This window comes from Archaeoglobus veneficus SNP6, from assembly GCF_000194625.1.
Taxonomy (GTDB): Archaea; Halobacteriota; Archaeoglobi; order Archaeoglobales; family Archaeoglobaceae; genus Archaeoglobus_C; species Archaeoglobus_C veneficus.
This window is the reverse complement of record NC_015320.1, coordinates 1,561,436-1,901,943: the sequence shown is the minus strand read 5'-3', so window position 1 is coordinate 1,901,943 and position 340,508 is coordinate 1,561,436. Positions and strand designations below refer to the sequence as shown.

The window sequence follows — 340,508 nt, the reverse complement described above, 5'->3', positions numbered from 1 at the left end:
CTCCTGGATCTGTGGACAAACTTAAACATTAAACATTTAGCTTCAACAAACAGAGAGTTAAGTATGCGGATGCTCGTCATAGGGGACACGCACATACCTGAGAGAGCATCCAAGTTGCCAGATGTGGTGGAGGAGTTCATAACCTCGCAGACCTTCGACGTCGTCGCATGCACTGGAGACCTGACGGGCAGGAATGTCCTTGAACTCCTCAGCAGCCTCGCCAAGAAGATGTTCGTCGTGAGAGGTAACATGGATCACCTCCCACTTCCAGAGTATGAGGTGATAGACGCAGGAGAACTCAGAATCGGCCTGATTCACGGAAATCAGGTATATCCAAGGGGCAACAGGAATCAGCTCATAAGAATCGCGAAGAAAATGGGTGTAAACGTACTAATCTCCGGTCACACGCACTCACCGGACATCTATTTGAAGGATGTGCTTCTTCTGAATCCCGGTTCGGCAACTGGCGTCTGGGGAGGCGGGAACGCCTCTCTAACTCCGTCGTTCATGATTCTAAACATTGATGGGCCGAAAATCGACGTTGAGCTCTATGAGGACGTAGACGGGCTGAGATGTGTGAGAAAAGAGAACCTTATTCTTTAAAAAATCACAGCCTTGCTGATAATGGCTGATGGTGACAGCACAAAAAATAAAACCACCGGAGCGAATTGAGTATGATGTTGGCTTACGTCAAGCTTGCGGAGACATTTGGAGTGCCCCCTTCAATATCGGAAAGGGTGGCAGAAGTCCTGTCCGGCATGGATGAGAGCATGTGCGGGCCTGTACTCCTTGACGAGTTCGACGAACTCGTCGTTGACGCTGGAGAGACTATAGCTGCCCTCGTTGAGGAACTCGGAAACCTGAACGCCATTTGCACCGCGATAAATCTCTACGCCTTCTGCACAGGCCTTGAGAAAAAAATGAGGGAGATTGGCCTTGAAGAAGTGGAAGCGTGCCTCTCTGATGTTTTCAAGCTCAAGGAACTAATAAGTAGTGTTGAACTTCCTCATGCTCCCATCTATCACCACCCGTTCGTCAGAACGGTCTGGCAGAACATGGAACCCCTTGTGGTAATGAAGATGTCAGACATCGTTAGAGAAATCGCCGAGGAAATCTGGAGGGAACGGTTTTAAAGATACAATTTTTAAAGTTTGGAATCTACTTTCAGACGTGGATAAACTGTTCCGCTATCTCGAAATGGACGGAATTCTTGATAGGGCTGACGTAGCAATTAACAGTTTGGTTTACCTGTACATAGCTGGAGAAATCGTCGAGGCTGCTGTGGATAACAAGGGCTATTCTTTCTGCGATGCTGAAATAAAGTCTGTCGATATCGAGATGCTTCCCACGCTCAAGAGCTACGGCCTTGCCAGGAGCAGCTCGAGAACGTCTGATAAGTGGGCTCCCCGTTTCACTTCTCTGACCCTCGACGGCAGGAAAATAGCGAAGAAAGCTGTAAAAGAGAGGATTTCAGAGCATGTGGATGAGATGGAAGCATTTGCAGCGAAAAATCCCAAGCTCGTGCAGATTTTGCTGAGGGGCCTTAGAAAGTCAAAGAGAGGTAGAGGCATAGCGATTGAAGGAACAAATCCTACCGGGCTCGGTCTTGAAGACAGATTCGAGCTGTACGATGTCCTGCCTCATATGCAGTCTGCTGAACTCGATGTGCTGCCGAAGATCTGCTGCAAAAACCTCTTGGCCCCTCCGTCAGATATCGAGTGGGCTTTCTGTCACTTCTACACCCACACCATATTTCGAAAGGCTGCGTTCCAGCTCTTCGAATTTCTTGAGTCCATCGGCCTTGCTGCCAGAGTTTACGTCCACGACGCCTGGGGAAACTACCTCTGGGACGAATACCGGGCTCCAGAAGAGGTTGTTAAGGCCATGTTTTGCCCCCTCGAGCTTGAGAGGCAGCATCTCGAAAGGTTTGCTGCCCTTGCGGCAATTCTGTATACGGGCTTCTCTTTAGAGCTTGAGGAGCTTGCGATGTTCTACGGTATACCTGCAGAAGTTATAGAGGAGGAGCGAGAAGTCATGGAAAGACTCGGAATGGTTGATGGGAGAAAAATCCTCAGGCCGGAAAGACTTGAGAAGCACGCGAAGATAAGGTTTGCAGAAATCGTTTGCGGAGTTTTGGGATGATCACTCCAAAGGAACTTATTATTAATTTAAATAAAATCTAACAAAAACATAAAGGTAAAAAGAATTCACTTTCTATGGTCAGGAAACTTGTTTGGTTACTTAGATCATAGGGGTGGGAGAGTGAGAGCAAAGGTTCTACAAACTCTCTCGACAATTCTGTCAGTCCAGACCTGTCTTGCAAATCCAATTCCTCCAAACAAATCTCACAACCTGCCGCCTGCTCTCGGAACAGTATTCGCCCTCGATTACATATGCAACCTCGTAATTCTCGCGATACTGCTTACACTTTTCCAGAAGGACATAAGAAGCCTCAAGTTTCTCGCTTACGTCCTAGTGGTGACGGCTGGAGGCCTCATCATCGATTACTTGGCGATGTTATCGCAGAACTTCGTTGTAGCCCTCGTGCTTGCATTTCTTCTTCTCTTCAGTTACAACTCCGTGCTTGCAAGGCTTGTTTACGGGCTTTCTCGTGGAAAATCTGCTGTAATTGGGTTTTCCATCGGAATTCTGGCCAATCCAGCTCTCTTCGTCTGGATAACTATCATGTTTCTGTAATCCAGCAGCAAAATCAGCAAACTTAAAATATTGTTTTGCGAAGAGGCCTTGGGATTTACCATGTCAGCTACGATAGTGGTTGGAGGTTTCTGGGGCGACGAAGGTAAGGGGAAGATAATCGCCCACATTGCCCATTCTGACAGGCCAGTAATAATTGCCAGAGGTGGCGTTGGGCCAAATGCAGGCCACACGGTGGAAGTAGAGGGTAAGAAATTCGGCGTTAGAATGATACCATCGGGATTTGTTTATAAGGACGCGAGGCTGTTTATAGGGGCTGGTGTTCTCGTAGACCCCCGCGTGTTCCTGAAGGAGGTTGAGTTGCTCGATGTTGCCGATAGAGCGAGGCTCGACTACCGCTGCTCGATTATCGAGGAGAAACACATCGAGGAGGACAGAGGGAGCGAGCACCTGAAGGGAAAGATAGGTTCAACTGGAACGGGATGCGGGCCTGCAAATAGAGACAGGGTTATGAGGGTTGCGAGACAGGCAAAAGACGTTGAGGAGCTGCGCCCGTTCATAGCAGACGTACCGCTCGAGGTTAACGAGGCAATTGACAGGGGCGAGTTCGTTCTCATTGAGGGCAGTCAGGGCTTTGCACTCAGTCTGTACTACGGAACTTACCCCTACGTAACGTCCAAGGACACGACCGCTTCTGCCATAGCGTCGGACGTTGGTGTGGGACCGACGAAAATAGACGAGGTCGTTGTAGTTTTCAAGACCTTCCCAACGAGGGTTGGAGCCGGACCTTTCCCGACTGAGATGCCGCAGGAAGAGGCTGAGAAGCTCGGGATAATCGAGTACGGGACTGTGACTGGAAGGAGAAGGAGAATTGGCTACTGGGATGGAAAGCTTGCGCGCTACTCTGCGATGGTGAACGGAGCAACTCAGATTGCACTTACGGGTATTGACAAACTTGATAAGGAGTGCTACGGCGTTACGGAGTGGGAGAAGCTGACACCGAAGGCAAAGCAGTTCGTCGAGCAGGTTGAGGATGAGGTAAGGGTTCCCGTAACACTGATTTCCACAGGCCCGGAGTTGAGCCAGATTATAGACCTGAGAGCTGAGAAGCTCTGAACTTTTTTACTTTATCGTGGACTGAGGAACGGTAAATATCTAAACAACTGGGACGACAGGTTAGACATCGCATTAACGTCTGAGGTAAACCTGCATCCAAAATACTAATATGCTGAAGTCGTGAAGGTTATCCATGAAAAGGAGTTTGCTTGACATTTTAGCCTGCCCCATTTGTAAAGGAGACCTCGATCTCTTCGTTGAGAAGGAGAACGAGGAGGAGATTCTGCAAGGTAAGTTAATCTGCAAGCAGTGTAACATCGAATACCCCATTGAAGACGGGATTCCGAACATGCTTCCTCCAGAACTGAGGTGAGAGTATGGGCGACGGAGTCAGGACGAAGTACATTATGGTCACGGGCGGTGTCATGAGTGGACTCGGTAAGGGGATTACCGCAGCATCCATCGGCAGACTCCTCGTAGATATGGGCTACAGGGTAATCCCCATCAAGGTTGACCCATACCTCAACATCGATGCGGGGACAATGAATCCCTTTCAGCACGGTGAGGTTTACGTCCTGAAGGATGGCACGGAAGTCGATCTGGATTTGGGACACTATGAGCGTTTCATAGGCGTTGAAGTTACCGGAGATCACAACATAACGACGGGCAAGATATATCGCAATGTAATCGAGAAGGAGAGACGTGGAGACTACCTTGGTCAGACTGTTCAGATAATTCCCCACGTAACTGACGAGATAAAGTCGTGGATAAGAAGAGTCGCCAGAGAAACGAATGCAGAAATCTGTCTGGTTGAAATAGGTGGAACGGTCGGAGACATCGAAGGGATGCCGTTCTACGAGGCGATAAGGCAGATGCACAACGAAGAGAATGAGGAAGACTTCCTCCTCGTACACGTAACCCTCGTACCCCTCGACTCGAGCGGGGAGCAGAAGACGAAGCCCACGCAGCACAGCGTTAAGGAGTTGCGCAGCATAGGCCTGCAGCCGGACGTAATAGTCGGAAGGTGCAAGGAGAAGTTGCTGGACGGGACGAAGAGGAAGATAGCCCTGTTCTGCGATGTGCCCGTTGAAGCCGTTATAAGCGCGGAGGACGCCAGCGACATCTACGAGGTTCCGCTGATGTTCAGAGAGGAGAAGCTTGATGAGTACATAGTCAAAAAGCTGAAGCTCGAGAAGAGGAGGCAGAGCGACGAATGGGAGCAGATGGTTAGAAAGCTCAAAAGCCTCGAGAAAGAAGTGACTATTGCAGTTGTGGGCAAGTACATAAACGTAAAGGACTCGTACTTAAGCATTCGCGAGGCGTTAAAGCACGGAGGCATCGCAGCCGGCTGCAAGGTAAATGTACTCTGGGTCGATAGCGAAGAACTCGAGAAAGTTGATGAGGTTGCCATAGATGCCGATGGAATTCTCGTTCCTGGAGGCTTTGGCCAGAGAGGGAGTGCTGGAAAGATGAGGGCCATACAGTACGCGAGGGAGAACGACATACCCTTCCTCGGCATATGTTTCGGCTTCCAGCTTGCGGTTATCGAGTTTGCGAGGCACGTCATTGGATGGGAGGATGCGAACAGCAGCGAACTTGCTGAGACGGAGCACGCGGTAATCGACCTGCTGCCGGAGCAGCGCGAGGTTGACAAACTCGGTGGAACAATGAGACTCGGAGACATAGAGGTCACGATAAAGCCAGGAACTATCGCCCACAAGCTTTACGGCAGGGAGAAGGTGTACGAGAGGCACAGACACCGCTACGAAGTTAACCCTGAGTTCATTCCAGACTTTGAAAAGCATGGGCTCGTATTCTCTGGCTACTCTGACGGAGGAAGAAGAATGGAAATCATGGAGTATCCGAAAAACCGCTTCTTCTTCGGCACACAATTCCATCCAGAATTCAAGTCGAGACCGTACTCTCCTTCGCCACCCTTCGTTGGATTCGTCAGGGCTGCGCTTGAGTATTCCGAGTCCTGAACGCTTTTGTATTATTTTTCTTCTTCGTTTTCCCCTTTGGGCATGTAATGGTCGCATTCATCGGGATTTTTCAGACAGTTCCACTCGACGCACTGCTTGTAGTACCTGCAGTCCTCGCAGCGTCGCATGCATCTGCTTTTAACCTTGCGAGGATTTCAATTTCAGTGCATCCAGCGGAATCACAGGAAAAAGTAAAAGCAGCATGGGTAAGGCAACGGCATGGGGTTGTTTACACTCGACGTTGGAAGTGGTACGCAGGACTTTCTTCTCTTTAAAGACGAAAACATCAGAAACTGTCCGAAGATGATTCTACCGTCGCCAACGAGAATCGTTGCTGGAAAGATAAGGGAGGCGACAAGGCAGGGCAAAGACATCTACCTCACCGGCTATACCATGGGCGGTGGAGCGTGTGTAAAGGCCATTAAAGAGCACTTAAACGCTGGCCTGAAGGTTTACGCTGAAGAAAATCCAGCTCTAACGATTGCCGATGACCTCGAGAAAGTAAAGCAGATGGGCATTCTGCTTAGCAAGCCTGAAGGCGATGTGGCAGTCATAGAGATGAGAGATGTAGACATTGAATTTTTCAGGAATGTTCTTGAAGCGGTCGGAGAAAAGCTACCGCCAACGATGGTTGTGGCAGTGCAAGACCATGGCTTCTCGCCCCACGAAAGCAACAGGCGTTTCCGCTTTAAGATGTTCGAGAGAATGATAAAGCGGAGCGGATACCTTCACGACTTCCTGTTCCCTGCAGAAAAAATTCCCGGGGAATTCAACAGAATGATGAGTGTTGCCCAAAGTGTTAAAGATTTCTGTAACGATGAAGGCGTTGAACTGGAACTGTACGTGATCGATACAGTATTTGCAGCAATAGCCGGCTGTATGCTCGATGTAACGGACTTTCCCGCCCTTTTGCTCAACTTCGGCAACTCCCACGTCGTTGGAGCAGTCGCAGATAAGGATGGTCGCATATGCTCCCTTTTCGAGCACCACACCAGCGTAATGCGGAATAAAGGTACTAACGGCATTGAAGAGTTTATCGAGAGATTTGTGAAGGGGGAAATAAGCAACGAGGACGTCTTTAACGATATGGGACATGGAGCGTACGTTGGCGAAATCGTCGAGGTGAGGGACATTGTCGCTACGGGCCCGAATGTCCATCTGTGTAACTACAGGATTGCGAATCCAGCTGGCGACATCATGATAGTGGGCAACCTTGGCATGGCAGAACTTTTCGAAAGGCTTAAGGGGGCTGTGTAGGGGGCTGAGGTTATGCCTACCTACGTTTTTGACAAAGAGGGTTTTATGAAGTTCTTAGAAAAGAATCTTGGCGAAGACACGATGGTAATCGTTTCGAGTGATGTAACGGACATAGACGAGGCAAGCGGCAACTCCTACGGCTTGGGAAAGCGAGACTTTTACATGGTAACTATCGGAGTTGTCGCTGACGTTTTCAAGGAAAAGGATGTTGACGAGTTCGACGAGAAGCCCAAATACCTTGTTGTATTCACATCCAGCGATGAACTCACAAGTGAGGCAATCGAAAAAGCAAGAAGTAAGTAGCTGGCAGGAGTTCGAAGAAGCTACGAAGGAAATCCTGGAGGCGCACGAGTTTAAAACAGCTTTCAGGGTCGTCTTTAAGGATGAAAAAGGAAGGGCAGAGATAGATGTCGTTGCGGAGCGTTACGGTTTTATTCTTGCCATTGATGCGAAACGCTACACCCATACGTGGTACAGAGCATCGGCCTTGAGAAAAGAAGCTAAGAAGCACGCAGAGCGGTGCAAACGCTACGAGAAGATTGTTGGCAAAAAAGTTGTTCCCGTTATCGTTTCGCTAATAGACGACAGCATCGTGGAGCACGAGGGCTGCATAGTCGTGCCCTTCCACGCGTTCAACGACTTTTTGCTGAACCTTGAAGCATACATTGATGAGCTGATAGGCTAACAAGCTTCCCCTCCTTTTTAACGAACTCTATGAACCTCCTGTATGTTTCGTTAGTACTTAGCGTCTCGGTATCACCAATTGCGATTAGCTTTCTTCTTGCCCTCGTCAGCGAGACGTTTAGTCTTCTCAAATCATCTAAAAAGCCTACTTCCCCTCTTTCGTTGCTCCTTACAAAGGAGATTATTATGACGTCCTTCTCCCTTCCCTGATAGCCATCAACTGTCTTTACCTCAATTTCTTCGATTCCCTTTATGTACCTTTTAATTAAGTCCACCTGATCATCGTAGGGGGTTATCACACCTATTTGCCCAGCTTTAACACCAATCTTCAGCAACCTTTCCACGAGCTCCTTGATGATTCTCGCTTCGAGCTCGTTCTCCCTTGAAGGAGAACCTTTCCTCTGCCTCTCCCACCTGTCCGCGCACTTCGACGTATCGATGAACACGAGGGGTTCGCTGCCAAGGACTTCATTCCAAAAACCGAATTTCGGCTCCTTGACACCCAAGTCGGCGAGGGTGATGTTCCTAACACTATCGTCCGCTTTTAGCCTCCCACCATAGAATTCCCTGCTCGGAAATTCCATGAGCTTCTTGTTCATCCTGTACTGAACTTCGAGCATTTTTGAGTTCTCGGGATAAGCTTCGATGAGTTTTTCGAACAGCGTTTCGCTTAGCTCCGCAGCCTCCTGGCTTAAAACCGTTGGCGGTAGCTGCTTGTGATCTCCGGCAAGAACGAAGCGTCTCGTTTTTGAAATAGGAATCAGAACGCTCGGGATCGTCGCCTGCGAAGCTTCGTCGATGACTGCAACGTCAAACTCTACGTCTTTGATTAACTCCAGCGCTGCAGACGAGTTGGTTGCAAGGACTACTTGAGAACTGTTGATTATTTCTCTCGCTATCTCCTCTTCAATCTCCCGTGCCTCGTCGAGCAGCTTTTGGATTTCTCGATTGAGCTTTATCCACTTAGCCATTGACTTCAGAACTCTATACGGAATTCCTCTGAACCTCTTCCCTCTTTCAGCCGCTTTAACTATTTCCTCGTCGCTCAAACCCCTCCTCCAGTGGGGGGAAGGCTTCACTTCAGAATCTCTTTGCCTAATCAGCTTCTCAGCCTCATCTCTGAGCTTTTCTGCCTTTGCAAACCTTTCGTGCTTCTCCACCTGGAAGAAGATGGAAGATTCGATTAAATGCCTGGAAATTCTTGAAGGATGGCCCAGTCTGACGAGTCTGACTTTTCCCGCGAGCCTTTCGACGAGGTTGTCTACAGCCACATTGCTCTCAGCTGTAGCGAGAACCTTGTTGCCCCTCTTAACCTCCTGAAGAATTAGCTCTGTTAGGGTTCTCGTCTTTCCGGTTCCAAATGGGCCATGTATGAGAAAGAAGTCTCGACTTCCGAGAGCAAGGCTTACAGCTTCTCTCTGGCTTTCGTTAAGTTTATTGTCAAACGGTTCGAAGTTTACAGCCTTTGGCTTTCTTGGCCTTTCTATGCCGAGCAGAAACCTCAAAGTTCTCTTTCCGCTCTCACTTAGCTTTTCCAGATTCTCTATCATTCTTTTGAGCGTGATGTCGTTGGCGTAGAGGTCTATTCTGACGTTTTTGAGCGCCCATTCTGGAATTGAGTCGATTGAGACGACTATGTAGCGAGTCCCCTTCTCCACAACAGTTGCAATGAGGTCGCTCTTCAGCGGGTCGCCTTTGCTTATTACCACAAGGTCTCCAACGCTTATTTCCGTCTCTATTCTCTCTTTTCTGCCGTACTTGACGAGTTTGTAGCCGAATTCCCTGCCAATAACCTTGCCGTTGAGCCTCAGGATAGCCCTGCCTCGCCTTTCTCTTTCATAGCCCGAGAGCTTTCTCATCTCTTCCTTCATCGATTCGATTTCAGCTCTTCTTTCGAGCTCTACGAGCTTTCTGAGTCTGCTGATGTAGCTATCGACGTCCATAACTCCTCTGTCTTGGCTTTTCAAAAATTAACACTCCAAGCTTAAAAATAAAAGTGGCTGAAGTAGTAAAAATAGTTTAGCGCTAAATTATCCAGCGCTAAATCATCCCGTTCTTTGCCATAAGCTCTGCGTTGAGTATGCTCGCTCCAGCAGCTCCTCTAACTGTGTTGTGGCCCATTACAATGTACTTGAGGCCGTTGCTGTCCTTTCTTACCCTTCCAACGACGACGCTCATACCGTTACCTTCGTCTCTGTCCAGCCTCGGCTGGGGCCTGTCCGGCTCGCTTCTCACGATGATGACTTTCTCAGGCGACGTTGGCAGGTCAAGGGGCTTGAGGGACTCGAAGGCTGCAATTGCCTCCTCAACGCTCACGTCCCTGTCAAACTCAACCCAGACAGCCTCGGTGTGGCCGTCTATCACAGGGACGCGGTGGCAGGAAGCTGAAACCTTTATTGGGGCTGGATTTACCTTCTTGCCATCAAACTTTCCGAGGAGCTTAAGCGGCTCGGTCTCGACCTTCTCTTCCTCACCCTTTATGAATGGGATCACGTTATCCGTTATTGCCATGGATGGAACTCCCGGATAGCCTGCCCCGCTCAGAGCCTGCATGGACGCAACTCTTACTGTCTTCAAACCGAGGTCCATAAGCGGCTTCAGGCTAATCACAAGCATAATCGTCGTGCAGTTGGGGTTTGTGACTATGAATCCGTCCCATCCTCTCTTCTTCTTCTGAGTTTCAACAAGCTGCAAATGGTCGGGGTTGACTTCCGGAATGACGAGGGGCACATCCTCCTCCATTCTGAACGCTGAGGCGTTACTCGCAACGACGAAACCCTCCTTTGCAAACGCAGCCTCAACTTCCCTTGCCACGTTAGATGGCAGGGCGGAGAAGACGATGTCCGCATCAACATGCTTTGGATCCATGGGTACCATTTCCATGTCCCTAACACATTCGGGCACATTTGCGGAAACGAGCCAGTTGACTTCCTCGCCGTACGGCTTGCCAACCCTCTTTTCCGATGCAGCAAGAGCGGAAATCTCGAACCACGGATGATTCTCCAGAAGCTGGATGAACTTCTGACCGACCATGCCTGTTGCTCCGAGCACGGCAACCTTGAACCTCATGGCAGCCCCTCAAAGCCTATACATAAAAAGGTTGTCATAAGTTCACACGGATGGCATTTTTACAGCCTTCCAGTAGGTGATGGAAGAGAGCATCGCCAGCAGTGCTGCAAGCCCGAATACGTATTCGAAGCCGTAACCGAGCAGAAATCCATAAAATATGTTTGCGAACAGGGCAGAAGTGCCAAAAACAAAGTGAAACGCTCCAAGTCCGAATCCCATGGATTTGGAAAGTTCTGCAGCTATGCTGCGCTGAACTGCATCACTGAAGGCCATGAAGAGGCCAAAGAGTATGAATGCAACAATTGCAGAGCCAGTAAGCATGGAGAGGCAGGCGAAGGAGAGGAAGAGGTAGCCGAAAGAAGCGATCCTGTTCTTACCGACCATGTCGGAGATGGTTCCTGCGGGATATGAAACAGACGCGTAAACTACGTTGTACAGCAGGTATAGGAGCAGGGCAGTCATAACGCCCTCGCTTGATGCCGCGATGAGGAAGAACATGTAACTTATACTCGCCGCCCCGAAGATTGTGGAGAGCAAAACGAACCTCCTCATTCTCAGGCCGAGTTTTACTTTTTTTACGGCTTTTCCAGTCTCCTTTACAAGCCCAAGCGGCACAAGTGCTGCGAAGCCTATCAGCGCGGCGATGAGTATTACGCTCCTGTAGTCTGAAAAGCGGAAGTACAGCAGAGCAGCTATAGCAGAGCCGATAACGGCACCGAAAGTGTCCATTGCTCTATGGAATCCAAAGGCCTTTCCTCTTTTCGCGTATGACTCCGCAATAAGGGCATCACGAGGCGACGTTCTGATTCCTTTCCCGAGCCTGTCGAATGCTGTAAGCAGAGATGCGTGAGCTACGGATGGGGAGAATGCGAGGCCAAGCTTTGAAATCTGAGAAAGACCGTATCCTACAAAAACGAGTGGCTTTCTCCTCCCCCTTATATCGGAAAAGTAGCCAGATACGGCCTTCATTATATTGGACATGCCGTCCATAATACCCGCAACGATTCCTATCCCGAGAGGGGACGCGTTGAGGCTGAGGAGGAAGAATGGGAGGACTGGAAGTATGATTTCACTGCTCAGGTCGTTTAAGAAGCTAACGAGGCTCAGGAGTTTTACGTTTCTCCAGCCGCTGTTCTCATTCGTATCGCTTGAATCCATGTTCCTCATACGTTCTACGTGTCTTTTTATGTTTTTTCGTCATCCTGTATTTTTTGCCCAATTCTGGCCTTGCTTGCCTTTACTATTTTTCCTGCTCCTCTGCTCCAATCTGGTTTTTCAGTATACACGTTCTATTGCATTGCTGTTGTGCTTTACATCGCCTCGCAAAGTTAATATCTCGGATTAATTTTCCGGGGATTAGGAGGTATGGGATGAAGTGGCGGGCTGCGTTTTTGATAGCTTTGATGATTTTCTCTACTGGGCTTATGGGGTGTGCCAGCATACAAAATGCACAAAATACTCAAAACGTGCCCGTAAAAAGTCAGGCTGCAGAGCATAACGTTAGCTCAAATTCTTGTATGGAAGATGAAGCGTGGATCAAAAAAATCAGTTCTGAGATATCAAAGGCGATAGACTACACAAGCCCAACAACACGGGATTTTGCCGTAAAGGTTGCGGCTATCCATCCGGGCGAGTACAACATCGATCAAATCTGTTACATCTACGAATACGTTTTCAACCGATGGCGCTACGTTAGCGACCCTCATGGCTGTGATTACTTCTCGCCAGCAAGCCGTACGATTGAACTTGGCCTTGTGGGCGACTGCGACGACTATGCAATACTTATGTCTGCCCTCATCGAGGCAATAGGAGGCACGTCCAGAATAGTAATCATCGAAGACCATGCGTACGCTGAAGTTTACCTCGGGGAGTACAATAGTACGGACACGAATCAGATACTGAAATATCTTGAAGAGAAATACAACTCGACTATGCATTATCATATTGACGAAGAAGGTGGAGTGTGGTTAAATCTTGACTGGACTGCCAGACATCCTGGTGGAGAATATCAGGGAACTCCGCAGTACATCGTTTATCCAAATGGGTGGTACGAGGTTTGTGAAGGAAACGCACGGGAGTCAAAAGTTTCAGTGCGAGGGTAATGTTTTTGGAGTTTTATGTAATACGGTTCAGACTCAGAGTGTTGTGCGGTAGGGAAAAGCTTTAAAATAGCATGGTGTCTAACATTGCGAAGAGGGACAGGGTTGCACCTGCAACCTCCCGCAGTTGAAACCTGCATAGCAAAACGGGCCGGTAGCTCAGCGGTAGAGCGCCGCCTTGGCATGGCGGAGGCCTGGGGTTCAAATCCCCACCGGTCCACTTGTATTTGACTGTTGTTGACCATTATTTGTTTGATATAGGGGAGTATGAACACCAGAAGCTTTCCTTCTAAAGATTTGGGTAAATTAGGAGAGGATTTCTTATTAATTGTCTGAAAACTACTGGCCTTGATTGCGTATTGGTTGTTGGTGTCCTATTTGGACTTGTTACCTTAGCTTTGTTTTAGGAACCAAAATGGGAACAATCGAGACTGATGTAACCCACCTCAGTTATTACGAGGTCTTCACGTTCTTTGTTAATTCATCTACATATAGTAATTTCCTATCTGATTTGATTTCGAAAAGTTTTTAGATTTTGTTAATCATGTACAACAGGGGTTTAAATGAGTGCAGACCTCTACCAGTTGCCTCGAAGAAAGTACTGCTATTACTGTGGTAAGTATATTTTCAACGACAACATCTTCATCTGTTCTAAATGCGGGCTATCTTTTTGTGAAGATCACAGAAAACCGGAGGCTCATGAATGTAAAGGCTACGAGCAGGAGAAAGTTTTGCCTCCCGGGATTACAGAGGAAGACCTCCGTCGCATGTGCGAGTGGTGTGGGAAGATATCTTCTTTGAAAGAGTGCCGCTATTGCGGAGGTCGTTTCTGCGAAGAACACAGCCTCCCACACGACCACTGCTGCGAAAACTACGTCCCTGAGAAAATAGTGGTTGACAGGGGGACAGTGTCCTATGTAAGGATAGGGGGCTACAAAGTCCCTCCAGCAAAAAGAGGGCGTGAAAAACCGAAGATAAGGGTGGAGAAAGTAGATACTACAGAGGATGAGAAATTTGACGAGTTGTTCGAGGCTTGCCCTCCTTCCTCAACTTCTTCAACCCAAGTATCTGAGTTGTCTTATCCTAAACTTACAGTTAGGCCAGTAGAAGAGTTTCCCCACCAGGAAAATATTTCACATAGGAAAATTTCAGCGAAAGCAGTTGGCGCAATCGCGGCTATATTAGTCATCGCAGTTCTGTTTTTGGGTTTTAAATATGGCTATTTGCCCTCACCGAATTTTGAGACGGGAAACACTCCTCAGTTATCAAATCCACAGGCAGTGGTAGTAAACCCAACTCCTAATATTGCTGAAAAAGTAATAGTGTCCTTGGAAAATTACTATTTTATTGCAAGTCATGAAGCCAGCGGGATTGGATTAACTCTGAAGTTCGAAAACAAGAACAGTGCACCAGTCAGAGTAACCGTGATCTCTGGCAAAACAGCAAGTGGCATAGAGCTATTCAATGCCAATAGAGAACTAAAAGAACCGCTTGACGAATTCACAATTGCTTCTAATGGAGCAGTCTCCAAGAAGTACTTCATTCCCGGAGCTAAACTTGAAAAGATAACGGGAGATAAACTATCGATTGAGTTGGAGATCACCTCAAGTAAGGTTACTCAAACAAAAGATGTCGTAGTTTGGTTTTAGCAAGCCTTATAGGTGGATTAGATGTCAAAGTGCCAGTTCTGCGGCAAAAACGTTGCATATCCATTCAAGTGCAGGTACTGTGGTGGCTTGTTTTGCGAAGACCATAGGTTACCTCCCTCTCACAATTGTGTGAATATCGAGGCATGGAGATCAAAAACACCTCCATTCGTCTCTAGAGTAAAAGAGCCTTCTTTGCCTAAGAGTAAAATAAGACCGACACCATATTCTGTTCCAGTCAGAACCCAGAAAAAGAAAAAATCAAGTAAGATCAAGTATTTGATTCTGCTTTCTTTGTTAGTCCTATTTATGGGTTATTTCGACCAAGAAATTCTTCCGTTCTTCGATAAAATAAAAGAGGGAGGTATATTATCAGAAATTCCGTCGATCCCTCCAGTAAATATAGAGGCTGTAAAGAAGACCATTGAGCCTGATGTCTACAGAAATTGTATTCCTATTGCTAAGGCATCGGGAGAGAGGGTTTGCTTAGTGAACTATAAAAACGCAACCGACCCTACTTGGGATGAACTAATCTCTTTCCTCAAAAAGGATGATACCGACAAACTCTCTTACGACTATGCTTCGTTTGTCTGTGCCGACTTTGCCGAAATGCTTCACAACAACGCTGAAGCTGCTGGAATTAGAGCTGGATTTGTTGCAATAGACTTTGTTGATGGCATAGGACATGCTCTCAATGTCTTTAATACAACCGATAAAGGGCTAGTTTACGTTGATTGTACTGGAGGTGGCTTTATTACAGTTTATCAGTTTGTTGATGGTAAATTGGTGACGTTTTCCCCACCGCACTACGATAAGATTGCCTATGTGGTTGTGGGTAAGGAGTATGGTCTGATAAGTATAGATAAAGCAAAATCTCCAGAATACTGGTTTTACGAGGACTACAAACAGAAGTGGATAGAGTACAAGAAGGCATTAGAAGAGTACAATAAAGAAGCTGAAGAGTTTAATAAAAAGGTTGAAGAATACGAAAAAGAATTGAGAGGGAGAACAGTCATTCACGATCCTGTTGAATATGCAAAGCTCAAGAGAATGTATGATGAGTTAAAGGAGGAAAAGGAGAAGCTGGACAAGAAATACAAAGAACTAGAGGAGCAGAAAGAATTATTAGGGGGCTTTTACTGGGAGAGCTTGGGAATAGTCTCAAATATTGAAATCTATTGGTGATTTTGTTTAGCACCAAAACTTTAGCATGTTCTATGGTGTTGACGGGGAGGTAGAAAAAAGAGAGCCTCATCTCCACAGTGAAGTAGGTCAAACTCTTTCGAGTCGAAAGGTTGCGGGACTTATGGTTCAAACCTGGTTCCTGGGATCCACAGTTCCAGGATTGTGGGACACTTACTCCGTGGAATCCTTATGGAATTATAGGCCTGTTTCTATTTATCCGTTTGAATCCAACGGAAGTGTGGACACAAGCTTTAATTTTGCACCGTCAGGCTGGCGTGTTCTAAGGTGATAACAGGGGGTTAATGTGGAGAAGAGACTGCCAAGACCACAGTGTCGAAGAATCTTTCGACTCGCAAGGTTGTAGAATTTAGGATTTGAACCCGAGTCGCGGCTCGACAGGCCCACATGATAAACCGACTCGCAAGGTCGGAACGTTTTGCAGTCTATTGTGTTCACACACCTTGTTGCAGGATCTGCAACTGCATGCAGGTCCAGGATTGTGGACACAATAGGCTGGGACTATGTCCCGGACCACGGGATCGAGAGTCCCGTATGATCGCCGGCTCGAAAGGCCGGCGTGATTGTTTATCTAACAGTTCAAGTATAGCAATTAACTCTTGATTTACTCATCCTGCTTTGGATGTCCGTATAGCTTAATAAATGCCCTACCTTCATGGTTCTCAATTATCTTGACAGCTGCAGTTAGGTCAAACGTAATAGTGGTCGCATGAAATACAGAAAGCACGAGATCTTGAAATTTTTGATCATTTTCAAGCTCTTCTACTAAAAGTCCTAATTCTCTTGCTTCGTCTATGCTTATATGTCTGCTGTGGCTTTTGAAGTATCTATGATCTGAAAGCTTTTTGGAGATAGCCTCAGCAAGTTTTTCGCCATCTTCTATGTCTTTGAACATATACTCTCTTAGCCATTTATTAACAAGCTGTTGAGAGAGTTCTATAGCGTTATTTGCCTCTATAAGTAAAGCAGGACCGTATTGCTGTAGTATAGGAACCCAAATACCCAAACTTTCTTGATTACCCTCACATTCATACTTGGCCCATCCAAACTGATCAAGAATTGCCCCAGCTGGAACAGACCTCCTACCAAGAGGGGTGTCGAGGATCAACTGAGGGTCAACAGGGCCAAGTGAAGAATGCTTGCCCATTATTATCTTATTTGCCGCACAAGCCAGCATAGTAGCAGCAGACATTGCTGCCTGGGGAACTATAACTCGGATGTCATCAAATTTCTTTCTGAGATATGTCACAAGAGCTTCTGTTGCACTTGGCTGACCTCCGGGACTATGTAGGATCAGATCGAGTTCCTTTCCTTCCAGCCCGTAGATGGCCTCCATGAATCCCTGAATATCTTCCTCGGTGATTGTTATGTATTCCGGTGGAATCTGGTGTGCTTGAGTCCAGCTTGTAGCATAAACGATCGTGTTTCTTCCTGTATATTTGTGAAGTTTCATAAGATATTCTCTTCTTACAACGTCACACGGATGTGGTAGATTTTCACCTTGTTCAACTTTCTTTGCCCACACTATTTCCTTATTTGCGATTTCTCTAAGTATCTCGCCCCACGAGGGCAAAATTTACACCTCAGAAGGAGTGATCTGAGTTCGTAGCAAAATAGTATTCAACTCTGCCCGTACATCTCTTACTTACCCTGATACTCTTGTTAATATTCCCATATAACCTCATAAGCTCCGCTAAGCCAGGCTTGCTCATAGCCTTTTCAAGCATTTCATTATACTCTCTTTCGTAATCCACATTTGTCATAATTCGTCACCAATTTACGTATCTGCACCAGAGTATTTAAAAATTTATAGATTTGCAAATTTGATAAAATTGCCAGCCCACTAATCAGTTTGATTGGACAGTGGCTATGAGCCCCTCCAGCCTGACCTCCTCAGGTACAAGGTTGACCTTCCCCCACGCTGCCATGTACTGCTCATAGATCTCATTGGGAAGTTTCTCGTCATAGCTCTGCACGTCTCTGCACGTCAAGGCTACCAGTACTGTGAGCAATGAAGCGATCCATCCCAGCTAGCTAACCAAACGTTAATACCATATATCAAACCTCTTCTGCGCTTTATACTGGCAGCTTACGAAAGCTTAATAAAAAGCCAACCCGCCCGCCTTAGAGGTGACTGTAATGGCTCAGGATAAATCAGAAAGCCTGCCGCCAAAGGAGAATTTCTCCGAGTGGTATCACGAGATAATCCAGCAGGCGCAGATAATGGACATTCGCTACCCTGTCAAGGGGCTTTACGTCTGGTATCCCTTCGGATTCAAGATAAGGCAGCTTGTTTATGGAAAACTCAGGGAGATAATGGATAGAGACCATGACGAGGTTTACTTCCCTGCTTTGATTCCTGAAACAGAGCTTGGAAGGGAAGGAGAGCACATAAAGGGGTTCGAGGACGAGGTTTACTGGGTAACCCATGGCGGCCTAACGCCTTTAGATGTAAAACTCGCGTTAAGGCCCACGAGTGAGACTGCAATGTATCCCATGTTCAAGCTCTGGATAAGGAGTCATGCAGATTTACCGCTTAAGGTTTACCAGATTGTAAACACCTTCCGTTACGAAACCAAGCACACCCGCCCTCTGATAAGGCTTCGCGAGATAACGTCCTTCAAAGAGGCACACACAGTCCACAGAACGTTTGAAGAGGCAGAAGAGCAGGTTAGAAAGGCGGTGGGCTACTACAAGGAGTTTTACGACTTCCTTGCAATTCCGTACCTCGTCATAAGGAGGCCGGAGTGGGACAAGTTCCCTGGCGCTGCATACACCATCGCGTTCGACACGGTCATGCCTGATGGCAGGACAATGCAGATCGGAACCGTACATCACCTCGGAGATAATTTTGCCAGAACGTTTGGCATAACTTATGAGAAACCTGACGGAGAGCACGAATTTGCGCACCAGACCTGCTACGGTATCTCCGAACGCTGCATAGCTGCACTGATCAGCATACATGGAGACGATCTTGGTCTTATTCTCCCATTTGAGGTTTCGCCAACGCAGATAGTCATAATCCCGGTTCTGTACAAGGGGAAGGAGAAAGAGGTACTTGAGCTGTGCGAAAAAATCTTTGACAGGCTGAAGGGCTTTGGATATCGCGTTTTGCTGGACGACAGCGATGAGAGGCCGGGAGCGAAGTACTACAGGTGGGAGCTGAAGGGTGCAGCGATGAGGATAGAGGTTGGCCCGAAGGAGGTTGCAGAGAACGCAGTGGTCGTTTCGTTCAGGGATGAGAGGAAGAAGTTCAAGATTTCCGTCGAGGAGCTTACAAAGGAAAGAATAGAGAAATGGGCTGCGGAAATGAAGGAGCGCATGAGTAAAGCTGCTCTCGAAAGGATGAAGGAGAAAATAAAGTACTTCGATAACATTTCTGAAGTTGCAGGATGGGTTGGAAAGGGTGTTGCACTCGTACACCTTTGCTCGTCAACGGAGTGTGGAGATTCCATAGAAACTGAAGCGGGCGGCAGCGTACTTGGAAGGTTTGAAGAAAAGCCGGACTGGATTGATGTTGAATACGAAGGAAGCTGTATCGTCTGCGGTGGAAAGGGCTACCTGAACGCGATAGCGAAGACGTACTGATTTTTATTTTTGTAAATTTTATCTCTTGCCTAAATTTGTCGCGAAAATAACGTAGTGTGAAAAGTCCAATCTTCCCGAAGGTGTCAAAAAAGTAAAATGTTGCGCCCACCGGTACTTTCTTGCAGCAGTTCAGTGGTCAGCACATATACGAGGATAAAGTTTAAATTCACCTCAGCATGAGAATGGCAAGAGCCGCCGTAGCTTAGCTGGTAGAGCGTCGGCCTGTTAAGCCGATGGTCGCAGGTTCGAATCCTGCCGGCGGCGTCCCAAAAGTTGGGGTGCCGCTCATCTTTTGTTTTTTCCAACTTTTAACGTAAGATCGTTAAAATCCGGAGTTTCTGAAGATAAGTAAAAGCTGCCAGAGCAGCTTATTCTCTAAACAACCTGTCAGCAATAAGTCTGGAGGACACATAAACGAGCAAAACAGGCGCCGTCAGGTACACTACCACTGCATACACTTCGAATGGTGAGCCTGCAGCAATCCTCGTAACCAGACCAGCAGGCGTAAGGTGGGAGATGAAGAAGACTGGTATCAGGCCGATGACTAACAGGGAAAAGATTAGCTGCGCCCTCTCTCTATCTCCTGCGAGGCTTGCGATGCCTGCGATTGAGATAAATATGCAGGAGACGGCAACGGACAGCAGGGCAACGAGGGCAAAGCTGTGAATCTCTACGCCGTTGAGGATAAGAAGGAGCATCCATGTTGGTGCGAGGATGGCCGAAAGCACGATCGCTGCGAGAACTTTTCCGGCAATAAACTCGATGGGCGTTAGCGGTGTGGCGAGCAAGACGTGGGCTGTTTTTGACTCAATTTCCTCCGTAATGAGGTCTATAAACATGCCTGCTGCTGTTGCTGCCGTTGTCAGCATGAGCAGGGGTATAAGAACCACGTAAATCAGCTTGAACGGAACCGAGGAACCTTCTGGCACTTCAACCGACTCGAATTCTGGAGAATAGATCTTCAAATTCACTTCACCCGGAACTCCCCTGAGTTCTCTGAGCTTCTCCTCATATTCCACAAGCTTCTCTCTCAGGACTATAGATGCCTGTATTGCTTTAACCTCTTCTTTAGGCAGGTAAACACGCACAAAGTTCGTAGAACTCAGGTTCTCCTTCGGCAGCCACACGACCGCATCGATCTTGCCGGAATAGAAGTCCTCCAGTGCTTGCTGGATTGAGTCGTACTTTATGGCATTGAGGACACTCTCAAGGACAGGAGCATCACCAACAAGACCAATCTCGACATCACCGCCAATTCCAGCGTAAGATGGATTGTAGAGGACAAGGAGACCGAAGGTGAGAACGGAGGCGAACATCGCTACGAAGAGCTGGAGACCAACTGCCATGAGAAACGTTTTTTCTCTCCCGACACTCTTCAAATCTTTGGCGGCCAGCTCTACGATTCTTAAATTAAGCAAGGGTCATCACCACCGCGAGGTTGTAGAAGAAGTGCAGCGTTGCTGCGAGAGTAAAGGCGAGGGGGGGGTGGGAGCGGAAGAGGGCAAAGAGCAGCATGGTAGAGACGTGAAGAATTAGCGGGAGAACGAAGAACTGTGCAAGTAGGAGGGCGTTATACTGTGTGGCCACGTTAAGCAGCACTATCAGCTTCTCCCCGGCGAAGAAACCCAGACCGCAGGCAAGAGCAGAGGGGTAGGGAGAGAGCCCTTTTCTTATAGCAGCAAGCAAAACGGAGCCCTTAAACGCTTCCTCAACCACTGCAACGACGCCTACGAAGAGAGGAATTGAATACTCCATTGGAAGAACGAAAAGGACGGAGAGTAAGAGAAATTCAACCATAAAAACAAAGGGTATTGCTGCAATTGATGCAATGGCAGCGTGCCATTCTCTCTTCATGAGACCTGTTAGGGCCAAAACGACCTTTTCCGGAATACTCTTCGACGAATGGGCTATTTCGGGACTCATGGATTTCGCTGCCAGAACCATGAGCACAGCAGCCATGGCGTAGAACTGCAGAGTTGCGAAGACGTAATCTCTGAGCCCTATCTCTTCACCCTCGAAGTCCGCGAGCATTAGCGTTATTGGTGAGACCTTGCTTACGGGAATTGTTCCCGCGAAGACTGCCGGGATGAATATATAGGCCGTAACCAGCAGAGAAGTCGAAATTACGAAGAACGTCATCTCCTTGTAACTTCTCGCGTTTATTGCAAAGAAGGCTTGAAGGGCTGCGAAGAAGAGAATGACCGGCAGAACGTATGCGAGAGCTACCGGGCTTTTTCCCAGGATAAGTGAAGCTGCAAGGACTGAAAGAACCGCTGTTGCAAGGTATGGCAGGAGTTTTCCCATGAGAACTGTTAGGGGTGAGGTGGGTGTGGCGAGCAGCACATCAAGCCTCTTCGCGGTTCTGTCCTCGATGAGTGACGAAGAGAAAACCTGTACAGCAAAGTAGGACGGTAGAATAAAAAGAAACGCGTAAACGAGCTTTCCAAGGAGGTTTGGTGGTGAAAAGTTCTTTGGAGTTACATACTTCTCTTCTCCTCCGATAACCCTGCCCAAACCTTCTGTCTCCTCAAAAGGCTTAGGGAGCTCTTCTGGAGCTGGAGCAGGGGTTGGAGGTAGAGTTGGAGCCTGTCCAGGCGCAGACGAAGTTTCTTCTCTTCTGGACTTCTCTTCACCCTTAAAACCAATCTGGTAGGTCACATCCCTCTTAACGTACTCCACAGACACAAACACGGGAAACGCGTCGCTGCCGTACCTCCTGTAAAGCTCCTCTTCAAACAGTCGTTCAATTAATGCCTTCAGCTCGTCTGCAGCAGCAAGAGCCTTATCGGATTTGCCAACAATCAGGAAGAGTTGACCCAAAGCCACGTCAACCTCGCCGCTCCTTACGAGAGGTATAGCCTTCCCGGCGGACATCGGATACCAGACAAAGTGTCTTTCCTCAATCCTGTAGGGGCTTGCTACGACGTACAGCTTGCTATCAGATTTAACACCCTCTCCAGCAGAGAAGTACGCCGAAAGTCCAGCGAAAATTGATAGAATGACTATTACTGCTACGAGACCTCTGGAGTACTTCTTTCTTGACTTCTTGAGCTCGAGGCGTGAAATGTTGAAGAGCCGCATCATTATCACACCTTGGAAAAGGCTAATATATGCCTGTCGCTCACATTATAATAATGGTTGTGTTGAAGGCCAACGGGCTGAAGAAGAGATATGGGAATTTCGAAGCCCTCAAAGGAGTTAGCTTTGAGCTTGATTCTGGAGAAATTCTCGGACTGATAGGGGAAAACGGGGCCGGGAAGTCAACGATAATCAAGATCCTAACTGGGCTTATAGAACCCACTGATGGGAAAGTTGAATACTTCGGCAGGGATTTCGGGGAATTTAAGGAGGTGAAAAATGATATAGGTTACCTGCCGGAAGTCGATTCGCTCTATGAGAACATGAATGCGCTGGAATACCTGTCCTTTTTTGCATCAATTTACGGAGTTAAAGACAAAAGAAGAATAGACGAACTGCTCGAAATGCTGAAGATACCTGCAAACAAACCGCTTGGAGAGTTTTCAAAGGGCATGAAGAGGAAGGTCGCCATTGCGAGAACACTCATCCACGACCCGCAGATTCTGATATATGACGAGCCAACCGGAGGGCTTGATCCTTCAACGTCTCTGTTCATAGCAAACTTCATGAGAGAGCTCAAAAAGAAGGGCAAAGCCATACTCTTCTCTGCTCACAACATGTACTACGTTGAGTCTGTCTGCGACAAGGTTCTCATACTCAAGAGCGGTGAAGCATTGTACTACGGCCCGATAGACGAGCTGAAGGCCGGAAAGAAGTACGTTGTTCACTACAGAGAAAACGGCAGAGAAGACAGGTTTGTGACAGATGATATAAAAGAACTTAACGAGTTTATCCAGGGCCTCACAGCCTCGGGGGGCAGAATAGTAAATATTTACTCCGAAGCCATGAGGCTTGAAGACGTTTACTTTGCTCTCGTTTCCTGATCAGGTTTTTATTCTCTCCGGGTTGAAACCTTTTTTTGCGAGCAGTTCTTTAACGCGGCTCACGTGATTGCCCTGCAGTTCTATAATGCCATTTTTAACTGTTCCACCGCATGCAAGCTTTGATTTGAGAAACTTCGCAAGCTCCTCGAGGTTGATTTCGCTGCTGTTTATCCCCTCGATAATTGTTACCTCTTTTCCATAACGCCTTTTGCCCACCTTTATGATGATTTGCTGCTGCTCTTTTGCTACCTCCTCACAGACACAGAGGTCTTTTGGCAGCCCACAAATGCTGCAAATGTCTGGACTCATCCTCTGCTATTACCCCCCATTTTTTTACATCATGACATGCCATAGGATTTTAAACTTTCGGTGAAACTACAGGGGTGTTATCCTTCAAAATCACTCCATTGAACATTGGACAACATCGTTTGAAAAATATACCGGGCTATCAAATGCAGTTTCTGCAGTCCTGAGAGTGTATTTACGGCAGGGGTTTTCCACTATTCTGTTACACTCGCTCCTACCTTTCTCAAACAACATTCCAAGCTTGCTTGCGTTCTCTGCCTTTCTACTTTTCTCTATGGTGCCACTGCAATAAACAGAAAACAATTTAACATCCTCGCCTACCGGTTCGCGTGAGATACCTCCTCGATGCAGACTACGAGAAAGTCGTGAGGGCTGTAGAGCAGTACCTGCGCTGGAAGAAGGTTCCACATACTGTAAAGACGTACGAAAAGCCGAGGATGACGAAGTTCAGGCTGGGGTTTGCGAAGAGCATTGTGGTTGCCTCGTTCAGGGACAAGACCTATGTGAAAGTGCCCTCTGGAGAACTCGTGGATGTAATAGCCGAATTTACCACTGCGGCAACCCTTGGAAAGCACAGAGATGACGTGGACTTTGAAATTGAGCACGAAATTTTCAGACAGAAGATAGAAGGAGCAAAGAAAGCCCTCCTCCTCATCTGTGGACTCACGCTCATGGCAACACCGGTCTTCATTTCGAGAGGACAGCTTGCGTATCCATTCGTTCTCCTTGCATTCACCCTTGTTCCGATAAAACAGAGCTTTGAAGGCATGGAGTTTTACACTTTCCCCTTTTTATACCCCTACTACGTCTGGAGAGAACGAAGACTCAAGAAGAGATTGCAGAAAATGTAGCTACAAGATACTGGCAGAAATCTCGAGTATCTCCTCCCCATCTTTGTAAATGGTTATGTCTCCGCCACTCTCTGATACAACGACGGATATTGCGTTGGTTTCTCTCGTTATTGCCGCGCATGCAAGATGTCTTCCACCAAGACCGTGCTTTAACTTCATCTCTCTTGCCGAAACTTCAATATATCTGCCGGCAGCGACAATTAAGCCCTTTTCGTCGAGGATAAAAACTCCGTCAAGCTGTGCGAACTCCCTGACGCTCTCCCAGTTCGACGGGTCTTTGATGTCTCTAACAGCATCGGAATGCCCTTGGTATGGGTTGATTATGAGCTGCCTCGAACGCTTCATAACCTCGTCAACGTCCCCGATAACAAATGCCGTGCCAACGGGTTTACCTTCTCTACCTTTCTGGGCTATGCTGAGCGCTACGGAAAGAACGGCCCTCATGACCTTTAAATCGACTCGTTCTGAGCATTCGAGAAGAGCCTTCTGAATCCTGCTCTTTCCCAGATCTATTACAACAATCCCCTTAAGAGATTCAACGCTTATAACTCCAACTGCACTACCATCGAGGCCTATCCCCTTGAAGTAAAGCATTGTCGAAACGTAATCCTTCGCCTGGGTGAGCATCAGGAGCCTCTCGGAAAGCTCCTTCCCTATGAGGTTATCCTGGCTGACCTCTTCGAGGGAGCACATTGCGCTCTCAAGGAGGGTCGTGTAACTTTTCGGAGCAACGAAGACAATAATGTCCTCTACCACCTTCTCTCTAACTTCTTCGTCTGATATAACAACTATTGCCTTTGCGTCTACTTTCCTCGCCATCTCTATGGCCTTGTCCAGGAGAAAATCAAGCATCACATTATTCTTGAAGGTGGAGAATTTTAATCTTGCGTATATAATGTGGCAAAAACTTAAATATATAGCCGGAGGAATGAAACTATGGAAATGTTCAGGCGAGCGCTCTTACCAACGGATTTCTCAGACTGCGCGAATAAAGTGCTGGTTTACCTGAAAGAGCTGAAGAATGCGGGGCTTGAGGAAGTTATCCTCATAAGGGTAATAAACCTTGCAAGGGTCGTTGGTGTCACGTCCGGCTTCGATATTGAAGCTTGGATAAAGGATGAAGAAAAAGAGAGCGCAAAAAGGCTCGAAGAGCTTGTGGATCAGATAAAGGGGATGGGAATTAAAGCGAGGTACGTTTCACCAATTCCAGCCGGCGATCCGGTCTCGGAGATAGTCAAAGCTGCCGAGAAGGAAGACGTATCGTTTATACTGATGGCCTCTCGCGGAAAAGGAATTTTGAAGGAAATACTCCTCGGCAGCGTGAGTGAGGGAGTTGTGAGGAGAGCAACGAGGCCGGTAATAGTTGTTAAGGTAAAGAAGAAAAAAGGCAACGCTGGATGCGAGCCGAGAGTCGAAAAGCTTTTTGACAGAATTCTTTACGCCCACGACTTGTCTGAACATTCGCAAAAGATACTCGACTACGTCAGACATGCAGCCCTCTCGGGCGGGAAGGACGTCATTCTTCTCCACGTCAGGGAAGAGGACGAGGATTACACAGTCAAGCTCGAAGAGGTTAAGAGAGAACTCGAAAAGGACGGAATAAACGTCAAAATCATGATTAAAGACGGAGTGCCCCACAAGCAGATAATACGCACGGCTAAAGAGGAGGGCGTTACTCTCATCATGATGTCATCCCGCGGCCTCGGTTTTGTGGAAGGCATGCTGCTTGGCAGCACGACCGATGCTGTCGTGAGACATTCGGACATCCCGGTCTTCATCCATCACTAAGCGGATATGATCCTCACAACCTCGAGAAAGCCTGGAAGGAAGACGAGGAGACTTGCGAAGGTTCTTGCGAGATTCATGGGCTGGAGGTACGTTCAGAGGGGGAAGCTGAGTCTGGATGAACTCTCAGAGTTCAGCGATTTCGCAATAGTTCAGGAAATAAAGGGAAACCCGGCGATACTAAGGGTGTTTAGGAGGGGGAGGGAGGTACTTTACCTCAGGTTCAACGCTGGAGAAGTCGAGAAGGTGAAGATGGAGCCAGGGCCGGTGGTATTCGTCGGAAAGCCACCCTTCGACCCGCTGGTTCTCGGTGCAATACCCCACACCAAAGCAGGTATGAAGTTCGCACAAAAAATCGACGCAAGGAAAAAGGTTTATGTCAGAAGGACGGGTAAGACAATAGTTCTCGATTTCACATATGGCGAGAAAACGATAATGAGGCTCAAGTGCTATGAGAGCGGAATTCAGTTTCGAAATTAGCGATGCTGAGATAGTATACCGGGCGTTAAAGGTTGAGGAGACGAAAACCAAGGCAAAAGTTTATTTAGAACGAGGTAGGCTCATGCTAAAGCTTGAAGCTGAAGACCTTACAAGCCTGAGAGCATCTGTAAACGCCTGGCTCAGGCTCATCAAGGTGTGTAAGGACGTTATAAAATCCGTTGAGAGGTGTTAAAATGGGTGAACTTCCACCGCAGGTTCAGAATATGGTTGCTCAGCTCCAGCAAATTCAGCAGCAACTCCAGGCTGTAATGGCTCAGAAGATGCAGGTTGAGGCTCTGCTGAAAGAGGCAAGTGAGGCTCTCGAGGAAGTCCAGAACGCTCCGGAGGATGCTCCAATCTTCAAGGTGGCTGGAAGCGTACTTGTAAAAGTGGACAAGGAGAAGATAATCAAGGAACTTCAGGAAAAGAAGGAGACCTACGATGTCAGAATCAAGACGCTCCAGAGACAGGAAGAAAGGCTCAAGGATCGCCTTAACGAACTGCAGAAGAAACTCCAGTCTATGCTGTCGCCGCAGGCTGGCTAATTTTATTTTTTATTAAGAAACAATGAGAAAAGAAGCCCAGATTCTGAAGGCGATGGCCGTTTTTCACGCTGGGGTTCTCCTTCTTTCAATCGGAGTTCTTGCATCTATTTTTGTGAGTCGCTTTGCTATGGCAGCAGTTCCCGTAGCGATCCTGCTGATGGTGAAGGGTTACAGGATGGGCAAAGAATAATCGATCAAACTCGAAGACTAAATCACTCAACAACAGAAACGCCGTTTTCCCTTCTGACCTTAATGGCGTTCTCCACCATCTCCTCAAACGTGTCGTCATGACTTATTACGAATATCTGCCTGAAGCCTTCTATCCTTGAAATCTGAGCTGCGAAGTTCTTCCTGCGATTTTCATCCATGTTCTGCGTTGGCTCGTCAAAGAAGACCATGCTGACATTCGAAAGAACTCTAAGAAGAGCCAGCCTCACGGCAAGGGCAGCGCACATCTGCTCTCCGCCACTCATCTGTGCGAGGTCTATTTCCCTGCCTAAATACCTCGCCTTTATGCCGAAATCCTCCGTCCACCTCAGCTCCCACGAGTAATCGTCCATCAGCTCGCAGAAAATGCGGTTTGCCTCGATGGAAACGGTCTCAACGTAGGCCCTCGTTATCTCTGGAATGGCAATCCTGAAAATTTCCCTGAGGTCTTTTATAAAGGCGTACTTCTTCTCAAGCTGCTCCTTTCTGGCTTTGAGTTCTTTATATTCCTCTTCCTTCTTTTCCAGCTCCTTAACGTCCCTCTCGACGCTGTTAATTTCCCTTTCAACCGACTCGAGTTCACCTCTCCTCATCGACGCTTTTCCCACGAGTTCGTTAAGATTCTCCCTGAGCTTCTCGTGTTCTTCCTTCGAGTACTCTGCTGCGATTCTTTCGAGTCGCTCCTTAACATCTCTGTACTTCCTGCCCAGCTCATCGAGTTCTTTTCTCCTTCTCTCAACATCTTCAACGAGTTTGCTCTTCCCGGCAACAGTTTCGGAGAGGCCGATGTACCTGACGTAGTCCTCCTTTTTCTCCTCCTTAACCGCCCTGAGTCGGGTAAGTTCGCGCCTGATTTCTTCCACATTCTTCTCTATCTCGGGCATTTTCTGCAGTTTTTCCTCAATTTTTTTCAGTGTTTCTCTTTTTTCTCTGAGTTCTTTGAGGAGCGGTTTCTTCTTTTCAACCTCAGCCTGTAGCGCTGCAAACATCTCAATGGAACCTTTTACTTCTTCGAACTCCTTTAAAATCGCATCCTTTTCTTTGAGTTTTTTGTCAAGAGACTCCCTTTCACTTCTGAGCGCTTTCACCAGCGCTTCCTTCTCTCCAAGTTCCTCTTTAAGTGAGTCAAAACCCCTCAGTTCTCCTCTGAGCCTGCTTATCGCGTCTTCTATCTGCTTCTTCTTTTCAAAAACCTTCTGAGCTTTTTCGAATTTTCTTTCCATCTCTATGAGCTTTTCCTGCTCCTTTTCTATCTCTGCAAGCTTTTCGTCCCTCGCTCCTGCGATTCTATCGCAGCCTTCGCGGAGTATGGGGCACACACCATCTTTCATCTGAGCGTACTGCTTCCTGGCAAGCTCGAGTTTTGCCCTCAACCCGCTTATCGCTTTCAGGAGCTTATCTCTCGCTTTATCTACATCTTCAAGTTTCTCAAGCTTTTCTTCGAGATCTTTGAGCTTTCTCCTCTTCTCTTCAAGATCTTCGATTTTTTTCCTCTTTTCCTCAATCTCTTTTTCCAGCGCGTCGAGCCTTTTATCGACTTCAGCCTTTTTTGCGGATATAACTTCAAACTCTCTGAGTCTTTCGTTGAGACTCTTTTCTTTCTCTGCTTTTCTACTAACCTCATCCAGAATTCTCTCTTTCTGCGAGATGTCATCCAGCAGCCGCTCTATAGACGAAATCTCTGCCTTGAGACTTTCGAGCTTGATTTTCCCATCCAGCAAAAACCTGTAAGCTTTGTTCAGCTCAGATTCCTGCTGTTCGAGCTCGGCTATCCTTTTCTCGGCCGAAAGGTATGCCTCCGCAGACTCCCTGAGCTTCTCAAACTCTTTTTCGAACTCCTCAATTCTCTTTATTTCCTTCTCTATCTCCTGAATTGCCTTCTCCTCTGCCTTTATTCTTTCAGCGAGGCGCGCCTCATCGAGGGCAAGTTTATCGAACTCCCTTGAAAGAGCATCCATTCGCTCTATCTTCTTTCTCAGGGGCTCGATTACCCTCTCGATCTCTTCGAGCTGTTTTCTGAGTTCATCTCTCCTCTTTCTCAACTCTTCGAGCTTGCTTTCAGCTCTCTGCTTAGCCTCGATGTCCTTGGACAGCGCTACGAGCTTCTTTTCGACATCCTGCAGTCTGTCTCTTACGTAGTTTTCGTATTCTCTACTTTTCTCGAAGGCCTTTCTGTAGCTCTCTACGCCTATAAGAGGTGAGAAAATCGAATCCCTCACACTTGGCGGTTCGAGAAAATGGGAAACCATCTTCCCCTGCTGCACCCCTATAGCGTTCTCGAAAACAGTCTTTGCGTCAACCTCAAAACCGAAGTTCTCTAAAATCCAATCCATCACCTCTGCGCTTCCCTCGGCAACCCTGCCGAGCTCGAGGTCGTTTACGTAGTAGGCTGTTGTTCTGCCTTCCTCTATCTTTCTAACAATCTCGTACTCTCTATCGTCCCTTCCAACAAGTCTAACCCTGATTTCGCCCCTTTTTTCACCCCTCCTGAGGAAATCGCCGATTTTATAGGGCAGACTGTCGAAGAGGGCGAAGCCTATTGCTTCCAGAATGGTAGTCTTGCCGGCCCCGTTTTCACCGATTATGGCATTAACCCCTTCGGTAAACCTGATCACAGAATCTGAGTAGCTTTTAACGTTTACGAGCCTTACTTCTTTTATCATAGGCCCTCCTCCAGTCCCAGATCTCCTCATCTCCTTCTTCATCTATTTCTGCCTTTCCTGTTTTTTCTGCCCTTCCAGCTTTCTGCATGTCAAAAGCGGTGGCGTCCTGCAATGTCGTGCGCTCTTCGGCCTTAGAGTCCAACTCGAAAACATCCCCAGAGCCGGCGCATGCAGAACTTGTTAATCCTGAAGCTGAGCATTTCATCATCATTTTCTCAGCTTTTTCAGCTTCTACTTCCACTTCCAGTTCCTCAGAAGCTTCATTCGTCCTGGACTCAAACAGTACGTGTTCGATGAACCTGTCCACTGAGTGAATGTCGAAGGAGGAGGAAAAGATAGATTTCAGTCTGAGCACCTCTTCGGCAATATTCCCGTAGCTGTAGCTCTGCAGGAGCTGCTCGATTACGCTCTTTTCTATGTTCTCTCTATCACCCAAAACAGGCCTGAATATATCGGTGGCTACATTCCACTGTATTCTAACGACGAGGGGGTCGAGAGATTCTTTGACTATTTCCCTTACTGCTTCTTCTCCAACAGACTTCCTTGTCTCTCTGCTACACGTTAAGCTAAGGTGAACGACGGGCTTTACAGCTCTATTACTTGCAAGCAACTTCTTCAGTCCGCTCAAGCCTTCATCGAGGTTGTAGCTGAGGATGATAAAATCCCTACCCTTAAACTGAACGAGTTCGTATTTCAGCTCTCCGTCGTATTCAACATAGAATATGCCCCTTTTAAGACCGTACTCACTAACCTCACATGTTTCAATACTACCGGGGTTGAAGATGAAGTCTCCTTCGACAAAGCTCTTGTGGATGTGGCCAAGAGCAACGTAATCGACCCTACTCTTCAGTTTGTGGAGCTTGCTCGCGGGTATGCAGCCGTATATGTTCATGTACCCCTCTACACCAACATGAGCTGTAAAAATCGTAAATTCGCTCTTTTTTATCTTTGCAGCGTATTCGTCGAGGACCTTCTCGGTCATGGAGCCGTAGTATTTCATCCCGTAAATTCTTACACCCTCGATGTCAACGTATGCACCACTCTGACCGTCCCACTCCTCAACGACTATTCCATCTTCGAAAGACGGCTTCAGGTTGATTACGAGGTCGTGGCCAGCAAGGTAGTCCATCCAGGAGTACGTTTCCCTGAAGTACGTAGAATCGTGATTACCCTCCACAGCTATAACCGGAATTCCGGCTTTTTTTGCCTTCTCAAGAACCTTTGACGCCTGGGTTAGCGTAACGGGATCCATTTCACTCTTTTTGTGGAATAAATCGCCTGCGATTATGATAAAATCGACTTTTCTCTCTACTGCGAAGTTTACAGCCCTTAGAAAAGCCTGGGCGAAGTCTATCGCCCTTTCTTCACTACCGTACTGCCTGTATCCAAGGTGTATATCTGCCATGTGGACGAACTTTAGCACGTTAAATCGTAGTCCTCGTGGGTTATCACATTTTCGACTGGTATGAAAGTTGATTGCCGAATCTTTCAGGATCTAGAAGAAGCTTGGGGTGGCATTTTTCGGGTAAAAAACACAGAGATTGCTTCCTTTCTTACTTACAACGCGGTGGTTTCTTCTGAGGTAACACTACCCCAAGATAGCTATTCAAAAATTAAGCTGATACATCTTTCGTAGCTTGCACCGGCAATAATCAATTATCACTTTTAGAAAGTTTTAAAATGGCAATATTCACCGCTTTAAGTCAATAATTTGTAGGAATATGCGTGACCTTCCTTTGAGGTTGTATACAGGGGGCAGAGAGATGCATGAAGACGTTGACGAGATATTTACAGAACTCATGAAGGAAATCAGAAAGCTTGAGAAGTCCAGAAGAATATCGGTCGAACACGAAGAGTTATTAAAAAAGGCTGTGGGGTGGCTAAAAGATCATCAGCATCCCGAGGGGTACTGGGGATATGAGTCCGTGGCAGACACGTGTTTAGTTCTTTTAGCACTTTCAATGTATGAAATAAGAAAAAACGAGGAGTGGCTCATAAAAGGCAAGTATCCCGGAGGAATTAAAAGGAGCGTTGAATGGCTTAAGAAGACTCAAAACATAGACAATTGGGAAAACAACCTTTGGGATACCTCTATTTGCTTACAGGCTCTGTACAGACTTGGAGTGCAGGATGAATGGGTCATCAAAAGTGCTGAATGGGTTAGAAACAAGTGCGAAAGGGAACCAAAAAAATTTCCCGTTCATCATTTAGCACAGGCGTTGAATGTCTTAAATCTTGCCGGGTATGACGAATGTGCCAAAAAAATAACAGAGATCGTGATATCGAAGGTGGAAGAGAGAATAGAGAATAAAAAAGGTGACGAGTACCTATACGACCCGTACGTGACGGGTCAGATACTTGATGCTCTCGTTCGTTCAGGAGTCCCCGTAACACATAAAGTCTTAAGAGCTTGTGAGAATGATCTAAGAAGATTTTTAGAAGAAAAGAAAGTGAAAGGAATAAGTGAGGGTGCGTTCCAAGACGTTACGATGGCGCTTTTAGGCTTGGCTAGTTTCCTCGGGGGCGGTGATGATGAACTTGTAAATGCAGTAGTAGCAGAAATTTTTAAATCTCCAGAAAGATATAAAAAAGATGGATGTTGGTATCACGATGCTAAAAAAACAGCCTTTGCACTTTTAGGGCTGAGTAGAATAAAAGAAGTCAGAAAAATCGATGAATTCCCCTATAAAATCTATACGCTCATTGCCCGCTATCACGAAAAAATCAGGGATTGCATAGCAGAGTTAGAAAAAACATATGAGAAAAGAATCAAAAGAGGGTATTTACTGCTTACATTGATTTACATTCTACTAATGGCTTCAGTTTTTGCTATAATCGAGTACGGAGTGGAGTCGCCAATCTCCCAGCTGCTTTTAGGAAGCCTGATAATACCCGTGCTTTTCCAGATTTCACCCTACTTTAAGAAGTACATCCTGCCATATCTCAAAAGAGGTGGTAAGAAATGAATCTGAAAAATAAATTGAAAGTGATCGTTTTCGATTTTGATGGGGTTCTTGTTGACAGCTACTCATGCTTAGGGCCAGTGTATGCATACATTGCAGAGCGCATTGGGTTAAAGGGTTCTGCAAGGGATGAATTCGTTAAAAAAGCTATAAAATACGAAGACGAGCAAGATGCTTTGGGAAATTACGACAGAAAGAAATGGTGGCCAAACCTCTTTAAAGAATTCAACATTCTCATCAACGAACAGAAACTTGATGAATTGCTCCAGATTTTTTGGGAAAAAAGAGCTGAAGAAAGCGGGATTGTAAAGGATTGTGAGAAGATTCTAAGATACCTGAAGGAAATAGACATCAAGCTTGCTATTATGGCGGGAGATGACGGGAGAAAAAGCTTAAAACGGAGGAGGATTGAAAAAAGTGGGCTCAGTAAATTTTTTGATAAAATTTTAATCGTAGGAGAAGATGTGAAAAATAGAATAGAGGGAATAGAACTAATAAAGAAAGAATACGAGCTTTCTGAGGGTGACAAAATTCTCCTAGTAGATGATAAACCATCGCCGATTAATGAGGTTGCAAATCTCAAAGATGTAGTAACTGTGAAAGTGGAGTTTGAAGGTCCTCTTAAGCTGGCATGGGCTGAGGAGTGCAATCCCAGATTTAGAATTAAAACAATTGGTGAACTAAAGGATATCGTGGAAATGCTGCTGCAATAGTTTAATTCCAAGAGCTTTTTGATCTTTTTTAATCAGGCGGCCCTTTGTCAACTCAATGAGATTCTTGAGGGTGCGAGACGAAAGTGTTCCACCCTGAGGAAAGACTGAAGAAAGGAGAGTGCAGACTTGAGTTTGAATAATTCTTAAAGATAGTTATAATTTTAAGTATAATGTAATATATAACAATACAAAATCAAAAATTTCTTATTGAAATTATCATAGAAGGTACTATCAATCTAAAATTCAGCTTCGGTTCTCAGCACTCTGATACCAAATTCTCTCTATTGCCTTTGCTATGAGCTTTACTCTCTCTTCTAAAAAGCTTTCATAATTGTCCACGCTCCACAGATCTTCATTCATAGGTATAAAGTGCTTTTCGACCTGCTGCAGGCAAAAACGTTGTATGTACGGGCCGGGAGGGATTTGAACCCCCGACCGGCGGATTAAGAGTCCGCTGCTCTTCCTGGCTGAGCTACCGGCCCTCACCGAAGACGGGGGGTGTGCGTCGTTCACAACCCCAGCCATAGACAGCAACCTCGCTATTTAAGTCTTATCCCCCCTACTTCGGACTGATATTTAAGTGGTAGAGTGAAGTTTCAGGGCGCAGCGAAGATTGGTCGGGCTTGTAAACCTTATGAGCGACCAACGGCAACGCTAAATAGCTGCAGAAAAATTTAGATGCGATGGTAAAGCAGTGGCGATTTGTTGGTTTTGACGACGGATTTTCGGGTTTCACGAGCAAAAATGCGTGCATCGTCGGCTGTGTTACCGCTGGAACGTACGTTGAGGGTTTTCTCTATGAGAGAATTGAAGTCGATGGATTTGACGTATCGGAGAAGATAATTTCGATGATAAATGACTCAAAGTTCAGGGAGCAGATAAGGTGCATCTTTCTGCCCGGTATAACCTTTGCAGGCATGAACATAGCGGACATTCAGGAAATACATCGTAACACGGGCATACCCGTTGTAGTTGTAATGAAGAAGCTCCCCGACTTCGATGGAATGGAAAGGGCGATTAGCAGAACCGAAAATCCAGATGAAAGAAGAAGAATACTTGAAAAAGCAGGAGAAATCAAACCTCTCTTCAGCCTTTTCGTCCAGCTTGCGGGATGCTCTGAAGAGGATGCGAAAAACTACATCAGGGCATCAACGCTCAAGGGAAACACGCCGGAGTGTCTGAGGATTGCACATCTTGTTGCCTCTGCAATAGTCTACGGGGAGTCGAGGAAGGCGTAGAAAAGGTATAGAAAACACGACAACTTTATCTGTGTTCATGGTTAAAGAGAAATGTATGAGTATTGATGTTATAGAGAGACTTGTTAGAAAAGGTGAAGAAACCGACAGAATTCTGCCGGTAGCGCTCATGTTTGTGCCGCCCGTTCTCACGTTTATCGGCGTGCTGCTGATGATAGCTAGCTCGAAAGAGCAGCAGTATTACCACCACTACTACCACGGTTACTACTACGAATATGCCAGCACAGAACCCGATTACACGCTTCTCGCTTTGGGCTTGCTTTTCATAGCTGTGGGGGCTGTCGTTGGAGTGTATATTGTGTACTCACTCATTTCAAGGCGGAACGCCCATATGGAGAGAACTCTTACTCTATATGATGCAATATCGAAACATGTTGAAGACCAAGACCTGTCAGCAAGGCTGAAAGAGTCCGTGCTCAGGATGAGGGCTGAGCAGGGTGAAAGCAAAAATCCCATCCTCTGGATTGTGATTTACCTTCTATCGAATGTCGTCCCGCTGCTCGGAGTCTTCGTGGTAGTTTACATATTCCACTTTCTGAACAAGGATTTTGTAAAACATGACAGAAACGAGAGAATCATCCTCGAGCAGCTCTCGTCAGTCCTGCCAATGGGAGACACACTACAGATGACCAAGATAGGCAAGTTTCCGGACAGAAATACCGTGATATACTTCGTTCTCACCCTGCTGACTTTCGGCCTCTTTGAAATATACTGGTTCTACACCTTAATCAGAGACCCTAACGAGCACTTCACGGAACACAGGATTGTTGAGGCGAGAATTCTTGACGCGCTGAAAAGCACCCAGTCAGGATAGCAGTCCTTTGCCCCTGATTACAACTTCTTTCTTCGCTTCATCAAATTCAACGACGTCTCCAAGGAACTGACGAATAACGTAGGCGTTACTCCTCTGATGCAGCGATATTTCCGAAGTCGTGTACCTCGTTTCTCCCCTCGCAACCGCTGCAAAGGGCATAATCTGGTCCGCAAGGTGCACATCGAAACAGGCTTTGCTCTCCATTTCCTTCAAAAGCATTTGTGCCGCTTCTTCTCCGACAATTTCTGCTCGTTTACCTCTCTCCCCGAGGGCGCTACCGCCTTTGTAGCCACACCACAGGGTTATGCCGCTTCCCGTTGAAAAGTCCCTTCTGACCTCACAGCTTATCTCTGCATTGTAGCCTCTCGATTCAAGAACTTCTTTGGCTGCCTTCGCCTGCCTTTCCGCAACGTGGGCCGGGAGGTTGGAGCAGTGGCTTATGCCTTTGATGATGTCGCAATCAAACTCGGAGAACTCAAATCCTTCAAGCTTTGACGGGGAAACCGAAACCCTTACGACTCCACCGCCCTTCGGGTAGTAGCCTCTGGCGAGAACGTCTATCTTAACTCCGGCTTTCAGTGCGGACAGCGCTTTTAACGTCACGTTGCTGACGTAGTCAACTGGGGGACTCCACTTCACGTCGGTTCCACCCTTTATCTCGAAAAAGCTCTCCTTCTCTGCAGCGAGGGATGGAAGAAGAACAGTCTGGAGAATGAGTGTTACGCTTCCAGCAGTGCCTATATCAATCCTGAATTTTCCTCCGTTCAACTTTCTAGGCCTGAATACCACGCGTGTAGAGCCGATTTTAAGCCCTTCGACGTCTGCATCGCTTATCAGCTTTGCAGCCTCTATGCCCTTCAGATGCTGCATCGCGAGTCCGGGTTTCGGCCTGTTAGCCCTTATGTTGTAAACTTCAACCGCCTCACCTGTCAGACACGAGAGGGCAACAGCAGTTCTCAGAATCTGTCCACCGCCTTCCCCATAACTGCCATCTATCCGAATCATTGTGCTGAGTTTGCTGGAGGGGATTAATAAGGCTTGGCAGAAGGGATTAAGTATTTATAAATGGCGCAGCGGTTCGAAAACGGTAAACTTAAAAGCATATGGTAAATCTTAAATTATTAATCGATACAGTTACGAGGTGGACACATGCCCGAATCCGAACCAAAGGTTGTGGCATTCCTCTGCAGGTGGTGTGCGTACGCCGGAGCCGACACTGCCGGAATTAGCAGGATGAAGTACCCAGCGAATGTCAGGCCGATCAGAGTCATGTGCTCCGGCAGAGTCGATACTATCCATGTTCTGTACGCGCTCAGGAAAGGAGCAGACTGCGTCCTCGTAGCGGGCTGTCATCCTGGCGACTGCTACTACATGAAGGGCAATCTCTACATGCGCAGAAGGATGGCTCTGCTCAGAAACCTTCTCGAATTCGTTGGTATAGAGCCAGAAAGGCTTCAGGTAAGCTGGGTCTCCGCAGGCGAGGCTAAGAAGTTTTCGGAAGTTGCAGAACACGTCGTTGATGTTGCAAAGCAGCTTGGAAAGAGCAGATTAAAGGCGGAGTGGGAGGAGGGGCAATGAATATTGCAGACGTTGCGCTAAAGGCTCTTGAAAACGTAGATGCGCTCATAGGATGGGAAAAGGGCGACGAGTTTTGCGCAAAGCCCGCGATTGTTAAAAGTGCAGATGACGTCAGTAGGCTGATAATTTCGGCAGCATGTTCTACAAACCTCGTGAGGTTTTTGAGTGAGCTTACGGGTGAGTATGACAAAATAGCGATCTTCGTTAAGGGATGCGACGCGAAGAGCCTTGAGAGGCTGGTAAAGGAGGGAAAAATCGAAAGAGACAGGCTTTATATCCTGGGCGTACCCTGTCGTGGAGTTGTAGATGCAAAGAAGGCGTACAGACTGATTGAAAGGGAGAAAATCAAAGCTTCTCTGGCAAAACTCGTTGAGGAGGAAGACAGCTTTACCATAAGCGATGGCGAAAAGAGTGTCAGGGTTAGCAGAAACGAGCTCCTTGCTGCATGTTGCCTGACGTGCAGAAACCATAATCCGGAGATATACGACGTTCTGATTGGTGAACCTGTTGAGCGGGCAGAAGACGACTTCAGCGATGTAAAGCAGATAGAGGCGATGAGCATTGAGGAGCGCTGGATATTCTGGAGTTCAGCGCTTTCGAGGTGTATAAGGTGTTTTGCATGCCGGGAAGTCTGCCCCCTCTGCTACTGCAAGGAGTGTCTTGTTGACCCAACGAACGTGGTTGTGACACCGGCAACGTCAGCGTACGAGAAGGCCTACAAGCCCATGTGGATTTCCCGCGCAGCAGAACTTCAGGAGAACATCATCTATCATCTCACGAGGGCCATGCACCTGGCTGGCAGGTGTGCTGACTGCGGGGAGTGCGAGAGGGCCTGCCCGATGGAAATACCAATCAGGCTCCTAATGAGGAAGGTCGAGAAGGACTCAATCGAGCTCTTTGGCACCTCAGAGGTCTTTGCAGAGGTAAAGGAAGATGACCCGGGAGAGTTCATAATCTGAGGTGGTTTAATGGAGTTCTTCGCTACGGCTGACGAAATAATTGACTGGCTCGTTTCAAAGCTTGAAAGCCACACGGTTTACGTCCCCAGGAGCTTTGGATTTGAAAGGGTAAGCTCATCCGAAGAAATAAAAGTTGATGTGCCCCTGACTGTAACACCTCCAAAGAACCTGTTTTTCCCCCACACTGAGAAGCTGATGATGTTTGGCAGAAGAAACGTTACAGAGATTCTGCCGGAGAAGGAGAAAAAAATCGTGTTCGGGATAAGGCCGTGCGACGTCCACGCACTGAAGGTGCTGGATACGGTCTTTTTATCAGACCCCGCCGACCCCTACTACGGAACGAGGAGGGGCGACACGATTCTTGTAACTCTCGCCTGCACGGAATTGTGCCCGGGAAGTTTCTGCGATAAAGCGGGCATAGAACTCGAAGGTGATGTGGTGATAACTCCTCTCGGCGAGGGTTACCACGTTGAAGTGAGGAATGAGGAACTCGCTGAAGAGTTCGGCAGCTTCAGAGCTGCAAGCGAGGAGGAAAAAGAGGAAGCAAGTAAAAGAAGAATCAGCTCAAAGCAAGCCTTCAAAGTGGAGTGGTTGAAGGATGCGTTCGAAGACGAGGTGTGGGAAAAAGTAGCGAGGTTCTGCATAGGGTGCGGAGTATGCACGTACCTCTGCCCCACATGCCACTGCTTCGACATCACGGACAGCGGAAACGTGAGAATCAGGACATGGGACTCCTGCCAGTTTCCCTATTTCACAATGCACACCTCTGGCCACAATCCCAGGCCGGAGAAGAAGCACAGGCTTAGGAACAGGATTTACCACAAGTTCTCCTACTTCCCCGAAAGACACGGTTTCTTCGCTTGCGTCGGCTGTGGGAGATGCGTTCGCATGTGCCCCTCGCGCATAGACATCAGGGAGCTTGTGCTCGGGAGGGATTAAGATGGTAGAAGCAGAAAACCCCTACATCCCGAAACCAGCGGTAATCGAGAAAGTCATCCCCGAAACGGAAGGGGAGAGAGCGATCAAGACCTTCAGAGTCAGGCCTATTGATGGCGAATTCAACTTCGTACCGGGTCAGACTCTCATGGTTTCGGCTTTTGGTAAAGGCGAGAGCATGTTTGCAATCTCCACATCTCCAACGAGGAATAGCATAGAGTTCACCGTTATGAGGGTTGGAAGGGTGACAACGGCCTTACATCAGATGAAAAAGGGAGATATTGTTGGTATAAGGGGTCCTCTCGGTAACGGATTTCCCGTGGAGGGGTGGGAGGGTAAGAACGTCGTGCTCATAGGCGGTGGAATAGGCTTTGCTCCTCTGCGTTCAATCCTTCACTACATTCTCGACAACAGGGAAAAATACGGAAAGCTGATTGTTATAAATGGAGCAAGAACTTCGCGGGACTTGGTCTATTTGAACGAGCTGGAAAGACTGATGGATTCCGAGGATGTGTGGCTTTCCGTTGATAGAGACGAAGAGGGCTGGTTCAAGCTCAACTGGGATAAGCCAGATGAAAGCGAAATACCGGAGGGTGTGAGAAAGCTCGTGGGCTTCGTTCCGATGGTTGTTGCAGCGGTTAAGCCTTCTCCAGACAACAGCGTTGCCGTGACGTGTGGCCCGCCAATCATGATTAAGTACGTCATCGAAAACCTCCTGAAGCTTGGATTCAGAGAAGAGCAGATTTACACGACGCTCGAGAACAAGATGAAGTGCGGGATAGGTAAGTGCGGGCGATGCAACATAGGCAGCGTTTACGTCTGCAAGGACGGCCCGGTGTTCAGGTACGACTTCATAAAACAGCTTCCGCCTGACTTCTGATTTTTTAATTTCCCCTCTAAATTTCCGTTTTGGCAGTTACTGATCTACCAAGATTTGGTAGGATGGGACGGTCGCACCTGCCAAGTTACAGTAGTCAATAAACTCAGGGCTCGAGTCCCCTGTCCGTAATCCTGAACGTGCAACTCTCACCTTCTGGCTTCGAGCGGTGCTTTACGAGCGTAGCTTTCCTTTCTGAATTGGATCTTTCAAGAGCTAATATAACCTTGGAGAGGTGGTCTATGCTCGGTCCTCCGAGTGGTTTGTCCTCCCCCGTTTTCACGTCTGTAAACATCTGGTTCGTGATCACTACCGCAAGACCGTACTTCCTCGCGAGGCCAAGCAGAAACGTGAGCTGGTGGACGAGTTCCCTCTTCATCTGAACCGCTCTCTCATCCTCGAGTTCGCTGCGGTAGAGGGCTGTGAAAGAGTCAACAATAACGAGCCTGACTTCCTCTTTCCTGCAGAGCTTTGCCAGCTCCTTTATTGCCACGCTCTGCTGTTTAAAGTCGAAAACGTCGTAGATGTACACGTTCTTGAGAACTTCGCCCTTCTCGAAAATCTGTTTGACTCTCTCGCCTGAGAGACCCTCGGTGTCTATGTACGCAACCTTTCCAAATCTCAGGGCGGTGTTGTAGGCCAGCATCAAACACAGTGAGGTTTTTCCGGTGGCACTCGCCCCATAAATCTGCGTAATCGTTCCAGTTTCAAATCCTCCGCCGAGAAGAGAGTCTATGCACCTGCTTCCCGATGGGAGCCTCAGGAACTCCATTTCAAGTCCTCCTCAGATATTCTTCATGACCTCTCTGTAAACCACCGGTAGAGGCTTTTTCAGCTCGCTGGCAATGGCCTTGACATCCTCAAACTCCGGCTTCACCACTGCAACGCCAGGATACGAAATCTTAACCCTCACTTTGAACTTCTTTCCGTCGATTTCCACTTCTCTGATCTCCTCCTTTCTCTCCGCTACGAGTCTGTGGTACACGGGAATTATCCTGACTCCTATTGAGCCCGTTTCTTCCATTATTAGCTTTGATAGCTCCTCACTCTTTTCCAGCTTCGTAATCGCCCTTATCAGCACCGCTGGCCTGCCCTTTTTGCCAATAACCTGAACGGCATTTACGTCGAGGGCAAGCTTTGAAATCTGCTCAATTGCATGGCCAAGCAGTTCCCCGCTTGCATCATCCACTGTCGTTTCGAGTATGGCAATTGAATCGTGGGAATGGCACTCCCCGAGAATCAGCCTGAGCAGGCTTCTTTTCCCTGCAGAATAGCTCACCGACCTGACCGTGAACGGCAGCTTTAGCGTACCCTCGCAGAAGTGCGACAGAATTGCTGCTGCAGTCGGTGTCAGGAGTTCGCCCTCGCCCCCAAATACAACTTCGAGTTTTGAATTCTTGAGGATTTCAAGGGTTGCAGGAGCGGGGACAGGGATTTTACCGTGGCTTATCTCTACGTGTCCACTACCCAGCCTTATGGGTGTGGCAAAGAACCTGTAGCCCTGCCTCCTGAGCCTTATCAGGCCTGTCACCGCAGATACCACGTCAAAAATCGCATCATCGCTGCCAACTTCGTGGAAAACCGCTTTTTTGTAATCTCTGCCGTGAACAACTCCTTCGGCCCGTGCAAGCCTCTCAAATATTGCTTTCGCCTCCTTTTTTACCTCTGCATCGAGGTTTGAAGATTCTATAATCTCGATAACTTCTGAAAACTCTCTATCTTTTTCTTCCCCACTTACTACAACCCTTTTTGCTACTATACCGCTTATAACCGTCTCTTCAACGCTAACTGAAACTCTCAAGCTGAGCGTGGACACGATCTCTGACAGATCATTCTCACTGAGCGAAACGCCGAGCAGAGAGGCTACAATCATATCTCCGCCAGCACCGCTGAAACCATCGAATATCGCAATCTTCATCCGACGGAAGTTTTTTTATACGATTTATTTAGATTGTTATCATGGCATCGGAAATAATCCTTAAAGTGAATCAGGCTTATCCGAGTGATTCGGGAAGAGGTATTGCGAGGCTTGATCCAGATGCAATGCTCAAGCTTCAGATTTCGCCAGGTGACATCATCGAAATTGAGGGTAAACGCAAGACCGTTGCAAAGGTGTGGAGGGCTCCAAAGCGTGACTGGGGACGGGGAATAATTCGTGTTGATCGTTTCATAAGAGAGAATGCAGGAGTTAGCGTCGGCGATACGGTTAAAGTCAGAAAAACCGCCTATCAGCCTGCGAAGGTTGTAATTATTGCTCCTCTCCGCAAAATGGACTTCAGGGTTTACGGAATGGATATTGGAGATTATCTTAAGCACCAGCTTCTCAAGAGGCCCGTTATAGAGGGTGACCTCATTCCTCTCATCGGCGCTCCAGCCCTTGCAGGCTTCGGCAAGTACGGGCAGAATCAGGCACTTCTCTTCGTTGCGGTCAAGACGGAGCCCAAGGGCGTCGTCATAATCGACGAGCTTACGAAGGTCGTGTACCGTGACAGGCCTGCCAAGGGATTTGAAAGGCTTGGCAGGGGTGGAGTTACCTACGAGGACATTGGTGGACTAAAAGAGGAACTCCAGAAGGTCAGGGAGATTATAGAGCTACCCCTCCGATATCCGGAGCTATTCCAGCGCCTTGGAATCGATCCGCCAAAGGGTGTGCTCCTCCACGGCCCGCCCGGAACTGGTAAGACGCTGATAGCGAAGGCTGTTGCCAACGAAATCGGGGCGAGCTTCTTCACGATAAACGGCCCTGAGATAATGAGCAAGTTCTACGGCGAGTCGGAGCAGAGGCTTCGTGAAATCTTCGAAGAGGCGAAGGAGAACGCACCATCGATTATATTCATCGATGAAATCGACTCAATTGCTCCAAAGAGAGAAGAAGTGACTGGAGAAGTTGAGAGGCGTGTCGTTGCACAGCTTCTTACCCTGATGGACGGACTGGAAGAAAGGGGCCAGGTGATAGTCATAGGTGCAACGAACCGCATTGATGCCGTCGATCCAGCACTGAGGAGGCCTGGTAGATTTGACAGAGAAATCGAAATTGGTGTGCCAGACAGAGAGGGCAGGTTCGAGATTCTGCAGATACACACCCGAAACATGCCCCTCGAGCCAGAATACAGCAGGGAGTTCGTCCTTCCAGCCCTCAAGAGTCTGAAGAAGGCTCTTGAGGAGGAAGGAGAGGATGCCAGCTTCGTCAGCATTGCCATCGAGGAAGTAGAAAAGTCTGAGAGGAAGGAGGAGATCAAGGAGATTGTGGAGAAGATAGTTCCTCCAGAGATGCTCCCAGAACTTGAGAGAGATATACTCAGAAGTATGCTGAGGGCAATAGCCGACCAGACCCACGGTTTCGTCGGAGCGGACATCGAGGCGCTGTGCAAGGAGGCTGCAATGAAAGCACTTCGGAGATATCTACCTCACATAGACCTGAACAGCGAGGAGATACCGGCAGAAGTCCTTGAATCGATAAGAGTCACGTTCGACGACTTCAGGGAAGCGATGAAGGGAATAGAGCCCTCAGCAATGAGAGAGGTTCTCGTGGAGATTCCAAAGGTGTCTTGGAAGGATGTTGGAGGGCTTGAGGACGTCAAGAGGGAAATTGTCGAGGCAGTGGAGTGGCCACTCCGCTATCCTGAGAAGTTCAGGAGGTTCGGAATTCGCCCTCCGAAGGGAGTTCTGCTATACGGCCCACCCGGAACTGGTAAGACGCTGATAGCGAAGGCCGTTGCCAACGAAACCAAGGCGAACTTCATAAGCGTCAAGGGCAGCGAACTGCTCAGCAAGTGGCTGGGTGAGAGCGAAAAAGCTGTGAGGAAAATATTCAGAAAGGCAAGGCAGGTGGCACCCTGTATAATCTTCTTTGACGAAATAGACGCCATAGCGCCAATGAGGGGAATCGAGGAGGGTAGCAGGGCTGTTGAGAGGGTCGTCAACCAGCTCCTGACAGAAATGGATGGTCTCGAAGACCTTGAGGGAGTCATAGTGATCGGGGCAACAAACAGACCCGACATCCTCGATCCTGCGCTGCTCAGACCAGGCAGGTTTGACAGGCTTGTGTACGTAAGGCCACCAGACAAGAGAAGCAGACTTGCCATCTTCAAGATTCATACCCGCAGCATGCCCCTCAGCGACGATGTGGATTTAGTGGAGCTTGCAGACATCACGGAGGGATACGTTGGAGCGGATATTGAGGCAGTGTGCAGAGAGGCAGTGATGCTCGCTCTGAGGGAGAACATGGACAGCGAGAGGATAGAGATGAGACATTTCCTCGAAGCGCTGAAGAAGATAAAGCCGAGCATAACGGAGTCGATGCTGAACTTTTACGAGAGATTCGAGGAGAAGTCGAAGCAGGACAGGGCAAAAGTTACTGCAAAGACTTTCGTCGGCTATGGATGACCCTTCCAAAATTTTATATACGTTCGTGTTAATTTTTGAAACGGTGATTGTATGATATTCGCAAGATCACTCGCAAAGAAAACGGTACTGCTTTCAGATGGAACTGTTGTCGGGACGGTGTACAATGTGACGGCAGACCTGAAAACGGGCACACTCATGGACATCCTTGTAAAGCCAAGAAACGACATACCCGAACTCGAAAAGCAGGATGGCCTGTATGTAATCCCCTTTGAAACTGTAAAGTCCATAGCTGACTATGTAGTTATAGACAGGAGGATGCTCAGGAAAGCATGAGAGATTACGTCTTTCCTCCCCTTTTACTGCCTTTCTTTCTCCTCCTGATTGTCCTTCCATTCTTTGCCTTCGTCTTCGTTTTTGCAACTTCAAATATCTTCCAGATAGTCTTCGGCCTGTCCTACGATGAAGCCGTTACCGTATTCGCTCTGATAGTCATAGGCAGCCTGATAAACATACCCATTTACGAAAAAGAAGGCAGAATCGTTGAGAAGCGATACAGGTTCTTCGGCTTCATATACACTATTAGGGAAAGGCGGAAAATCACCGTAGCTGTAAACATTGGAGGATGTGTAATTCCAGCAGTTCTCGCACTCAGGCTTGTTCCATCCCTACCCCTCGACGCGTGGCTGCTCAGCTTCGCAGTCTGTACAGCAGTCATATACAGGTTTGCGATGCCCATAGAGGGGCTTGGTATAGCAGTTCCGACTTTTCTGCCACCCCTCATCGCAGCGGCGAGCAGCTACCTGTTCCTGCTATTCTTTGGATACCCACTTTACTTCCTTCCTCAAATGGCGTTTTCTGCTGGGGTTCTTTCGGCCCTTTTTGGCGCTGATATTCTGCACCTTAAGGACATTGAGCGCATAGGGAGTGGTGTCGTGAGTATTGGCGGAGCCGGAACGTTCGACGGTATATTTTTAACAGGTATATTTGCTGTGGCATTTTCCCTATTCTTTATTTAAGCCTCTCCTAAGCTCTAAAAGCTTTTAAGGCCGCTGGATACTGTATCTTTATGCCAGCAGAGAAACACGAGCGCATGGGTGCAGTTTTGGTCCTTAACATATCACTCCTCCCTCTGATGACCTCAGCGGGCATGATGTATTCAGTTCTTCCTCTCTACTTATCCGAGCTTGGAGCAGGGAGAATTGCAATCGGTCTTCTCTTCACCGCGGGAGCAGCGACAGGAGCGGCCTCCTCGATATTTATTGGAAAACTTGCTGACAGATATGGCAGAGCACCGCTAATTCTCTTCGCACAGGTGTGCTTCGCAGCGGTGATGCTACTCTACTCGACTATAGTATACTACACGCAGGCTTTACCGCTGCACATACTGGAGGGTTTTGGCTGGGCGATGCTCGGCGTTGCAACGCCAGCGCTTATTACGGACATGACGGACAGAAGGAGGGGTGAGGCTCTCGGCATATACAACGCGATGTGGAACTTCGGATGGGTTGTAGGGCCGGCCCTTGGAGGTGTACTTGCAGAACTGTTCGGTTTCAAGGTTATGCTAAGGGTTGCTTTCCTGATGATAGCACTTGGAATAGCTGCAACGATTTACGTTTTCTCAAAGGAGGATGTTAAAATATAATTCAAAAATTATTCTTTCAAAAGGTGCTCCGGAATTACTTGTTTTCCAACCAGATCGGTGTAGCTCTCTCTTTCCCTTATGACGTAGTACTTATTGCCTTCAACGAGGACTTCAGCGCATCTTCGCCTTCCGTTGTACTGGCTGCTCATTGAGAAGCCGTAAGCTCCCGCGTCGAATATAGCTATAATGTCCCCTCTCTCAACCCTTGGCAGTTTTCTATCCTCAGCAAGAACATCTCCGCTCTCGCATATTGGGCCCACTATGGTGTATACTTCTTCCTCTTCGCGATCCATTTTATTGGCTATGGCTACTCTGTGATAGGCATTATACATTGCTGGCCTCATAAGCAGATTAAAACCTGCATCGACCGCAACGAAGTTCTTGTAGGCCTTCTTTACAGCATTCACTTTCGTCAGCAGTATTGTAGTGTTGCCTATTATGCTCCTCCCGGGTTCGAGCCACAGCTCCGGATTCGAGTTCAGCCTTTCTTTCCTCTCCTCGAAAACGGGTAGAATCTTTGCTGCGAAATCGGCTGGAGTTGGAGATCCTTTCCCCTCGTAGTCTATTCCCAGGCCACCGCCGAGATCGAGGAATTCTACATCTATTCCCATATCCTCGAGCACTTCTGCAACGTCGAAAAGGCGGTTTAACGCCTCCACGAAGGGCGAAATGTCGAGAATCTGGCTTCCTATGTGGCAGTGGATGCCTGCAGGCACAATGCCGGGCATTTCAACAGCAAGCCTGTAGGCGTTCGCAACTTCCTCCCACGGAATCCCAAACTTTGACGTTCTGAGGCCGGTAGATATTTTCGGATGTGTCTCCGGAGATATATCGGGGTTTATCCTGAACGCAATCTTAACCTCCTCGCCCTCCTCAACCGCCACTTCTGACAGAACGTGGAGTTCGTCGATGCTGTCAACGCTGAAGTACGTGCCTGCCCTGACGCCCATTCGGATTTCCTCTTCACTTTTCGAATTTCCGTTGAAGAGAATCTTTTCCGGCTTAAAGCCGGCAAGAAGTGCTAAATAAAGCTCTCCATCGCTGAAAACGTCCGCTCCAAATCCCGCTCTCGAAATTATCTTCATTATTGAGAGGTTGTTGTTGGCTTTAACAGCATACAGCAGCCTTGCGTCGGGAAACGCTTGCATGTATGCTTTCATGTTTTCCTCGAGCCTACCTCTCGAGGTGACGTATAGCGGCGAGCCAAGCTCCTTGACAAGATCGAGAACGCTAACCCCTTCGACGTGGAGGACTCCATCAACGCTTCTGAACATGCTACCACAGCCAGGCATTACAGACTCAGGCCCTTGAGCCTCTCAACTGCTTCCTGAATAACTCCAACATCTCTCGTAAGGGCGAACCTGACGAATCCCTCGCCGTGCTCACCGAAACCGATACCAGGTGTTACGAGGATGCCTGCATCGTTCAGCAACTTCTTTGTGAACTCCATGCTCGTATAGCCTTCAGGAACCTCGCACCAGACGTAAAACGTCGCCTTCGGCTTCTCGGCGTTGAGGCCTACTTCTTTCAACCCTTCGATGAGGGTATCTCTTCTCTCCTTGTAAATTCTGTTGTTTTCATCTATGACTTCGTCGCTTCCCGTAAGAGCAGCAATCGCAGCCTCCTGCACAGCCTGAAATACTCCACTGTCAACGTTGGTTTTCACCTTGAGCAGGCCGGCAAGGACCTCGGGGCAGCCTGCAGCAAATCCGATACGCCAGCCCGTCATGTTGTAGGTCTTGGAGAGGGAGTTGAATTCTATGACACCTTCAATACCAACTTCGAGGAAACTTCTTGCTCTGTAATCGAAGGTAATCTCGCTGTACGCTGCATCGTGGGCAAGTACGATTTTCCTGTCGTTGCAGAACTCGATGACTTCCTTTATGAAGTCCTTCTCCGCAACGCTTGCGGTGGGGTTGTTGGGGTAGTTCAGGAACATTATCTTCGCCTTCCTTGCAACGTCGTCGGGGATTGCCTGCAAGTCTGGAAGGAAGCCGTTTTCCTTCTTAAGTGGCATGAAATAAGGCTTTCCGTCGGCGAGGATGGCGGAGGATGGATAAACGGGATATCCCGGGTCGGGACAGAGAACGATATCTCCACTGTTGACGTATGCAAGCGGTAAGTGTGCTATACCTTCCTTCGAGCCGATGAGGGCTATGACTTCCTTCTCTGGGTCGAGGTCTACACCTTTTCTTCTCTTATAGAAGTCCGCTACAGCCTCCCTGAAGGACAGCATCCCTTCGTAGCTGGGGTACTTCTGGTTCTCCACCTTTTCAACTGCCTTCTTCATCGCCTCAACGATGTGTGGTGGCGTTGGTAAGTCTGGATCGCCAACACCGAAGTCTATTAGCTTCACGCCCTCCCTCAGTTTCTTCCTCTTCATTGCGTCTAATTCTGCAAACAGGTATGGTGGTAGCCTTTGAAGCCTCTCCGCCAGACCGAACATGTTGACCACCTTTATCTGCGCTAATCACCGCGCTGGTCTATCGGAACGTACTTTCTACCTGCCTCCCCAACGTAAAAGGCTCTCGGCCTGATTAATCTGTTGTTCTCATACTGCTCAATTATGTGGGCTGTCCATCCGGAGATTCTGCTTATTGCGAATATGTTAATGAACAGATCGTCAGGAATGCCTAAGTTGGCATAAACGCTTGCCGAATAGAAATCCACATTTGGGAACAGGCCCTTGTACTTGTAAACGGCTTCCTCAACAGCCCTGCTTATCTCGAACCACTTCGGCTCCTTTTCCTTCGCGAGCTTCTCTGCGAGGGCTCTAAGCTCTATGGTACGTGGGTCAACGACTCCTCTGTATACTCTGTGACCAAAGCCCATTATGCGCTCACCTCTCTCGAGCTTCATTTTCACGTACTCCTCAGCCCTCCAGGGAACAGCGATTTCCCTCAGCATTTCCATAACCTTCTGCGCTGCTCCTCCATGTAGCGGCCCCATTAACGTGCCAGTTGCAGCAACAACGCAGGCGTAGATGTCTGCAAGAGTCGAAGCGGCGATGCGTGCAGCAAACGTTGAGGCGTTTAACTCGTGGTCTGCGTGCAGAACAAGGTCGAGATCCATGGCCTTTGCTTCAGTCTTCGTGGGTTCGACGCCATGGAGCATGTACAGGAAGTTGGCCGCATGGCTCAACTCATCACTGGGATGTACGAGGTTCTGGCCGCTCCTTATGCGGTGGAAGTACGCGACTATAGTTGGAAACTTGGCTATGAGACTTTTCGCTTTCTGAAGACTTTTCTCATGGCTCTTATGATGGATATGCTTGTCCATCGTACCGAGATAAGATATTGCAGTTCTCAGAACAACCATTGGGTGAGAAAACGGGGACAGGTGCGTTAGAAGACCTATTATTTGCGGAGGTAACTCACGCAACTCCTTAAGCTCCTCACTGAAAGCCTCAAGCTCACTCTTCGTAGGCAACTCGCCGAAGAGGAGAAGGTATGCCACCTCTTCAAATGTGGAGTGCTGCGCAAGCTCGTGAATATCGTATCCTCTGTACTCGAGTATCGCCTTCCCGTCAATCATTTCAATTCTGCATATGCTTGACTTGCATGCAAGAACATCCTGAAGACCATCATGGATTTTCTTCTCACACAACTTCGGCACCTCCTCTTCTTCATATGTATCTGTAAGATGGGTACTTCTCGAGAACCATTCCTGATACAACCACGGGAGGTTCGCGCATCGCAAGCTCTACTGCCCTGTCGAGCTTCCACTCCTTCTCAGCGTAAATTGTAAACAGGGGGTCTCCAACCTTCACGTGCTGGCCACCCTTCTTGTGCAGCATAATACCTGCCCCCTTATCCTTCGGAGCTCCAGCAGCCCTTGCAACCTTAACTATTCTCTTGTTATCCACATGCGCAATAGCACCATCTATTGGAGACGTGAACTGGTATGTCTTGTCCCCTATAGGAACGTCGTCGGACTTTATGTTTGGGTCCCCTCCCTGGGCTTCCACTATCTCTCTGAACTTCTCAAGAGCTTTTCCAGACTCGAGTATCTTTCTTGCGTGTTCTATTCCATTAACAGTTATGCCCGCCATTTCGAGCAACGTGCCGGCAACACCGAGTGCCTTCTCAACCAGACTTCTTGGTGGTTTCGCATTTTCGAGAGCCTTTAAAGCTTCCCATGCTTCGAGCGCGGGCCCAACTGTCCTTCCAACGGGCTGACCGCCGTAGGTGAGAACGCACGTAACATTAAGGCCGAGTCTTCTTCCAAGTTCTACGAAATCATTGGCAAGCTCTCTTCCCTTCTCCACCGTCGGAACCTTCGAGCCCGCTCCGACAGGAATGTCGATTACCACGTGCTTGGCACCTATAGCCCCCTTCTTGGCCATAACACTCGCAAGAAGCTGGGGCTTAGGATCTATGGATAGAGGGTACTCGACCCTGATTATCTTGTCGTCCGCAGGGGCTATATTTGTTGCACCACCCCACGCGATCACTCCGCCAACTCTCTCGGTGATCTCCTTTATCTCGTCAACGCTGAGGCTGACGTTTGCAAGTACCTCCATTGTGTCGGCAGTACCGCTCGCAGAAGTGATGGCTCTGCTTGCAGTCTTTGGAATGAGCAATCCACTTGCCGCAATAATGGGAACGATGAGGAGAGAAATCTTGTTGCCGGGAACGCCGCCAATGCTGTGCTTGTCAACGACTATTCCCCTTTCAAACGTTAGCGTCTCACCGGTGTCTATCATCGCCCTTGTCGTCCACTCAATCTCATCGAAATCCATCCCGTGGAAGTAGTCTGAAAGAACAAAGGCCGAAAGCTCGATTTCGTTCAGAGCGTTGTTTACAATGTCCTTGATTATCGCGAATATCTCCTCCTTTGTCAGCTTGTGCCCGTCCATTTTCTTCCTTATGTACTCGACGCTGGCGGGCTTCGAAACTGGATAAAGTTCTACTTCCCCACCATCTTCAATTTCGAGATAGTCTGTTATCGTCCTGCATATTCCGATTTCACCCCTCTCAATGAGACCTGTTGCGATTTGCACATCAGCGATAACAGATTTTTTACCAAAAACGAGCTTGACTCTATCGCCTACGAGGACTCCGAGCTCCTCGGCATCCTCCTGACTCATTATTGCCGATGAGCGATCCATTCTGACTGGAATTAGCTTTACCCTGAACTTCATGTTCACAAGTACCAACAGATGTTTTTAAATGTTGCCAAATTCTGGAATAATTTGCAGAAGTTTTTGAGTGTTTTTCAGTGTAGGGTAAACTCCCTTTTTGCATTCTTGGATTTTATAACTGGCACTCCGGTAACGTCCGATACTTCCGCAACGAGCTTCTTTATCCGCGATGTCACAGATTTTTCGTCTATAAGTATATACTCTGCTTCACTGAGTTCGATGGCCTTAGCGAGAATTTCGGAGTTTAATCCGTCGAAGGTGTACTTTGCGAAGTTGTGACCGAACGTCAGAGTCGTTTCGAGTATTATCTCTGTCTGCCTCGGAGCGTAGTGAGTGCCACCAACGCCAACAGCAACCGGCCAGTCTCTTTTTTCTGCGTTGATGGCTTCGAGCATCGCCTCGGCAACGACCCTTGCAACTTCCTCATCCTTCCACGCTTCTTCGGTGGAGCCAATCTCGTAGAATGCAGACGGAGTCGAAATCTCCGAAGGGCCGTGGTGCGTCACTTCGAGGCTAAACGTGTAATCTGAGACTCTTTCGAGCTTTTCCTTCAGAGCGAGGACGTAGTTCTTTATCGTCTGCGGAGCGGGCTTTGCAAGAGAGTATGGCTTACCTCCAAAGTCTGCTGTTGCCACGTTTCCGGAAACGTGGACGGAGAGAAGCTTTCTTCCATCCTTGCTGCTGTGTCTTGACGCGAAGAGAATTTCATTGAAATCAAGCTCCTTTTTGAGTCTCTCGTCGAGGTAATCGGCGTAGATAAGTCTCTCCTCAACCTCGATTATCCCAATGTCGCCGGCATCATAAAAAACGCCGCTCTTTAGTACTTTTCTTTCTGCGTCAAGCATTTCGAGAAGTCTGTCCTTTATGTTCTGGGATGCTAAATCCACTTTGCTGCAGACGATGAGCTTCATGGACTTCCGACTTCAGGACTCTTTAAAATCTTTTGTTCGCAGCTCTATTGCAACGCATGAATACGTTTATAATAGGCCTCCACCAATTCAGAAATGGATGTTGCGGCCTGCGATGCTGCTACTGCTCTCCGTTCTACTTGCTGGCTGCACGGCAGTCGATAGTGACGGGGATGGATTAAGTGACATCGAGGAACTCAGCCTCCACACTGACGCGAAGAATCCCGATACCGACGGCGATGGGGTTAACGATGGGGATGAAGTCCGTCTCGGCTTAAACCCGCTTTTAGCAGATACCGATAGCGATGGGATTACAGATGGAAAAGAACTCGAAATGGGAACCGACCCGCTGAGTAAGGATTCAGATGGCGACGGCCTTCTGGACGGGGATGAGCTGAGACTCGGTACTAATCCGTTAGCGACCGACACCGATGGAGATGGGCTGGAAGATGGAATAGAAATCAAACACGGCACTTCTCCGCTCATTACAGATTCTGACGGAGATGGATTGCCCGATGGCGAGGAATTCAAACAGGGCTCGAGTCCCCTCAAGGTTGACACCGATGGCGACGGACTTGAGGATAGCTACGAAGTTCTCATAGGCTCAGATCCAGCGAAGAGCTGGAGACTTTCCTTCGACGAGGCAATCAAAAGTGCACTGTGCAAAAGATACCTCGAGCAGGTTGGATACGTAGCACAGAGCATAAAAGGAGACGACACACTCGAAATTGTGTGGAATGTCCTCGACTGGGTTGACGAATATATCGAGTACAACCAAAGCAAGGCTGCCATAGAGAATGCACAAATCCAAACACCCTACGAAACAATTGTACTTGGAAACGGGATATGCACGGACTACACGTTCCTGACAGCTGCAATCCTTTTGAACCTCGGGATAGGGCCATACATTCTGGAGATAAAGTACGAGGGTAGAGAAGTGGGCCATGCATGTGTTGCGGTTGAAGTGGGTGGAGAGCTGTTCGTGCTGGATCAAAACCTGCCGCTGAAACACCTTGCGTCCTACTGCTGTGAATCCGAGCTGAAGGGAGATAAAATAGATAAAATCCTTATTCACAAGGTCAGGCGAGCCGGAGAGGGTGTAGAAGTCGAGACTGAAGAAATCGACGAATTTGGAAAGCTGTACAGCGTAACCTCTGCAGACATTGAGGATTTCAGAGATGCAGTCTCAAAGTTCTTCAGGTCAAAGTACGGCTATAAAGAGAATGAAAGGCTGAAGAGCGTGTCAGACAAGGAACTCGAGTGCGTCATCAAAGGCTACGAGTGCACGATATATCTCCCCCGTGGTTTTACCAAGGGTATGACGTACTGGGTTGCCAAGCCATCGCTCTACTACCATCCCGCCCTGAAGGAACTGCTCGCAAACTGGGTTGTAGAATCTATAGACGATTTGAAGGGCTACACGAGCTTTTACGTGTCCGCTGGGCTGAAGGATTTGCACGAATTCGAGACTGATGACGGCAAAACTGTAAAAACGAAAGCGATCGTAGTTGTCATAGCCGTTGCGAGGTGATTGGATGAATAGCATTCCCGATTCTTGTCCCCGTTCCCGCCCCAATTCATCTTCCCACGACGATGGGCACGTTGCGAGAGTCCTCAAGCTCGCTCTGTACATAGCCGAAAAAGAAGGAGCGGACATCGAGGTAGTCAGAAAGGCTGCCGAACTCCACGATATAGCAAGAGATAGGCCGAACCACGCGATTGAGGGGGCGAAGATGGCGAGAGAATTACTCAAAAAAGAAGGCTACAGCGAAGAATTCATCGAGAAAGTCGCACACTGCATCGAGGCTCACTCCTTTTCATCGGGTGTAAAGCCAAGAACGCTTGAAGCGAGGGTTTTGAGCGATGCGGATAAGCTGGATGCCATTGGAGCGATAGGAGTCGCAAGAACGTTTCTTTACAGCGGCGAACATGGGAGAAGCATTGAGGACACTTTAAAGCATTTCGAGGAGAAGCTACTCAGGCTTAAAGACCTGATGGAGACAGAAACCGGCAGAAAGCTTGCCGAGAAAAGGCATGCATTTCTGGTTGAGTTTTACGGGAGGTTAAAGGAGGAACTCAGAGGAGACTTCTGATCATCTTTGTTTAGAGCTTAGAGTTTTATTGAATGCAAAGTCGAAGCGTTATTTAACAAGTAATGTGAGTTATCCTGACGACCCAAGATGTACGATGTTAGCCCTTTTACTTTAACAATTCCTCCTCAATTTCTTTCTTTAATAGATACCCGTCTTTGTTCTTTAGCTCCTCTACTATCCGAGCCACCTCTAAATTGCTGATCATACCGTTCTCCTTTAATGCGAACAACAGGACGGGGATGTTGAAAACTGCGATACCTTCACTTTCGGCGACCTTCTCAGCTCTTCTATCTTCGATGAACGCTATTCTGCCTCTGGCTGAAGCAATCACGCTTAGTTCACCTTTTCCAAGCTCCGGATATTTCTCCTTGAGTGCGGAAAAATCATTAGATTCGATCAGATCAATCTGATATTTATTCATGGCATCAATTAAAAGTTTTACAAGCTCTTTACATTTACTGAGCTCCTCATAAACTTAAAAAGTTATATGGATTCTGTCAACAATTCTAAAAACTAAGTCAAGACGGTCAATCTTCAGCAATGCGCTTAGAAACCCGGTATCAACTACAGCGTGCTTAGAAGCTTTGCCTTCTTCTTCAGCTCGTCCACTGATTCTGGCCCCCTCCTAACCGGGATGTTGTTTTTGAGCAGTAATGCTTTCATCTCTTCGTAACTCAATCCAGCGATTTCAGAAGCTTTTCCAAGACTTATTTTGTCTTCTTTATACAATTCTATGGCAATTCTCTCCCGCAGCTCTTTATTGGCGGCTAGGAACATGGTCAGGGCGTCACGTATTATGTCCTCCTTCTTATATCCAAGTTTAGTTATAGCGTCCAGAATGTAGTTAACTTCAGTACTCATTAAAATGGTCTTAACTAACCGAATATATTTAGTTAACTGCTGTTCTTTGGTTATCGTAATAAAATATTTTTCGGGAGTTCATTTTTCCAGTTAAGTCTCGGCGATTGGTTCTTGTTACCTGTTATTCTAAATTGCCAGAGAGTTAAACTATTTTGTAATTTTTCTCAAAGGTTTCCAGATATTCAAGCCCTTTCCTTGCATCTCTTAACAAACTCTCTTTGCTGTAAAATTCTTTGTATAATCTTTCCTTTTCTTCTTCGTACTTTTTCTTACCTAGAATCAGAGAATCCTCCCAATTGCCTTCACTATAACAATCACCAGAAACGCAAAACCGAGTATTGAAAGCGCTGCAAGAACGAAGAGACTTGCCCAGCCCCTTACAGTAAGCAGAATCAAAGCTATCGGTGCAAAAACTATGTACCAGTACTTTCTTCCCGTTCTCAAACTCATCAGCCTCGCGGGGATAAAAGATGCTGCAACCGCCCCGGCAACGGACGTGATTGTAAAGAGTGAAATCAGAACACCTCCGAAAACGTCTGTTCTGTCCAGAAACTTAACAAGCTGTACGAGTACAAGCCCGTCAAGCCATTTACATAATTTCTCGTAGAGTGTTGGGACGTGCACTTCATCCTTGGAAACGCTCAAATCTCTCAGACTGCTCAGATTGCCGTGATAAATTACGTACATGAAATAGGCTGAATCCATTATTGCAAGTTCGGGGCTTATCTCTTCCAGATCTCTTCTACCAAGCTCTATATAGTCTTCAAATCCTGCAATGGGATGCAGTCCAGTCCTATAGATTGCTTTTCTGTCAATAATGCCGTAGCACAGCAGATAGATGTTTACACTCGAAATGTCTTGGGAGTACGATGTTATCTCAAGCGGGTAGTACAGCTCGTCTGTTTCGAAGATGTATACTATCGGCTCGACGCTGTTGCTTCCGTTTACCTCAACGATATCAAAAACAAAGTAGTGGTATCCTCTTTCTATGTAGTTCTCAATCCCGTGAATGAACTTCTCTGGAATGTCAACGCTCAGATTCGCCGCTTTGACAGCCCACTCTCTGAACTCCTTTGCATCGCTGGCTTTAACGACCGTTATGTCGTGAGCGCCAATTTTCTCGTGCATTATAACCTCAACTCTTGTCTCTCTAATCCCCTTACCGAGTGGCCCCATACTCCTCGTTTTCTCCGCTACGATGCGAGCAATCTTGGTAAAGGATTCCATGTCACCTTTCTTAACATCTGGCTTTGATGGAAGAGGAATGACTTCGAGCAGTTTGGCGTTGCCTTCAAAATTGGTTGAGAGAATCAAAACCTCTTTCTCACCATTCCAGGCGATTATGGCATTCTGTGATTTCTCTTCAGCATATCCGTAAAGCGGAATAAATCCCCTATCTGATAGGGCGGGTGTCATCGATAAGAATAGAGCTATCAGAAGTGTTATCAGCAGGAGAATAATCTTTTTTGCCATAGTAAGTATGGTCTTCCATCCTTTTTAAGGCTATTTTATTTGTTACAATTCTTAAAAACTTAAAAATTTAATTGCATACTTAACGTTACGATAGGCGAATTGGTTTTAAGCATACCTGTCCAACACTACATTTGCAATGATAAAGGAGGGCAGAGCGTACAGCGACTCAGAGATACTTGAAACACTTCATCCTCTCGTCAGGGAGTGGTTTCTGTCAAAGTACTCTGCGTTCACACCTCCGCAGCGCTACGCAATAGTCGAAGCTTTTAAAGGCAACAACATTCTGATTTCTTCGCCAACAGGAAGCGGAAAAACCCTCGCAGCTTTCCTTACTGCCATAAGCATGCTTGTTGAGCTTGCTGAGAAGAAAGCACTTGAAGATAGGGTTTACGTCGTTTACGTTTCACCTCTTCGCGCTCTGAACAACGACATAAAGCGCAATCTCGAGGAGCCGCTAAGCGAAATCTACGAGCTTGCCAAGCAAAAGGATGTAAAGCTCCAGAAGATAAGAATTGCAGTAAGAACGGGTGACACGGAGCAGGCTGAGAGGCAGAAGCAGCTCAGAAAGCCGCCCCACATTTTCATCACCACACCCGAAACCCTCGCAATCGTGCTTTCGAGTCCTAAGTTCTCGAAGGCTCTGACGAGGGTTAGATTTCTCATAGTGGATGAAGTTCACGCCATTGCGGAGAACAAGCGTGGTAGCCATCTTGCACTTTCAATGGAGCGATTGCAGAGAATTCAGGAGGATAAAATGGTCAGAATTGGCCTTTCTGCAACCATAGCTCCACTCGATGAAGTGGCAAAATTCCTTGTTGGTTACAACAGTGATGGGAGCGAGAGAGACTGCATCGTTGCAGATGTAACGTTCGCAAAGCCCATGGATATAAAGGTAATCTCGCCAATAGATGACTTCTTTGCTGCAACGGCTGAGGAGATTAGCGAGAAACTCTACGATTTGCTTGCGAGACTCGTGAAAAAGTCGAGAACTACACTCATATTCACCAACACGAGGAGTGCAACTGAGAGAGTTGTTTATCACCTGAAGAAGAAGCTTGGAAAGGATTTTCCTGTTAAAGCTCATCACTCATCCCTTTCAAAGGAAGTTAGACTTGAGGTTGAAGAAGACTTGAAGCACGGCAGGCTCAGATGTGTCGTTTCTTCAACGAGTCTCGAGCTTGGAATAGATATCGGATACATAGATCTCGTAGTCCTGCTTGGCTCGCCGAAGAGCATAAACAGGGCTTTGCAGCGAATTGGGCGGAGTGGTCACCGCCTTCACGAAACAAGCGTTGGGAGGATCGTGGTTGTTGACCAGGACGACCTCATTGAATGTACGGTTTTAGCGAAGGAAGCAATTGAGCGCAGACTCGACAGGGTTGAGATTCCACAGAAACCTCTCGACGTCCTCTGCCAGCACGTTGTTGGGATGGCCATCGAGAAGAAGTGGAGCGTCGATGAGGCTTTGGCGGTGATAAGGTGTGCATATCCTTACAGAAACCTATCAAAGCTCGAGTTCATCGAAGTGCTGCGATACCTGTCAGGCAGCTATTCGGAGCTTGAGAAAAAGAAGGTCTACGGAAAGATATGGTTCGACGAGAACGAGGAGGTTTTTGGTAGAAGGGGCAAACTTGCAAGACCGATCTATTACCTCAACGTCGGAACGATCCCCGACGAGGTTGCCATATCGGTGGTAACGAAGGATGGCAAGCTGGTCGGCAAGGTTGAGGAGGAGTTTGCGGAAAGACTCATAAAAGGAGATATCTTCGTGCTCGCAGGCAGAACTTTCCGATTTCTCCATTCAAGGGGCATGAGAATAGTCGTTGAGGAGGTTGAAGGGGAAAAACCAACGGTTCCAAGCTGGTTCTCGGAGCAGTTGCCTTTGAGCTACGATTTGGCGCAGCGAATCCAGCAGTTCAGGGGAAGGCTGGAGGAACTGCTCGAAAGCTGGAGCGAAGAAGAAATCGTCGGGTGGCTCATGGAGGAGTACAACCTCGAAAGAAATGCAGCACAGGCCATCTACAGCTACTTCCTTGAGCAGAAGCTCTTCAGCGAAATACCTACGGACAAAAAGCTCGTAGTTGAGAAGTTCGAGGACGATGGTAGAAACTGTTATGTCTTCCACACCCTCGTTGGCAGGAAAGCCAACAGTGCAATTTCGAGAGTATCTGCTTACCGTGTTGGTTTAAAGAAGGACTGCAACGTCCAGATTGCTTTAAATGACAATGGATTCATGCTTATTCTGCCATCCAGCAAAGTTCTGCGGGATAGTGAAATTATGGAGCTATTCAGCGTGGAGGAATTCAGGGAACATCTGATGAAAGCCCTCGACAGAACTGAAATTTTAAGGCGGAGATTCAGGCATGTGGCTGTAAGGAGCATGATGATTCTCCGCAACTACCTTGGTAGAGAGAAGAGCGTCTGGAGGCAGCAGCTAAATGCAGACACGCTGCTCAGACTGCTGAAAAGAAATTTCCCGGAGTTTCCCGTACTAAAGGAGACTTATAGGGAGATTATGGAAGATTCTATGGACTTGAAGAACGCTCTCGATTATTTGGAAAAGGTGGGCAGCGAGGTTGAAGTAAGAATAGTGAGGACTCCGTATCCAAGCCCGTTTGCATTTAACATATATGTGCTTGGCGAGGAAGATGTTGTGCTGATGGAAGATCGCAGAAAGGTGCTGAAAGCTCTCCACGAGAAGATTCTGCAGATTATAGGGCAGGATATTGTTCAGGTAGGTCAGTAAACGTCTGAGTTACTATTATGTCCAGAAAATAGAAGAGGTGAGTTCTCCAGCTAAAAGTTTGGCAGTCTTCAGTCCTCGTCGGAAGACTGGCAATTCTACAGACTTCTGAATGTGAGTCGGAGGTATTGTGCAGAATGCGACCTGTCGATACAATATAAATACGTGGCCGAAACACTTAAATAACTCATTATAATTACAATCATTGGAGGGTTGAATATGGAAGTTTGTATGATTGAGCCTGTGGTTGTTGACTTCAACAAGCCCTGCGACGAGGAATGCAGGGGAAAGTACAGCTTTCCGTGCGTTTCTGGACTGTGCCCTTTTGGTATGGACTTCATGACCGAATGCTACCCATATCTCGAACCTGAACAAAAGATGCTGTTCGATGAGCTGTTCATGTTGAGAGCTGAGGTTGCGAGAAAGAGCCTTAGCTTGCAAGTACCGCTTGCAATGCACTAAAGGTCTTCTTCCATAATTTTTTTTGGAATAGACTGAATATGGGTTCCCACAACCCTCGTGTCTGCTAATACTACAGTAACTTTTTATCATTCCTTCGACAGAGTTTGGCTATGATTAGAAACGTAATTCATCTCATAAACCCTTACGACGCTGGAAAGTTCCCGGTAGACGTCAGCAGGTTGTATGGAATTCCTGAATCGCAGGTTATTCAGCTTGGTTCCAATGAAAATCCCTATCCACCGTCGGAAGAAGTTAAGAAGGCTTTTCATGATTCTATATCAGACATAAATCAGTATCCTCATCCAGAGTACCAGCGGCTTAAGGAAGCCATTGCCAGCTACACAGGAACGGATGTGGAGCGCATTGCTATCGGTAACGGCGCTTCGGAACTGCTCAGAACGATATGCGATATTGTTGTTGAACCTCTCGACAGAGTAGTTATTCCCGTTCCCGGCTACACCCTGTATGCTATATTCGCAATGGTGAGAGATGCAAGGATAGACTTTATCGAAGTTCCCGGTTACGCGGTAACCGCTGAATCCCTCGGGAATTTGAGTGATGCAAAGCTTGTCTTTCTCTGCTCCCCCAACAATCCGACCGGTAACACGATAGAGAAGAAAGAGGTGGAGAAGATTGTAGAAGGGTGCGGTGGAATCGTCGTGCTCGATGAAGCTTACGCTGAGTTTGCAGGAAAGAGTTGCATAGATCTGACGGGGAGGTACGACAACCTCGTGGTGGTTCGCTCGTTCTCCAAATTCTTTGGGCTTGCGGGACTCAGAGTAGGTTATGCTATAGGAAATCCCGAAATAATAGCCGCAATGGAGAAAATAAGGCTCCCCTTTGGTATATCTTCTGTAGCGTACAGGACGGCGATAGCTGCTGTTGAATCTGTAGAGTACTATGAAGGTGTGAAGGAGAAGATTATCATGGAACGAGAAAGGTTGGCGAAGGAGCTGAAAAAACTCGGTTTCTTCGTCTATCCGTCTGAAGCGAACTTCGTACTCGTGAGGGCCAAGAAAGATGTGAGCGAAGAGCTTGAGAAGAGCGGAATAATCGTCAGGAATGTCACGGGCCTACTTGGATTGGAGGGATTCCATATAAGAATAACCGTCGGACTGCCAGAAGAAAACGACAGGTTTCTGGAGGCAATTGCTACAGTTTCTCGATGCTGACGACGCTACTCCTCCCGCAGTGCACTTCGATTTCCCCGTCCCACCCTATCTTGGGAAAACAGTTGAAAGCTTCAATCAGATCACCAACGTCCGCCTGCCTGTAAACCGTAACGTTGTCGTCCCAGAGAAGTAGCCTGATCCTTCCAGTTTCGTCGGATATGTAAAGCTCTGCGAGCAATCTGTCCTTCACCTTTCTAAGCTCACCTATGCCGCTCACCCTCCCTCTGACATTCGCGTGCTGCAGCGGTTTAAGCTTGGAAATTGGGGTAAAGTTTACGCTGTAACCGCCTGTCTCGCAAGGAGAGATGGCTGAAACGAGGAATACACCCTCTCTCGAGTATCCTGTGACTTTTATCCCATCTCCTTTTTCGAATTTTGATAGCTGTTCTGCTTTCTCGCCGATTGCAACGCAGATGTGGATGCCACTTTCACATGCAACTGCAGCAACCACGCCATCTTTTCTCTTTCCCACTGCGAGAATAGTACCACTCAGAGACTTCCAACCTCTTTCGACAACCACGATATCTCCAGCGCTCCTCACTGAAAGCTCGGGCTGACCGTTTCTCAGCTTCGCAAAGCCCCTGATTCTGACCGAGTCTCCTTCGCCAATATCTCCAGTTCGAGCAAGGTATGCAGCTTCGTTCCAGAGCACGACTCTAATTCTCCCCGTATTATCCTTCAGTGATACAATTGCCATGTAATCGCCGTTTGGTAGGGTTCTGACGGATACGTTCTCCACGACGCCTTCGACCGTAACAACTCCTCTCTTTTCACCGATTTCTGCGATGGTGTTAGCAGGTGCATAACCAAAGCTGTAGGCTGCGAGCATCACCGCAGTTTCCTCGCTTATCAGGCCGGAAAAGTGCTCCTTGATCTCATTAACTCTTTTCTCGAACTCTTCCCGGGACACACCAACGCTTTTGATCACCTCATCGATGTCCATTTCATCCACCCAGTAAGAGATGGAGGAACAGGGTAACGAACACAGCCACGAAAAGGAGCAACAATCCAAAGCGTTCCATAACTCAGCGTATTCAAGCAGATATATGGGGGTTTCGGTACCCGTATCGTGCGGTTAGCAGTCGGCAATTGGCAATCAACATCAGCTTTATAAAGTTCCGATGCGTAGATACCGGATTAAGGGAGGTAAGTAGGGGATATGGCTGGAATGACGGCAGATATGCTGGACTGCATAGCAGAAGTGCTGGTCAGAGCGAAACACGCCGTGGTGTTTACGGGAGCAGGTATTTCGGCGGAAAGCGGAATCCCAACCTTCAGAGGAAAAGATGGACTCTGGGAGAAGTACAATGCTGAAGAAGTAGCTTCTATAGAGGGATTTATGAGAAATCCCCAGGCTTTCTGGGAGTTTGCGAGAGAACTCATCGTTAAAAGAAAGGCTGAGCCAAACCCCGCTCATTATGCAATCGCCGAACTCGAAAGGCTCGGGATTGTTAAGGCCGTAATAACCCAGAATATAGACATGCTCCACCAGAAAGCTGGAAGTGAGGAAGTTATAGAGCTTCACGGCAGTTTAAGCAGGGTTGAATGCCTTGAGTGCGGAATGATTTATGCATGGGAGGAGGTTGAGAAAAAGCTCGAGTTTACAGTTCCGAGATGCGAATGCGGCAGCAACTATTTAAAGCCGGCTATAGTCTTTTTTGGCGAGGCGTTGCCTGCAGAGGCTATGAGAAAGGCAGTAGAGCACGCATCGTTATGTGATGTGTTCATCGTCGTTGGCTCCTCCCTCGTCGTTTATCCTGCAGCCTATCTTCCCTTCATGGCTAAGGATGCGGGAGCAAGGCTAATACTGATAAATGCAGAACCCACTCACGTGGACGAACATTTCGACCATGTTGTGCACGGCAAAGCAGGAGAAGTGCTGCCGGAAGTCGTGAAGAGGCTGAATAAGTTTTTAAGTCCATGATGCGTATGCAGGGTGTGGACCTGCTCAGACTTGAATTCGACATCCACCACATTGCGGTGGTTTCGAGGAAAGTTCCGGAGGAGCACGCACTAATCAGGCTTATTCTCTCCACCCTTGCTACTGCTGATGAGCTCCAGAACCTTGTAAAGAGGGATTTAAGGCTTGTGAAGCGCAATGGGCTCAATTATTACTACGTGAAACTTACTTCCGCAGGGAAGAGCAGAATTTCTCCCATCGACAGCAGGACGTACCAGGTTCTATCAGAGATATCGGAAGATATGAGGGGAAAAGAGAGAATATTCAGCTATTCAAAGGAGGAGATGGACAGGATCGTGGAGAAGCACTCGCCTTCTGACAGGAAATATGACGTGGAGAAACTCAGAAACGCTGTCATATTGATACTCAGGGACTGCATGCTTTTCGGTGATGAAGGCTATATAGAAAACCTGATAGAGGGTGTTAACCTGGACAGAGTTACCGACTTCTTATACGACTTCCATCCTATATACGCCGGAATGTGGGACATGGACGACGATGAGGTTGCTGAGGATTTCATAAATACCTACGCGAGATTGACGGGAATATCCAACCCGAGGGACATAGCCGAGGCGATAGGGGAGAGTGTTGAAAGGGTAGAGAGGCTTATGAAAAAATAAAGTTTTTAAGTAATGTGTTCAGCCTCCCCACGTGTTCGTCGAATTCGTGGCGGGTCTCTTAATCGGCCTCATTACGGGTCTAACTCCGGGCATTCACGTGAACACAGCCGTAGCGGTTCTGCTACTTCTAAAAGATTCTCTTCCGTTCCCGGCGCATGGCCTTGCGACGGTCGTGGTTACTGCTGCAATAGCTCACACATTTCTCGATATCGTACCTGCGATATTCACAGGCATACCGGAAGAGGATACGGCTATAGCGATTTTTCCCACGCACGAAATGGTTCTCGAGGGTCGAGGAGTTGAGGCCGCATCGATTTCAGCATTCTCGAGTCTCTTCTCCATTCTGCTTAGTTTGCCCCTGTTCTTCACAATCCTTTTAGCCCTTCCGGCTTTCGTGTCTTCTGTATCTTGTCTAACTCCTTTCGTCCTTCTTGCAGTTTCTGCCCTTACAATCATGGGTGAAAAGGGTGAAGCTTTTGAAGGCAGTCTTTCGGCATGGAGAAAGAGGTTCTACGCCCTTCTCGTTTTTGCTTCTTCCGGTTTCCTCGGTTACGTTGCTTTGGATAATTCCGGGCTTGCCGAACTCACGCCTGCATCTTCCGTGCTTCTCCCACTCCTGTCTGGTCTTTTTGCTTCTCCCGCCCTTCTGTCGAGCGTAGCTTCTGGAGTGAGGATTCCACGCCAGGTAACGGCTGCATCTCTGCCTGAAGTGCGGGCTGTAGCTTCTGGAGTGGTGTCTGGCTTCGCTGTTTCCCTTTTCCGGGCGTAAGCTCGGGAGTTGCGACGGTAATGGCTGCCAGCAGGGTGAGGGAAAGAGAGACGTACATCGCAGCCCTGAGTTCGGCAAACACAGCAAACGGATTGCTTTGCTTTGCAGTTCTTTTTGCCACTGGAAAGGTGAGGAGCGGAGCAGCAAACGCGCTATCATCTCTCAGAATTTCTTTCAGCCCGGAACTCGTAGTAGTCTGCATTGCAGCGGCCCTCGCTTCAACACTGCTAACTCTGTGTTGCTCTTTTGCTGCAGCGAGGTTTGTAGAGGCCGTGGACTTCACAAAGTTCTCACTTGCAATTTTCCTCTTCCTTACAGTTCTGATCTACGTTCTTACAGGCGCTTTCGGTCTCATAGTATTCTCAATTGCATCATGCGTAGGTTTGTCTGCTCTGCTTCTTGGAGTGAGAAGAATAAATTGTATGGGTTGTCTTATAGTTCCGGTTCTGTTTCGCTACGTCTGAGAAAAGGAGCGGTACTTTCCGTTCTCTATGTATTCTTCTATCTTTCTTACGAACCTGTCTCCCGTCCTTATTACTGGCAGAATTGTCGTATCGCCTCTGATGTCCTTGATTTTGTCGGAATATTCGACGATGTCGTCGTTTCCGTAGTAGAGGACCCAGCTTCTGAACTCCCCGACGTTGCAGAAGGACGCGTAGGTTATAAGTTCGACAATGGCGAACTTGCCGTCTATTATACCGTGGAGGGTTTCATAGTCAACGAGGTAAAGCCGGCCGTTAGAGTAGAATAGTCTCTCCGCTTCGAGCGCTATAGCCTGCCTGACGAATTCGTCAAGAGAGAACTCCTCGGGTTCGTCGAGCATCACTGGGCCGATGTACATCACCTGATCCATAGCCACCCCCTCTGCGTATAGTTTATAGTTTTTACTGTGCTGGAGAACGAGAAGTAAGAACTCTGGACGATGGTGGCTGTGTTTTCATCAGTTTTACGATTGGTCGAAAGAACCAGAAGGAGTAACGATAGGTTTAGAAGACTCCAAAAATTTTTAAAAACTAAGAAAAGTAGATCAAGCATGAGCGACGACTTAAAAGCGAAGCTTATATCAATTCCTGTTAAGATACTTGCAGTGGTTATTATTTTTATGATTTTAATGAGATTCATCTATGTTTTCTACGACTTCCTTCAGAACCCTTTCCATGAACCTCCAACCCTTAGTGAAGAGGCTGTAAAACATGTGATGGCTGCACTGATACTGCTTGAACTTTTTGCGCTAACTTTAAGGTTTCTAGTTCATGAAATAATCGATCCGAATCTAATTCTTCTTACTGTTTTAACAGCTCTAGGAAGACACATTATTGTTATAAATCCTGTAGAAGTGGATTACGCTAGGCTAATAGCGACTGGTTTTGTATTAGCAATTACAATCTTCGGTCTGTATATCCTAAAATCACGCGATTCCTATGTTTGATTACTCCTTATTAACTCCTCTTTAGGAAAAATTCTCAAGACTTCTTTCGAACATCAAACTATTTCTACAAATTGGATCAATTACTAAATTTAATAGGAGGGATATAATTCTTCATTAGCAACGAATTTGTAACAACACTTACACTGCTTAATGCCATAGCAGCCCCAGCCCACTCCGGGCGAAAAATAATACCAGCTACTGGATAAAGCAAGCCTGCTGCAGCAGGAATTAACGCGGTGTTGTAAATCATAGCCCAGAAAATGTTTTGCTTTATCTTGTTTAAAGTTTTCTCACTCAACTGTATTGCTGCAACAACGTCTCTCAAATCGTCCCTTATCAGCACAATCTCACCGCTCTCAATTGCTATATCTGTACCACTACCAATTGCAATGCCCACGTCAGCCTGAGCTAAAGCTGGGGCATCGTTTATGCCGTCTCCAACGAAAGCAACGACTTCCCCTTTCTCTTGCAGTCTTTTAACTTCTTCTGCTTTCTCGTGTGGCAACACTTCAGCCAGTACTTCATCTATACCCAGTTCTCCCGCAATAGCTTCTGCAGTTCTCCTGTTGTCTCCAGTGATCATGACAACTTTCTTTCCCATTCTGTGGAGCCACTTGATGGCATCCTTTGCCGATTCCTTTATCGTATCGGCTACACCAATAACTCCAACTATTTTTCCATTCAATGCAACAAGAACTGCTGTTTTAGCCTCATTTTCAAGTTTTTCAATAATTTTCTCAACTTCACCTGGATTTGTACATTCAGCCATAAGCATTTTGTTGCCCACTAAAACTCTGTTTCCGTTTATTGTTGCTATAACGCCTTTCCCTGCCAGAATTTCGAATTTTTCAGGTTCTATGATCTCTACACCCTTACTTTCAGCTTTTCTAACAATTGCTTCGGCAATCGGATGTTCTGATCTCTTTTCAGCTGAAGCTGCAAGCTTTAGCACTTCACTCTCATCTATTTCATCAAAGGCAGCGATATCTGTAACCTCCGGCTTACCTTTTGTCAGCGTTCCAGTTTTGTCAAAAACAACTGTAGTTATCTTCCTTGCCACTTCCAAGGCCTCACTGTTTTTTATCAGTATCCCCAGCTCAGCACCCCTTCCCATTCCAACAGTTAAAGCTGTTGGAGTTGCCAAACCGAAGGCGCATGGGCAGGCAACAACAAGAACAGCTACAAGCGTTGTGAAAGCAAACACTACAGGCATGGCAGCGATGAAGTGCCAGTATACGAACGATGCAATTGCTATGATCAGTACAGCCGGAATGAAATATGCGACAATTTTATCTGCAATTCTCTGAATAGGTGGTTTTGTACTCTGGGCTTGTTCAACGAGTTTTACTATCTGCGAAAGTAGAGTGTCCTTCCCAACTCTTGTAGCCTCAATTTTAAGCACGCCATTTTTGTTTATTGTTGCCCCAACGACTGTATCGCCCCTCTTTTTTAGACTGGGAATGGGTTCTCCGCTTATCATTGACTCATCAACGTAGCTTTCTCCTTCTACAACGACCCCGTCAACTGGTATTTTTTCTCCTGGCTTAACAATAACGATGTCTCCCACTTTAACTTCTTCAATTGGAACTTCAATCTCCTCACCATCCCTGACAACCACTGCTGTTTTTGCCTGCAATCCAATAAGCTTTTTAATCGCCTCAGAAGTTTTTCCTTTGGCGATAGCCTCGAGAGTTCTGCCTAAAAGTAAAAATGCGAGCAGCAATACAGCAGTCTCATAAAAAAGGTAGTCGGATGGGAGCAAGCCGATAGTGCTGGCAATGCTTGCGAGGTAAGCTGAGCCAACACCCATTGAATACATAACATCCATGTTTAGCGTTTTATGCCTCAAAGCTCTAAAAGCTGCAGAGAACATACCTTTTCCTGAGTAGTACATCACTGGTGTAGATAGGGCAAACTCCATCCATGCCAAATTTGAAATTTTGGGCAGTCCGACATATTTACCATAAGTAAGGATGAGTAAAATACTGCCAACTATTGCAGCGACAAAGAATCTTTTCTTGAGCTGGACAATGTGCTCTTCTCTTGCAATCTTTTCCGTATCTATAAACCCTTCTCCTTCAACACCTATGAACTTGTAACCAGTCTCTTCAATGGCATTCTTGATGTCCTGAATGGATGTGAGCTGGGGGTCAAAAACTATTCTTGCCTTCTCCGTGGCAAGATTTACCGTAACATCTTTCACTCCCTTTAATTCTCTAATTACTGTCTCTATTGTCTTAGCACACATTGCACAAGTCATTCCACCAATTTTTACATCTACTTCCTTTTCTTCCCTAACAACTTTGTATCCGATATTCTCAATAGTCTCTATTATCTTCTCCAAAGTTATTCTAGACGGATCGTATTTCACAAAGGCTGTTTCGTTTGTGAGATTAACAGAGACATCAATAATACCAGATAAGCTTTTTAGATGGGTCTCTATAGTTTTTGTACACATCGCACATGTCATTCCGGCAATCTTAAGTACGATTTCTTCCATCAATTTAATTCTGTTATACGTCAAATATAAAAATATTTTCAGAGACTCCTAAAATTAAAAGAATGTAAAAAATAAAAAGTGAGACTTCAAGCTACCAGTAGTAACAAGGCAGACTCGAAGGAGTCGAATATTATCTCGTACTTTTCCCGGTAATCTCAACCTCCACCCAGCCCTCCCGGCGGCAGTATGGGCAATAAAAATAAATAAAAAACGATTACAGCTGCTTCAGATACTCTATCACGTCGTTCAGATCCTTTTCGCTCATCTGCCATCTCGGCATGCAGTAGTCCAGCTCCTCGCCGTCATCATCAATGCCCTGTGTTATCGCCTTCTTTATGTCCTCCTCGCTCATCCCGTGCTCTTCGGTAAGCGTCGAATATCTGATATCGGGCGTTTTTACCCCACACATCATTGGATAGACGCCACCTTTCCCATCAACCCCATGACAGCTCGCGCATCCGCCGCCGTGCATGTAGAGCCATTGAGGACCGCCCACGAAGGGTATTCTCTCCCCTTTCTCATTGACACCGGTCATGAAGATCAGCTCACCATTTGATTTGTACTGGGCGGGCTGTGGAGAATAACCCATCATGGGCTGCTGATATCCCTGCATTGGCCCCGTCATCGGCTGATATGAGGTCTGAGAAGGATATGACTGATATCTGCCCATCCAGAACATGTTACCTATGCTAAGACCTATGGCAAGAGCTGCAAGAACTGCGACTACCAGAATTACTGTATCTTTTCTTTCCATAACATATCACCATTATTACCTTAATAACCATTGGCATTTAAAGTTTCTGAAGGTTTTATAGGGCTCTTCCAAAATTACATCTCAGTCAACCTCTGCAAAGCCTTCTTTTCTATAAAACCAGGAGCTATGACGATCAGTCCCAGCTGAAAAATTTCATTGATACTTTGAGAAAGCGTCTTTTTGTCCACCAATCTCTCCAGCCGACTCCATCTTTTAGATCCTTCTACTAATCAGACTCTTCGAGCAGCTCTATTTGCCTCTGGAATCTGCTCGTAATTATGAATATCGATGGTGGCCATTAGAACACACTTCCAAAATCCAAAGTTAATAAGATAGAAGAGTACCGTGAAAGTGACGGGAACTGGACATAAAATTAAGCGCCGGGGCTGGGATTTGAACCCAGGAGCCCTTGCGGGCACCGGCTCTCAAGGCCTGTTGAGGAAATTGAAGAACGGCTGGAAAGAGGCTCTCTGGTAAAAATTAGAGAAAAATTATTTAATTTCTCTGAAGACAAAGAAGAGTTTTTCAAATGGCTGACAGAGTGGAGTGGAAAGGTAAGGATTTACGGAAAAGCTCTAAAGAAGAAGAAAATAGCCAGAGAGACGGCGAGAGACTACGTTAACAAGCTGGAGAAAGTTCTTAACGGTCATGACATTTACACAATAGCAGACCTTGAAGAATTGGTCGATGCTGCTATAGAATCCGGAGAACTTCAAAGAGGCTGGAACAACTGGGCAAAAGGTCTGAGGAATTACATGCAATTCCTGTTTACCAAAAAGAGGATAGATGAAAAGCTATACTATGAAATAATTGACGCTTTCGCTGAAATAAAGCCAACTGGCACAAGAGACATCGACTTGAAGGATGAGGAGATAAAGGAGGCGTATAAACACTTCAAGGAGGAAGGAAACAAATACGACCTGATACTCTTCAAGCTGTTGGTATTCTCTGGCCTAAGGCTTGCCCATGTCCTCGAGGCCCTTCAAACATGGAATCCGGACAATGTTAGAGTTTACGGCGATGTTGCAGCCTATGACATGGAGACTTTCATCGAAGGGAATAAGAAGGCCTTCATAATGCTGTTTCCGGCAAAGATGCTTAAGGAGATTGAAAGATTTCCGGAAAGCTACACCTACAACGTCGCCAGACACCACATCAACTATAAGAGAGTTTCAGCTATTACGATTAGACACTGGCATTACAACTTTATGATTCTGGACAACGGAATTCCTGAGGGTGTGGCAAACTTCATACAGGGCCGTTCACCTGAAAACATCGGTTCGGCCAACTATCTGGCAAAGAAAAGAGGAGCTATTCAGAAATACCAAGAAATAGTTAACAAATTCCCGATACCACCATGAAGAAATGAACAGCCGAAACTCCAGCAAAGAACTCAAACAAATCGCCTATGAAGTTTTCGACTTTCTCCTTTCTTTTTTCAGCCTTTAAGCAAAACTCAATAAGCTCGTAGAATAGAAAAACGATAAAGAAAGCTGGAAAGAAATAGGCAGCGATGCCGGCCGGCAGATGGATTAAGCTGAGCCTGTCGTCGAAGACCTTAACGTTCATTGTTTTGAAAGGATTTGATTTAATTTTAGTTTTATTTCCGAGATTTCTCGTTCTAATTTCTCAACTCGTTCACTTAACGGAGGATTCGGCGGGATTTTCTGCTCTTGCGTTTCGTGTTCTATCTGTATCGTTTCAATATCTTCGCATTCGATAACTTCAACATCATCCGGGAATTTGTGGACTCCTTTGGGCAGATGGAACTTTTCTATGACCTTTCCATCCTTTACCAGATATCCTTTTCCGATTTTTAACTCTACTTCCATAGTTCCACCTCCCACCACTTTCTTAATGAAACCGAAGAGCCATAAGACGCACCTGCTGCCACTTTGTAGTAATAATTAGGCGGCACAACCATTACAATAGTTCCCCCTCCTGTCCAAATGTATGAGTTATAGTCAATGTCCGCGAATCTCGCAAATGACATTTCTACATAGGTTACGTTATCAGAAGATATATATCCAATTGCTTGAGCATAATCTGATGAGGATTCCACATTGAAGCTTATTGTTGTGATGACGAGCAAATGTTTGCCAGAAGTATTCTGATAGACAGTATTCAATGCTCTATTCGCTGTTTGGTCAATTGGCGTCGGAGAGGGAATATTTGAGATTATAGACCAATCTGGCGGATAATTCGTATAATCTGGCGGAAATACTGACGGTCTGTTTACGATATCAGCCCAATCAATGCCTAATCTGTTCCAGGTTGCCGCTGCCTCATCGTAAACATTCATCACGTCATTAAGGCTGTCGTACCATAGCATTCCGTCCGTTGCCTCTGCCGGCTCAGTATCTCCCGTATAAAATGGAATCAGGATTTTCCATTCTCCGCCTGAATACATTTTCCAGAGTTTAGTAGCCGGATTGTACCAAATCAGCCCTTCAAACGGTGATGGTTCTGTTTCCGAAACTACTACAAACTGTTTAGGAATAAAATCAACTTCCGTCATTTCTTCCGCCTCCTACCCTTCTTCCTCCTAAACTTCCGGAGAGTCAGGGCCATGTTGATGGCATGAACAAGCGAAGTATTACCGGCCTGTTCGGCCTTCTTCTTCGCCTTCAACAGGTATTCACGCTTAATCGTTCCCTTCTTCGTGAAAGCTTTACTGCCAAATAAGCGTGAAACGTAACGTCTGACTCTCCCAGGTCTTTCAATCGCCTCCTGAATCCAGTCCGCCATTTCTACCACCGTTAAGCTGTCTCAGAATCATGCAAACCTTACCTTCGAGCCTTCCGATTTTGTAAATCGTCCATGTGAGAAGTCCTAACGTTGTTGCGTCCGTTGCCAGGCCGAGACCGTCCATCATATCCTCCCTCCTACTCCTGGAATTCCGAATTTCCTTACTGACAATAGTTCACTTGGCTTTGGTTCGATTCGTTTGCTCTTCTTCTTGCCGAAGCTCTTAACAAAACCGTCAAAGGCCTTACCGACGTAATTAGCAGCTCCCTGAAAAGCGTTCTTAATTGCTTTATCAACCGGATGGTTATGCAGGTCTTCTGGAGATTTTACTATCCTCACTGTCGGCCGCCAGGCGTTGAATACATCGAGCAGCTTCATGAAGCCTTCCGCCGTCCTCTTTCCGGCCTCCTCTGGCGGAGGAAAGTTAGGTATGAACGGGCCTATGAAACCCTCTCCGAACTTCTTAACGTACTCCGTCGGATTTGGCAGCGTCGTAGTTTTCGTGGTCAGCTTAGGCCCCTTAGCAATCTTATCCTGTAGCTCCTTAATCTGATTCTCATACTGCTGCCTGATAGAATTGACATAATCGAGTATTCCCCTTAACTGGAAGTTCTCCGGCGTTGTCGGAAAGCTGACCTCTGGAGTTATGTTAATCGCCGGCATCTCGAACTTAGGAAATTCAATTTTTGGGAACTGAATGTTTAAAGCCGGCATTCCTGGAACCTGAATAGGTACCGGCTTTTCAATCGGTATTGGAATGAGGCTACCTCCACCTCCTGATTTACCTTCGCTACTTTTAGCTACAACGTAGGCAGCCCCTCCGATAGCTAACGCCAAAACGGCAGCTTCGGCCAGTCTCATGGTATCATCATCCTTACAACGTCGTTCGTGGTGATTGGCTTCTTCTTTGCCCTTACAATCACCTTAGCTGCATTCGTAGAATCGAGATTGACGACCTTCAAGCTCCTAACTGACTTGTGCTCCTGTTTAATCACTCCTCCGGCAGGCACGTAGTCGGCATCGTATTCACTCTGATTGTAGAGAACCTTAACCGGAACGCTGCCGACGTTTATGGTTATTATCTCATTCAACGGAAGATAGCGTTTAGCTACCTCATGCTGTTCGTAATCAATTACTTCGAAGCCTCCGGCAGCTATGTTAAGCTCTATCGGTATGTCTTCGCTGCCCTCCTTGGCTACTCTCCGCTCTCTCTTAGTTCCGGCCATAACCCTAAGCATGGCTAACTCCTGGAGCATCCTTAGACCTCCTTGAGAAAAAAGAAGAAATTAGCGAGCTGGATAGACAGTTACCGGCAGCCTGATATCACAATCTGCCGCCGTTATCTGGCCGTCCTGGTCTGGCATGAACTCTATGATAAGCTTGTCATCCTCTCTGGCAATCGGCCCCTGTTCTGGCAGAGGCCTCTGCTTAGTTATGTCGGCAGCCGCAGCATGAAGAACCTCTTCTCTCTCCTCGAAAACAACATCCTTCTTAAGCTCATTGGCGTCGGCAACGCAAAGCCTGACTTTGCCCTTGACCTCAGTAACAGTCGTTCCATCGTTGTACTGCAGAAGCACGTACATATAACCCTGGTTATACGGCTGGTTGGGGTTTCCGTAGCCCCATCTGTATGCCTGCTGAGGCGGAACCTTGAGCTCTCCTATTTTGTTCCACACGCCAGCCTTAACGGCAGTGTCAGCGAGGCCGAAATCTTCCTTAGTTAGAGTCTTCGGGAAGCCCTTACCTCCTGCCCCTCCGAGTTTGCCGAGAAGTCCGGCCAGGTTAGGTGCAACAATCCCGACCATTACCATCCACCTCCGCCAAGGAACATTATGGCAACGGCATCCATGACGGCGTTCTTAGCAATCACTTCGTCGTTAAGTGCAGCTCCCGCCAGAATTCCGCCTGCTATCGGCCCGAGAACCGGCCCGAGAATGTTTGCACCAATGCCCACCGCTGCACCGCCTATTGCTCCGTTGATGAGGCTCTTTTTGGCCATGTTCGTTACGCCTCTAACCGTCGGAACTCTAATTGCCATACTCACCACCAAAAAGAGAGAGTAGGCCGTCAGGATATAAAGCATATAAAAAAGGGTCAGAATTGAGGAGTTTCGGGCAGTTCATAACAAGTAATATTATTCAAGCCCCTTATGCGTTATAGTATGAAAACATGGCAGAGATCCTGCAGGATCTCCGGGACAGCTCCGGATGTTGAGTAACACTCAGCTTAATGGAACTTTCATAACCTTAATCTCGCCGGTTTCCCTGTTGTAGAAAATGAAGGAATGAGGCGGCAGACTCTCTACGGCTTCGCTAAGGCCGGCGTGAAGGTAATCCAAATAGATTTTGTCGTTTTTGCCGACTAAACGGAAAATAAAAAGATAATGGGCCAGCTCTACTAAATCCGTGTGGAGTTGGGCCGGCCTTCTGGCTATGAATCCAATGGCAACGTTATCATGCCGGTGGAAATCGTTGAGATAACTAACCATTTCCGGCAGAGGCTTTTTAGGTGGGCAATAGCGGTTAGCCTCATCTATGACTAACAGTTTTGGATGGAACTTTTGAAGAATATAGGAAATGGCAGCGTTAAGCTCATCTCTGCCGGTTATTGTTCTATCCTGCATAACGTAACGGTTGAAGCCTGCATACTCATCAAGGACATCAATAACCCACCCTGAATCTCCGAACTGGCGAAGGATATACTTGGCTAACGTTGTTTTACCACTTCCCTGAAGTCCGAAAATGCAAAATCGTTTATTCGTCAGCTCTATCATACTTCAATCGTCTTATCCGGATTTCCTGAGCCTATGAACACCTTCTTAATCCCGTACTTCTCCAGAATGCGTTTCGGGATTCTCAGCGTTCCGTCATCCGTTATCTGGAGAAATTCACTCAAAAACCTCATTTCTTCGCTCCCCCCTTCTCCAAATTCTTTATCACCTCGACAAGCGTCTTATCTCCGTACTCCTCCTCTACCTTCCTCAGAAAGCTGATGACAGGCTCAATAACATCCTTAACCTTCTTTTTGCCCAGAATCAGCTCCAGCATCCTGACCACCCAAAATCTTGTTAGCAAACTCCTTTACCTCTTTCCAGGAAGCGTCATCCGGAATTGGCAGGCTGTTTAAAAGTTGAAGAATTTGCTTTTTGTCTATTGATGGACCTGCGTTTCTTGGTAAATTGCTGATAGGCTGGTTGGCCATGTTGCCTATAGCCTGAAACATCCTGAGCTTGTCGGCTATGCCAGGCGGAAGCATCAGCTTATCAGCGTTGGCTGCAAGATTGCTGATGAGTTCCTTTGAGTTCTCAACAAGTCTATTCAGGTTGTTTACGAAACCATTGAGTCTTTCCAGAAGAGTTAGTAAGTCCATGTCGCCGGCATCTTCCACAGGCTCGGCCGGAACTCTGATAACTCCTCCGGCCGGCTGTGCAACAGGAACTCTCATAAGGTCGTTGATTGTTAGGGTTTTGCCTGTCATGGTCAGCCTTACTCTTCCTCAACTGCCGACCAATCAAAACGTGCTCCGCAGTTCGGACAGTGCTTGTATTTCTTCGAAAACTTAAAACCGCAGTTTCCACACTCATAACGAGCCTCTTCTCCCTCCATTCTCCTCTCCCTCCTCTCCTCCTTTTTCTTTTCACCAGCAACCGGAACTTTGGCCGGCTTATCTGCCGGCTGAGAAAGTTCAGGTGGTTTTACCGTGAAAGGCTCTGGCTGCGAAGAACCGGCAGAACCGGTTAAATGCTCAAACGGTCTTTCAACGCCGTGCTTTTCCTTCATGTGTCTGGCAAAAGCTCCACGTTTCTGATACTGTCGTCCACAGTAGGGGCAGATGTACATGCAAGAATCCGAATTCTCTTCTTTTATAAAGTTAGTAAAAAAGGGTCAGTTTCGGGCAGTTTCAGCGTATTTCTCCCTGAGACAAAACTTCACGTAACCGGCGATAAATGGCCATTCTTAGCCGTTTATCTTTCGCAAGGTTTTCAGCGTTTATGCGGAATTTCGAATCAAAACCGTAAGTTTCGAGGAGTTTTGCCTTCTTTTGGTACGGTATCCTATGATTGAAAAGTTCCATTATGTCAGCAAGTTTAATGGTCAATCTGGCCGGAACTTTCATACCTTCCTCTTCCTCCTCTTGAAAAATCTACGGCCTAAAAGTTCTCCTGTTCGGTAGAGACAGATAAAATCTATGAGTTTTTGAATCGTCATAATTCCAGCTCCTCCAGAATCTTCACATCAGGATAAAGCTGCTTAACGTATTTCAAAACTTCAGAAACGGGCTTGTTCAAATCGTTGGCAAGGACTCTAATCCTCAGTTCCAGCATGTCTTTGTAGTACTTTAGTTTCTTCTCGTCAAGTTCATTCTCAGAATCGTAGATTCTATATGAGTTCATCAGGCTGTCGAGCCTTGATGTTATCTCTTCCTTGACAGCCATCAGTTTCTGGTGCTGGATTTCTTCGTAGAGTCTTTGTAGGTGTTGTAGGTGTTTTTTCGTTTCCTCTATCTCCTTGAGGAGCTTCTGTTCATAGTCGTCATCAACTGTTGCCAGCTTGTCTTCGATGGCTTGAACTACGAAATCAGACATATTATCTGCTGCAACTTCTTCGAGTTTTAACTTCAAACTCTTTGGAAGTGAGATTGTAAGCCTCGTCGTCTCTTCACCATACTTTCGTGGACGTCCTCGTCTTTTCGTCATACTAAATTCATTTTCGTATGAACAATATCCCATCAAAAACCCTCCTTCTTGATTTTTTTATGACATAATGTTATGTCATAATTAATTCCAAAGAGACACTCTCGAGCAGAATTTTGTACGGCAGAAATTGAATTTCGTATGACAAAAAATAAGCGAGTCATACTATCTGCATCCTCTTGATCTCGGGTCCTTCTCCATCGATGTCATTCTTTAGTCCCTTCTCCCTGGGCATCTCATCTACTCTGATAACGTTCCTTTCAACGTGGTTACCTGGATACCTTCTTTCTTCGATGTACTTTAGAACAACCCTACCGGGTTCTTCGTGTCTCTCAACGTAAGTCATTAGCTTGAAGGGTTGTTTTTTGACGGGCTTCCAGATTATACCCTCCTCGTTGTCTGCAATCTCGCTGCCCCATTTCTTTCCACACTTCGGGCATTCGTTGATGATGTTGCCCTTATTGTCTCTGCCTCTGACAAGGAGAATGTTACAGGTTGCACATGCGGGAAGCTTTGGCATTTTTACCACCCTATAGGCAACCCTCAGACCTGACCATGATAACAGAGTATCCAGCCTTCCTTATTCTCTCCATGAGCCTTCTGGCCTTCCCTTCGTCCTTGATGAATGCGATAACCTGATAGACTGTTTCCGTCGGCTGCTGTTGCCCAAACTTCTCCTCAAAGGTTTTAGGCTTCATGCTTCCACTCCTTCAGGAGTTTAACGAAATACTGAAACAGCTCATTATGCGTCATGAATCTGCCTTCTCCCTTCCCGAAAAAGACAAACCAGCCGTTCTTTGTATATCTGGCTTCCTTGACAGGGATTTTTCCGGCTTTGTAATGGCAAAGCCAATACTGCTCTTTCTCGAAGTCGAAGAACAGCAGAATCAAATCAGCGTTTAGTGTGTTGGCCGTTTCCCTCAATGTCTTATACTGAAATTCCGGCAAAGCGTAAAGTGTGAAATGGCGTTCCTTCTCCTTGAACTCCATGACGGCCCTAATCCGGCCGTTAACCGTTATGACGTTGTCAATGTCGGTAATCTTGAGCTTCCCGTTAAGACCGGCCTCTCTGGCAGCTTTCTTAAAAAAATGAATGCGATAATGGAGGTTTGACGTTATCATTCTCCGGCCTCCTGAACTCCCTTATACAGGTAGAACGTTGCATTGCAATTATGGCATGAGCACTTTCCTGGAACTTTGTACGACTTGCTGACCTTCGGACTTCCACATTCCGGACAGCAGATGTTCCGCCTGCTCTTCTTCTTTCTCTGCTGCATTACGGCCTCACCTCTGCCCAGTAGTGGTATCCGTCAGCCTCGATGCCGTAGTCGATTAGCTTGCCTTCCTTCTCCAGCCTTAGAATGTCCTCCCACCAGAGACCACCGAGAATCATTCGGCATCCTCCGGCGTTATGATTTCGAGAATTGCACGAACCTTTTTCTCGTCGTAGGCACTGAGAAAGCCAAAGACTTCGTCGCTAATTTTTGAAATCAGCGGCACGTTTTTCGTCAATGCGTAGTGATAGGTTACTCCATAACAGAGTGCCTTTATCGGCGTGCTTGCGATTGCTTTTTCGATGAATTCTTCAGGAGTGATTTCTCTACGCAAAAGCTTCACTGCATCGGCTATAACGTCGATTTCGTCTTCTCTGCTTAACCCGAAATCTCTAAACAGCATCATGGCTCAGCCCTCCATTTCGGCTTTTGCTTTATCTTCTAACTCCTCCAACCTTCTTCTAACAGAATCCTTGACGAATTCTGTAAGGCTGTTATATCCAAACTTCCTTCCGAGAACTCTGGCCTTCTCTGCCATCACTTTAGGAATTTCGACCAAAACACCTTTGGCCGTCATTGCGATATAGATATCGCATAAGAAATTTAAAGGTTACGCCCTTATCATGACTTTTTAGAAAGCCATATAAAAGCAAGGTGGCATAGATGTCGCTATGCCTAAGAAGAGAGGAGACAGAAAGCAAGAAACCGTTAGTATCCGGCTACCAGAGGAGCTTATTAGGGAAATAGAGAGAATTATAGACGAACATCCGGAACTTGGCTATGTTTCTGTTCCGGAGTTTGTTAGAGAGGCTGTAAGAGATTATATTCTCTATTTGAGGAGTCTTGAGCGTGAATCTGCCGAATCTTCCACCGAACAGCCTCAATAATAAGTTCTTCTAAGGTTTCTTTTGGAATTTTAACCTCCATGACCGTTATGCAATTTCAACACTAATACCGGTTTCGGCTGTTGTGAAAGTGAAAATTTAAACATTCGAGTTTAATATTTATCCGTTGGAATCCTATGGAAACCTTTCACTCCTGACCTCTTTTACCCATCCTTAAATACTGATAATGAAACCCTAACTTTATGCCTGATGACGTGTACGTACGTGTACGTACACCATCTAAAAAATGGAGGAAAAAGGAGCAAAGCCGGAAAAAGCCTCGTATCTACCTCACTTGGTCGCAAGACTTAATCGACGAATTACATGAGAGAACCGACAACATCAGCGGTTTCACGGAAAGAATCCTTCGAGCTGTCTTGTTTGGGGAGGACGTTGAGGTTTTGTGTGTAATTAGTCATAGGACGCCGGGGCTGGGATTTGAACCCAGGAGCCCTTGCGGGCACCGGCTCTCAAGGCCGGCGCAGTACCTCTCTGCAACCCCGGCTCTTTAAAGTTCTTGAGCTTGATTCTATTTTTGAACTGTGTTTAAGATATTTGTGGTTTGTAGAATGGTTGGATTAAGCGGGTTCGAAACTATTATATTACGGTCAGAGTAACAATAATGATAATGTACGCCAGAGATGTAGCGGAGATTTTAGGATTTTCCGTGCTGGTGGGATTTACACTCGTTGTGACTGTACTTGCAGTGCTTGCCCAGGGCGCTTTGATCCACTTTTACGAGCCTAATAAACTCGTCTGGGCTATTGAAGTCATCTTGGGGATATATGGTGTGACTATAGGAATAATCAAGATTAAGGAGACAGTTGAGAAGAAAGGTCAAAAAGTAACTGCTTGATCTTGTATTTAAATAAAAAATAAAAAATTATCTTTTGAAGGCATATACCGACACGGCAATGGCTGCTATACATACAACAGTCACGAGGATAACGTCGGTTCTCACGGTGGCGGTTGCCACTCCAGCACCACCAACCAAGTATGTTACCACGCCGCCTGCTGTGAGGAGACTTACAAAAGCGGCGGGTATGGCGAGAAGGGAAACAATGCATGCCACTACTAAGATGGCTACCAACTCTTTTGTTGCCCTCCACAGGTACGTCATGTGCGATAGCTGAACAAACTGCAATATTTATTTTATGGTTTAGTAATATATCACAATAATAATCCTAAGATAGCATATAGTTAAAATTTAGTTATTAATAATTTAAAATTTACGAAGCTGTAATTGTGAGGGTACGGACATCAAACCAAATAATTCTGGAAATAACAGGAATAGAACTTTTAAACTTCCAAAGAGAAAATTAGCGAAAAATTAAACGAATAAACCTTTAATATCCCACAGAAGGCGCGGGTTGTGCTTGATGAGCTCCATTACTATCTTGCGGACGCTCATTTCCTTCAGGTTGCAGCCGGCAATGCTCTTTGCAAGCTTGTTGAGGGTCTTGTCATCCATCTTGAGAAGCTTCTGCTGAAGTATCTTATTTCTGTGAAGAGTCTTTCCGAAGTCGTTCTTCCAGAGCTCGTCGTATTTCCTGAGGAACTTTGCGGAGTAATCACCTTTCTCAACTGCTTCAGCAGCAACGCAGCCGGCGAAGTAGCCACCTCTCATAGCATTCGCTATACCTCCGCCTGTTATTGGATCAGCATGTCGTGCAGCATCGCCGACGAGCATCACATTATCTGCAACTGCCGTTTCAACAGGCCCTTTAACAGGCACACCGCCCGCAACAACCTCTACAATCTCTCCACCATCAAAGTGCTCCTTAATGAAGCTGTCGAGATACTCCTTCGGGCTCTTCTTGGCGAGTGACGGCAGAACTCCTATGCCCACATTTGCAGCATCCTCGCCCTTGGGGAACAACCAGATGTATCCGCCGGGAGCAATCTCGTTGCCCAGCCAGAAGTAACAGTATTCTGGGTCGAAGTCTATACCAGTCATGAGGTACTGGACGCAGCTCTCTATCTCGCTGAGCTTCAGCGTTGTGTCGATTCCAGCCCACTTCCCAACCCTGCTTTCGACTCCGTCTGCACCAATGACTATTTTTGTATCAACGCTGTACTCCTCACCCATTCTGCGAAGAGAGACTTCTACGGTTCCGTCTTCTTTTCTCTTTATCCCCGTAGCTGTTGTTTTGACTATTACGTCTGCTCCTGCCTTTGCAGCGAGCCTTGCAAGATGGCGGTCGAAGACTTTTCTTTCGAGAACATAACCAACTTCATTTCCTGCCATCTCCTCCGCCATTACTATTTCTGTCCCGTCGGGAGAGTATATTCTCGCTCCAACGACCTCAGCAGCAATCCATTTTTTGTCTATATCTACAAACCTCGCAATTGCCTCCTTGCTGACGCCCTCCGCACACCTCACAGGAGTGCCGATTTCCTGCCTTTTCTCGACAAGAAGAACGCTGAGACCTTTTTCCGCTGCAGTCTTTGCTGCAATGCTGCCCCCTGGCCCTGCGCCAATTACAACGACGTCGTACATTACGCAACCTCCTTAACTGCGAGGGCACGCATCGGGCACGCTTTGATGCAGCTCATGCAGAGGGTGCATTCCTCCTCGTCTATTACGAGGAAAGTCTCTACGAGCTCGTTAGCGTTAAACTTGCAGACCGCAACGCACGCTCCGCAATAGGCACACCTGAATCTGTCAACCTCGATCTTCTTCTGCGGCTTCTTCCTGCGAGCCATGGTCATGGCTTTAGAAAGTCGCTTTTAAACTTTTCTCGATTACTCGTCCGGCACAAACTTCGTTCCGTAGTAGATAATGCCCGCTTCGCTCTCCTCGCCGTACTTCCTGAAGGCTTTTCTGACCTTCATCCCTATTTTCACTTCATCCGGTTCGCAAACGAGTTGGGCAGTTATGAGTGGTCCCTCCTCGAGTTTTATGAGAGCTATGATGTAGGGCTTCTGAGCTTTGAGGTCTTCAGGAGCATCGTGAACGACGGTGTAGCTTACAACCTCTCCCTTGCCGCTGAGCTTCACTTCCTTGATCTCGCTTTTTCTCCTGCACACCGGACAGAGGTTGCGGGGCGGGTAGTAGTAGTTCCCGCAGTTCTCGCACCTCGTTCCAACGAGATCGTACCTGTACTTTATCTTCCTCCAGAAGCGCGGAAGCATCCTATCACCTCGTGAAAATCGTAACAACTGCTGTAGCGCCGGTTCCGCCAACGTTTAACGCAAGACCGCGTTCAGCGTCAACCTGTCTCTTGTCTGCTTCTCCTCTCAACTGAAGCGTTATCTCGACAGCCTGCCTTATGCCAGTCGCTCCAACAGCATGCCCACATGCCTTGAGCCCACCAGATGGATTGACGGGAATGTCTCCGTCGAGACTCGTTACGCCTTCCCGTATCAGCTTTGCCCCTTCACCCTTCTTGGCAAAGCCCAGATCCTCGTACGCAAGAATCTCGGCAATCGTGAAGGAGTCGTGGACTTCCGCAACATCGATATCCTTCGCCTCGATTCCTGCCTGCTTGTAAGCCTGCTTTGCTGCATGCACAACAGCCTGCATTGTCAGCAAGTCCTTCCTGTTGTGCAAAGCTATGTAGTCGCTGGCCTGGCAGCATGCAGAGATATAGACGGGTGTGTCAGTGTACTTCTTTGCGACCTCCTCACTCGCGAGGATTACCGCTGCTGCTCCATCTGAAAGCGGTGCACAGTCGAAGAGGCGCAAAGGCTCGGCAACATATGGGGAGTTCAGAGCAACTTCAAGGCTGATTTCCCTTCTGAACTGGGCCTTTGGATTCAGCGTCGCATTCTTGTGGTTCTTTACACTGACCATAGCTAAATCTTCGGGCTTCGTACCGAACTCCTCCATGTGCAGCCTTGCAATCATCGCATAGAGGGAAGCAAGGGTCGCGCCAGCGAAAACCTCCCATTCCCTGTCTGCAGCGGAAGCGAGGATTTCCATTGCTGCCTCGCTACCCACATCTGTAACCTTCTCCGCTCCCGCGGCAATCACTATGTCGTGCATGCCAGAAGCAACTGCCATGTACGCCTGTCTCAACGCCAATCCTCCGCTTGCGTCCGCAGCTTCAACACGCGTCGATGGAATGTGTAACTCTGCTAAACCTGCGTAGTCTGCTATCAATGCTGCAATGTGCTCCTGAGCAAGATATCTGCCGCCGCTCATGTTGCCAACAAACATTGCCTCGATTTCCTTGCCTTCGAGTCCGGCATCTTCAAGAGCTTCAATTCCGGCTGAAAGAACTATGTCTCTAAAGCTTGAATCCCAGAGCTCGCCGAACTTGCTCTGGCCAACGCCTATAATCGCGACCTTCCTCATTGAAGCACCTCCTGCGTTATCTCACCTTGATCTTCTTCCTGAGTTTGAGGTAGAGCCCGTAGTCAACGTAAACACCGCTCTTTATCTTGTCCCAAACCTGCGGCGTTCTTTCGATACTTTCTATCGCGTCCGTTGCTCTGATAACGAACGCATCGCTTCCAGCTCCTGAACCAAAGGAAACGAGCAAAATGCGCTCATCGGGCTTTACAACATCAAGAACTGCTGCGAGGCCGAGAAGTGACGAACCGGAGTACGTGTTGCCTATGTACGGCACCACAAGCCCCTGCTTTACCTGCTCATTGCTGAATCCCAGCATCTTTGCCGCCCTTGTTGGAAACTTGCCGTTTGGCTGGTGGAGAACCACATACTTGAAATCAGACGGTTTCAGCCCGGTTCTCTCCATTATCATCTTCGCCGCTGAAGTTACGTGTCTGAAGTAAGCGGGTAAGCCAGTAAACCTCCCACCGTGGCTCGGGTAGGGCTGCCCCTCTCTCCTCCAGAAGTCGGGCGTGTCTGATGTGAAGGAGCAGGTAGCCTCAATCTCGGCTATAACATTCTTCCCGCCAACGATGTACGCTGCCCCGCCGGCTGAGGCAGAGTACTCCAGCGGGTCGCCCGGGGCACCCTGACTCGTGTCAGCTCCGATTGCAAGGCCGTAGTTAACCATTCCTGCCTTAACCATCGCCATGCAGATTTGCACGCCTGCAGTTCCTGCCTTGCACGCAAATTCCAAATCGGCAGCGAAGTATTCATTACCAATTCCGAGAGCTTCACCAACGATTGTTGCCGTGGGCTTGACGACGTAGGGGTGACTTTCGGAGCCGACGTAAACAGCTCCAATCTCGCTCGCATCTATTCCAGCTCTGCCAACGGCCTCCCTCGCAGCCTCAACGGCAATAGTTGCAGTGTCTTCGTCAAGGTAAGGGATTGACTTCTGCTGGATTCCAAGACCCTTGGAGATAACTTCGCCGTCTTCGCCCCATATCCTCGCGATTTCCTCAGCCTTGATCCTGTACTTTGGAATGTACGTTCCGTATGAGACTATACCGACTCCCACAACCGTCACCTCACGTATCTCCTCAGAGCCTTTACCATATCTTCCACGGGCATTTCCGTGGCAATCAGGTGTATCTTCTCAATATCCGCTATTTTTGCGGCAATCTTGTCAACCTGGCTGGCCTTAAGGCTGTGAAGCACCACTACTGCGGGCTTTAGATTTGCAACTCTAACCGCCACCATCGGCGACCTGCCGGTGGAAACCTTGGTGAATATAAGTGCTCTCTCCGTTGTGAATCCGTAAAGTCTGTAAAAGTCGTATGAATTGAGACTGACAATTGCTTTCAGGCTGTCAACGATTGTATGGCCGTTCACGAGCTTTTCGTAGTTTGTAACGTCTTCTCCGTCGATTATGTCCCTGAACTTCGACGAAATGACAGGCTCGTCGTACTCCTTCATGTCGAGTATCACGTCTATCTGAAATCCGTCAATGAGGTCTCTGTACTTGGAAACAGTTCTGTAGCCTCTCTCTCTATCTATATCCAGAAGGGCTTCTATTATCTTCCTGACGAAGGCGATGCCGGGCGACTTCCTCCTGTCACCCTCGTAGTCACTTATCACTGAAGGAGAAACGTTAAGCTTCGCGGCAAGCTCTTTCTGGGAGACCTCGAAAATCAGTCTCCACTTCTTGAGAGTTTTGCCTGGATTTTCGGCAAAAACGACCTCCCCACTAATTTTATCTGCGAGAGCTTTGGCAGCAGAATCCATGTCCGGCTTAATACGTGTCTCTTTATAAATTTATCGGATTATCGAATCTGATTTCGTCAATTGTAAATTATATAGGATTGAGTGGTAAAGGGGAAAATTTTTAAGTCCTCCTAACGGAACAGCTCCAAGCAGACATCGCGTTGCTTTATTACACTGGAAGATAGAGTTTTATAATCAAAAAACTCGCTGGAGGCGATACTCATGAAGGTGTGGCTTATTGGGGCATACGGTATAGTTTCAACCACGGCAATGGTCGGAGGTAAAGCTCTTGAGAAGAATATCATCGATAAGGTTGGTCTTGTTTCAGAACTCCCGTTCTTCAGTGGCATTGATAAATATGCCCCCCTCAGCTTTGAATTCGGTGGCCACGACGTCAGACCAATGGACAACGCCTACGCAGCCTCGCTTGACCACTGGGAGCAGAACAGACACTTTGAGAGGCACATTCTCGAAGAGGTAAGGGACTACCTCGAGGGTGTAAAAGCTGCGAAGGGCACAGCTTTAAACTGCGGAAGCGGCATTGAGGAACTCGGAAAAATTGAGACCCTCGAGCAGGAAGGACTTACACTCAGGGAGATTGCAGACAGGCTGACGGAGGACATGAAGAAGTTTGCCGACGACGAGACAGTCGTAATAAACACTGCTTCAACAGAACCGGTGCCAAAGTACAGCGAGGAGTACCACGGAAGCATCGACGGCTTTGAGAGGATGCTCGACGATGACGCAAAGGAGTATGCAACGGCAAGCATGCTCTACGCGTACGCAGCTTTGAAGCTCGGCCTGCCGTACGGAAACTTCACGCCGAGCGTTGGTTCCAACATTCCTGCGTTGAAGCAGCTCGCCATCGAAAAGAAGGTACCGCATGCTGGCAACGACGGCAAGACGGGCGAGACCCTTGTTAAAACAACGCTCGCGCCGATGTTCCTTTACCGCAACCTCGAGGTTATAGGCTGGATGAGCTACAACATTCTTGGCGATCTGGACGGCAAGGTGCTCAGCCACAGAGACAACAAGGAGAGTAAGGTCGTCAGCAAGGACAAGGTACTCGAAAAGGTACTCGGCTACTCGCCGTACAGCATAACCGAGATCAACTACTTCCCGAGCCTCGTTGACAACAAGACTGCCTTCGACTTCATACACTTCAAGGGCTTCCTCGGCACGAAGATGAAATTCTACTTCATCTGGGACGCCATCGATGCGATCGTTGCAGCTCCGCTGATCCTCGACATCGCAAGATTCCTGCTCGTTGCAAAGAAGAAGGGACTCTACGGCGTAATCAAGGAGCTAAGCTTCTTCTTCAAGAGTCCCATGGAGACAGATATCGTCAACACCCACCAGCAGTTCGAGATGCTGAAGGAGTGGTTTTCGGGACTTTTGTAATTTTATCTTTTATTGGCTAGTTCCAGATGACCTTAAAGACTTCAAAACATCCCCAATCTTTGGTTTCGTATAGGAAAGGGCGAAAAGCCCGAAAAGTTTTGAAGCAATTCTTACGGTGATAAACGCTGACGCAACGAGTGTCAGCACGCTAATGATGATTTCATAGCCCTCAACCTGGCCGACGGCAAAGCGTAAGGGCATCTCGATTGGAGACGTGAACGGCAAATACGAAAGCAGCATAGAAATTGGAGATGAAGGATTCACGGCAGCTATTTCACCAAACATCATCGAGAAGATTAGAGGAAGGATAACAAAGCCGAGCATCTGCTGCGCATCCTTCAGAGTTGGAGAAATGGCAGCTATGCAGGAAATCAGAGATGCGTAGAATGCATAACCGAGAATAAAATACGCCAAAGCAATAACAAAGACGGAAGGAGAGAGTATGGCAAAGCTTGCAGCAAGCGGGAATGCTATTGCAATCCAGAGGGAAATCTGCATCAGTCCCAGCAAGCCCAGACCGAGGAGCTTGCCAAAAAGCAACTCTTCTGCAGTTACAGACGATAGCAGAATTTCCATTATCCTGCTCTCCTTTTCCTCTGCAATTCCCTGTAAAAGGTAGCTTGAGGATGTCAGGATCGATGTCAGAAGAAGAACGGCGAAGCCAACGGGTATTATGAAACTCATAAAGTTTCTTTCCTCAACTTCTCCTTTAGCTCCCACTTTGTACTCTTCATAATTCGAACCCTCGACAACTCTCTTTACAACTCTATCATCAACCTTACCTGCAAGCATAGCTTTAACAAGCTTTTTCTCGAGAATTCTTGCGGGGTGCGGAGATGCCTTCTTTGTGTATCCGGTTATTTTCCCGTTATCGATGTAGTTTTCGTCTATGACGTAGTATCCATCTATCCGGCCTTTGATAAGGTCTTCTCTGGCTTTTTCTTCGGACGAGTATCTCACAAGGATTACTTTGAACGACTTTTTTGAAATGTCGCCGGCATTGACACTCTCAACTATTTTATCCATCTCGCCTATCTCATCCGAAGAAAGCAACCCGCTCTTATCCACAAAACCGGCTTTAACATCTCCGAAAGTTGAAAGGATAACTCCCATGCTTGACGAGAATACTATCAGTATGAAGAGTGGAAATGCAAGAGTAATAAGTACGAATTCTTTTCTCTTTGCGTTTGCTAAAAGCTCGTGTTTGGCTATGACTAAAACTGACATTCTCTCACCTTCTTCAGGAAGATTTCTTCAAGGCTCGGTTCTTTAATCCTGAAAGCTCTGATTCTAACTCTTTCTTCAATCAACCTTGCCATGATTTCTTCGATCTCCCCGGCCAGCTCAACGTAGCCCTTGCCGGAATCAACAACTTCAAAGGAGTGGGAGGGGAAAGAACCTTTGTACTCCACAATAATCCTTTTCTCAGTAAACTCAGCCTTTATTTCGTCCATGCTACCGTATGCAACAGCTTTTCCTTTGTTCAGAAGCAGAACTTTGTCGCAGAGTTCTTCTGCAAGATTGAGCATGTGGGTTGAGAGCACTATTGCCTTATCTTCGAGTTCCCTCAGCAGACGTTTCAGTACATCGATGTTTACAGCATCAAGCCCGGAAAATGGTCGTCAAGGATGAGGACATCCGGATTGTGGATGAGGGCTGCAATTATCTGAACTTTCTGCTGCATGCCCTTCGAGAGCTCTTCAACTCTATTTTCAGAGACTTTAAGGAGTTCAAAACCTTTCCAGCCAGTACTCAGCATTTCTTCTTGCTTTTACCGCATCAAGCCCTTTCAGAGATGCAAGATAGCACAGCATGTCTATAACCTTCAGCTTTCGGTAGAGCCCCCTTTCTTCCGGCAAATACCCTATTCTGCTTCGTACTTTGGAAGGATTTTGCCCGAGAATTCTGATTTTCCCTCTGTCCGGCCTGAGAATCCCGATGAGCATTCGAAGCGTAGTGGTTTTGCCAGCTCCATTTGGGCCGAGAAGCCCGAAAATATCGCCCTCCCCAACTTCAAAGCTCAGCGAATCAACTGCTGTTTTGCCGTTGAAGGACTTCGATATCTCTTCAGCTTGTATCATTTGGACACGCTTGAACCTTCATCAACATTTAAATCTTACGTTTTCATTCTGGTATCCAGATCACATACTTCTTAAATGCGGAAAATTTCAACCTCTATTTATCAATCCCAATGGTGGCTGCATAGATAGGCAAATGTTTTAAAATTGGAGTTCCATTGCCCGGCATGGAAAAAGGCTTGAGAAAAATACAGTGGGCAGAAAAACACATGAAGGTTCTTGGCAGAATAAGGGAGGAATTCCGCAAAGAGAAACCCCTCGAAGGCTACAAAATCGGAATGGCACTTCACGTAGAGGCCAAGACTGCTGTTCTTGTTTTAACTCTCAGAGATGCTGGGGCAGAAGTAGCCATCACAGGCTGCAACCCCATGAGCACACAGGATGATGTTGCCGACGCTTTGCGTGACTTGGGGATCGCGTGCTTTGCAAAGCGCGGAATGTCAAACGAGGAATACTATAAAGCCCTCGAAGCGGTTGCAGACACGAGGCCCGACATCGTGATTGATGATGGAGCTGACTTGATCTTCCTGCTTCACTCCCGCAAGCAGAAGGTTATTGGGGCGAGCGAGGAAACGACGACTGGAGTAATAAGGCTGAAAGCAATGGAGAGGGAGGGCGTTCTTGCATTTCCCGTCATAGCCGTAAACGATGCGTACACGAAATACCTCTTCGACAATCGCTATGGTACGGGCCAGTCGGCGATAGACGGCATACTTAGGGCTACAAACATGCTCCTTGCTGGCAAAACAATCGTCGTTGCTGGTTACGGCTGGTGTGGCAGGGGCATAGCAATGAGAGCGAGAGGCATGGGAGCTAAGGTCGTTGTTACGGAAGTGGATGAAATAAGGGCACTCGAAGCGCTGATGGACGGATTTGACGTGATGCCCATGGAGAAGGCAGCAAGGATTGGAGACATCTTCATAACCGCCACGGGCAACAGGGACGTTATAAGAAAGGAACACTTGGAGCTGATGAAGGACGGAGCTGTTCTTGCAAACGCCGGCCACTTCAACGTCGAGATAGCAATTCCAGAGCTGGAGAACATGAGCAGAGGTAAGAGGGAGATGAGAGACAACGTCGTTGAATACGACTTGGGAGACAAAAAGCTCTACCTGCTTGCAGAGGGCAGGCTTGTAAACCTCGTTGCAGCAGACGGCCACCCCATCGAGGTTATGGACATGAGCTTCTCCGACCAAGCCTTGGCTGCGAAATACATCGCTGAAAATGCAGACAAACTGGAGAACAAGGTTTACAGGTTGCCAGACGAGCTGGACAGAATTGTTGCAAGATTTAAGCTCGAGAGTATGGGTGTGGAAATAGACAGGCTAACCGAGGAGCAGATCAAGTATCTGACGGACTGGAGGTACGGGACATGATGTGGATGTACAGGGCGGTAAACAATCCCGTTGCGAGGCGTAAGTGGCTGATTTATTGTAGCTGCCTTTTAGTTGTTGCCCTTGCAACGATTGCCTACAGAATCTCAACCGGCTTAAGCCCGAAGAAAGGCATTATCGCCCTTACAAGTTTTATTCTCGTCATATTCCTGTACGCAATTATAATGCTTGGAAAGGAGAGATACTACTACATAAATGGCGAGATTCGCTACAAGCCATTCAGGACAAAGCTTGAGGACATTGAGGATTTTGAGGTGGACAAGACGAACAAAGTAATAAGGTTGAAACTCAGGAAGAAGTCTCTTTTCTCTGTGAAAACGCTTTACTTTGAAGACAGTGGAGAGATGGAAGAAGTCGTGAGGTTTCTCGAAAGGGCTGTTGGTAAGAAAGAATGATCTTTTTTACTTTTTTAGTAAATTAAAATAAATTTTAATTTAAATATTTTGGCCGTTAATTTATTTTAGAAACTCTTATATTATAGGTATGTGCAGTATGTTCTCATGGCCAAACGGATTGTTGTTGTCGCATGCAGGAAACTCCGACAGCAGAACCTTTGTCCTGGAGATGCAAAGTGCCTCGTTGCAATGATGAGAAAGGAGGGGGAGTTTGAGAGGTACAAGGGTGAAGATGCGACAATCGTCGGAATTGCAGATTGTGGAGAGTGCCCCGGTACAAGAGTACCGGCAAGTCTTGGACTTTTGAAGATGCAGCTCGCAGCTTTGAAGGAGACTGCTGACGTTATCCATGTAGGAACTTGTATAACGCTGATGTGCGCGTATAAGGACGACGTGGTGAATTTGATAAAAGAAAAGGCCGGAGTAGAGGTTGTCGAGGGCACGCACAAATACGTTATGCCAAAAGTGTTTCCCTGACGTTATTTTCTTCAAATTTAAGATTAAATTCTCCTGCCCCTAACTCTGTCGATGTCAAAACGGGCTTTTTCTGAAATCTCCATGACTGCAAGAGTTCCGGCCATAACGGGATCGCTGACGACCAGATCGGCAACGCTTGGCACGCTTCCAAACATGTTCAGCGAGATAACGGGTATGCCGTACTTGCGGAGCTTTTTGACTTCTTCGGTTATCTTTCCACCCATTATACCACCTGCAAGCACAAGGACTCCTGCCCTGTGGAGCCTCGCTACTGCTTTGACAGCTCCGGCAAGCTCCTCTTCACCAACTATTGGCATAGTATCTACACTGATGCGCTCTCCTCTGAGGTTGTGCCTGTCCGCTTCGCTTATGGCTCCGAGTGCAACCTGAGAGACGAGAGCTCCACCGCCAAAGATTATGACTCTTTTTCCAAAGATGTCTTCGAATGTCGGTTCTTCTGCAGCTTCTATAACTGTTGGCAACTTTTTGACCTCTTCGAGAATCTTCTCGAACTCGCCACCCTCAATCTCGAAGTAAATTAAAGCATTTCCGGCGTACTCTCCGTATCGAATTATAAATGTCTGGGCGTACGTTATGTTACCTCCCTTTTCTGCGACAATAGCTGTTATATCCCTGAGGACACCTACTTCGTTCCTGGCAATTATCTGCAGACCTCTCTGCCGACTCGTTTTACCTTTCTCGTTTTCTTCCATTATTATCCACCCGCAGTACGGGATTTCTTATCTATCAATTCACTTAGAATTTTGCTCCCGTAAGGGTCTTTGTTTCAATAACGCCCTTAATAGTTCTGATTTTGTTCACGACAACATCGCTTAGTTCCTCAAAGTCCTTAACAACAACCTTCGCTATGAGGTCGTACTCGCCGAAAAGGGGGTAGAGTTCCTCAACCTCTTTGAGTGACGCAAGCTTCTCATACACTTCTTTCTCCCGCATTGGGGACACTTTTATAAGGACAAAACCAAGCGCCATTGGTATTTGTTTATTTACAGATGTATTAAAGGTTTTGTATGTGCATGTACCAGGTTTAAAGGCTGCAGGGCTGGGTTGTTGCTGACGACGGCTCACCTGATGGCTGGCGGATTGTTGTATTTCATTTATATTATTGCTATATAATGCTCATTTAATTTTGCTGAGATATATATGACTTATCTCAACAAAAATGTTTAAATACACTCTGAGTGCTCATTCCCACAGATTGGGAATAATCTCAGGTGAAGCGAATGGTCGGCATGCTGAGCAGGGCGATAAAAAAGTGCGAGAAAAATCCGGTAATTGCAGAAGTTAAGGTTCATTCGCCGAAACACGGCGATTTGCTGAGAGGCAGGAATGAAATCGACATCCTGCGTGCGTACGAGAGAGCGGGAGCCGTTGGCATATCTTACATAACGGAATCGAAGAACTTCAAGGGGAGTTTTGAAGTTTTCAAGAAAATTTGCAGCTCCACGGAGCTTCCCGTGTTGAGAAAGGATTTCATAACGAGTAAGGAGGATGTGGAGAGGACTGCCCAGGCAGGCGGTTCAGCAGTTCTCCTAATCGCCCGCATCCTCAGGGACGACATTCCTGAATTTGCAGACTTCGCAGCGGAACACGGCCTGGATGCACTAATCGAAGTTCACAGCGAAGACGAGCTTGAATTCGCTCTGGAAGCGAGGAGGGCGATGATTGGGATAAACAACAGGGACATCGCAAAGCTTGAGCTTGACGATGGAAACGTAACAGTTACTGAGAAAATTGCTCCCCTCATCCCGGATGGGTTTTTGAAGGTTAGCGAGAGCGGAATTTCGAGTATAGATGATTTGCGCAAAGCTCTGCAGTACACCAACGCGGTTCTCATTGGAACTGCTTTCATGCGGGCCGAAGACCCTGAAAAGATTGTGAGGGTTTTTGTGGAGGCGAGAATATGAGCGCTTTAAACCAGATAATCGAGCAAAATGATCTCAGCTTCGATGAAGCTTATGCACTTTTCAACGAAATGCTCAACGAGAGCGAGATCAGAATTGCGGCAATTCTTGCAGCCCTTCAGACGAAGGGATACACTCCTGAAGAGATTGCAGGCTTCGCTAAGGCCATGAGGGACAACGCTATCAAAATCGAGGCTGGAAGTGTCGCAGATACGTGCGGAACTGGAGGAGATGGAAGCAATACCATCAACGTGAGCACGGCAGTAGCAATTCTGCTGTCATGCTTCACCAAGGTGGCGAAGCACGGAAATGTGTCCATAACGTCTAAGAGCGGCTCTGCAAACGTTCTGCAGGCCTTCGGGATCAGACTGGAGCTTACACCCGAGGAAGCGAAGAAAAGTATAGAGGAAAAGAACTTCGCATTCCTCTTTGCCCCTCTATACCACCCGGCGCTGAAGAAAATAATGCCAGTAAGGAAGCAGCTTGGCATAAAAACGATCTTTAACATTCTCGGTCCCCTCGCAAATCCCGCTCAGCCAGAGTATCAGCTCCTCGGCGTAAATTCCGCATCCCTACTTCCAAAAGTCGCACACGCTTTGAAACTTCTCGGAATAAGAAAGGCTCTCGTTGTGTATGGCGGAATGGACGAAGTCAGTCCGAAAGGCGAGACGATGGTTGCGGAGGTGGGCAGAGAAGTCGAATTCTACACGGTAACTCCTGAAGATTTTGGAATCGAGCCAGTGGACATACACCCATGCAATGGCGCAGATGAGAGCGCGGAGCGGATAAAGAAGGTCTTCAGCGGAGCTAAAAACGACGACACGAACTTCATACTGGTCAATGCGTCAGCAGCGCTGTACACCGCAGGCATAGCCAGTGATTTCAGAGAAGGCGTTGAGATCGCAAGAAATGCCATTGAGGATGGCATGGCTTTGAGAAAACTCGAGGAGCTCAGACAGATATGAGCGTTCTTATTAAAAAGCTGAGCTACGTGGATCCTCTCAAGCTCTACAACGTGCTTAGAGACGAGGCGATGCCGTTCATCCTTGAAAGTCTGACGAAGCACGAGCACAGAGCAAGGTTTACCTTTATCTCTTCCAGCCCCAAATACGTTGTTGAAGTTTGCGAGGACACAAGAGTTGATGGAAAGAAGGTGTCGAAGGAAAGAAACCCGTTCCAGGCTCTCAAACCATTCTTCGATGGAGAAACAGGAGGAACGAAGTTCTCCGGAGGGTTTGTTGGATACACAGCCTATGATTCGATTCACACGCTTATAGGTGGTGAGATAGAAGAGCCTTCGGTTTACGGCTACTACAGCAGGGTTTTCGTTTACGACCATATAGCCGGGAATTTCTACTTCCTTTCTCTGAACAGCTCAAGAGAAGAGGAGAAGTACGCTGAAAGAGTCGTAGGGAAGGCGAGAAGGACAAGAATCGAAGATGAAGATGGTGGAAGCAGCATTAAAGGATGCGACGCGGAAAAGGAAGAGTTCATGGAAATGGTGGAGAGGGCGAAGGAGTATATCTTTGCGGGAGATGCGTTCCAAATAGTGCTTTCGAGGGAGTACTGCATTGAGACAGACTACTCAGCTTTTCAGATATACAGGAAGCTGAGAGAGATCAATCCGAGCCCATATATGTTCCTGCTGGAGTTTGATAAGGTTGGAAAGGCTGTCGTTGGAGCCTCTCCGGAAACTATGGCTTCCGTAGAAAACAACATCGTGAAAATAAACCCCATTGCTGGAACGGCTCCACGTGGAAGCAGCGATGAAGAAGATGCAGAGATTGCAGCAAAGCTTCTTGCGGACGAGAAGGAGAGAGCCGAGCACGTAATGCTTGTAGATCTGGCAAGAAACGACGTCAGGAGGGTTTCAAAGCCGGGAAGCGTGAGGGTGACAAGGTTCTTCGACGTGGTGAAGTACAGCCACGTGCAGCACATAGAGAGTGAGGTCGAGGGAGAGCTTGCAGACGACATGACAATGTTTGATGCAATGGATGCAGCTTTTCCTGCCGGCACTCTTACTGGAGCGCCGAAGATAAGGGCAATGGAGATCATCGACGAGCTCGAGAAATCGAGGCGAAGAGTGTACGGCGGCAGCGTCGGTTACTTCTCCATCAACGGTTGCGCTGACATGGCTATAGCCATCAGGATGGTTGAAATCGACAAGGTTTGCAGGGTTAGGGCTGGAGCAGGCATTGTTGCCGATTCGAAGCCGGAGAAGGAGTTTTACGAGACGGAGAAGAAGATGGCTGCCGTTATGAAAGCTTTCGGGGTGGTAAGATGATTCTACTCATCGATAATCGAGACTCATTCGTGTGGAATTTGGCTGAATATGCGTCTATATTTGATCGTGTTAAAGTGGTTCCCAACACAGTCAGCGTTGATGAGGTGAAGAGGATAGACCCAGACGGGATAATCATCTCTCCTGGCCCTGGCTCTCCGGAGAATAGGAGAGACATCGGTAACTGTCCTGAAATCGTCGAGGAGGTCGATGTACCTACCCTCGGCGTTTGCCTTGGTCATCAGCTCATAGCTCACGTCTTCGGCGGAAAGGTTGGAAGGGTCAAGCCCGTACACGGTAAGGCTTCAATTGTGAAGCACGATGGAAAAACAATTTTCGAGGGGGTTAGAAATCCGCTAAAAGCCGGCAGGTATCACTCCCTTGCAGTTCTCGAGGTGCCAAAGGGCTTTGAACTGTCAGCAATTTCCGACGATGGCATCGTTATGGGGATAAGACACAAGAGCAGGCAGATCGAGGGCGTACAGTTCCACCCGGAGAGCGTTTTGACGGAATTCGAGAGCGGAGATGGGCTGAGAATAGTGAAGAACTTCGTGGACATGTGCAGGGGGAGACTGTAGCTCGGAGCGGGGCTGAGATAAAGATGTTCGTCAAGGTGTGCGGAATAAGAAGCGTTGAGGAGCTTGAAGTCGTTGAGGTTGCTGACGCTACTGGAGTCGTTGTCAGGGCGAAGTCGAAGCGAGCCGTCAGCCTTGACACTGCAAGGCAGATAATTTCACACGCAAGCATTCCCGTGTTTGCTGTTTCAACGGCAAAAACGTTTGAGGAGTGGATGGAGATAATCGATGGCTGCAAAGCCGAATACATTCAGGTTCACTCGGAAATGAGCGTCGAAGACTTTGAAAAGCTTCGCGATGAGTTTGGAGGAATTATAACGAAGGCGTTTATCGTGGCAAGAGAAAGTAGAAACCCTGTCGTTGAAGCTGCGAGGCTTGCGGAGAAGATGATGGACTACGATGCTGATTACTACCTGCTCGACACCGGAGCTGGTAGCGGAGCCATTCACGACCACAGAGTCAGCAAAGAAGTCGTGAAAATGTTAAGAATGTCTAAAAGGATAATTCTTGCTGGAGGTCTTAACCCCAATAACGTCGCTGAAATTGCCGATTATGTAAGACCTTTCGGCGTCGATGCTTCGAGTGGCGTCGAAAGAGGCGAGAGGAAAGATGCTGAGCTTGTTAAGGCCTTCGTTGAAAGGGCGAAGAGTGTAAAGATGTGAGAATATAAAAGGAGGGAAAAGAAAGCATGAAATTTGGCGAATTTGGAGGGCAGTTCATACCCGAAGTGCTCATGCCTCCGCTTAAGGAGCTCGAGAAAGCGTACGAAGAGCTTAAGGACAGCGAGGAGTTCAAAAAAGAGCTCGATTACTACTTGAGGGTTTACGCAGGCAGGCCGACACCCCTCTATTTTGCGAAAAATCTTACCGAGAAGGTCGGAGGGGCAAAAATCTATCTGAAACGAGAAGATCTACTTCATAGCGGGGCTCACAAGATAAACAATACCCTTGGTCAGGCTCTGCTTGCGAAGTACATGGGGAAAAACAGGCTTATAGCAGAAACTGGAGCGGGACAGCATGGCGTTGCTACTGCAATAGCCGGAGCACTCTTCGGGATGAAGACGGAGATATATATGGGTAGTGAGGATGTGGAGAGGCAGAAGCCAAACGTCTTTCGAATGAAGCTACTCGGAGCAGAAGTCCATCCCGTCGATAGCGGTTCGAAGACGCTCAAGGACGCAATAAACGAGGCTTTGAGGGATTGGGTTGCCACGTTTGAAAACACCCACTACCTCATCGGCTCCGTTGTTGGCCCACATCCCTACCCAACGATGGTCAGGGACTTCCAGTCCGTGATAGGGCAGGAGACAAAGAAACAGATTCTCGAGGTTGAGGGCTGCCTGCCTGACTGCATAGTTGCATGCGTTGGGGGAGGAAGCAACGCCATAGGCATATTCTACCCCTTCGTGAAAGATAAAGTCAGGCTGATAGGCGTTGAGGCTGCAGGCGAAGGAATCGAAACGGGAAAACACTCTGCATCACTCGGAGCGGGCAAGAAGGGTGTCCTGCACGGCATGCTATCCTACTTCCTGCAGGATGAAGATGGGCAGATTGCCACTACTCACAGCGTCGCTGCTGGTCTGGATTATCCTGGCGTTGGGCCAGAGCACGCGTATCTGAAGGAGAGCGGAAGAGCCGAGTACGTTGCCGTGACTGATGAGCAGGCGTTAAAGGCTTTTGCTGAGCTGTCAAAGGCTGAGGGAATAATTCCTGCCCTTGAATCTGCTCATGCTGTCGCATATGCAATGGAAATAGCTAAGGAAATGCAGAGGGACGAGATTATCGTGGTTAACCTCTCGGGTAGAGGGGACAAAGATTTAGGCATAGTTATGGAATTGCTTGGGGTGTGAGCAATGGTGTTCGAAATCGAAACTCCCTGGCTCGTTACGTTCATTACAGCTGGCGATCCTCATCCAAAGCTTACACTGGACTTCATGCTGGCTCTGGAGAAGTATTCGGACGTGATAGAACTGGGCATTCCATTCAGTGATCCCGTGGCCGACGGCCCAACAATTCAGAAAGCAAACTACAGAGCGCTGAAAGCCGGAACAAAGGTTTCAGACGTCTTCTCGATAGTCAGGCAGTTCAGGGAACACTCCGATAAGCCGGTCGTGCTGATGACGTACTACAACCCCGTTTATGCAAAGGGCGTTGACGAGTTCGTTAAGCTCGCAGCCGATGCTGGGGTAAGCGGAATGATCGTCGTGGATTTACCTCTTGAGGAAAGCGGTGAGTATCTTGCCGCATGTGAAAAGCACGGCATTGATACTGTATTTCTTGCGGCTCCGAACACGCCTGACGAGAGGCTGAGGGCGATAGACGAGGCAAGTTCGGCTTTCGTTTACCTGATATCTTTGTATGGCACAACGGGGGCGAGGGAGAAGATTCCTCCGCTGGCTTTTGACCTGTTAAAGAGGGCAAAGCGAATATGTACGAAGCCTGTCTGTGTCGGCTTTGGCGTTTCAAAGAGAGAGCACGTGGAGGAGCTCGTTAAGGCTGGAGCTGATGGCGTTGTGGTTGGGAGTGCCCTCGTTAAAATAATAGAGGAATATGGAGAAAACGCTGCGGAGAGACTTGAAGAGATTACAAGGGAGCTTAAGAGGGGTTGTAAGGGTTGATTTTTATTCATTTAGAGGGTGAGGTGGTGGAATGTGACACGATAGGATCTCCTCCTGCTTAAGGTGGCGAAAGATGCTAAGCTTACCAAGCCTTATACGACGAGTCCCTGCTAAGTAGTTATAGAAGCGAAAAATAAATCATTCTGGAGGATGAAAAACAGGTAATAGGAGTAAATGACAGCTGAGTCGGGGGATTTAGAGTGAATATCTTTTTTTGGAAGAAGGAGGATAAATATCCTTATCTTGTTGAAATAAGACCAATGTTAGAGAAATATAGAATTAAAAGAAAAATTTCTGAAGTTGTAGAATATTTTAAACTAAGACGCTGGCATAGAGTTCCTCACATTACGCTTGTGTATAATTTTAAATTGAAGAAAGATGTAGATAATTTCTACTTAGCTAAACTAATCCAGCACGTTGCATCTAAGTTTGATATTAAAAAGTTGAAATTTTATTATGATGGGTTTGAGCTCAAGAAGGGAGATAATGGCTACATTCTTGCATTTAGAATAGAGCCAAGTTCAGAATTAAAAAAATTCAGAATGAGTCTGTATGAGGCGATAAAAACCCACATAAAAGAAAGACCTGATGTAAAAAAATACAACAGAAAGAATGATGAGTTCTGGTTTCACGCAACAATAGGATACCGCTTATCGGAAAGGGAGTTTACGAAATTAAAAAATGCGGTAGAATTGCTCAGAGATGAATATATTCCTGCCTATCCTCTTCGGATACCTCTGCTAAAGGGAGGTAAAATAACTTATGAGTACGATGTCTTAACGGGCAGAATACTCCCAAGAAAATTGGCACTATCGAAGAAGGCCTATTCTGAGATGGTTCAGGCATATAGGAGGAAATTTAACGTAGAAATGACTGAAAAGATAAATGATAGGAGTATATGGCTCATATCCGACACACATTTTGACCACAAAAACATAATCAAATACTGCGGTCGTCCCTTTGTTGACGTTAGGGAGATGAACCAAGTCCTTCTAAGAAATTGGAATAATACAGTGAAAAACGAAGATACAGTGTACTTTTTAGGCGATGCAAGCTTTGGCAAGCACTCGAGAGATGCTCTTTACTGGATTAGTAAGTTGAATGGCAGGATCGTTTACATCAGGGGAAACCACGAGAAGGTACGACTGGGGGGCAGTGTCAAAATAACAAAAAATAAATAACTAAGATACAACTTATGCAGCCTGCGCTAAGCCAGTTGGTAGATTACGTCAAGTCTACAAAAGTCTTTCGAAGGAACAGGAAAGATGTGGAACTTAAAATACTTGCAGCATTATTATACTTCTTTGGCCTTTCTTTGAGAAAAACAAGTGATTTTCTATCTTTATTCGAAGAAATAAGTCACGAATCTGTTAGGATTTACTACCATAGACTCAAAACAGTCTTAAAACAACCAGAAAAGAAGAAAAGAAGACTTGTTGCGATAGATGAAACAAAAATAAAACTGGAAAAGAAACAAATCTTTGTTTGGGCTGCTATAGACGTTGATACCATGGAATGCCTAGCTATATGGGCTTCTGGAGGAAGAGGAAGCTTTGAAGCTTACGTTTTCCTTAGAGAAGTTCTCAAGCATTGCGAAAACAAGCCAGAGATCGTTGTTGATAGAGGTTTCTGGTATCTGTGGGCTTTGAAAAGGTTAGGGCTGAGATACAGGCATGAAACGTTTGGTAGAAGAAATGCTGTAGAAGGATTCTTTTCGAGGTTTAAAGAGAGAACGAAGAGGTTCTGGAACAGATTTCCATTCAGGAGTTCTTTTGTCTCTGTACAGAGCTGGTTGGAGAGCTTTATGGCCTTCTACAACTACTGGAGGTGTTAACTTGACACTACCCGACTGGGGAAAAAGTATCATATACTTGAATATAAGGGGTATAGATTCATGCTAGTTCACAGACCAGATGAAGTGAACTCTTTTGATGGATGGATAATACATGGACACACTCATAATGGCAAATTGAGGAAGTATCCTTTCATAAATGGAGAAAAACAAACGATTAATGTCAGTGTTGAGGTGGTAAACTACAAACCAGTTTCTTTAGATTATATAATCTCCTTAGGACTTGAGAAAATAAGCCGGATGGAAACAATTTTGGATGAGCCAGAGTACAAATAGTGGGTGGGATTGGAGGGGTGAACTTGAGAAACGAACTTCCGAACTCAGAGAAAATGAAATTTCTATTTTCCGAAGGAATAATTAGGGCAAAAAATGCTCCTTTTCTTTATTCAACCCCAGAGGTCACAAAAAATATTGATTGGGATAAGATCAAAGGTATGTTGCTGGGAGTAGCTATTGGCGATTCTTTAGGTTATCCCGTTGAAGGAATTCCTCCGAATTACAAACTAAAAAGGTATGGCGAGATTACCGATTACATTCCGACTAAGAGGTCGGACTGGAAACCGATAGGAGTACCAACTGACGATACCCAATTGACCTTTTGGACAGTTGAAGTGTTGCTGGAAAATAACGGTTACCTGAATGTTAAGGAGTTGGCAGATAGGTTCGTAAAAGAGAGAATCTTTGGGATAGGTTCTACAATTAAAGGCTTTATTAGAAACTACAAAGACGAAAGAAAACCTTGGTATTTGTCAGGCGTCCACTCAGCGGGCAATGGTGCTCTCATGAGAATTTCTCCAGTTCTTATTCCTCATGTGAAAAAGCCGAGTAATGAATTATGGGCCGATACCTTACTTTCCACATTACTGACCCACAACGATCCCCTCGCAATATCGTCCTCTGTAGCCTTCGTTAACATCTTATGGAAGCTCTTACAAATGGAAGACGCGCCTCCTCCAAATTGGTGGATTGACGAGTACGTTAAAGTAGCCTCCCAGATAGAGGGCGGAACACGCTACAAAACGAGAAGGAAAGGATTGATGTATTCCGGTTCTGGGTATGAGTTCATTAATACATATGTGAGAAAAGCAGTCGAAAACGAGGTAGATATCCTCAAATTTTCGAACAAAATTGGTTCTGGAGCATATTTGCTTGAAACACTTCCTTTTGTGATTTACGTTTTGTGCAATTATTCTTATGATCCTGAAGAATCAATAGTGAAAGCGGTAACGTACTCAAAGGACAGCGATACAATCGGTGCAATCGTTGGTTCGGCAGTAGGTGCACTACACGGAGCTGAAGAATTTCCTCACAGGTGGGTTAATAATTTGACTGGAAGATTATCCTACAGAGACGACGGCAGAATATTCAAGCTGTTAGATAAAATAAAAAGCCTTTTTAATTTTTAAATAATAAATTTCAAATGTCTGCTTTGATGCTTGCTTATATTCACCTAAACTAATAATTTATCTTGCCTTAGTTTCTGTAAAATAAAATCTAAAGGAAATTGACTCAAATGAGATAAAAAGTACTCAACTCAAAACTTCGACAGAGGAAAGTACTCTGTTATGTTTATCAGCACCTCTCCGCCGTGGATGATACTGTAGTTCCTGACGAGAACCGGCTCGTCTTCGCCAGTACCGAAAACTTCAGTGAGTTTGCCTGCTTTTTCAACCTTCCACCAGTTTATTTCCCTTCTCGCTTCTATTCTGTGCTTTCGCATTATCTTTCCTATGGGTATATCTGCCTTCATCAGGTCTTCCCTGAACTCGGGTCTAAGCCTCTTAAGTGGAGTGTACGAGACTGCGTGGGCGAGCACATCGCTTCCGGCTATGAGATTCACGACCCTGTAGTTGACCTCTTCGCCCTCATCGATTCCAAGTATTTCCGCGATGTCCTTGTTTGCTTTAACCACCCGCTGCTCGACAGTCTCCACCCTAACTTCTCTGCCCGAGATTGCTTCGAGTATTGCGGTAATTGAGCCGTCCGTCGTAGCCAGAATTCGATGGATTGGTTTTAACTCCATTAGAGCTCGATCTCCTTTACAGGTTTGCCATCTCTCGTTTCTGGAGCGAGCCAGTCAATGAAGCGCTCGAAAGGTATACCGTAAACCCTGAATGTTACGCGGAGGGGGGAGAGAATCGCATCCTCGTCGGCAAAATTTATGCGCGAAACAACTGCAGTCTGCTTGTTCAGGTAAACCGTTGCTTCGTTACCCCTCCAGTTTCTCAGGAGTTCCGAGCGGGTGGTGTCGAGGATTCTCTGCCTTCTCAGGAGCTCTCTGAACTTGCTCAAATCTGATGCTATGGCGTAGAGTTTTCCGTCTTCTATCTTAATGTCAGCGTCGGGGAAGAGGTTTTTTACGGCCTGTATGACTTTCTCTTCATCTTCCGTTGGATACACGTCGGTTTCTATCTCTACCTCAATTTGCCTTGCAAATTTCAGGAGAATATCCCTCACTTTTTCGAAGAACTCTTCAAGGCCTGATGTGTTCTCAATAGTGAAGTTGGCAACTTCTATGGCCTTTCCCATGTTCCATGAAAGTTCTCTTTCATCCCTTCGCTTGAGTTCTTCAATGCTCGTTATGTCGTCGCTCCTCTTCCTCTTCAACGCCCGCTCAAACCTCAGTTCGAGGGGAGAATCGATGTGGATGAGGATGAAATCATCTCCAAACTCCTGTTTGAAGCGATCAACCTCCGCAATACCTCTTATGCCGTCAACGACGACGATTCCGGAGTCTTTCGCTTTTTCTCTGATAATGGGGATGCACCGTTTCGCTATCGCATCCATCCCTTCCTTCTGCCTCAGCTCGTTGGCAACCTTTCCGGCGTTCTCGTCTGTAAGCTCAAGACCTCGCTTTCTTACCTCTTCCCTGACAACGTCGCCCATGACGACTACTGGGATACCAAGTTCCTCCGCTACCTTTGCGGCGGTACTCTTACCGCTAAGCGGTAAGCCGACGAAGGCAATGATTTTCATTACATCATCCTCCGTAGCCTGTTTGAGTGGTGTAGCATAAAAAGGTTGATGCAGCAAGTTCTACAAGGGTCAGTCTAAGGATGGAGTCATAACGAACACCGAAGTTAGCAAACCGCCGTACCTGATTGTTCTCTCCTCGAGAATCTCGTATTTTTCCGCGTGCTTTTTGAAAACTTCACTCTCTGCGGTTATAACAACAACCTTCGAACTCTCGTGAATTATGTCTATGAGAGCAGCTAAAAACCTGGAGTAAAGCTTCTCTATCACACCTTTTCTTCCTATTCTCAGTCCATAAGGTGGGTTAGTTATAACGACGTCGAAGGGCTCTCTGAATGGTGGCTTTGTAGCATCACCTTGAACAACATCGAAGCTCACGCCGGCAGCGCTTGCATTAAGCTTGCAACCTTTCAGGTGTTTTCTCGAGATTTCGAGGCCGAACACATAGGGGCAGCAGAGAGAAGTGGTGGATATTTCGGCATCGAAGCACTCTTGCCGGATGGGGATGTTGCAAGCCTGCATTGCCGCCTCGATAAGAATCGTTCCGCTTCCGCACATCGGGTCGAGGAGAGTTTTTCCATCCTCCCATCCAGAAAGTCTGACAAGAGCTGCAGCAATAGCTGCATTCAGTGGAGCAGGATGATTGTAAACTCTGTAGAACCTCCGGTGGAGACCCACATCGCCTGTAGTGTCGATTCCGACTATGACTGTATCGAAGACAACATCGACCCTGATTATCACGTCTGGCTCGTCGAGGTTTACTGCAAGCCTGACGTTTCTCGATGCCATGTAGCTGTCAATGACTGCCTGACCAGCAACTCTTGCAACGTCCATAGAAGTAAAGTTATGCTCTCCAGCCCTCATTGCTCTGATTGCGAAGCTCTGATGGGGTTTGATGAAGCTGAAGTCCAGGCTCCGAACGATTTTATATATGTCGTCGAGTGTAGAAAACTTCTCGCAGGCAAGAAGTGCCACTACTCTCTCGAGTGTTCTTCCGTAGCAATTCAGTTTTTCCACCGCATTACTGCTACCCCTGAAAAAATACCCGTCCTCTTCCCCTTCTGAGCTCGAAGACTTTAAACCCCAGCTCTTCTATTTCTTCCGCTGCAATATCTTCGAGGCCGGGAGGGAGCGTTGCATAAAATTCGCTAAAACCTTCCAAATGAAACATGATAAAAGTTATTGAATTAAGGTATTATTTATTCTTTATTCAATCAAAACAGCGTTTACAACGCCGTCCTGGTTGGGCCTGCTCGTAACCTTTGCCTTTCCGACGGAGGTTTCGATTATCGCTCCCTTGGTGATCACGTTCCTTCTTGCGTAGTGCACATGGGCCGGATTCTCCACGACTGTCTTTATCTCGGCCTTGACGACCTTGCCTTCGCTGGGAACGTAAACGTTGGCGAACATCTCTCTGAAGACCTTGATCTTGAAGTCTCCTCCTTTAACCCTGACCTTCTTTATCTTTCTCTCGCCGATAAGCGTCTCTACCTGATCTCTTCCCAGTTCGTATTTTCTCTTCTTTCTGAAAGGCTTGAGGAGCTTGCCAGTGTATGAGCGTCTGCTTCTGCCATGCCACTTCATTTACACCACCTCAACACAGCCAATCACTACTACTTAAATACTTTTTGTCAGCCTGACAGCGTGGAAGGCGAAGAGTGGAAGCTCGGTGTTGCGTTCATAAAGGGCATTAACATGTATTCTGCAAGACGGATAACTAAACAAGAAATGCTTGAAATTCTGAAAGAAATAGAGGACGAAAACCTGCAGATTCTCTGCCTTTTCAAGGCCGACAACGTCATTTTCCGAAAGAAAAACATGCACTATGCTGAGGTGGCGGTGAGGATTGAGAGAGTTCTGGGAAAAAGATTTGGAGATGTCTGCGTGACGGCAAGGTCTTTCAGGACGCTCGAGGGTATTTTGAGGTGTTTGAGGCTTGAAATGAAGTAGCCACGTTATAATTTAAATACTTTTGAAAATTTCATTTTATAATGCAATTCAATACCTTGTGCTTCCTTGTGTTGGTGACGTGTATTGTCCTTGCGGGTTGCCTCAGCGAGAAATCACTTGAAACTCCAGTGGAGCTACAGGAGTCACAATTAGAATCGAACGCTTCCTGTACTCCTGAAGACTACGCCCCTCTTGGGGGTATTATTGAAAACTACATTTGTCTGAGGCCTGGAGATAGTAAAGAAGCAATTTACGTCTTCTACTCCGGGAACTGGGAAGGAAAAGTAGAGTTGTCAGTTCATAGGGTTGATGGGGTGCTTAAAACCCAAACGCTGCCAACTCCGGAGGGTGTGAACATTAGTGTGGAACCTGACGAATTTTTTGTTAAACCAGAGGGGAAGTATATGTCGAGAATAACTGTAAGTGTAAGCCAGAATTTCTCGGAGTGCAGCTATGGCAACAATTCAATTAAGCTCGCAGCTTACGTCTTCCTCATACGTGCAGAAATTGGTAACGAGACGATAGACGACTGGCTTAGGGTCGATGTATACCCACTGACTGACAAGCCCGTATTCGTACCGGGCAGGTCACTTATGGACATGGCCACCCCACGCCTGAGCTACAGTGACCGCATAGCGTTGAAGAGAGGTGAAACTGCAGAACTCCAGTTCACACTCTACACAGGCGAAGCCGGGCCGGGAAATGCGAGTTTTACTGTTTTCAGAGTTGCCGAAGGACCCTTCAGTGCCAACATCTCGTCTATGGAACTACTGCCGATGCCTGAAGGATTGAGTGTTGGCGTTGAGCCGCAATGCTGCATGGTAAAACCCCATGCGAACTACGAGCTGAAGTTAGTTACAAAGGCGAACTCAAACGTTCCCGCTGGCAGGTACTTTTTCTGCATACACATCGAAATAGAGAACGGCGTGAGAGGATGTCACCCCCTTGTAATTGACGTTACAGATTGAGGCTTGATTTTGGATGCTTTTTTGGAAAACCTAAACTGAACTGCTGTTTTTGAGCCCGAAAAACCTATAATGCCGGTAAACAAAGTATAGAGCCATGCAAAAGGTTCTACTGCTGTACATCGTGGCGTTTGCCCTCAAGATTACCGGATACTTGCTGACCGGCTACCTGATACTGCTTGCCGACGCGATGCACAGCGTTACCGACATTGCGACGATACTCCTTCTCATGTACTCCGGTAGAGTCTCTAAAAAGCCAGCAGATTCATCTCACCCGTTCGGGCACGAACTCGCGAGAAACGTTGCATCGCTCGTGGCAGCAACGTCGTTCATAACGATTGTCTCCTTCGAGTTGCTCAGGGAGGGCTTTCTGAACACAATCAATCCACAGGCTGAATACGGTGACGCAACTACAGCAGTAGTCGTAGAACTGACTGTTCTTGCGATTCTTCTCGTAGCATCGGTAATCTCCTCGAGAAAATCTGGCGTGCTTGATAGAACCATGTTTGTCGAGAGCATAAACGACTCGCTGTCCACCGTAGCGGGTATAGCCGGGATTCTCCTTATCAGCCACGGCTACGGATTTTTCGATGGATTAGTTGTCATTTTAATCGCTCTGATGATTCTGTATAACTCTATAAGACTTTTCAAGCAAAATGCGAGGTTTTTACTGGGATTGTCTCCGCCAGACGAATTTTATCATAGGGTTGAGGAGGTCTCTCTTTCGTTTGACGAGATTAAGGGCGTCCACGACATGGTAGCCGTATATATCGGCGAGGGCAAAGTACATCTCGACATGCACATAACTGTGGATGGGCGTATGAGTGTTGAAGAGGCGGACAAGCTATCAGAACGGCTGGTACAAGAGCTAAGGAGGAAGATTCCGGAGATCGGTTACGTTAACATCCACGTGTGCCCGCATTTTGGTAAACACATCAGAAAAACTCTGTAGCCTTTTAAACGTAGACCATCCACCAGAGAAGAAAATTCTGGAAAAACTTTAAGCCTGATGGGGAAATGTAGGAGTAGATGCTCTTCGAACCAAGAAGCGTTGCCGTTGTTGGAGCAACGCCCAAAGAGGGGAAGGTAGGAAACGCAATTCTCAAAAATCTAAAAAAGTTCAGGGGCAAGGTTTATGCTGTAAATCCATCTTACAGCGAAATCCTCGGCTTTCCATGCTATCCTTCACTTCTCGATGCTCCCGATGTTGACCTTGCGGTAATAGCAATTCCTGCTGCGAGCGTTCTGGAAGTCGTCGAGCAGTGCGGTAAAAAAGGTGTAAAGAACGTCGTGGTAATCTCAGCTGGCTTTGAGGAGGCGGGAAGGGAGGGTGCAAAGCTTGAAGCAAGGCTCGTTGAGATATGCAGAAAATACGGGATAAAACTCGTCGGCCCCAACTGCCTTGGCATAATAAACTGCCACAATGGTCTCAACGCTACGTTCAGCAGCTCAACGCCAAAGCCGGGAAACATAGCCTTTCTTAGCCAGTCTGGAGCGTTCGTGCTGGCTGTGATAGAGTACTTCAACGCCGTTGGTTTGGGATTCAGCAAAATCGTTTCTCTCGGCAATAAGGCCGTTCTCGACGAATCGGACTTCATGGAAATGCTTGCTGATGACAGACATACTGACGTGATTATGCTTTACCTTGAGGGTATTGAAAATGGAAGAAAGTTCATGGAGGTTGCAAGGAAACTCAGCAAAGTAAAGCCAGTCATTGCGCTGAAGAGCGGGAAGACCGATGCAGGAGCAAGAGCGGCGAGCAGCCACACCGGAAGCATTGCCGGCAGCTATGAAGCCTGCGCTGCAGCGTTTCGTCAATCTGGCGTTATAAACGCCTCCTCGTCGGAAGAGCTCTTCGACTTCGCGAGACTCCTTGCAAAATATCAAGATGTTGACGGGGATGTTGCCATAGTTACAAACTCCGGAGGACCAGGCGTTATGGCCGCAGATGCAGTAGAGGAAGCAAATCTGAGACTTGCGTCGTTCTCGAAGGAAACAATTGACAGCTTGAAATCAACTCTACCGCCGGAGGCGAACTTTTACAACCCCGTTGACGTTTTGGGAGATGCGGATGCGGAGAGATTTATCAGGGCACTGGAGTGCGTTGCAGCAGACGAGCAAGTGGGAAGTATTATTGCAATCCTTGCCCCCACAGCCAGGATAGACTTCGAGAAAGCATCCCTCTTCAGGACCGAAAAGCCAGTGGTTACGTGCTTCATGGGCTGGAGCAGAAGCGACTTCTTTGATCCAGTGAGAGCGGTTAAAGCTTTGTCGGCACTCTACAGGTACGTCAGAATAAAGGAGAGGAAAGAGAGAAGCGGTAGAACATACGAATTTGACATAGAGGCAATACGGAAGGCGATGGAGAAGAGAATGCCCTTTGAAATCCTGAAGGCATGCGGCATCCCTGCCCCCCGCTACGGCGTGGTGAGGACTGCAGATGAGGCTGTGAAAATTGCCGATTCCATCGGTTACCCGGTAGCGATGAAAGTTCTCTCGCCGGAGATAGTCCACAAGACTGACGTTGGATGCGTGAAGCTCGACGTTGAGAGGGAGGAGGTGAGGAGGGCATTCATAGAAATAGTTACGAGGGCTGAAATGCTTGGGGATGTGAGGATAGATGGAGTTCTCATCCAGCAGATGATAAAGGGTGGAAAAGAAGTTATCGTCGGGATGAAGAGAGATCCAAGTTTTGGGCCGATGCTGATGTTTGGACTCGGCGGAATATATGTGGAGGTTTTCAGGGATGTTACCTTCAGAATTGCCCCCGTTACTGAAAATGATGCATACGAAATGATAAGGGAAGTCAAGTCTTACAGGCTGCTGAGGGGTGTGAGAGGCGAGAAGCCCTGCGACATAGACTCTATAGCCGATGTGATCCTGAAAATGTCTCAGTTAAGTATTGAAATCCCTCAGATAATGGAAATGGAGATTAACCCGCTTAAGGTTTTTGAGGATGGGTGTTACGCTCTTGATTTCAAAATTACCTGTAGAGGTGGTAAAATATGAGGAACCTTCTTGTTTCCTCCCTTGAGGAGTACTCTGGAAAGAGCGGAATAATTCTCGCCCTCGGTCTCATAATGAAGGAAAGGGGGTACGAAGTCGGATATTTCAAACCCTTTTCCACAAGAGACGATGTGGACAGCGAGGTGATGGCTGAAATTCTTGGCATCGAACTTGATAACGATATGTGCCCCGTCAGGGTTGAGAGCTATGTGGACTTCATGCTCTCGGCAGACAAGGAAGAGCTGAGAAAGAAGGTAATCGACGCATATGGTAGAATTTCTGAGGGGAAAGACGTCGTGCTCGTCGAAGGCTCCATGGGCTTTTCGGCGGGTGAGGCTATAGGCCTGAGCGATGTAGAAATAGTAAACTTGCTTTCTTCAAAGGCGCTGACCAAGGTGCTGATGGTCGCAAGGTACAACTGGGATTTCACCATCGACAGGCTGCTCTCTGCAAGAAGAGTCATGGGGGAGATGATGGCAATCTTCAACCAGATAACAGGCTACAAGCGGGCATATCTGAAAAGCATCGCATCTGTGGTTCTGCAGCCGGCAGGCATCGATCTTGTGGGTATGCTGCCGAAGGACGCGTTGCTTGCGGGCATGGACGTTGAGGAAATCAGGGAAATTCTTAACGGAGAGTACATCGTTGAGCCGAGGGGCGAGCTGCTGATTGAGCAGTACTTGATAGGGGCTATGTCGCCCCAGTTTGCTGTATCTTACTTCAGGGCTGCAAGGAACGCTGCAGTTATCACCGGCGGCGACCGTTCAGATTTGCATACGGTTGCCATAGATTCAGGTATGAAGTGTCTGATCCTGACAGGCAATTTAGAGCCTCCAAAGCCGGTTGTAGGGCTTGCAGAGGAGAGGGGTGTACCAATAATCCTCGTTAAGGAAGATACTCTTACCACTGCCGAGAGACTTGGAAGAGCGTTTGGGAAGGTAAGAATTAGAGGAGAGAAAAAAATCAAGCGTTTTAAAGAGCTCGTGGAGAGCTACGTTGACGTCGATGCCATCATGCGTGCTATTGACCTTTAAATTCCACGATTTCAGTTTTTACCCGAACTTTCCTTCTTCAGTATGCTCTCCGCTGCTATCAGCCCGGTGACAGCAGCGCCAACTATCCCCCTGCTTATTCCAGCTCCGTCGCCTATTGCATAGATGTCTTTGACATTTGTTTCCATTTCTGAGTTGACTTCAAGCTTCAGTGAGTAGAACTTGATTTCTGGAGCGTAGAGCAGCGTTGAGTCATCTGCGACTCCCGGTATGACCTTGTCGAGCTGTTCAAGGGCGTCGAGTATGTCATCTATAACTCTCCCCGGATACGCGAGGCTAATATCACCTGGAATTGCCGTCTTGAGTGTGGGCTGAACGAGCCTGTTGTTCTTTATTCTCGCCTCAGTGCTCCTCCTTCCAAGCCTCAGGTCTTTCAATCTCTGCACTATCGGATTTCCACCGCCCAGCTTCGTGGTTATCTTTGCCAAATCTCTGCCCCACTCGTTTGGATACTCGAAAGGTTCAGTGAAGCGGTAGTGTCCGAGCAGTGCGAAGTTGGTGTTATTTGTCTTCTCTTTTGCCTTGCTGTGCCCGTTGACCAGACAGAATTCTCCGTAGTCCTCTCTTATTACCCAGCCCCGCGGGCAGGTGCAGAATGTCCTGACGTAGTCGTCGTGCTTCTTCGTCGTAACTCTGAGCTTTGGATCGTAGATTATCGACGTTATCTCTTCCATTATCGACGCTGCAACTTCAACGCGAACTCCGACGTCGATGGCTTTGGGCTTGTTACTCGTTGCAAATCCATACTTCTCTGCCCACTTCTCAAGCCAGACAGAGCCACCTCTGCCAACGCCAATTATGAGGTAGTCGTAATTGTACTTTTTACCATCAGCCGTAACAACCCGTCTCTCCTCTGGGTTTATGTCAACGACAGTTGTGTTCGTGAATATCTCGATGCCGTTGCCCGTCAGGTAGTCCTTTATGCTTTTGATCACCTTCGGCAGTTCATCGCTTCCAACGTGCCTCTGCTTCAGTGGAACGAATTCTATCCCTGCTGCATTAGCCCTCCTGAGAAGTTCTTCGAGCCTTCCATTGTCCTCGCCGTAAACTTCGTCCGGAGCGCCGTGCTGGAGGAAAATCCTATCAACTTCATCCATTTTCTCGAGGAGATAATCCTCATCAACGAGCCCGAGAAAATCCCCGCCAACTGTGAAGCTTGAGGGGTATTCGGGCTTGACAAAGTTGAGCTTTCCATCGGATAATCCTCCAGCTCCGCCAACTCCGGAGGTTATGTTACACGGCGAGCACTTAAGACAGAAGCTCTCTGCTAAATCGCTGGGACACTTTCGCTTGTCGATATCCCTTCCCATCTCGAAAATAGCAACTTTCAGCTTTCCTGCAAGCTTGTAGGCTGCAAAAAGCCCACCTGGCCCTGCTCCGATTATTATCACGTCATATTTCATACATTTGTGGACTGCTCTGGATAAGTCTATTTATTATTTTCTATTGGATGTCATTTAGCATAGATGTTGTGGTGGTGGGTTGGCGTTTATTGGGCGCGTACGGGTGCATCCTTACTTCAACCCCCTCGCGTGACTGATTACGTGCTTCAACGAGTCCAGTATGAGCTCTGCCCCAAGCTTAACTGCCTTTGGTGAGCCGGGGAGGCAGAAGATTGCCTTTCCATCTCTAACGCCGGCCATTGCCCTCGAAAGAATGGCAGCACTTCTCACCTGTTGGTAGCTGAGCATTCTGAAAATCTCGCCAAATCCATCGAGTTTTTTCTTGATGAGGGGATCAACAGCTTCGATTGTCACATCCTTCGGAGTTATCCCCGTTCCACCTGTAGTGATGACAGCATCACTTACTTCGAGACATTCGAGGACGGCTTTTCTGATCGCCTCCATGTCATCGGGAACAAGCCTGTATTTTGAAATCAAAAATTTCTCACCGAGCATTTCCACAAGAATCTTCCCCGACTCGTCGTCGGTCTTTTTCAACTCATCGATGCCTATATTACCGTATTTCTGCCACTTAGATGTGGAAATCGTTACTATTGAAACTGCTATGTCTATATCCGCAACGTGGTTCAGGAAAACCACCTCTCAAGCGTTGATTGCGAGGCTTGCATTCCTGCTTTCAGCTTCTCAACGGCCTTCTCTACCCTATCCTTGCTAAAGTCGTGCTCTTCACACAGGAACTCGATAATCTTCTCATCGTCTGGCTTTCCGAAGTGGAGGCTGTAGTTGTTCGTAACAGGCGGGTTCAGGAAGAAGTTTCTTATCTCCTCTATGTTCTCCTGCTCTACCTTTAAGGCCTTGAGAGCTTTGAAAACATCTCCGTAGGTTTTTATGTACTTGTAGGCCTTCTTGACCCCAACGCCCTTCACTCCTTCGTTGTAGTCCGTTCCCACGAGCAACGCGATATCGACGAGCTGTTCCCTTGTTATTCCAAGCCTTCTCAGGTTGCCGTTTAAGTCTATTATCTCTGGTTTGACCTCAACGTAAACATTCTTTCCGGGCAGCTTCCTCTTTCCAGTAATCGCGAGATTTCTTGCAAGCTTTGGGCTGCCGAAGAGAAGCGAGTCGTAATCCTGCGAGCCAGTAAAATCTACATCGCCCTTCGCTGCCATGTATGCAGCCTGTGCCTCTCCCTCACTCGGCGCCTGAACCCATGGAACTCCCATATACTCAAGCAGCTTCTTTGACGACTCGACGATGTATTCATCAACCCTCGCCGCTGCCTGAGCGTACTTCTTTGCGTACTTCTCTCCTCTCTCTATCGCAGCGATCCACTTCTCCTCTGCTTCAGCTCTTCTTTCCTTTCGTTCCTCTATCTCCTTCTGCTTGAAAACAGGAGGCTCACCATCGAAAACGAAAATGGGTCTCATTCCAACCTCGATCATGTTTGACACGCGGTACAGGATGCCGGAGAGGTGTGAGGTCATTCTACCCTGAGAATCCTTCAAAGGAGTGCCGTCAGGTTGCCTTATGATAGATATGAACTGGTAAAGAGTGTTAAAAGCATCAATAGCTATTTTTCTCCCGGAGAAGTACTCAAGTTCAACTTCTTCTCTCTCGAGTAGTTCGCCTATGTCTGCACCCATAATTAGAAGTTGACTTTGGTGAACATAAGTTTACTGATGTGAGATGGATGCGTTTTGATCAATCGACCAGCAATCAGACATCGAAAATTACTTGAAACGCCCGTCACAGTGCCACCCATGGAACTCGAAGCTAAGAAGTACTATGCCCTTCTCGCAAGACCTGTTGTTGTGATAACTACAGTTTCAGCAGAAGGAAAGGTAAATGCAGCCCCATTCAGCTTCAACACACCAATCAGCTTCTCTCCTCCACTCTACGGCTTTTCCTGTAATCCAAAGCACGACACGTGGGCGAACATACAGGAGACCAAGGAATTTGTAGTGAACGTTGCGGGAATAGAACTTGGAGATGCGATGCACATCCTCGAGCAGAAGTTCCCACGCGGCGTAAACGAGCTGGAAAAAGCGGGACTGGAAGAAGTACAATCAAAGACTGTAAAGCCGCCGAGAGTTGCCAAAGCAATCGCATGGATAGAGTGCAAGCTCCACTCAAGCTACGAAATAGGCGACCACATCTGGGTCGTTGGAGAGGTAAGCTGTGCAGAGGTCAAAGACGAGTGCTGGGATGGCGTCATCGATGTTAGTAGAGTTTTGCTCCACATAAGTGGCGAGTTCTTTGCCCAGGAGGCAAAAGTAACTAAATACAGAAGGGCGAAGAAGTAGGCCATGAAGGCCGTAATCCTGGCTGCCGGAAGGGGGACGAGGTTAGGCGGTACTGTCAAACCCCTTCTCAAGGTTGCCGGGAGGAGGATTATAGACAGAACAATTATTCTCCTTTCACCCTATGTTGACGAGTTTGTAATCGTTGCCCACAGCAGGAAAATAGAGGAGTACCTGGAAAAGAACTGGAAGGGGAAAATAAGGTACAGAATTGTCTGGAATCCTGAGCCAGAGAAAGGCAACGGCTATTCATTCTATCTTGCCGGTGAGTGCCTGAAGCAAATTCTGAACCCGGACGAGAAATTCGTTCTCGTGATGGGCGACCACGTCTACTCGAAGGAGTTCGTCGAGAGGGCCATCGAAGGAGAAGGTCTCATATGTGACTGCAATCCTAAATACATAGACGTTGATGAGGCAACGAAGGTAAAGTGTTCTGGAGGTCGCATTGAGGACATAGGAAAGAACCTCAAAAGCTACGACTGCGTCGATACGGGCTTCTTCATATTAACACCCGAAATCTTCAGCGTTGCAGAGGAAGCGGTTAGAGAGAAAGAGGTGATTGGCCTTTCTGAGATAGTAGGAAGGGCTAAGCTGAAGGTAACGCATATTTCTGGCCTCTTCTGGATGGACGTTGATACGAAAGACGAGCTTAAGAAAGCGAGAAAGTGCCTCGTAAGGCTGGCGGGTGTTAAGAGCTACGGCGACGGCTTTATTTCAAGGAATCTCAACAGACGATTATCTTTGCTAATTTCAGAAAGAATAGTTGACTTTGCTACACCAAACCAGTTAACAATCCTCACGTTCCTGTTTGGGATTTTCTCCGCCCTCGTAGCCCTCGTAAACATCCCTCTCGGTGGAATCCTTTATCAGATAAACTCTATCCTTGACGGGATGGACGGAGAGGTAGCAAGGGCATCGCTCAGAACGAGCAAGTTTGGCGGATGGCTCGATTCAATCCTTGATCGCTACGTTGATTTTGCTTTTCTCGTCGCTCTTGCCATTGCGAGCAAAGCATGGCTCATATCGCTTTTTGCCCTCATCGGCTCTGTTATGGTTAGTTACTCGACGGAAAGATACAAGGCAGCGTATTTTGAAGATATATACAGGAAAATCCCGGTAATGAGGTATCTGCCGGGGAAGAGGGACGAAAGAATATTTGTGATTATGGTCTTCTGCCTGCTTGGCTATATAGTAGAGCTGCTCTGGCTGCTTGCAGTGCTTACAAATCTGAGAGTTTTGGTAACCATGCTGGCAGTGTGGAGGTATGGAAAAAGATAGTTAATAAGGAAACTATCGGTAAATCCTCTTCTCAATCCTCTCAATTTTCTCTTCGAGATAACCGAGGTACGCGTTCAGCTTTGCCTCAATTCTGTCCTCGAGGTCGTCGGCATTGAGTGCTATCGTTCGCTTCGTACTCTCGAATTCCTCCATCACTTTCTGCATTCTCAGTTCTATGCTTATTATCAGGGCTCCAAGGGAGAGGGTCAGTAGAAATGCGAAGAAAATAACGGCCATGTCAACCCTGTCGTAAAGAGAAAGCCACTTGTATGTCAGCATAACAGCAGAAAAGACCATTATTGCTGTAAGGGCTATATCTTCTTTCAGCATTCGTACCACCTGTGAATTAGTCGCTCTAATACTATATATGTTTTTTGAATAATATTCGAGTATTGCGTGTAAAATAGGAAATCAGGAGAGGTCGTAGGACTGCAGCAAGACATCTGCATTGAGTTTGCCGTGCACTCTCGTTTTGCCGGTTCTCATATCAGTTATTGCAACGTGGGCAGGAGCAAAGAGTTTCGGATCAATTTTGTAGAAGTCGTAATCTGCATCTTTGAATATCTCGTAGAACGGCCTTCCATAGTCCGATGATTCGCATGACGCTATAGCATCGAGTTCCTCGCTGTAGCCATCAACTGTTAGGTAAACACTTCCGTAGTAGAGCAGGCTGTCATTCGTTGCCCCCATTGCCTTCAGGTTATCTCCGAGTACGGGAGCAATGGGGCATCTGCCGGTAGCGCTGAGGGTTCTGTTAACGTCATATCCCAGTTCTGCCATTCTGTAGAGGGCCATTTCGATTATTCTGCCGGAAATCTGAACGCTGCCGACTATCGAGGCTGTTGGGGCGACGAGAACGTAGACATCTTCCGGTTCGACATCGCACTCCTTTGCAATGTACTCCACGACTTTTTCATCGGGCAGTCTGTCGGATTCGAGAGCTATAATTGCGTACTCTGCATCATCTTCATAGTCAAGAAGTTCGTAAGTTTTCTTTGGCTTTAGGGCAAGGGCTCTTGCAGGCCCGCTGCCCATGGCGAAGTAGTCACCGACTTTTATCTGCCATCCTGCCTTCTGACAGCCGAGGCAGGCGAGTGCGGGATGGTCTGTGTACTCCTTTATGAATGTAAGGGGAATGTTTTTGACCGTGTCGAGATACACGTCAACATCAGCAAGTCCACCCATGCATACTTGGGTGTAGAGAATGCCAGCTGTGTATCCACCGGGGACATTAACACCGCAGTCGATAATCGTGGCTCCGTTATCGAGAGTTTCGACGTTTATCCTGTACTCTTCCTCGTAATCCTCCTCGTAGTCTAGAATTTCTTCTATAAGGCTGAAGGCAAGCTCGTTTACACTTACCATTCCACCACCACCTGATGGGATGATGGGAGGTACTTCAATGTTGTGTTTTTGAGGGCATGGTATTTTAGGGAGGTATTGGGGTATGTACTGCCAAGCTGGTGCAGCAATTCGAAACTCTGCAAAATTGTGAAAAGTAAAAAAGACTAAAAATTACAGTATCTCCTCGTAGAACTTCTTTACCATCCTCTGGTCGAGCAGCAGCTCTTTTTGCTGCAGGACACTCCTCTCAAGCTTCTTGAGCGTCGCATGAAGTGCGTATTCTATGCCCCAGCTTTCACCAGTAACGAAGAATGTTCCCTTCTCGCTGGAAAGCTTTATTCTGACGTGTATCAGCGGAAGTCCTCTGAAGTTCTCCTTGTGCCTCTTTATGTAAACGAAGAGCACCGACTCGCCAAGGAAGTCCTTAAACTTCCTCATGAACTTCTCGAGGTCCTCTACAATCGCTTTCCTGTCGAAATCGTCGAGGACGATATCTTTCGTTATGAGCTGGACTTCGTATTCTGCCGGAGCTTTCTTCCTTATGAGGCTCTCCAGGATGTCCTTCTTTATCACTATACCTTCTGGAATGCTGTCCTTCGTTATAACTATACTCGAAATCTTGTTCTCTATCATCAGGTCAATAACTTTTGCAATGCTATCGTTACGGTCTGCAGTAACGATTGGATAGCTCATGATGCTCCCGACCATTACCGAAAGAGACCTGTCGGTTTCACCGCTCCCGCCTCCAAGCCTCGCTTCCCTCTTGGGTGAGATCACCCTATCTATTATGTCCTTACCCGTTATTATGCCGACCGCTCTGTGGGAGTCGTCAACGACTACAAGGCGATCGATCCCGTGGTTTCTCATGGTTGCAAGTGCTTTGGCTGCAGTTTCATACTCGTTAATCGTTATAACTTCCGGGTTCATAACCTCTCTGGCCTTTACTCCTTCAAATTCTGGTTTAACGAGCTCGAGAAAGTCGTTAATGTATATTACTCCGTGCTTTCCACTACTTCGAACGAGAACAAAGGGCGTTGAGTCCTCAACAAACCTCCTTGCAACCTTTTCAACGCTCAGTTCGCTGGCGTCGATAACACCAGTTCGAATTGCGAAGTTCTTTATCTTCGTTTCGTGGGGATTTACCATAAGACAGCCACGCATAAGGTCTCTCTCCCTAATAACTCCGATAATGTTCCCGTTTTCCTGGACGAGAATAGCGCTGGCCTTGTCTGGTTCGAGCTTTTCAATCATTGGGACTATTTTTGATATTGTCTCGTTTGCATCCACAACCTCGTAATCCTCCCGTATCAGAGACTTTAACATCTCAACTTCGCTCATTTAAGTCACCTCCCTGCGAAAAATGCATGAGCTTTAAAAACCTAATTGTCAGATTACCTGATCGAATTCAACGTAATCTTCGGGAAGCTCCTCCTGACACGCCTCATCAAGGACCTTCTCCTCCACGTATATCGGCACCGCAAGCCTCACGGCTATTGCGATACTGTCGCTTGGCCGCGCATCTATTTCAATCTGGTGATCGTTCTGGCTGAGTATGAGCCTCGCGTAGAATGTGTTGTCGATGAGGTCGTCTATAATCACTCTCTCAACCCTTGCGCTCAGTCTGTTTATTATTTCCACCAGCAAATCATGGGTCATGGGTCGAGGAGGGGTTTGATTTTTAAGAGCTGAATGAATTGCCATAGCTTCGGAGATGCCTATATATATTGGAAGGATTCTCCCATCCTCTGCTCTGAGTACCACTACAGGCGATAGTCCAAAAACGCTTGGGGCTGCGTAAACACCGAACACTTCCGCGACCAGCTCCATATATATGTGAAGTTGGGCGAGGCACTATTAATACTTTGCTGTGTTCGAAATTCTGCGGTTTTTTGGCACAAAATTCCGTATAAACTTCCCGTTCCCCCTTCCACAGCCGAGAAAGAAATTTTTCCATTTAAGGATGACGTAGCCTCTTACATCGGATGGTATGTCTTTTCCACTCATCCATTGCGCTGCAACTTCATCGTCAACTTCAATTACGTTTCTTCTTGCATGCGGGCCTATAAGGGCGCTACCTTCTATTGACAGCCTGAAGCCGTCTTTTTCGAACTTTCCGATGTATATGCCGGAGTGATGCTCCTTAACCTCTATGCTGCAAGGCTTTAGCGCGTAAACTCGTCCCTTGCCCATCTCTTTCAGCTCAAATTCTATTCTGTCAACGCCGAACTGCTCGGAAATATACTTCAGAACGATCTCTTCTATCTTCTCAGACTGCGAGTTCATTTCTACGCCTCCTTCACTATCTTTGCGACGAAGAACCCCTCGGTGTCGTTGTCCTGCGGGTGAATGCGGAGACATTTCTTCACTTCACTGCTGAACTCTTTTCCGTCGAAGCTCGTGAATGGTTTGTGCCTCTTGACAGGCAGATCTATTTCTTCCAGCCTTGCATCGGTATTCGCGAGCAGGTGATCCACAACATCCTCGTTCTCTGCGGGATCGAGTGTGCATGTGGAGTAAACGAGCACACCTCCCGGCTTGAGTGCGGCGTAAGCAGCCATAATAAGCTGTTTCTGGAGCCTCGATAGAGATTCAACGTCTTTTAGTCTCCATATCTTCAGGTATTTATAGTTCTTCCTTATCATTCCGGCGTTGCTGCACGGCGCATCGAGAAGAACTGCATCAAACGTGTTCTCGTATTTTCTGAAGCTTCTGCCATCCATCATTGTTACTCTCGCAATCAGGACGCCGCACCTCTGCAGGTTTGAAATAAGAATGTTGAGCCTGCCGACTTTGACGTCGTTTGCGATTATGCATCCCTCGTTTTGCATGTACTGGGCTATCTGCGTGGTTTTGGCTCCCGGCGCTGCAGCCATGTCGAGAACGAGCATTCCAGGCTTTACATCGAGAACGACAGGAGGGATCATGGAAGAAGCTTCCTGGGAAAATATCAGGCCGAGCTGGTGCTCTATGGACGTTCCTATCGACGAATCCTCGTCGATATCGATGAAGAATCCTTCTCTGCACCAGGGGACGGGTTCTATTTTGTACTTCTCCGAAAGCAGGCTAACTATATCCTCTAAGCTGCCCTTCAGGGTGTTGACACGTATACTCGGCCTGAGAGGTTTTGACATGAACTCGCTAAACTCATATGAATCGTCTATCAGCCTATAACGCCTTGCAAACTCAGGGTTAATTTCCTCGAAATCTATCATTGGCAGGAGTTGCGCGTTCCTTTATTTTGTTTTTTTGTCGGTTTTTTGTCGTAGGCTCCTGATTGTCGCCGCGAACTCTGACCGGATGGAGAAGCTTTAAGTACCAACAGTTAACTGCATTAAATTATGGTTAACAAAATTAAAATCCCTCGCACCATGAGTACACAACATCCGGATAACGTCGTAACACCTTTTTTCGCTGAGAGCTCCGTAATAAAGGGAGACGATGAGGTCAAGGAAGCTTACTACGTTTTCTCTCACCTGAACTGCCACGAACAGATGTGGGATTACGAAGGCAAAGAAGTTGACAACTTCGTGGTCAAAAAGCTGCTGTCGAGGTACTCTCACTTCTTCACAGAGAACATCCTTGGTGAGGATTATTTTTTAACTCTCCGCGTTCCCAATCCAAGTTGGGAGAAAGCTGAGGCTAAGGTACTACTTGAGACTCTTGAGAGCATTCCAAGGAGTTTCGACGCAGCAAAACTCTTCTATGGCAGAGATGTGGCGCCAATATTCGAGGTAATCCTTCCCATGACGACTTCGAGCGTTGAGCTCAACAGAGTGTATTATTACTACAGGAACTTCGTTGTCGGAAAGCAAAAAAGGCGGTTCTTTCAGAACGATGTAACCATCGCTGAGTGGATAGGCGAGTTCAAGCCAGACGAGATAAATGTGATCCCTCTCGTAGAGGATTTACCCTACGTTCTCAACTGCCACGAAATAGTCGAGAGGTATCTGGCAGACAAACTCGTGGAGTGGCAGCGGGTATTTCTTGCGAAGTCAGACCTTGCATTAAATTACGGCATGCTTGCATCGACTCTTGCCCTTAAACTCGCGCTCGCAAAGCTTGAAGAGGTTGAAGAGCGAACCTCAGTAGAGATCTATCCAATCGTGGGCTTCGGCTCCCCTCCATTCAGGGGAAATCTCAGACCTGGGACTGCAAAGATGGTGGTTGAAGAATGGTGCAATGTCCAGACCTTCACGATTCAATCGGCCTTCAAGTATGATTACCCCGGAAAGGACGTTTTGAAAGGGATCGAAGCGATAAACAGCCGGAGAAAGAAGAAGTGTGAACACATCGACGAGGAGAAAGCGAAGCAGGTTATCAAGAAATCGTCAGAAGAGTACAGAAAGACCGTTCTGCTGCTCGCGGACATAGTAAACAGAATAGCTCTCTACGTGCCGGGGAGGAGGGAGAGAAAGCTCCACGTTGGTCTTTTTGGATATTCGAGGGAGGTGGGCGGAAAAACTCTTCCGAGGGCGATTCCGTTCTGCTGCGCTCTCTACTCGATAGGTCTCCCGCCGGAGTTGATAGGGCTGAACTCGCTGAGCAGCGAAGAACTTGATTTCGCCTTTGAGGTGTGCAGCCTGGAGGAAGAACTGAACTTTGCCATGCGGTACTTCAATCCCAGGACTGCAGAGATGTTTGATCTGCGGGTTGATGTGGTGAACGAAATAGATGCAGAACGCAATGAGGAATACGTGAAGATTACCAACGAAATTCTCGACCTGCTTGGAAAGAACCGCGTTGAGTTGCTGGAGGAGAAAATTGTGCAGGCCGCACGCATGCGGAGGTTTTTGGGGTAGTACATGGGTAACCCTGTAAAAACTTGGCAAGAACCCAAGAAACTTGTCTAAAATAAATATAATGAAATAAATTAAAATTAAATTCCACTATTCCTCAACCTCTCCAGTCCTCACTCTCACAGCCTTCTCAACAGGAACGACGAATATCTTCCCATCTCCGTACTTCCCTGTCCTCGCAGCATCAACGATCGTACTGATCACTGCATCCACTGCCTTATCCTCAACGACAATCTCAACCTTCACCTTCGGCAGCAAGTCCACTTCCATCGTCCTTCCCCTGAACTGCAACGTAATACCCTTCTGCTCACCCCTGCCCTTCACTTCGCTAACTGTCATCGCAACGAATCCCTTCTCTTCCAGTGCCCTCTTCACGTGTTCAAGCCTTTCCGGCCTTATTATCGCTTCCACCTTCTTCATTCTATCACCCTCACGCGTATGCAGTCTCACCGTGCTGCGAGATGTCCAGTCCAACGTACTCCTCCTCTTCGCTGACTCTGAGGCCTATTGCTGCATCCACTATCTTTGCCAGGATGAAGGTTACTGCGAAGGCGTAGATGACGGATACCACCACTGCTATCACCTGAGACACGAAGAGGGATGTGTTTCCGGAAATCAGTCCGTTCTTTGCAAAGATGCCGAGTGCTATCGTGCCCCACAGCCCTCCAACACCGTGTATTGCCCACGCATCAAGGCTCTCATCGAGCCTCGCATTTATTCTGAACAGCATTGCCCTGTAGCATATCAGGCCAGCTACTATGCCTATCACTATCGCAGCGGGAATGCTGACGAAGCCAGCAGCGGGCGTTATTGCAGCAAGTCCGGCAATCGCTCCGGTCACTATGCTCAGGGAGCCCGGTCTGCCGCTCGTCCACGTCAGAATCATCCACACAAGTGCTCCGGTTGCAGCAGCGGTGTTTGTAACAATTATTGCCCTCACAGCAGTTTCGTTAGCAGCTAAAGCGCTTCCTCCGTTAAATCCGAACCAGCCGAACCAGAGCAGTGCAGCACCGAGTAGCGTCATCGGTATGTTGTGGGGCTCCATGCTGTACTCTCCGAGACCTTTTCTCGCTCCAAGGGCTATTGCGAGTGCGAGCGCTCCAAATCCGGAGCTTATGTGAACAACCACACCTCCAGCGAAGTCCAGAGCTCCAAGCTGCGCAAGCCATCCATTACCCCAGAGCCAGTGGGCGAAGGGGTCGTAAACCAGAGTAGTCCACAGCAGGCCAAAGACGACGAAGGCTGAAAGTTTCATTCGTTCCGCTGCTGCGCTCGTAATTATTGCGAGAGTTATCGCTGCGAATGTGAGCTGATAGATCGCAAAGATGTCGATGGGCATTATCCCACCGATACCGATGATGCCTGCAATATCATCGCCGAAGGAGAGACTGTATCCCGTGAGCACCCACTGGAGGCTGACGAGAATGTATGCAATGAAAGACAGTGTTATCATGTACACTGCGTTCTTCCTTCGCACCATCCCTGCATAGAAAAGGCCCACTCCTGGCGTCATCAGCATAACCAGAGCTGTTGAAGCAAGCAACCATGCCACAGCCACATCGTCCATGGTCTGCTGCGATTTTTAAGACAATTTAAAACTTTTTAAGAGTTACTCTTAAAAATTCATAAATTTTCACAAAATCAGGAGGAATGCTAAAAATACTTCATAGAAGAACCTTTTTAAATTTCACGCAAAAGCTTCTACATGCGTGGTTTTTTCATCGGCAGGTTTCAGCCCTATCACTTTGGCCACCACGAGGTACTGAGGAGAATCCTTGACGAGGTTGACGAGCTCATAATTGGCATAGGCAGCGCCCAGGAGAGTCACACGATGGACAATCCTTTCACGGCTGGAGAAAGAATTCTCATGATATCGAGGGCAATTGAGGATATGGATGTCAAGAAGAGGGTATACATAGTTCCCCTTGAGGATATATATCGCAACTCGCTCTGGGTCTCCCACGTTCGCTCAATGGTTCCACCCTTTGACGTAGTTTACTCCAACAACCCCCTCGTTATCAGGCTCTTCAAAGAGGCAGGCGTTAAAGTCGTGAGCACCAAACTGTACAGACGTTTTGAGTATCAGGGAACTGAGATAAGAAAAAGAATGCTGAACGGAGGGGACTGGGAAAGCCTCGTTCCAAAACCCGTCGTGGAGGTCATTAAGGAGATAGACGGGGTTGGAAGAATAAAAGACATTACGAACAAGGATGTCTGAGCGCTTCTCCATTCGATGGGCATACTTCGTAAACGTCGAGGTTGAGAATGGAGTAGTTAAGTCCGTCAGCTTTTCAGATGAGCCCATTGAGGAAGACATCCGTACGAACTTCGCGAGGAAGCTTAAGCGGGATGTAGAGCGTTACCTTTCTGGCCAGCCGGTTGATTTCTCTGCTTATCCCGTAGCTGTCCATGGGTTTACGGCGAGGGTTCTCGAGGAGGTCAGGAAGGTGGGCTTTGGAGAAACGACAACGTACGGCGAGATTGCGAGAAAACTCTCAACGAGTCCGAGGGCCGTTGGCCAGGCCTTGAAGAGAAATCCTGCCCCAATTATCATTCCATGCCACAGAGTCGTGGCAAAGAGTGGAATTGGTGGATACAGCAGCGGAGAAAAAATAAAAAGGATGCTTCTCGAGCTCGAAGGAGTCAAACTGCCCTAATCCCTGTTACTTCTATACCCTGAACATCGATGACTATTGTCTTCTTGCGGTGCTTCTCGAACATCTTTACTTCTAAAAAGCTGTCAAGGACGCTTGACTGCCACATCCCCTTCGAGAAAATCTTGACGACGTACTTATCTCCCACAGCCTTTGCCTTCACTATCTTGAAGTCACTGCAGAAGGGGCAGTAGTTGCCCTTGAGTATTCTGACGTAGTCGCTCCCATTCAGACTTTCATAGAACCCCTCGCTGACGAGGTATTCATACATTGTTTCCTCTCTGTAGTATGAGTCTATTGTCCTTTTGACATTCTCTACCCTGCCATATATCGTAATTCCGTTAAATTCTGCCCAGCATACGTCGTCAAGAATTTTCAGCTTAACACCCCTGTACTCTTCCTCCACGGCAAGGGGGGGCTCTATCTTTTTCCCGATTAACAGAACGTATCTTCCGTCGATCATGAAGAAAGCAAACGGACTATCTACGCCGAATTCAGAGGAGATGTATGACGAAATGTCTTCTGTTGAAGGGTTAAAGTAAACGAATTCGACGGCTCTGCCGTCGGCAAGTGAGAGAAAATCTTCGAGAGTGGGTTCGACTTGACTGCACTCTGTCTGCAATATTGCCGCGCTATTCAGTGCAATTGAAGCGAGTGCCACTATTGCAATCAGCCAGATCATGATTATAATAGTAATAACCAGTTACTTAAGTTTTTCTGCTGTAAATGTATTATAAAAGTTTAATTTTTCACAAATTGTTGAAAAAGTGATAAAAGAATAAAATACGGTCAAAGAAAACTGCAGTAAAGCTTTGTAGCTACTTCGTCAGGTCAAAGAGTACAACCCTCTCCCTCACGAGGAGGGGGAGCTTCTCGACTCCGGCAACTTCAAGTTCCTCATCTGTTATCCTGAAAAACTGCTTGAGGCGAACGATCTTTTCTTCATCCATCTTAAGGACATTTTCCTCCTTGAGCACGCTGCTAACCTTATCAATACAATCGCCAAGCACCACCACTACAACCCTGTTTGTTCCAGTTTTCAGTCCAAGCTCCATGGCTCTGTTTATCTGCCTCGTGGCAGCGGCGTACAGGATAACTTCGACAGGCAGAGTCTTTGCAACGTTTCTGCCATCATGCCATGCTCTCAGAGCCTTTCTCGCTGCAAGCTCAGCATGAGTTTCATCGGCAATGTAGTCGGCGTTTAAAAAGACGGCGCAATCTCTGAATGGTAGAAGAAACTCCTCAACATCCTCAACATCCAAAATACCCTGGAGAATGGATATCATAGTACCCTCATAACGGATTCCATTTTTATTCCCTTTTCCGTAATGTCGTACCTCAGGATCGCCTTTGGAACGAGGATTCTCTTTAGTTTCAGGAATTTAAGCCTGCGCTGCATTTCATTTTCTACTTCCTTGAGTGTCAGCTCTATAACACCGTCTGCCACGTGTTTCATTGCCGTTTCCGTCCGGGAATCAAACATCCCTTTGGTAAGCATGATCAGGTAAACGGAATTATCTCTCTTTGAGTACATTGAGAAATCCTCAATCAGCTTGAAAACCTCCTCTTTATCGTAGTGCAGAAGAAAGAACGTGAGGTTGTTTACGACGACTCTATCAAAGCTCTCGGTGTTAAGCAGAGTTCGCAGTCCATTGAGAGGGTCGTAACGCATCCGTCGCAGAAAATCTCTTGGTGTAGCGGACTGGAGCTTCGGTGAAACGAAATCGAGAATCTCTATTTTTTCAATAGTGTCTCCATCGAGGCATCGCATGCTCTCCCTGATATAATCTGCAGGATCGTCGGTTGAAACGTAGAGTACCTTATCTCCGCTTTTTGCTCCCTCAACGGCGAAATGGTAAGATAGAACGTCTCCTCCTGCTCCAGGATCTTCAAGAATTAAAATGACGCTACCCTCGGGAAAACCACCCCTAAGCTGTGCATCCAGGCTCAAAATACCTGTCTTGAACTGTCTCATGCTTATCGCGAAATTTTTGGTTCATAGAATTTATAAATCTTCCCGTAACAAGATAATTATGCTAAAGTTCGATGAAAGGGGCCTGATTCCTGTAGTTGTGCAGGACGCAGATACGAAGGAAGTACTTATGCTTGCATATGCAAACGAGGAGGCGTTAAAGAAAACTGTCGAGACGGGCTTTGCACACTACTGGAGCAGGAGCAGAAAGAAGCTATGGATGAAGGGTGAGACATCAGGAAACGTTCAGGAGGTTGTTGATGTTCGTGTTGACTGTGATTGTGATGCAATACTTTATATTGTCAGGCAGAAAGGAGTAGCATGTCACACTGGAAACTACTCATGTTTCTTCAGGAGGCTAAGCGATGAAGTATGTGATTGACACGAGCGTGCTGATAGAAGGTAGAGTATCTCAGATGCTCGAGAAGGGTGAAATTGAAGGGGACATTATTATCCCTGAGGCCGCGATGGCCGAACTCGAAGCTCAGGCCAATCGTGGCAAAATCAGTGGTTTTCAGGGTCTTGAGGAAGTAAAGAAGATAAGAGAAATAGCGGCGAGAAAAGGAATAAAGGTTGAGTTCAAGGGTATAAGGCCCACGATAGAGCACATACGGCTTGCGAGGGGCGGCGAGATTGATAACCTGATAAGGATGATTGCCGAGGAGGAAAATGCAGTTCTGATAACCAGCGACAGAGTTCAGTACAGTGTTGCTGTTGCGAGAGGAATTGAGGCGATGTATCTCAGGCACGAGCGCATCAGGCCCGAAGATACGACAATAACCAAGTTCTTCACTCCCGATACTGCAAGCGTCCACCTGCGTGAGGGTGTAAGGCCCTATGCCAAGAAAGGAAAAATAGGTGAACTCAAGCTCGTCGAGTTGAGTGACAAGCCAATGACACTCGAGGAACTTCAGCGGATCGCTCACGAGATTATCGAGGCGGCAAGGCAGGATGAAGAAAGCAGCATCGAAATAGAGCGCCAGGGTGCTACCGTTGTTCAGCTTCGCGATCTCAGAATTGCAATTGCAGAGAGACCGTTTGCAGACAGAATGGAGATAACTGCCGTAAGGCCTGTAGCGAAGCTCACAATAGAAGAGTATGGAATAAGTGAGGAATTAAAGCAGAGATTTATTGAAAAGCAGCGTGGAATACTTATTGCAGGCCCTCCAGGAGCAGGAAAATCTACGTTTGCTGCGAGCGTCGCCGACTTCCTCTTGTCCCACGGATTCATGGTTAAGACGATGGAGAGCCCGCGAGATTTAATGGTAAGAGATGAAATAACTCAGTACGCGCCGCTTGAGGGCGAGATGAGGCTGACCGCAGATATTCTTCTACTCGTCAGGCCAGACTACACGATATACGATGAAGTGAGGAAGTCAGAGGACTTTCAGGTCTTTGCGGACATGCGTCTCGCGGGCGTTGGAATGATTGGAGTTACACATGCTACGAGGGCGATAGATGCTGTGCAGCGAATGATCGGCAGAGTTGAACTCGGTGTTATTCCTCAGGTCGTCGATACTGTAATCTTCATCGACGCGGGCAGAATAGCAAAGGTCTACGAACTGAAGTTCACGGTCAAGGTTCCACATGGAATGTTTGAAGCAGATCTGGCAAGGCCAGTCATAGAGGTCATAGACTTCGAAACGAAGGAAGTTGAGTACGAGATGTACACCTACGGCGAGCAGGTAGTCGTAATGCCTGTAAAGGTTGACAGAGAGGAGCTTGAAGCCGTCAGAGCCAAGGTGGAGAGAGTAATCAGCAACTACGTTTCTCGCTTTGACGTAGAGGTGCTGAGCGATAGAAGGGCAATCGTTAGGGTTCCGGAAGAAGAAATTCCGGCAATCGTCGGCAGGAAAGGCAAGAGGATAAAGAAGATAGAGGAAACCCTCGGAATGAGTATAGACGTCCAGCCTCTAAGCGAGAGAATAGCCGTCGAAGTCGAAGAGGGAAACAAACACTGGATACTGCACGCAGAGGGGCTTGAAGGAAAGAGAGTCAGCGTTTATGCAGGAGACGAGTACCTCTTTACAGCATCTGTCGGCAGAAAGGGTGTGATAAAGGTCAGAAAGGACAAGGATGCGGGTAAGGCGATAAGGTTTGCGCTCATGAGGGGAGACAAGATCTATCTCGCGTATTAACGAAATATGAAGGCAAGGTACGCGATACTTGCAATCTATTTTTTTGCCGCACTTGTAGCCATAGCTGTAACGCCGGAGTATGAGGCTGCAGGAGTGCAGGCCTTCGAGAATCCGGGGGACATCTCCAACTCCATTCTGTACTTTGTGGCTATACTCGCCTTCACAGCATTTATCCTTGTGGTTTCCCGCTATAAGGCCGTTCTACAGCTCGTAATGTACGGTCTTATTTTAATTTCAGTTTATTACGTCATCTATCCATTTGCAGGATTGCTTTCTGCCATTCCTGCTGTGATTATCGTTCTGTTCCTCGTTAAAAAGCCGAACTGGATTGTAATAGACGTTTCTGCTTTTCTGCTGTCGGTAGGTATAATTTCTATATTTGGCATAAGCCTCGAACCTCTTCCGGCTATAGTGTTGCTGCTGATACTCGCCATATACGATGCAATTTCCGTGTATAGGACGAAACACATGATAAGCCTGGCAGAATCGGTGACGAGGCTAAGACTCCCTCTGCTTTTTGTGATACCTCTCACGAGGGATTTCAGCTTCGAGGCCATTGGTAGCAAAGAAGGGGAAGAGAAAAAGGCAATCTACATAGGTGTTGGAGACATAGTCGTTCCGAACATACTCGTCGTGTCCGCCCAGCACTTCACGTCTTCGCCAGCGATAGGCTTCATAAAGCTCTCGGCCCTGATGAGTCTATCTGGTGGACTTATCGGACTTGCCATCCTTCTCAGAATGGTCGGGAAACCTCAGGCCGGTTTACCCTTCCTCAACATCCCCACTATCGCAGGCTACCTGCTCTCCCAGCTCCTCTGACCTCCTTGACTTCAAAACTTCTCTTATGAGTTCCACGACTTCCTCGATGCCCTCACCAGTTACGCTGGAGAACGCTGGCAAGTCTCGCCTGTCGTGCATGTCTGCCTTACTGTAAACGGCTATTACTGGCTTTTCAAGCGTTTTTACCTCCTCGAGTAGTGAAAGCTGGCTTTCGATGCGGTAGCCGCACGTTTCTGTCGGATCGATTATGAACAGAATGCAGTCGGCAAGGTGCTTCAGGCAGAGGATTGCTCTCCGCTCGATGGGGTTCCTTTTGTGTATCGGCCTGTCGAGCAGCCCGGGAGTATCGACCACCTGGACCCTTCCATCGATGTCGGCGATGCCCACATATATCTCCTTCGTTGTGAAGGGGTACGTTGCAATCTCGGGTTGTACAGTAGAAATCCTTGCGACGAAGCTTGACTTCCCCACATTCGGATAGCCGGCAACGACTACTACTGGTTCGTCGCCAAAAACTGGGATCTGACGCATCTTCTGTTTTGCTTCATTGAGAAAACGAAGCTCGTCGTCAATTTGATTCACAATCGAGGCAATTCTGCCGTAGGCCGCTTTTATAACGACCTCCGGGTTTTTCCCGCCCTTCACCTCTCTAACACTCTTGGTTATAATTTTCTGAATCATTCCGTCCGCCCACTTAAGAGCGGCAAGGCTCTTCCTTAACCTGCCGAGCCCAATGACTACATCGATCATCTCTCTGTAGAAGTCTGGAAGGGCGGAGTAATTGGGATGGGATGTGATTATGCGATCAAAGTAACTGGAAAGGACATTGGATACAGTGGCGAGCTTGTTGAGTGTCTTTTCCTTCTTGTTTCTGCCCGATACTTTCGAGGCCTTTCTGAAGGCCTTGTCGAGTAGTTCGTCGGCTGTAAGCACGGTTGGTAGTTTTCTTGGTTCAAATTTCATCAAGGTGCAGTTGTAGGCAGCTATAAAAAACCTTGCCCGGAAGTTAAAAATCAGCCTAAAATTAATTTGAAAGAATTTTAATCTGAGAGATATCTCAAGAAAAATATTTATAGTCGCACAAATTAGGATAAGCCAAAGGAGGAGGGTACATGCTCGAGCTTACCCAGATTCAGAAGGACATACTCTATGCGCTAATCACACTTTACAAAAAGAAGGGTGGCGCTTCGATAAAAGGCGAAGAAATCGCCGAACTCATTAACAGAAATCCTGGAACTGTCAGAAACCAGATGCAGGCTTTGCGTGCTTTGGGCCTTGTTGAGGGCGTCCCTGGACCAAAAGGTGGATACAGGCCAACGGCAAAGGCGTACGAGCTTCTCGCAATAACCAAGCCAGAAGAAGCAGTTAGAGTGCCGATCACCGTCAACGGTGAGGTTATAGATGCGAGTGCTGAGGAGATAGACCTCCCGTCGCTGAGCCATCCTAAGGTTTGTGGTGCAAGAATAAGGGTTCTTGGAGATATAAGAAAGATTAATCCTGGAGACAGAGTGGTTATAGGGCCAACTCCCGTTAACGAACTCATGGTTTGGGGGACAGTAACGGGAAGGGACGACACAACGAACTCCATAGTAATAGATATTGAAAAAATCTTTGCGCTCCCCAAAGATACAGTCGGAGAGCACATGTCTTCGCCGATTATAACAGTCGATGCAGATCAAACCGTGAGAGAGGCAGCAAAAGTGCTGGCAGAGCACACGATTCACTGCGCTCCCGTTAAGGAAGGAGAGGCTTTCGTCGGTCTTTTGGGTCTCATACAGGTTGCAAAAGCTCTCGCAAACAACATACTTGACAGACCCGTTAAGGAAGTAATGGTTCCAAAAGTCGTTCTTGTGGAAAAGAACACCAAGATCAGAGAGGCGCTGCGTATAATGAGAGACGAAAGTGTGAGAATTCTCATAGTTACGGACTCAGGAGAGCCCGTTGGAGTCATAACTGCCCACAAGATACTCCTTGAACTCGCACCGGAGCAAGTCAAGTGATATCTGGCAGAAACAATAAATGAGTTTCTCTCTAATTTTTGAGGCTGGAAGAATTGCTGCCGGACTTACCGATTGCGTAATGTACAATCCCTTTCCTGAGATTTCTGCAGGAGCACAACTTCCACTGCACAGGTTGCTTTCTGGATACAGACAGGGGATTTGCAGCTTGAACGAGCTTTACGATTACGTGGAAAGGCTTGAGAGGTGGGCTGAGGAGGAGGCGAGAGTTTTCAGAACGCCAGACGTGTTGCGGGAGTACTGTGAAATAAAGCCTGTCCCGTTCTGTTTTATTATTAACAGAATAATCAGCTCACCCAGGCTCGAATTCGCTCCGGAGATGCAGTTTTACCTTGTAAGAGCAGGTAGGGAGCGAGCAATTGCGAAGATGTTATCAAAGATCAGAAACGCTGAGAAATCTGCGATAAAAAAGTCGGATGCAAGGAAAATAGCGAGAATTAATGAAATCGAAGGGAGAATGCTTGGTTATCCCGACTGCTGCGTGAATGCCTTCGTCGAACTGAAGAAAGGGAGGATGGAGGGCAAAGATCTACCCTCTCCGGAAAGAGTTATTGCAGAGGAGTTTGTCGAGCGAGGTCTTGCGGAGCTTACAGTCAGAATTCTGGAAGGTGAAGAAGACCTGCCGGACGAGAGCTACTCTCTCTTTGCAACAAACTTCTACCCGTGCTCGCTGCTCTGCCCCAAAGCTCTGGAGGCTGGGCGCAGATACAGGGAATTCCTCGACAAAACTATGCACGGGCTGTTTATCGCAGGCATTGCTGCTAATCTCGCGTCAATTCTTGTGGTCTGCTTCAACATGCACCTCAAGGGCTATTTTGCCTCACTATCACCTCTTTTTTCCGCCAGAAGTGTGCGAAATCTCGCGGAAGAGTACTCGAAGAATCCGTCGGCATTTCACAGCACTATCACGCGTAGATTTTACCAGACTTACGAGCGTGTTTGAGGTATAGTTAGGTTGAGCAGGATTTAAGACTGGTTTTAACTGCCAATACTTGAAATCAAGAACCCAAAGCCAACGCTTAAATCAGTTGAACGACTAAAGTTTTAGGGATGATAGTTGAATCGTACCTTTACGAGAAACTCGATGGAGATGTGCAATGTAAAACGTGCAACCACTACTGCAAGCTCAAGGCAGAGAAGTGGGGAATCTGCAGGGTAAGGAAGAATGAGAAGGGAAATTTGATGGTTTACAACTACGGCCTCGTGTCGTCAATGGCCGTTGATCCTATCGAGAAGAAACCCTTCCACAATTTCAAGCCCGGGACGGATGTCCTGTCTTTTGGCAGCATAAGCTGCAATTTCCGCTGTCTCCACTGCCAGAACTACTCAATAGCGTTTGCAGACCTGACGTATCCATACGTCAGAGAACTGAAGCCAGAAGACGTTGCAGAGCTTGTGGTAGAGAAAAGAGCCGATGGAGTTGCGTGGACGTACAACGAGCCGGGAATCTGGCACGAGTTCGCGCTTGACGCGAGCAAGGAGGTTAAGAAGCGTGGAGATTACTACGTCGTTTACGTAACCAATGGCTACATGAGCAAAGAGGCAATAGACCAGCTCGATGTGCTTGATGCGGCCAACGTTGACGTTAAGGCTTTCAGCGAGGAATTTTACCGAAGAATATGCAAGGCGAAGCTTGAGAGAGTCCTCGATACCGTGGAGTATATGCACAGAAAGGGCATCTTCCTCGAAATTACGTACCTCGTAATACCGGGAGAGAACGACAGCGAGGAGGAGATAAAGGAATTTGCAGAATGGGTTTGCAGCATGGACAAGCGCATACCGGTACACTTCTCCCGCTTCCACCCTGACTTCCAGATGACTGACAAGCCCTCGACACCCCTCTACACGCTGGAGATGGCAGTAAGGGTAGCGAAGGACGTGGGGCTGGAGTACGTTTACATAGGAAACGTGTGGGGACATGAGTACGAGGACACATACTGCCCGAACTGTGGTACAAAGCTGATAGACAGGGAAGGGTTCTACATAGTTAAGAACGAGCTCGACGGGGATAGATGTCCGGAGTGCGGGTACAGACAAAATATAGTACTGTAACTAAAGCTCTCCCTTTAGCAACTTCAACGAGAACTTCCTGTTGTCGGCAAGCCCTATGGAGAAGTTATCCCAGAAAACGCACGTTCCGAGGACGAAAAGGTTGCCATCCCTCGTTCCAAAGACAGCTCCAGATGCACTCGTGACGAAGGGTTCTCCACCGCTGACGGAGGCGGAGCAGGGCATTACGAGTTCCATGCCTCTGCACACGGCCTTCGGATACATACTGTCGCCGTGGTTGTTTGAATCGTCAACGATGACGTCGTAGTTTACCCTGACATCGCTAACCTTCGCGAGAACTCTGTTTACGTTCTCCGCAACCCCGTCGAGGTTCGAATAGTAGGCCGCGAAGATTATCCGCTTGCCCCGTTTCAGCCACGCCTTTATTCTGCCAATCTCCCACTTCCTGAATCTGATCTCTGGATAGTTGAAGACGATTGTATCGTAGCTTGCAAGCCTCGAGAAGCTCTTGATCTCTACGATCTCTACTCCCTCCTGCCCCGCATACCTCTTAAGCTTCGAAAAGTAGTAGTAATCTTCAATGGTGAATTCGCCGTGGCTCGCGTCCCAGGCCACCTTCATGTGATTCGCCAGACATATACCAATAAAATAAACTTTCGGAGTGACTGGGCACCCCATTGTCACACCCTCCCAAAAACAATAAATACAAAGAGACCCTGCCAATCTGTAGAAGCCTGCCAGAGCGCGGGTAGTCTAGCGGTAGGACAACGCCCTTCCGAGGCGTTAGCCCGGGTTCAAATCCCGGCCCGCGCATGTGGTTATTTTTAAAGTTTTTCCACAAAAGTCTTCACGGCTTTTATTACCTCATCTTTAAGCTTGTCAGGGAACCTCTCGCAGTGCTCTCTTGCTAACCTTATCACTTCATGTTTTGATAGTTCATCATTTACATCTAATCCGCTGTTATGTCTACTCCCGCACAGTCTGTAAAGCTCCCTGTCAACTCTTAACAATTCTGCAAGATTCTCTACATCTCTAACCTTCCTGTAAAGGTTTCCTTCTTCGTCGTAGTTGATTGACAGCGCCGAGATGAAACCGGACGCAACTTTCTCAAATCCAGCAAGTTCAGGACTCAGAAAGCGGGTTATAGGACATTCTCTTTCCAGATAGAACCCGCCATTCACGACGAAATCCAGCATTCTGGCCAAGACTTCTGGAGAAACGAGGGAACCAACTCTCTCCTCCTTAGGCAGCGGAACCTTGACGAAGTAGACGGAACAGCCGTCTTTCAGCTCTTCTGGCATGAATTCATCGCCTATTTTCGTTGCATCTTCAGCATAGTATGTGAGGTTAATGTCGCATCCATTCAGCCTGAAGTTTATCACATGTCTTCCGCCCTTTCCGAGCACACCCTCTCTTCTCTCCTCGACTATCTCTCCTCCAATCCTGTCAATTCCGTGCCTGATTTCCATAAGTGTCACTTCAGGAAGGTGGGAATCGACGAAAACGAGGTTGTCACCCAGAATGACGGCATGTTCCACATCTCCGCCCGAGCCTGCATACAGCACGGGCAACTCTCTATCAACGCTGCTCTTCTCGATTTCCTCGCAGACCCTCATTAAAAAGGCTTTCTCTTCTGGGAGCAGATTTGGTATTATTTTAACCCTCGAGACCAGACTTTTCTCACATAGCGGGCTCACGACCGGAGATGTCTCCATATTATTTTCTACTTTTCTATTTCTTAACGCTTTTTTTCTTAGGTCTGAGGACTCAAGCAATTCTAAATATCTATTCTGCTCTCTTCATAGCTCTTCTCGAGGGCATCAGGGCCACTATACCTCCAGCTATTATCAGCATGGAGCCGAGCCAGACGAAGGAGACGAGAGGAACGACGTAGAACTCGAAGTACGCTCTGCTTCCGTCTTTAGAAACGCCGCCCATAGCAATATATAGATCTCTGAACGGCTGCGATATAATTTCCACCGACGAAACAACTCTGTCCTGTCGCATAAGCTTGTAGAATATGAGCTTTGGATAGGTTACTCCCTGAAGTTCACCGTTTTCGTATATTTCCACCTTCGAAATTATGCAGAATTTTTCCTCGTCCTCTTTTACGTCGAAGCCTACGAGTCTGAGCTCAAAGCTTCCAACTTGTGCGGACTTCCCGTATTCTATCGTCACAGGCTTGTAGCTCTCTTCGTAGAGCCACGCACCCATAACCCCAATAAAGAGGAATATTAACCCAATGTGAGCTACGTAGCCACCGATCTTTCTCCTGTTGGCAATATCTACTATCCTCAGGTCCTGAACGTGGTTCAGAAGTGAAAAGAAGAAGATCGCAATACCTATGGCCGCAATCGTCGCCTTGAAAGATAGGTAAACTGCAACGCCAGCAATCAGCCCGACTACGGCAGAATACTTGCTGTACCTGATAAACTTCTCCCTATCTGCTCGCCAGTCTATAGCGGCGCAAATGCCGAGGAGGACTACGAGAGCAGTTCCAAGAGGAATTTCGAGCCGGTCATAGTAGTGGCGATCGACGGACGCGTTTGGAATGAAGAGCGGGGCAAGGGTGCCCAGCAGGACTGTCGCCATGGAGAGGAGTAGAATAACCATATTTCCGAGAATCAGCTTCTCTCTGACACCTTCGAGGCTTCCGCTGAAGAAATCCCTTCTAAGTGCCCATACAGTGATTCCAACAGCAGTAGCGAGGGCTATGAGCGCAAGATACGCATGTGCTTCTGGATTCTGGCCAAAAGCGTGAACGGAGCTTATTATCCCGCTTCTCGTTACGAACGTTGCAAGAATAACGAGATCGAAGGTTATAATTGCAAGAGCGTAGTTCAGAAGCTTTAACCCCCTTTTTCTCTCCTCCACAATCATTCCGTGAAGCAGAGCCGATGCGGTAAGCCAGGGCAGCAGACTCGCGTTCTCAACGGGGTCCCAGCCCCAGAATCCGCCCCAGCCAAGGGTTTTGTACGCCCACCACGCACCCAGAAGTATGCCAATGCTCAGAAACGCCCAGGAAACTATGAGGTACTTCCGCGAGAGTTTTATCCAGTTCTCCCTGAAGAATGTGGCTGCTATCGCAAGGGCGAATGGAATTGTCATGCCGGCGTAGCCGAGGAATATCGTGGGCGGATGGAATGCCATTTCCGGAGTTCTCAGGAGTGGGTTGAGGCCTATTCCATTTGGCGGCCTGAAATCGAGGCGGACAAAGGGGTTTGAGGATGTCAGGAGGAGGACGTTAAAGAATATAACAACGAGCGTTGAGATTGCGAGGGCGAGGGCAACAACTCTATCTTTATGATTTTTCTGACTGAAAAGGAGGACGGTGTTGAAAATTACAAGGTACCACGCCCAGAGAAGGAGTGAGCCTTCCCTGCCCGCCCACAGGGCGCTGATGGTGTAAAGCGTGGACAGATGTATATCGGAGTACTCAAAAACGTACTGAACGCTGAAGTCTCTTGCAAAGAAGTAGTACAGTAAGGTCAGGAGCGCTGCGGTCAGGAAGGTAAGAGAAGACAGAAGAGCTATTCTCGCGGGCTTCCACCTGTCCTCCTCTACACACCTGAGAAAAATAAAGGAGGCAGCTATCGACGATAACAAAGAACAGAGCAGAAAAACCTCGCCTACATCCATTATTTCACCTTTCCAGAGTAGTTCTCCTCCATCGCTTTGTACTTGCTCGGGCACTTGAGGAGGACTTTGGTTGCATGGAAATATCCGTCATAGTAATCTCCAACAACGACAGCGGGGATGCCCTCCTGATAGTTGGAGAGTATGCCTGTGTAGATGACCTTCATTTTTGTCTTTCCGTCGGTCAGCTCAAATATCCTCGTGTTGTTCTCGAGGAATATCGTCGAATTCGGGACAATTGTTCCGTTAACCTGCACATTTCTTGCTTCTCCTTTCTCCACAACGTAGCTTACTGTAACGTAGGGTGAGAGACCACTCTTGAATGAGAAGGCCATAGCGATAGCGAATACGATTATTACTGCCCCGAGCGCGACCTTAAGCTTCTCCATGTTCGTCAAGCTTTTCGACATACACTATTTAAGTGTTTTTAACTGGCATGGTATTGAGGTTAGAGACAAAACGCCCCTAAGTATTAATACAACGGAAGGCAAATCCCTACTCATGGAGTACGACGTTGCTATTATAGGTGCTGGGCCTGCTGGACTGACAGCAGCCATATACGCGGGTAGGTATGGCCTCAGAACAGTATTCTTCGAAAGTATGCCCTCCCAGCTCGCAGTTGTTCCGTTTATAGAAAACTACCCGGGATTTGAAGGCAGCGGCTACGAGTTGCTGGAGAAGATGAAGGAACAGGCGACGAAGTTTGCAGAACACAGGTTCGAAAGCGTGGAGGAGTTGAAGAAAGACGGCGACATATTCGTAGTTAAAACCGATTCGGGGGAGTATAGGGTTAAGGCTGTGATAGTTGCGACAGGTGGCAAACATAAAGAGCTCGGAGTTCCGGGTGAGAAGGAGTTCGTCGGTAGAGGAGTTAGTTACTGTGCCACCTGTGACGGCCACTTTTTCAGGGGAAAGCGCGTTCTCGTGATTGGAGGCGGCAATACCGCGGTGACGGATGCAGTATATCTCAAAGAAATTGGCTGCGACGTTACGCTCGTCCACAGAAGGGATGCGCTCAGGGCAGACAGGGCATTGCAGGACGAACTTTTCAAGAGAAACATACCGGTGATATGGAACTCAGTCGTCGAGAGAATAGAGGGCAGCAATAGAGTGGAGAGGGTTGTACTCCTCGACAGAGTCAAGAACGAGAAGTTCGTCGTCGAGGCTGATGGCGTGTTTATAGCTGTGGGCATCAGGCCTCAAACAGAAATCGTCGTAAACCTTGGGGTTGAAAGAGATTCAAAAGGATACATAAAGGTTGATAGGCGTCAGGCTACCAGTGTTCCGGGGGTTTTTGCTGCCGGTGACTGCTGTGACAACCCTCTGAAGCAGGTTGTGACCGCTTGCAGTGATGGGGCCATAGCAGCCAATTCAGCGTTCGAGTACATCATGTCGAAATCCTGACGTACAGCCTGTAAAGCTCGTCAGCGATGTGTAAGAGCTCCTCTGCAAATGTCCCCCACCTTTCGGGGATCGCTGAGTGGCCAAGCTTTGCCCCCTTGAGCCCGCCTGCGATGGCTGCTATGGTGTCCGTATCACCTCCAGCCCTCACGGCCATCAGAACGCACTCCTCGTAGCTTTCGGAGTTCAGATAGCAGTGAAGAGCTGAGGGCACGACATCGGTGGCGAGGATCGTAGTGCCGAGTTCCTCAATACTGCTATCTCTGGCCATCTCTATTTTTTCCGCCATCAAGTCGTCGTACTGTCTGCATCTCGCGCAAACTTCGTCGAGAATCTCATCGTCGGAATAATCCATGCAGATACACGCAAATGCTATGGCAACGGCTACGCTTCCCGCAATCGCTGCCTTCCCCTTGTGAGTAACCATTGCCTGCATGACGGCATAGCTTTCAACGAGGTCAAGGCTAAAGCTGTAAACGATACCAAGAGGCATGACGCGCATCGCCGCTCCGCATGTGTTCGAATCCACACCAGCTTCACGCCATGGTACGCCAGACCTGAGCTTTCTCAGCGCCTCTGCCGTTGTTGGCCCTATTTTCGGAGAGGTTATCTTGCAAAGCCTGAAGGCAAAGTCCTCCGGGTCGAAGTACGTTGTAGAGAGTAAAGACTCTGCAAGAATCAGCATCTGCTCGGTATCATCCGTCCATTCAACGGGTTCAACTTCAGAGCTTTCAATCTCGATATCCTCCTTTGGTAATCCTTCATAGGGCATCCCTATCGCGTCGCCTACTGCGAAGCCAGCAATCGCCCCTCTGAACCTGTCCACCATATCGTTAGGCCCCACGTAAAATCTACTTTCGTTACTTTTTTACACTTTACTACAGCAGAGCTGTTATGAGAACTGTTACCCTTCTGCTTGCAGCGTTCATGATCTCCGCTATTCTCGCTCCTCCTGAAGAACGGCTGGGAAACAGCTACAAGCTGATATACCTTCACCTGCCCCTTACGTTTTTCTCCTTTCTCACCATTGTCCTGCTACCAGTTCTCTCACTCATGGAAGTTTTCGGCAGAAAAATCAGATCTGAAAAATTTGCAATCGCTGGCGTTATGTTTGCGTTTGCAAATCTCGCAGTCTCGGCTCTTTTCATGAAGCTCGCCTGGGGAGGTGTGGCCTTTTCAGAACCACGCTTCGCTCTGAGCGCCCTCCTAATTATCTTACTTATTCTATTCATTGCGGCAAAGCATGTTTCACCGTATGTAGCCTTCGTTCACTCGGTTTTGACACCATTCCTCATCATGTATGCTTACTCTGATTCCTCTACTACCTTCCAGCTCCATCCGTCGTCTCTCGTAGGACTCGAACCACTTATGGTAATCCCCATGTTTTTCTCTTTCCCTCTTGTAGCCCTTCTTTATTTTTGGATTAGTACCCGGAGATAAATTTATATGTTCGAAAACACTAAAAAATAACTTACGATTTGGGTAGGAGGTGATGGTAAATGATAAGAAAAGTGCTGTTTCCGGTGGACTTCTCAATAGTCTCTGAATACGCGTTCGGAAACTGTATACCAAGGTTCTTTGCTTCAGGAGCGGCTAACGAACTAATTCTGTTTCATGCGCTTGATGTGGTTCCAACTACCGGACAGGCTCTCGAAGCTGTCGAAGAAATGGTGAGGAGGTATCAAAAGAGAATTGAGGAAATCTCTAAGGAATTCGAGGAGATGGGTATAAAGGCGAGAGGAATTGTTAGACTTGGAACTCCCGCCATCGAAATTGCGAAAGTGGCAGAAGAAGAGGACGTAGACCTGATATATATGCCAATGAAGGGTGAGAACATATTCAGGGAGATGCTGATAGGTTCAACGGCCGCCAACGTCGCAAGGGCTGCCAAGAAGCCAGTACTCTTCGTCAGGTACGAGTGGGACAGAGGAAAAAAGGCAATCAAGTGCTACTGGGACGCAAAGAGAGTTTTTGAGAAGCCCCTGATAGCTGTTGACTTCTCACCCTGCTCAGAGAAGGTAATTGGCGCAACAGAAGTGTTCAAGGAGTTTATCAAGGAGGCCGTTCTGATGCACGTCGTTGACTACGGAAGGGCTGAGGAAGTGGAAGAGAATGCAAAAAAGGCAATGGAGGAGCTGAAGAAGTATGAGGAAAAACTTGACTTCCCGGTAGAAGTAGAGGTACACAGCGGAGTTGCGTCAAAGGAAATTCTCATGACAGCTCCGGTGAACGGTGCCACACTGATAGTAATCGGAAAGAAGGGTAAGAGCATAATCAAGGAGCTTCTTCTCGGCAGTACGGCTGAGAACGTAATACGGAACTCGGTACTTCCTGTCCTCGTCGTTCCGTGCGAGTAATTTTATTTTAATTTTTAGTTTTATTATGTTTTCTTCGATCTCTGCATACTCTTTCAACTCCATTTACTTCAGGGACGACAGTATGTCTACAGCAAAATCAATCTCTTCTCTACCCGCTATCAGTGGCGGCACGAACCTGAGAGCATTTTCTGACGTTGCGTTGACGAGCAAACCCTTTTCAAGACTCCTCGACACCATGCCCGGAGCATTTTCAACTTTTGCACCAATCATCAGTCCCATGCCTCTGACTTCCTTGATGCCATCAAGTTCTTCGAGCCTTTTACGTAGATATTTACCTGTTTTTTCTGAGTTCTCAACGAGCTTTTCCTCTTCTATTATTTCTATCGTAGCAAGCGATGCAACGCATGCGAGTGGATTGCCGCCGAAGGTTGAAGCGTGCTCTCCAGCTTCGAGCTTCTCCGCTACTTCCTCGCTAACGCCGACACCTCCAATGGGGAAACCTGAGCCCATAGCCTTCGCCATTGCCATGATGTCAGGCTTTACGCCGTAGTGCTCCTTTGCGAACCACCTGCCAGTCCTTCCAAATCCCGTCTGAACTTCGTCGAATATAACGAGAAAGTTATACTCGTCGCGGAGCCTGAAAAGCTCATTGATAAATTCCTTGGTTGCCGGATATACTCCCGCCTCTCCCTGCACTGGCTCGAGAATAACTGCGGCAGTCTCTTCATCAACTTTCTTTTCAAGGTCCTCAACGCTGTTGAATTCTGCAAACTCTACCGGCTGAACGAGAGGCTCAAAGGGCCTTCTAAACTTCTCCTTCCATGTTACTGAGAGAGCACCCATCGTACGGCCATGGAATGAGCCGCTGAATGCGACGAACTTCTTTCTGCCAGTTGCTTTCCTCGCAATCTTGAGCGATGCTTCAACTGCCTCAGCCCCGCTGTTGCAGAAGAAGAACCTGTCCATCCCTGTAATCTCCCTCAGCTTCTCTGCAAGCTCTATCTGCGGGGTTGTGTAGTAGAGGTTGGAGACGTGAACGAGCTTTTTTAACTGTTCTGAAACTCTTGCAATGAATTTCGGGTGACAGTGCCCTAACGTAGCAGCGGCTATGCCAGCAACCATGTCGAGATACTTCTTTCCTTCAACATCGTAAAGGTAGCAACCTTCGCCTTTTACAAATACCACGGGCTGACGGCGGTAAAACTGAATGTGAACGGCTCTTTCCCTTTCAAACCATTCTTTCATGGGCTGACATTCGTCGGGATGTATTTAACCTTTGTCGGCAACGATTCATTCTTATGCCTACCTGCCACTCTGAAACCCATGCGAGCCCTGATATCCGTAAGCAACAAAGAAGGCGTTGCAGAATTCACAGCGAAGCTCGAGGAAATGGGAATTGAGATATTCGCAACTGAAGGGACGGCAAGGTCCCTCGAAGAAAGGGGAGTAAGAGTCAGACGTCTATCCGAATTAACCGGATTAAAGGAGACGCACCAGCTCAAGACTCTCCATCCCGCAATTTACGAAGCGATTTTTTCTGGTGAAATTGGCATGGTTGTAGTCAATCTGTATCCATTTGAGGAGGAGCCGTGCATTGAGAACATAGACATCGGCGGTGTGACACTCCTGAGGGCTGCTGCAAAAAACTACAGGCGGTGCTTAGCAGTCTCGAAACCAGAGCAGTACGATGATGTTATAAAAAACCTGAAGGAGGGTCTTACGGAAGAATTCAGGCTGAAACTTGCAAGTGAAGCTTTTGAATATGTCGCAGCTTACGACAAAGCCATTGCTGAGTGGTTCCGGACGAAGAGTTCTGTTGCATAGGGTTTTTTATAATATATGCGTACGAGTGTGCGCATAGCTTGCACATCGCTCACTATTATTTAAATTAATTAATCTTTAACAATTTTATTTTTGGAAAGTTTTATCAACATCCCATAACCATCATCAACCGGAGGTGCAGTTATGAAACTGAAAGATGGCATACTGAAAGTGTTGCTGCTGGCTGCAATAATAGCGATTGTCGTTGCTGCAAGCGGCTGTGCACAGAAGGAAGCTCCAGCAGAAACCGCCACCCCAGCAGAAACTGTTGAAACCGAGGCAGCGAAAGAGATAGTAATCGGTGTAACTGACAAGGTTACGGATCTCGATCCAAGCAACGCCTACGACTTCTACACCTGGGAAGTTATGAACAACGTCATGGGCGGTTTGATGCGCTACAAGCCAGGCACAACCGAAATTGAGCCTTACTTGGCAGAATCGTACGAAGTGCAGGACAATGGAAAGGTGTACATCTTCAAGCTGAGGAAGGATCTCAAGTTTGCTGACGGCACGCCGTGCACAGCACAGGATGTGGTAAGGTCGATAAAGAGAGTTATGGAAATTAACGGAGACCCAGCGTGGCTCGTTACAGACTTCGTTGAAGATGTTGAGGCTGTTGATGACTACACAGTCAAGTTCACCCTGAAGACACCTGTGTCCTACTTCCTCGCTCTGCTCGCAACCCCGCCGTACTTCCCCGTACACCCAGCATACAAGGCTAACGAAATCGATCCCGATCAGACGGCTGGTGGCGTAGGACCGTACAGGATCGTTAAGTGGGTTAGAGATCAGGAGCTTATACTCGAAGCCAACCCGTACTTCTTCGGCGAGAAGCCGAAGACTGAGAGAATAATCGTCAGGTTCTACCAGGACGCAACGACGCTCAGGCTTGCAGTTGAGAGGGGAGATGTTGACATTGCGTGGAGAACGCTAACACCGGTCGATCTCGAGTCCCTCAAGCAGAACCCGAAGCTTAAGGTCATCGAAGCGCCTGGAGCATACATAAGGTACATCGTCGTAAACGTGGCAATGGAGCCGACGAACGAGAAGCTTGTAAGGAAGGCCATCGCCGCTGCGGTTGACCGCAACGACATTGCTCAGAGAGTGTACATGGGCACCGTTGAACCGCTCTACACGCTTATACCCATGGGAATGTGGGGCCACAAGTCGGTGTTCGACAAGTACGGTGATGGAAACATCGAGCTTGCCAAGGAACTGCTCGCACAGGCTGGCTATGACGAGAACAACAAGCTGAAGGTAGAACTCTGGTGGACACCAACCCACTACGGCGACACCGAGAAGGATCTTGCGCAGGTTCTCAAGGAGCAGCTTGAGGCTACAGGCGTCATCGAAGTCGAGTTGAAGAGCGCCGAGTGGTCAACGTACGTTGACTATCTCAGAAAGGGAGCAATGATGCTCAGCCTGCTTGGCTGGTATCCAGACTACCTCGACCCAGATGACTATACAACGCCGTTCCTGAAGAGCGGCAGCAACAAGTGGCTGGGTAACGGCTATTCGAACCCGGAGATGGACGAACTTCTCGACAAGGCTGCTGCATCTACTGATATCAACGAGAGAACGAAGTACTACGAACAGGCCCAGGACATCCTTGCGGAAGACGTGCCAATAATACCGCTCATCCAGGGTAAGCTGTACGTAGTGGCAAACAAGGACATCAGCGGTATTACACTTGATCCAACGATGATCTTCAGGTACTGGCTGCTCGAGTGGGAGACCTAAATTTTTAAATTATTTTTATTAATTTTATCCATTATAGGGGATAAACTTATAAACTCAATGTCGTAGGTGAGGCGATGCCGTCTCTGAAGACGTACATAATAACAAGGGCCCTGACGGTACTCCCAACAGTCCTGATTCTGCTCACTGTAGTCTTCTTCATCCTGAGGGTCCTGCCTGGCGACCCCATTGCCGCAATGGTTGGACAGAAAGTCCCACCCGAAGTCCTTGAGAAGATGAGGGAAGAAGCAGGACTCAACAAACCGCTGATAGTGCAGTACGTGGACTATTTATCAAGCGTCTTTAGAGGAGACCTCGGTAAATCAATGATATGGGGCAAAAGGCCGGTTATAGACGAGATCATGGACAGATTTCCCGCAACCCTCGAGCTCACAATATTCGGATTTGCCCTAAGCGTGCTAATTGGCCTTATTACTGGCTCCATTGCAGCCTTCAGGCGAGGCAGCGCCATCGATACCTCCATGAGAATATACAGCATCGTAGCCTACACGCTGTTCATTCCATGGTTTGGTATGCTCCTTCAGATGGTCTTTGGTATCTATCTTGGTATGTTCCCGATAGGCGGTAGAATCGATCCAGGCTTGGAGCCAGCCAGAATTACAGGACTTTATGTGGTTGATAGTTTGCTAACTCTTAATTTCGACTCGCTCAGCAGCGCGTTGCTGCACCTCTTCCTGCCATCCCTAACTCTTGGTATCGTTCTTTCTGGAGCATACACGAGGCTTGTGAGAAACAACCTGATAGATGTTCTCAGCCAGGACTTTATACTGGCCTACAGGGCGAGAGGGATTAGAAGCTCGAAGATTGCATTTCACGCGATGAAGAACGCGTTTATCCCCGTGATAACACTTATGGGGTTACAGTTTGCGATACTGCTTGCAGGAGCTGTGCTTACTGAAACAACGTTCTCCTGGCCTGGAATGGGTACGTTCCTGCTTGAAAGGATACAGTACAGAGATTACACATCAGTGCAGGGCGCAATAGTGTTCTACGCGCTGTTTGTAGCGTTGATAAGTCTGATCGTGGACGTAATTTACGCATTAGTGGATCCAAGGATAAGGTATTGAGGTGTAAGCATGAACGCTGAAGTGAACAATCTGGCAACGAGGTTCCTTAAATTCCTGATACCAGAAGCGGAAGGCAGATGGATGGTGTTAGCCGGGATGGCTATAGTCTTCGCTGTCGTGTTTATGGCAGCTTTTCCGCAGTTCATCGCTCCATATGATCCTACCAAGTCCACCGGAGACATTCTGAAGCCACCTTCTTCTAAGCACCTCATGGGCACCGATAACCTCGGCAGAGATATATTCTCCAGAGTCATTTACGGTTCAAGGGTTGTGCTACTCGTCGTGTTCTCAGCATCGCTTGCTTCGATGAGCATAGGCATCCCCCTTGGGCTAATTTCCGGATACTTCGGAGGGAAGCTTGACAGGTTTCTCTCCATGCTGATGGATAGCATGTATGCCTTCCCCAGCCTTATACTGGCCATAGCAATTGCTGCAGTTCTCGGCCCGAGCATCCTGAACGCCATGGTTGCAATATCTGTTGTGTATGTGCCAACTTACTTCAGAATGATTCGTGGACAGACACTATCGGTAAAATCAAGGCTCTTCGTTGAAGCTGCAAGGGCTGTGGGGGCAAGCAATGCAAAGATAATGCTGAGGTACATACTTCCAAACCTTGTGCCGACGGTAGTTGTGGTGTTCTCGCTCAGCGTTGCAGATGCAATTCTGACTGAGGCGGGCTTAAGCTTTCTTGGCTTCATAGTTACTGCCCCAACACCTGACTGGGGTTACGATCTGAGCGCTGGGAAGCCATATCTGCCAGCAGGCTACTGGTGGATGATCACGTTTCCGGGTATGATGGTTATGCTCCTTGCATTGGGCTTTGCTCTTATTGGTGAAGGGCTGAGCGAAGTCTACGCCCCGAGGAGGGAGAGGTAACATGGAAGCAGCAGCAATAAATCGGCCAATGAGTACAGCAATGAACGACACAGCAAAAGACACTCTACTCAAGATAGAAAACCTCGTAACGCAGTATTCGTCGAGGAGGGGAATACTGAAAGCTGTTGACAATGTCTCGCTCGACGTTAAGAGAGGTGAGTTCGTAAGTATTGTTGGCGAGAGTGGATGTGGCAAGTCTACCCTCGCATTTTCAGTAATGAGGCTAATCCTTCCGCCCGGAAAAATCGTTGGTGGAAAGATAATTTTCGATGGGATCGATTTGCTGGAGCTGTCTGAGGAAGAGATGAGAAAAGTAAGAGGGAAAGACATAGGGATGATTTTCCAGGATCCAATGACGAGTCTCGACCCCCTCGAAAAAATAGGTGAACAGATTGCAGAAACAATAATCGAGCACGAGAAGATGAGTAAAAAAGAGGCGCTCGAAAAGGCTTCCAAGCTGCTTGAGTCGGTAGGACTGCCAGGGGATAGAATAGACTACTACCCCCACCAGTTAAGCGGTGGACAGAGGCAGAGGATCATGATAGCACTTGCAGTATCTATGAACCCGAAGCTGCTTATTGCCGACGAACCAACGACAGCACTCGATGTTATCGTGCAGGAGAAGATCATGGATCTGCTCGATGAACTGAAAAAGCAGGGAAGAGCAATAATGCTGATCACCCACGATTTCTCCCTCGCTGCAACCAGAAGCGACAGAATTGCGGTGATGTATGCTGGCTGGCTCGTTGAGTATGGCAATGCAAGAAGCGTCGTGGACGAGCCGCTTCATCCGTACACAAGAGGGTTGATAGAATCCGTTCCGGATGTGTGGATTGACAGGGAGATCAAGCCAATGCCCGGATTTCCACCAGATTTAGTAAATCCGCCAGAAGGCTGCAGGTTCAGGCCAAGATGCCCACATGCCATGGATAAATGCAGCAGAGAGCCGCCGACAGTTGAAGTAGACGGAAGAAAAGTAAAGTGCTGGCTTTACGTCTGAGGTGTTAGCAATGGAACTCGTTAAGGTTGAGAACCTCAAGAAGTACTACCCCGTCCAGAAATCCTTTCTGGAAGTTCTCCTCTCAAGGAAACTGGAGTTTATAAAAGCTGTTGACAACGTTTCGTTTGACGTTAAAAAGGGAGAGACCCTCGCCTTCGTTGGAGAGAGTGGATGTGGCAAAACCACCACTGGCAGATTGATGGTAAAGCTCGAAGAACCAACAGACGGCAAGATATGGTTCAAGGGCAAGGACATTACAAACGTTAAAGGCGAGGAGCTCAGAAAAATACGCAGGCTTTTGCAGATAATCTTTCAGGATCCTTACGCATCCCTCAACCCGAAGATGAAAATCGGCGAGCACCTCGAAGACCCTCTGCTGATTCATGACCTTGCAACCAAGAAGGAGGCAAAGGAGCAGGCTTTGGACATGCTCGAAAGAGTTGGTTTGGTACCAGCGGAGCAGTTCTACAACCGATATCCGTATCAGTTGAGCGGCGGGCAGAGGCAGCGCGTGGCAATAGCGAGAGCAATGATACTGAAGCCAGAGTTCGTTGTTGCGGACGAGCCCGTTTCGATGATAGATGTTTCACTCAGGGCGTCGATACTGAACCTCCTGATGTCGTTTAAGAGGGACTACAACCTGTCAATGATCTTCATCACCCACGATCTTTCCGTTGCAAAGCTGATTGGCGATAGAATTGCAGTGATGTACCTCGGCAAGATAGTCGAGATTGGTAAAGTCAGGGATGTTATACACAGCCCTGCACATCCATACACTGCTGCGCTGCTTTCTGCGGTACCATCGCTTGCAGGAAAGGCTCTCAAGATTGAAATCAAGGGAGAAATTGCGAATCCAAGGTATCCGCCGCCTGGATGCAAATACCATCCAAGATGTCCCTACATGGAAAAGATTTGTGCGGAAAAAGAGCCAGAGCTTGTTAAGGTTGGCGAAGACCACTACGTTGCATGCCACAAGCCTCTTTCTTTAAGTCTTTGAAATGAGAGCTTCGTATTTATTTCTCTTTACAGCTTTTCAGTAGTAGTTATTGTTGCTGTACTTTGCGACATCTAATGCTAAGAATTAATGAATTAATGCTAAGACCTACAAGTACCGTCTCGCAGTTTTCAAAGCCAGAGTAGTAACACTGGAAAATTTAAAAAATTCATGCTAAAGCTTGCTCGCAAAGCGTTTGAGTGCGTTGCTGCCTACGACGAAAGCCATAACGAAGTTGTTTTGTCATCAGATCCGTTAGCAGTCAGGGTTCTAATGACTTTAATCTCCTCGTGATTCTCCTGCCCCTTTCGATTGCCTCCAGTTTCTCTTTATAGTTGTCATGGTAACTTATTCTGTGTTTTATGTCTTCCCAGAACTTCCTCCAGAAGTAGAAGTACTCGGAGATTTCCAGTTCATCACCAAAGACTACTATGTAATCTTCGATTATTGATGCCTTGACCTTCAACGGCAGTAGCTCGAAAATTCTGATGTCATATACAGGCTTTACCTTTCCGATGAGTTTCTTGAGTATTGCAAAGTTCTGCTTTTCGTCTCTGATTCTCGTAATAACTGCAACATCTATGTCTGATCCTTTTCTAAATTCTCCCGTAACGTAGGAACCAAAGATAACAACTTCGTACTTTGATAGGGGTTGAAGATCTTTTTTAATCTGGTCAAGACTCAATCTCATCGAGGACACGTTCCACCTTTTCGATGTATTTTGTCAGGGTTTCTCTTACTTCTTCAACAGATTCAAGCACAAGCCTCGTGTCTATCCTGTTGTACCTGTGAACTAACCAGTTCCTCAATCCGTTGCACATTTTCAGCATTTCTGCAAGCTTGTTGTCTATAACGCCAATTTCCGCCAAAATGTCAATATTGCTATAGTCGTCCTCAACCCTCTTTCCCAAATCCTTAACAAGCATCGCGGCTATGTCCATGGCTGCCTCAATGGCCGTAAGCAGATTGTAAAAAGTTCCACTAATTTCGATAGGCTTTTCAGGTTCTGGAGGTATTTCGTTTAGAGCTTCGAGAATGTACTCGATTTTTTCTTTGTATCTGTTGATTCTCATTTGGAGATTACTTTGAGTGGGATGCTTTATATTTTTCTCTGGACAATAAACTTTCAGCCTTCAAGCTCCTCCATCGTTTCAGAGAACCCGCAAGTAGAAGTAGCAAATACCTTTGCGCATGCTGTGTGGATGCTTCATTCTGGTGGCCCCACAATCCTGCAGTTGAGAACATGAAGTAACTAGCTGTATTTTCTCACAAGCTCGATAACCCTTTCTATGTCTCTGTAAACAATGTCCTTGTTTTCTCTGCACCATGTCTCAAAATCCTGCTCTCTCTTTTCTCTTCTTTCATAATCCATTTCTAAAGCTTTCTGTCCTATATACATCTGGGCTCCAGCTCCAGCCAGAATTGCTATTGATAAAGGTAACACATGCGGTGCCCAATCTGGGAGTGGGTATGGATTGTTGAGGAGATATTTGGTTAACTCTATGCTGGCATCTCTCAATTGAGGTACATTATCCAGAATCGCGGCACCGATGACCATTACAGGCAGACCTATATATTTATTGACTGCGTGAGCCCATCCGGAAGTCAGGCTTGGAATTCCGTCACTACCCACTATGGAGTGCCATCTGGCATAGTTGCTCTTCTCCTTGATTTTTAGGGCTGTAACACCACGCTCACGAACTATACCCCAATAAGTTCTAAGTAAAACTTCCAGTTCTATGATCCCATTCTTGACCATCTCATAGCATTTTTCAAGGATTTCCTCATAGCCTGCTTCTTCTGGCATGAGCCACACACCACTTCCGAGCCTATCGGGATTGTGAAATGTGTTGTATTTATACTTCTCTATTTGAAGTTTTAAGGGCATGATTCTGAGTTCCTCTTCATCCATATTCCTGTACTTTTCCTTCAATTCCTTCGCAAGTTGCTTTCTTTTTTTCACATCACCGCGTAACTCATTCCATATTTCTTCCTCGAACATATCGTTTGCTCTGAGATGCATGTATAAAAATTTATCAGTAGAGTCTGTAGTGCCTTCCATATGCGGTAAACCAAGAATCGGCCACTTTGTTATGGCATACCTCAACCTTTTTTCATCTCCGTACAGACCCACTAGACCTGTGGCGAGAATTTCCTCCGCACTCACTGGTGTTACATATGGCTCTCCTTTTTGAAGAGACTCTATAGCATCCTGAACTCTATAACCTGGAGATTCATCAAATTCACGATTTTTTTCTGCTTTTTTAATAAATTCCAGCAATTCCGGTGTTAGATAACCTTCAAACCGTACGTTGGCATAGATGGAATCTGCAGGATCTGGTAAAGCGTTTTTGGAACTCATACATCCTCACCAAGTTGCGGGCTTAGTGTGGATAGATAATTGAAATTGAAAATAAAAAATTTTCGAAAGATAAAGTTTTGTTGTTGGAGATTGCATAAAAGCGAAATAAATATTATATAATTATAAAAGTTCATAAAATCTCTAATCCAGCTCGTACAGAATCAAAAGAACTCCTAAAAGGAAATCTGTTCCCAGAACCTCTCCTCAAACCTTGAAAACTTCTACGGCATTTCTACCAAACATTCCATGATAACCGGCAGAATGAGTTAGAACAAGTAGCATCCTACTAAAAACATTTAAAACATTACTCACCAAAAATTTAAACATGGCAAAAACAATAACGCTAACCCTTGAAATCCCTGAATGGATTGATGAAATTAAACTTAAGGAAGAGCTGCTAAACTTAGTAAGAAATCTATCGGATAAGTACTACAAGGCTAAAAGGCTTAGGGAATTAGTATCAGAGCTCGATTTTGATGAAAAAGAGCTTGAAAGATTTGAAAAGTCGAGAGATGAAGTATGGAAGGAGAGGAAGAAAGAATACGGGCTGTTGTAGATTCAAGCATCGTATTTTCACTCGTAATCAAGGGTAAACAGAGCGCATATCTTGATTTCTTTCTCAATGATAGACTAGAGCTTTACGCTCCAGAAGAAATAATTTACGAGTTCAGAAGGCACAGCAAAAAGCTCAGAGACAAATCTGACACGTTTGAAGAAGCTATGTTCCTCGCCTTTTCTTTCATAAAGATTATGCCGAGGGAGTTTTACATCGATGTCATGCAAAAAGCTTATAACATATGCAAGTTCGACGAGAAAGACTCACCATTCATTGCTTTGGCATTAAAGCTTGGGATTCTATCTGGACAAACGATAGGGGAATCATCGAAAACAGGGGAGAAACAGCTGAACTGAGAGAGCTATTAAAATGATCTCGTGATAAGCTTTTTTGTTTGCACTTCTCCTCTAACTTCTTCTATACCGATGTCTCAGAACTGAATGAAGCTCAGAGAATCCTTGCATCCCCTCTCACTGATGATGTCTGGATGTGTATCGTTAAGTATTTTTGACTTTTAAATACTTTGACAGATAAAGAAGAACTGTAGAACTGTTTATTATCCACTCCTTTTACCCCTAATTTCCATTATAACGCCCTCAATAATCTTATCAACGAATTCTTTTTTGCGTTGTTGACAATCTCACGGCCTCATCTTCCATACGAAACAGAATTCCGTAATCTACAACTTCTCTCTTTTCCTCGCCGTAAGTTAGAACTCTTGCATATGTATCTCTATTAGAAGGAAAGTTTTTAGAAGATTTTTCCCTCTAATAGGGAAAGTTCAAGACCAAAAAATGTTAGCTTATTATCTAAATATATGTCCAAATTTTTACAATAATCTCTGCGTCGGCTATATACTCAGGCTGGAACTTCCTTACTTGACAAATAAAAAATAGATCCAAGTTACTTTTTCTCTGAACATTTCTGAGCTTTAAGCTAACTTTCAGACTCTTTTGGGTTTTGACATTCAATTTCCATTTTCTCAATTATGGTTAGGTGCAAAACATCTTAAACTTATCTCCCAAGAACTTCTCAATCCAAGCCGTTGCAAAGGAGATTGATTCAGTTAACTTTCTGAAAGCCTTGGAAATCGTTTCCTTCAGCTCCTCTATATTCAGCGGAGATACTTCAGAAACAAACCTTTTAACGCTCTTCCAAACGTTCTCAATCGGATTCAAGTCGGGAGAGTAGGGAGGGAGATAAACCAGTGCAATATCAAGCTTTTCAGCTTCCTCTCTCACTTTCTTTGCATGATGCGTCCTGAAATTATCGAGAACGATCACGATTCTTTTCCCAGGATTTGTTTCTCTAATCTTTTTTAGAAATGCTATGAATTCTTCAGTCCTGTTTCTTTCTGGAAACTCTATTACGCTCTCTCCGTTCAAGCTATAGAATCCTGAAACCTTAGCTTTGACGTACGTGGCAACTCTTTTAACCGGCTTTCCGAAACTCCACAGCCTTGCAGTATTTGCATTCGCTTCGACTGCCATCTCATCAATGAATCCTAGGATGTCTTGATCAATCTCAGCTTCATCCAGGTTTTTTTAAAGTGTCCTCAGCGTTATCGGGCTTTCTGTAATCCTTCTGATAAGGTTTAGCGTATTTCATGCCAAAAGATCTGAGAATTCTCCTGACCTGCCACGAAGAATACTTAACTCCAAACTCAGCTTCAATTAGCTCCTGAACTTCTTTCGTCGTCCACGAATCCCCTTCTTTTAGCATCTCTCTGAGTTTCTCTTTCTGCTCCTTCGTGAGTTTTGCTGGCCTTCCCCCTCCAAATTCCGGAATTAAGCCTTCGTAGCCTTTTGAGTTCCACCTTTTTAGCCATGCGTAGCCTGTTGCTTTGGTAATTCCTACGAGTTCGGCGGCTTCTTCAACGTTCATTCCTTTATAGAGGTATCTTATGAAGTAAAGTCTCTTAAGAACTCTCGTGTCTTTTTCAAGCCTTTTGATTCTTCTATCGAGTTCTTCTGCTGGCAGATGCTTCACTACTTCGTAGACGCGTTTTCTACCCATGGTTTTGGTTGTTATTTTTAGTATAAATAGTTTTGCTCAAGACCATAAATCACTCAAATTCAATCGTAGCAGGAGGCTTCGGCGTTATGTCATATACGACCCTCGAAACTTCCGGTATTTCGCCGGTAATCCTGAGGGCAATCTTCCTCAGCTTCTCGTAGTCTATTTTTATTGGGTCTGCTGTCATCCCATCTCTTGACTCGACGGCTCTTATTGCTATAATGTAACCGTAAACTCTGATATCTCCCTTAACGCCCGTTGCCTGCCCTATCAGTGCAGCGAAAGCCTGCCACTTCTCATACTCTTCGAGTTCCTCCTCTACTATTGCATTGGCCTTCCTGACGACTTCAACTTTCTCCGGCGTTACCTCGCCGCACACCCTCACAGCGAGTCCTGGCCCCGGGAAGGGCATTCTCTCAGATATCTCCTTGGGCAGGCCGAGATACCTTGCTACTTCCCTCACTTCGTCCTTGTAGAGTTCTCTTAATGGCTCAATCACGTCTTTGAACTTGTAGTGAAGCGGAAAGCCTCCAACGTTGTGGTGGCTCTTTATCCCACCCATGCTCTCAATGATGTCAGGATAAATCGTGCCCTGAATCAGGTATTCTGCTTTGTACTCCTCAGCAACCCTCTCGAAAACTCTTACGAATAGTTCTCCCACGATCTTGCGCTTCTCTTCAGGATCTGTAACGCCCTTGAGAGCTTCAAAGAACTCATCTTTAGCGTCAACAAAAACGAGGTTCATGTGACCAAAGATCTCCTTAACTCTCTCCGGTTCACCTTCCCTCATTAAGCCGGTATCGACAAAAACTGGAATCAGGCGATCGCCAATAGCTTTGTACGCAAGAACCGTACAGACGGAGCTATCAACACCTCCGGATAAGGCAATAATCGCTTTACCGTCCTTAACTTTCTCTCTTATTTCCTGTATTGCCTGTTCCACGAACTTTTCAACATCCATGACCATGCGTCAGGCTGCGAGGCTTTAAGCTTTTCTCATGGATTCACGACAGGCAAACACCTTCCAACTCTCAAAGCTCTCTTGGCTGCGCTGGCAACGAACTCCCTTGCCTTAATCGCTGCCTCCTCAAAACTGAAATCAACGAGGTAACATGCGAGGGCTGTCGAGTAAACACATCCGGTACCGTGCACCTCCATGCCCGTATGCTCTCCTGCAACGAGGTGGAATGTATCGTTGCTGCTATCGTAGGCGACATCCACCCCATCCACTCCCGTTACCACCACACTGCAACCAAACTTTCCAGCAATGATCTTTGCTGCAAGCTTCGCATCTTCAATCGATTTAACACCGATTCCGGAAAGCTGCTCTGCCTCGTATGCGTTCGGCGTTATAACATCGCATTGTTCTGCAAGCTTTTCGCAATCCTTTTTGCTGCCGAGCTCGTAGCCCACAGTAGCCTTCAGTACCGGATCGAGAACCTTCACTTCGGCTTCCGGGACTTCAAAGGCCTTTGAAACTCCGATCTTCACCGCTGATAGCTCGACATCTTCGACAACGGAGTCTATCTGCCTTCTCAGAACATCGTCTGGCATCTGGAAAACCCCTGTAATTCTGCACGTGTTCTGATACGTAATGGCCGTTAACGCAACGCAGGGATAAAAGCCGAGAACCTTGGCTGCTTTCACGTCCGCAATAACTCCAGCCCCTCCGACGGGATCGAGGGCTGCAATAATTAGTATCGTTCGCATTGCCGATATATGCACTGCAATCTTAAAATTTGTTCTGCAGTGTTAAATCAGAACTCTCCTCGCTATCTCGTACGCCTTTTTAACGTGCTTTCCATCCTCCACAACATCCTCGTGGCCGGGATACAGCCTTTTTACTTCGAGTTCCGAGAGTTTTTTGAGGGATTCGATGAGACTCCTTGCATCTCCCCCCGGGAAGTCTACTCTTCCAAACCCTCCGTAAGCGAAGACTGTATCTCCGCTGAAGAGCCACTTTCGGTCAGGTTCGTAAAGGCATATGCTGCCGGGAGTGTGGCCGGGAGTGTGTATTACCTCCAGCCTGACGTTATCGAACTCGAAAACCTCTCCACCTTCGACGGTAACATCGGGCTTTACGGGTACGTAGAGCGGAGAAGCATTCAGTGAGGCAAATTCGTACTCCTTCGAGTGCATCACAACTTTGGCGCCAATCCTCTGCACAACGTCCGCAGCCTTTGCATGGTCGAAGTGGGAATGTGTTAAAAATACGTAATTCAGATCTTTTGGATCCATGTACTTCTCAATGGCCTTAAGCAGAAATGCGGCATCCCCGCCCGCATCAATCAGAATACCGTCTTCCTTAAGGAGGAATGCGTTCGCCGCAATGGGCGGGGTGACGAATTTTATAGGAGTCATTATAAATTTTAAAGCAGTTCTACCGACTCAATTTCAACGCTCTCAACGCCCTCAATCTGCTGGATTTTTTCTGCAAACTCGTCGCCCACGTTACCCTCGTCGGGCATAACCGCAGCAACGACCAGGGCCTTCAAACCGAAGGCTATAGGCTGGATGCCGACGTCCCTTATTTCAACATTTTCTGGAGCAGCAGCCTGTATTTTCTCCTTGATCGCTTCGAGGTCGACATCTACGCCTGTTGGCATAACTTTGAGCTTCATTACTACGTTTCCCATTTTACCACCTCTATGGTCCTATGAATCCACAGTTTTCGCACTTGTACGGGTTTGCAAGCTTTCTGCACCTTTTACACCTGTATATCATCTCACCGCATGTCGGACATGGAAATACGACGTAGTTCGTTCCAAACAGATTATTTCCGCATGTGACACAGTGATGCATGTCCATTACCATCCCCCTCCTCATACTTTTCCTTCTATTTACCTTCAATCAGCGTGCCTTTGGCTCTTCCTCCCAATATATAATTTTTTACCCTCCCCTCAACAAGCCCGTTGCAGACGAACATGTCAATGCCTGTCTCAACCATTAGTTTTGGGGCAAAGCTGTCCACACACGTTTTCTTTCCAATCAGCGCTGAAGCTTCAACGCGCTCGACGAACTCACCATCAACGTAAACACCATCAACGTTCGTTATCTTGATAACCTCTTCAACGCCGAGCTTTGAGGCAACCCAGACTGCTATGCTGTCAGAAGTAACGTCCCACGAGTGAGGCAACTCGTCTGCAAGGCGGAGGGTCTTATAGGGGAGAAGAACGCACAGCCCTTTGATCTCTTCTTCCTTGAGGTCTTCAACGGCGTTAACACCGAAGGACGAAATGTAGTGGGCATACATCTCCATCCCGGCTATGCACATCCAGTGTGCCGCTGAAGGCGGAAGTCTGCGCTGTTCGTCCAGTTCCCTTACAGAGTCGGCAAATATCCATCCTCCAGGAACGATGAGCACGTCTCCTCCGGCTTTGAGTTCGTCCAGTATTCCAGAAAGTCTCGAGGCCACGCTCCCCCCGAGCTTGGCGACCCTCATGGCTCGAACTCCTCGACAAGACGGGCCATTGCGTAGGCGGGGAAGTAGTGTGAACGTTCTCCGTACATCTCCCTTAGTGATATGTAATCCAGCCCGGCAGTTTTTGCCGCATGCTGGAGGATAAACTCCCCTATACCGCATCCCACAACGGTGTTGAGGCCGTGGATGGATGCAAGCCCGCTCATGGCATTTGCGATTTTTTCAATTATTGCCTTCTTTGCTTCTGCGGCAAGTTCGGTAACAAAATCTTCTCCAATCTCCTCGAGGTCGCAGCAAAGCTGTCTTGCGAGGCGCTGCATGCAGTTTTTAACTTCCTTTCCCCTCCCATCGGGAGTTTCGCATGTGTAATCATCAGCAGCGATGTCGCCGGTAACGACGAAAACATCGCCTGTTATGGCAAAAAACTCTGGGACGAGAGGGACAGTAAAGTGGGGCAGGACATGAAACACGGGAGTTCTGAGCACACCCATGTATATGAGCTCGCCCCTCTTCAACCTCTCATAATCCGTCTTTGCAGCGAGGATTTTTCCCTTCACCGGTATGAGGTCTGTTGTGGTTGAGCCCATGTCGGCAAAGAGGAAATCCTCGAAGGTTTTTGCGAGAAAAAGAACCGACGCAACCCAGTTGCTTGCTGCAAAGTCTGAAGGAGGGTTTGCTTCCCTGCTCAGCACACCATCGACGCTGAGAAAATAAACTTCGGAGTCTGGGAAGGCTTTGAGGACTGAAGACTCGACGAACTTAACACCTTCAGATTTGCTGCTGAAGACATCAGAAAGTTCTGCAGTTATTACCACGCCGACCTTCTCCGGCTCTAAGGTGTCGTTCAGTTCAGCAAGCCTGTTAGCAAGCCTGTCAGCATTTTTCCAGATAGGGAAGTAGATTATACCCCCCATACCTCCTTTCTCACCCTTTCCTTCCACGAGCGAGAACTTCAGGTTTGCCCCGCCGACGTCAAGGCCCAAAGAACTCATCGAGCCTCTCCTCTTCGCCGAAAGTGAACGTCTGAAAATCGTAGCCGACGGGATATTTCTTCACTGCCTGGCTGTGGGGAGGAAAGAAGTGTCCGAGGTGTGTCAGCACGGTTCTTTTCGCCCCTATGTTCTTCGCAAGCGATAGCGCTTCCACTGCATTCATGTGCTTTCTGAAGCGGTAGCCTTCAGGAGCGAGAGCCTCCACTATAAACAGATCTGCATTGTACATCTCCGCGAGGCTTTTTGAGGGCACTTCTCTGTTTGTGTCTCCACTGATGGCAACCTTGTAGCCATCGCATTCAACTACGACGCCGTGGCTTCTTCGCAGCGGTGGATGGTTGACATCAATGAGCGTGACCTTCATGCCAAAGAGGTCAAGAGGTTCGTAGCTTTCAACTTCAACCGGTTTGTACTTAATGAACTCCATGTACTTGCCTATGTCCTCGTGAACCTCGGGCGATGAGTAAACGACAACGTTGCTCTGAACTCTGTAAAAATCGCCAAAGCCAGAGAAGTGGTCGTAATGGCAGTGCGTCCAGATTACGGCATCGACCCTCTCAACGTCTGCGCGCAGAAGCTGGGCCCGCATGTCGGGTGAGGTATCTATTAGGAGAGTCTTGCCCTTGTTCTGAATCATTACTGAAAAGCGTTTTCTCTCCCAGCCATGCTTTCTCGCGTTCTCGCACGTTTTGCAGTGGCAGCCTATGACCGGCGTGCCTGGGGAATCACCTGTGCCGAGCAGTACGACCCTCATTTCAGTAGGATGTCTTCAGGCAGAGCCTTCCCTTGACTTCTTCCACCGCTTCAAGCAAATCCTGCTGGGTTATCTTCTTCTCTCCTCTCAGTAATGCTTTAAGCACTGCTTCTCTCACAACGAGCTTTATTTCTGCTCCGGTGAAGCCATCCGTTAGCTTGACGAGCTCGTCTATGTCGTAGCTGCCTTCAACCTTCGAAAGTGCAAGTTCGAAGATTTTCTTTCTCACACTTTCCGGAGGTTCTGGAAATTCAACAATTTTGTCGAATCTTCGCCATACTGCCGGATCGAGCAGGCTTGGGTGGTTTGTTGCTGCAATGAGTATCACTCCGTCTTCTATAAGGTTTATCTCGTCGATAGACTTCAGGAGGGTGTTTACCGCTCTCTTTACCGCTGCGTGCTCGTCGCTCGTTCTCGTTTTAGCAACGTAATCGAATTCGTCGATGAATAGAATGCAGGGGTTGAGTTTCTTTGCGATCTCGAAAACCTTCTCTATGTTCTTCGAAGTCTCGCCGAGGTACTGGCTCGTTATCATCGAAAGCTTTACCTCGACGAGCGGTACGCAGAGCTTCCTGCTGAGGGCTCTTGCAGTCGTCGTCTTGCCCGTTCCGGGTGGGCCTATGAACAGGAGCTTGCCGATGTCCGTTAGGCCTATACGCTTCAGGTAGCTCCTTTCTTCCATCGCCACTTCTATTTTCCTGATTTCTTCTATCTGCTCGGAATCAAGGGCCACGTCGCTGAAATCGACCTTTATGTCTTCCGGCGAGTAAATGCGAACGAGGCCAAGCATCTCTGCGGTGTCAGGACTCTTTTCGAGTTCTGCTATTACGCTTCTGAGCCACTCCCTATCGCTGTGCTTGGGTTCATTCCTTTTCTTTGCCTCTTCGTACGAGACGTTGAGGGAGTCGTAATTCTGGTAGAAGTAGGCAAGAACTGGATTGTTTCTTATATGCTCCACAGCTTCAGCCTTTGAGGCGAACCACTTTACGGCAGCATCGAATGACGTTACGACGAACTGCTTTGTGAATGTGTTCAGGTCTATGAACGGCAACTTGAGGACTTCATCGACGTTTCCAATCCGCTTTGCAGCGTCGAGCTTCACAACGAGAGGCCTCGATATGCCGTTTCTACCGTAGAATATCTTCCTGATTTCTTTGGGTATGTCGTCCTCTGTCAGCTCACTGAATCTGTTGTAGATTTCTGCGGTCAGGATTAACTCGACCAGCTTTAGCATGCTTTCCACCTGCAATCCAGAACAATCAGATTTGCGTTTTTTAAATTTTTTGTTCCTGCAAGTGGGGCGATTTTAGGAATTAAGTGTAGTTCCACTACCAAGGTTCACTCATACACCTCTGCAGCTTCTACTACGACATTGTATTTACCCGTCTTCTCGTAAATTTCATGCCTAAGCCAATCCCAATAGTCTTTGGAAACAGGAACACCGAACGTTCGAGTGTCGAAACATCTCATGCATTTATAATGCATGTATATCCTCCATCTATGTGCTTTGGGATTGCTATATTCCCTGTCAAAAGCGGTGGCAGATTTCCAGTACATTTCAAATTCATCAATTTTGCTAAGTAGTTCTCCAAGACTTTTTCCCCAGAGAAGTTCATTGAGAAAGCACGTTAGACAGATAACTTTGAATTTCGGCTTGAGTGGAGGTTGCAACTCGTATGTATATTCCCATTTTTCTTTAGTTCTCTCTTCGATGTCTGGGATTATAGCCTGCAGTGTGTCTTGCATTACATAACACCTCCCACTCTCATGACTCCAACTTCCCTAATTCCACCATTACAAGTCTGTTTCATAAATGGAAGGTAGTAGCCCGAGGATTTAACTTTTTGGATAGTGGAGCGATATCTTAAACCATGATATGTTACCTATGTTATTGGTTGATACTCCGTCTCATTGGGACAAATTGTTCGAGACTATGAACTCAGCATGTGAACTCCTTTACTTCAAAGCTGAGCTCTTCGTCTATCAGCTTCCTCAGCAGATCGTTCAGCATGCTCTCCGTGCACGCAACTATGACACCGCTGCCCTGATGGGCTGCTTCGACACACACGTCTTTTGCTCCAAAGAAAATAGGCTCCACACCAGCTTTTCTGCATGTAACAAGCGCCTCGACCCCTATAGCAACGACTATGCTCCTTGGTCTACTCTTTATTAGCTGTCTGAAAGCCTCGATTTCAACCTTCCTGCTTCCCCCCTCACCCACGTCCGGAACCTTCACGACAATTATCTCGCCTTTCTTCGGAGGCTCGAAACCGCTCGTAGCCTTGATAAGTATATCCTCTCCATCTGATGCTGACATGAGTGCAACACCGTTGCCCCCTTTCTCGGGCTTTGCGTAGATGTATCCGTCCTGAAACCAGTACAGTACTTCATCGCCCTCTTTTATGTCTCCGACTGATAGAGCAACGATGGAACGGGAGAATAGCTTTTTTACGAGTTCTTCGCTAAACAGATACAGGTCAAGAAGATTTTTAGTAAGCCAGTCCACACCCTTCTCTGTGACCTCATAGTATCCTTTATGTACGACAGAAACAAAACCTTCCGCAATCAAATCCTTGAAGTGCTCGGATATAGCCTGAGGTGTAAGACCGAACTTTCGCGCTATATCTCTCTGACTGCTCTGCTTATTCAAAACGAGCTCCGAAAGAATCAGAAGGCGCATGGTGTCCTTTCGACTGAGCAGCAGCTTCATTAGGATGTATAGGGGGTTCAGGAATACTTTAACTTTTCTCCCTTCAATATGTATGTCACTGTATGTACTTGTATAGGTTTTAAGGAAAATTATTTCTACTCCTTTGATTATGACGGACTTAGCCAAGTGAACAGTTGGGTGGTCAACATGCACAAGGAGGAGCTTGTACTTCTGCATTTGACGTTGTTCCACATGAAGAGGTTTTTTGAGGAGGCCGGAATTGCAAACGGCCACTTTAGACTCTATGAAGAGCTTGGTGTACAGCCTGTACACATCCATAAGAGCAAAGCAGAGCATAAAAAAGCGATTCTGACGCTGTGCAAAGGTATATCTGATATCTTTAAAGAAACACCGCCTGAAGAGGTTCTCCGAAACCCTAAGATACGGGAACTGCTTGAGATCATTGCCCCGCAAGGTTGAGGGCCATTACATAGGCGTCTTCCCCGTCGTTGTAGTAGTTTGGAATGATATCAACGATTTCAAACCCCTTTTTTTTATACAGATGCTGGGCAACGTAATTAGACACTCTAACTTCAAGGAACAGCCTTATTTTTCCCCTCTCTTTGCACTTCTTTATTGCCTCATCGAGTAGCTTTCCACCTATACCCATATTTCTAAACGCCTTTTTGACTGCTATGGACATTATCTTGGCCTCGAGCCCGACCTCCATAAGTGCTACGTAGCCAACTATTTTCCCTCCAATGTCTGCTACAAGCATGTCGCTGCCGTACGTCAGGTAGATGTATAGATCGTACGCCGGGTTTTTCGGAGAGAATGCTTCGTTATCTATCTCGAGCACATCTGTGTAGTCCGAAGCACAGTACTCTCTCACCACTACTGAGATCACGTTTTTATGCTGGGTGCTGTGAAAATATAAACTGTGCGGCCAGAGGCAATAGCGGACTACATATCCCGGAACTACAGCACAGCCGTGGAGGTATGTGTGGGAAACTACTGGGAAATCGCGAAGCTGATAGGCGACAAGCTCGTAGCTGCCGTTGACGTGAGACACGTTAAGGCTCCGCCTGGCGTGAGGTTCATCGTCGATGATGTTATGAATCCTTCAGACCTTCTGCTGGAGCTGTGCAGGCAGGTGGAGCTTGTATATGCGATTCGGCCACCTCCCGAGTTATGGAGATACATTCTTGCTCTATCAAAGCTTTCAAACTCAGATTGCCTAATCAGGCCCTTTGGTAATGAGTTTGCAGCTTCGCCTTTCAGACTCGTTAATTACATGGGGGAGCGGTTCTATGTGGCTTTGTTACGTCAGAATGTAACGGAAGCCGATTGAAATATATTTGTTTATATCCGAATATAATACATGGAAATTCCGGACTTTTTGCTGCAGGTTGAGGAAAATCTTGTGGAGAAGCCCTGGGCGGGCAACAATCTTTCACTGTTTAAGGGAGTGAACGGTAGAATAGGCGAGTCGTGGGAGTTCTCACCCCACCCGAAAAGACCATCTTTCGTTGGGATTGGGGAAAAAGTCGTTGCTCTCAGCGAGCTTGTTGGCGTTAAGGAGATTTTTGGTAAGTATAGGCCTATCCTCGTCAAGTTCATAGATGCTGCTTCTCAGCTCAGCGTTCAGGTTCATCCATCCGACAGGGATGCTAAAAAGCTTGGGGAGAAAGATGGAGGGAAGGAGGAAGCCTGGTTCACTCTTTCAGACTCTTTACTCATGATTGGTTTTAAACGCAGTGTAACGCCGGAAGAGTTCGTAAAAGCAGTGGAGAGCGAAGAAATAGTCGAATGCCTGAACGTTGTTCAGACTGAAGAAGGGGAAGCCTTCTATGTGCCATCTGGCACGATACACGCCATCGGCTACGGGTTTGTATTCGAGGTTTCGACTTGCTCGGATTTGACCTACAGGGTTTACGATTTTGGCAGAGGTAGGGAACTCCATCTGGAAAAGGCGTTAAAAGTGATGAATTTTGAGGCCTGCGACATCGAAGCGTTGAGGCAGAGAAAAAAGGATGGCCGAGTTATCGATACGCCCTTTTTTGCAGTTGACTGTGTCGAAGTCAGATCTGGAAGGGATGTTGAAGTTGAAAATGAAGCATACAGCATAGTAACGTGTATCGATGGCGGAGTGAAGCTTTCAAGCAGTGGCATGGTGGTAGAGTTATTGAAAGGGCGCTCGATATTCGTTACGGCGAAAACTAAGAAATATATTGTGTCTGGTAAAGGGCGAATTCTGGTGAGTTATCCGCGGTAGTGTTTTTTTGGATCGATTGAGTTCTTAGAGTAGTTCTACAGTATTATGGCAGCAAAAAGCCTCTTTTGCCCTCTTTAATCGAAACTACTATATTCGAGCAGGGGCGAACACGTATTTGAATACTGTAACTGTATTATTCTAATATAAAATATAAACACACAGAAAAGAATAAATATGGTAAAAGATAAACCAAAAAAGATGAAAAAACGATTCGAAGCGACAGTAGATAGGAAAATAGTACTATTTCTGATCATCGTTGCGCTTTTGGTCTCTCTAAGCATCGCCTTACATCTTTACACGGAACTTCTATGGTTTGAGTCCCTCAATCTTGATTCCGTCTTTATGGCCATGCTGTATTACAAAGTTGTTCTGTTTGCAGTCTTTTTTGTTGTTGCATTTGCCCTGCTCAGCCTCAACCGTTTTGCCCTTCAAAAAGCGAGCTATGAGTTTGGCGAACCCCTTAAATTGCCATTCTGGGTGGATCTATCACTGGCCCTACTTGTAGCCCTGCTCTTTTCTCGCTTGTGGCTGCAGTACGTTTACTTCACGAACTCGGTTGACTTCAACCTTAAAGATCCGATTTTTGGACTCGATGTCTCATTCTATGTTTTCAAACTTCCATTCATCCAGACTGTACTTTCCTTTTCCCTCTCACTGCTCATACTTGCCATCTTAATCTCGGCAGCGTACTACGCTTTCATATTCAGGTGGGTGAAAAGTTTTGATGAGCTCAAGGATGTATTCCCTCAAACGGGGTATGTTCATATCTCTCTGCTTCTATCTGGCATTTTCATCCTCATAGCAGCATACTTCTACTTCGCGAGGTTCGATCTGCTAACTTCTCCACATGGAGCGGTTATGGGTGCTGGCTATACAGATGTACACGTAAGACTTCCTGCAATGGGGTTAATCGCAGCATTATCGCTTCTTTTTGCTGGAATAAGTGTTTATTTTGGATTCCGAAGAAACATCGATGCTATATCTGCGCTCTTTATTGTTCTGGCAGTAGTGATAGTACTCTCCATTGTTGCAGTGCCCGCTGCTGTCCAGAAGCTTAAAGTTGAACCAAATGAGCTTGTTAAGGAGGAAGAATACATACGGTACGGCATAGACTTCACGAGGTTTGCCTACGGCCTAGACGTTAAGAAAATGTACTATTCTGCCGAGAACAATCTCAGCGTCGATACAATTGAAAGAAATCGTGGCACCATTGATAACATCAGAATCTGGGATCACCGCCCCCTGCTCAGCGTTTACAGGCAGATGCAGCAGATAAGGACTTATTACTTTATAAACGATGTTGATGTGGATCGTTACTACATTGATGGCAGGTACACACAGCTTATGATCACTGCAAGGGAGCTTTCAACCGATCTACTTTCGCCGAGAGCACAAACATGGCTTAACAAGCATCTGATATTTACTCACGGTTACGGTGTTGTTGCCTCGCCGGTAAATTCTATAACTAGGGAAGGTCTGCCAGATCTGATAGTTGAGGACATACCTCCAAAGGGAAAAATAGCTATTGAACGCCCTGAAATCTACTATGGCGAGCTGACAACAGATTACGTGATCGTTAAAACCAAGCAGAAGGAATTTGACTATCCTTTGGGGGAGGGAAATATTCTAACGACTTACAATGGTTCTGGTGGGGTTAAGCTCGATTCGTACTTTAAAAAGCTTATGTACTCGATAAAATTTGGCGACGTCAAGTTTCTACTGAGCGATTATATCACAACGGAAAGCAGTTTGATGTATCACAGGAATATAATAGACAGGGTATCCACGATAGCACCCTTCCTCGTGTACGACAAAGACCCCTATATAGCTGTAATAGATGGAAAGCAGTACTGGATAATCGATTCGTATACAACACTCGACAAGTTCCCGTACTCCGCAAAATATCCGACATTCAACTACGTTCGAAATCCAGTTAAGGTTTTTGTCGACACGTACAACGGAACACTCAAATTCTACGTTATTCAGGAAGAACCCGTTATTAAGGTTTTGATGAAAGCGTTTCCAGATCTTTTTATTTCAGCAGATAAAATGAGTGAAGAAGAGAGAGCCCACATAAGGTATCCAGTTGACCTGTTTGAAGTTCAAGCACATATTTACGCAACTTTCCACATGGATGATGCCAAGACGTTCTACAACCGTGAGGATGTATGGGTAATCCCGCAGGAGATTTTAGAGGATGAAAGAATAGAGATGGAACCCTATTACGTTATACTAACTCTGCCCGAAAGTAGCGAGCCAGAGTTCCTGTTAATGCTTCCGTTCACGCCGAAAGGAAGGGATAACATCATTGCCTGGTTGGCGGCAAGATGTGATGAGGAATACGGCGAATTAAGGCTGTATGAATTTCCGAAAGGTCAGCTGATTTATGGCCCTATGCAGATAGAGGCGAAGATCGATCAGGATCCCGACATCTCAAAGTTATTCACTCTCTGGGGGCAGGTTGGATCGAAGGTTATCAGGGGTAACTTGCTTGTTATCCCTATAGAGAACTCCATACTGTACATTGAGCCCATTTATCTGAGAGCTGTAAATGCCCAGATTCCAGAGCTCAGAGGCGTTATAGTTGTTTACAAAGATATGCTGGCGATGAGACCAACACTTGACGAAGCTCTGATAGCAGTATTTGGTGAGGAAGAGGTCAAGCCCGAAGTCATTGAGGATGAAAGCGTGCAGGATCTTGCGAGGTTATCGATAGATCTTTACAATCTGGCGATGGAGGAAGCGAAGGCTGGTAACTGGAGTGGATTTGGTGAAGCTATTGAAAGGCTTGGAGATGTGCTTACCAAGCTAAACCAGACTGCAGGGGTTAGTTAAAGTATTTGCTTTACAGTTCTGCCATCATCAACCCAACTCCCTCAAACAAATTCAGAAATAGTAGTAGTATTCACCCTTCGCCTTCTGCTCCCTGTCGAGCCTCGAGCCGAGCTTGTTAACTCTCGGCCTCTTCGTTTCTTCGTCACGCCTGAACGTTATACCGAGATTCGAGAGGAAGAGGTTCATTCCTTCTCTCATTCCTCTTGGTTTTCTTGCTACGCCCTTCCTCCCTGGTTCCCCTTCGAAAACAAGCAGACGGTCGCTTATCATGTCGATTAAGTATATGTCATGGTCTACGACGAGAACACTCTTCTCCATATTCAAAGCAAAGCGTCTTATGAGCCTTGCAACCTCTGTTCGCTGCTCTACATCGAGGTGTGCTGAGGGCTCGTCAAGCAGGTAGAGGTCAGCATCCCTCAGCAAACATGCTATTATTGCAACACGCTGTAATTCTCCACCGCTCAGGTCGTCGAGATTTCTGTCCAGCAGGTTCTCTATGCCAAGGGGTTTCAGGAACTCGGTTCTGTAGTAGGACGAATCAACGGCTGGATTTATGCCCCTCAAAAATGTTCCTACGGGCACGCTCACGTCAGCTTTAACGTACTGGGGCTTATAGGATACCTTTAGATCGAGCTTGATCTTCTTCTCATCGTCCTCAATCACTCCGGCGAGAACCTTGACGAAGGTGGATTTTCCAGTCGCGTTTGCTCCAACGACGCCGAGGACTTCCCCGTTCTTTATGTCTCCGCCTTCAGCATAGAGTGTGAACCCGGGATACGACTTCCTGAAGGATGGATACTCGAGAAGAATCTTCTCCGACTCGCCCTCTCTTGGCTGGAAAACTTCAAACTCGATTGGTTTGTCCCTTATTCTTACGTTCTCTTCGGGCAGGTATCCCCTAAGATACTGGTTAATTCCAACCCTGACGCCTTTTGGATTCGTTATAACTCCGTAAACGCCCGGTTCGCCGTAGCTTATGTGGACGAAGTCAGCGAGCATGTCGAGGATGGCTATGTCGTGTTCAACGATAAGCACGGGCTTCTCCTCTGCCTTCTCCCTTATAACCTTCGCAGCGGTGGTTCGCTGGTAGATATCGAGGTAGGACGTTATCTCGTCGAGAAAGTAGAAGTCCGCGTCTTTCGCGAGGCACGCTGCAATTGCGAGCCTTTGAAGCTCTCCACCGCTGAGCTCCGAAACGTCTCTTTTAATGGAGTTTTCAAGGTCCAGTTTCTGGATCAGCTCATCAGCAATCCCAAGCTCGTCTGCCTTTTTGAGGAGGTCGATGGCCTTGCCTTTGTAAACCTTCGGTATCGCTTCGATGTACTGGGGTTTTACAGCCGTCCTGACATTTCCGTCTGCGAGGGCCTTGAGGTAGTCGAGAAGCTCAGTTCCCGCAAACCTATCGAATATTTCTTCCCAGCTAGCCTCCTCCTTTCCGAGGTTTGGCTTTAGCTGGCCGGAAAGTATTTTCACAGCCGTGCTTTTTCCCGTGCCGTTTGCTCCAAGCAAACCAACGACGTAACCCTTCTTTGGAATGGGCAGGTTATAGAGGACAAAACCGTTAACGCCGTACCTGTGAACTTCTCTACCTTCGAGTTTTTCAGGCAGGTTTACTATAGATATTGCTTTGAAGGGACACTTCTTGACACATATTCCGCATCCAACGCAGAGTTCCTCTGATATGACTGCTTTATCGTTGACTACGACGGCCTCGGCTCCAGTCCTTACCTTCGGGCAGTACTTCACGCACTCGAGGCTGCATCGCTTCGGCTTGCATCGCTTTGCGTCAACGACCGCGATGCGCATGGCCACCACTTACAGGTTAAGCAGAAAAGTCCAGACGACGTACCAGGCTGCGAGGGATAGAAAACTTATTGCGAGCCAGTCCTTTCCCTCCGGATTGATGCCAAACTTTGGAAGAAGAAACTTGTGCAGATATATCAGAAAAACGAGTATTATTATACCTACAGGGTCTCTGTTGCCCCCTCCACTCGTTACTATATATGAGAGTACTCCCGCAATCCCTCCAAGGGCCAGTGGCATCAGGGTTTTGATCGTGTCAGTCAAGCCTATCACCATCCTGATTTATTCTTTTAACCTCAATTTCACCTGAAGGTGGGTCTTGATGAGAGAAGCATTGGGAGGGGAAGTGGTTTAAATGGTTTACCCTCACACTCCATTCTTATTCTCTCCACAAGTTCTTCAACGCTCATCTTCACACGCTTCTGCTCCTTCTGCGTCGATTCGGATCTTATTGTGACTGTAAGGTAGCCCTCATTTACCTCGTTCTCTCCCACAACAGCAATGTACGGAATCCATTCCATCGACGCATCTCTAATCTTCTTTCCGAGAGTCTCGTCTCTGTCGTCAACATCTACCCTAACGCCGTTCATCTTCTTTGCTACTTCTATGGCGTAGTCTACGTACTTTTCAGATACGGGAATTATCCTGACCTGTGTTGGCGAGAGCCAGACAGGGAGCATGGGGAGTTTGCCCTTCTCCTTCTCCATGTATGCCTTTTCGAGCAGCGCGTAGATGCACCGCTCAATCGCACCGCTTGCGGAACAGTGAAGGATAAACGGATGTTCCTTCTCTCCCTTCTCGTTCACGTACGTTATGTCGTACCTCTCCGCATTCTCGACATCGATCTGCACGGTTGAAAGAGCCGAGGCTTTTTCGAGAGCATCAACAAAGTTGAATTCGAACTTCAAAACGAAGTAGAAGAAGCGCTGGTCCCACATCTCAACGAGAATGGGCTTCTTGAGCACATCAACGAGAGAGTGTACGAACTCCTTGTTCTCGTTGTAGAAGTCCTTTGTAACTCTTATGGCAACCTCGTAATCTTCTGGTTCGAGCCCTATCTCCTTAAGGGTTTCGACACTGAGCTTGTACTGATTGAAGAACTCCTGCTTGGCCTGCTCCATGTCCTTGGTCAGCGTGTGCATATCTGGCATCGTGAAGGCTCTGAGCCTCCTAAGTCCAACGAGTTCACCGCGCTGCTCTTTCCTGAAGGAGTATCTCGTCAGCTCGTACATCCGAAGCGGGAGGTTCTTGTATGTAATCGTTGCGTCGCTGCACATCAGGAACTGACCAAAGCAGGCGGCAAACCTCAGGAAGAATTCTCTCTTGTCACCCTTTATTATATACTGTCTTGCAGGAAATCGCTCTAAATAACGGCGGAGCGTTGGGTGCTCCCTGCTGTACATTATTGGCGTTTCAACCTCCATCGCTCCGTATTCAATGCACTTCTGGGTTACGAAAGTTTCAAGAAGGCTCTTTATCAGCCTGCCCTTCGGATAGTAGCGCATGTGGCCAGAATCGCTCGCCTCCTCGTAGTCCGCAAGCTGCAGCTTTTTCATGTACTCGACGTGCGGTGGAATTGCATCAACGGCCCTTCTCTTTGCTATCTCATAGTTCGCAAACTTTTTCAGATTATCATAACCTGTGAAGTCGAACTTGTCGATTTCTACAAGCTTTTTATCAGGTGTCAGGATGTACCAGTAGCTCTTTACCTTTTCTTCGGCCTTTAAAGCCTGAGTGACCTCGCTGTCCTCGCCTTTGATCTCCCTTGACAGCTCGCTGAGCGGGTGCCCTTTGCAGGAGATCTTGAAGGCCTTGTACCAGCCGAAGGGAGCTCTGTGAACCTCAAAGCCTTCAATGCTACTCTCTATTGTCTTGAGAAGCTCTACCGCAAGGTCGGGGCTTGAAAGATTCGATGATAAGTGAGCATATGGATATATCATTATTCTCTCAGCACCAACCTTCCTTGCAACCTCCTCAATTTCCCTTGCAGCAGCCTTTGCCACTTCAGCATTGTCTCCCTTTTCAACGGCGGTGAAGGCAACGAGAACTTCTTCGACTCTCTCACCCTTCCCTTCGAAGGGTTCGGCTACCTTGGTAGCCTTTTTTGTCTCATACTCGATGTAATCAGCGTGAATGAGTAAAAGTTTCATGGAGAGCGGGAAGCGAGAAGATACTTAAATTTTTTGCAGTTTCAGGGTTTTCTGTGATTTAAAACAGCGGAGAGTCTCACAACTTCGCCGACGACTATCAAAGCTGGCCCGCATACCTTCGCCTTTCTTGCTTTCTCGGTGATGTCAGCAAGATTGCCGACGATAACTTTCTGCTCCTTCGTTGTACCCTTTTCTATAACTGCGACCGGCGTAGAAGGATCTCTTCCTGCCTCTATGAGATGGGCACATATGCTGGCGAGTGTATCCCGGCCCATCAGAATTACTATGGTTCCCATCAGCGGCGTTTGTTTCCACGCCTCTATATCATCTCTCCCTGTGACTATCAAAACAGAAGAGGAGAGTGTGGGGTGTGTGAGCGGTATCCCCGCGTATGCAGGCACAGAGTTTATGGAGCTTACGCCGGGTATAATCTCAAAGGGTATGCCTTCCTTCGCAAGGAACTCAGCCTCAATTCCGCCTCTACCAAAAACGAAGGGATCTCCACCCTTTAATCTGACGACAACTTTACCTTCCTTTGCATACTTTTTCATCAGTTCATTTATTTCCTTCTGCCTAATTGCACCCTTTTCATTACTCCGCTTTCCTGCGTATACGAGTTTTTTATTCATGCCTTTTAACATTTCAATTATTTCATTTCCGACGAGTTTATCGTATAAAATAACATCAGCTTCCTCAATGGCTTTAACGGCCTTCAGAGTTAGCAGACCTGGATCTCCGGGGCCTGCTCCTACGATATAAACTTTTCCGGCCATGTCAACACCTTTTTAAAGCGAGAAAAGGCCAGTGCATAATAAATTTTCTCATTGAATTTTCTTTAGCGGCTTTTTAACAATCAGGAGTGATAAAAACAAACTTCGAAAGACTTATATATTCTAAAACAATGTTAAAAACCAAACGGAGGTGAGTTAATGTCAGAAACGCCCTTGCTTGACCAGATACCTGATGGCCCATGGCCCAGTTTTGTTAAAGAGATTAAAAAGACAGCAGAGATGCAGGAAAAACTTGTTGCAGAGGGCAAGGACATTAAAATGCCCGGTTCTGCAAAGGGCCTTCTCAAGCAGCTTGAGGTAAGCTACAAGGACAAAATGACCCACTGGAAGCACGGTGGTATCGTTTCGGTTGTAGGATATGGTGGTGGAGTTATCGGAAGGTATTCTGACCTTGGTGAGGAAATACCAGAGGTACACCACTTCCACACGATTCGTATCAACCAGCCGTCGGGCTGGTTCTATACGAGCAAAGCATTGAGGCAGCTCTGTGACGTATGGGAGAAGTGGGGAAGCGGAATTACGAACTTCCACGGTTCAACTGGAGACATAATTCTACTCGGAACAAGGAGCGAATACCTGCAGCCCTGTTTCGAGGACATGATGAAACTTGACCCGCCATTTGACATTGGTGGTTCAGGTTCAGACCTGAGAACTCCGAGCTGCTGCATGGGCCCTGCACTCTGTGAATTCGCCTGCTACGACACTCTTGATGTCTGCTACGACCTGACCATGGAGTACCAGAACGAGCTTCACAGGCCGATGTGGCCATACAAGTTCAAGATCAAGTGCTCTGGATGCCCGAACGACTGTGTTGCCGCTAAGGCAAGGTCTGACTTCGCGATTATCGGTACCTGGAAGGACGAGATCCAGATCGACCAGGAGGCTGTTAAGGAGTATGCGAAGTGGATGGACATCGAGAACGAGGTTGTAAAGCTCTGTCCAACCGGTGCGGTTAAGTGGGACGGCAAGGAGCTCACCATTGACAACAAGAACTGTGTCCGCTGTATGCACTGTATAAACAAGATGCCCAAGGCACTCAAGCCGGGCAAGGAGAGAGGAGCAACGATTCTTATTGGTGCAAAGGCACCGGTTGTAGAGGGAGCAATTATTGGATGGGTGGCCGTACCGTTCGTCGAGATGAAGAAGCCGTACACTGAGATAAAGGAGATTCTGGAGGCACTCTGGGACTGGTGGGACGAGGAAGGCAAATTCAGAGAGAGAGTCGGAGAGATGATCTGGAGAAAGGGAATGGGCGAGTTCCTGAGAGTCATCGGCCAGGAAGCAGATGTCAGGATGATCAAGCACCCGAGGACCAACCCGTTCATGTTCTTCGAGAGGGAAGAGCTCGTGCAGTCCAAGGTTGTTGACGCCCTTGTGAAGAAGGGTGCGAAGTGGAGATCATTTAAGTTTGGTGAGGAGGAGGAGTGATTCAAATGCAGGCTGAAAAACCAGAATGGTGGAAGACTGATTTTGGTCCTCCGCACTATGAGCAGATGATGCACCCGGTACTTAAGAAGAACTACGGCAAGTGGGCATACCATGAGGTAATCAGACCGGGTGTGATAAAGAGGGTTGCAGAGAGCGGAGATACTGTTTACGTCGTGAGGTTTGGTACTCCGAGGCTTATAAGCATCTATACAATAAAGGAGCTCTGTGACATTGCCGACAAGTACTCTGACGGTTACCTGAGATGGACAAGCAGGCACAACGTTGAGTTCATCCTCACGGATGAGAGCAAGATTGACGACCTCATCAAGGAGGTTCAGGAGACCACTGGCTTCCCGTGCGGTGGTACGTGGGACACCCCAAGTGGTAAGTATGCTCTCTCAAACATCATCCACACCCAGGGCTGGATACACTGCCACACGCCCGCTATCGACGCTTCGGGTATTGTGAAGGCTATCATGGACGAACTCTATGAGTACTTTGTTGACATGAAACTGCCGGCAATGTGCAGAATCAGCCTTGCATGCTGTGCTAACATGTGTGGAGCAGTTCACGCTTCGGACATATCCATTGTCGGTATCCACAGGACTCCTCCGCTCGTTGATGACGACGCAGTGAAGAGGATGTGTGAGCTGCCAACTACTGCTGCATCATGTCCAACTGCTGCAATTAGAATCAAGGCCAAGGAGAAGACTGTCGAGGTTGACGGCGAGAAGTGCATGTACTGTGGTAACTGTTACACAATGTGTCCGGGTATGCCACTCTTTGACCCGGAGAACGACGGATCAGCAATCCTTGTAGCCGGTAAGGTGTCGGATGCAAGACACATGCCTGAGCTCTCGAAGGTGGTTGTACCGTGGGTGCCCAACGAGCCTCCGAACTGGCCAACACTCGTGCAGTACATCAAGAAGATCTTCCTCGCATGGGCAGAGAACGCCAAGAAGCACGAGAGAATGGTCGAATTCATTGACAGAATTGGCTGGGAGCGCTTCTTCGAGCTTGCTGACCTCGAGTTCTCATGGCACCTCATCGACGACTTCAGAGTACCGCCGTTCATGTACGCGTCCTACAGGACGTCCACCCAGTTCAGGTGGTAAAGTTAAATAATATTAAAGTGCAAGTGTAAAGAAGGTGACCAGTAAATGGCTGATATAACATACACGGAGGAGGACAAGCAGAAAGTCCTCGAAAAGCTGGGTCAGAAGACCTGGAAGATAAAGGACCTTGCAAAGATCCTCAAAATGGACAAGAAAGTTGTCCAGAAAATCGTAATGGACCTGATTGACGAGGGCAAGGCTGCATACTGGTCTTCTGGCTCTACGACATACTACTCGACTCCCGAGTACATCGAGGAGTACGAGAGAAAGAGGGCCGGGGGCTAAAGCCCTTAGTTTTTTTCTTCTTTCCCTTTTTTGTTTTTTTGTCCTTCGAATTTGCTCCAAATTTGAAATGTTAAATCAAAAAGTTTAAATTATGATTGCTGGGCGAATAGCTAAAGCGGAGGTGGTACGATATGGTAAACATAGTTGTTGACCACGACAAGTGTGATGGATGTGGTGAGTGCATTTCTGTCTGCCCTGAAGATGTTTTTGACCTGAACGATGAGGGGAAGTCTGAGCCTGTGAACATGGACAACTGTTCGGTTTGCTGTTCTTGTGTTGAAAGCTGTCCTAATGAGGCGATAACCAACGACGAGTGTGAGTAAATTTCTCTTTTTTATTAATATTTAAAGGTTTATATCTGATTTTCGATAGTCTTAAATAGCAGTTTGACCAATATTCGATAGTCCAGGAGGTGATCGATTTGGTAAACATAGTTGTTGACCACGACAAGTGTGATGGATGTGGTGAGTGCATTTCTGTCTGCCCGGCTGAGGTTTATGAACTCAACGACGAAGGAAAATCTGTTCCGGTTAGGGCAGACGACTGCGAACAGTGTTGTTCGTGTGTTGAGAGCTGCCCTAACGGTGCTATCACTGTTGAGGGCTGCGAGTAGTTCAGTATATCAGCCTCTGGACGGGCATAATCAGAATGTCTCGTGCCCCAATTTTTTTTAGTTTTTCTACGACCTCGAAAAGCTCCTCTTCTGCAACAACGACATGAACTGCGAGCATACCTTCAGCCTCTACCTTCATTACAGTGGGCCCTTTTAGGCCCGGAACAATTCGTTTAACTTCTTCGAGCGCCTCTTCTGGCACGTTCATCATGAGGTACATCCTGCCTCTTGCGTTGATAACACTCTGAAGGGCTGTTGTTAGCGCCCTGACTTCGAAGCTCTCGACTGCATTTCTGTTGGCTATCAGCACGGCCTCACTTTCGATTACAACGTCGAGGACTTCAAGCCCGTTCATTCGCAGCGTTATTCCCGTCGATACAAGATCAACGATCGCATCTGCAATACCTATTGCCGGAGCATTCTCGCACGCACCACTGACCTCAACCACCTCTACATTTATCCCACGCTTCGTGAAGTATTCTCTCGTGATCCGTCCAAACTCCGTGGCAACCCTTTTACCTTCCAGCTCATCTACTGACGAGAAAGCACCGGATGGGGCGGCAACAACGAGTTTGGCATTTCCAAAGCCGAGCTTCAGCAGAACCTCAACGTCTGCGTTACTTTCCAGAACCATATCGTATCCTGTAATACCAACTTCAGCCGAACCTCTCGCCACGAACTCCGGAATGTCTCTTGCTCTCGCGAAGAGCAGATTAATCCGAGGATTATTCGTTGGCGAGATGAGTCTGCGCTCCTCTATCTCTGGCCTTATTCCTGCCTGAGTTAGCAGGTTGATACACGGCTCCTTAAGTCTCCCTTTGTTGGGTATCGCGATGATCATTACTCTTCTGCTGTTCGGGCAGATAAAAAGCCTTTCACTTTATTGGTGATTCCCTCCGGGGCCTTCAGAATCAGCACGATAAGGAGCGCGTAGAGCAGGATATCGTCAGAAACCGGAAACACGGGTGATATAGTTTCTGCTATCTGTCTGAAAATCCAGTTCTTTGCGATGTAGATGGCGAAACCTCCAAAAACAGCTCCGTAGAACGTTCCGATTCCTCCGATGATTACGCCGAGAATTATGGCGAGCATGAGGGGTATGTCAAACAAATCGACACCGACTGTCAGCCTGTAGTGCACCGTCACGGCTCCTGCAAGACCAGCAAAGAACGCACTAACGCAAAAGGCGAGGAGCTTGTACTTTACGACGTCAATGCCCACAGCTTCGGCAAGTTCTTCGTCATCCCTCACCGCCCGCAACTTTACACCGATTCTGCTGTTCACGAGTACATACATTGCAGCTATGCTGATGAACATGAAGGCGAGGGCTATGTAGTATCTCAGCCTGACGTCTGAAGCGAGAGCCTTTCCGAAACCAACGGAAAAACCCTCGTATCCACCAAACACTCCCGAGTATATGTTTGCGAGCTGGATGAAGATGAGTGGCAGAATTGCGGTAACAAGAGCGAGGTAGTATCCTTTCAGCCTCAGGCACACCGCCCCGATTCCAAGGCCAAAAAGGAGTGCTGCAATTCCTCCGGCAGGGATCGTAAGCCATATGGGCGCTGATATGTCTAACCCAAGCCTGTGGGAGTTCTGGAGAAGGGCTGTTGTGTACGCGCCAATGCCTATGAAAACTGTGTGGCCGAGGTTTGTCTGGCCTGTGTAACCGGCAACGACGTCCCAGCTTACCGCGTAGACGACGAATATAAAGGCAAGGCCAAGCATGTAAATCACTGAACTCGAAGAGAAGAACGGAAGAACAGCAAGGATTGCAATTATCGCCGCAATTGCCATGACAGCCCTGAACGACACTTTTGACTTCACACTGGACATCACTCCACCCCCATCAATCCCTTCGGCCTTACGATCAGAATGGCTATGATCGCAACCATTGCGACGATTTCAGACCATCTCGCTTCGAGAGCTATCGAAACGGCAACCTGCATGAAGCCGATGATAAAAGCGGCAATTATACTTCCCCTAACGCTTCCGAGGCCACCGAGAATAACTATGGCGAAAGCGTAAATAAGGACCCTCAGTGCGGTCTGGGGATTGACAGCATAAATCTGAGCATAAAGCACCCCCGCAAGAGCTGCGAGCATGGCTGAGATAAACATAACAATCCTGTAAACTCTCTCGACATCTATCCCAACGAGCATCGCAGCTTCGACATCCTGCGATGTTGCGAGAATTTCTTTACCTGTCCTCGTTGTCGAAATGAACCTGTCGAGGAGGAGTATAACCACTACGGCTACAACCAGTGCGAGAATTCTTGTGTATGGTATAGGAATTCCGGCAACGTTCACGACTCCTGAAACAAGTGATGGAACAGAAACTGAAACGTCACGAAAAATCGCTAACAGAATCTCCTCGAAAAGGAGAGCAATTGCAAGAGTTACGAGGATTACCATGACCTCGTAGTCCCTTACGGGCCTTATGCAAACGTGGTAGATCGCTACCCCAGCAAGCCCAACAACAAAAATTGAGAAGAGTATTGAAAAAATAAGGGAAAGCCATTCAGGCATAACGTTTTGCAACGCCGCATTCGCGACGATTGCAACGTACGCTCCGAGGGCAAAGTAGGTCCCGTGGGCGAAGTTCAGGATTCTGGCGACACCAAAGACTAAACTGAAACCAGATGCGACGAGAGCCCAGATCCCTCCAATTATGCTTCCAAGTACCACCACTTCTACTAAGCTCATTCAGCCCACGGCGTTATTAGTTCTCCTGTAGCTATGTTCTCGGGATAGACTACTACCTGCTTTCCGTCCTGCCACTGACATATATAGTTTCTCACAAATCCGTCGCCCCACGTCAGGTCGTGGTTCGAAGTGAAGGCGACGTTACCTCTTATGCCTTTGAACGGATTTTCTGCGTTAAAGCTCTCGAGATACGGTATTAATGTGTCCGCGTTGAATGGGTCGCTCTCTCCCGCCTGGGCGGCTTTTTCAACGGCTGCCTTGTAGATGTAGACTGCATCGTATACACCGTATGCGCTGTACGCTTCAGGTAGCTTTCCGTATTTCTCCTTGTAGGCGTTGAGGAAGTGTTCCATCTTCTCGTTCAGTGGAGTCGGCACTCCACCACCGTCTGCCGTGTAGATCTCTCCGTAGCACTTGCCTTCAGTAGCATCCCAGAAGTCAGGGTCTATTGCCGAAAGGTCGTGACCTGCGATGGGTATCTTCATTCCCATCTCTGCCCACTGCTTGACAAGGGCGACACCCTTAACGTGGGCGATTATGGGCATTATAACGTCTGCCTTCTCCTGAGCCTCCAGCAGAAGCGTCGTGAAGTCCTCCGTGCCCTTCTGGACCTTTGCGTCCATAACTATCTCGTAGCCCTTCTCCTCCAGCAGCGGCTTAAGAACGGCCATGACATCGTCGGTCCACAGTGCATCATCTCTAATGATGGCGACCTTCTTGATGTTCATGCCCTTGCTGTTGAGGAAGTCGAGCATGTCGGCCATGTCGAGGGGGAACGTTGATGCGTTGGTAACGAGTGGGCGGAAGAAGTACTTGTAGTGCTCATAGTCCTCAGCAACCTTGTCAGTGAGTCTGGGCGACGAAGCGTCTCCAAGCCACAGCGTCTTCGTCTCGGCCATGACTTCCAGCATAGAGAGTGCAACTCCACTCGAGAATCCACCGATTACGACGTCACATTCGCTGGCTAATCTTCTGAACTCAGATGTGGCGGTGTCGGGGTTAAACTTTGTGTCAGCAGTAATGACTTCAACCTTCTTGCCGAGGATGCCTCCTTCAGCGTTGATTTCTTCTGCAGCTATCCTTGCAGCCCTCTCCATTGCAATTCCGTACTTCGTGTCCATGGGACCTATGATGCCGATTTTAACGACTTCTTTTCCTGCAGCCTGCTCAGCACCTTCGGTGGTCTTTTCCTTCGCTTCTTCCTGCCCTGCGCACCCCAGCAGGAGAACGGCGCAGAGCAGCAGCACTATCAGCGCTCGCATGTATCCAGCCACTTAGGACAATATTTAAATATTGTGTTATTTAGTGACAGGTTATCATGTTGAAGGTTGATGGTGTGGTGAAGAAGTTTGGGGAACTTGCCGCACTGAACGGCGTTAGTTTTGAAGTTGGTGGTGATGAGTGTCTTGGTATAATAGGGCCCAATGGGGCTGGTAAGACTACACTCTTCAACGTCATCACTGGTTTCATCAAACCTGACAGAGGGGATGTGAGGTTCAGGGGGGCAAGCGTAGTCGGGAAAAAGCCGAACAGCCTCGTTAAAATGGGCCTCGTTAGGACGTTTCAGCTCATCAAAGTATTCAGGCACATGAGTGTTGAGGAGAACATACTTGCAGCAGACGGCGATGGAGACATTCTGAAGAAGGTGGGGCTGTGGGAAAAGAGAAGCATGGTAGCGAGCAAGCTATCTCAGGGTGAACTCAGAAGATTGAGCATAGGGCTTGCACTTGCAGCAAAGCCCAGACTGCTCATGCTCGACGAACCATTCTCTGGACTCAGTCCCGCGGAATCAAGAGACCTCGACAGAATAATAAGAGACCTGAAAGAAGATGGCATCCCACTCGTTATTATAGAGCACAAGCTGAAGGAACTTTTCAACCTTGCAGATAGAGTCCTCGTTCTGAACTTCGGAGAAGTTATCTTTGAGGGTTTGCCGGGTGAGGCTGTGAGAAACAAGAGGGTGATCGAGGCATATCTCGGCAAGAACGGTGCACACGGTGTAGTGCATGCTGAAAGTTAAGGGACTGAAAGCTTACTACGACGAAGCAGAAATACTGAGAGGAATAGACCTCGAAATTGAGAAAGGTGAGGCTGTTGCAGTTCTTGGCCCGAATGGAGCAGGCAAGACTACGCTAATCAGGGCAATCTGCGGGCTTGTGAGGAGCGAGGGCGAAATAGTCTTCGATGGAAGAAAAATAAACGGGCTTAAGACCCACGAGAGGATAAGGCTCGGAATGGCTGTATGTCCCGAGGGCAGGAGACTGTTTCCCAACCTGACAGTTGAGGATAACCTTCTTCTTGCCGGAGATGCTGATGAACTCGAGACTGTCTATTCTCTCTTTCCGAGACTTAAAGAGAGGAGAAAGCAGCTTGTAAAGACGATGAGCGGTGGAGAGCAGCAGATGGTGGCCATTGGCAGAGCCCTCATGCTCAAACCGAAGCTTCTCATGCTCGACGAACCGTCTATAGGCCTCGCACCGATTGTTGTGGACGCGATAGGAGAAGCAATATCGAAGATAAGAGACGAAATGGACATCTCAATACTCATTGTCGAGCAGAATATACACCTCGCCTTCAGAATCTCTCAGAGAGCGTATGTCCTTGTAAAGGGAGAAATCGTGAAGGAAGGCGGGATAGAAGAGCTACACGACCTTGAAAAGCAGTATTTCGAAGCTTAACCTGCAGCTTTCCCTAGTGGCGTAACACTCTGCCAACTCTGACAAAGCGAGGCATAGCACAAGCCAAGAGCGGAAAGTCTTAAATAAGCAACCACTCACGTTCAGATGCTTAAAATACGTTAAAAGTGGGGTGGTGTGAATGGGTACGGTAAAACCTGCATATATCAAAGTTATCGCGAGAGAGCTGCTGAGAAAGTATCCGGACAAGTTTACGGGAGACTTTGACGAGAACAAGAAGCTCGTAGCAGAGCTTACAAACATCACGAGTAAGGGCGTCAGGAACAGGGTTGCTGGCTACATAACGAGGAGAGTGAACAGAGGGTTGATAAATGTTTGAGGGCGTAATTCCAGCTCTTGTCACGCCCTTCAAGGAAAACTTCGAGGTAGATTACGAGGGCATCGCGAAGAACCTCGACTTCCTTGAGAAGCACGTTGATGCAGTTGTTCCAGCAGGAACGACAGGTGAGGCGGCAACGCTGAGCTACGAGGAGCACATCGAAGTGGTTCGCTACGTTGCCGAAGTCTCGAATGTTCCGGTTATTGGTGGAGCTGGCTCAAACTCGACAAAGGAGGCGATATTTCTCGCAAAGGAAGTTGAGAAGGCCGGAGCCAACGCAGCAATGCTTGTAACGCCATACTACAACAAGCCGAATCCGGAAGGGCTGTATGAGCACTATAAAACTGTTGCAAGCGAGGTTTCCATCCCGATAATCGTCTACAACGTTCCAAGCAGGACTGCCTGCAACATAACGCCTGAAGTGGCGGAAAAGCTCTCGCAGATTGAGAACATAATTGGGATAAAAGAGGCGAGTGGAAACCTCAAGCAGATAGCGGAAATAATAAGGCGAACGCCGGATGATTTTGTTTTACTCTCAGGAGACGATTTTCTGACGCTACCCGTACTGCTTCTTGGCGGGAAGGGCGTGATAAGTGTTGCCGCAAACGTTGCTCCTCAGCTAATGAAGGAGATGTACCTCGCTTTTAAGAACGGAGATGTTGCGAAGGCGAGGGAGCTTCATTACAAGCTCATGCCCCTTTTCAGCGCTCTATTCATCGATACCAATCCTATACCCGTAAAGAAGGCCATGGAACTCATGGGGCTTGCTGCCGGAAAGCCGAGGCTGCCCTTAGTGGAACTGAATGAAGAGAAAACAGCAAAGCTTAAGGACGTTCTCGTTTCCCTTGGGTTGCTATGATACGGGTTGCAGTTGCCGGGGCTGCCGGCAGGATGGGCAGGCTGATAATTAAGAACGTTGTTGAAGACAAGGAGCTTGAGCTGGCTCAAGCCTTCGACGTGCGCGAAGTAGGAAAAGATGCTGGCGAGCTTGCAGGAGTTGGGAAGACAGGCGTTTCCGTAATCCACGCATCTGAAATGGAGGAAAAGCTTGACGCAGATGTGCTCGTTGACTTCACAACTGCAAGCGCTGCAGTGGAGAACATAAGAATTGCATCTCAGAAGGGTGTAAAGCTCGTAGTTGGTACTACTGGATTCACCGAGGAGCAGAAGAAGCAGATCGAAGAGTACTGCAAGGCCGTGCCTGCAGTAGTTTCGCCGAACTTCAGCGTGGGTGTGAACGTTTTCTGGAAACTCCTCGAAGCTGCAGCATCGTATCTTTCGAACTACGATGTTGAAATAGTCGAAATCCACCACCGCTTCAAGCGCGATGCTCCCAGCGGGACTGCAGTAAAGGCTGCAGAAGTAATAAAAAGTGTCATCGGCGAAAGGGAAGTCGTTACTGGAAGGAGCGGCGAGTGTCCACGTAGCGACGAGATAGGTGTCTTTGCAGTCAGAGGTGGCGATGTGGTCGGAGAGCACACGGTATTCTTTATAGGCATGGGTGAAAGGGTTGAGATCACTCATAGAGCGTGGAGCAGGCAGGCGTTTGCTGGAGGAGCGATAAAGGCCGTTAAGTGGATAGCCGGCATCAACAAACCCGGAATCTACGGAATGGCCGATGTTCTTGGTCTATGAAGATACGCGATGCCATTAAGGCTGCGAGCAATGGCGTGTACATCAGCATAGAGGTAACGCCGAACTCCAAGCAGAGCTGTGTTTACGGATATAACGAGTGGAGAAAGAGTATTGCTGTTAGAGTGAAAGCTCCACCAAAGGGTGGAAAGGCGAATGCAGAGATTGTGGAACTTTTCAGCAAAATTTTCAGGAAAAAAGTGGAGATTGTGAAAGGTCACACCTCGAGCCAGAAGGTTATATTTGTGCATAGCGCCTCGCCACAAGAAGTTGAATCATTGCTTGTAAAATCGCTGGAGAAATGAATCTTGAAGAGTTCTTCGAATTCGTGGAGATTATAGACGAGCTCAGGGTCAGGGCAGAAGAGGGAGCTGTTATAATCGTTGAAGGCTCGAAGGACGTTGAGGCGTTGAGAGAGCTTGGTGTACAGGGAGAGATTCTTAAAGCTTCGGCCCTCCCCACTCCGCTGATAGTTGACGAAGTTGGTGCGAGGGAAGTCATAATCCTCACGGACTGGGACAGGCGAGGCGAGATTTTGGAGAAAGACCTCGTCAGAAAGTTCTCTTCTTGGGGGATTACTCCCGACGTTAGAATTAGAAAGAGGCTTTTCGCCCTGATAAGCAAGGAAATCACGTCTATTGAGAACCTTTCTGCCTACTACTTCCGAGTTAGGGATGAGCTGGGCAGGAAAAGGATTTAAAACCCGCAGTTAAACAATAATTGTGAAAGCTTCTGCAAGGGCCTACGCAGCGGGAACTGTGATCAACGCCCTCGCAACCGGAATAGGCTCTGCCTTTGGCATAGAACTGGAAACGAGGGTGAGTGTCAGCTTTGAGGAGGACTTGAAGCACTCTGTTCTCTACTTAAATGGAGTAGAGATTGACGCATCGGTTGTAGAGAAAGCTCTCAGACACTTTGGGAAGGCTGTGGTTGAGGTTGAAAGCGAAATTCCGAGGAGGAGCGGCCTCGGAAGCAGCAGCGCCTTCATGAATGCCCTTATCACTGCAGCGTTCAAAGCCTTCAACCAGGAACTCGACGCCTACAAGATTCTGACGGCTAATGCAAGAACGTCTCTCGAATGCGGGATAAGCTATACCGGAGCGTTTGACGACGCTTCAGCATCTCTCCTTGGTGGGCTTGTAATCTCCAACAACACCCGAATGAAGCTGATACGGTGGGAAAAGATTTCAGGAGATGTGCTCATTCTGATACCACCCTGGAACAGGGGTGAAATCTCCTTGGAGAGGATAAGGAGCGACGTCACCCTTATCGGCCAGGCGATACGTGAGGCGATAGACGGAAAGTACTGCAGAGCTATGCTGAGCAACTCCACGCATTACTGCAGTGCAATAGGGTATCCCACGGAGCCCGTAGAGGAGGCTATTAAGCTGGGTGTTTGTGCTGGACTTTCCGGTAACGGGCCAACGTACGTGGCGTTTGGTAGTTCCGAGGATATAGACGAGCTTGAAAATGTCTGGGACAAGTACGGCAGGGTTATCAGGACAAGACTATCAGAAAGACCGGCTGAGAACGTGAAAGTTCCAGACCACATGTTTCTGGAGTTTTCCGGACTCGTTTAGCAGATTTTAGAATTACTCGTAGCGCAGCGCTTCAATGGGTTCAAGTCTGCTCGCCTTCCACGCTGGGTAGAGGCCGCTGATAAGGGCAGTAATTATCCCGAAAGTTATGCCCTCGAGCATGTAGAACGCTGTCGATGGTGTCAGGACATACTTCGCGGAGCCGAGAACGAGCATGTCTATTGCATATCCGCCCGCAATACTCAGCAAACCTCCAATAATACTCCCTATCAGTCCGAGAATTAATGCCTCTAAGAGAAATATTCGCAGAATGGACTCTCTGTACGCTCCTATCGCCCTCATTACGCCAATTTCCTTCGTCCTCTCCAGTGTGGACATCAGCATTATGTTCAGGATGCTCACACCGGCGACGAGGAGTGAAACACCTGCAATTGCCATCAGGAACACAGTTACCTGCTTGAATGTCTCGTCTATCTTTTCGAGTATCATTTTCAGCTCAAAAACCGAGACCTTCTTTTCTCTTGAGTTGATTGTCTTCTCAATGGCGCTTTTGAAAGCTTCGATCTCGTTTATGTCCCTGACTTTCACGATGATCATGGAATACTTTGCATCGAAGATTTTATCGAAGTCACTGACCGACAGGATAAGGGCTCTGTTCGGGTTTATATCGAACCTCGCCCCCTCCTCTTTAAGAACGGCTGAAACCCTGTATTCTCTGCCTTCCACAATGATTTTACTTCCTGCTCTGAGCTTGAATCTCTCTGCAAGACTTTTTCCAACGATGCAGTAGCCTTTCAGCTTTATACTTCCATCTTCAGCCTCGAACAGGTCTTTGACGGCTTTTTCATCCATACCGTATACGTTTGCCGCTCCACTCTTTCCTTTGACTTCAAGCGTCGCCCACCCACTCTTTACAGCAATTGTCTCTTTGACATAAGACATCTTCTCTATCTTTCTGGCAATCTTCTCGTCTATCTCGAAGTGCCCCGTGGAGTACGCTGGGGTTATGATTACCTCATTGGCGACGTTTTGGAAATTCTCGAGGACAGTTGCTTTCAGACTCTCGCCGAAGACACCTATCGAAGCTACAGCCATGACTCCTATGATTATACCAACGATGGCCAGCAGACTCCTCGCCTTATTTCGCATCAGGTTTCGCCTTGCGAGCTGGAAGTACATGCTGTCACACCTGCTGCACACTCTCGACAAGCACACCATCAACGATTCTAACGACCCTTTCAGCAAATCCAGCAACTGCAGGGTCGTGGGTTACGAGCACGACTGTAACGCCTTCCTCGTTCAGCCCTTTAATAATCTCCATGATTGCCCTTCCGCTTTTCGTGTCGAGGTTGCCTGTCGGCTCGTCACACAACAGGATTGAGGGTTTGTTGGCTAATGCTCTTGCTATGGCAACTCTCTGCTGCTGCCCACCGCTTAGTTCTTTTGGTTTTCTGTGCATTTCTCTTTCGAGTCCTACGAGCTTCAGAAGTTCTCTTGCTCGCTCCTCTCGCTCTGCTTTGGGTACACCTTTGAATATCATCGGCAGCTCAACGTTCTCAAATGCCGTAAGCGTTGGAATCAGGTTGTAGTGCTGGAAGATAAAGCCTATCGTGTCTCTCCTGAGTTCCGTAAGCTGCTTGTCTGTTAGGTTCGATGTATCAACGCCGTTTATGATTACTCTACCCTCTGTAGGTTTGTCCAGGCAGCCGATGAGGTTGAGGAGCGTCGACTTCCCGCTTCCTGATGGGCCCATGATGGCTATGAAGTCTCCTCGTTCCACGCTCATGCTCACTCCGTTGAGGGCGTAAACCTCTGCGGCTCCGGTTTTGTAGACTTTTTTTACGTTCTGGAGCTCGATAACCACGTCTTTCATCTTCGCCTTACCCATGCGATGGCTACGATGGCAACAACGATTACAAGGACAACGACACTCACCACAATAACAGCCGGACTGGACTGTGTCCTGAATTCGGGTTTGGAGGGAATTTCAAGGGGTAGAACTTCCTCAACCTTTTCTCCCAGCTCGTTATTCCATGTAACGAGTAATTTTGCAGATGTCACGTTCTCGGCGGTGAACTCAAATGTGTCAAAGTCCGATGGATCTATCGTACCGAGGTAGTAGGTCTTTACAGCCCTGTCGGCCAGCAGTGCGAGCATGACGTTGTAGACTTTACTCTTCCCGCTGTTGCTCACATCTCCCGAAATTTTGAGGCCGTTGTCCCACTCCACATCTATGTTGCTGACGACAACAGCCTTCTCGTTGAGTATCTGAACTGAAACGTGCTTTTCTGTGCTGTATTCGTTGTTGAGGCAATCTCTGTAACTGACGCAGATTAGTATGGTCTGTTCGCCAGGTTTTTCAGCAGGACAGAGAAAACTGATCTGGCTGCTGCCCATGCTGTTCAGCGACGCTATTTGGGTCGTTTTTGTGAAGTTATCAGTCTTTACAGTAACCTGAATTGAGTAAATTGCGTCGTTTCTGAGGTTCGTTATCTCAACTTTGACCGGAACGACATCCTTTAGTGGAACCACGTTGTATGGCAGCGACACGTTTAGGAGGACACCCTTGCTTTCCCTGTATTCCGGCGTGATAGTCTGGACTATTTCGTGGTAATTTTCACCGTTGTAGAAACTTATCTTGAAGCTTAGTTCCTTCTTCTCGGAGGCATAGTACGTAAACACTCCTTCCGAATCACTCAGATAGATAACCTTCGGCTCAGCATCGAAGAGGGGCTCTATTTTGACGTTGCTAACACCTATAGGGTCGGAAAGAGTGAATTGGACTGTATTAACCTCGTTTAGCGTTATGGCTGATGTTAATACAATCTCGGGCATCAGATCTCTGACGTCGATCAGGATTATCTGCTTTAGCGTACCGTTGGTGGTGTATATGTGAGCTTCAACAGTGTACAGGCCCACCTTCTCGGCATTAATCCTGAATGGCAACTCGTAGCTTCCTGCTGGTGGGATGTAACCTATCGAGGAGATGCTCTTTGGCTCAACCTTTAGATCGGAGAAGAACGTGACACCCGTTACCTTGATGCTTGTCGTTCCCTTGTTCGTGAGTGTGAGGGTGCCGTATGCGGTGTCGCCCGGCAGCAGAACACTTGGTCTGAGTTCTACGCTTGCGACTATGTGGGCTGAAGCCGGTGTGGTGAGGGTTAGGAGTACAAGTAGCGTTAGTAAGGCCAGCAAAAGTCTTTTCATACTCCTGCACCTCTTTAGCTGGTTAAAAGTTTTTCTTCTGGTCTGATTTTGACTTTTTGAGTTTTCCACCAGCATTTCATCCTCACTACCTACTGGATTTAATCATCTCTTCGGCGATTTTTAGAGTTACATTTGCCTCTATCCATGCTGCTATTACTATTAAAATGATGGAGATTAAAGCCATTGTGGAGTATTCTTTGATGTCTTCTTTTGTCAGAATTTGCTCTTTTCTACCCGCTAAATATCTTATGATTTCATAGGGAATTTTGAAACCTGCTGCTCCTGCTATGATTATGGCGGGGATTTCGAATATGCCGTGTGGGGTTGTTAAAAGGATAATCTCACCAGCTGTTGCACCATTTTGAATACTTGTTGCGATGAGAATACCAAGAGAAGCGCCATTTATAGTTAAATTTAGTAAAGTTGTCAAACCCATTGAAAGTGAACCTAATAACAATAATGCTATAAGAGAAGTATTAGTCTTAACTATTTTATTAAAATTCGTATCGGATATATCTTTTATGTCATTTGAAAACGTTTGGATATTTGCAGAACTCATATGGGCTGGCGGGTGGATGTGAGTAATTATTGCAAAAAACCCAGAAAAATAACATATAGCCGAAAGTAAGATTACAATACCATTGCTTTTAATGCGGTTCAGTTTTCTACTTTCCATGGTTGCTCCTTGCGCAAGCTTATTGAAGTAACAGTTAAAAGAACTACTAACGCTCCGAGGTAGATAAATACATCTGTAGTTCTTGTCAGTAATTTAACTTCGAAAACGACCTTCAATACTGCGACTACAATAATACCTATCTTAAATAACAGCCAGAGGACTGATAAAGCTAGTAGTCTATTGGACAAATCACTATTTACATTTTTTTGTCTTTTAGATAGGTTGTATATCCACGCCTCTGGGAAAAAGAGTATGTTTATTATTGGTTTAATCATTGTCTTTCACCTTTTTTGGCTAATAAAAAAATTATGATTAGAGGCCAAGTGCTAAAGCTACGGCGAAGGGCACACCAGCCCAAAACAATCCCGCTGCTGCTACGCCAACGAACCAGCCACTGGTTGCACCGCCAAGTATTGCGCTTATCTGGTCCGGAGCTGTATAGCCTGCATATGCACCGGCTAATGCGGCTCCGACATCCCCGACGACTACAGGCATCACTGCCATCCCAACCATCGCCAGCAACCCCATCAAAGCAAGCACTTTCACAACCCTCTCGTCCTCAACCCTCGCAAACCCGTACATTTCCATACCTCCTTACGCCATGCTTCGGCATATCTTGTTAACTTCTGATATATAAAAATTTATCCAACAATACTTTTTTACATTTTCCATACTATGAAACTTTACTCAAAGTTTAAAAAATTTAAAAATTAATTTTATGCTCATAACGTAATTAATGTGTGTTTCAACCCGTGAGAATTTTCCAAACCTGTGAGAATTATCCAAAAGTATGAAACTTACAAATTTTTATTTTTCATTTAATTAACCTAAATGTTTAAATATCCGTTAGTATTCCGGTTTGCCATGAAGCTGATAACGAACCCTGACAGGTTTTTTGAAGATCTGAAGGAGGGAGAAGTTAGAATAAGGAAACCGATGATAATCGTAATTGTTTTGGCAATTCTGGTTTCAGCGTATCAGTATTTGCTTGTAACTAAGATTTCTCAGGCTTTTCCTACTGAAATAGCTAAATTTTTCACAGTAGGAGCGTACATCGGCATAGTCAGCTCTTTTATCGGCATCTTTGCGGTCTGGTTGATATTAGCGGTAATTATGCACGGACTGTCAGCATTATTTGACGGCAAAGGCTCATTCAGAAGAACCTTCGAGTTTACTGGTTACGGCTTCCTACCTTCGCTTGTCGGCTCTCTTGTGACTATTCCCATGTCAGCCTACTACATATCAAATGCAGAAGTTCCGAAGATTAGCATGGAACAGTTACAGCAGAACCCGGAAATTATGAAGTCCATTTTGCTATCTATCCTCCCGCAGGATTTAATTTACTCCAACCTAATCATAAATCTGGCAATAACCGTATGGTCTTTAACACTGTGGACATTTGCAATAAAGCATGCCCGAAATCTGACGACTAAGAATGCTTTTGTCTCGGCACTTATTCCCACAGTTGCGTTCGGACTTTACCAAGTTTACTCGATTACTATACTTCTATGATTCTTTAATCAATAACTTCAAGGAAATCGACTCTCTTGAAATCACCATCGAAGGTTGCTATCCTCTTTATTCCGTGATATTTGCATGTAGCAGCAATTAAAGCATCGTTTGGAAGCATGCCATAGGCTTCGATAACATCAAACATATCTGTATGTTTTGCAGGAGGTAAGACTGTAATTTCTAGGAAATCAAGGACGCTTGAGATATCAGAAATAACTTCTTTTGCAATTTCTGCCGTAATTTTTGGATTCTCCCTTAAATACGTTAGCAGATCATAGTGTTTTTCGATTCCCGTTACTTCTTTTGCTTTCTCCTTTATCAGGACGTATGCTACCTCCTCAACAACATTTATCGAGGTAACAAACCTACCTTTAAGTTTTTCAAAAATATCCACACCATCTACAAAAAACGCTAGAAATACAGAGCTATCTACAAATATGGCTTCTTCTGTCATAAATTTCGTCCTTTAATTTTAATAATTCGGTCTTCTTGACTTTTCCGTACTTTCCTCTCAGGTGATTTATGTTCCTTTTTATTTCTATTTTTATTTTCTCTCCTTCTTTCAGATCGATCTTTTCAAGGGGTTTGAGAACCCCTTTTTCATATATCACCTCAATTACTTTTGTCATGCTTTTTAAATCACCTCAAATCTTCAAATACCTTTCGTCTTCAGCATCGCTTGAGCAATCTTCAACGTTACATTTGCCTCAATCCATGCTGCTATGATTATTAATACGATGGAGATTAAAGCTAAAGATTAGATATTCCTTGATATCTTGTTTTGTCAGGATTTTTTCCTTCTTGCCAGCTAAATATCGGATGATTTCGTAGGGTATCTTGAAGCCAGCAGCTCCCGCTATGATTATAGCTGGAATTTCGAATATGCCGTGGGGTAAGATTAGGTATATGGTTTTGAGGCCTATTTTGTCTACGGCACTATTTACCATAGTTCCAAGATACATTCCGTTAATGTAGAGGTTTAAAAATGTCAGAAAACCAAAGACGAATCCCCCAGTTACTATCAAACAAATTAAACGAAGATTATTTTTAAGAAATATCATAAACAAATCTGGAGACTTATTTTTCTCGTTCTGTGTTTATTAACTGCTTAGATAAACTATAGCATTGGAGTTCATCTTGGCGGTGATGAATACTCCGACAAAAAAAGAAATTATATAAATTAAGCAAGAAATTAACAAGCACACTTTAGACACATTCATGGCGTTCTTCCCTTGAAATCTTCTTTAATTTATTATAAGTTGTAATCAATCCAATGAAAAATAAAATAATTAGCCCAGAAAGAAACAGTGAAATTGGATCACTGGACTCGATCACAAAATTTGATGCAACTATAATCGATATAGCGTATATAACAAACCCGGCACAAGCTAATAGATATCTAATGTGTTTATTTTTATATTTGGTAGCTATCTTGCCCTGTGTAGAACTATAAACTAAAGCCATGCCAACCACTCCAAAAGACAATATACTTACGAAATAAACAACATTCATAATATCTTTAGGTCGGTAATTCGTCAATATTATAATACCTGCAAGAATACTCAATGATAGCAGAGTTAAACTCAACCACATCAGTACCTTCTCATCTTCCACCGCAAACCTGTACATTTAACCACCTCTATGTTGTGCTCCGACTTAATTCTCTACATTCTCTCATTTAAAATTTAACTCTTTTTTGTTATTATCAAGGCATGATGAAACTTAAAATTGTTAGAATAGCAAATTATATAGCTACAAAATCAAAAAAGTTAAATATAGATCCAAGACATCGCAATTTGACGACGAGGAAAGCATTCATATCTGCGTAGATCCCCACGGTAGTTTTCGGGCTGTACCAAGTATATTCGGTTGTAAGACTATTGTAGCGGTTCCTTGGTCTTTTCCATAGCCTCGTCAAACCCTTCAAGGGCTAAAATTATGGTTAGGTGCAAAACATCTTAAACTTATCTCCCAAGAACTTCTCAATCCAAGCCGTTGCAAAGGAGATTGATTCAGTTAACTTTCTGAAAGCCTTGGAAATCGTTTCCTTCAGCTCCTCTATATTCAGCGGAGATACTTCAGAAACAAACCTTTTAACGCTCTTCCAAACGTTCTCAATCGGATTCAAGTCGGGAGAGTAGGGAGGGAGATAAACCAGTGCAATATCAAGCTTTTCAGCTTCCTCTCTCACTTTCTTTGCATGATGCGTCCTGAAATTATCGAGAACGATCACGATTCTTTTCCCAGGATTTGCTTCTCTAATCTTTTTTAGAAATGCTATGAATTCTTCAGTCCTGTTTCTTTCTGGAAACTCTATTACGCTCTCTCCGTTCAAGCTATAGAATCCTGAAACCTTAGCTTTGACGTACGTGGCAACTCTTTTAACCGGCTTTCCGAAACTCCACAGCCTTGCAGTATTTGCATTCGCTTCGACTGCCATCTCATCAATGAATCCTAGGATGTCTTGATCAATCTCAGCTTCATCCAGGTTTTTTTAAAGTGTCCTCAGCGTTATCGGGCTTTCTGTAATCCTTCTGATAAGGTTTAGCGTATTTCATGCCAAAAGATCTGAGAATTCTCCTGACCTGCCACGAAGAATACTTAACTCCAAACTCAGCTTCAATTAGCTCCTGAACTTCTTTCGTCGTCCACGAATCCCCTTCTTTTAGCATCTCTCTGAGTTTCTCTTTCTGCTCCTTCGTGAGTTTTGCTGGCCTTCCTCCTCCAAATTCCGGAATTAAGCCTTCGTAGCCTTTTGAGTTCCACCTTTTTAGCCATGCGTAGCCTGTTGCTTTGGTAATTCCTACGAGTTCGGCGGCTTCTTCAACGTTCATTCCTTTATAGAGGTATCTTATGAAGTAAAGTCTCTTAAGAACTCTCGTGTCTTTTTCAAGCCTTTTGATTCTTCTATCGAGTTCTTCTGCTGGCAGATGCTTCACTACTTCGTAGACGCGTTTTCTACCCATGGTTTTGGTTGTTATTTTTAGTATAAATAGTTTTGCTCAAGACCATAACTTAGAACTTTATTGGAATTTTTTTGTCATTAGATTGTTTCAAGGATCGTCTTTTTCAAATCGTACCTTGCCATTACTAACACCGCTAACAACATCTATCTTCATCAGAAATTTTGAGACGCGTATCTTTAATTTACATTTAAATGGAAGCCATTTTAAATACTTCCTGCCTTGGTAGATGAATGCTCGGTACGCTGATTAACGCAGCGACGGTTCTTGCAGCGAGTGCTGCAGGAATACTCATAGGCTCAAGGATGCCGGAAAGGATGCGGGAGTCTTTGATGAATGCCCTTGGCCTTCCAGTCATGCTTATCGGCTTAAGTCTTGCTTTGAAAATGGAAAACTTCCTCGTAATTACAGCGAGCATGCTTCTCGGTACGGCTGCTGGAGAGGCAATGGGAATAGAGGCAAGGCTCGAGGCTTTTGGAAGACGCGTAGAGGAGAAATTCAAAGGCTCGAAGTTTGCTGAAGGATTCGTTGCTTCAACACTCCTCTACTGCGTTGGCCCAATGGCAATAATTGGCCCCATACAGGAGGGGCTGACGGGAGACATGTCAGTGCTTCTCGCGAAGTCCATGCTCGACGGCATCGCATCTATTGCACTTGCATCAACCCTCGGCGTTGGTGTGGCCTTCTCAAGCCTTAGCGTTCTTGCTTATCAGGGTTTCTTCAGTGTAATTGCCTCTTTCATCTCCCCTTACATGACCGAGCACGTGGTGAACGAAATTTCTGCAACTGGTGGTCTGCTAATCGTTGCCATAGGAATGAACCTTCTTGAGATAAGAAAACTTAGAGTGGGGAATATGTTGCCTGCCCTTCTGTTTGCGGGGATTATTGCATGGTTCTTTTAGATAATGTGGATGCCTGTGTGTGGTTTTAGGAGGTAAGCTGATTGGGGCTAAGTTGCTGAAAAATTCGAAGGCATATACACGGACAGTGTCCAGGTACAACCCATAAAGCTGCGTAGAATTAGCAATTGAATTACTTCAAAACCTTCCCCGTTTTCATGTACCACAGATATAAATCGAGTTCTCCCGGCCTCAAAGAGACTTTTCTGGCGAGTTCTTTGAATACTTCTTCGATTTCTATGTATCTTTTTCTGCTGAGACTCTTCGGTATCTCTATCAGCCCATATTCGCTCATAATTCGCAGAATGTGCCTGTCGAGGATGGCGAAGTCGAGATATCCAACGTTTCGCAAGAAATGGCTTGCTTCCTTATAACCAATTCCTTTTATAGTGTCCACAAGCCACTCTCTCGCCTCGAAAGGATCCATGATGGTTACGATTTCCTTGATTCTTTCGAACTTTCTTGCACTGACTATGTACTTTGCTCTTACGTTGTAAAATCGATGGCCAAGCAGTTTAAGCTTTGCTGCGAGTTCTTCCTCGCTCAAGGTCAGAAAGCCTTCCCCAATCTCATTCTGAATTTTTATTCCGAGTTCAGCCGATGAATTTGCCGTTAAAATGCAGAAGCACAGCTCTAAAAACCACTCTCTGTTTCCTTTCCTGTGAAGCTCCATGAATTCGGCTATTCTTCTATCAACGACGTCGCTTATTCTGTGCTTTAGCTCCTCCACTTTTTCGATCAGTTCCACGCCGGTAGATTTTCGCCAAGCTAAAAAATTCACCGCTGTACCGTTATGTTTAGCCATTCTTAACGAGATATTTATATCTTGAAGTTATCAATACCATCATGAGCAATGGATATACGGGTAAGGTTCTAGAAGTGAATCTTAGCGACGGAACAATCAAAACAGTGCCCACCGACATGGAGATTGCGAAGAAATACCTCGGTGGAAAGGGCTACGCGACGTATCTCCTGTACAAAATTTTGAAGGAATATGAGAAGAAGGGAATCGCCCCTAAGGACATCAATCCGCTTGGCGAGGAAAACGTGCTGATATTCGCCACGGGCCCCGCGACGGGTGTCGTAAGGTTTCCCACTCCTGGTAGATACCACGTGATGGCATTACGCAGCCCACTCACCGGCTCTGTTGCAAGTGCAAATTCTGGAGGTAAGTGGGGCCCCTATCTGAAATTTGCCGGATTTGATGCCATTATTATCAAAGGTAAGGCTGAGGAACCTGTTTATTTAGAAGTAGTTGATGGAACCGCAGAACTCAAGTGTGCAGCGGATCTGTGGGGCAGAACGACCTTTGACACCACAAAGATTCTGAGCGGGAGGGTTGGGAAGAGGTGCAGTGTTGCGTGCATCGGGCCTGCCGGAGAGAACCAGGTTCTCTTTGCCAGCATCATGAATGATGATCACAGAGCTGCTGGTAGAACGGGTGTTGGAGCCATAATGGGTTCAAAGAACCTCAAGGCAATAGTTGTTGCTGGAGATCAGAAGGTTGAAGTTGCCAAGCCCGATGAGTTCAAGGAACTCGCAAAAACGGCACTCGAGAAGATGAGAAAGAACCCCGTTACCGGCGAAGGGCTGCCAACATACGGTACGGCCGTTCTTGTGAACGTTATAAACAATGCTGGCATATTCCCCACCAAGAACTGGCAGACGGGTGTAAACGAGAAGGCCGACGACATCAGCGGTGAGACGCTGGCTAAGGAATACCTGATCAGAAACGGCGCCTGCTGGGGATGCCAGATTGGATGTGCGAGAATCACCAAGGTCGAGACCGGCCCGTTCCAGATACTGTACTCTGAAGGGCCGGAGTACGAGTCAATCTGGTCTCTTGGTGGATCAACAAACGTAACTGATCTTGCGGCGATAATCAAGGCAAACCACCTCTGTGATGAACTCGGTATGGATACAATCTCCATGGGTTCAACAATCGCGGCAGCGATGGAGCTCAGGGAGAAGGGATACATTCCGGACGAGGACCTTGAGGGCGTCGATCTGAGATTTGGAAATGCTGCGGCAATGGTTGAAATGGTCTGGAGAACAGCGTACAAGAGCGGATTTGGTAAGTATCTTGCTCTCGGTTCAAAGAGGCTTGCCGAAATATACGGCAACCCCGAGCTCTCAATGAGCGTAAAGGGTCTTGAGCTGCCAGCATACGACCCAAGGGGTGCCAAGGGTATTGGATTGAACTACGCAACTGCAAACAGAGGAGGTTGCCACGTAACGGGATACACAATCTCGCCAGAGATTCTCGGACTGCCAGAGAAAATTGACCCACTTACCACAGAGGGCAAGGCCCAATGGGTCAAGGCTTTCCAGGACTTCACGTGCGTCGTAAATTCTGCGGTGAATTGCCTCTTCGCAACATTCGCACTGGGTGCGGAGGACTACGCGACTCTCCTTTCAGCGGTCACAGGCTGGGATATGAGCAGCGAAGACATAATGAAAATTGGAGAGAGAATCTACAACCTCGAGAGAGTTATAATAAACAAGTATGGCTTCGACGGAAAGGACGACACACTGCCAAAGAGGCTGCTTGCAGAACCCATGCCGGAAGGAGCAGCACAGGGACAGGTCGTTGACCTCGAAAAGATGAAGGAAGAGTACTACAAACTCAGGGGCTGGGTTAACGGAGTGCCCACTGAGGAGAAGCTCAAGGAGCTTGAAATTGAGCTGTAAATCTCTTTTAATTTTTAATTTCTTTTGTGATAAGCCATATTGTGCTGTCGGTAATGTGGTTGTATATTGTGCCGGTTTTTAGCTCCAAAAATTGTAGCCCGGGTAGAATCAGCAGAAGGAATTAAATAGCCTTTAGGAGGATGATAGATTAATGAAAGTCAAAATCGAATTGTTTGCAACATTTAGAGATAAATACGGGACTAAGGCCCTGGAAGTGGAGTGCGACGGCAACTTGGAGAGTGCATTCAGGTCGGCAGCCGAAATCCTTGGAAAGGAGTTTCTTGAAGATGTTTTTGATGAAAATGGAAAAATAAGGCAGGACAGGATAATCACTGTAAACGGGAGGAACATAAAAGACATTGGAGATAATGTCGAAATTAGAGATGGAGATGTTATAGCAATTTTTCCGCCCATTGCGGGAGGATAAGCCTCACTGCGTCTATATCTGGTAATATTTTCGGAAAACTCGAAAAAATTATATAGTTTTGAAATCTATTATGTTTTATGAAGGATGAAAGCACATTTGTGTATAAAGGTGTTGAGGTGACATACCTCAAGCATGCCGGTTTTAGAATAAAGGGGAGTGTGACTGTTTACATCGACCCCTTCGAAGTGCCAAAAGGTATGGAGAAAGCGGACCTAATTCTGGTGACTCACGATCATTTTGACCATAAGGACGTCAAGTCTATAATGAACATCGCTGACGAGGAGACTGTTGTCGTTTATCCTAAGGGTTGCATTGTGGAGGGGTACAAGAGCTGTGAGGTTTCCGCGGGAGAGAAATTGGAGGTTAAAGGCGTTAAAATCGAGACAGTTCCGGCCTATAACATAAACAAACCCTACCACAAGGAGGGTGGCGTCGGATACATAGTGGAAGTGGATAAGGTTAGAATTTACCACGCAGGCGATACTGACAGAATCCCGGAGATGAAGAACATAAGGGTTGACATAGCCCTGCTGCCGATAGGGGGTACATACACCATGGATGTAAAAGAGGCTGTTGAAGCAGCCGGAGATATACAGGCGAGTTATTACATTCCCATGCACTATGGAGCAATTCCGGGAACTGAGGCAAATCCAGAGGAGTTTAAAGTCGAGGGGGCTGTAATATTGAAACTTCTTCTTTCCTGATTTTTAAAGAGTGCTTTATCGATTATCTCAACTAAACTTGTGCTGTCGGCGGTATATAGGCTTTAAAATTTAAGTTCATAAAAAAGTTTAAAATCTTAACAAAGTTACTCAAGAACCTCAACAACTTCCGCCTTTATCTTTCCTCTTCCGCCTGTTGGTTCTGCAAGCGTCCTGCCGCAGACGAGGCATTTAACTACGGTTGAGGGGTGGTCAAAGATCGTCTGAACGCTCTCGCAGTCGGGACACTTGACGCGAACGAACTTGCTCTTCTTGATCCCCACAACAACCACCCCCTTACTGCTCAACGAGTTCAAACTTCTTCGCCCTCCATGTAGGCCTGTGGTGAGCTTTCTTACACTCCGTGCAGCGGAACCTTATGTTCACTCTTTTTGTCGGCTTGTCTCCACCAGGTACCTTGCTGAACTTGCCGAGGTTACCAACCTTACCTCTTCTCCTCTTCTGCCTGTTGATCCATCTCAGAGAGCTCTGTCTGCCTTTGCTGACTTTCTCTACTTCGTGAATCGTATGCTTTCCACAGTGTTTGCAGTAAGTTTTGACCTTCTTCGGATACTTCATCTTTTCACCTCGATTATCTCGACCGCATCTCCTTTTATGAGAGCTTTAGCGTTAAGGGCCGGAAGCGTGACAACATCTTCCTTCCTCAATTTATATGTTTTTCCATCGACACCTTCAAATTCCGGTATATCGCTCTTAACTCTCACCAAAATGTAGCCACTATCTTTTTTCTCCTCTTCCTCTTTTACGCTCAGGATTTCCAGTACCTCCTGCTTAAACTCTTTTATTAGCTCTACGAGTCTCCTGAAAAACTTCTTCTCTTTATCTGTGAGGTTCTCGAAGCCCTCTATTCCGCTGGCTGTCCCGCATACCTCTGCCCATGCTGCTCTCACTATCTTGCTCGTTCTAACTTCGAAAAGCCTTCTCTGAATTCTTCTCAGAGTTCTGAGCTCGTCGTCAATTCTCAGGATTTCATCATCTCCAGCCCTCTTTTTCTCCTCCTCGAGCTCCCTTATTCTGTTCTTCAGCTCGTCGTAGAGAGTCTCGTCTATGGGCTGAATCTTGCTTTTACTCTTCTCGAGTATTATGAGGAGTTCTTCAATGTCCATAGAGGGCCATCCCCCTGCAGAGAAGGAAGACTGCAGCGTACTCCGGCACAACCGCTTTTTCGCCTGCAGCGAGCTTTATCTCCTCTCCTGCCATCTTCAACCTCACTTTCGTCAGACTTCTGATTTTAACCTTTTCATCTCCGAAGGCAAGCGCATCTACGAGAGGATCGAAATCCTCTATGTCGTCGATGCTAACTGGCGTTACCTTCAGCCCCGTTTTCCCGTGTAAAGAACCCGGGAACCTTATCAACCTCCTTGTGTCCGCAGTAACCGGCGCATCCACATGTACAGCAAGCCTGTTTATGCACTCCTCCACGAATGTTTCGAGCATTCTTTCAGCTCTCTTACCCTTAAACACGCTGAAGTCTCCTTCGGCTATTCTCTCGAGAGTCTCTCTGTTAAACGCTGCCTGAAAACGCTCCAGCTGTTTTCCTGATATTCCGTACTTCGGCAGGTTGCCTTTCTTGACTTCAATGGCAAGCCTTTTCGCCACGCACCTTGCTATCCTCAGCCACTGGGTCGAGGTACATCTTGCGGGCTGGTTGAGCAGGAGGTAGTCAACGATTTCTCTTCTCTCTGCAGAGCCCAAGCCGGTGAATTCGTCACTGTAAACGTGGAGGTGGTAGCCTCTTCCACCAGAAAAAACTATTTTCATGTCCTTCTCATCTATACCAAAATCCTCTTCGAGTATTTTCACGAGGCGGATTATTTCCTTCTTTGCAACTTTCAAAGCTGCTTCCATAGATTTCACTTTTATGGGAAGGTGGTCGGCATCTATGTCGAAGATTAGATCAGCTTTCATCCAGCCCTTGTCCTCCATTTTTTCCGCATCGGGTTGGAGATAATAAGCGGATGAGTAGTAAATGTGGGCGGGAATCGTGTTGAGGATGTAGGTCTTAAGCTGCTCCTCGCTCTCAAAGGCTATGTGGCGGTGCATTACGAAAGCTGGAAGAGCATCAAGGGGAACGAAAGCCCACTCCCTCCTTTTGAATTCTCTCGGTAATTTCAGCGTAGCTCTGGCGTAATATTCGGAGAACTTTCTCGTGAGATATATCTTCGTTCTCTCCATGGCTATCTTCTCCGCCGACATCTACTGCCCGCGGTATTCGAGTAAACCGAGTTCAAGGCCTATTTCGAGCCACGCCCACGCCCAGACAACACACTCAAAGGCCCTTACGAGATCTCCAGTGCTGAGAAAGTGCATTGTATCTGAGATATATGCCTCTATGTTCCTTATGAACTCATCTCCCTTGTCGTTTCTTGCCCTGACGTCTTTCATTTTTGTTTTTAGTCTCTCAAACCACTTCTTCGTCTCAGATTCGAGCTCCAGAGCCACGTCCCTCATTTCTTCTCGAACCTCTTCACTCTGAGTATTAATCCGTCCCTTCCGACCACGACGATTTTGTCGCCTGGCTTTAGCTCGTCTTCACTCTCAAACGTCCATATTTCTCCCCTGACCTTTGCAAAACCCTTTCCGTTTTGGAAGGATATAACTTCGCCTCTTTCCCCCACGAGGGCTTCTCCGCCTACCTTTTTCCTCACCTTCCTGAGCTGAGCTATCTTAATCAGGAAGAACGTAACTATTCCTGCAAGACCGAGCACTATTCCAGCGATGAGTGTCGGGAAGGTTGTATAGAAATCCTTAGGCATCAGGGGCTCATTGAAGAGTGTGATCGCACCGAGAGTAACGCAGAGAATCGAAGCTATACCGAGTATTCCATATGTCGGAGTCATTAGCTCGGCTATCAGGAAGAGGATGCCGAGGAGAATCAGAACGATGCCCAGGAGGTTGACGCTGAGCACACCAAGCCCTATAAGAGAGAGGATCAGGCATATCGCTCCAATCGTTTCTGGTAGCACTCCCGGAGATGTAAGACCGAATATGAGACCATAAAGGCCGATAAGGAACAGTATCGATGCCGTCTGCGGGTTTGAAAGAATCTCGAAAATGCTTGCTTTGAGAGGTTTTTCTGCCTTAACTATCTCGACGGTTTCAAAGTGTAGTACGATCTTCCTGCCGTTTACATCCACTTCCTTCCCGTTTATTTTGGAAAACAGCTCGCCCTTTGAGTCTGCAATAACATCAACTACTCCCTTCTCGTACGCCTCTCTTGCGGTAAGGCTCAGTCCCTCCGTGACGAATCGCTCTGCGATGTCAACTGGCCTGCCTCTGACTTCGGCAATGCTTTTCGCGTAATTTGCGAGATAGTTAATCGTTTTGTTCTCAGCAGCGCCAATGGGGGTGATGGGGGTTGCAGCTCCAACGGATGTTCCATTGGACATCGCAGCGATATGGCCGGAGATTAGGATGAATGATCCGGCTGATGCGGAAAAGGCTCCGGGAGGATGGACGTAGGTTATTACTGGAATGTCGCTCTGGAGAATCTCTGTGACTATGCTTTTCATTGAGGTAACGAGACCGCCGGGCGTGTCTATTACTATCAGAACTGCATCTGCGTTAACTTCTTCTGCGAGTTTGAAGGCGTTACTGACCTGGATGGCCGTACCCTCGTTGATGTCTCCTTTGATGTCCACCTCAACAACCTTGGCAGCTTCTACGGCTTCTGCGGATAACAAAGATAACAAAAGGAACATGACGAGTGAGACGGGTAGCATTCGGGCCATGGAAAACTTCTCTTTTATGTCGATATTAGCTTTTCTGCCATGGATGGCAGGAATTTACCGCAAACCTTATATCCCGATTTTCTAAGAAGAGGGTGAAGTTGGAAGGAAGGGGCTCGTAGTCTAGCGGTTATGACGTCGCCTTGACGAGGCGAAGGTCCCCGGTTCGAATCCGGGCGAGCCCACTTTTACTTCTTAAAGGCTTGATTCTCCGAGAGCTAAAATCATAAAGAATAAATCGTTTCAAGATTTTCCTAATTTAATGACTCTTGCCAACTACATTGATATTGAAACCACAAGAGATGAGCTCATTAGGGCATGCAAGCAGGCTGCTGATCTTATCAGAACCAGAGTTGATTACAAGTATATACTCGTGCTGCTTTTCCTTAAAAGACTGAGCGATGAATGGAAGAGAGAGTACAATGAGGCTCTCAAATACCTGATTGAAAAGGAAGGTTTGAGCAGAGAAGAGGCTGAGGAACTTGCAAAAGATATATCGTTCCACCGCTTCATGTATCCTGAGAAATACACTTGGGAGGAGCTCAGGAAGAACGTTAATGAGTTGCCTGTTAAGCTTTCTGAGGCGCTGAAGCTTTTGGCTGAGAAGAATCCTGAATTGCAGGGAGTTGTTGATAGACTCGACTTCCTCGAATTCACAAGACACAGAGACAACTTTGACATTCTCGTCCAGCTTTTCGAGCTTTTTAGCGGGCTTAATTTGGGAAGGACAAGCGACAGTATACTTGGTGATGCTTACGAGTGGATAGTCGGTTACTTTGCTCCTCAGAAGGCTAAGGAGGGTGAGGTTTTCACTCCCTCGGAAGTTGTGGAACTGATCGTTAAAATCGTGGCTCCTAAACCGCTCGAAAGCGTTTATGATCCTGCAGCAGGCTATGCGAGGATGCTGATAAGGGCTTACGATTACGTCAAGGAGAAGTATGGTGAGGAGGAGGCAAAGAAGCTCTTTCTATATGGCCAAGAAGTAAACCCTACAACCTATGCGATAGCGAAGATGAACGCGATTGTCCATGGAATCAAGGATATAAATCTCGTTGTCGGCGATACACTGAAGAACCCGAGGTTTAAAGATGGGGAGAGCTTTCGCAGGTTTGACGTTGTTATAGCCAACCCTCCGTGGAATCAGGACGGATATGGTGAGGTTGAGCTTAAAAAAGCTGAATTCTATGAGGAGAGGTTTAAATACGGCTATCCTCCCAATAATTCAGCAGACTGGGCATGGATTCAGCACATGCTTGCATCTGCAAAGAGATGTGTTGGAGTGGTAATCGATAATGGCTGCCTGTTCAGAGGTGGCAAGGAGAAGACAATAAGGAAAGCTATTTTGATGGATGATTTGCTCGAATGTGTTATTTTGCTGCCTGAGAAATTGTTTTACAACACTGGAGCGCCGGGAGCCATTCTGATTTTCAACAAGCAGAAGCCTGAAGAGAGAAAGAGCAAGGTTCTGTTTATCAACGCAAGCAATGAATATGAAAAGCATCCTGAGGTCAGAAAGCTGAACAGGCTTGGGGATGAACATATTGAGAAAATAGTGAATGCTTACAGGGAGTTTAAGGATGTAGAGGGTTTCTGCAGAGTTGTCTCGCTTGATGAGATAAAGGAGAATGATTACAACCTGAATGTTACGCTTTACGTATTTCCGAAAGAGGAAGTTGAGGAGATCGATGTTGCGAGGGAGTGGGAGGAGCTGAAGGCCATTGAGGAGGAGATAAGGGGGGTTGAGGGGAAGATTGAGGAGTTTCTGGCTGAACTTAATTATAGAGTATCATAGAAGGATTTAGCAAATATTTTAAGGGTGGTTAACCAATAAACTCTATAGGAGTGTGTAGCAATATGGCAGAAGCAAAAAAGAAAACAAGAAAGAGAATCTACAACCCAGTAACCGGGAGGTATTATGAACTCAGGCAAAGAACTACGGAATCAGGAAGGAAGGGGCAAATAAAGGGACTCTGGCGACCACCGAAAAAGAGGAGGAAAAAATCGCTGCTGGATATAATTTTCGAAAAATAGTATGGAAGCAATTTTTTTGGATTCCAATGTTATTGCAAACTGGATTCTAATAAAGGACTTCGCCCAAAAATTTGAGGAGTTAAAGGATGACAAAATACTAAATCAAAGATTAGAGAATATTAGTTATTCCTACACTTTGGTTGAGGCCTTGCTGGAAACAGACGACTATCAGGCTAAAGTTTCCAATTTAACGCTGGCAGAAGTTTCTCACGTTTTATACAATGAAATACTGTCTCTCAAGATGTATCGTCTGGGTATTCCACTGACGTTATGGTCAAAGTTGCGGGGAAAACATGATTTAACAAAAGAAGAGAAATTTCTCGTCAAAGAAACTATCGCAAAATACCTTGGAGAGTTAAAAAGTAAGGTAAGAGTCGTTAACGACACCATTGACGATGAAATTTATCCCAAGCTTATTCTAGAATACAAGCTAAGAACACATGATGCAATTTTATTAACTACAGCAATTTTTAATGAGTGCTCGTGGTTTATAACCAACGATAGAGAGATCGTCGAATTAAACAGAGGTAAAAGAAAGACTAAGTTCTCCAAAATCTTTGGAATAGTCCCTGATTTGCCCCAGAACTTCCTAAGGGCTGTAAGGTGAGATTATGCTATTGGGATTCAAAGAAACACCAATCGGCAAGATTCCAGAGGATTGGGAGGTTGTAAGGCTTGGGGATGTTACTAAAGTTAATCCTGAATCTATAAACCCTGCTAAAGAGGCTCCTGACGAAGAATTTTATTACATCGAAATAGATTCGATTCAAAATAGCAAAATTAAATCAGTTAAAAAAATTATTGGAAAAAACGCCCCTTCAAGAGCGAGAAGAGTAGTACGTGAGAATGACGTCATCATGTCAACTGTAAGACCTTATTTGAAAGCATTTGTGATAGTACCTAAAAAGTATGATGGACAAATTTGTTCTACAGGTTTTGCAGTATTACGATGTAAAAATGAGTTAATAGAACCCAAGTACTTGCTTTACAATCTCTTTATGGACAGAACAATTGAACAATGTAACAGATTAATGGTTGGTGGACAATATCCTGCTTTGAATCAATCTCATGTTGAGCAGCTAAAAATCCCACTCCCACCACTCCCAGAACAACGCAAAATCGCCGAAATTTTAAGCACAGTTGATGAAGCAATCCAGAAAGTCGACGAAGCGATAGTGAAGACTGAAAGGCTGAAGAAAGGTCTGATGCAGGAGCTTTTGACGAAGGGCATAGGGCACACGGAGTTTAAGGATACGGAGATTGGCAGGATTCCGAAGGAGTGGGAGGTTGTTAGGCTTGGAGATGTTGCATACGAATTCATAAGTGGTGGTACCCCCTCTACCAAAGTGGCAAAATACTGGAATGGAGACATTCCATGGATTAGAAGTGTTCATATCACCAAATTCTATATTGATGAACGCTCCATTGGGCAATATATAACAAAAGAGGGTTTAGAAAACAGTGCAGCAAAAATTATTCCTAAAAATAACCTAATAATTGCAACAAGAGTGGGGATTGGAAAATCTGCTGTTAACTTAATAGATGTAGCAATTAATCAAGATTTAACAGGAATTATGCTCAACAAATCGAAAGCTGAACCCTTCTTTCTTGTATGGTATCTCAATTCTCCCAAAATCGTTAGCTTACTTGAATCATTCTCAAGAGGGACAACAATAAAGGGTATTCCACAAGATTACATTAAAAAGCTACTAATTCCACTCCCACCACTCCCAGAACAGCAAAAAATCGCCGAAATTCTTTCAACTGTGGATAAAAAACTCGAACTCGAAAGGAAAAGAAAGGAGAAGCTTGAAAGAATTAAGAAGGGCTTGATGAATGATTTGTTGACTGGGAGAAGGAGAGTTAAGGTATGAAATTAGCCAAAATTCTTTTGGATATCTCTAAGCAAGATTTAGCAGCTGCAAAATGTTTGTATGAAAATGAATTATACTCTCAGGCAGTATTCTATCTCCAGCAGAGTGTGGAGAAAGCAGCGAAGGCTTTTGGTTTATTAATGGGAATTATAAGTGAGAATGAATTAAAAGGGAGAAAAGGCATTGGACATAACCCGCTTAAAATTCATAAAAAGGTTGCAGATAAACAGTTGGAACAAATAGGGAAGCTCAAAGATGGATTTGAGATACTTCCAGAGTTAAAAAAGACTGAATTAATCAGAACGATTAACATTGAGGAGATGCATAAGACTTTAGAGAAGTTTATAATGTTCTACGAAACCATTACTAAAGAAAAGCCAGTTTCTATTTCTAAAGATGAAATTGAACAAATCATTGAAGAGTTAGAAGATTTTGAGATGGAAATACAAGAGCTAAAAAGAAATATCCATGCTCTCACCATTTCTGAGAGTGAAATCAGCAAGCTAAAAAGCGATTTGCTAGAATTTTTTAATACCCTGTACATCTATGATTCTGAAAAAATTGAGAAAGTAAAGGAGGATTTAGAACAAGTATTAAATCCAAAATTAATTGAGGACGCACTTAGAAAATTGATTCTGGTGCTTTCAGATGTCATATATATACATTTTTCTTTATTTTATTTTTCAATAATTACCTTTCCACACGCAGTGAATACTAGATATCCCGAAGTGGAACTTAATCCCCTTGAAATTTACAATAAGGAGCACCCTTTGGTTCAGTTATTCGAAGAATGTTTCGAAATAGTTAACAAAACCTTAAAGAGAATTGAAGGAATTATGAAAAGTCTTAATGAACAATGAAGATGTCTGGGGTGAATAAATGAATGACCTCAGCGATGTAATCGGGTTTATAATTGCGCTCATATTCTTAATTGTATTTATCCCTGTAATCTTTTTGCTCGTTGCCAATTTGACTGAATATCAATGCCAACCATACATCCAGCAAATACAACAAAAAGACGCTGAAATTAGTGCTTTAAAACAACAAGTAGCTCAGCTAAATCAGCAGCTTGAAGAATACAAACAGAGATACGAGCAATTAAAAAATGAGACCATAACAAAAGAAGACATCGAGGAAATGAAGCATTATTTCAACACTACACAAACACAGATCAATTTACTCAACCAGAAATTCGATATCGTTAACAACAATTTCATAACGGCCTACAACACCTACTTTTATGTCTTTAAGTTCTCAGTAATCCTTAATGTCGTTCTGGCCGCTTACATAGCCTTAGATTTGATTAATTTGGCGTTGTTTAATACAAGCCTTAACATGAGGATCATAAACAGGCTGAGAATTGTGTTCAGACAAAAGAAGTAGGCATTACCCAAAGAAAGATGAACAATTTTCTGAATGGAGTAGCCAGACCGATATATTAGTGATTAGTAACTTCCGATGATAAAAAGAGTTAAAAATTTTCTGAGGTAAGAATCTAAGCAATGGAAGAAAATCTAAATCAGATAATCAGATCAAACGTAGCAATAAAAGCAATCAAACACGTAGTTCAAAGGGCTGAACAGTTTAACAACGAATATTTTCCGGTAAAAATAGAAGAGATAGGAATCGGTGGTAGCAGCATCAGAATTGACAAACCCAAGGATATAGACGTATTTGTAAAAGCCAGAGCAATAAATAGCATCTGGAAAGAATTTTTTGATTTCAGGACGAAAACAATGGAGTCGTTTCACATATTCGCAAATGCTGTGCTCGAATTAACTGAAGAAAAAGGCAAGTCCAACATTTTCGATTTGATTGAACTAATTCGTGATGACTTGGCTGAAAAAGGCTTTAAAGAAGATTGGATCGAAAACTGGTTACCTTGGGTGAGAGTTTCTGATATACGTAGGGGTATGGAGTCAATAATCCATATGGTGCTTCTTGATGTCGAAAAATTGCTTGAGAGATACCTAAAAAAGGATTGGCGGGGAAAAAGAATTGAGATCCACTCAACGATTATTGATCCCGAAGGGCATATTTACGGATGGGACATTAAAGTACCTTTCTTAACTATTTGGACAATAAATGGTGGCTGGAGATTGCCAGATGAGGATGAAATATTTGAATTCTTCAAAAAAGAACGTCTGGCACTTTTAGAAATATTTGAGAAAGTAATCGCGCTAAGCAAAGAAGTGCCGGACATATACAATCAAACCATCCGTATGCTTGAGGATTCGGACGGGAAATTTGCTAACACCCGTAAAGCCCTGTCAGTGCTGGCGGTGAATGTACTAAAAGAGTCTCTAGACTTTGCAGTTAAGAAGGACATTCCAGAATCTATTACCATACTAAGACAAGGACTTAAGCGATTTGCATTGTATGGCAATCTCTATTACAGCATACGATACCTTGAGTTATATAAGCTGTTGAACGCTCTTTTAGATTCCAACCCAAAGAAAAAATTGGTAGATGTGTTGCACGGCAAGTTAAAACGTGATGGTTACTGGAGAACAGATGTTCAAGCGGCAATTGAAAATCTTGAACTCAAGAACATCTATTTAGACTTAAAAGAGCTTGCAAAGGAGTTTCCTGCAAATAGTATGTACCTCCGCAAATTGGATTTAATCGGAAGAATTCATGGGTGGCATTAGATTTTCCACTTCCGAATTAAGAGTAAGTAAATATTGTGCCAATAGAAATTAACCCAGAAATCAGCGTTGGCAAACCAGTAATTAAAATTAGGTTAATACTTGAGTTTATTGCCAATAGAGTTACAATAGAAATCCTAGAAAATTGCCCAAACTCAAGAAAGAGAGCATATTTGAGGCGATAAGCGCCGCTGCAAGCCCCCAATATAGAGATTGCCATAATCAGTTATACATCCTAATTTCAGATTTTCAGACAACTGGGAAAAACTCCTGCAAAACCTTTATAACCTCTCAAACCAATGGGAAATGTGGGAAAATGCCAGTGACAAAGGTTGATGAAAAGGGTAGAATTCTGCTGCCAAAGGAAATAAGAGACAGGATGAATATCAAGCCGGGGGAAGAATTCTTAGTTGCTGATGTAGACAGAGATGCAGTCATATTAAAGAGGATAGACGTTAAAAAGATGCTCGAAGACTTAATTGAGAAAGCCAAAGGTGTTGATCTGGAAAAGCTTGAACAAGAGGTAGAAGAGGAAGGTAATAGAATTGCAAGGAAAAAGTACAAGGTTCTTGATTGATACTAACGTCTTTATTGCAGCCGTTAAAAAAGGATGGACTAAAACAACTGATTTAGTTCTTCACCTTCTTGCTAATCCAGACTTTGAGATCGTAGCAAATGATGTTCTGATTGCAGAGTATGAGAAATATGCCAAAGGACTAAATGCTGAAGAATTTCTTGAGTTTATAAAACTGAGGATTGTTATATTAAATCCTTCAGAGGATGAGATAGAAAAGTGTGAGCCTTATTTTCCAGAAAATGAGGCTGCTGATATTGTCCATGCCGCAACCTGCCTGAAAGCAAAGGCAGTTTTGATAACAAACGATAGGCACTTTGATAAAATTAAAGAGACAGGTTTAATAGAAGTCTGGAGTATTTCTAAAGCAATAACCAAGATTCTCGGGAATTAGAATAAAAATCTTTAAAGCGAAATCATTTTAACTATTTAATCTCTAAATCCAAGCAGTGAGAAAGGAGAAAATTCAATCTGAAGACTATCTTTCGGAAATTCTGGGGTCGTTTGGCTGGGAGTATAGATCTCTAAAACCAGACGATGTTCTGGCAATAGAAGAATTCAGGAGCTCTTTAAAAAGGATTAATGACGTTAGCGATGAGGAAATTGACGAAGTGATAAATTATCTCACTACACGCTCATTCGATGCTGAAGGCTGCATTCAGATCCTTGAAGCGATAAAGAGGGGAGTAACTATAAAAGACAAGGATGGCAATCTCAAAACTGTAAAACTCGTTGATTTTGTAGATTTGAAGGCTAACAGCCTCATATACTCGAGGCAGGTTAGTTTTAGGAACGTCATCATACCTGACATCGTCCTCTTCGTGAATGGCATCCCTCTCGCTGTTATAGAATGTAAAAAGATGGCTAAAGACTGGAAGGAAGGGTATGAACAAATCAAAAGGTACGAAAAGCAGGTGCCTGAGCTTTTCAAGTACGCTCAGATAGGGATGAGCTTTGCAGACAGGCTTGTTTACTTCCCCATTGTGAGGTGGGCTGAGAATGTTGCTGTTTACGAATGGAAGCCCGAATTTGATATTCTAAAACCTGAGATTCTGCTTGACGTAGTCAAATATTTCACGTACTACAGGGAGCAGGGAGGAGAGATCACAAAGGTTCTGCCGAGGTACATGCAGTACAGAGCGGCGAATGCAATAGCAGACAGAGCCGTAAAATATGCCAGAGGAATAGAAGACAGAAATAAAGGGCTGGTATGGCACTGGCAGGGAACGGGCAAAACACTGACGATGGTTTTTGCCGCTGAGAAGATTAGAGATTTGCTTGGCAACCCTACAATCTTTTTCATCGTCGATAGGGTTGAGCTTCAAAAGCAGATTTCCGACGAACTCAAGAATCTAAAGATTCACTGTGAGGTTATAGAGAGTATTGGTCATCTAAAGCGAGTTTTAAGCCATGCCGATGGCAAGAGGGGATTTTTCATTACTCTCATTCACAAATTCAGAGAGGAAGACCTTGCCGAGTTAAGAGAGCAGATAAAAAGCCAGGAATGGAGCATAATGGCAAGAAAAGACGTTGTTTGCCTGATAGATGAAGGGCATCGAACACAGTATGGGGAGCTCGCTGCAAGCATGCGAAGTATCCTGAAGAATGCAAGCTTCTTCGCATTCACGGGCACACCAGTAGCGAAGAAGGGCAGAGATACCTATGCCAGCTTTGGTTATCCAGACGAACCGTACCTTGACAGGTACTTTATAACCGACTCAATCAGCGATGGCTTCACGGTCAAAATAGCGTATCAATCGAGGCTCGATGACGTTCACCTTGATAGAGAGAACCTCGAGGTTTTTCTGTCATCCAGACTTGAGGAGATTCCTGAGGAGTACCGGGAGCGGGTTGAGGAAGACCTGAAGAGAAGACTGAACAGAGTAAAGGTAATTCTTGAGGATGAAAGAAGGATTGAGAGGATTGCGAGAGACATTGCGAGCCACTACATCAAGAACGTTAAGCCCTTCAAGGCGATGGTTGTTGCGGTGAGCAGAAAAGCCTGTTTATCCTACAAGAAAGCCCTGGATAAGTTCCTGAAGCCGGAGGAAACTGAAATCGTGATGACCTTTTCACAAAACGACTCCAGAGAGATGCTCGAGTACATGAACTGGCAGATGAAAAAGTATGGTAAGGACGATTTAAAGCTTGTTCACGAGGAGATAGTTACGAGATTTAAGAAGAAGGAGAATCCCAAGATCCTCATTGTTACAGATATGCTGCTTACCGGCTTCGATGCTCCCATTTTGCAAACGATGTACCTCGATAAGCCTTTGAAAGAACATCGATTGCTTCAAGCCATAGCAAGAACAAACAGGCCATTCATAAAAGATGGTCAGAACCTCAAGGGAGCAGGTTTAATCATAGATTATGTCGGCATCTTCAAGTTCCTCAAGAAGGCATTTGAAATGTATGAAGAAGAGGACATCAGAGGAGCGGCTTACAACATTGAGGAGATTAAAGAGGAGCTAAGGAAAAAGATAGATGAAGCTTTCAGTCTCTTCGATTTCGAGCTTTCTTACGATAGAGATGTAATGGATAGGGCAGTCCTCGTCCTTGAAGAGAAAATAGAGGACTTCAGAAAGCTGTACTTCGAGATCAGAAATCTATACAGGTTACTGCTTGAGGAGAGACTTGAATTCAAAGATAAGTTCGATCTGCTTTCTGAGCTCTACCACACTTATTTGCAGAGACAAAACAGGCTTGATGCTGAGATTGAGCAGAAGAGGGATCAGTTTTATCGCGAGGCTTTGAAATTCATCCACGAAACGATTGATATTGAGAGGATAAAGAAGGATTACCCGGTTGTTGTAATCGATGATGAATTCCTGAAAAGGATCAGAGAGGGCAAGGAGAGAAGAAACTTCTACGATTTGCTTTTCGCAGTCAAAAACTACACGAGGGAGATGAACGATGAAACGATTGTTGAGAAGGTCGATAGGATAGTCAGGGACTGGAACGAAAGAAAGAGAGAAATGGATGAACTCTACGAAGAGCTGAAAACGATAGCCGAGATTATAAACGAAGAAAGAAAAGAGAAGGAAAAGCTTGGGCTAAACGAGAAAGAATACCGAGTTCTGAAACTTCTAAGGAGCCATTTAAGTGAGAAGATTGAGGACGATGAACTCGTTGATTGCCTGAAAGAGATGCTGAAAGAAGTTGAAAGTGTAACTTTTCCGAGATGGTACGAGAAGAGTGAAGTTGTTGGTGAGATTTCCAGAAGAGTATTGCTCTTCCTAATAAAGAACTTTAAGGGCAAGGTTGATAGTCCCACAAAGACGAGAGATGATATTGTTAGGTTTTTAAAGCTGTATGCTGAAAGAGAACTCGCTGAGTGATACCATGGACGTGCTGGTAGAGAGAAAGCCTGTTAAACATGTTCGAATCCAGGTTTTGGCAGATGGGAAGGTTAGAGTAGTTGCTCCAGAAGGCTTCGATGTTAATTCTTTCATAAACCAGCATTATGAATGGATAAAGAAAAAGAGAGCCGAGATTGAGGAACTTGCGAAAGATGTGAAGGGAAAGGAAAGAATGCTCATTCTAAACGGTAAGTTCTACCATCTCGTGAAAGACAAGAAATTTGAGATTAAAGAGGGCGACGATGGGGTAGTCAAATACTACAGCCTGAAAAGTCTGAAGAGAAAATTAACAGAAATGCTTAGAAAAGAGCTGAAGGAGACAACAGCTTTCTACTCAAGGCTTTTGGGTATAAAGTATGGAAAGGTATTCATAAGAATGCAAAAAACGAAGTGGGCAAGCTGCTCGTCAAAAGCAAACCTCAGCTTCAACCTTGCAATGCTTGCGCTTCCAGAGAAGCTTAGAGAATATATCGTCGTTCACGAGCTCATCCATCTAATAGAGCCAACACATTCAAAAGCCTTCTGGGAGCTGGTTGGTTTTTATTATCCAGAATACAAGAAGGCTGAACAGGATTTGAAGAAGTACTGGGTTATTGTGGAAAGAAACGAGATTTGGAGGGTTTTGAGAAATTTGAGGTAACTCAGCTGTTTTCCAGCGTCCAAGGATCACAGCAGATGCTGGCCATCACAGCTCTCAGCTTTAAACAGAAAACCCTCCCTACAGAAAGCGCAGCTTATTCCCATCTCGTCGCAAATCTTCTCTACCCTCCCTATAATTTCTAAACGCATTGATTCTGGCATGTACCACGAGTTCTGTATCTTCTCGCCTCTTTTGAAGTAAAGTTCCTTATAGATTTTCTCGAACCGTGGAAATGCCGAAACGATCCTTTTGAAAGAATCGCCCCTTAGCTTCAGCGTTGAAGTAACGACGTGATCAACGAAGTCGCACTTCCTCAGAACTTCCTCAACCTCTTCCTCATTAACGAAGGGCAGAACTGGATCGAGCCGAAGAACAACGGGAATTCCTGCATCTTTCAGTCTTTTCATAGCTTCAATTCTCTTCTCCGGTTCAGGAGCGTTCGGTTCCAGTATCTTCGCAAACTTGAAGCCAGTAACCGTAACGCTGACGCAGGAATTCATTTCCGAAAGGATATCCACATCCCTCGCAACGATGTCGCTCTTGGTTACAACGAGAAGCTTGACATCGTACTCTTTCATCAGCTTGATACAGTTCCTCGTTATTCTGTGTTCTTTCTCAATCGGCGGGTAAGGGTCGGAGCTGTTTGACATTGATATGGGCTTTTCTATGTCAATCCTTCTCAAATCTTTTTCAAGCCTTGCAAGCAGTCTTTCCTTAAGGCGTACGCTCCCAAAGCGGGGGATGTATGTCGCGTAGCAGTAAAGGCAGCCGTGCATGCAGCCGGTGTATGGGTTGAAGGAGTACTTCTCTCCGCATGTGCAGAGTTTCGATTTCCAGGGGTCGAACGGCCTGACCACGTCGGTCATGGCTAAAAGTATAGGTCTGGATTTATCCACGGGATGAGAGCCATTGTAACTGCAATCCTCGTAAGTTCGCTCCTCGTTACGGCTCCTTTAGTGAGGTAGCCTATCGCTCCCTGTTTCTCTCCGAGCCTTTCAATGCCCGTTATTTCGTCCATCACGTCACCCACCTCCCTGCCCTTCAATACCTCGCTGACGACTGCTGGCGGGTACTCGAAGCCAGGGCCGAAGCCAATTGTTACGCGGGAGCCGTTGTATACTGCCGCAACCTGAAAATCGAGGTAGCCGGTAGCGGTGTTCTTCAGCCTGAAAAGCCCGGCTTCAATTCCAACGCTGAAGTCAAACTCCCCGCTGTATGCATTTATTGCCCTGTTGATTGCCCCCTTTACAGTTTCTCCATCGAAGGGCTGGTCTGCAACGCCGGAGCTCACGTGCTTTCCCACAACCTCTACGTCGTAAAAGAAGCGGGAAAATGCGAGTTTGACACCTTCAATCTTCGCGGGATTTCTGGAACCAACGACAACCTTCATATCTTCACCTTATCGGCTTTCCATAGCGGTCAATTTCACCTTTCTTAATCCTCGTGGCCGATATTGGATTGCCGTCCTCCGCTATGACCCAGTCAACCTTTACGATTTCCATCTCTTTCTTGCCCATCTCTTTTCTTTTTTCGTTGATAAGCTCTGCAACTCCGTATGTTTCTGGGGAAACTACGATATAGTCAAAATCAACCTCGAGTGTTTTACCGTATATGTCCTCAATCTTGACAATCTCTGGTTCGAAGCCGTAACGCCTCAGGACGTACTGTCTCAGGTTTTCGGCCCGTATTTCGTACGGCAGAACCGAGCGCAGTCTCTTCCTCGCGAGTTCATCGCAGGTTATACCTATCGTTACTTCTCCAAGGTTTATCGCAACGTCTATCAGTTTTTTGTGCCCTTCGTGAAGTGGTTCAAAGGTTCCACCGAGAGCGACTTTTTTTCTCATGTCGTCCCCCATCTATGGCCCGTTTGCTCTGTTCAGCTCAAAGCGTTCAGAATCACCGAATATATCTCGTTGGTGAGGTGTATGCCATTTAGCTCAAGAATTAGATTCAGCACGGCCCCTATTATGGCGCCGACTATGAGTGCCGAAATAACTCTAATCTTGATTATCAAAATTATTGCAGCTATGAGCAGTACAAGGGTCGATGCAGCGTTTATCTGAGAGAGCTGCATCGCTGCCTCGCTTATTGCGGCGTTCATGATGCTGAAGAGCGTTGCTATCCCGCTCATTCCGAAAAGAAAGCCGATTACTACGCCAATCAGTGTTACGGCGTTGTCACCCATAAAAGTAGGAAAACGGGCGGTAATAAAAAATTTCCGACGAGTAATGATGACCCATCTTAAACTCCCCAATTTCTCACACGTAAACGTCTGAACCTCTATAAGATAGTATCATACATTGCCAGCATGATTAACTTTTCTCTTTAGTTGCATCCTGTGAAAATCTCTCTTATCGTAGAAAGCGTATTCATTTTTTTCTAACTCTATGTTCCAGCTGACCATCATTGCAACCAAAGCAAGAACCACCGTTAGCAACGTAATGCCGGCAACTCCACTTTATGCATTCGCTGGGGTTGATTTTCCTCATCTGTTCCAAGCAGAACATGGGCTTTCAGCTCCTCAACTTCCCTTTCGAGCTCGGTTACCCGCCTTTCAAGCCCGTTCAGCCCCGCTTCTGTGACGTCTTCAGTCCTGAAAGGAGGAGCTCTTTGCTCCATTACTCAGCCCTCCACCAGAACAGCTTCTTTTTCTTCCATCTCGCCGTTCTTTACGCCGAGAAGCCCCTTAGAAACGAGGTCTTTCTTGATTAGCTCTCTGAGGTAGTCAGAAGTTTCTTCCCAGCCCTCAATCTCTTTTGCGTCCTCAATGAGGTCTTTCCACCCGTTTGGCACAGAAGTATAGACCCGCATGCTATTACCTACCTCTCAAACAACTAAGTTACCTTTAGGCAACCAGTATCTAAAAGTTACTTTTTTGCATAGTTCCTTTACAATTCTGCACACAATTAATCAAATATGCTTAAAAGAAAAGTTAGTTTGTGAAAGAGCCAACTGACTACCTCGTTCGTAAAATATCAAAAAAACCTAATCTCACAATATTGCTCGCCCTAAAATCCGGAAGCAAAAAATGGAGCGATTTAGAGAAACTACTCAATAAAAAATACGTTTACCAAGGATTAAAGGAACTCCTGAATCTTGGCCTTATTGAAGTTGTAATTACCCATGACACCCCAACAGGCTCAAAAGCCTACCAGCTCACCCCTCTTGGCAAAAAAATTGTTCAGCACATAGAGGAGATAGAAAAGGAGTTCGGGGAGTACCATTCTCAGACTCCACCTAAAGATCCGGAGAAGTTTATTGGAGAAGTGATAGGGGGTGAAGGTCTTGACTAAAGTTTTATTGACTACACGGAATAAACTAATGCAGGAGATAATTAGAGTTATTAGAGACAGCCTTTTGCCTGATGAATTCGAAACAGTTTGTGTAAAGTTAGAACCGACAATTTTCAAGATTTTCGGAATAAACAAGATTAGTTCAATCTATTATGAACTAAAAATTAAAAGGAGTCATTTCCAGGAGTACCCAGATATATCTGCTCCAATTAAAATTAGCGTACTCACATCTGATTTGAAAAGGCTCCTGCTCTCTGCTTTAAGTGAGAAGTTAACCGAACTTAGAAGTATCGAGTTTTCTATTAATCCTCCAACTTTAGATCTAACGGTGGCTGGTGCACATTCCACATTGAGAGAGTCTATACGAGAGGCAAGCGATGGAATTCGCGAGGAACCGCCGTATTTCACAAATATCAATTTTGAAACATTTCCCCATTGTGAAATTGATTCTCCAAAAGACCTTAGGGTTATATTTGAGCACTTTACTCATGTTCTGGGAAGGGGAGACATAACTCCTATCGCAATCACTCTAAAAGAGGGCAAAATAGAGTTCGCACTAAAAACCGAAACTAAACCTACCGATACGATTTCAGGACAAGGTACAGGTGAAGCAAGGACATATATTACCTCTCATAGCTTCAAGGTTATCGCTAAAATTTCCGACAAAGCGACTAAAGCACAAATTTATGTCAAAGACAAAGGAAATATAATTATAAAATATTCTTTCGATTTCGGAACTCTTGAGTACTTGGTATCGAAAACAACAATGCCGACTAAGTAGGAAGAGTCTGCTTCAACTCCTCATTGTACACATCTGCCCACAAAACTTCTCTCTCGTTTTCTGCCAGCGTTACTCGCCACCCTAATAAAACATCCAGGTCATCAAAATCAGTTTTTGGTATGTACCCTTCTGATTCTTTTAAGTACTCAATTGACTGTATTAACCCATAAGCCTTGATCTCAACTTTTGACCCAAGTTTTATTCGTGTACCATATCCAACTGTTAGAATTATTTCTGGAACTACGTCTGAGTTAACTATGTAGAAATCGTAAAACGATTGAGATTTGTACGAAGTCGTGAAATAATCCGTAATTCTCTCTTTTATGACGCCTTGAATCCCAAAGTATTTTCCATAATACTCTTTTCTATTTCTAACTTCTTTGGGATTCGGAAAACAATATCTCAGATTTCCTTGCGGCCCACCAATCGTCAAAATTTTGCCGAGTTCCTCAAGCTCATTGACGTATTTCCAAACCGTAGTATAAGAAACCTCGATGACTCTCTTCGAGATGAAATTATGTATGCTCTTAATGTAATTTCCTGGGTACTCATAGATAATCTCCAAAATTCTGTCCCTTAAGTTAACTCGTTCTGTACTAATGCCCAAAAAACTCTCTAATCCTGCAAGATATTTCTCATATTCCTCACGAGGTACGACACTTGAAACAAAATCTGTATGAGTATGATGCTCAATGAACAATTCTAAATCTAATTTACATTCATGAATTAATTGCAACAAAGACTGTACGTCCTCCTCTTCAACGCTTTCAGGATCTCTCATCAACCCTTCCAATACAACACTTGCCAGTTCTATTTCAGATATCGGTTTATCACAGAATTCAAGAATGTTAATCAGCTGGTTTAACTCCTCAAAATCCTCATTACAATACCTTTTTCTTAACAGCCTCAAAACAGCTCGTTCAATAGACTCTAATTTAGTCAAGTAAACATTAGCCTTCATAACATTGCTAAACAGCTTGTACATTCTTTAACACCGCCTCCCGAATTATCTTCTCGACTTCTCCCAAATTTTCAACCTCTGGATCTGACAGGTCCTCGAGTTTCGCTAAGATGGCCTCATTAAATTTAAATCTAACGAAGTTTCTCGCATTATTCCGGTATTCTCGTACACAATCTTTAACAAGATGCTCCTCCAAATTATCCAATTCGGGAACTCGAGTTAGTAAACTTTGCAAGTAATCTTCGTTCCTTTTTATAATCTTCTGTTCTTGCCAGATTTCTCCTGTAAGCGCTCTAAGTACCCAAATTCTTGCGACCCACGAAGGATGACAGGTTTTCGTCTGATTAGCGTTATTCAATCCAACAACTTTCTCAATATAATACCCCAAAGAATGTACAAATGCGAATTCCACCAGAATGTGCCCCAATATATCTGCCAAAGCTTCACCTATCTTTATCTTATTAACTTGATTCTTGTAATTGTCTACTATATCGTGTATATGGGCTACTTCATGAGCTAAAAGACCTACAAGGTCTGATGACAAAAAATTTGGTTTTTCAGGTGTTACAAGTATAAACGACAACTCTCCACTTTCATAAGATGGGTAACAAAATGGTGAGAAGTTCCTTCCATACTTTATTGTCCACAGATCTAACTCTTCAACATCTCTGAGTCGTGTCAACAGCTCACGTAAGTACCCATCATAACTCCTATCCACCACTCCGGAAGATATGCATTCAACTATCGTCTTCAGTTCAAACATTTTATCTATGAGTTTTTTCAAGCGAGCTATTTTACTCGGCTCCCCCTCCATTGAGTGCTTAGTTAGATAGAGTGTACTCAACAACTCATCACAGCATCTATCGAGGTTGACGTAAGTACTATATCTTATGGTTCCCTCTCTGTGCAATCCCTCTATTTTCGATTTTAAATATCTTAAAGTGCTTATAATAATGTTTTCATTAAGTGCCATCTCAATCACCATTTAAAACATATTGACCCATAAACTTTTCCCTTACTTACGTTTTTTCAAGATATTCTCTTATTGATCCTCTCACTTTCCCCACTGGCAGCATCCACATCAGAACCCTCAGATCTCAACCATTTGATTTGATAATTTTTGACGGTACTCCGAAAGTGTAAATTCATGCTGAGGCTGCCATTTCCGTCCAGTAAGCTTTATGTGTCTCCGGCAAAAACATGATGAGAGGTGATATTTTGACGAAAATCGTTGTTATTGGTGGGGGTGCTGCGGGTCTCAAAGCTGCGGCGAGGGCAAGAAGACGGGATGAAGAAGCCGAAATAACGGTCATAGAAGCGGGAGAATATCCTTCCATGTCCCGATGCGGTTTGCCCTACTACATCGAAGGCCTTGTTCACGAAATTGAAAACCTTCTGCAGACCACCTACGGAGCTGTAAGAACGCCGGAATTCTTTAAGCGGGTCAAAAACATCGATGTGCTAACGAAAACGAAGGCAAAGCGAATAGACCGCGAGAAGAAAGTTGTCGAGATTGAAAGAAACGGCAGCAGCGACGAACTTCCCTACGACTACTTGGTAATCGCCACAGGCTCCAAGCCTGCAAGGCCGCAAATTCCAGGAATTGATGCCGAGGGTGTCGTTCACCTTCACTCAGCCGAAGATGCTGAGAAAATCGTGGAAGCGTGGGAAGATGGGGCAGAAGAGGCAGTGATAATAGGTGGCGGTCTCATAGGAATGGAGTGTGCAGAAGCACTTTCGAGGCTCGACATGAAGGTTACGATGGTCGAAATAATGGATCACATCCTTCCCACACTCCTCGATGCTGAAATGGCCGCTCTTGTTAAGGCACATCTGAAAGAAAACGGCGTTGAGGTTCTAACGGGCTACAGGGTTGAGGAGATAGTCACGGATGGCGAAGCAGTTTCGGGAGTCAAAATCGGCGAGAAGGTCATGCCTGCCCAGCTTGTTCTCATTGCAACAGGCGTAAGACCAAACGTCGAGCTTGCGAAGAGTGCAGGCCTTGAGATTGGTGAGACGGGGGCTATTAAGGTAAACAAGTACCTGCAGACGAGCGACCCCAGCATTTACGCTGGCGGTGACTGCGTGGAAAACATTCACATCCTCACAGGTAAACCCATCTACGCTCCTCTCGGTTCGACTGCGAACAAGCACGGCAGAGTAATGGGGGACAACGTAACCGGCGGGAAGTCAACTTTTCCGGGCGTGATTGGAACTACGATCTTCAAGGTCTTCGACTTTACGGTTGCGAGAACTGGCCTTACTGAAAAGGAGGCGAGACAGCTTGGATACGATGTGATTACAGCCATAGCTCCATCTCCTGACAGGTTCCACCACTACCCTGGGCAGAAGCCCATAAGGGTCAAGATAATAGCCGATAAATCCGGAAAGCTGCTGGGTGCGCAGGCTGTTGGCCTTGGAGTGGTTGACAAGAGGATAGACGTCCTTGCAACAGCAATACAGATGGGGGCAACGATCGATGACGTGGCAAACCTCGACCTTGCCTACGCCCCGCCCTTCTCCATGGCTCTGGATACAGTCATAGTTGCTGCAAACATAGCGAGGAACAAGAGAGACGGTCTGATAGAAAGTATTTCTGCTGAGGAGTTAAGAAAGAAGATTGAAAGCGACGAAGACTTCATCATTCTCGATGTGAGGACTGATGAAGAGGCTGAGAAGAACCCGCTTGAGGATAGGAGAGTTATTCACATCCCCCTTGACAGACTCAGAGAGTCCGTGGATAAGCTGCCAAAGGACAGAGAGATATTCACCGTCTGCCAGGTGGGAGCGAGGGGGTACGAAGCGGCGAGATTTCTCATTCAGAAGGGGTTCAGAGCCAAGATGGTCGAAGGAGGCATGGCGATACTCGGAGTCCTTGTAAGCAGGTAATCAGGTGAGAAAATGAAGATCGGATTTGTTGGAGCCGGTAGAATAGGATCTACCGCAGCCTTTACGTGCCTACTTAACATGGATGTTGACATTACCCTCGTTGACATTGCCGAAGACATTGCTGTTGGAGAAGCAATGGACTTAACTCATGCTGCAGCAGCCTTCGATAAATTCCCGGAAGTAAAGGGAGGCTCCGATTACTCGCTGCTGAAGGGGAGCGACATCATCGTCGTTTCTGCCGGTCTTGCAAGAAAGCCGGGAATGACGAGGCTCGATCTTGCCACAAAGAACGCGGGGATAATAAAGGACATAGCGAAGAAGATCGTCGAGCACTCTCCGGAGAGCAAGATACTCGTCGTAACGAACCCTATGGACGTCATGACATACGTAATGTGGAAGGAAAGTGGAAAGCCGAGGAACGAGGTATTTGGTATGGGTGGCCTGCTGGACACATCGAGGCTTAAGGTTAGTCTCAACGCGAGGGGAATCAGAGCAGACAAGCTGTTTATTCTCGGAGAGCACGGCGATAGCATGTTTGTTGCGAAGAGCATCGCAGGCGTTGACGTGGACTGGAGTGAAGTGCTGCAGGAGACGAGGAACATCGCGGCGGAGGTCATAAAGAGGAAGGGGGCAACGATTTTTGGGCCAGCGGTTTGCATCTACAGGATGGTAAAGGCCGTTATCGAGGATACGAAGGAGGAAATACCTGCGAGCGTCGTTCTGCAGGGTGAGTACGGGATTAGCGACGTTTCCGTTGGAGTTCCGGTCATTCTTGGTAGAGATGGTGTGGAGAGGATAGTGGAGTACGATCTGACAAAAGACGAAATAGAGGCGTTACACAACTCGGCGAAGATTCTGAGAGGGAGACTTGCTGAGCTCGGTTACTGATCTCTTTTGTCTCTTTCTTTTTTCAGCGAAGTTTCGGTTTTTATTTTGTCTGTGAATAGAGCAAGTTGTAATTGTACTCAATTTTCGGTAAACCGAAAAAAATTTAAGCTACTTGTGAATACATATTCATTTGGTGATGCCAAATGCCAGGCGGTGATGGAACCGGGCCATGGGGCCTTGGGCCGAGGACTGGCAGGGCAGCAGGATTATGCGCCGGCTACCGCATGCCCGGCTTTGCAAACCGTTTTGTCTGGCCTCCATTCGGTGGTAAATGGTTTGGCAGGTTTAGGTGGAGGAGATTTGGTAGACCATACAGGAGGTGGTGACGATGCCCTGGTGGGGGCCAGGCTGGGGTAGAGGCTGGGGCTGGAGATGGTGGTGGAGATGGCTACCGGGATGGGTTGCGTACCCGTATCCGTTCCGGCACAAGGATACGCCTATCCAACACCAGAAGACGAGCTTAAGGCCCTTGAAGAGGAAAAGAAGGAGCTTGAGGCAGAGCTTGAAGAGATAAACAGAAGGATTGAAGAACTCAGGAAGAGCCTTGGCGGGTAGTTTGCTTCTTTTTTCAGCATCTTTTTACCAGATTATTCCCCTTCCAATAGGTTTAAATCTTTGCCAGGCATAGTTAAATAACATGTTCGAACCAATAGGCTTTGGGATATCTTTTCTCGTGTCCATCGTCGTTTCTGGCTTCTTCCTCTGGATAGGACTGAAGGTTATCGGGAGAAGTAGGGGGATTATCGAGTCTGGCTTGGCGAACTTTGCTGCCGGCATATTTGCCATCGCCGTCTTTGCAGCTTTCGTCGTGATACCCTTTTTCGGCATATTCGCCCCACTTGCAGGCTTTGTAGCGTACCTCTACGGTCTCAAAGCACTGCTGAGGATAAGTATGTTCGAGGCCCTTATAGTCTCGCTTGTGGCGTCGATAGCCTTTCTTGCTGTCGTGATGCTCATAACCTTCGTAGCAGGAATATATCTGTTCAGCTTCGCTCCTCCGCCCTACGGTCACGTACCGATGCGTCCGGTTCACTTTTAGCCTTTGAGTAGTTTTTTATACCCCTCAGCCTCATTTTTTTCAATGACTGTTGAAGCGGAAATCTGGGTTGAGAAGTACAGGCCGAGAACCCTCAAAGAGGTTGTAGGTCAGGAGGAGGTCATTCAGAGGCTCATGGGTTATGTTGAGCGTAAAAACATTCCTCACCTCCTTTTTGCAGGCCCTCCAGGAACAGGTAAGACTGCGAGCGCCATTGCTCTTGCGAGGGATCTGTTCGGAGAGAACTGGAGGGACAACTTTATCGAGATGAACGCCAGCGATGAGCGCGGCATCGACGTTGTGAGGCACAAGATTAAGGAGTTCGCGAGAACAGCTCCTATAGGCGATGCACCCTTTAAGATAATTTTCCTCGATGAGGCAGATGCGCTAACTCCCGATGCACAGGCAGCACTTAGAAGAACTATGGAGATGTATTCGAAGATATGCCGCTTCATTCTGAGCTGCAACTACGTCAGCCGTATAATCGAGCCAATCCAGTCGAGGTGTGCCGTTTTCAAGTTCCGCCCTGTTCCGCCTGAAGCTATGAGGAAGCGACTGCTCGAAATATGCGAGAATGAGGGTGTGAAGATAACCGAGGACGGCCTCGAAGCACTCATATATGTGTCAAACGGCGACTTCAGAAAGGCAATAAACGCCCTTCAGGGTGCTGCGGCGCTTGGCAAGGTGGTTGATGCTGAGGCGATATACCAGATTACCGCTACTGCCCGTCCCGAAGAACTTGCAAACCTCCTCGAAACGGCTCTCGAAGGCAAATTCATGGAGGCGAGGAGCATTCTTGACAAGCTGATGATCGAGTATGGTATGTCTGGCGAGGATGTAGTTTCTCAGCTCTTCAGGGAGATACTTTCGTCCGGAATGGACGAGAAGATGAAGGTTTTGCTTATAGACAAGCTTGGAGAAATCGACTTCAGGTTGACGGAAGGAGCCCACGAGAGAATTCAGCTCGATGCATACCTTGCGTACCTTTCGACTGTAGGTAAGAAGAGGGGGTAGTGTTAGGGGGAATGTAGGAGTGGTGTTGGAGTTCTGAGATAGACATGAATCACAGGCCGAAAGGCCAAACGTTTTTAACTCCTTAACCTGAAATTCTTCCCGTGAAACTCCTTACAATAGGCACCGGGGCAAGGGGCTGTGCCCTTTCAGACCTGATGGCAAAACACGGGGCGAAAGTTAACAGAGCCAAGTTGTTCAAATGCTACGCCATCGCAAACGACATAGAGGTGCTGAAGTCCCTTAGAGGCGTTCCGGAGAGGGACAGGTATCACCTTGCCCTTCACAAGCAGAAGGATATTGGTGGTGTTGTTAACTCAATTCTCGAGAGGTACGAGCTTTTTGAGGGTGCACTCGTCATAACATCTCTTGAAGACGATTTCGGCTACGTTCTTGGTATAGAGTTCGCGGAAAAGCTGAAAGAGTCCATAGAAGAACCAATTCTCGGACTCGTCACTCTCCCCGTTGAATCCGAGCAGCTTGCAGAGATGAGGAGGAGAATCAAAGAGTTCAGGAGAGCTGTTGATGTCCTGATTCTCTTTAGCGAAAAGGAGGGGGTTGAGAAGAGCATTGTGGATTCTCTAAACCTTCTCTCCCTCGTTGGGGAGATAGACCTCAGGAAGAGGAAGGCGGGAGAGGTTGTCGTTGACACATCCGACGTTTTTAACGCCCTTATGAAGGAAGGAGTTTCGGCCATAGGGAGTTCGAGCAGAAGACTACCTTTCTCGTGGTTCAGAAAGCTGTTCATGCGGAAGGAGTACGAGATAAAGGGTATAAGGTCTCAGAGAATGGTTGACATGCTCAAAGAAGCATACGAAAACCTCAGCATCGGGATAGACGTTGAGTCGGCAAAGAGCGCGCTGATAGTGTTTTCCGGAGATCCGGAGGAAATAACGATGGATGGAATTTTCTCCTGTATATCCCTTATAGAGGAGATGTCGCCCGAGGCTGAAGTGAGGTACGGAGACTACCCATGCAAGTCGAGAGACCTGTCCCTTGTGCTCCTCTACTCGGGCGTTACGAAGCTCAAGTTTTAGGCCATGGGTCGCTGCTATGGCCTACGTTACAATCCTTGCTCCATCTTCTTCCACAATGACAGTGTGTTCCGCCTGTGAGACCAGACCTTTTCCTACCTCGGTCAGGACGGGGTAAGCCCTTAGAACCCCCTCTCTGACGAGTCTGTTTATAATCAGATCCGGTGCTTTGCTCAGCCAGCGTTTCGCAAAGGGGAGTGTCTGGTACGGCTTGATCTCCTCGAGGAGTTCCCTCGCCTGCTTCATCCTCACGGGCTTTAGGTTTATCAGGGAGAAGATCTCAACCTCGCTCCTCTCGGTAACCTTCCCAGCGCCGTTGGTTGCAAAGGGTTCTATAGCTACGATCATGCCTTCCTCGAGCCTGACGCCTCGCTGCGTGGCGAAGTTGTAGATTGTTGGAGGAGCGTGCGCAATCCAGCGTTGCAGCCCGTGTCCCGTCAGGTTGATGATTGGCTTAAAACCAAACTCCTTTATCGTCGCCTCGATTATCCTGCCAAGCTCTGCTGTGTCTATTCCCGCGTGGATCGCATTGATTGCGTTTTTCAAAGCTTCTTCTGCAGCCCCTACGAGTTCAGAGTTATCACCGAGGTCAATCGAAATTGCCGTGTCGGCGATGTAACCATCAACGTGCGCTCCAATGTCGAGCTTTACGAGGTCTCCTTCAGCAAAAGTCCTTTCGTCGTCCCTCTTTGGCGTGAAGTGGGCAGCATCACTATTTATGGATATATTGCACGGAAAAGCCGGTTTACCTCCGAGTTCTACTATTCTGTTCTCCACGAATTCTGCAACTTCGAGAAGCCTGACTCCAGGCTTTATCAGCTTTACAGCTTCAGCCCTGACCTGCCTCAGGATTTCCCCTGCTTTCAGAGTTTTCTCGATCCTTTCGTTCTCATCACTCATAATCTCACCCGATCGGGATACGGTGTTAGAACTTCACATCCTCTTTTTGTAACGACTACTGTGTCTTCAACCCTCACGCCGCCCCACTTCAGATAGTAGAGACCCGGTTCGACTGTGAAAACCATTCCGGCCTTTAAGACGTCATCGTTCTCGAATATCCTCGGCTCCTCGTGGACTTCAAGCCCCACACCATGGCCGGTTGAGTGGATAAAACCCTCAGAGGACTTGCTTCTCAGCGTCTTGTAGCCGTAGCTCTCCAAAACATCGCAGACTGTGCCGTGCACGTCTCTCGCTTTTACCCCTTCCCTTATGACTTCAATCCCCTTCTGCTTTGCTTCTATAACCGCTTCGAGCATTTCTTCGATTTCTTTCTCTGGTTCAATCAGAATTGTGCGGGTGAAGTCCCCATAGTAGCCGTGAGTTCTGCTCTTCGGAAATATGTCCACAACGACATGTTCCTCCACATCACCTTCGCCCTTAAAGTGGGGAAAGGCCGTGAGTTTTCCCGAGGCGAGTATGGTGTCCTCAGCAAGAAATCCACGCTCGAAGAGGAAAAGCTCTACAGCATTTCTGAGCTCTTCGCACTTCTTTCCCTTCCTCACTATTCCCTTTAAAAACTCGAATGCCTCGAGTATGGCACTACACGTTTCTCTTATTTTTGCGATTTCTTCTTTTCTCTTCACGGCGCGGAGCTTGGAAAATGGGTTCTCAACAATCTCAACTTCGAACGCTTTGCTGAGTCCAAAGGCAAGGTAGGCGGGGAAGTTATGAGGAATGAGAATTTTATCTGTCTTTAGCTGTTTGAGATAACATTTAAGGCTTTCAACAAGGGCTTTTTTTGAGTCTCTGAACTCCTTAAGCCTCTCGTGGTAGCCGATTTCAGAGTACGAGACGACTTCTTTAACGCAACTTTCCTTTATGGCTCTCTCTTTCTCCATGTCCGGAACTATGAGCATGTTGATATCGTTTCCATAAAGATGGAGAGCCGATTCAACTTTTATGCGAGTTGCGTAGTAGAAGTTTGCCGTACCGGAGTGGTGAATGAATAGCCCGGGGAGCATGCCCTCCCTACGTCAGGCTTTTTAAAAGCTTTTTTCAGATTTTGGTGTGACCAAAACGGCTTGGAAGTCTTCCCCTTCTATCATCTTTCGCCACATGTAGCTGAAGGGTGGCCCGAGAGCGAGGTAAATCGAGTTTAGTTTTTCGAGCTTCTTTCCGAGTTCCTCTCTCAGACCTTCAGCGTCGCCTCCTCGCTCTTCAATGGCTGCAATTGTGTCCCTCAGGCGCTTCAGCTCCTCGAAGTCTGCTCTCATCTCCTCGACGATACTGCCGAACAGCAGTCTCCCGCTGCCATCAGGATTTATAGTGGGGGTAAAGCGAGAAATGCACGCAGCAAATGATTCGAGGGCGTCGCGAATGTGGATCACATACATCAGTTCTTCTCCCACGCTTTTCGCAAAGTCTCTGCCCTTCATTGCCCTTAGCGCAGAGCTTACGCCAAGTAGGTGGGGAAACAACTCCTCGAGACCCTTCTCCGCAATACTGTATATCTTCCTCTTTCCCTCCCTCTTTACCTCTACGAAGCCGGCCTGAAGCAGGTGCTGGAGGTGTCTTGAGAGGGTGGGCTCGGATAGAGCTGTTCTGTCTCTGAGAGATGTGAAGTCCATGGGCTGCTCCAGCAGGGCTTTGAGTATCCTCCTTCTGTTCTCTTCAAAGACGCTTCGCTGATACATCTTTAATGAGTTCAGTTAAGCTTTAATAAGAACGTTTCCCTTGGATAACTTAGCCAGGTTAAGTTGATCTCACGTTCACCAGATGGGTAGAACCTCGTCGAGCTTCTTCTGCTTCGGAATCCTCTCGATGTTGAAGTACTTCACAGCAACTCTTGCAACTTCTTCGACGAACTCCTTCTTTGTGTAGACTCCGAGCTTCAGGATGTCCTTTTCTGCCTCTTTTAAAGCTCTGACGAGAGGAGAAACATCCTCAAGCTTCATGCGCTGTCCATCCACGTCAACAACCGCCTTGAGCTCCTTTGCTTCTTCAACCTGTGGAGCATCGACGATTACATACTTCTCGTCAATTCCTACCTCAGCAGCGATTTCCACCTCCGCCCGTCTTGCGTTTATTTTCTCAATTCCCACTCTGCTTCTGTTCACGTATATCGCTCTCTTGAAGAGTCTTCTCGAATCTATCAACTCCATGACTTCTCCCGCGTAGCCATTCCTGCTTCTCAGAAATGCAACCATATCATAGTCGTCCATTTTCAGCAGGAGTTTTGCTTCAAGCTCTCCCTCCTCAATGCAGTATTCTACGGCTTTTTCGTACATCTTCCTGGCTATCCTGCAGACGTGGTGGTAGTACACCGTCGGGTACATCATAAACCTCGATATAAGCAGTGATTCTGCTGCTCTGAGGGCGCTGCCGTCAATGATAGGCGTCTCTCCGTCGAAATATATCTTGTCAACAAGTCTCATCAGGTCGAAAACGCCGTAGGCGACGCCTGTATAGTATGAATCTCTCACGAGGTAGTCCATTCTGTCCGCATCTATGTCCCCGCTTACGATACTTGGCCCTTTTACAAGCTCCGCTATCTTTCTTGGCCTCAATCCTGCATCGTTCAACACGTCTTCGAGTTCCGTGCCCTTTATGAGTGGCAGCACGTCTTCATGCTCCATCCTGAGGTACTTTTTCACAATTATCTCGCTCGAATGGGAGAATGGGGCATGGCCAATGTCATGGAGAAGGGCCGCAGCGACAACTTCCATTTTGCTCCTCTCGTCGCACGTCATTTTGTCTGCAAGTCTCGCAGCTATATGCATCACACCTATGCTGTGCTCGAAGCGCGTGTGATTCGCTCCCGGATAAACGAGGTTGGCAAAACCTATCTGATTTATCCTCCTGAGCCGCTGGAGCTGTGGAGTGTCGATTAGCTCCATGCACCAGTCTTCAACCTTAATGCTTCCGTGGATCGGGTCTTGAATAGCCTTCGGCATTGTACATCCCTGATCGTCGAATCTATATTATTCTGCTGAACGATCTAAATCCGTAACCATTCGACGAACAATGAACCTCAGCGAAAGATTTAAATATCACAAGCTACAACTACTTTAAATATCTTTCGAAATGTTTCAATGCTGTATTAACGGGCGAAAAGCATGATGTTGCGCAAACTAGGTAGGGGTTATCCTTCACGTACTGGTAATATCATTGTGGCTGCCGACCCTAAAAACCTTCCGGGGGTCGGCATGGAAGTTGTCACGAGAAAAATGGAAAAGGTTGGTTTTGTTTACGACATCATTGGTCCGGTGAAATCACCGTTTATAGTTGTGAGGCCGAAGAACAGAGATTTGATTAAGAAAATAATAATTGACGAATTATTTGTGGTGAGTGCTCATGCCGGAAGTAGAAAGGGTAAGGGAAATAGAAAGGAAGGAAAGAGAAAAAGAAGTAGAAAGAAAGGAAATAGAAAGGGAAGACACTCTTGAAGTCTGTCCTGAGTGCGGAAGTCCAAGGTTGATAAGGGATTATCGCCGTGGAGAGTTTATCTGCCAGGATTGCGGTCTTGTAATTGAGGAAACTTATATCGATGCCGGTCCTGAGTGGAGAGCCTTCGACAGCGAGCAGAAAGAGAAAAGGAGCAGAGTTGGTGCACCCGTGACCTATACGATTCACGATAAAGGTCTTTCGACAATAATCGACTGGAGCAACAAAGACTACTACGGCAAAGCAATATCTGTGCGAAACAGGGCCCAGCTCTTCAGACTGAGGAAATGGCAGCGCAGGATAAGAATCAGCAATGCTACCGAAAGAAACCTCGCGTTTGCGTTAAGCGAGCTGGACAGAATGGCTTCGGCTCTCGGTCTGCCCAAGTCTGTGAGGGAGACCGCTGCGGTCATTTACAGGAAGGCTGTGGACAAGAACCTGATCAGAGGAAGGAGCATCGAAGGAGTCGTTGCAGCAGCTCTCTACGCTGCCTGCAGACAGGCTGGAGTACCGAGGACACTCGATGAAATAGCAACGTACTCGAGAGTAGACAGGAAGGAGATTGGCAGGACTTACAGGTTCATTGCAAGAGAACTTGGTCTAAAGCTAATGCCAACGAGCCCAGCAGACTACGTGCCAAGGTTCTGTGCAGCCCTCGGTCTGAGCGGAGACGTGCAGAAGAAGGCAATCGAGATAATAAAGAAAGCTGAGGAGAAGGAACTCACGAGCGGGAGAGGACCAACGGGAGTTGCTGCTGCAGCGATATACATCGCATCAATCCTTGGTGGGGAAAGGAGGACCCAGAGAGAAGTAGCGGAAGTTGCGGGCGTTACGGAAGTAACCATACGAAACCGCTACAAAGAGCTTGCAGAGAGACTCGGGATTGAGATAATTCTGTGATTTTCAACCTTTTTTTATTTTGATTTTTACAATGGAAATACTGGCTTTTTATCTTATCCTGATTCAATCCACTCACCTACGTGTTCTCCGTTGTACAACTCCAGACTGCTATCCTTTAGCTTACTCATTTAATTCTACCTAAGACCTCTCTCAAACCTCTCCTGTACTCTTCTCTGAGGCATATCAACAGCCCGTAACCGGCTATGAGCTGTCCGGAAATGCCGAGAGCTTTGAGGCATGTGCATCCCTCAAGCTGGTAGTACGCTCCGACCGCCCAGATAATAAGCCCGATGAGCATTAAATCCCTGCTGCGCTCCTTTACAGGACTGGCAAGCCCCCTCGTGATGTATATTGCTAAAAGGAACATTACAGCAAAAAAGGACAGTAGTGGCAACACTTCTACAAACTCTGTAGCCATTTTCTTTCACCCTAAGCTGTCATAAAACTGAACTCGTAGTACTTTCCCTCAAATTCGATAACGTTAGAACCCTTTCTATGCAGAAAATCCATAGCAGCATCCCATTCTTCCGGCTTTACTTTCATTATCGCTTTCCCATCTTCGCTCGACCTTGCAGCTTCTATAGCCTTCCTGATAACCTCGTACTCCGCAAGCTCTTCTTTACTCACGCTTGCATAGTCGGAAGGAGGATACTGTAACTTTTTGAGGTATATTCTGCAGTCTGTGCTGATTTCTAAGTAAACGCCTTTGTACAGAATCACGTTGCCTATGCTGTCTATGAATTCCATGATCTGGTAAAATTCCTCCCTGGATGTGTTTATGTTGTGTATTCCCGACCCTGATACTGCAACGCTTACAACTTTTTCAAGGGACGGATAACGCCCCATCTCCTCCTCGGCAACCTCTGCGTAGTTTGCGGGCTCATAACCAAGCCTGTGAACGCTTACGAACTTCGTCAGCCATATTCGGTAGTATTCCCCATTAATCTTGACGTACCTAAAATCACTTAACGCATCTTTCAGCTTGAAGTACTCGTCCGGGGAAACTATCACTTCAGCCCAGCTTTGCTCATCTGTCGCTCTTATCGCCTTTTTTAGTGCTGGATAGCCTTCTATCTCCTTTTCCGTCAGGTTTACAAATTTATCAGGATAGTCTAACTTTTTAACCTCAATATACTTCGCACTGTAGTGTTCGTAGGCACTCCACGCGAATATGGCGCCGAAGGCGAGAAGCAAAGCGAGGCATGAAATGGCAAAGGCTCTCAGTGAAGATGGGATTTTAACTGGCAATGATGCTGTCAGAAGCAAGAGCACAAGCAGCACAATAATCAAACGGGGATCAAAAAGCAAAGCAAGGTATATTGCCAGAGAAAGGGCGATTGCAATACCAAAGCCCTTAAGCGCATAATTTGGCTTGAGAAAGTAAAGTCCTGCAGCAAAAAGGACGGAACAAACGATTAAAGCAAATAGCAGTTCTGAAGGCCCCTCCAGTCTGAGTAGATTTGCAGAAGTCAGAATACCTCCAAGTGCAAAACTGAGCGGGGCTGATACGGCTCCTAACAGCAAAAACACAAGGTATTCTTTGATTGCCATGTAGCAACTTCAACTGAGAATACTTAAATTTTCTGACCATACTTTCAGAATTAATATTTAATTGTATTAAAAAATGTAATTCAAACAATTAATTAACAGATTTTGATAATTCTCAAGCCATGGTCAGAAATGATAAATACGCCATAAATCTACATCAAAAAGCACGTGAATAAGGGCCTGTAGTGCAACGCCAGAGGACACAACAGTTGGATGTGGCCAGGGAGGAAAAAGGACTATGTGTAAGTTCAAGTGTCTGAGAAATCTGACAACTACGCCCCTAAAATTAAGGATTATGGAAGAGCTAAAAGAAGCAAAAGGTATCTCAAAGCTGGCAGCAGCATTGGGTGTTTCTCGTGATACGGTTAAGCCACACATAAGAAGCTTCCTTGATGCGGGTTTGGTGGAGAGGGGTAGTAGTGGATATAGACTAACGAATCTCGGATACATAGCTCTTAAGAAGGCTGAGGAGCTCGAAAAACTTCTTACACTAATCGAGGATGTCGGAGACTTCTTTACAAGTCATGACACGTCTTCGATACCTGAGGGGCTTATGGGGGATATCCACTACCTTTGCGGTGGTTTTGTAGCTCGAAAAGAGAATCCTTACGAGCTCCATGAAGTGTGGCTTGAAATTCTTAGAACTTCTAACTGGATAAAAGGCGTCTCGCCAGTATATCATCCAGAGTTTCCTACTCTCTTTGTGGAGCTGGCTGAGGAAGGGAGAGATGTAAAGCTTATTCTGACAGAAGAAATCTTTGAAAGGTGTAAATCGGAACATCCGGAGCTTCTCTCGAAATTTATGGAGTATGGGGAAATCTACGTATGCAGAGAGGCAAAAATAGCATTTATAGTGGCAGAGAAAGGGCTCGCTATAAGTCTCTACAAGGATGACTACTACGATGTTCTTAACATCTTCATTTGCAGAAGCAAAGACGGCATAGAGTGGGGTTTGAGATTGTTTAACCATTTTCTGAACAACTCGGAAAAGTTGGTAAGATGAAACACCCGTGGGTATACAAAAATACCCATGGTAAAAGTTGAAAAGGTAATTTTTATATATTGGTTATTAGTGAATCCGCTGCCAGTATTTTGCTTACGTTGGAGGGAATAAGATGGGTAGAATAAAATGGGCGGTGGCGGTCTTACTGCTTGCAACCCTGCTTGTTGGCTGCACACAGATGAGTGCTGAGGAGATAGCGAAGAAGGTGGAGGAAAAGTATAACCAGTTGGAGGACTTCAGAGGAGTTCAGCGCATCGTTGTGGAGACCAACGGTGTGAAGCACACGCAGGAATATGAATTTGCCTTCAAGAAACCAAACAAGGTGAGAATGTACAATAAAGAGCAGGGACTGCTCATTGTTTCCAACGGCAAGACCATGTGGAGCTATGATGAAAAGAATAACGAAGTGTTTGTGATGGAACTGAAACAGCCGGAAGTTAGCCCGGATTACGGAAAGCTCGTCAAAAACATGATGGAGTACTACGATGTGGAGCTTTTGGGCAGCGAGAAAGTGTTAGGCAGAGATTGCTATGTCCTCAAGCTGACGCCAAAGGAGGGAAGCGAGTTTGCCGAATTTGCTTCAACGCAAAAAATGTGGATTGACAAGGAGTACTGGTATCCCCTCAAGACGGAAATGAAGGGCAAAGACATGAGTATGACCATGGAATACACGGAAATAGAATTCAACACCGGCGTGAGTGATGACGTTTTTGAGTTCACACCGCCTGAAGGGGCAAAAATCAAGACTCCTGAGGATTTGGGAATCAGGGAGTTCAGCAGCGTTGAGGAAGCGCAGCAGGCTGTTGATTTTGAAATTCTTGAGCCATCATACACTGCTGGATACGAGCTAAGGACGGTAACAGTCATAAAAGATTCTGTTTCGATGCAGTACGTCAATGGACAGGACATAATGTTCATCAGAGAGGTGGTGGCTGACAAGCTGCCAGAAATGCAGAATGCCGAGAAAGTTAAGGTTGGAGACACAGAGGGGACGTACATAGAACTTTACGGTAGTGGAATGCTGACGTTCAGGAAAGGGGACATCGTGGTAACAATAACTGGAAAACTTGACAAGGAAGAGCTAATAAAGATTGCAGAATCAATGGAATAGGGGAAACTATGAACGGTAAAATTGTAGCAGCAATAATCGCGGCAATTTTCATTTTTGCGGCACTGCTTCCACTCTTTACCAACGTTTTTGCAGAGGAAAGAAAGCCAGAAAGGGAGTTCGTCGAGATCAGGAACATCGAAATGAAGGTGGATAGAGTAAATGAGAGCCATGCAGAAATAACCTTCATCGTAAGCATTTATCGCTCAGAACTCGTGAAAAACGCAACCCTTATCATTAGCGTTTACGACAGGCAAACAAACCTGTTGCTCGGTAAAAAGGCTGTGGATATTGCGGAGAAAGGAGATGAGGGGCTGTCAGAACTAAACATAACTCTGCCCTTTGAGAAGGATAGAGATTACAGAATAGCTTTCGAGATTAGAAAGGACAACATGCCCATTCAGAGGAAGGAGATGGGGTTAAGAGGTCTGGAAACCCTTGTACCTCCCGATAAAGAGCTAAAGCTCGTTCTGAAGGATGTTGATTTCGAAATCACTGGCGTTTACGGGAACAAAGCAATCGTAAAGGCAAGGTTCTACATCGAAACTATGAGAGATTACGATGACGTTACATTCCATGTAAAGGCTGTGCAGTACGAGTCCGGTGTTTTGGCAAACGAGAGCTGGATTGAACTGCAGAAAGTTGAGAAGGGTAAGACACTCCTCGTTGAAAGCGTTCTCAGCGTTCCAAAGGACTACAACTACCTTGTTAAGATAGAGGCATGGAGAAACGGTGCAATGCTGAAAACCTGGAGTAAGGCCTTAAACCTCGCTCCAACTAAAACGCTGCCGGAGAACATTACCGAAGAGAAAGTCAGATTCGAGATTGAAGAGTTCGTGAAGGGCTATCGCCCAGTGGCTACTCCGGCTCCAACTACGCCCGTAGTGTACGAACGTAAGGCTCAGGCACCAGGATTTGAGATTCTGGCAGCAATCGCTGCAGGGGGTGCAGTATTATGGATGAGGAAGAAAAGACTGTAGAAAGGAATGTAAAAGAGTTTGATTTTGAGGACATACTGAGGAAGGTACTCATAGCCTTCGTCGTAATAATGCTGGCAGTTGCAACATGGGGACTTTACACATCTCTCAACGATCTCATACGAATATGGATTGGCTACAAGTACGCGCCACTCTATCGGGCTTTGCTTAACCTTGCGGTGCTTGCCATAGCTATCTACTTGCTGAACCTGCTCGTCAGGGGGAGAAGGGAAAAGCAGAGATGATGCTCGAGATACTTGGAGCAATTGCAACCGTTTGGATTAATTTTTATTTAAATGTTCATTAATATTTTAACTAACAAAAACAAAAGTGTTAAAAAAGAGTATGTTTTAGAGATTTGAGGTGACGGGAATGGGGAAGATATTGAAAGTATTGGTTCTAATTCTGCTGTTGGGGGCGGTTTTCACCGTTCAGGCCCAGATGCCGGTACCACAGCCTATAGTGGTATCCAAAACAGAAGTCTCGGGAGCGGTTTACACTCCAAGCGCCAAGCTCAAAATAACGCCGGCTTTCAAACATCTCCGCCTTCAGCCGGGAGAGAGCACGAGTTTTGAAGTGAAGGTGAAGAATATTGGCAGCGAAGATGTAACAATTGAGCCGAAACTTGTTCAGATGCCGTATCCGGCGAATGCCATAGAAGAGGAATGGATCAAAATCGAGCCGGAGAGAATGGTGCTCAAGGCCAAAGAGGAGGGCAAGATAAAGGTTGAAGTGACCGTTCCCGGGGATGCGGAGAAGGGCTTTTACAACGCAATGATTGCCCTTACGAACGATACTGTAAGCATGCCGTATCCCACGCCGTACTCGTACGTGAATGCTTTGTCGTTATCCATAAACGTGTGGATTCCTCCGCAGGTTGTGATAAAGCAGCGTTACATAATGGATACCGTTGAGGCAGGAAAGAGCTATGAATACAAGGTTGTGATTGAAAACAGGGGGCGACAGGACTGTAAGCCTGAATCCCAAGCTTAAGGCCGATGAAAGGGTCTATTACGACTTCTACTCTCCCACCGAGTTAACGGAAGACATGGTTCAAATAGAGAGCCCGAAGCAAATTTCGCCAAAGTCAAAGGCTGAAGTGAAGATTAAGGTTAGAGTTCCGCTTGATGCTAAGGGCGTACTGAGGGGAACTGTTTACCTGAACATAGATGATCCAGGCTTGGATGAGTGGATGCAGAGAGTGGACATAAACCTCAACGTCTGGCAAAAGCCCACCGAAGCTTACGTGAAGGAAGTAGTTGTGGAGAACGCCAGTAAGCTGAGATTCGATGTTTCCGCATCGAGCCACATGTACAGGATGTACAGGAGCGTAAACGTTGATTTCGACGTTAAGATAAAGTCTCCGAGCGGTTACGTAAGTCTTAAGCCAAGCAAGAAGGTGGAAGTTGTTGGAGTAACGCTCTCTACAAAATACCTGCCGCCTTGGGAAAGCGAGAGCGAGGGAATATACAGGATAACGAAGGTGGAGAAAACGGAAGTTTACACGATAGAAAATCCAGAAGACGGTGTGTGGAGAATTGAAGTGCTGCCCAACTGCGACCAATTCTCGGTTAGGGTGGAGGTAGAGTGATTGCGAGAGGTATATTTTTTGCACTCCTTTTAATTTTCGCTCTCGCCATTGCGGGGTGCAACCAGCCGGGGAGCGGCGACAGCGTGGGCAACACGAGTAGTTCAAGCGAGGTTGCGAACACATCGGAGGTCATCGAGAAGAAAATAATGACTTCTCTTCTACCCTACGACGGTTTTACCTACAAATCCGTAAACATCACGTGCGACGGCAGCACAATCGATGTCGTGGCAACTTCGCCGGAACTCGACGGCACTGACATCTACAGATTCGTTTACGACAACGGCACTCTCATACTGAAATCCTACTGCCTTGAAGCTCTTCCCCTATCCTTAAAGGAGAAAGCTATAGCCATCGCTATGAGCGATGAGCGCGTGCGGAACCAGAATCCTTCCGGTGAGGTTACTGTTAGAAGGGTTCTCCCCGAAACAGCCTCGAAATTCTATCAGCCAAAGGAGCTTTTCAGCGTTACTTGGCATGGAGAAACGATTGTTTCAGCTCTGGTAGATGTAGAAGAGGAAATAGTTGTTTCGGTCTGGAATTCGCGGTCATCGGATTAAGTTCGCCGCAGTATAGGCCACAGCCCGAAAGTTAGCAGAACCATTTGCAATCAAGTCAAACTCGAAGCTCCCCCTCAAGCACACAAACTGCGTTTCCACCAACCCAAACCCGCGCTCCGTCTTCGATCTTAGCGTGTATCACGCCCTCTCTCAGCATCGCGTGCCCCTGTTCGAAAGTGTATTCTTCATTAACAAGCCTGCCGCTATAGTGCAGATAATACGCAAGCGCCGCCCCGGCAGTTCCAGTAGCGGGATCCTCTGCCACGCCGAGAGCTGGAGCGAAGAACCTTGCCGCGGCATCGTATTTGGAATCAAAAGTGAATGCATATACTCCATCAATGCCAGTGTTTTTGCAGAGATCTGCGAGATTTGACGTCGGTTGTAGCCTCGTCAGCTCTTTAAAGCTTGTAACTTCCACAATGCCTATTCTCAGCCCCACATCCACCACAGCAAGAGTAGAACTCGGTGAAGGAAAGTCCATGACTGCTTCGCCGACGAATTTTGGTTCTGGCATCTTTATCCAGACATTATCTCCGATTTGCACTTCCACGGTTCCAGCCTTCGTTATGGCCGTGCAGCTACCTTCTGCAAGCCCCTTAAGCCTGAGCACATGGAGGCTGCAATCGTTGCGTGCCCGCACATCGGAATTTCGGACGTTGGAGTGAAATACCTCAAACGATACGCGTTCGCTTCCTCCTCCACAAAAACTGTCTCTGAAATATTCAGCTCAAAAGCAAGAGCGAGCATCGTATCTTCATCGAGCATGCCAAGAACAACTGCTGCAGGGTTACCCTTCAACGGAGTACTCGTAAAAACATCCACCTTGTAAACCTCAAGCTCCATAAATACATGGAACGGGAAAATTATAAAGATTTACTGGTTAAACATTCAATCCCACCAAGTAGAGCGCGTTGAAAGACACAGCCCCATATTTCTGTGATTCCTAAAAAAGTACGAGGATAGAATTTCTGTTAAGGACAGCAAACAATAGGGATTAATGCGATATGTTGGTAAAACCATGAAGTTTATATATTTAGCCAAGCGAAATTAAGAGGATTAGCAATGTTAGTTGAAAAGATGGAAAAAATGGGCCTATCCCCTTCTGCCCTCGCCGGGAAAGTTGCCGTCATTACGGGAGCGGGACGGGGCATCGGTAAAGAACTGGCACGAGCACTGGCATGGCTGGGTGCCAAGGTTGTTATCGCCGAAATTAGAGATACCGGAGCAGAAGTCGAGGCATTAATTCGTTCAGAAGGCGGCATGGCACTATTTGTCAGGACGGATGTTGGAGATGAAGAGAGTATTAAAAGACTGGCAAACAAAGTGTTCGAAGAGTTTGGCAAAGTAGACATACTGATCAATAACGCCACTGTGGTAAAGACTGGTTCAATACTGGAATTACCGCTGGAAGAATGGGATCAGACCTGGTCGATTAACGTGCGGGCTGCGATTCTTACCATAAAAGCTTTTTTGCCAGGCATGCTGGAAAGAGAAGAAGGAGTCATAGTTACGATTACTTCTGATGAGGGAATGCCATATGTAGCACCATATTCTGCCTCTAAAGCTGTTCTGAGCTCACTTGGTCTTTCTTTAGCTGCTGAGCTGGGTAACGAATCAGGTATATCAGTATTCGTCTTTGCTCCCGGAATGGTGGACACGCCTGGAATAAGGAATGCTGCCCGTGAACTGGCGCCACGTTACGGTATGACGTACGAGGAGTTCATTGATCAAAGTGTAAATCCCGGCTATGACGGGCTCATGCCTGCTGAAGACTGTGCAGCTGGCTTTGCCTACTGTATCGTAAATGCACAAGATTATCACGGTCAAATTGCCGATCCCTTCCAGCCTCTTGCCAAAGCAGGCTTACTGAGCTTTTCATCGCAGCAAAAATCTGAAGACGGCAGTGTAGATTTGTCTAAGACATCTGAAAAGGTTTCCAGGAGTGAATCGGCGGTTGAGCTTGCCAGAGAGCTCAAGAAGATACTGGAAGATGTAAACAGAGAAACCAACGAACTTGACATGTTCAGGAAAATGTGGGTTACTCGAACATTTCGGAAAAGATGCGGAATGGGTATCAAGGACTGGCTGGAAACAATTACGGAATTAATCTCTGAACTTGAGGAGGTTGATCAGGCCATAGAAACGGGAGATACTGCAAAAGCTGAGGGCATTCGTGGCAATCTTACATGGATGAAGAGTAATCTGGAGAAGCTTGCCGATTATTTTAAGAAAAACATGAAAGACGCAGAAGGATACTTTAAGGACCCTAAAGCCCTGTCCGCAGCTCTGGATGTTTTGGCTTACCGAGAGAATACAGTACGCTTACTTATCTTGGAGTTAGAACAAATTCTTGAGTAGCATATATATTTTAGAAAGAAAATTCGTAGCGAAACGAGTCTCGGTCCTTTGAGCCACGAATCCAACTGAACACACCGTTCATTCAGTACAAACTTTCCAAATCTAAACCCAGCATGGATAATCTTGAAAGAGAAGATAATCTTAAAAGAGAAAAACTTTAGGTGTAATCACCACTATGGAAGTCACATAGGGCTTTGAAACCGGATCAAAAGCGCCCCCGCCGGGAATTGAACCCGGGTCGAGGGTTCCGGAGACCCTCAGGATATCCACTACCCCACGGGGGCTTGTCTTTAGTCAGCTATCGCGGATTTAACTTTTTTCCGCTGCCTGCTTAAAAGTGCATAATGAATATATATTCGCAACTTGACTATCTTCAGTGGACTACGTATACGGCCCTGTCTCATCGAGGAGGCTTGGAAGATCGCTGGGAGTCAACGTTATTCCGTTTAAAACGTGCAACTATTCGTGCGTTTACTGCCAGCTTGGAAAGACGACGAGCAAAATAAATGAAAGAAGGAGCTTCTTCCCGAAAGAGGACATTCTGAGAGAAGTCGAACTTTCATTGAAGAACGTTGAAGCTGACCACATTACCTTTGCTGGCGAAGGTGAACCCACTCTTTGCAGGGACATAGGGTGGCTGATAAGAAAAATAAAGGAAATTACAGATATACCAGTAGCTGTAATTACCAACGGTTCCCTTCTCTACAGAGAAGATGTCAGAGAGGATTTGATGGAAGCAGACGTGGTTATACCATCCCTCGATGCTGCAGATACGAGAACATTCAGGAGGATCAACAGACCGCACAGAGATCTGAAGATAGAAGAAATAATCGACGGACAGGTGGAATTTAGCAGATCCTACAGAGGTAAGCTCTACGTCGAGGTCATGCTCGTAAAGAACTTCAACGATGGAGAAGAATCTCTGCTCTCAATAAGAGATGCCCTAAATAGAATAAAGCCGGACGGAGTTTACATCCTCACTCCTATCAGGCCTCCGGCAAGCAGAATTGAGCCTGCGGATGAGATGGGTCTTCTCAGGGCAAACGCGATAATAGGCGACGTAACAAAAATCATACAGCCAGAGGTAGGGGAGTTCTTCGTTGAGTGCTTCTCATCCGCTGAAGAAGCCGTTATGATGGTTCTGAGAAGACATCCGATGAGGGAGGAGCAGCTTGTCGAACTGCTCCGCAAATTCGATGCCGATTTAAGTATTCTTGAGTCAATAGAGGGAATTGAAAAGGTAGAGTTCATGGGGAAAACGTTCTACCTCTATCGACCTCCATCTTAAGTCCACTTAGGGTGGCAGTCAGAATAGCAGTTCAACCTATAGTAACAAATATCTACATTTCTGACAATCCCGCATGGATGAAGCAGCTCTACGAGCTCGTCTGCACGAGGCTGTACTACGGAGACGAGACGTTCGAGATTGGAGAAAACAGGTACGATCCTGTAGCTCTCTTTGGCTTGCTCACGCTCATTCTCGATGGAAAGGAACTCATCTTCGGAGATTACGGCAGCGGAAAGACCACATCAAGCGAGCGGATTGCAAGCCTTGTAAAGGCTGTACCGCTGGAATTCGTGCAGGCTGCTACAGTCCACGGTCATCCGGAGCAGACGGAGGAGAAGATAAAAGCCACACTCGACCTCGGATCCCTTGAAAGAGAGGGAAAGGAGGTTGTAAAGTGGAAGATTACTCCCTTCTGTCCTGCGATAATCATAGACGAGATAAACAGATTGCCGGCAGGCAAGCAGAGTATGCTGCTTAACGAAGTTGACAGGAACATATGGAGCTACCGCGGCTCAACGCTTATAACCGGCAGCAGAGCCTTCTTTGCAACGATAAACTATCAGGATATAGGCACTACAAAACTCATTCCTCCCCTTCTCGACCGCTTTGACGTTGCAGTTGAGACAGGCAGAATCCACCCTGTTCGAAAGCGTCTCGTGAGAAGAGGTATCGACGACAGCTTTCTGAGGGATGCAAAGCTTGCGGAGGAGATGATCGTCCACGTTCAGGAGCTGAATGGCAAGGAAGCGGAGAAGTACGTTCAGGAAGTCTCGGATCAATTCAGAGAAAAAATCATGGCGAGACTTGAGAAAGACGGGATCAATGTGCATATTCCATCGTTGGAAGAGATTGAGAAGATGAGAGATGAAATTGAGAAAATAGATGTTTCAGATGATGCGGAACTGTTCCTCGACTATCTCTCGCAGGAAGCCTACTGTCAGCTTGGAAGAAAAGACTTCGCTAAGTGTGATGGCTGTCATTATGCGAACTATGTATGCTCTGACATCTACTGCATATCCAACAGGGCTGAAAGAAGTCTCTTCGTCTACTCAAAGGCCCTCGCCTGGTTTGAAGGAGAAGGAGAGGTGACGATGGCCCATGTTATTGCCGCTCTTCCATATGTGCTGTGGCACCGCTGTGGTGTGAGTGATGCGAAGCTTGCCGAAGTGAGAGACGTGGAAAAGGACACGAGCGACGAGTTTTACGCCGTAAGAGATACCTTGCTGAAGGCTAAGCGCAGGTGGGAGGAGCATAGAAACTACCAGATTTCTGCGTATAAGGCTCTGAGGGAGGGAGACGTGGAGAGGCTCGAGCAGATAGCCGAAAAGATAGGCCATCCCTTCTTCACGAGCCTTACGAGGGGCTGATATGCAGGACGTTTTTGAGAAAGCGAGAAAGGACATGCTTTATCCCCCTATCGGACTCACCATTACCGATGGCGACGTTTGCAAGCTCGAGTTCTCGAGGAAACACAGGCTCGTTATCGGAAGGGACTTTGCAAGGAAATTCAGCGAGAAAGGATTGCTTGGGGCATTCCACCACGCTCTGAACCACTGGGCGAAGCATCCCTACGATCTAAAAACGATAATTCTCGAATCCTTTTGGCTCAGGAACTACGAGAACGGCAACGAGATAAGGGAGCTATTCGACGACGTCGTTGCTAACCTCGACCTTGTCGTAAACAGAGGGCTTGATGCGATTGCGGAAACGTACAGAGAGCTGCCAGTTGAAGGCGAGGCAGATGCGTTGCTAAGGGCTTATTTTAGCGAGATTACCGGTTTGGACTTTGGCAAATTCGAGCTGAGCGATGAACTTGAAAGAAGGCTGAGTGTTCTGCTTAAGATCGACTTCCTCGACAGGAGGAAGCTTAAGTCGAACATACAGCTTTTCGCAGAACTCTTTTCAGACCTGGACATATCTCTTCCGTTCGAAAATCCAAGCCTCGACGATTTTTCTAAACAGGAAATAGAAAGAGCGCTGGCAGAAATAGCGAAGGATGTTGACTTAGAGGAGTTCGAGGAGATTTCGAAATTCCTCGGTATTTCTGGCGGAGAGGGGAAGCAGAGGAGGGCAGATGTAGAGTGGTATAGGCATAAAGCGTCGCGGTACGTTGTCTACATCGAATCTTCAGCCAGAACGGGGTCACTGTACCCGAATGAACTCGTCGATTTCTCTCTCGATGATGCAATCGACTTCTACAGCCCAATTGAAAGCTACGGAAAGATTATACCCGGGATTGCAAAGAAGTATGAAGCAGAGGAGTTTGAAGGACAGAGTAGCGAAGCGAGAAATGCTGTAATAATAATCGATTCTTCGGGAAGCATGAAAAATCCGCAGAAATGCTCTTACGCTGTTTTAGGAGCCTTCGCGATAGCGAGGAGCTATATGGACATGGGCGGGAAAGTTGGCGTGATAAACTTCTCTGGCAGAAGCATAGAGGTTCCACCTTCAAGGGGAAACGATGTTTACGAGGCTCTTGCAGTCTATCAGGGTGGAGGCACGAGACTTGATGTGGAAAAGCTGAAGAGTTACGTCGAGAAGTACGACTGCGCTGAATGCGACTTCATACTCATAACCGATGCCGGGATAGAAAACATTGAGGAAGCGGTGGCGTACCTCTCCAGTCTTAGAAGTTTGACCGTCATCTGGATAAGGGAGTACGCAAAGGACGTTGAGGACTTCAGAAAAAGAAGCGGAAGGCTTAAGGGCATAGCTGCAAATTTCATAGAGGTCGAGGACGAGAGAGACATTCCGAAGATAGTCATAAGGTGGAGGAAGGAAGAATGAGGATCATAGACCGGTTGATGGAAAGGGCAGAGCTAAGAATTCCAGATGGGCAGCCCGTTGAGATAAGTGAGGAATGTGACATTCAGAAGCTCGTGGAGGTTGCTAATGAGTACCTTGATATGGAAATAAAGCTCGCCTTTCAGCTAAACCCTGAGAAGTGTTTCGACTTTGGTAGGAAGATGAGGAGAAAGTACTCTGTAACTCTGAGGGAAGTCGAGGAGTTTGTGAACAGCACTGTATACGATGTCCTTGAGAAGAGGGCGGGAGAAATCAGAGACCTGCTCTGCCATCAGTTCTACGAGAACTACCTCGGGTACTTTGTCTCCGGGCTGTATCACGACATCATACGGGACAAAACTCTCAGCCTGTCACCAAAACTACCCAGACTGCTCGCTCACAGTAGGGTTGGTTTGAGATGGGGGTTTGGTTACCGGCATCCTGGTGGAAATCTCATAATCTCTGGATATGCGGGCGGATACCTCGGGGAGAAGATGGAAAACGGAAAAATCATCGTTACAGGCTATACCGGCGATAAAGTTGGTTTTGGAATGAGGGGCGGAGAGATTTTGATTAAGGGCAACGTCGGCTGGAGACTCGGCGACTCGATGAAAGGTGGCAGGATAATCGTTTTTGGAAACGCGGGTCAGTTCGTGGGAATAGATATGGAAGGTGGAGTGATAAAAATAAAGGGCGATGTCACATCCTTCGGCCCAAGGAAGGGTGGAGAAATATTCGTTTGGGAAGAGGAAGGATGGAAAAGGGTAGAATAGTCCACAGACTTGCGAAAGACCTGAAGCTTCCCGAAGAGAGAAAAACCTTCAATAGATACCTAAAACTCACAACTTCTGACCCGCTCAGGGAGATAGCCAACGCATACGTCGAGTGGGCGAGGGATAAACAGGGCTGGAAGTACGAGGTTTTTGAGGAGGCGTTCAGGTTTGGGAGAGAGCTTGCATCGCAGTACAGGCTAACACAGGAGAGAGTAGAAGTTCTTTTCAACAACTACCTCGCCTGTTTTGGAGGAATTGTTGGATTCTTTATCTCAGGATTCCTGAGGGCTATGAAAGACTTTACCGTCAGGTTTAGTGTCCGCTCCGCTTCTGGAATCGGATTCAGGCTGAAAGGCGGCAGAATTTTCGTCGAGGGCAGAACGACGTACCTTGGTATGGAGATGGAAGACGGGGAAATCTTCACATCCTCAACCGGCAACTATCTCGGAAAGGGGATGAAAGGCGGGAGAATCGTTGCGGGAAAGGCGGGAGACTGGGTAGGTATGGAGATGAAGGGTGGAACGATAATCGTTAGCAATGCAGGCAACGCCCTCGGCTTTGCAATGGAGGGTGGGGAGATAGTTGCTGAAGTGGCTGGAGCGTGGGTTGGGGAAAGCTCGAAGGGCGGGAGGATAGTCATCGGACAGTATGAGTCTATTGGCGATGGCAAGGCGGAGATTGTAACGAGGACCTCTTTAAAGACATACTGAAGTGCCGAGTTTGTGGCAGTTGTCAGAACCCGCTAATCCTGTTCGTCTTCTTCATAAATGAAAATATCCTCGATTTTAACCTTGAAGAATCTTGCTATTTTGAAGGCAAGCTCTAAAGACGGGTCATACTTTCCCTTTTCTATGGCTATTATAGTCTGTCTCGTCACTCCAAGCTTCTTTGCAAGTTCTTCCTGAGTCAAATCGTGAATGGCTCTGTAAACCTTGAGTTTGTTTTTCATATTCTGCTAACCTCCGTATTTTTTGCTGTAGTATCCGTAGAATACTAAATACAGCAATGTCAGATAGAATGCCAGCAAAGCACAGACGTGTATCAGTGTAAAGTCAGATTGCGCAAACTCTGCATGTCCGCTTTCACTCAATGCTATTAAAATGGCCACTGTTACGGCAATCGTCAATCCAAAAACCTGTAGAGTTCTTCTGGATGCTTTTTCACCTATTCTGTGTACCCTTTCGTCCTCCACCACCTCTTCGACCCTGCTCTTGCATAACTTCAGCAGCGCTATTCCAGCAACCACTGCAATTACTGGTATAACACTGTTTCCAGCCCAAACAGACCATCCAATTATGGCGCCCACGGCTACTGTCACGATAGTTATGCACAGCAGATACTTTTTCCGGTTCATACTCTCCACTCCGTCTTGTAAAGGGCTTTTTACAAAAGGTTATTTAGACTTTACGATTTGTTAATCTTAATTAACATTGGATAAAATCGAAAGTAGATACCGACATTTCGAGTAGCTACAGTATATCTACTGATAATGAGGAAGAATCAGGAAAGAATCTCCCTGACAAAAGCAACAGCTTTCTCCAAAGCCCTTTCGACTTCTTCGCTCAGCCCCTCTCCTATCTGCATTCTGCCGACCTCTATTGCGACGATTCTTACTTCCTTTGGCATTTTTTCTGGATAGAGGACTTTTCCGAGGCTGAGCATCTCTATAATGCCGAGGCTGTGCGACGAAGTGAAGCGGGGATTTTCAGGCAATTCTACTTCGAATACGTCTCCTATCTCCCCTGCCCCACTTATCGCGTCTACTATCACCACTCTATCGTAACCAGCAATTGCCTCGAGAAGGGCTGAAGGCGTGGTTACTTTAACTTCGAACTCATTTTCAAGTTCCTTGGCAACTCTGATTCCAATACTATCGTCTCCGAGTACAGCGTTTCCTATTCCAACCACGAGCTTTTTCATTTTACCACTTTGTTCAGTCTTGTCGTCCAGGCTCTTTTCCATAGGTTTATCAAGGCTTGGAATTATAGCCTGAGCCTGAAAAAACACAGAATGAAGTAAAAAAGATTTGATTAAGCTCTCAGAACACTAACGACCTCGCCGTCCCTGATAACCCTTACCTCAACATCGAGTCTACCAGGCAGAGCGTGGCTGGCACAAGCAAGGCATGGATCGTAGGCCCTTACAGCCATCTCAACGGCGTTGAGCAATCCCTCTTTGATTTCCCCACCCTTTATGAAGTTCTGAGCTGCCTTCTTTACAGACATGTTGATTGCTGGATTGTTCTGCACCGTTGCAACTATCAGGTTGACCTTTTCAACGACACCCTTCTTGTTCGTGACATAGTGGTGATACAGCGTACCGCGTGGAGCTTCGACGGCTCCAACACCCTCTGAAGGCTTCGATTTAGGCACTTCTCTCACGTTCTTATCCGTAATCTCCTCATCGCATGCCAGCTCATACATGCGCTCTGCTGCATAAGCAATCTCAATCAGCCTCGCCCAGTGGTACGCAAGGATGTTGTGCACTGGCTTCTCTCCAAAGAAGTCGTACATCTTCCTGTACGCCTCATCTGCCATTGGAGTAGCCATCCCTTCCGCTACATTCAGCCTTGCAAGAGAGTTGACCCTGTATATTCCACTGTCCACGCCGTCAACAAACCCCTTCCAGCCAACAGCCTTGAGATACGGGAACTTAACGTAGCTCCAGGGTTCTACGTGCTCTGCTATGTGCTCCAGGTAGTCCCTCACCTCAAACCTGCAGAATTCTTTTCCATCTGGATCAACGACCTTGACAACTCCATCGTAGAAGTTCACCCTGTCCTTCTCGTCCACCATTCCTGCGTAGTATGTTCTGTGAGCGTAAACATCCCCTTTAATCAGCTCTTCCATACCCTCCTTCTTCAGCACAACATCCTCAAAGAACTCCAGGCCTTTTTTAGCGAAGTCAACAAGCTTCTTTGCCTTCTCCTCGATCTCTTTCCTTTCCTCCTCGCTGAGAGGTTTCGCCATTCCTCCAGGCAACGCTGCAACTGGGTATATTGGATGCCCAGCAATTATCTCCTGGATTCTCTGGGCGTAAACCCTGCAGTCGAGTATTTCAGCGCATAGTTCCTTTCCAAGAACTTCAACGAGCCCAAAGACATTTCTCTTCATCTTGTCTTCTATAAAGAAGTCTGGGGCAGCGAGGACGTAGAAGTGGAGGATGTGGGAGTGCGCGACATGAGCACAGTAGAAAAGCTCCCTGAGCTTCTTCGCTGCTGGTGGGATTTCAACACCAAATACTGCATCACACGCTTTGGCTGAAGCCATGTGGTGAGCTCCAGGGCAAACACCGCATATTTTCGGGGTGATGCGGGGCAGCTCTTCCACATGCCTGCCCTCGCAGAACTTCTCGAAGCCTCTGAACTCAATCACCTGAAAGTATGCATCTTTAACATTTCCTTCATCGTCGAGAATTATGTCCACCTTTCCGTGCCCCTCAAGGCGAGTATTTGGATGAATCGTGATCTTCCTCATTATATCACCTCTTTTCATTTCTTATCCTGCCAACTGGAAGCGTGAAGTTGTAGAAGATTCCTGCCACGTCTTTGATGTTCAGCGCTTCAATCAGCTTCGCTGGTGGAATCTCATCTTCCCACCTGCCGACTATTGCTGCCGTTGCAGTTATTCCACTCATCCCAGCAACACCAACAGGCCCATAGCAACCCCTGCACGGCATGTTTGCGTTGATACACCTTGCCCCACAACCTCCACGGGTGGCGAAGCCAAGGCAGAGTATGCCCTGCTCGAGCAGGCATTTTTCATCATTTGCAACCACTTCGTGGGGACGATAGAGTCTCTCAATCCTCTTACCGCTCTTTGTAGCATTTCTGGGGCAGTCGTAGCACAAAGCCTTATCAGAGGCGAGGATTCTTCTTTCAAGCTGCTTACCTTCCGCAATCAGCTTTAAGACATCGAGCAATTCCTTAATCGTCCCTATCGACGGAGGACAACCGGGGACGAAGAGATCAACGTCAATTACTGCATCAAGAGGTTTAACAGACTCGTAAAATTCTGGAAGGGTCAGCGTGAAATCATCAAGTTTGATTTCAGGCGATGGAATTGTTTCACCCTCTTCGTTTGATTCGGCCTCCACGTAGGCCCTCTTCAGCACTTTTTCTTTCGGAAAGAGGTTCGCGAGCCCGGGAATCCCACCGAAGCAGGCACAGCTTCCGTATGCAACTACGTATTTGCACTTTTTCCTCACGATCTTTGCCTCTTCCTCCTGTTCAGATGTTCTTATCGCCCCGTTAATTATTCCAACGTCAACACTTCCATCCTCAATTGCTTCGAGGTCCTCACGCTTTGCGTCCATTGCAACGGGCCAGTAGAGAATGTCCACACCCTCAAGGGCCTTCAGAATCTCGCTGCCGATGTCGAGTATAGATACGTCACATCCTCCGCACGAAGCGGCCCAGTTTAGAATGAGCTTCATGTTCTCACCTCTCTCAGGTATTTGTCCATCTCGTTGAGCACTTTACCCAGCTCAGCCCAGTTGGTAACTCCGATGTACTCCCACCTTACGGCGTTGGGAGCACCCAGTGCAGCCATAACTGGATTCATGAGCCCGACGCGCTTTGCCATCATGTAGTTACCCCAGAGGTGGTGGCAGTTCTTCGGCGGGCAGCCGGCTATAAGTATACCATCAACCCTCTTTAGCAGTTCGGCTATGAGGTTGGAGTTTATCGATGAAGAGCACCTTATTCTGATTGTTCTTACATTTGGCGGGATTTTGATCCCGTTTCTTCCCATTAAATCCGCTGCAGCGTAGCTGCACCAGTAACACAGCAGAGCGAGAATCTTAGGCCCGTCAGCGTGCTCGAACCCCACTTCTGCCTGTCTTATAATCTGCTCATCCTCGAAGTTTACGAGCTGGATTGCATTCGACGGACATGCAGCCATGCAGAGCCCACAGCCCTGACAGAACGCTGGATCGACATAGGCAAAGTCTTTAACATCTATTGCCCCATGAGGACATGCAGCCTCACATATGCGGCATGCAGAACAGAGGTCCTGATCTACCTTCGAAACGAACTTCGGAAGCTTTTTGATGCCAACAGATTGCTTAGCTCTCAGCGCTGCAGTTGCGCCCTGCTCAACCGCTTCCTGCACTATTTTCGGCCCTGAAACTGAACCGGCAACGTAAACCCTATCAACGTGCGATTCAGTTGGCCTCAAAATCCTTGGCTGGAATTCAATTGGGAATCCAAACCTATCAGTTCTAACCTTCAGCTTTTCAAGCAGTTCGACACCCTCAGGCAGAACGGCTTCGGCAAGAACCACGAGATCGGCCTCGATTTCTTCTTCATCCCCGTCAGGTGTCTCAATGATAATTTTAAGCATTCCATTCTCTTCGTCTATCTCCTCAACTCTTCCGTTGACAAAATCAACGGCGTTTTGAGCGTTTCTGTAAAACTTCTCAAATGCCCTTTCATACGCTCTCACATCGTTGTTGTAGATCACTGTAATCTCCGTTTCTGGGCTTAAGACCATTACTCTGTTTGCCTGCTTGACTGTTATGGCGCAGCACGTCTTGGAGCAGTAAGGCACTCCCTCTTCGCCCTCTTCAGCCCTCGAGCCGCTGCACAGGACGAAGACGACGTGTTCCGGCTTTTCTCCATCAATATTCATCTTTCTGGCTATTATTCGTTCCATTTCCATGCTTGAAATAACTCGTGGGTGTGTGTAATTGAGCTCCTCAAGCCTCCGGAGGTCGAAGGATTTGAATCCCGTAGAGATAATTACCGTCCCGAACACTTCCTCGATTATCTCCTCTTCAGCGTCAAGGTTTATAGCGTTCGTTGGACAGGCTTCAACGCACTCCCCACACTTTGTACATTCTTCGACTATGTTGTAGATGTCGGGAATTGCGAGCTTGAATTCTTTATCAATGGCTTTCCTCTTGGACATTCCACAGTCAAAGCTATTTTCCACATCAACCGGGCAGACCTCGCTGCATTTACCGCATGATATACATCTGCTGGGGTCAACGTACTGAGGAGCCTTTCTGATCCTCGCAACGAAGTTTCCGTTCTCCTTCCATATATCCACAACTTCAGAATTCGTGAACACTCTTGCGCCGCTATTCATTACCTCCCTCGCTAAAACAGGAATTATGCACTCGCTCGTACACATGGAAGGCCAGCTCTCACACTGGAATAGTAGAGGAATCTGGCACGTGTGACCACCGATGTATGGCTTTTTTTCAACCAGAACTGCCTCAACACCCTCTCTTGCAAGGTCGATGGCTGCTTGCATGCCCGCAACGCCACCGCCGACAACGAGGGCTTTCTTCCTAACTTCAACCTCCTCTGCTGGCTTATTCATCAGGAGTTTCACGTGGGTCATTTTCAGCATATCTATTGCCTTGCCAGTCACGTCTCCATCGTGAATCCATGCACATTGCTCCCTTATGTTTGCAACCTCGTACATCGCCCTGTTTATTCCTATCTCCTCGAGAATTGCAGCTATCCTGTCTTCGTTAAATGTTAGAGATGAACGCTCAGAACAAGCAGCGAAAAGGATGCGATCACAGTCTGCAAGCGATCTCAGCTTCTCAATGTCCTCGGTGCAGAGAAAATCAGTGCGAATGATCTTAACGACGTCTTTGAGCCCCTTTGCAACCTCTTCGAGCTTGTTGAGGTCAATTTTTTCTGATATCTGTCCGCCACAACTACATATAACAACGCCAATCTGTGCCATCGCAAGTGGATGAATAAGACGTAATATAAATTTATCTATCTATCAATTATTTTAATTTTTTTAATCATTTAGTTGTAAAATTTTTTAACACTCCTGTCTTTGCCTTTCGTCACTATGATTATTTTTTAGAATTAAAACATAAGATCTTAATAATTATTTAAGATTGAGTAGCAATAAATAGCAAATTATTTCAGAATTGTATTATAGATGCCTACAGGAGACTTAAAAACGTTTTTAAATGTCGCCTGTTAGCGCAACCTATGAAGGTTGTACTTTCGTACTCAGGGGGGCTTGACACAACTGTATGTATTCCACTCCTGAAGGAGAAGTATGGATTCGATGAGGTTGTAACTGTAACCGTTGACATAGGCCAGCCGCCTGAAGAGATAAAAGAGGCCGAAAAGAGAGGTAAGAAATACGCAGATAAGCACTACACAATCGATGCGAAGGAAGAATTCGTCCGGCTTCTATTCAGGCTCATAAAGGCCAATGGAGACTACGAAGGTTACGTCCTCGGCACGTCTCTCGCAAGACCACTTATAGCTGAGAAGATTGTCGAAGTCGCAAAGAAGGAGAACGCAGATGCGATAGCTCACGGATGCACGGGAAAGGGCAACGACCAGCTTCGTTTTGAAAACGTGTTCTACCAGTACGGCTTCAGAGTTATCGCTCCAATGAGGGAACTGAACCTGACAAGAGAGTGGGAGATTGAGTACGCGAAGCAGCACGGCATTGAAGTGCCGGTAACGAAGGAAAAACCCTACAGTATTGACGAAAACCTGTGGAGCAGGAGTATAGAGGGTGGGAAGCTCGAAGACCCATCATTCGAGCCTCCGGAAGACATATTCGAGTGGACAGCAAGTCCCGCGAAGGCCCCTGACGAGCCCGAAAAAGTGGAAATTTACTTTGAGCAGGGAGTTCCCGTTGCAATCAACGGCGAGAGACTTCCAGGCCTTGAGCTGATCAGAAAGCTGAACGAAATAGGCGGAAGGCACGGCGTTGGAAGAACTGACATGATGGAGGACAGAGTTCTCGGCCTGAAGGCGAGGGAGAACTACGAACATCCTGCAGCAACAATCCTCATCACAGCTCACCGCGACTTAGAAAAGCTCGTGCTGAGCAGGAGGGAACTCAAGTTCAAGAAGTTCGTCGAAGAGGAGTGGGCGGAACTCGTTTACTACGGGCTGACTAACGATCCGCTTTTCGATGCGCTCAACGCATTCATCGACGAGACGCAGAAGCGCGTTACGGGTTGGGTCAGATTGAAGCTGTTCAAGGGCAGCGTTACGCCAGTCGCAAGGTATTCAGAATTCGCACTGTACAGAGAAGAACTCGTGTCCTTCGACACCACCGCAATAGACCAGAAGTACGCCGAGGGCTTTTCGAGATTCCACGGGCTTCAGGGAAGAATTTACAGGGAGATTATCAAGAAGAAGGAGTAATCATGTCAGTTTTTACTTTTTTCACGGACTGGGAGGGACCCTGGGTTACCAACGACTTTGCGTACGAAGTAGCATCGCACTTCTTTTCTCCTACCTTCTTTGAGAGGCTGAGCCAGTACGACGACTACCTCGCCTACGTGGCGAAGATGCCGGGTTACAATGCTGGCGACACACTCCGCCTCCTTGCACCATTCCTCGTGGCTGCAGGAGTTACGTCCGCGAAGCTGAAGGAGCTTTCAAAGCCTGTTTACGTTCCGGAAGCTGATGAAGCGATGGGTCACCTGATAAAGCGTGGATTCGAGCCGGTTGTGATTTCAACTGCCTATATTCAATTTCTCGAAGTAAGTGCTGCCCATATCGGAGCGCAGACTGTACACGGAACGAACTTCGTGCCTGAAAAATACCCTCTGCCTAAAGAGGAAAGAAAGCTTCTGCTCAAAGCTGCCAGCGAAATCGAATCGCTTGATGAGATTAAACTCGATATCGAGAAAGGGGTGCTCAATGAGGAAAGCAGGAAAAGCGTTGAATGGCTGGATGAATTCTTCTGGAAAAAGCTCAGCAAAATGCAAGCTGGCAGAATTCTTGACGAAGTTACAGTAATTGGTGGAAGAAGAAAAAGAGAGGTCGTTGAAAGCTATAATCCTGAAAATCCCGTTGCAATAGGCGACAGCATATCCGACTTCGAGATGCTCGAATACGCTAAAGGCAAAGGTCTGGCAGTATCCTTCAACGGAAACGAGTTTGCCGTCAGGCATTCAACCCTTGCAGTAATCTCCGAAACAGCATTTGGCAACGCTGCAGCGGTCGTTGCCTACGCAAAGGAAGGCATTGCTGGCATTAACAGGCTCATCGAGGGTGATTTTGGAGTTGTTGAGGAGATAGCCAACAGACTGAAGGGAACGGAGTTCCACTGGATAACTCCCGAAAACATGGAAGAAATTGCTGAGAAATCAAAGCGGATGAGGAGAAGAATCCGTGGGGAGGCTGGGAAGCTTGGCTGAGGTTGCAGGCTTCGGCGCTTTGAACGTTGACAAGCTATTTCTTGTGGACAGAATTCCTGCAAGAGATGAGGAGGGATTTGTAATCGACGTGAAAATAGCTCCGGGGGGTTCTGCTGCTAATACTATAGTTGGCCTTTCGAGGCTTGGTGTGAAGACGGTCTTTGTTGGAAAGGTGGGAAGCGATAGCGAGGGTGAGTTTTTGCTCTGCGACCTCAGAAACGAGGGTGTCGATGTATCGAGTGTAAAAGTTTCGGAAGGTAGAAGCGGGTGTGCAATGGTCTTTGTTGATCCATCAGGTCATAGAGCGATACTCGTCGATCCGGGCGTCAACGATGAGGTTGATTTTGAGGAAATCAACGTAGAAGCGCTGAGCGCTGAAGCCATCCACATGACTTCTTTTGTTTGCAAAAGCAGCGACAAACCCTTCGAAGCGCAGAAAAAGCTGGCAACGTTTTTCGATACCGTCAGCCTCGATCCAGGCACACTTTACGCTGAAAGAGCGGACGTATGGGAACTGATCAGTAAAACTACAATCTTCCTTCCGAGTGTGGCCGAGATAGAGAAGATAACCGGAGCAGACTACAGACGGGGGGCTGAAAAGGTAATGGCCCATGGGGTTAAAATCGTTGCAGTCAAGCTCGGTGAAAAGGGCTGCTACGTCACGGATGGGAGGAAAGAGTTTCACATACCAGCCCTGAAGGTCAGTGTTGCAGACACAACCGGAGCAGGGGATGCATTCAACGCAGGCTTTCTCTACGCGTACCTCAGGGGATATGACCTCGACGTTTGTGGTGTTGCAGGAAACTATGTGGCAGCGAAGTGTGTTGAGAAGTTAGGGGCAAGAGACGGCCTCCCTTCGGAGAGGGATGTCGAAGAGTACCTGTCAGGACTTTAGCTTCAATAGTCTATATAATACCAAGGTAATAAAGCAGAGATAACAGGAAAATCAGGGCTGCAACAACGATGGCCACGTCCATGGCCACGAGTTTCGTGCTTCTTCCATACTTCACGCTTACCTTCACAGGCCTGAGCCATCTAACTTCCGACACCTTCTCCGTTGGCTCGAGTTCTTCAGTTAGATATCCCTTCTCGATTAGCCTTTCGAGAGCTTTTCTTACTACAACTTCCGGATAACCAGTAAGGCGGGCAATCATCCTCGGTTCTTTAGCCTCGAAAACAACACTTCTCAAAACACTTCTCTCTATTTCTGAGAGAAAAACATCCTTTCCTTTAATTTCCGGCTCACCTTTGTACTCGGCTTTAACGTCCTTTTTATCCACTCTTTCTTCTTTTCCTTTTTCTACTTTTTCTACCTTTTCCTCCTTCTCTTCTCTCTTTTCCACGCGCCTCTCGCTCTCCACCGAACCCTGTCGTGACTCTTCTGCACTTCCGCTCGTCTCAACTCTATTCTTTTTGATAATGAACGTATCATCGTCCATCAGAACGTCTATGATCTTCTTCTCATCCATATCATTTCACCCAAAGAGGTACTTCAGTCGGCCATACGGTCTGATATCCACATCCTCTCCAACAAGCCTTCTTGCGAGGTCGTAAAAGTCCTTTGCCACCTTTGAGTAGGGCTTTCGCATGGTGACGGGGATGCCATCTTCCCAGCATTCTCTCACGAGCTTGGATTCTCTTATTATTCCCACAACCTCAGCTCCTATTGCGTTCTCTGCGTACTCAACCATTCTCTTTTCTCCTTTGTAGCGGTTGATGATTATTCCTCCCACTCTAACACCCGAAACGTCTGCAATTTTCCTTACCTTCTGTGAGTCGATGATCGATGCTTTCTCGGGATTAACAACGAGGTAGGAAGCGTCAGCACTTAGCATCGGTATTATTGCATACTTGCTGAGGCCTGCAGCCACGTCAACTATCACGAAGTCGTAATCTTTCCTGAGACTTTCAATCACATCCTTAAATCTTTCCATATCTATCTCTTCCAGTGCCTTAACAGACGTCGAAGCTGGCAGGACATGGAGCTCCTTTAGGACATCCATATCTTCGCTGTCCTTCAGCTTAACTCTTATCTCGTAAATTGCATCTTTCAGGTAGCCCATGTCTTTCAGAACGTCAAGCAGCGAAATGAAGGGGTCGTCGAGACCAAAGAATGTGTGGAGGTTGGGAAGAGCGATGTCGCTGTCAATTACGATAACGCGACCAAAGAGTGTTAGAACAACAGCTAAATTTGCTGAAACAGTAGTCTTTCCAACACCGCCCTTACCCGAACAGATGGCAAGCACTGGCATACATCACACCAAAAAACCTGCTGGTGGTTTTAAATGATAAAGTATATATCTCTTTCCATAGTTAATGCTAACATGGCGCCGCGGTTACGCCTCAAAGTACCTGTAAGGCTGATAATTCTCGCGATAATCCTAATACTTTGCTCTTCTCCGTCACTTGCCCTTTCACAATCAGATTTTAAGGTCGCCTTTGTTACATACGTTTACGATTATGACAAATATATTCCGAGATGGGACAATGTTTACAAACAGGGGGACACAATAAAACTCTACGTTGGCGTGGAGAACGTTAACAGGGGCAGAGCTGCTGCTGTGGACTTTGTTGTTGTTGTAAAAGACCCTGAAGGCTACGTCGTGGATGGAAAGGTCGTTCAGAAGAGAGTTACCGGTTATCAGGACGAAATATACGATGTTATCGAAATAGGGGTTAAAGACGACTGGATAAACGGGAAGTATCAAATTGATGCTTACGTTTTTGATGTGCTCAACCTCAGTGCGACGTACAAGAGCTACAACGAGCTGTACGATAAAATCCTCTACTCTGGCCAGTACGATTTGAGTATCGGCACGATATCGAGGGATGAAGCTCCCTACGTCAAGAAGCGGCTTACTTTCTACGTCAAGCCCTACACAATCCCGAATCAGTTCGTGGTCTTCGATGCGAGGCTTGAAGCGAGTGCACTTCCTGAAGGCGCATCGAACACCCTTAAAGTTACCGTGATAAACAAAATAGATGAAGAGGGCACAATAACTCTAAAAGCTCTTGTTGATGGTAGGGTTGTTGATTCCAAAACCGTCGAGCTTTCAGGCTATGAGGTGAAAGTAGTAAGTCTCGAAATACCTCCCTTGCCCCTCGGAACTCACCTGATTCAGGTTAAAACCGATAATGGTGTCCTTTCCAGAACTCTGCCTGTATTCGTAAGACCTCTTCTATATGACAGGCCAATCCTTATTGGTGATGTGAAAGATGGCTCTGTGGTGTATTCTCCAAACAACTACATCCTCGGGAGTGTGGGTATATCTGAAATAAGCGATGTTGATGTTGATAGTGCTATATCCAAGCTCAAGACATCTGGATACGACGTAAACAGAGAAGATGCAAAGAAGATGCTCACGAATATCCTTGCATATCTTTACAAGCACTACGGCAAGTCAGGAGTGGCGAAAGTGGCCCTGCTGGAGGGGAGCGATAGCAGAGCGGAGAAGGTACTTCCCGAGTTGCTTGAGATAGTTAAAAAGGATAGCGGAGCACCCATTGAGTATGTGGGTGTCAGAGGATACAGCGAGCTGAAGGATGTCGATATTGCGATTTACGTAGGAGGTAGCGTGCCGAAAGTCGGGCAGCTTGGCTACTTCTTCGATGCTGGTGGATTCCTGATAGTTGACAATCCGCTTTACTGGAAGGATTACAGAGAGGAACTCGAAAGAGAGCTACTATATATAGGTGGATGGAAGAAAGTCAAAACTCCTGAAGAGCTGTACTTCTCTTACTATGACCTCAGAATAGACAGGGGCATTGAGGTGACGATCTCGACTGAGATAACTCTGCCTCCAAAACTGCAGTACTCCGAGCTGAGCGTGGACAAGTTTATTTCAACTGCTGGTGAACCCATCATGATTTCGTTCAAGGTCAAGAATGTGGGTAAATCAGGTAAGGAAGTCGTTAAAGTCCTTGTAAATGGTGAACCGGCGTACGAAGAGGAGGTAATGCTTAAGACTGGAGAAGAGAAAAGCATTAGCTTCGAGTATGTGCCAGAGGAGGAGGGCAGTTACAAGGTTGAAATTCCGGGAACTAACCTTGTAAAGGTGTTCTTTGTAAAAGCAAAAACAACTGGTCAGCTCGCCCCAAAGCCAACGCCCACTCCACAGGAGAAGCGGAGCACGAGAGAGGGTGGAGCGCTGGTGGTTGGTTCAGCAGCACTGCTTGCAGCGCTGGTCATAGCAAGAATGCTCCTGCGTGAGTGAGCATGCTCTCCGAGATGGAGGAACTCGTCCTTAAAGTCGTTATGCTCGGCGAAAAGAGAGTGGACAAAATTGCGAAAAAGTGTGGAATATCTACTATACTGGCCGAGAAAATTATTGAAAGGCTTATTGAGAAGGGTTACATCGATTACGAGCTAAACCCTCTGGAAAAAGCATACAGGGAGCTCAAGTGGGTCGATTGGAAGCATGGATTTTCGTACTACGGTGAAGACACGAAAAAGCTCGTTAGGTTCATTGCAGATCTCGCGGTGGTAATAGCAGCTATAATCTTCATAAGCACGTTAATGCACTTTTTCGGCATCATCAGGTGAAAAACATGCAGATTGCTGTACTCGAACTCATTGCAGTTCTGATGTTTCTCCTGATCATTTTAGTGTACTTTCTTGTTAAAGGATATACAATCCCAGTTATAGAGCGCTTCAGAATTGCAATGGGGAAGGGAGAAAGAAAAAAGAGAGTCGAAACGATAGTTGAAAGAGCTAAAATAAGCGAACCTCCGTACGGCAGGATAGCGCTCGTACTTTCGATTTTTGCTTTACTCATGGTGCTGACTCTCACACACAAGCTCTTCTTTGCTGTCGTAACGTCTGACAGCATGGTTCCCACCTTTAAAAGAGGAGACATGTTTCTTGCTCAGGCACTGTACATTGACCCTCAGCCTGGAGACATTGTCATGTTTAAGAGACCCGACGTTTATCTCCCAATCACTCACAGAGTCCTCAAAGTTGAAAACGGCAGGATCTACACGGGAGGAGACGCATCCGGCCCGGATCCATGGTATATAACTAAAAAGGACATAATAGCGGAAGCTGTACTCATTGGAGGTAAGCCTGTCGTTATAAAAGACTTCGGTAAGTACTTCATTCTGGATGCGAGAGAGTTGCGTTCCATCGGACCCTACGGTCAGGAGTATCTATTTTACAAGAATCTGGTAAACGCGTTTAAGAGCTACGCAATGGCGATAGTTATCATATCAATAAGTCTGTATGTTTACCTCGAGATTGGAGGCGGCAGGCGCTACTAACTATAATATTATTCGCTACAATCCTCTGAACCACTCTACGAGTTTTCTGCAGGTTTCCTTGGTTTTTGCGTACAGGAAGTTCTCCCTTCTGTATCCGTTGGTTGAAACCTTCTCGACCTCCTCAACACTCAGCGTTTTTGCGTAGAGATAGTACAGGTACGCGTAGAGCACGACTGTCAGGAAAATCAGACCCATGAGGGGCACGAGGCCGATTGTAGCGCGGAGTATTATGGTGCCGGCGGGGACGAGCAGAACCGGGATGCCAAGGACGACCCATGCCTCAATTCTGTGGAAGAGGTTGAACTCCTTGGTAACAAAAAACCACCAGAGAATGTAAAGAAGCGTGTAGAGGTACGGTTCATAGGGAAGGTTGTAGTTCAGGAGAAAGAGGTATGCTCCGAAGAAGAACATTGCCACCACGACTGTGCGCATGTAGAATGCCGTTTTTCTCAGCACTATAGACTCAGGACTGGGAACACTTATTTCTACTGGCCTTACGAGCTCTTCTTCCATTTTCTCGAGCTTCTTTTCGAGGTTGACTATCCTTGTCTTTACCTCGTTAACCTCTGCAGTTCCGTATGCAATCTCCTCGAGAACAGGTCTCAGCCTTGCATAGATTACATCCTCGAAGGCGCTCTCCGTTACAACAGACAGCATAACCAGCCTCTTGTAGAGTCTCAGACTCCCTCCCGCGAGAACAGTACCGAATGAGAAGAACAGGAAGTCAATAAGGAGGTACGGTAGGTCTTTACCGTTAACAAAGTCGTTGTACATGGAAATGAGCGAGATACCGATGATACCAAAACCCATAATAGCAGCAATGGCAATCACTGCCTTCTCGGCCGCGTACTTCATTACAGAATTGGGGCAGGTCATTACTTATAAGCATTGCTTTATTTTCCTTTTTTGCCTACTTGGAGGTAGGCATTGCCAGCATCTGCCGTTAGCTCAGGTCACCGCAGCTGCAAAAGAGTTCGTTCAGAGAGGAAAAGACATCGTCAAAGCCTGTCTTGCTGGTTGAAGAGACTTCTATCGTCCTATATGGCAGCGTTGTGCATTCAAGAAACGTGAGTAGCCCCTCCAAGAGTTCTGCAAGCATTCCACCTTCTGCGAGACCTTTCTTCACTTCCTCGATCCTTGGCGGTTTTACTATGTCGCATTTATTGAAAACTGTCAGCGTTGGGAGGGCTGTACGAAGGGACACTACCGCACACTGTGCGAGAATAGAGACGAAGTTTTCCGGTGTTGCTGCAACATCTGATGCGACGAGGAATACTCCCGCTTTAAAAGATGGCAGGGCGTTCAGAATTTCAAGTCCAGCATTCGAATAAAGGAATACCTCCATCTGGCCCGGTGTGTCATAGAGCACGAAGTCTGCAGAAACCACGAACTCCTCTGAGAGTTCAGATGCGAGTTCCATGGATTTCAGAAGAGCTCCGTTTATTCCAAGGCGATACTCTTTCATCACGTCCTCAACTCTCACATAGTCTCTCACATCCACCGCTGCTTCATAGCACGGGTTTGAGGCAGGATCGAGGTTTACGGCCTTTGCATCGTAGCCCTTGTCCCTTAAGAACTCAAGGAATGCTGCAACGAATGTGCTCTTACCGCTTGCTGCCGGACCTATCACGACGATGTTCATCCTAACCACCTCGTTTCAGGTCGTTCTCAATTTGAGCGATGGCTTTCTCCGCCACGCGCTTGCCTATAACAACCGCAGCCTTCTGTCTGTTCTCAACAAGCTCCCTCCGGTTCCTTATTCCTGCGGTGTATAGTTTCCTCGCTCTTGCCCTTCCAATCCCCTTTATCTCCACGAGGTCGAGAAGTTCCTCCTTCACACCGTACTTTATCCTCTTTACGAGTCCGGAGAAAAACGACTTCTGTGCATGGTTGATGAAGGCTGCAATCTTTGAAAGGGCGTAGGCAAGCCATTCTGCTGTTTCAACGACCCTCATCAGATCTCCGGGAGCAATCCCGTACTTTTCACATATCTCGTCCTCGTCGCTCTCGTTTATCCACTCGTGGAGGCACATGGCCGTCTTGACCTCCGCGAGGAACCAGTCATAATCTGCCGAATAGGGTGATGGAGCGTAAGTAAGCTCGTCCATGAACGCTATAGCCTCTTCCTCCACCCAGTCGTCGCTCTTTTTGATGTACAGGTTCTCCATATCCGGAGTTCTGCATATGAGGTGCAGCGCTGCGATTTCGGTGAATTCATCTCTCTTCGACAGCTCTGAATAAAACATGAAGCCCGTCAGCGGGTCGATGTAAAGGCGGGAAACCATATCGCCGAGTTCTGTAACGGAAATGCTGTTCTCTCCGAACTCGAGCATTTCCCACCTCTCGAGCTGCAGGAGTATTCGTTCAAGCTCGTAGCGCGCGGAAATCTCGTTCTGGTGGAAGAAAAACGTGGACTCGAAGAAGTTTTCAAGCGCATCGATACTCCTGAAGTCAGAAGACAGGGCGAGAGTGTGGAATCGAAGATGATTCTCAGCCCCAAGCTTCGACGTTATCCTCTCCACTTCCCCAAAGATGTACCTGTTGAGAACCTCCTCCCTCGATCTGTTGCTCCTGACTATGACGACAGCCTCTCCTCTCTCGTCGAGTCCTGGTCTTCCCGCTCTGCCAACCATCTGCTTGTATTCTATGGTCTTTATCGGCTCGCTTGCGTATCCTCCAAAGCGGTGGTAGCTCTTGATAATAACCCTCCTTGCAGGAAGATTAACGCCGGCAGCGAGTGTTGGCGTTGCAACCACGACCTTTACTCGGCCCTCTCTGAATGCCTTCTCGACTGCTGTTCGCTGAGAGTTGAGCAATCCTGCGTGGTGGAATGCTGTGCCCATTCTTATGCAGTCTGCAAGTCTCTGGCTCATCTCCCCTTCGTTCTCTTCCAGAACCGCCTTTGCTATGTCCTCGTTGGAGTCGATGTATCTGAACACTCTCTGCGCAAGTTTCAAGGCCGTCGATTCTGCGTTTCTCCTCGTGGAGTCGAAAACGAGGACCTGGCCCCCCTGCTCGAGACAGTCGAGGACGAGAGCCATTATATCCTTCCCTATCTTCCTCTGCTCTGTGAGCACGCCATCGGCGTAGAACTCAAGCCTGCCGTTGAAAAAGATGCCCTCGAAGAGCGGCACCGGCCTCCAGTCGCTTTTAACGCAAACCGCATCGAGCCATGCAGCAATCTCGTCGGCGTTGGGTATCGTCGCCGACAGGGCAATTATTCTTGGGTTGCAAACCTTTCTCATCTTTGCCATGAGTATCTCGAGCGTCGCTCCCCTTTTCGCTGAGTCGAGGAGGTGTACCTCATCGACGACGAGGCACGTAACGTCCTTCAGCCATCCAGCCCTGTTTCGCATGAGCGAGTCAGCCTTCTCGCTCGTGGTGACAACGATATCATTCTCGCTCAGCCACTCGTCTCTCGACTCGTAGTCTCCTATGGACATGCCCACCTTTGCCCCGATCTTCTCCCACTTCCTGAACTCCTCGTACTTCTCCATAGCAAGTGCTCTCAGAGGGACAACGTACAGACACTTTCCACCCTCGATGATCTCTCTAACCATTGCAAGTTCGGCAAGCAGGGTTTTGCCACTCGCAGTAGGTATCGCAATTACCATGTTCTTCCTCGTGAAAAGCCCAGCCTTTACAGCTTCAACCTGAGGTGGGAAGAGTGTCTTGATTCCCCTCTCCTCGATTATCCTGACCGCATAAGTTGAAATGTGATCCTTCAGCTCTTCAATGTCCATCAAGGGAAGTTAGGAGAGTTGGGTTAAAAGTCTTCTCTAAGGATAAGTCTAACAGTTCCTACCCACCATTCTTCGAAATTTTTAAAATAGCCATTCGGAACCCATAGCAGGATCCATGCGAAAAAGTTTTTAACCAGCCCCCAAACCTGAGAAAGAGCAGTGCCACGGTAGCTCAGCAGGTAGAGCGCGTGCTTGGTAAGCACGAGGTCGCGGGTTCAAATCCCGCCCGTGGCTCTTTTATTTTTGATATAACAGTGTAAGTGGGCTGAAGTTGGTCTAAAGCGTTTCTTGCAAGCGTTTCAAGGAATTTACTGAAGATAATAGGAACTTCGAAAGTATCAACGTACAACAAAATAACGCTGATTAAGGAAGTAGTTAGCCGATTAGGCGTCAAAGAAGGCGATCTAATCATCTTTATCGAGGAAGACGCAGAATTTATATCAAGAAAGCTGAATTGTAAATATGGTAAAAAAGAAACTGGAAATAACAATAGGTGATTTAACATTATTCGAAATTAAGCAAACTAAAAAAGGTAAAGAAGCTTACATAATTTTTCCTATACCTGATCTTGGAACACACATTTCTCTACATCAATCCGGGAAAATGCATATCAAGGACAAATATGGTCTAAAAGAAGATATAACGGAGCCTCGGTATGAATCAGTAGGCGAACTTCTCTCTGATTTTAGCAACTTCCTTTACACTCCTAAAGCAAAAGAAGTCATTTGTGTTCGATATAAGATGAGCACTGGTGTAATTAGTGGAAAGAAGATAGATCTCCTAAAATTGTTTGACTACACCCATCTTTCAGATATTCAAGTTTGTGAGATCTCTACTGCATTGGAGAAGTTGTCGCGAAGACAATCCCGCACAGAAACGTACCAAATCATAGACCCACTAAAGGGAAGGATAATATTGAAGCCTGTTATAGGAAATATTGTGTTTGCCTATCCTACTGATCCCAACTCAGTAAACAACCTTTTCCAAACCAAGTTGGGAAGGGGTTTACTAAACCCAATAGACAGGTATTTTCAAAAAAGATCTGATGTCATTGATAGTTGGCTTTCTCAAATACCCACAGACAAAATAGCTAAAGAAGTGGACGGAATCTTCGAGAATAAAGTAAAAGAGATCGAAGAGATGATTAAAAACTTCAAGAAATCAAAATAAATTCACTTCAATTCTTCTGAAGGAATCTGAAAAATCATCGAAGACAACTTAGAAGGAGTCATGGGTGATAAAGACTCAGAAATAATTAGAAACATCATGATTGCTTGGCTGTTCTGATAAGTCTTACTTAAAGAGATCAGAAGAATCTGGGCAGGAACAAAACCATAATCTTAAAGTAGTTGAAAAATAAGTTTCTTTATGGAAGATCCTGACAGCCTTATTTATGACCTATCTAAATGGTTTTTTGATCATAATTGGAAACGAAAGATTACTCTTGATGATAAAGCAGATGGCATATGTCGAACCATACTCTTGATGGTAGCCGCAAATATTGCTATTTTATCAATAGTTTTCAAATATTTTAACGAATATTTCTTGATTTTTCTTGTATTTATTAGTGTAAGTTTTGTTTTGTTGGTAATAGGAGCATACTTTTCGATTTTAGCTTTGAGAGTAAGAACTCTTGCATACTTAATTCCCGATCCTGGAAAAATAATTAAAGATATGTATGGAATTAAAGGTGAGTATGATGAAATTCCAAAAGACTTCCACATAAAAATGGAATTTAAGGAGCTTCAAAAGCATTACATCAAAAAATTAATCGATTATAGTTATCACAATCAAAAGATTATCGAAGAGAAAGCTGAATATGTTAAAAAAGCTCAAGATTATGTAATCTATAACATTTGTTACATTTTAGCTTTAATTATTATCTACATTATTGTTTTAATAATATTAAGCATAACTTAAAAAACTTCATTTCAAAACGTTACTCATAGGCAACACGAAAAAATAAATAAAAATCAAACCCCCAACTTCTCCTTCACCTTCTCCAAATCCAAGAACTCAGGCACAGGATTGAAGTTCTTGCCAACTGTGTCCATGTAATGCCTGAACAATTCTTCCTTCGTGTACTTTCTGTAAATTTCGCTGACTTTCAACCGTGTAGCTTTCCTTTCTTCTCTAGACTCCAGAAATTACTCCTAAACTTTCCAGAATTTCCTTAAGCCTTCGTGATTCTTCAAGTACCTTCTTTAATTCTGTTTCATCATGCCCCACTATCGCAATCCTTCTCAAGTCATCAATGCCGTAATCCGGCCAGTATTTGGCTGCGAAATTCCTTAGCTGGTCCATGTTCAGATTTTCGAGTTTCAGGAGCAAGATTGCATCAAAAGAAAGATCCAACCGTCACTCTACCAATATCCCATCCCAAAAATATTAAAAAAATAGAATACTACTTCAAAACCCTGTAAATAATCACGTTTCCATCATTATATTCCAGCTTGAAGCCAGGGATGTCCTCTCCTTTAAGCATTCTCGCCAGTAAAACATTTCGGACGGGTTTCTTGACGTCCCATTCATTATCTGAAAGCTCAATATATTCTGACATGTTTTTACCGGCAGCCCTCAGGATTATCGGAAAGTAACTGACGTCGTTTTTCGTGACATAGAAGCAATCTGCACCATATTTCTCTGCTATTTTCAGTGAAACCTCTGGATCTTCAGACGTAAGAGCAGTAGCAACGTCCTTTATGATTTCATGGGGGATTAACGCCTCCTCACGGGCATTCCATCCCACGACAGTATCCAGAATCTCCTTGCTCGGAGCGTAGACAACAGCATACCTCCCGGCATACCCCATAAGCATTCCCGCGTAGTCCCACCAGCAGATAAATCTCGCGTCTGGAGACGTGTTGTTTTTTATCCAGTCGAGAGATGGAGTGAAGGAAGGGTCCCACATATATCCACTGTAGTCTACCCCATTTACTGTAAATGCAATTGTCGTTGCATTGTATGGTTTACCCTTATAGACTGTGGAATATACCCAGAGGCTGCCGTTATAGGGGCCACCCAATTCTTTGATCATCTTTTTGGTTACTGGCCCAGCAGATGGCTGCTCGTTCTGTTGAGTGCAACCAGAAAACAAGATCACGAGGATTAAAAGGAGTAGCAGTCCACGTTTCATAGTCTGCTTGTTTTATCATCAGACATATAGTTTGCGACTGATCCTCAAAGCACGAACCTTGAAAGCTCACCCCAGATGGCATCAATTTTTTGCTTTACATCCGGACTCATCTCAACTGCATCGGGCCACTCTCTCTCGAATCCCTCCTCTTTCCACTTCTTCGTGGCATCTATGCCGAGCTTTCCGCCGAGGTTTGGTTTGTACGTTGAATGGTCGAGGCTGTCAATTGGCGCTTCCGGTATGATTATGACATCCCTCGCAGGATCGAAGCGGCTCGTTATGGCCCATATTACCTCCTGCATGTTCTGCACGTTGACGTCATCATCAACAACGATGACAACCTTCGTCAGCGAAAGCATGCCCATGCTCCACAGCGCGAACATCACCTTCTTTGCATGCCCTGGATAGCGCTTCTTTATCGAAACTATGGCAAGGTTGTGGAATGCAGCCTCGACAGGCAGATTTATGTCGACTATCTCGGGGTGAATCATCTTTATGAGGGGTAGGAAAATGCGCTCAGTCGCTTTCCCAAGCCATGCATCCTCCATCGGTGGTTTGCCAACAACAGTTGCATGATAAATCGGGTTCTCGCGGTGAGTTATGCAGGTTACATGGAAAACAGGATATGGTTCAGGCGGGGTGTAGTAGCCGGTGTGATCACCAAAGGGCCCTTCGATGCGCAGCTCATCGGCCTTGACGTAGCCTTCGAGGACTATTTCTGCTGTTGCGGGAACTTTCAAATCGACGGTTTCGCAGTCAACGAGTTTTACCCTTTCTCTCCTTATGAAGCCGGCGAACATGAACTCGCTCAGGTTTTCCGGCAGCGGGGCCGTTGAAGCGTAAAGAATTGCCGGATCCACACCTATGGCAACGGCAACCTCCAGCTTATCCTCACCCTTCTCCGCAAGCTTCCTGAAGTGCATGGCGCCGTGTTTGTGAATCTGCCAGTGCATACCAGTGGTTTTTCCATCAAAAACCTGCATGCGGTACATCCCTACGTTGAGCTCACCTGTTTCTGGGTCTTTTGTTATGACTGCTGGCAGGGTTATGAATGGGCCCGCATCGTTCGGCCAGCACTTCAAAATGGGAAATTTCGTTAAGTCTGGCTCATCCATTATGACTTCCTTACACGGCCCCTTCTTAACATTCTTTGGCATGAAAGAGGCAAGATCCTTAATCGCTCCAAGGCTCTTCAGGCCGTCGAGAAATGATGAAGGTCTGATTTTCGTGAGCTCAACGAGCCTTTCACCGATTTCCTCAAGTCTTTCAACCTCAAGGGCAAGCTTCATCCTTCTTTCAGTTCCAAAGGCATTCATGAGAACAGGAATATTATACCCCTTCGGTTTCTCGAAGAGAAGGGCTTTTCCTCCAGCCTTAACAGTCCTGTCGGCAATTTCAGTCATTTCAAGAACAGGGCTAACCTCATGCTTTATTCTCGCAAGCTCACCCTCGTTTTCAAGCCTTTCAATAAATTCCCTGAGGTCTTCGTAAGGCATGTTTCAAGCATTCCGCAATGCTTTAAAACGTTTACTAAGCAAAGTTTCTCCTCGTTGAATGTTTCAGGTTCTCTTGACTTTTTTAACATCTAATCGAATTACAGGAGGTCCTACAGCTTTCAAAGCGAGGAGACTACAGTAAGATAACAAAAACAGCTAAATTTTTAAAAAAGATAAAAATTATTTAGCTACCCGAACTTGGGGTGCTCCTCTCCAAGATTGAAGTGGCACTGTGTACAATCCATCTTGCCACGGGTGTTCTCCAGAGCACTTCCCTTATCATGGCAGCCTCTGCACTGCTTCACTCTATCCGGCAGCGGATATGCTGGTACAAAGGTTCCGTCGGCCTGTGCGTTCAGCAACTCCACCGTCTTTGCTGCCACAGATGCAGTAATCCACGCGCAGCGTTCCGATCTCTCTTTAGAGAATGCCTTAAATCCAGTCGCTTTGCACCAGTTAGTAACCGAAACGTGACAGAGAGGTGATCCGGAAACCGATTTCGGTATTTCGAACTTCGGGTTCTTGGGCCTAAAGTCTGGGAGCTCTTCCTGGCAGTACCACTGATAGAGCTCATTTATAATCGGATCCGGATCATTAGAGACGAGATATATGGCCGCTGCCGCTCCGTTTAACGCTCCGCAAAGAGTTGCCCAGCCTGCAACTCCACCCTTTCCGTATACCATCATCTCTGACGGGAATGTCGTGTAAGGATAGCCCACCTTTTCACGCAGTTTGTCGACTATTGCATCGAAGACGCCGAACATGCAGTGGTGCTCGTAGTACTTCTCGTAGGCCTTCTCTCCAACAACCGCAGGGTCAAGTTTCACATACGGCCACGGTAGCTCCAGTTGTGGTGTTGGCGTTGGAGTGGCCACTGTAGCAGCCCGGGGTTCTTCCGGCTTTTTCTCCGCACACCCCATACCCAGAGCTACAGCAGTCAATGCTCCCGCAAGTTTCAAGAACCCCCTTCTCGTTAGCATCTTTCCACACCCCCTTGTCTTTCCAGAAAGGTTTTTACCCCGCCTACAACCACCACATACGCGCTCTCCACCAACCAAGGCACCGCGCAGGATTCATTCACAAAAGGCGTTATGTCTATGACAAATCGCTTATCAATGTCGTCAAGAATAGTATCAGAAAGTGTCAACTTTTTTCTGAATTGCTAAAGATAATGGCATAAAATTTCTATAAAAACGGTCACTTTCACGAAATTTTATAATAACAAGTAGTTTCATCAAATATATATACCCAGTCCACAAATTTTGAAATATGAAGGTAAAGGAAGCGCCAAAGACTTCCACCTCTATTATAGTTCGTTCGGCCTCAAACGCCCGCATAACGCAGTCAAAAAACCCATTTCTTGAGCTGATGAGAAGACTCTTTAGAAAGGAAGAAGTTGCCATGAAGGCCATCAGGTTCATAAGCATGATAGACGAAAGGCAGAAAGCTGGCAGGCCGTTACGCGTTGACGAATGGGAAAAGGTGATGGAAGAACTTGGAATGGTTCGCTCCTCCTTCTATTCCATGAGAAACAAGCTGCTTGGAGCCGGTATGATAACAATTCGCAACGGGGAGTACCATTTATCCGGCGTATTCAGCCGTGATCTGGTTGACATGGCCCGCTGGTGGTGGACTGCGGTTCTTGGCTACGATCCGGACACACTTTAGCTGCTGCTGGTGTGGTGAAGAAGATGTCCACCTTAACGCCAGAGCTTGTGGAATTAGCCGCCAGGAAGGCTGCAAAAATGGACGAAGAAGACAGAATGGATGCTGAGCTAATAAAAACGGCCTTCGAACTTGGTCTTATGGGTGTTACGGTTCCAGAGAAGTATGGTGGTCTCGGAAAGAGCTTCAAAAAGCTCTGCATGCTGATCGAAGAGCTTGGAAAGGTAAATGCTGGCTTCGCTGTTAGCGTCGCCGCACACCACATGGCTGCGAATGCCATAAACCTCAATGGCAGCGGTGGCCTCAAGGAGAAGTGGCTCCCCCAGTTCTGTAAAAAGCTCGCAGCCTTTGCAACGACTGAGCCGAAGGCAGGAAGTGATCTGAAATCGATAGAGCTTGAAGCAAGAGACGAAGGAGACTGCTACGTCCTCAACGGCAACAAGACCCTCATAACAAACGGAGAGCTCGCGGAAGTATTCGTCGTTCTCGCGAGGTGTGATAACGGATTTTCACTTTTCGTAGTCGAAAGAGGAGAGGGTATGAAGGTAAGAAAGCTGAACGCTGGAGGTATGAGAGGTAGCGGGCTTGTATCAATCCGTTTTAACGATGTCGAGGTTCCAAAGGAGGACTCCATACCGAACGGGCTGAAGGCTGTAATGAACACACTGAACGTAAGCAGACCCGTTTTCTCTGCAATAGGTCTTGGAATTGCCGAAAGGTGCCTCGATTTGGCTATCAAGTACGCGAAGGAAAGAAAGGCGTTTGGAAAGCGCATTTCAGAGTTTCAGGGAATTCAGTGGATGCTTGCAGAAGTTGCTGCTGATATTGAAGCATTGAGGCTGATGGTTTACAGCACTGCGGAGAGCTGCGATCCTGTACGTTCAGCAATGTGCAAGCTGATTGCTGCAAAAACGGCAAAAAAAGCTGCTGACGTTGCAATCGAGATTTTTGGCGGGCACGGAACGCTGAGAGGAGCTGCGGTGGAAAGAGCCTACAGGGATGCAAAGATACTGGACATAGGCGAGGGGACGAGCGAAATCATGAAGCTTATAATTGCAAGGGGTCTGCTCAAAGATTAAAAAAGTCAGGCAAACATGTGCTTTGGCGGATTCTTTACTGGCATTGTTTTAACAGCAGCCTTCATGAAGTCTTCCGTCTCTATTCTGTCTCTGCCTTCTGCAATCGCTCTGTGCAGCGCGGACTTTATGACCTTCTCAACTAGGTCTCTGCCGGAAAAGCCTTCTGTCTGTCTTGCAACCTCGTCGAGCTTTGCTTTAACCTCGAGCGGGAACTCCTGGAGATTCTTTCTGAGTATTTCGAGCCTCTCCTCGTAGCTCGGCAGAGAAAACTCGATCTCCTCCTCGAACCTGCTTCTTATCGAGGCGTCGAGCATCTCTGCCCTGTTTGTTGCAGCTATGGTGCATATTCCATCGTTCCTCTGTATGCCATCAAGCTCTGTTAGCAGGGCGTTTACAACTTCCGAAACATCTCCACGAAGCTCCTGATACGAGCGGTCGAGAGCTATGGAGTCGAACTCATCGAGGAAGACAATACACGGCGCTACCTGCCTTGCTCTCTCGTAAAGCTCGTGAATTCTCCTCGCCCCGTCGCCAACGTGCTCTCCTATCAGCTTCGTTGATTTGACGGAAAGGAAGGGAACCTTCGCTTCGTTGGCCAGAGCTTTGGCAGTCATTGTCTTACCAGTTCCTGGTGGGCCGTAGAACAGAACGTTCCTCGGTGCCCACTTTCCGAACTTCTCCGGGTTCTTGAGGAACTCCAGAATGACCTTCACCTTTCTCTTCGCTTCCTCCTGCCCGACCACGTCGGAAAGGCTGACGTCCTTCACTATTTCCGTTTCTATCGTTCTGCTGGGGGTTTCCACGAGTATTATCGTTGAGTCGGTAATTATACCGTAGTCGGGCTCGGCACTGATAACCTCGAAGGCAAAATCGGGGAACATGCGTATGTCGAAGAGAAGCTTTCCTTTTGATACAAACTCTCCCTTCCACTGGTCTTTCGCGTACCTGTCAAATACCTTAGGGTTATCTACTACGGGATACTCGTGATAGCTCGCCTTGAGTGGATATCCGAGGGGCTTCAGTATCAGGTATTTGACCTCTCCTGGTTTCTCGACTGCTTTCCGGGGCATTTAACACAAGCTATTTCTACCTATTAATATCCTTTGCCCTTCGGTGATATGATGAGACTCTTCATTGCCGTAGATATGAGCGATGAAGTGAGGGAAAGAATTGCTTCACTCGAGGGCATTCTGAAAAAGTACCGGGGCTTGAAGCCCGTCGAGAACCACAACATCCACATCACCCTCAGGTTCCTTGGGGAAGTGCCAGAAGTGAGAGTTGGAGTCATAAAAGACAGACTCTCGAGGATATACTTCCCTCCGTTCAAGATGCACCTTAAGGGAATCGGTTTCTTCCCAAATGCAAACCACGTGCGAGTAGTATGGGTGGGCGTGGAAGAGGGCAAAGAAGAAATTACAAAGCTCGCAAATGCTGTTGGCAGCGAAATGAAAAAACTCGGTTTTAAAGAGGACAAGCCGTTTGTTGCCCACGCGACAATTGCGAGGATTAAGCGGTTAACGCCGGATGAGCGGAGAAAGTTGCTCGAAGAGCTAAATAACGTGGAAGACGACTTCGGGTGGATGTCCGTTGAGGACTTCAGGCTCAAGAAGAGCACCTTAACTCCAAAAGGCCCAATTTATGATGATGTGGAGATATACCCGCTGAGGGAGAAGGAATGAGTGGAACTGCAGAAATGAGCCTTGAAGAAGTTATCAGGCAGGCGTTACCCCTCGTTCTGCCCGACGAGGAGGAGCGGAGGAAGGCGAAAGAGGCTGAAGAGGAGCTAAAAAAGAGGCTTGAGGAAGTAGTTAAGCCACCTCTTGAATTCAGATTTCTCGGCAGCTACGCAAGAAACACTTGGCTAAAAGGCAGCCTGGAGATAGACGTTTTCATACTCTTTCCGGAGGACACGCCGAAGGAGGAACTTGAGCAGAAAGGCCTCGAGATAGGAAAGGCTGTCGTAGATGAATACGAGTTGCGTTACGCAGCCCATCCATACGTTCATGGCAGGGTCAAAGGCGTGGAGGTTGACGTAGTTCCGTGCTACAGGCTGAGAAGCCCGGAAAAAATAAAGTCGGCTGTCGATAGAACTCCGTTCCACCACGAGTGGCTCAAAGATAGAGTTAAAGGGAAGGAAAACGATGTAAGACTGCTAAAAAGCTTCCTCAAGGCAGGCGGAATATATGGTGCTGAGTACAAGGTTAGGGGCTTCTCCGGCTACCTCTGCGAACTGCTGATTGTTTTCTACGGCTCTTTCATCGATGTGGTGAGAAATGCAGTAAAATGGACGAGGAACACGGTAATAGACGTGGCGGGAGGTAAAGTATACAGGAAGAAGGGGCTCGAGAACATACTTGTAATCGACCCCGTTGACGAAAAGAGGAACGTTGCGGCAAACTTAAGCGTCGATAACCTCGCGAGATTCGTTGAAAGATGCAGAGATTTTCTCGAATCTCCAGCTATCGATTTCTTCATTCCAGAGAAGCCCAAAGTCCCCGATGTAGAGGTGCTAAGGGAAGAGCTTGAAAGGCGGGCGATTTACGCAGTCGAGTTCGAGAAACCTGACATAGTCGAGGACAACCTGTACCCTCAGCTCGAGAGAGCATGCAAGAGAGTACACGAGTTTTTGGAGCGTAACGGTTTCATGCCTCTGCGCTCGTCGTTCTTCGCTGGCAGTAAGTGTTACCTGTTTTTTGAAGTGGGTGTTAGAGAGCTGTCGGCAATTTTGAAACGCATAGGCCCACCCTTCGAAGAGGAAGAGCACGTAAAGAAGTTTTTGAGGAAGAGAAGGAAGTATGCTGCATTTATTGAAGGAGGGCGGTACTGGGTTTACTCGGAACGAAGCTACATTTCCGCCAGAGAGGCGATAGAGGATTTCATCAGGAAGGAGTGGAAGTCTATGGGTAAGAACGTTGGAGAAATGCTTTCAAAAGGTTTCAAAGTTCTGAAAGGCGTGGAACTCCTCGAATTCGAAGACCCTGTTTTTCTCGCGTCTTTCATGGCGCTGTCGCGGAAGTTGAGGGGGTAGCTGTATGGATTCCGATAATGTCCCGGATCACGGTTTGAACAGAAAACTGCTCGAGGTTCTGCAGAACGACTCTTTCAGACAATTTCTTGGTGCGGAGATTGTGGAGGTAAGAGAGGGCTACGCGAAAGTTGAGGGCGTCGTTAAGGAAGAATACACGAATTTCCATGGAACGGCCCACGGCTCGTACATCGCAGCCCTTGCAGACTTTGCTTTGGGAATTGCGGCGAATTCAGACAACGTCAAGAGGTTTGCTGTAACGATAAAGATAGACTTTCTCAGGCCAGCGTTTCCGGGTGAAAAGCTGACTGCAAAAGCCTTCAGGACAGGAGGTGGCAGAAACCTCGCATTCTTCGAGATAAATGTCCTGAGGGGCGACGAACTTGTAGCCAGAGGAGATGCGATAGTTTACGGGAAAGAGCGGATAGTGGATAGCCATTAACGAGATTGTAACTGCTAAATTTTTGATTTATAAATGAATAATAGTAAATAAATAATATGCAAATACAGTAAAGGATTAAAGGATGAGACCACACTATCTGTGATGAAGTTCGAAGACATAATCGAGCTTCTCAGGGCGAAGGGCTACGAGGTAGAGTATGGCTTAACGATTTCTTTTGATGTAAGTGGAGAGACCTTCAAAGCTTTTGCCGACGCAATAGCAGTCGTCAACGGTAGCAGACATATCCTCGTTAAGCGTGAGGAAGTTGCGCGCCCGCTTACACCTCTCGAGAGGAGAACAATTGCCATTGCGAGGCTGTTCAACGTTTTTGGTTTTGCCATCCTTACGAACGAGGTGGAAGTGTCAGTTCTTGACGTTCTGAACGGAAAGAGAGTCAGCATCGAGGAGATACCGAATGCAGACGAGGTACTCCTGAGGCAGATCGACTTCGACGAGGAAAGGGAGAAGAGAATCGTTGCAGCAATAGGCTCAATCAGGTGTTCATGTTGCGAAGATAGATGCACGATTTGAGTTTACCCTTGCCTATTCTCGCCATTCCATGTTCTTTTTAACTTCTTTCAGGTATTCCCTCACCTCTTTCTCAATGCGCTGTGCATCCCAGCCCAAAATTTCACCCATATGCTCTGCAATTCGCCTCGCAAGTTCTCCATCAGGTGATTTAAAATAAAGGCCGAGACGCCTGATAATAACGTCGGAAAGTCTTACAGCAAACTCTTGCGTTACAGCAAACGTAACCTCTGCCCATATGTGTGGATACTCCGGCAAAATCCTTTCACCAAGACTCGGATTCTCTTTTACCATCTGCACGATTCTTTCAACCTCTTCTCTGCTGTAAATCTCAGATAGGTGTTTTCTGACGTCTATATCGTCAATGTCGATATCTTCTTCTCTGCACGGCTCCTTCAGCCTGATGGAATGTGTCGTGCACTCCTTTTCCACACCCAAATCCTTCACGACCCTATCGACAACGTCTTTCGCCATTACGCGATACGTCGTCAGCTTCCCGCCAGCAATTGTGATCATTCCATTCTCCTCCACAATCCTGTGCTCCCTCGAAACGTCGGTGGCGCTAAGCCCCCTCACATCAATCAGCGGCCTGACACCAGAGTACGTGGACAGTATATCATCATAACCGAGATTGGCTGAGGGAAAATAGCGATTGGCTACTTCAAGCAGGTAATCGACTTCCTCTTTCGTAATCCTCGCCTCATCCGGAGATTCGTAGAACTCTATTTCGGTCGTCCCGATGATTACAGTATCGTCCCAGGGTATGGCGAACGTTAGCCTTCCGTCAATTGCCTCCATGACCACAGCATTTCTTATGCTCAGCCTATCTCTCGAGACCACGATGTGTGAGCCTTTGGTCGGCCTGAGCACGCGCCGCTCTATTCCCGCCTTTGTTCTAACGATGTCCGCCCACGGGCCAGCAGCGACTACAACCTTCCTTGCAAACAAATCGAACTCTTCACCGCTCAGTCTGTCTCTAACCCTTGCACCAACGACAGTACAGTTTTCCCTCAAAAACTCGACCACTTTCGCATAGTTAACACAAATCGCTCCATAGTCTCTGGCCTTCTTTACTATACTCAGCGTCAGCCTGAAATCGAGGCCGAACGCATCCCAGTAAATTGCCCCGCTCTTCAGTCCTCTGGGGTTTAGCTCGGGTTCAACTCTGAGCACGTCCTCTTTGCTCAGAATCCTGTGCTTCTTTATCTTCTCTCTGCCAGCGAGCAGGTCGTAGAGAAACACTGCTGCTCTGAGGGCAAGTGGAGCCTTCACGAGTTCCATCATCGTGATCTTTTCTGGGGCAAAAACCCACTGGATGAGTTTCTTGATGTGTTTAAAACCGCCACCATAAACCGGAATCAGAAATGGAAGCGGTTTCACGAGTCCCGGCGCTAACTTCAGCAATAGTCCCCTCTCGTGTAGCGCCTCAAAAACGAGTCTGAAGTCCCGGCTTTTTAGATATCTGAAGCCACCATGAATTAGCTTCGATGACGCGCTGCTCGTTCCACTGGCGAAGTCCCCTTTTTCGACGAGAACTACTTTCAAACCTCTCGACGCTGCATCGAGGGCAATGCCAGCCCCAGTAATCCCGCCGCCAACGACGAGCAGGTCTACTTTGCCAGCAACGTTATTTAGTCTCTTGCTCACTTCAGCCACAATAATCACCAGATCTACAACTGTTAATTTATAACTACATATATTTTTCAGTGTTCTGTAATCTTTCGCGTGGTAATTTTCACAATTGAGCGAGGTAACTGGGGTGGCTATAATGAATTATACTAAAAAAATTTAAACTTTAAAGTAATATTTACTACCATGCCGATGGATGGCTTCCTGAACCACGACTTCATCAAGAAGATGACCCAGATGGGAGAGATGATAAAAGAGTACTCCGGTGAACACGCCGTAATAGTTCACCACAACGACGCAGACGGTATATGCTCCGCTGCGATTCTATCCAAGTTGTGCGAACTTCTCGACCTCAGCGTTAATTTAATCTGCATCGAAAAGGTGCACTCCTCAATTGTAGAAACGATTCACAACAGGTACGAGGGAGAGGTGGTAATCTATACTGACCTTGCAGGACTTGCCGCCGAGATGATTGACAAGGTCAACGATGGCAGGTGCACTGTGTGGATTATCGACCACCACCCGGCAAAGTCTGTTGAAAGCGAAACCGTATTTGTGTTTGACCCCGAACTCTTCGGAGTCTCCGGAGATACGTTCGTCTCTGCATCCACGCTGAATTACCTGCTGAGCGCGTGTATACACGAAAAGATGAAGAGCTACGCGTACCTTGCAGTCATAGGCTCGGTTGGCGACTACCACGATCGCTCAGGCGGAGTTCTCGGCTTCGACAGGTTCGTGCTCGACGAGGCGGTAGATCTCGGGCAGGCAAAGATAAAAATCGAAGGACAAAAGGAGAGATACTACATCCAGTTTTTCGACGAGTTCGCTGATGTTGTTGCAGAAAGGCTGACCACGCTGGGTGTCGTTGCCTACGAGAAGAAGGGGTACAGGAAGGGGTTAAAAGCATGTTTTGAGGGATTCGACGAGGAGACTATCAATGAGGTCGAAAAGCTCAAGGAAATTAGAGACAAGAAGTTCGAAGAAGCAATATACATGCTGAGGAACGGCGGTTTGCACATTGAGAAGTACTCGCAGTGGTTCCACGTTGGAGACATCTTCTCTCCAATGGGTGTTAAGGCCGTTGGCGAGTTCTGCCAGATGATAAAAGACATGGTCTTCCTCAAGGAGGACAGGTACATCCTCGGATTCCAGAACTGCCCCAAGTACGTCCCAGACATCGGAGAGTTCGAGTGGGATGTGGTAAAGCTCAGTGGTAGGGTTCCACTGGCACTCGAAAAGAGGATCCTCATGGGCCAGGCTCCCGGACTGGATGTGCTTATTCCGGCTGCAACCGAGGAAGTTGGTGGAATTGCCGATGCAACCCACAGAATTGCCGCAGCAACGTTGATAGACCGAGGAATGGAAGGGTATTTCATCAGGGCGTTCGAAGAGGCTGCGGAGAGGGAGTTCGCCAGGCTCAGCAAGGACTGAAGCATCAACTTTTATGCAGTTTCCACTTAATTGGAGATTATAAATTCCAGAGTTTCTGCGAATTTGTCAGAGTAAATGCTGCAAGTTCAAAAGGGTTATATATTCGCCATGGCCCGTATTCTCTAATGAGACTCGCTAAAGTGACGTTGATTGTTCTTCTCGCTGCCATTATCCTCTGCGGGTGCTCTCAGCCTGTTGAAAAACTGCCGGCGGTTAAGGTTGAATTCATGCACTATAACATTTCCGGCACGCACCTGCTGAAGATCAACTACGCCAAAGCTGCTTACATAAACAAAAGCGAAGCTCCGGAGAGGATATACCTGCCGTCTGACGTGCCATTCCCCGGTATTCACGTGTTCGCGTACACGTCTAAGGGTGTTACGCCTATAACGTGGGTCCCCATAGAAACCGAGGGAGATAACATAACAGCCTACATCGGGTTCAGAAGCCCGGAGGACGTGCCCAAAGAGGGAGAGGTACTGATAGTCGTCGTTGATGCTGTTGACCGCATGGGGAGGAGCTACGCTACGGACTCAACGAGAATCGCATGGAACCCCGAATGAACACGGAACTCCACATGCACACTTGCCACAGACGTCCGTGAGGGGCAAATCGCTGTAGAATCTGTCGTTCTCCAGACAGACTTCGTAGCATCTTTTCCTGTTGAAGCCATCAGCCATCAAAGCCTGAAACCTGCATCTCCTCACGCATGCGAGGCACTCAGAGCCTCTTTTGTAAAGACAGTACTCTTCCTTAATCGTTTCTCCTGGCTCGAACTCTGCCCGCGTTATTAAGCTTCCAAGCCTGCCGCAGCAGCCCTCTGCAGTGATCAGCATGGTGTGGTGGCCGAAAGTCCCAAGGCCAGCTATGTAGGCGACGTGCTTGTGGCTCCAGTCGCTCACAAGCCTCTGCTCGTCAAAGTTGTGCGTGGGCGGGAGGACAAGAGATTCGTATCCGTACACTTCGAGCTTCCTTGCGACGTACCTGTTGATCTCCGAAATAAGCCTGTTTGTTTTGATGTATGCGGTTGCCCACAGCCTCGACGCGTGCTTCCCCTTAACGTTGCTCTCCACTACCTCTCTTCTGAAGGGTATAAAGTACACAATAACGCTCCTCGCCCCGCTGAGCGCATCCTCTGGAATCAGGTGATGTTCGGAAACCACGGTCCTCAGCTTTTCGAATGCGTTATCTGACGAATCTGCAAAGCCCACCAACGGCTCTCTCCACAAGTTAACTCCCGTGCTCCGCGAGTATTCAAGAATAAAGTTCTCAATCCACTCTCTGACTTTTTCTTCCATAATAGAGGTTTGCTTTGATAATTTTTTTAAATCCCGCGGAAAGCGGAAAAGCATGCATGACGTTAACTTCAGGGAGATAGAGAAAAAATGGCAGAAAAAGTGGGAGGAAAGCGGAATTTTCAACGCTGAGCCAGACTCAAGGCCGAAGTTTTTCCTTACAATTCCATATCCTTACCTTAACGGGAATTTGCACGCAGGACATACAAGAACCTTCACGATAGGAGATGCTGTTGCGCGCTATAAACGAATGCTCGGCTACAACGTGCTCTATCCCCTCGGCTTCCACGTTACCGGTACGCCCATAATCGGATTAGCCGAGCTGATTGCGAAGAAAGATGAAAGAACGATTAAGGTTTATACAGAGTATCACGACGTCCCGCTGGACGTCCTGCTGACCCTTAAAACGCCGGAGAAGATAGTCGAGTATTTCTCCCAGGAAGCTCTCAAAGCCCTGAAGTCAATAGGCTACTCAATTGACTGGCGGAGGTGCTTCACAACCACAGACGAGGAATACCAGCGCTTCATAGAGTGGCAGTACTGGAAGCTGAAGGACAAAGGGCTTGTTGTAAAGGGCACGCATCCAGTTCGTTACTGCCCCCACGATGCAAACCCCGTTGAGGATCACGACCTACTCATGGGTGAGAACGCGACGATTGTTGATTTCACAGTAATCAAGTTCTACCTGGATGAGGAAGGTATTGTATTTCCATGTGCTACGCTTAGGCCTGAAACTGTCTTCGGCGTCACCAACATATGGCTCAAGCCCACAACCTACGTACTTGCAAGGGTAAACGGCGAAACGTGGTTCGTAAGCAAAGAAGCGTATGAAAAGCTGACGTACACAGAAAAACAGGTGGAACTTATTAAAGAGGTCGATGCAAAGCAGTACATCGGCAAGCTCGTGAAGAACCCCGTTACTGGGACAAAAGTTCCCATTCTGCCTGCTGAATTCGTCGATACTGACAACGCAACCGGAGTTGTGATGAGCGTACCAGCTCACGCTCCCTATGACTACATTGCCATTGAGGAGCTGAAGAAGAACGAAGAGGTTCTGAAAGAATTTGGCATCGATAAGAGCGTTGTTGAGGCTATTCAGCCTATTGTTCTCATAAAAGTCGAGGGTGAGGATGGAGAAGGCATCCCGGCAAAACAGATCGTTGAAGAGATGGGGATAAAGAGCCAGAAAGAGACAGAGAAACTCGATAAGGCGACGAAGATCCTTTACAAGAAGGAGTTCCACAAGGGTGTCCTCCTCGAGATTACGGGCAGTTACGCGGGAATGAAGGTCTCCGAAGTGAAGGATAGAATACAGAACGATTTCATAAGCAGAGGTATTGGAGACATCTTCTACGAATTCAGTGAGAAACCTGTAGTTTGCAGATGCGGAACGAAGTGCGTCGTGAAGGTTGTGAAAGACCAGTGGTTCCTCAACTATTCCAATCCGGAGTGGAAGGGTAGAGTCCTCAACTGGCTGGAGAAGATGGCCATAATTCCGGACTACTACAAGGAGGAGTTCAGAAACAAGATAGAGTGGCTGAAGGACAAGGCGTGTGCTCGCAGAAAGGGACTTGGGACGCGCATACCCTGGGACAAGGAGTGGCTGATAGAGAGTCTTTCAGATTCAACAATCTACATGGCCTACTACATCCTCGCAAAGTTCATCAACGCCGGAAAGCTTAAGGCTGAAAACATAACGCCCGAACTCCTCGACTACGTCTTTCTTGGTGAGGGTAACGCCGAGGAGGCTGCTAAATCAGCGGGAATTCCAAAAGAGCTCGTTGAGGAGATGAGGAAAGACTTCACCTACTGGTATCCTGTTGATCTCCGAAGCTCGGGTAAAGACCTCGTCGCGAACCACCTTCTCTTCTTCCTCTTCCACCACGTGGCAATATTCAGCGAAGAGTACTGGCCGAGAGCTATAGCGGTGAACGGCTACGTCAGTCTCGAAGGAAAGAAGATGAGCAAGAGCAAGGGTCCGCTGCTCACGATGAAGAGGGCTGTCGAGGAGAACGGAGCAGACGTTACGAGGATGTACATTCTCTATGCTGCCGAATACGACAGCGATGCTGACTGGAGAAAGAAGGATGTCGAAAGTCTCGCTTCCCATCTGAAGAGGTTCTACAACCTGGCTGAAGAGTACTACAGGAAAGACGTAAAGGAGCCAAGCAGACTCGACAGGTGGCTCGTTAGCAGGCTTCAGAGGGCTATAAAGGAGACGAGAGAAGCGATGGACAGACTGCAGACGAGGAGAGCTGTAAACACGGCATTTTTTGAAATGCTGGCTGACGTAAGGTGGTATCTAAGAAGAGGTGGCGACAACCTGGCAATCATCTTCGACGACTGGCTAAAGCTCCTCGCCCCATTCGCCCCGCACATATGCGAGGAGATATGGCACTGGAAGCACGACTCCTTCATAAGTCTCGAAAGCTATCCGGAGTACGACGAATCGAAGGTGGACAGAGAGGCAGAAGCGGTGGAGGAGTACGTTAAAAGTGTGCTTGAGGATATCAAGGAAGTACTGAAGTTCGTCGAGGCGAAGAAAGTATACCTTGCACCGGCTGAAGAGTGGAAGAAAGAAGTGGCAGAGATGGCCGTGAAGGCTGGAAACATGAAGGATGCAATGAAAACGATAATGGCCGACGAGAGGTTCAAAGGGATGGCAAAGGAAGTTTCCTCATTCGTCAAGAGAGTGTTCAGAGAGATGAAAGAGGGCGTTGCAGTTGCAGAACTCAACGAGGAAGAGGTACTGAAAGAGAATGCCGAATTCTTCAGAAGAGAACTTGGTGTTGAAGTCGTCGTTGATGCGGAGGAGGTTCCAGAGGAGAAGAGAAAAGCTGCGATGCCGGGGAAGCCTGCGATATACGCGGTTCAGTAGTCAGCGTCAGATGGCCAGACGTGAATAAATTATTCTCGAGACAAAATTTTTTATTCACGATTTTAATTTTCCAAACGAATATCGTTTAAAGCGGCCAGAATTTCTTCAGCCCTATTTAAATCCGGTCAAAAATATTGCTGAGCCGTATAGTTGGGACAATCTTTATATATCCTCCAATAAAGTGGCCGAGGGTGTACGAGAAAATGAGCGAAACAACTGGTATCAGGATAACAGCCTCTGGATGCAATTACGCTCAAAAGAGTGGGGACTTGACAGTATCACATCCTCTAAAACTGGTGCCAAGGAAGGTATTCTTCACGAAAGGTGTGGGTAGCCACGAGGATGCTCTGGTTAGCTTTGAGCTTGCCTTGAGAGATGCGGGGATTGAAAAGTTCAACCTCGTTCCGGTAAGCAGCATCTACCCACCAGGATGCGAGATTGTAGAGCAGGAAGACGGCCTCAAAGAGCTCAGTCCCGGGCAGATTGTATTCTGCGTAATGGCAAGGGAGACGAGTAACGAAGAGGGGAAGGAAATCTTTGCAAGTATCGGGGCAGCGATTCCATCTGACCCCAGCCTTAACGGATACATCACCGAGTATCACGGCTACCGCAATGGGGAGGAGGATATGGGCAGGTATGCCGAAGAGATGGCTGCATACATGCTCAGAACGGCGTTCGAAATCGAACCAGCGAAGACATTCAGCGTTACCGCCAGAGCAGTAGTGGAGAAAGATAAGTATACCACCGTGGTTGCTGCGGCTGTTTTCGTGATTTAATCTTTTCAGCACCTTTAGGCGGTTAAAATGAAAACAATTGGTCTCATCGGAGGAATGAGCTGGGAATCGACACTCGAGTATTATAGAATCATAAATGAAACTGTAAAAGAAAAGTTGGGCGGGCTCCATTCTGCTAAATGTATTATCTACTCCGTTGATTTTGAGGAGATTGAAAAATTGCAGCACGAAGGAAAATGGAAGGAACTCACAGAAGTAATGATTGATGCAGCACAAAGGTTAGAAAAGGCAGGTGCTGATTTTGTAATTATCTGTACGAATACGATGCACAAGGTGGCGGAAGAAGTACAGGAGGGCATCAGTATTCCCTTGCTCCATATCGCAGACGTAACTGCTGAGAAAATTAAAGAAAAAGGATTGAGAAATGTTGGCTTACTTGGAACCAAATTTACCATGGAAGAAGACTTCTACAAGAAAAAGTTAGGAGAGAGCGGCATTGAAGTAATAATCCCTGAGGAAGACGAGAGGGTAGTAGTCCACAGTGTCATCTACAACGAACTGTGCCAGGGGATCATAAGGCAGGAATCTAAGGAGAGGTTTAAGGAAATCATTGGGAATCTCGTGTCTAAGGGCGCGGAAGGTATAGTTTTGGGGTGCACCGAAATACCACTTCTAATTAAGCAGGAAGACGTTGACGTGCCCGTTTTTGACACCACAACCATTCATGCAAAGTCTGCCGTTGAATTTGCGATGAGGTAGGTAGTAAAACAAGCAACTCGTTTTGTTTAATCCCGTAAACACGGGAAAATGCAGGAGACCAAAACACCCTTATACATTCGCGGGAAAGCACACTTAATGCTCGAAGTTGAGCTCTGCGGTTTAAAGATGAAGAACCCGCTGATGCTTGCAAGCGGGATTATGGGCAGTCATGTGTCCTCACTCATAAGAATTTCGAGGCACGCTGGAGCGGTTGTTGCAAAGTCCGTTGGAACGGAGCCGAGAGAGGGCTACAGGAACCCCGTTGTAGTTAACTATGCCCACGGTCTTATAAACGCTGTAGGGCTTTCTTCTCCCGGAGTCAGGGCTTTTGCAGAAGAACTCGAGAAGTTCAGGGCCGAAGGTAGGTCGCCTCTTGTTGTAAGTCTCTTCGCCTCAACATCAGAGGAGTTTGCATCCCTCACTCCTCATTTCCCCATGGCCGATGCTTTCGAGCTCAACCTGAGCTGTCCTCATGCCGAAAACGTTGGCATGGCGGTCGGAAGCGATCCAGAACTCGTTAAAGAGATCGTTGCAGAAGTTAAGCGCTCAACAGAAAAGCCAGTCTTTGCAAAGCTATCTCCAAACGTACTCGATGTTGTTGAAATAGGAAAAGCTGCAGAAGAGGGTGGAGTAGATGCGGTCGTTGCAGTAAACACAGTGAAAGGAATGAGCATCGACATAGTCAGCAGAAAGCCAAAGCTCAGCAATATAAGTGGTGGAGTGAGTGGGGAAGCGATAAAACCTATTGCCTTAAAGTGTGTCTGGGATTTATACAAGGAACTGGATGTTCCCGTAATTGGTGTTGGAGGCATTACAACATGGAAAGACGTTGTTGAATTCATCCTTGCAGGAGCTACGGCAGTTCAAATAGGCTCGGCATTGTTCTACAGCCACCGTATTTTCTACAGCCTCGTTGAGAGTCTGAAAGCATACACCCGCTCAACAGGCGAGAGTCTTGTAGAACTCGTTGGTAAGGCGCATACGGGGTGATGAAATGTACTGTGTCAGGGTTGAAAAAGTTGTAAAGCACAGCAAAGACGTTGCAACAATAGTATTTGACGGCATTTTACCATCATATCCTGGCCAGTTTGTCATGCTCAATCTCTTCGGCTACGAGGAGATTCCCCTGAGTCTTTCCTCCCCTCGTTCTGTAACCGTTAAAGCTGTCGGAGAGACCACAAGAGCCCTCGTCGATATATCTCCGGGAGCCCTTGTAGGTATCAAGGGACCAATGGGTAACCCCTTCACACCTGCAGAAGGCAAAGCTTTGCTCGTAGCCGGGGGAATTGGAATCGCTCCGCTCCTCTACCTTCATGATTATCTAATTGCCGAGGGTGTGGAAGTGCACGTGTTCTACGGAGCGAGAAACGCCGACGAAATCGTATGCCTTGAAAGGCTGAAGAGCTACGAAGTTGCCACAGACGACGGCAGCGCCGGATTTCACGGTAACGTCGTAGAGCTTGCTGCCACGAAAGACCTTAGCAGCTACAGAAAGATCTATGCATGCGGCCCGGAACCCATGCTTAAAGCTTTGTACAAACTGTTGAATGAGAGAGAACTGCTGAACAGGGCGGAATTCTCTCTTGAAAGATATATGAAGTGTGGAATTGGTGTTTGCGGCTCATGCGTGCTCGAAAATGGGCTAAGGGTTTGCGTTGAAGGGCCCGTGTTCAGTGCTGCGAAGCTTGAGTGGTAAAATTTTGGAATTATTCTAAAACGACTCCACTTCAAACTTTTTTAGGTAAGCGCGAAATACATAGTTCAATAATCTTACCCAAAAGTACCTAATGATTAAACTACAAACCAGTTGGGCAGATTTAAACTTCATAAATTAGATTTCAGTGCAATTATTGCTACGATCGTCCCCAAGGCAAGCATTACTCGGCCGTCCCACAACCTCATTAATTATAAGGCTATGTCCAAGAAATAGAAGTACAAATGATGTCAAGTAACCTCCAGCTATTTTGACTAACTTAATTTGTTCTCCTCCATCCACAGTCTCAGATCTTTTCTCGACGTTTATGTTAATTTCTTTTTGAAGATTTTTTGAACGCGATTCTCTCAATTCTCTTTTTGACGTTGGCAAGCACTTAGAAAGATTTACACTCGAAGTCAATAGCAGGGTTATACCCAATAGCATTGCAATAACTTCGACTATTATACGAATGGTTTGTTCTGCAAAGAAATTCGTGTAGAGTCCTACTGCAAAAAATACATAAGTAACTCCTATGGCAAAGCCTGTTAAGTTCACTGTTACATTGGTCGATTTGTCTATTTTATTCTCTATAACTTTCAGTTTTTCTAAAATTTCGTCCCCTGAACGATCGTCGTCCATGAAAGTCTTTGAATTTAAAGACAGATTTAAACTTTAACAAATTTTTACTTCCTAACTCAACAGATGTCGTGATATTACAATGATCCCATAAATATCCAAAAGACTTCCAAGAAGGACTAAAATGAAAAACCAAAGTAATGTTTGTCAAATTTTTGTCAAGAAATCCCTCTCTGAACTTCTTGAGAAGACACCAATCCGAGAACAGAAAGATGTATCCAAGAACTGCTTGGAAAATGGGGCCCATGACCAAAGAGATGAGCTGTACTATAGGAGGTGGAGGATTCTCAGCGGTAACATGGGGGGAAGATAGCAAATCAAAATGATAAGTGAATTTGATGCCGAAGATAGCATAAGCAAACACGTGTCCTCCTTCATGGAAAATAGCGACGCAAATAAATAGCAGGTAAATCAGAAGAATAACTAATTTCCCGAACCAGGTCCAAAGTGGGAGTTGTTTTCTAAAAAGAGATGGAAAAACCATCAAAAGAATTACCACAGCTCCAAGCACCTGAATAAACTCCAGAGACCATGGAATGGGATTCATTTGTGCTTCTCACCTCGGATGGTCAATTCTGTGTAAAACATCTTTATTAAACTCATCCGCATCAAAAAATGGATGCACAAAATCAACAAACCCGGACTTGAAGAGACTCCATTAATCCCAAAAAATTTTATATATTTCACAGAATTGCATATAATTCTCGCTGATTTAGCGTTAATTTTTAATACTAAAAAATCTAACTGAGTATTAGGTGTCCTTTATGCCTGAATGCCCTCATTGCGGGAAGTGGTTTAGGAGCAATAAGGGCTTAAAGCAGCATATAACAAAAGTTCATACCGTGGATACCCCTGTAGGAAGAGTGTTTGACCCAAGCACACTTGACCCGATCGGGGCGATGGAAAGAAGAGCTAAGAGGGCTAAACGCAGAAAGTGGTAAAATTTATGAGGCACACAACTCATATACTGTTTTCTATTTTTATAATAGTGGTAATTTATGAATTGATTCCTCCTTTAAAGTCCATTGTACCCTTCACTTACGCAATTGCTATTGCGCCCATTGGAGCTTTATTCCCGGATTTAGATCATCCCAGGTCGTACATAAGTCGAGGGAATTGGGAGTTTCTTTCTCTTGCTATTTGTAAGACGACACCGCACAGGGGTTGGACTCATAGCCTTGTAGGCGCCACTTTGTTTACTGCAAGTTTAGTAATTTTTCTTTGGTATTTTAAAGCGAGTATTTCTTATGCTCTCATCTTCTTCATTGGGTATATGACTCATTTACTAAGCGATAGCTTGAATCCTACAGGAGTAAACTGGTTCTGGCCTAAACGCAAGAAGTATAAGATCGATCTGGTTAGAACGGGGTCTGAAGGGGAGGAAAGACTTCAGACACTGCTCATTTTCGGAATTGCAGGATTACTCGTTTACGATGTGCTATACAACGCAAGCAGTTTGCTTAAGTAAGTCACCAATTGCCCGAAATAAAGACCACGGCAGATGTCATTCTAATTCAACCAAATCGAATTGATTACACTCAAGTTCAATTCCCGCCAAACCTTTTTTATCCCATCATCTAAACTCTCAAGTTAGTGGATACCAGAGCAGCGAGCAAATCCAGCGAATACACAAAGGCTTGCATCGAGATAGCTGATGCTATCCTCGAACTCGAACCCAGATGTAAAGAAGAGATCGCGAAAATCAAGAAGGAAATCAGCAGGAAGTACAGGCTGCCTGCATTACCAGCAGATCCCGACATCCTCTCTGCGTTCAGGGAGAGATTTGGTGAATGCAATGAACTCGTTCAGCTAAAGTCACTTCTCCGTCTCAAGCCTGTAAGGACGATAAGTGGAGTCGCTGTAGTCTCCGTAATGACCTCTCCCGCCCCCTGCCCCCACGGTAAATGTGTTCCATGCCCCGGAGGGGTTGAAATAGGCACACCTCAGAGTTATATTGGCTTGGAACCTGCTGCGCAGCGTGGCAGGCAGCATGGCTACAACGCGTTTAAGCAGGTGAGCGCAAGGCTGAAAGAGCTCTCTGAAATCGGACACGACGTTGATAAAGTAGAGATAATAGTCATGGGCGGTACCTTCCCCGCAAGGGAGAAGGACTACAGAGACAGGTTCATACTCGACATTTTCAACGCCCTGAACTGCTTTGACAGCCGTGCAAAGCCTGAAAGTGACCTGGAGAAGGCGAAGAGGAAGAACGAAAAAGCCAAAGCGAGGTGCGTAGGCCTAACAATAGAGACCCGTCCCGATTTCTCGAAGCGAGAACACATTTTGGAGATGCTCCGCTATGGGGCAACGAAAGTCGAGCTCGGTGTTCAGAGTGTTTACGACGACGTACTCAATTTGATCAGGAGAGGTCATAGTGTTGCCGACACAATCGAAGCCACGAAACTGCTTAAAGATTCAGCCTTCAAAGTGGGCTACCACGTCATGCCGGGACTGCCGGGTAGCGACTTCGATAGAGACGTTGAGATGTTCAAAGAGCTCTTCTCAAACGAGAGCTTCAAGCCCGACTACCTCAAAATCTATCCAACGCTCGTTGTTGAAGGAACAGAACTCTACGAGTGGTGGAAAGCCGGTGAATACAGGCCTTACACTACCGAGGAAGTTGTCGAGCTCATAGCCAGAGCAAAGCGCTATCTGCCAGAGTGGGTGAGGGTGCAGAGAATCCAGCGCGATATTCCCGTCAATCGTGCAATAGGTCTCGAAAAAGGCAACATAAGGCAGCTTGTACATGAAAAGCTGAAGGAGTACGGCTACGAGTGCAGATGCATTCGCTGCCGGGAAGTGGGGCACAGGCTGAGAAAGCTCGGAGTTAAACTTTCAAGCGACGAAATAGAAAGACAGGCAGATCTCGTTGTGAGGAAGTACAAAGCATCGAAAGGTGTAGAGTACTTCATATCCTACGAGCTGCCCGATTACGATGCACTCGTCGGGTTCATAAGGCTGAGGTTTCCACATGAGCCGTTCGTAGACGTGCTTAGGGATACTGCTCTTGTTAGAGAGCTGCATGTCTACGGAAAGACAGTTCCAATTGGAGGCAGGGATACTGAAGCTTTCCAGCACCGTGGCTTTGGAGAAAAGCTGCTCAGAGAGGCTGAGGAAATCGCAAAGCAGGAGTACGACAGGATAGCAGTTATAAGTGGCGTTGGTGTCAGAGACTACTACAGAAGGCTCGGGTACAGAAAGAGGTTCGAGTACATGGTTAAAAAGCTGTAGCAGTGGTAGATTCAAAATTTTAGACTACATATTTATCATAAATCCATCTAACATTTTCGCAAGCCCTATAAGTTACGGTACGGACTGTTAAAAGTGGACTTGGCGCGCGAGCGAGTGGTGCAGGCAGAGCAGGACCTTAATGGAACGAGGGTATCTATTCTCAAAGCCCTGAACGGGAGGAAGTACACAGTTTCCGAACTATCGAGGGTTCTCGGTTTGTCAAAGCCAACAATTCTTTACCACGTGCGAATTCTCGAAAACGCTGGATACGTTAGAAGAATCGATGATGGCAGAAAGTGGGTTTACTACGAACTCACGAATTCGGGCAGATCCGTTCTGAGATGGAGAAAGGTAAAGATGCTACTGCCTGTAGCTGCCGGTGCCACGGCTTTGATTGCTACCGCAACCATGGCTATTACGCGATTAGGGGTACAGAAGAGATCCTACACTGTAGAGAAGTACGTTCCAAGAGAAACAGTCCCAGAAGTCGGTACTCCAAAGGCCATGGGTGCCGACTATACTTGGTTACTCATCGTCGGATTGCTCTGTGTTGCTACCATAGTCCTGCTTGCTATCTATCTTGCAATAAGAAAGAGGAGACGTGAGAAAAACATTTTTTAAATATTGTGAAATATATATCAAATTATGGAGAAGGCTGTAGATTTTGAAGCCGAAACTCAGCTCGGAAAGATTAAGATAGGCGAGCTGAAGAAATGGGTTGTTCTCTATTTCTACCCTAAAGACAACACCCCGGGATGCACAAAGGAGGCTAAGAGCTTTAACGAGCTGCTTGATGAATTTGAAAAGCTAAATGCGGCAGTCATAGGTGTGTCAACACAGAGCGTCGAATCCCACAAAAAATTTGCAGAGAAGCTTGGGCTTCGCTTCCCTCTAGTAGCAGATGTGAATAAGAAAATCTCCTCTTCCTATGGGGTTCTGAAGGAAAATGGGAAGACTGCAAAGCGCACAACCTTTCTTATCGATCCAGAAATGAACATTGTGAAAGTGTGGAAGAACGTGAAGGTCGACGGGCACGCGGAAGATGTTCTTAAAACACTCAAAGATATTCTTTCCTAATTTTTTATTAATTTTGTAGTAACATATTGTTATTCATTATAACGATTTGGAAATAAGTACCGAAAGTGTTATCAACAAGTGTTAAGTTTCTGCCAGTACATAACAAAAGGAGGTGGAACATGCACATCCCCGACGGTTTCCTTGATATGAACATTGCAGCCATCTTCTACGTTCTCTCAGCCGTGGTTGTGGGCTATTCCGCGTACAGGGCGAAGAAGGAACTTGATGAGAGTAAAGCTCCTCTGCTCGGGATGGTGGCTGCGGCAATCTTTGCTGCTCAGATGCTGAACTGGCCCATCCCCGGAGGTACTTCAGCACACTTCGTTGGAGGTGCTCTTGCAGGCATCCTGTTAGGCCCCTACGCCGGTTGCCTTGCGATGACTGCTGTGCTCGTTGTGCAGTGCCTCGTTTTTGGTGATGGTGGGATAACGGCTTTGGGAGCAAACGTCTGGAACATGGCCGTTATCAACGTCTTCGTTGGCTACTATATCTACAGAGCGATTTCGAACAAGAGCGTCGCATCTTTCATTGCGGGATGGCTCGGTATAACTCTCGCAGCCATCTTTGCGGGAATCGAAATAGGAATCTCTACCTCTTTCGCCTATGGCCTTGCAACAACTGTGCCGGTAATGGGCATGTGGCACGCACTGCTCGGAATCATAGAGGGTATAATCACCGCCGGAGTTGTCAGCTATATTGCCACAACGCGCCCTGACTTGGTGGAGGTGGGAGCTTGAAGAAAGTCTACATCGCCATTGCAGTAATGGTTGCGCTATCCCCTCTCTTCGCCTATGCTGCTGAACTCGTTGGCTATAGTGAACCCCTTGAAAACGCTGCTGAGATGATAGGGCTGGAAGAACACCCGATTTACTCAGGCGTGCTGCCCGACTACACGGTTCCGGGTCTTGATTCATACTCTGGAACACTGATAGCAGGAATTGTTGGAACAGTGATAACACTCGGAGTTGGTTACGGACTCGGAGCGGTGCTGAGGAAGAGCTAAATATAGAAAGCCAAAGGATTACAGGAATGCACGACGTAATAGAAAGGACTGCAAAAGAGGCAGCAAGTTACTTTCAGAATTTTTTTAGCTGGGAGGTTGCTGGAGGAGGCTTTCTTGGTGGAGATGCCCGGATAAAACTCCCGTGCCTTTTTTTACTTGTATACGCATCTGTCTCAACGTTTGAACTGAAGAGGCTGCTCGTTCTTCTTGCTGTATTGTTTCTGCTCCTCGTAACGTCGAGAATTCGACTGAAGCTTTACTTTTCAAGGGTCTGGATGATTCCTGCCTTCTCGGTTCTCGTTCTCTCACCGTTTCTACTGTCTGATCCTGTTTACGTGTTCGTTTTTGCCCTGAGGGTTTTTCTCGCAGTCTCTTTCCTTACGCTGTTCATGCTCACAACACCATACAGCGATACGATTGCAGCGATGCGCTCTTTCAAGCTGCCCGAGATAATCACGTCCACGGTATCGCTAACGCTGCGCTACATCCACCTGATGTTCGCCGAGCTTTATAGAATGCTCCTTGCAAGGGATGCAAGGCAGATAAAACATCCCGACTTCGTTGATACGTGGAGGAAGGGTGGCGAGCTCCTTGGCTCATTCTTCATAAGGGCCTACGAGAGAGGCGAGAGAGTTTATCTTGCATCTGTGGCGAGGGGTTACAGCGGGAAAACGAAGGTTTACGGGAAGAAATTTAAGCCGACGATTGCAGACGTTGTGCTGGTTGCTATCACGGCAGCGGTGTTGATATGAAGGCAGTGGTTGCGAGAAACGTCAGCTATGCTTACCCGGACGGCAGTCGGGGTGTTGAGGGGGTCACCATAGATATTGATGAAGGTGAGAGAGTCGCCCTTCTTGGCCCGAACGGTGGGGGCAAAACGACGTTTTTACTCCTCCTCGCCGGACTGATAAAGCCAAAAGCCGGCCACATAGAAATTTTTGGGCACCCTGCCAGCGATAGAGATTTTATGCGGAGAAACGTCGGCATAATATTCCAGAACCCTGACGACTTCCTTTTCAATCCCACCGTCATGGACGAACTGCTCTACACTCCCGCCCAGCTCGATGTACCAGAAGAGGAAGCGAGAAAGCTCGCGATGGAATTTGCAGAGAAATTTGGACTGGTAAACGTCCTCCACAAGCCCCCCTTCAGGCTGAGTGGTGGAGAGAAGAAAAAAGTGGCTCTTGCATGCGTTCTGATGCTCAAACCAAGGCTACTCCTGCTCGACGAGCCGACAGCAAACGTCGATGGAAAAGCGAGAAGAGAGATTCTGCGTTTTATATCCGACTACGAGGGTACACTGATAACCGCAACCCATGAACTGTGGCTGGTGCCCGAGGTGGCAGATAGAGTGATCATTCTGAACAGAACTGTTATGGCCGATGGCGGGCTTGATTTACTGGAGGACGACGACTTGCTTGAGAGGAGTGGCATAGCATAGAAGATTCTGACCCGCTATTTTTTACGTCTATAGATGCGTAGACAGGGTTATCCTTTCGGGCATTGACGCCCAAATGACAGACTCAGTGTTTAACTCTGAACACCCCACACCCTCTCGAAAAATCTTCTGCAGTCCTCGTAGCTAAGTCTGCTCGCAAACTTTGCAACTTTAGTCTCATCCAACAGGTGAGGGAATGGACTATTCTCTGTTGGCACCATCTCCTCCTTTCCAACAAGGGAAATGTACACAAGAGCCTGAGCGGCGAGCAATCGCTCCTCATCCTCGCTGACGTTTTTCCCGAGGATGTACATTCTGGTAAGCACCGTCCCAGGATTCTGGACGAACTCAATCCCGCACTTCCTCGCGGCAACCTCTGGCAAATTCAGAGTTTTGACTTCAATGCCCATCCTGCGGAGGTACTCCGGCAGCATGACGTGCATCTGTCCCGCCTCTATTAATGCTCTATTGTCCGCAATTTCTGCTATGGCCTTTGCCCGCATGTAGTCTCTCATCCTGAACCTATCGGCATCGACCTTCGCAAAGCTCACCGTTGCGTCAACGAGCTTGTCAAAATCTCGCTGCATGAAAACCTCCTGATATCTTATCAAAGCTTCCGTCGCTCTTCTTTCGATCTCTCTTACAGCCTGCACACGCTCATCCTTTACGTACTCCTCAAACTGCCCTCTCTCCACAGCGTCGTGTATCCCCTCTATTACCTGAAGATAGGGTTCTACTTCCAGTATACGTTTCCCCATTCTGTGGAGTCTTACGAGCATCTCCGCCTGGCGGCGGGTGAAGAGAGGGAAAGGCGTGTCGAGCCACTTCGCGTACTCATCGACACCCATTTTGCCCTTAAAAAGTTCATCAAGCTCCCTGCTCCTTGGTTCCTCGAGAATTATTGTATCCCACTTCTTTGCCTCTTCCTCGAAGAGCGGGAGAAATTCCACCCTATGAGACACAAACACCACAAGCATCCTGCTTTCTTACTCCTCCACTTATTTTGTCTTTTCCCCGAATTTTGGGTTTAGATTTTACACTTAAATTATTTATAACAAAATAAAATGGTTTAAAACGTTGATGATCAAGCAGAGCTATGGAGACCGGAAAGAAGTTCCTGCTCGCGGCAGTATTGGCGCTCGTTCTGGCTATTGTAGCAGTGTCCGGCTCACAGTCTATAGCGACGAGTCAGAACTTCAACAAAACCATTAGTGTTACCGGAACGGGAGTTGTGAAAGCCGAGCCAGACGAAGCTCACGTAGCCATTTCCGTTGTAACCGAGGCAAAAAACGCCAGCAAGGCAGCGGAGCTGAATGCAGAAAGGATGAACGCAGTTTTTAAGGAGATAATGTCAGTCGTGGGAGAAGAGGCGATAAAAACGAGATCTTACTCCATCGAACCCATCTACGAGTGGGTTGAGGAAAGCGACGGGATCATAAAAAAGCAGAGAAGCGAGATAGTCGGCTACAGAGTTTCGAATACGGTTGAAGTTACGTGCAATCCTTCAAAGGCTGGAAGTGTCATTGATGCTGCCGTACGGGGTGGGGCGAACAGGATAGTGTCCATTTACTTCCAGCTTTCCGAGGAGAGAAGGAGCGAGCTATACAAAGAGGCTCTGAAGAAGGCCGTAAGAAGTGCGAGTGAAAAAGTTGAAGCAGTAGCGGAAGAAATGAGTGTGGATAGCTACTACCCCGTCAGGATATCAATTGGAGATGTCTACTATCCATCCGTCGTACCGTATCCGGTAAAGGCGGAGGTGATGGAGGCTGTTCCCACTCCCATAGCCCCATCAGAGGTTGAAGTTAGGGCGAGCGTGCACATTGTATATGCATTCGCCTGATTTAGAATTCAATAATTTTTATTTTTCCTGGTTTATTGTGATCTTTCCATATCACTTACATATCCTCGCCAGGCACCACGCGCACATTTTTATACCAACCCTAATAGAGTGAAAAGTTGCATGAGGTGTGCAGTGTGTGGAAAAGAGAGCAGCTCGACGATCTGCGCAAGTTGCTATATTGAGAGAAACGAGATTGTATGGTTAGATGACATTATCAGACTAACCACATGTCCAAGATGCGGATTCTTCAGAATTGGCGGCAGATGGAAGAGCGTTGGCTATGATGAAGCTCTGACTGATGCGCTTTACTCATCCCTCCGCGTTCATCCGGATTTCGAAGTTAGTGATGTCGAAGTCGGAAAGGAGGGCGGAAAGTACATCGTTCACATCTCAGGCAGCCTCTGGGGCGAAGGCGTCGAGGTGAGCAAAACCTTTGAGGCCAGGGTTACGCGCGAAATCTGCCAGAGGTGTAGCAGGGAAGCGGGAGGTTACTACGAGTCGATAGTACAGGTTAGAGCTGACGGAAGAGATATCGAGGAAGAGGAGTTCAGGGCAGTGAGAGAAATTATTGAGGCTGTGCTGGACAAAGAGCGGGAGAACATGAAAGCCTTCATAAGCAAGATTGTAGAAAGGAAGGAGGGCATAGACTACTACATTGGGGACAGAAATATTGGGAGAAAGATATCAAGAAGGATTGCTGAGGAGCTTGGCGGAGCTATTACGGAGAGTAAGAAAATCTCCGGCAGGAAGGATGGAAGGGACGTGTACAGGTTCACATATTCCGTAAGGCTCCCTGCCTACAGAAAGGGAGACATCGTCGAGCAAGATGGCAGGCTCGCAGTGGTGACGAATCCGAGGCTTGGAAAGAGTGTGTCGATAGAGAGCGGTGAGACCATCAACCTCAAAAAGCCGAAACTCGTTGCAAGGAGCAGCGATGTTGTGAAAAGCGTAGTAATAAACGTTGACGCTGCAGCGATAGAAGTCCTACATCCCGTAACGCACGAGGTCGTTACAGCAGTCAGACCGAAGGCAAGCTTCAGGCCGGGAGACGAAGTTTACACGTTCGAGTACGAAGGCAGAGTTTACGTAATTCCCGAAGAGCTTATGCGAGTATGAAGGCAGTAAGGGTGCCAAAGGAGAAGGCCGAGGAGATCAGAAGGCTCGCAGAGAGAAGTGGAGCGAAGGACAAGAACAGGCTCGTCGTTTGCAGAGGGGAGTATGTGGAAATACCAATATACGACGGATTTGAAGACCTCTTTACTGGTTATGAGATTATCGAGCAGCAAAATCCTGTTTTTGCGAAAAGTAAAGACCTCTTCGAGATTTTGAGCAGGAAGATTCCCGAAGACCTCCACGAGTACATTCCGAGAAGGTACAAGATTATCGGAGACATAATCCTCATCAAGATAACAGATGAACTCAGAGATTACAGACAGTTGATAGGAAAGACGCTCCTCCAAATCCACCCCCACTGCAGGGCTGTATGGCAGGATTACGGCAAGAAAGGTATGCTCAGAAGGCCGAGGGTTGAGCTTATTGCCGGCGATGGGAGTGAAACCATACACAGAGAGAATGGCTGCCTGTTCAAGCTCGACGTAACGAAGGTGATGTTCAGTCCCGGAAATCAGGCGGAAAGGATGAGGATGGCAAGAATCGTTGAAGACGGCGAGGTCGTTGTCGACATGTTTGCTGGCATCGGCTACTTCTCCATCCCGATGTCTGTCCATTCAAGACCGAAGAAGGTCTACTCCATCGAAATAAACCCCGATTCATACGGATTCCTCCTTGAAAACATCAGGCTCAATCAAGTTAGCAGAATAGTCCCGATTCTCGGCGACTCCATGTACGTGACTCCTGAAGGGATTGCGGACAGAGTTGTTATGGGGCACATCAACTGCCACGAGTTCATACCGGTTGCGATCAGAGCGTTAAAAGGTGAGGGAACAATACACTACCACGAGGCCGTGCCGGAAGCAGTAATCAACAGACCTGTTGAGAGAATAAAGAAGGCTGCAGAGAGGGAAGGAAAGGAAGTGAAGATTCTGAAATTCAGGAAGGTAAAGAACTACTCGCCAGGAGTTATTCACGTTGTTGTTGACGCTTACGTTTACTGAACCCTGATGTCATCTGGTGTTTCATAAATGAAATAAATGAAAGACACTCAGCCCGTACAACTCCTGCAACTGACATCTGGTATGCCAGAAATTATTTCCTCAACTTCCCGCCTGCGGGGCAGGACGTAGGGAAAGTCCAGAGGAGGGATAAGGTATATCCAGTCCTTTCCTATTTCACATCTGACATCCTTCCACTTTTTCAACATCCTGTTCTGCCAGATAACTATTCCTGCATCGCACAGCATGACGCTTCTCCTGCTCTCTACGACGAGGAACGGAAAGTAGAGAAGAAAATAGAATGAGAGAAATATCGTCGTGTAAGACGAACAAAGAAGACCGGCTACAAATGAAACCGCTGAGAGAATGAACAGAGGAACGAGTCTGATCAGGCACAATTTACACAACATGGCCCTGAAAACATCCTTTCTGCTCATGCTAACTTCCAGAAGCTTCTTAGCCGTAATGCTCTCGACCTTAACGGCTCTTCGAACGAACGGTAAAGGCAGGCGGTAGAGAGCGTAGATGAAAATTAGCAAGGCCATCAGTGCCGGTATGCGAAGGCTTACCGTAAGAAGACTCGCAGAGAGTAATATTGGAAGTGGAATAAAAATGAGCAGAATAACAAACGCGAAAAACAGCGTAGCGCCCCTGTCAAAGCAGTAGGCTTTCACGGTCTCCATTGCAGTTTCCTCGCACACTCCCTTTAAGTTCTTTCTGCTTTATTGCTCGTAACCGTCTCTTAGCGGACTTCTTAATCTGTGTCTGTCCAAACTGTAACATCGAGTGTAGCGAGAATCAGTGGAGGTTTACTGTCAACCCCGAAATAAGTGAAGCGAGTTCTTCTGGTTCGGGCAGTGTTGTATAAACACCTCGAATTACTGCCTTAAACCCGTAACCTTCTATCATCCTGTTTCGCTCTCGCGGGTGAGGGATGATAATCCTGCCTCTCGAAATGTCTACGAAGCCCCCTTCAATGTTTATGCAGTTGAACGGCCTCGTTTTCCGCGCTACTCTGCCTAATGAAAGAGCAAGTCTGTCCTGAGGAGTCATGTCCCTTTCTACCCCTCTACACACGTAAAGGCGAAGTTCGTTTCTGAGAGTAATGAACGTATCCAGTTTTTTCATTGTCACATATTTGAACGGAAAAGAAGAATATACGGCCCATTCATCTGGACTGACGAGTTCTACAAGCTTTAACATAGTATCACTGACGGCAGGCTCGCTTCTTGCAATGACAAATAAAAACCAAACGTAAATCATGGCGAAAGCTGAGAGGATGGCAGGGAAGACAGAACCTTTCACAAGGCTCAGGATTAGTACGACTGTAAGAAAAGCTACTGCTCCATCTCTCATCTTCCTCAGCCTGACTCCCCTCCTTGCAGTGTCATCGTAACTCGGTTGCACGTGGATATGGGGGACATATCTCGTATAAAAATACTGAGAAAAATCACGTATGATCTGAAGAAACCAGAAAGGCATAAACTCCAGGCAGATCAGCAATCACTCCGCTGATCCTCGTCAGAACTGCAAAAACCGCCGCAATCGATGGCTCAACTCCAAGCATGTAAAGAACTACAACAGATGCAGACTCCATTATACCCAGGCCAGCAGGTGTTATGGGGACGAACATGAGGGCTGTAAGGAGGGGCTGAAGAAGCAAGTATTCCAGAAATCTCAGCTTCATTCCAAGCGAAAGTCCGACGAAGTACCACTGAATGCCCACGAGGAGCCAACCGATAAGGCTGACTGCAAGTATCTGCATAACATAACCCCTCATTTTCATCCCATCTTCTCTCATGGACAGCACGTGCTTACCCAAAGGCATTGATTCCACGAAGCCTGTCAGTCTATCAAATCTCCTGCTCCAGAGCAAACAGAGAATTATCGCCCCCACAGCAATAATCGCTATTCCAGCAATCGCTCCGCCTGAGTGAAAGTACGCTATTGCCAGCATCGCTCCAATTCCTTTAACGATAAACTCCACGCCCTGTGGGGCGAGAATCGCTGCCATCGCTGTGCTGACGTTACTCCCACACCTCGATAGGAACTTTGCTGTGCTTAGATAGCCACTTCTGCCGGGAGTTACGTCGCCGGCGATCATCCCGCCAAGATGAGCCACGAGAACGCACCCGAAGTTAGCAGCGATGCCCATTTTCTGGAGAAGGTACTGGATTCTGAACGCAAGCAGGAGGTTGAGTATCGAATACGAAATGACAGCAATAAGGAAAAAGTGAGGTAAAAATCCTTCAACCTTCCCTAAGTCATCCCTGAGGGTGTAGAAGAGCGCCAGTAATATGATGACACCAAGCAGGCTCTGAACGCGTTTCACGAACAGTCCTATTGAAAATAGTTTAATACAATTTCGAATGCCTTGGGCTGATGCAAGAGAAGCCAGTAGTTTCAGTGGTTCTGCCGGCCTATAACGAGGCCATGAGGCTTGAAATGGCTGTAATGGAGATAATCAAGGCCCTTGAAAAGATTGGCTACGATTACGAGGTAATTATAGCGGAGGATGGCTCCACAGATGGTACTGCTGAAATCGCCGCAAAGCTTGCAGACGGTAACAGAATCAGGCACCTGCATTCAGATGAGCGGCTCGGAAAGGGTGGGGCCATTCTCAGGGCTTTTGAGGCTGCAAAGGGCAGCATTGTCGCCTTCGTTGACGTTGATCTCTCAACGGATCTGAAGCACCTGAAGGAACTCATAGATGCGATAGCCGTCGAAGGCTACGACATTGCGATAGGCTCAAGGCTCACAAAGGGTAGCAAAGCCGAGAGGCCTGTCAGAAGGAACGTTGCATCGAAGGTGTACAACTTCCTCGTTCGTTTCATGCTTGGTTCAAAGGTAAAAGACCACCAGTGTGGGTTCAAGGCGTTCAAGAAGGATTTAATCCTGGATCTCGGTAAGAAGGCAAAAGACAGGCACTGGTTCTGGGACACAGAGGTGCTCGTTCTCGCACAGCGGGAAGGGTTGAGAATAAAGGAGATCCCCGTCGAGTGGAAGCAGAGCAAAGATAGCAAGATTAGCCTTGCAAAGGACTCGGGCTACATGCTTGGTAAGCTCTTCCAGATGTGGGCGGAAGAAACAAGATCGAGCAGAAAGTTTCTTGTATTTTCAATTATCCTTGCCGTTTCAATTATTGCAGGCATCGCATCTTTTGTTGGACTTGAAAACGTCGTCAGCATACTTCTCTCAGCGAATCCCTACTACATCACCCTCGCTGCAGTTATCTACGCGCTGTCGTATGTGGTAAGGGGCGAGAGGTTCAGATACATAGTCTCACGGCTTGGATACACAGTCTCGCTCGTTTTCTCTACTGAAAGCGTAGCAATCAGCCAGACAATGAACGTTGTGACGCCTGTGAGAGTGGGGGACGTGGCGAGAGCCTACGTTTTCAGGCTGAGGGATGTACCCTTCACTACATCCATCTCAGGTCTTGCAGTTGAGAGAATCTTTGACCTTGCTGCGGTCGTGTTCATAGCTTTCGTGGCTATAGCCGTAACAGGCTTCTCAAATCCATCTCCGTTCTACGCTCTGGCAATGCTTTTCGTGATAGTGGCCCTACTTGCAGCATTCTCGAGAATGGAGAACATTCTGGGCAGAATTGCGAGGGATGCGAAGAGACTGATGGACATGAGGAATTCCGCAGTTATATTCGTCCAGTCTGCAATAATCTGGTTAATCGACGTCATCGTCTGCTACCTCGTGCTCATCGGACTTGGAGGGGCGCAGTTTGCAAATCCTGTATTTCTTCCGGCAGTGATGCTTGCAGTATCCATTGCAAACGTGTCGAAGGTTATACCCCTTACTCCGGGTGGAATAGGTACGTACGAAGCGGTCATGACCGGAATCTTCGCATCGAGCATGTCGGGCATGGACGCAAGCCTTGCGTTTGCAGTCTCACTGATTGACCACGGACTGAAGAACCTCATTACGCTAATTCTTGGCCTCGTAGCCGTTGCATCTCTTAATATAAGGCTCAGGGAGTTGAGGTGATTCGATGTATGCTGCGTGCATAGCTGCATACCTCGCCCTTTCAGTCCTGATAACACAGCCCTTCAGATATGCGCGCCTCAAATACTACCAGGCTCGCTTCATCTCCCTCGTTACTCTTTCATTCATCTCCTACATTCTCGCCCATTTCATGCCCTTTTCAACCGCTTTTTACGCCACTCTCGCACCACTCTGTGCTGCCGGCGTGCTTTGCCTCAGGAAGCCGTTTTTTGACAGAAAGGTTGAGAGTGTGTTTATAGCTGCATTTGCCTACTTCCTTTTCCTCCGCTTCCTGCTGCCAGACGTGATAGGGGCGGAGAAGCTCATGGATATGGCGTTCATGAACGCGGTGCTGAAAGCCGAGCGATTCCCCCCCTTCGACCCCTTTTTCGCTGGCGGTGTGATAGACTGCTACTACTACTTCGGCTACGTCATCGGAGCAGCGACAACACTGATGAGCTTTTCTCCACCCGAAGTGGGGTTTAACATAGCCATAGCAAGTGTAGCTGCCCATTCTTGCATGCTCGTTTATGGATTCCTGAGTTCGGTGTTGCGGAACGCTAGAGGTGGACTGAACGCAGGAGATAGGGTGAGGGTGGAAAGGACTGCTCTGTTCAGCGTTGTGTTTGTGCTGTTCTCAGGCAACCTGTATGCAGTTTACGAACTCGCCTCTGATATTGCCGCAATGAAGCTGCCTGGCTTTCTGTACTACTGGAATGCAACGAGGGTGATAGAAGGCACAATAAACGAGTTTCCCTACTTCAGCTTCATACATGCCGACTTCCACGCCCATGTAGTTGCGATACCGGTCAAGATTCTGATGATCTCCCTTCTTTACGAGTTCTACCGTGGAAAGAACGTCGAACCATGGATCGTTCTGCTGTCTGCGGTCATATACATCACGAACTCATGGGATTCACCAATAATGCTTCTGCTGATTGCTTGTGTTGCTGCCGTAAGAAGGAGGGAAGGAATCGTACTGTTTGCTGCGTGCTGCATCGTAACGTTCCTCGCATCAACTACCATCCACTCTGCCTCCGCAAAACCTCTGCTCGTGGAGGAGAGAAGTGACCTTGGAGAATTTCTCCTGTTCTTCTCAATTCAGCTCGCCTTCGCATACTACTACCTGAGGAGCGAATTCAGAGCCATGCTCATGGCTCTACCAGTAGCCCTCCTATCTTCGATCATTGTTCCTATCGCATTGCCCGTGATCCCTCTTCTTGCTGCGTCTCTCAGAAGGTCTATTAAGAGAAAGGAATTCTTCGCCTTCCTCATATTCGCAGCCTGTTTAATCATACTAATCCCCGAATTCGTGGCGATAGAGTCGAGACTGAACACAGTTTTCAAATTCTACCTTGCAGCGTGGCTCATGCTAACGTTGCCGGGAGCTATCGCCCTGTCAGACGTTTTCAGAAGTTTGAGTTTGGGGGGTTCAGGAGGTTTAAGGAGTATCCTGAGAGAAAAGAATGCGCTTGCAATCTTCATGCTCGTCCTCTTCGCCATGAGCCTCGCTTATCCTACCATCGCAACTCCAGTGAGACACTACAAGGCGGAAATGACCCTTGACGGCATGGCGTTCACAAGGGCTTACGGAGAGTACGAGGCAATCAAGTGGCTAAGAGAGAAGAGAGGTGTTATAGCGGAGGCTGCATCAAAGTGCTACACGTATGGCGGAAGATTTGCTGCATTTACGGGCAATCCAACGATAGTCGGCTGGGCGTGTCATGAGGTGCAATGGAGGGGCAATGGAGAAGAACTTGCGAAGAGGATGGCTGATTTGAGAGCGATATACACTACGCACGATGTCGGGACGCTGAAGAAGCTGCTGAAGAAGTACAACGTGAGTTATGTAGTTGTGGGGCATCAGGAAAGGAAAGAGTATGGAGCGAAGCCAGAACAGTTCGACGGGATTCTCAAGAAGGTGTATGAGGATAGAGGAGTCGTGATATTTGCCTTTGAGTAGCTCAGCCGTATAATTCTTTCCTCAACTCTCCTATCGTGGCAACCCTTTCAGCCATCACGTTATGCTGGTGGATGCTTTCCTCGTTTTCCTGTCTGAAGAAAACAACTATCTCATCGGGCGCATCTTTGAGCATTTCAACTGCCGTTTTGGCCATGATTCTCACGCTATCCTCGACGAATACAGGGTTGCTGTGTGCGCCCTCAACAACCGCAAGTTCATCCTCACGCTTCAGGAGCTCGTAGATGTCGTAGCTCATGCCAGCCTTTGCAATGTCTATTAGCTGCTCTATTGAAACCTTGAACCCATCGGTTATCTGTACCTTGACCGTAGCTTTCCCCCTCTGGTTGTGAGTCGCTACCGGCACCGCGGATAGAACCTTCTTCACATCCTCCTCACTGAAACCCTCTGCCAGAAGCTTTTCAGCAGCCTTTGCCTTGACAAGTTCCTGTGCACAGGGACATGCAGTTATACCGGAAACTTCCACGCCGATAAACACTTTTTTGTCCCCGGTTCTATCCTTACTCGCCTCGCAGAGCACATTTACGACTTCCTGAGTTTGATAATTGCTTACTGGGGTACGCTTTCGGAGAATGAGTTCCGAGACCATGTATACCTCTGCCTTATTTGCGTATTCGTGTCTTTCAAGGAGAGTTTCGACTATCTTGAGGTTCAATTCCTCGATCCATCTGACGGGCTTTGCTGTCAGACTTTCAATAACCTCATCTATCGCTTCGAAGCTCCTGCTGAGGTTTATTCCTTTTCTGGTGGGTTTGAGGTCAACAAAAACATCAAAGGTTGAGATAAGTATGGCAGGCCTGCCCTTTCCCTTTGTAACCATGACGAGCTTTTTTATCCCCCTTGCCCCCACCTTGCTGAGGTTCACGGGTATGTCTGGCTTGAGAGTCTGCACATCAGGAAGCATCAGCACAACTTCTCACAAGCGTATAAAATGTTATCTGCCATAGCTCGCAGTAACCACTGCGTACTGCAGGATGTGTCCTTTCATTGCGTTCTCGAGTTCTTCCTTCGTTGCTCCCGGATCGAGGTTCAGGAAGGTATCGAGGATGTAGACCTTAATTTTGTAGTTGTGAACACCCGACGGCGGACACGGCCCACCGTAACCTATTCTGCCAAAGTCGTTTTTACCCTGAACGGCGCTGATAGGCTCTTTAACGACAGGTTCGGGAGGAATACTCTCAGGTATCGAGGTAATGTTTGCCGGGATGTTCCAGATTACCCAGTGGGTGAATGTGCCAAGGGGTGCGTCGGGATCGTCCATTATTATGGCTATGCTCTTCGCTTCCTTGCTTACGCCCTCTATTGCTATGGGTGGGGACACATCCTCACCATTGCACGTGTATTTCTCGGGAAACGTTTTGAATGGCAGCTTAACCGTGAACTCTTTTTCAACTTTATCGCCTTCAGTTTCGACGACCTTCTCATTAACCGCTTTTTCCTCTTCTGCTGCACATCCTGCAAGTATCAGGGCTGCGAGCAGAACGAAGATAAGTCTTTTCATGAGAAAAAGTGGTTCTGCAAGGAAATAAGCTTTACCTCTTTGCCGGAGTGTGGATAATTGCGAGGGTTCTAACCACTGCAACCGAAACGAGCAAAACGGAGATAGACAGAAGCTTGAGCCAGTCGAGTTCCTGTGCATAGAGCATTATCAGAATCTCTCTGAGGACAAATATGGCTGCAAGCTCTGCCATGATATATAGACGAACTCTCCTGAACTCGAGATACTCTGTGAAGGCCCTTATTAGCTCGATCAGAACGAAGAAAGTCAGAACCTGTGTTATCATCGTGTCAAAGAGGTGCTTGTCGCCGGTGAGGATAGTCTCTGGAAGCTGCCTTAGAATCGTGTAGACGTTCCCTATGAGCAGAAAGAACATTACTACGGCCATTACGTAAACGACAGCCTCATACATGCTGTTCAGTATTCTGTACTTTTTGTCCTGCCTTTCCACAACAATATATCCACACGAGAGAATTTATAGATATCTCCAAGTAAAATCATTGCCTCACCTCTATCGTCGCAAAACACAAATTTTGTCGTAAATATTATTAACAATTCGCCATCTCTTGCTACACGAGGTGCAGAAATGAGAGTTTTTCCATTCGCTGCAATAGTAGGGCAGGAGAAAGCAAAGCTTGCTCTCCTGTGCAACGCTGTTAACCCAGCAATCGGCGGAGTTCTGCTCTCCGGAGACAAGGGAACGGGCAAGTCAACCCTCGTAAGAGCTCTGGCAGACGTTCTTCCCGAAATAGATGTTGTGAAAGGTTGTCCTTTCAACTGCAACCCTTATAACGAACTCGAGATGTGCGAAGCGTGCCTGCAGGATAAGAAAGGAGGTAGAATCGAAGTCGAAAGCAGGAAGATGCGAGTCGTTGATCTGCCATTAAGCGCCACCGTTGATAGACTTGTTGGAACGCTTGATATCCAGAAAGCCCTTAAGGAGGGAATCAGAGCTTTACAGCCCGGCTTGCTTGCAGAGGCGAACAGAAACATACTCTACATCGACGAAGTTAACCTTCTCGACGACTACATAGCCGACATTTTGCTTGACGCTGCTGCCATGGGCTGGAATGTCGTTGAGAGGGAAGGTGTATCGGTGAGGCACCCAGCACGCTTTATCCTTGTCGGCAGCATGAACCCTGAGGAGGGTGAGTTAAGGCCGCAGATACTCGACAGATTTGGCTTATATGTCAGCGTTGAAGGTTCAAGCAGTGTTGAAGAAAGAATTGAAATTGTAAAGAGGGTCGAGGAGTTCCAGACCGACCCGGAGAAGTTCTGCAGAAAGTACGAGGGAGAGCGGAGTAAAATCAGAGAGTCGATAATCAGGGCGAGAGAGATTCTTGGCGAGGTAGAGATGGATGACGACTTGCTGAAGCTCCTTTCCGAGACTATAGTCGAACAGGGCATAAGGACCCACAGGGCCGAGATAGTGACAGTAAGGACTGCGAAGGCAATAGCAGCACTCGATGGGAGGAAGAAGGTAAATCTGGAAGACTTAAAGAAGGCCATGGAGCTTGCCCTGCCACACCGTCTGAAGTCAAAACCCTTCGACACACCTCCTCCCCCAAAAATAGAGAAGGAGAAGCAGGATAATAAAAACAAGGTCAGGGACAAAGAGAACAAAAAAGAGAGCCAGGGCAAGCAGCACCCCCACGAACATAAGCAAAACAACAGCAACGCTGACGGCAACGCAAAAGGTAATGCAACAAGCAAGTATGATGCGGCAAGCGTTGACGTAGACCTCTCCAAGGGTGGTGTCAGCACAGCAAAGAGAGCTTCAAGAGGCTCGAGGGATGAAAGGGCCACAGTTATAGGTCACCCCCATGGTTACCCGATTTCGAGCGTTCCTGGAGTAGCCAGTGACGTTGACATCGTTGCGACAATAAGGACTGCTGCGATGAACGGAAGAAGGCAGATATGCGATGAGGACATCAGAGTTAGAGTTAGAAAGGTGAAACTGCCGAGGCTTACGGTTATCATGCTCGATGCGAGCGGAAGTATGGCAGCAATGCGGAGAATTAGGATTGCGAAAGGTGTTGCTGCGAAACTCATTGAAAACAGCTATGTGAAGAGAGATTCCCTCGCTTTAATTACCTTCAGGGGACACGCAGCGGAAGTGCTCGTGCCTCCAACGAGGAGGTACTCGGGCGTGATGGATGCGCTGCATAATGTTGTCATAGGAGGGAGAACACCCCTTTCCTCAGCCCTTCAGACACTCCTCGTCCTTGCGAGAAGCTTCAGGCTGAAGAACAGAGATTCCATCGTTAAGGGAGTTCTGATTACGGACGGAAAAGCGAACACGCCGCTGTACGGAAAATCAATTAAAGAGGAGCTCCAGATGCTCGCATCCGCCATAAAGAAGAGCGGAATTAAGCTTGAGATATACGACAGCAGGACAAGAGCAATCGATCCGGCCCCGTCGTACATTGACTTTCTCTCCCACGCCTTAGACGCTCCGGTTTACAGGGTTTAGAGTATGTGAGAAGCTATTTTCAGAAGAAGTCTCGTTAAGATACTGACGGGTCTGAATCTCAGCAAACATAGGAGTCTTATCAAAATTTTAACGTTCTCAAACCAGATGAACATGGCCAGTTCTACATTCTTACTGTGAATGTCCATCAATCTTCTGTCCACATCGTGGGGCACCTTCGTAATTACGTCGCCGTCAAGCTCCACTATGGTTTGAATCGTGTGTTTACCGCGTGTAGTCATCCTGAACGTTGTAATGCTGGAAAAAATGGAGACTACTGTTCTTCTATGCCGCAACGCTACACACAGCAACCTCAGCCACAGTTTTAATCTATGCTTCAGCCTGCGATACTTTTTCTTCAGCCTGTCAATTTCCTCAGAGTGCTCTTCTTCCGACCATCCATCTTCGTTTCCCGATATGAGTGCTATAACTTCTCCATATTCAGTCAGATTGAAGGATATCTCAACACTCCCCGCACGTACTTCATCGAGTTTGAGGAGCATAGGTATCCGTTCTCTACTTTAGAAACTCCATCAGTTGCGTGCATACACTCATAATTCCTTTCAGAAATTCTCTCCAGTTCTCGACAGCAATTTTCACGTTTTTCTCGTGAAGCTCCATTATCTCCTTCTCAACCGAGATCTTACCCTCATCGTCCACGGGAAGCATCAGTATGATATCCCCATCCAGTTCTATAATTGTCTTCGCAATCACGCGCTCCTCAGAAATTACCGTTTTTCTCCTTGCGATAAACTCCTTACCGTCAACATCTTCCATTTTTTCTACTTTCAAAACGCGCTCCTTTCCAGAAACTGTAACAACTTGCAGTGTGGTTATATCCTCCAGAGCGTCCTTAAGTCCGTCGTAGATTTTTCGTCCCAGCTCTTCCAAAATCGACTCTAAATCTTTGGAGGAAATTTTATTTTCTTCTACCATATATATTCACCAATTACTAATAGTTGCAGTATTACTATAAAAATTTGCCGGTCCTCATTTGAGTTAACGAATTTGAGGGATTTACGCCCGTACTTCGATTGTACTTTTGCAAGAGGAATTTTTGCAGACTATTTGCAGTAATTCCACAACCTTTAAGTATTTTTCAATATTTATTTTTATCAATGAGACAGAGATTCGTCCTCGACACCACGGCAATCACCGACAGCGGGCTGAGAGCCAAGGAAGGCTACGAGTCTCTCTGTGAATCGGCCCAGGAAATCCTCGACCTCATAGCGAGAGCAAGGCTCAAGCTCGATATAAGCTGCTACATCCCCTATCCAACGGTTTACGGTGAACTCGTGAGCTTCCTTCGCAGACATCAGTGCAGCGACGACGTTTACGTCAAGCTCGACACGTGGCTCGTCAAAAAGACTCCAAACCGCTATGAGGTCAAGATTCCGGCAGCAATATTTTACGAGTACGTCCTCACTATGAGGCAGAAGATCAATCGGGGCAGAAAGCTTGCAGAAGAGTTTATATGGGAAAGCTCGGCCATAGCCTCAAATCTTGAGGGTAAGGAAGAAATCCAGCAGGAGATAGGCAACCTGATAGGCAAATTTCGCGATAAGTACCGCGCAACGCTGAGGCAGGGGATTCTCGACAGTTCTCCTGACCTGGATGTCCTTCTGCTGGCCAAGGAGCTTGAGGCAGGGGTTGTTAGCAGTGATGCCGGAATAAGGAAGTGGAGCGAGCGCATGGGATTGAGATTTGTTGAAGCGTCGAAATTCCCGAGAATGCTCAAGGAATACCTCACACTTATTGAAGAGAGTCCACCAAAGAGGCACAGGGAGGAAGAAGAGGAGGAAGAGATAATTTAAATCATTTGTTTTACCTACAGAGTTCTCGTGTGCTCGAAATCTGAATTTAAGAAATTATTCAGACCCCTCAGGCTTACGAATAAGAAATAAAGTCTGCGAGAAGGAAAAGCTAAATTATTTGCAGGATTGCTATCGAAGATACGCAGGTGATTACATGGGTGAATTTACCCATATTGAGTCCGGAAGGGCCAGAATGGTTGATATCTCCGGGAAGGGAGATGTGGTAAGAATCGCAACAGCGGAGGGCTTCATAAGACTGAAAAAGGAGACTGTAAAGGCCATAGTCGAAGATAAGGTTGCAAAGGGCAACGTTCTCAACACGGCGAACATAGCGGCAGTCCTTGCCGTCAAGAAGACTCCTGAACTGATTCCGATGTGTCATCCAATACCCATAACCTCCGTTCAGGTATCTTTCGATGTAACGGATGAGGGAATTAAAGCAGAATGTACAGTGAAGTCCGTTGGCAAAACAGGAGTCGAAATGGAGGCTTTGACGGGAGTAAGCGTTGCACTGTTGACCATATGGGACATGGTCAAATCTCTCGAAAAGAATGAAGAAGGCCAGTACCCCACAACGGCCATTGAAAACATGAGGGTTGTGAAGAAGGTAAAAGAGAGCGGAAAATGATAGAAAATTCAAACACAGCCATGCTCCTCATAAAAACGCTGGTAGGAATGGAGTACATCGCCGCGTCCTACATACGTGAGAGACTGGACGCAGACATTGAAGTAAGACCCTCCGGGTTTCTCGGCCTCGTGATAGTTCACTCCGACGAAATCGAGAGGATATCCGATATCCCGGAAATAGAGACAATCATACCCATCTCTATCGAGTGTAAGGCCGACATTAACGAGATACTTAAACAGGCTCCAAAGATAGCAAAGCTAATCGGTAACGCAAAAACCTTTGCTATTAAAACGAAGAGAAGAGGTACTCACGACTTTACAAGCGCAGACGTAAATATCAGGCTGGGCGCAGAAGTGAAGAAGCTCACAGGATGCGACGTTGATTTGATCTCTCCGGAAAAAACCGTTTACGTAGAGATAATCGGAGATAGAGCTCTGATAGGAGTTACAGAGGGTCAGGTGGAGCATAAAAAGTACACTCCCGACAAGGTGGATTCGAGAAAACTCCTCAGTAAAATAAGCATAGTCCAGCTCCCGTACCTCGAAAAGGGTGCCTTTGAGCTTGGTGAAAGAATAGGGAGGGCTGTACAGGCCTTCGAGATTAAAGAACTGATAATTGCTCCTTTCGGCTACGCAAACGCCTATGAACTTGAGCAATTCATAAAGGGCGTCAGAAAGGGGCAGATTGCGAGATTTGAAGTGCAGAAAAGGGCCTACGATAGAGACGTCAGAAAAGTACCGGTTCTTCTGCAAGACCTCTACCAGACTGCGAGGGACAAGCGCAAGAAGAGGAACCTGCTGATAGTTACTGACCCGACCGGGAAGCAGATAAAAAATGTAAAGGACGAACTTGGCAGAAAAATGTTCTACGCTGATGAAATCGTGGTTTTCGTCGGAAGCAGGGTCGGAATTCCAAAGGGCGTTTTTAAGTTTGCAGATTACGTGATAGATTTAGCTCCATACATTACCTTCGCAACCGAACAGGCCATTCCTTCAGCTTTGGTGGCGCTCATAGCTGTATTCGAGGAAGCATTCGAAGATTCGGGTAAAAAGGAGGAAACCACTTAAAATTGGCATTTTTCACTTAGCCGTTTACAGGTGCGATGTGTCGCCCGAAGATTCACCACTAACGCGACCAGAAGCTGGGAAGACCCAGTGATTTGAGGCAATACGAGAGAGTTATGGAGATTAAGGGAACAAATATAGCTCTCAAAAACTTATAAAATAAGTAGAGTAATTTAAGACAGTGCAAAAATCAAAAACCAAGAATTTTCGGCACGTTCTCCTCGTATGGCGGGTAGATTACACCTTTCTCAGTAATCAGAGCAGTAACGTACTTGAGAGGAGTTGCATCAAAGGCGGGGTTGTAAACCTTAACATCCGAGGGGGCTATAAGGCTCTGTTTGCACTTTATATTGCAGTAGATCAGCTCCTCTCTGCTTCTTTCCTCTATCACGACATCCTTCGCTTCTCTACCCCAGTCGAAGGTAGTTGCTGGAGCTGCAACGTAAAAGGGTATGCCATGCTCCTTCGCAAGCACTGCAACTGTGTACGTTCCAATCTTGTTGAAAACAGCATCTCTCACGATTCTGTCTGCCCCGACTATGACGCAGTCAACCATGCCCTTCTGCATGACTATACCCGCCATCGAGTCTGTAATCAGCGTGACCTCGATGCCGTCCTTCATGAGCTCCCATGCTGTCAGCCTCGAGCCCTGGTTGAGAGGCCTCGTTTCGCAGGCTATGACCTTTATTTTCTTGCCCTCTTCGACGGCACTTCTTATTACACCAAGAGCAGTTCCCCAGTCAACAGTTGCGAGCCTTCCGGTGTTGCAGTAAGTCAGAACCGTAAATCCATCTTCAAGCAGCTTTGCGCCATGTTTGCCCATCTGCTTGTTCCTTTCCACGTCTTCGTCAGCTATCTTCTCCGCCTCACTCAAAGCGAGCTGCCTGACTTCCTCGACGCTGTTTCCATCCATAGCTGCTTTGAGAACCCTCTCTATGCCATAGAAGAGGTTTACGGCCGTTGGGCGGGTAGAAGCAAGGAACTCAGCAGCTCTTTTAACGTGCTCCTTCAGTTCATCAACGCTCGAGAAGTCCCTCTCGTGGGCTGCCAGAGCAACGCCGTATCCGCCCGCAGCTTCGAGGGCGGGAGCACCTCTAACTGCAAGCCTTTTTATCGCATCTGCAAGCTCCTCAACGCGCCTACACTCGATAATTTCAAACTTATCTGGCAGTAAAGTCTGGTCTATCAGCTTAACGCAACCATCCCAGAATATTGTCCTCATGGTTTTTCGTTGCAGGTGTTATTTTTTAGGCTTTTGGGATTTTTGCTGGAAGTGGACTTAGTCAATACTCTTCGATTTTGAGCCCTTTGATTCTCTTAAAATGCTCGTCTCTCGTGACAAGTATTAAATCATACACCACAGCGGTTGCAGCGATGACTACATCCGGGAAAGGCAGCATTTCACCTCTTTTTGCGAGAGATGCGTCAATTTCTGCAGCCTTCTTTGCTATCTCATATGTATATGAAATGATCTCAAATCTATTGAGAGCAGACTCGCCAACCCTCAGCTTTTCCTCGTTCCCAATGTAAAACAACCCCCTCAAAACTTCGTGAGCAGTCACAACAGAAATTGCCTTTGTCGATGGAGTGTTATCAACTTCCTTGGCTTTCTTTAAAGCCCTCCTGTCGTGTCTGAAGAGGTCGATAACAAAAGAGGTGTCGAAAATCCACATCAGAGCAACTCCTTAAGTCTTTTCAAGTCAGCTTCTTTCTGCCTCTCAATCAACTCTCTGATCTTTTCAGCTTCATTATCTTCGAGTATTTTGGGAATGTCGCTTATATTCTGCCTTCTCAGGAGTCTTCTGATTACGTCGCTGAAAGATTCGTCTTTCATTTTTGCCTTAGAGAGCATTTCGTAAACGTCATCTGACACTGCTATCGTTTTTGCCATAGTTGTGTATTGATATGTATATGTTATAAAGCTTGCCATTCCGTTGACCAATGAGAAGACGAAAAGCAGACTCGCCAAAACATCGAAAAGCCTATTTAGCCCGCTGCCAAACGCAAGACGATGTTTAGGGTTATTCCAGCAGTCGACTTAAAGGATGGCAAATGTGTCCAGCTCCAGCAGGGGAAAGAGGATGCAGTTCTTGTCTCCCTCGAAAACCCCGTCGAAGTTGCAGAGATGTGGGTTAAGAAGGGGGCGAGAGTTCTCCACGTCATCGACCTGAGTGGAGCTTTCGGTGGAAGGCTGAGACACGAAGACATCATTCTCGAAATTAGAAGGCGAGTTAAAGCCGAAATTCAGGTTGGTGGTGGTATAAGAGATACCAGCGTCATCAAAGGGTTGATCTCCGCAGGAATAGACAGAGTAATCATCGGAACAATGGCTGTAGAAAAGATTGAAGAGGTAAAGACTCTCGCATCTAAATACCCCGGTAGAATAATGGTGGCCATAGATTCAAGGAAAGATAAAGTGGTTGTACGGGGCTGGAAGGAGGAGACAGCTTTCACACCTGTGGAACTCGCGAGGCTTTACGAGGACTGCGACGTATCGCTGCTCTACACGAACGTGGACGTTGAAGGTTTGATGAGAGGAGCTGCAATAGAGAAAGTACGAGAAGTTGTGGAGGGCACGTCTCTGCCTGTTTATGTTGCGGGAGGCATAACGACAAGAAAAGACGTTGAGAAGATAAAGAAAGTCGGAGCTGCTGGCGTCGTGATAGGCTCGGCCCTTTACACAGGCAAAGTCAGTCTTGAAGAGTTGCTCGAACTTGAAGAGGATTGAACAGCTAAGCAGTTTGATGGAAAAGTTATTATTATTTTAAATGGAAGTGCATATCATGCGAAAGGCGAGGGCAGAGAGGAAAACGAAAGAAGTCGAAGTCAGTGTTTCAATAGATCTCGATGGCGGTGATTACGAAGTTGGCACGGGCATCCCCTTCTTCAACCACATGCTCGAGACCTTTGCCAAGCACGCTGGTATCGGGCTGAAGCTTAAGGCGAGAGGAGATATCGAAGTCGATGAACACCACACCATAGAGGATGTCGCCATAGCGCTCGGAGAGGCGATAAAAACTGCGCTGGGAGATAAAAAGGGCATCGCGAGGTTTGGTGATGCAATACTCCCGATGGATGATGCAGTAGCAATGTGCGGCGTTGACGTGAGTGGAAGGGGGTACTTCAACTTCGAAGGTAGCGTTGGAGACGTTAAAGGCATGAAAGCTGAGAACTTCGTCCACTTCTTCGACACCTTGTGCAGAAACGCTGGAATAAACGTCTACCTGCAGCTCAAGGGGATGAATGCGCACCACACGATGGAGGCTGCTTTCAAGGCATTTGCCAAAGCTTTCAGTGAAGCCATTGAGATAAGAGGAGAAGACGTAAGGAGCACGAAGGGTGTTCTTTAAACTGTCAAGCTGTATAGCCGCGTACAGCACAGATCAGGCTAAGGAAACCTTTGTATAATTCATAAATAGGTGTCCTAATAACACCCCCTAACGACATTGAAGTAGAACATGAACATCCTGCAAAACCTGTTCCAGCATTCTAAAGCTCTTTTCCACCTTAGACTTCCAAACTTCTTCTCTCTCCTCCTGAAATTAACTGTTATGGAGCAGAAGAAAATCTCCGCTCTCTGCTTGAAAGAAGAAAACACGGATTCAACCAAACTCCTCTCTCCAAATGCTTCGTGTCTGAATCTGACGCCTAAACGCTGTAAGGCATCTCTGTACCAAGGCCCCTTATCCAAAATCAGCTCTTCAACCTCGCACATCCTCAGAACTTCTCTAAGGAAGGAATAAGCTGCTAAAGCATTTCTCGCAGGATATACTTTGAGATGCACAATCTTGTTTCTCTCTACATCCAAAGCGGCGAAAAGGTAGCATTTCTTCCCGTTGTATTTCAAAATCGTTTCATCAACAGCAATTCGAGCTATTACAAGCTCCTTGACTTTCTCTTTCTCGTTGAATTCGAGAACATCCTTGAACTTCTCGATCCAGTAGTGGACGGTCGATTTGCCAACGTTAAAGAGCAAAGCGATTCTTCTAACGCTGGAAGAAACTATGTACATCGCTATTGCAATAAGCTTGATCTCCAGCGATACTTTATTCCTCTCGAAGATTTTGAAGCTCTCTAGGATCTTAATGAGGTCGTTATCTGCTATATTCGCTATTACCATAAAATGTGATAGATTGATGTTCAATTATTTATATAGTTTGTGAACAGGTCAGATCGTAAAACTAAAGACAATATTCCTTGCCATCCTTTTTATGGGAAAGAGAAACAGGATCGTGTGTCCTAACTGCGGCAGTAAGGTCAAGATCTCCAAGCTAAAGCCGGTTTTTAAAGAAGAGTACGTAAATCCGGATGGCAGCCTGAAGATCTCAGAAGATGAGGCGCTTCGTGGAGGCTGGCTTAGTAAAGTTCTGAAAGGAGTTGCCTGCCCGAAATGCGGCGAGATAATCGGCAAGCCAGAAGGTTAATTTATTCGGACACTTCCATTCATAATACAGTAAAATATAACAATTCTGAGATAGCATATACGGGCCACTGGAACGTGATAGCCAAGGATAACAAAAAATGTAACTATTTCGCCAAAATCGAAAAAGTTATTTTTTACCTCTTCAAATTTTCTACAATGTTTCATGACAAAGTTCGAATAGTACATGTACTTTTAGCAATATTCGTAATACTGTCTTCTGTTGCCATTGTCTCGGCTGACGTGTCCATACCCGGTCGAGAGAGCGAGTACATGCGGGGCAAACTACTTGTGGGCCTACTAATACTCCTCATCTTTTTCGCAATTACCGTTTGTATCGAACTTGTTACCACCTTCGCCTATCTGGTGGTCAGAAAGGTAACTCCGAAAAAGAAAATCCTGCTGGCTGTTTTGCTTGCGAATGCAGTATCATACCCACTGTTCATTATTGCTCTGGAGATTTCACTAAACATCATGAAAGATTACATGAGCTGGGGACTGGCCAGCCGACTTTCGCTTTTCCCGTCTGAAGCTTTTGTCATACTGCTCGAGAGTGCAATAATAAACAAAAGTACAGAGATGAGCTTAAGAGAGAGTGTGCTTCTCAGCTTGCTTATCAACTTGGTGAGCATGGCTTTCCCCGCCTACTTGTTCTTTAAATAGTAGCAATTCTACAACCTTAATCAGGTGATCACACTAAAAAGTAAAGGGTGGAAGCCATCCAGCTATCCAACTATCGTCCACCAGCCCCACCGCCTCCAAATCCACCACTGGAGACAAATCCACCTCCCGTACTTTTGCCAGTTGCCGCTGCGTATGCCGATGAGACCGACCTGTTTACAGAGTGGAACGACATGTAAACCCAAGGCGCCACGTAGACTTCGGGAATTTCGACCTTTAGCGCCTCCATCGCCTTTACAACCTTCTCACCCACGCCAAGGGCAGTTCCATAAATGAGCCAGTCCTTCCATATGACTATGTCTTCGGGTGCGTACTTCTTTATCATCACCATGTCCGACAGGAACTTCCGAAAAGCATCCCACTCGAGCTTCTCCTTGTAGTAATCACCCTTCCATCTGCCAAAGAGTGCTGTTGGGGTAAGAAGTGCAGCAAGGGACTGCAGCATGATCGCCACAGAGTACACGCCCATTTCCCTGAGCACTGGATATGTACCAGAATATAGCATTCCCGCAATGACAACGACAAGCATCAGCACGAGGCTCGCAACGAAGAGAACGGCAAGCCTGCTTCTGGCAGACTCCACGAACTCCCTCGCATATTCTGGAAAGGCCTCACGCATGATAAAATCGACCCTCTCCTTGAGCCTCGTAATCTCATCTCTCTTGTTACTCATTGACCTGACGAGGTCTTTGAACTCTCCGGTGTAGAATGTGACACCATCTCTCGACCAGTCGTGCAGGAATTGCAGGACAGCCCTCTCGTAAGGGTCTTCCGCGTCCTCTGGCTTTTTTAGCAGTTCGATTTTCACTTCCTTTTTATTCGCTCCATCCATGTACGGCTCTATTTTTATGAAACCTCTTATCTGCAGATCGAGGAGCGTTGCGTAAAATCCGTCCTCGTCGAAGTCTAAAGCATCACCCTTGAATACGAGGTTAACATGCCAGGGCTTTCTGTTCTTGTTCGGCACGTAGCTCAGATGTTCCGGAACTGTGAACTCCTTCTCCTTCCCGTATCTGATATAAAGAGTGCCGAGTACAGCCGGAAATCCAAATATTATCGCAAGTAGAATGTATTTCAGCCCTAAGAGTGCTGAATATACATTTGAGTATGTACTGTTCGCCGACAGCGTTTTTTCCTCAACGTTGCTGACTTCTTTTACGAATCCCACCATACCGGGCTTGAGCAGAATCTCCACCTCAATCAGTCCGTCTCTAGGACTTTTACCTGTAATTACCCATCCACTGTCGCTTTTCGAGACACTGAAGTCCGGTGGATGTGGAAAAACCCTTAAAATTTGATTATAAGGGTCATTTAGAACTATTTCGACTCTCTTGTAGGGCACGTGCTCATCGGCAAGCTTGAGGTTGAGGTGGCAGATTTCTTCATCACACTCCAGTGGCGGATTGATGAAGTAGCTGTAAGTCACTGTATACTTTCCAGCAGTGAACATTTCCGGTTTATAGCAGCCAACCTCGTTTAGATACGCCTTTCTGGATATCCAGGACTTGGCATACGCCGGACTCTGTCCGCTGAGAATCCAGACTTTCCCCGCGAAATCCTTGACGTAGGATATCGTCCCAAAAGAGCATTCAACATCAAGAACCTTCACGTAGGGCGTGTTCAGGCCCGATGCTGCAGGAGGAAGGAGAGGTACCTTCCACACTCTATACAGCATCGTGTACTTCCCGGAGCTGCCGATGTCGTAGACATAAGTCTCCTTAAGAGAGCCATTGGGAGAGAGCGTAACAATGTACCTTTCGACCGTCAGGTCGCCAGAATAGTTGACAAGCTCCGCCACGAAAAACCCTGCAGCTCCAAACAGAATCACAATCAAAAAAAGAATGACAAGCTGCCTTGTCTCACTCATACCTGCCACCTGAGTTCAGGTCGCTTGCTTATCTCCTCCTCGAACTGCAGGTAGTCCATTTTCATGAACCCGAGCATAGATGCAACTATGCTCGACGGTACGACGTCGGTCATTGTATTGAACTCCTGAACGATGTTGTTGTACGTGTACCTGTGCCTTGCAATTTCGTCCTCCACATCTCTAACAGCATCCATGAGCTGCTTTACTGTTTCAGACGTCTTTAAATCCGGATAGTTTTCAACAGAAACAAGGATGTTGCCCAAGATCCGTCTAGATTATGCTTCAATGTTCTGAATTTCCCTTGCGTCCGCTTTTAGCACACTTGTTCTCATCTGCGTGATCTTTTCAAGGGTCTCCCTCTCGAACTTCGCATAGCTCTGCACCGCTTCAACAAGCTGGGCAATCATGTCAAGTCTCTTTTTAAGTGCCACCCTTATCTGGCCGAGTGTTGCCTCAGCCCCATTTTTCAGGCTCTGAAATCTATTGTATATAGACACGAAATACACCAGCAGCAGCACAACGACCACTACGGGTATTGCAATCAGTAGTACAGACGTTAGTTCCATGAAAATTTGGCGCTTAATGCTGCGATATAAATTTAACTATTGGTATTCACATTCATCCTAATAACTAAAGAATGCAAGATACGATCAAAAATGCTTTATCTTTTAACAAGATAGCTTGCCACGTGGCACTGATGATTGCAGGAACGTCCAGCAGTGCAGGAAAGTCCGTCCTCGTCGCAGCACTTTGCAGAATTCTGAGCAAGAGAGGTTACGCCGTTGCTCCCTTCAAAGCGCAGAATATGAGCCTGAACTCCTATGTCACGAAGGAGGGCAAGGAGATTGCAATAGCTCAGGCTTTTCAGGCGAGGGCTGCTGGCATAGAACCAAACGAACTGATGAACCCTGTTTTGCTGAAACCTAAGGGAAACTTCGTCTCGCAACTGATTCTGCTCGGCGAAGCGGTAAAAGACGTTTCAAGTTTTGAGTACTACAGAGAAGTGCCGAAGATAATGAAGGTGGTCGAGGAGGCCTATACAGAGCTCAGCAGGAACTACGATGTGATTGTAATCGAGGGGGCGGGTGGTATTGCGGAAATAAACCTGTACGATAGAGATGTAGCCAACATAGGCATTGCCCGCATTGCAAAACCAGCAATCTACATAGTAGGAGACATAGATAGAGGAGGTGTCTTTGCATCCCTATACGGAACATATAAGCTTCTCCCTTCCGATGTCGCTGGGCTCGTGAGGGGATTTATCATAAACAGGCTGCGAGGAAGCGAAAAGCTTCTCGAAAGCGGAGTAAGGCAGCTTGAAGAGCTTACGGGTGTTCCCGTTCTCGGAGTCATACCCCACCTGAACTCGGCTATGCCGTCAGAGGATTCCCTATGCATGGATGAGTGGAGTGGAAATGGCGAAACGAGTGAAATAGGGATTTTGAAGTTGCCGAGGATATCAAACTTCACAGACCTCGAGCCTCTGCGAGAACTCTGCAAGTTTATCGACCTCAAAGACGACATCGACTGCGAGATTGTCATAGTTCCTGGAAGCAAGGACACCATGGCAGACCTCAGAGCGTTGAAGGAGGCGGGAATGCACGAAAAACTGAGGCGTTTTGCGAAAGATAGGCCCGTGATAGGAATATGCGGCGGTTATCAGATGCTTGGCAGGGAGCTCGTGGACTTTGGCGTTGAGCATGGCTATGTGAAGGCAAAGGGGATTGGTCTGCTTGATGCCGTAACGGAATTCAGAGAGTTCAGGAAGATGTGCAGGCAAGTCGAAAGAAAAGTCAATGGAAACGCTGTGATCCTCGAAAAGATAAAGGGAGAATCCGTTTGGGGGTACGAAATCCACAAGGGTGTAACAAAAGCATCCAATCCTGTTTTCGATGACGAAGGCTGCGCGAGCGAGGATGGAATGGTATGGGGAACATACATGCACGGCCTTTTCTGGAACGACTGTATTGTGAAGGCGGTTTGCAAGCATTTAGGTGTCGAAATTCCCTCAAGGACTGACGGGATCGAAGAACTTGCAAAGGTTGTGGAGGAGAAACTCGACATCGACGCTATTTTGGGTTGGGTTTAGATGTTACTGAACAAGTCTCTTTCTCAGCACTTTAATCGTGTTCTCAATTGTAGTATCATTAAGAACTCCCTAATACTTCGCTAATTCTTTCTTATCCAGCTTGTACTATCGATTGAGCTTTTTTCCGTAAACCTGAATACAGCAGTATAGTGCCAATTATTACAAAGACAATGCCCAGAATCAGGTGTTCAGGGTGAAAAGGTACTCCTTTCACACCCTCTTCAGGGTGAGTTCTCTGTATGAACAAGTATATCTCCATAACCCCTCCAGCATAGCTCAGCACAGCAGAGGAGAGAAGCAATATAATCTTTACCTTTTCATGGGGGTGAAGGACGCTCCTTCCCTTCTCCGTCAGCTCGTAGTAAACCCACTTGCTGTCCTCGTTTCTCTTCTCAACAAAGCCCGACTCAACAAGAATGGCGAGATTCTCATGCACCGTTGATTTAGGAAGATTTAACTCATCACTTAATTTTCTAAGTGTTTTACATCCAGAATCAAGTTTTTTGAGGATCTCAACTCTTATATCCGAGGACAATGCTTTGAAATCTCGTTTGTCAAGTACTATTTTTCCGTCCTTGTTGTCCTCATACATTCCTTCTTTTTCACGCATGGAGTTCATTCCCTCATTGCTGAATAAACGTTTCTACCGTCCCCCTTAACCTATCAAAGCTTTGGTCAGAACTCCAGACACCTACAACTCTATCTCTGTACGTAAAAATTTTCCCCTTGTATTCTCCGCTCAACATGAGTACGGCCCCCTTCAATTTTATACCACCTGCTTTATTTACTGACTCATAGTTTGTCGTTAGCGTTATATTCTCAGGAAAAACAATCTCAACATAGTTCTCTCGGCTTTTTATTGAATTTAGCTCGTCTAAGGTTATTGCCAGCTTGTACTGTCCATTTATAGATTTCAGAATGTTCATACATTCTTCTGATAACTTGTCATACCCCTCTTCATTTGGTAGGATTTTATAATAGTTATTGTTTATGTGGATGACTACTCCTTGTTTCATTTTCGGAGGTTCATTTAAAGGCATGAACAAAATAAAAAAAGAAGATAAGAGTGCCAGAGCGACTACAGACATTACAAGAAACTCTCTCTTCATCATATCCCTCCGAGTTCTGGAATGGCCGGAATATATTGCTTAAATTCTTCAGTTCTATTTTCTCCTTCTGCACATCCCTCAAAAACGTAGACTGGCTGTAAATACGTTTGCTTTTCACTTGCCGACTTTGTATAATATCCAAGATAGACTTTGTTTATCACTGCTTTATCAACACTTTTTATTCCTGTAAATATCCCAATCTCCTTCAGCTTCTCTAAAGCTTGCTCTGGTGTAATGATTGAATACTCCTTGTATGGTCTGTAATTTCTCCATACTTTATAGACATTTATTACATCTCCGTTACCTCCAACTTCCACATCAAGCTTTGATCCTGCTCCGACTACTGGAAGCCCATTGATTTTACGTGTGAATGAAACTTTCACGTCCTCAAAGCCAACTCCGATGACGTTTCCCTCTCTATCCATCGCCACAACCCTTGGATGTGTCACATCTCTGAGAATTGCGTCAGTTGGCATTAAGCCTTTTTCACTTAAATAATTTCTTGCTATCTTTATAGCCTCCTTATCGGATGGGAGATTCGATGGCTTATCTACATTGTTTCCAACCATCCATCTCGATACGTCAGTGTATGCGATTCTCCCGGATTTTGTATTTACTTCAAGATGGTAGTTGCCATCCGTAAGAAGGAATTCATCAAATACTTTTTCTGGCTGCCCATTCATACCAAATCGCTTTGCCAGTAGTGATACATATTCAGGCGTAACGTTTGGCTCAGCGCATTCGTATACCATCAACTTTTTGGATACTTTGGGCAGTGTAGTATTTAGAACGAAAGATGTTGTACGGAATCCTTTCACGTTATTGATCGAGAGCGGCTGGATTTCTGTATCCGATTGCTTAGTCATTGTGTACGCAACTCCCACGGTTATCAGCGACAAAATAATTAGCCCAACAACAAGTTTTCGCATTTTATTCACCTCCTCAACACTGATACTTACCATACCACCAGAATGGTGGATCTGCTGGGGGATCTACCTGCGAACCGTGCCCGTAAATGTGGTCATTCCAGCAATCGTAAGTGTTATCGTCTCCATCTGCATCAGCTGCGAGAGCGGCAACATAGGTGTCAGAACCCTCTGTATCCTTTGCCGCTTGTATCCATGCCTGTATTATTGTCCACTCCGCCCAAGTACCATCCATGCGTTTTGCAAATCTACTACCTCTATCTGTTACGTCATGTGTGGTTGTATGAAATCCGCAGATTGAATGGAGCCCCTCAAAAGCATCTCCCCAGCGCCATGTTACATGGCTCCACCACTCATCTCTCAAGACCTCACAAGCATCGATCGTTATCCAGTCCATTTTCTTGTTTCCCCAGAGAGCATCGAGGTAGCCCAATTCGTGGTCGTCGTGCTCCGTGCCGAAATAGAATCCTTTTAAGCTTCCGTGCCCAGAAAAGAATGCAAAGTGTGTATCGTCTACAAATACGTCATCATGTCCTCCCTTACTCGGATCCTTCCAGTCGCTCTCCCACGCTAAATCATCGCCGTAAATAAAGGCTCCACTCCAGTAAGAGTCACTTCTCAATTCGTTGTAAAAGCCCTGAGCGTTTTCATCGTTGTTGTTTAGATCGTCCAGATAGCCGTTGTATTCATTCACCCACTCTGCACAAACCTCGTATGCGATAGAGTTGCTTGTTGTTAACAACAGCACCAAAATTCCTAAGGCTGCACATACAGCCAGTTTCATCATATCACCGGCTCGTTCTTAGTTCAAAATTCTACAAAAGGCTAACATTTCATTCGGATTTTCCGAACATGAAATGCTACACTGCAATCCTCAAATTAGTCTTATCGGGTTGTATGCTGACCCTTGAACAAGGAAAAAATAAAAAGTAAAAAACTTCAGACATTGCACGCACACGAGGGGCGGAGTCTGATGTATATCTTTTCACCTCTGACGTAAACTTCAGCGTTCATGTTTCTTGCAGCACGCCTTACGGCGTTGACAGCTTCTCTTGCAGTAAAATCTCCCCGCTTGAATGGGCGAAGGGCTGAGAGCGGAATCGCGTAGGTTCTACGGGGTTCAAGCTTTTTAAGTTCGCTACGGAGGTGGCGATACCTCCATCCCATAATATACATGTGCAAGTAAAAGATTTATAGCTTCCCCCAGTGCTAAGCCCAGTGTCTGAGTAGAGGTGATAGCTTGAAACCCGGTTTGAAACTCGTAACCTGTGGATTACCCTATGCAAATGGAAAGGCCCACATCGGGCATTTGCGCACATACGTGCCGGCTGATGTTTATGTTCGCTACCTCAAAATGCTCGGCGAAGACGTCATTTTCATATGCGGCAGCGATTGTCACGGCACGCCCATTGTTGTCAATGCGGAAAAGGAAGGAATATCTCCTCGCGAACTCGTGGACAGATACCACGACCACTTTCAGAAGGTTTTTAAAGCCATAGACATTGAATTCGACTTCTTTGGTAGAACTGACAGCGAGTATCACCACATAAGAACGCAGGAATTCGTTAAAAAGCTGATAGAGAATGGCTACATTTTCCCAAAAGAAATTGAGCTTGCATACTGCCCCAAATGCCAGCGCTTTCTGCCTGACCGCTACGTTGAGGGGATATGTCCCTACTGCGGAAGTGTTGCGAGAGGTGACGAGTGCGACCAGGGGTGCGGCAGACATTTAGAACCGGGAGAAATTAAGGAGCCGAAGTGTAAAATCTGCGGCAGCAATGCCGTCTTCAGGAAGCAGAAGCACTACTTCTTCCGCCTGACAGCTTTCAAAGACTTCCTGCTTGACTACCTCGAAAACCTCAGGGGGACGGAAAACGCATTGAACTACGCGAAGCAGTGGGTTAAAGGAGAGCTGAAAGACTGGTGCATAACGAGAAATCTCGAGTGGGGTGTCAAATTCCCCGGCGAAGACCTCGTAGTTTACGTGTGGGTCGATGCACCCATCGGCTATATCTCCTTCACCGAAAAAGCGTGCGAAGGCCGTTGTGACTGGAAAGACATATGGATTAACGGGAAAGCGGAAATTATTCACTTCATAGGCCTCGACATCGTTTACCACCACTGCATCTTCTGGCCTGCGATGCTCAAAGGAGCGGGCTACGCTTTACCCAACGCTGTTGTGGCGAGCGGAATGGTGAAGGTTGAGGGCAAGACGTTCTCGAAGAGCAGGGGTTACGTGGTATGGGTTGAAGACGACTACCTCAAAGCGGGCTTTAACACTGACTACCTGCGATACTACATCGTCAACTACACGTCCCACCAGCGCGACCTGAACTTCTCGTGGGAAGTTTTCAGGGATAAGGTGAACAATGAATTGATTGCAACGCTGGGTAACTTCCTGTACCGCGTAATGCATTTTGCCTGGAAGAACTTCGGCAGCGTTGAGGTAAGTGAAGTAGATGAGGAGATCATGCAGAAGATAGCAGAAACGAAGGATAAAATCGTTAGGGCTCTGGAAGAGTGGGAGTTCAAGGTTGCAAGCGATGCGTTCATGGAGCTTGCCGGATTTGGAAACGTCTATTTCCAGAACGTAAAGCCGTGGGAGCTGATAAAGGAGAACAAAGAGGAATGCATAAAGGTTATCGCCAACTGTCTCCAGCTCGCCAAGGCCCTGATAATCTTCTCATATCCAGTCATGCCAAGGACGATGGAAAAGATGGGCAGATGCATTGGCCTTGACGTAAGGAATGCAAAGCTTGAGGATGCTCTCTCACTGCTGGGTAAAACCGAGCTTGAAAAGCCGGATGTTCCCTTCGAGAAGATTGACGACAAGAAGATTGAGGAGATGGAGAAATTAATGATGGAGAGAATCAGGAGGGCTGAGATGGCCGAAAAAGGTGCTAAAGAAGAGAAGGAGATTATCGACATTGAGGAGTTCAAGCGCCTCGATATAAGGATTGGAAGAATAGTAAAAGCTGAAAGAATTAAAGGTGCGAAAAAGCTCCTCCGCCTTGAGGTTGACATAGGTGGCGAAGTCAGGCAGCTCGTTGCGGGAATTGCGGAAGTATATGAGCCTGAAGACGTGGTGGGCAAGCTCGTTCCTATCCTCGTAAACCTGAAGCCAGCGAAGATAAGGGGCGTTGAGAGTCAGGGTATGATGCTCGCTGCGGACATTGATGGCAAGCCGGTGTTACTGCATCCCGACAAGGATGTTCCGCCGGGGTCGAAGATCAGGTAACTGGTGTACAGCGGGCAGTTAAAAATGAAAGAAGAGCTCTGCAGAAAGCTGATACACTTCGTCGGCCTCGGCTACATTCCCCTTTATATTTATACGGGTAAGGACATAACACTGTTAATTGTTGCAGGCCTTACAGCCTTTGCAGCGCTGCTCGAGATTGCAAGAAGAAGATACGGCATCTTTCCCCGCTGGATTCTGAGGAGCTACGAGGTTAACGGCATTGGAGCCTACCTCTACTTCGGTATTTCTGCAACGCTTATAACCGCCCTTTTACCAATGGAGGCATGCTTTGCAGGAATAGTGCTTGGTTCTCTTGGAGATGGGATTGCGGGAATACTGAAAAGGGCTGATATGCGCCATCTTGCCTATCCGTCGATGTTTCTCATCAGCCTGCTTGCTCTCACCCTGCTTGACCTCAACCCAATCGCATCTTTTCTTGCATGCATCGCAGGAGTTACAGCAGAGAGATGCGAGAGAATAGGCCGATACTACCTCAACGACAATCTTACTGTTCCAATTCTTTCTGCTTTTGTCTACTTTGTTGTGATAACTTTGCTTACCGTGTAGGGATTCACCCATTACACCAGGTAAAAATGCAACCTTGTCAGCAGTACGTATAACAGAACAATTGGAATAAAGTACCTCGTAAGAAATACTACGGTCTTCCCGATTTTCCACTTTGCGTTTTTGTTAATCTCTTCGGCAATCACCAGGTTATCCAAAAACCAGCTGATAGATGTGGAAAGAAGCAATGCTGTTAAAGGAATCCCAAAAGAACCGAATGTCTCGTCCATCAGGTCAAGAACTGGCCTGCCTGTGAACTGGAGACTAATCCCAGAGTAGCTGAGCGCTGCCGGAAATCCAAGAACCAGAATAATACTCGACAGCAAAGAGGTAGATTTAAACCTATCCAGTGAAGTTTCGTCAATCAGCACAGCTACTCCAATTTCCAGCATGGAGATTGCTGAAGTCAGTGCAGCGAAGAACAACAAAAGGAAAAATATTCCCTCCAAAAAGAACCCGTAGGGAACTTTATCAAATACTTGGGGTAGAGTTGAAAAGGCCAGTTTAGGTCCGGCTGCTACCTCAAAGCCGAAAGAAGAGGCTATAGAAAAAACGATCAGACCACTCATAAACGATACAAGCAGGTCGAAAATTGTTATCAACATCGAGCTATTTACCAGACTGATTTTTTCTTCAAGATAGCTGCCATAGGTCAGTAAAATTCCCGAACCTACAGAAAGAGAGAAAAAGGCCTGCCCAAAAGCAGCAGCCCAAATAGAGCTGTCAGATAGCTTGGAAAGATCTGGTGTAAGATAAAACGTTATGCCATCCATGGCATTAGGAAGTGATAAAGAGTAAATGACCATTACAGCAAGGAGAACTCCAAGAGCTGGCACCATTATTTTACTTGTTTTCTCGATACCCTTCCTCACACCCCTCATGACAATAAGCGACGCTGCAATCGTTACCACAACGAAAAACAACGGTGAAAAGTACGTTTGTGCAAAACTTTCAAAAGATGTTTCCCTTCCAAGCAGTGTAAAAGTAAAGAAGGCCAGAATCCAGCCTGTTATCACCAGATAGTAGCTCAAAACCACTGTTAAAACAGATACTACAGCAATTCCTATCCATTTAAACTTTTTTCTGATTTTCTTCAAAGAAGAAACTACAGAACCCTTGAATAGCCTACCCGTGGAAAATTCAAGAAGCATCAGCGGAAGACCAAACAAAAACACTGAGATCAGGTACGGGATAAGAAAAGCTCCACCACCGTTCTGACCGACGATGTAGGGAAATCTCCAGACGTTTCCTAATCCTACAGCAGACCCAATTCCAGCAAGCAAAAATCCGATTCGAGAGCTCCATTTTTCCCTAACCATCTTTACCTCATTACACTTTTGTCAAACACTTTACGACCATAGTAAACACAACCCATAGCATAAAAATTTCCAATCCAACTAAGTTTTAGTCTAATTAAAGTTTTTCCAAAAAGCAGTATCTTCAAAAACATAGTTAATAAAACAAAATTCAACTCAAAGCCCCCGGAAGCTTTAAATAGCACACGGCTCACGCTGAAAAGAGGGTGACGCTTATGGCAAAGAAACCGGCAAGAATGTTCAGGAGGCTCGAAAGGCCGTATACGAGAAGGGAATATATCGATGGTGCTCCAGGTCTGAGGCTCAGGCAGTTTGAGATGGGCAACAAGACCGCTACTTTCCCCGTAAAGCTTACACTCGTTGCAACCGAGGGTGTGCAAGTAAGAGACACAGCTCTCGAGGCTGCACGTATAGCTGCAAACAAGTACATAGCGAAACGTGCAGGAAGCAGCAACTACTTCCTGAAAGTAAGGATATACCCGCACCACGTTTTGAGAGAGCACAGAATGGCAGTTGGAGCTGGAGCAGACAGAATTTCACAGGGAATGAGAGCCGCCTTCGGCAAGCCTGTTGGACTTGCAGCGAGGGTTCTCCCCGGCACGAAGATAATGAGTCTGTGGACGAAGCCAGAGTTTTTCGACTTCGCTAAGGATGCTCTGCGCAGGGCTAGCCAGAAGCTCCCGACGCCGACGAAGATAATCGTTGAAGAGGGAGCAGAATATCTCAAGGGTAAGATCTAACCTTTTTATTTCTATTTAATGTTTTAACTGACCTAATTTTTAGACTTCCAGAAAGATTAAGTAAAATCTTTTCCAGAAATAATTCCGATGAATTTTGGCTGGAACCCGGCGGCAAAACTTGAAGGCAATATGCACTCCATTCTCAGAGATAGCTACGACATAATGCGCACTACTGGCGATTTTTCCATTCTCGAACTCAGCGTAGATTTTGAGGAGGCAGAGAGACTTGAAAGGATATTTAATCCCGATGTCAGGCGAATGTTGAGAAACTTCTGTAAAGAATACGACTTCGAGATTTTCCTTCACCTCCTCTACGGCAGAGAGGACTTCAGCAGAGTCAGACTGAACGCAGGTGACGAGGAATTCGTGAGCTTTGTAAAGACAATCGTTGAGTTCTTCGACTTTGTACCCCTCGGCTATGCCATCCTGCATACCGGCAGGAGGTTCAGAAGGCTGAGCGTAGAAGAACAGATTGAAAACGTTGTTAAATGCGTTAATGTCGTGAAGGATGTCCATCCGCTCGTTGCCGTTGAAATGGGTAGGAAAGGCGCATTCATGGACAGCGTTGACGAAATACTGGCGGTTGCAGAAAGGGAAGTCGAAATCGTTGTAAATACCTCCCTGCTCTGGGCTGCAAGCCTCTTCGACAGGAAAATCCTCGAAGAAAACATCGAAAAGCTCTCGACTCTGAAGTGTGCTGCGATCCACTGGGGTGCAAGTGAGCTCAGAAACGGTAGGGAGATTCACAACCTATCACTCCTTGATTCCTCTTTGCCAGCAGAGATCTTTAAAGCACTTAAATCCGAAAACCACATCGTTGAGATATTTGGAAGTGCTAAACTCGTTGCAGAGAACGTCTCATTTCTGAAGAAGTTGCTTGGATGACTGTTATATACTCATTTTATCGGGCGATATCTGGAGATGATATAAGATGACCATGCGAATTGTAAGCAGGAGTTATCTCAAGGAGCTGGAAAGATTCGTTGAAGAAGCCGAGTATCCCTCTCACTGTATCCACTGCGAAGGTATTGAGGACGTCGAAGAGCCAAAACACCACCCGAGCTACGAGATTACGTCTGCCTGTAACCTTAAATGTGTATTCTGTTACTCGTATTCAGCATTAAAGGCTGGAAAAGCCCCCAAACCCGGATACTACGGAGATCTAAACCCAAAGGCAATAACAATCTCCCAGTACGGAGAGCCACTCATAGTTGGCCACGAAAAGCTTTCCTGCATAATATCTGAACTCAGAAAAAGATTCAAAGCAAGAATAGACCTGCAGACGAACGGTACACTTCTCAAAGAAGAGGTCGATGCAGACATAGTAATGATAAGCCTCGACGCCTCAAACAGAGAGAGTTACGCCCGCATTACTGGTGTTGACATGTTCGAAAACGTGCTGAAGGCAATGGACATCGTTGCGGCATCGAAATCAATCGGAGTCTTGAGAACCATCTACCTGCCAGGAATAAACGACACAGAGCTCCAGCAAATTGCGGAGATCGGATACGAGCGCGGAATGGATGAGTTCATGCTCCAGCCATGCTCCATTCACCCTGGCATCGAGGGGAGACTTTTGAGAGCGGGTTACGATATGGAGAAAGACACTCTGTACGATTATCTTGACGCTGCGTACAGATGTGTAAACGTAAGAATCCCCGGATGCCTGCTTAAGAACATCAGACGGATGATGGAAGTAATGGATTTTGAAGACGTCGTGTTCATGCGTAGGAATCAGGTATCCGCAGAACCTCCAGAAATCAGAAGAGAATGGAGGTTCGTTATAGAGTGCTGAAGCTTCAAAGTTTAGTCAAATATCCTCTTTATAAGCCAGTCCGAGTCGAATTTCACCAGGTCATCGTACTCTTGGCCCACTCCAATGAACAGAACGGGCTTGCCCGTAACGTAGCTGATTGATATTGCGGTCCCACCTTTTGGATCTGCATCGAGCTTCGTTAATATGCTACCGTCTATTCCAACAGCCTCGTTGAACATTCTCGCTCTCTCAACGGCATCGTTTCCGGCTATGCTCTCGTCAACAAAAATCGTTAAATCTGGCTTCGTTACGCGCTTTATCTTTTCAAGCTGGTCTATCAGGTTTTTCTTTGTGTGCATCCTTCCCGCAGTGTCCGCAAGCACGACATCGATGCCCTTGCTCTCTGCGTGAGCTATAGCGTCGTAGATTACGGCTGCCGGATCAGCCCCGGCTTTGTGCTTTATCAACTTGACACCAAGTCTATTCGCATGCTCCTCAAGCTGCTCTATGGCTCCCGCCCTGAATGTGTCGCCTGCAGCGAGTACAACGCTGTAACCTCTGTCCGTAAGCCTTTTTGCGAGCTTGGCTATCGTCGTCGTTTTTCCTGTTCCGTTAACACCTACGAAGATGATGTTGAGAGGCTTTTTCTCTTTGAGAGCTTCTTCGATGTACGCATCAAAGTCAAACTTGTTTGTATCGAGAATTTCCTTTATAATTGCCCTTAACTCGTCGAGAACTATGTCAGAGAGCTTTTCTCCAACCTTCTTCGTCCTGCCCACAAGCCTCTGCCTGAGTTTATCGGAGATTTCTTCCACAACTTCAAAAGCAACATCACTTTCGAGGAGAATAATTTCAAGTTCGGGAAGTATTTCGTCGAGCTTGCCCTCATCGATAACGATTTCTCTCCTCAAAATGAGGGCAGAAACTTTCTCTTTTATCCCTATCCTGGGCTTCACGAGCTTCTTGTCTTTTTCTGCGGGCTTCGTTTCCTTTACTTCTACTTTTGCTGCTGGTGCTGGCTCGGCTTTAACCTCCGCTTCTACCTTCTCCTCAACCTTGCTGACGGCTTCTACTCTCTCCTCAGCTTTGGCCTCCTCGACGGCCCTCTCCTCTTCTTTCTTCTCGATCTCCTCGACTTTCTTCCTGAACGACTTTAGCTTCTCCTTTAAAAACTTGAACATGCTCTAATTTCACCTTTCTTTCGTCATTTCAGCTATCTCAGCCTGTATGCGCTCAGCCTGAGCTGCAAGCTGCTGAAGAATCTGCTCGAACTTCAAAACACTCTGCTGAATCTTCTCCTTCTTCTTTTTAAGGGTTTCTATTGCATCTTTAACTTCCTTTTCAACAATTACTCCCGCTCCGATATCGACAAGCATCTTCTTGGAATCCTTCACATCAACGTACGCAAAAACGCCTCCACCGAGGTTCATGAGAGCCTCAACGCTTCCGTCGAGAGAATCGAAGTACTCAAGGCTTTCTATGGTTCTGTCAAGCTCGGACTGAACGACTTCGAGTTCTATGATTCTTCTCTGGATTGCCTCACTCTCGCTCTGGATTTGCTGGAGAAGCAGGAGTCTCTCCTGAACTTTTCTCGCAATTTCTTCCTGCTGCTGTGCAGTCATATCACTCTACCTTCCGGATGCTTTCTACCCTGATCAGATTTCTCTTGACCTTGTGGTTGCTTCCGAGGAGAGAGTAAACTTTCTCCAGAGCGAACCTTTCGTTGTGTGCGTTAACGACCTTTCTGAATTTCATCCAGTCCTTACCTACCCTAAACGTCCCCACAACCTCAAACATTTCTACCACCTCACAAAGCCCAGTGCTTCTTCAATAACACCCAGCTCGAAACCCGTCGTGTCCCTGCCAGCGATATATCCTTTGGTGTTCGCAACAAGCCCAGTTCCAACCATGTCGTGCCCGAAGTTCACGGTTCCAACCCCAACTTCCACGCCGAGTGCCTCTTCGACCCTTTTGATTTCCCACTCGTTGGCGTTTGGGTTTAACAGTCCTCCATTGTTCGTTACGGCTGCAGCCATCCCTACTGTTTTGATTCCGCCAATGGTGCCCTTAACCACATCAACGTCCAGCGCTTTGCTGACCTGAGCCACGAGCTTCTCCTCTGCCTCTGGATGCACTATTGCGCCCCTGTCGTTAACGCAGACGATATTTCCGAGGCATGTCATGTGTGTCTCGATTACGTGAACGTCGAAGACCTTGCTGAGCCTTTCAATTTCCTTGGATGTCGCGTGGCTGCTTATCGCTATCCCGTTGGAATTCGCTGCGGCCATCGCTCCAACGAGTTCAGAGCCTGCTATCGTCGTAACGACAACCTCGACATCGAGCTTGTCCTTCAGCATCTGCTTCGCTGCCTCGTCGTCAACTCCAAGTACCGCTGCGTGCTCGTTCGCTCTTATGTAGAGGCCTATTAGGGGGTTGCCCCGAATGGCGAGCATGGAATCAGGCGAGTTCTGCCTCTACTATGCCGTCGTCGAACTTGACGGCTCTGATCTTTATCCTTGTAGGTGGTTTCTGGGCTCCGCGCTCCCAGATTTTCTCGTTGATGCTTGCGTCAATCTTGACCTTATCGGGCTCGACCTTCATGTGCTTGCTCAGGAAGTTTCTGACATACTTGACGGCCTTCTTCGCTCTGAGCCATCTCGGATAGCGCTTCATCTTGTGCTTGAGCCTCAGAGAGTATACCCTTTCCACAACGATCTTCGCCATATTCAACACCTCAAAACATTAAACCTTCAGCTTTGTAACTCTCCAGTTTCTCCTCTTGGGGCTTCCAAAAACTCTCCTCTTAGTCTTGAGCGTTATCCACACCGGGGCTCTCCTGTTCTGCTTGAGGAACTTTGCAAGCCTCTTTTTAACTCCAACCGTCTTCTTTCCCATATGTATCACTTCCTGATAATTTTGGGCTCCCTCTTCTTTGGCATAGCCCGTTTGAGAATTTCCTTAAGCATCTCATCACTTATTTTGGTAGTTATCCTGCCCGACTGGGCAAGGAAGATGAGCTGGTTTTCAACCGCTTCGGCAACCTCGGGATGTGCAAGCTTAACCCTCGAAAGCCTCTCCCTCGCCTCAGGTTCAAGAATTGCCCTCAGAATAGCCTTTTTCTGCATCTCTACCTGTCTCTGGAGCTCCTGCTGCCTCTGGAGCTCTTCCAGCTCCCGCTGCCTCTGAGCCTGCAGCTCCATCAACTTGCGTCGCCTGATCTCTTCAAGTTCATCCATATTCAATCACCCTCGACGTCCTCAATACTTTGCGAGGGCGGGAATCTGCTGGGAGAGCTCTTTGTGGAGTTCAGTAGCAACCTTGTCGAGGAAAGACCTCCCCTGCGGGGTTACAATTCTTCCCTCTTCCGTCTTCTTAACGAAGCCCGCTTTTTCGAGCTGCTGAAGGGCTTTTCTGACTATGGAGCCACTCCCCTTCATGAACTTGGGGGGCTCGACACCTCTCCTCTTCCTCCCGCCGTAAGCAGTTCTAAGGCGCTCTATACCCACTGGCCCGTCAGTGTAAACCTTTCTCAGGATTGCTGCAACTCTGATATACCACCAGTCTTCCTGCTCTGGTGAGCGCTCTTTATGCACACCTGTCTTTACAAACATCGCCCATTCCGGAGGCTCAATCTCCTGCATTTCCTTGAGCTTTTCAGCCACGCGCTGGATCAGCATGTCTGCCGGAACGTCATACACCGTCGCCATATCAACACCTCTCAAAGGTTAGCACGAATCCTCTGAAGTCAACAAGCCTGCCCTTAACTTTTGAAGCTATTTCCCGGGCAAGCTCCTTTTTATCTCCACCTGCCCTGAAATTGCGGAGCATTCTAACCTTTACGACGCCCCGCTTCTCAAGCTGCAGATTTATCTCGTTTATTAAGTTTTCCGTCAATCCTTTTTTACCAACATTAATTGTCACTACGTCCATCAGGCAGCCTTTTCCCCAACTTGTTTAAAAGGGTTTTGTAGGGATAAATGCACAGGCAATATGGAATGGTAAAGATTGACGATTTGCCCACATTAACAGTTTTGGAAAGGCATTACCAAAAATTTGGCAAATAAAGATGGGCGTCGAAGTTTAATCAAAGCAGCCTTATTCCCGCCTCGTCAATCTCCACTCCAAACTCCTCAGTCATGTGTGATGTTCTTGTCGTCTTCACGACTCTCAAAAACCTGCCATTTTCCTTCATTTCCAGAAGGATTACGTTGCTGCACGCTTGCTGAAGCGCAACTTCAAAGCTCTGGCTGTGCATGCCTCTGACTGCGTTTATTATCCCAACACCCCTGCCTTCTCTGTTCCATCCCTGAATTTTCTGAATCAGATCGTAGGCAAGTTTTTCTCCATAGATGAAGGCAATAGAGGATATTGAATCCACAACAAACCTGTTCGACTCTTTTATATACTTCTCGAGGGTTGAGCAGATGTACTCGTAATCGTAACCCCTCCCAAGGAACAGGTCTATGAATTTCAATAACCCCTCTTCTTCGAGTTTCTCAGTGTTCCAGCCAAGGCTGCGCATATTCTCTCTGACTTCCTCAGGAGGATGATCTATGCATAAGTAAACGCTGTATAATCCCATCTGAGCCTGTTTGTAGAGGAACTGCTGGCATATGACGCTTTTTCCTGTGCCCACATCTCCAAGCAGTAAAACGAGTGAGGGTACGGGAATTCCGCCCCTCAACACCTCGTCAAGTCTGTCTATCCCTGTCGGAGCCCGAGTGACCTCAGTACTTTGCTTGTCGCTGTGGTCGCTAATTTTCATCATAATGGTGCTGATTATTTTCTGATCATATTTGTATTCTTCGATTGACGCATGATGATACAGAACAAAGGTTATTTACTGGACGCAAACTTTTAGCGTGGAATACGTTTCCCATCCACTGATAAAAGAAAACGCAATAGAGAGGAGAGCATATCAGATTGCAATAGCCGCAACGGCACTGATGCGTAACACCCTTGTTATTCTTCCCACAGGTCTTGGCAAGACAGCCGTAGCTCTCCTCGTAATCGCTTCAAGGCTTCACAACGAGGGTGGAAAGGCTCTCGTCCTCGCACCCACGAAACCCCTCGTGGAGCAGCACGCCTCCTTTTTCCGGAAAAACCTCAGACTTAACTCTGAAGAAGTCATAGCTCTCAGCGGAGAAACTCCGCCAGAGAAGAGAGCGGAGTTATGGGAGAAAGCAAGGTTAATTGTTTCGACGCCGCAGGTTGTGGAGAACGACGTCCTCGCTGGCAGGATTTCGCTCAAAGATGTAGTACATATCACATTTGATGAAGCGCACAGAGCAGTTGGTGAATATTCCTATGTTTACATCGCCGAGAAATACTTCGAGGAGGCAAAAAAGCCGCTCGTTCTCGCAATGACTGCAAGCCCCGGAAGCGACGTGGAGAGAATTAGAGAAGTAATCAAAAATCTCGGAATAGAAGAAATAGAAATCAGAACAGAGCACGACGAGGACGTAAAGCCGTACGTCTTCAGCAGGAAAATCGAATGGATAAAAGTCGACATGCCGGAAGAACTCAAGGCAGTAAGGCAGAAGTTTGAGGAAGCGCTGAAGCTGAGATTCAAAAAGCTCGAAAGGCTCGGCGTAACTGCTGAAGGATTGAGCAAAAAGGAGCTGCTGGCTCTGCAGGAAAGTCTTCAGGCTGAGGCAGCCGAAACTGGAGACTCAAGGTTGTTCGAGGCTGTTTCGGTACTCGCTGAAGTACTGAAAATCCAACATGGTATGGAACTCATAGAGACGCAGGGCCTTGACGCGCTCAAAGAGTACCTGAAGAGGCTAATAAGGGAGGCGAGGTCGAAGGGTGGGAGCAGGGCTGCGAAGAGCATAATAGGTGACCCCCTTTTTATGGGGGCTGTCACAAAGGCAGCAGGCTGCAGGGCAGAACATCCAAAACTCGAAAAGCTAAAAGAAGTCGTGAAGAAACAGCTCGAAGAGAAACCGGATTCCAGAATTATAGTTTTCACGAACTTCAGGGATACCGCAGAGGTGATAGTCGAAGAGCTGAAGAAGGAGGGAATTCCCGTTTCTCGCTTCGTGGGACAGGCAAAGAGGTTCGAGAAAAAGGGAATGAGCCAGAAGGAGCAGGTGGAAACCCTCGAAAGGTTCAGGAGCGGGGAGATTAAAGTTCTCGTTGCAACATCAGTCGGTGAAGAGGGTCTTGATATTCCCTCAACAGACCTCGTCGTGTTCTACGAGGCTGTACCTTCAGAGATAAGAGCAATTCAGAGGAAAGGAAGAACTGGAAGGGCAAGGGAGGGCAGAATCGTCGTTCTGATAACGAAGGGGACAAGAGATGAGGCATACTACTGGGCCAGCATGAGGAAGGAGAAGGCAATGTACCTGAAGCTCTATGAGCTGAAGGAAAGTCTAAAGCCAAGAGGGCAGGCAAGCCTGGAAGATTTCGCGAAACCAGTATCCTTGCCAGAGGAAATCCCAAAGGCCGTCGTATATGTGGATTCAAGAGAGTCCAGCTCGGGAATTGCGAAAAAGCTCAGCAGACTCGGTTTTTCCATTAAAATACAGAATCTCGAGGTTGCAGACTACGTCGTAAGCGACAGAGTTGCGATAGAAAGGAAAACTACCGAAGATTTCGTGGAAAGCATAGTTAACAAAGACAGGGATATCTTTTCCCAGCTTGTAAGGCTGAAGAAGCATTATCCAAGGCCTGTGCTCATAATAGAGGGGGAAGGTATTTATGGCAGACTCAATCCAAACGCAATCAGAGGTGCGATTGCAGCAATAGCCGTCGATTTAGGCATTCCAATCGTGCAGACGAGGTCTGCAGATGAAACTGCTGAATTCATTGCCGTTCTTGCGAGAAGGGAGCAGGAATTCAGGAAAAGGGAAATCGTACTTCACGCTGGAAAAACGAAGAAAACTCTGAAAGAGATGCAGGAGTACGTCGTTTCTGCAATCTCAGATATAGGGCCAGTGATTGCAAGAAACTTGCTGGAGCACTTTCAGACCATAGAGAGAATAGCGACGGCGAGCGAGGAAGAATTAATGAAGGTTCCAAAAATCGGAAAGAAAACTGCCGAAAAAATACGGAAGCTCATGACGACGCCATATAGTGAGGCGGAAAAGTTTGAACTTTAGTTCTGCATTCACTTCAGATATATCCCGCTCTTTCTGCCCAGAATCCTATCGACTAAGCGCTTTACAAAATCGACAACGTCGAGGCTATCCACCTCTTCAAGGTTTACCCATTTTGCATCCAGAGCGTCGCTCCCCACTTCAAGCCGTCCTCCAACGATCTTTGCGTAGAAGTCTATTATGACGTAGTGAAACTTTATTTCGTCTCCATCTCTAAATACCTCCTCACTAACACACGCAACGTCTCCCACCTCAATTTCGAGGCCGCACTCCTCCTTAATCTCTTTCTTTAATGCCTCGGCCAGCGACTCGCCAACGTTTACGCAACCTCCCGGTATAGACCACTTGAGCCTGTTAGGCTCGTTCGCTCTCTTAACCAAGAGAATCTTCCCGTTCTCCACAATTACGGCTCCAACACCCACAGCAGGCTTGCAAACTTCCGCCATTCACCCCACCCGATTTTAAAGCATGGAGGAGAGCTTTCCGCTTATACCTTCGGAGATGTACTCGACGGCTATCGCAGCGAGGAATATGGCCATAACTCTCGCAACGATGTCCGCCCCACTCTTGCCCAGCAGGTATATGATCTGATTGCTGTAGATGTGTGTAAGCCTCACGATAAGGTAAATGGCCGCAATGCTGAGTAGAAGAAGGGCCATTCCCAACACGTTTCCAGCCTCAGAAGCAAGAACTATTGCCGCCGTTATTGCACCAGGGCCAGTGTAGAGAGGCAAAGCTATTGGAAAGACTGCCAGACTGTCGATGTCCTTGCTCTCCATCCCTCTCTTCACGTAAACTTCCTTCGCCGGGCCGCCTTTGAGTATGTCGAGGGCAACAAGGAAGAGGAGAATACCGCCGGCTATCCTCAGACCATCAATTGAAACGCCAAAGAACTGCAGGATCAGTCCACCGGTCAGTGCAATGAACGTTAGCAGAGTTGCTGCAATTGCTGTTGCCTTCTTAGAGACTTTCTCCCTGAGCTCCACTGGCAAATCCTCTGTCAGCGCTATAAAGAAAGGTATGTTGCCCGGTGGATCCACGATTACGAAGAGTGTCGCAAAGCTCGTCAGGAAGTAGCTCAGGTAGTCCATCCCAACCCCTCGAGCGCCTCCCTTACGTTTTCGAGCAGCTTAAGTGCGCACTCCTGGTTAGGGAAGCTGAACAGCCCACAATCTGGGCCAATGTACGCAAGGAGATCGCTGAACCTGTCATATACCTTCTCCAACCTCTTCTTTATAACCTCAACGCTCTCTATTTCGTCTATCGCCTTTACCGCGAGTTCCGCATTTTGCCATGCGTTTACGCCGTGCCTCTGATTGAATTCGGCAAGTATTGCATCTATGTCCGTTCTTGCAACCCCAATCCTAAGGCGCTTGCCTGCCGAAGCGACCTCTTCAGCATCAACGAAGTCAAGCACTTTTTCATCCTTAGCAGCCTCGACACCAAAAACATCTATTTCGTCAACTTCGAGGAGTTGCGTGTAGTATAGAGGAGAGTGAAGATGAATCTGAACGTCAACATCAAAGCTAAAAGGCCCATACGCAAGCTTGAGCTGCTCAATGCTGGGCTGTAACTCTGGGTTGATACCAAGGCTCGGCTCGTCAACACTAAGGGAGCACACGTTCAAGTCGTTCATCGCATTTGCTGCAAAGCGGGAAACGGATATGGCTATGTTTTCGAGGAGGTCGTCGTATATCACGGGGCCGAACTCCCTGTAGTACAACTCGAGGGGGCCGGTAACGCAGATTCTGATATTGCCGTCGTACTTCATTGACTTGATTGCCTCAACTTCCCTTATGACCGCGTGTTTCCTCGAAACGAGGTATGCGTCCTCCTGATACTCTGGATTCCTTATTATCGACATGAACTGCTCCACCATATCTCTAAACTGAGGATAATTTGGACACTGCACTACCTTCGCCTTAAGCAAAAACGTTCGCTGGACGAGTTCTTCGTATTCTTTCGTGTCCACGTTTTCGTTAACCCAGTCCCTCGTCACCCCATCTGGCAGGGGAAAACTCCCTATGTCGTCAAATACGACCCTCACTCTTTCACCTCCCTCTTCCGTTTTCTGTCCATTATCTCGGCCCACGCAATCTTTGGCTCGAGGGTATCTTCATCGAGTTCTATTGTGTCCTCGGAATTCCACACCGTCTCAAAGAAACTTTTCGCCTGTTTTGCAAGTTCCTCATTATCTGCCCAGAAGCCTATTTCGTAGTTCTCCCACAGACCGGTCTGGGTGAGGTTTGCCGTGGTGATCAGAACTTCTTTTCCGTCAACGACAGCCATTTTTGCATGGATATTGTCGTTCAGCCTTACAGTCCCTTGGGGGAACATTTCAAGGAACCTCTTGAGGGTGAAGTATTGCTTCTTGTCCTCGTAAACTTCCTCGACACTCCTGAAAGGTTTTCTATCATAGCTCGGCCAGGTTATAATTCTAACTCTCACACCTCTGTCGATGGCAGGTTTTAGTTCGGCAGTTAGCCAGTCAGTGTAGTATATGTGGGGAGATGTAATCAGTATTTCCTCCTTCGCTTTTCCGAGCATCTCCCTGAGCTTGGAAACTATGTCTCCACCCCATGGAGTGCCAACGAGTACTTTCATCTGCTTGTACTTCTTCTCCGAGCGATAGCTCATGTAAAGGAGGATTAAAAACGCGCCAAAGACCATCGATGCTCCGAGGATGTTCAGTGTCATGAAGTTGAGAATTTCCTCAAACTGGATGAACGCAACTACCTGGCTCTTTGGATTAACAAAGTCCCACTCGACCTTCTGCACGCTGTTGTATGGGCTGTAGAATATCTGGGAGTTGGAGCTCACGGACGTTACTCGGTAAGTGTACAGAAACTTCTGGGGAAACACTACAGATATGTGTATAGAATCTACGGGGATTCCTATCGAGTTGAAGTATTCGGGATACTCAACTGCTGTAAACCTGTACATTCCATTTCCCAGCGTGTCGGTGAGACCCCTAACGTTACCCTCGAGAACGACCTTGTACTCCTCGAAAGGTGAGAGGGGTTTTGAAATCCTGAGAAGGAGAATCTTCCCCCCGTTAAGCGTTTTCACGTCATAACTAAGATGACCAGCGGGAATATCCTTCACGCTGAAGTTTTCGACGATAAGCTGCATCGGAAGTTCGAGGCTTAGAAACGTGGTGTTCTCATCCATGTTCTTGAACGTAAGTGTGAAGGTATCTCTAACGAGTTCGGGAGAGATAAAAGTATAATCAGCGCTAACGCTGACAACGACTTCCCCCTTTGCCACGCCAGCACACATGAGGAGCAGGAGCACGATACAGATTTTTTTCACGAATTTGAGTATAGCTTGGTGGTTTATAGACTTTTCCAGATAAGATGGAACAAAATTTAAATAACGTCTGGCTATGCACTGCATGACGGAGGTGATCAGGCATGGCAGAGGAGCATGTGGTCTACGTCGGTAACAAGCCCGTAATGAACTACGTTCTTGCTGCGTTGACGCAATTTAATGAGGGGGCAAGTGAGGTTGTTATAAAGGCGAGGGGCAAGGCGATTAGCAGAGCTGTCGATGTGGCAGAGATAGTCAGAAACCGCTTTATGCCAAATGTGACCGTGAAAAGTATCAACATCGACACTGAGGAGCTTGATTCGGAGGGAAGGAGGGTCAACGTCTCGACAATAGAGATCGCCCTCGAAAAGCAGGCAAGCTGAATAGTTGAATTTGTTTAAAAGCTGCTTGCTGGTCTTGTTTTTCTAATATCTTCTTCTATATCTTCTATTTCATAGGCGTACTTTCTGCAGACATCAATTGCAAGCTCCCTGACATTTTCGAAGCCCATTTCACTCAGAGACGCATATTCGTCGCTTTCGACGTTTATTCCAAGGTGGATTTTTGCTGAAATCGGCGAGATCGTAGCAATGCTAACGCTCAGCTTTTTGCCTCCATAATAAAGGTCGTTCCCTTCCCTTTCAACGTTGAGAAATTCTTTGGCAATGTTTACGAGCAGTCTCTGCCTCGTCGCAGTGAGGCGCATACTGACTTCATCGAAATGTTCGACTATAAAGTGGAGCATGAGGGGTGAATAGATAACGTCACCCTCCACGACATCCTGAAGGTCAATCATGTGTTCCGTCTTCACGTCACATGGACCGATGAATGAGATTATACTGTCCTCCTTAATACCGAGCACGGTAAAGGCCCAGAGAGATTTGAGCTGAGAACCATCATAAACTATTTCTTCATCGAGGAAAGCCCAATCCACCCTTCCACCTCTGAAAACAGCCGGTAAAAAATATATTTAAGCGTTCCCATTTTTGCTTGTATTCTTTGTCTCAAACATAATTACAATCTAAAATAGTATTAGTATTATAATAATAGAAAACTACAACCACACCCTCAGCCTGACTTCATCGCCCTCCTCAGCCTCAATGTCCGGCAGCTTTAGGACGATTACTCTCTCACCATCCCTTATTTCAACCCTGCCAAGTGTTTCAACTCCGCCAGAACGAGCAGAGAACAGCCTTTCTGCCTCTTCGTACATTCTCAGTATCTCCTCACCAAGCTTGGTAAGTTTTGCCCCACCACCTTCTCTGCCACCCCTCTCCCTCTCAACTATTTTCTCTCCGAGGGTCTTCTCCATCTTAGTTACATACTTCCAGGCGAAGCGATAGGACATACCTAAAGCTTTTGCAGCTTTTGCCAGCGAACCGTGTTCTTTTATCGCCCTCAGTATCTCCGCTCCACCTTTGCCCATAACGTGCTTTCCATCCTTTTCGAACCATATGCGCCACTTAAGCTCCATGCTCAATCAAGTATATCGAGCAGTTTCTTAAATAAACCTTTCACCGCCAGAAAATCCGCAACTTCCTTACTTGGAGATGAAAGTACTTTCTTTGCATCACCCTTTTCCACAATCCTGCCATTCATCATAACTGCTATCTCGTCGGCAAGCGTGGCAGCTTCAATTAAGCTGTGGGTTACATGGATAACGGGAATACCAAATTCTCTGTGAACGAATTTCAGTTCATTCATTAGTTTCTCCTTGGTTCTCAAATCTACCGCTGCGAGAGGCTCATCGAGGAGAATTAGCTTGGGCTGTATCACGAGAGCCCTTGCAAGCGCAACCCTTTGCTTTTCTCCTCCGCTGAGTGTTGCAGGTTTCCTGTCAAGCAGGTGAGAAATGCCGAGATTTTCCGCTATTTCCTCGACTGCACTTCTGATATCACTTTTGTCAGCACCTCTCGCCTTCAGACCGTACGCAATGTTCCCGTAGACACTCATGTGGGGAAACAGCGCATAATCCTGCGGAACAAAACCTATACCCCTCCTTTCCGGTGGGAGCCCCGTTACGTCCTCACAATCTATAATTACTTTCCCCCTGTCTGGCATTAAAATTCCAGCTATAATTTCAAGCAGGAGGCTCTTACCAGCTCCGGTCGGACCGAGAACAACGCAGTAACCCCTATCCATGCTGAACTCCGCGTCGAGTTTGAAGTTTCCAAAGTCTTTTTCAGCGTTCACTTCAAGGAATGTTTGCCCCAATCCCATACCTCCTACCCTCCATTCCTGCCTCTGCCGACGCCATAGGCTTTGATACTGTTCCTGCCCCACAATAGAAGCCTGAGTACTACAAACACCGCCAGACTCAGCAGAATCAGAATTACTGCTATAGGTCTCGCTGCTGAAAGGCCAGCAGAGATGTAACGCTCGTAAATCAGCGTTGGGGCGACCATCGGATAGTAGGCAATTACGACGATTGCCCCAAATTCGCTTATAGCCCTCGCCCACGCCATGACGGCTCCGGCTGCGATATGTCTTACAACGAGGGGGAGACTAACTGTAAAGAAGACTTTCGCTGGCGATGCGCCAAGCGTTCTTGCAACCTGCTCAAGTCTTACGTCAATGCTTGCGAAACCTTCTCTTGCAGTATTCAGGTAGATGGGCACGGACACGAAGAGCATTGCAACAACGATGCCTGGCAACGCATCAACGAATTTCACAGGTGAAAAGCTACCGATGAGTCCGTTCGAGCCAAAGACCGCAAGCAGCGCTATGCCTGCAACGGTGTGTGGAATTACCACCGGGACATCAACAACACCTTCTACTACGCTCCTGCCCGGAAAGCTGTACCTCGCGAGGGCATACGCAAGGGGCGTGCCAAAAATGACCGCTATTAACGTCGAAATCAGGGCAGCATAGTACGTCAAAAGTATGGAGTTCCAGACTGCTCTATCTCCCAACGCTTCTATAAGTCCGTCGAAGTCGTAAAATTGGGCAGAGAGCGTTGTAACTATTGGCAGCAGAATGAAGAGCACGATGAAGGATGAAAAAATTGCCAAAAATATAGAAAACTTCAACCTCATGGTTTTACGTACTTTTTCAGATTTTCTGGCAGCTTGTCCGCATTGTCCACTCCAGCCGGTACAACAGGTGGCTGGCCAAGTTCTTCGAGAATCTTCTGTCCCTCCTCGCTTATCACGAGCTCTACGAACTTCTTCGCGTAGTCTTTGTGCTCCGCATTCTTTGGAATTGTGATGCCGTATATAATCGGCTTACCCACCACTTCTTTACCATTTGCCAGCACGACCTTTACTTTTTTGTAGATATCTGCATATTCGGCGCTGCTCAGGTCTATTTGTGGTGGAAGCTCAACGAACTTGTGGCCGTGCTGCTGGGCAACGCTGCGGTAGATGAAGTAGTAGTCAATCTCTCCAGTTTCAATTCCGTGAATCAGTTCCATTTCCATGCTCCGAATCATCAGTTTGCTTGTGTCAGGATTTATGTCCTCCGATTTCGGCATTCTGAGCACGTAAGTCCCATTTTCCTCCACGAATTTTAAATTCGAGTGCTTCGCAACGAGGTCGTCGTAAATCGTTGAGTCGTTGTAGTAAAACTCTGCAAGCTGAAGAACCATCTGGGAGCGATATCCACATGGGTCGTCATTCGGATTTGAGAAACCAAACTTAACATCTGGCCTTCTTAAAATCTGGTACCAGTTCTCCGAGTTTATCTCGTCTGCATACTTGCTCTTATCTGTGTACGCGAGCACGATCTGATTCTTTGCAAACATTATCGTCCAGTCCGCGTACTCAGGATACATCATCTTTGGTATGAGTGTGTAGTCAGCTGAAGCAACGATGTCTGCAGTTCTGCCAAGCTCGGTGACTTTCCTTATCGTCGCTGCACTTCCAGCAGCCTCGCATTGTACCTCGACATTTGGATATTTCTCCTCAAAGGCTTTTTTGAAGGCCTTCATGGGCTCGGTTAAGCTGCCTGCATGAAAGACTTTGAGAACGACCTTTTCAGTGCTTTCACTTCCGGAAGCTTGCCCGGTATCGCTGGCCATCTTTTCCGCATCCTGAATGTCCTGAGCACATCCGGCAAGCAGTGCAGCAATTACAAGTAGCAGCACAATTACACATGCTCTCATACTTCACACCGTTATGTCCGCTGAGACATAACGATATAAATCTTTCGTATCCTACCCTCCACACCCAAATTCAGTGAAAAACGTTCGATGAAGGGCGAACGATCTCAAAAGAGCTTAAAAATAGATAAAGGTGGTCATACTGCTTAGCCTGAGTTATTACTAAGAGTCTTTGATAGCGATTAACGACAAAATGAGAACAAAAATACATCAAGTTAGAAAGACTTGCTAAAATCACCTTATCTTGGTACACCACGCGTCAACCCTTCCATAGTTGTGAACTTTAATCAGCGGGTAAGGCTCTAACCAAGCTTAAAGCGTGGGACAAAGGTATCTCCATGCATCATGTGCATAGACTCGTTTACTTCGGTTAGTATTTGGTGAATGACAGCGTACCTGACAAAAACGATTTTGCCGAGGTATTTAGCTTCTGGAATAGCTTGAGATGGAGTTTCCGGCATAGGAACAACTAAAGCCGTACACTTTTTTGCTGCTCCTGCTCCATCACTATTTCCTCCCAACCCAACTCCCTGAATATCCATTTGTCAATCAAGAAATCTCCATTCTCAAACACTGTTGGAAGTAAAACCGTCACGTTGCTAACATTTCCATCCAACTGTAGTATAAAACTTACATTTAAAAATCTATAGGGATGAAGAATCCTTTCTTTGCCTACCTGCTTCCACTCAACTATTTTAACCCCATAAACTTCTGCAAGCCTTAGATGATTTTCAACCTCCTCCACTGTATGATTTGCCCTTACTTTCTCAGAGAAAAGCGAGTAAAGCATTGAAGAATTCCGCTCGTTGTAATAACGAACAAACCTATGAACGGTCTCCTGTGGGGGTATTGGAGTTATAAAGCGTGGTGTTTTTTCAGGCTCTGGGGTTGGGATAGTTACGCATGCAGTGAAAATTGTAGTTAGAAAAAGTCCAACTAACCAAATCTTTCTCATGCTACTACCTTAGGCTGAACCTTGATATAAAACCACCGAAAACTTTGTCACCCAACATGAAGCTCGTTGAAGCAAGGCTCCTCGACCACGGAGTCGGGAAAGAGTACCAGTTTATCTGGATCGAGACGCTCTTCGGCGTGGAAACTCCGAACAGAGTTGTGATTTCCGTAAATCCAAATACTGGCCAGGTGATGTCCTACATGGGGATACTCCGCCAAGTTGAGATTCAGCTAAAGCCGAATATCTCAAAGGAGGAGGCTATAGAAATAGCTACCAAGCAATTTGATCTTAAGAAGATCGTGCATTCAAAAGCCAAGCTAAGCGTTGAATATCCGGAAAAAGGCTTGCAAAAACTCGTGTGGATTGTGGAAGTCGAGGGCGAACCTGAGAACGGCATAATGCAGGGTGGCTT

Annotated in this window: 399 protein-coding genes, 8 tRNA genes and 2 pseudogenes (1 of these 409 cut by a window edge); 202 read left to right on the top strand and 207 right to left on the bottom strand. The window is 46.8% G+C overall.

Going from position 1 to position 340,508, the window contains the following annotated elements; all coding sequences use genetic code 11:
* The first annotated feature begins 63 nt into the window (after positions 1 to 63).
* The 10 genes from ARCVE_RS10675 to ARCVE_RS10630 all read left to right on the top strand — a co-directional run bounded on the left by ARCVE_RS10675 (position 64) and on the right by ARCVE_RS10630 (position 7,635).
* Positions 64 to 603, top strand: a complete 540-nt coding sequence (locus ARCVE_RS10675; RefSeq protein ID WP_013684785.1) for a YfcE family phosphodiesterase — start codon at positions 64 to 66, stop codon at positions 601 to 603.
* Positions 604 to 674: 71 nt separating this feature from the next.
* Complete coding sequence (locus ARCVE_RS10670; RefSeq protein WP_156786062.1) at positions 675 to 1,133, top strand: hypothetical protein; 459 nt, start codon at positions 675 to 677, stop codon at positions 1,131 to 1,133.
* A 37-nt stretch (positions 1,134 to 1,170) separates the two neighbouring features.
* Positions 1,171 to 2,142 carry a hypothetical protein gene (locus ARCVE_RS10665; protein WP_013684783.1) on the top strand — a complete coding sequence of 324 codons (972 nt, stop codon included), beginning with the start codon at positions 1,171 to 1,173 and terminating at the stop codon, positions 2,140 to 2,142.
* A gap of 120 nt (positions 2,143 to 2,262) precedes the next feature.
* Complete coding sequence (locus tag ARCVE_RS10660; protein WP_013684782.1) at positions 2,263 to 2,697, top strand: hypothetical protein; 435 nt, start codon at positions 2,263 to 2,265, stop codon at positions 2,695 to 2,697.
* A 60-nt stretch (positions 2,698 to 2,757) separates the two neighbouring features.
* Positions 2,758 to 3,771 carry an adenylosuccinate synthetase gene (locus ARCVE_RS10655; protein ID WP_013684781.1) on the top strand — a complete coding sequence of 338 codons (1,014 nt, stop codon included), beginning with the start codon at positions 2,758 to 2,760 and terminating at the stop codon, positions 3,769 to 3,771.
* Positions 3,772 to 3,904: 133 nt separating this feature from the next.
* Entirely contained in the window at positions 3,905 to 4,084 is a 180-nt protein-coding gene (locus ARCVE_RS10650) for a methytransferase partner Trm112 (RefSeq protein ID WP_013684780.1), read from the top strand.
* 4 nt (positions 4,085 to 4,088) lie between these two features.
* Positions 4,089 to 5,693 carry a glutamine hydrolyzing CTP synthase gene (gene pyrG, locus ARCVE_RS10645; protein ID WP_013684779.1) on the top strand — a complete coding sequence of 535 codons (1,605 nt, stop codon included), beginning with the start codon at positions 4,089 to 4,091 and terminating at the stop codon, positions 5,691 to 5,693.
* A 219-nt stretch (positions 5,694 to 5,912) separates the two neighbouring features.
* Positions 5,913 to 6,950: a DUF1786 domain-containing protein gene (locus ARCVE_RS10640; RefSeq protein WP_013684778.1), complete on the top strand. Its 1,038-nt coding sequence runs from the start codon at positions 5,913 to 5,915 to the stop codon at positions 6,948 to 6,950.
* Positions 6,951 to 6,962: 12 nt separating this feature from the next.
* Positions 6,963 to 7,253 (top strand): AF2331 family protein, encoded by a 291-nt coding sequence (locus ARCVE_RS10635; RefSeq protein ID WP_013684777.1) that lies wholly within the window; start codon positions 6,963 to 6,965, stop codon positions 7,251 to 7,253.
* Positions 7,222 to 7,635, top strand: coding sequence for a restriction endonuclease (locus ARCVE_RS10630; protein ID WP_232215805.1), 414 nt, complete (start codon positions 7,222 to 7,224; stop codon positions 7,633 to 7,635). Before ARCVE_RS10635 ends, ARCVE_RS10630 begins: the two co-directional genes overlap by 32 nt.
* On the opposite strand, the gene ARCVE_RS10625 is transcribed toward ARCVE_RS10630, so the two are convergent.
* The 3 genes from ARCVE_RS10625 to ARCVE_RS10615 form a co-directional block, all read right to left on the bottom strand.
* The gene (locus tag ARCVE_RS10625; protein WP_013684775.1) at positions 7,583 to 9,577 is read right to left on the bottom strand and encodes an IGHMBP2 family helicase; all 1,995 of its coding nucleotides are present in this window, start codon (positions 9,575 to 9,577) and stop codon (positions 7,583 to 7,585) included. The genes ARCVE_RS10630 and ARCVE_RS10625 overlap by 53 nt on opposite strands.
* Positions 9,578 to 9,674: 97 nt before the next feature.
* A complete protein-coding gene (gene asd / locus ARCVE_RS10620; protein ID WP_013684774.1) occupies positions 9,675 to 10,703 on the bottom strand; it encodes an aspartate-semialdehyde dehydrogenase in 1,029 nt (342 codons plus the stop codon).
* Between the two features lie 42 nt (positions 10,704 to 10,745).
* A complete protein-coding gene (locus ARCVE_RS10615; protein WP_156786061.1) occupies positions 10,746 to 11,861 on the bottom strand; it encodes an MFS transporter in 1,116 nt (371 codons plus the stop codon).
* A 212-nt stretch (positions 11,862 to 12,073) separates the two neighbouring features.
* Here ARCVE_RS10615 and ARCVE_RS10945 point away from each other — a divergent pair, with 212 nt between their 5' ends.
* From ARCVE_RS10945 to ARCVE_RS10595, 4 genes are all read left to right on the top strand, one after another.
* On the top strand, positions 12,074 to 12,805 hold the full coding sequence (locus ARCVE_RS10945) for a transglutaminase-like domain-containing protein (RefSeq protein ID WP_013684772.1): 732 nt from the start codon (positions 12,074 to 12,076) through the stop codon (positions 12,803 to 12,805).
* Positions 12,806 to 12,950: 145 nt separating this feature from the next.
* A tRNA-Ala gene (locus ARCVE_RS10605) sits at positions 12,951 to 13,022 on the top strand.
* A 343-nt stretch (positions 13,023 to 13,365) separates the two neighbouring features.
* On the top strand, positions 13,366 to 14,451 hold the full coding sequence (locus ARCVE_RS10600) for an AN1-type zinc finger protein (protein ID WP_013684771.1): 1,086 nt from the start codon (positions 13,366 to 13,368) through the stop codon (positions 14,449 to 14,451).
* A gap of 21 nt (positions 14,452 to 14,472) precedes the next feature.
* On the top strand, positions 14,473 to 15,633 hold the full coding sequence (locus ARCVE_RS10595; RefSeq protein WP_013684770.1) for an AN1-type zinc finger domain-containing protein: 1,161 nt from the start codon (positions 14,473 to 14,475) through the stop codon (positions 15,631 to 15,633).
* A gap of 622 nt (positions 15,634 to 16,255) precedes the next feature.
* On the opposite strand, the gene ARCVE_RS10590 is transcribed toward ARCVE_RS10595, so the two are convergent.
* Both ARCVE_RS10590 and ARCVE_RS11430 read right to left on the bottom strand, forming a co-directional pair.
* On the bottom strand, positions 16,256 to 17,224 hold the full coding sequence (locus tag ARCVE_RS10590) for an SDH family Clp fold serine proteinase (RefSeq protein WP_013684769.1): 969 nt from the start codon (positions 17,222 to 17,224) through the stop codon (positions 16,256 to 16,258).
* 274 nt (positions 17,225 to 17,498) lie between these two features.
* Complete coding sequence (locus ARCVE_RS11430; RefSeq protein ID WP_156786060.1) at positions 17,499 to 17,663, bottom strand: hypothetical protein; 165 nt, start codon at positions 17,661 to 17,663, stop codon at positions 17,499 to 17,501.
* Positions 17,664 to 17,790: 127 nt separating this feature from the next.
* On the opposite strand from ARCVE_RS11430, the gene proS reads away from it, so the two are divergent.
* Entirely contained in the window at positions 17,791 to 19,239 is a 1,449-nt protein-coding gene (proS, locus tag ARCVE_RS10580; protein ID WP_013684767.1) for a proline--tRNA ligase, read from the top strand.
* 191 nt (positions 19,240 to 19,430) lie between these two features.
* Positions 19,431 to 19,503: transfer RNA gene (locus ARCVE_RS10575), tRNA-Asn, on the top strand.
* Positions 19,504 to 19,607: 104 nt separating this feature from the next.
* Here ARCVE_RS10575 and ARCVE_RS10570 read toward each other — a convergent pair.
* Positions 19,608 to 20,657 (bottom strand): ABC transporter permease, encoded by a 1,050-nt coding sequence (locus ARCVE_RS10570; RefSeq protein WP_013684766.1) that lies wholly within the window; start codon positions 20,655 to 20,657, stop codon positions 19,608 to 19,610.
* Positions 20,650 to 22,323, bottom strand: a complete 1,674-nt coding sequence (locus ARCVE_RS10565; RefSeq protein WP_013684765.1) for a hypothetical protein — start codon at positions 22,321 to 22,323, stop codon at positions 20,650 to 20,652. The genes ARCVE_RS10570 and ARCVE_RS10565 overlap by 8 nt, the downstream gene beginning before the upstream one ends.
* 50 nt (positions 22,324 to 22,373) lie before the next feature.
* Here ARCVE_RS10565 and ARCVE_RS10560 point away from each other — a divergent pair, with 50 nt between their 5' ends.
* Positions 22,374 to 23,201, top strand: a complete 828-nt coding sequence (locus tag ARCVE_RS10560) for an ABC transporter ATP-binding protein (RefSeq protein WP_013684764.1) — start codon at positions 22,374 to 22,376, stop codon at positions 23,199 to 23,201.
* Here ARCVE_RS10560 and yciH read toward each other — a convergent pair whose 3' ends face one another.
* Positions 23,202 to 23,510 (bottom strand): stress response translation initiation inhibitor YciH, encoded by a 309-nt coding sequence (yciH, locus tag ARCVE_RS10555; RefSeq protein WP_013684763.1) that lies wholly within the window; start codon positions 23,508 to 23,510, stop codon positions 23,202 to 23,204.
* A 326-nt stretch (positions 23,511 to 23,836) separates the two neighbouring features.
* Here yciH and ARCVE_RS10550 point away from each other — a divergent pair, with 326 nt between their 5' ends.
* Positions 23,837 to 24,358, top strand: a complete 522-nt coding sequence (locus ARCVE_RS10550) for a hypothetical protein (RefSeq protein WP_013684762.1) — start codon at positions 23,837 to 23,839, stop codon at positions 24,356 to 24,358.
* On the opposite strand, the gene ARCVE_RS10545 is transcribed toward ARCVE_RS10550, so the two are convergent.
* A complete protein-coding gene (locus tag ARCVE_RS10545) occupies positions 24,359 to 25,210 on the bottom strand; it encodes a DNA integrity scanning protein DisA nucleotide-binding domain protein (RefSeq protein ID WP_013684761.1) in 852 nt (283 codons plus the stop codon).
* A 90-nt stretch (positions 25,211 to 25,300) separates the two neighbouring features.
* Between ARCVE_RS10545 and ARCVE_RS10540 the strand changes: the two genes are divergently transcribed.
* From ARCVE_RS10540 to ARCVE_RS11425, 5 genes are read left to right on the top strand one after another with little or no spacing between them, the layout of a single operon-like run.
* Positions 25,301 to 26,146, top strand: coding sequence for a universal stress protein (locus ARCVE_RS10540; RefSeq protein ID WP_198002004.1), 846 nt, complete (start codon positions 25,301 to 25,303; stop codon positions 26,144 to 26,146).
* Positions 26,147 to 26,152: 6 nt separating this feature from the next.
* Positions 26,153 to 26,623 (top strand): rRNA maturation protein, encoded by a 471-nt coding sequence (locus ARCVE_RS10535; protein ID WP_013684759.1) that lies wholly within the window; start codon positions 26,153 to 26,155, stop codon positions 26,621 to 26,623.
* The gene (locus ARCVE_RS10530; RefSeq protein ID WP_013684758.1) at positions 26,595 to 26,816 is read left to right on the top strand and encodes a KEOPS complex subunit Pcc1; all 222 of its coding nucleotides are present in this window, start codon (positions 26,595 to 26,597) and stop codon (positions 26,814 to 26,816) included. Before ARCVE_RS10535 ends, ARCVE_RS10530 begins: the two co-directional genes overlap by 29 nt.
* Before the next feature lies 1 nt (position 26,817).
* A complete protein-coding gene (locus tag ARCVE_RS10525; RefSeq protein ID WP_013684757.1) occupies positions 26,818 to 27,168 on the top strand; it encodes a prefoldin subunit beta in 351 nt (116 codons plus the stop codon).
* A gap of 22 nt (positions 27,169 to 27,190) precedes the next feature.
* Positions 27,191 to 27,358 carry a hypothetical protein gene (locus ARCVE_RS11425; protein ID WP_013684756.1) on the top strand — a complete coding sequence of 56 codons (168 nt, stop codon included), beginning with the start codon at positions 27,191 to 27,193 and terminating at the stop codon, positions 27,356 to 27,358.
* A gap of 22 nt (positions 27,359 to 27,380) precedes the next feature.
* Here ARCVE_RS11425 and ARCVE_RS10520 read toward each other — a convergent pair whose 3' ends face one another.
* Both ARCVE_RS10520 and ARCVE_RS10515 read right to left on the bottom strand, forming a co-directional pair.
* Positions 27,381 to 30,038: an AAA family ATPase gene (locus tag ARCVE_RS10520; RefSeq protein WP_013684755.1), complete on the bottom strand. Its 2,658-nt coding sequence runs from the start codon at positions 30,036 to 30,038 to the stop codon at positions 27,381 to 27,383.
* Complete coding sequence (locus tag ARCVE_RS10515; protein ID WP_013684754.1) at positions 30,007 to 31,461, bottom strand: metallophosphoesterase family protein; 1,455 nt, start codon at positions 31,459 to 31,461, stop codon at positions 30,007 to 30,009. Before ARCVE_RS10515 ends, ARCVE_RS10520 begins: the two co-directional genes overlap by 32 nt.
* 340 nt (positions 31,462 to 31,801) lie before the next feature.
* On the opposite strand from ARCVE_RS10515, the gene ARCVE_RS10510 reads away from it, so the two are divergent.
* Both ARCVE_RS10510 and ARCVE_RS10505 read left to right on the top strand, forming a co-directional pair.
* Positions 31,802 to 33,004, top strand: coding sequence for a prenyltransferase/squalene oxidase repeat-containing protein (locus ARCVE_RS10510; RefSeq protein WP_013684753.1), 1,203 nt, complete (start codon positions 31,802 to 31,804; stop codon positions 33,002 to 33,004).
* Positions 33,001 to 33,714 (top strand): HAD family hydrolase, encoded by a 714-nt coding sequence (locus ARCVE_RS10505; RefSeq protein ID WP_013684752.1) that lies wholly within the window; start codon positions 33,001 to 33,003, stop codon positions 33,712 to 33,714. The genes ARCVE_RS10510 and ARCVE_RS10505 overlap by 4 nt, the downstream gene beginning before the upstream one ends.
* A gap of 408 nt (positions 33,715 to 34,122) precedes the next feature.
* Here the strand turns inward: ARCVE_RS10505 and ARCVE_RS10500 are convergent.
* Positions 34,123 to 34,196, bottom strand: a tRNA-Lys gene (locus ARCVE_RS10500).
* Positions 34,197 to 34,397: 201 nt separating this feature from the next.
* Between ARCVE_RS10500 and ARCVE_RS10495 the strand changes: the two genes are divergently transcribed.
* Together ARCVE_RS10495 and ARCVE_RS10490 are read left to right on the top strand one after the other, a co-directional pair.
* A complete protein-coding gene (locus ARCVE_RS10495) occupies positions 34,398 to 34,952 on the top strand; it encodes an endonuclease dU (protein WP_013684751.1) in 555 nt (184 codons plus the stop codon).
* A gap of 55 nt (positions 34,953 to 35,007) precedes the next feature.
* Positions 35,008 to 35,784: a DUF4234 domain-containing protein gene (locus ARCVE_RS10490; RefSeq protein ID WP_198002003.1), complete on the top strand. Its 777-nt coding sequence runs from the start codon at positions 35,008 to 35,010 to the stop codon at positions 35,782 to 35,784.
* Here ARCVE_RS10490 and rtcA read toward each other — a convergent pair.
* Complete coding sequence (gene rtcA / locus ARCVE_RS10485; RefSeq protein ID WP_013684749.1) at positions 35,776 to 36,789, bottom strand: RNA 3'-terminal phosphate cyclase; 1,014 nt, start codon at positions 36,787 to 36,789, stop codon at positions 35,776 to 35,778. The two genes, ARCVE_RS10490 and rtcA, sit on opposite strands and share 9 nt — an antisense overlap.
* Positions 36,790 to 36,933: 144 nt before the next feature.
* Here rtcA and ARCVE_RS10480 point away from each other — a divergent pair, with 144 nt between their 5' ends.
* The 4 genes from ARCVE_RS10480 to ARCVE_RS10465 are packed head-to-tail and all read left to right on the top strand — an operon-like array spanning position 36,934 to position 40,137.
* Positions 36,934 to 37,362, top strand: coding sequence for a hydrogenase iron-sulfur subunit (locus ARCVE_RS10480; RefSeq protein WP_013684748.1), 429 nt, complete (start codon positions 36,934 to 36,936; stop codon positions 37,360 to 37,362).
* The gene (locus tag ARCVE_RS10475; protein WP_013684747.1) at positions 37,359 to 38,321 is read left to right on the top strand and encodes a Coenzyme F420 hydrogenase/dehydrogenase, beta subunit C-terminal domain; all 963 of its coding nucleotides are present in this window, start codon (positions 37,359 to 37,361) and stop codon (positions 38,319 to 38,321) included. The genes ARCVE_RS10480 and ARCVE_RS10475 overlap by 4 nt, the downstream gene beginning before the upstream one ends.
* Before the next feature lie 9 nt (positions 38,322 to 38,330).
* A complete protein-coding gene (locus ARCVE_RS10470) occupies positions 38,331 to 39,260 on the top strand; it encodes a 4Fe-4S dicluster domain-containing protein (protein ID WP_013684746.1) in 930 nt (309 codons plus the stop codon).
* Between the two features lies 1 nt (position 39,261).
* A complete protein-coding gene (locus ARCVE_RS10465) occupies positions 39,262 to 40,137 on the top strand; it encodes an FAD/NAD(P)-binding protein (RefSeq protein ID WP_013684745.1) in 876 nt (291 codons plus the stop codon).
* A gap of 103 nt (positions 40,138 to 40,240) precedes the next feature.
* Here ARCVE_RS10465 and radB read toward each other — a convergent pair whose 3' ends face one another.
* Positions 40,241 to 40,906, bottom strand: a complete 666-nt coding sequence (gene radB, locus ARCVE_RS10460) for a DNA repair and recombination protein RadB (protein WP_013684744.1) — start codon at positions 40,904 to 40,906, stop codon at positions 40,241 to 40,243.
* 12 nt (positions 40,907 to 40,918) lie between these two features.
* Entirely contained in the window at positions 40,919 to 42,052 is a 1,134-nt protein-coding gene (gene larC / locus ARCVE_RS10455) for a nickel pincer cofactor biosynthesis protein LarC (RefSeq protein ID WP_013684743.1), read from the bottom strand.
* Positions 42,053 to 42,093: 41 nt separating this feature from the next.
* On the opposite strand from larC, the gene ARCVE_RS10450 reads away from it, so the two are divergent.
* Genes ARCVE_RS10450 through ARCVE_RS10435 form a run of 4 tightly spaced genes read left to right on the top strand, consistent with a single transcriptional unit; the run spans position 42,094 to position 46,123 of the window.
* Positions 42,094 to 44,520, top strand: a complete 2,427-nt coding sequence (locus tag ARCVE_RS10450) for a CDC48 family AAA ATPase (RefSeq protein ID WP_013684742.1) — start codon at positions 42,094 to 42,096, stop codon at positions 44,518 to 44,520.
* Between the two features lie 51 nt (positions 44,521 to 44,571).
* Positions 44,572 to 44,814, top strand: a complete 243-nt coding sequence (locus ARCVE_RS10445) for a PRC-barrel domain-containing protein (RefSeq protein WP_013684741.1) — start codon at positions 44,572 to 44,574, stop codon at positions 44,812 to 44,814.
* Entirely contained in the window at positions 44,811 to 45,497 is a 687-nt protein-coding gene (locus ARCVE_RS10440) for a DUF1614 domain-containing protein (RefSeq protein ID WP_013684740.1), read from the top strand. The genes ARCVE_RS10445 and ARCVE_RS10440 overlap by 4 nt, the downstream gene beginning before the upstream one ends.
* A 50-nt stretch (positions 45,498 to 45,547) precedes the next feature.
* The gene (locus ARCVE_RS10435) at positions 45,548 to 46,123 is read left to right on the top strand and encodes an MFS transporter (RefSeq protein ID WP_013684739.1); all 576 of its coding nucleotides are present in this window, start codon (positions 45,548 to 45,550) and stop codon (positions 46,121 to 46,123) included.
* Positions 46,124 to 46,131: 8 nt separating this feature from the next.
* Here ARCVE_RS10435 and lysA read toward each other — a convergent pair whose 3' ends face one another.
* The 5 genes from lysA to ARCVE_RS10410 all read right to left on the bottom strand — a co-directional run bounded on the left by lysA (position 46,132) and on the right by ARCVE_RS10410 (position 52,177).
* Positions 46,132 to 47,397, bottom strand: coding sequence for a diaminopimelate decarboxylase (gene lysA, locus ARCVE_RS10430; protein WP_048086051.1), 1,266 nt, complete (start codon positions 47,395 to 47,397; stop codon positions 46,132 to 46,134).
* 17 nt (positions 47,398 to 47,414) lie between these two features.
* Positions 47,415 to 48,569: an LL-diaminopimelate aminotransferase gene (locus ARCVE_RS10425; RefSeq protein WP_013684737.1), complete on the bottom strand. Its 1,155-nt coding sequence runs from the start codon at positions 48,567 to 48,569 to the stop codon at positions 47,415 to 47,417.
* A gap of 20 nt (positions 48,570 to 48,589) precedes the next feature.
* Entirely contained in the window at positions 48,590 to 49,729 is a 1,140-nt protein-coding gene (locus ARCVE_RS10420) for a citrate/2-methylcitrate synthase (RefSeq protein WP_013684736.1), read from the bottom strand.
* Positions 49,730 to 49,748: 19 nt separating this feature from the next.
* A complete protein-coding gene (locus ARCVE_RS10415; protein ID WP_013684735.1) occupies positions 49,749 to 51,266 on the bottom strand; it encodes an AMP phosphorylase in 1,518 nt (505 codons plus the stop codon).
* Between the two features lie 74 nt (positions 51,267 to 51,340).
* Positions 51,341 to 52,177 (bottom strand): D-aminoacyl-tRNA deacylase, encoded by an 837-nt coding sequence (locus ARCVE_RS10410; RefSeq protein ID WP_013684734.1) that lies wholly within the window; start codon positions 52,175 to 52,177, stop codon positions 51,341 to 51,343.
* 97 nt (positions 52,178 to 52,274) lie between these two features.
* On the opposite strand from ARCVE_RS10410, the gene ARCVE_RS10940 reads away from it, so the two are divergent.
* Together ARCVE_RS10940 and ARCVE_RS10400 are read left to right on the top strand one after the other, a co-directional pair.
* Complete coding sequence (locus ARCVE_RS10940; protein WP_052302989.1) at positions 52,275 to 53,705, top strand: transglutaminase-like domain-containing protein; 1,431 nt, start codon at positions 52,275 to 52,277, stop codon at positions 53,703 to 53,705.
* A 4-nt stretch (positions 53,706 to 53,709) separates the two neighbouring features.
* Positions 53,710 to 54,267 carry an HD domain-containing protein gene (locus ARCVE_RS10400; RefSeq protein ID WP_013684732.1) on the top strand — a complete coding sequence of 186 codons (558 nt, stop codon included), beginning with the start codon at positions 53,710 to 53,712 and terminating at the stop codon, positions 54,265 to 54,267.
* Between the two features lie 106 nt (positions 54,268 to 54,373).
* Here the strand turns inward: ARCVE_RS10400 and ARCVE_RS10395 are convergent, their stop codons facing one another.
* The 3 genes from ARCVE_RS10395 to ARCVE_RS10935 all read right to left on the bottom strand — a co-directional run bounded on the left by ARCVE_RS10395 (position 54,374) and on the right by ARCVE_RS10935 (position 56,601).
* Positions 54,374 to 54,688: a hypothetical protein gene (locus ARCVE_RS10395; RefSeq protein ID WP_013684731.1), complete on the bottom strand. Its 315-nt coding sequence runs from the start codon at positions 54,686 to 54,688 to the stop codon at positions 54,374 to 54,376.
* Between the two features lie 143 nt (positions 54,689 to 54,831).
* Positions 54,832 to 55,128, bottom strand: a complete 297-nt coding sequence (locus ARCVE_RS10390) for a UPF0175 family protein (protein ID WP_013684730.1) — start codon at positions 55,126 to 55,128, stop codon at positions 54,832 to 54,834.
* Between the two features lie 279 nt (positions 55,129 to 55,407).
* Positions 55,408 to 56,601 (bottom strand): DUF2330 domain-containing protein, encoded by a 1,194-nt coding sequence (locus tag ARCVE_RS10935; RefSeq protein WP_013684729.1) that lies wholly within the window; start codon positions 56,599 to 56,601, stop codon positions 55,408 to 55,410.
* Between the two features lie 136 nt (positions 56,602 to 56,737).
* On the opposite strand from ARCVE_RS10935, the gene ARCVE_RS10380 reads away from it, so the two are divergent.
* The 3 genes from ARCVE_RS10380 (at position 56,738) to hisC (ending at position 60,978) form a co-directional block, all read left to right on the top strand.
* Positions 56,738 to 59,347, top strand: a complete 2,610-nt coding sequence (locus ARCVE_RS10380) for an ATP-dependent helicase (RefSeq protein WP_013684728.1) — start codon at positions 56,738 to 56,740, stop codon at positions 59,345 to 59,347.
* A gap of 216 nt (positions 59,348 to 59,563) precedes the next feature.
* Positions 59,564 to 59,806 (top strand): hypothetical protein, encoded by a 243-nt coding sequence (locus ARCVE_RS10375; protein ID WP_013684727.1) that lies wholly within the window; start codon positions 59,564 to 59,566, stop codon positions 59,804 to 59,806.
* 110 nt (positions 59,807 to 59,916) lie between these two features.
* Positions 59,917 to 60,978 carry a histidinol-phosphate transaminase gene (hisC, locus tag ARCVE_RS10370; RefSeq protein WP_013684726.1) on the top strand — a complete coding sequence of 354 codons (1,062 nt, stop codon included), beginning with the start codon at positions 59,917 to 59,919 and terminating at the stop codon, positions 60,976 to 60,978.
* Here hisC and ARCVE_RS10365 read toward each other — a convergent pair.
* Positions 60,959 to 61,921, bottom strand: coding sequence for an OB-fold nucleic acid binding domain-containing protein (locus ARCVE_RS10365; RefSeq protein WP_013684725.1), 963 nt, complete (start codon positions 61,919 to 61,921; stop codon positions 60,959 to 60,961). The genes hisC and ARCVE_RS10365 overlap by 20 nt on opposite strands.
* A gap of 237 nt (positions 61,922 to 62,158) precedes the next feature.
* Here ARCVE_RS10365 and cobB point away from each other — a divergent pair, with 237 nt between their 5' ends.
* From cobB to ARCVE_RS11730, 4 genes are read left to right on the top strand one after another with little or no spacing between them, the layout of a single operon-like run.
* A complete protein-coding gene (cobB, locus tag ARCVE_RS10360) occupies positions 62,159 to 62,902 on the top strand; it encodes an NAD-dependent protein deacetylase (protein WP_048086310.1) in 744 nt (247 codons plus the stop codon).
* 5 nt (positions 62,903 to 62,907) lie between these two features.
* Positions 62,908 to 63,558, top strand: coding sequence for a hypothetical protein (locus tag ARCVE_RS10355; protein ID WP_013684723.1), 651 nt, complete (start codon positions 62,908 to 62,910; stop codon positions 63,556 to 63,558).
* Between the two features lie 31 nt (positions 63,559 to 63,589).
* Positions 63,590 to 64,327, top strand: a complete 738-nt coding sequence (locus ARCVE_RS11735; protein WP_048086049.1) for a tripartite tricarboxylate transporter permease — start codon at positions 63,590 to 63,592, stop codon at positions 64,325 to 64,327.
* A gap of 20 nt (positions 64,328 to 64,347) precedes the next feature.
* Positions 64,348 to 64,791 (top strand): tripartite tricarboxylate transporter permease, encoded by a 444-nt coding sequence (locus ARCVE_RS11730; RefSeq protein WP_048086047.1) that lies wholly within the window; start codon positions 64,348 to 64,350, stop codon positions 64,789 to 64,791.
* Here the strand turns inward: ARCVE_RS11730 and ARCVE_RS10340 are convergent.
* Positions 64,782 to 65,180, bottom strand: a complete 399-nt coding sequence (locus ARCVE_RS10340; protein WP_013684722.1) for a hypothetical protein — start codon at positions 65,178 to 65,180, stop codon at positions 64,782 to 64,784. The two genes, ARCVE_RS11730 and ARCVE_RS10340, sit on opposite strands and share 10 nt — an antisense overlap.
* A 180-nt stretch (positions 65,181 to 65,360) precedes the next feature.
* Here ARCVE_RS10340 and ARCVE_RS10330 point away from each other — a divergent pair, with 180 nt between their 5' ends.
* A complete protein-coding gene (locus ARCVE_RS10330) occupies positions 65,361 to 65,756 on the top strand; it encodes a phosphate-starvation-inducible PsiE family protein (RefSeq protein ID WP_013684721.1) in 396 nt (131 codons plus the stop codon).
* Positions 65,757 to 65,832: 76 nt separating this feature from the next.
* Here ARCVE_RS10330 and ARCVE_RS10325 read toward each other — a convergent pair whose 3' ends face one another.
* Complete coding sequence (locus tag ARCVE_RS10325) at positions 65,833 to 68,256, bottom strand: heavy metal translocating P-type ATPase (RefSeq protein WP_013684720.1); 2,424 nt, start codon at positions 68,254 to 68,256, stop codon at positions 65,833 to 65,835.
* A gap of 214 nt (positions 68,257 to 68,470) precedes the next feature.
* Positions 68,471 to 68,791 (bottom strand): c-type cytochrome, encoded by a 321-nt coding sequence (locus ARCVE_RS11660; RefSeq protein WP_232215804.1) that lies wholly within the window; start codon positions 68,789 to 68,791, stop codon positions 68,471 to 68,473.
* A gap of 899 nt (positions 68,792 to 69,690) precedes the next feature.
* Here ARCVE_RS11660 and ARCVE_RS10315 point away from each other — a divergent pair.
* A complete protein-coding gene (locus tag ARCVE_RS10315; RefSeq protein ID WP_048086040.1) occupies positions 69,691 to 70,371 on the top strand; it encodes an integrase in 681 nt (226 codons plus the stop codon).
* On the opposite strand, the gene ARCVE_RS10310 is transcribed toward ARCVE_RS10315, so the two are convergent.
* The 21 genes from ARCVE_RS10310 to ARCVE_RS11570 form a co-directional block, all read right to left on the bottom strand.
* Positions 70,346 to 70,579 carry a hypothetical protein gene (locus ARCVE_RS10310; RefSeq protein WP_013684717.1) on the bottom strand — a complete coding sequence of 78 codons (234 nt, stop codon included), beginning with the start codon at positions 70,577 to 70,579 and terminating at the stop codon, positions 70,346 to 70,348. The genes ARCVE_RS10315 and ARCVE_RS10310 overlap by 26 nt on opposite strands.
* A complete protein-coding gene (locus tag ARCVE_RS10305) occupies positions 70,576 to 70,842 on the bottom strand; it encodes a hypothetical protein (RefSeq protein WP_013684716.1) in 267 nt (88 codons plus the stop codon). Before ARCVE_RS10305 ends, ARCVE_RS10310 begins: the two co-directional genes overlap by 4 nt.
* Entirely contained in the window at positions 70,833 to 71,528 is a 696-nt protein-coding gene (locus tag ARCVE_RS10300; protein ID WP_013684715.1) for a hypothetical protein, read from the bottom strand. The genes ARCVE_RS10305 and ARCVE_RS10300 overlap by 10 nt, the downstream gene beginning before the upstream one ends.
* Complete coding sequence (locus ARCVE_RS10295; RefSeq protein WP_013684714.1) at positions 71,525 to 71,758, bottom strand: hypothetical protein; 234 nt, start codon at positions 71,756 to 71,758, stop codon at positions 71,525 to 71,527. Before ARCVE_RS10295 ends, ARCVE_RS10300 begins: the two co-directional genes overlap by 4 nt.
* Positions 71,730 to 71,885, bottom strand: coding sequence for a hypothetical protein (locus ARCVE_RS11420; protein ID WP_013684713.1), 156 nt, complete (start codon positions 71,883 to 71,885; stop codon positions 71,730 to 71,732). The genes ARCVE_RS10295 and ARCVE_RS11420 overlap by 29 nt, the downstream gene beginning before the upstream one ends.
* Complete coding sequence (locus ARCVE_RS10290; protein WP_013684712.1) at positions 71,882 to 72,619, bottom strand: hypothetical protein; 738 nt, start codon at positions 72,617 to 72,619, stop codon at positions 71,882 to 71,884. Before ARCVE_RS10290 ends, ARCVE_RS11420 begins: the two co-directional genes overlap by 4 nt.
* On the bottom strand, positions 72,616 to 73,014 hold the full coding sequence (locus tag ARCVE_RS10285; protein WP_013684711.1) for a hypothetical protein: 399 nt from the start codon (positions 73,012 to 73,014) through the stop codon (positions 72,616 to 72,618). The genes ARCVE_RS10290 and ARCVE_RS10285 overlap by 4 nt, the downstream gene beginning before the upstream one ends.
* Before the next feature lie 30 nt (positions 73,015 to 73,044).
* Entirely contained in the window at positions 73,045 to 73,563 is a 519-nt protein-coding gene (locus ARCVE_RS10280) for a hypothetical protein (protein WP_013684710.1), read from the bottom strand.
* Positions 73,563 to 73,796, bottom strand: a complete 234-nt coding sequence (locus ARCVE_RS10275; RefSeq protein WP_013684709.1) for a hypothetical protein — start codon at positions 73,794 to 73,796, stop codon at positions 73,563 to 73,565. Before ARCVE_RS10275 ends, ARCVE_RS10280 begins: the two co-directional genes overlap by 1 nt.
* A 183-nt stretch (positions 73,797 to 73,979) precedes the next feature.
* Positions 73,980 to 74,531 (bottom strand): AAA family ATPase, encoded by a 552-nt coding sequence (locus ARCVE_RS10270; RefSeq protein ID WP_013684708.1) that lies wholly within the window; start codon positions 74,529 to 74,531, stop codon positions 73,980 to 73,982.
* The gene (locus ARCVE_RS11725; RefSeq protein ID WP_013684707.1) at positions 74,528 to 74,662 is read right to left on the bottom strand and encodes a hypothetical protein; all 135 of its coding nucleotides are present in this window, start codon (positions 74,660 to 74,662) and stop codon (positions 74,528 to 74,530) included. Before ARCVE_RS11725 ends, ARCVE_RS10270 begins: the two co-directional genes overlap by 4 nt.
* The gene (locus tag ARCVE_RS11415) at positions 74,659 to 74,805 is read right to left on the bottom strand and encodes a hypothetical protein (RefSeq protein WP_013684706.1); all 147 of its coding nucleotides are present in this window, start codon (positions 74,803 to 74,805) and stop codon (positions 74,659 to 74,661) included. Before ARCVE_RS11415 ends, ARCVE_RS11725 begins: the two co-directional genes overlap by 4 nt.
* Positions 74,771 to 75,235, bottom strand: a complete 465-nt coding sequence (locus tag ARCVE_RS10265; protein WP_013684705.1) for a hypothetical protein — start codon at positions 75,233 to 75,235, stop codon at positions 74,771 to 74,773. The genes ARCVE_RS11415 and ARCVE_RS10265 overlap by 35 nt, the downstream gene beginning before the upstream one ends.
* 8 nt (positions 75,236 to 75,243) lie before the next feature.
* On the bottom strand, positions 75,244 to 75,597 hold the full coding sequence (locus ARCVE_RS10260; protein ID WP_048086034.1) for a C2H2-type zinc finger protein: 354 nt from the start codon (positions 75,595 to 75,597) through the stop codon (positions 75,244 to 75,246).
* 365 nt (positions 75,598 to 75,962) lie between these two features.
* Positions 75,963 to 76,454 carry a hypothetical protein gene (locus ARCVE_RS10250; RefSeq protein WP_048086031.1) on the bottom strand — a complete coding sequence of 164 codons (492 nt, stop codon included), beginning with the start codon at positions 76,452 to 76,454 and terminating at the stop codon, positions 75,963 to 75,965.
* Between the two features lie 157 nt (positions 76,455 to 76,611).
* Positions 76,612 to 76,971: a hypothetical protein gene (locus ARCVE_RS10245; RefSeq protein WP_013684701.1), complete on the bottom strand. Its 360-nt coding sequence runs from the start codon at positions 76,969 to 76,971 to the stop codon at positions 76,612 to 76,614.
* Between the two features lie 10 nt (positions 76,972 to 76,981).
* On the bottom strand, positions 76,982 to 77,149 hold the full coding sequence (locus ARCVE_RS11410; protein ID WP_013684700.1) for an SPOR domain-containing protein: 168 nt from the start codon (positions 77,147 to 77,149) through the stop codon (positions 76,982 to 76,984).
* Positions 77,139 to 77,573: a hypothetical protein gene (locus ARCVE_RS10240; protein WP_013684699.1), complete on the bottom strand. Its 435-nt coding sequence runs from the start codon at positions 77,571 to 77,573 to the stop codon at positions 77,139 to 77,141. Before ARCVE_RS10240 ends, ARCVE_RS11410 begins: the two co-directional genes overlap by 11 nt.
* Positions 77,570 to 77,728, bottom strand: a complete 159-nt coding sequence (locus ARCVE_RS11405) for a hypothetical protein (RefSeq protein WP_013684698.1) — start codon at positions 77,726 to 77,728, stop codon at positions 77,570 to 77,572. Before ARCVE_RS11405 ends, ARCVE_RS10240 begins: the two co-directional genes overlap by 4 nt.
* A gap of 112 nt (positions 77,729 to 77,840) precedes the next feature.
* The gene (locus ARCVE_RS10235) at positions 77,841 to 78,131 is read right to left on the bottom strand and encodes a hypothetical protein (protein WP_013684696.1); all 291 of its coding nucleotides are present in this window, start codon (positions 78,129 to 78,131) and stop codon (positions 77,841 to 77,843) included.
* 3 nt (positions 78,132 to 78,134) lie between these two features.
* Complete coding sequence (locus tag ARCVE_RS11570) at positions 78,135 to 78,302, bottom strand: hypothetical protein (protein ID WP_013684695.1); 168 nt, start codon at positions 78,300 to 78,302, stop codon at positions 78,135 to 78,137.
* Positions 78,303 to 78,396: 94 nt separating this feature from the next.
* Here ARCVE_RS11570 and ARCVE_RS10230 point away from each other — a divergent pair, with 94 nt between their 5' ends.
* Entirely contained in the window at positions 78,397 to 78,612 is a 216-nt protein-coding gene (locus ARCVE_RS10230; RefSeq protein WP_013684694.1) for a ribbon-helix-helix domain-containing protein, read from the top strand.
* Positions 78,613 to 79,032: 420 nt separating this feature from the next.
* On the opposite strand, the gene ARCVE_RS10225 is transcribed toward ARCVE_RS10230, so the two are convergent.
* Positions 79,033 to 79,114 (bottom strand) — tRNA-Ser (locus tag ARCVE_RS10225).
* Between the two features lie 123 nt (positions 79,115 to 79,237).
* On the opposite strand from ARCVE_RS10225, the gene ARCVE_RS10220 reads away from it, so the two are divergent.
* Positions 79,238 to 79,465: a hypothetical protein gene (locus ARCVE_RS10220; RefSeq protein ID WP_048086027.1), complete on the top strand. Its 228-nt coding sequence runs from the start codon at positions 79,238 to 79,240 to the stop codon at positions 79,463 to 79,465.
* Positions 79,466 to 79,492: 27 nt separating this feature from the next.
* Here the strand turns inward: ARCVE_RS10220 and ARCVE_RS10215 are convergent, their stop codons facing one another.
* From ARCVE_RS10215 to ARCVE_RS10185, 7 genes are all read right to left on the bottom strand, one after another.
* Complete coding sequence (locus ARCVE_RS10215) at positions 79,493 to 79,729, bottom strand: hypothetical protein (protein ID WP_013684692.1); 237 nt, start codon at positions 79,727 to 79,729, stop codon at positions 79,493 to 79,495.
* A 210-nt stretch (positions 79,730 to 79,939) separates the two neighbouring features.
* Entirely contained in the window at positions 79,940 to 81,109 is a 1,170-nt protein-coding gene (locus ARCVE_RS10210) for a geranylgeranyl reductase family protein (RefSeq protein ID WP_013684691.1), read from the bottom strand.
* The gene (locus ARCVE_RS10205) at positions 81,109 to 81,315 is read right to left on the bottom strand and encodes a 4Fe-4S binding protein (RefSeq protein ID WP_156786059.1); all 207 of its coding nucleotides are present in this window, start codon (positions 81,313 to 81,315) and stop codon (positions 81,109 to 81,111) included. The genes ARCVE_RS10210 and ARCVE_RS10205 overlap by 1 nt, the downstream gene beginning before the upstream one ends.
* Before the next feature lie 39 nt (positions 81,316 to 81,354).
* The gene (locus ARCVE_RS10200) at positions 81,355 to 81,744 is read right to left on the bottom strand and encodes a Zn-ribbon domain-containing OB-fold protein (RefSeq protein WP_013684689.1); all 390 of its coding nucleotides are present in this window, start codon (positions 81,742 to 81,744) and stop codon (positions 81,355 to 81,357) included.
* Positions 81,745 to 81,748: 4 nt separating this feature from the next.
* Positions 81,749 to 82,909, bottom strand: a complete 1,161-nt coding sequence (locus ARCVE_RS10195; protein WP_013684688.1) for a thiolase domain-containing protein — start codon at positions 82,907 to 82,909, stop codon at positions 81,749 to 81,751.
* A 16-nt stretch (positions 82,910 to 82,925) separates the two neighbouring features.
* Positions 82,926 to 83,966 (bottom strand): hydroxymethylglutaryl-CoA synthase, encoded by a 1,041-nt coding sequence (locus ARCVE_RS10190; protein WP_013684687.1) that lies wholly within the window; start codon positions 83,964 to 83,966, stop codon positions 82,926 to 82,928.
* Positions 83,967 to 83,971: 5 nt separating this feature from the next.
* Positions 83,972 to 84,673, bottom strand: coding sequence for a helix-turn-helix domain-containing protein (locus tag ARCVE_RS10185; protein WP_013684686.1), 702 nt, complete (start codon positions 84,671 to 84,673; stop codon positions 83,972 to 83,974).
* Between the two features lie 201 nt (positions 84,674 to 84,874).
* Here ARCVE_RS10185 and ARCVE_RS10180 point away from each other — a divergent pair, with 201 nt between their 5' ends.
* Entirely contained in the window at positions 84,875 to 86,053 is a 1,179-nt protein-coding gene (locus tag ARCVE_RS10180) for an inositol-3-phosphate synthase (RefSeq protein ID WP_013684685.1), read from the top strand.
* 9 nt (positions 86,054 to 86,062) lie between these two features.
* On the opposite strand, the gene ARCVE_RS10175 is transcribed toward ARCVE_RS10180, so the two are convergent.
* The 4 genes from ARCVE_RS10175 to ARCVE_RS10925 form a co-directional block, all read right to left on the bottom strand.
* Positions 86,063 to 87,280: an ABC transporter permease gene (locus ARCVE_RS10175; protein ID WP_013684684.1), complete on the bottom strand. Its 1,218-nt coding sequence runs from the start codon at positions 87,278 to 87,280 to the stop codon at positions 86,063 to 86,065.
* Positions 87,268 to 87,582, bottom strand: coding sequence for an ATP-binding protein DrrA1-3 family domain-containing protein (locus tag ARCVE_RS10930; RefSeq protein WP_052302988.1), 315 nt, complete (start codon positions 87,580 to 87,582; stop codon positions 87,268 to 87,270). The genes ARCVE_RS10175 and ARCVE_RS10930 overlap by 13 nt, the downstream gene beginning before the upstream one ends.
* Before the next feature lie 65 nt (positions 87,583 to 87,647).
* Positions 87,648 to 87,812 (bottom strand): ATP-binding cassette domain-containing protein, encoded by a 165-nt coding sequence (locus ARCVE_RS11720; RefSeq protein ID WP_083809346.1) that lies wholly within the window; start codon positions 87,810 to 87,812, stop codon positions 87,648 to 87,650.
* The gene (locus ARCVE_RS10925) at positions 87,784 to 88,134 is read right to left on the bottom strand and encodes an ABC transporter ATP-binding protein (protein ID WP_052302987.1); all 351 of its coding nucleotides are present in this window, start codon (positions 88,132 to 88,134) and stop codon (positions 87,784 to 87,786) included. Before ARCVE_RS10925 ends, ARCVE_RS11720 begins: the two co-directional genes overlap by 29 nt.
* A gap of 164 nt (positions 88,135 to 88,298) precedes the next feature.
* Between ARCVE_RS10925 and ARCVE_RS10165 the strand changes: the two genes are divergently transcribed.
* The 3 genes from ARCVE_RS10165 to ARCVE_RS10155 all read left to right on the top strand — a co-directional run bounded on the left by ARCVE_RS10165 (position 88,299) and on the right by ARCVE_RS10155 (position 90,397).
* Positions 88,299 to 89,507, top strand: a complete 1,209-nt coding sequence (locus ARCVE_RS10165) for an adenosylhomocysteinase (RefSeq protein ID WP_013684683.1) — start codon at positions 88,299 to 88,301, stop codon at positions 89,505 to 89,507.
* Positions 89,504 to 89,920, top strand: coding sequence for a hypothetical protein (locus ARCVE_RS10160; RefSeq protein WP_013684682.1), 417 nt, complete (start codon positions 89,504 to 89,506; stop codon positions 89,918 to 89,920). The genes ARCVE_RS10165 and ARCVE_RS10160 overlap by 4 nt, the downstream gene beginning before the upstream one ends.
* Positions 89,921 to 90,025: 105 nt before the next feature.
* Positions 90,026 to 90,397: a CGGC domain-containing protein gene (locus ARCVE_RS10155; RefSeq protein WP_013684681.1), complete on the top strand. Its 372-nt coding sequence runs from the start codon at positions 90,026 to 90,028 to the stop codon at positions 90,395 to 90,397.
* A gap of 23 nt (positions 90,398 to 90,420) precedes the next feature.
* On the opposite strand, the gene ARCVE_RS10150 is transcribed toward ARCVE_RS10155, so the two are convergent.
* Both ARCVE_RS10150 and ARCVE_RS10145 read right to left on the bottom strand, forming a co-directional pair.
* On the bottom strand, positions 90,421 to 91,110 hold the full coding sequence (locus ARCVE_RS10150) for a DUF5612 domain-containing protein (RefSeq protein WP_013684680.1): 690 nt from the start codon (positions 91,108 to 91,110) through the stop codon (positions 90,421 to 90,423).
* A 43-nt stretch (positions 91,111 to 91,153) separates the two neighbouring features.
* Entirely contained in the window at positions 91,154 to 91,387 is a 234-nt protein-coding gene (locus tag ARCVE_RS10145; protein WP_013684679.1) for an Lrp/AsnC ligand binding domain-containing protein, read from the bottom strand.
* Positions 91,388 to 91,638: 251 nt separating this feature from the next.
* Here ARCVE_RS10145 and trpC point away from each other — a divergent pair, with 251 nt between their 5' ends.
* From trpC to ARCVE_RS10090, 11 genes are all read left to right on the top strand, one after another.
* A complete protein-coding gene (trpC, locus tag ARCVE_RS10140; RefSeq protein WP_013684678.1) occupies positions 91,639 to 92,322 on the top strand; it encodes an indole-3-glycerol phosphate synthase TrpC in 684 nt (227 codons plus the stop codon).
* Entirely contained in the window at positions 92,319 to 93,284 is a 966-nt protein-coding gene (gene trpD, locus ARCVE_RS10135; RefSeq protein ID WP_013684677.1) for an anthranilate phosphoribosyltransferase, read from the top strand. Before trpC ends, trpD begins: the two co-directional genes overlap by 4 nt.
* Positions 93,281 to 94,603, top strand: coding sequence for an anthranilate synthase component I (locus tag ARCVE_RS10130; RefSeq protein ID WP_013684676.1), 1,323 nt, complete (start codon positions 93,281 to 93,283; stop codon positions 94,601 to 94,603). Before trpD ends, ARCVE_RS10130 begins: the two co-directional genes overlap by 4 nt.
* On the top strand, positions 94,600 to 95,178 hold the full coding sequence (locus tag ARCVE_RS10125) for an aminodeoxychorismate/anthranilate synthase component II (RefSeq protein WP_013684675.1): 579 nt from the start codon (positions 94,600 to 94,602) through the stop codon (positions 95,176 to 95,178). The genes ARCVE_RS10130 and ARCVE_RS10125 overlap by 4 nt, the downstream gene beginning before the upstream one ends.
* 23 nt (positions 95,179 to 95,201) lie before the next feature.
* Positions 95,202 to 95,837, top strand: a complete 636-nt coding sequence (locus tag ARCVE_RS10120) for a phosphoribosylanthranilate isomerase (RefSeq protein WP_048086017.1) — start codon at positions 95,202 to 95,204, stop codon at positions 95,835 to 95,837.
* A gap of 26 nt (positions 95,838 to 95,863) precedes the next feature.
* A complete protein-coding gene (gene trpB, locus ARCVE_RS10115) occupies positions 95,864 to 97,024 on the top strand; it encodes a tryptophan synthase subunit beta (protein WP_013684673.1) in 1,161 nt (386 codons plus the stop codon).
* 3 nt (positions 97,025 to 97,027) lie between these two features.
* Positions 97,028 to 97,792, top strand: a complete 765-nt coding sequence (trpA, locus tag ARCVE_RS10110) for a tryptophan synthase subunit alpha (protein WP_013684672.1) — start codon at positions 97,028 to 97,030, stop codon at positions 97,790 to 97,792.
* 200 nt (positions 97,793 to 97,992) lie between these two features.
* A complete protein-coding gene (locus ARCVE_RS10920) occupies positions 97,993 to 98,973 on the top strand; it encodes a 2'-5' RNA ligase family protein (protein ID WP_052302986.1) in 981 nt (326 codons plus the stop codon).
* Between the two features lie 14 nt (positions 98,974 to 98,987).
* Positions 98,988 to 99,626: an IS6 family transposase gene (locus ARCVE_RS10100; RefSeq protein ID WP_013682893.1), complete on the top strand. Its 639-nt coding sequence runs from the start codon at positions 98,988 to 98,990 to the stop codon at positions 99,624 to 99,626.
* A 60-nt stretch (positions 99,627 to 99,686) separates the two neighbouring features.
* Positions 99,687 to 99,920 carry a hypothetical protein gene (locus ARCVE_RS10095; RefSeq protein ID WP_052302985.1) on the top strand — a complete coding sequence of 78 codons (234 nt, stop codon included), beginning with the start codon at positions 99,687 to 99,689 and terminating at the stop codon, positions 99,918 to 99,920.
* A 23-nt stretch (positions 99,921 to 99,943) separates the two neighbouring features.
* Positions 99,944 to 101,050, top strand: coding sequence for an ADP-ribosylglycohydrolase family protein (locus tag ARCVE_RS10090; RefSeq protein ID WP_156786058.1), 1,107 nt, complete (start codon positions 99,944 to 99,946; stop codon positions 101,048 to 101,050).
* Between the two features lie 128 nt (positions 101,051 to 101,178).
* Here the strand turns inward: ARCVE_RS10090 and ARCVE_RS10085 are convergent, their stop codons facing one another.
* The 4 genes and pseudogenes from ARCVE_RS10085 to ARCVE_RS10070 form a co-directional block, all read right to left on the bottom strand.
* Positions 101,179 to 101,667 (bottom strand): chorismate--pyruvate lyase family protein, encoded by a 489-nt coding sequence (locus ARCVE_RS10085; RefSeq protein ID WP_013684670.1) that lies wholly within the window; start codon positions 101,665 to 101,667, stop codon positions 101,179 to 101,181.
* Positions 101,667 to 102,620: an AAA family ATPase gene (locus ARCVE_RS10080; RefSeq protein WP_013684669.1), complete on the bottom strand. Its 954-nt coding sequence runs from the start codon at positions 102,618 to 102,620 to the stop codon at positions 101,667 to 101,669. Before ARCVE_RS10080 ends, ARCVE_RS10085 begins: the two co-directional genes overlap by 1 nt.
* Positions 102,621 to 102,689: 69 nt before the next feature.
* Positions 102,690 to 103,788, bottom strand: a pseudogene (gene trm14, locus ARCVE_RS10075) (tRNA (guanine(6)-N2)-methyltransferase).
* Between the two features lie 35 nt (positions 103,789 to 103,823).
* Positions 103,824 to 104,201 carry a 30S ribosomal protein S8e gene (locus ARCVE_RS10070; protein WP_013684668.1) on the bottom strand — a complete coding sequence of 126 codons (378 nt, stop codon included), beginning with the start codon at positions 104,199 to 104,201 and terminating at the stop codon, positions 103,824 to 103,826.
* Positions 104,202 to 104,261: 60 nt separating this feature from the next.
* Between ARCVE_RS10070 and ARCVE_RS10065 the strand changes: the two genes are divergently transcribed.
* The 5 genes from ARCVE_RS10065 to ARCVE_RS10045 all read left to right on the top strand — a co-directional run bounded on the left by ARCVE_RS10065 (position 104,262) and on the right by ARCVE_RS10045 (position 109,572).
* Positions 104,262 to 104,567, top strand: coding sequence for a DUF1697 domain-containing protein (locus ARCVE_RS10065; protein WP_013684667.1), 306 nt, complete (start codon positions 104,262 to 104,264; stop codon positions 104,565 to 104,567).
* A gap of 74 nt (positions 104,568 to 104,641) precedes the next feature.
* Positions 104,642 to 105,535 carry a hypothetical protein gene (locus tag ARCVE_RS10060; protein ID WP_048086014.1) on the top strand — a complete coding sequence of 298 codons (894 nt, stop codon included), beginning with the start codon at positions 104,642 to 104,644 and terminating at the stop codon, positions 105,533 to 105,535.
* A gap of 94 nt (positions 105,536 to 105,629) precedes the next feature.
* The gene (locus tag ARCVE_RS10055; protein ID WP_013684665.1) at positions 105,630 to 106,484 is read left to right on the top strand and encodes a cation diffusion facilitator family transporter; all 855 of its coding nucleotides are present in this window, start codon (positions 105,630 to 105,632) and stop codon (positions 106,482 to 106,484) included.
* A gap of 77 nt (positions 106,485 to 106,561) precedes the next feature.
* Entirely contained in the window at positions 106,562 to 108,541 is a 1,980-nt protein-coding gene (locus ARCVE_RS10050; protein WP_013684664.1) for an acetate--CoA ligase family protein, read from the top strand.
* On the top strand, positions 108,538 to 109,572 hold the full coding sequence (locus ARCVE_RS10045; protein ID WP_013684663.1) for a phosphotransacetylase family protein: 1,035 nt from the start codon (positions 108,538 to 108,540) through the stop codon (positions 109,570 to 109,572). Before ARCVE_RS10050 ends, ARCVE_RS10045 begins: the two co-directional genes overlap by 4 nt.
* Positions 109,573 to 109,583: 11 nt before the next feature.
* Here the strand turns inward: ARCVE_RS10045 and ARCVE_RS10040 are convergent, their stop codons facing one another.
* The 3 genes from ARCVE_RS10040 to fen form a co-directional block, all read right to left on the bottom strand.
* Complete coding sequence (locus ARCVE_RS10040) at positions 109,584 to 110,993, bottom strand: NAD(P)/FAD-dependent oxidoreductase (RefSeq protein WP_013684662.1); 1,410 nt, start codon at positions 110,991 to 110,993, stop codon at positions 109,584 to 109,586.
* A 111-nt stretch (positions 110,994 to 111,104) separates the two neighbouring features.
* On the bottom strand, positions 111,105 to 111,632 hold the full coding sequence (locus tag ARCVE_RS10035; protein ID WP_013684661.1) for a MogA/MoaB family molybdenum cofactor biosynthesis protein: 528 nt from the start codon (positions 111,630 to 111,632) through the stop codon (positions 111,105 to 111,107).
* Positions 111,620 to 112,636 carry a flap endonuclease-1 gene (gene fen / locus ARCVE_RS10030; RefSeq protein ID WP_013684660.1) on the bottom strand — a complete coding sequence of 339 codons (1,017 nt, stop codon included), beginning with the start codon at positions 112,634 to 112,636 and terminating at the stop codon, positions 111,620 to 111,622. Before fen ends, ARCVE_RS10035 begins: the two co-directional genes overlap by 13 nt.
* A 117-nt stretch (positions 112,637 to 112,753) precedes the next feature.
* Here fen and ARCVE_RS10025 point away from each other — a divergent pair, with 117 nt between their 5' ends.
* Together ARCVE_RS10025 and ARCVE_RS10020 are read left to right on the top strand one after the other, a co-directional pair.
* Complete coding sequence (locus tag ARCVE_RS10025) at positions 112,754 to 113,296, top strand: flavin reductase family protein (protein WP_013684659.1); 543 nt, start codon at positions 112,754 to 112,756, stop codon at positions 113,294 to 113,296.
* A gap of 3 nt (positions 113,297 to 113,299) precedes the next feature.
* Positions 113,300 to 114,571, top strand: a complete 1,272-nt coding sequence (locus ARCVE_RS10020) for a bifunctional L-myo-inositol-1-phosphate cytidylyltransferase/CDP-L-myo-inositol myo-inositolphosphotransferase (RefSeq protein WP_013684658.1) — start codon at positions 113,300 to 113,302, stop codon at positions 114,569 to 114,571.
* Positions 114,572 to 114,583: 12 nt separating this feature from the next.
* On the opposite strand, the gene ARCVE_RS10015 is transcribed toward ARCVE_RS10020, so the two are convergent.
* The 6 genes from ARCVE_RS10015 to ARCVE_RS09990 all read right to left on the bottom strand — a co-directional run bounded on the left by ARCVE_RS10015 (position 114,584) and on the right by ARCVE_RS09990 (position 119,127).
* A complete protein-coding gene (locus ARCVE_RS10015) occupies positions 114,584 to 114,901 on the bottom strand; it encodes a hypothetical protein (protein WP_013684657.1) in 318 nt (105 codons plus the stop codon).
* Between the two features lie 81 nt (positions 114,902 to 114,982).
* Positions 114,983 to 115,936 (bottom strand): methenyltetrahydromethanopterin cyclohydrolase, encoded by a 954-nt coding sequence (gene mch / locus ARCVE_RS10010; protein ID WP_013684656.1) that lies wholly within the window; start codon positions 115,934 to 115,936, stop codon positions 114,983 to 114,985.
* Positions 115,937 to 116,086: 150 nt separating this feature from the next.
* A complete protein-coding gene (locus ARCVE_RS10005; RefSeq protein ID WP_013684655.1) occupies positions 116,087 to 117,253 on the bottom strand; it encodes a CBS domain-containing protein in 1,167 nt (388 codons plus the stop codon).
* A 48-nt stretch (positions 117,254 to 117,301) separates the two neighbouring features.
* On the bottom strand, positions 117,302 to 117,742 hold the full coding sequence (locus ARCVE_RS10000) for a bifunctional nuclease family protein (protein WP_013684654.1): 441 nt from the start codon (positions 117,740 to 117,742) through the stop codon (positions 117,302 to 117,304).
* Positions 117,743 to 117,769: 27 nt separating this feature from the next.
* Positions 117,770 to 118,198, bottom strand: a complete 429-nt coding sequence (locus ARCVE_RS09995; protein ID WP_013684653.1) for a methyltransferase RsmF C-terminal domain-like protein — start codon at positions 118,196 to 118,198, stop codon at positions 117,770 to 117,772.
* Between the two features lie 2 nt (positions 118,199 to 118,200).
* Positions 118,201 to 119,127 carry an NOL1/NOP2/sun family putative RNA methylase gene (locus ARCVE_RS09990; RefSeq protein WP_013684652.1) on the bottom strand — a complete coding sequence of 309 codons (927 nt, stop codon included), beginning with the start codon at positions 119,125 to 119,127 and terminating at the stop codon, positions 118,201 to 118,203.
* A 126-nt stretch (positions 119,128 to 119,253) separates the two neighbouring features.
* Between ARCVE_RS09990 and ppcA the strand changes: the two genes are divergently transcribed.
* Positions 119,254 to 120,714 carry a phosphoenolpyruvate carboxylase gene (ppcA, locus tag ARCVE_RS09985; RefSeq protein WP_013684651.1) on the top strand — a complete coding sequence of 487 codons (1,461 nt, stop codon included), beginning with the start codon at positions 119,254 to 119,256 and terminating at the stop codon, positions 120,712 to 120,714.
* Between the two features lie 87 nt (positions 120,715 to 120,801).
* Here ppcA and ARCVE_RS09980 read toward each other — a convergent pair whose 3' ends face one another.
* Positions 120,802 to 121,131 carry a P-II family nitrogen regulator gene (locus tag ARCVE_RS09980; RefSeq protein ID WP_013684650.1) on the bottom strand — a complete coding sequence of 110 codons (330 nt, stop codon included), beginning with the start codon at positions 121,129 to 121,131 and terminating at the stop codon, positions 120,802 to 120,804.
* A gap of 10 nt (positions 121,132 to 121,141) precedes the next feature.
* On the bottom strand, positions 121,142 to 122,278 hold the full coding sequence (locus tag ARCVE_RS09975) for an ammonium transporter (protein ID WP_013684649.1): 1,137 nt from the start codon (positions 122,276 to 122,278) through the stop codon (positions 121,142 to 121,144).
* A 138-nt stretch (positions 122,279 to 122,416) separates the two neighbouring features.
* Between ARCVE_RS09975 and ARCVE_RS09970 the strand changes: the two genes are divergently transcribed.
* Positions 122,417 to 122,929 (top strand): nicotinamide-nucleotide adenylyltransferase, encoded by a 513-nt coding sequence (locus tag ARCVE_RS09970; protein WP_013684648.1) that lies wholly within the window; start codon positions 122,417 to 122,419, stop codon positions 122,927 to 122,929.
* Positions 122,922 to 123,368, top strand: coding sequence for a methylated-DNA--[protein]-cysteine S-methyltransferase (locus ARCVE_RS09965; protein ID WP_013684647.1), 447 nt, complete (start codon positions 122,922 to 122,924; stop codon positions 123,366 to 123,368). The genes ARCVE_RS09970 and ARCVE_RS09965 overlap by 8 nt, the downstream gene beginning before the upstream one ends.
* On the opposite strand, the gene ARCVE_RS09960 is transcribed toward ARCVE_RS09965, so the two are convergent.
* The 3 genes from ARCVE_RS09960 to ARCVE_RS09950 form a co-directional block, all read right to left on the bottom strand.
* Positions 123,355 to 124,047, bottom strand: a complete 693-nt coding sequence (locus tag ARCVE_RS09960) for a hypothetical protein (RefSeq protein WP_013684646.1) — start codon at positions 124,045 to 124,047, stop codon at positions 123,355 to 123,357. The genes ARCVE_RS09965 and ARCVE_RS09960 overlap by 14 nt on opposite strands.
* A 136-nt stretch (positions 124,048 to 124,183) precedes the next feature.
* Positions 124,184 to 124,651, bottom strand: a complete 468-nt coding sequence (gene cgi121, locus ARCVE_RS09955) for a KEOPS complex subunit Cgi121 (RefSeq protein WP_013684645.1) — start codon at positions 124,649 to 124,651, stop codon at positions 124,184 to 124,186.
* Positions 124,648 to 125,340, bottom strand: coding sequence for an RAD55 family ATPase (locus tag ARCVE_RS09950; protein ID WP_013684644.1), 693 nt, complete (start codon positions 125,338 to 125,340; stop codon positions 124,648 to 124,650). Before ARCVE_RS09950 ends, cgi121 begins: the two co-directional genes overlap by 4 nt.
* A gap of 58 nt (positions 125,341 to 125,398) precedes the next feature.
* Between ARCVE_RS09950 and hisI the strand changes: the two genes are divergently transcribed.
* The 3 genes from hisI to ARCVE_RS09935 are packed head-to-tail and all read left to right on the top strand — an operon-like array spanning position 125,399 to position 128,294.
* Positions 125,399 to 125,719 (top strand): phosphoribosyl-AMP cyclohydrolase, encoded by a 321-nt coding sequence (hisI, locus tag ARCVE_RS09945; RefSeq protein ID WP_013684643.1) that lies wholly within the window; start codon positions 125,399 to 125,401, stop codon positions 125,717 to 125,719.
* The gene (locus ARCVE_RS09940) at positions 125,703 to 127,475 is read left to right on the top strand and encodes a PINc/VapC family ATPase (protein WP_013684642.1); all 1,773 of its coding nucleotides are present in this window, start codon (positions 125,703 to 125,705) and stop codon (positions 127,473 to 127,475) included. The genes hisI and ARCVE_RS09940 overlap by 17 nt, the downstream gene beginning before the upstream one ends.
* A 6-nt stretch (positions 127,476 to 127,481) precedes the next feature.
* Positions 127,482 to 128,294, top strand: a complete 813-nt coding sequence (locus ARCVE_RS09935) for a presenilin family intramembrane aspartyl protease PSH (protein ID WP_013684641.1) — start codon at positions 127,482 to 127,484, stop codon at positions 128,292 to 128,294.
* On the opposite strand, the gene ARCVE_RS09930 is transcribed toward ARCVE_RS09935, so the two are convergent.
* On the bottom strand, positions 128,238 to 129,218 hold the full coding sequence (locus ARCVE_RS09930; protein WP_013684640.1) for an NOG1 family protein: 981 nt from the start codon (positions 129,216 to 129,218) through the stop codon (positions 128,238 to 128,240). The genes ARCVE_RS09935 and ARCVE_RS09930 overlap by 57 nt on opposite strands.
* A gap of 149 nt (positions 129,219 to 129,367) precedes the next feature.
* Between ARCVE_RS09930 and ARCVE_RS09925 the strand changes: the two genes are divergently transcribed.
* The 3 genes from ARCVE_RS09925 to amrS all read left to right on the top strand — a co-directional run bounded on the left by ARCVE_RS09925 (position 129,368) and on the right by amrS (position 132,325).
* A complete protein-coding gene (locus ARCVE_RS09925) occupies positions 129,368 to 130,255 on the top strand; it encodes a CBS domain-containing protein (protein WP_013684639.1) in 888 nt (295 codons plus the stop codon).
* 19 nt (positions 130,256 to 130,274) lie between these two features.
* Positions 130,275 to 131,216, top strand: coding sequence for a DUF483 domain-containing protein (locus tag ARCVE_RS09920; RefSeq protein ID WP_013684638.1), 942 nt, complete (start codon positions 130,275 to 130,277; stop codon positions 131,214 to 131,216).
* 107 nt (positions 131,217 to 131,323) lie between these two features.
* On the top strand, positions 131,324 to 132,325 hold the full coding sequence (gene amrS, locus ARCVE_RS09915; protein WP_013684637.1) for an AmmeMemoRadiSam system radical SAM enzyme: 1,002 nt from the start codon (positions 131,324 to 131,326) through the stop codon (positions 132,323 to 132,325).
* Here the strand turns inward: amrS and ARCVE_RS09910 are convergent, their stop codons facing one another.
* Positions 132,326 to 132,904 (bottom strand): DUF4350 domain-containing protein, encoded by a 579-nt coding sequence (locus ARCVE_RS09910; protein ID WP_048086010.1) that lies wholly within the window; start codon positions 132,902 to 132,904, stop codon positions 132,326 to 132,328.
* Positions 132,905 to 133,025: 121 nt separating this feature from the next.
* Between ARCVE_RS09910 and ARCVE_RS09905 the strand changes: the two genes are divergently transcribed.
* A tRNA-Gly gene (locus ARCVE_RS09905) sits at positions 133,026 to 133,096 on the top strand.
* Positions 133,097 to 133,107: 11 nt separating this feature from the next.
* On the opposite strand, the gene ARCVE_RS09900 is transcribed toward ARCVE_RS09905, so the two are convergent.
* The 3 genes from ARCVE_RS09900 to ARCVE_RS09890 all read right to left on the bottom strand — a co-directional run bounded on the left by ARCVE_RS09900 (position 133,108) and on the right by ARCVE_RS09890 (position 136,308).
* On the bottom strand, positions 133,108 to 133,998 hold the full coding sequence (locus ARCVE_RS09900) for a hypothetical protein (RefSeq protein WP_013684635.1): 891 nt from the start codon (positions 133,996 to 133,998) through the stop codon (positions 133,108 to 133,110).
* Positions 133,999 to 134,068: 70 nt separating this feature from the next.
* Positions 134,069 to 135,922, bottom strand: coding sequence for a heme lyase CcmF/NrfE family subunit (locus ARCVE_RS09895; protein ID WP_013684634.1), 1,854 nt, complete (start codon positions 135,920 to 135,922; stop codon positions 134,069 to 134,071).
* Positions 135,922 to 136,308 carry a cytochrome c maturation protein CcmE domain-containing protein gene (locus ARCVE_RS09890; RefSeq protein ID WP_013684633.1) on the bottom strand — a complete coding sequence of 129 codons (387 nt, stop codon included), beginning with the start codon at positions 136,306 to 136,308 and terminating at the stop codon, positions 135,922 to 135,924. The genes ARCVE_RS09895 and ARCVE_RS09890 overlap by 1 nt, the downstream gene beginning before the upstream one ends.
* Positions 136,309 to 136,420: 112 nt before the next feature.
* On the opposite strand from ARCVE_RS09890, the gene trxB reads away from it, so the two are divergent.
* Positions 136,421 to 137,323, top strand: coding sequence for a thioredoxin-disulfide reductase (gene trxB / locus ARCVE_RS09885; protein WP_013684632.1), 903 nt, complete (start codon positions 136,421 to 136,423; stop codon positions 137,321 to 137,323).
* Here the strand turns inward: trxB and ARCVE_RS09880 are convergent.
* The gene (locus tag ARCVE_RS09880) at positions 137,307 to 138,164 is read right to left on the bottom strand and encodes an ADP-ribosylglycohydrolase family protein (RefSeq protein ID WP_232215801.1); all 858 of its coding nucleotides are present in this window, start codon (positions 138,162 to 138,164) and stop codon (positions 137,307 to 137,309) included. The two genes, trxB and ARCVE_RS09880, sit on opposite strands and share 17 nt — an antisense overlap.
* 50 nt (positions 138,165 to 138,214) lie before the next feature.
* Here ARCVE_RS09880 and ARCVE_RS09875 point away from each other — a divergent pair, with 50 nt between their 5' ends.
* Both ARCVE_RS09875 and ARCVE_RS09870 read left to right on the top strand, forming a co-directional pair.
* Complete coding sequence (locus ARCVE_RS09875; protein ID WP_013684630.1) at positions 138,215 to 138,760, top strand: hypothetical protein; 546 nt, start codon at positions 138,215 to 138,217, stop codon at positions 138,758 to 138,760.
* A 59-nt stretch (positions 138,761 to 138,819) separates the two neighbouring features.
* Positions 138,820 to 139,677: a universal stress protein gene (locus ARCVE_RS09870; RefSeq protein ID WP_013684629.1), complete on the top strand. Its 858-nt coding sequence runs from the start codon at positions 138,820 to 138,822 to the stop codon at positions 139,675 to 139,677.
* 63 nt (positions 139,678 to 139,740) lie between these two features.
* On the opposite strand, the gene ARCVE_RS09865 is transcribed toward ARCVE_RS09870, so the two are convergent.
* Positions 139,741 to 140,883, bottom strand: a complete 1,143-nt coding sequence (locus ARCVE_RS09865) for an acetylornithine transaminase (RefSeq protein WP_013684628.1) — start codon at positions 140,881 to 140,883, stop codon at positions 139,741 to 139,743.
* Positions 140,884 to 140,961: 78 nt separating this feature from the next.
* Between ARCVE_RS09865 and ARCVE_RS09860 the strand changes: the two genes are divergently transcribed.
* The 6 genes from ARCVE_RS09860 (at position 140,962) to ARCVE_RS09835 (ending at position 147,157) form a co-directional block, all read left to right on the top strand.
* Positions 140,962 to 141,462 carry a phosphoribosylaminoimidazolecarboxamide formyltransferase gene (locus tag ARCVE_RS09860; RefSeq protein ID WP_013684627.1) on the top strand — a complete coding sequence of 167 codons (501 nt, stop codon included), beginning with the start codon at positions 140,962 to 140,964 and terminating at the stop codon, positions 141,460 to 141,462.
* A gap of 141 nt (positions 141,463 to 141,603) precedes the next feature.
* The gene (locus ARCVE_RS09855) at positions 141,604 to 143,199 is read left to right on the top strand and encodes an ABC transporter substrate-binding protein (RefSeq protein WP_013684626.1); all 1,596 of its coding nucleotides are present in this window, start codon (positions 141,604 to 141,606) and stop codon (positions 143,197 to 143,199) included.
* 74 nt (positions 143,200 to 143,273) lie between these two features.
* Positions 143,274 to 144,284, top strand: coding sequence for an ABC transporter permease (locus ARCVE_RS09850; RefSeq protein WP_013684625.1), 1,011 nt, complete (start codon positions 143,274 to 143,276; stop codon positions 144,282 to 144,284).
* A 9-nt stretch (positions 144,285 to 144,293) separates the two neighbouring features.
* Positions 144,294 to 145,160: an ABC transporter permease gene (locus tag ARCVE_RS09845; protein WP_013684624.1), complete on the top strand. Its 867-nt coding sequence runs from the start codon at positions 144,294 to 144,296 to the stop codon at positions 145,158 to 145,160.
* A gap of 1 nt (position 145,161) precedes the next feature.
* Positions 145,162 to 146,160: an ABC transporter ATP-binding protein gene (locus tag ARCVE_RS09840; RefSeq protein WP_013684623.1), complete on the top strand. Its 999-nt coding sequence runs from the start codon at positions 145,162 to 145,164 to the stop codon at positions 146,158 to 146,160.
* A 10-nt stretch (positions 146,161 to 146,170) separates the two neighbouring features.
* Positions 146,171 to 147,157 carry an ABC transporter ATP-binding protein gene (locus ARCVE_RS09835; RefSeq protein WP_013684622.1) on the top strand — a complete coding sequence of 329 codons (987 nt, stop codon included), beginning with the start codon at positions 146,171 to 146,173 and terminating at the stop codon, positions 147,155 to 147,157.
* Positions 147,158 to 147,416: 259 nt separating this feature from the next.
* Here ARCVE_RS09835 and ARCVE_RS09830 read toward each other — a convergent pair whose 3' ends face one another.
* The 3 genes from ARCVE_RS09830 to ARCVE_RS09820 all read right to left on the bottom strand — a co-directional run bounded on the left by ARCVE_RS09830 (position 147,417) and on the right by ARCVE_RS09820 (position 149,516).
* Positions 147,417 to 147,845 (bottom strand): nucleotidyltransferase domain-containing protein, encoded by a 429-nt coding sequence (locus ARCVE_RS09830; protein WP_013684621.1) that lies wholly within the window; start codon positions 147,843 to 147,845, stop codon positions 147,417 to 147,419.
* Positions 147,829 to 148,227: a type VII toxin-antitoxin system HepT family RNase toxin gene (gene hepT / locus ARCVE_RS09825; RefSeq protein ID WP_013684620.1), complete on the bottom strand. Its 399-nt coding sequence runs from the start codon at positions 148,225 to 148,227 to the stop codon at positions 147,829 to 147,831. The genes ARCVE_RS09830 and hepT overlap by 17 nt, the downstream gene beginning before the upstream one ends.
* Positions 148,228 to 148,406: 179 nt before the next feature.
* Positions 148,407 to 149,516, bottom strand: a complete 1,110-nt coding sequence (locus ARCVE_RS09820; protein WP_013684619.1) for a hypothetical protein — start codon at positions 149,514 to 149,516, stop codon at positions 148,407 to 148,409.
* A 325-nt stretch (positions 149,517 to 149,841) separates the two neighbouring features.
* Here ARCVE_RS09820 and ARCVE_RS09815 point away from each other — a divergent pair, with 325 nt between their 5' ends.
* Positions 149,842 to 150,072: a hypothetical protein gene (locus ARCVE_RS09815; protein WP_013684618.1), complete on the top strand. Its 231-nt coding sequence runs from the start codon at positions 149,842 to 149,844 to the stop codon at positions 150,070 to 150,072.
* A complete protein-coding gene (locus ARCVE_RS09810; RefSeq protein ID WP_013684617.1) occupies positions 150,036 to 150,428 on the top strand; it encodes a PIN domain-containing protein in 393 nt (130 codons plus the stop codon). Before ARCVE_RS09815 ends, ARCVE_RS09810 begins: the two co-directional genes overlap by 37 nt.
* A gap of 636 nt (positions 150,429 to 151,064) precedes the next feature.
* Here the strand turns inward: ARCVE_RS09810 and ARCVE_RS11165 are convergent.
* The 12 genes from ARCVE_RS11165 to ARCVE_RS09745 form a co-directional block, all read right to left on the bottom strand.
* A protein-coding gene (locus ARCVE_RS11165; RefSeq protein ID WP_156786017.1) for an IS630 family transposase occupies positions 151,065 to 152,088 on the bottom strand; the annotation gives its coding sequence in 2 pieces (ribosomal slippage) (positions 151,065 to 151,616 and positions 151,618 to 152,088; 1,023 coding nt in all).
* Positions 152,089 to 152,137: 49 nt separating this feature from the next.
* Complete coding sequence (gene guaA, locus ARCVE_RS09795) at positions 152,138 to 153,049, bottom strand: glutamine-hydrolyzing GMP synthase (RefSeq protein WP_013684616.1); 912 nt, start codon at positions 153,047 to 153,049, stop codon at positions 152,138 to 152,140.
* 35 nt (positions 153,050 to 153,084) lie between these two features.
* On the bottom strand, positions 153,085 to 153,798 hold the full coding sequence (gene thiD, locus ARCVE_RS09790) for a bifunctional hydroxymethylpyrimidine kinase/phosphomethylpyrimidine kinase (protein WP_013684615.1): 714 nt from the start codon (positions 153,796 to 153,798) through the stop codon (positions 153,085 to 153,087).
* Positions 153,799 to 153,840: 42 nt separating this feature from the next.
* The gene (locus ARCVE_RS09785) at positions 153,841 to 154,449 is read right to left on the bottom strand and encodes an MBL fold metallo-hydrolase (protein WP_013684614.1); all 609 of its coding nucleotides are present in this window, start codon (positions 154,447 to 154,449) and stop codon (positions 153,841 to 153,843) included.
* A gap of 8 nt (positions 154,450 to 154,457) precedes the next feature.
* On the bottom strand, positions 154,458 to 154,724 hold the full coding sequence (locus ARCVE_RS09780) for an elongation factor 1-beta (protein ID WP_013684613.1): 267 nt from the start codon (positions 154,722 to 154,724) through the stop codon (positions 154,458 to 154,460).
* A gap of 10 nt (positions 154,725 to 154,734) precedes the next feature.
* The gene (locus tag ARCVE_RS09775) at positions 154,735 to 154,938 is read right to left on the bottom strand and encodes a zinc finger domain-containing protein (RefSeq protein WP_232215800.1); all 204 of its coding nucleotides are present in this window, start codon (positions 154,936 to 154,938) and stop codon (positions 154,735 to 154,737) included.
* Positions 154,925 to 155,530 carry an amino acid kinase family protein gene (locus ARCVE_RS09770; RefSeq protein WP_013684611.1) on the bottom strand — a complete coding sequence of 202 codons (606 nt, stop codon included), beginning with the start codon at positions 155,528 to 155,530 and terminating at the stop codon, positions 154,925 to 154,927. Before ARCVE_RS09770 ends, ARCVE_RS09775 begins: the two co-directional genes overlap by 14 nt.
* Positions 155,527 to 156,501 carry a hydantoinase/oxoprolinase family protein gene (locus ARCVE_RS09765; protein WP_013684610.1) on the bottom strand — a complete coding sequence of 325 codons (975 nt, stop codon included), beginning with the start codon at positions 156,499 to 156,501 and terminating at the stop codon, positions 155,527 to 155,529. Before ARCVE_RS09765 ends, ARCVE_RS09770 begins: the two co-directional genes overlap by 4 nt.
* On the bottom strand, positions 156,482 to 157,255 hold the full coding sequence (locus tag ARCVE_RS09760; protein WP_013684609.1) for an MBL fold metallo-hydrolase: 774 nt from the start codon (positions 157,253 to 157,255) through the stop codon (positions 156,482 to 156,484). Before ARCVE_RS09760 ends, ARCVE_RS09765 begins: the two co-directional genes overlap by 20 nt.
* A 1-nt stretch (position 157,256) precedes the next feature.
* Entirely contained in the window at positions 157,257 to 158,489 is a 1,233-nt protein-coding gene (locus ARCVE_RS09755) for an ATP-binding protein (protein ID WP_013684608.1), read from the bottom strand.
* 104 nt (positions 158,490 to 158,593) lie between these two features.
* The gene (locus ARCVE_RS09750) at positions 158,594 to 159,001 is read right to left on the bottom strand and encodes a hypothetical protein (RefSeq protein ID WP_013684607.1); all 408 of its coding nucleotides are present in this window, start codon (positions 158,999 to 159,001) and stop codon (positions 158,594 to 158,596) included.
* A 193-nt stretch (positions 159,002 to 159,194) separates the two neighbouring features.
* Positions 159,195 to 159,965: a DUF7839 domain-containing protein gene (locus ARCVE_RS09745; protein ID WP_013684606.1), complete on the bottom strand. Its 771-nt coding sequence runs from the start codon at positions 159,963 to 159,965 to the stop codon at positions 159,195 to 159,197.
* Positions 159,966 to 160,112: 147 nt separating this feature from the next.
* Here ARCVE_RS09745 and ARCVE_RS09740 point away from each other — a divergent pair, with 147 nt between their 5' ends.
* On the top strand, positions 160,113 to 160,385 hold the full coding sequence (locus tag ARCVE_RS09740) for a UPF0058 family protein (RefSeq protein WP_013684605.1): 273 nt from the start codon (positions 160,113 to 160,115) through the stop codon (positions 160,383 to 160,385).
* On the opposite strand, the gene rimI is transcribed toward ARCVE_RS09740, so the two are convergent.
* Positions 160,366 to 160,812, bottom strand: coding sequence for a ribosomal protein S18-alanine N-acetyltransferase (rimI, locus tag ARCVE_RS09735; protein WP_013684604.1), 447 nt, complete (start codon positions 160,810 to 160,812; stop codon positions 160,366 to 160,368). The two genes, ARCVE_RS09740 and rimI, sit on opposite strands and share 20 nt — an antisense overlap.
* A gap of 33 nt (positions 160,813 to 160,845) precedes the next feature.
* Here rimI and ARCVE_RS09730 point away from each other — a divergent pair, with 33 nt between their 5' ends.
* The 3 genes from ARCVE_RS09730 (at position 160,846) to ARCVE_RS09720 (ending at position 165,015) form a co-directional block, all read left to right on the top strand.
* Positions 160,846 to 161,256 carry a UPF0146 family protein gene (locus tag ARCVE_RS09730; RefSeq protein ID WP_013684603.1) on the top strand — a complete coding sequence of 137 codons (411 nt, stop codon included), beginning with the start codon at positions 160,846 to 160,848 and terminating at the stop codon, positions 161,254 to 161,256.
* Between the two features lie 30 nt (positions 161,257 to 161,286).
* On the top strand, positions 161,287 to 162,180 hold the full coding sequence (locus ARCVE_RS09725; protein WP_013684602.1) for a type I phosphomannose isomerase catalytic subunit: 894 nt from the start codon (positions 161,287 to 161,289) through the stop codon (positions 162,178 to 162,180).
* Between the two features lie 198 nt (positions 162,181 to 162,378).
* On the top strand, positions 162,379 to 165,015 hold the full coding sequence (locus ARCVE_RS09720) for a UPF0182 family membrane protein (protein ID WP_048086292.1): 2,637 nt from the start codon (positions 162,379 to 162,381) through the stop codon (positions 165,013 to 165,015).
* Positions 165,016 to 165,066: 51 nt separating this feature from the next.
* On the opposite strand, the gene ARCVE_RS09715 is transcribed toward ARCVE_RS09720, so the two are convergent.
* From ARCVE_RS09715 to cobA, 4 genes are read right to left on the bottom strand one after another with little or no spacing between them, the layout of a single operon-like run.
* Positions 165,067 to 166,821 carry a ribosome biogenesis/translation initiation ATPase RLI gene (locus ARCVE_RS09715; RefSeq protein WP_013684600.1) on the bottom strand — a complete coding sequence of 585 codons (1,755 nt, stop codon included), beginning with the start codon at positions 166,819 to 166,821 and terminating at the stop codon, positions 165,067 to 165,069.
* 9 nt (positions 166,822 to 166,830) lie between these two features.
* On the bottom strand, positions 166,831 to 167,091 hold the full coding sequence (locus ARCVE_RS09710; protein WP_394295115.1) for an EMC6-like membrane protein: 261 nt from the start codon (positions 167,089 to 167,091) through the stop codon (positions 166,831 to 166,833).
* Positions 167,092 to 167,120: 29 nt separating this feature from the next.
* Positions 167,121 to 168,968 (bottom strand): threonine--tRNA ligase, encoded by a 1,848-nt coding sequence (locus ARCVE_RS09705; protein WP_013684598.1) that lies wholly within the window; start codon positions 168,966 to 168,968, stop codon positions 167,121 to 167,123.
* A 41-nt stretch (positions 168,969 to 169,009) separates the two neighbouring features.
* A complete protein-coding gene (gene cobA, locus ARCVE_RS09700) occupies positions 169,010 to 169,741 on the bottom strand; it encodes a uroporphyrinogen-III C-methyltransferase (RefSeq protein WP_013684597.1) in 732 nt (243 codons plus the stop codon).
* 156 nt (positions 169,742 to 169,897) lie between these two features.
* Here cobA and dsrA point away from each other — a divergent pair, with 156 nt between their 5' ends.
* The 5 genes from dsrA (at position 169,898) to ARCVE_RS09675 (ending at position 173,200) form a co-directional block, all read left to right on the top strand.
* Positions 169,898 to 171,187 (top strand): dissimilatory-type sulfite reductase subunit alpha, encoded by a 1,290-nt coding sequence (dsrA, locus tag ARCVE_RS09695; RefSeq protein ID WP_013684596.1) that lies wholly within the window; start codon positions 169,898 to 169,900, stop codon positions 171,185 to 171,187.
* Positions 171,188 to 171,192: 5 nt separating this feature from the next.
* Positions 171,193 to 172,302, top strand: a complete 1,110-nt coding sequence (gene dsrB / locus ARCVE_RS09690; protein WP_013684595.1) for a dissimilatory-type sulfite reductase subunit beta — start codon at positions 171,193 to 171,195, stop codon at positions 172,300 to 172,302.
* A 45-nt stretch (positions 172,303 to 172,347) separates the two neighbouring features.
* On the top strand, positions 172,348 to 172,587 hold the full coding sequence (locus tag ARCVE_RS09685; protein ID WP_013684594.1) for a dissimilatory sulfite reductase D family protein: 240 nt from the start codon (positions 172,348 to 172,350) through the stop codon (positions 172,585 to 172,587).
* 131 nt (positions 172,588 to 172,718) lie between these two features.
* Positions 172,719 to 172,910, top strand: a complete 192-nt coding sequence (locus ARCVE_RS09680; RefSeq protein ID WP_013684593.1) for a 4Fe-4S dicluster domain-containing protein — start codon at positions 172,719 to 172,721, stop codon at positions 172,908 to 172,910.
* A gap of 98 nt (positions 172,911 to 173,008) precedes the next feature.
* Positions 173,009 to 173,200, top strand: a complete 192-nt coding sequence (locus ARCVE_RS09675) for a 4Fe-4S binding protein (RefSeq protein WP_013684592.1) — start codon at positions 173,009 to 173,011, stop codon at positions 173,198 to 173,200.
* A 1-nt stretch (position 173,201) separates the two neighbouring features.
* On the opposite strand, the gene hisG is transcribed toward ARCVE_RS09675, so the two are convergent.
* Genes hisG through ARCVE_RS09655 form a run of 4 tightly spaced genes read right to left on the bottom strand, consistent with a single transcriptional unit; the run spans position 173,202 to position 177,167 of the window.
* Complete coding sequence (hisG, locus tag ARCVE_RS09670) at positions 173,202 to 174,041, bottom strand: ATP phosphoribosyltransferase (protein WP_013684591.1); 840 nt, start codon at positions 174,039 to 174,041, stop codon at positions 173,202 to 173,204.
* Positions 174,041 to 175,036, bottom strand: coding sequence for a branched-chain amino acid ABC transporter permease (locus ARCVE_RS09665; RefSeq protein ID WP_013684590.1), 996 nt, complete (start codon positions 175,034 to 175,036; stop codon positions 174,041 to 174,043). Before ARCVE_RS09665 ends, hisG begins: the two co-directional genes overlap by 1 nt.
* Positions 175,036 to 175,905 (bottom strand): branched-chain amino acid ABC transporter permease, encoded by an 870-nt coding sequence (locus tag ARCVE_RS09660; RefSeq protein ID WP_013684589.1) that lies wholly within the window; start codon positions 175,903 to 175,905, stop codon positions 175,036 to 175,038. Before ARCVE_RS09660 ends, ARCVE_RS09665 begins: the two co-directional genes overlap by 1 nt.
* Positions 175,902 to 177,167 carry an ABC transporter substrate-binding protein gene (locus tag ARCVE_RS09655; protein WP_013684588.1) on the bottom strand — a complete coding sequence of 422 codons (1,266 nt, stop codon included), beginning with the start codon at positions 177,165 to 177,167 and terminating at the stop codon, positions 175,902 to 175,904. The genes ARCVE_RS09660 and ARCVE_RS09655 overlap by 4 nt, the downstream gene beginning before the upstream one ends.
* A gap of 56 nt (positions 177,168 to 177,223) precedes the next feature.
* Between ARCVE_RS09655 and ARCVE_RS09650 the strand changes: the two genes are divergently transcribed.
* The 8 genes from ARCVE_RS09650 to ARCVE_RS09615 all read left to right on the top strand — a co-directional run bounded on the left by ARCVE_RS09650 (position 177,224) and on the right by ARCVE_RS09615 (position 182,132).
* Positions 177,224 to 177,925 carry an ABC transporter ATP-binding protein gene (locus tag ARCVE_RS09650; RefSeq protein ID WP_013684587.1) on the top strand — a complete coding sequence of 234 codons (702 nt, stop codon included), beginning with the start codon at positions 177,224 to 177,226 and terminating at the stop codon, positions 177,923 to 177,925.
* Positions 177,912 to 178,583 carry an ABC transporter ATP-binding protein gene (locus tag ARCVE_RS09645; protein ID WP_013684586.1) on the top strand — a complete coding sequence of 224 codons (672 nt, stop codon included), beginning with the start codon at positions 177,912 to 177,914 and terminating at the stop codon, positions 178,581 to 178,583. The genes ARCVE_RS09650 and ARCVE_RS09645 overlap by 14 nt, the downstream gene beginning before the upstream one ends.
* A 139-nt stretch (positions 178,584 to 178,722) precedes the next feature.
* Positions 178,723 to 178,920 (top strand): 30S ribosomal protein S17e, encoded by a 198-nt coding sequence (locus ARCVE_RS09640; protein WP_013684585.1) that lies wholly within the window; start codon positions 178,723 to 178,725, stop codon positions 178,918 to 178,920.
* Positions 178,913 to 179,779, top strand: coding sequence for a 4-hydroxy-tetrahydrodipicolinate synthase (dapA, locus tag ARCVE_RS09635; RefSeq protein WP_013684584.1), 867 nt, complete (start codon positions 178,913 to 178,915; stop codon positions 179,777 to 179,779). The genes ARCVE_RS09640 and dapA overlap by 8 nt, the downstream gene beginning before the upstream one ends.
* Positions 179,776 to 180,555: a 4-hydroxy-tetrahydrodipicolinate reductase gene (dapB, locus tag ARCVE_RS09630; protein WP_013684583.1), complete on the top strand. Its 780-nt coding sequence runs from the start codon at positions 179,776 to 179,778 to the stop codon at positions 180,553 to 180,555. Before dapA ends, dapB begins: the two co-directional genes overlap by 4 nt.
* A complete protein-coding gene (locus ARCVE_RS09625) occupies positions 180,552 to 180,857 on the top strand; it encodes a DUF167 domain-containing protein (RefSeq protein WP_013684582.1) in 306 nt (101 codons plus the stop codon). Before dapB ends, ARCVE_RS09625 begins: the two co-directional genes overlap by 4 nt.
* Positions 180,854 to 181,252 (top strand): toprim domain-containing protein, encoded by a 399-nt coding sequence (locus ARCVE_RS09620; protein ID WP_013684581.1) that lies wholly within the window; start codon positions 180,854 to 180,856, stop codon positions 181,250 to 181,252. Before ARCVE_RS09625 ends, ARCVE_RS09620 begins: the two co-directional genes overlap by 4 nt.
* Before the next feature lie 22 nt (positions 181,253 to 181,274).
* Positions 181,275 to 182,132, top strand: coding sequence for a shikimate kinase (locus ARCVE_RS09615; RefSeq protein ID WP_013684580.1), 858 nt, complete (start codon positions 181,275 to 181,277; stop codon positions 182,130 to 182,132).
* Between the two features lie 12 nt (positions 182,133 to 182,144).
* Here the strand turns inward: ARCVE_RS09615 and ARCVE_RS09610 are convergent, their stop codons facing one another.
* From ARCVE_RS09610 to ARCVE_RS09585, 6 genes are all read right to left on the bottom strand, one after another.
* A complete protein-coding gene (locus ARCVE_RS09610) occupies positions 182,145 to 183,269 on the bottom strand; it encodes an ABC transporter permease (RefSeq protein ID WP_013684579.1) in 1,125 nt (374 codons plus the stop codon).
* 4 nt (positions 183,270 to 183,273) lie between these two features.
* Positions 183,274 to 183,963: an ABC transporter ATP-binding protein gene (locus tag ARCVE_RS09605; protein WP_013684578.1), complete on the bottom strand. Its 690-nt coding sequence runs from the start codon at positions 183,961 to 183,963 to the stop codon at positions 183,274 to 183,276.
* Entirely contained in the window at positions 183,960 to 185,297 is a 1,338-nt protein-coding gene (locus tag ARCVE_RS09600; RefSeq protein WP_013684577.1) for a hypothetical protein, read from the bottom strand. The genes ARCVE_RS09605 and ARCVE_RS09600 overlap by 4 nt, the downstream gene beginning before the upstream one ends.
* Before the next feature lie 85 nt (positions 185,298 to 185,382).
* Positions 185,383 to 185,973 (bottom strand): stage II sporulation protein M, encoded by a 591-nt coding sequence (locus ARCVE_RS09595; RefSeq protein ID WP_013684576.1) that lies wholly within the window; start codon positions 185,971 to 185,973, stop codon positions 185,383 to 185,385.
* A complete protein-coding gene (locus ARCVE_RS09590; RefSeq protein WP_013684575.1) occupies positions 185,955 to 186,248 on the bottom strand; it encodes a hypothetical protein in 294 nt (97 codons plus the stop codon). The genes ARCVE_RS09595 and ARCVE_RS09590 overlap by 19 nt, the downstream gene beginning before the upstream one ends.
* Positions 186,249 to 186,285: 37 nt before the next feature.
* Positions 186,286 to 186,555, bottom strand: a complete 270-nt coding sequence (locus tag ARCVE_RS09585; RefSeq protein WP_013684574.1) for a hypothetical protein — start codon at positions 186,553 to 186,555, stop codon at positions 186,286 to 186,288.
* A gap of 282 nt (positions 186,556 to 186,837) precedes the next feature.
* Between ARCVE_RS09585 and ARCVE_RS09580 the strand changes: the two genes are divergently transcribed.
* On the top strand, positions 186,838 to 187,485 hold the full coding sequence (locus ARCVE_RS09580; RefSeq protein ID WP_013684573.1) for a Yip1 family protein: 648 nt from the start codon (positions 186,838 to 186,840) through the stop codon (positions 187,483 to 187,485).
* A 4-nt stretch (positions 187,486 to 187,489) separates the two neighbouring features.
* On the opposite strand, the gene ARCVE_RS09575 is transcribed toward ARCVE_RS09580, so the two are convergent.
* From ARCVE_RS09575 to ARCVE_RS11155, 5 genes are all read right to left on the bottom strand, one after another.
* Positions 187,490 to 187,939, bottom strand: a complete 450-nt coding sequence (locus tag ARCVE_RS09575) for a type II toxin-antitoxin system VapC family toxin (RefSeq protein WP_013684572.1) — start codon at positions 187,937 to 187,939, stop codon at positions 187,490 to 187,492.
* The gene (locus tag ARCVE_RS09570; RefSeq protein WP_013684571.1) at positions 187,911 to 188,114 is read right to left on the bottom strand and encodes an antitoxin family protein; all 204 of its coding nucleotides are present in this window, start codon (positions 188,112 to 188,114) and stop codon (positions 187,911 to 187,913) included. The genes ARCVE_RS09575 and ARCVE_RS09570 overlap by 29 nt, the downstream gene beginning before the upstream one ends.
* Positions 188,115 to 188,192: 78 nt before the next feature.
* Complete coding sequence (locus ARCVE_RS11650; RefSeq protein ID WP_013684570.1) at positions 188,193 to 188,546, bottom strand: stage II sporulation protein M; 354 nt, start codon at positions 188,544 to 188,546, stop codon at positions 188,193 to 188,195.
* A 145-nt stretch (positions 188,547 to 188,691) separates the two neighbouring features.
* Positions 188,692 to 189,114, bottom strand: coding sequence for a hypothetical protein (locus tag ARCVE_RS09560; protein WP_013684568.1), 423 nt, complete (start codon positions 189,112 to 189,114; stop codon positions 188,692 to 188,694).
* A gap of 313 nt (positions 189,115 to 189,427) precedes the next feature.
* Positions 189,428 to 190,451, bottom strand: a protein-coding gene (locus ARCVE_RS11155; RefSeq protein WP_013683522.1) for an IS630 family transposase whose coding sequence is annotated in 2 segments (ribosomal slippage) — positions 189,428 to 189,979 and positions 189,981 to 190,451 — 1,023 coding nt in all. Because the reading frame shifts where the segments join, the coding sequence is not laid out codon by codon here.
* 230 nt (positions 190,452 to 190,681) lie between these two features.
* Between ARCVE_RS11155 and ARCVE_RS09545 the strand changes: the two genes are divergently transcribed.
* On the top strand, positions 190,682 to 191,350 hold the full coding sequence (locus tag ARCVE_RS09545; RefSeq protein WP_013684567.1) for a DUF554 domain-containing protein: 669 nt from the start codon (positions 190,682 to 190,684) through the stop codon (positions 191,348 to 191,350).
* 130 nt (positions 191,351 to 191,480) lie between these two features.
* Here ARCVE_RS09545 and ARCVE_RS09540 read toward each other — a convergent pair whose 3' ends face one another.
* Positions 191,481 to 192,095, bottom strand: coding sequence for an N-glycosylase/DNA lyase (locus ARCVE_RS09540; protein WP_013684566.1), 615 nt, complete (start codon positions 192,093 to 192,095; stop codon positions 191,481 to 191,483).
* A 98-nt stretch (positions 192,096 to 192,193) separates the two neighbouring features.
* Here ARCVE_RS09540 and ARCVE_RS09535 point away from each other — a divergent pair, with 98 nt between their 5' ends.
* The 3 genes from ARCVE_RS09535 (at position 192,194) to ARCVE_RS09525 (ending at position 195,169) form a co-directional block, all read left to right on the top strand.
* Positions 192,194 to 194,038: an aldehyde ferredoxin oxidoreductase family protein gene (locus ARCVE_RS09535; protein ID WP_013684565.1), complete on the top strand. Its 1,845-nt coding sequence runs from the start codon at positions 192,194 to 192,196 to the stop codon at positions 194,036 to 194,038.
* Positions 194,039 to 194,189: 151 nt separating this feature from the next.
* Positions 194,190 to 194,465: a MoaD/ThiS family protein gene (locus tag ARCVE_RS09530; RefSeq protein WP_013684564.1), complete on the top strand. Its 276-nt coding sequence runs from the start codon at positions 194,190 to 194,192 to the stop codon at positions 194,463 to 194,465.
* A gap of 77 nt (positions 194,466 to 194,542) precedes the next feature.
* Positions 194,543 to 195,169 (top strand): MBL fold metallo-hydrolase, encoded by a 627-nt coding sequence (locus ARCVE_RS09525; protein WP_013684563.1) that lies wholly within the window; start codon positions 194,543 to 194,545, stop codon positions 195,167 to 195,169.
* 104 nt (positions 195,170 to 195,273) lie between these two features.
* On the opposite strand, the gene ARCVE_RS09520 is transcribed toward ARCVE_RS09525, so the two are convergent.
* The 6 genes from ARCVE_RS09520 to ARCVE_RS09495 are packed head-to-tail and all read right to left on the bottom strand — an operon-like array spanning position 195,274 to position 198,918.
* Complete coding sequence (locus ARCVE_RS09520) at positions 195,274 to 195,450, bottom strand: 30S ribosomal protein S27e (RefSeq protein ID WP_013684562.1); 177 nt, start codon at positions 195,448 to 195,450, stop codon at positions 195,274 to 195,276.
* Positions 195,451 to 195,463: 13 nt separating this feature from the next.
* On the bottom strand, positions 195,464 to 195,745 hold the full coding sequence (locus ARCVE_RS09515; RefSeq protein ID WP_013684561.1) for a 50S ribosomal protein L44e: 282 nt from the start codon (positions 195,743 to 195,745) through the stop codon (positions 195,464 to 195,466).
* On the bottom strand, positions 195,742 to 196,293 hold the full coding sequence (locus ARCVE_RS09510; RefSeq protein WP_013684560.1) for a hypothetical protein: 552 nt from the start codon (positions 196,291 to 196,293) through the stop codon (positions 195,742 to 195,744). The genes ARCVE_RS09515 and ARCVE_RS09510 overlap by 4 nt, the downstream gene beginning before the upstream one ends.
* Complete coding sequence (priS, locus tag ARCVE_RS09505; RefSeq protein WP_013684559.1) at positions 196,283 to 197,383, bottom strand: DNA primase catalytic subunit PriS; 1,101 nt, start codon at positions 197,381 to 197,383, stop codon at positions 196,283 to 196,285. Before priS ends, ARCVE_RS09510 begins: the two co-directional genes overlap by 11 nt.
* A complete protein-coding gene (locus ARCVE_RS09500) occupies positions 197,384 to 197,638 on the bottom strand; it encodes a DUF357 domain-containing protein (protein WP_013684558.1) in 255 nt (84 codons plus the stop codon).
* Complete coding sequence (locus ARCVE_RS09495) at positions 197,635 to 198,918, bottom strand: NfeD family protein (protein ID WP_013684557.1); 1,284 nt, start codon at positions 198,916 to 198,918, stop codon at positions 197,635 to 197,637. Before ARCVE_RS09495 ends, ARCVE_RS09500 begins: the two co-directional genes overlap by 4 nt.
* Before the next feature lie 109 nt (positions 198,919 to 199,027).
* Here ARCVE_RS09495 and ARCVE_RS09490 point away from each other — a divergent pair.
* From ARCVE_RS09490 to ARCVE_RS09440, 12 genes are all read left to right on the top strand, one after another.
* A tRNA-Val gene (locus tag ARCVE_RS09490) sits at positions 199,028 to 199,100 on the top strand.
* Between the two features lie 77 nt (positions 199,101 to 199,177).
* The gene (locus ARCVE_RS09485) at positions 199,178 to 200,707 is read left to right on the top strand and encodes a class I SAM-dependent DNA methyltransferase (RefSeq protein ID WP_013684556.1); all 1,530 of its coding nucleotides are present in this window, start codon (positions 199,178 to 199,180) and stop codon (positions 200,705 to 200,707) included.
* Positions 200,708 to 200,769: 62 nt separating this feature from the next.
* A complete protein-coding gene (locus ARCVE_RS11395) occupies positions 200,770 to 200,946 on the top strand; it encodes a hypothetical protein (protein WP_013684555.1) in 177 nt (58 codons plus the stop codon).
* 1 nt (position 200,947) lies between these two features.
* Positions 200,948 to 201,553: a PIN domain-containing protein gene (locus ARCVE_RS09480; RefSeq protein ID WP_013684554.1), complete on the top strand. Its 606-nt coding sequence runs from the start codon at positions 200,948 to 200,950 to the stop codon at positions 201,551 to 201,553.
* A gap of 4 nt (positions 201,554 to 201,557) precedes the next feature.
* Positions 201,558 to 202,820, top strand: coding sequence for a restriction endonuclease subunit S (locus ARCVE_RS09475; protein WP_013684553.1), 1,263 nt, complete (start codon positions 201,558 to 201,560; stop codon positions 202,818 to 202,820).
* A complete protein-coding gene (locus ARCVE_RS09470) occupies positions 202,817 to 203,680 on the top strand; it encodes a HEPN domain-containing protein (RefSeq protein ID WP_013684552.1) in 864 nt (287 codons plus the stop codon). The genes ARCVE_RS09475 and ARCVE_RS09470 overlap by 4 nt, the downstream gene beginning before the upstream one ends.
* 19 nt (positions 203,681 to 203,699) lie before the next feature.
* Entirely contained in the window at positions 203,700 to 204,203 is a 504-nt protein-coding gene (locus ARCVE_RS09465) for a hypothetical protein (protein WP_013684551.1), read from the top strand.
* Positions 204,204 to 204,322: 119 nt separating this feature from the next.
* The gene (locus tag ARCVE_RS09460) at positions 204,323 to 205,471 is read left to right on the top strand and encodes a hypothetical protein (protein WP_013684550.1); all 1,149 of its coding nucleotides are present in this window, start codon (positions 204,323 to 204,325) and stop codon (positions 205,469 to 205,471) included.
* A 313-nt stretch (positions 205,472 to 205,784) separates the two neighbouring features.
* Positions 205,785 to 206,045, top strand: a complete 261-nt coding sequence (locus ARCVE_RS09455; protein ID WP_013684549.1) for an AbrB/MazE/SpoVT family DNA-binding domain-containing protein — start codon at positions 205,785 to 205,787, stop codon at positions 206,043 to 206,045.
* Positions 206,038 to 206,436 carry a type II toxin-antitoxin system VapC family toxin gene (locus ARCVE_RS09450; RefSeq protein ID WP_013684548.1) on the top strand — a complete coding sequence of 133 codons (399 nt, stop codon included), beginning with the start codon at positions 206,038 to 206,040 and terminating at the stop codon, positions 206,434 to 206,436. The genes ARCVE_RS09455 and ARCVE_RS09450 overlap by 8 nt, the downstream gene beginning before the upstream one ends.
* Before the next feature lie 55 nt (positions 206,437 to 206,491).
* Positions 206,492 to 209,380 (top strand): type I restriction endonuclease subunit R, encoded by a 2,889-nt coding sequence (locus tag ARCVE_RS09445; RefSeq protein ID WP_013684547.1) that lies wholly within the window; start codon positions 206,492 to 206,494, stop codon positions 209,378 to 209,380.
* Positions 209,355 to 210,041, top strand: a complete 687-nt coding sequence (locus ARCVE_RS09440; RefSeq protein WP_013684546.1) for a M48 family metallopeptidase — start codon at positions 209,355 to 209,357, stop codon at positions 210,039 to 210,041. Before ARCVE_RS09445 ends, ARCVE_RS09440 begins: the two co-directional genes overlap by 26 nt.
* Positions 210,042 to 210,067: 26 nt before the next feature.
* Here the strand turns inward: ARCVE_RS09440 and ARCVE_RS09435 are convergent, their stop codons facing one another.
* The 6 genes from ARCVE_RS09435 to ARCVE_RS09410 form a co-directional block, all read right to left on the bottom strand.
* Positions 210,068 to 210,907: an SPL family radical SAM protein gene (locus ARCVE_RS09435; protein ID WP_013684545.1), complete on the bottom strand. Its 840-nt coding sequence runs from the start codon at positions 210,905 to 210,907 to the stop codon at positions 210,068 to 210,070.
* 2 nt (positions 210,908 to 210,909) lie between these two features.
* A complete protein-coding gene (yjjX, locus tag ARCVE_RS09430) occupies positions 210,910 to 211,431 on the bottom strand; it encodes an inosine/xanthosine triphosphatase (protein WP_013684544.1) in 522 nt (173 codons plus the stop codon).
* A 4-nt stretch (positions 211,432 to 211,435) separates the two neighbouring features.
* Entirely contained in the window at positions 211,436 to 211,885 is a 450-nt protein-coding gene (locus ARCVE_RS09425; RefSeq protein ID WP_048086289.1) for a phosphopantetheine adenylyltransferase, read from the bottom strand.
* Positions 211,886 to 211,917: 32 nt separating this feature from the next.
* Positions 211,918 to 212,226: a hypothetical protein gene (locus tag ARCVE_RS09420; RefSeq protein ID WP_013684542.1), complete on the bottom strand. Its 309-nt coding sequence runs from the start codon at positions 212,224 to 212,226 to the stop codon at positions 211,918 to 211,920.
* 245 nt (positions 212,227 to 212,471) lie between these two features.
* On the bottom strand, positions 212,472 to 212,660 hold the full coding sequence (locus ARCVE_RS09415; protein ID WP_013684541.1) for a hypothetical protein: 189 nt from the start codon (positions 212,658 to 212,660) through the stop codon (positions 212,472 to 212,474).
* A 3-nt stretch (positions 212,661 to 212,663) separates the two neighbouring features.
* On the bottom strand, positions 212,664 to 212,852 hold the full coding sequence (locus tag ARCVE_RS09410) for a hypothetical protein (RefSeq protein WP_013684540.1): 189 nt from the start codon (positions 212,850 to 212,852) through the stop codon (positions 212,664 to 212,666).
* A 128-nt stretch (positions 212,853 to 212,980) separates the two neighbouring features.
* On the opposite strand from ARCVE_RS09410, the gene ARCVE_RS09405 reads away from it, so the two are divergent.
* Entirely contained in the window at positions 212,981 to 213,334 is a 354-nt protein-coding gene (locus tag ARCVE_RS09405; protein WP_013684539.1) for a winged helix-turn-helix transcriptional regulator, read from the top strand.
* Positions 213,335 to 213,362: 28 nt separating this feature from the next.
* Positions 213,363 to 214,115 carry a hypothetical protein gene (locus tag ARCVE_RS09400; protein ID WP_013684538.1) on the top strand — a complete coding sequence of 251 codons (753 nt, stop codon included), beginning with the start codon at positions 213,363 to 213,365 and terminating at the stop codon, positions 214,113 to 214,115.
* Here ARCVE_RS09400 and ARCVE_RS09395 read toward each other — a convergent pair.
* Positions 214,108 to 215,100, bottom strand: coding sequence for a hypothetical protein (locus ARCVE_RS09395; protein WP_013684537.1), 993 nt, complete (start codon positions 215,098 to 215,100; stop codon positions 214,108 to 214,110). The genes ARCVE_RS09400 and ARCVE_RS09395 overlap by 8 nt on opposite strands.
* Positions 215,084 to 216,061: a hypothetical protein gene (locus ARCVE_RS09390; RefSeq protein ID WP_048085995.1), complete on the bottom strand. Its 978-nt coding sequence runs from the start codon at positions 216,059 to 216,061 to the stop codon at positions 215,084 to 215,086. Before ARCVE_RS09390 ends, ARCVE_RS09395 begins: the two co-directional genes overlap by 17 nt.
* Before the next feature lie 233 nt (positions 216,062 to 216,294).
* On the opposite strand from ARCVE_RS09390, the gene ARCVE_RS09385 reads away from it, so the two are divergent.
* The 7 genes from ARCVE_RS09385 to ARCVE_RS09355 all read left to right on the top strand — a co-directional run bounded on the left by ARCVE_RS09385 (position 216,295) and on the right by ARCVE_RS09355 (position 221,937).
* The gene (locus ARCVE_RS09385) at positions 216,295 to 217,965 is read left to right on the top strand and encodes an FAD-dependent oxidoreductase (RefSeq protein WP_013684535.1); all 1,671 of its coding nucleotides are present in this window, start codon (positions 216,295 to 216,297) and stop codon (positions 217,963 to 217,965) included.
* 12 nt (positions 217,966 to 217,977) lie between these two features.
* Positions 217,978 to 218,853: a malate dehydrogenase gene (locus tag ARCVE_RS09380; protein ID WP_013684534.1), complete on the top strand. Its 876-nt coding sequence runs from the start codon at positions 217,978 to 217,980 to the stop codon at positions 218,851 to 218,853.
* 143 nt (positions 218,854 to 218,996) lie between these two features.
* Complete coding sequence (locus ARCVE_RS09375) at positions 218,997 to 219,179, top strand: DUF5320 domain-containing protein (protein ID WP_013684533.1); 183 nt, start codon at positions 218,997 to 218,999, stop codon at positions 219,177 to 219,179.
* Between the two features lie 46 nt (positions 219,180 to 219,225).
* Entirely contained in the window at positions 219,226 to 219,408 is a 183-nt protein-coding gene (locus ARCVE_RS09370; protein WP_232215798.1) for a hypothetical protein, read from the top strand.
* Between the two features lie 82 nt (positions 219,409 to 219,490).
* Positions 219,491 to 219,892 carry a hypothetical protein gene (locus tag ARCVE_RS09365; protein WP_013684531.1) on the top strand — a complete coding sequence of 134 codons (402 nt, stop codon included), beginning with the start codon at positions 219,491 to 219,493 and terminating at the stop codon, positions 219,890 to 219,892.
* Between the two features lie 42 nt (positions 219,893 to 219,934).
* Entirely contained in the window at positions 219,935 to 220,903 is a 969-nt protein-coding gene (locus tag ARCVE_RS09360) for a replication factor C small subunit (RefSeq protein ID WP_013684530.1), read from the top strand.
* Between the two features lie 101 nt (positions 220,904 to 221,004).
* Positions 221,005 to 221,937, top strand: a complete 933-nt coding sequence (locus ARCVE_RS09355; protein ID WP_013684529.1) for a hypothetical protein — start codon at positions 221,005 to 221,007, stop codon at positions 221,935 to 221,937.
* Between the two features lie 21 nt (positions 221,938 to 221,958).
* Here ARCVE_RS09355 and map read toward each other — a convergent pair whose 3' ends face one another.
* The 4 genes from map to ARCVE_RS09335 form a co-directional block, all read right to left on the bottom strand.
* Positions 221,959 to 222,834: a type II methionyl aminopeptidase gene (gene map / locus ARCVE_RS09350; protein WP_013684528.1), complete on the bottom strand. Its 876-nt coding sequence runs from the start codon at positions 222,832 to 222,834 to the stop codon at positions 221,959 to 221,961.
* Positions 222,831 to 223,895, bottom strand: a complete 1,065-nt coding sequence (locus ARCVE_RS09345; protein ID WP_013684527.1) for a M24 family metallopeptidase — start codon at positions 223,893 to 223,895, stop codon at positions 222,831 to 222,833. Before ARCVE_RS09345 ends, map begins: the two co-directional genes overlap by 4 nt.
* Before the next feature lie 21 nt (positions 223,896 to 223,916).
* Complete coding sequence (locus tag ARCVE_RS10910) at positions 223,917 to 224,567, bottom strand: ArsR/SmtB family transcription factor (protein WP_013684526.1); 651 nt, start codon at positions 224,565 to 224,567, stop codon at positions 223,917 to 223,919.
* Positions 224,568 to 224,642: 75 nt separating this feature from the next.
* Positions 224,643 to 225,827, bottom strand: a complete 1,185-nt coding sequence (locus tag ARCVE_RS09335; RefSeq protein WP_013684525.1) for an HD domain-containing protein — start codon at positions 225,825 to 225,827, stop codon at positions 224,643 to 224,645.
* 162 nt (positions 225,828 to 225,989) lie between these two features.
* Here ARCVE_RS09335 and ARCVE_RS11565 point away from each other — a divergent pair, with 162 nt between their 5' ends.
* Together ARCVE_RS11565 and ARCVE_RS09330 are read left to right on the top strand one after the other, a co-directional pair.
* Complete coding sequence (locus ARCVE_RS11565; protein WP_013684524.1) at positions 225,990 to 226,319, top strand: H/ACA ribonucleoprotein complex subunit GAR1; 330 nt, start codon at positions 225,990 to 225,992, stop codon at positions 226,317 to 226,319.
* Positions 226,228 to 227,217 carry a transcription initiation factor IIB gene (locus ARCVE_RS09330; RefSeq protein ID WP_013684523.1) on the top strand — a complete coding sequence of 330 codons (990 nt, stop codon included), beginning with the start codon at positions 226,228 to 226,230 and terminating at the stop codon, positions 227,215 to 227,217. Before ARCVE_RS11565 ends, ARCVE_RS09330 begins: the two co-directional genes overlap by 92 nt.
* A gap of 124 nt (positions 227,218 to 227,341) precedes the next feature.
* On the opposite strand, the gene ARCVE_RS09325 is transcribed toward ARCVE_RS09330, so the two are convergent.
* Entirely contained in the window at positions 227,342 to 227,635 is a 294-nt protein-coding gene (locus ARCVE_RS09325) for a hypothetical protein (RefSeq protein WP_013684522.1), read from the bottom strand.
* Between the two features lie 11 nt (positions 227,636 to 227,646).
* Positions 227,647 to 228,768: a hypothetical protein gene (locus tag ARCVE_RS09320; RefSeq protein ID WP_013684521.1), complete on the bottom strand. Its 1,122-nt coding sequence runs from the start codon at positions 228,766 to 228,768 to the stop codon at positions 227,647 to 227,649.
* Positions 228,769 to 229,003: 235 nt separating this feature from the next.
* On the opposite strand from ARCVE_RS09320, the gene ARCVE_RS09315 reads away from it, so the two are divergent.
* The 7 genes from ARCVE_RS09315 to ARCVE_RS09285 all read left to right on the top strand — a co-directional run bounded on the left by ARCVE_RS09315 (position 229,004) and on the right by ARCVE_RS09285 (position 234,001).
* Positions 229,004 to 229,768, top strand: coding sequence for a helix-turn-helix transcriptional regulator (locus tag ARCVE_RS09315; protein ID WP_013684520.1), 765 nt, complete (start codon positions 229,004 to 229,006; stop codon positions 229,766 to 229,768).
* A 112-nt stretch (positions 229,769 to 229,880) separates the two neighbouring features.
* Positions 229,881 to 230,879, top strand: coding sequence for an outer membrane lipoprotein-sorting protein (locus tag ARCVE_RS09310; protein WP_013684519.1), 999 nt, complete (start codon positions 229,881 to 229,883; stop codon positions 230,877 to 230,879).
* Positions 230,880 to 230,887: 8 nt separating this feature from the next.
* Entirely contained in the window at positions 230,888 to 231,856 is a 969-nt protein-coding gene (locus tag ARCVE_RS09305) for a DUF7490 domain-containing protein (RefSeq protein ID WP_013684518.1), read from the top strand.
* On the top strand, positions 231,832 to 232,098 hold the full coding sequence (locus tag ARCVE_RS09300; protein WP_013684517.1) for a hypothetical protein: 267 nt from the start codon (positions 231,832 to 231,834) through the stop codon (positions 232,096 to 232,098). Before ARCVE_RS09305 ends, ARCVE_RS09300 begins: the two co-directional genes overlap by 25 nt.
* Positions 232,099 to 232,225: 127 nt before the next feature.
* Positions 232,226 to 232,846, top strand: coding sequence for a COG1470 family protein (locus tag ARCVE_RS09295; protein WP_156786053.1), 621 nt, complete (start codon positions 232,226 to 232,228; stop codon positions 232,844 to 232,846).
* On the top strand, positions 232,800 to 233,444 hold the full coding sequence (locus tag ARCVE_RS09290) for a hypothetical protein (protein ID WP_156786052.1): 645 nt from the start codon (positions 232,800 to 232,802) through the stop codon (positions 233,442 to 233,444). The genes ARCVE_RS09295 and ARCVE_RS09290 overlap by 47 nt, the downstream gene beginning before the upstream one ends.
* A complete protein-coding gene (locus ARCVE_RS09285; RefSeq protein WP_013684516.1) occupies positions 233,441 to 234,001 on the top strand; it encodes a hypothetical protein in 561 nt (186 codons plus the stop codon). The genes ARCVE_RS09290 and ARCVE_RS09285 overlap by 4 nt, the downstream gene beginning before the upstream one ends.
* Positions 234,002 to 234,056: 55 nt before the next feature.
* Here the strand turns inward: ARCVE_RS09285 and ARCVE_RS10905 are convergent, their stop codons facing one another.
* Both ARCVE_RS10905 and ARCVE_RS10900 read right to left on the bottom strand, forming a co-directional pair.
* Positions 234,057 to 234,611, bottom strand: a complete 555-nt coding sequence (locus tag ARCVE_RS10905; protein WP_156786051.1) for a PhzF family phenazine biosynthesis protein — start codon at positions 234,609 to 234,611, stop codon at positions 234,057 to 234,059.
* The gene (locus ARCVE_RS10900) at positions 234,566 to 234,844 is read right to left on the bottom strand and encodes a PhzF family phenazine biosynthesis protein (RefSeq protein ID WP_052302983.1); all 279 of its coding nucleotides are present in this window, start codon (positions 234,842 to 234,844) and stop codon (positions 234,566 to 234,568) included. Before ARCVE_RS10900 ends, ARCVE_RS10905 begins: the two co-directional genes overlap by 46 nt.
* Positions 234,845 to 235,063: 219 nt before the next feature.
* Here ARCVE_RS10900 and ARCVE_RS09275 point away from each other — a divergent pair, with 219 nt between their 5' ends.
* On the top strand, positions 235,064 to 236,359 hold the full coding sequence (locus ARCVE_RS09275; RefSeq protein WP_013684515.1) for an SDR family NAD(P)-dependent oxidoreductase: 1,296 nt from the start codon (positions 235,064 to 235,066) through the stop codon (positions 236,357 to 236,359).
* Between the two features lie 212 nt (positions 236,360 to 236,571).
* Here ARCVE_RS09275 and ARCVE_RS09270 read toward each other — a convergent pair.
* Positions 236,572 to 236,643 (bottom strand) — tRNA-Arg (locus tag ARCVE_RS09270).
* Positions 236,644 to 236,735: 92 nt separating this feature from the next.
* On the opposite strand from ARCVE_RS09270, the gene ARCVE_RS09265 reads away from it, so the two are divergent.
* From ARCVE_RS09265 to ARCVE_RS10890, 5 genes are all read left to right on the top strand, one after another.
* Positions 236,736 to 237,647 carry a radical SAM protein gene (locus tag ARCVE_RS09265; protein ID WP_013684514.1) on the top strand — a complete coding sequence of 304 codons (912 nt, stop codon included), beginning with the start codon at positions 236,736 to 236,738 and terminating at the stop codon, positions 237,645 to 237,647.
* 77 nt (positions 237,648 to 237,724) lie between these two features.
* Positions 237,725 to 239,014, top strand: coding sequence for an AAA family ATPase (locus ARCVE_RS09260; RefSeq protein ID WP_013684513.1), 1,290 nt, complete (start codon positions 237,725 to 237,727; stop codon positions 239,012 to 239,014).
* Between the two features lies 1 nt (position 239,015).
* The gene (locus ARCVE_RS09255) at positions 239,016 to 240,434 is read left to right on the top strand and encodes a VWA domain-containing protein (RefSeq protein WP_013684512.1); all 1,419 of its coding nucleotides are present in this window, start codon (positions 239,016 to 239,018) and stop codon (positions 240,432 to 240,434) included.
* Entirely contained in the window at positions 240,431 to 241,204 is a 774-nt protein-coding gene (locus tag ARCVE_RS10895) for a GltB/FmdC/FwdC-like GXGXG domain-containing protein (RefSeq protein ID WP_013684511.1), read from the top strand. Before ARCVE_RS09255 ends, ARCVE_RS10895 begins: the two co-directional genes overlap by 4 nt.
* On the top strand, positions 241,186 to 241,914 hold the full coding sequence (locus tag ARCVE_RS10890) for a glutamate synthase (RefSeq protein ID WP_013684510.1): 729 nt from the start codon (positions 241,186 to 241,188) through the stop codon (positions 241,912 to 241,914). The genes ARCVE_RS10895 and ARCVE_RS10890 overlap by 19 nt, the downstream gene beginning before the upstream one ends.
* 32 nt (positions 241,915 to 241,946) lie before the next feature.
* Here the strand turns inward: ARCVE_RS10890 and ARCVE_RS09240 are convergent, their stop codons facing one another.
* The 6 genes from ARCVE_RS09240 to ARCVE_RS09215 all read right to left on the bottom strand — a co-directional run bounded on the left by ARCVE_RS09240 (position 241,947) and on the right by ARCVE_RS09215 (position 247,905).
* Entirely contained in the window at positions 241,947 to 242,153 is a 207-nt protein-coding gene (locus ARCVE_RS09240; RefSeq protein WP_013684509.1) for a helix-turn-helix transcriptional regulator, read from the bottom strand.
* A 6-nt stretch (positions 242,154 to 242,159) separates the two neighbouring features.
* Complete coding sequence (locus tag ARCVE_RS09235; protein ID WP_013684508.1) at positions 242,160 to 242,558, bottom strand: DUF2178 domain-containing protein; 399 nt, start codon at positions 242,556 to 242,558, stop codon at positions 242,160 to 242,162.
* 146 nt (positions 242,559 to 242,704) lie between these two features.
* Positions 242,705 to 243,124 (bottom strand): hydrogenase maturation protease, encoded by a 420-nt coding sequence (locus ARCVE_RS09230; RefSeq protein WP_198002001.1) that lies wholly within the window; start codon positions 243,122 to 243,124, stop codon positions 242,705 to 242,707.
* A gap of 110 nt (positions 243,125 to 243,234) precedes the next feature.
* On the bottom strand, positions 243,235 to 244,680 hold the full coding sequence (locus ARCVE_RS09225; RefSeq protein WP_013684506.1) for a Ni/Fe hydrogenase subunit alpha: 1,446 nt from the start codon (positions 244,678 to 244,680) through the stop codon (positions 243,235 to 243,237).
* 4 nt (positions 244,681 to 244,684) lie between these two features.
* Entirely contained in the window at positions 244,685 to 245,638 is a 954-nt protein-coding gene (locus ARCVE_RS09220; protein ID WP_013684505.1) for an NADH-quinone oxidoreductase subunit B family protein, read from the bottom strand.
* Entirely contained in the window at positions 245,635 to 247,905 is a 2,271-nt protein-coding gene (locus ARCVE_RS09215) for a hydrogenase iron-sulfur subunit (RefSeq protein WP_013684504.1), read from the bottom strand. The genes ARCVE_RS09220 and ARCVE_RS09215 overlap by 4 nt, the downstream gene beginning before the upstream one ends.
* Positions 247,906 to 248,165: 260 nt before the next feature.
* Here ARCVE_RS09215 and ARCVE_RS09210 point away from each other — a divergent pair, with 260 nt between their 5' ends.
* Genes ARCVE_RS09210 through ARCVE_RS09200 form a run of 3 tightly spaced genes read left to right on the top strand, consistent with a single transcriptional unit; the run spans position 248,166 to position 251,243 of the window.
* Complete coding sequence (locus ARCVE_RS09210; RefSeq protein ID WP_013684503.1) at positions 248,166 to 249,347, top strand: argininosuccinate synthase; 1,182 nt, start codon at positions 248,166 to 248,168, stop codon at positions 249,345 to 249,347.
* Between the two features lie 2 nt (positions 249,348 to 249,349).
* Positions 249,350 to 250,348 carry a hypothetical protein gene (locus tag ARCVE_RS09205; RefSeq protein WP_013684502.1) on the top strand — a complete coding sequence of 333 codons (999 nt, stop codon included), beginning with the start codon at positions 249,350 to 249,352 and terminating at the stop codon, positions 250,346 to 250,348.
* A complete protein-coding gene (locus ARCVE_RS09200) occupies positions 250,323 to 251,243 on the top strand; it encodes a carbohydrate kinase family protein (RefSeq protein WP_013684501.1) in 921 nt (306 codons plus the stop codon). Before ARCVE_RS09205 ends, ARCVE_RS09200 begins: the two co-directional genes overlap by 26 nt.
* Positions 251,244 to 251,253: 10 nt before the next feature.
* Here ARCVE_RS09200 and ARCVE_RS09195 read toward each other — a convergent pair whose 3' ends face one another.
* Complete coding sequence (locus ARCVE_RS09195; protein WP_013684500.1) at positions 251,254 to 251,817, bottom strand: hypothetical protein; 564 nt, start codon at positions 251,815 to 251,817, stop codon at positions 251,254 to 251,256.
* 6 nt (positions 251,818 to 251,823) lie between these two features.
* A complete protein-coding gene (locus ARCVE_RS09190) occupies positions 251,824 to 252,600 on the bottom strand; it encodes a nucleotide-binding protein (protein WP_013684499.1) in 777 nt (258 codons plus the stop codon).
* A 72-nt stretch (positions 252,601 to 252,672) separates the two neighbouring features.
* Here ARCVE_RS09190 and ARCVE_RS09185 point away from each other — a divergent pair, with 72 nt between their 5' ends.
* The 3 genes from ARCVE_RS09185 to ARCVE_RS09175 are packed head-to-tail and all read left to right on the top strand — an operon-like array spanning position 252,673 to position 255,604.
* Positions 252,673 to 254,562: a hypothetical protein gene (locus ARCVE_RS09185; RefSeq protein WP_048085966.1), complete on the top strand. Its 1,890-nt coding sequence runs from the start codon at positions 252,673 to 252,675 to the stop codon at positions 254,560 to 254,562.
* Positions 254,563 to 254,564: 2 nt separating this feature from the next.
* Complete coding sequence (locus tag ARCVE_RS09180; RefSeq protein WP_013684497.1) at positions 254,565 to 254,891, top strand: hypothetical protein; 327 nt, start codon at positions 254,565 to 254,567, stop codon at positions 254,889 to 254,891.
* A gap of 5 nt (positions 254,892 to 254,896) precedes the next feature.
* Positions 254,897 to 255,604, top strand: coding sequence for a signal peptidase I (locus ARCVE_RS09175; protein WP_013684496.1), 708 nt, complete (start codon positions 254,897 to 254,899; stop codon positions 255,602 to 255,604).
* Positions 255,605 to 255,619: 15 nt separating this feature from the next.
* On the opposite strand, the gene ARCVE_RS09170 is transcribed toward ARCVE_RS09175, so the two are convergent.
* From ARCVE_RS09170 to ARCVE_RS09160, 3 genes are all read right to left on the bottom strand, one after another.
* Positions 255,620 to 256,459: a hypothetical protein gene (locus ARCVE_RS09170; protein ID WP_013684495.1), complete on the bottom strand. Its 840-nt coding sequence runs from the start codon at positions 256,457 to 256,459 to the stop codon at positions 255,620 to 255,622.
* A gap of 88 nt (positions 256,460 to 256,547) precedes the next feature.
* Entirely contained in the window at positions 256,548 to 257,246 is a 699-nt protein-coding gene (locus ARCVE_RS09165) for an ATP/GTP-binding protein (RefSeq protein ID WP_013684494.1), read from the bottom strand.
* Position 257,247: 1 nt separating this feature from the next.
* Positions 257,248 to 259,347 carry a DEAD/DEAH box helicase gene (locus ARCVE_RS09160; protein ID WP_013684493.1) on the bottom strand — a complete coding sequence of 700 codons (2,100 nt, stop codon included), beginning with the start codon at positions 259,345 to 259,347 and terminating at the stop codon, positions 257,248 to 257,250.
* A 161-nt stretch (positions 259,348 to 259,508) separates the two neighbouring features.
* Here ARCVE_RS09160 and ARCVE_RS09155 point away from each other — a divergent pair.
* The 3 genes from ARCVE_RS09155 to ARCVE_RS09145 all read left to right on the top strand — a co-directional run bounded on the left by ARCVE_RS09155 (position 259,509) and on the right by ARCVE_RS09145 (position 261,267).
* Positions 259,509 to 259,581: transfer RNA gene (locus tag ARCVE_RS09155), tRNA-Thr, on the top strand.
* 228 nt (positions 259,582 to 259,809) lie between these two features.
* Positions 259,810 to 260,517, top strand: coding sequence for a hypothetical protein (locus ARCVE_RS09150; protein WP_013684492.1), 708 nt, complete (start codon positions 259,810 to 259,812; stop codon positions 260,515 to 260,517).
* Between the two features lie 198 nt (positions 260,518 to 260,715).
* Positions 260,716 to 261,267 (top strand): hypothetical protein, encoded by a 552-nt coding sequence (locus ARCVE_RS09145; RefSeq protein ID WP_013684491.1) that lies wholly within the window; start codon positions 260,716 to 260,718, stop codon positions 261,265 to 261,267.
* Between the two features lie 53 nt (positions 261,268 to 261,320).
* Here ARCVE_RS09145 and ARCVE_RS11390 read toward each other — a convergent pair whose 3' ends face one another.
* The 5 genes from ARCVE_RS11390 to ARCVE_RS09125 all read right to left on the bottom strand — a co-directional run bounded on the left by ARCVE_RS11390 (position 261,321) and on the right by ARCVE_RS09125 (position 264,959).
* Positions 261,321 to 261,458: a hypothetical protein gene (locus tag ARCVE_RS11390; protein ID WP_156786050.1), complete on the bottom strand. Its 138-nt coding sequence runs from the start codon at positions 261,456 to 261,458 to the stop codon at positions 261,321 to 261,323.
* Between the two features lie 22 nt (positions 261,459 to 261,480).
* A complete protein-coding gene (locus tag ARCVE_RS09140; RefSeq protein ID WP_013684490.1) occupies positions 261,481 to 261,702 on the bottom strand; it encodes a hypothetical protein in 222 nt (73 codons plus the stop codon).
* Between the two features lie 49 nt (positions 261,703 to 261,751).
* On the bottom strand, positions 261,752 to 262,483 hold the full coding sequence (locus ARCVE_RS09135; protein WP_013684489.1) for a hypothetical protein: 732 nt from the start codon (positions 262,481 to 262,483) through the stop codon (positions 261,752 to 261,754).
* A 44-nt stretch (positions 262,484 to 262,527) separates the two neighbouring features.
* On the bottom strand, positions 262,528 to 263,979 hold the full coding sequence (locus ARCVE_RS09130; RefSeq protein ID WP_013684488.1) for a menaquinone biosynthesis decarboxylase: 1,452 nt from the start codon (positions 263,977 to 263,979) through the stop codon (positions 262,528 to 262,530).
* Between the two features lie 188 nt (positions 263,980 to 264,167).
* Entirely contained in the window at positions 264,168 to 264,959 is a 792-nt protein-coding gene (locus ARCVE_RS09125) for a C-GCAxxG-C-C family (seleno)protein (RefSeq protein WP_013684487.1), read from the bottom strand.
* Positions 264,960 to 265,248: 289 nt separating this feature from the next.
* Between ARCVE_RS09125 and ARCVE_RS09120 the strand changes: the two genes are divergently transcribed.
* Positions 265,249 to 265,647: a hypothetical protein gene (locus ARCVE_RS09120; protein WP_013684486.1), complete on the top strand. Its 399-nt coding sequence runs from the start codon at positions 265,249 to 265,251 to the stop codon at positions 265,645 to 265,647.
* A 23-nt stretch (positions 265,648 to 265,670) separates the two neighbouring features.
* On the top strand, positions 265,671 to 266,723 hold the full coding sequence (locus ARCVE_RS09115; protein WP_013684485.1) for an acyl-CoA dehydrogenase family protein: 1,053 nt from the start codon (positions 265,671 to 265,673) through the stop codon (positions 266,721 to 266,723).
* A gap of 5 nt (positions 266,724 to 266,728) precedes the next feature.
* Here ARCVE_RS09115 and ARCVE_RS09110 read toward each other — a convergent pair whose 3' ends face one another.
* A complete protein-coding gene (locus ARCVE_RS09110; protein ID WP_013684484.1) occupies positions 266,729 to 267,793 on the bottom strand; it encodes an AAA family ATPase in 1,065 nt (354 codons plus the stop codon).
* Positions 267,794 to 267,841: 48 nt separating this feature from the next.
* Here ARCVE_RS09110 and thpR point away from each other — a divergent pair, with 48 nt between their 5' ends.
* The 4 genes from thpR (at position 267,842) to ARCVE_RS09090 (ending at position 270,721) form a co-directional block, all read left to right on the top strand.
* The gene (gene thpR / locus ARCVE_RS09105; RefSeq protein WP_232215797.1) at positions 267,842 to 268,402 is read left to right on the top strand and encodes an RNA 2',3'-cyclic phosphodiesterase; all 561 of its coding nucleotides are present in this window, start codon (positions 267,842 to 267,844) and stop codon (positions 268,400 to 268,402) included.
* Positions 268,399 to 269,751, top strand: a complete 1,353-nt coding sequence (cca, locus tag ARCVE_RS09100) for a CCA tRNA nucleotidyltransferase (protein ID WP_013684482.1) — start codon at positions 268,399 to 268,401, stop codon at positions 269,749 to 269,751. The genes thpR and cca overlap by 4 nt, the downstream gene beginning before the upstream one ends.
* A gap of 4 nt (positions 269,752 to 269,755) precedes the next feature.
* Positions 269,756 to 270,190, top strand: a complete 435-nt coding sequence (locus ARCVE_RS09095; RefSeq protein ID WP_013684481.1) for a PaaI family thioesterase — start codon at positions 269,756 to 269,758, stop codon at positions 270,188 to 270,190.
* A gap of 102 nt (positions 270,191 to 270,292) precedes the next feature.
* The gene (locus ARCVE_RS09090; protein WP_013684480.1) at positions 270,293 to 270,721 is read left to right on the top strand and encodes a hypothetical protein; all 429 of its coding nucleotides are present in this window, start codon (positions 270,293 to 270,295) and stop codon (positions 270,719 to 270,721) included.
* A 12-nt stretch (positions 270,722 to 270,733) separates the two neighbouring features.
* Here the strand turns inward: ARCVE_RS09090 and ARCVE_RS09085 are convergent, their stop codons facing one another.
* Positions 270,734 to 272,374 (bottom strand): glycerol-3-phosphate dehydrogenase/oxidase, encoded by a 1,641-nt coding sequence (locus ARCVE_RS09085; protein WP_013684479.1) that lies wholly within the window; start codon positions 272,372 to 272,374, stop codon positions 270,734 to 270,736.
* A gap of 159 nt (positions 272,375 to 272,533) precedes the next feature.
* Here ARCVE_RS09085 and ARCVE_RS09080 point away from each other — a divergent pair, with 159 nt between their 5' ends.
* Both ARCVE_RS09080 and ARCVE_RS09075 read left to right on the top strand, forming a co-directional pair.
* Positions 272,534 to 273,778 carry a single-stranded-DNA-specific exonuclease RecJ gene (locus ARCVE_RS09080; RefSeq protein WP_013684478.1) on the top strand — a complete coding sequence of 415 codons (1,245 nt, stop codon included), beginning with the start codon at positions 272,534 to 272,536 and terminating at the stop codon, positions 273,776 to 273,778.
* Positions 273,779 to 273,903: 125 nt separating this feature from the next.
* A complete protein-coding gene (locus tag ARCVE_RS09075; protein WP_013684477.1) occupies positions 273,904 to 274,341 on the top strand; it encodes a hypothetical protein in 438 nt (145 codons plus the stop codon).
* On the opposite strand, the gene ARCVE_RS09070 is transcribed toward ARCVE_RS09075, so the two are convergent.
* Complete coding sequence (locus ARCVE_RS09070) at positions 274,312 to 275,076, bottom strand: epoxyqueuosine reductase (RefSeq protein ID WP_013684476.1); 765 nt, start codon at positions 275,074 to 275,076, stop codon at positions 274,312 to 274,314. The genes ARCVE_RS09075 and ARCVE_RS09070 overlap by 30 nt on opposite strands.
* 52 nt (positions 275,077 to 275,128) lie before the next feature.
* Here ARCVE_RS09070 and leuS point away from each other — a divergent pair, with 52 nt between their 5' ends.
* From leuS to ARCVE_RS09045, 5 genes are all read left to right on the top strand, one after another.
* Positions 275,129 to 277,951, top strand: a complete 2,823-nt coding sequence (gene leuS / locus ARCVE_RS09065; protein WP_013684475.1) for a leucine--tRNA ligase — start codon at positions 275,129 to 275,131, stop codon at positions 277,949 to 277,951.
* A 203-nt stretch (positions 277,952 to 278,154) separates the two neighbouring features.
* Positions 278,155 to 278,727, top strand: a complete 573-nt coding sequence (locus tag ARCVE_RS09060) for a pyruvoyl-dependent arginine decarboxylase (RefSeq protein WP_013684474.1) — start codon at positions 278,155 to 278,157, stop codon at positions 278,725 to 278,727.
* 27 nt (positions 278,728 to 278,754) lie between these two features.
* A complete protein-coding gene (locus ARCVE_RS09055) occupies positions 278,755 to 279,444 on the top strand; it encodes an aspartate/glutamate racemase family protein (RefSeq protein WP_013684473.1) in 690 nt (229 codons plus the stop codon).
* A gap of 96 nt (positions 279,445 to 279,540) precedes the next feature.
* Positions 279,541 to 280,434 (top strand): dihydroorotate dehydrogenase, encoded by an 894-nt coding sequence (locus ARCVE_RS09050; protein ID WP_048085953.1) that lies wholly within the window; start codon positions 279,541 to 279,543, stop codon positions 280,432 to 280,434.
* Between the two features lie 4 nt (positions 280,435 to 280,438).
* The gene (locus tag ARCVE_RS09045; RefSeq protein ID WP_013684471.1) at positions 280,439 to 281,140 is read left to right on the top strand and encodes a dihydroorotate dehydrogenase electron transfer subunit; all 702 of its coding nucleotides are present in this window, start codon (positions 280,439 to 280,441) and stop codon (positions 281,138 to 281,140) included.
* Between the two features lie 135 nt (positions 281,141 to 281,275).
* Here ARCVE_RS09045 and ARCVE_RS09040 read toward each other — a convergent pair whose 3' ends face one another.
* Positions 281,276 to 281,779, bottom strand: coding sequence for a hypothetical protein (locus tag ARCVE_RS09040; RefSeq protein WP_013684470.1), 504 nt, complete (start codon positions 281,777 to 281,779; stop codon positions 281,276 to 281,278).
* Positions 281,780 to 282,540: 761 nt separating this feature from the next.
* Between ARCVE_RS09040 and ARCVE_RS11820 the strand changes: the two genes are divergently transcribed.
* The 9 genes from ARCVE_RS11820 (at position 282,541) to ARCVE_RS08995 (ending at position 288,528) form a co-directional block, all read left to right on the top strand.
* Positions 282,541 to 282,717, top strand: a complete 177-nt coding sequence (locus ARCVE_RS11820) for a C2H2-type zinc finger protein (RefSeq protein ID WP_013684468.1) — start codon at positions 282,541 to 282,543, stop codon at positions 282,715 to 282,717.
* 5 nt (positions 282,718 to 282,722) lie between these two features.
* A complete protein-coding gene (locus tag ARCVE_RS09030; RefSeq protein ID WP_013684467.1) occupies positions 282,723 to 283,244 on the top strand; it encodes a metal-dependent hydrolase in 522 nt (173 codons plus the stop codon).
* Positions 283,245 to 283,369: 125 nt separating this feature from the next.
* Entirely contained in the window at positions 283,370 to 285,007 is a 1,638-nt protein-coding gene (locus ARCVE_RS09025; RefSeq protein ID WP_013684466.1) for a tRNA uridine(34) 5-carboxymethylaminomethyl modification radical SAM/GNAT enzyme Elp3, read from the top strand.
* A 93-nt stretch (positions 285,008 to 285,100) separates the two neighbouring features.
* Positions 285,101 to 285,628: a winged helix-turn-helix domain-containing protein gene (locus ARCVE_RS10885; RefSeq protein ID WP_198002000.1), complete on the top strand. Its 528-nt coding sequence runs from the start codon at positions 285,101 to 285,103 to the stop codon at positions 285,626 to 285,628.
* Positions 285,629 to 285,652: 24 nt separating this feature from the next.
* Positions 285,653 to 286,084 carry a peroxiredoxin gene (locus ARCVE_RS09015; protein ID WP_013684464.1) on the top strand — a complete coding sequence of 144 codons (432 nt, stop codon included), beginning with the start codon at positions 285,653 to 285,655 and terminating at the stop codon, positions 286,082 to 286,084.
* Between the two features lie 119 nt (positions 286,085 to 286,203).
* Positions 286,204 to 286,821: an energy-coupling factor ABC transporter permease gene (locus ARCVE_RS09010; protein WP_013684463.1), complete on the top strand. Its 618-nt coding sequence runs from the start codon at positions 286,204 to 286,206 to the stop codon at positions 286,819 to 286,821.
* Positions 286,818 to 287,087: a PDGLE domain-containing protein gene (locus ARCVE_RS11645; protein ID WP_013684462.1), complete on the top strand. Its 270-nt coding sequence runs from the start codon at positions 286,818 to 286,820 to the stop codon at positions 287,085 to 287,087. The genes ARCVE_RS09010 and ARCVE_RS11645 overlap by 4 nt, the downstream gene beginning before the upstream one ends.
* 26 nt (positions 287,088 to 287,113) lie before the next feature.
* The gene (locus ARCVE_RS10880) at positions 287,114 to 287,839 is read left to right on the top strand and encodes an energy-coupling factor transporter transmembrane component T family protein (RefSeq protein ID WP_013684461.1); all 726 of its coding nucleotides are present in this window, start codon (positions 287,114 to 287,116) and stop codon (positions 287,837 to 287,839) included.
* Positions 287,836 to 288,528 (top strand): energy-coupling factor ABC transporter ATP-binding protein, encoded by a 693-nt coding sequence (locus ARCVE_RS08995; protein ID WP_013684460.1) that lies wholly within the window; start codon positions 287,836 to 287,838, stop codon positions 288,526 to 288,528. Before ARCVE_RS10880 ends, ARCVE_RS08995 begins: the two co-directional genes overlap by 4 nt.
* A gap of 89 nt (positions 288,529 to 288,617) precedes the next feature.
* Here the strand turns inward: ARCVE_RS08995 and ARCVE_RS08990 are convergent, their stop codons facing one another.
* Positions 288,618 to 289,502, bottom strand: coding sequence for a hypothetical protein (locus ARCVE_RS08990; RefSeq protein WP_013684459.1), 885 nt, complete (start codon positions 289,500 to 289,502; stop codon positions 288,618 to 288,620).
* A 119-nt stretch (positions 289,503 to 289,621) separates the two neighbouring features.
* Here ARCVE_RS08990 and ARCVE_RS08985 point away from each other — a divergent pair, with 119 nt between their 5' ends.
* From ARCVE_RS08985 to ARCVE_RS08975, 3 genes are all read left to right on the top strand, one after another.
* Positions 289,622 to 290,365: an SIMPL domain-containing protein gene (locus ARCVE_RS08985; protein ID WP_013684458.1), complete on the top strand. Its 744-nt coding sequence runs from the start codon at positions 289,622 to 289,624 to the stop codon at positions 290,363 to 290,365.
* A gap of 132 nt (positions 290,366 to 290,497) precedes the next feature.
* Positions 290,498 to 291,481: a 60S ribosomal export protein NMD3 gene (locus ARCVE_RS10875; protein ID WP_232215795.1), complete on the top strand. Its 984-nt coding sequence runs from the start codon at positions 290,498 to 290,500 to the stop codon at positions 291,479 to 291,481.
* The gene (locus tag ARCVE_RS08975) at positions 291,478 to 292,479 is read left to right on the top strand and encodes a class I SAM-dependent methyltransferase (protein WP_013684456.1); all 1,002 of its coding nucleotides are present in this window, start codon (positions 291,478 to 291,480) and stop codon (positions 292,477 to 292,479) included. The genes ARCVE_RS10875 and ARCVE_RS08975 overlap by 4 nt, the downstream gene beginning before the upstream one ends.
* Before the next feature lie 47 nt (positions 292,480 to 292,526).
* Here ARCVE_RS08975 and ARCVE_RS08970 read toward each other — a convergent pair whose 3' ends face one another.
* From ARCVE_RS08970 to ARCVE_RS08960, 3 genes are all read right to left on the bottom strand, one after another.
* Positions 292,527 to 293,159 (bottom strand): hypothetical protein, encoded by a 633-nt coding sequence (locus ARCVE_RS08970; RefSeq protein ID WP_013684455.1) that lies wholly within the window; start codon positions 293,157 to 293,159, stop codon positions 292,527 to 292,529.
* Positions 293,160 to 293,274: 115 nt separating this feature from the next.
* Entirely contained in the window at positions 293,275 to 293,883 is a 609-nt protein-coding gene (locus ARCVE_RS08965; RefSeq protein ID WP_013684454.1) for a hypothetical protein, read from the bottom strand.
* 43 nt (positions 293,884 to 293,926) lie between these two features.
* Entirely contained in the window at positions 293,927 to 294,808 is an 882-nt protein-coding gene (locus tag ARCVE_RS08960) for a lysylphosphatidylglycerol synthase transmembrane domain-containing protein (RefSeq protein ID WP_013684453.1), read from the bottom strand.
* A gap of 50 nt (positions 294,809 to 294,858) precedes the next feature.
* On the opposite strand from ARCVE_RS08960, the gene ARCVE_RS11140 reads away from it, so the two are divergent.
* Both ARCVE_RS11140 and ARCVE_RS08950 read left to right on the top strand, forming a co-directional pair.
* Positions 294,859 to 296,475, top strand: coding sequence for a flippase-like domain-containing protein (locus tag ARCVE_RS11140; protein WP_013684452.1), 1,617 nt, complete (start codon positions 294,859 to 294,861; stop codon positions 296,473 to 296,475).
* 4 nt (positions 296,476 to 296,479) lie between these two features.
* A complete protein-coding gene (locus ARCVE_RS08950) occupies positions 296,480 to 298,435 on the top strand; it encodes a DUF2298 domain-containing protein (RefSeq protein WP_013684451.1) in 1,956 nt (651 codons plus the stop codon).
* Between the two features lies 1 nt (position 298,436).
* Here the strand turns inward: ARCVE_RS08950 and mptA are convergent, their stop codons facing one another.
* From mptA to ARCVE_RS08935, 3 genes are read right to left on the bottom strand one after another with little or no spacing between them, the layout of a single operon-like run.
* Positions 298,437 to 299,357, bottom strand: a complete 921-nt coding sequence (gene mptA, locus ARCVE_RS08945; RefSeq protein ID WP_013684450.1) for a GTP cyclohydrolase MptA — start codon at positions 299,355 to 299,357, stop codon at positions 298,437 to 298,439.
* Between the two features lie 30 nt (positions 299,358 to 299,387).
* Positions 299,388 to 299,954 (bottom strand): YbhB/YbcL family Raf kinase inhibitor-like protein, encoded by a 567-nt coding sequence (locus ARCVE_RS08940; protein WP_013684449.1) that lies wholly within the window; start codon positions 299,952 to 299,954, stop codon positions 299,388 to 299,390.
* Between the two features lie 31 nt (positions 299,955 to 299,985).
* Entirely contained in the window at positions 299,986 to 300,402 is a 417-nt protein-coding gene (locus ARCVE_RS08935) for a phosphate-starvation-inducible PsiE family protein (RefSeq protein ID WP_013684448.1), read from the bottom strand.
* A gap of 135 nt (positions 300,403 to 300,537) precedes the next feature.
* Between ARCVE_RS08935 and ARCVE_RS08930 the strand changes: the two genes are divergently transcribed.
* Positions 300,538 to 302,424 carry a VWA domain-containing protein gene (locus ARCVE_RS08930; RefSeq protein ID WP_013684447.1) on the top strand — a complete coding sequence of 629 codons (1,887 nt, stop codon included), beginning with the start codon at positions 300,538 to 300,540 and terminating at the stop codon, positions 302,422 to 302,424.
* Here ARCVE_RS08930 and ARCVE_RS08925 read toward each other — a convergent pair.
* Positions 302,421 to 302,924 (bottom strand): hypothetical protein, encoded by a 504-nt coding sequence (locus ARCVE_RS08925; protein WP_013684446.1) that lies wholly within the window; start codon positions 302,922 to 302,924, stop codon positions 302,421 to 302,423. The genes ARCVE_RS08930 and ARCVE_RS08925 overlap by 4 nt on opposite strands.
* 13 nt (positions 302,925 to 302,937) lie before the next feature.
* Positions 302,938 to 303,312 (bottom strand): hypothetical protein, encoded by a 375-nt coding sequence (locus tag ARCVE_RS08920; RefSeq protein ID WP_156786048.1) that lies wholly within the window; start codon positions 303,310 to 303,312, stop codon positions 302,938 to 302,940.
* A gap of 227 nt (positions 303,313 to 303,539) precedes the next feature.
* On the opposite strand from ARCVE_RS08920, the gene ARCVE_RS08915 reads away from it, so the two are divergent.
* The 3 genes from ARCVE_RS08915 (at position 303,540) to ARCVE_RS08905 (ending at position 305,930) form a co-directional block, all read left to right on the top strand.
* Positions 303,540 to 304,235 carry an RNA ligase partner protein gene (locus ARCVE_RS08915; protein ID WP_013684444.1) on the top strand — a complete coding sequence of 232 codons (696 nt, stop codon included), beginning with the start codon at positions 303,540 to 303,542 and terminating at the stop codon, positions 304,233 to 304,235.
* 154 nt (positions 304,236 to 304,389) lie between these two features.
* Positions 304,390 to 304,863 (top strand): cyclic pyranopterin monophosphate synthase MoaC, encoded by a 474-nt coding sequence (moaC, locus tag ARCVE_RS08910; protein WP_013684443.1) that lies wholly within the window; start codon positions 304,390 to 304,392, stop codon positions 304,861 to 304,863.
* A 20-nt stretch (positions 304,864 to 304,883) separates the two neighbouring features.
* Positions 304,884 to 305,930, top strand: a complete 1,047-nt coding sequence (locus tag ARCVE_RS08905; protein ID WP_048086272.1) for an SPOUT family RNA methylase — start codon at positions 304,884 to 304,886, stop codon at positions 305,928 to 305,930.
* Positions 305,931 to 306,117: 187 nt separating this feature from the next.
* Here the strand turns inward: ARCVE_RS08905 and ARCVE_RS08900 are convergent, their stop codons facing one another.
* From ARCVE_RS08900 to ARCVE_RS08890, 3 genes are all read right to left on the bottom strand, one after another.
* Positions 306,118 to 307,149 (bottom strand): S-methyl-5-thioribose-1-phosphate isomerase, encoded by a 1,032-nt coding sequence (locus tag ARCVE_RS08900; RefSeq protein WP_013684441.1) that lies wholly within the window; start codon positions 307,147 to 307,149, stop codon positions 306,118 to 306,120.
* 61 nt (positions 307,150 to 307,210) lie between these two features.
* Positions 307,211 to 307,600, bottom strand: a complete 390-nt coding sequence (locus ARCVE_RS08895; RefSeq protein ID WP_013684440.1) for a PIN domain-containing protein — start codon at positions 307,598 to 307,600, stop codon at positions 307,211 to 307,213.
* Positions 307,600 to 307,818: an antitoxin VapB family protein gene (locus ARCVE_RS08890; protein ID WP_013684439.1), complete on the bottom strand. Its 219-nt coding sequence runs from the start codon at positions 307,816 to 307,818 to the stop codon at positions 307,600 to 307,602. The genes ARCVE_RS08895 and ARCVE_RS08890 overlap by 1 nt, the downstream gene beginning before the upstream one ends.
* A gap of 120 nt (positions 307,819 to 307,938) precedes the next feature.
* Here ARCVE_RS08890 and hisA point away from each other — a divergent pair, with 120 nt between their 5' ends.
* The gene (gene hisA, locus ARCVE_RS08885) at positions 307,939 to 308,655 is read left to right on the top strand and encodes a 1-(5-phosphoribosyl)-5-[(5-phosphoribosylamino)methylideneamino]imidazole-4-carboxamide isomerase (RefSeq protein WP_013684438.1); all 717 of its coding nucleotides are present in this window, start codon (positions 307,939 to 307,941) and stop codon (positions 308,653 to 308,655) included.
* A gap of 52 nt (positions 308,656 to 308,707) precedes the next feature.
* Positions 308,708 to 309,277, top strand: a complete 570-nt coding sequence (gene hisB, locus ARCVE_RS08880; RefSeq protein WP_048086271.1) for an imidazoleglycerol-phosphate dehydratase HisB — start codon at positions 308,708 to 308,710, stop codon at positions 309,275 to 309,277.
* Between the two features lie 74 nt (positions 309,278 to 309,351).
* Here the strand turns inward: hisB and ARCVE_RS08875 are convergent, their stop codons facing one another.
* The gene (locus ARCVE_RS08875; protein WP_013684436.1) at positions 309,352 to 310,047 is read right to left on the bottom strand and encodes a DDE-type integrase/transposase/recombinase; all 696 of its coding nucleotides are present in this window, start codon (positions 310,045 to 310,047) and stop codon (positions 309,352 to 309,354) included.
* Between the two features lie 91 nt (positions 310,048 to 310,138).
* Between ARCVE_RS08875 and ARCVE_RS08870 the strand changes: the two genes are divergently transcribed.
* Together ARCVE_RS08870 and ARCVE_RS08865 are read left to right on the top strand one after the other, a co-directional pair.
* The gene (locus ARCVE_RS08870) at positions 310,139 to 310,351 is read left to right on the top strand and encodes a hypothetical protein (protein ID WP_013684435.1); all 213 of its coding nucleotides are present in this window, start codon (positions 310,139 to 310,141) and stop codon (positions 310,349 to 310,351) included.
* 74 nt (positions 310,352 to 310,425) lie between these two features.
* Positions 310,426 to 311,010 carry a hypothetical protein gene (locus ARCVE_RS08865; RefSeq protein ID WP_048085945.1) on the top strand — a complete coding sequence of 195 codons (585 nt, stop codon included), beginning with the start codon at positions 310,426 to 310,428 and terminating at the stop codon, positions 311,008 to 311,010.
* 70 nt (positions 311,011 to 311,080) lie between these two features.
* Here ARCVE_RS08865 and ARCVE_RS08860 read toward each other — a convergent pair whose 3' ends face one another.
* Together ARCVE_RS08860 and ARCVE_RS11640 are read right to left on the bottom strand one after the other, a co-directional pair.
* On the bottom strand, positions 311,081 to 312,895 hold the full coding sequence (locus ARCVE_RS08860) for a DUF2207 family protein (RefSeq protein ID WP_013684433.1): 1,815 nt from the start codon (positions 312,893 to 312,895) through the stop codon (positions 311,081 to 311,083).
* Positions 312,892 to 313,461 (bottom strand): annotated as a pseudogene (locus ARCVE_RS11640) (LemA family protein). Before ARCVE_RS11640 ends, ARCVE_RS08860 begins: the two are co-directional and overlap by 4 nt.
* A gap of 131 nt (positions 313,462 to 313,592) precedes the next feature.
* Here ARCVE_RS11640 and cobQ point away from each other — a divergent pair.
* On the top strand, positions 313,593 to 314,984 hold the full coding sequence (cobQ, locus tag ARCVE_RS08850) for a cobyric acid synthase CobQ (protein WP_156786133.1): 1,392 nt from the start codon (positions 313,593 to 313,595) through the stop codon (positions 314,982 to 314,984).
* Between the two features lie 91 nt (positions 314,985 to 315,075).
* Here cobQ and ARCVE_RS08845 read toward each other — a convergent pair whose 3' ends face one another.
* From ARCVE_RS08845 to ARCVE_RS08825, 5 genes are all read right to left on the bottom strand, one after another.
* Complete coding sequence (locus ARCVE_RS08845) at positions 315,076 to 315,594, bottom strand: winged helix-turn-helix domain-containing protein (RefSeq protein ID WP_013684431.1); 519 nt, start codon at positions 315,592 to 315,594, stop codon at positions 315,076 to 315,078.
* 13 nt (positions 315,595 to 315,607) lie between these two features.
* Positions 315,608 to 316,096, bottom strand: coding sequence for a hypothetical protein (locus ARCVE_RS08840; protein WP_048085943.1), 489 nt, complete (start codon positions 316,094 to 316,096; stop codon positions 315,608 to 315,610).
* Complete coding sequence (locus ARCVE_RS08835) at positions 316,093 to 317,022, bottom strand: hypothetical protein (RefSeq protein WP_013684429.1); 930 nt, start codon at positions 317,020 to 317,022, stop codon at positions 316,093 to 316,095. Before ARCVE_RS08835 ends, ARCVE_RS08840 begins: the two co-directional genes overlap by 4 nt.
* A gap of 13 nt (positions 317,023 to 317,035) precedes the next feature.
* A complete protein-coding gene (locus ARCVE_RS08830) occupies positions 317,036 to 317,806 on the bottom strand; it encodes a DUF6345 domain-containing protein (protein ID WP_156786047.1) in 771 nt (256 codons plus the stop codon).
* 152 nt (positions 317,807 to 317,958) lie between these two features.
* A complete protein-coding gene (locus tag ARCVE_RS08825; protein ID WP_048085941.1) occupies positions 317,959 to 318,186 on the bottom strand; it encodes a hypothetical protein in 228 nt (75 codons plus the stop codon).
* Between the two features lie 73 nt (positions 318,187 to 318,259).
* Between ARCVE_RS08825 and metG the strand changes: the two genes are divergently transcribed.
* On the top strand, positions 318,260 to 320,257 hold the full coding sequence (metG, locus tag ARCVE_RS08820) for a methionine--tRNA ligase (protein ID WP_013684426.1): 1,998 nt from the start codon (positions 318,260 to 318,262) through the stop codon (positions 320,255 to 320,257).
* 24 nt (positions 320,258 to 320,281) lie between these two features.
* Entirely contained in the window at positions 320,282 to 320,824 is a 543-nt protein-coding gene (locus ARCVE_RS08815; protein ID WP_013684425.1) for a hypothetical protein, read from the top strand.
* 11 nt (positions 320,825 to 320,835) lie between these two features.
* Here the strand turns inward: ARCVE_RS08815 and ARCVE_RS08810 are convergent, their stop codons facing one another.
* Positions 320,836 to 322,140 (bottom strand): sodium-dependent transporter, encoded by a 1,305-nt coding sequence (locus tag ARCVE_RS08810; RefSeq protein ID WP_013684424.1) that lies wholly within the window; start codon positions 322,138 to 322,140, stop codon positions 320,836 to 320,838.
* Positions 322,141 to 322,352: 212 nt separating this feature from the next.
* Between ARCVE_RS08810 and rplJ the strand changes: the two genes are divergently transcribed.
* From rplJ to ARCVE_RS08795, 3 genes are all read left to right on the top strand, one after another.
* On the top strand, positions 322,353 to 322,877 hold the full coding sequence (rplJ, locus tag ARCVE_RS08805) for a 50S ribosomal protein L16 (RefSeq protein ID WP_013684423.1): 525 nt from the start codon (positions 322,353 to 322,355) through the stop codon (positions 322,875 to 322,877).
* Between the two features lie 87 nt (positions 322,878 to 322,964).
* Positions 322,965 to 323,762, top strand: coding sequence for a hypothetical protein (locus ARCVE_RS08800; RefSeq protein WP_013684422.1), 798 nt, complete (start codon positions 322,965 to 322,967; stop codon positions 323,760 to 323,762).
* A 46-nt stretch (positions 323,763 to 323,808) separates the two neighbouring features.
* A complete protein-coding gene (locus tag ARCVE_RS08795) occupies positions 323,809 to 324,672 on the top strand; it encodes a radical SAM protein (protein WP_013684421.1) in 864 nt (287 codons plus the stop codon).
* Positions 324,673 to 324,683: 11 nt separating this feature from the next.
* Here the strand turns inward: ARCVE_RS08795 and ftsY are convergent, their stop codons facing one another.
* The 10 genes from ftsY to ARCVE_RS10865 form a co-directional block, all read right to left on the bottom strand.
* Complete coding sequence (gene ftsY / locus ARCVE_RS08790) at positions 324,684 to 325,814, bottom strand: signal recognition particle-docking protein FtsY (protein WP_013684420.1); 1,131 nt, start codon at positions 325,812 to 325,814, stop codon at positions 324,684 to 324,686.
* Between the two features lie 9 nt (positions 325,815 to 325,823).
* Positions 325,824 to 326,255: a prefoldin subunit alpha gene (gene pfdA / locus ARCVE_RS08785; RefSeq protein WP_013684419.1), complete on the bottom strand. Its 432-nt coding sequence runs from the start codon at positions 326,253 to 326,255 to the stop codon at positions 325,824 to 325,826.
* Position 326,256: 1 nt separating this feature from the next.
* Positions 326,257 to 326,430, bottom strand: coding sequence for a 50S ribosomal protein L18Ae (gene rpl18a / locus ARCVE_RS08780; RefSeq protein ID WP_013684418.1), 174 nt, complete (start codon positions 326,428 to 326,430; stop codon positions 326,257 to 326,259).
* Between the two features lie 2 nt (positions 326,431 to 326,432).
* Entirely contained in the window at positions 326,433 to 327,086 is a 654-nt protein-coding gene (locus tag ARCVE_RS08775; RefSeq protein WP_013684417.1) for a translation initiation factor IF-6, read from the bottom strand.
* Positions 327,087 to 327,090: 4 nt separating this feature from the next.
* Positions 327,091 to 327,357, bottom strand: coding sequence for a 50S ribosomal protein L31e (locus ARCVE_RS08770; protein ID WP_013684416.1), 267 nt, complete (start codon positions 327,355 to 327,357; stop codon positions 327,091 to 327,093).
* Positions 327,358 to 327,375: 18 nt separating this feature from the next.
* Complete coding sequence (locus ARCVE_RS08765; protein WP_013684415.1) at positions 327,376 to 327,528, bottom strand: 50S ribosomal protein L39e; 153 nt, start codon at positions 327,526 to 327,528, stop codon at positions 327,376 to 327,378.
* Positions 327,529 to 327,533: 5 nt separating this feature from the next.
* The gene (locus ARCVE_RS08760) at positions 327,534 to 327,869 is read right to left on the bottom strand and encodes a DNA-binding protein (protein WP_013684414.1); all 336 of its coding nucleotides are present in this window, start codon (positions 327,867 to 327,869) and stop codon (positions 327,534 to 327,536) included.
* 21 nt (positions 327,870 to 327,890) lie between these two features.
* Entirely contained in the window at positions 327,891 to 328,340 is a 450-nt protein-coding gene (locus ARCVE_RS08755; RefSeq protein ID WP_013684413.1) for a 30S ribosomal protein S19e, read from the bottom strand.
* Between the two features lies 1 nt (position 328,341).
* Positions 328,342 to 328,563: a YhbY family RNA-binding protein gene (locus ARCVE_RS08750; protein WP_013684412.1), complete on the bottom strand. Its 222-nt coding sequence runs from the start codon at positions 328,561 to 328,563 to the stop codon at positions 328,342 to 328,344.
* A gap of 154 nt (positions 328,564 to 328,717) precedes the next feature.
* Complete coding sequence (locus ARCVE_RS10865) at positions 328,718 to 329,401, bottom strand: RAD55 family ATPase (protein WP_013684411.1); 684 nt, start codon at positions 329,399 to 329,401, stop codon at positions 328,718 to 328,720.
* Positions 329,402 to 329,495: 94 nt separating this feature from the next.
* Between ARCVE_RS10865 and ARCVE_RS08740 the strand changes: the two genes are divergently transcribed.
* A complete protein-coding gene (locus tag ARCVE_RS08740; protein ID WP_013684410.1) occupies positions 329,496 to 331,736 on the top strand; it encodes a DEAD/DEAH box helicase in 2,241 nt (746 codons plus the stop codon).
* Between the two features lie 8 nt (positions 331,737 to 331,744).
* Here ARCVE_RS08740 and ARCVE_RS08735 read toward each other — a convergent pair whose 3' ends face one another.
* Genes ARCVE_RS08735 through ARCVE_RS08720 form a run of 4 tightly spaced genes read right to left on the bottom strand, consistent with a single transcriptional unit; the run spans position 331,745 to position 335,045 of the window.
* Positions 331,745 to 332,179 (bottom strand): NUDIX hydrolase, encoded by a 435-nt coding sequence (locus ARCVE_RS08735; protein ID WP_013684409.1) that lies wholly within the window; start codon positions 332,177 to 332,179, stop codon positions 331,745 to 331,747.
* A gap of 15 nt (positions 332,180 to 332,194) precedes the next feature.
* Positions 332,195 to 332,824 carry an NAAT family transporter gene (locus ARCVE_RS08730; protein ID WP_013684408.1) on the bottom strand — a complete coding sequence of 210 codons (630 nt, stop codon included), beginning with the start codon at positions 332,822 to 332,824 and terminating at the stop codon, positions 332,195 to 332,197.
* Positions 332,812 to 333,780, bottom strand: coding sequence for a 5-methyltetrahydropteroyltriglutamate--homocysteine methyltransferase (locus tag ARCVE_RS08725; RefSeq protein WP_013684407.1), 969 nt, complete (start codon positions 333,778 to 333,780; stop codon positions 332,812 to 332,814). The genes ARCVE_RS08730 and ARCVE_RS08725 overlap by 13 nt, the downstream gene beginning before the upstream one ends.
* On the bottom strand, positions 333,777 to 335,045 hold the full coding sequence (locus ARCVE_RS08720; RefSeq protein ID WP_048085936.1) for a phospholipase D family protein: 1,269 nt from the start codon (positions 335,043 to 335,045) through the stop codon (positions 333,777 to 333,779). The genes ARCVE_RS08725 and ARCVE_RS08720 overlap by 4 nt, the downstream gene beginning before the upstream one ends.
* A 101-nt stretch (positions 335,046 to 335,146) precedes the next feature.
* Between ARCVE_RS08720 and albA the strand changes: the two genes are divergently transcribed.
* Positions 335,147 to 335,425, top strand: coding sequence for a DNA-binding protein Alba (gene albA, locus ARCVE_RS08715; RefSeq protein ID WP_013684405.1), 279 nt, complete (start codon positions 335,147 to 335,149; stop codon positions 335,423 to 335,425).
* A gap of 14 nt (positions 335,426 to 335,439) precedes the next feature.
* Here the strand turns inward: albA and ARCVE_RS08710 are convergent, their stop codons facing one another.
* The 6 genes from ARCVE_RS08710 to ARCVE_RS08685 form a co-directional block, all read right to left on the bottom strand.
* Complete coding sequence (locus ARCVE_RS08710) at positions 335,440 to 335,976, bottom strand: DUF366 family protein (RefSeq protein ID WP_013684404.1); 537 nt, start codon at positions 335,974 to 335,976, stop codon at positions 335,440 to 335,442.
* A gap of 120 nt (positions 335,977 to 336,096) precedes the next feature.
* A complete protein-coding gene (locus ARCVE_RS08705; protein WP_013684403.1) occupies positions 336,097 to 336,516 on the bottom strand; it encodes a winged helix-turn-helix domain-containing protein in 420 nt (139 codons plus the stop codon).
* A 2-nt stretch (positions 336,517 to 336,518) separates the two neighbouring features.
* Positions 336,519 to 337,262, bottom strand: coding sequence for an ATP-binding cassette domain-containing protein (locus tag ARCVE_RS08700; RefSeq protein WP_013684402.1), 744 nt, complete (start codon positions 337,260 to 337,262; stop codon positions 336,519 to 336,521).
* Between the two features lie 5 nt (positions 337,263 to 337,267).
* Positions 337,268 to 338,077 (bottom strand): ABC transporter permease, encoded by an 810-nt coding sequence (locus ARCVE_RS08695; RefSeq protein ID WP_013684401.1) that lies wholly within the window; start codon positions 338,075 to 338,077, stop codon positions 337,268 to 337,270.
* Complete coding sequence (gene wtpA / locus ARCVE_RS08690) at positions 338,074 to 339,144, bottom strand: tungstate ABC transporter substrate-binding protein WtpA (RefSeq protein WP_013684400.1); 1,071 nt, start codon at positions 339,142 to 339,144, stop codon at positions 338,074 to 338,076. The genes ARCVE_RS08695 and wtpA overlap by 4 nt, the downstream gene beginning before the upstream one ends.
* Before the next feature lie 466 nt (positions 339,145 to 339,610).
* Complete coding sequence (locus tag ARCVE_RS08685) at positions 339,611 to 340,096, bottom strand: hypothetical protein (protein ID WP_013684399.1); 486 nt, start codon at positions 340,094 to 340,096, stop codon at positions 339,611 to 339,613.
* A 56-nt stretch (positions 340,097 to 340,152) separates the two neighbouring features.
* Here ARCVE_RS08685 and ARCVE_RS08680 point away from each other — a divergent pair, with 56 nt between their 5' ends.
* Positions 340,153 to 340,508, top strand: partial view of a PepSY domain-containing protein gene (locus ARCVE_RS08680; RefSeq protein ID WP_048085928.1) — the 5' portion only. 55 nt of this gene lie beyond the right edge of the window; 356 of the gene's 411 nt are visible here — the first part of the coding sequence; it begins with the start codon at positions 340,153 to 340,155; the stop codon falls past the right edge of the window.

Bases quoted from the DNA above. Each gene is read 5' to 3' on its own strand.
- ARCVE_RS10675 (WP_013684785.1), top strand. From the start codon at position 64: ATGCGGATGCTCGTCATAGGGGACACGCACATACCTGAGAGAGCATCC.
- ARCVE_RS10670 (WP_156786062.1), top strand. From the start codon at position 675: ATGATGTTGGCTTACGTCAAGCTTGCGGAGACATTTGGAGTGCCCCCT.
- ARCVE_RS10655 (WP_013684781.1), top strand. From the start codon at position 2,758: ATGTCAGCTACGATAGTGGTTGGAGGTTTCTGGGGCGACGAAGGTAAG.
- ARCVE_RS10650 (WP_013684780.1), top strand. From the start codon at position 3,905: ATGAAAAGGAGTTTGCTTGACATTTTAGCCTGCCCCATTTGTAAAGGA.
- pyrG (WP_013684779.1), top strand. From the start codon at position 4,089: ATGGGCGACGGAGTCAGGACGAAGTACATTATGGTCACGGGCGGTGTC.
- ARCVE_RS10640 (WP_013684778.1), top strand. From the start codon at position 5,913: ATGGGGTTGTTTACACTCGACGTTGGAAGTGGTACGCAGGACTTTCTT.
- ARCVE_RS10635 (WP_013684777.1), top strand. From the start codon at position 6,963: ATGCCTACCTACGTTTTTGACAAAGAGGGTTTTATGAAGTTCTTAGAA.
- ARCVE_RS10625 (WP_013684775.1), bottom strand. From the start codon at position 9,577: ATGGACGTCGATAGCTACATCAGCAGACTCAGAAAGCTCGTAGAGCTC.
- asd (WP_013684774.1), bottom strand. From the start codon at position 10,703: ATGAGGTTCAAGGTTGCCGTGCTCGGAGCAACAGGCATGGTCGGTCAG.
- ARCVE_RS10615 (WP_156786061.1), bottom strand. From the start codon at position 11,861: ATGGATTCAAGCGATACGAATGAGAACAGCGGCTGGAGAAACGTAAAA.
- ARCVE_RS10945 (WP_013684772.1), top strand. From the start codon at position 12,074: ATGAAGTGGCGGGCTGCGTTTTTGATAGCTTTGATGATTTTCTCTACT.
- ARCVE_RS10600 (WP_013684771.1), top strand. From the start codon at position 13,366: ATGAGTGCAGACCTCTACCAGTTGCCTCGAAGAAAGTACTGCTATTAC.
- ARCVE_RS10595 (WP_013684770.1), top strand. From the start codon at position 14,473: ATGTCAAAGTGCCAGTTCTGCGGCAAAAACGTTGCATATCCATTCAAG.
- proS (WP_013684767.1), top strand. From the start codon at position 17,791: ATGGCTCAGGATAAATCAGAAAGCCTGCCGCCAAAGGAGAATTTCTCC.
- ARCVE_RS10565 (WP_013684765.1), bottom strand. From the start codon at position 22,323: ATGATGCGGCTCTTCAACATTTCACGCCTCGAGCTCAAGAAGTCAAGA.
- ARCVE_RS10560 (WP_013684764.1), top strand. From the start codon at position 22,374: ATGGTTGTGTTGAAGGCCAACGGGCTGAAGAAGAGATATGGGAATTTC.
- yciH (WP_013684763.1), bottom strand. From the start codon at position 23,510: ATGAGTCCAGACATTTGCAGCATTTGTGGGCTGCCAAAAGACCTCTGT.
- ARCVE_RS10545 (WP_013684761.1), bottom strand. From the start codon at position 25,210: ATGCTTGATTTTCTCCTGGACAAGGCCATAGAGATGGCGAGGAAAGTA.
- ARCVE_RS10540 (WP_198002004.1), top strand. From the start codon at position 25,301: ATGTTCAGGCGAGCGCTCTTACCAACGGATTTCTCAGACTGCGCGAAT.
- ARCVE_RS10535 (WP_013684759.1), top strand. From the start codon at position 26,153: ATGATCCTCACAACCTCGAGAAAGCCTGGAAGGAAGACGAGGAGACTT.
- ARCVE_RS10530 (WP_013684758.1), top strand. From the start codon at position 26,595: ATGAGAGCGGAATTCAGTTTCGAAATTAGCGATGCTGAGATAGTATAC.
- ARCVE_RS10525 (WP_013684757.1), top strand. From the start codon at position 26,818: ATGGGTGAACTTCCACCGCAGGTTCAGAATATGGTTGCTCAGCTCCAG.
- ARCVE_RS11425 (WP_013684756.1), top strand. From the start codon at position 27,191: ATGAGAAAAGAAGCCCAGATTCTGAAGGCGATGGCCGTTTTTCACGCT.
- ARCVE_RS10520 (WP_013684755.1), bottom strand. From the start codon at position 30,038: ATGATAAAAGAAGTAAGGCTCGTAAACGTTAAAAGCTACTCAGATTCT.
- ARCVE_RS10510 (WP_013684753.1), top strand. From the start codon at position 31,802: ATGCATGAAGACGTTGACGAGATATTTACAGAACTCATGAAGGAAATC.
- ARCVE_RS10505 (WP_013684752.1), top strand. From the start codon at position 33,001: ATGAATCTGAAAAATAAATTGAAAGTGATCGTTTTCGATTTTGATGGG.
- ARCVE_RS10495 (WP_013684751.1), top strand. From the start codon at position 34,398: ATGGTAAAGCAGTGGCGATTTGTTGGTTTTGACGACGGATTTTCGGGT.
- ARCVE_RS10490 (WP_198002003.1), top strand. From the start codon at position 35,008: ATGAGTATTGATGTTATAGAGAGACTTGTTAGAAAAGGTGAAGAAACC.
- rtcA (WP_013684749.1), bottom strand. From the start codon at position 36,789: ATGATTCGGATAGATGGCAGTTATGGGGAAGGCGGTGGACAGATTCTG.
- ARCVE_RS10480 (WP_013684748.1), top strand. From the start codon at position 36,934: ATGCCCGAATCCGAACCAAAGGTTGTGGCATTCCTCTGCAGGTGGTGT.
- ARCVE_RS10475 (WP_013684747.1), top strand. From the start codon at position 37,359: ATGAATATTGCAGACGTTGCGCTAAAGGCTCTTGAAAACGTAGATGCG.
- ARCVE_RS10470 (WP_013684746.1), top strand. From the start codon at position 38,331: ATGGAGTTCTTCGCTACGGCTGACGAAATAATTGACTGGCTCGTTTCA.
- ARCVE_RS10465 (WP_013684745.1), top strand. From the start codon at position 39,262: ATGGTAGAAGCAGAAAACCCCTACATCCCGAAACCAGCGGTAATCGAG.
- radB (WP_013684744.1), bottom strand. From the start codon at position 40,906: ATGGAGTTCCTGAGGCTCCCATCGGGAAGCAGGTGCATAGACTCTCTT.
- larC (WP_013684743.1), bottom strand. From the start codon at position 42,052: ATGAAGATTGCGATATTCGATGGTTTCAGCGGTGCTGGCGGAGATATG.
- ARCVE_RS10450 (WP_013684742.1), top strand. From the start codon at position 42,094: ATGGCATCGGAAATAATCCTTAAAGTGAATCAGGCTTATCCGAGTGAT.
- ARCVE_RS10445 (WP_013684741.1), top strand. From the start codon at position 44,572: ATGATATTCGCAAGATCACTCGCAAAGAAAACGGTACTGCTTTCAGAT.
- ARCVE_RS10440 (WP_013684740.1), top strand. From the start codon at position 44,811: ATGAGAGATTACGTCTTTCCTCCCCTTTTACTGCCTTTCTTTCTCCTC.
- ARCVE_RS10435 (WP_013684739.1), top strand. From the start codon at position 45,548: ATGCCAGCAGAGAAACACGAGCGCATGGGTGCAGTTTTGGTCCTTAAC.
- lysA (WP_048086051.1), bottom strand. From the start codon at position 47,397: ATGTTCAGAAGCGTTGATGGAGTCCTCCACGTCGAAGGGGTTAGCGTT.
- ARCVE_RS10425 (WP_013684737.1), bottom strand. From the start codon at position 48,569: ATGTTCGGTCTGGCGGAGAGGCTTCAAAGGCTACCACCATACCTGTTT.
- ARCVE_RS10415 (WP_013684735.1), bottom strand. From the start codon at position 51,266: ATGAAGTTCAGGGTAAAGCTAATTCCAGTCAGAATGGATCGCTCATCG.
- ARCVE_RS10410 (WP_013684734.1), bottom strand. From the start codon at position 52,177: ATGAAGCTCATCGTCTGCAGCAAAGTGGATTTAGCATCCCAGAACATA.
- ARCVE_RS10940 (WP_052302989.1), top strand. From the start codon at position 52,275: ATGTTGCGGCCTGCGATGCTGCTACTGCTCTCCGTTCTACTTGCTGGC.
- ARCVE_RS10400 (WP_013684732.1), top strand. From the start codon at position 53,710: ATGAATAGCATTCCCGATTCTTGTCCCCGTTCCCGCCCCAATTCATCT.
- ARCVE_RS10395 (WP_013684731.1), bottom strand. From the start codon at position 54,688: ATGAATAAATATCAGATTGATCTGATCGAATCTAATGATTTTTCCGCA.
- ARCVE_RS10390 (WP_013684730.1), bottom strand. From the start codon at position 55,128: ATGAGTACTGAAGTTAACTACATTCTGGACGCTATAACTAAACTTGGA.
- ARCVE_RS10935 (WP_013684729.1), bottom strand. From the start codon at position 56,601: ATGGCAAAAAAGATTATTCTCCTGCTGATAACACTTCTGATAGCTCTA.
- ARCVE_RS10380 (WP_013684728.1), top strand. From the start codon at position 56,738: ATGATAAAGGAGGGCAGAGCGTACAGCGACTCAGAGATACTTGAAACA.
- ARCVE_RS10375 (WP_013684727.1), top strand. From the start codon at position 59,564: ATGGAAGTTTGTATGATTGAGCCTGTGGTTGTTGACTTCAACAAGCCC.
- hisC (WP_013684726.1), top strand. From the start codon at position 59,917: ATGATTAGAAACGTAATTCATCTCATAAACCCTTACGACGCTGGAAAG.
- ARCVE_RS10365 (WP_013684725.1), bottom strand. From the start codon at position 61,921: ATGGACATCGATGAGGTGATCAAAAGCGTTGGTGTGTCCCGGGAAGAG.
- cobB (WP_048086310.1), top strand. From the start codon at position 62,159: ATGCTGGACTGCATAGCAGAAGTGCTGGTCAGAGCGAAACACGCCGTG.
- ARCVE_RS10355 (WP_013684723.1), top strand. From the start codon at position 62,908: ATGCAGGGTGTGGACCTGCTCAGACTTGAATTCGACATCCACCACATT.
- ARCVE_RS11730 (WP_048086047.1), top strand. From the start codon at position 64,348: ATGGCTGCCAGCAGGGTGAGGGAAAGAGAGACGTACATCGCAGCCCTG.
- ARCVE_RS10340 (WP_013684722.1), bottom strand. From the start codon at position 65,180: ATGGATCAGGTGATGTACATCGGCCCAGTGATGCTCGACGAACCCGAG.
- ARCVE_RS10330 (WP_013684721.1), top strand. From the start codon at position 65,361: ATGAGCGACGACTTAAAAGCGAAGCTTATATCAATTCCTGTTAAGATA.
- ARCVE_RS10325 (WP_013684720.1), bottom strand. From the start codon at position 68,256: ATGGAAGAAATCGTACTTAAGATTGCCGGAATGACATGTGCGATGTGT.
- ARCVE_RS11660 (WP_232215804.1), bottom strand. From the start codon at position 68,791: ATGACCGGTGTCAATGAGAAAGGGGAGAGAATACCCTTCGTGGGCGGT.
- ARCVE_RS10310 (WP_013684717.1), bottom strand. From the start codon at position 70,579: ATGAACGTTAAGGTCTTCGACGACAGGCTCAGCTTAATCCATCTGCCG.
- ARCVE_RS10305 (WP_013684716.1), bottom strand. From the start codon at position 70,842: ATGGAAGTAGAGTTAAAAATCGGAAAAGGATATCTGGTAAAGGATGGA.
- ARCVE_RS10300 (WP_013684715.1), bottom strand. From the start codon at position 71,528: ATGACGGAAGTTGATTTTATTCCTAAACAGTTTGTAGTAGTTTCGGAA.
- ARCVE_RS10295 (WP_013684714.1), bottom strand. From the start codon at position 71,758: ATGGCGGACTGGATTCAGGAGGCGATTGAAAGACCTGGGAGAGTCAGA.
- ARCVE_RS11420 (WP_013684713.1), bottom strand. From the start codon at position 71,885: ATGATGGACGGTCTCGGCCTGGCAACGGACGCAACAACGTTAGGACTT.
- ARCVE_RS10290 (WP_013684712.1), bottom strand. From the start codon at position 72,619: ATGAGACTGGCCGAAGCTGCCGTTTTGGCGTTAGCTATCGGAGGGGCT.
- ARCVE_RS10285 (WP_013684711.1), bottom strand. From the start codon at position 73,014: ATGCTCCAGGAGTTAGCCATGCTTAGGGTTATGGCCGGAACTAAGAGA.
- ARCVE_RS10280 (WP_013684710.1), bottom strand. From the start codon at position 73,563: ATGGTCGGGATTGTTGCACCTAACCTGGCCGGACTTCTCGGCAAACTC.
- ARCVE_RS10275 (WP_013684709.1), bottom strand. From the start codon at position 73,796: ATGGCAATTAGAGTTCCGACGGTTAGAGGCGTAACGAACATGGCCAAA.
- ARCVE_RS10270 (WP_013684708.1), bottom strand. From the start codon at position 74,531: ATGATAGAGCTGACGAATAAACGATTTTGCATTTTCGGACTTCAGGGA.
- ARCVE_RS11725 (WP_013684707.1), bottom strand. From the start codon at position 74,662: ATGAGGTTTTTGAGTGAATTTCTCCAGATAACGGATGACGGAACGCTG.
- ARCVE_RS11415 (WP_013684706.1), bottom strand. From the start codon at position 74,805: ATGCTGGAGCTGATTCTGGGCAAAAAGAAGGTTAAGGATGTTATTGAG.
- ARCVE_RS10265 (WP_013684705.1), bottom strand. From the start codon at position 75,235: ATGACAGGCAAAACCCTAACAATCAACGACCTTATGAGAGTTCCTGTT.
- ARCVE_RS10260 (WP_048086034.1), bottom strand. From the start codon at position 75,597: ATGTACATCTGCCCCTACTGTGGACGACAGTATCAGAAACGTGGAGCT.
- ARCVE_RS10250 (WP_048086031.1), bottom strand. From the start codon at position 76,454: ATGACGAAAAGACGAGGACGTCCACGAAAGTATGGTGAAGAGACGACG.
- ARCVE_RS10245 (WP_013684701.1), bottom strand. From the start codon at position 76,971: ATGCCAAAGCTTCCCGCATGTGCAACCTGTAACATTCTCCTTGTCAGA.
- ARCVE_RS11410 (WP_013684700.1), bottom strand. From the start codon at position 77,149: ATGAAGCCTAAAACCTTTGAGGAGAAGTTTGGGCAACAGCAGCCGACG.
- ARCVE_RS10240 (WP_013684699.1), bottom strand. From the start codon at position 77,573: ATGATAACGTCAAACCTCCATTATCGCATTCATTTTTTTAAGAAAGCT.
- ARCVE_RS11405 (WP_013684698.1), bottom strand. From the start codon at position 77,728: ATGCAGCAGAGAAAGAAGAAGAGCAGGCGGAACATCTGCTGTCCGGAA.
- ARCVE_RS10235 (WP_013684696.1), bottom strand. From the start codon at position 78,131: ATGATGCTGTTTAGAGATTTCGGGTTAAGCAGAGAAGACGAAATCGAC.
- ARCVE_RS11570 (WP_013684695.1), bottom strand. From the start codon at position 78,302: ATGACGGCCAAAGGTGTTTTGGTCGAAATTCCTAAAGTGATGGCAGAG.
- ARCVE_RS10230 (WP_013684694.1), top strand. From the start codon at position 78,397: ATGCCTAAGAAGAGAGGAGACAGAAAGCAAGAAACCGTTAGTATCCGG.
- ARCVE_RS10220 (WP_048086027.1), top strand. From the start codon at position 79,238: ATGTACGCCAGAGATGTAGCGGAGATTTTAGGATTTTCCGTGCTGGTG.
- ARCVE_RS10215 (WP_013684692.1), bottom strand. From the start codon at position 79,729: ATGACGTACCTGTGGAGGGCAACAAAAGAGTTGGTAGCCATCTTAGTA.
- ARCVE_RS10210 (WP_013684691.1), bottom strand. From the start codon at position 81,109: ATGTACGACGTCGTTGTAATTGGCGCAGGGCCAGGGGGCAGCATTGCA.
- ARCVE_RS10205 (WP_156786059.1), bottom strand. From the start codon at position 81,315: ATGGCTCGCAGGAAGAAGCCGCAGAAGAAGATCGAGGTTGACAGATTC.
- ARCVE_RS10200 (WP_013684689.1), bottom strand. From the start codon at position 81,744: ATGCTTCCGCGCTTCTGGAGGAAGATAAAGTACAGGTACGATCTCGTT.
- ARCVE_RS10195 (WP_013684688.1), bottom strand. From the start codon at position 82,909: ATGAGGAAGGTCGCGATTATAGGCGTTGGCCAGAGCAAGTTCGGCGAG.
- ARCVE_RS10185 (WP_013684686.1), bottom strand. From the start codon at position 84,673: ATGGATTCTGCTGCCAAAGCTCTCGCAGATAAAATTAGTGGGGAGGTC.
- ARCVE_RS10180 (WP_013684685.1), top strand. From the start codon at position 84,875: ATGAAGGTGTGGCTTATTGGGGCATACGGTATAGTTTCAACCACGGCA.
- ARCVE_RS10175 (WP_013684684.1), bottom strand. From the start codon at position 87,280: ATGTCAGTTTTAGTCATAGCCAAACACGAGCTTTTAGCAAACGCAAAG.
- ARCVE_RS10930 (WP_052302988.1), bottom strand. From the start codon at position 87,582: ATGCTCAATCTTGCAGAAGAACTCTGCGACAAAGTTCTGCTTCTGAAC.
- ARCVE_RS11720 (WP_083809346.1), bottom strand. From the start codon at position 87,812: ATGCTGAGTACTGGCTGGAAAGGTTTTGAACTCCTTAAAGTCTCTGAA.
- ARCVE_RS10925 (WP_052302987.1), bottom strand. From the start codon at position 88,134: ATGATACAAGCTGAAGAGATATCGAAGTCCTTCAACGGCAAAACAGCA.
- ARCVE_RS10165 (WP_013684683.1), top strand. From the start codon at position 88,299: ATGGAAAAAGGCTTGAGAAAAATACAGTGGGCAGAAAAACACATGAAG.
- ARCVE_RS10160 (WP_013684682.1), top strand. From the start codon at position 89,504: ATGATGTGGATGTACAGGGCGGTAAACAATCCCGTTGCGAGGCGTAAG.
- ARCVE_RS10155 (WP_013684681.1), top strand. From the start codon at position 90,026: ATGGCCAAACGGATTGTTGTTGTCGCATGCAGGAAACTCCGACAGCAG.
- ARCVE_RS10150 (WP_013684680.1), bottom strand. From the start codon at position 91,110: ATGGAAGAAAACGAGAAAGGTAAAACGAGTCGGCAGAGAGGTCTGCAG.
- ARCVE_RS10145 (WP_013684679.1), bottom strand. From the start codon at position 91,387: ATGGCGCTTGGTTTTGTCCTTATAAAAGTGTCCCCAATGCGGGAGAAA.
- trpC (WP_013684678.1), top strand. From the start codon at position 91,639: ATGGTCGGCATGCTGAGCAGGGCGATAAAAAAGTGCGAGAAAAATCCG.
- trpD (WP_013684677.1), top strand. From the start codon at position 92,319: ATGAGCGCTTTAAACCAGATAATCGAGCAAAATGATCTCAGCTTCGAT.
- ARCVE_RS10130 (WP_013684676.1), top strand. From the start codon at position 93,281: ATGAGCGTTCTTATTAAAAAGCTGAGCTACGTGGATCCTCTCAAGCTC.
- ARCVE_RS10125 (WP_013684675.1), top strand. From the start codon at position 94,600: ATGATTCTACTCATCGATAATCGAGACTCATTCGTGTGGAATTTGGCT.
- ARCVE_RS10120 (WP_048086017.1), top strand. From the start codon at position 95,202: ATGTTCGTCAAGGTGTGCGGAATAAGAAGCGTTGAGGAGCTTGAAGTC.
- trpB (WP_013684673.1), top strand. From the start codon at position 95,864: ATGAAATTTGGCGAATTTGGAGGGCAGTTCATACCCGAAGTGCTCATG.
- trpA (WP_013684672.1), top strand. From the start codon at position 97,028: ATGGTGTTCGAAATCGAAACTCCCTGGCTCGTTACGTTCATTACAGCT.
- ARCVE_RS10100 (WP_013682893.1), top strand. From the start codon at position 98,988: ATGCAGCCTGCGCTAAGCCAGTTGGTAGATTACGTCAAGTCTACAAAA.
- ARCVE_RS10095 (WP_052302985.1), top strand. From the start codon at position 99,687: ATGCTAGTTCACAGACCAGATGAAGTGAACTCTTTTGATGGATGGATA.
- ARCVE_RS10085 (WP_013684670.1), bottom strand. From the start codon at position 101,667: ATGGAGTTAAAACCAATCCATCGAATTCTGGCTACGACGGACGGCTCA.
- ARCVE_RS10080 (WP_013684669.1), bottom strand. From the start codon at position 102,620: ATGAAAATCATTGCCTTCGTCGGCTTACCGCTTAGCGGTAAGAGTACC.
- ARCVE_RS10070 (WP_013684668.1), bottom strand. From the start codon at position 104,201: ATGAAGTGGCATGGCAGAAGCAGACGCTCATACACTGGCAAGCTCCTC.
- ARCVE_RS10055 (WP_013684665.1), top strand. From the start codon at position 105,630: ATGCAAAAGGTTCTACTGCTGTACATCGTGGCGTTTGCCCTCAAGATT.
- ARCVE_RS10050 (WP_013684664.1), top strand. From the start codon at position 106,562: ATGCTCTTCGAACCAAGAAGCGTTGCCGTTGTTGGAGCAACGCCCAAA.
- ARCVE_RS10045 (WP_013684663.1), top strand. From the start codon at position 108,538: ATGAGGAACCTTCTTGTTTCCTCCCTTGAGGAGTACTCTGGAAAGAGC.
- ARCVE_RS10040 (WP_013684662.1), bottom strand. From the start codon at position 110,993: ATGAAATATGACGTGATAATAATCGGAGCAGGGCCAGGTGGGCTTTTT.
- fen (WP_013684660.1), bottom strand. From the start codon at position 112,636: ATGGGTGCAGACATAGGCGAACTACTCGAGAGAGAAGAAGTTGAACTT.
- ARCVE_RS10025 (WP_013684659.1), top strand. From the start codon at position 112,754: ATGGAACTCGAAGCTAAGAAGTACTATGCCCTTCTCGCAAGACCTGTT.
- ARCVE_RS10020 (WP_013684658.1), top strand. From the start codon at position 113,300: ATGAAGGCCGTAATCCTGGCTGCCGGAAGGGGGACGAGGTTAGGCGGT.
- ARCVE_RS10015 (WP_013684657.1), bottom strand. From the start codon at position 114,901: ATGCTGAAAGAAGATATAGCCCTTACAGCAATAATGGTCTTTTCTGCT.
- mch (WP_013684656.1), bottom strand. From the start codon at position 115,936: ATGGTAAGTGTAAACGAGCTTGCCTTCAGCCTTATAGAAGAAATTCTA.
- ARCVE_RS10005 (WP_013684655.1), bottom strand. From the start codon at position 117,253: ATGAGCGAAGTTGAGATGTTAAAGTCTCTGATACGGGAGGATTACGAG.
- ARCVE_RS10000 (WP_013684654.1), bottom strand. From the start codon at position 117,742: ATGGAGCTGGTCGCGGAAGTGTTCGGTGTTTACGCAGCCCCAAGCGTT.
- ARCVE_RS09995 (WP_013684653.1), bottom strand. From the start codon at position 118,198: ATGAACTCGCAGTCTGAGAAGATAGAAGAGATCGTTCTGAAGTATATT.
- ARCVE_RS09990 (WP_013684652.1), bottom strand. From the start codon at position 119,127: ATGATAGATTTCGAGGAAATTAACCCTGAGTTTGCAAGGCGTTATAGG.
- ppcA (WP_013684651.1), top strand. From the start codon at position 119,254: ATGGTTAACAAAATTAAAATCCCTCGCACCATGAGTACACAACATCCG.
- ARCVE_RS09980 (WP_013684650.1), bottom strand. From the start codon at position 121,131: ATGAAGAAGGTGGAAGCGATAATAAGGCCGGAAAGGCTTGAACACGTG.
- ARCVE_RS09975 (WP_013684649.1), bottom strand. From the start codon at position 122,278: ATGGACGATGTGGCTGTGGCATGGTTGCTTGCTTCAACAGCTCTGGTT.
- ARCVE_RS09970 (WP_013684648.1), top strand. From the start codon at position 122,417: ATGCGTGGTTTTTTCATCGGCAGGTTTCAGCCCTATCACTTTGGCCAC.
- ARCVE_RS09965 (WP_013684647.1), top strand. From the start codon at position 122,922: ATGTCTGAGCGCTTCTCCATTCGATGGGCATACTTCGTAAACGTCGAG.
- ARCVE_RS09960 (WP_013684646.1), bottom strand. From the start codon at position 124,047: ATGATCTGGCTGATTGCAATAGTGGCACTCGCTTCAATTGCACTGAAT.
- cgi121 (WP_013684645.1), bottom strand. From the start codon at position 124,651: ATGATATCCATTCTCCAGGGTATTTTGGATGTTGAGGATGTTGAGGAG.
- ARCVE_RS09950 (WP_013684644.1), bottom strand. From the start codon at position 125,340: ATGAGACAGTTCAAGACAGGTATTTTGAGCCTGGATGCACAGCTTAGG.
- hisI (WP_013684643.1), top strand. From the start codon at position 125,399: ATGCTAAAGTTCGATGAAAGGGGCCTGATTCCTGTAGTTGTGCAGGAC.
- ARCVE_RS09940 (WP_013684642.1), top strand. From the start codon at position 125,703: ATGAAGTATGTGATTGACACGAGCGTGCTGATAGAAGGTAGAGTATCT.
- ARCVE_RS09935 (WP_013684641.1), top strand. From the start codon at position 127,482: ATGAAGGCAAGGTACGCGATACTTGCAATCTATTTTTTTGCCGCACTT.
- ARCVE_RS09930 (WP_013684640.1), bottom strand. From the start codon at position 129,218: ATGAAATTTGAACCAAGAAAACTACCAACCGTGCTTACAGCCGACGAA.
- ARCVE_RS09925 (WP_013684639.1), top strand. From the start codon at position 129,368: ATGCTCGAGCTTACCCAGATTCAGAAGGACATACTCTATGCGCTAATC.
- ARCVE_RS09920 (WP_013684638.1), top strand. From the start codon at position 130,275: ATGAGTTTCTCTCTAATTTTTGAGGCTGGAAGAATTGCTGCCGGACTT.
- amrS (WP_013684637.1), top strand. From the start codon at position 131,324: ATGATAGTTGAATCGTACCTTTACGAGAAACTCGATGGAGATGTGCAA.
- ARCVE_RS09910 (WP_048086010.1), bottom strand. From the start codon at position 132,904: ATGAAGGTGGCCTGGGACGCGAGCCACGGCGAATTCACCATTGAAGAT.
- ARCVE_RS09900 (WP_013684635.1), bottom strand. From the start codon at position 133,998: ATGGAGACATCTCCGGTCGTGAGCCCGCTATGTGAGAAAAGTCTGGTC.
- ARCVE_RS09895 (WP_013684634.1), bottom strand. From the start codon at position 135,922: ATGGATGTAGGCGAGGTTTTTCTGCTCTGTTCTTTGTTATCGTCGATA.
- ARCVE_RS09890 (WP_013684633.1), bottom strand. From the start codon at position 136,308: ATGGAGAAGCTTAAGGTCGCGCTCGGGGCAGTAATAATCGTATTCGCT.
- trxB (WP_013684632.1), top strand. From the start codon at position 136,421: ATGGAGTACGACGTTGCTATTATAGGTGCTGGGCCTGCTGGACTGACA.
- ARCVE_RS09875 (WP_013684630.1), top strand. From the start codon at position 138,215: ATGAGAACTGTTACCCTTCTGCTTGCAGCGTTCATGATCTCCGCTATT.
- ARCVE_RS09870 (WP_013684629.1), top strand. From the start codon at position 138,820: ATGATAAGAAAAGTGCTGTTTCCGGTGGACTTCTCAATAGTCTCTGAA.
- ARCVE_RS09865 (WP_013684628.1), bottom strand. From the start codon at position 140,883: ATGAAAGAATGGTTTGAAAGGGAAAGAGCCGTTCACATTCAGTTTTAC.
- ARCVE_RS09860 (WP_013684627.1), top strand. From the start codon at position 140,962: ATGCGAGCCCTGATATCCGTAAGCAACAAAGAAGGCGTTGCAGAATTC.
- ARCVE_RS09855 (WP_013684626.1), top strand. From the start codon at position 141,604: ATGAAACTGAAAGATGGCATACTGAAAGTGTTGCTGCTGGCTGCAATA.
- ARCVE_RS09850 (WP_013684625.1), top strand. From the start codon at position 143,274: ATGCCGTCTCTGAAGACGTACATAATAACAAGGGCCCTGACGGTACTC.
- ARCVE_RS09845 (WP_013684624.1), top strand. From the start codon at position 144,294: ATGAACGCTGAAGTGAACAATCTGGCAACGAGGTTCCTTAAATTCCTG.
- ARCVE_RS09840 (WP_013684623.1), top strand. From the start codon at position 145,162: ATGGAAGCAGCAGCAATAAATCGGCCAATGAGTACAGCAATGAACGAC.
- ARCVE_RS09835 (WP_013684622.1), top strand. From the start codon at position 146,171: ATGGAACTCGTTAAGGTTGAGAACCTCAAGAAGTACTACCCCGTCCAG.
- ARCVE_RS09830 (WP_013684621.1), bottom strand. From the start codon at position 147,845: ATGAGATTGAGTCTTGACCAGATTAAAAAAGATCTTCAACCCCTATCA.
- hepT (WP_013684620.1), bottom strand. From the start codon at position 148,227: ATGAGAATCAACAGATACAAAGAAAAAATCGAGTACATTCTCGAAGCT.
- ARCVE_RS09820 (WP_013684619.1), bottom strand. From the start codon at position 149,516: ATGAGTTCCAAAAACGCTTTACCAGATCCTGCAGATTCCATCTATGCC.
- ARCVE_RS09815 (WP_013684618.1), top strand. From the start codon at position 149,842: ATGGCAAAAACAATAACGCTAACCCTTGAAATCCCTGAATGGATTGAT.
- ARCVE_RS09810 (WP_013684617.1), top strand. From the start codon at position 150,036: ATGGAAGGAGAGGAAGAAAGAATACGGGCTGTTGTAGATTCAAGCATC.
- guaA (WP_013684616.1), bottom strand. From the start codon at position 153,049: ATGGATGTTGAAAAGTTCGTGGAACAGGCAATACAGGAAATAAGAGAG.
- thiD (WP_013684615.1), bottom strand. From the start codon at position 153,798: ATGCGAACGATACTAATTATTGCAGCCCTCGATCCCGTCGGAGGGGCT.
- ARCVE_RS09785 (WP_013684614.1), bottom strand. From the start codon at position 154,449: ATGACTCCTATAAAATTCGTCACCCCGCCCATTGCGGCGAACGCATTC.
- ARCVE_RS09780 (WP_013684613.1), bottom strand. From the start codon at position 154,724: ATGGGAAACGTAGTAATGAAGCTCAAAGTTATGCCAACAGGCGTAGAT.
- ARCVE_RS09770 (WP_013684611.1), bottom strand. From the start codon at position 155,530: ATGAGGGTCGCCAAGCTCGGGGGGAGCGTGGCCTCGAGACTTTCTGGA.
- ARCVE_RS09765 (WP_013684610.1), bottom strand. From the start codon at position 156,501: ATGAGTTCTTTGGGCCTTGACGTCGGCGGGGCAAACCTGAAGTTCTCG.
- ARCVE_RS09760 (WP_013684609.1), bottom strand. From the start codon at position 157,255: ATGAGGGTCGTACTGCTCGGCACAGGTGATTCCCCAGGCACGCCGGTC.
- ARCVE_RS09755 (WP_013684608.1), bottom strand. From the start codon at position 158,489: ATGCTAAAGCTGGTCGAGTTAATCCTGACCGCAGAAATCTACAACAGA.
- ARCVE_RS09750 (WP_013684607.1), bottom strand. From the start codon at position 159,001: ATGCAAGACACACTGCAGGCTATAATCCCAGACATCGAAGAGAGAACT.
- ARCVE_RS09745 (WP_013684606.1), bottom strand. From the start codon at position 159,965: ATGAAGCTGCTGCTCAGTCGAAAGGACACCATGCGCCTTCTGATTCTT.
- ARCVE_RS09740 (WP_013684605.1), top strand. From the start codon at position 160,113: ATGCACAAGGAGGAGCTTGTACTTCTGCATTTGACGTTGTTCCACATG.
- ARCVE_RS09725 (WP_013684602.1), top strand. From the start codon at position 161,287: ATGGAAATTCCGGACTTTTTGCTGCAGGTTGAGGAAAATCTTGTGGAG.
- ARCVE_RS09720 (WP_048086292.1), top strand. From the start codon at position 162,379: ATGAAAAAACGATTCGAAGCGACAGTAGATAGGAAAATAGTACTATTT.
- ARCVE_RS09715 (WP_013684600.1), bottom strand. From the start codon at position 166,821: ATGCGCATCGCGGTCGTTGACGCAAAGCGATGCAAGCCGAAGCGATGC.
- ARCVE_RS09705 (WP_013684598.1), bottom strand. From the start codon at position 168,968: ATGAAACTTTTACTCATTCACGCTGATTACATCGAGTATGAGACAAAA.
- cobA (WP_013684597.1), bottom strand. From the start codon at position 169,741: ATGGCCGGAAAAGTTTATATCGTAGGAGCAGGCCCCGGAGATCCAGGT.
- dsrA (WP_013684596.1), top strand. From the start codon at position 169,898: ATGTCAGAAACGCCCTTGCTTGACCAGATACCTGATGGCCCATGGCCC.
- dsrB (WP_013684595.1), top strand. From the start codon at position 171,193: ATGCAGGCTGAAAAACCAGAATGGTGGAAGACTGATTTTGGTCCTCCG.
- ARCVE_RS09685 (WP_013684594.1), top strand. From the start codon at position 172,348: ATGGCTGATATAACATACACGGAGGAGGACAAGCAGAAAGTCCTCGAA.
- ARCVE_RS09680 (WP_013684593.1), top strand. From the start codon at position 172,719: ATGGTAAACATAGTTGTTGACCACGACAAGTGTGATGGATGTGGTGAG.
- hisG (WP_013684591.1), bottom strand. From the start codon at position 174,041: ATGATCATCGCGATACCCAACAAAGGGAGACTTAAGGAGCCGTGTATC.
- ARCVE_RS09665 (WP_013684590.1), bottom strand. From the start codon at position 175,036: ATGTCCAGTGTGAAGTCAAAAGTGTCGTTCAGGGCTGTCATGGCAATT.
- ARCVE_RS09660 (WP_013684589.1), bottom strand. From the start codon at position 175,905: ATGAGCTTAGTAGAAGTGGTGGTACTTGGAAGCATAATTGGAGGGATC.
- ARCVE_RS09655 (WP_013684588.1), bottom strand. From the start codon at position 177,167: ATGCGAGCGCTGATAGTGCTGCTGCTCTGCGCCGTTCTCCTGCTGGGG.
- ARCVE_RS09650 (WP_013684587.1), top strand. From the start codon at position 177,224: ATGTTGAAGGTTGATGGTGTGGTGAAGAAGTTTGGGGAACTTGCCGCA.
- ARCVE_RS09645 (WP_013684586.1), top strand. From the start codon at position 177,912: ATGCTGAAAGTTAAGGGACTGAAAGCTTACTACGACGAAGCAGAAATA.
- ARCVE_RS09640 (WP_013684585.1), top strand. From the start codon at position 178,723: ATGGGTACGGTAAAACCTGCATATATCAAAGTTATCGCGAGAGAGCTG.
- dapA (WP_013684584.1), top strand. From the start codon at position 178,913: ATGTTTGAGGGCGTAATTCCAGCTCTTGTCACGCCCTTCAAGGAAAAC.
- dapB (WP_013684583.1), top strand. From the start codon at position 179,776: ATGATACGGGTTGCAGTTGCCGGGGCTGCCGGCAGGATGGGCAGGCTG.
- ARCVE_RS09625 (WP_013684582.1), top strand. From the start codon at position 180,552: ATGAAGATACGCGATGCCATTAAGGCTGCGAGCAATGGCGTGTACATC.
- ARCVE_RS09620 (WP_013684581.1), top strand. From the start codon at position 180,854: ATGAATCTTGAAGAGTTCTTCGAATTCGTGGAGATTATAGACGAGCTC.
- ARCVE_RS09610 (WP_013684579.1), bottom strand. From the start codon at position 183,269: ATGTACTTCCAGCTCGCAAGGCGAAACCTGATGCGAAATAAGGCGAGG.
- ARCVE_RS09605 (WP_013684578.1), bottom strand. From the start codon at position 183,963: ATGAAAGACGTGGTTATCGAGCTCCAGAACGTAAAAAAAGTCTACAAA.
- ARCVE_RS09600 (WP_013684577.1), bottom strand. From the start codon at position 185,297: ATGAAAAGACTTTTGCTGGCCTTACTAACGCTACTTGTACTCCTAACC.
- ARCVE_RS09595 (WP_013684576.1), bottom strand. From the start codon at position 185,973: ATGGAAAGTAGAAAACTGAACCGCATTAAAAGCAATGGTATTGTAATC.
- ARCVE_RS09590 (WP_013684575.1), bottom strand. From the start codon at position 186,248: ATGATTAAACCAATAATAAACATACTCTTTTTCCCAGAGGCGTGGATA.
- ARCVE_RS09585 (WP_013684574.1), bottom strand. From the start codon at position 186,555: ATGTACGGGTTTGCGAGGGTTGAGGACGAGAGGGTTGTGAAAGTGCTT.
- ARCVE_RS09580 (WP_013684573.1), top strand. From the start codon at position 186,838: ATGAAGCTGATAACGAACCCTGACAGGTTTTTTGAAGATCTGAAGGAG.
- ARCVE_RS09575 (WP_013684572.1), bottom strand. From the start codon at position 187,939: ATGACAGAAGAAGCCATATTTGTAGATAGCTCTGTATTTCTAGCGTTT.
- ARCVE_RS09570 (WP_013684571.1), bottom strand. From the start codon at position 188,114: ATGACAAAAGTAATTGAGGTGATATATGAAAAAGGGGTTCTCAAACCC.
- ARCVE_RS11650 (WP_013684570.1), bottom strand. From the start codon at position 188,546: ATGATATTTCTTAAAAATAATCTTCGTTTAATTTGTTTGATAGTAACT.
- ARCVE_RS09560 (WP_013684568.1), bottom strand. From the start codon at position 189,114: ATGTACAGGTTTGCGGTGGAAGATGAGAAGGTACTGATGTGGTTGAGT.
- ARCVE_RS09545 (WP_013684567.1), top strand. From the start codon at position 190,682: ATGCTCGGTACGCTGATTAACGCAGCGACGGTTCTTGCAGCGAGTGCT.
- ARCVE_RS09535 (WP_013684565.1), top strand. From the start codon at position 192,194: ATGAGCAATGGATATACGGGTAAGGTTCTAGAAGTGAATCTTAGCGAC.
- ARCVE_RS09530 (WP_013684564.1), top strand. From the start codon at position 194,190: ATGAAAGTCAAAATCGAATTGTTTGCAACATTTAGAGATAAATACGGG.
- ARCVE_RS09525 (WP_013684563.1), top strand. From the start codon at position 194,543: ATGAAGGATGAAAGCACATTTGTGTATAAAGGTGTTGAGGTGACATAC.
- ARCVE_RS09515 (WP_013684561.1), bottom strand. From the start codon at position 195,745: ATGAAGTATCCGAAGAAGGTCAAAACTTACTGCAAACACTGTGGAAAG.
- ARCVE_RS09510 (WP_013684560.1), bottom strand. From the start codon at position 196,293: ATGGACATTGAAGAACTCCTCATAATACTCGAGAAGAGTAAAAGCAAG.
- priS (WP_013684559.1), bottom strand. From the start codon at position 197,383: ATGTCGGCGGAGAAGATAGCCATGGAGAGAACGAAGATATATCTCACG.
- ARCVE_RS09500 (WP_013684558.1), bottom strand. From the start codon at position 197,638: ATGAGGGACGTGGCTCTGGAGCTCGAATCTGAGACGAAGAAGTGGTTT.
- ARCVE_RS09495 (WP_013684557.1), bottom strand. From the start codon at position 198,918: ATGGCCCGAATGCTACCCGTCTCACTCGTCATGTTCCTTTTGTTATCT.
- ARCVE_RS09485 (WP_013684556.1), top strand. From the start codon at position 199,178: ATGACTCTTGCCAACTACATTGATATTGAAACCACAAGAGATGAGCTC.
- ARCVE_RS11395 (WP_013684555.1), top strand. From the start codon at position 200,770: ATGGCAGAAGCAAAAAAGAAAACAAGAAAGAGAATCTACAACCCAGTA.
- ARCVE_RS09480 (WP_013684554.1), top strand. From the start codon at position 200,948: ATGGAAGCAATTTTTTTGGATTCCAATGTTATTGCAAACTGGATTCTA.
- ARCVE_RS09475 (WP_013684553.1), top strand. From the start codon at position 201,558: ATGCTATTGGGATTCAAAGAAACACCAATCGGCAAGATTCCAGAGGAT.
- ARCVE_RS09470 (WP_013684552.1), top strand. From the start codon at position 202,817: ATGAAATTAGCCAAAATTCTTTTGGATATCTCTAAGCAAGATTTAGCA.
- ARCVE_RS09465 (WP_013684551.1), top strand. From the start codon at position 203,700: ATGAATGACCTCAGCGATGTAATCGGGTTTATAATTGCGCTCATATTC.
- ARCVE_RS09460 (WP_013684550.1), top strand. From the start codon at position 204,323: ATGGAAGAAAATCTAAATCAGATAATCAGATCAAACGTAGCAATAAAA.
- ARCVE_RS09455 (WP_013684549.1), top strand. From the start codon at position 205,785: ATGCCAGTGACAAAGGTTGATGAAAAGGGTAGAATTCTGCTGCCAAAG.
- ARCVE_RS09440 (WP_013684546.1), top strand. From the start codon at position 209,355: ATGCTGAAAGAGAACTCGCTGAGTGATACCATGGACGTGCTGGTAGAG.
- ARCVE_RS09435 (WP_013684545.1), bottom strand. From the start codon at position 210,907: ATGACCGACGTGGTCAGGCCGTTCGACCCCTGGAAATCGAAACTCTGC.
- yjjX (WP_013684544.1), bottom strand. From the start codon at position 211,431: ATGAAGGTTGTCGTTGGTTCCAGAAATCCCGCGAAGATTGAAGGTGTC.
- ARCVE_RS09425 (WP_048086289.1), bottom strand. From the start codon at position 211,885: ATGAGAAAAAAAGTCGCTCTCGGTGGAACCTTTGAACCACTTCACGAA.
- ARCVE_RS09420 (WP_013684542.1), bottom strand. From the start codon at position 212,226: ATGGGTGACAACGCCGTAACACTGATTGGCGTAGTAATCGGCTTTCTT.
- ARCVE_RS09415 (WP_013684541.1), bottom strand. From the start codon at position 212,660: ATGGAGCAAAGAGCTCCTCCTTTCAGGACTGAAGACGTCACAGAAGCG.
- ARCVE_RS09410 (WP_013684540.1), bottom strand. From the start codon at position 212,852: ATGCGGGTCTATACTTCTGTGCCAAACGGGTGGAAAGACCTCATTGAG.
- ARCVE_RS09400 (WP_013684538.1), top strand. From the start codon at position 213,363: ATGCAGGAGATAATTAGAGTTATTAGAGACAGCCTTTTGCCTGATGAA.
- ARCVE_RS09395 (WP_013684537.1), bottom strand. From the start codon at position 215,100: ATGTACAAGCTGTTTAGCAATGTTATGAAGGCTAATGTTTACTTGACT.
- ARCVE_RS09390 (WP_048085995.1), bottom strand. From the start codon at position 216,061: ATGGTGATTGAGATGGCACTTAATGAAAACATTATTATAAGCACTTTA.
- ARCVE_RS09380 (WP_013684534.1), top strand. From the start codon at position 217,978: ATGAAGATCGGATTTGTTGGAGCCGGTAGAATAGGATCTACCGCAGCC.
- ARCVE_RS09375 (WP_013684533.1), top strand. From the start codon at position 218,997: ATGCCAGGCGGTGATGGAACCGGGCCATGGGGCCTTGGGCCGAGGACT.
- ARCVE_RS09370 (WP_232215798.1), top strand. From the start codon at position 219,226: ATGGTGGTGGAGATGGCTACCGGGATGGGTTGCGTACCCGTATCCGTT.
- ARCVE_RS09365 (WP_013684531.1), top strand. From the start codon at position 219,491: ATGTTCGAACCAATAGGCTTTGGGATATCTTTTCTCGTGTCCATCGTC.
- ARCVE_RS09360 (WP_013684530.1), top strand. From the start codon at position 219,935: ATGACTGTTGAAGCGGAAATCTGGGTTGAGAAGTACAGGCCGAGAACC.
- map (WP_013684528.1), bottom strand. From the start codon at position 222,834: ATGAGTGATGAGAACGAAAGGATCGAGAAAACTCTGAAAGCAGGGGAA.
- ARCVE_RS09345 (WP_013684527.1), bottom strand. From the start codon at position 223,895: ATGCTCCCCGGGCTATTCATTCACCACTCCGGTACGGCAAACTTCTAC.
- ARCVE_RS10910 (WP_013684526.1), bottom strand. From the start codon at position 224,567: ATGTATCAGCGAAGCGTCTTTGAAGAGAACAGAAGGAGGATACTCAAA.
- ARCVE_RS09335 (WP_013684525.1), bottom strand. From the start codon at position 225,827: ATGCCGAAGGCTATTCAAGACCCGATCCACGGAAGCATTAAGGTTGAA.
- ARCVE_RS11565 (WP_013684524.1), top strand. From the start codon at position 225,990: ATGATGTTGCGCAAACTAGGTAGGGGTTATCCTTCACGTACTGGTAAT.
- ARCVE_RS09330 (WP_013684523.1), top strand. From the start codon at position 226,228: ATGCCGGAAGTAGAAAGGGTAAGGGAAATAGAAAGGAAGGAAAGAGAA.
- ARCVE_RS09325 (WP_013684522.1), bottom strand. From the start codon at position 227,635: ATGGCTACAGAGTTTGTAGAAGTGTTGCCACTACTGTCCTTTTTTGCT.
- ARCVE_RS09320 (WP_013684521.1), bottom strand. From the start codon at position 228,768: ATGGCAATCAAAGAATACCTTGTGTTTTTGCTGTTAGGAGCCGTATCA.
- ARCVE_RS09315 (WP_013684520.1), top strand. From the start codon at position 229,004: ATGTGTAAGTTCAAGTGTCTGAGAAATCTGACAACTACGCCCCTAAAA.
- ARCVE_RS09310 (WP_013684519.1), top strand. From the start codon at position 229,881: ATGGGTAGAATAAAATGGGCGGTGGCGGTCTTACTGCTTGCAACCCTG.
- ARCVE_RS09305 (WP_013684518.1), top strand. From the start codon at position 230,888: ATGAACGGTAAAATTGTAGCAGCAATAATCGCGGCAATTTTCATTTTT.
- ARCVE_RS09300 (WP_013684517.1), top strand. From the start codon at position 231,832: ATGGATGAGGAAGAAAAGACTGTAGAAAGGAATGTAAAAGAGTTTGAT.
- ARCVE_RS09295 (WP_156786053.1), top strand. From the start codon at position 232,226: ATGGGGAAGATATTGAAAGTATTGGTTCTAATTCTGCTGTTGGGGGCG.
- ARCVE_RS10900 (WP_052302983.1), bottom strand. From the start codon at position 234,844: ATGGAGCTTGAGGTTTACAAGGTGGATGTTTTTACGAGTACTCCGTTG.
- ARCVE_RS09275 (WP_013684515.1), top strand. From the start codon at position 235,064: ATGTTAGTTGAAAAGATGGAAAAAATGGGCCTATCCCCTTCTGCCCTC.
- ARCVE_RS09260 (WP_013684513.1), top strand. From the start codon at position 237,725: ATGAAGCAGCTCTACGAGCTCGTCTGCACGAGGCTGTACTACGGAGAC.
- ARCVE_RS09255 (WP_013684512.1), top strand. From the start codon at position 239,016: ATGCAGGACGTTTTTGAGAAAGCGAGAAAGGACATGCTTTATCCCCCT.
- ARCVE_RS10895 (WP_013684511.1), top strand. From the start codon at position 240,431: ATGAGGATCATAGACCGGTTGATGGAAAGGGCAGAGCTAAGAATTCCA.
- ARCVE_RS10890 (WP_013684510.1), top strand. From the start codon at position 241,186: ATGGAAAAGGGTAGAATAGTCCACAGACTTGCGAAAGACCTGAAGCTT.
- ARCVE_RS09240 (WP_013684509.1), bottom strand. From the start codon at position 242,153: ATGAAAAACAAACTCAAGGTTTACAGAGCCATTCACGATTTGACTCAG.
- ARCVE_RS09235 (WP_013684508.1), bottom strand. From the start codon at position 242,558: ATGAACCGGAAAAAGTATCTGCTGTGCATAACTATCGTGACAGTAGCC.
- ARCVE_RS09230 (WP_198002001.1), bottom strand. From the start codon at position 243,124: ATGAAAAAGCTCGTGGTTGGAATAGGAAACGCTGTACTCGGAGACGAT.
- ARCVE_RS09225 (WP_013684506.1), bottom strand. From the start codon at position 244,680: ATGAGGAAGATCACGATTCATCCAAATACTCGCCTTGAGGGGCACGGA.
- ARCVE_RS09220 (WP_013684505.1), bottom strand. From the start codon at position 245,638: ATGAAGCTCATTCTAAACTGGGCCGCTTCGTGCGGAGGATGTGACGTA.
- ARCVE_RS09215 (WP_013684504.1), bottom strand. From the start codon at position 247,905: ATGGCACAGATTGGCGTTGTTATATGTAGTTGTGGCGGACAGATATCA.
- ARCVE_RS09210 (WP_013684503.1), top strand. From the start codon at position 248,166: ATGAAGGTTGTACTTTCGTACTCAGGGGGGCTTGACACAACTGTATGT.
- ARCVE_RS09205 (WP_013684502.1), top strand. From the start codon at position 249,350: ATGTCAGTTTTTACTTTTTTCACGGACTGGGAGGGACCCTGGGTTACC.
- ARCVE_RS09195 (WP_013684500.1), bottom strand. From the start codon at position 251,817: ATGGATGAGAAGAAGATCATAGACGTTCTGATGGACGATGATACGTTC.
- ARCVE_RS09190 (WP_013684499.1), bottom strand. From the start codon at position 252,600: ATGCCAGTGCTTGCCATCTGTTCGGGTAAGGGCGGTGTTGGAAAGACT.
- ARCVE_RS09185 (WP_048085966.1), top strand. From the start codon at position 252,673: ATGGCGCCGCGGTTACGCCTCAAAGTACCTGTAAGGCTGATAATTCTC.
- ARCVE_RS09180 (WP_013684497.1), top strand. From the start codon at position 254,565: ATGCTCTCCGAGATGGAGGAACTCGTCCTTAAAGTCGTTATGCTCGGC.
- ARCVE_RS09175 (WP_013684496.1), top strand. From the start codon at position 254,897: ATGCAGATTGCTGTACTCGAACTCATTGCAGTTCTGATGTTTCTCCTG.
- ARCVE_RS09170 (WP_013684495.1), bottom strand. From the start codon at position 256,459: ATGAAGTACGCGGCCGAGAAGGCAGTGATTGCCATTGCTGCTATTATG.
- ARCVE_RS09165 (WP_013684494.1), bottom strand. From the start codon at position 257,246: ATGAACATCGTCGTGATAGGTCCGGCAGCAAGCGGTAAGAGCACATTC.
- ARCVE_RS09160 (WP_013684493.1), bottom strand. From the start codon at position 259,347: ATGGACATTGAAGAGCTGAAGGATCACATTTCAACTTATGCGGTCAGG.
- ARCVE_RS09150 (WP_013684492.1), top strand. From the start codon at position 259,810: ATGGTAAAAAAGAAACTGGAAATAACAATAGGTGATTTAACATTATTC.
- ARCVE_RS09145 (WP_013684491.1), top strand. From the start codon at position 260,716: ATGGAAGATCCTGACAGCCTTATTTATGACCTATCTAAATGGTTTTTT.
- ARCVE_RS09135 (WP_013684489.1), bottom strand. From the start codon at position 262,483: ATGAAACGTGGACTGCTACTCCTTTTAATCCTCGTGATCTTGTTTTCT.
- ARCVE_RS09130 (WP_013684488.1), bottom strand. From the start codon at position 263,979: ATGCCTTACGAAGACCTCAGGGAATTTATTGAAAGGCTTGAAAACGAG.
- ARCVE_RS09125 (WP_013684487.1), bottom strand. From the start codon at position 264,959: ATGCTAACGAGAAGGGGGTTCTTGAAACTTGCGGGAGCATTGACTGCT.
- ARCVE_RS09120 (WP_013684486.1), top strand. From the start codon at position 265,249: ATGAAGGTAAAGGAAGCGCCAAAGACTTCCACCTCTATTATAGTTCGT.
- ARCVE_RS09115 (WP_013684485.1), top strand. From the start codon at position 265,671: ATGTCCACCTTAACGCCAGAGCTTGTGGAATTAGCCGCCAGGAAGGCT.
- ARCVE_RS09110 (WP_013684484.1), bottom strand. From the start codon at position 267,793: ATGCCCCGGAAAGCAGTCGAGAAACCAGGAGAGGTCAAATACCTGATA.
- thpR (WP_232215797.1), top strand. From the start codon at position 267,842: ATGATGAGACTCTTCATTGCCGTAGATATGAGCGATGAAGTGAGGGAA.
- cca (WP_013684482.1), top strand. From the start codon at position 268,399: ATGAGTGGAACTGCAGAAATGAGCCTTGAAGAAGTTATCAGGCAGGCG.
- ARCVE_RS09095 (WP_013684481.1), top strand. From the start codon at position 269,756: ATGGATTCCGATAATGTCCCGGATCACGGTTTGAACAGAAAACTGCTC.
- ARCVE_RS09090 (WP_013684480.1), top strand. From the start codon at position 270,293: ATGAAGTTCGAAGACATAATCGAGCTTCTCAGGGCGAAGGGCTACGAG.
- ARCVE_RS09080 (WP_013684478.1), top strand. From the start codon at position 272,534: ATGCCGATGGATGGCTTCCTGAACCACGACTTCATCAAGAAGATGACC.
- ARCVE_RS09075 (WP_013684477.1), top strand. From the start codon at position 273,904: ATGAGACTCGCTAAAGTGACGTTGATTGTTCTTCTCGCTGCCATTATC.
- ARCVE_RS09070 (WP_013684476.1), bottom strand. From the start codon at position 275,076: ATGGAAGAAAAAGTCAGAGAGTGGATTGAGAACTTTATTCTTGAATAC.
- leuS (WP_013684475.1), top strand. From the start codon at position 275,129: ATGCATGACGTTAACTTCAGGGAGATAGAGAAAAAATGGCAGAAAAAG.
- ARCVE_RS09060 (WP_013684474.1), top strand. From the start codon at position 278,155: ATGAGCGAAACAACTGGTATCAGGATAACAGCCTCTGGATGCAATTAC.
- ARCVE_RS09055 (WP_013684473.1), top strand. From the start codon at position 278,755: ATGAAAACAATTGGTCTCATCGGAGGAATGAGCTGGGAATCGACACTC.
- ARCVE_RS09050 (WP_048085953.1), top strand. From the start codon at position 279,541: ATGCTCGAAGTTGAGCTCTGCGGTTTAAAGATGAAGAACCCGCTGATG.
- ARCVE_RS09045 (WP_013684471.1), top strand. From the start codon at position 280,439: ATGTACTGTGTCAGGGTTGAAAAAGTTGTAAAGCACAGCAAAGACGTT.
- ARCVE_RS09040 (WP_013684470.1), bottom strand. From the start codon at position 281,779: ATGGACGACGATCGTTCAGGGGACGAAATTTTAGAAAAACTGAAAGTT.
- ARCVE_RS11820 (WP_013684468.1), top strand. From the start codon at position 282,541: ATGCCTGAATGCCCTCATTGCGGGAAGTGGTTTAGGAGCAATAAGGGC.
- ARCVE_RS09030 (WP_013684467.1), top strand. From the start codon at position 282,723: ATGAGGCACACAACTCATATACTGTTTTCTATTTTTATAATAGTGGTA.
- ARCVE_RS09015 (WP_013684464.1), top strand. From the start codon at position 285,653: ATGGAGAAGGCTGTAGATTTTGAAGCCGAAACTCAGCTCGGAAAGATT.
- ARCVE_RS09010 (WP_013684463.1), top strand. From the start codon at position 286,204: ATGCACATCCCCGACGGTTTCCTTGATATGAACATTGCAGCCATCTTC.
- ARCVE_RS10880 (WP_013684461.1), top strand. From the start codon at position 287,114: ATGCACGACGTAATAGAAAGGACTGCAAAAGAGGCAGCAAGTTACTTT.
- ARCVE_RS08995 (WP_013684460.1), top strand. From the start codon at position 287,836: ATGAAGGCAGTGGTTGCGAGAAACGTCAGCTATGCTTACCCGGACGGC.
- ARCVE_RS08990 (WP_013684459.1), bottom strand. From the start codon at position 289,502: ATGCTTGTGGTGTTTGTGTCTCATAGGGTGGAATTTCTCCCGCTCTTC.
- ARCVE_RS08985 (WP_013684458.1), top strand. From the start codon at position 289,622: ATGGAGACCGGAAAGAAGTTCCTGCTCGCGGCAGTATTGGCGCTCGTT.
- ARCVE_RS08975 (WP_013684456.1), top strand. From the start codon at position 291,478: ATGAAGGCAGTAAGGGTGCCAAAGGAGAAGGCCGAGGAGATCAGAAGG.
- ARCVE_RS08970 (WP_013684455.1), bottom strand. From the start codon at position 293,159: ATGGAGACCGTGAAAGCCTACTGCTTTGACAGGGGCGCTACGCTGTTT.
- ARCVE_RS11140 (WP_013684452.1), top strand. From the start codon at position 294,859: ATGCAAGAGAAGCCAGTAGTTTCAGTGGTTCTGCCGGCCTATAACGAG.
- ARCVE_RS08950 (WP_013684451.1), top strand. From the start codon at position 296,480: ATGTATGCTGCGTGCATAGCTGCATACCTCGCCCTTTCAGTCCTGATA.
- mptA (WP_013684450.1), bottom strand. From the start codon at position 299,357: ATGCTTCCTGATGTGCAGACTCTCAAGCCAGACATACCCGTGAACCTC.
- ARCVE_RS08940 (WP_013684449.1), bottom strand. From the start codon at position 299,954: ATGAAAAGACTTATCTTCGTTCTGCTCGCAGCCCTGATACTTGCAGGA.
- ARCVE_RS08930 (WP_013684447.1), top strand. From the start codon at position 300,538: ATGAGAGTTTTTCCATTCGCTGCAATAGTAGGGCAGGAGAAAGCAAAG.
- ARCVE_RS08925 (WP_013684446.1), bottom strand. From the start codon at position 302,924: ATGCTCCTCAAACTCGATGAAGTACGTGCGGGGAGTGTTGAGATATCC.
- ARCVE_RS08915 (WP_013684444.1), top strand. From the start codon at position 303,540: ATGAGACAGAGATTCGTCCTCGACACCACGGCAATCACCGACAGCGGG.
- moaC (WP_013684443.1), top strand. From the start codon at position 304,390: ATGGGTGAATTTACCCATATTGAGTCCGGAAGGGCCAGAATGGTTGAT.
- ARCVE_RS08905 (WP_048086272.1), top strand. From the start codon at position 304,884: ATGCTCCTCATAAAAACGCTGGTAGGAATGGAGTACATCGCCGCGTCC.
- ARCVE_RS08900 (WP_013684441.1), bottom strand. From the start codon at position 307,149: ATGAGGACAATATTCTGGGATGGTTGCGTTAAGCTGATAGACCAGACT.
- ARCVE_RS08895 (WP_013684440.1), bottom strand. From the start codon at position 307,600: ATGTGGATTTTCGACACCTCTTTTGTTATCGACCTCTTCAGACACGAC.
- ARCVE_RS08890 (WP_013684439.1), bottom strand. From the start codon at position 307,818: ATGGCAAAAACGATAGCAGTGTCAGATGACGTTTACGAAATGCTCTCT.
- hisA (WP_013684438.1), top strand. From the start codon at position 307,939: ATGTTTAGGGTTATTCCAGCAGTCGACTTAAAGGATGGCAAATGTGTC.
- ARCVE_RS08875 (WP_013684436.1), bottom strand. From the start codon at position 310,047: ATGGTAATAGCGAATATAGCAGATAACGACCTCATTAAGATCCTAGAG.
- ARCVE_RS08870 (WP_013684435.1), top strand. From the start codon at position 310,139: ATGGGAAAGAGAAACAGGATCGTGTGTCCTAACTGCGGCAGTAAGGTC.
- ARCVE_RS08860 (WP_013684433.1), bottom strand. From the start codon at position 312,895: ATGAGTGAGACAAGGCAGCTTGTCATTCTTTTTTTGATTGTGATTCTG.
- cobQ (WP_156786133.1), top strand. From the start codon at position 313,593: ATGATTGCAGGAACGTCCAGCAGTGCAGGAAAGTCCGTCCTCGTCGCA.
- ARCVE_RS08845 (WP_013684431.1), bottom strand. From the start codon at position 315,594: ATGCGTGAAAAAGAAGGAATGTATGAGGACAACAAGGACGGAAAAATA.
- ARCVE_RS08840 (WP_048085943.1), bottom strand. From the start codon at position 316,096: ATGATGAAGAGAGAGTTTCTTGTAATGTCTGTAGTCGCTCTGGCACTC.
- ARCVE_RS08835 (WP_013684429.1), bottom strand. From the start codon at position 317,022: ATGCGAAAACTTGTTGTTGGGCTAATTATTTTGTCGCTGATAACCGTG.
- ARCVE_RS08830 (WP_156786047.1), bottom strand. From the start codon at position 317,806: ATGATGAAACTGGCTGTATGTGCAGCCTTAGGAATTTTGGTGCTGTTG.
- ARCVE_RS08825 (WP_048085941.1), bottom strand. From the start codon at position 318,186: ATGGGATGGAGGTATCGCCACCTCCGTAGCGAACTTAAAAAGCTTGAA.
- ARCVE_RS08815 (WP_013684425.1), top strand. From the start codon at position 320,282: ATGAAAGAAGAGCTCTGCAGAAAGCTGATACACTTCGTCGGCCTCGGC.
- ARCVE_RS08810 (WP_013684424.1), bottom strand. From the start codon at position 322,140: ATGGTTAGGGAAAAATGGAGCTCTCGAATCGGATTTTTGCTTGCTGGA.
- rplJ (WP_013684423.1), top strand. From the start codon at position 322,353: ATGGCAAAGAAACCGGCAAGAATGTTCAGGAGGCTCGAAAGGCCGTAT.
- ARCVE_RS08800 (WP_013684422.1), top strand. From the start codon at position 322,965: ATGAATTTTGGCTGGAACCCGGCGGCAAAACTTGAAGGCAATATGCAC.
- ARCVE_RS08795 (WP_013684421.1), top strand. From the start codon at position 323,809: ATGACCATGCGAATTGTAAGCAGGAGTTATCTCAAGGAGCTGGAAAGA.
- ftsY (WP_013684420.1), bottom strand. From the start codon at position 325,814: ATGTTCAAGTTTTTAAAGGAGAAGCTAAAGTCGTTCAGGAAGAAAGTC.
- pfdA (WP_013684419.1), bottom strand. From the start codon at position 326,255: ATGACTGCACAGCAGCAGGAAGAAATTGCGAGAAAAGTTCAGGAGAGA.
- rpl18a (WP_013684418.1), bottom strand. From the start codon at position 326,430: ATGTTTGAGGTTGTGGGGACGTTTAGGGTAGGTAAGGACTGGATGAAA.
- ARCVE_RS08775 (WP_013684417.1), bottom strand. From the start codon at position 327,086: ATGCTCGCCATTCGGGGCAACCCCCTAATAGGCCTCTACATAAGAGCG.
- ARCVE_RS08770 (WP_013684416.1), bottom strand. From the start codon at position 327,357: ATGGCGAAGATCGTTGTGGAAAGGGTATACTCTCTGAGGCTCAAGCAC.
- ARCVE_RS08765 (WP_013684415.1), bottom strand. From the start codon at position 327,528: ATGGGAAAGAAGACGGTTGGAGTTAAAAAGAGGCTTGCAAAGTTCCTC.
- ARCVE_RS08760 (WP_013684414.1), bottom strand. From the start codon at position 327,869: ATGGATGAACTTGAAGAGATCAGGCGACGCAAGTTGATGGAGCTGCAG.
- ARCVE_RS08755 (WP_013684413.1), bottom strand. From the start codon at position 328,340: ATGGCGACGGTGTATGACGTTCCGGCAGACATGCTGATCCAGCGCGTG.
- ARCVE_RS08750 (WP_013684412.1), bottom strand. From the start codon at position 328,563: ATGGACGTAGTGACAATTAATGTTGGTAAAAAAGGATTGACGGAAAAC.
- ARCVE_RS10865 (WP_013684411.1), bottom strand. From the start codon at position 329,401: ATGATGAAAATTAGCGACCACAGCGACAAGCAAAGTACTGAGGTCACT.
- ARCVE_RS08735 (WP_013684409.1), bottom strand. From the start codon at position 332,179: ATGGCGGAAGTTTGCAAGCCTGCTGTGGGTGTTGGAGCCGTAATTGTG.
- ARCVE_RS08730 (WP_013684408.1), bottom strand. From the start codon at position 332,824: ATGGACTACCTGAGCTACTTCCTGACGAGCTTTGCGACACTCTTCGTA.
- albA (WP_013684405.1), top strand. From the start codon at position 335,147: ATGGCAGAGGAGCATGTGGTCTACGTCGGTAACAAGCCCGTAATGAAC.
- ARCVE_RS08705 (WP_013684403.1), bottom strand. From the start codon at position 336,516: ATGGAGCTTAAGTGGCGCATATGGTTCGAAAAGGATGGAAAGCACGTT.
- ARCVE_RS08700 (WP_013684402.1), bottom strand. From the start codon at position 337,262: ATGGGATTGGGGCAAACATTCCTTGAAGTGAACGCTGAAAAAGACTTT.
- ARCVE_RS08695 (WP_013684401.1), bottom strand. From the start codon at position 338,077: ATGAGGTTGAAGTTTTCTATATTTTTGGCAATTTTTTCATCCTTCATC.
- wtpA (WP_013684400.1), bottom strand. From the start codon at position 339,144: ATGAGAGCATGTGTAATTGTGCTGCTACTTGTAATTGCTGCACTGCTT.
- ARCVE_RS08685 (WP_013684399.1), bottom strand. From the start codon at position 340,096: ATGAGAAAGATTTGGTTAGTTGGACTTTTTCTAACTACAATTTTCACT.